The 459,312-nt window shown below is 65.6% G+C and carries 409 protein-coding genes, 5 tRNA genes, 1 other RNA gene and 2 riboswitches (2 of these 417 cut by a window edge); of the genes, 225 read left to right on the top strand and 190 right to left on the bottom strand.

Going from position 1 to position 459,312, the window contains the following annotated elements:
• The 3 genes from RPPS3_RS04220 to RPPS3_RS04210 all read left to right on the top strand — a co-directional run.
• Positions 1-408 carry the 3' portion of a tetratricopeptide repeat protein gene (locus tag RPPS3_RS04220; RefSeq protein ID WP_107342989.1) on the top strand. Its footprint begins 2,928 nt before the window's first position, so the window shows 408 of its 3,336 coding nt (coding positions 2,929-3,336); its start codon lies beyond the left edge, outside the window; it ends in the stop codon at positions 406-408.
• Positions 409-681: 273 nt separating this feature from the next.
• A complete protein-coding gene (locus RPPS3_RS04215) occupies positions 682-1,605 on the top strand; it encodes a sulfite exporter TauE/SafE family protein (RefSeq protein WP_199852186.1) in 924 nt (307 codons plus the stop codon).
• Positions 1,602-2,399 carry a TIGR02186 family protein gene (locus tag RPPS3_RS04210; RefSeq protein WP_107342987.1) on the top strand — a complete coding sequence of 266 codons (798 nt, stop codon included), beginning with the start codon at positions 1,602-1,604 and terminating at the stop codon, positions 2,397-2,399. Before RPPS3_RS04215 ends, RPPS3_RS04210 begins: the two co-directional genes overlap by 4 nt.
• A 165-nt stretch (positions 2,400-2,564) precedes the next feature.
• Here RPPS3_RS04210 and RPPS3_RS04205 read toward each other — a convergent pair whose 3' ends face one another.
• Entirely contained in the window at positions 2,565-3,872 is a 1,308-nt protein-coding gene (locus tag RPPS3_RS04205) for an NRAMP family divalent metal transporter (protein WP_234820091.1), read from the bottom strand.
• 122 nt (positions 3,873-3,994) lie between these two features.
• The gene (locus RPPS3_RS04200) at positions 3,995-4,915 is read right to left on the bottom strand and encodes a DMT family transporter (RefSeq protein ID WP_107342985.1); all 921 of its coding nucleotides are present in this window, start codon (positions 4,913-4,915) and stop codon (positions 3,995-3,997) included.
• A gap of 97 nt (positions 4,916-5,012) precedes the next feature.
• On the opposite strand from RPPS3_RS04200, the gene RPPS3_RS04195 reads away from it, so the two are divergent.
• The gene (locus RPPS3_RS04195) at positions 5,013-5,876 is read left to right on the top strand and encodes a LysR family transcriptional regulator (protein ID WP_107342984.1); all 864 of its coding nucleotides are present in this window, start codon (positions 5,013-5,015) and stop codon (positions 5,874-5,876) included.
• A 144-nt stretch (positions 5,877-6,020) separates the two neighbouring features.
• Here the strand turns inward: RPPS3_RS04195 and pdeM are convergent, their stop codons facing one another.
• From pdeM to RPPS3_RS04180, 3 genes are all read right to left on the bottom strand, one after another.
• Positions 6,021-6,719: a ligase-associated DNA damage response endonuclease PdeM gene (gene pdeM, locus RPPS3_RS04190; protein WP_107346422.1), complete on the bottom strand. Its 699-nt coding sequence runs from the start codon at positions 6,717-6,719 to the stop codon at positions 6,021-6,023.
• A gap of 153 nt (positions 6,720-6,872) precedes the next feature.
• On the bottom strand, positions 6,873-9,554 hold the full coding sequence (locus RPPS3_RS04185) for a ligase-associated DNA damage response DEXH box helicase (RefSeq protein ID WP_107342983.1): 2,682 nt from the start codon (positions 9,552-9,554) through the stop codon (positions 6,873-6,875).
• Positions 9,555-9,742: 188 nt separating this feature from the next.
• Entirely contained in the window at positions 9,743-10,963 is a 1,221-nt protein-coding gene (locus tag RPPS3_RS04180) for an ABC transporter substrate-binding protein (protein ID WP_107342982.1), read from the bottom strand.
• A 342-nt stretch (positions 10,964-11,305) separates the two neighbouring features.
• Here RPPS3_RS04180 and RPPS3_RS04175 point away from each other — a divergent pair, with 342 nt between their 5' ends.
• Positions 11,306-12,658, top strand: a complete 1,353-nt coding sequence (locus RPPS3_RS04175; RefSeq protein WP_107342981.1) for an outer membrane protein — start codon at positions 11,306-11,308, stop codon at positions 12,656-12,658.
• 218 nt (positions 12,659-12,876) lie between these two features.
• Here the strand turns inward: RPPS3_RS04175 and RPPS3_RS04170 are convergent, their stop codons facing one another.
• On the bottom strand, positions 12,877-13,812 hold the full coding sequence (locus RPPS3_RS04170) for a class I SAM-dependent DNA methyltransferase (protein ID WP_107342980.1): 936 nt from the start codon (positions 13,810-13,812) through the stop codon (positions 12,877-12,879).
• A 58-nt stretch (positions 13,813-13,870) separates the two neighbouring features.
• Between RPPS3_RS04170 and RPPS3_RS04165 the strand changes: the two genes are divergently transcribed.
• The 6 genes from RPPS3_RS04165 (at position 13,871) to RPPS3_RS04140 (ending at position 20,190) form a co-directional block, all read left to right on the top strand.
• Complete coding sequence (locus RPPS3_RS04165) at positions 13,871-14,914, top strand: ligase-associated DNA damage response exonuclease (RefSeq protein WP_107342979.1); 1,044 nt, start codon at positions 13,871-13,873, stop codon at positions 14,912-14,914.
• A complete protein-coding gene (locus RPPS3_RS04160; RefSeq protein ID WP_107342978.1) occupies positions 14,911-16,752 on the top strand; it encodes an ATP-dependent DNA ligase in 1,842 nt (613 codons plus the stop codon). The genes RPPS3_RS04165 and RPPS3_RS04160 overlap by 4 nt, the downstream gene beginning before the upstream one ends.
• 71 nt (positions 16,753-16,823) lie before the next feature.
• Positions 16,824-17,126, top strand: a complete 303-nt coding sequence (locus RPPS3_RS04155) for a DUF6460 domain-containing protein (RefSeq protein ID WP_107346421.1) — start codon at positions 16,824-16,826, stop codon at positions 17,124-17,126.
• 78 nt (positions 17,127-17,204) lie between these two features.
• The gene (locus tag RPPS3_RS04150; protein WP_107342977.1) at positions 17,205-18,467 is read left to right on the top strand and encodes an MATE family efflux transporter; all 1,263 of its coding nucleotides are present in this window, start codon (positions 17,205-17,207) and stop codon (positions 18,465-18,467) included.
• A 137-nt stretch (positions 18,468-18,604) separates the two neighbouring features.
• A complete protein-coding gene (locus RPPS3_RS04145; protein WP_107342976.1) occupies positions 18,605-19,312 on the top strand; it encodes a carbonic anhydrase in 708 nt (235 codons plus the stop codon).
• Between the two features lie 143 nt (positions 19,313-19,455).
• Positions 19,456-20,190, top strand: a complete 735-nt coding sequence (locus tag RPPS3_RS04140; RefSeq protein ID WP_107342975.1) for an MBL fold metallo-hydrolase — start codon at positions 19,456-19,458, stop codon at positions 20,188-20,190.
• 136 nt (positions 20,191-20,326) lie between these two features.
• Here RPPS3_RS04140 and RPPS3_RS04135 read toward each other — a convergent pair whose 3' ends face one another.
• Positions 20,327-21,421, bottom strand: coding sequence for a quinone-dependent dihydroorotate dehydrogenase (locus tag RPPS3_RS04135; protein WP_107342974.1), 1,095 nt, complete (start codon positions 21,419-21,421; stop codon positions 20,327-20,329).
• The gene (locus RPPS3_RS04130; protein ID WP_107342973.1) at positions 21,418-21,762 is read right to left on the bottom strand and encodes a DUF952 domain-containing protein; all 345 of its coding nucleotides are present in this window, start codon (positions 21,760-21,762) and stop codon (positions 21,418-21,420) included. Before RPPS3_RS04130 ends, RPPS3_RS04135 begins: the two co-directional genes overlap by 4 nt.
• Positions 21,763-22,099: 337 nt before the next feature.
• Here RPPS3_RS04130 and RPPS3_RS04125 point away from each other — a divergent pair, with 337 nt between their 5' ends.
• Both RPPS3_RS04125 and RPPS3_RS04120 read left to right on the top strand, forming a co-directional pair.
• The gene (locus RPPS3_RS04125; protein WP_041809462.1) at positions 22,100-22,726 is read left to right on the top strand and encodes a S24 family peptidase; all 627 of its coding nucleotides are present in this window, start codon (positions 22,100-22,102) and stop codon (positions 22,724-22,726) included.
• A gap of 86 nt (positions 22,727-22,812) precedes the next feature.
• A complete protein-coding gene (locus RPPS3_RS04120) occupies positions 22,813-23,571 on the top strand; it encodes a carbonic anhydrase (RefSeq protein ID WP_107342972.1) in 759 nt (252 codons plus the stop codon).
• Between the two features lie 87 nt (positions 23,572-23,658).
• Here the strand turns inward: RPPS3_RS04120 and RPPS3_RS04115 are convergent, their stop codons facing one another.
• A complete protein-coding gene (locus tag RPPS3_RS04115) occupies positions 23,659-24,525 on the bottom strand; it encodes a caspase family protein (RefSeq protein WP_107346420.1) in 867 nt (288 codons plus the stop codon).
• Between the two features lie 454 nt (positions 24,526-24,979).
• Between RPPS3_RS04115 and RPPS3_RS04110 the strand changes: the two genes are divergently transcribed.
• The 4 genes from RPPS3_RS04110 to RPPS3_RS04095 all read left to right on the top strand — a co-directional run bounded on the left by RPPS3_RS04110 (position 24,980) and on the right by RPPS3_RS04095 (position 29,696).
• On the top strand, positions 24,980-26,719 hold the full coding sequence (locus tag RPPS3_RS04110; RefSeq protein WP_107342971.1) for a hypothetical protein: 1,740 nt from the start codon (positions 24,980-24,982) through the stop codon (positions 26,717-26,719).
• 113 nt (positions 26,720-26,832) lie between these two features.
• A complete protein-coding gene (locus tag RPPS3_RS04105; RefSeq protein WP_107342970.1) occupies positions 26,833-27,564 on the top strand; it encodes a thermonuclease family protein in 732 nt (243 codons plus the stop codon).
• Between the two features lie 33 nt (positions 27,565-27,597).
• The gene (locus tag RPPS3_RS04100) at positions 27,598-28,452 is read left to right on the top strand and encodes an LssY C-terminal domain-containing protein (RefSeq protein WP_107342969.1); all 855 of its coding nucleotides are present in this window, start codon (positions 27,598-27,600) and stop codon (positions 28,450-28,452) included.
• Positions 28,453-28,508: 56 nt separating this feature from the next.
• Positions 28,509-29,696 (top strand): pyridoxal-phosphate-dependent aminotransferase family protein, encoded by a 1,188-nt coding sequence (locus tag RPPS3_RS04095; RefSeq protein ID WP_107342968.1) that lies wholly within the window; start codon positions 28,509-28,511, stop codon positions 29,694-29,696.
• On the opposite strand, the gene RPPS3_RS04090 is transcribed toward RPPS3_RS04095, so the two are convergent.
• Together RPPS3_RS04090 and htpX are read right to left on the bottom strand one after the other, a co-directional pair.
• On the bottom strand, positions 29,693-31,105 hold the full coding sequence (locus RPPS3_RS04090; protein ID WP_107342967.1) for an MFS transporter: 1,413 nt from the start codon (positions 31,103-31,105) through the stop codon (positions 29,693-29,695). The two genes, RPPS3_RS04095 and RPPS3_RS04090, sit on opposite strands and share 4 nt — an antisense overlap.
• Positions 31,106-31,361: 256 nt before the next feature.
• Positions 31,362-32,336, bottom strand: coding sequence for a zinc metalloprotease HtpX (htpX, locus tag RPPS3_RS04085; RefSeq protein ID WP_107342966.1), 975 nt, complete (start codon positions 32,334-32,336; stop codon positions 31,362-31,364).
• A 142-nt stretch (positions 32,337-32,478) separates the two neighbouring features.
• On the opposite strand from htpX, the gene RPPS3_RS04080 reads away from it, so the two are divergent.
• Positions 32,479-33,783, top strand: a complete 1,305-nt coding sequence (locus tag RPPS3_RS04080) for an adenylate/guanylate cyclase domain-containing protein (protein WP_234820090.1) — start codon at positions 32,479-32,481, stop codon at positions 33,781-33,783.
• A gap of 120 nt (positions 33,784-33,903) precedes the next feature.
• Positions 33,904-35,283: a cytochrome P450 gene (locus RPPS3_RS04075; protein ID WP_107342965.1), complete on the top strand. Its 1,380-nt coding sequence runs from the start codon at positions 33,904-33,906 to the stop codon at positions 35,281-35,283.
• Positions 35,284-35,397: 114 nt separating this feature from the next.
• Here the strand turns inward: RPPS3_RS04075 and RPPS3_RS04070 are convergent, their stop codons facing one another.
• A complete protein-coding gene (locus tag RPPS3_RS04070) occupies positions 35,398-36,240 on the bottom strand; it encodes an SDR family NAD(P)-dependent oxidoreductase (RefSeq protein WP_107342964.1) in 843 nt (280 codons plus the stop codon).
• A gap of 177 nt (positions 36,241-36,417) precedes the next feature.
• On the opposite strand from RPPS3_RS04070, the gene RPPS3_RS04065 reads away from it, so the two are divergent.
• From RPPS3_RS04065 to RPPS3_RS04050, 4 genes are all read left to right on the top strand, one after another.
• Positions 36,418-38,238, top strand: coding sequence for a putative bifunctional diguanylate cyclase/phosphodiesterase (locus tag RPPS3_RS04065; protein ID WP_107342963.1), 1,821 nt, complete (start codon positions 36,418-36,420; stop codon positions 38,236-38,238).
• A 189-nt stretch (positions 38,239-38,427) separates the two neighbouring features.
• Positions 38,428-38,862 (top strand): hypothetical protein, encoded by a 435-nt coding sequence (locus RPPS3_RS04060; protein ID WP_107342962.1) that lies wholly within the window; start codon positions 38,428-38,430, stop codon positions 38,860-38,862.
• An 8-nt stretch (positions 38,863-38,870) separates the two neighbouring features.
• Complete coding sequence (locus tag RPPS3_RS04055; RefSeq protein ID WP_107342961.1) at positions 38,871-39,215, top strand: c-type cytochrome; 345 nt, start codon at positions 38,871-38,873, stop codon at positions 39,213-39,215.
• Between the two features lie 80 nt (positions 39,216-39,295).
• Positions 39,296-40,561, top strand: a complete 1,266-nt coding sequence (locus RPPS3_RS04050) for an acyl-CoA dehydrogenase family protein (protein ID WP_107342960.1) — start codon at positions 39,296-39,298, stop codon at positions 40,559-40,561.
• On the opposite strand, the gene RPPS3_RS04045 is transcribed toward RPPS3_RS04050, so the two are convergent.
• The gene (locus tag RPPS3_RS04045; RefSeq protein WP_011156346.1) at positions 40,562-40,756 is read right to left on the bottom strand and encodes a hypothetical protein; all 195 of its coding nucleotides are present in this window, start codon (positions 40,754-40,756) and stop codon (positions 40,562-40,564) included.
• 434 nt (positions 40,757-41,190) lie between these two features.
• Between RPPS3_RS04045 and RPPS3_RS04040 the strand changes: the two genes are divergently transcribed.
• From RPPS3_RS04040 to RPPS3_RS04030, 3 genes are all read left to right on the top strand, one after another.
• A complete protein-coding gene (locus RPPS3_RS04040; protein ID WP_011156345.1) occupies positions 41,191-41,592 on the top strand; it encodes a hypothetical protein in 402 nt (133 codons plus the stop codon).
• A gap of 327 nt (positions 41,593-41,919) precedes the next feature.
• Entirely contained in the window at positions 41,920-44,559 is a 2,640-nt protein-coding gene (locus RPPS3_RS04035; protein WP_234820089.1) for a bifunctional diguanylate cyclase/phosphodiesterase, read from the top strand.
• A gap of 117 nt (positions 44,560-44,676) precedes the next feature.
• Positions 44,677-46,269, top strand: coding sequence for a gamma-glutamyltransferase (locus RPPS3_RS04030; protein ID WP_107342958.1), 1,593 nt, complete (start codon positions 44,677-44,679; stop codon positions 46,267-46,269).
• A gap of 32 nt (positions 46,270-46,301) precedes the next feature.
• Here the strand turns inward: RPPS3_RS04030 and RPPS3_RS04025 are convergent, their stop codons facing one another.
• Complete coding sequence (locus RPPS3_RS04025; protein ID WP_107342957.1) at positions 46,302-46,625, bottom strand: hypothetical protein; 324 nt, start codon at positions 46,623-46,625, stop codon at positions 46,302-46,304.
• Positions 46,626-46,833: 208 nt separating this feature from the next.
• Between RPPS3_RS04025 and RPPS3_RS04020 the strand changes: the two genes are divergently transcribed.
• Together RPPS3_RS04020 and RPPS3_RS04015 are read left to right on the top strand one after the other, a co-directional pair.
• Positions 46,834-47,259: a YccF domain-containing protein gene (locus RPPS3_RS04020; RefSeq protein ID WP_107342956.1), complete on the top strand. Its 426-nt coding sequence runs from the start codon at positions 46,834-46,836 to the stop codon at positions 47,257-47,259.
• Between the two features lie 182 nt (positions 47,260-47,441).
• A tRNA-Arg gene (locus RPPS3_RS04015) sits at positions 47,442-47,518 on the top strand.
• Between the two features lie 92 nt (positions 47,519-47,610).
• Here RPPS3_RS04015 and RPPS3_RS04010 read toward each other — a convergent pair.
• Complete coding sequence (locus RPPS3_RS04010) at positions 47,611-48,522, bottom strand: hypothetical protein (protein ID WP_107342955.1); 912 nt, start codon at positions 48,520-48,522, stop codon at positions 47,611-47,613.
• Positions 48,523-48,833: 311 nt separating this feature from the next.
• Between RPPS3_RS04010 and RPPS3_RS04005 the strand changes: the two genes are divergently transcribed.
• Both RPPS3_RS04005 and RPPS3_RS04000 read left to right on the top strand, forming a co-directional pair.
• Positions 48,834-50,651, top strand: a complete 1,818-nt coding sequence (locus RPPS3_RS04005) for a ShlB/FhaC/HecB family hemolysin secretion/activation protein (protein ID WP_107342954.1) — start codon at positions 48,834-48,836, stop codon at positions 50,649-50,651.
• A 78-nt stretch (positions 50,652-50,729) separates the two neighbouring features.
• Positions 50,730-56,516, top strand: coding sequence for a GLUG motif-containing protein (locus tag RPPS3_RS04000; protein WP_159060641.1), 5,787 nt, complete (start codon positions 50,730-50,732; stop codon positions 56,514-56,516).
• Positions 56,517-56,603: 87 nt separating this feature from the next.
• On the opposite strand, the gene RPPS3_RS03995 is transcribed toward RPPS3_RS04000, so the two are convergent.
• Both RPPS3_RS03995 and RPPS3_RS03990 read right to left on the bottom strand, forming a co-directional pair.
• On the bottom strand, positions 56,604-57,545 hold the full coding sequence (locus tag RPPS3_RS03995) for a sensor domain-containing diguanylate cyclase (RefSeq protein ID WP_107342952.1): 942 nt from the start codon (positions 57,543-57,545) through the stop codon (positions 56,604-56,606).
• 107 nt (positions 57,546-57,652) lie between these two features.
• Positions 57,653-58,357 (bottom strand): Crp/Fnr family transcriptional regulator, encoded by a 705-nt coding sequence (locus RPPS3_RS03990; RefSeq protein WP_107346419.1) that lies wholly within the window; start codon positions 58,355-58,357, stop codon positions 57,653-57,655.
• 399 nt (positions 58,358-58,756) lie between these two features.
• Between RPPS3_RS03990 and RPPS3_RS03985 the strand changes: the two genes are divergently transcribed.
• Complete coding sequence (locus RPPS3_RS03985; protein WP_107342951.1) at positions 58,757-61,120, top strand: TonB-dependent receptor family protein; 2,364 nt, start codon at positions 58,757-58,759, stop codon at positions 61,118-61,120.
• Positions 61,121-61,140: 20 nt separating this feature from the next.
• On the top strand, positions 61,141-61,575 hold the full coding sequence (locus tag RPPS3_RS03980) for an EF-hand domain-containing protein (RefSeq protein ID WP_107342950.1): 435 nt from the start codon (positions 61,141-61,143) through the stop codon (positions 61,573-61,575).
• A gap of 55 nt (positions 61,576-61,630) precedes the next feature.
• Here the strand turns inward: RPPS3_RS03980 and RPPS3_RS03975 are convergent, their stop codons facing one another.
• Together RPPS3_RS03975 and RPPS3_RS03970 are read right to left on the bottom strand one after the other, a co-directional pair.
• Positions 61,631-62,248: a class I SAM-dependent methyltransferase gene (locus tag RPPS3_RS03975; RefSeq protein WP_107342949.1), complete on the bottom strand. Its 618-nt coding sequence runs from the start codon at positions 62,246-62,248 to the stop codon at positions 61,631-61,633.
• 326 nt (positions 62,249-62,574) lie between these two features.
• Positions 62,575-64,173, bottom strand: coding sequence for an ABC transporter substrate-binding protein (locus RPPS3_RS03970; RefSeq protein WP_107342948.1), 1,599 nt, complete (start codon positions 64,171-64,173; stop codon positions 62,575-62,577).
• 187 nt (positions 64,174-64,360) lie between these two features.
• Here RPPS3_RS03970 and RPPS3_RS03965 point away from each other — a divergent pair, with 187 nt between their 5' ends.
• From RPPS3_RS03965 to RPPS3_RS03925, 8 genes are all read left to right on the top strand, one after another.
• Positions 64,361-66,022 (top strand): ABC transporter substrate-binding protein, encoded by a 1,662-nt coding sequence (locus RPPS3_RS03965; protein ID WP_107342947.1) that lies wholly within the window; start codon positions 64,361-64,363, stop codon positions 66,020-66,022.
• A gap of 156 nt (positions 66,023-66,178) precedes the next feature.
• Positions 66,179-67,132, top strand: a complete 954-nt coding sequence (locus tag RPPS3_RS03955) for an ABC transporter permease (RefSeq protein ID WP_011156327.1) — start codon at positions 66,179-66,181, stop codon at positions 67,130-67,132.
• A gap of 19 nt (positions 67,133-67,151) precedes the next feature.
• Positions 67,152-68,042, top strand: coding sequence for an ABC transporter permease (locus RPPS3_RS03950; RefSeq protein ID WP_107342946.1), 891 nt, complete (start codon positions 67,152-67,154; stop codon positions 68,040-68,042).
• Between the two features lie 4 nt (positions 68,043-68,046).
• The gene (locus RPPS3_RS03945; protein ID WP_107342945.1) at positions 68,047-69,105 is read left to right on the top strand and encodes an ABC transporter ATP-binding protein; all 1,059 of its coding nucleotides are present in this window, start codon (positions 68,047-68,049) and stop codon (positions 69,103-69,105) included.
• Positions 69,106-69,118: 13 nt separating this feature from the next.
• Entirely contained in the window at positions 69,119-69,313 is a 195-nt protein-coding gene (locus RPPS3_RS03940; RefSeq protein ID WP_107342944.1) for a hypothetical protein, read from the top strand.
• Positions 69,310-70,722 carry an amidase gene (locus RPPS3_RS03935; RefSeq protein ID WP_107342943.1) on the top strand — a complete coding sequence of 471 codons (1,413 nt, stop codon included), beginning with the start codon at positions 69,310-69,312 and terminating at the stop codon, positions 70,720-70,722. Before RPPS3_RS03940 ends, RPPS3_RS03935 begins: the two co-directional genes overlap by 4 nt.
• Positions 70,723-71,700 (top strand): ABC transporter ATP-binding protein, encoded by a 978-nt coding sequence (locus RPPS3_RS03930; RefSeq protein ID WP_107342942.1) that lies wholly within the window; start codon positions 70,723-70,725, stop codon positions 71,698-71,700.
• A 129-nt stretch (positions 71,701-71,829) separates the two neighbouring features.
• The gene (locus RPPS3_RS03925) at positions 71,830-73,203 is read left to right on the top strand and encodes a PAS domain S-box protein (protein WP_107342941.1); all 1,374 of its coding nucleotides are present in this window, start codon (positions 71,830-71,832) and stop codon (positions 73,201-73,203) included.
• 6 nt (positions 73,204-73,209) lie between these two features.
• On the opposite strand, the gene cysC is transcribed toward RPPS3_RS03925, so the two are convergent.
• Both cysC and cysD read right to left on the bottom strand, forming a co-directional pair.
• Positions 73,210-75,120 (bottom strand): adenylyl-sulfate kinase, encoded by a 1,911-nt coding sequence (gene cysC, locus RPPS3_RS03920; protein ID WP_107342940.1) that lies wholly within the window; start codon positions 75,118-75,120, stop codon positions 73,210-73,212.
• A 21-nt stretch (positions 75,121-75,141) separates the two neighbouring features.
• Positions 75,142-75,936, bottom strand: coding sequence for a sulfate adenylyltransferase subunit CysD (gene cysD, locus RPPS3_RS03915; RefSeq protein ID WP_107342939.1), 795 nt, complete (start codon positions 75,934-75,936; stop codon positions 75,142-75,144).
• A 392-nt stretch (positions 75,937-76,328) separates the two neighbouring features.
• Here cysD and RPPS3_RS03910 point away from each other — a divergent pair, with 392 nt between their 5' ends.
• The 8 genes from RPPS3_RS03910 to RPPS3_RS03870 all read left to right on the top strand — a co-directional run bounded on the left by RPPS3_RS03910 (position 76,329) and on the right by RPPS3_RS03870 (position 86,609).
• Positions 76,329-77,069 carry a phosphoadenylyl-sulfate reductase gene (locus tag RPPS3_RS03910; protein ID WP_107342938.1) on the top strand — a complete coding sequence of 247 codons (741 nt, stop codon included), beginning with the start codon at positions 76,329-76,331 and terminating at the stop codon, positions 77,067-77,069.
• Positions 77,070-77,193: 124 nt separating this feature from the next.
• Entirely contained in the window at positions 77,194-78,183 is a 990-nt protein-coding gene (locus RPPS3_RS03905; RefSeq protein ID WP_107342937.1) for a sulfate ABC transporter substrate-binding protein, read from the top strand.
• A gap of 292 nt (positions 78,184-78,475) precedes the next feature.
• A complete protein-coding gene (cysT, locus tag RPPS3_RS03895; protein WP_107342935.1) occupies positions 78,476-79,312 on the top strand; it encodes a sulfate ABC transporter permease subunit CysT in 837 nt (278 codons plus the stop codon).
• A gap of 4 nt (positions 79,313-79,316) precedes the next feature.
• The gene (cysW, locus tag RPPS3_RS03890) at positions 79,317-80,231 is read left to right on the top strand and encodes a sulfate ABC transporter permease subunit CysW (RefSeq protein WP_107342934.1); all 915 of its coding nucleotides are present in this window, start codon (positions 79,317-79,319) and stop codon (positions 80,229-80,231) included.
• Entirely contained in the window at positions 80,221-81,267 is a 1,047-nt protein-coding gene (locus RPPS3_RS03885; RefSeq protein WP_107342933.1) for a sulfate/molybdate ABC transporter ATP-binding protein, read from the top strand. Before cysW ends, RPPS3_RS03885 begins: the two co-directional genes overlap by 11 nt.
• 752 nt (positions 81,268-82,019) lie before the next feature.
• Entirely contained in the window at positions 82,020-83,654 is a 1,635-nt protein-coding gene (locus RPPS3_RS03880; protein WP_107342932.1) for a DmsE family decaheme c-type cytochrome, read from the top strand.
• Between the two features lie 99 nt (positions 83,655-83,753).
• Complete coding sequence (locus tag RPPS3_RS03875; protein WP_107342931.1) at positions 83,754-86,186, top strand: MtrB/PioB family decaheme-associated outer membrane protein; 2,433 nt, start codon at positions 83,754-83,756, stop codon at positions 86,184-86,186.
• Positions 86,187-86,324: 138 nt separating this feature from the next.
• Entirely contained in the window at positions 86,325-86,609 is a 285-nt protein-coding gene (locus RPPS3_RS03870; protein ID WP_107342930.1) for a high potential iron sulfur protein, read from the top strand.
• Positions 86,610-86,780: 171 nt separating this feature from the next.
• Here RPPS3_RS03870 and RPPS3_RS03865 read toward each other — a convergent pair whose 3' ends face one another.
• The 14 genes from RPPS3_RS03865 to RPPS3_RS03800 form a co-directional block, all read right to left on the bottom strand.
• Positions 86,781-88,307, bottom strand: coding sequence for an acyl-CoA synthetase (locus RPPS3_RS03865; protein WP_107342929.1), 1,527 nt, complete (start codon positions 88,305-88,307; stop codon positions 86,781-86,783).
• A 173-nt stretch (positions 88,308-88,480) separates the two neighbouring features.
• Complete coding sequence (locus tag RPPS3_RS03860; RefSeq protein WP_107342928.1) at positions 88,481-89,872, bottom strand: vWA domain-containing protein; 1,392 nt, start codon at positions 89,870-89,872, stop codon at positions 88,481-88,483.
• On the bottom strand, positions 89,872-90,819 hold the full coding sequence (locus tag RPPS3_RS03855) for an AAA family ATPase (protein ID WP_107342927.1): 948 nt from the start codon (positions 90,817-90,819) through the stop codon (positions 89,872-89,874). Before RPPS3_RS03855 ends, RPPS3_RS03860 begins: the two co-directional genes overlap by 1 nt.
• A gap of 2 nt (positions 90,820-90,821) precedes the next feature.
• Entirely contained in the window at positions 90,822-91,799 is a 978-nt protein-coding gene (locus RPPS3_RS03850) for an acyl-CoA dehydrogenase family protein (RefSeq protein ID WP_234820087.1), read from the bottom strand.
• A 263-nt stretch (positions 91,800-92,062) separates the two neighbouring features.
• Entirely contained in the window at positions 92,063-94,159 is a 2,097-nt protein-coding gene (locus RPPS3_RS03845; protein WP_107342925.1) for a catalase, read from the bottom strand.
• 410 nt (positions 94,160-94,569) lie between these two features.
• Complete coding sequence (locus RPPS3_RS03840; protein ID WP_107342924.1) at positions 94,570-95,154, bottom strand: c-type cytochrome; 585 nt, start codon at positions 95,152-95,154, stop codon at positions 94,570-94,572.
• A 234-nt stretch (positions 95,155-95,388) separates the two neighbouring features.
• Positions 95,389-96,645, bottom strand: a complete 1,257-nt coding sequence (locus tag RPPS3_RS03835) for a PQQ-dependent sugar dehydrogenase (protein WP_107346418.1) — start codon at positions 96,643-96,645, stop codon at positions 95,389-95,391.
• Between the two features lie 263 nt (positions 96,646-96,908).
• Complete coding sequence (locus tag RPPS3_RS03830; RefSeq protein WP_107342923.1) at positions 96,909-98,558, bottom strand: OFA family MFS transporter; 1,650 nt, start codon at positions 98,556-98,558, stop codon at positions 96,909-96,911.
• 63 nt (positions 98,559-98,621) lie between these two features.
• Positions 98,622-98,837, bottom strand: a complete 216-nt coding sequence (locus RPPS3_RS03825) for a formate dehydrogenase subunit delta (RefSeq protein ID WP_107342922.1) — start codon at positions 98,835-98,837, stop codon at positions 98,622-98,624.
• On the bottom strand, positions 98,827-99,657 hold the full coding sequence (gene fdhD, locus RPPS3_RS03820) for a formate dehydrogenase accessory sulfurtransferase FdhD (protein ID WP_107342921.1): 831 nt from the start codon (positions 99,655-99,657) through the stop codon (positions 98,827-98,829). The genes RPPS3_RS03825 and fdhD overlap by 11 nt, the downstream gene beginning before the upstream one ends.
• The gene (gene fdhF, locus RPPS3_RS03815) at positions 99,657-102,503 is read right to left on the bottom strand and encodes a formate dehydrogenase subunit alpha (RefSeq protein ID WP_107342920.1); all 2,847 of its coding nucleotides are present in this window, start codon (positions 102,501-102,503) and stop codon (positions 99,657-99,659) included. The genes fdhD and fdhF overlap by 1 nt, the downstream gene beginning before the upstream one ends.
• Positions 102,504-102,514: 11 nt before the next feature.
• Positions 102,515-104,071 carry a formate dehydrogenase beta subunit gene (locus RPPS3_RS03810; RefSeq protein WP_107342919.1) on the bottom strand — a complete coding sequence of 519 codons (1,557 nt, stop codon included), beginning with the start codon at positions 104,069-104,071 and terminating at the stop codon, positions 102,515-102,517.
• The gene (locus tag RPPS3_RS03805) at positions 104,068-104,538 is read right to left on the bottom strand and encodes a formate dehydrogenase subunit gamma (protein ID WP_107342918.1); all 471 of its coding nucleotides are present in this window, start codon (positions 104,536-104,538) and stop codon (positions 104,068-104,070) included. Before RPPS3_RS03805 ends, RPPS3_RS03810 begins: the two co-directional genes overlap by 4 nt.
• 267 nt (positions 104,539-104,805) lie before the next feature.
• Positions 104,806-105,699 (bottom strand): LysR family transcriptional regulator, encoded by an 894-nt coding sequence (locus RPPS3_RS03800; RefSeq protein ID WP_107342917.1) that lies wholly within the window; start codon positions 105,697-105,699, stop codon positions 104,806-104,808.
• Between the two features lie 430 nt (positions 105,700-106,129).
• Here RPPS3_RS03800 and RPPS3_RS03795 point away from each other — a divergent pair, with 430 nt between their 5' ends.
• On the top strand, positions 106,130-106,783 hold the full coding sequence (locus tag RPPS3_RS03795) for an HD domain-containing protein (protein WP_107342916.1): 654 nt from the start codon (positions 106,130-106,132) through the stop codon (positions 106,781-106,783).
• 131 nt (positions 106,784-106,914) lie between these two features.
• On the opposite strand, the gene RPPS3_RS03790 is transcribed toward RPPS3_RS03795, so the two are convergent.
• The 4 genes from RPPS3_RS03790 to RPPS3_RS03775 all read right to left on the bottom strand — a co-directional run bounded on the left by RPPS3_RS03790 (position 106,915) and on the right by RPPS3_RS03775 (position 111,389).
• On the bottom strand, positions 106,915-107,604 hold the full coding sequence (locus RPPS3_RS03790; protein WP_107342915.1) for a TadE/TadG family type IV pilus assembly protein: 690 nt from the start codon (positions 107,602-107,604) through the stop codon (positions 106,915-106,917).
• Positions 107,605-107,615: 11 nt separating this feature from the next.
• Complete coding sequence (locus tag RPPS3_RS03785; protein WP_107342914.1) at positions 107,616-108,194, bottom strand: TadE/TadG family type IV pilus assembly protein; 579 nt, start codon at positions 108,192-108,194, stop codon at positions 107,616-107,618.
• A 10-nt stretch (positions 108,195-108,204) separates the two neighbouring features.
• Entirely contained in the window at positions 108,205-109,611 is a 1,407-nt protein-coding gene (locus tag RPPS3_RS03780; protein WP_199852184.1) for a TadE/TadG family type IV pilus assembly protein, read from the bottom strand.
• Between the two features lie 554 nt (positions 109,612-110,165).
• Positions 110,166-111,389: a DUF3419 family protein gene (locus RPPS3_RS03775; RefSeq protein WP_107342912.1), complete on the bottom strand. Its 1,224-nt coding sequence runs from the start codon at positions 111,387-111,389 to the stop codon at positions 110,166-110,168.
• A 152-nt stretch (positions 111,390-111,541) separates the two neighbouring features.
• Between RPPS3_RS03775 and RPPS3_RS03770 the strand changes: the two genes are divergently transcribed.
• The 5 genes from RPPS3_RS03770 to RPPS3_RS03750 all read left to right on the top strand — a co-directional run bounded on the left by RPPS3_RS03770 (position 111,542) and on the right by RPPS3_RS03750 (position 115,806).
• Positions 111,542-112,279, top strand: a complete 738-nt coding sequence (locus tag RPPS3_RS03770; RefSeq protein WP_107342911.1) for a class I SAM-dependent methyltransferase — start codon at positions 111,542-111,544, stop codon at positions 112,277-112,279.
• The gene (locus tag RPPS3_RS03765) at positions 112,276-112,599 is read left to right on the top strand and encodes a DMT family transporter (RefSeq protein ID WP_107342910.1); all 324 of its coding nucleotides are present in this window, start codon (positions 112,276-112,278) and stop codon (positions 112,597-112,599) included. The genes RPPS3_RS03770 and RPPS3_RS03765 overlap by 4 nt, the downstream gene beginning before the upstream one ends.
• Positions 112,600-112,650: 51 nt before the next feature.
• Positions 112,651-112,865: riboswitch (cobalamin riboswitch) on the top strand.
• A gap of 73 nt (positions 112,866-112,938) precedes the next feature.
• Positions 112,939-113,997: a HoxN/HupN/NixA family nickel/cobalt transporter gene (locus tag RPPS3_RS03760; RefSeq protein WP_107342909.1), complete on the top strand. Its 1,059-nt coding sequence runs from the start codon at positions 112,939-112,941 to the stop codon at positions 113,995-113,997.
• Between the two features lie 7 nt (positions 113,998-114,004).
• On the top strand, positions 114,005-115,030 hold the full coding sequence (locus tag RPPS3_RS03755) for a FecCD family ABC transporter permease (RefSeq protein WP_107342908.1): 1,026 nt from the start codon (positions 114,005-114,007) through the stop codon (positions 115,028-115,030).
• On the top strand, positions 115,027-115,806 hold the full coding sequence (locus tag RPPS3_RS03750; RefSeq protein WP_107342907.1) for an ABC transporter ATP-binding protein: 780 nt from the start codon (positions 115,027-115,029) through the stop codon (positions 115,804-115,806). The genes RPPS3_RS03755 and RPPS3_RS03750 overlap by 4 nt, the downstream gene beginning before the upstream one ends.
• 11 nt (positions 115,807-115,817) lie before the next feature.
• Here the strand turns inward: RPPS3_RS03750 and cobD are convergent, their stop codons facing one another.
• Positions 115,818-116,807 carry a threonine-phosphate decarboxylase CobD gene (gene cobD / locus RPPS3_RS03745; protein WP_107342906.1) on the bottom strand — a complete coding sequence of 330 codons (990 nt, stop codon included), beginning with the start codon at positions 116,805-116,807 and terminating at the stop codon, positions 115,818-115,820.
• Positions 116,808-116,870: 63 nt separating this feature from the next.
• On the opposite strand from cobD, the gene RPPS3_RS03740 reads away from it, so the two are divergent.
• Both RPPS3_RS03740 and cbiB read left to right on the top strand, forming a co-directional pair.
• Positions 116,871-117,683, top strand: a complete 813-nt coding sequence (locus RPPS3_RS03740) for an ABC transporter substrate-binding protein (RefSeq protein WP_107342905.1) — start codon at positions 116,871-116,873, stop codon at positions 117,681-117,683.
• 1 nt (position 117,684) lies between these two features.
• Positions 117,685-118,656 (top strand): adenosylcobinamide-phosphate synthase CbiB, encoded by a 972-nt coding sequence (gene cbiB / locus RPPS3_RS03735; RefSeq protein WP_107342904.1) that lies wholly within the window; start codon positions 117,685-117,687, stop codon positions 118,654-118,656.
• On the opposite strand, the gene RPPS3_RS03730 is transcribed toward cbiB, so the two are convergent.
• The 6 genes from RPPS3_RS03730 to RPPS3_RS03705 form a co-directional block, all read right to left on the bottom strand.
• On the bottom strand, positions 118,629-120,116 hold the full coding sequence (locus RPPS3_RS03730; RefSeq protein ID WP_107342903.1) for a cobyric acid synthase: 1,488 nt from the start codon (positions 120,114-120,116) through the stop codon (positions 118,629-118,631). The genes cbiB and RPPS3_RS03730 overlap by 28 nt on opposite strands.
• Positions 120,117-120,256: 140 nt before the next feature.
• Positions 120,257-120,883 (bottom strand): cob(I)yrinic acid a,c-diamide adenosyltransferase, encoded by a 627-nt coding sequence (cobO, locus tag RPPS3_RS03725; RefSeq protein ID WP_107342902.1) that lies wholly within the window; start codon positions 120,881-120,883, stop codon positions 120,257-120,259.
• The gene (gene cobN, locus RPPS3_RS03720) at positions 120,880-124,617 is read right to left on the bottom strand and encodes a cobaltochelatase subunit CobN (RefSeq protein ID WP_107342901.1); all 3,738 of its coding nucleotides are present in this window, start codon (positions 124,615-124,617) and stop codon (positions 120,880-120,882) included. Before cobN ends, cobO begins: the two co-directional genes overlap by 4 nt.
• Positions 124,618-124,750: 133 nt before the next feature.
• Complete coding sequence (gene cobW, locus RPPS3_RS03715) at positions 124,751-125,755, bottom strand: cobalamin biosynthesis protein CobW (protein WP_107342900.1); 1,005 nt, start codon at positions 125,753-125,755, stop codon at positions 124,751-124,753.
• Positions 125,756-125,758: 3 nt separating this feature from the next.
• Positions 125,759-126,289, bottom strand: a complete 531-nt coding sequence (cobU, locus tag RPPS3_RS03710) for a bifunctional adenosylcobinamide kinase/adenosylcobinamide-phosphate guanylyltransferase (protein ID WP_107342899.1) — start codon at positions 126,287-126,289, stop codon at positions 125,759-125,761.
• Positions 126,286-126,717 carry a DUF1636 domain-containing protein gene (locus RPPS3_RS03705; RefSeq protein ID WP_107342898.1) on the bottom strand — a complete coding sequence of 144 codons (432 nt, stop codon included), beginning with the start codon at positions 126,715-126,717 and terminating at the stop codon, positions 126,286-126,288. Before RPPS3_RS03705 ends, cobU begins: the two co-directional genes overlap by 4 nt.
• 107 nt (positions 126,718-126,824) lie before the next feature.
• Positions 126,825-127,022, bottom strand: a riboswitch (cobalamin riboswitch).
• 96 nt (positions 127,023-127,118) lie between these two features.
• Here RPPS3_RS03705 and cobT (RPPS3_RS03700) point away from each other — a divergent pair.
• The 3 genes from cobT (RPPS3_RS03700) (at position 127,119) to RPPS3_RS24420 (ending at position 129,275) form a co-directional block, all read left to right on the top strand.
• Entirely contained in the window at positions 127,119-128,174 is a 1,056-nt protein-coding gene (gene cobT, locus RPPS3_RS03700; protein WP_107342897.1) for a nicotinate-nucleotide--dimethylbenzimidazole phosphoribosyltransferase, read from the top strand.
• A complete protein-coding gene (gene bluB / locus RPPS3_RS03695) occupies positions 128,171-128,872 on the top strand; it encodes a 5,6-dimethylbenzimidazole synthase (RefSeq protein ID WP_107342896.1) in 702 nt (233 codons plus the stop codon). Before cobT (RPPS3_RS03700) ends, bluB begins: the two co-directional genes overlap by 4 nt.
• Before the next feature lie 145 nt (positions 128,873-129,017).
• Positions 129,018-129,275 carry a hypothetical protein gene (locus RPPS3_RS24420; protein ID WP_159060640.1) on the top strand — a complete coding sequence of 86 codons (258 nt, stop codon included), beginning with the start codon at positions 129,018-129,020 and terminating at the stop codon, positions 129,273-129,275.
• A gap of 124 nt (positions 129,276-129,399) precedes the next feature.
• On the opposite strand, the gene RPPS3_RS03690 is transcribed toward RPPS3_RS24420, so the two are convergent.
• From RPPS3_RS03690 to RPPS3_RS03680, 3 genes are all read right to left on the bottom strand, one after another.
• The gene (locus RPPS3_RS03690) at positions 129,400-129,888 is read right to left on the bottom strand and encodes a YbhB/YbcL family Raf kinase inhibitor-like protein (protein WP_107342895.1); all 489 of its coding nucleotides are present in this window, start codon (positions 129,886-129,888) and stop codon (positions 129,400-129,402) included.
• A 170-nt stretch (positions 129,889-130,058) separates the two neighbouring features.
• A complete protein-coding gene (locus RPPS3_RS03685) occupies positions 130,059-130,559 on the bottom strand; it encodes a hypothetical protein (RefSeq protein WP_107346417.1) in 501 nt (166 codons plus the stop codon).
• A 106-nt stretch (positions 130,560-130,665) separates the two neighbouring features.
• Positions 130,666-130,881 carry an FmdB family zinc ribbon protein gene (locus tag RPPS3_RS03680; protein ID WP_107342894.1) on the bottom strand — a complete coding sequence of 72 codons (216 nt, stop codon included), beginning with the start codon at positions 130,879-130,881 and terminating at the stop codon, positions 130,666-130,668.
• Between the two features lie 99 nt (positions 130,882-130,980).
• Here RPPS3_RS03680 and cutA point away from each other — a divergent pair, with 99 nt between their 5' ends.
• Entirely contained in the window at positions 130,981-131,304 is a 324-nt protein-coding gene (gene cutA / locus RPPS3_RS03675; RefSeq protein ID WP_107342893.1) for a divalent-cation tolerance protein CutA, read from the top strand.
• On the opposite strand, the gene RPPS3_RS03670 is transcribed toward cutA, so the two are convergent.
• From RPPS3_RS03670 to RPPS3_RS03660, 3 genes are all read right to left on the bottom strand, one after another.
• The gene (locus tag RPPS3_RS03670) at positions 131,282-131,707 is read right to left on the bottom strand and encodes a GIY-YIG nuclease family protein (protein WP_434006770.1); all 426 of its coding nucleotides are present in this window, start codon (positions 131,705-131,707) and stop codon (positions 131,282-131,284) included. The two genes, cutA and RPPS3_RS03670, sit on opposite strands and share 23 nt — an antisense overlap.
• A gap of 95 nt (positions 131,708-131,802) precedes the next feature.
• Positions 131,803-133,908, bottom strand: a complete 2,106-nt coding sequence (locus RPPS3_RS03665) for a methyl-accepting chemotaxis protein (protein ID WP_107342891.1) — start codon at positions 133,906-133,908, stop codon at positions 131,803-131,805.
• A gap of 460 nt (positions 133,909-134,368) precedes the next feature.
• A complete protein-coding gene (locus tag RPPS3_RS03660) occupies positions 134,369-134,563 on the bottom strand; it encodes a hypothetical protein (RefSeq protein ID WP_107342890.1) in 195 nt (64 codons plus the stop codon).
• Positions 134,564-134,809: 246 nt separating this feature from the next.
• On the opposite strand from RPPS3_RS03660, the gene RPPS3_RS03655 reads away from it, so the two are divergent.
• On the top strand, positions 134,810-135,790 hold the full coding sequence (locus tag RPPS3_RS03655) for a YheT family hydrolase (RefSeq protein ID WP_107342889.1): 981 nt from the start codon (positions 134,810-134,812) through the stop codon (positions 135,788-135,790).
• On the opposite strand, the gene RPPS3_RS03650 is transcribed toward RPPS3_RS03655, so the two are convergent.
• The 3 genes from RPPS3_RS03650 to RPPS3_RS03640 are packed head-to-tail and all read right to left on the bottom strand — an operon-like array spanning position 135,787 to position 138,381.
• The gene (locus tag RPPS3_RS03650) at positions 135,787-136,491 is read right to left on the bottom strand and encodes a DUF1045 domain-containing protein (protein WP_107342888.1); all 705 of its coding nucleotides are present in this window, start codon (positions 136,489-136,491) and stop codon (positions 135,787-135,789) included. The two genes, RPPS3_RS03655 and RPPS3_RS03650, sit on opposite strands and share 4 nt — an antisense overlap.
• Before the next feature lie 22 nt (positions 136,492-136,513).
• Complete coding sequence (locus tag RPPS3_RS03645) at positions 136,514-137,707, bottom strand: alpha-D-ribose 1-methylphosphonate 5-triphosphate diphosphatase (protein WP_107342887.1); 1,194 nt, start codon at positions 137,705-137,707, stop codon at positions 136,514-136,516.
• Complete coding sequence (locus tag RPPS3_RS03640; protein WP_107342886.1) at positions 137,704-138,381, bottom strand: chloramphenicol acetyltransferase; 678 nt, start codon at positions 138,379-138,381, stop codon at positions 137,704-137,706. The genes RPPS3_RS03645 and RPPS3_RS03640 overlap by 4 nt, the downstream gene beginning before the upstream one ends.
• 179 nt (positions 138,382-138,560) lie before the next feature.
• Here RPPS3_RS03640 and phnC point away from each other — a divergent pair, with 179 nt between their 5' ends.
• The 4 genes from phnC (at position 138,561) to phnE (RPPS3_RS03620) (ending at position 142,203) form a co-directional block, all read left to right on the top strand.
• The gene (gene phnC, locus RPPS3_RS03635; protein WP_107342885.1) at positions 138,561-139,373 is read left to right on the top strand and encodes a phosphonate ABC transporter ATP-binding protein; all 813 of its coding nucleotides are present in this window, start codon (positions 138,561-138,563) and stop codon (positions 139,371-139,373) included.
• Positions 139,374-139,481: 108 nt separating this feature from the next.
• Positions 139,482-140,390 carry a phosphonate ABC transporter substrate-binding protein gene (gene phnD, locus RPPS3_RS03630; RefSeq protein ID WP_107342884.1) on the top strand — a complete coding sequence of 303 codons (909 nt, stop codon included), beginning with the start codon at positions 139,482-139,484 and terminating at the stop codon, positions 140,388-140,390.
• 68 nt (positions 140,391-140,458) lie between these two features.
• Positions 140,459-141,340 (top strand): phosphonate ABC transporter, permease protein PhnE, encoded by an 882-nt coding sequence (phnE, locus tag RPPS3_RS03625; protein ID WP_107346416.1) that lies wholly within the window; start codon positions 140,459-140,461, stop codon positions 141,338-141,340.
• Positions 141,337-142,203: a phosphonate ABC transporter, permease protein PhnE gene (phnE, locus tag RPPS3_RS03620; protein WP_107342883.1), complete on the top strand. Its 867-nt coding sequence runs from the start codon at positions 141,337-141,339 to the stop codon at positions 142,201-142,203. Before phnE (RPPS3_RS03625) ends, phnE (RPPS3_RS03620) begins: the two co-directional genes overlap by 4 nt.
• A gap of 145 nt (positions 142,204-142,348) precedes the next feature.
• Here the strand turns inward: phnE (RPPS3_RS03620) and phnF are convergent, their stop codons facing one another.
• Positions 142,349-143,077: a phosphonate metabolism transcriptional regulator PhnF gene (phnF, locus tag RPPS3_RS03615; RefSeq protein WP_107342882.1), complete on the bottom strand. Its 729-nt coding sequence runs from the start codon at positions 143,075-143,077 to the stop codon at positions 142,349-142,351.
• 111 nt (positions 143,078-143,188) lie between these two features.
• Here phnF and phnG point away from each other — a divergent pair, with 111 nt between their 5' ends.
• From phnG to RPPS3_RS03570, 9 genes are read left to right on the top strand one after another with little or no spacing between them, the layout of a single operon-like run.
• Positions 143,189-143,662, top strand: coding sequence for a phosphonate C-P lyase system protein PhnG (phnG, locus tag RPPS3_RS03610; protein WP_107346415.1), 474 nt, complete (start codon positions 143,189-143,191; stop codon positions 143,660-143,662).
• Between the two features lie 2 nt (positions 143,663-143,664).
• Positions 143,665-144,267: a phosphonate C-P lyase system protein PhnH gene (gene phnH / locus RPPS3_RS03605; protein WP_107342881.1), complete on the top strand. Its 603-nt coding sequence runs from the start codon at positions 143,665-143,667 to the stop codon at positions 144,265-144,267.
• Between the two features lie 3 nt (positions 144,268-144,270).
• Positions 144,271-145,368, top strand: a complete 1,098-nt coding sequence (locus RPPS3_RS03600; protein ID WP_107342880.1) for a carbon-phosphorus lyase complex subunit PhnI — start codon at positions 144,271-144,273, stop codon at positions 145,366-145,368.
• Entirely contained in the window at positions 145,365-146,243 is an 879-nt protein-coding gene (locus RPPS3_RS03595) for an alpha-D-ribose 1-methylphosphonate 5-phosphate C-P-lyase PhnJ (RefSeq protein ID WP_107342879.1), read from the top strand. The genes RPPS3_RS03600 and RPPS3_RS03595 overlap by 4 nt, the downstream gene beginning before the upstream one ends.
• Positions 146,236-147,054 carry a phosphonate C-P lyase system protein PhnK gene (gene phnK / locus RPPS3_RS03590; RefSeq protein WP_107342878.1) on the top strand — a complete coding sequence of 273 codons (819 nt, stop codon included), beginning with the start codon at positions 146,236-146,238 and terminating at the stop codon, positions 147,052-147,054. The genes RPPS3_RS03595 and phnK overlap by 8 nt, the downstream gene beginning before the upstream one ends.
• Entirely contained in the window at positions 147,054-147,764 is a 711-nt protein-coding gene (gene phnL / locus RPPS3_RS03585; RefSeq protein ID WP_107342877.1) for a phosphonate C-P lyase system protein PhnL, read from the top strand. The genes phnK and phnL overlap by 1 nt, the downstream gene beginning before the upstream one ends.
• Positions 147,765-147,784: 20 nt before the next feature.
• Complete coding sequence (locus RPPS3_RS03580) at positions 147,785-148,939, top strand: alpha-D-ribose 1-methylphosphonate 5-triphosphate diphosphatase (RefSeq protein WP_107346414.1); 1,155 nt, start codon at positions 147,785-147,787, stop codon at positions 148,937-148,939.
• A complete protein-coding gene (phnN, locus tag RPPS3_RS03575; RefSeq protein ID WP_107342876.1) occupies positions 148,936-149,520 on the top strand; it encodes a phosphonate metabolism protein/1,5-bisphosphokinase (PRPP-forming) PhnN in 585 nt (194 codons plus the stop codon). The genes RPPS3_RS03580 and phnN overlap by 4 nt, the downstream gene beginning before the upstream one ends.
• Positions 149,501-150,148 (top strand): pyridoxamine 5'-phosphate oxidase family protein, encoded by a 648-nt coding sequence (locus RPPS3_RS03570; protein ID WP_107342875.1) that lies wholly within the window; start codon positions 149,501-149,503, stop codon positions 150,146-150,148. Before phnN ends, RPPS3_RS03570 begins: the two co-directional genes overlap by 20 nt.
• Positions 150,149-150,283: 135 nt before the next feature.
• Here RPPS3_RS03570 and RPPS3_RS03565 read toward each other — a convergent pair whose 3' ends face one another.
• Positions 150,284-151,258: a Bug family tripartite tricarboxylate transporter substrate binding protein gene (locus tag RPPS3_RS03565; protein ID WP_107342874.1), complete on the bottom strand. Its 975-nt coding sequence runs from the start codon at positions 151,256-151,258 to the stop codon at positions 150,284-150,286.
• A 159-nt stretch (positions 151,259-151,417) separates the two neighbouring features.
• Entirely contained in the window at positions 151,418-152,293 is an 876-nt protein-coding gene (locus RPPS3_RS03560; RefSeq protein ID WP_107342873.1) for an IclR family transcriptional regulator, read from the bottom strand.
• A gap of 143 nt (positions 152,294-152,436) precedes the next feature.
• On the opposite strand from RPPS3_RS03560, the gene RPPS3_RS03555 reads away from it, so the two are divergent.
• Positions 152,437-152,616 (top strand): hypothetical protein, encoded by a 180-nt coding sequence (locus RPPS3_RS03555; RefSeq protein ID WP_107342872.1) that lies wholly within the window; start codon positions 152,437-152,439, stop codon positions 152,614-152,616.
• Positions 152,617-152,623: 7 nt separating this feature from the next.
• Here the strand turns inward: RPPS3_RS03555 and RPPS3_RS03550 are convergent, their stop codons facing one another.
• From RPPS3_RS03550 to RPPS3_RS03540, 3 genes are read right to left on the bottom strand one after another with little or no spacing between them, the layout of a single operon-like run.
• Positions 152,624-153,751, bottom strand: coding sequence for an ABC transporter permease (locus RPPS3_RS03550; protein ID WP_107342871.1), 1,128 nt, complete (start codon positions 153,749-153,751; stop codon positions 152,624-152,626).
• A gap of 2 nt (positions 153,752-153,753) precedes the next feature.
• Positions 153,754-156,468, bottom strand: a complete 2,715-nt coding sequence (gene rbbA, locus RPPS3_RS03545; protein WP_107342870.1) for a ribosome-associated ATPase/putative transporter RbbA — start codon at positions 156,466-156,468, stop codon at positions 153,754-153,756.
• Positions 156,465-157,496 (bottom strand): HlyD family secretion protein, encoded by a 1,032-nt coding sequence (locus RPPS3_RS03540; protein WP_107346413.1) that lies wholly within the window; start codon positions 157,494-157,496, stop codon positions 156,465-156,467. The genes rbbA and RPPS3_RS03540 overlap by 4 nt, the downstream gene beginning before the upstream one ends.
• 146 nt (positions 157,497-157,642) lie before the next feature.
• Here RPPS3_RS03540 and RPPS3_RS03535 point away from each other — a divergent pair, with 146 nt between their 5' ends.
• On the top strand, positions 157,643-158,257 hold the full coding sequence (locus tag RPPS3_RS03535) for a TetR/AcrR family transcriptional regulator (RefSeq protein WP_234820084.1): 615 nt from the start codon (positions 157,643-157,645) through the stop codon (positions 158,255-158,257).
• 66 nt (positions 158,258-158,323) lie between these two features.
• Positions 158,324-160,357: a YgiQ family radical SAM protein gene (locus tag RPPS3_RS03530; RefSeq protein ID WP_107342869.1), complete on the top strand. Its 2,034-nt coding sequence runs from the start codon at positions 158,324-158,326 to the stop codon at positions 160,355-160,357.
• A 206-nt stretch (positions 160,358-160,563) separates the two neighbouring features.
• Here RPPS3_RS03530 and gltA read toward each other — a convergent pair whose 3' ends face one another.
• The 5 genes from gltA to RPPS3_RS03505 all read right to left on the bottom strand — a co-directional run bounded on the left by gltA (position 160,564) and on the right by RPPS3_RS03505 (position 169,289).
• A complete protein-coding gene (gene gltA / locus RPPS3_RS03525) occupies positions 160,564-163,548 on the bottom strand; it encodes an NADPH-dependent glutamate synthase (protein ID WP_107342868.1) in 2,985 nt (994 codons plus the stop codon).
• Positions 163,549-163,873: 325 nt separating this feature from the next.
• Positions 163,874-165,325 (bottom strand): benzoyl-CoA 2,3-epoxidase subunit BoxB, encoded by a 1,452-nt coding sequence (boxB, locus tag RPPS3_RS03520; protein ID WP_107342867.1) that lies wholly within the window; start codon positions 165,323-165,325, stop codon positions 163,874-163,876.
• Positions 165,326-165,495: 170 nt separating this feature from the next.
• Positions 165,496-167,190, bottom strand: a complete 1,695-nt coding sequence (gene boxC / locus RPPS3_RS03515; RefSeq protein ID WP_107342866.1) for a 2,3-epoxybenzoyl-CoA dihydrolase — start codon at positions 167,188-167,190, stop codon at positions 165,496-165,498.
• A 128-nt stretch (positions 167,191-167,318) separates the two neighbouring features.
• Positions 167,319-168,140 carry an alpha/beta fold hydrolase gene (locus RPPS3_RS03510; protein ID WP_107342865.1) on the bottom strand — a complete coding sequence of 274 codons (822 nt, stop codon included), beginning with the start codon at positions 168,138-168,140 and terminating at the stop codon, positions 167,319-167,321.
• A 36-nt stretch (positions 168,141-168,176) separates the two neighbouring features.
• A complete protein-coding gene (locus tag RPPS3_RS03505) occupies positions 168,177-169,289 on the bottom strand; it encodes a Zn-dependent alcohol dehydrogenase (protein WP_107342864.1) in 1,113 nt (370 codons plus the stop codon).
• A 193-nt stretch (positions 169,290-169,482) separates the two neighbouring features.
• On the opposite strand from RPPS3_RS03505, the gene RPPS3_RS03500 reads away from it, so the two are divergent.
• Positions 169,483-170,208: a Crp/Fnr family transcriptional regulator gene (locus tag RPPS3_RS03500; RefSeq protein WP_107342863.1), complete on the top strand. Its 726-nt coding sequence runs from the start codon at positions 169,483-169,485 to the stop codon at positions 170,206-170,208.
• A 29-nt stretch (positions 170,209-170,237) separates the two neighbouring features.
• Here RPPS3_RS03500 and hcrB read toward each other — a convergent pair whose 3' ends face one another.
• From hcrB to hcrC, 3 genes are read right to left on the bottom strand one after another with little or no spacing between them, the layout of a single operon-like run.
• A complete protein-coding gene (gene hcrB, locus RPPS3_RS03495; RefSeq protein WP_107342862.1) occupies positions 170,238-171,215 on the bottom strand; it encodes a 4-hydroxybenzoyl-CoA reductase subunit beta in 978 nt (325 codons plus the stop codon).
• Positions 171,212-173,545: a 4-hydroxybenzoyl-CoA reductase subunit alpha gene (gene hcrA / locus RPPS3_RS03490; protein WP_107342861.1), complete on the bottom strand. Its 2,334-nt coding sequence runs from the start codon at positions 173,543-173,545 to the stop codon at positions 171,212-171,214. The genes hcrB and hcrA overlap by 4 nt, the downstream gene beginning before the upstream one ends.
• A complete protein-coding gene (gene hcrC / locus RPPS3_RS03485; protein WP_107342860.1) occupies positions 173,542-174,033 on the bottom strand; it encodes a 4-hydroxybenzoyl-CoA reductase subunit gamma in 492 nt (163 codons plus the stop codon). Before hcrC ends, hcrA begins: the two co-directional genes overlap by 4 nt.
• A 167-nt stretch (positions 174,034-174,200) precedes the next feature.
• On the opposite strand from hcrC, the gene RPPS3_RS03480 reads away from it, so the two are divergent.
• From RPPS3_RS03480 to RPPS3_RS03450, 7 genes are all read left to right on the top strand, one after another.
• A complete protein-coding gene (locus RPPS3_RS03480) occupies positions 174,201-175,820 on the top strand; it encodes a benzoate-CoA ligase family protein (RefSeq protein ID WP_107342859.1) in 1,620 nt (539 codons plus the stop codon).
• 177 nt (positions 175,821-175,997) lie between these two features.
• Positions 175,998-177,176, top strand: coding sequence for an ABC transporter substrate-binding protein (locus RPPS3_RS03475; protein WP_107342858.1), 1,179 nt, complete (start codon positions 175,998-176,000; stop codon positions 177,174-177,176).
• 85 nt (positions 177,177-177,261) lie between these two features.
• Entirely contained in the window at positions 177,262-178,122 is an 861-nt protein-coding gene (locus RPPS3_RS03470) for a branched-chain amino acid ABC transporter permease (RefSeq protein ID WP_107342857.1), read from the top strand.
• A gap of 2 nt (positions 178,123-178,124) precedes the next feature.
• Positions 178,125-179,912 (top strand): branched-chain amino acid ABC transporter ATP-binding protein/permease, encoded by a 1,788-nt coding sequence (locus RPPS3_RS03465; RefSeq protein WP_107342856.1) that lies wholly within the window; start codon positions 178,125-178,127, stop codon positions 179,910-179,912.
• Positions 179,909-180,631, top strand: a complete 723-nt coding sequence (locus RPPS3_RS03460) for an ABC transporter ATP-binding protein (protein ID WP_107342855.1) — start codon at positions 179,909-179,911, stop codon at positions 180,629-180,631. Before RPPS3_RS03465 ends, RPPS3_RS03460 begins: the two co-directional genes overlap by 4 nt.
• Positions 180,632-180,774: 143 nt before the next feature.
• Complete coding sequence (locus tag RPPS3_RS03455; RefSeq protein WP_234820082.1) at positions 180,775-181,209, top strand: GNAT family N-acetyltransferase; 435 nt, start codon at positions 180,775-180,777, stop codon at positions 181,207-181,209.
• Positions 181,210-181,268: 59 nt separating this feature from the next.
• The gene (locus RPPS3_RS03450; RefSeq protein ID WP_107342853.1) at positions 181,269-181,733 is read left to right on the top strand and encodes an Rrf2 family transcriptional regulator; all 465 of its coding nucleotides are present in this window, start codon (positions 181,269-181,271) and stop codon (positions 181,731-181,733) included.
• Between the two features lie 46 nt (positions 181,734-181,779).
• Here RPPS3_RS03450 and RPPS3_RS03445 read toward each other — a convergent pair whose 3' ends face one another.
• From RPPS3_RS03445 to RPPS3_RS03410, 8 genes are all read right to left on the bottom strand, one after another.
• Positions 181,780-182,025, bottom strand: a complete 246-nt coding sequence (locus tag RPPS3_RS03445; RefSeq protein WP_107342852.1) for a YfhL family 4Fe-4S dicluster ferredoxin — start codon at positions 182,023-182,025, stop codon at positions 181,780-181,782.
• 17 nt (positions 182,026-182,042) lie between these two features.
• Complete coding sequence (locus RPPS3_RS03440; RefSeq protein WP_107346411.1) at positions 182,043-183,617, bottom strand: benzoate-CoA ligase family protein; 1,575 nt, start codon at positions 183,615-183,617, stop codon at positions 182,043-182,045.
• A 115-nt stretch (positions 183,618-183,732) separates the two neighbouring features.
• Entirely contained in the window at positions 183,733-184,566 is an 834-nt protein-coding gene (gene bcrD, locus RPPS3_RS03435; protein ID WP_107346410.1) for a benzoyl-CoA reductase subunit D, read from the bottom strand.
• A 53-nt stretch (positions 184,567-184,619) separates the two neighbouring features.
• Positions 184,620-185,933: a benzoyl-CoA reductase subunit A gene (bcrA, locus tag RPPS3_RS03430; RefSeq protein WP_107342851.1), complete on the bottom strand. Its 1,314-nt coding sequence runs from the start codon at positions 185,931-185,933 to the stop codon at positions 184,620-184,622.
• Positions 185,934-185,944: 11 nt separating this feature from the next.
• Positions 185,945-187,255, bottom strand: a complete 1,311-nt coding sequence (gene bcrB / locus RPPS3_RS03425) for a benzoyl-CoA reductase subunit B (RefSeq protein WP_107342850.1) — start codon at positions 187,253-187,255, stop codon at positions 185,945-185,947.
• A complete protein-coding gene (gene bcrC, locus RPPS3_RS03420) occupies positions 187,252-188,436 on the bottom strand; it encodes a benzoyl-CoA reductase subunit C (RefSeq protein WP_107342849.1) in 1,185 nt (394 codons plus the stop codon). Before bcrC ends, bcrB begins: the two co-directional genes overlap by 4 nt.
• Positions 188,437-188,608: 172 nt before the next feature.
• Complete coding sequence (locus RPPS3_RS03415) at positions 188,609-189,628, bottom strand: zinc-binding dehydrogenase (protein ID WP_107342848.1); 1,020 nt, start codon at positions 189,626-189,628, stop codon at positions 188,609-188,611.
• A 75-nt stretch (positions 189,629-189,703) separates the two neighbouring features.
• Positions 189,704-190,231: a MarR family transcriptional regulator gene (locus RPPS3_RS03410; RefSeq protein ID WP_107342847.1), complete on the bottom strand. Its 528-nt coding sequence runs from the start codon at positions 190,229-190,231 to the stop codon at positions 189,704-189,706.
• 122 nt (positions 190,232-190,353) lie between these two features.
• Between RPPS3_RS03410 and badH the strand changes: the two genes are divergently transcribed.
• The 5 genes from badH to RPPS3_RS03385 all read left to right on the top strand — a co-directional run bounded on the left by badH (position 190,354) and on the right by RPPS3_RS03385 (position 195,654).
• Entirely contained in the window at positions 190,354-191,121 is a 768-nt protein-coding gene (badH, locus tag RPPS3_RS03405) for a 2-hydroxycyclohexanecarboxyl-CoA dehydrogenase (RefSeq protein ID WP_107342846.1), read from the top strand.
• Between the two features lie 29 nt (positions 191,122-191,150).
• Positions 191,151-191,933 (top strand): 2-ketocyclohexanecarboxyl-CoA hydrolase, encoded by a 783-nt coding sequence (gene badI, locus RPPS3_RS03400; RefSeq protein WP_107342845.1) that lies wholly within the window; start codon positions 191,151-191,153, stop codon positions 191,931-191,933.
• Positions 191,934-191,997: 64 nt separating this feature from the next.
• A complete protein-coding gene (gene aliB / locus RPPS3_RS03395) occupies positions 191,998-193,149 on the top strand; it encodes a cyclohexanecarboxyl-CoA dehydrogenase (protein WP_107342844.1) in 1,152 nt (383 codons plus the stop codon).
• 57 nt (positions 193,150-193,206) lie between these two features.
• Positions 193,207-194,850, top strand: coding sequence for a cyclohexanecarboxylate-CoA ligase (aliA, locus tag RPPS3_RS03390; protein ID WP_107342843.1), 1,644 nt, complete (start codon positions 193,207-193,209; stop codon positions 194,848-194,850).
• A 27-nt stretch (positions 194,851-194,877) separates the two neighbouring features.
• Positions 194,878-195,654 carry an enoyl-CoA hydratase-related protein gene (locus tag RPPS3_RS03385; RefSeq protein ID WP_107342842.1) on the top strand — a complete coding sequence of 259 codons (777 nt, stop codon included), beginning with the start codon at positions 194,878-194,880 and terminating at the stop codon, positions 195,652-195,654.
• Between the two features lie 19 nt (positions 195,655-195,673).
• Here the strand turns inward: RPPS3_RS03385 and RPPS3_RS03380 are convergent, their stop codons facing one another.
• The 11 genes from RPPS3_RS03380 to RPPS3_RS03330 form a co-directional block, all read right to left on the bottom strand.
• Entirely contained in the window at positions 195,674-196,585 is a 912-nt protein-coding gene (locus tag RPPS3_RS03380; RefSeq protein WP_107342841.1) for a flagellin, read from the bottom strand.
• Positions 196,586-196,600: 15 nt separating this feature from the next.
• Complete coding sequence (gene flgK / locus RPPS3_RS03375; protein WP_107342840.1) at positions 196,601-198,364, bottom strand: flagellar hook-associated protein FlgK; 1,764 nt, start codon at positions 198,362-198,364, stop codon at positions 196,601-196,603.
• Positions 198,365-198,384: 20 nt separating this feature from the next.
• Positions 198,385-198,837: a flagellar protein FlgN gene (locus RPPS3_RS03370; RefSeq protein WP_107346409.1), complete on the bottom strand. Its 453-nt coding sequence runs from the start codon at positions 198,835-198,837 to the stop codon at positions 198,385-198,387.
• Positions 198,838-198,861: 24 nt separating this feature from the next.
• On the bottom strand, positions 198,862-199,119 hold the full coding sequence (locus RPPS3_RS03365) for a hypothetical protein (RefSeq protein ID WP_107342839.1): 258 nt from the start codon (positions 199,117-199,119) through the stop codon (positions 198,862-198,864).
• Between the two features lie 5 nt (positions 199,120-199,124).
• Positions 199,125-200,390 (bottom strand): flagellar hook protein FlgE, encoded by a 1,266-nt coding sequence (gene flgE / locus RPPS3_RS03360; protein ID WP_107342838.1) that lies wholly within the window; start codon positions 200,388-200,390, stop codon positions 199,125-199,127.
• A gap of 19 nt (positions 200,391-200,409) precedes the next feature.
• A complete protein-coding gene (locus RPPS3_RS03355; RefSeq protein ID WP_107342837.1) occupies positions 200,410-201,078 on the bottom strand; it encodes a flagellar hook assembly protein FlgD in 669 nt (222 codons plus the stop codon).
• Between the two features lie 376 nt (positions 201,079-201,454).
• Complete coding sequence (locus RPPS3_RS03350) at positions 201,455-201,754, bottom strand: hypothetical protein (RefSeq protein ID WP_107346408.1); 300 nt, start codon at positions 201,752-201,754, stop codon at positions 201,455-201,457.
• Between the two features lie 95 nt (positions 201,755-201,849).
• Positions 201,850-202,242, bottom strand: coding sequence for a flagellar export chaperone FliS (gene fliS, locus RPPS3_RS03345; RefSeq protein ID WP_107342836.1), 393 nt, complete (start codon positions 202,240-202,242; stop codon positions 201,850-201,852).
• A complete protein-coding gene (fliD, locus tag RPPS3_RS03340) occupies positions 202,242-203,957 on the bottom strand; it encodes a flagellar filament capping protein FliD (RefSeq protein WP_107342835.1) in 1,716 nt (571 codons plus the stop codon). Before fliD ends, fliS begins: the two co-directional genes overlap by 1 nt.
• Before the next feature lie 61 nt (positions 203,958-204,018).
• Positions 204,019-204,843, bottom strand: coding sequence for a flagellin (locus RPPS3_RS03335; protein WP_011156207.1), 825 nt, complete (start codon positions 204,841-204,843; stop codon positions 204,019-204,021).
• A gap of 142 nt (positions 204,844-204,985) precedes the next feature.
• A complete protein-coding gene (locus RPPS3_RS03330; RefSeq protein ID WP_107342834.1) occupies positions 204,986-205,684 on the bottom strand; it encodes an RNA polymerase sigma factor in 699 nt (232 codons plus the stop codon).
• Between the two features lie 661 nt (positions 205,685-206,345).
• Between RPPS3_RS03330 and RPPS3_RS03325 the strand changes: the two genes are divergently transcribed.
• The 3 genes from RPPS3_RS03325 to RPPS3_RS03315 all read left to right on the top strand — a co-directional run bounded on the left by RPPS3_RS03325 (position 206,346) and on the right by RPPS3_RS03315 (position 210,527).
• On the top strand, positions 206,346-208,589 hold the full coding sequence (locus RPPS3_RS03325) for a hypothetical protein (protein WP_234820080.1): 2,244 nt from the start codon (positions 206,346-206,348) through the stop codon (positions 208,587-208,589).
• A 76-nt stretch (positions 208,590-208,665) separates the two neighbouring features.
• Complete coding sequence (locus tag RPPS3_RS03320) at positions 208,666-209,991, top strand: hypothetical protein (RefSeq protein ID WP_107342832.1); 1,326 nt, start codon at positions 208,666-208,668, stop codon at positions 209,989-209,991.
• Between the two features lie 26 nt (positions 209,992-210,017).
• Entirely contained in the window at positions 210,018-210,527 is a 510-nt protein-coding gene (locus RPPS3_RS03315) for a hypothetical protein (protein WP_107342831.1), read from the top strand.
• 130 nt (positions 210,528-210,657) lie between these two features.
• Here the strand turns inward: RPPS3_RS03315 and RPPS3_RS03310 are convergent.
• Together RPPS3_RS03310 and RPPS3_RS03305 are read right to left on the bottom strand one after the other, a co-directional pair.
• Positions 210,658-210,734: transfer RNA gene (locus tag RPPS3_RS03310), tRNA-Arg, on the bottom strand.
• A gap of 249 nt (positions 210,735-210,983) precedes the next feature.
• The gene (locus RPPS3_RS03305) at positions 210,984-212,465 is read right to left on the bottom strand and encodes a sensor histidine kinase (RefSeq protein WP_107342830.1); all 1,482 of its coding nucleotides are present in this window, start codon (positions 212,463-212,465) and stop codon (positions 210,984-210,986) included.
• A gap of 329 nt (positions 212,466-212,794) precedes the next feature.
• Here RPPS3_RS03305 and rpmH point away from each other — a divergent pair, with 329 nt between their 5' ends.
• The 8 genes from rpmH to RPPS3_RS03265 all read left to right on the top strand — a co-directional run bounded on the left by rpmH (position 212,795) and on the right by RPPS3_RS03265 (position 219,150).
• Entirely contained in the window at positions 212,795-212,929 is a 135-nt protein-coding gene (gene rpmH / locus RPPS3_RS03300) for a 50S ribosomal protein L34 (protein ID WP_006609582.1), read from the top strand.
• 23 nt (positions 212,930-212,952) lie between these two features.
• On the top strand, positions 212,953-213,294 hold the full coding sequence (rnpA, locus tag RPPS3_RS03295) for a ribonuclease P protein component (protein WP_011156201.1): 342 nt from the start codon (positions 212,953-212,955) through the stop codon (positions 213,292-213,294).
• Between the two features lie 16 nt (positions 213,295-213,310).
• Positions 213,311-215,176, top strand: coding sequence for a membrane protein insertase YidC (gene yidC / locus RPPS3_RS03290; RefSeq protein ID WP_107342829.1), 1,866 nt, complete (start codon positions 213,311-213,313; stop codon positions 215,174-215,176).
• 82 nt (positions 215,177-215,258) lie between these two features.
• Positions 215,259-215,909, top strand: a complete 651-nt coding sequence (gene yihA, locus RPPS3_RS03285) for a ribosome biogenesis GTP-binding protein YihA/YsxC (protein ID WP_107342828.1) — start codon at positions 215,259-215,261, stop codon at positions 215,907-215,909.
• Entirely contained in the window at positions 215,909-216,277 is a 369-nt protein-coding gene (locus RPPS3_RS03280) for a DUF423 domain-containing protein (protein WP_107342827.1), read from the top strand. Before yihA ends, RPPS3_RS03280 begins: the two co-directional genes overlap by 1 nt.
• Before the next feature lie 124 nt (positions 216,278-216,401).
• The gene (gene argB, locus RPPS3_RS03275) at positions 216,402-217,298 is read left to right on the top strand and encodes an acetylglutamate kinase (RefSeq protein WP_107342826.1); all 897 of its coding nucleotides are present in this window, start codon (positions 216,402-216,404) and stop codon (positions 217,296-217,298) included.
• 155 nt (positions 217,299-217,453) lie between these two features.
• Entirely contained in the window at positions 217,454-218,455 is a 1,002-nt protein-coding gene (locus RPPS3_RS03270; RefSeq protein ID WP_434006769.1) for a DUF1036 domain-containing protein, read from the top strand.
• Positions 218,452-219,150 carry a pyrimidine 5'-nucleotidase gene (locus tag RPPS3_RS03265; RefSeq protein ID WP_107342825.1) on the top strand — a complete coding sequence of 233 codons (699 nt, stop codon included), beginning with the start codon at positions 218,452-218,454 and terminating at the stop codon, positions 219,148-219,150. The genes RPPS3_RS03270 and RPPS3_RS03265 overlap by 4 nt, the downstream gene beginning before the upstream one ends.
• 214 nt (positions 219,151-219,364) lie before the next feature.
• Here RPPS3_RS03265 and RPPS3_RS03260 read toward each other — a convergent pair whose 3' ends face one another.
• Complete coding sequence (locus RPPS3_RS03260) at positions 219,365-219,664, bottom strand: GIY-YIG nuclease family protein (protein ID WP_107342824.1); 300 nt, start codon at positions 219,662-219,664, stop codon at positions 219,365-219,367.
• Positions 219,665-219,823: 159 nt separating this feature from the next.
• Here RPPS3_RS03260 and dapD point away from each other — a divergent pair, with 159 nt between their 5' ends.
• The 3 genes from dapD to dapE are packed head-to-tail and all read left to right on the top strand — an operon-like array spanning position 219,824 to position 222,324.
• Positions 219,824-220,669: a 2,3,4,5-tetrahydropyridine-2,6-dicarboxylate N-succinyltransferase gene (dapD, locus tag RPPS3_RS03255; RefSeq protein WP_107342823.1), complete on the top strand. Its 846-nt coding sequence runs from the start codon at positions 219,824-219,826 to the stop codon at positions 220,667-220,669.
• An 18-nt stretch (positions 220,670-220,687) separates the two neighbouring features.
• Positions 220,688-221,161 carry a DUF805 domain-containing protein gene (locus RPPS3_RS03250; protein ID WP_107342822.1) on the top strand — a complete coding sequence of 158 codons (474 nt, stop codon included), beginning with the start codon at positions 220,688-220,690 and terminating at the stop codon, positions 221,159-221,161.
• Complete coding sequence (gene dapE / locus RPPS3_RS03245; RefSeq protein ID WP_107342821.1) at positions 221,161-222,324, top strand: succinyl-diaminopimelate desuccinylase; 1,164 nt, start codon at positions 221,161-221,163, stop codon at positions 222,322-222,324. Before RPPS3_RS03250 ends, dapE begins: the two co-directional genes overlap by 1 nt.
• A gap of 138 nt (positions 222,325-222,462) precedes the next feature.
• Here dapE and truA read toward each other — a convergent pair whose 3' ends face one another.
• From truA to def, 3 genes are all read right to left on the bottom strand, one after another.
• Entirely contained in the window at positions 222,463-223,200 is a 738-nt protein-coding gene (gene truA, locus RPPS3_RS03240) for a tRNA pseudouridine(38-40) synthase TruA (protein ID WP_107342820.1), read from the bottom strand.
• A gap of 112 nt (positions 223,201-223,312) precedes the next feature.
• Positions 223,313-224,248 (bottom strand): methionyl-tRNA formyltransferase, encoded by a 936-nt coding sequence (fmt, locus tag RPPS3_RS03235; protein WP_107342819.1) that lies wholly within the window; start codon positions 224,246-224,248, stop codon positions 223,313-223,315.
• Positions 224,249-224,326: 78 nt separating this feature from the next.
• Positions 224,327-224,854 (bottom strand): peptide deformylase, encoded by a 528-nt coding sequence (gene def / locus RPPS3_RS03230; protein WP_107342818.1) that lies wholly within the window; start codon positions 224,852-224,854, stop codon positions 224,327-224,329.
• Between the two features lie 149 nt (positions 224,855-225,003).
• Between def and RPPS3_RS03225 the strand changes: the two genes are divergently transcribed.
• Positions 225,004-226,206, top strand: a complete 1,203-nt coding sequence (locus RPPS3_RS03225; protein ID WP_107342817.1) for a DNA recombination protein RmuC — start codon at positions 225,004-225,006, stop codon at positions 226,204-226,206.
• A gap of 199 nt (positions 226,207-226,405) precedes the next feature.
• Entirely contained in the window at positions 226,406-227,782 is a 1,377-nt protein-coding gene (locus tag RPPS3_RS03220; RefSeq protein ID WP_107342816.1) for an AmpG family muropeptide MFS transporter, read from the top strand.
• Between the two features lie 16 nt (positions 227,783-227,798).
• On the opposite strand, the gene RPPS3_RS03215 is transcribed toward RPPS3_RS03220, so the two are convergent.
• From RPPS3_RS03215 to ffs, 5 genes are all read right to left on the bottom strand, one after another.
• Entirely contained in the window at positions 227,799-228,227 is a 429-nt protein-coding gene (locus RPPS3_RS03215; RefSeq protein WP_107342815.1) for a hypothetical protein, read from the bottom strand.
• A 19-nt stretch (positions 228,228-228,246) separates the two neighbouring features.
• Entirely contained in the window at positions 228,247-228,849 is a 603-nt protein-coding gene (gene recR / locus RPPS3_RS03210) for a recombination mediator RecR (RefSeq protein WP_011156185.1), read from the bottom strand.
• Positions 228,850-228,952: 103 nt separating this feature from the next.
• The gene (locus RPPS3_RS03205; RefSeq protein ID WP_107342814.1) at positions 228,953-229,273 is read right to left on the bottom strand and encodes a YbaB/EbfC family nucleoid-associated protein; all 321 of its coding nucleotides are present in this window, start codon (positions 229,271-229,273) and stop codon (positions 228,953-228,955) included.
• Between the two features lie 21 nt (positions 229,274-229,294).
• On the bottom strand, positions 229,295-231,166 hold the full coding sequence (locus RPPS3_RS03200) for a DNA polymerase III subunit gamma/tau (RefSeq protein WP_107342813.1): 1,872 nt from the start codon (positions 231,164-231,166) through the stop codon (positions 229,295-229,297).
• A 185-nt stretch (positions 231,167-231,351) separates the two neighbouring features.
• Positions 231,352-231,448, bottom strand: an RNA gene (gene ffs, locus RPPS3_RS03195) — signal recognition particle sRNA small type.
• A 177-nt stretch (positions 231,449-231,625) separates the two neighbouring features.
• Between ffs and RPPS3_RS03190 the strand changes: the two genes are divergently transcribed.
• The 3 genes from RPPS3_RS03190 to RPPS3_RS03180 are packed head-to-tail and all read left to right on the top strand — an operon-like array spanning position 231,626 to position 233,917.
• Positions 231,626-232,045: an HIT domain-containing protein gene (locus tag RPPS3_RS03190; RefSeq protein WP_107342812.1), complete on the top strand. Its 420-nt coding sequence runs from the start codon at positions 231,626-231,628 to the stop codon at positions 232,043-232,045.
• A 4-nt stretch (positions 232,046-232,049) separates the two neighbouring features.
• Positions 232,050-232,982: an NAD(+) diphosphatase gene (nudC, locus tag RPPS3_RS03185; protein ID WP_107342811.1), complete on the top strand. Its 933-nt coding sequence runs from the start codon at positions 232,050-232,052 to the stop codon at positions 232,980-232,982.
• Entirely contained in the window at positions 232,979-233,917 is a 939-nt protein-coding gene (locus tag RPPS3_RS03180; protein ID WP_107342810.1) for a sugar kinase, read from the top strand. The genes nudC and RPPS3_RS03180 overlap by 4 nt, the downstream gene beginning before the upstream one ends.
• Positions 233,918-234,042: 125 nt before the next feature.
• Here the strand turns inward: RPPS3_RS03180 and RPPS3_RS03175 are convergent, their stop codons facing one another.
• Both RPPS3_RS03175 and gloB read right to left on the bottom strand, forming a co-directional pair.
• Positions 234,043-234,480 (bottom strand): cupin domain-containing protein, encoded by a 438-nt coding sequence (locus tag RPPS3_RS03175; RefSeq protein ID WP_107342809.1) that lies wholly within the window; start codon positions 234,478-234,480, stop codon positions 234,043-234,045.
• Entirely contained in the window at positions 234,477-235,244 is a 768-nt protein-coding gene (gene gloB, locus RPPS3_RS03170; RefSeq protein ID WP_107342808.1) for a hydroxyacylglutathione hydrolase, read from the bottom strand. The genes RPPS3_RS03175 and gloB overlap by 4 nt, the downstream gene beginning before the upstream one ends.
• 179 nt (positions 235,245-235,423) lie before the next feature.
• On the opposite strand from gloB, the gene RPPS3_RS03165 reads away from it, so the two are divergent.
• Positions 235,424-236,194, top strand: coding sequence for a class I SAM-dependent methyltransferase (locus RPPS3_RS03165; RefSeq protein ID WP_107346406.1), 771 nt, complete (start codon positions 235,424-235,426; stop codon positions 236,192-236,194).
• Positions 236,195-236,278: 84 nt separating this feature from the next.
• Here RPPS3_RS03165 and RPPS3_RS03160 read toward each other — a convergent pair whose 3' ends face one another.
• The 5 genes from RPPS3_RS03160 to RPPS3_RS03140 all read right to left on the bottom strand — a co-directional run bounded on the left by RPPS3_RS03160 (position 236,279) and on the right by RPPS3_RS03140 (position 243,284).
• The gene (locus RPPS3_RS03160) at positions 236,279-236,968 is read right to left on the bottom strand and encodes a DUF4167 domain-containing protein (protein ID WP_107342807.1); all 690 of its coding nucleotides are present in this window, start codon (positions 236,966-236,968) and stop codon (positions 236,279-236,281) included.
• Between the two features lie 456 nt (positions 236,969-237,424).
• Positions 237,425-238,279, bottom strand: a complete 855-nt coding sequence (gene prmC, locus RPPS3_RS03155) for a peptide chain release factor N(5)-glutamine methyltransferase (protein ID WP_434006768.1) — start codon at positions 238,277-238,279, stop codon at positions 237,425-237,427.
• An 11-nt stretch (positions 238,280-238,290) separates the two neighbouring features.
• Positions 238,291-239,376, bottom strand: coding sequence for a peptide chain release factor 1 (gene prfA, locus RPPS3_RS03150; RefSeq protein ID WP_107342805.1), 1,086 nt, complete (start codon positions 239,374-239,376; stop codon positions 238,291-238,293).
• 54 nt (positions 239,377-239,430) lie between these two features.
• Positions 239,431-241,698, bottom strand: a complete 2,268-nt coding sequence (ptsP, locus tag RPPS3_RS03145) for a phosphoenolpyruvate--protein phosphotransferase (RefSeq protein ID WP_107342804.1) — start codon at positions 241,696-241,698, stop codon at positions 239,431-239,433.
• A 332-nt stretch (positions 241,699-242,030) separates the two neighbouring features.
• The gene (locus RPPS3_RS03140) at positions 242,031-243,284 is read right to left on the bottom strand and encodes an aspartate kinase (protein ID WP_107342803.1); all 1,254 of its coding nucleotides are present in this window, start codon (positions 243,282-243,284) and stop codon (positions 242,031-242,033) included.
• A 191-nt stretch (positions 243,285-243,475) separates the two neighbouring features.
• Here RPPS3_RS03140 and ubiG point away from each other — a divergent pair, with 191 nt between their 5' ends.
• Both ubiG and RPPS3_RS03130 read left to right on the top strand, forming a co-directional pair.
• Complete coding sequence (gene ubiG, locus RPPS3_RS03135; RefSeq protein WP_104511875.1) at positions 243,476-244,237, top strand: bifunctional 2-polyprenyl-6-hydroxyphenol methylase/3-demethylubiquinol 3-O-methyltransferase UbiG; 762 nt, start codon at positions 243,476-243,478, stop codon at positions 244,235-244,237.
• Between the two features lie 127 nt (positions 244,238-244,364).
• Entirely contained in the window at positions 244,365-245,264 is a 900-nt protein-coding gene (locus RPPS3_RS03130) for an EamA family transporter (RefSeq protein WP_107342802.1), read from the top strand.
• On the opposite strand, the gene RPPS3_RS03125 is transcribed toward RPPS3_RS03130, so the two are convergent.
• From RPPS3_RS03125 to RPPS3_RS03105, 5 genes are all read right to left on the bottom strand, one after another.
• Positions 245,265-245,702 (bottom strand): EamA family transporter, encoded by a 438-nt coding sequence (locus tag RPPS3_RS03125; RefSeq protein ID WP_107342801.1) that lies wholly within the window; start codon positions 245,700-245,702, stop codon positions 245,265-245,267. It lies immediately after the preceding gene.
• Between the two features lie 115 nt (positions 245,703-245,817).
• Positions 245,818-246,312 carry a DUF1178 family protein gene (locus RPPS3_RS03120; protein WP_107342800.1) on the bottom strand — a complete coding sequence of 165 codons (495 nt, stop codon included), beginning with the start codon at positions 246,310-246,312 and terminating at the stop codon, positions 245,818-245,820.
• Positions 246,309-247,184, bottom strand: coding sequence for a carbon-nitrogen hydrolase family protein (locus RPPS3_RS03115; protein ID WP_107342799.1), 876 nt, complete (start codon positions 247,182-247,184; stop codon positions 246,309-246,311). Before RPPS3_RS03115 ends, RPPS3_RS03120 begins: the two co-directional genes overlap by 4 nt.
• The gene (gene grxC, locus RPPS3_RS03110; protein WP_107342798.1) at positions 247,181-247,456 is read right to left on the bottom strand and encodes a glutaredoxin 3; all 276 of its coding nucleotides are present in this window, start codon (positions 247,454-247,456) and stop codon (positions 247,181-247,183) included. Before grxC ends, RPPS3_RS03115 begins: the two co-directional genes overlap by 4 nt.
• A 42-nt stretch (positions 247,457-247,498) precedes the next feature.
• Complete coding sequence (locus RPPS3_RS03105) at positions 247,499-248,314, bottom strand: ComF family protein (RefSeq protein ID WP_107342797.1); 816 nt, start codon at positions 248,312-248,314, stop codon at positions 247,499-247,501.
• Positions 248,315-248,419: 105 nt separating this feature from the next.
• Between RPPS3_RS03105 and RPPS3_RS03100 the strand changes: the two genes are divergently transcribed.
• Together RPPS3_RS03100 and RPPS3_RS03095 are read left to right on the top strand one after the other, a co-directional pair.
• A complete protein-coding gene (locus tag RPPS3_RS03100) occupies positions 248,420-248,719 on the top strand; it encodes a hypothetical protein (protein ID WP_107342796.1) in 300 nt (99 codons plus the stop codon).
• Between the two features lie 26 nt (positions 248,720-248,745).
• Positions 248,746-249,576 carry a methyltransferase domain-containing protein gene (locus RPPS3_RS03095; protein WP_107342795.1) on the top strand — a complete coding sequence of 277 codons (831 nt, stop codon included), beginning with the start codon at positions 248,746-248,748 and terminating at the stop codon, positions 249,574-249,576.
• A 98-nt stretch (positions 249,577-249,674) separates the two neighbouring features.
• On the opposite strand, the gene RPPS3_RS03090 is transcribed toward RPPS3_RS03095, so the two are convergent.
• The 3 genes from RPPS3_RS03090 to argJ are packed head-to-tail and all read right to left on the bottom strand — an operon-like array spanning position 249,675 to position 251,819.
• Positions 249,675-250,076 carry a (deoxy)nucleoside triphosphate pyrophosphohydrolase gene (locus RPPS3_RS03090; RefSeq protein WP_011156162.1) on the bottom strand — a complete coding sequence of 134 codons (402 nt, stop codon included), beginning with the start codon at positions 250,074-250,076 and terminating at the stop codon, positions 249,675-249,677.
• A 7-nt stretch (positions 250,077-250,083) separates the two neighbouring features.
• Positions 250,084-250,581 carry a hypothetical protein gene (locus RPPS3_RS03085; RefSeq protein WP_107342794.1) on the bottom strand — a complete coding sequence of 166 codons (498 nt, stop codon included), beginning with the start codon at positions 250,579-250,581 and terminating at the stop codon, positions 250,084-250,086.
• Positions 250,578-251,819 (bottom strand): bifunctional glutamate N-acetyltransferase/amino-acid acetyltransferase ArgJ, encoded by a 1,242-nt coding sequence (gene argJ / locus RPPS3_RS03080; protein ID WP_107342793.1) that lies wholly within the window; start codon positions 251,817-251,819, stop codon positions 250,578-250,580. The genes RPPS3_RS03085 and argJ overlap by 4 nt, the downstream gene beginning before the upstream one ends.
• Positions 251,820-252,041: 222 nt before the next feature.
• Between argJ and RPPS3_RS03075 the strand changes: the two genes are divergently transcribed.
• Together RPPS3_RS03075 and RPPS3_RS03070 are read left to right on the top strand one after the other, a co-directional pair.
• Entirely contained in the window at positions 252,042-254,843 is a 2,802-nt protein-coding gene (locus tag RPPS3_RS03075; RefSeq protein WP_107342792.1) for a [protein-PII] uridylyltransferase, read from the top strand.
• Between the two features lie 163 nt (positions 254,844-255,006).
• Positions 255,007-256,347, top strand: a complete 1,341-nt coding sequence (locus tag RPPS3_RS03070) for a S41 family peptidase (RefSeq protein ID WP_107342791.1) — start codon at positions 255,007-255,009, stop codon at positions 256,345-256,347.
• A gap of 203 nt (positions 256,348-256,550) precedes the next feature.
• On the opposite strand, the gene RPPS3_RS03065 is transcribed toward RPPS3_RS03070, so the two are convergent.
• Complete coding sequence (locus tag RPPS3_RS03065) at positions 256,551-258,218, bottom strand: isovaleryl-CoA dehydrogenase (RefSeq protein WP_107342790.1); 1,668 nt, start codon at positions 258,216-258,218, stop codon at positions 256,551-256,553.
• A gap of 94 nt (positions 258,219-258,312) precedes the next feature.
• Here RPPS3_RS03065 and RPPS3_RS03060 point away from each other — a divergent pair, with 94 nt between their 5' ends.
• The 4 genes from RPPS3_RS03060 to chrA are packed head-to-tail and all read left to right on the top strand — an operon-like array spanning position 258,313 to position 262,662.
• Positions 258,313-258,993 (top strand): TetR/AcrR family transcriptional regulator, encoded by a 681-nt coding sequence (locus RPPS3_RS03060; RefSeq protein ID WP_107342789.1) that lies wholly within the window; start codon positions 258,313-258,315, stop codon positions 258,991-258,993.
• A 40-nt stretch (positions 258,994-259,033) separates the two neighbouring features.
• Positions 259,034-260,515, top strand: coding sequence for an amino acid permease (locus tag RPPS3_RS03055; RefSeq protein ID WP_107342788.1), 1,482 nt, complete (start codon positions 259,034-259,036; stop codon positions 260,513-260,515).
• 36 nt (positions 260,516-260,551) lie between these two features.
• Positions 260,552-261,445: an SDR family oxidoreductase gene (locus tag RPPS3_RS03050; protein WP_107342787.1), complete on the top strand. Its 894-nt coding sequence runs from the start codon at positions 260,552-260,554 to the stop codon at positions 261,443-261,445.
• On the top strand, positions 261,442-262,662 hold the full coding sequence (gene chrA, locus RPPS3_RS03045) for a chromate efflux transporter (RefSeq protein WP_107342786.1): 1,221 nt from the start codon (positions 261,442-261,444) through the stop codon (positions 262,660-262,662). Before RPPS3_RS03050 ends, chrA begins: the two co-directional genes overlap by 4 nt.
• A gap of 22 nt (positions 262,663-262,684) precedes the next feature.
• Here chrA and RPPS3_RS03040 read toward each other — a convergent pair whose 3' ends face one another.
• The 3 genes from RPPS3_RS03040 to RPPS3_RS03030 all read right to left on the bottom strand — a co-directional run bounded on the left by RPPS3_RS03040 (position 262,685) and on the right by RPPS3_RS03030 (position 268,478).
• Positions 262,685-265,021, bottom strand: coding sequence for a Tex family protein (locus tag RPPS3_RS03040; RefSeq protein WP_107342785.1), 2,337 nt, complete (start codon positions 265,019-265,021; stop codon positions 262,685-262,687).
• A gap of 189 nt (positions 265,022-265,210) precedes the next feature.
• Positions 265,211-267,955 (bottom strand): ATP-binding protein, encoded by a 2,745-nt coding sequence (locus RPPS3_RS03035; protein ID WP_107342784.1) that lies wholly within the window; start codon positions 267,953-267,955, stop codon positions 265,211-265,213.
• A 94-nt stretch (positions 267,956-268,049) separates the two neighbouring features.
• A complete protein-coding gene (locus RPPS3_RS03030; RefSeq protein WP_107346405.1) occupies positions 268,050-268,478 on the bottom strand; it encodes a DUF1330 domain-containing protein in 429 nt (142 codons plus the stop codon).
• Between the two features lie 83 nt (positions 268,479-268,561).
• Here RPPS3_RS03030 and RPPS3_RS03025 point away from each other — a divergent pair, with 83 nt between their 5' ends.
• The 3 genes from RPPS3_RS03025 (at position 268,562) to RPPS3_RS03015 (ending at position 270,802) form a co-directional block, all read left to right on the top strand.
• On the top strand, positions 268,562-268,924 hold the full coding sequence (locus RPPS3_RS03025) for a DUF1304 domain-containing protein (RefSeq protein WP_107342783.1): 363 nt from the start codon (positions 268,562-268,564) through the stop codon (positions 268,922-268,924).
• 151 nt (positions 268,925-269,075) lie between these two features.
• The gene (locus RPPS3_RS03020; RefSeq protein ID WP_107342782.1) at positions 269,076-270,296 is read left to right on the top strand and encodes an ABC transporter substrate-binding protein; all 1,221 of its coding nucleotides are present in this window, start codon (positions 269,076-269,078) and stop codon (positions 270,294-270,296) included.
• Positions 270,297-270,589: 293 nt separating this feature from the next.
• Positions 270,590-270,802 (top strand): hypothetical protein, encoded by a 213-nt coding sequence (locus RPPS3_RS03015; RefSeq protein WP_107342781.1) that lies wholly within the window; start codon positions 270,590-270,592, stop codon positions 270,800-270,802.
• A gap of 95 nt (positions 270,803-270,897) precedes the next feature.
• On the opposite strand, the gene RPPS3_RS03010 is transcribed toward RPPS3_RS03015, so the two are convergent.
• Positions 270,898-271,149, bottom strand: a complete 252-nt coding sequence (locus RPPS3_RS03010) for a hypothetical protein (protein WP_107346404.1) — start codon at positions 271,147-271,149, stop codon at positions 270,898-270,900.
• A 182-nt stretch (positions 271,150-271,331) separates the two neighbouring features.
• On the opposite strand from RPPS3_RS03010, the gene RPPS3_RS03005 reads away from it, so the two are divergent.
• Positions 271,332-273,548, top strand: a complete 2,217-nt coding sequence (locus tag RPPS3_RS03005) for a transglycosylase domain-containing protein (RefSeq protein ID WP_107346403.1) — start codon at positions 271,332-271,334, stop codon at positions 273,546-273,548.
• A 257-nt stretch (positions 273,549-273,805) separates the two neighbouring features.
• Here the strand turns inward: RPPS3_RS03005 and RPPS3_RS03000 are convergent, their stop codons facing one another.
• The 4 genes from RPPS3_RS03000 to RPPS3_RS02985 all read right to left on the bottom strand — a co-directional run bounded on the left by RPPS3_RS03000 (position 273,806) and on the right by RPPS3_RS02985 (position 277,986).
• Entirely contained in the window at positions 273,806-274,639 is an 834-nt protein-coding gene (locus RPPS3_RS03000) for a M48 family metallopeptidase (protein WP_107342780.1), read from the bottom strand.
• Positions 274,640-274,894: 255 nt separating this feature from the next.
• A complete protein-coding gene (locus RPPS3_RS02995) occupies positions 274,895-276,223 on the bottom strand; it encodes a polyhydroxyalkanoate depolymerase (protein ID WP_107342779.1) in 1,329 nt (442 codons plus the stop codon).
• 138 nt (positions 276,224-276,361) lie between these two features.
• Positions 276,362-277,192 carry an ABC transporter permease gene (locus RPPS3_RS02990; protein ID WP_107342778.1) on the bottom strand — a complete coding sequence of 277 codons (831 nt, stop codon included), beginning with the start codon at positions 277,190-277,192 and terminating at the stop codon, positions 276,362-276,364.
• Positions 277,189-277,986, bottom strand: coding sequence for an ABC transporter ATP-binding protein (locus tag RPPS3_RS02985; RefSeq protein ID WP_107342777.1), 798 nt, complete (start codon positions 277,984-277,986; stop codon positions 277,189-277,191). The genes RPPS3_RS02990 and RPPS3_RS02985 overlap by 4 nt, the downstream gene beginning before the upstream one ends.
• Positions 277,987-278,094: 108 nt before the next feature.
• Between RPPS3_RS02985 and RPPS3_RS02980 the strand changes: the two genes are divergently transcribed.
• Positions 278,095-279,417 carry an ActS/PrrB/RegB family redox-sensitive histidine kinase gene (locus RPPS3_RS02980; protein ID WP_107342776.1) on the top strand — a complete coding sequence of 441 codons (1,323 nt, stop codon included), beginning with the start codon at positions 278,095-278,097 and terminating at the stop codon, positions 279,415-279,417.
• A gap of 91 nt (positions 279,418-279,508) precedes the next feature.
• Entirely contained in the window at positions 279,509-280,063 is a 555-nt protein-coding gene (locus RPPS3_RS02975) for an ActR/PrrA/RegA family redox response regulator transcription factor (protein WP_107342775.1), read from the top strand.
• 141 nt (positions 280,064-280,204) lie between these two features.
• Here the strand turns inward: RPPS3_RS02975 and RPPS3_RS02970 are convergent, their stop codons facing one another.
• Positions 280,205-280,687 (bottom strand): MmcB family DNA repair protein, encoded by a 483-nt coding sequence (locus RPPS3_RS02970; RefSeq protein WP_107342774.1) that lies wholly within the window; start codon positions 280,685-280,687, stop codon positions 280,205-280,207.
• 154 nt (positions 280,688-280,841) lie between these two features.
• On the opposite strand from RPPS3_RS02970, the gene RPPS3_RS02965 reads away from it, so the two are divergent.
• The 3 genes from RPPS3_RS02965 (at position 280,842) to RPPS3_RS02955 (ending at position 283,936) form a co-directional block, all read left to right on the top strand.
• Entirely contained in the window at positions 280,842-281,960 is a 1,119-nt protein-coding gene (locus RPPS3_RS02965; RefSeq protein ID WP_107346402.1) for a vWA domain-containing protein, read from the top strand.
• A 90-nt stretch (positions 281,961-282,050) separates the two neighbouring features.
• Positions 282,051-282,716, top strand: a complete 666-nt coding sequence (locus tag RPPS3_RS02960) for an MBL fold metallo-hydrolase (protein WP_107342773.1) — start codon at positions 282,051-282,053, stop codon at positions 282,714-282,716.
• Between the two features lie 323 nt (positions 282,717-283,039).
• Positions 283,040-283,936 carry an AraC family transcriptional regulator gene (locus tag RPPS3_RS02955; RefSeq protein WP_234820078.1) on the top strand — a complete coding sequence of 299 codons (897 nt, stop codon included), beginning with the start codon at positions 283,040-283,042 and terminating at the stop codon, positions 283,934-283,936.
• A gap of 61 nt (positions 283,937-283,997) precedes the next feature.
• On the opposite strand, the gene RPPS3_RS02950 is transcribed toward RPPS3_RS02955, so the two are convergent.
• Together RPPS3_RS02950 and RPPS3_RS02945 are read right to left on the bottom strand one after the other, a co-directional pair.
• Complete coding sequence (locus RPPS3_RS02950) at positions 283,998-284,417, bottom strand: DUF1236 domain-containing protein (protein WP_107342771.1); 420 nt, start codon at positions 284,415-284,417, stop codon at positions 283,998-284,000.
• 118 nt (positions 284,418-284,535) lie between these two features.
• On the bottom strand, positions 284,536-285,720 hold the full coding sequence (locus RPPS3_RS02945) for an extracellular catalytic domain type 1 short-chain-length polyhydroxyalkanoate depolymerase (protein ID WP_107342770.1): 1,185 nt from the start codon (positions 285,718-285,720) through the stop codon (positions 284,536-284,538).
• A 177-nt stretch (positions 285,721-285,897) separates the two neighbouring features.
• Here RPPS3_RS02945 and RPPS3_RS02940 point away from each other — a divergent pair, with 177 nt between their 5' ends.
• Together RPPS3_RS02940 and RPPS3_RS02935 are read left to right on the top strand one after the other, a co-directional pair.
• Complete coding sequence (locus RPPS3_RS02940; protein ID WP_159060639.1) at positions 285,898-286,206, top strand: hypothetical protein; 309 nt, start codon at positions 285,898-285,900, stop codon at positions 286,204-286,206.
• 260 nt (positions 286,207-286,466) lie between these two features.
• On the top strand, positions 286,467-286,928 hold the full coding sequence (locus RPPS3_RS02935; RefSeq protein WP_107342768.1) for a DUF2269 family protein: 462 nt from the start codon (positions 286,467-286,469) through the stop codon (positions 286,926-286,928).
• A gap of 1 nt (position 286,929) precedes the next feature.
• Here RPPS3_RS02935 and RPPS3_RS02930 read toward each other — a convergent pair whose 3' ends face one another.
• Entirely contained in the window at positions 286,930-288,042 is a 1,113-nt protein-coding gene (locus tag RPPS3_RS02930; protein WP_107346401.1) for an FUSC family protein, read from the bottom strand.
• A 168-nt stretch (positions 288,043-288,210) separates the two neighbouring features.
• Between RPPS3_RS02930 and RPPS3_RS02925 the strand changes: the two genes are divergently transcribed.
• The 5 genes from RPPS3_RS02925 to RPPS3_RS02905 all read left to right on the top strand — a co-directional run bounded on the left by RPPS3_RS02925 (position 288,211) and on the right by RPPS3_RS02905 (position 293,909).
• Complete coding sequence (locus RPPS3_RS02925; protein ID WP_107342767.1) at positions 288,211-289,575, top strand: MmgE/PrpD family protein; 1,365 nt, start codon at positions 288,211-288,213, stop codon at positions 289,573-289,575.
• 79 nt (positions 289,576-289,654) lie between these two features.
• Positions 289,655-290,260: a PAS domain-containing protein gene (locus RPPS3_RS02920; protein ID WP_107342766.1), complete on the top strand. Its 606-nt coding sequence runs from the start codon at positions 289,655-289,657 to the stop codon at positions 290,258-290,260.
• Between the two features lie 174 nt (positions 290,261-290,434).
• Positions 290,435-291,856, top strand: a complete 1,422-nt coding sequence (locus RPPS3_RS02915) for a malonyl-CoA decarboxylase (RefSeq protein ID WP_107346400.1) — start codon at positions 290,435-290,437, stop codon at positions 291,854-291,856.
• A 147-nt stretch (positions 291,857-292,003) separates the two neighbouring features.
• Complete coding sequence (locus RPPS3_RS02910) at positions 292,004-292,921, top strand: pirin family protein (protein ID WP_107342765.1); 918 nt, start codon at positions 292,004-292,006, stop codon at positions 292,919-292,921.
• 70 nt (positions 292,922-292,991) lie between these two features.
• Complete coding sequence (locus RPPS3_RS02905) at positions 292,992-293,909, top strand: phosphoribosylaminoimidazolesuccinocarboxamide synthase (RefSeq protein ID WP_107342764.1); 918 nt, start codon at positions 292,992-292,994, stop codon at positions 293,907-293,909.
• Between the two features lie 63 nt (positions 293,910-293,972).
• Here RPPS3_RS02905 and cysK read toward each other — a convergent pair whose 3' ends face one another.
• Positions 293,973-294,971, bottom strand: coding sequence for a cysteine synthase A (cysK, locus tag RPPS3_RS02900; RefSeq protein ID WP_107342763.1), 999 nt, complete (start codon positions 294,969-294,971; stop codon positions 293,973-293,975).
• A 281-nt stretch (positions 294,972-295,252) separates the two neighbouring features.
• Here cysK and RPPS3_RS02895 point away from each other — a divergent pair, with 281 nt between their 5' ends.
• Both RPPS3_RS02895 and RPPS3_RS02890 read left to right on the top strand, forming a co-directional pair.
• A complete protein-coding gene (locus RPPS3_RS02895; RefSeq protein ID WP_107342762.1) occupies positions 295,253-295,810 on the top strand; it encodes an HNH endonuclease in 558 nt (185 codons plus the stop codon).
• Between the two features lie 115 nt (positions 295,811-295,925).
• On the top strand, positions 295,926-296,546 hold the full coding sequence (locus tag RPPS3_RS02890) for a class I SAM-dependent methyltransferase (protein ID WP_107342761.1): 621 nt from the start codon (positions 295,926-295,928) through the stop codon (positions 296,544-296,546).
• Between the two features lie 154 nt (positions 296,547-296,700).
• On the opposite strand, the gene RPPS3_RS02885 is transcribed toward RPPS3_RS02890, so the two are convergent.
• From RPPS3_RS02885 to RPPS3_RS02875, 3 genes are read right to left on the bottom strand one after another with little or no spacing between them, the layout of a single operon-like run.
• A complete protein-coding gene (locus tag RPPS3_RS02885) occupies positions 296,701-297,213 on the bottom strand; it encodes an ureidoglycolate lyase (protein WP_107342760.1) in 513 nt (170 codons plus the stop codon).
• Positions 297,210-298,049, bottom strand: a complete 840-nt coding sequence (locus tag RPPS3_RS02880) for a bifunctional allantoicase/(S)-ureidoglycine aminohydrolase (RefSeq protein ID WP_107342759.1) — start codon at positions 298,047-298,049, stop codon at positions 297,210-297,212. Before RPPS3_RS02880 ends, RPPS3_RS02885 begins: the two co-directional genes overlap by 4 nt.
• 38 nt (positions 298,050-298,087) lie before the next feature.
• On the bottom strand, positions 298,088-299,395 hold the full coding sequence (locus RPPS3_RS02875; RefSeq protein WP_107342758.1) for a dicarboxylate/amino acid:cation symporter: 1,308 nt from the start codon (positions 299,393-299,395) through the stop codon (positions 298,088-298,090).
• Between the two features lie 105 nt (positions 299,396-299,500).
• Here RPPS3_RS02875 and RPPS3_RS02870 point away from each other — a divergent pair, with 105 nt between their 5' ends.
• From RPPS3_RS02870 to RPPS3_RS02860, 3 genes are all read left to right on the top strand, one after another.
• Complete coding sequence (locus tag RPPS3_RS02870) at positions 299,501-300,382, top strand: LysR family transcriptional regulator (RefSeq protein ID WP_107342757.1); 882 nt, start codon at positions 299,501-299,503, stop codon at positions 300,380-300,382.
• A gap of 632 nt (positions 300,383-301,014) precedes the next feature.
• Positions 301,015-301,602, top strand: coding sequence for a sigma-70 family RNA polymerase sigma factor (locus RPPS3_RS02865; RefSeq protein WP_107342756.1), 588 nt, complete (start codon positions 301,015-301,017; stop codon positions 301,600-301,602).
• Positions 301,599-302,261 carry a ChrR family anti-sigma-E factor gene (locus RPPS3_RS02860; protein WP_107342755.1) on the top strand — a complete coding sequence of 221 codons (663 nt, stop codon included), beginning with the start codon at positions 301,599-301,601 and terminating at the stop codon, positions 302,259-302,261. Before RPPS3_RS02865 ends, RPPS3_RS02860 begins: the two co-directional genes overlap by 4 nt.
• Here RPPS3_RS02860 and RPPS3_RS02855 read toward each other — a convergent pair.
• A complete protein-coding gene (locus tag RPPS3_RS02855) occupies positions 302,258-303,403 on the bottom strand; it encodes an AI-2E family transporter (protein ID WP_107342754.1) in 1,146 nt (381 codons plus the stop codon). The genes RPPS3_RS02860 and RPPS3_RS02855 overlap by 4 nt on opposite strands.
• A gap of 181 nt (positions 303,404-303,584) precedes the next feature.
• On the opposite strand from RPPS3_RS02855, the gene RPPS3_RS02850 reads away from it, so the two are divergent.
• Positions 303,585-304,661: a phospholipase gene (locus tag RPPS3_RS02850; RefSeq protein WP_107342753.1), complete on the top strand. Its 1,077-nt coding sequence runs from the start codon at positions 303,585-303,587 to the stop codon at positions 304,659-304,661.
• Between the two features lie 3 nt (positions 304,662-304,664).
• Here the strand turns inward: RPPS3_RS02850 and RPPS3_RS02845 are convergent, their stop codons facing one another.
• From RPPS3_RS02845 to RPPS3_RS02830, 4 genes are all read right to left on the bottom strand, one after another.
• Positions 304,665-305,129 (bottom strand): hypothetical protein, encoded by a 465-nt coding sequence (locus RPPS3_RS02845; RefSeq protein WP_107346399.1) that lies wholly within the window; start codon positions 305,127-305,129, stop codon positions 304,665-304,667.
• Positions 305,130-305,222: 93 nt separating this feature from the next.
• Complete coding sequence (locus tag RPPS3_RS02840) at positions 305,223-305,945, bottom strand: LrgB family protein (RefSeq protein ID WP_107346398.1); 723 nt, start codon at positions 305,943-305,945, stop codon at positions 305,223-305,225.
• Positions 305,942-306,325: a CidA/LrgA family protein gene (locus RPPS3_RS02835; RefSeq protein ID WP_107342752.1), complete on the bottom strand. Its 384-nt coding sequence runs from the start codon at positions 306,323-306,325 to the stop codon at positions 305,942-305,944. The genes RPPS3_RS02840 and RPPS3_RS02835 overlap by 4 nt, the downstream gene beginning before the upstream one ends.
• Positions 306,326-306,477: 152 nt before the next feature.
• Positions 306,478-307,020 (bottom strand): hypothetical protein, encoded by a 543-nt coding sequence (locus RPPS3_RS02830; protein WP_107342751.1) that lies wholly within the window; start codon positions 307,018-307,020, stop codon positions 306,478-306,480.
• A 194-nt stretch (positions 307,021-307,214) separates the two neighbouring features.
• Here RPPS3_RS02830 and RPPS3_RS02825 point away from each other — a divergent pair, with 194 nt between their 5' ends.
• The gene (locus RPPS3_RS02825; RefSeq protein ID WP_107342750.1) at positions 307,215-308,267 is read left to right on the top strand and encodes an AbrB family transcriptional regulator; all 1,053 of its coding nucleotides are present in this window, start codon (positions 307,215-307,217) and stop codon (positions 308,265-308,267) included.
• Between the two features lie 2 nt (positions 308,268-308,269).
• Here the strand turns inward: RPPS3_RS02825 and RPPS3_RS02820 are convergent, their stop codons facing one another.
• Complete coding sequence (locus tag RPPS3_RS02820; RefSeq protein ID WP_107342749.1) at positions 308,270-308,818, bottom strand: disulfide bond formation protein B; 549 nt, start codon at positions 308,816-308,818, stop codon at positions 308,270-308,272.
• 171 nt (positions 308,819-308,989) lie between these two features.
• Between RPPS3_RS02820 and RPPS3_RS02815 the strand changes: the two genes are divergently transcribed.
• Positions 308,990-309,074, top strand: a tRNA-Leu gene (locus tag RPPS3_RS02815).
• Between the two features lie 326 nt (positions 309,075-309,400).
• Entirely contained in the window at positions 309,401-310,960 is a 1,560-nt protein-coding gene (locus RPPS3_RS02810) for an acetyl-CoA hydrolase/transferase family protein (RefSeq protein WP_107342748.1), read from the top strand.
• A 146-nt stretch (positions 310,961-311,106) separates the two neighbouring features.
• Here the strand turns inward: RPPS3_RS02810 and RPPS3_RS02805 are convergent, their stop codons facing one another.
• Positions 311,107-312,159, bottom strand: coding sequence for an acyltransferase family protein (locus RPPS3_RS02805; protein ID WP_107342747.1), 1,053 nt, complete (start codon positions 312,157-312,159; stop codon positions 311,107-311,109).
• A gap of 173 nt (positions 312,160-312,332) precedes the next feature.
• Here RPPS3_RS02805 and hrpB point away from each other — a divergent pair, with 173 nt between their 5' ends.
• The 3 genes from hrpB to RPPS3_RS02790 all read left to right on the top strand — a co-directional run bounded on the left by hrpB (position 312,333) and on the right by RPPS3_RS02790 (position 315,784).
• Positions 312,333-314,810: an ATP-dependent helicase HrpB gene (gene hrpB / locus RPPS3_RS02800; protein ID WP_107342746.1), complete on the top strand. Its 2,478-nt coding sequence runs from the start codon at positions 312,333-312,335 to the stop codon at positions 314,808-314,810.
• A 130-nt stretch (positions 314,811-314,940) separates the two neighbouring features.
• The gene (locus tag RPPS3_RS02795) at positions 314,941-315,462 is read left to right on the top strand and encodes a TIGR02281 family clan AA aspartic protease (protein ID WP_107342745.1); all 522 of its coding nucleotides are present in this window, start codon (positions 314,941-314,943) and stop codon (positions 315,460-315,462) included.
• Positions 315,463-315,571: 109 nt separating this feature from the next.
• Positions 315,572-315,784 (top strand): hypothetical protein, encoded by a 213-nt coding sequence (locus RPPS3_RS02790; protein WP_107342744.1) that lies wholly within the window; start codon positions 315,572-315,574, stop codon positions 315,782-315,784.
• A 69-nt stretch (positions 315,785-315,853) separates the two neighbouring features.
• Here the strand turns inward: RPPS3_RS02790 and yddG are convergent, their stop codons facing one another.
• From yddG to RPPS3_RS02775, 3 genes are all read right to left on the bottom strand, one after another.
• A complete protein-coding gene (yddG, locus tag RPPS3_RS02785; RefSeq protein ID WP_107342743.1) occupies positions 315,854-316,720 on the bottom strand; it encodes an aromatic amino acid exporter YddG in 867 nt (288 codons plus the stop codon).
• A gap of 76 nt (positions 316,721-316,796) precedes the next feature.
• On the bottom strand, positions 316,797-317,522 hold the full coding sequence (gene phbB / locus RPPS3_RS02780) for an acetoacetyl-CoA reductase (RefSeq protein WP_107342742.1): 726 nt from the start codon (positions 317,520-317,522) through the stop codon (positions 316,797-316,799).
• A 181-nt stretch (positions 317,523-317,703) separates the two neighbouring features.
• Positions 317,704-318,882, bottom strand: a complete 1,179-nt coding sequence (locus RPPS3_RS02775; protein ID WP_107346397.1) for an acetyl-CoA C-acetyltransferase — start codon at positions 318,880-318,882, stop codon at positions 317,704-317,706.
• 270 nt (positions 318,883-319,152) lie between these two features.
• Here RPPS3_RS02775 and phaR point away from each other — a divergent pair, with 270 nt between their 5' ends.
• Positions 319,153-319,743 (top strand): polyhydroxyalkanoate synthesis repressor PhaR, encoded by a 591-nt coding sequence (gene phaR, locus RPPS3_RS02770; RefSeq protein ID WP_042440735.1) that lies wholly within the window; start codon positions 319,153-319,155, stop codon positions 319,741-319,743.
• 162 nt (positions 319,744-319,905) lie between these two features.
• Here phaR and RPPS3_RS02765 read toward each other — a convergent pair whose 3' ends face one another.
• Positions 319,906-321,648, bottom strand: coding sequence for a bifunctional diguanylate cyclase/phosphodiesterase (locus RPPS3_RS02765; protein ID WP_107342741.1), 1,743 nt, complete (start codon positions 321,646-321,648; stop codon positions 319,906-319,908).
• A 238-nt stretch (positions 321,649-321,886) separates the two neighbouring features.
• On the opposite strand from RPPS3_RS02765, the gene RPPS3_RS02760 reads away from it, so the two are divergent.
• Positions 321,887-322,201 carry a hypothetical protein gene (locus RPPS3_RS02760; RefSeq protein WP_107342740.1) on the top strand — a complete coding sequence of 105 codons (315 nt, stop codon included), beginning with the start codon at positions 321,887-321,889 and terminating at the stop codon, positions 322,199-322,201.
• A gap of 17 nt (positions 322,202-322,218) precedes the next feature.
• Here the strand turns inward: RPPS3_RS02760 and RPPS3_RS02755 are convergent, their stop codons facing one another.
• The 3 genes from RPPS3_RS02755 to mtgA all read right to left on the bottom strand — a co-directional run bounded on the left by RPPS3_RS02755 (position 322,219) and on the right by mtgA (position 324,145).
• Positions 322,219-322,848 carry a hypothetical protein gene (locus tag RPPS3_RS02755; protein WP_107342739.1) on the bottom strand — a complete coding sequence of 210 codons (630 nt, stop codon included), beginning with the start codon at positions 322,846-322,848 and terminating at the stop codon, positions 322,219-322,221.
• 242 nt (positions 322,849-323,090) lie between these two features.
• Complete coding sequence (gene rpmF, locus RPPS3_RS02750) at positions 323,091-323,273, bottom strand: 50S ribosomal protein L32 (protein WP_011156094.1); 183 nt, start codon at positions 323,271-323,273, stop codon at positions 323,091-323,093.
• Between the two features lie 161 nt (positions 323,274-323,434).
• A complete protein-coding gene (gene mtgA, locus RPPS3_RS02745; RefSeq protein WP_107342738.1) occupies positions 323,435-324,145 on the bottom strand; it encodes a monofunctional biosynthetic peptidoglycan transglycosylase in 711 nt (236 codons plus the stop codon).
• Between the two features lie 101 nt (positions 324,146-324,246).
• On the opposite strand from mtgA, the gene RPPS3_RS02740 reads away from it, so the two are divergent.
• On the top strand, positions 324,247-325,173 hold the full coding sequence (locus RPPS3_RS02740; RefSeq protein WP_107346396.1) for a polyprenyl synthetase family protein: 927 nt from the start codon (positions 324,247-324,249) through the stop codon (positions 325,171-325,173).
• A gap of 7 nt (positions 325,174-325,180) precedes the next feature.
• Positions 325,181-325,867 (top strand): DUF1345 domain-containing protein, encoded by a 687-nt coding sequence (locus RPPS3_RS02735; protein WP_107342737.1) that lies wholly within the window; start codon positions 325,181-325,183, stop codon positions 325,865-325,867.
• Positions 325,868-325,876: 9 nt separating this feature from the next.
• Here the strand turns inward: RPPS3_RS02735 and RPPS3_RS02730 are convergent, their stop codons facing one another.
• Both RPPS3_RS02730 and RPPS3_RS02725 read right to left on the bottom strand, forming a co-directional pair.
• The gene (locus RPPS3_RS02730; RefSeq protein WP_107342736.1) at positions 325,877-326,320 is read right to left on the bottom strand and encodes a BLUF domain-containing protein; all 444 of its coding nucleotides are present in this window, start codon (positions 326,318-326,320) and stop codon (positions 325,877-325,879) included.
• 16 nt (positions 326,321-326,336) lie between these two features.
• A complete protein-coding gene (locus tag RPPS3_RS02725) occupies positions 326,337-327,920 on the bottom strand; it encodes a putative bifunctional diguanylate cyclase/phosphodiesterase (protein ID WP_434006782.1) in 1,584 nt (527 codons plus the stop codon).
• A 308-nt stretch (positions 327,921-328,228) separates the two neighbouring features.
• On the opposite strand from RPPS3_RS02725, the gene RPPS3_RS02720 reads away from it, so the two are divergent.
• The 3 genes from RPPS3_RS02720 to RPPS3_RS02710 all read left to right on the top strand — a co-directional run bounded on the left by RPPS3_RS02720 (position 328,229) and on the right by RPPS3_RS02710 (position 330,469).
• Complete coding sequence (locus RPPS3_RS02720) at positions 328,229-329,881, top strand: Na+/H+ antiporter (RefSeq protein ID WP_107342734.1); 1,653 nt, start codon at positions 328,229-328,231, stop codon at positions 329,879-329,881.
• Positions 329,882-329,948: 67 nt separating this feature from the next.
• On the top strand, positions 329,949-330,179 hold the full coding sequence (locus tag RPPS3_RS02715; RefSeq protein WP_107342733.1) for a hypothetical protein: 231 nt from the start codon (positions 329,949-329,951) through the stop codon (positions 330,177-330,179).
• Positions 330,176-330,469: a type II toxin-antitoxin system RelE/ParE family toxin gene (locus RPPS3_RS02710; RefSeq protein ID WP_107342732.1), complete on the top strand. Its 294-nt coding sequence runs from the start codon at positions 330,176-330,178 to the stop codon at positions 330,467-330,469. Before RPPS3_RS02715 ends, RPPS3_RS02710 begins: the two co-directional genes overlap by 4 nt.
• A 22-nt stretch (positions 330,470-330,491) precedes the next feature.
• On the opposite strand, the gene ispG is transcribed toward RPPS3_RS02710, so the two are convergent.
• The 3 genes from ispG to RPPS3_RS02695 all read right to left on the bottom strand — a co-directional run bounded on the left by ispG (position 330,492) and on the right by RPPS3_RS02695 (position 333,377).
• Complete coding sequence (ispG, locus tag RPPS3_RS02705) at positions 330,492-331,787, bottom strand: flavodoxin-dependent (E)-4-hydroxy-3-methylbut-2-enyl-diphosphate synthase (protein WP_107342731.1); 1,296 nt, start codon at positions 331,785-331,787, stop codon at positions 330,492-330,494.
• Between the two features lie 13 nt (positions 331,788-331,800).
• The gene (locus tag RPPS3_RS02700) at positions 331,801-332,724 is read right to left on the bottom strand and encodes a DMT family transporter (protein ID WP_107342730.1); all 924 of its coding nucleotides are present in this window, start codon (positions 332,722-332,724) and stop codon (positions 331,801-331,803) included.
• A gap of 164 nt (positions 332,725-332,888) precedes the next feature.
• Positions 332,889-333,377, bottom strand: coding sequence for a Fur family transcriptional regulator (locus tag RPPS3_RS02695; protein WP_107354042.1), 489 nt, complete (start codon positions 333,375-333,377; stop codon positions 332,889-332,891).
• 194 nt (positions 333,378-333,571) lie between these two features.
• Between RPPS3_RS02695 and RPPS3_RS02690 the strand changes: the two genes are divergently transcribed.
• Genes RPPS3_RS02690 through RPPS3_RS02680 form a run of 3 tightly spaced genes read left to right on the top strand, consistent with a single transcriptional unit; the run spans position 333,572 to position 336,785 of the window.
• Complete coding sequence (locus RPPS3_RS02690; protein ID WP_107342728.1) at positions 333,572-334,057, top strand: MarR family winged helix-turn-helix transcriptional regulator; 486 nt, start codon at positions 333,572-333,574, stop codon at positions 334,055-334,057.
• Entirely contained in the window at positions 334,050-335,219 is a 1,170-nt protein-coding gene (locus tag RPPS3_RS02685) for an HlyD family secretion protein (RefSeq protein ID WP_107342727.1), read from the top strand. The genes RPPS3_RS02690 and RPPS3_RS02685 overlap by 8 nt, the downstream gene beginning before the upstream one ends.
• A gap of 3 nt (positions 335,220-335,222) precedes the next feature.
• Positions 335,223-336,785: an MDR family MFS transporter gene (locus tag RPPS3_RS02680; RefSeq protein WP_107342726.1), complete on the top strand. Its 1,563-nt coding sequence runs from the start codon at positions 335,223-335,225 to the stop codon at positions 336,783-336,785.
• A gap of 177 nt (positions 336,786-336,962) precedes the next feature.
• Here the strand turns inward: RPPS3_RS02680 and pcaF are convergent, their stop codons facing one another.
• Positions 336,963-338,171 carry a 3-oxoadipyl-CoA thiolase gene (gene pcaF, locus RPPS3_RS02670; RefSeq protein WP_107342724.1) on the bottom strand — a complete coding sequence of 403 codons (1,209 nt, stop codon included), beginning with the start codon at positions 338,169-338,171 and terminating at the stop codon, positions 336,963-336,965.
• 176 nt (positions 338,172-338,347) lie between these two features.
• Between pcaF and mutS the strand changes: the two genes are divergently transcribed.
• A complete protein-coding gene (gene mutS / locus RPPS3_RS02665) occupies positions 338,348-341,068 on the top strand; it encodes a DNA mismatch repair protein MutS (protein ID WP_107342723.1) in 2,721 nt (906 codons plus the stop codon).
• A gap of 107 nt (positions 341,069-341,175) precedes the next feature.
• Here mutS and RPPS3_RS02660 read toward each other — a convergent pair whose 3' ends face one another.
• Positions 341,176-342,129: a peptidylprolyl isomerase gene (locus RPPS3_RS02660; RefSeq protein ID WP_107342722.1), complete on the bottom strand. Its 954-nt coding sequence runs from the start codon at positions 342,127-342,129 to the stop codon at positions 341,176-341,178.
• A gap of 342 nt (positions 342,130-342,471) precedes the next feature.
• On the opposite strand from RPPS3_RS02660, the gene secA reads away from it, so the two are divergent.
• Entirely contained in the window at positions 342,472-345,312 is a 2,841-nt protein-coding gene (gene secA, locus RPPS3_RS02655; protein WP_107342721.1) for a preprotein translocase subunit SecA, read from the top strand.
• Positions 345,313-345,563: 251 nt separating this feature from the next.
• On the opposite strand, the gene RPPS3_RS02650 is transcribed toward secA, so the two are convergent.
• Positions 345,564-346,997 carry a L,D-transpeptidase family protein gene (locus RPPS3_RS02650; protein WP_107346395.1) on the bottom strand — a complete coding sequence of 478 codons (1,434 nt, stop codon included), beginning with the start codon at positions 346,995-346,997 and terminating at the stop codon, positions 345,564-345,566.
• Between the two features lie 371 nt (positions 346,998-347,368).
• Entirely contained in the window at positions 347,369-348,331 is a 963-nt protein-coding gene (locus tag RPPS3_RS02645; RefSeq protein WP_107342720.1) for an acetyl-CoA carboxylase carboxyltransferase subunit alpha, read from the bottom strand.
• Between the two features lie 274 nt (positions 348,332-348,605).
• Between RPPS3_RS02645 and RPPS3_RS02640 the strand changes: the two genes are divergently transcribed.
• Positions 348,606-349,181, top strand: coding sequence for a cytochrome b (locus RPPS3_RS02640; protein ID WP_107342719.1), 576 nt, complete (start codon positions 348,606-348,608; stop codon positions 349,179-349,181).
• A 6-nt stretch (positions 349,182-349,187) separates the two neighbouring features.
• Here the strand turns inward: RPPS3_RS02640 and xerD are convergent, their stop codons facing one another.
• Complete coding sequence (gene xerD, locus RPPS3_RS02635) at positions 349,188-350,207, bottom strand: site-specific tyrosine recombinase XerD (protein WP_107342718.1); 1,020 nt, start codon at positions 350,205-350,207, stop codon at positions 349,188-349,190.
• A 16-nt stretch (positions 350,208-350,223) separates the two neighbouring features.
• Positions 350,224-350,370 carry a hypothetical protein gene (locus RPPS3_RS02630; protein WP_011156073.1) on the bottom strand — a complete coding sequence of 49 codons (147 nt, stop codon included), beginning with the start codon at positions 350,368-350,370 and terminating at the stop codon, positions 350,224-350,226.
• Between the two features lie 138 nt (positions 350,371-350,508).
• Between RPPS3_RS02630 and RPPS3_RS02625 the strand changes: the two genes are divergently transcribed.
• The 3 genes from RPPS3_RS02625 to RPPS3_RS02615 are packed head-to-tail and all read left to right on the top strand — an operon-like array spanning position 350,509 to position 353,677.
• Positions 350,509-351,126: a shikimate kinase gene (locus RPPS3_RS02625; protein WP_107342717.1), complete on the top strand. Its 618-nt coding sequence runs from the start codon at positions 350,509-350,511 to the stop codon at positions 351,124-351,126.
• The gene (gene aroB, locus RPPS3_RS02620) at positions 351,123-352,268 is read left to right on the top strand and encodes a 3-dehydroquinate synthase (RefSeq protein ID WP_107342716.1); all 1,146 of its coding nucleotides are present in this window, start codon (positions 351,123-351,125) and stop codon (positions 352,266-352,268) included. Before RPPS3_RS02625 ends, aroB begins: the two co-directional genes overlap by 4 nt.
• Before the next feature lie 47 nt (positions 352,269-352,315).
• Positions 352,316-353,677, top strand: a complete 1,362-nt coding sequence (locus RPPS3_RS02615; RefSeq protein WP_107342715.1) for an HlyC/CorC family transporter — start codon at positions 352,316-352,318, stop codon at positions 353,675-353,677.
• Positions 353,678-353,690: 13 nt separating this feature from the next.
• Here the strand turns inward: RPPS3_RS02615 and RPPS3_RS02610 are convergent, their stop codons facing one another.
• Entirely contained in the window at positions 353,691-353,960 is a 270-nt protein-coding gene (locus RPPS3_RS02610) for a BolA family protein (protein WP_107342714.1), read from the bottom strand.
• Between the two features lie 121 nt (positions 353,961-354,081).
• On the opposite strand from RPPS3_RS02610, the gene RPPS3_RS02605 reads away from it, so the two are divergent.
• On the top strand, positions 354,082-354,726 hold the full coding sequence (locus RPPS3_RS02605; RefSeq protein ID WP_107342713.1) for a J domain-containing protein: 645 nt from the start codon (positions 354,082-354,084) through the stop codon (positions 354,724-354,726).
• 64 nt (positions 354,727-354,790) lie between these two features.
• Here RPPS3_RS02605 and RPPS3_RS02600 read toward each other — a convergent pair whose 3' ends face one another.
• Positions 354,791-355,408 carry a DedA family protein gene (locus RPPS3_RS02600; RefSeq protein WP_107342712.1) on the bottom strand — a complete coding sequence of 206 codons (618 nt, stop codon included), beginning with the start codon at positions 355,406-355,408 and terminating at the stop codon, positions 354,791-354,793.
• A gap of 276 nt (positions 355,409-355,684) precedes the next feature.
• On the opposite strand from RPPS3_RS02600, the gene cobS reads away from it, so the two are divergent.
• From cobS to RPPS3_RS02585, 3 genes are all read left to right on the top strand, one after another.
• Positions 355,685-356,680, top strand: a complete 996-nt coding sequence (cobS, locus tag RPPS3_RS02595) for a cobaltochelatase subunit CobS (RefSeq protein ID WP_107342711.1) — start codon at positions 355,685-355,687, stop codon at positions 356,678-356,680.
• 139 nt (positions 356,681-356,819) lie between these two features.
• The gene (cobT, locus tag RPPS3_RS02590) at positions 356,820-358,724 is read left to right on the top strand and encodes a cobaltochelatase subunit CobT (protein ID WP_107342710.1); all 1,905 of its coding nucleotides are present in this window, start codon (positions 356,820-356,822) and stop codon (positions 358,722-358,724) included.
• Between the two features lie 24 nt (positions 358,725-358,748).
• A complete protein-coding gene (locus tag RPPS3_RS02585) occupies positions 358,749-359,876 on the top strand; it encodes an esterase-like activity of phytase family protein (RefSeq protein ID WP_107342709.1) in 1,128 nt (375 codons plus the stop codon).
• A gap of 24 nt (positions 359,877-359,900) precedes the next feature.
• Here RPPS3_RS02585 and RPPS3_RS02580 read toward each other — a convergent pair whose 3' ends face one another.
• A complete protein-coding gene (locus RPPS3_RS02580; RefSeq protein ID WP_107346394.1) occupies positions 359,901-363,125 on the bottom strand; it encodes a PAS domain S-box protein in 3,225 nt (1,074 codons plus the stop codon).
• A 322-nt stretch (positions 363,126-363,447) separates the two neighbouring features.
• Complete coding sequence (gene rpmB, locus RPPS3_RS02575; RefSeq protein ID WP_107342708.1) at positions 363,448-363,753, bottom strand: 50S ribosomal protein L28; 306 nt, start codon at positions 363,751-363,753, stop codon at positions 363,448-363,450.
• Between the two features lie 300 nt (positions 363,754-364,053).
• Between rpmB and RPPS3_RS02570 the strand changes: the two genes are divergently transcribed.
• The 5 genes from RPPS3_RS02570 (at position 364,054) to RPPS3_RS02545 (ending at position 370,566) form a co-directional block, all read left to right on the top strand.
• Positions 364,054-364,923, top strand: coding sequence for a DUF3108 domain-containing protein (locus RPPS3_RS02570; RefSeq protein WP_107342707.1), 870 nt, complete (start codon positions 364,054-364,056; stop codon positions 364,921-364,923).
• Positions 364,924-365,225: 302 nt separating this feature from the next.
• The gene (locus RPPS3_RS02565) at positions 365,226-368,498 is read left to right on the top strand and encodes a helicase-related protein (protein ID WP_107342706.1); all 3,273 of its coding nucleotides are present in this window, start codon (positions 365,226-365,228) and stop codon (positions 368,496-368,498) included.
• Between the two features lie 29 nt (positions 368,499-368,527).
• Entirely contained in the window at positions 368,528-368,797 is a 270-nt protein-coding gene (locus RPPS3_RS02560; protein WP_107342705.1) for an RNA-binding S4 domain-containing protein, read from the top strand.
• Between the two features lie 74 nt (positions 368,798-368,871).
• The gene (gene fdxA / locus RPPS3_RS02555) at positions 368,872-369,210 is read left to right on the top strand and encodes a ferredoxin FdxA (RefSeq protein ID WP_011156057.1); all 339 of its coding nucleotides are present in this window, start codon (positions 368,872-368,874) and stop codon (positions 369,208-369,210) included.
• Between the two features lie 231 nt (positions 369,211-369,441).
• Positions 369,442-370,566, top strand: a complete 1,125-nt coding sequence (locus RPPS3_RS02545; RefSeq protein ID WP_434006767.1) for a CarD family transcriptional regulator — start codon at positions 369,442-369,444, stop codon at positions 370,564-370,566.
• Positions 370,567-370,645: 79 nt separating this feature from the next.
• On the opposite strand, the gene RPPS3_RS02540 is transcribed toward RPPS3_RS02545, so the two are convergent.
• A complete protein-coding gene (locus tag RPPS3_RS02540) occupies positions 370,646-372,163 on the bottom strand; it encodes a M48 family metalloprotease (protein ID WP_107342702.1) in 1,518 nt (505 codons plus the stop codon).
• A gap of 11 nt (positions 372,164-372,174) precedes the next feature.
• Complete coding sequence (locus tag RPPS3_RS02535; RefSeq protein ID WP_107342701.1) at positions 372,175-372,963, bottom strand: thermonuclease family protein; 789 nt, start codon at positions 372,961-372,963, stop codon at positions 372,175-372,177.
• A gap of 356 nt (positions 372,964-373,319) precedes the next feature.
• Between RPPS3_RS02535 and RPPS3_RS02530 the strand changes: the two genes are divergently transcribed.
• The 3 genes from RPPS3_RS02530 to RPPS3_RS02520 all read left to right on the top strand — a co-directional run bounded on the left by RPPS3_RS02530 (position 373,320) and on the right by RPPS3_RS02520 (position 376,254).
• Complete coding sequence (locus RPPS3_RS02530; RefSeq protein WP_107346393.1) at positions 373,320-374,525, top strand: ABC transporter substrate-binding protein; 1,206 nt, start codon at positions 373,320-373,322, stop codon at positions 374,523-374,525.
• A gap of 173 nt (positions 374,526-374,698) precedes the next feature.
• Positions 374,699-375,487 (top strand): enoyl-CoA hydratase, encoded by a 789-nt coding sequence (locus RPPS3_RS02525; protein WP_107342700.1) that lies wholly within the window; start codon positions 374,699-374,701, stop codon positions 375,485-375,487.
• Positions 375,488-375,489: 2 nt separating this feature from the next.
• Positions 375,490-376,254, top strand: a complete 765-nt coding sequence (locus RPPS3_RS02520; RefSeq protein ID WP_107342699.1) for a VOC family protein — start codon at positions 375,490-375,492, stop codon at positions 376,252-376,254.
• 208 nt (positions 376,255-376,462) lie between these two features.
• On the opposite strand, the gene RPPS3_RS02515 is transcribed toward RPPS3_RS02520, so the two are convergent.
• Genes RPPS3_RS02515 through RPPS3_RS02505 form a run of 3 tightly spaced genes read right to left on the bottom strand, consistent with a single transcriptional unit; the run spans position 376,463 to position 379,554 of the window.
• A complete protein-coding gene (locus tag RPPS3_RS02515; protein WP_107342698.1) occupies positions 376,463-377,269 on the bottom strand; it encodes an enoyl-CoA hydratase/isomerase family protein in 807 nt (268 codons plus the stop codon).
• Positions 377,270-377,302: 33 nt separating this feature from the next.
• Positions 377,303-378,463, bottom strand: a complete 1,161-nt coding sequence (locus tag RPPS3_RS02510) for an acyl-CoA dehydrogenase family protein (RefSeq protein ID WP_107342697.1) — start codon at positions 378,461-378,463, stop codon at positions 377,303-377,305.
• Positions 378,464-378,489: 26 nt separating this feature from the next.
• Positions 378,490-379,554 carry an acyl-CoA dehydrogenase family protein gene (locus RPPS3_RS02505; protein WP_107346392.1) on the bottom strand — a complete coding sequence of 355 codons (1,065 nt, stop codon included), beginning with the start codon at positions 379,552-379,554 and terminating at the stop codon, positions 378,490-378,492.
• Between the two features lie 260 nt (positions 379,555-379,814).
• Between RPPS3_RS02505 and RPPS3_RS02500 the strand changes: the two genes are divergently transcribed.
• Positions 379,815-380,597, top strand: coding sequence for an SDR family NAD(P)-dependent oxidoreductase (locus RPPS3_RS02500; RefSeq protein ID WP_107346391.1), 783 nt, complete (start codon positions 379,815-379,817; stop codon positions 380,595-380,597).
• Positions 380,598-380,650: 53 nt separating this feature from the next.
• Here RPPS3_RS02500 and RPPS3_RS02495 read toward each other — a convergent pair whose 3' ends face one another.
• The 3 genes from RPPS3_RS02495 to RPPS3_RS02485 all read right to left on the bottom strand — a co-directional run bounded on the left by RPPS3_RS02495 (position 380,651) and on the right by RPPS3_RS02485 (position 383,049).
• Complete coding sequence (locus RPPS3_RS02495; protein ID WP_107342696.1) at positions 380,651-380,947, bottom strand: GlsB/YeaQ/YmgE family stress response membrane protein; 297 nt, start codon at positions 380,945-380,947, stop codon at positions 380,651-380,653.
• Between the two features lie 72 nt (positions 380,948-381,019).
• A complete protein-coding gene (locus tag RPPS3_RS02490; RefSeq protein ID WP_107342695.1) occupies positions 381,020-381,580 on the bottom strand; it encodes a YidB family protein in 561 nt (186 codons plus the stop codon).
• A gap of 137 nt (positions 381,581-381,717) precedes the next feature.
• Complete coding sequence (locus tag RPPS3_RS02485; RefSeq protein ID WP_107342694.1) at positions 381,718-383,049, bottom strand: TadE/TadG family type IV pilus assembly protein; 1,332 nt, start codon at positions 383,047-383,049, stop codon at positions 381,718-381,720.
• 209 nt (positions 383,050-383,258) lie between these two features.
• Here RPPS3_RS02485 and RPPS3_RS02480 point away from each other — a divergent pair.
• Positions 383,259-383,335: transfer RNA gene (locus tag RPPS3_RS02480), tRNA-Arg, on the top strand.
• 67 nt (positions 383,336-383,402) lie between these two features.
• On the opposite strand, the gene RPPS3_RS02475 is transcribed toward RPPS3_RS02480, so the two are convergent.
• Positions 383,403-384,404: an NADP-dependent oxidoreductase gene (locus RPPS3_RS02475; protein WP_107342693.1), complete on the bottom strand. Its 1,002-nt coding sequence runs from the start codon at positions 384,402-384,404 to the stop codon at positions 383,403-383,405.
• Positions 384,405-384,496: 92 nt separating this feature from the next.
• Positions 384,497-385,447, bottom strand: coding sequence for a hypothetical protein (locus RPPS3_RS02470; protein ID WP_107346390.1), 951 nt, complete (start codon positions 385,445-385,447; stop codon positions 384,497-384,499).
• 295 nt (positions 385,448-385,742) lie between these two features.
• On the opposite strand from RPPS3_RS02470, the gene RPPS3_RS02465 reads away from it, so the two are divergent.
• On the top strand, positions 385,743-387,374 hold the full coding sequence (locus tag RPPS3_RS02465) for an FMN-binding glutamate synthase family protein (protein ID WP_107342692.1): 1,632 nt from the start codon (positions 385,743-385,745) through the stop codon (positions 387,372-387,374).
• Positions 387,375-387,405: 31 nt separating this feature from the next.
• Here the strand turns inward: RPPS3_RS02465 and RPPS3_RS02460 are convergent, their stop codons facing one another.
• Together RPPS3_RS02460 and RPPS3_RS02455 are read right to left on the bottom strand one after the other, a co-directional pair.
• Complete coding sequence (locus RPPS3_RS02460) at positions 387,406-389,475, bottom strand: carbohydrate porin (protein WP_234820074.1); 2,070 nt, start codon at positions 389,473-389,475, stop codon at positions 387,406-387,408.
• Between the two features lie 374 nt (positions 389,476-389,849).
• Positions 389,850-390,662: a creatininase family protein gene (locus tag RPPS3_RS02455; protein WP_107342690.1), complete on the bottom strand. Its 813-nt coding sequence runs from the start codon at positions 390,660-390,662 to the stop codon at positions 389,850-389,852.
• Between the two features lie 129 nt (positions 390,663-390,791).
• Here RPPS3_RS02455 and RPPS3_RS02450 point away from each other — a divergent pair, with 129 nt between their 5' ends.
• From RPPS3_RS02450 to RPPS3_RS02425, 6 genes are all read left to right on the top strand, one after another.
• Positions 390,792-391,934 carry an ABC transporter substrate-binding protein gene (locus RPPS3_RS02450; protein ID WP_107342689.1) on the top strand — a complete coding sequence of 381 codons (1,143 nt, stop codon included), beginning with the start codon at positions 390,792-390,794 and terminating at the stop codon, positions 391,932-391,934.
• An 8-nt stretch (positions 391,935-391,942) separates the two neighbouring features.
• Entirely contained in the window at positions 391,943-392,773 is an 831-nt protein-coding gene (locus RPPS3_RS02445; RefSeq protein ID WP_107342688.1) for an ABC transporter ATP-binding protein, read from the top strand.
• Complete coding sequence (locus tag RPPS3_RS02440; protein ID WP_107342687.1) at positions 392,770-393,594, top strand: ABC transporter permease; 825 nt, start codon at positions 392,770-392,772, stop codon at positions 393,592-393,594. The genes RPPS3_RS02445 and RPPS3_RS02440 overlap by 4 nt, the downstream gene beginning before the upstream one ends.
• A complete protein-coding gene (locus RPPS3_RS02435; protein ID WP_107342686.1) occupies positions 393,594-394,580 on the top strand; it encodes a 2-hydroxyacid dehydrogenase in 987 nt (328 codons plus the stop codon). The genes RPPS3_RS02440 and RPPS3_RS02435 overlap by 1 nt, the downstream gene beginning before the upstream one ends.
• Positions 394,581-394,582: 2 nt before the next feature.
• Positions 394,583-395,266: a protease inhibitor Inh/omp19 family protein gene (locus tag RPPS3_RS02430; RefSeq protein WP_107342685.1), complete on the top strand. Its 684-nt coding sequence runs from the start codon at positions 394,583-394,585 to the stop codon at positions 395,264-395,266.
• Positions 395,267-395,404: 138 nt separating this feature from the next.
• Entirely contained in the window at positions 395,405-396,838 is a 1,434-nt protein-coding gene (locus RPPS3_RS02425) for a DUF1254 domain-containing protein (protein WP_107342684.1), read from the top strand.
• A gap of 89 nt (positions 396,839-396,927) precedes the next feature.
• Here RPPS3_RS02425 and RPPS3_RS02420 read toward each other — a convergent pair whose 3' ends face one another.
• Both RPPS3_RS02420 and RPPS3_RS02415 read right to left on the bottom strand, forming a co-directional pair.
• Positions 396,928-398,553, bottom strand: a complete 1,626-nt coding sequence (locus RPPS3_RS02420; protein ID WP_107342683.1) for an AMP-binding protein — start codon at positions 398,551-398,553, stop codon at positions 396,928-396,930.
• A 23-nt stretch (positions 398,554-398,576) separates the two neighbouring features.
• Complete coding sequence (locus tag RPPS3_RS02415; RefSeq protein ID WP_107342682.1) at positions 398,577-399,206, bottom strand: TetR/AcrR family transcriptional regulator; 630 nt, start codon at positions 399,204-399,206, stop codon at positions 398,577-398,579.
• A gap of 87 nt (positions 399,207-399,293) precedes the next feature.
• Here RPPS3_RS02415 and RPPS3_RS02410 point away from each other — a divergent pair, with 87 nt between their 5' ends.
• A complete protein-coding gene (locus tag RPPS3_RS02410) occupies positions 399,294-400,196 on the top strand; it encodes a crotonase/enoyl-CoA hydratase family protein (RefSeq protein WP_107342681.1) in 903 nt (300 codons plus the stop codon).
• A 170-nt stretch (positions 400,197-400,366) separates the two neighbouring features.
• Here the strand turns inward: RPPS3_RS02410 and RPPS3_RS02405 are convergent, their stop codons facing one another.
• Positions 400,367-401,860 (bottom strand): NAD-dependent succinate-semialdehyde dehydrogenase, encoded by a 1,494-nt coding sequence (locus RPPS3_RS02405; RefSeq protein WP_107342680.1) that lies wholly within the window; start codon positions 401,858-401,860, stop codon positions 400,367-400,369.
• A 162-nt stretch (positions 401,861-402,022) separates the two neighbouring features.
• The gene (locus RPPS3_RS02400) at positions 402,023-402,352 is read right to left on the bottom strand and encodes a hypothetical protein (RefSeq protein WP_107342679.1); all 330 of its coding nucleotides are present in this window, start codon (positions 402,350-402,352) and stop codon (positions 402,023-402,025) included.
• Positions 402,353-402,592: 240 nt separating this feature from the next.
• Here RPPS3_RS02400 and RPPS3_RS02395 point away from each other — a divergent pair, with 240 nt between their 5' ends.
• Both RPPS3_RS02395 and RPPS3_RS02390 read left to right on the top strand, forming a co-directional pair.
• Positions 402,593-403,780, top strand: a complete 1,188-nt coding sequence (locus RPPS3_RS02395) for a serine hydrolase domain-containing protein (protein ID WP_107342678.1) — start codon at positions 402,593-402,595, stop codon at positions 403,778-403,780.
• Positions 403,781-403,912: 132 nt separating this feature from the next.
• Positions 403,913-405,607 carry an AMP-binding protein gene (locus RPPS3_RS02390; RefSeq protein ID WP_107342677.1) on the top strand — a complete coding sequence of 565 codons (1,695 nt, stop codon included), beginning with the start codon at positions 403,913-403,915 and terminating at the stop codon, positions 405,605-405,607.
• A gap of 384 nt (positions 405,608-405,991) precedes the next feature.
• Here RPPS3_RS02390 and RPPS3_RS02385 read toward each other — a convergent pair whose 3' ends face one another.
• On the bottom strand, positions 405,992-406,993 hold the full coding sequence (locus RPPS3_RS02385) for an adenosine kinase (protein ID WP_107342676.1): 1,002 nt from the start codon (positions 406,991-406,993) through the stop codon (positions 405,992-405,994).
• Positions 406,994-407,369: 376 nt separating this feature from the next.
• Here RPPS3_RS02385 and murJ point away from each other — a divergent pair, with 376 nt between their 5' ends.
• The 15 genes from murJ (at position 407,370) to RPPS3_RS02310 (ending at position 421,444) form a co-directional block, all read left to right on the top strand.
• Positions 407,370-408,926: a murein biosynthesis integral membrane protein MurJ gene (gene murJ / locus RPPS3_RS02380; RefSeq protein WP_107342675.1), complete on the top strand. Its 1,557-nt coding sequence runs from the start codon at positions 407,370-407,372 to the stop codon at positions 408,924-408,926.
• Positions 408,927-408,981: 55 nt separating this feature from the next.
• Positions 408,982-410,034: a tryptophan--tRNA ligase gene (gene trpS / locus RPPS3_RS02375; protein WP_107342674.1), complete on the top strand. Its 1,053-nt coding sequence runs from the start codon at positions 408,982-408,984 to the stop codon at positions 410,032-410,034.
• Positions 410,035-410,232: 198 nt separating this feature from the next.
• Positions 410,233-410,727 carry a universal stress protein gene (locus tag RPPS3_RS02370; protein WP_107342673.1) on the top strand — a complete coding sequence of 165 codons (495 nt, stop codon included), beginning with the start codon at positions 410,233-410,235 and terminating at the stop codon, positions 410,725-410,727.
• Positions 410,728-410,874: 147 nt separating this feature from the next.
• On the top strand, positions 410,875-411,441 hold the full coding sequence (locus tag RPPS3_RS02365) for a NifU family protein (RefSeq protein WP_107342672.1): 567 nt from the start codon (positions 410,875-410,877) through the stop codon (positions 411,439-411,441).
• Between the two features lie 134 nt (positions 411,442-411,575).
• A complete protein-coding gene (gene tsaB / locus RPPS3_RS02360) occupies positions 411,576-412,271 on the top strand; it encodes a tRNA (adenosine(37)-N6)-threonylcarbamoyltransferase complex dimerization subunit type 1 TsaB (RefSeq protein WP_107342671.1) in 696 nt (231 codons plus the stop codon).
• Between the two features lie 22 nt (positions 412,272-412,293).
• Positions 412,294-412,779, top strand: coding sequence for a ribosomal protein S18-alanine N-acetyltransferase (gene rimI, locus RPPS3_RS02355; RefSeq protein ID WP_107342670.1), 486 nt, complete (start codon positions 412,294-412,296; stop codon positions 412,777-412,779).
• Between the two features lie 60 nt (positions 412,780-412,839).
• Positions 412,840-413,271: a Fur family transcriptional regulator gene (locus tag RPPS3_RS02350; protein ID WP_107342669.1), complete on the top strand. Its 432-nt coding sequence runs from the start codon at positions 412,840-412,842 to the stop codon at positions 413,269-413,271.
• Positions 413,272-413,357: 86 nt separating this feature from the next.
• Positions 413,358-414,017, top strand: a complete 660-nt coding sequence (locus RPPS3_RS02345; protein ID WP_107342668.1) for an HAD family hydrolase — start codon at positions 413,358-413,360, stop codon at positions 414,015-414,017.
• Between the two features lie 120 nt (positions 414,018-414,137).
• Entirely contained in the window at positions 414,138-415,529 is a 1,392-nt protein-coding gene (miaB, locus tag RPPS3_RS02340; protein ID WP_107346389.1) for a tRNA (N6-isopentenyl adenosine(37)-C2)-methylthiotransferase MiaB, read from the top strand.
• 6 nt (positions 415,530-415,535) lie between these two features.
• Positions 415,536-416,591, top strand: coding sequence for a PhoH family protein (locus RPPS3_RS02335; RefSeq protein ID WP_107342667.1), 1,056 nt, complete (start codon positions 415,536-415,538; stop codon positions 416,589-416,591).
• Between the two features lie 68 nt (positions 416,592-416,659).
• Positions 416,660-417,163 carry an rRNA maturation RNase YbeY gene (gene ybeY, locus RPPS3_RS02330; RefSeq protein WP_159060637.1) on the top strand — a complete coding sequence of 168 codons (504 nt, stop codon included), beginning with the start codon at positions 416,660-416,662 and terminating at the stop codon, positions 417,161-417,163.
• A 1-nt stretch (position 417,164) separates the two neighbouring features.
• The gene (locus tag RPPS3_RS02325; RefSeq protein ID WP_107342665.1) at positions 417,165-418,310 is read left to right on the top strand and encodes a hemolysin family protein; all 1,146 of its coding nucleotides are present in this window, start codon (positions 417,165-417,167) and stop codon (positions 418,308-418,310) included.
• The gene (lnt, locus tag RPPS3_RS02320) at positions 418,307-419,920 is read left to right on the top strand and encodes an apolipoprotein N-acyltransferase (protein ID WP_107342664.1); all 1,614 of its coding nucleotides are present in this window, start codon (positions 418,307-418,309) and stop codon (positions 419,918-419,920) included. Before RPPS3_RS02325 ends, lnt begins: the two co-directional genes overlap by 4 nt.
• Positions 419,921-420,117: 197 nt before the next feature.
• The gene (locus tag RPPS3_RS02315) at positions 420,118-420,537 is read left to right on the top strand and encodes a helix-turn-helix domain-containing protein (protein WP_011156011.1); all 420 of its coding nucleotides are present in this window, start codon (positions 420,118-420,120) and stop codon (positions 420,535-420,537) included.
• A 226-nt stretch (positions 420,538-420,763) separates the two neighbouring features.
• Complete coding sequence (locus RPPS3_RS02310; RefSeq protein ID WP_234820199.1) at positions 420,764-421,444, top strand: tRNA (guanine(46)-N(7))-methyltransferase TrmB; 681 nt, start codon at positions 420,764-420,766, stop codon at positions 421,442-421,444.
• Positions 421,445-421,456: 12 nt separating this feature from the next.
• Here the strand turns inward: RPPS3_RS02310 and RPPS3_RS02305 are convergent, their stop codons facing one another.
• Together RPPS3_RS02305 and RPPS3_RS02300 are read right to left on the bottom strand one after the other, a co-directional pair.
• Positions 421,457-422,302, bottom strand: coding sequence for a phytanoyl-CoA dioxygenase family protein (locus RPPS3_RS02305; protein WP_107342662.1), 846 nt, complete (start codon positions 422,300-422,302; stop codon positions 421,457-421,459).
• Between the two features lie 122 nt (positions 422,303-422,424).
• The gene (locus tag RPPS3_RS02300) at positions 422,425-423,510 is read right to left on the bottom strand and encodes a DUF2336 domain-containing protein (RefSeq protein ID WP_107342661.1); all 1,086 of its coding nucleotides are present in this window, start codon (positions 423,508-423,510) and stop codon (positions 422,425-422,427) included.
• Positions 423,511-423,849: 339 nt separating this feature from the next.
• Here RPPS3_RS02300 and rimP point away from each other — a divergent pair, with 339 nt between their 5' ends.
• The 9 genes from rimP (at position 423,850) to RPPS3_RS02255 (ending at position 436,176) form a co-directional block, all read left to right on the top strand.
• The gene (gene rimP, locus RPPS3_RS02295; RefSeq protein ID WP_107342660.1) at positions 423,850-424,629 is read left to right on the top strand and encodes a ribosome maturation factor RimP; all 780 of its coding nucleotides are present in this window, start codon (positions 423,850-423,852) and stop codon (positions 424,627-424,629) included.
• A gap of 2 nt (positions 424,630-424,631) precedes the next feature.
• Positions 424,632-426,245, top strand: coding sequence for a transcription termination factor NusA (gene nusA / locus RPPS3_RS02290; protein WP_107342659.1), 1,614 nt, complete (start codon positions 424,632-424,634; stop codon positions 426,243-426,245).
• 61 nt (positions 426,246-426,306) lie between these two features.
• Positions 426,307-427,086, top strand: coding sequence for an RNA-binding protein (locus RPPS3_RS02285; protein WP_107342658.1), 780 nt, complete (start codon positions 426,307-426,309; stop codon positions 427,084-427,086).
• Complete coding sequence (infB, locus tag RPPS3_RS02280; protein WP_107342657.1) at positions 427,079-429,733, top strand: translation initiation factor IF-2; 2,655 nt, start codon at positions 427,079-427,081, stop codon at positions 429,731-429,733. Before RPPS3_RS02285 ends, infB begins: the two co-directional genes overlap by 8 nt.
• A 174-nt stretch (positions 429,734-429,907) precedes the next feature.
• Positions 429,908-430,321 carry a 30S ribosome-binding factor RbfA gene (gene rbfA, locus RPPS3_RS02275; RefSeq protein ID WP_107342656.1) on the top strand — a complete coding sequence of 138 codons (414 nt, stop codon included), beginning with the start codon at positions 429,908-429,910 and terminating at the stop codon, positions 430,319-430,321.
• Positions 430,321-431,421 (top strand): tRNA pseudouridine(55) synthase TruB, encoded by a 1,101-nt coding sequence (gene truB / locus RPPS3_RS02270; protein WP_107342655.1) that lies wholly within the window; start codon positions 430,321-430,323, stop codon positions 431,419-431,421. The genes rbfA and truB overlap by 1 nt, the downstream gene beginning before the upstream one ends.
• Before the next feature lie 2 nt (positions 431,422-431,423).
• Positions 431,424-431,693: a 30S ribosomal protein S15 gene (gene rpsO, locus RPPS3_RS02265; RefSeq protein WP_107342654.1), complete on the top strand. Its 270-nt coding sequence runs from the start codon at positions 431,424-431,426 to the stop codon at positions 431,691-431,693.
• A 340-nt stretch (positions 431,694-432,033) separates the two neighbouring features.
• The gene (gene pnp / locus RPPS3_RS02260; protein WP_011156000.1) at positions 432,034-434,202 is read left to right on the top strand and encodes a polyribonucleotide nucleotidyltransferase; all 2,169 of its coding nucleotides are present in this window, start codon (positions 432,034-432,036) and stop codon (positions 434,200-434,202) included.
• A 291-nt stretch (positions 434,203-434,493) separates the two neighbouring features.
• On the top strand, positions 434,494-436,176 hold the full coding sequence (locus tag RPPS3_RS02255) for a methyl-accepting chemotaxis protein (RefSeq protein WP_107342653.1): 1,683 nt from the start codon (positions 434,494-434,496) through the stop codon (positions 436,174-436,176).
• An 11-nt stretch (positions 436,177-436,187) separates the two neighbouring features.
• Here the strand turns inward: RPPS3_RS02255 and RPPS3_RS02250 are convergent, their stop codons facing one another.
• Positions 436,188-437,126: a LysR substrate-binding domain-containing protein gene (locus RPPS3_RS02250; protein ID WP_107342652.1), complete on the bottom strand. Its 939-nt coding sequence runs from the start codon at positions 437,124-437,126 to the stop codon at positions 436,188-436,190.
• Between the two features lie 271 nt (positions 437,127-437,397).
• Here RPPS3_RS02250 and katG point away from each other — a divergent pair, with 271 nt between their 5' ends.
• Complete coding sequence (gene katG / locus RPPS3_RS02245; protein WP_199852183.1) at positions 437,398-439,608, top strand: catalase/peroxidase HPI; 2,211 nt, start codon at positions 437,398-437,400, stop codon at positions 439,606-439,608.
• A 231-nt stretch (positions 439,609-439,839) separates the two neighbouring features.
• Positions 439,840-440,358, top strand: coding sequence for a DUF3060 domain-containing protein (locus RPPS3_RS02240; RefSeq protein WP_107342651.1), 519 nt, complete (start codon positions 439,840-439,842; stop codon positions 440,356-440,358).
• 357 nt (positions 440,359-440,715) lie between these two features.
• Here RPPS3_RS02240 and fabI read toward each other — a convergent pair whose 3' ends face one another.
• The 3 genes from fabI to fabA form a co-directional block, all read right to left on the bottom strand.
• A complete protein-coding gene (gene fabI / locus RPPS3_RS02235; RefSeq protein WP_107342650.1) occupies positions 440,716-441,525 on the bottom strand; it encodes an enoyl-ACP reductase FabI in 810 nt (269 codons plus the stop codon).
• A 158-nt stretch (positions 441,526-441,683) separates the two neighbouring features.
• On the bottom strand, positions 441,684-442,910 hold the full coding sequence (fabB, locus tag RPPS3_RS02230; protein ID WP_107342649.1) for a beta-ketoacyl-ACP synthase I: 1,227 nt from the start codon (positions 442,908-442,910) through the stop codon (positions 441,684-441,686).
• 61 nt (positions 442,911-442,971) lie between these two features.
• Positions 442,972-443,499, bottom strand: a complete 528-nt coding sequence (gene fabA, locus RPPS3_RS02225; protein ID WP_107342648.1) for a bifunctional 3-hydroxydecanoyl-ACP dehydratase/trans-2-decenoyl-ACP isomerase — start codon at positions 443,497-443,499, stop codon at positions 442,972-442,974.
• Between the two features lie 275 nt (positions 443,500-443,774).
• On the opposite strand from fabA, the gene irrA reads away from it, so the two are divergent.
• Positions 443,775-444,248: an iron response transcriptional regulator IrrA gene (gene irrA / locus RPPS3_RS02220; protein WP_413776034.1), complete on the top strand. Its 474-nt coding sequence runs from the start codon at positions 443,775-443,777 to the stop codon at positions 444,246-444,248.
• Between the two features lie 109 nt (positions 444,249-444,357).
• Here the strand turns inward: irrA and RPPS3_RS02215 are convergent, their stop codons facing one another.
• Positions 444,358-444,882 (bottom strand): SH3 domain-containing protein, encoded by a 525-nt coding sequence (locus tag RPPS3_RS02215; protein WP_107342646.1) that lies wholly within the window; start codon positions 444,880-444,882, stop codon positions 444,358-444,360.
• 234 nt (positions 444,883-445,116) lie between these two features.
• Between RPPS3_RS02215 and RPPS3_RS02210 the strand changes: the two genes are divergently transcribed.
• The 7 genes from RPPS3_RS02210 (at position 445,117) to RPPS3_RS02180 (ending at position 451,664) form a co-directional block, all read left to right on the top strand.
• The gene (locus RPPS3_RS02210) at positions 445,117-446,118 is read left to right on the top strand and encodes a 2-hydroxyacid dehydrogenase (RefSeq protein WP_107342645.1); all 1,002 of its coding nucleotides are present in this window, start codon (positions 445,117-445,119) and stop codon (positions 446,116-446,118) included.
• A 120-nt stretch (positions 446,119-446,238) separates the two neighbouring features.
• Positions 446,239-447,624, top strand: a complete 1,386-nt coding sequence (locus RPPS3_RS02205; protein WP_107342644.1) for a cytochrome P450 — start codon at positions 446,239-446,241, stop codon at positions 447,622-447,624.
• 136 nt (positions 447,625-447,760) lie between these two features.
• On the top strand, positions 447,761-448,288 hold the full coding sequence (locus RPPS3_RS02200; protein ID WP_107342643.1) for a TerB family tellurite resistance protein: 528 nt from the start codon (positions 447,761-447,763) through the stop codon (positions 448,286-448,288).
• A gap of 182 nt (positions 448,289-448,470) precedes the next feature.
• Positions 448,471-449,250 carry an SDR family NAD(P)-dependent oxidoreductase gene (locus RPPS3_RS02195; RefSeq protein ID WP_107342642.1) on the top strand — a complete coding sequence of 260 codons (780 nt, stop codon included), beginning with the start codon at positions 448,471-448,473 and terminating at the stop codon, positions 449,248-449,250.
• 119 nt (positions 449,251-449,369) lie between these two features.
• Positions 449,370-450,167 carry a glutamine amidotransferase gene (locus RPPS3_RS02190; RefSeq protein WP_107342641.1) on the top strand — a complete coding sequence of 266 codons (798 nt, stop codon included), beginning with the start codon at positions 449,370-449,372 and terminating at the stop codon, positions 450,165-450,167.
• Between the two features lie 103 nt (positions 450,168-450,270).
• Positions 450,271-450,771 (top strand): nuclear transport factor 2 family protein, encoded by a 501-nt coding sequence (locus RPPS3_RS02185; protein ID WP_107342640.1) that lies wholly within the window; start codon positions 450,271-450,273, stop codon positions 450,769-450,771.
• Between the two features lie 80 nt (positions 450,772-450,851).
• Positions 450,852-451,664: an enoyl-CoA hydratase gene (locus RPPS3_RS02180; protein WP_107342639.1), complete on the top strand. Its 813-nt coding sequence runs from the start codon at positions 450,852-450,854 to the stop codon at positions 451,662-451,664.
• Positions 451,665-451,849: 185 nt separating this feature from the next.
• Here RPPS3_RS02180 and RPPS3_RS02175 read toward each other — a convergent pair.
• Positions 451,850-451,925, bottom strand: a tRNA-Ala gene (locus RPPS3_RS02175).
• Positions 451,926-452,125: 200 nt separating this feature from the next.
• On the opposite strand from RPPS3_RS02175, the gene RPPS3_RS02170 reads away from it, so the two are divergent.
• The 3 genes from RPPS3_RS02170 to folD all read left to right on the top strand — a co-directional run bounded on the left by RPPS3_RS02170 (position 452,126) and on the right by folD (position 453,762).
• The gene (locus RPPS3_RS02170; RefSeq protein WP_012494137.1) at positions 452,126-452,416 is read left to right on the top strand and encodes a YggT family protein; all 291 of its coding nucleotides are present in this window, start codon (positions 452,126-452,128) and stop codon (positions 452,414-452,416) included.
• A 25-nt stretch (positions 452,417-452,441) separates the two neighbouring features.
• Positions 452,442-452,768: a DUF167 domain-containing protein gene (locus tag RPPS3_RS02165; protein ID WP_012494136.1), complete on the top strand. Its 327-nt coding sequence runs from the start codon at positions 452,442-452,444 to the stop codon at positions 452,766-452,768.
• Between the two features lie 106 nt (positions 452,769-452,874).
• Positions 452,875-453,762, top strand: a complete 888-nt coding sequence (gene folD / locus RPPS3_RS02160; RefSeq protein ID WP_107342638.1) for a bifunctional methylenetetrahydrofolate dehydrogenase/methenyltetrahydrofolate cyclohydrolase FolD — start codon at positions 452,875-452,877, stop codon at positions 453,760-453,762.
• 117 nt (positions 453,763-453,879) lie between these two features.
• Here folD and RPPS3_RS02155 read toward each other — a convergent pair whose 3' ends face one another.
• From RPPS3_RS02155 to typA, 5 genes are all read right to left on the bottom strand, one after another.
• Positions 453,880-455,400 (bottom strand): M20 family peptidase, encoded by a 1,521-nt coding sequence (locus RPPS3_RS02155; RefSeq protein WP_283812318.1) that lies wholly within the window; start codon positions 455,398-455,400, stop codon positions 453,880-453,882.
• Positions 455,397-455,936 (bottom strand): inorganic diphosphatase, encoded by a 540-nt coding sequence (gene ppa / locus RPPS3_RS02150; protein ID WP_107342636.1) that lies wholly within the window; start codon positions 455,934-455,936, stop codon positions 455,397-455,399. Before ppa ends, RPPS3_RS02155 begins: the two co-directional genes overlap by 4 nt.
• A 76-nt stretch (positions 455,937-456,012) precedes the next feature.
• Complete coding sequence (locus RPPS3_RS02145; RefSeq protein WP_011155978.1) at positions 456,013-456,522, bottom strand: GNAT family N-acetyltransferase; 510 nt, start codon at positions 456,520-456,522, stop codon at positions 456,013-456,015.
• A gap of 175 nt (positions 456,523-456,697) precedes the next feature.
• Positions 456,698-457,966: a flavin monoamine oxidase family protein gene (locus tag RPPS3_RS02140; RefSeq protein WP_107342635.1), complete on the bottom strand. Its 1,269-nt coding sequence runs from the start codon at positions 457,964-457,966 to the stop codon at positions 456,698-456,700.
• Between the two features lie 107 nt (positions 457,967-458,073).
• Positions 458,074-459,312 carry the 3' portion of a translational GTPase TypA gene (gene typA, locus RPPS3_RS02135; protein WP_107342634.1) on the bottom strand. Its footprint extends 585 nt past the window's final position, so only the last 1,239 of its 1,824 coding nucleotides appear in the window; the start codon falls outside the window, past its right edge — the gene reads right to left on this strand; the stop codon is at positions 458,074-458,076.

The raw sequence follows: 459,312 nt of genomic DNA, 5'->3' as shown, positions 1-459,312 counted from the left end.
GGGAACGCCAAGGCGATGCACAATCTGGCCGTGCTGTACGCCGACGGCGGCAGCAAGGGCGCGAACTACAAGACCGCTGCGGCCTGGTTCCGCAAGGCTGCCGAGCGCGGCGTTGCCGACAGCCAGTTCAACCTCGGCATCCTGTATGCCCGCGGCATCGGCGTCGATCAGAACCTCGCGGAATCGTACAAGTGGTTCTCTCTCGCCGCCGCTCAGGGCGACGAAGACGCGGGCCGCAAGCGCGAAGATGTCGCCAAGCGCCTCGACCCGCAGTCGCTGGCGGCCGCCAAGCTCGCGATCCAGACCTTCACGGCCGAACCGCAGCCCGACGCCGCCGTCAAGGTGGCGGCGCCAGCCGGCGGCTGGGACGGGCAGCCGGCCGCTGCGGCCAAGCGCGCGGCTCGCTAACGCCAGCGTCCATCAGGTGGACGAGATCGCCGCTACCGGGCTTAAAAAACTCGGTTGCGACCGATTCTGTAATCCCGGCGTGAACTAATTTCGGTTATGCAAGGACAGCGGTTCAGATGGACCGCGATCTGGCGCGAAGTCCGCCATGCCGGTCCGGCTGAGCGGGTCTGATGTGTTGCCAGATCATTGAATCAAGAACATCTCCGGGGCGAAGCGTCAGCCGTTGAGCCGGGGATGCTGTCGTCACAGCGAGAACTCCGAAGCGAACCGCGCGTGCAGCTCTATCTCCCGATCGCCGATCTCCCGGTCAACGTCCTGCTCGTGCTGGCGATGGGCGCCGCGGTCGGTTTCGTGTCGGGGATGTTCGGCGTCGGCGGCGGCTTCCTGATGACGCCGCTGCTGATCTTCATCGGCATCTCGCCCGCCGTCGCAGTCGCCTCGGTGACCAGCCACATGGCGGCCTCCTCATTTTCCGGCGCGTTGTCGTACTGGCGACGCCGCGCAATCGATCCACTCCTCGCGTTCGTGCTGTTATGCGGCGGCGTTGCCGGTACAGGGCTTGGCGTCTGGTTCTTCGTACTGATGCGCTCGGTCGGTCAGCTCGACCTGGTGATCGCGGTGTCCTACGTGGTGCTGCTGACCTCGGTCGGCGGTCTGATGGTGTACGAAGGCATCCGCGCGATCCGACGCTCCAGCCGCGGTGAGGTGCCGCTGGCAGGCCGCTCCGGCAACCGCAACTGGCTGTATGCGCTGCCGTTCAAGGTCCGGTTCAAGCGCTCCAAAATTTATCTGTCGGTGCTGCCGGTAGTTGCGATCGGCGTGCTGATCGGCTTCATCGGCGCGGTGATGGGCGTCGGCGGCGGCTTCATCCTGGTGCCGATGCTGATCTATCTGCTGCGGGTGCCGACCAGCACCGTCGTCGGCACCTCGATGGTGCTGACCCTGGTGACAATGCTGATCGCCACCGTGCTGCATGCCGCCACCAGCCACCTCGTCGATGCGGTGCTGGCGCTGATCCTAATGATCGGCGGCGTCACCGGCGCGCAGTTCGGCGCCCGGGCCGGCCAGCGCATCCGCGGCGAACAGCTCCGCCTGCTGCTCGGCCTGCTGGTGCTGGCGGTCGGCGTGCGGTTCGCGATCGAACTCGGCATCCGCCCCGCCGAACTGTTCACGCTGCGCGAATTGAGCCCGACGTGACGGCACGGTTCACATCACTCCGCACGATCGCCACCGCCGCGCTGCTGGCGCTGATGCTGTCGCTCGGCGCGCCCGCGCGTGCCGAGCGACTGATCGTGTCGGTCTCCAACGCCCGCGTCACCGTCACGCCGAACTATTCGGGCGGCGAGCTGGTGCTGTTCGGCGCGATCGAGAAAGACCATCCGGCGTTCGTCGAAGCCGGCAAATACGATCTGGTGATCAGCGTGTTCGGGCCGCGCGCCAACATGGTGACGCGCCGCAAAGAGCGCAAATTCGGCATCTGGATCAACAGCGACTCTCGCGAATTCCTGATGGTGCCGAGCTATCTGGCGATCTTCGCCAACCGGCCGATTGATGCGATCGCGCCGACCGAAGTGCGGCGCCGGCAGCAGCTCGGCATGAACCATGTGCTGCTGACCCAGCGCATCGGCACCGACTACGCCGACGTCGTCGCCGACGATCAGTTTCGTCAGGCTTTCCTCCGGCTGCGCGAGGATCGCGGGCTGTACCGCGAAGACACCACCGCTGTGAAATTCCTCACCCCGACGCTGTTCCGTACCGGGATTCCGCTGCCGGCCGAAGTGCCGATCGGCAGCTACGACATCTCCATCAAGCTGTTCTCCGGCGGGGAACTGCTCACCGAGACAGACACCTCGTTCGAAATCGCCAAGATCGGCTTCGAACAATTCGTCGCCACCGCAGCGCGTCAGCACGGCATCATCTACGGCCTGATCACCGCCCTGATGGCCCTCGCCACCGGCTGGATGGCATCGATTGTGTTCCGGCGAGATTGAACACACGCGGTCATTCCGGGGCGCTCGCGCAAGCTAGCGAACCCGGAATCTCGAGATTCAGGGCACCCGGCAGCGCCACGTGTGTCGACCTCTCGGCCTGATAACTTCAGGATTCCGGGTTCGGTCGCTTCGCGACCGCCCCGGAATGACGGCGTATGGGGCTAATTAAAGCAAATACCCGACCGCCATCGCCACCACACTGACACCCATCGCTGCGGTCGAGAGCCAGCCGAGCCAGTGCAGCGGTCCGCGGACGACGAAGCCGTGCATGGCGTCGCGGCGGCGGGCGATCAGCATCAGCAACACCATCACCGGCACGGCGAGAACGCCATTGATCACCGCGCTCCAATACAGTGCCGAGATCGGATTGATCGGCGCGAAATTGAGCGCGATGCCGAGCACAGCCGACAGCGCCAGTACGCTGTAGAACGCCACCGCCTGCTTCGGCTTGCGCGCCAGACCGACCGGCCAACGCCTCCCCTCACCGACCGCGTAGGCGGCCGAACCCGCCAGCACCGGAATCGCCAGCAAGCCGGTGCCGACGATCCCGAGCGCAAAGATCCATTCGGCGAACGAGCCGGCAATCGGCTGCAGCGCCTCGGCGGCCTGCGCCGAGGTTTCGATATCGGTCTTGCCGCTGGCGTGCAGCGTGGCCGCCGCGGTGATAATGATCGCCAGCGCAATCAGATTGGAGAACGCCATGCCGATGATGGTGTCGGCCCGGATGCGCTGGAATTCCTGTGGCGCGTCCTGTGGCGTTTTGATCAGCGGCTTCTTGTGCGGATCGATCCGCTCTTCCTCCGCCTCCTGCGAGGCCTGCCAGAAGAACAGATAGGGCGAGATCGTGGTGCCGAGGATCGCCACGATGGTGGTGAGATAAGTGCTGCTCCAGGCGACGTGCGGGATCAGCACGCCGGCGGCAGCCTGTCGCCAGTCGACCTTGGCGGCGGCCAGCGCGCCCACATAGGCGAACAGGCATAGCGTCAGCCATTTCAGCACCGAGACGTAGCGCTTGTAGTCGAAGAAAATCTGCGCCAGCACCGAGATCGTACCGAACGCCACCACGTAGAACAGCGCCGGCCCGCCGATCAGCAGCTTGGTGGCGTCGGCCATCGCGGCGAGATCGGCGGCAATGTTGATGGTGTTCGCGGTGAACAGCAGCACCACGATTACGGCGAGCAGGCGGCCGGAATAATGTCGACAGACGTTGCCGGCGATGCCGTGGCCGGTGACGCGACCGACCCGGCCGGAAATCTCCTGGATCGCCACCATCAGCGGAAACGTCAGCAGCATGGTCCAGCCGATGCCGTAACCGAGCTGCGCGCCGGCCTGACTGTAGGTGCCGATCCCCGACGGATCGTCGTCGGAGGCCCCGGTGATCAGGCCGGGTCCGAGCGTCTTGAAGAAGCCGCGGAGCCGGAAGGTTTGGAGGCGTTGGACCTTGGGCGCCCCGTCCGGGGCTGGATCGATCAAGTCTGGCCGGTCGAATTCTCGTCTGGCGTCAAAGGTCACGCTCGGGATCCCGGCTAGGTGAGATGAGCTCCAACGTAGCGGAAGCCACTTCGTTCCGGTAGCGGAACGCTCCACCCGGCAATTCAGCCTGCCGAGACAACCGGACGCGCCGGCCTTGTCACCAGATAGATTCCGATCGCCACCGGGATCACACCCAGCAAATCTCGGCCGTCGATCGATTCGCCAAGCACCAGCCAGGCGAACAACATCGCCAGCGGCGGCATCACGAAGTGCCAGGCGCTAGCCGCCGTCGCGCCGTACAGCGTCAGCAGCCGAAACCACAGCCAATAGGCGATGATCGAACCGCCGAGCACAAGGAAGGCAAATGCGCCGGCGAGCCGCCAGCTCGGTACGATGTCGTTGACGCTCGACAGCGAGAACGCCAGCGGCGTCAGCGCGAGGCCGGCGGCGAGATTCTGGATGCCATTGCCGATCCACAGGCTGCCGTGCGGCGCCAGACGCTTGAACAGGATAGTGCCGGCGACGATCGACGCCAGCGAAGCCAACGTGAAGCCGAGCCCGGTCCATGCCTCGGCGCCGATCGCGACGCGGTGCCAGACGATGAAAGCGACCCCGGCGACACCGAGTACCAGGCCGGCGACCTTTCGCCAGGTCAGCGCCTCGTGCAGCAGCAGCGCGGCCGCCACCGCGGTGAATACCGGATTGGCGCTGACGATCAGCCCGCCGATGCCGGCCGAGACGGTCTGCAGCCCGACATAGCCGAGGCCGAGATACAGCGCGTTATTGGCGAGGCCGAGCAGTGCGCAAATCGCGACATCGCGTGGCCGCAACGTCCACGACTCGCGGCGCAACGCCGAGATGCCGAGGATCAGAATGCCGGCGAGGCTGAATCGCGCCGTTAGCAGGATCAGCGGCGGGCAATCGGAGACGCCGACTTTGCCGGCCACGAAGGCGAAGCTCCACAGCGCGCAGAACAGCACGATCTGGAGGGCACGCGGGTTGAGCAGCGGCGAGGCGAGCGAAACGGCGGGCGTAAGCGACATCGAAAGCGTCTCCTGATGCCTCGGCTTAGGGGCTCGCGTTGTCATTGGGAAATTAAATGATAAAATCACTCTCAGTGGATTTTCGAATGAGGCTGCGATGCTCGATCTCGAACTGCTGCGCAGTTTTGTCTCGGTGGTGGAGGCCGGCGGCTTCACGCGCGCCGGCCAGCGCGTGCACCGGACGCAGTCGACGGTCAGTCAGCAGATCAAGCGGCTTGAGGACGATCTCGGCCAGCAACTGCTCGACCGCAGCGGCAAGGACGTGCTGCCGACCGAGGCGGGCGAGCGGCTGTTGTCCTACGCACGACGCCTGCTCGCACTCGCCGAAGAGGCACGCGACGTGGTCGGGCGGCCGAGCACCGAGGGCGCGGTGCGGCTCGGGATTCCGGAGGACTTCGCGCTGTACAGGCTGCCGCGGCTGCTCGGCAATTTCTCGCGCGCCCGTCCCGGCCTGCGGCTCGATGTCCGCGCCGATCAGAGCCTGAATTTGAAGCGCGATCTCGAACGCGGCGATCTCGATCTCGTGCTGCTCAAGCGCGAAGCCGGCGGCACCGGCGCGGTCGCGGCGTGGCCGGAGCGCGTGTACTGGGTGAACAGCAAGAGCCACCCGTGCAACTCCAAGGCCAGCTCGGTGCCGCTGATTTTCTTTCCCGGCGGCTGCCTGTATCGGCGCCGTGCGATCCACGCAATCGAAGCCGCGGGCCGGCGCTGGCACATGGCCTATACGAGCTCGAGCCTTGCTGGAATCCAGGCCGCAGTCGCGGCCGGGCTCGGCCTGTCGATCCTGTCGGAGATTTCAATTCAGGCCGATCATCGCAAACTCACCGCGCGCGATGGCTTCCCACCGATCGAACGCACCGAGCTCGCGCTGATCGCCGCCCCGCAAGCCAGCCCGGCGACGTTGCGGCTCGCCGACAGGCTCGCCGAATTTTGCGAGGAGGTTCACACCAAGGCGGCGTGAGGATTCTTCTCGTCGTCATTCCGGGGCGCGAGCGCAGCTCGCGAACCCGGAATCCCGAGATTGCAGCACACCAGAGATTCCGGGTTCGCTCACTGCGTGAGCGCCCCGGAATGACTCGCTGAAAGGATAGCGCTGACGTAACTATCAGCAACACCGCGAGGCGGCGATGGCGTGGAGGCGGTTGTCGCCGAGCACGTGGGCGGTGAAAGCGGCACCGCCGAACAGTCTCGCGAACGCTGGATCGCGAATGTTCAGCCCGCCCGTATAGGCACCGAACGCCGGCATCACCACGCGCGTGCCATCGCCGGCAAAGCAGCGCCGCTCGATGCTGCGGCCACGGCGGCTGACCCGCGCCTTCGGATGCAGGTGGCCGGCGATCTCACCGCAGGCGCCGGTGGGCTCATGGCGGAACGCGACGGCACCGACCGCCACCTCGGCCGCAACGCTGCCGCCGAGATCGGACGGCAGGTCCGGATCGTGATTGCCGGAAATCCAGATCCAGTCGCGCCGCGCCTGCAGCGCGGTGAGGATGTCACGATTGGCGGGCGACAGCCGGCCATGAGCGTCGCGGTCGTGGAAGCTGTCGCCGAGCGCGATTACGGTGGCCGGATTGAATCGTGCGATTACCGCGCCGAGCCGTCCCAGCGTCGCCACCGTGTCGTAAGGCGGCAGCAGCACGCCGCGCATCGCGAAGCTCGACCCTTTTTCCAGATGCAGATCGGAGACAACCAGCAGCCGCTCGTCTTCCCAGTACAGCGCCCCCGCCAGATCGGCGACGAAGGTCGCACCGGCGATGGTGACGGCCGGTGCGGGATCGGGTTCGTAGGATGTGCGGCCGGCCAGCAAGCGAGTCCCCGTAGGATGGGTTGAGCTCAGCGAAACCCATCAGTTCAGTGCCGCAAGTTCGAGCCCGTGTGCGATGGGTTTCGCTTGCGCTCAACCCATCCTACGAGCTGTGCCCCCCCGAGCGTCCCGCGCGAGGGGAGGGAGAAGACATCAGCCCATCGCCTCGCGGACCAAGTCGTCGGCAGCTTCGGCGAGCAGGACGTCGGAGGCCTCGCCGTACACGGCTTCCCGGCCGATTTCCAGCATCACCGGCACCGCGAGTGGCGACACCCGGTCGAGTTCCTTGTGGACGATGCGCCCGTTGATTCGCATCAGCATATCACTCAGCCGCCGCAAATCGAGCAGCCCGGTGGCGGCGTCGGCGCGGGCGGCGCGCAATAGCACATGGTCGGGCTGATGCTTGTTGAGGACGTCGTAAACGAGGTCGGTTGAAAACAGCACCTGCCGCCGCGACTTCTCTTCGCCGGCGAAGCGCCGCGCGATCAGGCCGGAAATGATCGCGCAGTTGCGGAACGTGCGCTTCATCAGCGCCGACTCCGCAAGCCAGGCTTCGAGATCGTCGCCGAGCATGTCCGGATCGAACAGCGCATCGAGATCGAGCCGGCCCTGCCGGATCATCTGCGACATGTCGCTGAGCCCCCACACCGCGAGCGCGTATTCGTTGGCGACGAAACCGAGCGGCCGAGCGCGGGCGCGTTCTAGCCTCCGCGTCAGCAGCATGCCGAGCGTTTGATGGGCGAGCCGGCCCTCGAACGGATAGCAGACCAGATAATGCTTGGCAGCGCGCGGGAATGTCTCGATCACCAGTTCTCGCCGATCAGGTACCTGCGACGCCTTGGTCTGTAGCGCCAGCCAGTCGCGCACCTGATCCGGCAAGCCCTTCCATGCCCGCTTGTCGGCGAGCAGCCCGCGGACCCGCTCGGCCAGATAGGTCGAGAGCGGAAATTTCCCGCCCATATAGGACGGCACCCGCGCGTCCTTGTCGTGCGCGCGCGAGACGTAGACCTGATCTTCCATCAGCGCCTCGTAGCGCACCACCTCGCCGCCGAACACGAAGGTGTCGCCGGGCGTCAGCCCTTCGATGAACCCCTCTTCGATCTGGCCGAGCATCCGGCCGCCGCGCGCGATCGCGCCGGTGGTGCCGCCCCCCTTGGCGCGCGACGAGCGCACCAGCTTCACCTTCAGCATCGCCTCTTCGACGATGGTGCCGACGTTGAGCCGATAGCTCTGCCGCACCTTCGGATTGGCAACCCGCCAGCGGCCTTGCTTGTCCTGCTTGATGCGGGCAAAGCGCTCGTAGCTTTTCAGCGCGTAGCCGCCGCTGGCGACGAAATCGAGCGTGTCGTCGAAGTCGGCGCGGGATAAATCCGCATAGGGTGCAGCGCTGCAAATCTCCGCGTAGAGATCATCGGCGAAGAACGGCTCGCCGCAGGCGCATCCGAGGATGTGCTGCGCCAACACGTCGAGCGCCCCCTTGCGCTGCGGCGGGGTGTCTTGCGCATTCTCGGCCACCGCCTCGATCGCGACGGCGCATTCGAGCACTTCGAAACGATTGGCCGGCACCAGCACGGCGCGCGAGGCCTCGTCGATGCGGTGATTGGCACGGCCGATGCGCTGCATCAGCCGCGACGAGCCTTTCGGCGCGCCGACATTGACGACCAGATCGACGTCGCCCCAGTCGACGCCGAGATCGAGCGACGACGTACAAACAACTCCGCGCAAGCGCCCTGCTGCCATTGCGTCCTCGACCTTGCGGCGCTGGCCGACATCGAGCGAACCGTGATGCAGCGCGATCGCGAGGTTGTCGTCGTTGATCCGCCAAAGCTCCTGGAACAGCATCTCGGCCTGGCTGCGGGTGTTGACGAATACCAGCGTCGTGGTGTTGCGACGGATCAGGTCGTAGATCTCCGGCAACGCGTGGCGTGCGGAGTGCCCGGCCCATGGCAACCGCTCCTTGGAGTCGAGCATCTCGACGATTGGCGGCGCGGCGACGGTGGCGACGACGATGTCGGCCGAAACAGCCTCGCCGTCCGGCTGCGGCACCAGGAAGCGAGCGAGTTCGTCCGGGTCGGCCACCGTCGCCGACAGCCCGATGGCTCGGAGCTGCGGCGCGATTCGCCACAGCCGGGCGAGGCCGAGCGACAGCAGGTCGCCGCGCTTCGACGTCACCAGCGCGTGCAATTCGTCGAGCACGATGCGCCGCAAGGAGCCGAACAGATAGGGCGCATCGTCGGAGGCGAGCAGCAGCGCGAGCTGTTCCGGCGTGGTCAGCAGAATGTCCGGCGGATTGCGCCGCTGCCGCGTCCGCCGCGACACTGGTGTATCGCCAGTACGGGTCTCGACCCGGATTGGTAGCTTCATCTCTGCGATCGGCGTCTCGAGGTTGCGCGCGATGTCGACCGCAAGCGCCTTGAGCGGCGAGATGTAGAGCGTATGGAGCCCGCCACTGCGCGGGACCATTCCTTCTCCCCGCGCGCGGGGAGAAGGTGGCGCGGAAAGGCTAGCTTGCTGCGCCGGACGAGGGGGCGTCTCGGCAAGCAACGCTGGCTCAGCCAATTGAACCTCATCAGCCCGCTCACCCGGCTTGGCGGCATTGCCGACAGGCCGACCTCTCCCAGCAAGCGGGTTCGAAGAGGACAGTTCCACCAAGGTCGGCAGAAAGCCGGCCAGCGTCTTGCCGGCGCCGGTCGGCGCGATCAGCAGGGCGGAGCGTTGCGCCTGTGCCTTTTCCAGCAGGGCCAGCTGATGGTCGCGCGGCGCCCAGCCGCGTTCGGCGAACCAGCGGCGGAACCGGTCGGGCAGCAAATCGGAGGAAGAATCGGCGACGCTCACCCCGCCAAGCTAGGCATTCGCCGTGCGGCGGTCGAGGTTGGGCGCGAGAAATGCCCGCCGCCTGCCAGTCTCTGCCGCATCGAGACGCCTGGCTGACGCGATGCTTCTCACCCTTGAGGGGCCGTCGCTGTAACGAACACCCCGGCCGCGCTTCCGCTTGGCCGGGGTCATCACAGCACGCGCGGCTGTTACTCCGTGAACGGCTTCTCCGAGATGTCCCAATCGGTGCCGTTGAAGGTGGCGATGTAGAGGGTCTTCATCGGGGTGTAGTCGTCCGGCGTGTAGCTGTAGTCGATGCCGTCGAGGAAGTAGGGCGAGTGGAAGCCCTTCAGCGAGGTCGCCTGCTTGATCACGTTTTCACGGGTCAGGTTATCGCCGCAGCGACGCAGGATCTCGGCCATCGTCACGGCCTGGCCATAGCCCGCGTACGCAATGGTGTTGTCCTTATCGACGTTGGGCAAGTACTTGGCGCGCAGCTCCTCGAACGCCTTGACGTCCGGATCGTTCTCGAAGCGCGGCACGCCGACTTCCTTCGAGTAGCGGACCGCCACGATGCCCTTGGCATTGTCGAGCCCGGCTGCGTTGAGGATCGAGCGGCCGGTCGAACCGGCCGACAGCAGGTGCAGCGGCTTCCAGCCGATCTCGGCGATCTTGCGGATCGACTGCGAGGTCGCCTTGCCGGTGGTGATGTTGAAGAACACGTCGGCGCCGGACTTCGACAGGTTGATGATCTGCGAGTCGATCGTCGGTTCGGTCAGGTCGTAGCTGGCTTCCGCCACCACCTTGGCCTTGCCTCCGCCCTCTTCCAGCACCTTCTTGAACGGGGCCAGGAAGTCACGGCCGAAATCGTCGTTCTGGTACAGGATCGCGACCTTGGCGTCCGGCTTCACCGCGACGACGTGCTTGGCGAGGATGCGGGCCTCGGTCGGGTACAGCGGCAGGCCCGCCATGGTCCATTTGAAGTTCTTCGGGTCGTTCCATTTCGACGCCCCGGTGTTCAGCAGCAACTGCGGAACCTTCTTGGAATTCAGATACTTATGGACCGCAGTCTGGGGCGCGGTGCCGAGCGAGCCGTACAGCGCCAGCACTTCCTCCTGCTCGACCAGCCGGCGGGTCGCTTCCACCGCCTTTGGCGCGCTGTAGGAGTCGTCCAGGGTGATGAACTTGACCTTGCGGCCGTTGATGCCCCCCTTCTCGTTCAGCATCTGGAAATAGGCTTCACCGACGCGGCCGAGCACGCCGTAGAGCGAGCCCGGGCCGGAATGCGGAACAGTCTGGCCGATCTTGATTTCGGTGTCGCTGGCGCCCGGATCGTATTTCTTGTCCGCCGCCGTCGCCGCCCCCGCGGTCAACATCACCGCCGCGATCGCCGCCACGGACGTGCGGACGGAACTGGTGCGCAAATTCATCGAGTTTCTCTCCCCTTGGGTGTGCCGGCTCGAAACGACCGGTTCTTGTTCGGCCGCGGCGCTGTGCGCTTCTGCGGCGAGGCATCCTGGGCAGAGGCTGGAAGCCGCGCAACCCGTCAACCGATTGAATTATCGCCGAATACGCGCACAGGGCGAGATTTCTGCCGCGCGGCGGGCAATCGGAGGGCGACTCGTCGCCGCACCCCGGAACTTTGAAAACCGGGATTTACCGCGTCAATCAATCGTTTACCCGCGATTTTCGGCCGGTGTGGCCGCCCGGGTACAGACGACTCGATGCCGTCCCCGTAATGTTCGCGCAGGTTTAAGAGGGGATACCCGTCCATGAAACGTATTTTCGCCGGCGTCGTGCTGGCTGGCACCGCCGCCGTCAGCGCCCAAGCGGCCGATCTCGCCGTCAAGGCTCCGTACCTGAAGGCCCCGGTTGCCGCCGTCTATGACTGGACGGGCTTCTACATCGGCGCCAACGTCGGCGTCGGCCTCGGCCGTAACCTTCAGACCCACGCCTATCCGGTCGGCGGTTCGCTGAACACGACGTACCTGCAGCCGCAGGGCGTGATCGGTGGCGGCCAGATCGGTTACAACTGGCAGCTCGGCTCCTTCCTCGGCCCGATGCTGCTCGGCCTCGAAGCCGACATCCAGGGCAGCGGCGCCAGCGACGGCTACACCACGCTCAACAGCCTGGCCGGCCCGGTTAACTACAACCAGAAGCTCGACTGGTTCGGCACCGTGCGCGGCCGCGTCGGCCTCGTGCGCGGCCCGGCGGTCGCCTACTTCACGGGCGGTTATGCGGTCGGCAGCGTCAAGACTACCGTCACCGAAGGTGGTTTGGTGGCGTTCGACAACAGCAAGACCCGCTCCGGCTGGGTGATCGGCTCGGGTGTGGAAGCTGCGCTAGGCGGCAACTGGACCGGCAAGATCGAATATCTGTATCTCGACCTCGGCAACCAGACCGACTTCTTCGGCAATCAGAGCCTGCGCACCGAAGTTCGCGAGAGCATCTTCCGCGCCGGTCTGAACTACCGCATCGGCGGCAACGGCACCTACATCACTCCGCCCCCGGCGAACTGGGCTGGCCTGTATATCGGCGGCAATTTCGGCGGTGCAACCGGGCGTGATCGCTCGAGCCTGACGCTCGGCGGTGCGACCGACGCCTTCAACCTGGCGCCGGACGGTTTCATCGGTGGCGGCCAGATCGGCTACAACTGGCAGGCCTCGAACTGGGTGTTCGGTGTCGAAGCCGATTTCCAGGGCTCGACCCAGAAGGATCAGCGCGCCTCGGTGCTCGGCCCGCAGGCCTACTATGATGCCAAGCTGCCCTGGTTCGGCACTGCGCGTGGCCGCATCGGCTACTCGCTCGGCTCAACGCTGTTCTACGGCACCGCGGGCTACGCTTACGGCAACATCAAGTCCGACATCGTCAGCTCGATCGGCAACTACAGCTTCAAGACCACCAAGGGTGGCTGGGCTGCCGGCGCCGGCATCGAGACTCCGTTCCAGCTTTTCGGCCTGCTCGGCCCCAACTGGACCTCGAAGACCGAATATCTCTACGTTGACCTCGGCTCGACCACCGACGTGTTCGGCGGCACCGGCATCAACACCACCAAGGTCACCGAACACATCCTGCGCACCGGCATTAACTATCACTTCAATCAGCCGGTGGTCGCGAAGTACTAATCTTCGCCTCACAGCGACGACACAGAGCCCCGGCCTAGCGGCCGGGGTTTTTGTTTGCAGCAGCCTCGTCATTGCGCACAACGCGAAGCAATTGGGACCTGCGTGAACCAAGCTGGATTGCTTCGTCCCTTCGCTCCCCCGCAATGAGGGAAATCGCTCGGTCCGTTGCCAAAGCTCGGCTAGGTATCGCAAGGCGTCTCGGGTTCAACGCGTCGGATCTAGTCGTCGGACTTCAAGGCAACGACGACCAACCCCGGCAGCGGGGCTTGGTTCTCATTGCGGGCCGACGCGTGCTGCAGCAGCGCGACCGCAAGACCTGCCTGCTGCAGTTCTTCGCGCAGATGGCTTTCCGCCTGGGCGAACCGCAGCCCGGCCGTCAGCACCACGCCATCGCCAGCATGCGTCTCGGCAGTGACGGCGAGCAGGCCGCCCGGCTGCAGCACTCGTGCAGCTTCGCGGAGCAGCGGCGCTACGTCCTGGATATAGATCAGCACGTCGGCGGCAAGGATCAGCTCCGCGCTCGCAGGCGCCTCGTTGGCAAGGCCCTGCACCAGATCAGTCACTGCGAGCCGCGTATACACGCGGTTCGCGCGGGCGCGCTCGATCATCTGCGGCGACAAATCGAAGCCGATGATTTCGGAAACGATTGGCGCAAACGCGCGGCCGACCAGCCCGGTGCCACAGCCAAGATCGATTGCGCGCCGGAACACCATCACTCGGCCTGTCGCTGCACAGACCTCGCGCACCGCCTCGAGCAATAACGCCGGGCCGCGGTAGCCGAGATCCTCGACCAGCGACTTGTCGAAACGCGGCGCATACTGATCGAACAGCGTGCCGACATAGGCCGGCGACATCGCATCGAGATTGGCGGCGCCGAGCCGCATCAGGCGCAAACCGGCGCCGTGCCGATCGCGCGGGTCCGCCGCGCGCGCCCGCCGAAACGCATCGATCGCGCCTTTGCAGTCGCCGAGTCGGTCCTGGCGAATTTCCCCGAGTGCAAACCACGCCGAGGTAAAGTCCGGCGCCAGCTCAACCGCCTGCGCCAGCAGGTCGGCCGCCGCCTCCGCCTCACCGCGAGCCAGGAGCTCGCGCGCAAAGTCGTAGCGTCGGTCGGCAAGAACATTTCCGGACGACAGGAACAGGTACGTCGGCATCGACGGAACCCGGCGGAATGAGACTCGTTTGAAAGGTACGCCCGCGTATATAGCGAAGATGCGACCGCACGACATCCTGATGCCGACCGCCGCGGGCCTGTGTTGCAGGCTTGGCGGCTTCCACATCGATCCCGTGCGGCCGGTCGACCGCGCGGTGATTACTCACGGCCATTCCGACCACGCCCGCGCCGGCCATGGCACCGTGCTGGCGACCCAGCCTACGCTCGACATGATGCGGCTGCGCTACGGCGACAACTTCGCGGGCTCGACCCGGGCGGTCGCCTATGGCGAGACCATCCGGCTCGGCGACACGACGGTCACGTTCCATCCTGCCGGCCATGTGCTCGGCTCAGCCCAGGTCGCGGTTGAAGCCGGCGGCATCCGCATTGTCGCGTCCGGCGACTACAAGGACGCGCCCGACCCGACCTGCGCGCCGTTCGAGATCGTGTCGTGCGACGTCTTCATCACCGAGGCGACCTTCGGTCTGCCGGTGTTTCGACATCCCGACGCGGCGGGCGAAGTCAGAAAGCTGCTCGATTCCGTCGTGCTGTTTCCGGAGCGCGCGCATCTGGTCGGCGCCTACTCGCTCGGCAAGGCGCAGCGAGTGATCGCACTGATCCGGCAGGCCGGCTACGACGCGCCGATCTATCTGCACGGCGCGATGGAAAAAATCACGCATTACTATCAGGCATCCGGCATCCCGCTTGGCGAATTACGCCCGGTGAAAGGCGTCAAGAAGGCCGAGCTGGCCGGCACCATCACGCTGGCGCCGCCGTCAGCGACCTCCGATCTCTGGACGCGCCGCTTCCCCGATCCGCTCACCGCGTTCGCATCGGGGTGGATGCGGGTACGCGCACGAGCCCGCCAACGCGGCGTCGAACTGCCGCTGGTGATCTCCGATCACGCCGATTGGGACGGCCTCACCGCCACCATCGCGGCCACCGGTGCCGGCGAAGTGTGGGTCACCCACGGCCAGGAAGATGCGCTGGTGCATTGGTGCCAGACCAAGGGTCTCGCGGCGCGGCCGCTCGACCTGGTCGGCTATGGCGATGAAGATGAAGACGTCGGCATGCCGGCCGCCGACGAGGCGAACGACGCATGAACCGCTTCGCCAAACTGCTCGACCGCCTCGGCTACGAGCCCGGCCGCAACAACAAGCTGCGGCTGATCACTAATTACTTCCGCGAGGTCGAAGATCCCGACCGCGGCTGGGCGCTCGCGGCCCTGACCGGCGCGCTGTCGTTCCGCCACGCCAAGCCCGGCCTGATCCGCGCCCTGATCGCCGAACGCACCGACCCGGTACTGTTCGGCCTGTCCTACGATTACGTCGGCGATTTATCGGAGACGGTCGCGCTGATGTGGCCATCGCCGCGACGCCGAGCTTCCTCCCCTCCTCCTTGCGGGGAGGGGGCGGGGGTGGGGGGCCACAACGGGACGCCATCCTTGGGGCGCCCTCACCCCAACCCTCTCCCGCAAGCGGGAGAGGGAGCTCGTCCCGCAAGCGGCGAGGGTGTCGCCTCACCACATCAACTAATCAGCACCGGCCACAACAGCCCGCCTCCTCCCACGCTCACCGAGATCGTCACCACGCTTCATAGTCTCGGCAAGGCCGAACTTCCGGCGCAGCTCGCGCGGTGGCTCGACGAACTCGACGAGACTGGGCGCTGGGCGCTGCTCAAGCTGGTCACCGGCGCCTTGCGGATCGGTGTGTCGGCGCGGCTGGCCAAGACCGCGGCCGCGGCGCTCGGCGACAAGGATCCGCACGACGTCGAACTGGTGTGGCCGGGCCTCGAGCCGCCGTATCGCGAGCTGTTCGCCTGGCTCGAAGGTCGCGGCCCGCAGCCGGTCAACCGCGATCCGGCGCCGTTCCGCCCGGTGATGCTGGCGCATGCGGTCGAGGACACCGACTTTGCGGCGATGAATCCGGCCGACTACATCGCCGAATGGAAATGGGACGGCATCCGCGTCCAGGCGGTCAGCGGCCAGAACGAGCATGGCGACACGGTGGTGCGGCTGTATTCGCGCAGCGGCGAAGACATCACCATGAGCTTTCCAGATCTGTTGCCGTCGCTGCGCCTGCCCGGTGCGATCGACGGCGAACTGCTGGTGCTGCGTGACAAACGCGTGCAGTCGTTCAACGTGCTGCAGCAGCGGCTGAACCGCAAATCAGTGACGCCGAAGCTGACGAAGGACTATCCGATCCACCTGCGCGCCTATGACCTGCTCGGCGAAGGCGACGAGGATCTGCGGACGCTGCCGTTCGCCGATCGCCGCGCGCGGCTCGAGACCTTCATCGCCGGGCTCGACGATCCCAAGGTCGACCTGTCGCCGACCCTCACGTTTGACGACTGGGAAGGTTTGCGCGCCGCGCGCCGCGATCCGGCCAGCGCCGGCGCAGGGCTTGATGCCGATGCGGTCGAAGGCGTGATGCTGAAGCGGCGCGACGCGCTGTATCTGCCCGGCCGCCCCAAGGGCCAGTGGTGGAAATGGAAGCACGACCCGCACATCATCGATGCCGTGCTGATGTATGCGCAGCGCGGCCACGGCAAGCGCTCGTCGTATTATTCCGACTACACATTCGGGGTCTGGACAGAAGGCGATGGCGGCGATCAGCTCGTGCCGGTCGGCAAGGCGTATTTCGGCTTCACCGACGAAGAGCTGCTGCAGATCGACCGCTTCGTACGCCGCAACACCACCGAGAAATTCGGCCCCGTCCGGCATGTCGTGCACGAGCCCGATAAGGGCTTGGTGCTGGAAGTGGCGTTCGAAGGCCTGCAGCGTTCGCCGCGCCATAAATCCGGCGTGGCGATGCGATTTCCACGCATCAACCGGCTGCGCTGGGACAAGCCGCCGAAGGACGCCGACCGGCTGGAAACACTGGAGCGGATGCTGAAGGCGGAGACCGTAAATCCGCCAGCGGCCGCCACCCGCGGCCATTGACGGCAACGCGCCGGTTCCCCATCTGCCCAGCACCGAATATGATGCGCCAGCAACGCGCGAGGACCATGACGATGCGAGACGACATCCGGGATCTGCCGGCCAATGACGACAGGATGACCCGCTTCCTCGGCGGCTCGCCGATGGCGGTGGCGTTTCGTCTGATCCTGATGTCGATCCTGGTCGGCGTCGTGCTGGCGGCGATCGGCCTCGATCCCTGGAATATCATCACCAGCATCCGGCTGCTGTTCGAGCGGATCTGGGATCTCGGCTTCGATGCGATCAACGGCCTGTGGCGCTACTTCTTGCTCGGCGCCGTGATCGTGATCCCGATCTGGCTGCTCACCCGCTTGTTCAGCACACCGCGCGGACGCTGACGGCCGCCTTCGTCCGCCGTGGAGCCCGTCCAGTCGCCCGTAACCACCCGGCAGGTGTTTGCCATTGCCGGGCCGGCGATGGTCGCCAACCTGACCACGCCTTTGCTCGGCGTCGTCGCCACCACGGCGATCGGGCGGCTCGGCGAGGCGACGCTGCTCGGCGGCGTGTCGATGGCCTCGGTGCTGTTCGACTGTCTGTTCTGGCTGTTCGGCTTCCTGCGGATGAGCACGCTGGCCTTCACCGCGCAGGCGCTCGGCGCCGGGCAGAGCCGTGAAGTCCCCGCGCATCTGCTGCGGGGCCTGATCGTCGCGGCTAGCATCGGCCTGTTGCTGATTGCCCTGCAAGGTCCGCTCGCCGCGGTGCTGATCGGCGCGATGGGCGGCAGCGAGGCGGTGAGCGCCGCAGCCAAGACCTACTTCTCGATCCGGATCTGGTCGTCGCCGCTGGTGCTGGCGAACTTCGCGGTGCTCGGCTGGCTGGTCGGTCAGGCGCGTGCCACTCTGGCCCTTGCGGTGCAGATCGCCATCAACCTGATCAACATCGCCGCCACCGTGCTGCTGGTGCTGTGGTTCGACTTCGGCATTGCCGGCGCCGCGATTGCCGCGGTGATCGCCGAGGGCTCGGGGCTGGTGATCGGGCTCGCGATCGCAGCCTGGCGCGGCCGAGGTCTGTTCAACGTGTCGCGGGCGATGCTGTTCGATCCGGACCGGTTACGGCGGATGTTCGCGGTCAATCGCGACATCATGATCCGCACTGCGGCGCTGATCGCCGTGTTCCTGTTCTTCACCGCGCAGGGCGCGCGCGGCGGCGACGTGGTGCTCGCCACCAATGCGGTGCTCAACAATTTCCTGATGATCAGCGCGTTCTTCCTCGACGGCCTCGCCAACGCCGCCGAACAATTGTGCGGCCGCACCCTCGGGGCGCGCGACCGCGTAGGCTTCGTCAAAGCGACCAGGCTGGTGATCTTGTGGGGCTTCGGCTTCGCGCTCATCGTCAGCGCGATCTATGCGTTTGCCGGACCTATGCTGATCGACTTCATCACCTCGAACGGCGAGCTTCGCCGCACAGCGCGCGATTATCTCTGGCTGGTGACGCTGGCGCCGATGCTCGGCGTGTTCGCGTTCGCCTATGACGGCGTATTCATCGGCGCCACCTGGGCGCGCGAAATGCGCAACCTGATGCTGCTGTCGCTGGTTCTGTTCCTGGCGTCGTGGTTCGCGCTCCGCCCACTCGGCAACACCGGACTATGGATCGCGCTGTTGTCGCACTACGTCTGGCGCGGCGGCCTGCAGGCGCTGCGCTATCCGGCGATGGTGCGGACCTCGTTCGCGGCGCACTGAGTTTTCGTCAAATCGCTCAGGCCAAATTAACCCGACATTGATGCCCGTATCACGTGCGGGAAATCGACACTTCGCACATTCGCCTTCCGCAAATACCATCTTTCCAACACAACAGAACGATGCAGGGAGAGACGGATATGTGTGAAACGTGCTGCAGTAATGTATCGCGACGAACTCTGATGGCCGGCGGCCTCGGCTTGCTCGCCGCAGCCTCGCTGCCGCTGGCCGCGCAGGCGCAAGCCCAGGTGAACGCGCCGGGCGACACGCCGGACGCTGCGCTCGACAAGCTGATGCAGGGCAATGAGCGCTACATCGCCGGCCAGATGCGCGAGCGCGATTTCTCCGCGGGCCGAGCCGCACGAGCCGAAAGTCAGGCGCCGTTCGCCGCGATCCTTGGTTGCGCCGACTCTCGTGTCGCGCCGGAGCTCGCCTTCGACCAAGGTCCGGGCAGTCTGTTCGTGGTGCGCGTCGCCGGCAACTTCGTCACGCCCGACGGTCTTGCCAGTCTCGAATACGGTGCCGCGGTGCTCGGCACCAAGGTGATCATGGTGCTCGGCCACAGCAATTGCGGCGCCATCAACGCGACCGTCGCAGCGCTGCAGAAGGGCAACGACCTGCCCGGCCACATCGGCGATCTGGTGCGCGCGATGAAGCCCGGCATCGAGCCGGTGCTGCAAAAGCAGGAGGAGGATCTGCGGCACCAGGCGGTAATCGCCAATGTCCGCGCCAACGTCCGGCAGTTGCAGGAGGCGAAGCCGATCCTCGCCGACATGGTGAGCAGCAAGAAGCTGCGGGTGGTCGGCGGCGTTTACGATCTCGCCAGCGGCAAGGTCGAACTGGTCTAACCGCACCGATCTGCGCGCCGGGGCGAACAGCCTCGTCCCTGCGCGCAACGGTCGCGGCATCCGGCGATGGTACGGGTTACGTTCCAGGCACAGACGGCCTAGATCAGGGCCACGGCATCTGAGCCAGTTCGACGGAACCCGAAATGCAGGTACGATTTGTCGGCTGTGGCGACGCGATCGGCTCTGGAGGCCGGCTCAATACGTGCTTTCACGTCTCGGGGCAGAGCGTCAATTTCCTGATCGACTGCGGCGCGACTTCGCTGCCGGCGCTGAAGCGCTACGGCATCCTGCGCGAAGACCTCGACCTGATCCTGATCACGCATTTCCACGCCGATCATTTCGGCGGTCTGCCGTTCATGATGCTCGACGCGCAATTCATGAAGCGCAAGCGGCCGCTGGTGATCGCCGGTCCCCTCGGCATCGACATCCGGCTGACGCGGCTGATGGAAGCGATGTTCGAGTATTCCTCGGCGACCAAGCCGAACTTCGATCTGCAGGTGCTGGCGCTGGAGCCCGCGGTGACGCGGCAGTTCGGCGCCGTGACGGTGACGCCGTTTCCGGTGGTGCACGGCGATTCGGGCGGGCCGTTCTTCGCCTATCGGATCGAAGCGGAGGGCCGCATCCTCGCGTACAGCGGCGATACGCAATGGACCGATCAGCTGGTCGCTGCCGCGCACGACGCCGATCTCTTCATCTGCGAGGCCTACACCTACGAGCGCACGGTGAAGAACCACATCAGCCTGAAGGCGCTGGAAACGCATCTGCCGGAAATCAACCCGAAGCGCGTGATCCTCACCCATATGGGCGACGAGGTGCTGCACAAGCTCGACACCGTCCCGCACATGGCCGCGAGCGACGGACTGATCGTGCCGCTGTAGTAAGGTCCTAGTCATTCCGGGGCGCGCGCAGCGCGAACCCGGAATCTCATGTGCCCAAGCAACTGCGGGATTCCGGGTTCGCTCGCTGCGCGAGCGCCCCGGAATGACAGGGTGTGAGTAGCAGAACTTCAGCCGCTTAGACCGGCCACTCTTCCGCAGTGATCATCGGGGCGTCGGCGCCGACGATTTCGGCCAGCGAATCGCGGCCGGTGCGGAGCAGCGTCGAGGCGAGGTCGGCCTTGATGCTTTCGACCAGGCCGAGGCCCTTATAGACCAGCGCCGAATACAACTGGACCAGCGTGGCGCCTGCGCGGATCTTGGTCAGCGCCGCGCCGCCGGAGTCGATGCCGCCGACGCCGATCAACGGGAACGCGCCCTCGGCGCGCACATAGGTCTCCGCCACCATCCGGGTCGACAGCCGGAACAACGGCCGGCCCGACAGCCCGCCCTGCTCGTTCATCTTGGTCCGCTCGCGCAGCGTCGGCGAGCGCGACAGCGTGGTGTTGGCGACGATCATGCCGTCGACCCGGCGTGACCTCGCGATATGCACGACATCGTCGAGTTCGCCGAGCGACAGATCGGGCGCGATCTTCAGGAGCACCGGCGTATCGCCGGCCGCCGCCCGCACCCGCTCGCGCGCATCGATCACCCGCGCCAGCAGATCGTCGAGCGCCGCTGCCTGCTGCAGATTGCGCAGGCCGGGCGTATTCGGCGACGAGACGTTGACGGTGAAGTAGCTCGCCAGCGGTGCGAAGGTCTCGATCAGCTTGACGTAGTCCGCCACCCGATCGTCGCTATCCTTGTTGGCCCCGACATTGACGCCGACGATGCCGCCATATTGCGCGCGCGCCGCCAGCCGGCGCAGCACCACCTCGGCGCCCTCGTTGTTGAAACCCATGCGGTTGATCACCGCCTCGTCGCGCTCAAGCCGGAACAGCCGCGGTCGCGGATTGCCGGCCTGCGGCTTCGGCGTCACCGTGCCGACCTCGACGAAGCCGAAGCCGAGCCGGAGCAGCGCATCGGGCGCTTCGGCGTTCTTGTCGAAGCCGGCGGCGATGCCGACCGGGTTGGAAAAGTTGAGCCCGAACGCTCGCACCGCGAGCTTGGAATCGTCGACGCGCGGCTTGACCGGCGGCCACAGCTTCAGGCCCTGGATCGCCAGCCGGTGCGCATCCTCCGGATCGAGCCAGCGCAGCAGCGGCAGCGAGACGGCATCGAACGCGCGAATCACGACGCAAGCTCCGGCACGACGTGGCTGCCGTCGGGGCGCGTGACCAGATCCTGCACGCCGGTCACCGCCGAGAGTGCAAGCTCGCCATAGAGATGCGGAAACAGCTCACCGCCGCGCGACGGCTCCCAGCGCAGCAGGTCGCCAAGCACTTCGGCGTCCACCGCGATCAGCTTCAGGCCGGTCTGGCCCGTATAGTGCTTGGCCAGCGTCCCGGCGAGCTGCGGCGCGGTGGAGAAATGGATGAACCCGTCGCGGGCGTCGTCGGCGCTGCCGCCGTAGCGGCCGGCCTGTTCGGCGCCGCGCCAGGCCGCCGCGTCACAGATCTTATAAATCGTGCGCAAGGGCGCGAATTCCCGTCGTTGCGGCTGGTTGTTGGGTCGGGCGGCAATCGAGCCCGCAACTCCCCGGGCAACCGAAACATCCGCTCAAACAATAAGTTGCGCACGTCGGAAAGGCAAAGCCGAATCCGGCATAGCGGATCCGCACACCCTTGGTCGCCCCGGACGATCCCGGACCTGTGCGGGCGACCGTATCGGCCGTCCTGAGGCTTCGCAAGAGCTTGCGGCTTTGTCGCCGGACGGGATTGCATAACGCCTTTAATTAAGGCAATAATTCCTAGTCGTAAGTCCGTTTCTCGCGCCGGATCCGACGGCGCGTCCGGGGTGCCTTCCGATGCAAATGCTGACGCATGATCAGATCTGGACTGCGCTCGACCGGCTGGCCGAACGCGCCGGCCTCTCCCCCTCGGGACTCGCGAAGAAATCCGGCCTCGACCCAACGACGTTCAACAAATCGAAGCGCATCACCAATGACGGCCGCGAGCGCTGGCCTTCCACCGAATCAGTCGCCAAGGCGCTGCAGGCCACCAACACCGCGATCGATACGTTCGTGCAACTGATTCACGATCGGCCGCGGGTGGTGCAGTCGGTCCCGCTGCTCGGCCTCGCTCAGGCCGGCTCCGGCGGTTATTTCGACGATGGCGGCTTTCCGGTCGGCAAGGGCTGGGACGAAGTCGGGCTTCCGTCGATCACCGACGAGCACGCTTACGCGCTGGAAATCTCCGGCGATTCGATGAAGCCCGCGTATCGCAGCGGCGACATCGTGGTGGTATCGCCGAGTGCCACCGTGCATCGCGGCGACCGCGTGGTGGTCAAAACCACCAAAGGTGAAGTGATGGTGAAGGAGTTGAAGCGGCGCACCGCCAAGGTGGTCGAGCTGGCTTCTCTCAATCCCAGCCATCCCGACCGGACTCTGGCACCGTCAGAGATCGAATGGATCGGCCGAATCGTCTGGGCCAGTCAGTAATCAGAAAGCGTCGTTCATTCGTCCCACTTCCCTTTGCTCCGGCGTCGGGCAATGCTAGTTCCCGCGCATCAACCCGGGAGACGTCGATGGACCGTCGCAATATCCTGAAGGCCTTTGCTGGCCTCGCTCTATGTCCGCTTTGCGCCACCGCCGGCGCTGCCGCCGAAGGCGCCCACCATTGGGGCTATGAGGGTGAAGGCGGCCCGGCTAAGTGGGGCGAGCTCGATCCTGCCAACCAGATCTGCTCGATCGGGGTGCAGCAATCGCCGGTCGATATCCGCTCGACCGTCAGCGCCAATCTGTTTCCGCTGCAGGTGCAGTGGGCTGATACGGCCGATACCATCATCAACAACGGCCATACCATCCAGCTCAACGTCGCCGAAGGCTCGACACTCAAGCTCGGCGGCGCGACTTTCAAGCTGGTGCAATTCCACTTCCACCGTCCCAGCGAGCATCAGATCGACGGCAAGTCGTTCCCGATGGAGGTGCACTTCGTCCACCGCATGGACTCCGGCACGCTCGGCGTAGTCGGCGTGCTGATGCAGGAAGGCGCCGCCAATGCGGCGTTCGCCAAGATCGTCGCGACCATGCCGCAGAGCGAAGGTCCGGCGGTGAAGGCCGATGCTGGGATCAATCCGAACGCACTGCTGCCGGCGAAGCTCGGTTACTACCGCTATGAAGGGTCGCTGACGACGCCGCCGTGCTCGGAGGTCGTCGACTGGATGGTGCTGACCGATCCGATCACGGTCGCGGCCGAGGACGTTGCAGCGTTCGCCAAGCTGTATCCGATGAACGCACGCCCGGTGCAGAAGGACAACCGCCGCTTCGTGCTGCAGTCCAACTAAGCGGCACACACTCTCAACGACGAAGGCCTGACGCGGACGCCGCGTCAGGCCTTTTCGTTTTCAAAAAGAGATTATCGGACTGAACGCTCAGCCGCCGGTGTTGGGCGTCGCGTCGGCGACCGGCACCAGCGGCACGTCCGCGACCAGCGACGAGGTCATGGACGGCACCTGGGCGCCATTGGTCGCCTTGATCACCGCCTGCCTCGCCTTGGCGAAAGCGGCTTCCGCGCTTGCCGGCGACGACAGCGAACCGATCAACTCCCCAACCACCATACTGTTAGGAGCGTCATTGTCGTCCGCCACCTGCCCCGGCGTCGCCGACGACAGTACCAGCGCATTGGCCGGCGTCTCGATTGGCGCCAGCCCGTGCGAATAGGCGCGGAAGCGGCGCTCATAGGGATTGCGGCGCGACGCGTCGAGCACCGCCAGATTGGTGTGAGCGCCGGCGGCCTTGATCTCCGCCAGCACCTGCTCGACGCTGACGCCGCTGCGGCGCACGTCGGCTTCGGTCCAGATCTTGGCGTCGACCGGAATCATGTAGTTGTCGCGGCCGGACTGAATGCCGTAGCCGCCGAAGAACAGCATCACGGTCGCGTCCTTACCGGCGCGGGCCTTGATCCGCGCGACCGCGCGCAGGATGTCGTCACGGCTGGCGTCCTCGATCATGTCGACGTCGTAGCCTTCATGGCGCAGCGAGGCGCTGAGCAAACGGGCATCGTTGATCGGCTGCAGCAGCGGCGAAGCGGCATCGGGGTAATGGGCGTTGCCGATGACCAGGGCCAATCGCGATGAGGTCGCCTTCGCGTCGACGGTCGTCGGGGCTGCGACACGCGCCGTATCGACCGGGCGCTTGTACAGCGCCGCATGCGCGCCGATCGCCAGCGACACCACGCCCACCAAGGCAGCAGCAGCCGTGAGGGTCCGCCGGGAAAAGCGATGCAGCCGGATTGCCATCGTCAAATCGTCCTTATCGGCGCGCGCAGGCATTCGTCGCGTCGCTGCCGTTCAGGTTCATGGATGAGCGGGTCATTTGCCTATGAATTGCGCTCAATTTGCGGCGCCGCACAATAACAATCCCTTAAACAGTTCAGGACATTCAGGCAAGCGAGCAGGACTACGGAGCGTCGAACCAGCCAACGGCGTTGGTGTTCCGGTTCCGATGATCTTGGCCGAGCGACGTCCGATCGAGATTTGATCCGTTCAGAGGGGACAAAAACCTCGTGAGCGCTCGCGAATTCTTGGCTGATCTTGCTGCGACAAAAATCATCTTGGGCAGGCGCCGCAATCTGTCCTACGCCTCGCGCCATCCGACGAGAGCCAGCCGAGCGACGGCCGCGGGTTTGTATTCCCGGTCCGTCCATGCGATTCCTCGTCGGCTCGAACGTGTCAGAGCGCGCGGAAGACGATCATGGATGTGCTGAAGATGGCCGGCGCGGCGTACCGCGCGCTGACCGCCCGGAAACAAGCGCCGACGCTGTACGACCTGTGCGATCCGGTGTTCCTCGGTCACAAGCACGGCGATCCGCACATCTCCAAATTCTACAAGACCGCACTCGCCAACCCGGCGCTGCGGCCGCTGCTGCGCAAGGCCGGTCTGCCCGAGCTGCACGACCCGGTGCGGTTTCGCGCCGTTCGCGACGCCCTGATCAGCGCCCGCGACGATGCCGAGCCGGATTGGGCTGCGATCGGCGCGCCGATCGCCGAGTTGATCGACACCGTCCGGCTGGAGCACCCGCGTCCGCCGAGCTGGGTGGCGCCGGCGCAAACGCCGCGGCTCGCCGACATCGACAGCGCGATCCGCGCCTGCGGTGATCATTTGCTGCAATCGTGGAGTCGCAACTGCTTCCTGCCGGCCTATGCGTCGTTCAACCTGATCGGCGACCCAGATCTCGACGGCCGTGCGTTCCTCGCAGCGCTGACCGGGCTGAATTCGCGCAGCTACAAGAATTCGACGCTGCTGTTCAATCTGGCGCGGGTGTTCATCGCCCGATCGCCGGCAGAAGGCGTGATCAATCCGCGCTGGCGCGGGATCGCCGAGCCGATGTGGTCGCCGGTGCAGATCCGGCATCGCTCGGCCTATTACGATGCGTTCTACATCGAGGCACTGCTCGGCTTCATCGATTCCGGCCTCGGGACGCCCGACGACACCCGCGCGGCGCGGCGGATGATCGCCGACATGACGGAATTCTGCCTCAAGACCAGCCGCGAACGAGTCCGCACGGCCGAGGGCGAACCGTTCGACGCGATCACCGCGCTGGCGCCGCCGCCGCATCCGCGATTTTCGCGGTTCTTCGCCAAGGTCAAACAGAACCTCGGCTTCGGCGTGTACGTGCCGGATTGCGACACCACCGCCTGTGCGATCTCCGCCGCCACCCAGGCGAACTCGTCGGATCCAATCATCGATCAGCCGCTGATCGATCTTTATCGTGCCTATCAGGTCCGCACCGGCGCCAGCGCCCCGATGGTCACGGTGCCCCTCAACGACACCATCGACTACGACGGCGGCATCGTCACCTGGATCGACAGCCTAGCCGGCGAGCGCCCGTTCGGCAACGACCTCGATCCGACGCTCAATCTCGACGTGCTCGAAGTCAGCTTCCGCAATTGTGCGCGGTGGCGGATTGTCGAGACGCCTGCCCGGCTGGACACGGTGCGCCGTATCGTCGATTTCCAGCGCCGGCTGGTGGCCAGCGGCGCGTTCGCCGATCCGAAATCGCACGTGTATTACCTGCCAGAACTGTACAGCGCGTATTTCGGCCGCTGCTACGTCGCGTTCCGGGCGCTCGACGAAGCCGCCAAGCGTGCGATTGATCCTGACGGCGTGTTCGAGGCGATCCGGCTGCGCGTGCTGGCTTACGTGCAGGACGAGCTGATCGCCAAGGAGATGAACGTTTTCGACGCCGCACTGGCGTTGATCGCGCTCGGTCATCTTGGCGGCGATAGTCAGCACTTCGCACCGGCGCTGCATTGCATCCTGAACCACCTCGGCGAAGGCGGCGGCCGCGCGCCGTTCAAGGCCTATGAGTGGAACAAGATGAAGACGCCGACCCGGATTCTGGTCGGCGGCCCCGAGGTGACCTCGGCATTCGTGCTGATGGGGCTGGCTCTCGCTCGCAAGGCGCTGCTGCAGCAGGCCCACCACGCATGATCTTCGCGCGAAGTTGAAGCGAGGTGCTGCCGAGGCTCTGGCCGGGCCGCCCAAGATTCAGCACAATCGGCGAACCTGTTTGCCGGACAGGTGCCTGCCGGGAAGGTCGACGCATGCTCAAGCTGAACACATGGCTGTTGCCGCTTTTGCTCCTGCTGCTGCCGGTAACGGCCCAGGCGGCCGACGTCAGCGGCGTGCCAAAGATCCGTGACGGCGACCATGCGCTGATTGGGAAGACCCGCATCCGTCTCGCTGGCATCGACGCACCGGCGGTGGATCAGCTCTGTCTCAACCCGAAGGGCGACCGCTGGACCTGCGGCATCGCCGCGCGTGACGCGCTGGCTCAGCATACCGCCGGCAAGAGCTGGACCTGTCACGTCCTGCGCGTCGACAAAGGCGGCCGCTCGATCGCGAAATGCGAGGTCGACGGCGAAGATCTTGGGCAATGGATGGTGAAGAACGGCTGGGCGCTGGCTTACGTGCAGTACTCCCACGCCTACGAGGCCGAAGAAAAAGCCGCCCGCGAAGCCAAGCTCGGGCTGTGGCAAGGCTCGTTCATCGCGCCGTGGGACTGGCGCGTTCGCAGCAACAAGACGCCGATCCTCGGCGCCACCAAGCCGCCGAAGGACGCCCGGCGAATCCTGCTCGCCTCAGCGTCCGGTCCGGTCGCGCCGTCACCCGAATGCACCATCAAGGGCAACGTCAACAAGTCCGGCGAGTGCATCTACCACAAGCCGACCAGCCGCTGGTACGCCCAGATCCGGATGAAGATCAGCAAGGGCACCCGCTGGTTCTGCTCGGTGGAAGAAGCCGAGGCCGCAGGCTGCCGCGAGACGCGGCGCTAGCCGCCGCAACAGACCGGGCTGCGGGGGCAGACCTTGAACCACACAGCACATGATCCTTCGCGGCCGCAGCGGCCGCGCAAACGCCGGCTACGGCAAGCATGGCAGCTTTCGGTGGTGCTGATCGGTTGCTACGCGATCCTCGCCTATCTGGCGCTACCGATGTTCTGGACCCACTACGAACACCAGAGCAAACTCGCCGACATGCCGATGGTGACCCGCACCGCGCAGGGCATTCCCGGCGACCCGATCAATGTCGGGCTGATCGGCGATCAGCACGAGGTCGTCTGCGCGATCCTCGCGGCGAACTGGCACCCGGCCGATCCGATCACGCTGCGCTCGTCGATCGCGATCGCCGGCAGCGTGCTGCTCGACCGTCCCTATCCGGACGCGCCGGTGTCGAGCCTGTACTACCTCGACCGCCGCGAGGATCTGGCATTCGAAAAGCCCGACGGGCGCAGCGCCGACCGACGCAATCATGTGCGCCTGTGGAAGGTGCTCGACAGCGGCCAGGAAGGCCGCCCGGTCTGGCTCGGCAGCGCCACCTTCGACCGCGGCGTCGGCGTCAGCCATTACACCGGCGCGGTGACGCATCACATCGCACCCGATATCGATGCCGAGCGTGACCAATTCGCCGCCGATCTCGAAGCCGCCGCGATGGTCGATGCGAAATATCAGATCACCGGCGTCGGTCCGACCATCGCCGGCCGCAACGGCGAAGGCGATTTGTATTACACCGACGGAGAGGTCTGGATCCTTCGGCTGACCGAAGGCTGCAAGAAGCGCAGCAGCCCGGCCGAGATTCTGCCGAGCCCGCTCGCGACCGAGATCAAAGATCAGATCTTCCGCACCGTCACCAACGCAATCGAGCCCGGCGCGAGCGCGCCTTGAAATCGATGCGGCGAGCCGGCATGGTCGCGGCATCTCTCACCACAGGGACAAGCATCATGGCCGTCAGCGCCGGACGGGAATTTTTGGCGTTTCCCGGACCTACCACCATGCCCGACGAAGTGCTGCAGGCGATGCATCGCCCGGCGCTCGACATCTACTCGAAGGAGATGGTGGCGCTGAGCGAGGGGCTTCTCGCTGATCTCAGCCGGCTGTTTGCCACCAAGGGCAAGTCCTACATCTACATCGCCAACGGCCACGGCGCCTGGGAGGCGGTGATCAGCAACGTGCTGTCGCGCGGCGACAAGGTGCTGGTGCTGGAAAGCGGACGGTTCGCGGTCGGCTGGGGCAACGCGGCCCGCGCGATGGGCTGCGACGTCGAGGTGCTGCGAGGCGACTGGCGCCGTGCGGTCCGCGCCGACGAGGTTGAAGCGCGGCTGCGCCGCGACACCGAACATGCGATCAAAGCCATCGTGGTGGTGCAGGTCGACACCGCCTCCAGCGCCCGTAACGATCTCGAAGCAATCGGCCGCGCCATCAAAGCCGCCGGCCACCCTGCGCTGTTCATGGTCGATGCGGTGGCGTCGCTCGGCTGCATGCCGTTCGAGATGGATGCCTGGGGCATCGACGTCACGATGTCGGCGTCGCAGAAGGGGCTGATGTCGCCGCCCGGCCTGTCGTTCGTCGCGGTTGGTGACCGCGCCCGCGCCGCGCACCAGCGCGCCGGCCTGCGCACGCCATATTGGGACTGGACCGAGCGCGACGGGCCCGAGCACTACCAAAAATACGCTGGCACGGCCCCGGTGCATCTGTTGTTCGCGCTGCGCAAGGCGCTCGACATCCTGTTTGCCGAAGGGCTCGATAACACCTTCCGGCGTCACCATCTGCTCGCCGGCGCGGTGCGCCGGGCCGTGGACGTCTGGTCCGAAGGCAACGTGCTCGGCTTCAACATCGAGCACCCGGACGAACGCGCCGACACGGTCACTACCGTACGGGCCGCCGAGGGTCACGACATCGCGGCACTGCATCACTACTGCAAGGACAAATGCGGCGTGGTGCTCGGCGTCGGCATCGGCGAATTGCAGAACAAGGCGTTCCGCATCGCCCACATGGGGCACGTCAACGCCCCGATGGTGCTCGGCACGCTTGGCGTGATCGAGATGGCACTGACCGCGCTCGGCATCCCGCACAGCCGCGGCGGCGTCGATGCCGCAGTAGCTTGCCTCGCCGAGAACGTGCCGGCTTAAGCCGCCACCGCCACGGCGCGGCGCATCCAGCGCAGCAGCCCGATGCAGCCGGCAATCGCGAGCCCGAGCAGCGCCAACGCGCCGAGCAGGGCAAGGCGGCCAGAGCCGTTTTGCGCCAGAGTGAAGTACACCGAGCCGAGCGACGCGACGCCCGCTGCACTGGCGATCTGCGTCGTGGTGCCGTAGAGGCCCGAGCCGGAGCCGGCGCTGGTCGCCTGCACGCTCGACAGCACCACGCCCGACAGCGGCGCCATCACCAGGCCCTGGCCATAGCCGGCGACCAACAACGCAAGCGCCAACACAAACGGCGTCGGCGCCGCGATCACCGTCACCGTGGCGGCGATCAGGCCAAGGCCCGCGACCTGCAGCAGGCAGCCTTCGATCAGCACCAGCGTGCCGCGGCGCCGGGCCCGCGCGCCGGAATGCCGCGACGCGATCACGAAGGCCAACGCCAGCGGCAGGAACACCAAGCCAGCCTGCAGCGGCGGCACGTTCAGCTCAAGCTGCATGTATAGCGTCATCACCAGATAGAACGACTGGTTAGCGAAGAAGAAGCAGAACACCGCGCCGAGGCCGCGGACGAAGGCACGGTCGCCGAGCAGAGTCAGATCGACCACTGGCATGCCACCATGCGCAGCGACGCGGCGCTCGTAGCGCAGGAACAGCGCCAGCATCGCGCCACCGCCGGCCATCACGGCCCAGACCCAGCCTGCCCAGCCGACGTCGCGGCCGAACAGCAACGGGCCGATCACGCAGACAAGGCCGGCGAACAGGATCACGGCGCCGCCGAGATCGAGCCGCGTGCCCGGCCGCCGCGGCGTCTGCGGCATCACCCTGGCGGCGGCCGCGATGATGATCAGCCCAACCGGACCATTGACGTAGAAGATCGAACGCCAGCCGAAGCCACCGAGATCGAGCGTCACCAACAGGCCACCGAGCGCAAAGCCGGTGGCGCCGGCAAGCCCCAGCACGGTGCCGTAGATCGCAAACGCCTTGGCGCGCGCGGCATCCGGAAACAGCACGTGTAGCGTCGCCAGCACCTGCGGCACCATGAACGCCGCCGTGGTGCCCTGCGCCAGCCGCGCCAGGATCAGTTCGGGACCGGAGCGCGCCAGCCCGCACCACAGCGAAGTGAACGTGAAGCCAGCGACGCCGAGCAGGAACACGGTCTTGGTGCCGAAGATATCGCCGAGCCGGCCGCCGGTGACGATCAGCGTCGCATAGCCGATCAGGTAGATCGCGATCACCGCCTCGAGCTGCGACGACGAGGCGCCGAGTTCGGTCGAGATCGTCGGCAGCGCGACGTTGACGATAAAGGCATCGACGCCGAACATGAACTGCGCGGCGACCACGATCGCCAGCACCTGCCAGCGGCGCGAGTTATCGGTTGCGGCAACGGTCTGGTGCATGGCGACGGATCCCGGCAAGGCTTGAGCTGTCCCACGATCGCAGCCCGGCATCATCGGGTCGATTACCAGCCAGGTAAACAGCTGCCGTTCAGCAAAAAATCTCTCCGCGTCATTGCGAGCGCAGCGAAGCAATCCAGGAGTCCTGCGTACGGAGTTTATGGATTGCTTCGTCGCTGCGCTCCTCGCAATGACGGCAGAGCCAGCAAAAAGGCCCCGGCGAACCGGGGCCTTCGAAGCATCCAACACTTGGCAGGGACTAACCCCACGGACCTCGGCCACGCGGCTGGCCGCTCCACGGGCTGCGGCCGCTGCCGCGCGGGGTGCCGCCCCAGGGGGCTGCGCCGGCGCTGCGCGAGAACGCCGATGCTGCGCGAGACGGACTGCCGCCGATCTCGACGGCGAGCCGCTGCAGCGCCGCAATCCGGTTGTCGGTCGACGGGTGAGTGGCGAACAGATTGTCCATGCCCTGTCCCGACAGCGGGTTGATGATGAACATATGCGCGGTCGCCGGCGAGCGTTCGGCATCGTAGTTCGGCACCTGGTGGGCCGCGGCTTCGATCCGGCCGAGCGCCGAGGCAAGCCACATCGGCTGGCCGCAGATCCGCGCGCCCATCTCGTCGGCGGCGTATTCGCGGGTTCGGCTGATCGCCATCTGCACCAGCATGGCGCCGAGCGGCGCGAGGATCATCAACGCCAACGAGCCGATCAGGCCGGGGCCGTTGTTGTTCTCGCGGTTGCCGCCGAAGAACATGCCGAACTGCGCCACCATCGAGATCGCACCGGCGATCGTCGCCGTGATGGTCATCAGCAGCGTGTCGTGGTTCTTGATGTGCGCCAGCTCGTGCGCCACCACGCCGGCGAGTTCTTCGCGGCTGAGCTGGTTCATTAGGCCAGTGGTGACGGCGACGGCGGCGTTCTCCGGATTGCGGCCGGTGGCGAACGCGTTCGGCTGCGGGTTGTCCATGATGAACACCCGCGGCATCGGCAGTGAGGCGCGGCCGGCCAGTTCCGCCACCATCCGGTAGAGATCCGGCGCCGAGCGCTCGTCCACCTCCTGAGCGCCGTACATCGACAGCACCATCCGGTCGGAATTCCAGTAGGTGAAGATGTTCATCGCCGCGGCAACGAGCAGCGCGATCAGCGCGCCATTGGCGCCGCCGATCAGATAGCCGACCCCCATGAACAGCGCGGTCAGGCCGGCCAGCAAGAGAGCGGTCTTGAAGTAACTCATGGTCCTCCTCCTGCGTCTCCGCTCTGCAAGGAGCCTGGATAACGCATCCGTGAGATGGGGAATTCCGCCAGCCGGGGCAAGATCGCTTTGTGCGGCAGGCCGTCGCGGCTCGCTGCCCGCAATCCTCAACGAAAGTTCCTGTGTGACCGATCCGACCGCACCACCCGACGCGATGCGCGTCTATCCCGCCGGCGTCAGCATCATCCGCCGCAGCCAGCGCGGCCCCGCCTGCCTGCCCGCCAGCATCACTCTGTCCGAACTGGAAAACTGGCTGCTGCACGACGCCGCGGCCGAACCGGAAATGCTGCTGACATTCGAATCGCTGATGTGGCGGATGACCGCGGTCGGGCTGCCGGTGCATCGCGCCACGCTGCACATCCGCACGCTGCATCCGCAGTTGCTCGGCTTCGCCTGGAACTGGCGGGCCTCCGACGGGCTGTGCGACGAAGTCCAGGTCAAACAATCGACCGCTGACACCGACGCGTTCCGCCTCAATCCGCTGCACAGCCTGTTCCAGGGCGGCAAGGCGATCCGGCGCAATCCGCAGGATGCCGCCGCGCAGGCGGAATTTCCGATTATGCGCGACCTCGCGGCCGGCGGTTACACCGAGTACTTGGGGTTGCCGATGGGCGGCGACCGGTTCCGCCACGCCATTACGCTGGCAACCACGCAGCCCGGCGGCTTCACCGACGAACACCTGGCGACGTTTCAGCGGCTGCTGACGCTGTTCGGCCTGCATGTCGGCCGCCACGTCGCCACCCGGATCGCCATCAATGCGCTCGGTGCCTATCTCGGCCCGGTAGCCGGCGCCAAGGTGCTGAGCGGCGACATCAAGCGCGGCGCCGGCGAGCCGATCCGCGCCATCATCTGGATGTCGGACCTGCGCGGCTTCACCGACCTGTCCGACCGGCTGTGCGGTAACGACATGATCGCACTGCTGAACGCTTACTTCGAGGTGTTCGCGGACGCGGTGCTGCGCAACGGCGGCGATGTGCTGAAGTTCATCGGCGACGGGCTGCTGGCGGTGTTTCCGCTCGGCGATGATTCGCGCGTCGCCGGTAACGCGGCGCTGACTGCCGCGATCGAAGCCCAGGCCGGGCTGGCGCGGCTCAACCTGATCGATCCGGCGGGCGTGAATTGCGAAGGCTGGCGGCCGCTCCGCGCCGGCATCGCGCTGCACGAAGGTGAAGTGTTCTTCGGCAATATCGGCGCCGCCGAGCGCCTCGACTTCACCGTGATCGGACCGGCGGTGAACGAAGCCAGCCGGGTCGAGGCGCTGCAGAAGAGTATCGGCCGCAGTATCCTGGTGACGGCGGCGGCCGCGACCCATATCGACGCACCACTGGAGCCGCTCGGCGACTACCCGCTGCGCGGCGTCACCGTGCCGATGACGATCTTCAGCCCGCCCGAACAGCCGCTCCGGCAGCCGCTGGCCGCTGCGTCATAATCCTCGCCGCTTCGGTTTGGCCTTGCCAAGCCGAGCGGACGCCTCCTATTTTCAACTGCGACGCGCCACAGAACGGAGGCACACCTCCGCATGGCCGATACAACCGCCTAGGGAGGCCCCATGTCGATCCAAGTCGCGGATTCGTCACTCGTCGCTCGGCCAGTGCCGCCGAAGCCCAGCGCGCTCGCCCACATTCCCGGTGACGAAGGCTGGCCGATCATCGGCCGGACGCTCGCGGTGCTCGCCGATCCGAAAGGCGAGGTCGAGAAGATGGCGAGGACCCATGGTCCGGTCTATCGCAGCCGCGTTCTCGGCGAGACCTCGATCACCCTGCTCGGGCCGGAGGCCAACGAGCTGGTGCTGTTCGATAACACCAAGCTGTTTTCCTCGACCCATGGCTGGGGCCCGATCCTCGGGCGGCTGTTTCCGCGCGGCCTGATGATGCTCGATTTCGACGAGCACCGGCTGCACCGGCGCACCCTGTCGGTGGCGTTCAAGGCCGGGCCGATGCAGTCCTATCTGGCCGAACTCAACGCCGGCATCGCCCGCCGCGTCGCGGAGTGGCGCGCCCGCCCCGGCGAGATGCTGTGCTACCCGGCGATGAAGCAGCTCACGCTCGATCTCGCCGCCACCTCATTCCTCGGCACCGCGATCGGCGCCGAGACCGAAGAGGTCAACCGCGCCTTCATCGACATGGTCGCGGCCTCGGTGGCGCCGATCCGCAAGCCATGGCCGGGCACCGCGATGGCCCGCGGCGTCAAAGGCCGCCAGCGCATCGTCGCTTACTTCGCCGAACAGATTCCGATCCGCCGCGCCAAGGGCGGCGACGACCTGTTCTCGCAGCTCTGCCGCGCCACCCACGACGACGGCGCGCTGCTGTCGAACCAGGCGATCATCGACCACATGAGCTTCCTGATGATGGCGGCGCACGACACGCTGACGTCGTCGCTGACCTCGTTCGTCGCCGCACTCGCGGCGCATCCGGAATGGCAGCAGAAGCTGCGCGAGGAAATCGCAGGCCTCGACCTGAAGCCCGGCGAGCCGATCAGTTTCGAACAGCTCGACGCACTGCCCCTCACCGAAATGGCCTTCAAGGAAGCGATGCGGCTGCGGCCGCCGGTGCCGTCGCTACCGCGGCGGGCAACACGTGCCTTCAGCTTCAAGGGCTACACAATTCCAGCCGGCACCATGGTGGCGGTCAATCCGTTATACACCCACCACATGCCGGAGATCTGGCCGAACCCCGACAAGTTCGACCCGCTGCGCTTCACCGACGAAGCCTCGCGCGGCCGCCACCGCTTCGCCTGGATTCCCTATGGCGGCGGCGCGCACATGTGCCTCGGGCTCAACTTCGCCTACATGCAGGCGAAGTGCTTCGCCGTCCACCTGCTGCAGAACATCGACCTGTCGCTGCCGCCGAACTACCACACCGCCTGGCAGATGTGGCCGATCCCGAAGCCGAAGGACGGGCTTCGGGTCAATGTCGCGCCCCTGAATTAGCTCGCAGAACGGCTTCTCTCGTCATTGCGAGCGAAGCGAAGCAATCCAGAGTTCAGTGCATCTGGCTGGATTGCTTCGTCACTTCGCTCCTCGCAATGACGGCGAACGTGTTGGTCACCCCTCGCCGTGATCGAACGCCTTGCGTAGCGCGACGTAGCCTTGCTGCTGCGCGGTCCAGTTACGGCCGCCGGTGATACCGCCGTCGACGACGAGATCGTGCCCATTGATGAAGGTCGACTCGTCGCTGGCGAGAAACACCGCGGCCTGGGCGATATCGTCCGGAATGCCGGCGCGCTGGATCGGCTGCGCGGTCTTGTAGATCTCGCGCATCGTCGCGGCGGTCTTTTCGGCCGCATCGGTCGTCAGCCCGAGCGCCTTGCCGAAGATGCCAGTCGCGATCGCGCCGGGCGAGATCGAATTGACGCGAATGCCGGATTCGCCGAGCTCCATCGCGACGCATTTGGTCAGGTGGTTCACCGCCGCCTTGGCGGCGCCGTACACCAGCGATGACGAGAACCCGGCGAGCCGGCCGGCGATGCTGCCGTTGTTGATGATCGATCCGGCGCCCTGCTTCTTCATCGCCGGGGCGGCGTGCTTCATGCCGAGCATCACGCTGCGCACCAGCGCCGCCATCGCAGCGTCGAAGCGATCGACCTCGAGGCCTTCGATGCCGCCGGTCTGCGCCGGACCGCCGGCATTGTTGAACAGGCAGTCGAGCCGGCCGAACCTGTCGAGCGCGGTGCCGATCAGGGCCTTCACCTGAGCCTCGTCGGTGACGTCAGTCTGCTTGAACACGCAGGACGAGCCGAGCTGCGCCGCCAGCGCCTCGCCCTCGGCCGTGCGGCGGCCGGCGACAACGATCCGGGCGCCTTCGGCCACGAATACCTCCGCGGTGCGCCAACCGATGCCGCTGGTCGCACCGGTGATCACCGCAATCTTACCGTCGAGCCGTCCCATCGCTGTCTCTCCCTGATCGGGCAACCTTTGCTGCCGCGTCTTTCGTTGTAGGTGTTGATACTCTGTTAATGACAAATACTCGACTGCAATTCAAATCCACTGCGGATGCGGGATTGCGCCGGCATTCAGGGTTGCACTTAACCATTATTACAGCGGCCTTCGCCATCCTTCGCGCGCATGACGAGCGCCGCACCATCCTTTCCCTCGACTGGGACGACCGACGTCGCCGAGAGCGATGAGGCGCTTTCCGCGGACGCGGCGGGCATCGCGGCTGCCGACGCCGGAGAGCTGCGGCTGTTCAAGGAAATCGTGCGCGCGCTGCCCTCGGCCGTGACGGTGCAGGACGAGCACGGCCGGTTTGTCTTCATCAACGACGCCGCCGCCGCACAATATCGACTTCCGCCTGCATCGACCGACACCGCCAGCAACCCGCCACTCGACCGGCGCCGCAGCGACGGCGCGGCGCTGCTGGCCCAGGGCCAGTCCGGCACGCGCGAAGAACGCATTGCCTTCGGCGGCGCGGCCCGCGCGCTGCTCACTGCGCACAAGCCGGTGGACATCGACGGACGCAAGCTACTGCTGTCGAGTTCGCTCGATGTCACCGACCAGAAAGTGATCGAGGACGAGCTGTTCCGCCGCGCCTATTACGACGAGCTCACCGGCCTGCCCAACCGCGCCGTGATCGAGCGCCACGTCACCGCGCTGCTGGAGGATCACCGTCAGCACCATTTCGCGCTGGCGTTTCTCGATGTCGACAATTTCAAGCATATCAACGATTACTACGGCCATGCGGTCGGCGACGCGCTGCTGGTCGGGATCGCCAAGCGGCTTTCGCTGGAGCTGCGCGACACCGACGTGCTGTCGCGGATCAGCGGCGACGAATTCCTGCTGCTGCTCGATCCAATCACCAGCGAGGCTGAAGTCGCCGGTCACATCGAATTCCTGCTGCAGCGGCTGAAGGCGCCGTTCTATATCGACGGCACCGAAGTGTTCGCGTCGGCCTCGATCGGCATCAGCCTGTATCCCGAGCACGGCCGCAACTACGAGGCGCTGCGGCAGAACGCCGACATTGCGATGTACCGGGTCAAGAGCGACGCCAAGGGCGCCTCTGCGATCTTCAACATCGCGATGGAGCGAGAGGCGCTGGAGCGGATGGCGGTGGAGCAATCGCTGCGCCAGGCCATTCTCGACAGGCGTTTCTGCTGCGCGTTCCAGCCCAAAGTCGATATCCGCACCAACGAGATCAAAGGCATCGAAGCGCTGGTGCGGCTGCGCGACGATAACGGCGTGATCCAGGCGCCGGGCACCTTTGTCGATCTCGCCGTCGAACTCGGCTTGATCGACGAGCTGACCCATCTGGTGCTTGCCGAGATCATGAAATCGATCGACCTGATCAACGCCACCTTCGGCGAGCAAGCCAGCATCAGCGTCAATGTCGCCGCCAAGCAAGCCGGCTCGCCTGACTTCATGCGCTCGTTCTGCGAGGCGCTGGCCGCAACCGAATGTCCGAAGCGGTTCATGGTGGAAATCACCGAGGACGCATTCGTCGCCAAGGCGCACTTCCAGAAAGAGATCCTGCCGATGCTGCGGGAGATCGGTGTCGGCATTTCGATCGACGATTTCGGCATCGGCTATTCGTCGCTGTCGGCGCTTGCGGACATCACCGCCGACGAGATCAAGATCGACCGCTCCTTCATCACGGACATTCACAAGCGTCCGCGCAGCCAGGGCATCCTGCGTGCGATCGAGTCGCTCAGCGACGCTCTCGGCATGACGGTGATCGCCGAAGGGATCGAAACTTTCGAAGAACTCGCATACCTGCAGGCCATGACGCGGATCCGCTACGCGCAAGGCTATTACTACTCCAAGCCGGTCTTCCTCGAAGAGTTGCGGCCGCCGACCGTTCCGGTGTTTACCAACGGCCGTCCCGGCGCGCCCGGCCGCCATCTCGAACAGGCGCGTCAGCCGCTGACCCGCACCAGCTACGCGCGGGGCTGAACCGCACGATCAGCACGGCGCTACGCGGCGATAGAACCGCATTCCGCACAGCGAACAAACGCCTGATTTTGCTGGCTTGTCGGCCGTTACCTCCGGTGATGTCCGGGGTCTTTTGCTTGATCTATCGCAATGTGATTGGGGGGACGTTCGGCGATTGTACCGTCACCGTCAGACATCTTGGAGGGCGAAATGCCTGCCCATAGCCGCCCCTATCCGCTCGTCGACCGGCTGATCGAAACCTTCGCCGACTGGCTTAAGCATCGCCGTGAAGTCGTCGAGATGTGCCAATTCGACTCTGCGGAATTCGGCCGTATCGCGCACGACCTCGGCGTCACTGCGTCGGATCTCGACGAGCTGGTCCGCCAGGGTCCACACAAGGTTGAAGAACTGCCGCAGCTACTCAAGGTTCTCGGAATCGACGAGGACGCGATCGCCCGTGCTCAGCCGCTGGTGATGCGCGATCTCGAGCGCGTCTGCGCGCTGTGCCGCCACAAGGCGGAGTGCGATCACGACATCGCCGACGGTTCGCTCGCCGAGCACTACCAAGCGTACTGCGCCAACAAGGTGACGCTCGACGCGCTGGACAAGGACTTCCACGTCGCGCCCGGCACGGTCCGTCACTAATCGTGACGATGTCGCAGGGTTGGTTCCGGCTCCCGGCCACTGGATTTCTCATCATCGCGGTGCTGCTGACGGTTCGGCTGCACCGCGCGGATGCCGCCGCCCCGCAGGACGGCGTCTCCACCGGTCATAAGCTCGCCGCACAGTGGTGTGCGGAGTGCCACGCCATCGAGCCGGACGATGCCCGCGATGGCAAAGGACCGGGGTTCTCCCGAATCGCCAATTTGCCCTCGACGACCGCGCTGTCGCTGAACGTGTTCCTGCGCTCCAACCATACCAACATGCCGAACTTCATCATTGCGCCCGGCGATGCCGCCGAGATCGTGCAATATATCCTCAGCCTGAAGCGCAATTGATGCGGTCGCAGCGACGCCGCGCGCCGGCGCCACCGACCTCGGCGGACCGCTCCGCCGCCCTTCCCGCCTGAGAGCCGCGTATGGATTTCGACCACAGCGACAAGGTGCAACGGCTGCGCGCGCAGCTTTCCGACTTCATGCGCTTCCACGTCGAGCCGGCCAACGTCGCCTGGCATCGTGAAGCGGCCGCGGGGCACTATCCGCTGGCGCTGATCGAGCGGCTGAAGTCGCGGGCGTTCTCCGAGGATCTGTGGAATCTGTTTCTGCCGGGCCTGCGGGATGAGGATCCCGGCCAGCGTCTCAGCAACGTCGAATATGCGCCGCTGGCCGAGATCATGGGCCGGGTGCATTGGGCGTCGGAAGTGTTCAACTGCAACGCGCCCGACACCGGCAACATGGAGCTGCTGCATCTGGCGGCGACGCCGGAGCAGCGCGCCGAGTGGCTCGATCCGCTGCTGATCGGCGAGATCCGGTCCTGCTTCGCGATGAGCGAGCCGGATGCCGCATCGTCGGACGCGCGTAACATTCGCACCACCATCACCCGTGACGGCGACGACTACGTCATCAACGGCCGCAAATGGTTCATCACCGGGGCCGCGCATCCGAACTGCAAACTGGCGATCGTGATGGGCGTCACCGGCGAGTACCTGCCGGCGACCTCGACCGAGCGGCACTCGATGCTGCTGGTGCCGATGAACACGCCGGGCCTGTCGATCGTCCGCAACATCCCGGTGATGCACTATCACTCGCCGGAAGGACATTGCGAGCTGGTGTTCCGCAACGTCCGGGTACCGGCAGCCAATCTGCTCGGCGAGGAAGGCAGGGGCTTTCGTTTGGCGCAGGACCGGCTCGGGCCCGGCCGGGTGCATCATTGCATGCGCACCATCGGCCAATGCGAAGTTGCGCTCGAACTGATGGCGGAGCGCGCGCTCGAGCGCGAGGCGTTCGGCAAGCACCTCGCAGACTTTGCGAATATTCAAGACTGGATCGCCGAATCGCGGCTGGAGATCGATCAGGCGCGGCTCTTGGTGATGCATGCGGCGCACCGCATGGACCGCGCCGGCAATGCGGCAGCGCGGGTCGACGTCTCGGCGATAAAACTGGTGGCGGCGCGGTTGCAAACCCGGATCGTCGATCGCGCCATGCAGGTGTTCGGGGCGATGGGCCTGACGCCGGATACGCCGCTGTCTTACTTATGGACCTGGGGCCGCGCGATGCGGTTTCTCGACGGGCCGGATGAGGTACATCTGCGCGTGGTGGCTCGCGCCGAGCTGGCGAAGGCGAAAGCGCAGGCGGGCCTAAATGCCCACCACTTCGTGCCGCCGTCGCAATTGCTGCCCGAGTGATCAGCGCCGGGCCGGCTGCGCCATCACGGTGACGATCCAGCGCGGGGTCTCGCCGGTCTTGTCTTCCTTGACGGCACGGACGATGCCGGTGACCGAGGAGCCGCCGACCTTCAGCGTCGCGGCGCGGCCGCTGAACTGCGCGATCCGCGATCGGCGCGCTTCTTTCAAATCCGTGGTTTCGAGCGTCTGCAGCATGGGTATTCTCCCCTCAGGCTCGACTATTCGCAGTCGTCGTTACGCAGTGATTAAGCTGATCGCTGGTAAGAATACCGGTCAGCACCCGACAAAAGGCGAAGACCCCGCAGTGGGAGCTTTGCAGCGCACCGGTCAGGATGCCGCACCCGGCCACCTATTCGTCAGCCCGGAACGTCCGCCAACCACTTTCATCCAATGATCACTGTCAGCAATTCGCCTGACTGGCAGCGTTTTCGCATTTGCCTTATTCAAAAAGAGCTGGGAATCGGCACGCGTCGATGTTCCGCAGGCGGTGATCGTGAGCGCAGTCGAGGATGACGACCTCCGCAACAGCGAGCGCGTGCCTGGCTTGTCATTCCACCTCACCCGCGACGACCGCGCGTGAGCGAACCTGAAAGGGCACCCGCGAGCGCCGGGTGACGAAAGGTAAATCAATGCAATATTGGATCGGTGCTTTTGCAGTCGCCCTGGTGGTCGTGATCGGCTACGCGGGCGGCCCTCTCGCCGCTGTCATCACGATCGTCGCCTTCCTGGTCGCGCTGTTCCTGCTGTGGGCGCGCGAACTCGGCTTCAAGGGCGCCTGGGAAAAGTTCGGCCTGCAGACCCTGGAGCTGCCGCTGAAGGTCGACAACTGGGATCGCTTCAAGCTGATCTTCGCCGACGAGAACAAGCTGGTGAAGGCCTGCGCCACGGCAGTCGCGCTGATCGCGCTGGCGATGATCCTGCCGCGCAATCTGGCGGCGCTGGTGTATCTCGCCGCCGCCGCGTGGGGCGTGTTCGAAGTCTATCGTGCCAACAGCGCTGCGGCGCCGCGCGCCGGCACGCCGATCAACTAACCGAGCAACGCTCGGCACCGGCAGTCAGCTGCCGTTCGCATGTCAAAAGGGCCGGCGGAGCGATCCGCCGGCCCTTTGCTTTGCGCCGAAGACTGCTGCGTTGATCCTTCGCAGCAATTGCCCCGCCGGCACCGACATGAGCAATATTGAACAGGCGTGGTCTTGAACAATTCCAGCGCCGCTCCCCGATTCAAGTTTTGCTTACCGTGATTGCTAACCCGCCTCTCATCTGTGGCAGGTAGTTTTCGCGGGATGCAACACGTCCGGCCCCCAGATCCGGCTTTCGAACCTCCTCCTGACATCGGCGAGAACTCGTCCGTCGCCGGGATGCTGCGTCTTCGCCCGATCCTCTGGCTGATCCTGAGCGGCGCCCTGCTGATTGCCGGTATTGCGGTCACCACCACGCTGACTGTCAGCAATTTCAAGGAGAAGGCGCTGCGCAACGGCGAGCGCGAGCTGTCCAACACCGCATTGCTGCTGGCGCTGCATTACGACCGCGAAATCGACGATTTCCTGGCGATGCAGAACGACATTGTCAGCACTGCCCGCCAGATGCGGCAGCCGTCGGCCGAAGCGTTCGGCGGCACGATGGCGACGCTGGCGATGCATCAGACTCTGCGCTCGCGCGCCCGAGGTGCGACCGAGATCACTGCGCTGAAAATTTTCGATTCGAACGGCACCCTGATCAACACCTCCGACGTTTGGCCGGTGCCGGTGCTGTCAATCGCAGATCAACGTTACTTCCTCGACCACAAATCCGGGACCGCACAGCGGGTTACCGTCGCGCTGGAGCAGAACGCGCTGGCTGGCGGCTGGAGCATCGTGCTGGCGCAGCGCCTGACTGCAGCCGACGGTGAATTCCTCGGCGTGGTCACGCGCGCGATCACGCCGGCGCATTTCGACCGTTTCCTGTCGCAAGTCTCGCTGATCGGCGATTCAGCCGTCTCGATGCATCACAGCGACGGCACCTTGCTGACGCGTCACCCGTTCGCCGAGGGCATGATCGGCCGCAATTTCCGCGACGGACCGCTTCAGCAGCAGGCGATGTTCGACGACGACACCACTGCGCGGCTGACCAGCCCGATCGACGGGCAGGACCGATTGGTCGCGTCGCACGCGCTTACCGAACTGCCGATCGTGATGGTTGTTACCACCACTACCGAGGATGCGCTGGCGAGCTGGCGGACCCAGACCAAGCTGATGGTCTCGGTCGCGGCCGTCTCGGCCTTGGTGGTGACCGTGATCTTGTTGCTGATCATCAACCAGATCGGCAAGCACCACCGCGCCACCCAACGCAAGCTGCAGCTCGACAAGCAGCGACTCGACACCGCGATCAACAACATGTCGCAGGGCTTGCTGCTGTTCGATGCCCAGGCCCGGCTGGTGATCTGCAATCAGCGCTACATGGAGATGTACGGTCTGTCGCCCGAGGTGGTGAAGCCCGGCTGCAGTCTGCGCGACGTGCTCGAACATCGGAAATCGACGGGCTCGCTCGGCGGCAACATCGACAAGATCACCACCGATCTGATCGACCGCCTGTCGTCGCAGCGCGTGTCGGAGATTCACAGCATCCACGACCGCTCGATCGAATTCTCGAGCGTGCCGGTGCCGGGCGGCGGCTGGGTCATCACCCACGAGGATGCCACCGAGCGCAAACGTTACGACGAGCGGATCTCCTATCTGGCGCATTTCGACAGTCTCACCGATCTGCCGAACCGCTCGATGTTCCGGCAGCGACTCGAAAACGAGCTGCAGCGTGCCAGCCGCGGGGCGCCGTTCGCGCTGCTATACATCGACATCGACGAGTTCAAGAGCATCAACGATACGCTCGGCCATCCGGTCGGCGACGAACTCTTGAAGCAGGTCGCGGTGCGGCTGCGCGACTGCGTGCGCGAGACTGACTTTGTCGCTCGGCTCGGCGGCGACGAATTCGCCATCATCCAGATCGGCGTCAGCGGCCCCGACGAAGCTACCGCGCTGGTCGACCGCATCTACGAGTCGATCCGGTTGCCGTATCAATGCCTCGGCCACCTGCTCTCCACCGACGCATCGATCGGAATTGCGATCGCGCCGCGCGATGGCGCTGATCTCGACCAGCTGGTGAAGAACGCCGACCTGGCGATGTACAGCGCCAAGGCCGAGGGCCGGCGCACCTTCCGGTTCTTCGAGCCGGAAATGGACGCAGTCGCCAAGACCCGCCGCCAGCTCGAATTCGACCTGCGCAGCGCGATCGCCGACCGCGGCTTCGAAATCCACTATCAGCCGCAGGTCGATCTGCGCAGCGGCGCGATCACGGGTTGCGAGGCGCTGCTGCGCTGGCGGCATCCGACCCGCGGCATGATCTCGCCGGCCGAGTTCATTCCGATCGCCGAGGACACCGGCCTGATCAACGAGATCGGCGCCTGGACGCTGGCGACCGCCTGCTCGGAGGCGGCGACCTGGGACAGCGATATCACGCTCGCGGTGAATATCTCGCCGGTGCAATTCCGTCAGCCGTCGCTGGCGCTGCTGGTCGCCTCCGTGCTCGGCGCGTCGGGGCTGCCGGCGAGCCGGCTCGAACTCGAAGTCACCGAGGCGGTGCTGATTCACGACGATGACGCTGCGCTGAGTACACTGACCCAGCTTCGCGCGCTCGGGGTGAGGATTTCGCTCGACGATTTCGGCACTGGCTATTCGTCGCTGAGCTATCTGCAGCGCTTCCCGTTCGACAAGATCAAGATCGATCGCAGCTTTATCGACGGCATCGACACCACCGAAGGCTCGACCGCGATCGTGCAGGCCGTGGTCAACATCGCAGCGGCTCGTCACATGACCACCACCGCCGAGGGCGTCGAGACCGCGCGGCAGCGCGAGATCCTCACGACGCTCGGCTGCACCCAGATGCAGGGTTGGCTGTTCAGCCCTGCCATCCCTGCCGCCGCGTTCCGCAAGTTGCTCACCTCGCACCTTTCAACCTGCGCCGCCTGATTATCATCACTGCTTCTGCGTCGTAGCAGCGGCTCGCAGCACGCCCTACACTGCGCCGCGCTGGCGCACTGCGCCGGCCCCGCCGCGTGTTGTCCCCTTGCAAGCGAAAGCCTCCGCATGACCGACCAGTTCAGCAATCTGCAGCAGATCCGTAAGCCGGCGATCACTTCGAAGGGCGGCATCGTCGCGGCGCAGTCGCGCCGCGCGGCCGAGATAGGCGCCGACGTGCTGGCGGAAGGCGGTGACTGTATCGATGCGGTGATCGCCACCACCTTTGCGCTCGGTGTGCTCGAGCCGTGGATGAGCGGCATCGGCGGCGGCGGCGCGATGGTGCTGTACCGCGCCAAGGAAGACCGCACCGAAGTCATCGACTACGGCATGCGTGCGCCGCAGAGCCTGCGGGTCGAGGATTATCCGCTGACCGGCGCGGGCGCGGCGTCCGATCTGTTCCCGTGGCCGCGGGTGAAGGACGACCGGAATATTCACGGCCCGGCCGCCGTCGCGGTGCCGGGGGTGGTTGCCGGCATGGAGGAGGCGCACCGCCGCTACGCCAAGCTGCCGTGGCGCGACCTGGTGGCGCCCAGCATCGCGCTCGCCGGCGACGGGCTCGCGGTCGACTGGTGGACCACGTTGATGATCGGCAGCGTCACGGCCGATCTGCGCCGGTATCAGGCCAGCGCTGCCTCATACCTGATCGACGGCCTGCCGCCGCATGCACCGTGGGGCATCAAGTCGAGCGTCACCCTGCCCCAGGACCGGCTGCAGGCGACGCTGGCACAGCTCGGCGAGCAAGGGCCGCGCGACTTCTACGAAGGCGATCTGGCGCGGAGCCTCGCGGCCGACATCCAGGCCGCCGGCGGCACACTGTCGGTGGAAGACCTCGCCGGCTTCCGCGCGCATCTGCGCGACCCGCTGACAATTCCCTATCGCGGCGGCGCGGTGTTCGCGACGCCCGAGCTGACCGCCGGACCGACGCTGGCGCACACGCTGCGCGTACTCGGCGATCGCCTGACGCCGGCCGGCAGCGAGCCCGACGCCGCGGCCTATCAGGCCTACGCGCTGGCGCTGCAATCGGCCTATGCCGAGCGGCTGCGCGACATGGGCGACGCCGACGGTCGCCGCGCGCTCGGCGCCGAGCATCTGGCGCCGGCCTGCACCACGCATTTCTCAGTGGTCGATCGCGACGGCAACATGGCGGCGGTGACGCAGACGTTGCTGTCGACCTTCGGCTCGAAATTCGAAACGCCACACACCGGCATCATGATGAACAATGGCATCATGTGGTTCGATCCCGAAGCCGGCCGGCCGAATTCGCTGGCGCCCGGCAAACGCTGCCTGACCAACTACACGCCGGTGCTGGCGCAGGCGCCGGACGGCCGCCGCTTAGCACTCGGCGCCTCGGGCGGCCGCCGCATCCTGCCGGCGGTGGCGCAGATGCTGTCGTTCGTGATCGACTATGGCATGGACCTCGACGCCGCGATCCATCAGCCGCGGATCGACGCCAGCGAAGGCGAGGTGGTGATCGGCGATGTGCGCCTGCCGGCTGCGACGCGCGAGGCGCTGCGCCGGCAGTTCGATTACGAAGAGGCGCGGGTGCAAACCTTCCCGATGAAATTCGCCTGCCCCAGCGTGGTGCTGCGGCACGAAACAACGAATAGCGGCGCGACCGAAATCGCCCAGCCGTGGGGCGACGCCGTGGCCGAAAGCTAAAGCGGCACGAACTTCGTCCGGGCGCAGCAGACTCAGGCCGGCATCGCCTCGGGCGCTGGCCGCGCACGCGCAGTCGTCGTGCGCTCGGCACGCGACCTCTGCGCCGGCAGCTTCATCGGCTTCGGGCCGATCAGATCATCGTCGTCGATGCCAAGCTCGGTGCCATCGAGCGAGCGATACGCCGCCACATGGGCATCGAGCTGGGCGGTACCGAACGTGCGGCCATCCTCGTCGGTGATGACAACGTCCCAGCCTTCGCTCTCCCAGATCCGCGCCTTGGCGAACGCCACCAAAACACTGTCGCGCACGCAGCGCATCTTCTCGTCTTGTCGAATGGCTGTGATGGTGTAGGGCAAGTCGCGATTCCTCGTGAACGAGGATTGCCGATACCCCGCCGCTTTGACCGCAATTCGCCGCCATAATGGCGATTTCGGGCTGACGGAACCGGCTGTGGACATCTCGCTGTCGGGCCACGATGCTCGGCATGATTCCCGAGCCGACTGCGATCCTGCCGGGGCACGACGCAGACGTTGAAACGACCATCGTTTTCCGGAAGGATTGGCCATGTCTCCCGTCTCGCTTCTGCTGAATATCCTTTGGATCGCGCTCGGCGGCTTCTGGATGGCTGTCGGTTGGGCGGTTGCGGCCGTCATCATGGCCATCACCATCATCGGTTTGCCATGGGCGCGCGCGGCCTTCAGCATCGGCGTCTACACGCTGTTTCCGTTCGGTCAGACCACGGTACCGCGGGAAGCCGTCACCGGCCGCGAAGACATCGGCACCGGCCCGCTCGGGGTGATCGGCAACGTCATCTGGCTGGTGTTCGCCGGCTGGTGGCTCGCCATCGGGCATATCGTCACCGCCGTCCTGCTTGCGGTGACGATCATCGGAATCCCGTTCGCCTGGGCCCACTTGAAGCTCGCCGGCATCGCGCTTTGGCCGATCGGCAAGGTCATCGTTCCGATCGACGACCTCGGCCTCAGAAGGTAACGCAGGCGTCGCCGCTGTCACACCCACGGCACACCGCCACCGCTGCAACCTCTCCCCGCGCCCAGCCGCACCCGACACGATTCGAAACCTGCCGCCGCGACCTCAGGCTTACCCCTTTGAGAAAATTTCGTTTTTCTCCCCCGTTGCCGATCCGACTGCGATCGGCTACAGGAACGGGGCACGCACCCGTAGCTCAGCTGGATAGAGCGTTGCCCTCCGAAGGCAAAGGTCACACGTTCGAATCGTGTCGGGTGCGCCAGCCAATCAAAGACTTAACCGGAAGTTGGAAAACGCAGTCCGCGGGAAGAAACCAACACGGGTTGCTTCCCGAATTGTTCATCGACAAATCGCCTAACGCGACAGAATCCAGGGCGCTCGTAATTCGAGTGCGCGTTCGATGATCTCGAGTTTCAGGGCTTGGTTGAGGTAGTATTCTTCGCGGAAGGCTTCAGATATCCAAATTGGCGAGCTACCGCGCCGCCCGCTCCAGCCGAGCGCACCGATGGCCTCGGCTTCGGCCAGTTTACGCCCGGCATGTGCGCGCGACAGGCTCGACCCACTTGCCAGCGCATTGGCCGAGACGATGCTGGTCATGATCTTGTCCTCAGCGAAGGCCACGGGGTCAGCGGCCGCTATCAAGCGATCCATGAGAATGCCGCCTTCATCCATCCAAGTGAAAATCGTGTAGACCGCCCTTGGAAGGCGTACCAGCTCGGCGGATAGTAGCGCGTCCGCGACAATCGGTTCGATCGCCGCAACAGCGGCGGGCCCTGCAGCCAAAAATCTTTCACTTCGATGGCCATTGTCCAGCAGGTCGCGTGCGCGTAAGTGCACGACATACCAGCCGGCGAGAGCCTCTATCGCCTCACGAGAGGGCGCAACCGGGAGCTGCCCTTTCAAGTTGTCCCGGATGACCGGCTCGATGATCCCATACTTCAAGGCTTCATTGAAGAACGCGATGGCCGTATTTCGACTGCACAATTCGTACTTCACCGCGAGCTTGACAACGTCGCGTAACATCACGCCCGCCTGACCGCATTCCACAGCACGAAAGTAGGATGCAAGTGCCGCGTGCGACATCAGCCAGCGCTGTTGGGTAGCAAACAGTGCCGCCGTACGCGGCTCCAGCTTATGAATTGCGGTGAAGCCATGTGCGAGACCGCGGGCAGCTTCGCCGAAACAAGGGTGCCGCATGAGGCGTTCGGCAGCGTCCTCTGGCAATTGGATCATCTGACGTTCGATCTTGTCCCTGATGCCGGTCAAGTAGCTCGCCCCTTCCGCTTCGTCCTCACAGATTCGGAGACACGGCGCTTCCGCCCGGCTCTCGCGAAAGAAAAGTCCATTCTGGTGGTGTCCAGCCTGGCAATATCCACTTCCGCAACGCGGAAAATGTCGAGCCATCGCCACCCTGCGCGAGAAGCGCTCGACTGTCGCAATGTCAAAAATGTTCGCCCTGTTCCTAGTTGAAATACGTTATTCGACTTCCTCTCGTTTGCAACAAGTCGATCGGCTCAATTGAGCAGCGATACGTGCTGCGTAGCCGTGTTGTTAGTTCCGCTACGAACGAAATGGGAATGCGCGACACAATCCTTAATTATCCTCCTGGTCCCGAACGCCAAACTTTGGCTGCGCTTGGAGTAAGGCTTCAGTCCAGCGCGCTCGTTCTGATGCTGGCTATCGCGGCAAACGCAGGTGCGTTGACAGACAGCGCCCGAGCACAAACGGCTTCGCAGATCACACCGCAAACTTTTCGCCCGGAGGTATCACATTCCGGCAACATCGTGGTGCCGGCCGGAGCTGGGCTTGCGGCGCCTGCCGGGGCCGAACGACTGTTCGTCACGTTGGCGGATGTGAGCGTCAAAGGCGGCCGGCCTGAACTGGGAGAAGCGACGGCAGCACTCGTGGCGGCTTTGTCGGGACGGCGAATTTCTGGTGCGGAAATTTTCGCCGCCGCGCGCAATCTCGAAGCCGCCTATGCTGCGGCCGGCTTCGTGCTGGTGCGTGTCATCCTGCCGCCGCAGACTCTGGTCGACGGCGGCCGGCTGACGCTGACCGTGGTCGACGGCTTCATTGAGAGGATCGATACCACCGGCGTTCCGGCTGCGGTGCGTGGCCGGATCGACAGATTGGTGGCGCCGCTCGCCGGCCGGCACGGCCTGATGCTGCGAGAGATCGAGCGTCGGGTCCTGCTGGCAGGCGACACCGCCGGCGTCCTGCTGCGATCGACGCTGTCGGCGGGACGGGCCGAGGGCGCAACCGTGCTGGTGCTCGAGGCGAAGTACCAGCCGGTAGTCGGTCTCCTCACCTTCGACAATACGCTGTCGGCGGCGCTCGGACGCACCACGCTCGGCGGCGGCGTCGACCTCAACAGCGTCTTCGGATTCGGCGAACTCGTCTATCTTCGGACGGCGGGCTATCCGGCGGGCGGCAACAACGGCTTCTTCGACACCTATCCGCGCAACCGCACGCTGGCGGCGGGCGTCGTGGTGCCGCTGGACGTTTGGCTCGACGGTCTGAGCTTCAATGTCGAGGCAACCGACGCGCGCACCACGCCCAAAGCGGTGGCGGGGGTCCAGACCACCGACACCTTCGATCGCCTGTCCTTCCGGCTCCGCTATCCCTGGCTGCGCAGCCGCGGCGCCAATCTCTACAGCGAGGCCGCACTCGACGTGCAGGACGAGCAGCAGAGCCTGTTCACCTCCATCGGGCTAATTCCACTATCGCTCGACCGGCTGCGGGTGATGCGGTTCGCCGCCGATGGCGACGTGATCACCCCATGGGGTGCAATGCTGTCGGGGCGTGCGGTGTTGTCGCTTGGCATCGACGGGCTGGGCGCGCGTTCGGCGACGGATGCCTCACCTCTGCTGCCGCTGTCACGCCAGGGCGCGGACGCGGCATTCCAGAAATTGGACATAGCCGCGAATTACAATCAGTTCCTGGCCGACCACCTCGCGGTCAATGTGGCTGCGCGCGCGCAGACCTCGTTCGGCCGGGCGATGCTGCACAGCGAGCAGATCGGGATCGCGGGTGTCGCCGGCCTGTCCGCGCTCGATGCGGGCTCGCTGGTCGGCGACCGGGGCTACGTTTTGCGTGGTGAATTACAGTCGCCGTGGAGTCTGCCGGGCCTTTCCCCGACATTCGGGCAGAGCATCGGGATCGTCGCCGCGCCCTATCTATTTGGTGCCTATGGCGAGGTGAATTTGGTCGATCCGACCGCGCTGGAGGTTGCGAGCGCGCGCGGCAGTTCGGTCGGTGCCGGCATCCGTTTCGGCAGCGGCGTGGCGGGCGCGCTGACCAATGCGACGCTGACGCTGGAATACGGTCATGCCACCCGGAGTGATCGGCCATCGGCAGAGAACCGGTTCACCGTCGTCAGCGCATTCAGGTTCTAGATCGAGGTTAGGAGCATGACGAACTGCAGCCGAGGCCCCACGACATCATCCGCTCCCGTCCGGCGTTGCCGCACCGCCGTGCTGCTGGCGACCACGGCGCTGATCAGCCCCGCGCTTGCCCTACCCGCGGCCGCGCAGACGCTTCCGACCGGCGGCAGCGTCGCGGCCGGGAACGTCAGCATCGCGCAGCCGAGTGCCGCTCAAATGACCATCACTCAGACCAGCCAAAGCGCGGTGGTCAACTGGCAGAGCTTCTCGATTGGTAGCAACGCGGCGGTCGCGATCAGCCAGCCAAACGCCTCCTCGGCGTTGCTGAATCGCGTCACCTCGAACACACCATCGACCATCGCCGGCCAACTCACGGCCAACGGGCAGGTCTATCTCGTCAATCCGAACGGAATCACCATCACCTCGACCGGCACGGTGAATACCGGCGGCGGCTTCGTCGCCTCGACGCTCGGCATCACCGATTCCGACTTCATGAGCGGGCGGCGGACCTTTACCGGCACCGGCTCCTCGGCGCCGGTGCGCAATGAAGGCACGATTCGGGTCGGGCGTGGCGGTTATGCAGCGCTGATCGGTGGCACGGTGTCGAACTCCGGCTCGATCGAGGTGCCGCTCGGCAAAGTGGGCCTCGGCTCCGGCGAACAGGCGACGCTCGACTTCTCGGGCGACGGCTTCCTCCAGGTGGCGGCACCGACAAAGGCCGGAGGCGACGGCGCGTTGGTCAGCAATGCCGGCGCGATCAAGGCCGACGGCGGCAGCGTGGTCATCTCGGCGGCGACGGCGCGCGAGGCGGCGCGCAACGCGGTCAACATCTCGGGACTCGTCCAGGCACGCTCGATCGGCGGGCGCAGCGGGTCGATCGTGATCGGCGGCGGCGGCGGCGACGTGACGGTCACCGGCCGGCTCGACGTGTCGTCGCGCCGCCACGCCGGAGGTAGCGTCACCGCGACCGGCAAGACCATCGCCCTGAAGGGCGCGACCGTTAAGGCGTCCGGCGCAACCGGAGGCGGCACCGTCAATATCGGCGGCGGCCGCGAGGGCGCGGGCCCGTTGCCGCATGCCGACGCCGTGACGATCGATGCAGCGACCACGATCGAAGCCAACGCCACACGGCGCGGCAACGGCGGAAGCGTCACCATCTGGTCGGATATCCGCACCGGCTTCGCCGGCACCATCTCGGCCAAGGGCGGCCCGCTCGGCGGCGATGGCGGCACGGCCGAGGTGTCGAGCAAGGCCGTGCTCGCCTATACCGGCTTCACCGACCTGTCCGCTCCGCACGGCGCGTTCGGCACGTTGCTACTCGATCCCTACAACATCATCATCTCGACCGGCGCCACCACCAATACGTCGGGCTTCACGCCGAGTGGCAACGACAGCGTCATCAATGCCGCCACGCTGATGGCGGCGCTGGGCAGCGCCAATGTCACACTGTCGACCGGCGGAGCAGGAAGCGCTGGCGCGCAGGCCGGCGACATCACGGTTGCGGCGCCGCTCACCTGGAGCGCCAACACCACGCTGACGCTCGACGCCAATCACGCGATCGCCATCAACGCGCCGATCACGGTGACCGGGGCCGGCGGCGTCGCACTCAATTACGACACCTCGTCGCCGACGAACCTGTCGTTTGCCCAAAGCGCGACGATCGACTACGGCAGCACCAACCACGGTGGCACGCTCTCCATCAACGGGCAGAGCTATTCACTGCTCTACAACATGGCCGACGTCGCCGGCGTCAACGGCAACCTGTCCGGTCGCTACGCGCTCGCCAGCAATCTCGACGCCAGCGGCAATACTTACACTACTGGCGTGATCGCCGGAGGCGACCCGAGTACAGGCTTTCCATCCCCGTTCAGCGGCACGTTCGAGGGCCTCGGCCACACCATTTCCAATCTGACCATCGCTGCGGGCAACAACAACCTGGTCGGCCTGATCGGCTATTCGACGGGCGCGGTGCGGGACATCGGCCTGACCGGGGCCGCAGTGACGGGCAGCAGTTCAGTGGGCGGCCTCGTCGGACGGAACTCAGGAACGATCGCGCAATCGTCTGCCGCCGGAACTGTGAGCGGCGACACAAACGTCGGTGGGCTCGTCGGCTTCAACGAAGGCTGGATCACGAGTTCGTCCGCCGCCGCAACCGTGGACGGCACTTCTAATCATGTGGGTGGGCTCGTCGGCACCAACTACGGCGCCGGAGTGTCGATTACCGAATCTTATTCGACAGGCGCAGTGAAAGGCGGATCCAACGTGGGCGGGCTGGTCGGCTGGAACTACGGTGGTGCGGCCATATCGCAAGCCTACGCAGGCGGCACGGTAAGCGGGATGGCGTATGTGGGCGGTCTCGTCGGAACGAATGACTATACCTCCGCCATCTCGCAAGCCTACGCCACCGGTGCCGTCAACGGCGGGACGTATGTGGGCGGGCTGGTCGGCCAAAACAGTCTTTCCACGATCACCCAAGCCTATGCCACCGGCGCCGTCAGCGGACAGGCTCGTGTCGGCGGTATCGCAGGTGTCAACGTCGCATTGCAAGGCTATCCGGGCGGCACCATCACACAGGCCTATTTCGACACGCAAACGACCGGGCTGACGAATGGCCTTGGCTGGGACAACAATCACCAAACCGTCACTGGTCTGACCACTCGGCAATTGCAGGGCCTCGATCCGATCTCGGGCTCGACCAGTTTCTCGGTCGCGACCAATCTCGGCGACGGCACGACCTCCGCTTTCGCAGGTGGATCAGGCGGCCTCTATCCCTATCTGTCGAGCTTCTTCCCCGGCGGCGTGCAGGCGGTGTCGGGCTTTGCATACAAGGACGGCGGCGCGACGCCGCTCGCCTCGGGGGCGACGGTCGGCGTCGTCGCCAACGGCGCGTCCTTCGGCTCGGCCACCACCGGCGCCAACGGCTACTACTACGTCTTCGGCCCGAGCGGCTCGTTCGCCGGCGGCAATCCGCTACTCGCCTACACCAACGCCAACAATGCCACCGGCGCGCAGAATGCAGCCACGCTCGCCGGCGCGACATCCACGGCGAACCAGAGCGGGATCAACATTTACGGCAACGCCGTCACCGTTGCGACCACGGCGACGACGCTCTCCGCCGCGCCGACCCTGGCACAGGCTCAGGCGAGCGCCCTTCTCGCCGACGGCGGAATTGCAGCGGCGGCGACCGCGATCAACGGCGCCTCGGGCCGCGGTTTCGTCGCGACGGGGGCGAGCTTCACCGTCGACGAGAGCGTGACGACGGGGGATACGTTCGTTGTTCGGACCACGGCGGCGAACGCGCCGATCAAGGTGACGAGCCCGATCACGATCCAGAGCGGCGGTAGCCTCGACCTGTACACGACCGGCGCGCTCGCGCTCGGCGCCAACGTCACGGTGAACGGTTCGGGCAGCGTCGGCTTCGCTTACGATGCGGCGTCGCCGACCAATTTCTCATTCGCGCGAGGCGCGAGCGTGAGCTATTTCGACGCCAGCGGCAATGCGCTCGGCGCCGCGCCGGGTAACCAGAGCCTGACCATCAACGGCCAGAACTATTCGCTTCTCTACAACATGGGCGACGTCGCCGGCGTCAACGGCAACCTGTCCGGCCGCTATGCGCTCGCCAGCAATCTCGACGCCAGCGGCACCACCTACACCACCGGCGTGATCGCCGGCGGCGACTCGAGCGGCAGCATCCCGACCGCATTCAACGGCACGCTCGAAGGGCTGGGCCACACCATTTCCAACCTGACCATTGTCGGGGGAAGCAATTCCTTCGTCGGCCTCATCGGCAATTCCGGGGGGACCGTGCGGGATATCGGCCTGACGGCTGCCGCGATATCGGGCGACCAATACGTCGGCGGGCTCGTCGGCTGGAACTCCGGTGGTGTCATTCAGACCGATGCCTCAGGCACGGTCAATGGCTCCCGGTATGTGGGCGGGCTCGTCGGCTATAACATCCCAGGCTCGACGATTAGGCAGGCGTATGCCACCGGCACAGTCACCGGCCAGTACTATGTGGGCGGGCTGGTCGGAGAGAACGACGCAACGATCACACAGGCCTTCGCCACCGGCGCAGTCAACGGCCAGACGGTGGTGGGCGGCCTTGTCGGCGGGAACTACGGCACGATCACGCAGGCCTACGTCACTGGCGCGGTCAGCGGTCAATACAGCGTGGGTGGGCTCGTCGGCTACAACAACGGGACCATCACGCAGGGATATTTCGACACGCAGACTACCGGACAAGGCGGCGTCGGCGGGCTGACGACGCGGCAGTTGCAGGGCCTCGATCCAATGTCGGACTCGACCTATTTTTCGGTCACGACCAATCTCGGCGACGGCACGACTTCCGCTTTCGCAGGTGGATCAGGCGGCCTCTATCCCTATCTGTCCAGCTTCTTCCCGGGCGGCGTCCAAGCGATTTCGGGCACCGCCTACAAGGACGGCGGCACGACGCCGCTCGCCTCGGGGGCGGCCGGGGCGGCGACGGTCTCGGTGGCGAGCGGCGGATCCGTGGTCGGCTCCGCCACGACCGGCGCGAATGGCTATTACTACGTCTTCGCCCCCGCCGGCACCTTCGCGGCCAATGCCGGCGTGGTCGCCTTCACGCAGGCCGATTCCGCGACCGGGGCCAAGAACGGCGCGAGCTTCGCCCAGAGCAACGGTGCAGCGGGCACGAACACCGGCGTCGATGTCTGGGGCGACTGGCGCCGCGACCAGCCAGGAAGCGGTCTCGGCACGCTCTCGGCCCTCGACGCGGCCTATGCGGCCACGATCGGCGCAACGGCACCGTCGGGCTTCACGCCCGCCAATCGACAGATCACCGCGCCAGCATCGTTCGCGGTCGATCGGGGCCTGACCACCGCCGGGAGAGTGAATGTCACGGCTCTGGGCGACCTCGCCATTGGTTCGTCCGGCTCGGTGTCCGGCAGCGCGGTGACGCTGGCGGCGACCGGCGCCTTCATCAACAGCCGCGGCAGCGACGCAGTGACTGCGACCTCCGATCGCTGGCTAATCTATTCCGCCAATCCCTCCGGCGATACGTTCGGCGGTCTCGACAGCGGCAATACCGCGATCTGGAACACGGCGCCCGGTGACGCCGTCAGCCAGAGCGGCAACCGCTATGTGTTCGCCTACCAACCGACCTTGACCGTCAGTTCGACCAGCGCCACCAAGGTCTACGGCACCGACGCGACGAGCCAGATCGCCGGCAATTACACGATCACCGGCTTCGCCCCTGGTGCCGCTGGTGCCTATCTCGGCGACACCGCAGCGAACGTGATCGGCGGAACACCGACCGTGACGTCGATCGGCGCGGCCGCGAGAGCCGCAGTGTCCGGCTCGCCCTATGCCATCACGGTGTCCCAGGGATCGATGACGGCGAGCGCCGGCTACGCGCTGAATTTCGCGAACAGCGGGACACTCACCGTGACGCCGCGGCCGATCACGGTGACGGCAGATGCGCAGTCGCGGTTCTATGGCAACGCCAACCCGGCCCTGACCTATGCCGTGGGAGGGCTCGGCCTCGTCAACGGTGACGTCCTGACCGGGGCCCTTGCAACCTCAGCAACGACGGCTTCGAGCGCCGGCGCCTACGCGATCACGCAAGGATCGCTCCTGGCCTCGCCGAACTATGCGTTGACCTATGTTGGAGCCGATCTCACGATCACGGCAGCTCCGGTATCCATCCGGTCCACACTGGCAAGCCAGATTGTTCAAGCGGATTTCCGACCGGCGTTCGTTCCGATCAGTACCGTTCCTATCGGGGGGACGCCAAATATGTCCCAACCGCTCAGTACCGGAATCTTCATTTCCGACCCTCGCTTCGACCAGGCGTTCGTCTTCTTTGGCGTCCTGCCACCCTATAGAGGCCAGCTTTGATGGAGTCTTCGGCGGATCGCTTCATCGAACCGCATCGTCGACCGCAGCTGCGTTCGCGTGTCCGGGCTGATACCGGGGTGCTCCCCGCTACGCCGCCCGGCTCTGCGCCTGCTCGCCGATCAGGCTCACGCGATTCCGCCCTGCAGCCTTGGCCTGATACAGCGCGAGGTCGGCTTCGGCGAACAGGTCGGCGATCCGCCTCTGGTGAGGGCGGCCGATCAGGGCGGCGCCGATCGAGGCGCTGACTTTGATGCGATGGCCGTTCCAGAACAGCGGACGGCTCAACATCACGATGGTCCGCCGCAGCACCTCGGCAATCCGCTCGGCGCTAGTCGGCGTCCGCAGGATGATGGCGAATTCGTCGCCGCCGAGACGGCTGATCAGGCCGGCGCTGTTGAAGGCGCGGCGCAGGCGCTGGGCCACTTCGCACAGGCACGCGTCGCCGGCGAGATGGCCGAGCGTATCGTTGAGCTCCTTGAAGCCGTCGAGATCGATCAGCACCAGCGCCGAGGCGAAGCCATGATGCAGGCTGTCGCCCACCACTTCGCGATAGCGCGTCTGGAAACAGGCGCGATTGGCAAGGCCGGTGAGCGGATCGGTTTCGGCCTGCTGCCGCAGGCGCTCGATCGCGAGGCGATCGGATGTGATGTCCTGTTTGCAGCCGAAGATCCGCACCGGGCGGCCGCCCTCGCGCAGCGCATTGATCGACAGCCGCATCCAGCGCATTTCGCCGCGCCATGTACGGATCTCGGTCTCCAGCGTGACCGGACGTCCGCTCTGGATCACTTCGGCGCGGGCGAGCTCCATATGGCGCCGGGATTCGTCGATATAGAGGTCGACGATGCTGGCGCGCCGCAGCGGGTTGCCGATCGGATAGCCGAACAGATCATAGACCGCGGAGGTCCAGTTCAGGCGCTCGGTTGCGAGGTCGCACTCCCAGGCGCCGATCCCAGCGGCGGTCAGGGCCTGATCATAGAGACGTGCGCGAGCCTCGTCCGACAAACCCGAGGCGACAGAGTCTTCCCTCATCGGCGATCCGGCAGCGATCCAAGACCTTATTCGAACACCTTAAGGACTAGGGCTGCCGCGTTAATGATTCCTATATTCATTTGCCGCACGTGCGCGGGCCGCTCGTCTCAACCGATCCCGATCCGCGGCTCGGCGATTTCGGAGATCCGGCCGATGTCCAGGATCGTCAGGCGGTGGCGGCCGCTTTTGACGAGACCTTGTTTCTGCCAGGCGCTGAGCGTGCGGCTGACGGTGAAGTAGGTCAGGCCCGCCATCGAGGCGAGGTCGATCCGGGTGACGGGGGATTCGATATGAATGCCGGCGGACGTCTGGACGCCTGCCTGGGCGGACAGCCGCAGCAGCGAGGCGGCGATCCGCTGCGCGATGCATTTGCCGGTCATCTCGGTGGCGCGCTGCAGCATCTCGCGTGTCCGGTCGCCGGCAATGCAGACGACGTTGTCGGCGAGCGCCGGACTCTGCTGGGTCAACGCGATGAACGAACTCGTCCGCCACGCCAGCACCGAGGTGGCTTTGATCGCGGTGGCGGTAGCTGGATATGAACGCTGGCGAAACGCTGCCACGCAGCACAGATCGCCCGGTCGCATGATCCGCAGCGTGATCTGCTCGCCCTCACTGTTGAGCTGGGTGACGCGTACCAGGCCGCTGAGGATCTGAAACAGATACTCCGGCACGTCACCCTGGTGAAACAGCGCCTGCCCCGCCGGAAACTGCCGCAGGCTCGACGCGTCCAACAGGCGCGACGTCTCCGCGGGCGGCAATTGCGAGAACAGCGCGCTGCGTGTGGCAGCGGCGCGTAGGACACCCTTTTCCATCATCAACCTTGCAACTCTGCTGCGTCTATCAGCGGGCGTTTCCTACGCGTCCTTCCTATCAGCGGCGCTGGCCGCTGTGGTTTTGAAGGCCTCTAATCGGCGCGTGAACAATTGTCACAGTCGCGAGCTTTTCTAGGGGGCCGCCGCGCCCGCGGCCGGCGTTGTTTGCTCGAAAGCAAAAAGCCGCGGCGATGCGCTCGCTATGGTCAGCGCTGATCGAGAAAGCCCGATTGCCATCGAGATCAGAACCGAAAGGTCGTGATCGCGGTCGCTGACGCGGGCCTATGTGCCGGCTGTCGTGTCCCGCAAGGGCGCGATCTTTCATTCGCAAGGAGGGCGAGCCATCGCCGCGCCGCACGCCGACGAGGCGGGCGATGATCGAATGGACGGGATCGAAGAATGAGAGCGGATGCGCATCCGGACACACGCAGCCTGATCGGCAAGACGCTTGCGGCGGCATCACCCCGGCCGCTGCAAACCATCACGCTCGCGGCCCTGCTGACCTCGAGCAGCCAGCTCTGCTTTGCGCAATCGGCAACGCCCGGTGCCACCATCACGCTCGACACCATCGTGGTCGAGCAGCGGCGCGAAGCAGTCCGCACGCCGGCGCGGCCGCGCTCCGTGGTGCACCGCGCCGCGCCTGCCGCGACACCGAGCGCGGCGCCGGCAGCTTCCGCCGTCCAGACGGTGGACTTGGTGCGCGAACGTTTCAACGTGCTGGCCGGCGGCGTCGCGCTGGTGTCGCAGAAGGACATGCCGAACGCGGGCAACCCGACGCTCGCCAATACGCTGTCAGGCGTTCCCGGACTGATCATCCAGAATTTCCTCGGCGCCAACGACCAGCCGCGGATTCAAATGCGCGGCTCGGCGCAGCAGAACCCGGCCGAGCGCGGCGTGCTGGTGCTGTATAACGGCCTGCCGATCAACCGCGCCGACGGCTCCTACATCGTCGGCTTCGCCAATCCGCGGCAGGCCGAAGCGATCGAAGTGTATCGCGGCTACATGGCCAACAGGCTCGGCGCCACCGTGCTGAGCGGCGCGATCAACTTCATCTCGCCGACCGGATCGAGCCAGCCCGGCGTGCAGATGTCGGTGAGCGGCGGCAGCTTCGGCCAGATCAACAGCAGCGCCCAGATCGGCACCAAGAAGGACAATGTCGACGCCTTCCTGCAGTTCGACACCACCCGGCGCGACGGCTTCCGCGACTATAATTCGTCGGACCGCACCAGCTTCAACGCCAATGTCGGCATCGCGCTGTCGGAGAACGTCAAGACCCGGTTCTTCCTCGGCTACACCGACCTCGGATTCGACGTCGCAGGCCCGATCAACAAGGACGCGCTGTACGCCAATCCGCGGCAGACCGCGACCGGACCGACCGTGGTCAACGGCGTCGCGATCAATCCGGGGCCGAACGCGGTGCGCGACAAGCCGCGACGCGACGCCAGCCAGTTCATGATCGGCAACCGCACCACCGCGACGTTCGATGCGCATCTGATCGATATCGCGCTCGGCTACACCTACACCGACGACACCTTCCGGTTTCCGATCTCTTCGGGGGTGCGCGCCACCAAGGGCGGCGACTTCACCGGCCTCGTCCGCTACGCCTATAACCCCGCCGACGCGCTGCTGCCGCTGTTCGAAACCACCGCGCAATACAGCGTCGGCTCGGCGGATCGCGACTACTATCTCAACCAGAGCGGCATGACCGGCGCGCAGTTCGGCAGCAACCGGCTCGACGCACAGACGCTGTCACTGTTTGCCGGCGCCAACGTGCCGGTCTGGCAGCAATGGACGGTGTCGCCGGCGATCTCCTATGCCTATGCGACGCGCGACAATGATGACCGCTACACCGCAGCGACGCGGCCGACGATCGCGTACAATCCCGCCAAGCCGACCGTGCTGCTGCCGAACGGCTCGGTGCCGACCCAGGACAACGGCTACGCGCGATCCTACTCGGGCTGGAATCCGAGCCTGGCGCTGTCGTATCGGCCCGACGCGACGCAGACCTTCTTCATCGCCGGCAGCCACAGCTTCGAGCCGCCGACCCATGACGACCTGATCGCCACCATCAACGGCACGCCGAATTCCAGCCCCGGACGGCCGACACCGGCCAATCCCAAACTGGTCGCAGCCGCGTTCGCGACGCCGAACCTGTCGGCGCAGACCGCGGTCACGGTGGAAGGCGGCTGGCGCGGCCGGGCCGATCGATTCTCCTGGGACGTCGTCACCTACTACTCGTGGATCGACAACGAGCTGCTCAACCTGCGGGACGTCACCGGCGCCTCGATCGGCGCGATCAATGCCGACCGAACCACGCATTTCGGCATCGAACTCGGCGCTGGCGTCAAGTTCACCGACAAGCTCTCCGGCCGGCTCGCCTACACCTATCAGGACTTCCGCTTCGTCAACGATCCGCTGCGCGGCAACAACAAGCTCGGCGGCGCGGTGCCGCATCTGATCTACGCGCAACTGCAGCTGCAGGCGACCGACGCCTGGATGGTGCAGGGCGCTGTGCGGTGGAGCCCGGCCGAGGTGCCGGTCGACAATATGAATACGCTGTATGCCGATCCCTACGCGGTGGTCGATCTGCGCAGTGAGTACCGGATCAACAAGACGTTCCGGGTGTTCGGCGAGATCACCAACCTGTTCAACAAGACCTATGCGGCGACTTCGCTGGTGGTGGATCAGGCGCGGCCCGATCAGGCTGCCTTCCTACCCGGCGACGGCCGCGGCTTCTACGCCGGCATCAAGGCGTCGTTCTGATCAACCAGCAAGGATACGATATGACCAAACGCCTACTTCTGGCGGCCATCGCGGCCGCCAGCCTTGTCGCTCCGGCGATCGCCGCGGACTCAGTCAGCCTTTCGCACTTCCTGGAGCAGTGGGACGGCAACAATGACGGCGTCGTCACGCTGGCCGAGATCAAGCAGGGACGCGAGCATCGCTTCTACGCCTTCGATGCCAATGCCGACGGCTATCTCGATCGCGACGAATATGCGCGCTTCGACAAGGTACGCGACGCCGGCATCGCGCGGTTCTCGCCTGAGGAGCAGGTCAAGATCCGGCAGATCGCCGACGGCCTGACGCTGCCGCGTAACGACACTGACGGCGACGGCCGGGTGTCGCGCGCCGAATTCATCGACGGCAGCACGGCGTGGATGAAGGCGATCGACAAGGACGGCGACGGCCAGCTGACGTCCCGCGATTTTCCGGACTAACGCCTCTGCGATCGTCCCGGCGTGCGAGCCTCGCCGGGACCATCGCCGCCACGGCTCAGGCCGGCTTGCGCGCCACGATGTAATGGGCGTGACGATTGCTGCCGAAAGTGCGCGTTGCCTCGATCTCGAATCCGGCCTCCGCCATCGCGGCGCGAAGCTGCTGCGACGTCAGCGATTTGATCGGCGGCACCCAGCCGATCCGCTGTAGCACCGGGATCACACCCCAGCGTAGCGCGGGGTTCATGTCGCCGATGCAATAGGTCTTGCTCAGCAGCAGGCCGCCGGGCTTCAGCCGGTCGCGAATGGTCGACAGCGTGGTGCGGATGTCGTCGACCAGATGCAGGATCAGGAACGCGCAGACGGCGTCATAAGGCGGCTCGCCGGTGGAGAGATCCGCATCGGCGACAGCGAAGCTGAGATTGGGCGGAGCCGGTTTCGCGCTGGCGATCCGCACCATTTCGGGTGAGAGGTCGGTCGCGGTCCAATGCGCCACGGCGGGCGCGAGCCGGATGGCGGTGCCGCCGGTGCCGCAGCCGATCTCCAGCACCCGATCAGACGGCGACAGCCTCCCGGCCGCGTCCGCCAGCATCGCCTCATAGGCGGCGACGTCCTTGATCGGCCGCGCGGCGTAGCGCTCGGCCATCCGATCCCAGAATCCGCGTTGGCTGGTCATGCTCGCTCGTCCCCCGCGTCGCGATTGATGACGGCGCAGGATAGAGCCCGACACGCCCGATGGGCACTCGCCGAACGGATGGTGGTGACGAGTGGTCGCACCGCGCTGGCGCGAGGCCAAATACCTTTGGCCGGCGCTGCTGCGTCGTGGAGCAGGACGCGTGCACAGCGCCACGAATAGGCACGAACTGCATTGTTCTTAGGCGACGCCACCGTTGAACGATAAGCTGAGCTTTGGCCAAGCGATAAGTTTGTGCAGCGGGCGACAAAAAAGGGCTGCGCACTTTCGTACGCAGCCCGTTTTGTGATCGCTATTGTTGCGCTTGGTTACTGCAGCCCGATCGTGGTCAGGTCCTGAAACCAGTGCTGCGCCTGCACGAAGCTCTTCACCTTCGGCGACAGCGCGTGCGGATTGGTATCGTGCACCACCCACACCAGCGCGGCGTCGTCGACGATCAGCGAATGCGCCTGCGCCAGCAGTTCGTCCTGCTTGGTCGGCTCGAACGTGGTCTTGGCCTCGTCGATCAGCGCATCGACCTTCGGATTCTTGTAGCCGCCCCAGTTGACGCCAACCGGCGCCACCTGCCCGGAATGGAAGAACCGCACGATCGCATACAGCGGATCGGAGGTGACGTAGGCGATGTTGTTGGCGGTGATGCCGGCGTTGGATTCGTCCGCCGCACCCTTGCGCCACGCGGTGTACAGCACCTCGAGTTCGACCACCTTGAACTCGACGTCGATGCCGATCTCCTTGAAGCTCTGCTGCAGGAACTCGTTCATCGGCAGCGACAGCATCTGGCCGGTGCCGCCATTGGCGATGATGAAGGTGGTCTTTAGCGGCTTCTCCGGCGAATAGCCGGCTTCCTTCACCAGCTTCTTGGCTTCCGCCAGATCGTATTTGATCTTGAACGACGGGTTGCCGAACCACGGGCTCGACGGATCGACCTGACCGACAGCCGGCTTGGCGAGGCCGTTCATCAGCCCGACCACCGCCTCGCGATCGATCGCAAGATTGAGCGCCTTGCGCAGGCGAACGTCCGTCCAGGGCGAACCGGGCAGCACGCTGAGGTGGTAGTTCCAGACGTGCGGCGTGACGTTGTCGACGATCTTCATGCCGGCGGCCTTGAGCTGCGGCACCGCGTCGGGCGCAGGCGTCTCGATCAGATCGACCTGGCCGGCCAGCAGTGCGTTGGTGCGGGTCAATGCTTCCGGCATCGGGATCAGCACCAGCTTGTCGGTCTTCGGCAGCCGCGACTTGTCCCAATACTCATCGTTCTTGGTGAGCTCGGCGAGCTCGCGCGGCACCAGCTTGGTGAGCTTGAACGGACCGGTGCCGGACGGATTAGCGGCGAACTTGTCCCAGTCCTTGCCGACCTTCTCGTACTGGGCCGGACTGGACACCAGGAACCACAACATCTGATAGGGGAAGAACGAGTCGACCGTCTTGGTGGTGATCTCGACGGTGGAATCGTCGATCTTGGCGTAGCTCTTCACCGACGGCAGCCGGGTCTTCACCTGCGCGCTCTGCCGCTTGTCGAATTGCGGCGCCTTGTCGTTGAGAACCTTGTCGAGATTCCAGATCACCGCATCGGCGTTAAAGTCGCTGCCGTCGTGAAACTTCACACCCTTGCGCAAAGTGAAGCGCCACTTGGTCTTGTCGGCGTCGTCGACCTTCCACTCGGTGGCGAGCCCCGGCACCAGCTTGCCGGGCCGATCGCCGACGTTCATCTCCCATGCCACCAGCGGGTCGTAGATCGTGTAGCCGGTGAACTGATAAGCGCCGGCGCCGCGATCCGGCTGCCCCGTGGTCAGCGGAATGTCGGCCATCGAGATCCCGTAACGCACCACTGTTTCCGCACGCGCCGCACCGATTGCGCTCGCCGCAGCAAACAACGCGCCCAGCACCCATGAACTCTTAAGTCGCATCGCAACTGATCTCCTGATGACGATGGGCGAACCACTTGCAACGGCCGCGCCACGACGGACCTGCAGTTTTGCATTGGGGGTCTGCGCGTCTCCGTCGAGGCCGGCGGCGTCGGACTGCCGCTTTGGCTGGCACATGCATTGCATTGATCAGCCTGCCAATTAGTCACTGCAAAGGGACTCTCGTCGAATGCGTAATTTTCGTCGTAACAACCGTCGCGCTGCGCTGCTCGCTCTGTCGATGGCAAGCGTCTTCATGGTGCCGTCGCTGGCGTCCGCCGAGTCCGTGCTGCGCATCGGCATGACGGCCGCGGACATTCCGCGCACGCTCGGTCAGCCCGATCAGGGCTTCGAAGGTAACCGCTTCACCGGGCTGACGATGTACGACGCCCTGACGATGTGGGACCTGTCGTCGGCAACCAAAGCGAGCGTCGTCATTCCAGGTCTCGCCACCGAATGGAAGGTCGAAGACGCTGATCACACAAAGTGGATTTTCAAACTTCGCCCCGGCGTGAAGTTTCACGACGGCAGCGACTTCAACGCCGACGCCGTGGTGTGGAACGTCGATAAGGTGCTCAACAAAGAAGCACCGCAATACGACCCCAGCCAGATCGGCGTGACCGCATCGCGGATGCCGACACTGGTCTCGGCCAAGAAGATTGATGACCTGACCGTCGAGCTGACCACCAAGGAGCCCGACAGCTTCCTCCCGATCAACCTCACCAACCTGTTCATGGCGAGCCCGACCAAGTGGCAGGCGCTGTACGACAAGGCCGAGGGCGCCGACGCCAAGGCAAAGTCGACCGCCGCCTGGGCCGCCTTCGCCAAGGACGCGTCAGGCACCGGCCCGTGGAAGATGGCGAAGTTCACACCGCGCGAACGGCTGGAGCTCGCCAAGAACGACGGTTACTGGGACAAAAACCGCATCCCGCATGTCGACCGCATGGTGCTGCTGCCGATGCCGGAAGCCAATGCACGGACTGCAGCACTCCTCTCCGGCCAGGTCGATTGGATCGAAGCGCCGGCGCCGGATGCGGTGAAGGAGATCGAAGGCCGCGGCTTCAAGATCGAGAAGAACGAACAGCCGCACGTCTGGCCGTGGCAGTTCTCGCGGATCGAAGGCTCGCCGTGGAACGACATCCGCGTCCGCCGCGCCGCCAATCTTTGTATCGACCGTGATGGCATGCGCGATGGCCTGCTGTCGGGCCTGATGGTGCCGGCCACCGGCACGTTCGAGCCGGGTCACCCCTGGCGCGGCAAGCCGCAGTTCCAGATCAAGTACGATCTGCCCGCGGCGCAGAAGCTGATGAAGGAAGCCGGCTACGGCCCGACCAAGAAGCTGACCGTGAAGGTGCAGACCTCGGCGTCCGGCTCGGGCCAGATGCTGCCGCTGCCGATGAACGAGTATCTGCAGCAGGCGCTGGCGGAGTGTTACTTTGACGTCAAGCTCGACGTGATCGAATGGAACACGCTGTTCACCAATTGGCGCCGCGGCGTCAAGGATCCGTCGGCGAACGGCTCGGATGCGATCAACGTCACCTACGCGGCGATGGATCCGTTCTTCGCGCTGGTGCGCTTCCTGCAGTCGTCGATGGCTCCGCCGGTGTCGAACAACTGGGGCTACATCAACAACCCGAAGTTCGACGAGCTGGTGAAGAAGGCGCGCACCACGTTCACCGACAAGGAGCGTGACGAAGTCCTCGCCGAGCTCAACGCCGCCTCGATCGACGACGCCGCGTTCCTTTACGTCGCCCACGACGTCGGTCCGCGTGCGCTGAGCCCGAAGATCAAGGGCTTCGTGCAGCCGAAGAGCTGGTTCGTCGACTTCTCCCCGGTGTCGATCGCGCCGTAGATCGACACTGCTGAACTCCACCCCGTCATTGCGAGGAGCGAAGCGACGAAGCAATCCAGCCCAGTGCACTGATCACTGGATTGCTTCGCTGCGCTCGCAATGACGGGGAAGACGCCTCGACCCGACTGACTGCATCCTCGTTCGAGTGAGAGTCCCGTGCTCGCCTATATCGCCCGCCGCATCGTCTATGTCGTTCCGATCGTCCTCAGCGTCGCGCTGGTGTGTTTCCTGCTGGTGCACATCACGCCCGGTGATCCGCTGGTCGCGGTGTTGCCGGCGGACGCGTCGCAGGAACTCGCGGCGCAGCTCCGCGCCGCCTACGGCTTTGACCGGCCGCTGCCGGTGCAGTTCGGGCTGTGGCTGTGGAAGGCGGTGCACGGCGATCTCGGCACCTCGATCGCCACCGGCCGCCCGGTGCTCGCCGAGGTGATGCGCGCGGTCAGCAACACGGTGATGCTGGCGATCGCGGCCGCGATCATCGGGTTCTCCTTCGGCCTGCTGTTCGGCCTGATCGCCGGCTACTTCCGCGATACCTGGATCGACAAGCTGGCTACCGGCATCGCCATCGCCGGCGTCTCGGTGCCGCATTACTGGCTCGGCATGGTGCTGGTGATCGTGTTCTCGGTGCAGCTCAACTGGCTGCCCGCGGTGGGCGCCGGTCCCGGCGGCTCCGGACAATGGGCGTGGGACTGGGCGCACCTGCGCTATTTGATCCTTCCGGCGATCACCACCTCCGTCATTCCTATGGGCATCGTCACCCGCACGGTGCGGGCGCTCACCGGCGATATCCTGTCGCAGGATTTCGTCGAGGCGCTGCGTGCCAAGGGCCTGCGCGAAACCGGGGTGTTCGGCCACGTCATCAAGAACGCGGCGCCGACCGCGCTCGCCGTAATGGGCCTTCAGCTCGGCTACATGCTCGGTGGCTCGATCCTGGTCGAGACGGTATTCTCCTGGCCGGGCTCCGGCCTGCTGCTCAACTCCGCGATCTTCCAGCGCGACCTGCCGTTGCTGCAGGGCACGATCCTGGTGCTGGCGCTGTTCTTCGTGCTGCTCAATCTCTCGGTCGACATCGCGCAGGCGCTGATCGATCCGCGGATCAAGCGGGCTTGATGTCATGGGAGCACCGACGATGAGTTTGACCGCTTCCGACGCCGCACCGCAGACCGCCCCCGCCGGCAAAGCCCGCGGCTATTGGGCCAATGTCGGCCGCCGCCTGATCCGCGACAAGATCGCGCTGGCCTGCGGCATCATCCTGTTGTTGATCGTGCTCGCCGCGGTGCTGGCGCCGTGGCTGCACCTCGCTGATCCGTATCAGGGCTCGATGATCCGGCGGCTGAAGCCGATCGGCACTGCCAACTATCCGCTCGGCACCGACGAACTCGGCCGCGACATGCTGGCCCGGCTGGTCTATGGCGGCCGGCTATCGCTATTCATCGGCGTTCTGCCGGTGATCTTCGCGTTCCTGATCGGCACCTCGCTGGGCCTCGTCGCCGGCTACGTCGGCGGCAAGGTCAACACCGCGATCATGCGCACCGTCGACGTGTTCTACGCCTTCCCATCGGTGCTGCTGGCGATCGCGATTTCCGGTGCGCTCGGCGCCGGCATCACCAACTCGATCGTGTCGCTCACTGTGGTGTTCGTGCCGCAGATCACCCGCGTCGCCGAGAGCGTCACCACCAGCGTCCGCAACATGGACTTCGTCGAAGCCGCACGCGCCTCCGGCGCCGGCGCCTTCACCATCATGCGGGTGCACATGCTCGGCAACGTACTCGGGCCGATCTTCGTTTACGCCACCGGCCTGATCTCGGTGTCGATGATCCTCGCCGCCGGCTTGTCGTTCCTCGGCCTCGGCACCAAGCCGCCGGAACCGGAATGGGGCTTGATGCTGAACACGCTGCGCACCGCGATCTACGTCAATCCCTGGGTGGCGGCCCTGCCCGGCGTGATGATCTTCGCGGTCTCGATCTGCTTCAACCTGCTGAGCGACTCGATGCGCAGCGCCATGGACATCAGGAACTGACGCGATGAGCAAAGCTGTCTCCGCAATCGCAGAGGTCGAAAAGTTCGAGCCGATCGAAGACATCGGCGGCGCCGCCCAGCCGCTGTTGCAGGTCAACGGGCTCACCAAGCACTTCCCGGTGCGCGGCACCGGACTGTTCGGCGGCGCCAAAACGGTGCGGGCGGTCGACGACGTCACCTTCTCGATCGCCAAGGGCGAAACGCTCGGCATCGTCGGCGAATCCGGCTGCGGCAAGTCGACCACCGCCCGGCTGTTGATGCACCTGATGCCGGTGACGGCCGGCGAAATCATATTCGACGCGCGGCAAGTCGGGCGCGAGCTCAGCTTACGCGAGCTGCGCCGCGGCATGCAGATGGTGTTTCAGGACAGCTATGCGTCGCTCAATCCGCGGCTGACGATCGAGGAATCGATTGCGTTCGGCCCGAAGGTCCACGGCATGAGCGATGCCAGCGCCCGTGCGCTGGCGCGCGAACTGCTCGGCAAGGTCGGGCTGCGGCCGGAGAACTTCGCGCATCGCTATCCGCACGAAGTGTCGGGCGGCCAGCGGCAGCGCGTCAACATCGCGCGTGCGCTCGCGCTGTCGCCGCGGCTGGTGATCCTCGACGAGTCGGTCTCCGCACTCGACAAATCGGTCGAGGCACAGGTCCTGAACCTGCTGGCCGACCTGAAGCGCGAATTCGGCCTGACCTATCTGTTCATCAGCCACGATCTCAATGTGGTGCGCTACATCTCCGACCGCGTGCTGGTGATGTATCTCGGCGAAGTCGTCGAGCTCGGCCCGGTCGATGAAGTGTGGGACGCCCCGGCGCATCCGTACACGCGGGCGCTGCTCGCGGCGATGCCGTCGTCCGATCCAGATCGTCGCACCGAGGTGCCGCCAATCACCGGCGATCCGCCGAACCCGATCGATCCGCCGGCCGGCTGTCGTTTTCATCCGCGCTGTCCGTTCGCCGAGGCGCTATGCTCGCAGGCCAAGCCGAAGCTGTCGTCGATCGGCGACAGCGGTCATCAGGCCGCGTGCTTCATGTCGATCCCCGGCTCGGGACACAGCCGCGCCCCATAAGGAGAAATCAGCAATGATCAAACCCGACCCCGCCACGATCAAAACGATGGCGGCGATCGCAGGGCTTCCGGTCGACGACGAGGTAGCGGCGCGGATCGCCAATTCGATCGGCCCGGCATTCGACGGCTTCACCCCGGTCGCCGGTACGCTGCCGTTCGATCTCGAACCGTCCACCTACGTCGTGGCGCAAAACGAGGGCGCGCGATGAGCCTGAGCGATCCGGCGCTGCTGACGCTGACCGAAGTTGCCCAGGCGATCGCCGCGAAGAAACTGTCGTCGCGTGACGTCACCCAGGCCTGTCTCGACCGCATCGCGCGGGCGCAGCCGAAGCTCAACGCCTTCATGGCAATCGAGCCTGAGAGCGCGCTCGCCGCAGCGGATGCGGCGGACGCCGCGCTGGCCAAGGGCGAGCGCAAAGGCCCGCTGCACGGCGTGCCGCTGGCGCACAAGGACATGTACTACGAGACCGGCTTCGTCGTGACCTGCGGTTCCAAGATCCGCCGCGACTTCGTCGCCACCACCACCTCGACGGCGCTGCAGCGGCTGAAGGATGCCGGCCAGGTCCGGCTCGGCAGCCTGCAGATGTCCGAGTTCGCCTACGGCCCGACCGGCCATAACGCGCATTACGGCGCGGTGCGTAATCCGTGGGGCCTCGACCACATCACCGGCGGTTCGTCGTCCGGTTCCGGCTCGGCGGTCGCCGCGCGGCTGACGTTTGCGGCGCTCGGCTCCGACACCGGCGGTTCGATCCGGATGCCGGCGCATTTCTGCGGCGTCACCGGACTGAAGACCACCGTCGGGCTGGTCAGCCGCGCCGGCGCGATGCCGCTGTCGCATTCGCTCGACACCGTCGGCCCGCTGGCTCGCACCGCCGAAGACTGCGCCTTGCTCACCGGTCTGATGGCCGGCGCCGATCCCGCGGATTCGACCGCGTCGCAACGTCCGGTGCCGGACTATCCGGCGGCCACCAAACAACCGCTGCAAGGTCTCAGCATCGGCATTCCGAAATCGTTCTATGTCGACGATCTCGACCCCGAGGTCGCACGCGTGCTCGACGACACCAAGGCGGCGCTGGTGCGCGAAGGCGTGCGTGTCGTTGAAGTCGAACTGCCGGATCAGCGCCAGCTCAGCGCCGCCGCACAGCTCGTGCTCGCTGTCGAAGCCGCCGGCTTCCATGGCCAGTGGATGCGGGAGCGGCCGCAGGACTACGGCCCGCAGGTGCTTATGCGGCTGCAGAACGCACTGGCGATTCCGGCCGTCACCTACCTTGAAGCAATGCGCTGGCGCGGCGTGGCGCTCGCCGAGTTCGTCGCTGCCGTGGCCGGCGTCGACGCGGTGTTGGCGCCGGTGTCGCCGGTGCCAGCGCCGACGATCGCAGAGAGCGACGTCGGCAACAGCCTGAACGCCGAAGCCGTAATCCAGCGGCTGACCCGCTTCACCCGGCCGATCAACTATCTCGGCCTGCCATCGCTGGCGCTACCCTGCGGCTTCTCCAAGGCCGGCCTGCCGATCGGCCTGCAACTGATCGGCCGCCCGTTCGACGAAGCGACGCTGCTGCGGATCGGCGCAGGCTGGCAGCGCGCCACCGACTTCCATCGGCAATGCCCGGAGCTGTAGATGAGCAACCTGGTCGAAATCCGCGATCTCAACGTCCGCTTCACCGGCGAGCGGACCGTTTACGCCATCAACGATCTCAACCTCTCGCTCGGCCAGGGTGAGGTGCTGGGCCTGCTCGGCGAATCCGGCTCGGGCAAGAGCGTGACGCTGCGCGCCCTGATGCGGCTGCTGCCGAAGAAGCGCACCGCGATCACCGGCAGCATCCGGGTCGCCGGTCAGGACGTGCTGGCGCTCGATGACGAGGCGCTGTCCACCTTCCGCGGCCAGACCATATCGATGATCTTCCAGGAGCCGGCGCTGGCGCTCGATCCGGTCTACACGGTCGGCCAGCAGATCGCCGAGTCGGTGATGCGCCACGAAGGCAAGAGCAAGCGCGAGGCGATGGCCCGCGCGCTCGAGATGCTCGAGGTAGTTCGCATCCCGTCGGCGAAGCGGCGGCTCGACGCCTATCCACATGAGATGAGCGGCGGCATGCGGCAGCGCGCGATGATCGCGCTGGCGCTGGCCTGCAAGCCGAAGATCCTGCTCGCCGACGAGCCGACAACAGCGCTCGACGCCACGGTGCAAATCCAGATCCTACTGCTGCTACGTGAACTGCAGCGCGAGTTCGGCATGTCGGTGATCTTCGTCACTCACGACATCGGCGTGGCGATCGAAATCTGCGACCGCGTCGCCGTGATGTATGCCGGCCAGACGATCGAGCAGGGTTCGTTGCGCGATATCGTACGCGAGCCGCAGCATCCTTACGCGCAGGGTCTGCTCGCCTCGACGGTGCATGGCGCCAAACGCGGCGCACGGCTGGAAACCATTCCGGGGGCGCCGCCATCGCTTGATACCAAGCCACAGGCCTGCTCGTTCGCGCCGCGCTGCGCGCATGCCCAGCCGCGCTGTTCGGCTGGGCTGCCGCCTGAGGTGGCCCTCGGGCCCGGCCGGATGGCACGATGCGTCCTGGCCGAGCCGGCCGCAATGGTCGGCTAGTTCGCGGAACAAGCCGAAGCGAATTACAAATGAGGTAGCGAGCGACCGCTAACTGGTGTTCATTGCGCGCGGGGTCTGGCCGCCGAATCCGGCCGCCGACATCCCCGTCCAATGGAACTCCGCGCCAGAATGAACCGACAATCCCGGCCTCTTTCGATCGCGCATCGTGACCACCACTTCGCGGCGATCGTCCAGCATTCGTTCGATGCCATCGTCTCCAAGGACGTCGATGGAACCGTGCAGAGCTGGAACCCGGCGGCCGAGCGCATCTTCGGCTGGACCGCCGCCGAAATGATCGGGCGATCGATCCGCGTCCTGATCCCGGCGGATCGTCAGCACGAAGAAGACGATATCTTGCGGCGGATCCGCGCCGGCGAGATGGTGCCGAAGTTCGAGACCGAACGGCTACACAAGAGCGGCCAAAGAATCCATGTCGCGGTGACGGTGTCGCCGCTACGCGACACCGATGGCCGCATCGTCGGCGCCTCGAAAATCGCCCACGACATCACCGAGACCATGGAGATCCGCCAACGGCTGATCGCCAGTGAGCATCAGTTCCGCACCCTTGCCAACTCGATCCCGCAGCTCGCCTGGATCGCCGGCAGCGACGGCACCGTGTTCTGGTACAACGACCGCTGGTTCGACTACACCGGCACCACGCTCGAGCAGATGCAAGGCGAGGGCTGGACCACGGTGCATCATCCCGATCATCTCGAACGGGTCAGCAGCCGGCTGCAGCACAGCTGGGACACCGGCGAAGAGTGGGAGGACACCTTCCCGCTGCGCGGCAAGGACGGTGAGTATCGCTGGTTCCTGTCGTGGGCGATGCCGCTGCGCGACCACACCGGCCAGGTGTGGCGCTGGTTCGGTACCAACACCGACATCACAGTGCAGCGCCAGCACGAACAGCAGATCCAGATGCTGATGGGCGAGATCAATCACCGCGCCAAGAACATGCTCGCAGTGGTGCAGGCGATGGTGATGCGCACTGCGGACCGGAGCTTCGCCGAAAGCCTCGGCGCGCGGCTGCAGGCACTCAGCCGCAACCAGGACCTCCTGATCAAGCGCAACTGGTCCGGTACGCCGATCGCTGAACTGATCGAATCGCAGCTCGCCGCGGTGAATGACCTGATCAACACCCGGGTGTCGATCGAGGGCGAGCGTGAGTTGCTGCTGTCGCCGGTCGCCTCGGAAACGATCGGGCTGGCGATCCACGAGCTGACCACCAATGCGACCAAGTATGGCGCGCTCTCGAATGCGGACGGCAGCGTGCGGATTGCTTGCGACATCCGTGATACGGCCGAAGGCCGCAAGCTCGACCTGATTTGGCATGAGCAAGGCGGCCCGCCGGTCGGCGAGCCGAACCGCGCCGGCTTCGGCACTGTGATGATCGACCGCAATCCCCGCGCCGCGCTCGGCGCCGAGGTCGAGATCAGCTACCCGAAGTCCGGCCTGCGGTGGCGTCTGACCGCTCCGCTCGACCGGCTCGTCGCGGTGCCGTAGCCCGCGTCAGATATGCGCCGCGAGATCGGCGAGGTCTTCGATCAGCACGTCGGTCTGCGCCAGCATGGTCTCGACCTGCCCCACGGCTTCGCTGACCGACAGGCCCGCGGTGTCGAGCACCAGTTCGCTGGCGGTCGGCGGCTGATAGTCGTTGCCGATGCCGGTGAAGTTCGGCAGATCGCCGGCGCGCGCTTTGGCGTAGTGCCCCTTCGGATCGCGCTGCTCGCAGACGTCGGCCGACGTCGCGACATAAATCTCGCGGAAGCGATCCCCGGCGATGCGCCGTGCCGCGGCGCGGTCGGCGAGCGCCGGCGATACTGCCGCAACGATCGCCACGTGGCCGTTGGCGGCGAGATGCGCGGCGAGCTCGGCGAGGCGGCGGATGTTCTCCGCGCGGTCCGCCGGCGAGAAGCCGAGGTCACTGTTGAGCCCGGCACGCAGCGTGTCGCCGTCGAGCAGGATCGGCGAGCCGCCGCGATCGAACAGCCGGCGCTCGAGCGCCCGCGCGATCGTGGTCTTGCCGGAGCCCGGCAGCCCGGTGAACCACAAAACTGCGCCGTTGTGGCGATAGCGCGCGGCGCGTTCGCCCGGCAGCAGCGCGGACTCCACCGGGACGATATCGGCGGTCGCGGCGCGCTGGCCGCTATCGACGCTGAGCACCAGACCGCCGCCCGCGATCCGGCCGTTGATTTCGATCACCAGCCGCCCGGTGCGCGGATTGCTATCGGCGGGATCGGCCGCGACCGGCTGCGACAGCGACAGGTCGATTTCGCCGACATGATTGCGTTTGATCTCGGATGCGGCCTCGCTGGCGAGATCGCCGGGATCGACCGCCTTCTCGATCGCCACGACGTTCGCGCGGGTCTCACGGGTGCCGAGCCGCACCAGCACCGAGGCGCCGGCGGTGAGCGGCTGATCGTGCAGCCAGAAAATCCGCGCGCGCAGCCGGCGGGTGTCGCGCGGAGCATTACCAGCATGGCCGATCACGTCGCCGCGCTCGACGAACAGCTCACGGTCGAGCGTAATGCCGACCGAACGGCCTGCGCCGAACGCGCCGGCAAGCGGCGTCACCGGCCAACCTTCGACGGTCTTGATCTTGGCGATCTTGCCGGCCGGCATGATGACGATGTCGTCGCCCGCCCGCAGATGCCCGGACTCGATACGGCCGGCGACGATGCGGCGATCGTCGAATTTGTAGATGGCCTGTACGGCGAGCCGCAGCGGCAACGCGTCGAGCGGCTGCGCCGGGGTCAGCTTGTCGATTGCCTCGACCACGGTCGGGCCGTCGTACCAGGCGATGTTGTCGGTGCGCGCCGCCACGCCGTCACCTTCGCGCGCCGAGATCGGAATCACGGCGGTCGGCGTCACGCCGAGCGAGGTCAGATGCGCGGTGATCTCGTTGCTGATGTCGCCGAACCGCGCCGCCGAGAACTCGACGCGGTCCATCTTGTTGACCACGACGGCGACCTGCTTGATGCCGAGCAGCTGCAGCAGATAGCCGTGACGCCGCGTCTGATCGCGCACGCCTTCGAGCGCGTCGATGATCAGCACCGCGCCGTCGGCCTGCGAGGCGCCGGTGATCATGTTGCGCAGGAATTCGGCGTGGCCGGGCGCGTCGATCAGCACCACGTCGCGCGACGGCGTGCGGAAGCGGATCTGGGTGGTGTCGATGGTGATGCCCTGGTCACGCTCGGTCTGCAGCGCATCGAGCAGGAACGACCATTCGAACGGCATGCCGCGGCGGGCACTCACCGCCTTCAGCATCTCGAGCTTGCCTTCGGGCAGCGAACCGGTTTCGTGCAGCAGGCGGCCGACCAGCGTCGACTTACCGTGGTCGACATGGCCGACGATGACGATGCGCACCAGCGGACGAACGGTGTCGGCGGCGAGCGAGGCGGGCGGAACGGCGATGGTCATGGCGTCACTCACGGGTGCGGATCACAGATAGCCGGCGACACGAAGCCGCTCGAACGCGTCCTCGGTTTCGTGGTCGAGCGCACGGCCGGCGCGCTCCGGCACCTTGGTGGTCTCGAGTTCGAGCAGGATCTCGTCGATCGAGGCGGCGTTCGAGTCCACCGGGAAGGTGATGTCCTGATCGCCGAGCGAGCGGTAGCGCTTGCCGTTTTGCGACAGATACAGCGGAATGATCGGGATGCCTTCGCGCTTCGTGTAGGCCCAGATATCGGCCTCGGTCCAATGCAGGATCGGGTGGATGCGCAGATGCGCGCCGGGCGGCGGCGAGGCGTTGAACTGATCCCAGAATTCCGGCGGCTGGTCACGGACATCCCACCCGCCCTCGGTGCCGCGCGGCGAGAACACCCGCTCCTTGGCGCGAGTGGCTTCTTCGTCGCGGCGGATGCCGGCGATCAGTCCGTCGAAGCCGTATTTGGCGAGCGCGAGCTTGAGGCCTTCGGTCTTGCGCGCAGCGGAGCGTGCGGCCGGCGGCAGCGTCGGATCGACGCTGTCGATCGGCGGGCATGGATCGACACGCAGATCGAGATCCCACTCTTTCGCGTAGGTATCGCGGAACGCGTACATCTCGGGAAATTTCTTGCCGGTATCGACGTGGAGCGCTGGGAACGGGACGCGGCCGAAGAACGCTTTCCGTGCCAGCCAGATCATCACGTTCGAGTCTTTGCCGAGCGACCACAGCAGCGCCAGCTTCTTCAGCCGGGCGAACGCCTCGCGCAGGATGTAGATGCTCTGCGCCTCCAGCGCGTCGAGGTGATCCATCGCGCGGAGCTGATCCGCAAGCGGCGGCTCAGGCACCAAACTCCGCTCAGGGACCGAAACCAGGGCGGCGGTTTCTCGCGCAGCGAGCGTCATGACAAGCTCCCGAATTGGCGGTCCGGATCAGCGCCGGGCCGGTCGTGGCTACGGGTTCGAAACGCCGTCCGAAGCAGCAGGAGAACGGACATCTCTGGAACGCGTAAAACGGAGATGGAATTTCTCTTTCGAAAGCCATCAGCAGAAAGAATAATTTTCTATCGACGGCGCTTGTAAGATACATAGATAGAAAATATTTCTAGTCAATCCTCCTTCGTGGTCGGGCGAGATGCTGAGCACAATGACGGAGTGATCGACCGAGATGATCAGGACGTTGTGACCTCAGGACGTAGTGACCGATGACCGAGCTGGCGCAATCTCTCCCCCTCTCCACTCCCGCCTCCACGGGCGTGGAGACGCGCGCGCAGGCACTCGATGCCGCGCTGCGGACCGCCTCGCCGGCCGACGTCATCGCCGCAGCGCTCCGCGAAATCGGCCGCGATAAGCTGGCGCTGGTGTCGTCATTCGGCACCGAGTCTGCAGCGTTGTTGAAAGTGATGGCGGACGTCGATCCGGCAATCCCGGTGGTGTTCCTTGATACCGGCTGGCTGTTCGAAGAGACCCTCGCCTATCGCGATACGCTCACCGACGTACTCGGCCTGCGCGACGTACGCTCGATCAAACCGCTCGACGCCGATCTCGATCGCGACGATGCGGCGCGCGAGTTATGGTTTTCCGATCCGGACAAATGCTGCCTGATCCGCAAAGTCGAACCGCTGAAGCGGGCGCTGGCGCCGTTCGACGGCTGGATCAACGGCCGCAAGCGCTTTCAGGGCGGCGTGCGTGCCGACATTCCGGTCGTCGAAGCCGACGGCAAGCGGCTGAAGTTCAATCCGTTCGCCAATGTCACGCCGACCGACATCGCGGCGATCTACGCCACCGCCAAGCTGCCGCAGCATCCGCTGCTTGCGTCGGGCTTTCTCTCCGTCGGCTGCATGCCGTGTACCAGCCGCGCTGAAGCGGGTGAGGATGCGCGCGCCGGTCGCTGGCGCGGACGCGGCAAGACGGAATGCGGCATCCATACGATCAAGACTTCATAGGACATTGCTGTTGCAACTAAGCGAACATTGAAATGCCGTTTCGTTGACTTGGCCCGCTTTGTTCGTGACTTTCGCCCCTCCGCGCCGACGACACCGACGTCGTCAAGCACAATGGAGATCATCGATGCTTCGCCGTTTCCTTCCCATCTTCGCCGGCCTGTTGGTGGCGACCGCCGCGAACGCGGCCGACGTATCGCTGCTCAACGTGTCGTACGATCCGACGCGCGAGCTATATGCCGATTTCAACAAATCGTTCGCCGCCGCGTACCAGAAGGAATCCGGCAACAACGTCACGATCAAGCAGTCGCATGGCGGCTCGGGCGCGCAAGCGCGCTCAGTGATCGACGGCCTGCAGGCGGACGTCGTCACGCTGGCACTTGCCTATGACATCGATGCAATCGCCAACAAGGGTTTGCTGGCGAAGGACTGGCAGAAGCGCCTGCCGCAGAACTCCTCGCCCTACACCTCGACCATCGTATTCCTGGTGCGTAAGGGCAATCCGAAGGGCATCAAGGACTGGGACGATTTGCTCAAGTCCGGCGTCAGCGTGATCACGCCGAACCCGAAAACCTCGGGCGGTGCGCGCTGGAACTACCTGGCGGCCTGGGGCTACGCGCTGAAGAAGGCCGGCTCGCCGGAGGCGGCGCGTGACTTCGTCGCCAAGCTCTACAAGCAGGTTCCGGTGCTCGACACCGGCGCGCGCGGCTCCACCGTCACCTTCGTCGAGCGTGGCGTCGGCGACGTGCTGCTCGCCTGGGAAAACGAAGCCTATCTCGCCGTGAAGGAATTCGGCGCCGATAAATTCGAGATCGTGGCACCGTCGGTGTCGATCCTCGCCGAGCCGCCGGTCGCGGTCGTCGATACCGTCGTCGACAAAAAGGGCACCCGTGCCACCGCCGAAGCCTATCTGAAGTACCTGTACTCCAAGGACGGTCAGGAAATCGCCGCACGGAACTTCTACCGTCCGCGCGATCCGGAGGTTGCCAAGAAGCACGAAGGCGCGTTCGCCAAGGTCGATCTGTTCACGATCGACGATGTGTTCGGCGGCTGGACCAAGGCGCAGACCGAGCACTTCGCCGACGGCGGCGTGTTCGATAAGATCTACAAGAACTGAGCGACGCGGGCGTCGCAGCGCGACCGCTCATTGGGGGTGACATGCTTCACGGCAACGGCAGCGCGCTCCCTCTCCCCGCTCGCGGGGAGAGGGGTGGGGTGATAGGTCGCTTCAGCGAGTCTGAGCCTGCGTGCGCCATCTTCAGTGCTTCCGCCCGTCATTGCGAGCCGAAGGCGAAGCAATCCAGCTCCGTGCACGACGCTGGATTGCTTGGTCGCTTCGCTCCTCGCAATGACGCCGATGTTGCGTTGGTGCATGTCGATCTACATGGAAGCTTCGCACAGGTGACGCCATGACTGCTGTTGCGCAACGTCGCTCGTTGCCCGGCTTCGGCCTCACAATGGGGCTGACGATCACCTGGCTGTCGCTGATGATCCTGATCCCGCTGGCGGGGCTGTTCGTCAAAACCGCCGAGCTGAGCTTCGCCGACTTTTGGTCGACGGTGACGGCGCCGCGCACCCTGCATGCGCTGAAAATCTCGTTCGGCCTGGCGTTCGCCGCAGCCTGCGTCAATCTGGTCGCCGGGCTGCTGATCGTCTGGGCGCTGGTGCGCTACCGTTTCCCGGGCCGCCGGATTTTCGACGCGATCGTCGACATTCCGTTTGCGCTGCCGACCGCGGTGGCCGGCATCGCGCTGACCACGCTGTTCGCGCAGAAGGGCTGGCTCGGCGCGCCGCTGGCCGCGCTCGGCATCAAGGTGGCGTTCACGCCGCTCGGCATTTTCCTGGCGATGATCTTCATCGGCATTCCGTTCGTGGTGCGCACCGTGCAGCCGGTGCTGCTCGATCTCGACACCGAACTCGAAGAGGCGGCCGAATGCCTCGGCGCTTCGCGCTGGCAGACCATCTGGCGCGTCATTCTTCCCTCACTGACGCCGGCGCTGCTCACCGGCTTCGCCCTCGCCTTCGCGCGCGCGGTCGGCGAATACGGTTCGGTGATCTTCATCGCCGGCAACCTGCCCAACGTTTCGGAGATCGCTCCCTTGCTGATCGTGATCCGGCTGTCGGAATTCCGCTATGCCGACGCTACCGCCATCGCGGTGGTGATGCTGATCTTCTCGTTCCTGATCATCTTCGTCCTCAACCGGATCCAGCACTGGGCGCAGTCCCGGTCGCTGGCCACGGCGTGACGCCATGACGATGATTGCAACCAGTCAAGTCAGGCGTGCAGCGATCGCATCTGCAGACGCTGCCGCGCCCGCCTCCGCCGGACGTCGTTCCGCCCACACCGAGCCGGCTTGGGTGCGGCTACTGATCATCGGCTTCGCCCTCACCTTCCTCACCGTGTTCGTCGTCCTGCCGCTGATCCTGGTGTTTTCCGAGGCCCTGGCGAAAGGCGTGGCGTTTTATCTGTCGGCGCTGGCCGACGAGGAGGCGCTGGCGGCGATCAAACTGACGCTGATTGCGGCCGCCATTTCGGTCGGCCTCAATCTGGTGTTCGGTGTCATCGCCGCTTGGGCGATCGCGAAGTTCGACTTTCCCGGCAAGACTTTCCTGATCACGCTGATCGATCTGCCGTTCTCGGTCTCGCCCGTGATCTCCGGCCTCGTCTTCGTGCTGCTGTTCGGCGCGCAAGGCTGGTTCGGACCATGGCTGATGGCGCATGGCGTCCAGATCCTTTTCGCGGTACCAGCGATCGTGCTGGCGACGACCTTCGTCACCTTCCCGTTCGTGGCGCGCGAATTGATCCCGCTGATGCAGGAGCAGGGCCAGCAGGAAGAAGAAGCCGCGATCTCGCTCGGCGCCAGCGGCTGGACCACGTTCTGGCGCGTCACGCTGCCGAACATCAAATGGGGCCTGCTGTACGGCGTGCTGCTGTGTAACGCCCGCGCCATGGGCGAGTTCGGCGCTGTGTCGGTGGTCTCCGGCCATATCCGCGGCGAGACCAACACCATGCCGCTGCTGGTCGAAATTCTCTACAACGAGTACCAGATGGTGGCTGCATTCGCGATCGCCTCGCTGCTGGCGCTGCTCGCGCTGGTGACGCTGATCGTCAAGACCGTGCTGGAAGGCCGCATCGAAGAGGGGCTGCATCCCGATGACCATTGAAGTCCGCAACATCGTCAAGGAATTCGGCAGCTTCCGCGCACTCGACAACGTCGACCTGCGGGTCGAGACCGGCGAGCTGATGGCGCTGCTCGGTCCCTCCGGTTCCGGCAAGACCACGCTGCTGCGGATCATTGCCGGCCTCGAATGGCCGGACTCCGGCGTGGTGACGATCGACGGCGAAGACGCGCTGGCCCACGGCGCGGCCGAGCGCCACGTCGGCTTCGTATTCCAGCACTACGCGCTGTTCCGGCACATGAACGTGTTCGAGAACGTCGCGTTCGGCCTGCGCGTCCAGCCGCGCAAGATCCGCAAGAGCGAAGCGGAGATCAAGAAGCGGGTCGGCGATCTGCTGGATCTGGTGCAGCTCGGCTGGCTCGCCGATCGCTATCCGAACCAATTATCCGGCGGTCAGCGTCAGCGCATCGCGCTCGCCCGCGCGCTGGCGATCGAGCCCCGCATCCTGCTGCTCGACGAGCCGTTCGGCGCGCTCGATGCCAAGGTGCGGAAAGAACTGCGCGCCTGGCTGCGCAATCTGCACGAGGAGATTCACGTCACCTCGATCTTCGTGACGCACGACCAGGAAGAGGCGCTCGAAGTCGCCAACCGCGTCGTGGTGATGGACAAAGGCCGGATCGAACAGATCGGCTCGCCCGGCGATGTCTATGAGCGCCCGGCATCAGCCTTCGTGCACGGCTTCATCGGGGAGTCGATCGTGCTGCCGGTCGAGGTGCGTGACGGGCGGGTTCGGCTCGGCGACCGCGACCTCGATCTCACAGCCCAGGATACCGCCGCCGGCCCGTCGAAGCTGTTCGTCCGCCGCCACGACGTGACGGTCGGCCCGAGCGGCAGCGGCGTGTTCGAAGGTGCGGTGAAAGCCGTACGTGCGTTCGGCCCGATGCAGCGCGCCGATATCGTGCTGAGCGGCCTCGGTGGCGATACGCTGATCGAGATCGACGCCCCGCGGGATCACTCCCTCAAGGTCGGCGACCGGATCGGCCTGCAGCCCCAGCGCTACCGCATCTTCGCCGACCGTTAGGCCTTGGGTCTCCCAGTTGTGCAACGCGGCTCGCAGACCTGCGGGCCGCTAGAAGTCGGCTCGTCCGATTGATAGGCCGAGGCCGCGCGAGCACTTACCAATCTACCGATCCCACGGTTGCGCAACGGTTCGACAAGCTCGCGGCCAAGCTCCTGCCTCCACGGCACCTGATTACAAAGAAGCACCCAGCGCCACCACTGAGCACCTTGCGGCAGGTCGAAATCATCATTTTCTCGCCAATGATAATCAATTGACCACCCCAAACACGGGACTGGACACGACAATAAGTAATATGTTGCCGCAGCGATTAGTCGATGAAGAGCACTTCATATCCGCGCAGCGCTCAACCCCTGCGACAGAACGCCACAACCTCGACCACCGCGGAGCACCATGATCCGCACCAGCGCTGCATTGCGCACAGTGCAATTTGATTAGTTACAATCGTGAGTTAGTCGCGACAGCGACGACTACTCAACCACCGCACCCCAGCTCACTCGCTGCATATGCTAACAGATGTGAGTAATTGATCTCGATCAAATACGCGTTTTAGTACGGCATGTGAATTTTGATGACAGATTGTGACTAATTACTTCCCGGACAGATCCGGCAAGCGTCGTGATGCAGGCTGAACCTGCACCAACGGACTTTTTCAAACTGAAATGATCTTCGCTCGACGTCGCCCGCGACACGTGGACGGCGATCGATGGTGGCTGACAAAAATCATCGTGCTTTGAGCACTTGCGGGGGACGCAATGGGGGGCTCTCGGGGGGCGGCGGCTGCGCGCGACCAAAATCGGCGCGGCCGCCGGAGCTGGATCTCGTCGCTGTTCGTATCGATTGCGCTGGCCTGGGGGACCTGGCCAGCCGGCGCTGAGCCGGCGATGGTCGAGCACACCGCCTTGCCGCATGACGGCCAAGTCGACGCGGTCGATCCGTCGGTCAATGCACTGGTCAACTACGTGCGCGGCCTGCAGAACGCCGGCAAGACCGAGCCAAACTTCACGCCGGTGCCAGCCCACGGCCTAGCGCTCGGTGACGGACATGGCGGCGGGCATGGGGGCATGTCGGGCCACAGCGCCTCCGCGCATGGTTCACCCCACGGTTCACCTCACGGCGGTTCTGCAACCGGTCCGCGCTTCGACACGCGGTTTGCCAGACACGGTTCAATCGAGGCTTTGCTGGCGCTTCCGCAGATCGACGGTGGCCCGCAGCTCGACCAGACCCTGCGGTTTGCGGCTTCGCTGCGCCTCGCCACACTCAGCGAAAAGCGCATCCTGCGCTCTCACGCGACCCGCCATACGCTGGCGGCCCGGCTCGCCCGCGAGCCGGACTACGTGGCGGAGATGCCCGAGCCGGTCCGGGATGCCACCACGGTGACCACCTGGGTCGCGCTGGAAAACTTCGACGACACGATCGAGCAGCCGAAGCAGTTCGGCTTCATCGAGATCCTCGCCGCCAAGGCGGATGATTCCCGGCCGGTCCTGATGGTGGCGACACGCGAGCCGAAGGCTGCGGCCGCCGGGCGTGCGCCAATGGTGGCGCCCGCACCGGGCGATCCCGATGGCCGTTACTTCGTCGGCTCCAAGCCGTGCGAGACCTGCCACGCCGGCCTGTTCGACGAGTTTCAGCAGACCGTGATGGGCCGCAACATCAAGTCCGGCAAGGTCACGCCGCAGGGCAAGATGGAATGCGAGACCTGCCACGGCCCCGGCTCGGCGCACGTCAATGGCGGCGGCGGCCGCGAGAAGGGTGGCATCCGCTCGTTCCGGCCGACCGACAGCCGCGGCTTCGACGTCGCCGAGGCGAACAGCGTCTGCCTGAGCTGCCACGAGAAGGGCGACCAGACCTATTGGCAGGGATCGCAGCACGAGACCCGCGGCCTCGCCTGCGTCAACTGCCACACCGTGATGCGCAAGGTGTCGCCGCGCAACCAGCTCAAGACCGTGCAGGTGATGGACACCTGCTTCCAGTGCCACAAGGATCGCAAGGCGCAGGTGCAGCGCAGCTCGCACATGCCGATCCGCGAAACCAAAATCACCTGCGTCAATTGTCACAACCCGCACGGCAGCGCGACCGAGAAGCTGCTGCGCGAGGCGACCGTCAACGACACCTGCTACACCTGCCACGCCGACAAGCGCGGACCGTTCCTGTTCGAACATCCGCCGGTCCGCGAGAACTGCCTGAACTGCCACGAACCGCACGGCTCCAACCACGAGTCGCTGCTGATCGTTGCGCGGCAGCGGCTGTGCCAGCAGTGCCATACCAACCCGCACAACCAGCCAGGTTTGCCGACGTCGGCGCGCTGGGCGGTCGGGAACGCCTGCCAGAATTGTCACAACAACATCCACGGCTCCAACGCGCCGTCCGGATCGCGCTGGCATCGATAGTTCGGGGCCGGGGACAGCGACGGCTGCGGCCGCCGTCGCTCGCCACACCAACAAGCCGCCAAGGGTGATGGAACGACTCGCGCGAAGGGGGCCTTTGAAATGGCGTTTAGGCAATTCCTGCTGACGTCCGCCGCAATCTCCGTGGTGACCGCAATGCCGTTGAGCGCGACCGCCGAAACGGCGGCCAAGGAGGAGCCGGCGCGCTCGATCCCCGATTTCGATGCGGCCCATGGTGGCTGGTCATATTCGGGCGAATTCGAAGCCGGCTGGCGCTCGTTCATCCAGCGCCCGCCGAAATCGGCGACGCCCTGGGTATCGCCGACCAATCCGGCCGGCGGCGGCGATCGTAACAACCGTTCGAAGTTCGAAGAGTACGGCCGGATCGCGCCGGGACTCTACGCCGAATATCTGCGGATGACGCTGCAGACCAAGGACGGCACCTACTGGAACGAGCTCCGCGCCGACAACATCGGCAACAACAACCAGCGCTACGTCTTCGACTTCTCGAAAGCCGGCGAACACTACCTCACCCTGGGGTGGGACGAGATCCCGCATCTCTACAACACCAGCGCGCTGAGCATCTGGAACGGCGTCGGTACCACCACGCTGACCACGCCGGTCACCATCCCCGGCAACAGCTTGTCGATCGTGGCGCCTGCGACTACTACCACCGCCGCGCAGCGCGCCGCGGTGACCAACGCGCTGGCCGGCAAGACCAATCTGATCGACGTCGGCATCGATCGCCGCAAGGGCAGCGCAGCCTATCGCTGGACCCCCGACCCGAACTGGGACGTCAAAGCCAGCTACTCCCACGAGACCCGCGAAGGCACGCAGATCGCGGGCTTTCCGATTGGCGGCCTCGCCGCCACCGGGCTGCAGCAGATGCAGGCGCCGCGGCCGATCGACGACACCACCCAGATCGGCAAGCTCAGCGGCCAATACTTCGGTCCGACGCCGTGGGGCGGTCACTACAACGTCCAGGTCGGCGGTGGATTTTCGCTCTACGACAACAGCTTCAATTCGTTCACCGTGCAGAATCCGTTCTTCGACCCCGCCAATCCGCGGGTGTTCTCGCCGGCGGCACGGATCAGCCTGATGCCGAGCAATCAGGCCTACAATACCGGCGTCACCACCGGCATCGATCTGCCGTTCAAGACGCGCTGGAACAGCACGTTCCAATACACCACGATGCGGCAGAACGAAGCCTTCATGCCGTTCACCGTGAATCCCAACATCACGACCTTCCTGCTGCCAGCCTCAAGCCTCAATGGCGAGGTCAACACCGCGCTTTACAACACGACCGCGACGACTCAGTGGACGCCGGAATTCCGCACCACCACGCGCTATCGCTACTACGACAACGACAACCAGACGCCGGAACTGCTGATGCCGAATTACGTGGTCGAGGATTCGTCCGCCACCGGCATCGCCGCCGGCATCCCGCGGCGGTCGCTATCGATGTCCTACACCAAGCAGAATGCCAGCGGCGAGATGCAGTGGCGCCCTGCCAAGTGGGTCACATTCGGCAGCACGTTCGGCTGGGAACAGTGGGACCGCTCCCGCCGCGACGCCAACGTCACCAACGAGTTCATCGGCAAGCTGACCGCGGACTTCAAGGTCCACGACATCGCGACGCTGCGCACCAGCGGCCAGTATTCCGAACGCCGCTACGACAATTACGACGGCCTGGCGATGGCGCGCGACACCTATTACAGCGCCACCGCCAACAACGGCACCAACTTGCTGATGCGTAAGTTCGATATGGCGAACCGCAACCAGACCAAGGCCAACGCCTTCCTCGACATTTCCGGCCCGGCCGGCAGCGTGTTTCGGGACTTCGTGATTTCACCGACCGCCGGCCTGCGGTTTGAGGACTACCCGGACGATCCGCTGTTCTTCGGCCTGAAGAAGAGCAACACCTGGAACGCCGGCATCGACGTCACCTACAGCTTCACGCCAGGCTCCTCGATCCAGGCGTCGTATCTGTACGAAACCTATGATCGCTTCCAGGTCGGCAGCGGCACCCTGACCAACTCCGCCACCGGCCTGCCCAACGCCACGCCGATCAATGCGTTCGGCAGCAACACGCTCGAGAAGGTGCAGACCATCCTGATCGCCAGCACGCTGGAGCTGATTCCCGGCGTCCTCGATTTCAAGCTCGGCTATGCGATCTCGTTCTCGCACGAGGATTGGGACTACGGCCCCTATAACGGCTACGCGATGCTGGCGAATGCCGGCGGCACTGTCTACCGGCCGTTCCCAACGGTGTCGACCAACTATCAACGGCTCGATGCGTCGCTGAAGCACACCATCGATCCGTCGATCGTGGCGAAGCTGGGCTGGACCGGTGAGGTCTACGTCAAGGCGCGCTACATCTGGGAGCGCAACAGCGTCGACAATTGGCAGCAGGATCTGATGTCGCCCTATTTGTATCTGGTCGACACCACGCTGGCGCGGATGATCGACATGGGCGCCACCAATCCGAACTACGACGCGCAGTACTTCCAGGTCTCGCTCAACGCCAAATGGTGAGCGGCAGCGCCGCGATGCGGCGCCGCATCGCGACAGGATCGGCTCGCATGCGAACGCGGCGAGCTTGCGGCCGGCGGCAAAGACGTGGCCGCCGGCCGATACCAACCAACGTCAACAACGATGGGAGGACGACAGACGATGAACGACAAACGCAATGACCAGCCGCCGCTGTCGCGGCGCAAGCTGCTGAAGGCCGGCGTCGGAGCCGCGGGCGTCGCCGCGATGCTGGGCGCCGGCGTGGCTGCGGCGAATGCCCAGGTCACCAAGAAGGCCTCTCACAAGGATGCCGGCTATCAGGAGTCGCCGAACGGTGCCAAGCGCTGCGGCACTTGCCGCCAATTCCGGCCGCCGAGCTCATGCATCACGGTCGAAAGCCCGATCAGCGAGAACGGCTGGTGCCGCCTCTACGCCGGCAAGGCGTAACGCGCCACCGATCACGTCATCTGCTGCGCAACGACGAGCGGCACAGCGGTCGCAAGCTCCGGGTCCGATTCAGTCGGAGCTGGAGCTTGCGTCATTGCAGGCGCTTACCTGATCAGCACCGCTCTCGCCGGCGCATGATCGATGAACTGCGCCCGCTTCGGCGGAGTGCGATCACGCGTCGGCGGTCTCGCGAACCAGGATGCGCTCGCGCAGCGTCGGCTTATGCACCTTGCCGGTGGCGTTGCGCGGCAATGCTTCGACGAAACTGACGCGCTGCGGACATTTGAACCGCGCCAGCCGCTCGCGGCAATGCGCCAGCAGTTTCGCCTCGCTCAGCTCTTGGCCGGGTTTGAGCGCGACCACCGCGACTCCGGTTTCGCCCCATTGTGGATCGGGCGCGCCGATCACTGCCGCTTCGGCAATCTCCGGCAGCTGGTACAGCACATCCTCGACCTCGGCCGGATACACGTTCTCGCCGCCCGAGATGTACATGTCCTTGGTGCGGTCGACGATGTAGTAGAAGCCTTCGTCATCGACGCGCGCGGCATCGCCGGTGTGCAGCCAGCCGTCGGTGAATGAGGTGCGGTTGGCGTCCGGCCTATTCCAATAGCCGGGGGTGATGTTCGGGCCCTTCACCCAGAGTTCGCCCATCTCGCCCGGCTTCACCGGCTCGCCATCAGGACCGACGATCTTCAGGTCGGCGTGCAGCACCGGCTTGCCGGCCGAGCCGGCCTTGCGCGCGGCATCGTCGGCATCGAGCATCAGCACCGCCGGGCTGGTCTCGGTCATGCCGTAGCCCTGGACCAGGGCACAGCCGCGTTCCTGCCAGATCTTCAACAGCGGCACCGGCATCGGTGCGCCGCCGACGCCGGCGATCTGCAGCCGCGACAAGTCTGTCGCCGCAAACGCCGGATGCTGGCACATGAACTGATAGATCGACGGCACGCCGAAGAAATGCGTCAGCCCGACCGACGGATCTCCGATAATCGACAGCGCCGCGCCCGGATCGAATGCGCGCATCAGCAGGGTGGTGCCGCCGGCGTGCAGCACCGGATTGGTGTAGCAATTCAGCCCGCCGGTGTGGAACAGCGGCAGCACGCAGAGAAACACCGTGCGCTGCGAAATGAACGCCGGGATGCCGAGATTGACCGCGTTGATGAAGGTCATCCCATGGGTGATCATGGCACCCTTCGGCTTTCCGGTGGTGCCGGAGGTGTACATGATGGTCGAAACGTCATCGAGCGTTACCGGCTCGGCGTTACCGAGACGCGACGAGCTCGCCAGAGCGGTCTCATAGGCCGGACCGAACGCCAGCAGATGCGGCACGCCGCACGCAGCCTTCAACTCCGCCGCCATCGGTGCCAGCTCGTCGTCATGCGCCAGCACCCGCGGCGCGGCATCGCCGACGATATAGGACAGTTCGTGCACCGTGAGGCGGACGTTGAGCGGCACGAAGATCGCGCCGAGCCGGAAGCAGGCAAACTGCACCTCCAGCGTCTCGACCGCATTCAGCGCCAGCACCGCGACGCGATCGCCGCGGCCGACGCCGAGCGTTGCGAGATGCGCCGCCAGCCGGTCGACCCGTTCGTCCATTGCGCGGTAGCTGATGGCGCGGCTGGTGGCGAGATCGACCACCGCGATCCGCTCCGGGCGGACCTCGGCGTGATGGGCGATCCAGTCGAAGTAAGCGAAGCTCATCGGTTTTCTCCCTCGGAAGGTCGGCGGCTCTTGATGGCCGTCTCGACGAGGGAAGTGAAAGCGCGGGCCGGCGGGAAGTCAATCGCCGCATCTTGTGCGCCGCAACTAACTATCGCGAAATTGAACCACGTGTGCAGCCGGTCGGCGCAAGACAGGCCGGCGCCGTCCAGCGGCTACTGATAAGCTGCCACGATGTCCGAGACCGCGCGTTCGAGCTGCTTGGCGGTGGCGCATTGCCGGACCACGTTGCAGAACGGCGCGTAGCGGAACATTTCCGAATCGCCCCAGCCCCAGCCCATCCGGCCTTCGGGATTGAGCCAGACCACGCGCTTGGCGCGCTCCGAGATCGTGCGCAGAATGTCGGTGCGCGGATCGAGATTGTTGCTGCGGGCGTCGCCGAGCACGATCACCGTGGTCTTCGGCGTCACTGCGCGCAGCCAGCGCTTTTCGAAATCCGCCAGCGAGGCGCCGTAATCGGACGAGCCGAAGCCGACCTTGGACATGATCTCGCGCATCGCAGCTTCCGGCTCCTGCTTGTCGAGAATGTCGCTGACCTCGATCAGGTGGCCGGAGAAGGCGAAGGATCGGACATCGTCGACCACCTCGTGCAGGCTATGGATCAGCAGCAGGAAAAAATCCGACACCTGCGCCACCGAGCCGGAGACGTCGCACAGCGCCACGATCTGCGGCCGGTCGCGATGCCGCCGCTTCCAGGCGGTGAGGAACGGAATGTTACCCCAGGCGGCGTTGCGGCGGATGGTGCGGCGGACGTCGAGATGGCCGCGGCGCTGCCGCTTGCGCGGCTTGCTGTAGCGCTCGCGAAGCCGCCGCGCGATGGCGCGGATCAGCTCCTTCATCTGCTCGACCTGGCGTCGCTCCAGCCGCATCATCGGCGCATTGCGCAGCACCTCGTGGCGCAGGTTTTCGGCCTCCTCGCGGCCGTACAGCAGCAGCGCTTGCGCCACCATTTCGCGCACGCTGTCACGCAGGCCGTCGAGCGCCGCCGTGAGCCGTTCCGCCTGCGCCGAATCATCGGCCTTGAGCCGGTCGAGATCGTCGCGCAACTGGCCGACGCCGAGCGCTTCCATCATCCGGCTCTGAAACAGGCCGCGCTGGGTAAAGAACCGGATGTTGGAGAGCGATGCTTCGTTCGCCGCGCCGGCGAGCGCGGCGGCAACTGCGCTGCGATCCTGCGCCAGCAGCATCTGTGCGAGCTCGCCGAGCTCCGGCGGCGCCGAGTCTTCACCGCCGCCCTGCCCTGGCGCGCTGTTGCCGCTCAGCTGCGACGGTGATGCCCCACTTTCGGACTGCTGATCGGCCCCTTCCGCGGCGTCCGCATTGGTCTTCGGCTCGGGCCGGCTGAAGAACAGATCGAAGCATTGCGCCAGCGCCTGCTTCTCGTCCTGGGTCTTGGCCAGCGTCACCAGCAGGGTGTCGCGCAACAGGCCGCGATCGGCAAAGCCGACCTCCGACACCGCCCGCATCGCGTCGATACTCTCGGCCGGCGACACGCGCACGCCGGCGCCGCGCGCCGCCCGGAAGAAGCGGTGCAGCTCCTCGCGCATCAGCCGAACACGCCCTCGCGCCCGGCCTTGGCGACGAAGCCGGAGACCTGCGGCAACGCGGTTTCGATGTCGGCTTCGTACTTCAACAGCACGTTGAGCGTGTCCTTCACGGTCTGGTGGTCGAGCTCGCTCGCCTGCAGCAGCACCAGCACCCGCGCCCAGTCGATCGTCTCGCTGACCGACGGCAGCTTCTTCAGATCGAGCGCACGGATCTGGTTGATGAAGCCGACCATCTGCTTGCGCAGCGTCTCGCCGGCGCCGGGCACGCGGCTCTCGACGATGCGCTCCTCCAGCTTCTGTTCGGGGAAGCCGATGTGCAGATGCAGGCAGCGCCGCTTCAGCGCATCCGACAGGTCGCGCTCGCCGTTCGAGGTCAGCAGCACCAGCGGCTTCACCGTCGCGCTGATGGTGCCAAGCTCGGGGATCGTCACCTGGTAGTCGGACAGGATTTCGAGCAGCAGCGACTCGAACTCGGCGTCCGACTTGTCGATCTCGTCGACCAGCAGCACGCAGCCCTGCGGCTGCTCCAGCGCCTTGAGCAGAGGTCGCGGCTCGACGAATTCCTTGGAGAAAAATACGTCGCCAAAATCGTGCAGCCGACCGAGCGCATCGGTCAGTGTCTGCGCGCCGCCTAGCACTTCGCCGAGCTTGTCCTTGAGGATCTGGGTGTAGAGCAGCTGCTTGGCGTATTTCCACTCGTACAGCGCCTTGGCCTCGTCGAGCCCCTCGTAGCACTGCATCCGGATCATTTGTAGGCCGCGCCAGCTCGCCAGCGCTTTGGCCAGTTCGGTCTTGCCGACGCCGGCGGGGCCTTCAACCAGGATTGGCTTCTCGATCTTCTCGGCCAGATACACCGCAGTGGCGATCTGGCGGCTGGCGATATAGCCGACCGATGCCAAACCTGCGGTGACGGCCTCGATGGATTGCATCGGCAGATTCGCAGTCATAGCTATTGATTGCTCCAGAGAGATTGGCCGAGGGCGATCTGCCGCTGCTTGCGCGGCTCGCGCGCCACATTAGCCAGCACGTCGAACGCCGCCAGCGATCGGGTGAGTTGATCGTCGATCCGATCCGGCGGAAGCAGCGCGCGCAGCTCTTCGACGAGCATACGCGCCAGGCTACGGACGCCGATGACGCGCGCGCCAATCGGTGGCTCGCCGCTGTCCAGCGCCTGCACCGCGGCGGCGCTTCCCGCTTGTGCCAGCGACAGCAGTCCAGCGAGGCGGCCGAGCGTCAGTGCGTTCTCTTCGCTGTTCGCGATCCGCGCCGCGACCGTGTGCAGCAGCCAATCGAGGAAGCCGACAGTGGTCGCGGTGGCGACCGTATCTTCGAGATCGCGGAACGGCAGCGCCATCGCCGGATAGGCATCCGGCATCGTGCCGATCCGCGCCGAGGCCGGCACGACGCAGTTCTCAAAGCTCAGTTCGCAATGCGAGGCCGGCTTCAGCACGTCGAGCGACGGCATCGGGGTCAGCGTCAATCCTTCGGTGCCGCGCGGCAACAGAAACAGGCCGTAGCGCTTGCGGCCCTGCTCGACGCCGGTGATCGCCAGCACCAGAAACAAATCGGCGACCGGACCGTTGGTGATCCACGCCTTGCGGCCGTTGATGACGTAGCCGTCGGCCCGCTGTTCGGCGGTCGTCTGGAGATGCTTCGGATGCGCACCGGCACCGGGCTCCGAGATCGCCACCGCGGCCCAGCCGCGCCCCGAAGCGATCCGCGGCACCAGCTCGCCGCGCTGCGCCGCGTCGGCGAAGCCGGCGATAAAGAACCGCGCGATCAGTTGGCGCCCGGCAAACGCCGTGGCGAGACCGAGTTCGCCGGTCGACGCCGCAATCGCCCGTTCGGCCTGTGCGATCGCCCCGTAGCTGTCGAGCGCCGCATCGCTGCCGGGAAGGCCGATCTCGAACAGAGCGGCCTCGGCCATCGGTATGAACGGATCGGTGCCGGATCGATCTGCGGCTAGCGCCCGCCAACGCGCGATGCGTGCGGCGACCGCCGCTGTCGCCGCCTCTGTCGTCCCGAGGGTCGCGCCTGACGCGCCCGGTGTTCGAAGCTCACTCATGGCTCCGTGTGTAGAACAAGCCCGCGGCGGCGGCGAGTGTTTGTTGTATTCCGGCAAATGGAATGCGACGCGCGGCGAAGCTGACTCCGCCGCGCGCCATCAATGTCGCAGAATAGAAAGCTTAGTTACACCGCGTGAACCTTCGGCTCGCGCTCCCAGAACCGCAATTGCGAGCAAAGCTCCAGGAAACGCTCGGCGTCCTTCGGTCCGCCGAGACTCATCACGCCGCCGTCGGGTTCGACGCCGGCCTTCTCCAGAAGCGCCGCCGCATCCTTGGTGACCGCAATAAACTTGGCGTGGGCGAAGGCGTCGGCGACGAAGTCGCGCGCGGTCGCTTCTTGTTGCAGTTGCAGGGCGCCGTCTGGCGAGAGCAGTACCGCGACCGCATCGTACAGCACCGACGGACCACCATTGACCTTCTGCTTCGCCGGCCGCGGCTTACCATCGGACGCGGTGAAGCCGCCGACCTTCGGGGCGATCAGTTCGACCATCGCGCCTTGCTGCGTGGCGGCGGCCTCCAGCGCCGCCAGCAGCTTGGCGTCGGCGCCGTCGCTGACCAGAATGCCGAGCTTGCGGCCCTTGAAGCTGCCCGGCGCATTCTTGACGATGCTGAGCGCCGGCGACGGCGGCAAATCCGTGATCGGCTTGCGGGCTGGCTCGGCAGCCGCCGGCAGCTTGATGCCGAGACCGTCGGCGACCATCTGGGCGAGCGTCTTGTCGACATTGACGAGATGCGACACCACGCGGGCGCGGATCGCCGGCGTCTCGACCTTGCTGAGTTCGAACACGAACGCGTCCTTGATGTGCGTCTGCTCGATCTCGCTCTGGCTGACGTAGAACTGCCGCGCCTGACTGTAGTGATCGGCGAACAGTTCACCGCGGGCGCGGCGCCGCTCGCCGGTTTCCTCGGCCGGAAAGCTGCGGAAACCCTTCGGCGTCTCGCGCGGTCCGGTCCCCCAGCTGTTCGGCTCGTAGTTGACACGGCCGCGCGGGTTGTTGAACGCCATGTGGCCGTCCTGCGTGAAGCTGTGGAACGGACACTTCGGGGCGTTGATCGGCAGGTCGGTGAAATTGGTGGTGCCGAGCCGTTTCAGCTGGGTGTCGAGATAGGAGAAGTTGCGGCCCTGCAGCAGCGGATCGTTGGTGAAGTCGACGCCCGGCACGATGTTGGCGGTGTGGAACGCGACCTGCTCGGTCTCGGCGAAAAAATTATCGACGGTGCGATCGAGCACCAGCCGGCCGACGCGGCGGATCGGCACGCGCTCTTCCGGAATGATCTTGGTGGCGTCGAGAATGTCGAACTCGAATTCGTCCGCGAAGGCGTCGTCGAACAGCTGCAGGCCAAGCTCCCATTCCGGATAGTCGCCGGCCTGGATCGCACCCCACAGATCGCGACGGTGGAAGTCCGGGTCTGCGCCGTTGATCTTCACCGCCTCGTTCCACACCACCGACTGCATCCCGAGCTTCGGTTTCCAGTGAAACTTGACGTAGGTCGATTTGCCCTCGGCATTGATCAGCCGAAAGGTGTGGACCCCGAATCCTTCCATGAACCGGAACGAGCGCGGGATCGTCCGGTCGGACATGATCCACAGCGCCATGTTGATCGATTCCGGCATCAGCGAGATGAAGTCCCAGAAATTGTCATGCGCGGTTTGCGCCTGCGGGAAGCCGCGGTCCGGCTCCTGCTTGGCGGCGTGCACCAGATCGGGAAACTTGATCGCGTCCTGGATAAAGAACACCGGGATGTTGTTGCCGACGATGTCCCAGTTGCCTTCGCGCGTGTAGAGCTTGACGGCGAAGCCGCGGACGTCACGCGCCAGATCCGATGAGCCCTTGTTGCCGGCGACGGTCGAGAACCGCACGAAAGCCGGCGTTCGCTCGCCGGCGCGCTGGAAGATGTCGGCAGCGGTGATGTCCGACAGCGACTCATAGGTCTCAAAGAAGCCGTGGGCGCCGAAACCTCGCGCATGCACGACGCGCTCGGGGATACGCTCGTGGTCGAAGTGGAAGATTTTCTCGCGGAATAGAAAGTCTTCCATCAGCGTCGGCCCGCGCCGGCCGATCTTCAGGCTGTTCTGATTGTCGCTGATCGGAATGCCCTGCCGACTGGTGAGCGCCGGCATATCGCCGCTGGCAACCTGATGGGTCTCACCGCCAGGCCCGCGATGGATCGATGCGTCGGCCAGCTTGGCGGATTTCAGTTCGGGATGCTTGTCGGCCATGGAACCTCGCGCAGAAGGACAGAGTGATGGCGGCGCGGCTCTCGCGGCGATCGAAGCCATCGCTGCCGTGTCGATCCAACTGTGCGAGAGAGTCGTCCGCCGCTGGACTACGGCGTGAATGCGGATTGGTTCCTGGGATGAAACGAGTGATGCAGACAGGTCGACAGCCCTGCCCTGTCATCAAGCTCGCAGGTCAACGCCCACCCCCGTCATTCCGGAGCGCTCACGCCAGTGAGCGAACCCGGAATCCAGAGGTTATCGAGGGGTGATCCGCTAAATCGAGATTCCGGGTTCGCGCGTTTCACGCGCGCCCCGGAATGACCATTTTGGCGCGTACTCGGCCTCCCAACGACGGTGACAAGGCGGTGCTTGGCAGCCTCCCAATCGTAGTGAACGATCGACGAAACACCCTAATTCAAATGCGCCAGATAATGCGCCAGCGCGTAGATCTCTTCTTCGCTGAGCTGATAAGCGACGTCGGCCATCGCCGCCATCGCGCCGCCGGAGCGCTGGCCGGATTTGAATTCGTTCAGCGCCTTGATCAGATATTCTTCGCGCTGACCGGCGAGCCGAGCGGTCGCCTTGGTGCCGGCGAAGCTGTCGGTGTGGCAGGATGCGCAGCGCCGCCCCACCGCGGCCTCGGCGCCCTTGCGCGACAGCTCGGGCTTTTCATCCGGCTTCAGATTCTTCATCGGCGGCAGTGAGGCGAAATACGCCCCGAGATTGCGGATGTCCTCGTTACTGAGATCCTCGACCACCGAGCGCATATTGGCGTTCTCGCGGGTGCCGGCGCGGAAGAATACCAGCTGCCATTGAATGTAGAGATCGGGCTGTCCGGCCAGCGACGGGGTGTACTCCATCTTGGAGATGCCGTTCTCGCCGTGGCAGATGGTGCACACACCAGCCTTGGCCTTGCCGGCCTCGATGTCGCCGGCGACGAGAGGGGAGGCAAGCAGACCAAAACAGAACGACAGCGCAGGAAGCAGGCGAGTCATGCAAGGGGCCTCTGTTGGCTCAGAGCTTGTGGTTGGAGTTCGTCATTCCGGGATTCGTCGCGGTCGGCGCAGCCGGCCGGGGCGAAGGCCCGCAATCCATAACCACTGCGATCGGGGGTGAATCACGAGGGCGGTGGTCGGGCCTCACAAACGGCACGGGGAGCATGGATTCCGGGTTCGCCGCTGCGCGGCGCCCCGGAATGACGACGTGGGGAGAGTGCGCTCAGCTCGAGCTCATTTGCTGTAGCTGATGCGATAGATCGCGCCGGCCCAGTCGTCGGCCACCAGGATCGAACCGTCCTTGGCCAGAACGATATCGGCCGGGCGGCCGAGATAGCCCTGATCGCCTTCGATCCAGCCGTCGGCAAACACCTCCTGCTTGGCGTTCTTGCCGTCGGGATCGGCTGTCACCTTGACGATCCGGCCACCCTGATATTTGTGCCGATTCCAGGAGCCGTGTTCGGCGATCAGAATCGCGTTCTTGAAGTCGGCCGGAAACTGGTCGCCGGTGTAGAACTTCATGCCGAGCGGAGCGACGTGGGCGCCGAGATTGAGGACCGGCGGGGTGAACTCCGAACACTGATGCCCCATCGCGAATTTCGGATCCGGCATGTCGCCCTGATGGCAATACGGATAGCCGAAATGCTCGCCGAGTTTGGCGATCATGTTGAGCTTGTCGCTCGGCATGTCGTCGCTGATCCAGTCGCGCGCATTCTCGGTGAACCAGTATTTTCCGGTGCGCGGATCGACGTCGCCGCCGACGGAGTTGCGCACGCCGAGCGCGACGATCTCGGCATTGCCGGTCTTGGGATCAACGCGGCGGATCTGCGACACCGAGGTCGGCGGGATGCCGATGTTGAAGGGCGGACCGAACGGCACGTAGAACCAGCCGTCCTTGTCGGCGGCGAGATACTTCCAGCCGTGCGCCACGTAGGATGGCATGTCGTCATAGACGACCTTGCCGGAGCCAAGATTATCCAGGTTGGCTTCGGCATTGTCGTAGCGGATCAGCTTGTCGATATCGATGACGTACAAAGCGCCATCGCGATAGGCGAGGCCGGTCGGCATCTTCAGGCCCTTGAGGATGGTCTTGACCTGCTTCTTGCCGTCCTTGTCGGTGATCGCATAGACGTTGCCGAGTCCGAACGAGCCGACGAACAGCGTGCCGTTGTCGCCCCACGCCATCTGCCGCGCGGCGAGCACGCCCGAGGCATAGACCTCGATCTTGAAGCCCGGGGGCAGTTTGATCTTCTTCATCATCGCTGCGAGTTCGGCGTCGGACGACCCAGTCGGCGGACCGGCCGGCGGCGCGAGGCCCTTCTGCGCTTCGGTCTCGTCGCCGAGGAACCAATCGGGCGGCGGGTTGGTCCAGAATTCCTTGCTGCCGGATTCGTATTTCTTCAGCCCCTGCGCGCCAGCCTGCGATATCGCCGCGGCCGCCGCCAATGCAATGGCGCAGGCAACAGCGGATCGTGTGAAGACCGATGTCATCTCGTTCACTCCCTCGGCGGCCATTCCGGCCGCTTTGATTCTTATTAGTTGGAACGGTTCGCGTCGGATCGTCGCCGGCGGAAGACGCCGGTGGCGAGACGCTATCACATCCGTTTCGGGAGAGAAGAACGATTGCGAGTGAATCGCGATGAACATTCGCTGCGCCGCAATCGATGCAGTGCAATGAAGCGCGTAGCTCAAACCAAACGATCAAATCAAAAGCGGGACGGCGGCGAACCGCCGTCCCGCGGCTTTGGCCAGGATCAGAAGATCTTCATCGCGTTCTGCAGCGTGATCCAAACGCCCCAGGCGAGCGGAACGCCGACGAACAGCCAGAACGCCGCGGCACGGGCATCGAGCCCACCCTTGCCGATGCCGTAGGAGCCGCCGCCGACATTGGCGGCTGCACCCTTGGCCTGTAGCGCGGCAACCTCCTCGGGCTTCATGAACCACTTGTCGGCGAGCGGCTTGACCATCGCGTTGCAGATCAGGCCGAGCACCAGCATGCCGGCGAGGATATACATCGTGAAGTCATACACCTGCGCGCGCGGCACGCCGGTGGCGATCTGCGCTTCGCGAATGTAATTGACCACCACCGGGCCGATGATGCCGGCGGTCGCCCAGGCGGTCAGCAGCCGGCCGTGGATGGCGCCGACGAACTGAGTGCCGAAGATATCGGCCAGATACGCCGGCACGGTGGCGAAGCCGCCGCCATACATCGACAGGATGATGCCGAAGGCGAGCACGAACAGCGCCTTGCTGCCCATCGCGGCGAGCGTCGGCGCCAGCGCGTAGAGAACGATGCCGAGGAGAAAGAACACATAATAGGTGTTCTTGCGGCCGATGTGATCGGACAGCGACGCCCAGAAGAACCGGCCAGCGATGTTGAACAGCGACAGCAGACCGGCGAAGCCGGCGGCGATGCCGGCGATCACGGTCTTCTGCTCGGCCGACAGCTGATTGAACGACAGGTCCGGCAGACCGATCAGCTTGCCGCCGAAGATTTCCTGCAGCATCGGCGACGCCATACCGATGACGCCAATGCCCGCCGACACGTTGAGACACAGCACCGCCCAGATCAGCCAGAACTGCTTGGTCTTGTGCGCGTCCTTGAGGTGCACCTGATGCGCGGTGATGTAGGCGTTGTTCTTTTCCGGCGGGGTCCAGCCGTCCGGCCGCCAGTTCGGCGGCGCCAGGCGATAGGAGAACGCCCCGATGGTCATGAACACGAAGTAGATCAGCCCCATCGCCAGGAAGGTCTGCCACACGCCGACATCGGTCGGGGTCTTGAAATAATTCATCAACATGTTGGCCAGCGGGGCGCCGATCATCGCGCCGCCGCCGAAGCCCATGATCGCCATGCCGGTGGCCATGCCGCGGCGATCCGGGAACCACTTCACCAGCGTCGACACCGGCGAGATGTAGCCGAGGCCGAGACCGATGCCGCCGATCACGCCGGAGCCGAGCCACAGCAGCCAGAGCTGATGCAGATAGATGCCGAGCGCGCCGAGCACCAAGCCGCCGGCCCAGCACACCGCAGCGACGAAGCCGGCCTTGCGCGGACCGACCCGTTCCAGCCACCCGCCCCACACCGCGGCCGAGGCGCCGAGCAGCACGAAGAACAGCGTGTACATCCACCCCATCGAGGCGACGCGCCAGTCGCAGGTGGTGGTGAACAGCTCCTGCACGATGGTCATGTCGGCGCAGACCTTCGGCGCCGATAGCCCGACCGCGCGCGACAGCGGTAGCCAGAACACGCTGAAGCCATACGCCATGCCGATGCAGAGGTGGATACAAAGTGCCGCCGGCGGCACCAGCCAACGATTGAAACCGGCGGTAGCGATAATCCGTTCGCGATCAAAAATACCCGGCCTTGCGCCGGACAGCCGTCCGGCCCCATCCAATATGGTCATGTCGTTTCCTTCCCCTGTTGCGGCCGTCCGTTTTCGGACTGACCGTCGTCGCATGCGCCCTTGCTAAGTTGCCCCTTTCAACGCCTCCACTGCGGCCCGCACCTCGGGCGCGAGTCCATCACCCCCGGCCTCGAGATGCGCGATGATCGCCCGCCGCATCCGCGGCTCCCAGAACTTCTTCAAATGCTCGGTGATACCCGGCACGGCCCTGTCAGGCCCCTGGCTGCGGAAGAACGCGCCGATCTGATTGGCCATATACACCAGCCGGTCAGGCGACATCGGCAGCTCCCTTGTGATCGATGTCGGTGATGCGCTGCGGATGGCTGAACAGCTCAAAGCCATCGGCACGCGCAATTGCAGCGAGCGTAATGCCGGCAGCCTCGGCCATTCGCACCGCAAGTGCGGTCGGCGCCGACACGGCGACCAGCACGGCGGCGCCGATCGCGGCGGTCTTCTGCACCATCTCGACCGAGACCCGGCTGGTCAGCAGCACGAGGCCGTTCGCTGCATCGATGCGATCTCGGGCGAGCGCGCCGGCGAGCTTGTCGAGCGCATTGTGGCGACCGACGTCCTCACGCACATGAACAATGCCGTGCTCCGGCGTGAAGTAAGCAGCGGCGTGTACCGCGCGGGTTTCAACGTTGAGCTTCTGCAGCGGCGGCAGGGCCTCGATCGCGGCGATGATCTGCTGCGGCGAGAAACTGCGGCCGGCACCGACGGTCGCAACCGGACGGACCGCCTCGGCAATCGAGTCCACTCCGCACAGCCCGCAACCGGTCGGCCCCGCGATATGCCGGCGGCGCTGCTGCAGACGTTCGGCGACATCGCCCGCGAGCCACATCCGCAGTTCGACGCCGTCGTCGTGCGGCACGATCTCCAGGCTGTCGATCTCGGCCGCCTGCCCGATCACGCCTTCGCTCAGGCTGAATCCGATCGCGAAGTCTTCCAGATCGGCCGGCGTTGCCATCATCACCGCCTGGGAGGAGCCGTTGTAGCTGATCGCGACCGGGGTCTCGTCGGGGATCGCGCGCGTGCCGGGCTGCATCCGGCCGTGACGCCAGACCTTGGTCTTGCCGGTGTGGACGGTCGGCCGCGCCATCACTCCGCCGCCTCCGCCGGCACCGCGATCCGCCGCGCGGCCGTCGCCTGCTGCTCATAGGAGCGCTGCCATTCCGACGGGCCGTTCGACGGCGCGACCTGCACGGCCGTCACCTTGTATTCCGGGCAGTTGGTGGCCCAGTCCGAGTACTCGGTGGTGACGACGTTGGCCTGGGTGTCGGGGTGATGGAACGTCGTATAGACGACGCCCGGCGCGACGCGGTCGGTGATCAGCGCGCGCAGCGTAGTCTCGCCGGCACGGCTGGCGAGCCGCACCCAGTCGCCGTCGCGCACCCCGCGTTGCTCGGCGTCGTGCGGATGGATTTCCAGCCGGTCCTCGTCGTGCCACACCGTGTTGGCGGTCCGCCGGGTCTGCGCGCCGACATTGTACTGCGACAAGATGCGGCCGGTGGTGAGCAGCAGCGGGAATCTTGGCCCGGTGCGCTCGTCGGTCGCGACGTATTCGGTGATGACGAACTTGCCCTTGCCGCGCACAAAATGATCGATGTGCATCACCGGCGTGCCTTCCGGCGCGCGTTCGTTGCACGGCCACTGGATCGAGCCGAGTTCTTCCAGCCGGTCGTAGGACACACCCGTGAAGGTCGGCGTCAGCGCGGCGATCTCGTCCATAATCTCGGACGGATGGGTGTAATTCATCTTGTAGCCGACCGCCTCGGCGAGCCGCAGCGTGACTTCCCAATCTTCCAGACCGTTTTTCGGCGACATCACCTTGCGGACGCGCTGAATGCGACGTTCGGCATTGGTGAAGGTGCCGTTCTTCTCCAGGAAGGTCGAGCCCGGCAGGAAGATATGGGCGTAGTTGGCGGTCTCGTTCAGGAACAGGTCGTGGACGATCACGCATTCCATCGCTTCGAGACCGGCCGCGACGTGCTTGGTGTTGGGGTCCGACTGCAGAATGTCCTCGCCCTGCACATACAGCGCCTTGAACGAGCCCTCGACCGCGGCGTCGAGCATGTTGGGAATGCGCAGGCCCGGCTCGTTGTCGAGCTTGACGTTCCACAGCGCCTCGAAGCTTTCGCGCACCGAGTCAGTCGAGATGTGGCGATAGCCCGGCAGTTCGTGCGGGAACGAGCCCATGTCGCACGATCCCTGCACGTTGTTCTGGCCGCGGAGCGGATTCACGCCGACGCCCGGCCGGCCAAGATTGCCGGTGGCCATCGCGAGGTTGGCGATCGCCATCACGGTGGTCGAGCCCTGGCTGTGCTCCGTGACGCCGAGCCCGTAATAGATCGCACCGTTTCCACCGGTGGCGTAGAGCCGCGCGGCTTCGCGCAAGCTGCCCGGATCGACGCCGGTGAAGGCGGCGGTCGCCTCGGGGCTGTGGCGCTCGTCGGAAACGAACGCCGCCCAGTGCTCGTATTCGCTCCAGTCGCAACGCTCGCGCACGAACGCCTCGTTGGCGAGCCCTTCGGTGACGATGACGTGCGCCAGCGCGGTGAGCACCGCAACGTTGGTGCCGGGCTTCAGCGGCAGATGCTGCGCAGCCTCGACATGCGCCGAGCGAACCAGGTCGATGCGGCGCGGATCGATCACGATCAGCTTGGCGCCCTGGCGTAGCCGTTTCTTCAGCCGCGAGCCGAACACCGGGTGGCCGTCGGTCGGGTTGGCGCCGATGATCATCACCACGTCGGCATGCTCGACCGAGTCGAAATCCTGCGTGCCGGCGGAGGTGCCGAAAGCGGTCGACAGGCCGTAGCCGGTCGGCGAGTGGCAAACGCGGGCGCAGGTGTCGACATTGTTGTTGCCGAAGCCGGCGCGGATCAGCTTCTGCACCAGGAAGGTTTCTTCATTGGTGCAGCGCGACGAGGTGATGCCGCCGACCGCGTCGCGGCCGTACTTCGCCTGGATCCGCTTCAGCTCGGACGCCGCGTAGCTGAAGGCTTCGTCCCAGCTCACCTCGCGCCACGGCTCGGTGATCTTGGCGCGGATCATCGGCTTGAGGATGCGCTCCTTGTGGTTGGCGTAGCCCCAGGCGAACCGGCCCTTGACGCAGGAATGGCCGCGATTGGCCTTGCCGTCCTTGTACGGCACCATGCGCACCAGCTCTTCGCCGCGCATCTCGGCCTTGAAGGTGCAGCCGACGCCGCAATAGGCACACGTCGTCACCACCGAGCGCTCCGGCGTGCCGATCTCGATCACGCTTTTCTCGTTCAGCGTCGCGGTCGGACACGCCTGCACGCAGGCGCCGCAGGATACGCATTCGGAGCCGAGGAAGCTTTCCTGCATGCCGGGCGAGACGACGGAGTCGAAGCCCCGGCCCGCGATCGTCAGCGCGAAGGTACCCTGCACTTCCTCGCAGGCGCGGACGCAGCGCGAGCAGACGATGCATTTCGACGGATCGTACGTGAAGTACGGGTTTGACTCGTCGAGCCCCGGATTGGGATGCTTCTCGCCGGAATATCCATAGCGCACGTCACGTAGGCCCACGGCGCCGGCCATGTCCTGCAGCTCGCAATCGCCGTTCGCCGAGCAGGTCAGGCAGTCGAGCGGGTGATCGGAGATATACAGCTCCATCACGCCCTTGCGGATCTGCTTGAGCCGCTCGGTCTGGGTGTGGACGACGAGACCGTCGGCGACCGGCGTGGTGCACGACGCCGGCGTGCCGCTACGGCCGTCGATCTCGACCAGACACAGCCGGCAGGAGCCGAACGCATCGACCATGTCGGTGGCGCAGAGTTTCGGGATCGCGGTGCCGATCTCCATCGCGGCGCGCATGATCGAGGTGCCCTCGGGCACCGAGACGCTGCGGCCATCGATCGTCAGCGTCACCATGGTTTCGGAGAGCGAGCGCGGCGTGCCGAAATCGGTTTCGTGGACCAAAGCCATGTCGTCGTCCTTTATTCCGCCGCCTGCAGCCGGCGCGGCGCGAGGCCGAAATCTTCCGGGAAGTGCGTCAGCGCGCTCAGCACCGGGATCGGCGTCAGGCCGCCCAGCGCGCACAGTGAGCCGAACTTCATGGTGTTGCAGAGGTCCTCGAGCACGGCGATGTTCGCGGCCGGCTTATCACCGGCGATGATCTTGTCGACGGTCTCGGCGCCGCGGGTCGAACCGATCCGGCACGGCGTGCACTTGCCGCAGGATTCGTGCGCGCAGAATTCCATCGCGAACCGCGCCTGCTTGGCCATGTCGACGGTGTCGTCGAACACCACCACGCCGCCATGCCCGACCATGCCGCTCCGCGCGGCGAACGCCTCGTAGTCGAACGGCGTGTCGAACAGCGCGCGCGGGAAGTAAGCGCCGAGCGGGCCGCCGACCTGGACGGCGCGCACCGGGCGGCCGCTCAGCGTACCGCCGCCGATGTCGTCGACCAGCTCACCGAGCGTGATCCCGAACGCTACCTCGAACAGCCCGCCGTGCTTGATGTTGCCGCCGAGCTGGATCGGCTTGGTGCCGCGCGAACGGCCCATGCCGCAATCCGCATAGGCCTGGGCGCCTCCATCGAGGATGTAGGGCACCGCAGAGAAAGTCAGCACGTTGTTGATCACCGTCGGCCGGCCGAACAGGCCTTTATGCGCAGGCAGCGGCGGCTTCGCCCGCACCGTGCCGCGCTTGCCCTCGAGGCTCTCCAGCATCGAGGTCTCTTCGCCGCAGATATAGGCGCCGGCGCCGACTCTCACTTCAATGTCGAACGAATCCGTCGAGTGACAGATGTGCTCGCCGAGATAGCCGGTGCGCCGCGCCGCCTCGATCGCGGCGTTCATCGCCTCGACGGCATGCGGATATTCCGAGCGGATATAGATGTAGCCCTTGGTGGCACCGACCGCGATGCCGGCGATCGTCATGCCCTCGATGATCATGAAGGGATCGCCCTCCATCAGCATCCGGTCGGCGAAGGTGCCGCTGTCACCCTCGTCGGCATTGCAGCAGATATATTTCTGGCCGCGCCCGGCCTGGGCCACGGTGCGCCACTTGGTGCCGGTCGGAAAGCCGGCGCCGCCGCGGCCGCGCAGGCCGGATTTGACGACGTCGTCGATGATCGCATCTGAGCTCATCTTCAGCGCGCGTTCGAGCCCGCGATAGCCGCCATGGGCGCGATAATCATCGATCGAGCGTGGATCGACGATGCCGCAGCGCGCAAAGGTCAGCCGGGTCTGCCGCTTCAGCCATGGAATCTGTTCGGTGAGCCCCTGCCGCAGCGGATGAGGCTCGCCCGCCACGATCGCATCGAGCAGCGCCGGCACATCGGCTGGCGACACCGGCCCATAGGCGACGCGGCCGTCCGGCGTATCGACTTCCAGCATCGGTTCGAGCCAGTACAGCCCGCGCGAGCCGGGACGGACCAGATCGACCGGCAGCTCTCGCGCATGCGCCTGCGCCAGCAGCGCGGCCGCGACTTCATCGGCGCCGACCGCGAGCGCGCCGGAATCGCGCGGAATGAAGATGCGCAAACTCATCGTTGCGCCTCCGCCAGCAGGGCGTCGAGCTTGCCGGCATCAAGCCGGCCGACCACGCGCTCGTTGATCATCGCCGACGGCGCCGTGGCACACAGGCCGAGGCAATAGGCCGGCTCCAGCGTCACTGCGCCGTCCGCGGTGGTGGCCCCGAAGGTCACGCCGAGCCGCGTCTCCGCATGCGCCACCAGCGCGTCGCCGCCGGCAGCCTGGCAGGCCTCGGCGCGGCACAGCTTCAGCACGTGGCGGCCCGGCGGCTCCCGGCGGAAGTCCGGATAAAAGGTGAGCACGCCATGAACTTCAGCGCGCGACAGGTTCAGCGCCTGCGCGATCATCGGCTCGGCGTCCTGCGGCACATAGCCGAACGCCTGCTGCAACGCGTGCAGCATCAGCAGCGTCGCGCCTTCCTTGTGCGTCAGCCCGGCGATGATTTCGCTCGCGCGGGCGGGTTCCCATGGTTCGTATTGCATCGGCGCTCTTCGTCGTCGTGGATCGCCGGATGAGAATAAGAATTGTTCAAAAGATCAATAAAGCAGTCCAATGCTGCGATAAGGAATCCGCAACGACAAGAGGCATTGACACCGTCATTCCGGGGCGCCGCGCAACGGCGAGCCCGGAATCTCGCAGTTGTGAAGCCAGGAGATTCCGGGTTCGCGAGCTGTCGCTCGCGCCCCGGAATGACTCGTGGCGGCGGCCTGCGCGCCACAGCAGTTCCGTCAGCACCAAACCGCCCGCGATCAGCTCTGCAGCGTCGGCGCGACTTCGCGGGCCACCTGCATCAGGGCGGCGACCAGCGGCGTGTAGGGCTCGCGCGGCGGCACCACGAGGCCGATGCTGTAGGCGACCTTGGGCTCTACAATCGGAATCGTGCGGACTTCGTCGCCGAGCCCGAGCGTCTCGGCAAGCTTGGCTGGCATCACGCTCGCCCAGCGCCCGGTCTTGACGTGGGTGTAGAGCACGATGATCGAATTCGACGTCAGCGTCGGCTGCGCAGTGGTGCCGGCGGCGCGCAGCGCGCGGTCGATGATGCGGCGGTTCTGCATGTTCGGCGTCAGCAGGCACAGCGGCACTTGGCCGACCTCGCGCCAGGTCACCTGATCGCGATCCCCGAACATCCCGTCCGGCGAGGTGATCAGCCGATAGCTTTCCTGATACAGCGGCACGCTGCGGACTTTGCCGACCGGCTCGTTCTCGGTGTAGGTCAGCCCGGCGTCGACTTCGAGGTTTTCGAGCAAGCCCAGCACTTCGGACGACGTGCAGGACAGGATGCTGAAGCGGACATTGGGGTGCCGCGCGCGGAACGGCGTGGTGAGCTGCGCCACCATGCCGAGCACGGTCGGGATCGCGGCGATCCGCAGCTCCCCAGACAGCTCGGCCTTCAACGCCCCGATATCCTGGCGCATGGCGCGGCTGTCGGCGACGATCCGGCGCGCCCATTCCAGCGCCCGCTCGCCCTCCGGCGTGAAGCCGAGAAACCGCGAGCCGCGCTGCACCAGCATCACGCCCAAGATTTCTTCGAGCTGCTTGATGCCGGTCGACATCGTCGGCTGAGTCACGCCGCAGGCCTCGGCAGCTCGGCCGAAATGCCGCTCCTTGGCGAGCGCGAGTAACAGCTCGAGCTTGTCGATCAAACCGGCCTCTTGGAAATTCTGGTGAATTTCAAGAGTCTTGCCCGATCAGGACGCATTCGGCAAGGCGGCCCAGGCGAGGCAGGCCTTGCGCCGCCGGACAACAATAACCCCGCCTCCCGGTTGCGCATCGGGAGCGCGGGGCCAGTCTGGGGAGAGACGCTGCCGGCGCGGGAAGCACGAACCATCCGCGCCACGCTTCGTCGAAAGCAAACTAACTGATCGACTGGCGCGCGGATTGAGATGGATCAAGCTGAGCGACTTTTTGCGCAGCCGGCTATCGGTGACTTCTCCAAGCACTCATTGAAGTGGCTGCATCGCAGCTTAGTCCAACCGCAACAGGGCGCGATACCCGAACGATGAACATCGCAACTCGGCAACGGAGGACGCGCGTGCTAGTCATTGTGACGTTCTCCCCTCCTTTGGATCTAAGATGCTACACAGCCATTTCCCGCATCCGACACTGGCTCAGTCGCTGCTCCCGCATGCATTCGACGCCCGTGATGGAGCCCATGATGAGGCCCACCTGCTACGTGTTTGGCGCAACGCCGCGGAGATCATTGCCGTCGAGGGCGGGGACACGGAGATATTGGTCGCCGCAACGATCCTTCATGACTGCATATGGATCGACAAAGCGTCACCGGCACGGAAGAAAGCTTCGACCCTTGCGGCGAACAAGGCCGATCAGGTTCTGACAGCGCAGGGTTGGCCGGACGACCGCAGGCTCCGCGCTTGCCACGCCATTGAAGCGCACAGCTATTCGGCTCGGATCACCCCGATCAGCCTTGAAGCCAAGATACTCCAAGACGCCGACCGTCTGGACGCAATCGGATGGATTGGCGTAGCGCGTTGCTTCTATCTGGCCGGAACGCGGAAGGCCCACATCTACGACATCGACGACCCAACGGCCGCCCGACGCTCACCGGACGATATTTCCTTTGCTCTGGATCATTTTCAGACCAAACTTTTGCGTCTCGGGGAGAATTTTTGCACCGCAACAGGACGACGCATCGCAGCCCGACGCACAGCCAGACTTCAAGAGTTCTATCAAGGCATTCTGGACGAGATTGGCGAACTCGGCCACTAAGGATTTACAATTCCATGCAGCGGCGTCATCCGCGGGCTTGACCCGCGATCCATCGCGAGCGCAGCGCGCAACCAAAATGCCCGGAAGCGACGCCTATCCAAAATACGCTCGCAGCCCGACGTGGCACCTAGCTAACAATTCTTGTACTGCAAATGCTGGAGACACGTGCACGTCGTCGTCGAAGTGGAGTACTTGACGTGATAATAGGCGGGTCCGCTCGAATTGGCCGGACTGTCGGTCGAGCAGCGCGGAAACATCCACACGGTATCGGTCAGATTGACGGTGCCGCTGATCGTGAACCCGAGATTGGGCGTATAGGCGTACGACACTTCCCCCACGATGAACGACACCTGATCGTTCTGGTTGTTCGGATTGGCCGCGTTGCCGACGGTCCCGTTCAGCGACGTCGGCACGGTCAGGCCGGACAGACTGGTCCTCCCCGACCCGAAGGTGGCGCCGTTGTACGACTGGCTCCATTGCAGGGTCAGGTTGCCGTTTGCGTCACTGGAAACCTCCGACACGGTGACGGTCAGAAGCGACTTGCCGCTGCTGTCACTGATGGAATACGGCGCGATTGTTGCGCTCGCTCCAGTGAGGATATTCTGCATCGATGAGGTGCTGAGCGAGGTGTTCTGGGTCACCATGTCGGCCACGGAGTGAGCCGTCGCGCTGACTTTGACGCTGATCGCCATTCCGTTCGCGAGCTCGACTCCCCCGATGAACAGCGCCAGCAGAAATGGCACCACTATCGCGAACTCGGTTGCGGCGACGGCGTCGACGTCGGCCTGCAAACTCCTGACGGAAACTGATCGGCGGATCATGCGCGGGACCTCTACGGGTTGGCAGGCTCGTTCTGGAACGCTGCGGACGCCATGATCAGGCGGGATCCGTTCGGCTGGTTTGCCAAGTTGAAGGCGATCGGCCCGAAGAACATCGGCCAGAGATACATCACCCGGACGACGACGATGTCGCCGGCGTGGCCCGGGTTGAATTGCCAGCTGTTGTTGACGTTGCCGTTGCTGTCGTAGGTCAGCGCCGGCATGGCTATATTCGCCGCCGACCAATTGTTGGCGACGTTGACGTCGACCATCAGCCCCGAGCAACTGAAGAGCACGTTGGCATTGGTGCAGACGGTCTGCTTGAAGGCGGCGGCCGACGCCGCCGGCGTCAGGCTGACATTCTGCGCCTGAACCTGGCCGGTCAGGATCTGGCGGGCCGATTTCCGAACCGTATTTTCGAGAACCGACTGCGCAAAGAACAACAGAAAAGTCTGGATCAACGCGACAATGATCGCGAAGAACGGCGTAGCGATCAGCGCGAATTCCACCGCGGTGGCGCCTGCGCGATCCTTGGCGAAGGCACCGATACGAACCCGACCCTGTTTGATTGCTCTTAGTCCAAATCGGGCCATGGCGGCTTTCTCATTGCGTGAGGCTGGCAGTGCTCGACGCGACCTTGAGGAACAAATCCGTCAAGGCTTGCGTGATGTTGCCGCCGGTTTGGACGTTCGAGAAGAAGCCTGGGGACGCGCAGGCTTGCAGATTCTGCGCAATAGCGCCGGTCGAAGACGTCGGCTCGTCGTAAGCATCGATCCAACTCATGTACCAATTGTCCGTCACCGGGACATTGGGGGTCTTGAGCTGCAGATACTCCGTATAGAGGATCGCGATCTTGATGCCCCGGTTCTTGATGGTCGCACAGATTGCGGTGTCGAGCGGCTGCTGGCAGCGGCTGTTGGAGGCATAGCTGCCGTTGGGGCAGGACGAGGAGATCTTGTCCTCCACGCCGTCGGTGACGAGGAAGACGACTTCCTGGGGCGTATCGCCCGAAGCATTGCTGCCAAGGCCCGGGCTCGGCATGATCCCGTTGAGGCTGGTGAGAGCCCCCGCGATATCCGTGCCGTTGTCGGTCTTGCAGTTGCTCGGTGAGACCACGCAGTTCTGATACGCGACGGGCATCAGCGCAATGTTGGAAACCTGAGCGCCAGCCTTCGTCGGGGTGGTGAGCGACGCCAGCGTATTCAGGCCCAAATCGAACGTATAGAGCGCCGCTCGATACGAGGTATTGTTCAGGGCCGACATGCACTGCATGACTCCCCCCGAGATTCCGGACTGCGGGCAGTTCGACCAGGTGTTGAGCAGCTGGTTGACAGCGCTGGTCACGAGATCGATCCGCAACGTGATGTTGTTGGCTCGTGCGATAGCGAGATTATCCTTGGTCCCGCCGTCATGGGCGATATTCGTTTCATGACAGGCGAAGCCGCAGTTCTGCGAGGATGACGCCTTCTGGTACTTCGGAGCAGTGGCGGCAATCAGATTACCGATGTCGGTCGCAGTCGCACCGATGCCCATCGACGGCGAATCATCCATCAAGAGATAGAAATTCATATTTGGCGCACTGGACGCCTGCGCCGTCGATGCACCACTGATCGCCCATGACACATTGTTCATGAGCAACTGGGGGAAGTTGTTCAGCGATGCGGCGTTGTAGGACACCTTAACGGTGCGCTGAAGCCCCACGTCAGTGATCGTAATGGTCGGCGTCGGCACCGACGCCAACCCGGACGCCAGCCGGTTGGCGGTCGACATGAAGATCGCATAGGCGGTGTTTTGTGCCACCGCGTCGGTTTGCATCAGCATGGCCGGACGAACGGCCGCGATTGCGGCCGCGTCGGCGGCGGCGTCGAGTTGCTGCTTCTTGCGCAGCGCCTGGGTGAAGTCGAGCGTCATGCCGAGCAGAAAGACGATGGGAATCATCACGAGCGCCGTAATGACCGCGATGTTCGCTTTGCGATCTCGAACGAAGCGAGACAAAAGGGCGTCAGACATGACTTCCATCCCAGTCGCTTTGGTCCAGCGGGCGTCATTTCGATGGAGTGAAGGCCGAGAAGAGAAGAGCAACGAACGCTCTCTCTGCTACGTTTTGTAGCAGTGGATGTTGAAGAGGCACCGCTAAGCAATGCTTAAGCCGACCGCGTGAACGTCCGCACTTGAAAGTCGGTCGAAGCTGGTCCGAGCGGTTTGTTTAAGAAGCAGTAAACGCCGATACCCGGGACGCCCCTCTTGGTTAGCGACCCCGACCTAAGACCTTGTCAGTCAGATATTATTTGATCTGGACGGCGGCAATCGCACCCGCATCGGTTCGACCCGAAGGTCCCATGTTCGGCTACACGGACGTCGATGAGTTCAGCAGCACCGGGGCTGACGTGCTCGCGCCTGCTGCGGCGTCCTCAGTCCGCAACCGGCGATGTACCTGTGCGGTGGGCTCAATGCAGCGTGATCGGCATGGAGCCGGCCGCCGCAAAACGCGAAGCTTGCCATCAATGAGCCTGGACTCGTTCGGCCCGCCCTCAACCTCGGACGAACCCTATCAGTCGTCCTGCCTAGCTCCCGCCCCCCGACCGCCGCGTATAGCAGTGGAAGCCGCCATAGATGCCGGAGCGGTCGCGGTCGAAGCCGATGGCGCTGCGTTCGGCGTCGCGCTGCCAAGTCTGTTGCAGCGGAGCCAGCGGCTCGCTCTCCAATGGGGATTCGGCCCCGGCGGTGCGGAAGATCACCCGCACCTGCTCCTTGCCGGCGCGGTCGATCGCGTCCCACAGCGCGCGGATTTCATCCGGCGCCATCCAGTCCTGCGAATCGAGCAGCACCACGGCGTCGATCTGGCGGGCCGGCAGGCTCTCCAGGAACACCCGCAGGTTCTCGTGCACCGGGATCACCAGCCCGGCGCCGGCGCGCATCTGCTGATAGCGGCTCTCCTGCAGATACAGCGGCAGGCAGCGGTCGCCAGGCCCCGGATAGCTCCGGCTCAGCGCCTGCCAGGCGAAATAATTGGTTTCGTTCGGATAGACGTCGATCAGCCGGAGCAGGCGCCGATGCAGCACCTCGTTGAGCGGCTGGTCGCCGCCGAGCAGTTCGCGCTGCTGCGGCGGAATGCCGAGGCTGAACAGCAGCGCCGGGGTCTGGGTAAGCATGCGGGCGAACCGCGAATGGAACAGTCGGTCGACGCGCTGCAGCGCCGCCTGCCGCTCCGGCGAGTCCGGCGCGCCCTTCAGCAGCACGTTGAGGTCGATCTTGGCGATCTTCGCGAGCAGATGCGCAAAGCCGATGAAGCGGCCGAGCGCGCCGTGGCGGTAGAACCCGTCGGTGAAGTAACGGTAGCGCGGCCGGCCGCGGAAGTCGCGCTCGTCCCAGAAGCCGCGGGCATCGAGATCGAGCGCGGGGCGCAGCCGCCGGCGATACAGGTCGGCGTTACCGGCCGCGGTACCCTCTCCGAAGAACTGCCAGAACGATGCGTAGTCCGGCAGCGCCCGCAGGCCGGCGAGCTTCAGCTTGAGCAGCGCTAGATGTGCCTCGTTGAGATCGACCGCGAAGACCTGCGCCGGCTTGGCGGTGAGGTAGGACAGCGCGTTGCAGCCGCCCGACGAGATCGTCACGATGGTCGAGCCTATCGGCAATTGCAGAGCCGCGAGGTCGGCCTCGGGATCTTCCCAGATTTGGGTATAGACCAGGCGACGAAACCAGATCGAAAACAAAGCGTCCCACAACGTCGACTCGCTGCGGTCCTTGCTGTTGCGGACGGCGTCCGCGATCAGTTGCTGCGTGTTCATCAAATCCTCGACTCGGCAATCGATCCAAATTAGCTGCGCAACACTGCAGTTTTGCGACAGCACGGAACTGATCAGTGCCGTCTCCCTTGTCATCACCCTGTCGCCTGAAATCGCGATGGAAGGCGGATGATGCCGAACCAGGGTGGCAGGCCATGACGACGCTCACTCGCACCGATCTTCCGCGCACCGAGCTGACGCACCACGAACTCACCGCCGATCCGGCGTGGCCGGTCGACGCGACCTCGCGGATGAATCGGATGTACCGCTATCAACGGCACATCTACGACCTGACCCGCCGGTACTATCTTCTCGGCCGTGATCAACTGATTACCGAGCTGCAGCCGAAGGCCGGCGAAGCCGTGCTGGAAGTCGGCTGCGGCACCGGCCGCAACCTGATCCAGGCGGCGACGCGCTACCGCGAGGCGAAATTTTACGGCCTCGACGTGTCGACCGAGATGCTGACCTCGGCGATCAGTTCGATCGAAGGCGCCGGGCTGATGTCGCGGGTCAAGGTCGCGCACGGCGACGCCACCGCCTTCACCGCGCAGGCGGTGTTCGGCCAGGCGGTCAGCTTCGACCACGTCATGATCTCCTACAGCCTGTCGATGATCCCGGACTGGACCGCGGTGATCGATCGCGCCGTCGCCAATTTGAAGCCGGGCGGCAAGCTGCACATCGTCGATTTCGGCGATCAGCGCGGCTTGCCTTCGCTGGCGCGCAACCTGCTGCGGCGCTGGCTGACGCTGTTCGACGTCACCCCGCGCGACAGCCTGGAAGCCGTGTTGATGCAGGTCGCGGCCCGCACCGGCGCCGGCCTGCGGTTCGAGCGGCCATATCGCGGCTATGCGCAGCGCGCCGTGCTGACGCTGCCGCCGCGCAATAAGCCATGACCGGTTGGCTCGCGCTGTTTGCCGCGGGCCTGATGGAGATCGTCTGGGCGCTCGGGCTGAAGCATTCCGAGGGCTTCACCCGGTTCTGGCCCGCGGTCGTGACCTTGGCCGCCATCCTGGCCAGCTTCGGCCTGATGAGCATCGCGCTGAAATCGCTACCGTTCGGCACCGCCTATGCGGTGTGGACCGGAATCGGCGCCGCCGGCAGCATCGTGGTCGGCATGACGCTGTACGGTGAGCCGGCCAGCGGCGTGCGGATGCTGTGTCTGTCGATGATCGTGGCCGGCATGATCGGGCTGAAGCTCAACACTCCCGCCTGAACCGTCGGCCGCCCGACCAAGGCGGCGATTGACAAAGCAGGCCCGCTTCCATTTGATCGCGCCCGTTCAGGTGTGCCGGGAATCGTCCGGCACAGGGAAGCCGGTGCGGGCCCAAGCTTATGGCCGCAAACCCAAATCCGGCGCTGCGCCCGCAACTGTGAGCGGCGAGCGATCCTTCAATCAGCCACTGGGCAGCACTTGCCCGGGAAGGCGAAGGATCGCGACGACCCGTGAGCCAGGAGACCGGCCTGAGCACGTCATCTTCCACCGTGCGGCGCGCGCGGCTGGAGCGGTCCGCCGCACAGGTGACAGGATGCTGCTCACCGGCCGGAGACCGCCATGACCGATCTCGTTCTGCCCGCTTCTTCCGATGGATTCCGCTTCCGCCTGATCGCCGTGCTCGGCGGGCTGGTGCTCGCCAATATCGCCGCCTGGGCCTGGGCGCTGACCGCCTTCGCGGGCGAGCCGGTGCTGATCGGCACCGCGGTGCTGGCCTATAGCCTCGGCCTCCGCCACGCCCTCGATGCCGACCATATCGCGGCGATCGACAACGTCACCCGCAAGCTGATGCAGGAGGGTAAGCGGCCGGTCGCGGTCGGGTTGTTCTTCGCGCTCGGCCATTCCACCGTGGTGCTGGTGGCGTCGCTGGCAATCGCGATCGCGGCCAATTCGCTGACCGAGCGGTTCTCGGGCTATCGCGAAATCGGCGGGGTGATCGGCACCTCGGCGTCGGCGCTGTTTCTGTTCGCGATCGCGATCGCCAATCTGTCGGTGCTGAGCGGCGTGTATCGCGCGTTCAAGAAGGCCAAGGCCGGCGAGATCGTGCACGACGACGACATCAACGAACTGCTGCAGCAGCGCGGCTGGCTGGCGCGGCTGTTCCGGCCGCTGTTCCGCTTCGTCTCCAAGAGCTGGCAGCTGTTTCCGATCGGGCTGTTGTTCGCGCTCGGCTTCGAGACCGCCAGCGAGATCAGCCTGTTCGGATTGGCCGCCAACGCTTCCGGCAACATTTCGCACTGGTCGATCCTGGTGTTCCCGGCGCTGTTCGCCGCCGGCATGACCCTGGTCGACACCCTCGACGGCGTGCTGATGCTCGGCGCCTATGGCTGGGCGTATCGCAACCCGATCCGCAAGCTGTACTACAACATGACCATCACCACCGTGTCGGTGCTGGTGGCGCTGCTGATCGGCGGCATCGAGACGCTCGGGCTGCTCGCCGGGCGCTTCCACCTCGAAGGCGCGTTCTGGGAGTGGATCGAAGAGCTCAACTCAAATTTCGGCGCGCTCGGCTACGGCATCGTGGCGTTGTTCGTGGCGAGCTGGATCGTCTCCACCATCATCTATCGCCTCAACGGCTATCACCGGCTCGACCAGGCCGCCGCGACCGTGCAGAAATGAGCGCGGTATGACCCGACGTTCCGGACCGAATTCGCGCGCGGCGGCCGTTACCGCTGCGCTCGCGGTGCTCGTGGCCCTGCTGGCGATCGGATCGCTCGCGGTGGGACCGGTCAAGCTGTCGCCGCTCACCGTGGTGCAGGCGCTGGTCGGGCTCGGCGGTGAGGTGCAGCAGATCATCGTGCAAGAGATCCGGCTGCCGCGCACCATCCTGGCGCTGGCGATCGGCGGCATTCTGGGCCTGTCCGGTGCGGCGCTGCAGGGCCTGCTCCGTAACCCGCTGGCGTCGCCGTCGCTGTTCGGCGCACCGCAATCGGCCGCGTTCGGCGCGGTGCTGATCATCTCGCTCGGGCTCGCCGACGTCCGCTCGTTCGCACTGCCGGTGGCGGCGATTACGATGGCGTTCGTGTCGGTGTTCGTGCTGCTGGCAATCGCCGGGCGCAACGCCAGCCTGTTGCTGCTGATCCTCGCTGGGCTGGCGATCTCCGCGCTCGCCGGCGCCGCCACCGCGCTGGTGATGAACCTGTCGGCCAATCCATTCGCCAGCCTGGAAATCGCATTCTGGCTGCTGGGCTCGCTGGAAGACCGCAGCTTCCGTCACGTCGTCTTGGCCCTGCCGTTCATCGTCGCCGGCGGCGTACTGCTGTTCAGCCAGCGCGCCGCGTTCCGCGCCCTCAGCCTCGGCGAAGAGACCGCGCAGAGTCTTGGCATCGATGTTGGCCGGCTACGCCTGATCGTGATCGCCGGCACCGCGCTCGGCGTCGGCGGCGCCGTCTCGGTGTCGGGCACGATCGGCTTCATCGGCTTGGTCGCGCCGCATCTGGTGCGCCCCCTGATCGGCCACGATCCCGCCCGCGTGCTGCTGCCGAGCGCGCTCGCCGGCGCGGCGCTGCTACTCGCCGCCGACATAGCGGTGCGGCTGATCCCGGCCAGCACCGACATCAAGGTCGGGGTGCTGACCTCGATCATCGGCGTGCCGTTCTTCCTGTATCTGATCGTGCGCGAACGGCGCGCGCTCGGTGGAGGCGTCGCATGAGTGCCGCCTTCCTCACCGCGCGCGACCTCGCCGTCTCGCTCTCCGGCCGCGAAGTGCTGCGTGGGGTGTCGCTGTCGCTGACGCGCGGGCATCTGGTGGCGCTGGTCGGCCCGAACGGCGCCGGCAAGACCACGCTGCTGCGCGCCCTCGCCGGCTTGGTCGAGGCGCAAGGCGAAATCACCATCGGCGGCGAGGCGCTGGCGACGATGCCGCTGCGCGAGCGCGCCAAGCGGTTCGGCTATCTGCCGCAGGGCCATCTGGTGCATTGGCCGCTGCCGGTGCGCGACGTCGTCGCGCTCGGCCGGTTTCCGCACGGCGCCACCGATCCGGCCTGGCTGTCGCCGCATGACGCCGAGGCGGTGGCGCGGGCGATGGCGGAGACCGACGTCACACAGTTCGCGGACCGCATCGTTACCGAACTCTCCGGCGGCGAACGCAGCCGCGTCGCTCTCGCCCGGGTGCTGGCGGTGGAGGCGCCGGTGGTGCTCGCCGACGAGCCGACCGCCTCGCTCGACCCGCGCTATCAGCTCGACGTGATGCAGACCTTGCGAAGCACCGCCGACGCCGGCACGCTGGTGATCGTCGTCACCCACGATCTCGGCCTCGCTGCGCGCTTTGCCGATACTGTGCTGGTGATGGCAAGCGGCCGGCTCGCCGCCTATGGCGCGCCGAGCGAAGCCTTGTCGGACGAGATCATGCAACAGGTGTTTCGCGTCAGCGCCTACCGGGCACAGTATCAGGACACTGGCGTGATCCTGCCGTGGTCCGGAACCTGACGGTGCCGCCGCTACAGCGGTGCGGCGAGCGCGGCAGCGAGCCGATCCAGCCCGGCGGTATCGGCCGGCAGGCCGAACCTGAGCAAATCGTCCGCCCAGTCGAACCTCCGACACCAGATCCGCTGCTGCGCCAAAACCTCATGCAACCGATGCGCCTCGGGGTGACGTGCCAGCCGGAACAGCGGTGTGCCGCCGACGGCGTCGAGGCCGGCGCCTCGCAGCACCTCGTCGAGCCGCGCCGCCTGTTCGCGCAGTTCGTCGCGCGTCTCGATCGCCCAGGCCTGGTCGCGCAGCTCCGCGGCGACTATCCGCAGCGCCGGCCCGGAGCAACTCCACGGCCCGAGCGCCAGCGCGATCCGCCTCGCAATCACCTCACCTGCGATCGCAAACCCGAGACGGACGCCGGCAAGGCCGTAGAACTTGCCGAACGAGCGCAGCACGACGATCGGCAGCTCGGGCGTCAGCACGGCCGCAGTGAAAGACGGATCGACATCGGCAAAAGCTTCGTCGATCACCAGCCAACCGCCACGCCGGCGCAGCTGCACGGCGGCACGGCGCAAGGTCTCGGGTTCGACCATGCGGCCGTCGGGATTGTTCGGACTCACCACCACCGCGTGACGGGCCTGCTCAGGAATCTCATCGAGCGACGCGATGCCGACAAGCTCGCGCCCGGCGTTCCGCCAAGCCAGCGCATGCTCCGCGTAAGTCGGTCCGACGATGGCGACACCGCCCGGCGCTGCGAGATACGGCAGCCATTGAATCAGCGCCTGCGTGCCGGCGGCAGCGACGATGCCGGACTCCTCCGGCACCTCGTAGGCTTGGCGCGCGGCATCGTACAGCGCAGTCTCGTCGGTATGCGACGGCAGACGCTCCCAAGCATCCGCGGCAACGTCTGGGATCGGCCAGGGACGCGGATTGATGCCAGTGGAGAGATCGAGCCAGTCGGCAGCATCGCCGCCGTGCCGCGCTATCGCCGCCGTAAGATCGCCGCCGTGCTTCATCACCGTGTCTTGCCACCATCGCGACCAAAGCGCGAGAGGCTCGGCGGCTTTTTAGCCGGATTGATGATGCTGTTAGTTGCGAGTCTCGCAACTGACGCGAGCGCAGCCGCTGCGCCCAAGGTGGTGTCGATCAATGCCTGCACCGATCAGTTGCTGCTGACGCTCGCCGATCCCGATCAGATCCTCGGCCTGAGCCCCTACGCACGCGACGCCGATCGCTCCTTCCTTGCCGCACAGGCAGCGCAATTTCCGCAATTATCCGGCGAAGCCGAAGACGTGCTGATGCTGAAGCCGGACTTCGTGGTCGGCGGCCGATACACCAAACGCGCGACGCGCGAACTTCTGAAGCAGATGGGCCAACGCATCGTCGAGTTCGATTCGGTGAAGACGATCGACGAGTCCAAAGCGCAGATCCGGCAGATGGCCGATCTTCTGGGCCATCCTGAGCGGGCCGACGCATCGATCGCTCGCATTGACGCCGCGGTGGCGCGCGCCAAACAGGCCGCGTCGCGAACGAAGCTCACCGTGCTGCCGCTGGCGCGGCGCGGTTGGGTATCGGGGCGCGACAGCCTGATCAGTACGCTGCTCGACACTGTCGGGCTGCGCAATGCTGCGAGCGGCCTCGGCCTGCAGCGCGGCGGCTTCGCGTCGCTGGAAGCGGTGGTTGCGTTGCGGCCGGACTTTCTGCTGATCTCGGAAGACAGCGATTTCGCCGAGGACGAAGGCCGTGCCTTCGTGCTGCATCCGGCGCTGCAGCGCTTCTATCCGCTGTCGAAGCGCATTACGGTGCCGGAGCGGCTGACGGTGTGCGGCGGGCCGATGCTCGCCGACGCGCTCGACCGGCTGACCGAGGAACTGATCCGCGTGGAGCCTTGACATGTTGGTGGATTCCCACGCGCTGCTGATCGTCGTGGTGGCGCTGGTGCTTGATGCGCTGATTGGCGATCCCGATTGGCTGTGGAAGCGGCTGGCACATCCGGTGGTGCTGATCGGCACGATGATCGGCTGGCTCGACCGCACGCTCAACCGCGACGATTGGTCGGAAACGACCAAGAAAGGCGCCGGCATCGTCGCAGTGCTGTTTCTGATCGCGGTCGCCGGCCTGGTCGGGCTGCTGCTCGAAGCGCCGCTGCGACAGTTGCCTGGCGGCTGGGTGATCGCGGCCGTGCTGGCCGCAACGCTGATCGCGCAGCGCAGCCTTTACGACCACGTCGCACGGGTACGCGACGCCTTCGCGTCCGGTGGCCTGAAGGAAGCCCGCGAAAAAGTGTCGCTGATCGTCGGCCGCGATCCGCAGACGCTGGACGAAGCCGGTGTCTGCCGCGCCGCAATCGAATCCAGCGCCGAGAATTTTTCCGACGGCGTGGTCGCGCCGGTGTTCTGGCTGGCGCTGCTCGGGCTGCCGGGTCTGCTGATCTACAAGACCATCAACACCGCCGACTCGATGATCGGACATCTGACGCCGCTGCATCGGTCGTTCGGCTGGGCCGCGGCGCGACTCGACGACGTGCTGAATCTGATTCCGGCACGGCTGTCGGGCCTGCTGATCGCGCTGGTGGCACCGATCGTCCGCGGTTCGGTCAAGCAAGCAATCGCCGTGATGCGGCGCGACGCCGGCAAGCATCGTTCGCCGAATGCCGGCTGGCCGGAATCGGCGATGGCTGCGGCGATCGGTGTCGCGCTCGCCGGCCCGCGCAGCTACGGCGGCAAGATCACCGACGATCCTTATCTCAACGCTGAAGCGCGCAGCGAAGCAACCCCGGCCGATATCGGGCGCGCGCTGCGGGTGATGATTGCAGCTTGCGCGCTGCAGGCCGCGATCTACGCGGCGCTGGCGTTCGTGCTCTGACGGCTCCGCGCCATTCTGATCATCCGGTCGACATCGAGATGCGCTTCGAGATGATCGGCTAGGGCCTCCAACGCGGCTTCGATTTGCGCCTCATAGGCGAGCTGCGAGGCGATGCCGAGACCAGCAAGCCAAGTACGGCGGAACTCATCGTTCGTAAACAGGCCGTGCAGATAGGTGCCCTGCACCCGGCCGTCGCTCGAAATCGCACCGTCCGGCCGACCGTCGATCGTCACCACCGGCCGCGCGCAATCAGGGCCCTCGGTGCGGCCGAGATGAATCTCGTAGCCTTCGACCGGTGCGCCGGTCGCAACATGAGCGCCGTGGACCAATGTGGTCGACTTGTCGCCCCGCATGATCGTGACGGTGTCGAGCAGACCGAGCCCTTCGACCGTGCCGGACGCGCCGTCGACGCCATCCGGATCGGCGATGCTGCGCCCGAGCATCTGATAGCCGCCGCACAGCCCGAGCAGATGACCGCCGCGGCGGACATGCGCGGCGATATCGATATCCCAGCCCTGTGCACGCAGGAACGCGAGATCGCCGAGCGTCGACTTGCTGCCGGGAATGATCACCACGTCGGCCTCGGCCGGGATCGGCGTGCCCGGCGGCACGAACACCAGCTTGACGCCCGGCTCCATACCGAGCGGATCGAGATCGTCGAAATTAGCAATCCGCGCCAGCATCGGCACGGCGATGATGCGCTTGGCGGTCGATGCTTGCGCCCGGTCGAGATCGACCGCGTCCTCAGCCGGCAACAGTGCGGCCGACGGCAGCCACGGCACCACGCCAAGCAACGGCCAGCCGGTCAGCTCGGTAATCGCCGTCAGCCCATGATCGAACAGCCGCACGTCGCCGCGGAATTTGTTGATCAAATAACCAGCTACCAGCGCCCGCTCGGCCTCGTCGAGCACCAGATGCGTGCCGGCCAGACTGGCGATCACGCCACCACGCTCGATGTCGCCGGCAATCACCACCGGCACGTTCGCCGCCTGCGCGAACCCCATATTGGCGATGTCGCCGGCGCGGAGATTGATCTCAGCCGGCGAGCCGGCGCCTTCGACCAGCACGATGTCGGCCTCGCGTGCGAGCCTCGCGAAGCTGTCGAGTACGTGCGGCAGCAGCGCCGCTTTCTTGTCGAGGAAGTGCTGCGCGCCGAGCCGGCCGAACCGTTTGCCTTGTACGATCACTTGCGCGCCGGTGTCGGTCTCCGGCTTCAGCAACACCGGATTCATATGCACCGTCGGCGGCAGTTTGGCGGCGCGCGCCTGCACCGCCTGCGCCCGACCGATTTCACCGCCATCGACCGTCACCGCAGCGTTGTTCGACATGTTCTGCGGCTTGAACGGCGCGACCTTGAGCCCCCGCCGCACCAACGCCCGGCAAAGCCCCGCCACCAGCGTCGACTTGCCGGCATTGGAGCAGGTGCCCTGGATCATCAGCGCGGGGGTCACCTGAGTCATACCGCGTCACTCCTCACGACGTCATTCCGGGGCGCGAACGAAGTTCGCGAACCCGGAATCTCGAGGTGCTCTACACTTCTGGATTCCGGGTTCGCCGCTGCGCGGCGCCCCGGAATGACACTCGACCTTCGGCCGCGCGCTCAAAACTCCACGCCCTTTTGCGCCTTCACGCCGGTCCGGAACGGGTGCTTCACCAGGGTCATATCGGTCACGAGGTCTGCGATCTCGATCAGCGCCGGGTGGGCGTTGCGGCCGGTGATCACCACGTGCTTGTCGGCCGGCTTCTCGTCGAGCAGCACCGCGACAATTTCTTCGATCGGCAGATAATCATAGCGCAGCACGATGTTCAGCTCGTCGAGCAGCACCATGCGATGGCGGTCGTCGCGGATCAATTCCTTGGCACGCTCCCAGCCGGCGCGCGCCGCGGCGATGTCGCGTTCGCGGTCCTGTGTTTCCCAGGTGAAGCCCTCGCCCATGATGTGCAGCGTCGCGAGCTCCGGAAACTTCGCCAGCAGCTTGGCCTCGCCGGTGTTCCACTTCTCCGACTTGGTGAAGTGCACTACGCCGACCGGCATGCCGTGGCCGATATGGCGGAACACCATGCCGAGCGCGGCCGAGGTCTTCCCCTTGCCGGTGCCGGTGTGGACGATGATCAGCCCCTTGCTGTCGGTCATCCCCTGCAGCTTCTTGTCGTGCGCGGCTTTCCGCTTCTTCGCCTTCTCGGCGTGGCGGACGTTTTCGTCGCGGGCGGGCAGAGGATCGGTCATGCAGCTTCCTTGGGGGTGAGAATTTCGGCGAGCAGGTCGGCCGCTCGGTTGGAGCGCGGCGTCCACAGCCCGCGGCGGATCGCCTCGTCGAACCGCGCCACGATATCGCCTAGCGCCGCCGGATTGGCGTCGCGGAGAAACTCGCGCACCGCGTCGTCTTCGAGATAAGCGGCGAACAGCAGGTCGAAATGACGGTTGCCGACGGCGTCGGTCGAAGCCGCAAAGCCGAACAAATAGTCCACGGTGGCGGCGATCTCGGAGGCGCCCTTGTAGCCGTGGCGCATCACGCCCTGAATCCACTTCGGGTTGGCGGCGCGGCCCCGCACCACGCGGGAGATCTCATGCGCGAGCGTCCGCGGCAGCGGCGCTTCGGGCCGAGACGTGTCGACATGGGCGATCCGCGGTGCCTGCCCGCGCAGACTTTCGACCGTGGAGGCAAGGCCGCCGATGAACTGGTAGTAATCGTCGGAATCGAGAATGTCGTGCTCGCGATTGTCCTGCGCCTGCGCCACCAGATCGACTGCTTTCAGCCGCGCCGCGAACGCATCGGCGGCCTCGGCGCCGTCCTGCCCTGCCCCATAGGCATAGCCGCCCCAGGCGAGATAAGCGCCGGCGAGATCATCGCGATTATTCCAGCCGCCGTCATCGATCATCGCCTGCAGCCCGGCTCCGTACGTGCCCGGCCGCGCGCCGAACACCCGCGCGCCGGCTTGCTTCTTCGCCAGCTCGGGATCGACACCCGTTCGAACTAATTGGTCGCTGCGGACGCGGACCTGCGCGGCGATCGGATTGGCGTCATCAGGTTCGTCGAGCGCCGCAACCGCTGCAATTGCGCTGGCAATCAGGTCCATCTGCACCGGGAAGGCGTCACGAAACAGCCCGGAGACGCGGAAGGTGACATCGACGCGCGGCCGCCGCAGCTCCGACAGCGGCACGATCGCAAAGCCGGTGACGCGGCCGGTGGCATCTTCCCAGGTCGGCCGCGCACCGATCAGCGCCAACGCCTGCGCGACATCGTCGCCGCCGGTGCGCATATTGGCGGTGCCCCACGCCGACAGCGCGATCGAGCGCGGCCATTCGCCGGCCTCCTGCCAATAGGATTCGATCAGGCGCTCGGCGGCGAGCTGGCCGATCCGCCACGCCGACGGCGTCGGCACCGCGCGGACATCGACCGCGAAGAAATTACGCCCCGTCGGCAGCACATCGGGCCGGCCGCGGGTCGGCGCGCCGGAGGGCCCCGGCCGAATGAACCGGCCATCGAGCCCGCGCAGCAGTGCATCGCGCTCGGCATCGCCGGACGCTTCGATCGCCGGACGCAGCGACGTGGCGATCCAGTCGAGCACGGGCTGAGTGTGAGGCAGTCTCTCCTCATCGCCCGCAGGAGAGGGTGAACCTTGATGAAGAGCCGACACCAACCGCAAGGCCAACGTTTCGACGCGCTCGACGGTGTCACCATGGGTCCGCCATGGCCGATCACTCAGCTCGGCGAGGACTGTTGGGCGTGGGCCGGCATAGAGCACAGCCAGATCGCGGGTCAGCGGATCGAATTCGGTCCCGTCGGGGTTGGTTAGTCCGAGGTCGCGTGCCAGCGCGCGATGCAGCGAGGCATCCTGCGGCTTCAGTTCGGAGCGCGGCAGACGCGCGATCGACACCAGCAGCTCGTCGCGCTGGGCGGCGAGCGGCGTGCGGCCGAATACGTGCAGCCCGTCGCGGATCTGCATCTCTTTCAGATCGCACAGATGCGCATCGATCGCGCGCAGCGCATCCAGCGTTGCGGTGTCGCGATCGATCGCGACGTCTTCGTCGAGCCGCGTCGCCCGGGCCAACGAAATGATGTCCTCGGCGATGGCGTCGGCGCGGGTCGGATCGAGATCGGCCGCCATCGCATATTCGTCGACCAGCGCTTCCAGCCGCGCCATCTCGTCATGCAGCTCGGCGCGAGTCATCGGCGGCGTCAGATGATCGACGATCACCGCAGCGCTGCGCCGCTTGGCTTGGATGCCCTCGCCGGGATCGTTGACGATGAACGGGTAGAGATGCGGCAGCGGCCCGAGCAGCGCAGTCGGGAAACAGTCGCGCGACAGCCCGGCGCTCTTGCCCGGCAGCCATTCGAGATTGCCGTGCTTGCCGAGGTGGATCACCGCTTCGGTGCCGAACACCTGCCGCAGCCACAGATAGAACGCCACATAATGATGCGGCGGCGGCAGCTCGGGATCGTGGAAGCTCGATTTCGGATCGATCGCATAGCCACGTGCCGGCTGCACCCCGACCAGGATGTTGCCGAAGCGATGCAGGCCGAGACGGAAGTCCCCATCCGCGACATGCGGATCCTGCTCCGGCGCGCCCCACCGTGCAGTCACCGCATCGCGCACCGCCTGCGGCAGCTCCGCGAACGCCGCCGCGTAGTCCGCCACCGGCCAGCTCACGCCGCCTTCCCGATCGGATCGGCTCTTCAGTTCGTTGGTCGGGCCGCGCTGTAGCTGCTCCATCAGCGCCGCCGTGTTGGCCGGCAGCTCGCGGGTGAGATAGCCTTCCGTCCGCAGTGTGAACAGCAGGTCGTGCAGCGATTGTGGGGTGTCGAGGCCGACGCCGTTGCCGAGCCGGCCATCGCGATTCGGATAATTGGCGAGCACGATGGCGACGCGGCGTTGGTCGCGCGGCTGATGCCGCAGCCGCACCCAGGCCTGCGCCAGATCCGCCACCGCATCGATCCGGTCCTGCAGCGGCTGATACACGGTCGGGGCGAATTCGGCATCGCCGCCGCGCTGCTTGAAGGCCACGGCTCCGGCGAAGACACGGCCGTCGACCTCCGGCAGTACGACATGCATGGCGAGGTCGCGCGGATTGAGCCCGCGGCCGGATTGCTCCCAATGCTCGCGCGTCACCCCCGCCTGCGCCACCTGCAGGATCGGGCAATCCGCCGACGCCAGCACACCGGAGTCATCCGTGGCGGTGGCGGTCGCAAACGCGGTGGCGTTGATGATGACGTCCGGTGGCGTCGCGGCGAGCACGCTGCGAAGAAACGCGATCGAGCGCGCATCCTTCAGACTGGTCACGAAGATGCAGGTTGGATCGAAATCACGCGCGGCGAGAGCGTCACGCAGCGCCGCGATCGCCCCGGTGTCGCCGCTCGCCGCCAGCGCCCGATAGAAGATCACCAACGCGCGGCGGCGCTGCGATGGCGGCGGCTCGGCCGGCCAGAACCCTGCGGCCGGCATCGGCCGCGGCGGCGGCGGGCAGTCGTCGCGCAGGATCATCCAGGCGGCGTAGCGCAGCGCCAAGCGGACGTTCTCGGCGCCGCCCTCGCTGCAATAGCGCCACAGCGCGTGAGCATCGTCGAGATCGGCGGTGCTGCGCGCAGCCAACTCCGCATTCCACTCCATCTCGCCCGGAATACAGACGAACTGTGCGCCCCGCGCCAGCGCATCGCGCCGCAGACTGTCGACGCCGTGCGGCCAATAGGCCTCGCCACCGAGCATCCGCAGGATGACGAGCTTGGCTTTCGCCAGCGTGCGCTCGACATAAAGATCGACCGACGCCGGATGGCCGAGCGCCAGAAAATTGGTGAGCTGGAGCGTCGGATAGCCGTCCGGCATCCCGGCCCGCGCCACGCCGAACGCCGCCAGATCGCTGTCGGCCGCAGACAACACCACGATATCGGCCGTCGCCTGACCAAGATCGCGCGCAACGTCGCCGTCGTCGATGCTGACGCTGGTGTCGAGCTTCAGGTGCATTTGGAGCACCGTTGCTGTGCGACCGCCCTCTCCACGTCATTGCGAGCGAAGCGAAGCAATCCAGCCTCGGGGCCGGTGCCCCTGGATTGCTTCGTCGCTTCGCTCCTCGCAATGACGGGGAGAGGCATACGAACTACCCCGCCAGCGCGCGGCGGGCGGCGTCGGCGTCGAAGCCTTTGAGGCCGATTACCACCAGATGGTCGGGACGCTCGGCGTCGGGGCGGGCGAAGGCGAGATCGATGCGCGAGCCGACCGCCTGCACCACGACCGGTGCCGGCTTGCCGGCGACACGGGCATGGCCCTTCACGCGCAGCACGCCCTGGAGCCCCAGCGCATCGCCGACCCGCGCCTTCATGGCGTCCAGCGTCTCCGCCGGCTGCGGGGTGATCACCAGCGAGTCGAAATCGTCGTGATCGTGCTCCTCGCCTTCGGCGTGATGCCCGGCGCGGGATGCAAGATCATTCTCGGCCTCGGCATCGAGCCCGATCAGCACCGACGGCGCCAGCGTGCCATGCGAGCGGACGATGCGGACGTTCGGCCGTACCCGGCTCGCCAGCTTGGCTTCGAGCGCGGCAAGCTGATCGGGCGCCACAAGGTCGCTCTTCGACAGCACCACCAGATCGGCGCAGGCGAGCTGATCTTCGAACACTTCCTCGATCGGATCGTCATGCGTGGCGTCGCGCTGCGCCTTCACCGCGTCGTCGTCGAGCGGCACCCGCCCTTCGCTCAGCGCCAGCGCATCGACCACCGTGACGACGCCGTCGGCAGTGGCACGGGTCTTCACCGCCGGCCAGGCGAACGCCTTGAGCAGCGGCTGCGGCAGTGCGAGCCCGGAGGTTTCGATCACGATCGCGTCGAGCGGCGTTTCGCGGTTCAACAGCTTTTCCATGGTCGGGATGAAATCGTCGGCGACCGTGCAGCAGATGCAGCCGTTGGTGAGTTCGACGATGTCGCCCGGCGCGCACACCGACGCGCCGCAATCCTCGACCAGCGAGCCGTCGAAACCTGCATCGCCGAATTCATTGACGATCACTGCGATGCGGCGACCGCTCGACTGATTGAGCAGCGCGCGCAGCAGCGTGGTCTTGCCGGCGCCGAGAAAGCCGGTGAGCACCGTAACGGGAACGCGGGCGGTCATGAACTACTCTCCTGATTGGCGTTTCAGCCACAGCGGCAGGCCGGCGGCGATGAAGGCGACGTTGGGCACCGCGGCAGCGATGGTCTGATTGAGGCGGCCTTGCGCGTCGCGGAAGGCGCGGCCGAGCGGCGTCTCCGGCACCAGGCCGAGGCCGACTTCGTTGGAGACGAGCACGATCGGTCCGGCGGCGACGCCGAGATAGCGCGCCAGCCGCCTCGCCTCGACCTCGGGATCGCGGCCGGCTTCCATCAGGTTGAACAGCCACAGCGTCAGGCAATCGACCAGCACGGCGCGGCCGCGGCCGGCGTGCTGGGTCAGCGCATCGACCAAGCCGAGCGGCTCCTCGATCGTAGTCCAGCCCTCGCCGCGGCGGACGCGATGGTGCGCGATGCGATCGGACATTTCGTCGTCGCTGGCGGTGGCGGTCGCGAGATAGATCCTGGCCAAGCCGCTCTCGGCGACCAGGCGTTCGCCGAACACCGATTTGCCGGAGCGCGCGCCGCCGAGCACCAGGGTAGAGATCAACGCGCTCATGTCGGCGCCCGCCCATCGTCGGGAGACCATTGCGGCGGCGGCAGGCGGACGACGGTGCCCTTGCGCAGGACTTCCGGGCGCTGCCGCCACGGCACCAGACCGTAGTGACTGTCCTGATAGGAGGCCACGAACGCCGCCACAGCGTCAGCGCCGCCGGCGCCGTCGAGATCGCCGAACACGAAGGTGTAGCCGCCTTCGCTCGACACCGCGACGGTGGCGGCGCGCTTGCATGCGGACAGGCACTGCACAGCGCGCACCTGCACCGCGCCGGCGCCCGCCAGCGCGGCGCGGACGGCTTCCAGCATCGGCGCGCCGACAGCGACGCCGTCGATCGTCTTGCAGGTGGTGCAGACGCTGACGATCACCGGCGCGCCGGGCAGCACGCGCGGCGGATCGGCGCTCACATCGGCAGGGGGCTCGGAATCCATCGGGCTCGAATCATCGCGTCAGCTATCGAGCTTTGTCGGAACGCGCGGGAGAGGCCTTTGCCGTCCGCACTGCTTCCGTCCGGTGCACCCCGCCCCGACGACCCTTCAAAGCACAATACGCGATGGCAGGTCTCCTGGCTCGCGAGTCGCCGCCATTCGCCGCCTTCCCAGGAATTCCCAGTGGCCTCGGCGATGGCTCGTCGCTTACAGTTGCGGGGGCAGCTCCGGGATCGAGACGCACCGCGTCTCCCACCGGCTTCCCTTTTCACCTTCCTTGCGGAAGGACCATCGTCCGGCACGCTAGCTGCGACGCTGTTGCGGGTCAACAACGCGAAGGTGGTGTTGACCGGGCTTGCGCGTTTGCCTCAGTTGCGCGCCTTGCCGAACCAAAGGACCATCCGATGCCGACCGAAACCCTCGTCACCTGGCAGCCGCCGTCGATCACCCCGGTCGACCCGTCGCTGAAAGCAACCTTGCGGGCGCGGGTGGACGGCAAGGCCAAGCCGCTCGGCTCGCTCGGGCGGATCGAAGACCTCGCCATCGAACTGGCCTTGATGCGGCATCCGCAGCCGCCGCGCGCCGACAACGCGGTGCTGATGGTGTTCGCCGGCGACCATGGCCTGACCGAAGAAGGCGTGTCGCAATATCCGTCCGCCGTGACGGTGGCGATGGTAATGACCTATCTGGCCGGCAAGGCCACCGCGAACGCATTCGCAGCCGCCAACCATGTCGACGTCCGAGTGATCGACGCCGGTGTCGCCGCCGAGCTGCCGAAGCACCCCGATCTGATCGATGCCAAGGTACGGATGGGGACCGCCAACGCGGCGCGTCAGCCGGCGATGAGCATCGCGGAGGCTTGCCAGGCGCTCGATCGCGGCGCCGAGCTGGCGCGTGCCGAGATCGCCGCGGGGGCGGACGTGATCGCGCTCGGCGAAATGGGGATCGGCAACACGGCTTCGTCGTCGCTGCTGCTGCACCGCCTCGGCCCGGCGCCGCTCGACCAGAGCATCGGGATCGGCGCCGGCCAGGATGCCGACGGCATGGCCAAGAAGAAGGCGGCGATCGAAAAGGCTGCGATGCGCAGCCCCGCCACCGCACCGCTGGAGGCGCTGTCCGAATTCGGCGGGCTGGAGATTGCCATGATGGCCGGCGCGGTGCTGGGCGCCGCCTCGCAGCGCCGGCCGGTGATCGTCGACGGCTTCATCGCCACCGCCGCGGCGCTGGTCGCGGTGCGGCTGGCGCCGGAAGCTCGCGACTATTGCATATTCGCCCATCGCTCGGCCGAGCGCGGCCACGACCTCGCGCTGCAGGCAATGGACGCCGCGCCGCTGCTCGATCTGCGGCTGCGGCTCGGCGAAGGCACCGGCGCGATTCTCGCCGTGCCGCTGGTGCGCGCCGCTTCGCGGCTGCTCACCGACGTCGCCGATCTCGCCGACGTGCTGGCGGGCAAGCTGTGAGTACGGTGCTGAGCAAGATGGCGGCGATGACCGATCCGGCCGAGATCGCAGCCGCCAACGCCAACCCGCCGGTGTTCGACGAAGCGTTTCGGGAGAAGTTCGCCGAGCTGATCGCGTGGCGCCGCGACGTCCGCCGCTTCAAGACCGATCCAGTCGCGCCCGAGCTGATCGATCAGCTGCTCGACCTCGCCCAGCTGGCGCCCTCAGTCGGCAACAGCCAGCCGTGGCGCTGGATCAGCATCGACTCGGCCGAGACGCGGGCGCGGATCCGCGCCAACTTCCTGCGCTGCAATGAGGTGGCGGCGAGCGCGTATCAGGGCGACCGTGCGGCGCTGTACGCCAAACTCAAGCTCGAAGGCATCGACGTCGCGCCGCGGCAGTTCGCGCTGTTCTGCGACCGCGAGACGGCGCAGGGTCTCGGCGTCGGGCGCCAGACCATGCCGGAAGCGCTCGATTACTCCGTTGTGGCGATGATCGAGACATTCTGGCTCGCCGCGCGGACGCTCGGCCTCGGAGTCGGCTGGGTATCGATCCTTGATCCAGAGGCGATCACCACCGAGCTCGACGTGCCGCCGACCTGGAAGTTCATCGCCTATCTGTGCGTCGGCTGGCCGGTGGAACACCACGTCGACCCGGAACTGGTGCGCCATCACTGGCAGGACCGCACCACCGCAGGCCGCATTGTGCTGTCGCGCTGAGTTCCATCGGTGCGCGGGCGCACTGAGTGCCCGCGCTGTTTGTTGATCGTTAAGGCAAGATCGCGGCGAGAGCCGCAATTTGCAAGAAATCGTCACATTCGCGCGTCAGGACTCCGTCCGCGTTTCCGATAACGGAGGACCGGACATGCGAGCTACCAACCTTTGGACGACCGCTTTGTTTGCCGGCGCGCTGGTCGCGTCGAGCCTCTCTGCCGCACCGGCGCTGGCGCGCGGTCAGCAGGATCAGCGCAACGCCGGCGAGGCCGCAGCGACGGCGTCGGGATGCAGCTCCTACGAACGCGCCCCCGACGGATCATGGCGCCAGATTCCCTGCCTTTCGAGCGGACCGGCCGCCGCGATTACGCGCAGCTCGTCAAGCAGAAGCTCAGAAGCCAGCAACTGATCACAGGGCCTTCGAGACGACCGGCGCGGTCGCGGTCGTCCTGGCCCTTACGCTTCAATCCCGTCGTTGCTGATAACCGGAGCAATCCGGAATCAGCAGCGAACAGGATGGCGTCCGCTCGGGCTTAACGCCCGAACAGTCCGGTGATCGTCGTCTTCGCCAGGGTGTGGAAGTTGAGGTCGAAGCCGACCAGCGCCGGCATCGCCGTGGCGCCGGCGTTCGGCAGCTTTTCGACGTCGACCGCGAATACCGTGATCTGATAGCGGTGCGGCTTGTCGCCCGGCGGCGGGCACGGGCCGCCGTAACCGGGCACGCCGAAATCCGTCAGGCCCTGGATCGTGCCTTCGGGCATCAAACCCTTCGCGATATCGCCCGCGCCCTTCGGCAGCGACGTCGTCGTGGCCGGAATGTTGAACACCACCCAATGCCACCAGCCGCTGCCGGTCGGCGCATCGGGATCGTACATCGTCACCGCGAAGCTCTTGGTGCCGGCGGGCGCATCGCTCCAGCTCAGCGCCGGCGAGACGTTGGCGCCGGTGCAGCCGAAGCTGTTGAACAATTGCTCGTGGGCGATCGTTGCGCCTTCGGCGATGTCGGGACTGGTGAGCTTCATGGCCTGCACTCCTGCCGCATGCGGACGCGCACGCCGACTGGCGCGCAGCGCACGTCATCGGGTCGCTGATGTCGTGGTCCCCGCCGGGCGGCGAGGCGACGCGATGCTAGCAAGCCGAAACGGGCGACGGAAGCTCAGGCACGGCTCGAGGCCGGCGACAAATCCGCCGATTATTCCGGCTTGGCAGCCGGCACCTTGCGGGACGCCCTCAGCAGCAGCGGAAAACCGGAGAAGAAGGTGTTGGAATTGATCAGCAGCGGAATCCCGAGCCATTCCGACACTGTCCGCGGACCGCTGCGGAGCTCCTCGCGCCGCGCCTGAGGCGGGGCCGGCCGCGCCGGTGATGCCGCTGGCGCCGACTTGACCGCCTGCGCCGCAGGATCGGGGGCCGGCTGGGCTTCAGTCTTCGCTGGCTGCACGAGGGCCGGCGCCGCAGAGCCAGCGGTGCTCGTCGCACCTGCCTCTTTGCCGCCGTGCCGTCCGAGAATGCCGCTGGCCACGAGCGCCGACCCGAACGGCGGCTCGACCCGAACCACGGCCCCGCCGCCGCTCGGACCGCGGCGATCGGGCACCTCGACCAGTTCGACCTGGTTGAAGCCGCGCTGCTTGAGTTCGGCGACTGCGGCCTTGGCCTGTGTGGCGCTGTCGAAGGTACGGGTGATGTGCGTCATGTCTGGCATGCCTCGGAGGGTTGCTCGTCGGCGTGCAAACGACCTGAAGCGCGGGATCGTTCCTTTCGGGCAGACACGGCGTCCCGAGTGGAGAGCCGCGGGCCGGCTAAGCGCAGACGTCCGGCATGCAGCAGCCGCCGCAGCCACCCTTACCGTCGCACATCGGAGCCTCCGGCCCGCCCTTGGCGGGCTTGGCGATCAGCGACAATTGCTGCTCGAGGCTGGTGCTCTCGCAGGACGGGCAGACTGCGGATTCACCGGAGAACAGCAGCGTCTCGAACTGGTGACCGCATTTGTTGCAGACGAAGCCGTATATCGGCATGACGGACCTTCCGAAGCTGACTGGGAACCACTTGCGCCTAGCAAACAACCGGCGCGGCCCGCAACGCGTCGGATCAAATCGAAGCCAAGGAGCAACGCGATGGATCAGGGCGATGCCTGTGTGGTGATGGTGACGGCGCCGAACAAGGAGGAAGCGGAACGCTTGGCAGTCGCAACACTCGAAGCCCGGCTCGCCGCCTGCGTCCAAATCCAGGCCATCACCAGCCATTATTGGTGGGACGGCAAGATCACCAGCGACGCCGAGCAACTGCTGCTGTTCAAGACACTGCCGACGAAGTTCGCCGCCTTGCGCGACCTGATCACCTCGCTGCACTCCTACGACACCCCGGAGATCATCCAGCTCCCGGTCACCGCCGGCGCGGAGAAATATCTCGGCTGGATCAGGCGCGAGACCGGGGCGTAGCGCTTACCCGCAGCCACACCGGCGGCTCGCCGCTCGCGGCGAGGGCTGCGCGAATGGTGCGGGCAGGTACGCGCGACGGCCAGCGCAGCAGATGACTGCGGCAGTGCGTGCAGTCGGTCGCGCCGAATCCGTCGATCGGTACCGGAAGAAATCCCAGCCGTTCCACCAGTTCGCATTCATTGCCGAGCGCGACTGTCCAGGCGCCTTTGACCTCGCCGGCCGTGGTCAATTGATCGACATGCCAGCGGATCGATTTGTCCTTGCGAAAATGCCGCGCCAGCCGGGCCTGCAGTCCGCCCGGACCGTAGGCCGAACCGCAATACAGATAACGCCCAGGCCGAAGCCGCGTCGACAGGCCGCCGCCGAGCCGGACCGTGAGCGGCGCCGCGATCGCGATCGCCACCACATAGGCGCCGGGGCCAGCCGGACAGGCGGAGAGCGACACATTGATCATCGGGTCGTTGTGAGCGCACCGGCGCCGGCCGGTCAACCGTGGGCTTACGCGGCCTGCGACTGCCCCTTGTCCCGCGCCCGGCGACGTTCGGGGCCGGTATAGCCGGCGTCGCGAGTCTTGCGACGATCGAGCACGCCGGTGCGCAGGCTGTGGAAGAACTCGGTGACCTGATGGGACAACCGACCGGCCTGCTCGGCGAGATCACCGGTCGAATGCAGCACGCTGGCGGCGGACTGGCTGGCCTGCCCCACTGCCTCGCTGACGGTTGAAATGTTGTCGGCCAGCATCGAGTTGTCGCGCGCCGCACTTTGAGCATTTTCGGAGATCTCGCGCGTCGCACTGCCCTGCTGCTCGATCGCCACCACGATCGTCGCGGTCACCGCGCTGATCTCACGCATGGCGCTGCCGACGTCGCGGACCGCCTCGACCGCACTCCGGGTCGAGGTCTGGATCGCCGTGACCTCGCTGGAGATATCAGCGGTCGCCTTGGAAGTCTGCTCCGCCAGTGCCTTCACTTCAGCGGCGACCACCGCAAATCCGCGACCGGCCTCGCCGGCTCGCGCCGCCTCGATCGTGGCATTGAGCGCCAGCAAATTGGTCTGCGCCGCGATCGCCTGGATCAGCCCGACAACCGCCCCGATCCGCTCGCTCATCGCCGCCAGCCCCTCAATCTCGTTGACTGAGCGCTCGGTCCGGCTGTCGGCGGTCCGCACCACATCGGTCGCCTTGGCGATCTGGCGTGCGATCTCGCCGATCGACGCCGATAGCTCCTCCGCCGCGGCCGCGACGGTCTGCACGCTTTCGGAAGCCTGCTGCGATGCACCGGCGGCGGCCGCCGCCTGCCCCGAGGCTTCGGCGGCGACGTCGTCGATCGACTGCGCGTTGTTGCGCATCGTTGCAGCGTTGTCGGTCACGGCACGCAGCATGTCCTCGATCGAAGACCGGAACGCCTCGACCGCTTCGTTGACCTTCGCCTTCTGAGCATCCTCGATCCGGGCGCGCTCGGCTTCCTGCGCCTCGGCGTCATGCTTGGCCTTTTCGACCGCCTTCTCTTTGAACATCTCGACGGCGTGGGCAACTTCGCCGACCTCATCACTGCGGCCGAGCCCCGGCGGCACCACGGTGAAATCGCCGTTGGCGAGCCGGTTCATTCCCTCGGTAAGCGAACGCAGCGGCCGCGAGATGCTGCGGCTGAGCAATGCGCCGGCCCCGAGCGTCAGGACCAGGACCCCAAGACCGATGGCCAGCGCCCATTCGCGCGCCTCTTGCATCGCCTTGACAGAGGCGCTGCGGTCGACGCCGAGCACCGAGACGCCGATGGCTTCGCCGGCATAATCACGCACCGGGGCCAGCATGATCGTCTGATCCATCGAGCCGATATGCATCGCTTGCTGCGCCGACTTATCGCGCAGCGCAGCCGCCATCTGCTCGGCGCCGATCGCCGGGTCGGTCTCGAAGGTTGAGGCATATCGCTGGAAGCCGTTGGCAGTCTTCAAATACAAGGCGACGTCAGCGCCGGTGCCGCTCTTGAAAGCATCGAAGAAGCGGCTGCCGAGCGTCATTCCGACTTCAACCGAGCCGATTGGCTTGCCATCCTTGAAAACCGGCGCCACACCACGGATACCGAGTCCCTCCACACCATTTTCCAGTCCGCTCACCGGCTTGCCGCTCGCGTTGACGGCCACGACAGTCTTGCGGATCGCCGACAGATCGTCGCCGAACTTTTCCAGCTTGTGCAGCCGCAGGAACGACGTCGCTGGCGCAGTATGGAATTGCATCTGCACGACGCCGTGTGTCGCCTGTAACTGCAGGAAGCTCGGCTGCAGCATGCGGATCAACCCGTCGCGGTCGCGGCTCGCGAAGACATCCTGGATCGCGGTGTTGCTCGCCAGCGAAGCCGCCAGCGCAGCGGCGCGCTGTTGGGAGGCCGCCATCTGCTGACCCAGCGAATCCTGCAGACCATTCAGTTCGCGTGCAGCTGCCTGCTCGGTCATCCGCGCTGACAACACAATGTTACTGATCGTGGTTGCGGCGACAGCCGTCACCACACTGGCCGCCAGCGCGATCGAGAATCGCAAACCGATGGTGAAACGAAAGGGGCGGCGCTGGGCGTTACTCATTCTATGTACCTCGGCACTCACGACCCGCATCGCTGGATCGTCATTCCACAGCGGCGCTCTGAAGTCCGCTGATGACGCCCGTGGTAGGACCGCGATCTTTACACAACGATTAAAATAGTTTCCGTGCTTGGTGCGCAGGTCAGGCCGAGCGAAGACTGGACGGCGACCTGATCACAGGCGCGATTTTGGGAGCTGTCTTGCGCTGAACGGCAAGCGCCTCGCCAACGGATTTGGCTTATGCGACCGGCCTTTTCTCGATTGCTAATCGATTCACCGGAATGACGACGCAACGATTCAATCGAAAACAATCTTTGGCGCTGATCCCCGCGTCACAACTCACGTCATGAACGGGACGCTCGAATGACGAATGCAAATTCGAGGGGCGCGGCGCGCTAACGTCGACGAAAGTTCTAGATATTTGTCGCGCGCAAAGCGGACGACATTACCTCACACAACGTCCGTCCCGATCAAACTGATCGAAAACACGATCCTAATGCTTGGTCGGGACCTGGCTGAGCAGGATACGCTTCAGCTTGGCGCGCGCATGCATCTCGGTGGCGGACTGCATCACGAGGCCCTTCGGCGCATCGCTGAGAGATTCGGCCTGCGCCCATTCGGCGGCGGCGAGCCATTCCAACTCGTCGGGCGACAGGTTGCGGAAGGGAGCTGGGTCGGCGACCTTCATGGCGTTTTCCTCAAAGGGGCGATCCCGGCTGCTTCGGCTCCGATCGCTTGTCGTTATGGAGATCAGCTTAGGGCGATGCCGGCCCGACAACAACTGCGACATATCCGGCCGTCGCAAACGTTAGTTGCAAATGCAAAGCTAATGCGATGTTGACGCACTCGGTTGCAGTGGCCACCATCCCAGTGGATAGCTGCGTCACACTCGTCCGACCTGTGTGTGTTTGTCCCTCCTTCGATTCTGCTCGACATGACTGATCTGCGATCCTATCGCGCACCGTGGTGGTTGCCCGGCGGCCATCTGCAAACCATCTGGCCGACGCTGTTCGCGCAGCCACGGGCCTCGCAAGCCATCAAGCTCGTCCGCGAACGCTGGCGGGCGCCCGACGGCGACTTCATCGATATCGATCATCTGCCCGGGCCCGACCATGCGCCGTGGCTGGTGCTGTTTCACGGCCTCGAAGGATCGTCGGCGAGCCGCTACGCGATCGCATTTGCGCAGGGCGCACTCGCGCGCGGCTGGCGGCTGTCGATTCCGCACTTTCGCGGCTGCTCGGGCGAACTCAATCTGGCGCCGCGCTCCTACCACTCCGGCGACTTCCAGGAAGTCGGCTGGCTGCTGGCGCGAGTTCGCGGCCGCGCCGATGCGCCTGTGCTTGCCGCTGGCGTCTCGCTCGGCGGCAACGCGCTGTTGCGCTGGGCGGAGGAGGCCGGCAGCGGCGCCGCGGAGATCGCGCGCGCAGTGGCGGCGGTCTCAGCCCCGCTGGATCTCGTGGCCGCTGGCGCCGCGATCGACAGCGGTATCAACCGCCTGATCTATACCCGGCATTTCCTGCGCACGATGATTCCGAACGCGCTCGCCAAATGGCAGCAGCATCCGGGACTGTTCGATCGCGAACGGGTGCAACGGGCAACGACTTTGCGCGAATTCGACGACGCCTTCACGGCACCGCTGCACGGCTTTGCGGGTGTCGATGACTACTGGACCCGTGCCTCGTCCAAGCCGCATCTGCACAAGATCAAGATCCCGGCTTTGGTCGTGAACGCGCGCAACGATCCGTTCGTGCCGGCCGCCTCGCTGCCGACACCGGACGACGTCGGCACGATGGTGACGCTCTGGCAACCCGATGAAGGCGGACATGTCGGCTTCGCCACCGGTCCCTGGCCCGGCCGGGTCATCGCAATGCCCGAGGCGGTCAGCGACTGGCTCGCTTCGATCCTCAGCGGCTAATAGTCGGCGCTGCGCAGTTCGAATTGCGCGATGCTCTGGAACCGCGCACCTCGCGCGTCCTGGCGCAGCACAGCGATCCGATCGATTGCAATCCGATCCATGCCGGTGGCAGCGAATTGTCTCCGCAGCAGCGCCAACAATTCGTCGTGGCGAGCCGGATCGAGCGAACCGGTCAGCGTCATGTGAAACCGGAACTCGTCCATCACATAGGGGTAGCCCCAGCGATCGAGATAGCCGACCTGCTTGGGCGTCAGCCGTTCCGGCTTGCGCCGGGCGCGATCCTCCGCCGACAGCGGCGCCCGAAATTCATCGAAGTCGCGAACGCAATCGGCCGCGAGTTGCTGCAGCGACTCGGAGGGCGTTTCCGGCACCAGCGCGATGAACCCACCGATCGGCCTGATCACCGGGCCGATCTGCGGAATCGCCCGCGGCGTTTCGGCAAAGGTCGCACAGGCCCACAGCAAGTCGCTTTCGCTGCGGCCGCCGATCAATCCGAATGGCGCCTTCAGGGTGGCGTGAAAGCCGTAGCTGCGCGGGTCTGCGGTGATGTCTCGCCAGTCCGCGATCGCCGCGGTCGGCGCAGCGAACGGCACGTCTTCGCCGGTGACGACATCGTAGCCGAGCATCGTCGCCCCGAACTGCGCCAAAGCGCTGCCCGCGGCCGGCAGATAGTAAATCGCGTAGCGTGGAAAATTCGACATCGCCGGTGATGATAGCGTCAGATCAGGCGGCAACGCCAGCCGGGTACGGCAGTTTGCGCGTGATCACGAAGCGCTCCGGATCGTCGACATGCACCAGCCGGCCGCCGGCGATCACCGCGACGATCCGCGGCCGCAGCGCGACCCGATCGTCGACCAACAGAACGTCAGCGCGCTGGCCGCTCGCAATCGTGCCGCGCTCGGCGAGACCTGAGGCGCGGGCGGGGTTTTCCGAGATCAGCTTCCAGGCCTGCTCCAGCGGCAGGATGCCGTCGTGCACGAGGCGGAATGCGGCGAGCAACGGCGCCGGGTAGTAGTAATCGGAGGCCAGCACCGAGCACAGTCCTTTGGCAATCATGTCGGCCGCCTTGGTCCAGCCGGTGTGGCTGCCGCCCCGCACTACGTTCGGCGAGCCGAACACGATGAAGTCGCCGTGCAGCGCAGCATCGCGCGCGGTCTCCTCGGTGGTGGGGAATTCGGCGATGCCGACGCCGAGATCACGATAACCCTGCCGCATCGCCGGGGTATCGTCGTCGTGCGACAGCATCGGCATAGATACCTCGCGGGCGATGGCGGCGAGGCGCCGGTTCGCCTGTGGCACTTCGTCGCCACGCGCCGCGATGCGCTCGACCAACAGGTCGAATTCGCCGTCGGACAGGCCGGTGCGCTCGACCATCCGGTTGCGCTTCTGCGGCTTGGCGAGGTTCGCCAGCGTCGAATCCATGTGATCGTTGAAGGCGAACAGATCGACGCGGCGGTCGCCGATCCACTGCGCGATCTCGTCGACCGCATCGAGATTGAAAGTCTCGTGGCGCAGATGGATGCGGGTGTCGGCAGAGAGCCGCGGCTTGGTGAGATCGATCGCATCCAGCATACGGCGGGCGTTGTCGGCGCTGCGCAGGCCAGGCTCCCACGACCAGGTGACGGCGTGAAAGACCGTGGTCAAGCCATTGGCGATCGCCTGGCGGTCGCTGTCGATCAGCGCGACATCGATCGGAAAGTCGACCCCCGGCCGCGGCATCATTTGCCGCTCGAAGGCATCGCCGTGCAGATCGACGATCCCCGGCAGCACCAGCAGGCCGCGCGCGTCGATCCGGATTGCCGCGTTGCTGGCGGCGGAGCCGACCGCGGCGATGGCGCCGCCGGCGATCTGCAGCGAGGCCTCGGCAATCTCGTCGCCGAGTAGCGTCCGGCCACCTTCGATCGCGATCTCGCTCATCCCATCACCTGCTGTTCCGTCGCCGGCTCCCGGTCCGGCGACTGCACTTTGGCGGCACCTTCATATCGGTCGAGGAATTCGTCCACTGACAATTTCCGGAAGTCGGGCAGCGCGTTGCGCAACGCTTCGTGGTCCCAATTCCACCACGCCAGCGCGACCAGACGCTCCGCCTGTTGCTCGGAGAAACGGCGGCGGATCGGCCGGGCCGGGTTGCCGGCCACGATCGTGTAGGCCGGCACGTCCCGGGTGACGATCGCGCCTGCAGCAACCACCGCACCGGTACCGATGTTGCGGCCCGGCAGCACGATGGCGCCATGACCGATCCAGACGTCGTGGCCGATCTCGACGTGATGCGAGCGGCGCCAGGCGAAGAACTCGGCGTCGTCGCTCTCGCCCTCGAAATAGGTGCTGGCGCGGTAGGTGAAGTGCGCCTGGGTGGCGCGCTGCATCGGGTGATTGCCGGGGTTGATCCGGGTCATCGCCGCGATCGAGCAGAACTTGCCTATGCTGGTGTAGGTGATCTGCGAATCGTTGACGACGTAGGAGTAATCGCCCATCGCCACTTCGTTCAGGATGGTGCGGGCGCCGACTTCGCAATAGGCGCCGAGGGTGACGTCGTGCAGCTTGGCGGTCGGATCGACGGTCGGCGCGACCGTTAGCAGTTTCGCGGCCATGGGAGTCTCGTGGGCGATGATCGGGATGAGACCTGTCATCGGCGCCGCTCATGACGCCGTCGTGACGCGTCGATGACGCAGCGAAGACCTTGATATGGCGGCGGAACTACATCGACTGTCACACGGCTGCAAAACAACGGCGTTAGCGATTCTTCCCGAACCTGTTTCGGGAGCAGCGCATGCTGGTAGTTGAGGGTCTGACCTGCCGTTTCGGCAGCAAAGCAGCCGTAGATGGCGCATCGTTTTCGGTGGAGCGCGGCAGCTTCGTCGGGGTGATCGGGCGATCTGGCGCGGGCAAGTCGACCCTGCTACGCATGCTGAACCGGCTGGCGGAGCCGTCCGAGGGCCGCATCCTGTTCGAAGGCGTCGATGTGACCGCGCTGCAGGGCCGCGAGCTGCGACAATGGCGCGCACGCTCGGCGATGATCTTTCAGCAATTCAACCTGATCGGCCGTCTCGACGTGCTGACCAATGTGCTGATGGGCCGGCTGTCCGAAGTGCCGTCGTGGCGCTCGCTGGTGCAAATGTGGCCTGAGCAGGATCGCGCGCTCGCGATCTCGGCGCTCGATCAGTTCGATATGGCGTCCTACGCGGCGCAGCGCGCCGACCAGCTCTCCGGCGGTCAGCAGCAGCGCGTCGCGATCGCCCGCGCCTTGGTGCAGCAGCCGGACATCGTGCTCGCCGACGAGCCGATTGCCTCGCTCGATCCGCGCAACACCAAGATCGTGATGGATGCGCTGCTGCGCATCAACAAGCACTTCGGCATCACCGTGCTGTGCAATCTGCACTCGCTCGATCTCGCCCGCAGCTATTGCGACCGGCTGATCGGCATGGCCTCGGGCCGCGTGGTGTTCGACGGCGCACCGGCCGCGCTCACCGACCAGATCGCGCGCGAACTTTACGATCTCGAAGCCGACGAAGTGCTCGGCGCTGCGCCGCACGTTCCGCACGGCCTTCCCGCCCCCGCATTGGCCGGCGTCGCCGTGGCCTGATCCCGGCGGCGATCGTTCGCCGTCTCCCCTATCCGGCACCGCCCGCGGCGCGTCCGCGTGCGGTCGCCGTGTTTCGACCGTTCACCGACTGAAGAGACAGGAAACCTCATGATCAAGCTCCGTACTCTCGTCGCCGCCGCTGCCGCGCTGGCGTTCACCGCGCACGCCGCGCCGGCGCAGGACTGGAAGGCGAAATATCCCGAACTGGTGTTCGGCAAGATCCCGGACGAGAACGCCTCGGGCACCACCACCCGCTGGACCCCGCTGACCGACTACCTCACCAAGCAGCTCGGCGTGCCGGTGAAGCTGCGCATCGCCAACGACTACGCCGCGGTGATCGAAGGTCAGCGCGCCGGCAACATCCACATCGGCATGTATGGGCCGGCGTCCTACGCCCGCGCCTATCTGGTCGGCGCCAAGGTCGAGCCGTTCGCCATCGAGGTCAACGGTGACGGCTCCAAGGGCTATCACTCGGTGCTTTATGTGAAGAAGGACTCGCCCTACCAGAAGATCGAAGATCTCAAGGGCAAGAACCTCTGCCTGGTCGATCCGAATTCGACCTCCGGCAACAACGTGCCGCGCTTCATGATGAACAAGATGTCGATCGATCCCGACAAGTTCTTCGCCAAGGTGATCTACGCCGGCAGCCATGAGAACGCGGTGATCGGCGTCGCCCAGGGCACTTGCGATGCGGCCTTCAATTGGTGGAACACCGAGGACGAATCCAACCTGCTGCGGATGGACCGCAAGGGCATGGTCAAGGCCGCTGACTTCCGCATCATCCTGAAGTCGGACCTGATCGTGAACTCGCCGATGGCCTATCTGTCGGACCTACCGGAAGACCTCAAGGCGGCGATCCGCAAGGCGGTGCTCGACCTGGCCACCAACGATCCGGAAACCTTCAACAAGATCTATGAAGGCAAGGCCAAGCCCTACGCGGCGACGAGCCACAAGGACTACGAGCCGGTGGTCGAGCTAATCAAGTTCGTCGACAGCCTGCGCAAGTCGAAGTCCTGACACATCCCAGCACATCATCGGACGTGGGCGGCCAAACGGTCGCCCGCGTCGTCATGTCGGACAACCGAATGCAGGCAGCCGTCACAGAACTTCCCGAGCCTCAGCTCCGCGCCCTCGCCGATCACTACGACGCGGCGGTGGCGGCGAAGCGGCGTCGGCTGGCGCTCGGCGGCGCGATCCTGATCGCTGCGATCGCCGCGGCCGCCTGGATGGGCGAAGTCGATCTGGTCAAGCTGGCCGATAATTTCTGGCGGTTTCCGTCCTACTTCATCTCGATCGCGCCGAAGCTCGCGCTCGCGACACTGTGGACCGACCTCGCCGACTGGTTCTGGGGCATCAAGCGCTGGACCGGGTTGCTGCTCGACACGATTCTGATCGCCTATGTGGGCACGCTGCTCGGGGCGCTCGCCGGTTTCGCGCTGTGCTTTCTCGCCTCGGCCAATCTTGTGCGTTCGCGCGCGCTGGTCTTCGTCACCCGCCGCTTCCTCGAATTCTGCCGCACCGTGCCGGAGATCGTGTTCGCGCTGCTGTTCGTGCTGGCGTTCGGGCTCGGCCCGCTGCCCGGCGTGCTGGCGATCGCGATTCACACCGCCGGCGCGCTCGGCAAGCTGTTCGCCGAAGTGGTCGAGAACATCGACGACAAGCCGCTGGAGGGCGTGGTTTCGTCCGGCGGTGACTGGTTCGAGATGGTCCGGTTCGCGGTCGTGCCGCAGGTGCTGTCGAACTTCGTCAGCTACGCACTGCTGCGGTTCGAGATCAACGTCCGCGGCGCGGCCGTGATGGGCTTCGTCGGTGCCGGCGGCATCGGCCAGGACCTGATCGAGGCGGTGCGCAAGTTCTACTACAGCGACGTTAGCGCCATCCTGCTGCTGATCATCGTCACCGTGATGGCGATCGACTATTTCACCGAAGGCGTGCGCCGCCGTCTGATCGGTCAGGAGCGACGATGAGCACCGCCCGCCGCACTCTGAGCTTCGGCGACGAAGCCGGCATCGCCGCCCGCTTCCCCGAACACTTCCGTCCCAACTGGATCAACCGCGCAAAGCTGATCGGCGGCCTGACCTTGGCTGCAGCGATCTTCGTGTTCGGCCTGATCCGGCTCGAAATCCCGTTCGACAGGTTATTCAGCGGCATCGGCCGCCTGATCGAGTTTCTCGGCCTGATGCTGCCGCCCGATCCGGGATCGTGGCAGCTCGCGCAAGTCTATCTGCACGCGATGGGCGAAACGCTGGCGATCGCCTTTCTCGGCACGCTCGGCGGCGCACTGCTGGCGTTTCCGGTGTCGTTCCTGGCAGCGCGCAATGTACTGCGCATCCGCCCGCTGCAACTCTTGACGCGGCGCCTGCTTGACGCGGTGCGCGGCGTCGACACGCTGATCTGGGCGCTGATCTGGGTCGGCGTCGTCGGGCTCGGCCCATTCGCCGGCATTCTGGCAGTGATGTGCTCGGATTTCGGCAATTTCGGCAAGCTGTTCTCGGAGGCCTTCGAAGCTGCCGACGAAAAGGCGAGCGAAGGCGTCAAGGCGACCGGCGGCTCACACGTCCACAGCGTCCGCTTCGGCATGTTGCCGCAGGTAGTCCCGATTCTGGCCAGCCAGGTGCTGTACTTCTTCGAATCCAACACCCGCTCCGCCACCATCATCGGCATCGTCGGTGCCGGCGGCATCGGGTTGCAGCTCGCCGAGCAGATCCGCGTGCTGGAGTGGCAGAAGGTGTCGTTCCTGATCCTGATGATCCTCGTCACCGTAGCGGCGATCGACTGGATCTCCAGCAAGCTGCGGTTTGCGATCATCGGCCGAAAGGCGGTCGCTTAAGGCGCGGCGATCATCGCACTCTCAACCGTCATACTCCGCTCAAGCGGAGGATCCAGTATTCCAGAGCGTCCGTGCTCTGCCGCGAACTCTCTGCAATACTGGTTCGCCCGCCTGCGCGGGCGATGACGTGAGCGCAAGGCGGGCCCTAATCCGGCTCGATCACGAACTCGACCCGCTCGGCGGCGAAGCGGGCGCGGGAGGTCAGCAGCGGGGTGCCGTCGGCAGCGACGTCGATGCTCTCCACCACCAGCACCGGCCGCCCGGCCGCCAGATCGAGCCGCGCCGCATCGGCGGCATCGACCACCGAGGCGGTGATCCGGGTCGACAGCCGGCGATAGTCGCTGATGCCGTAATGCGCCAGCACCTTGGTCATCGAGCGTTTCGCCGCGAACACCTTGGGCGCATCGGGAAAGCGCACCGCCGACAGCCAGGTCGTGCCGCGGCTGATCGGCACGCCATCCGCCGATCGCAGCGCCTCGATCCGGAACAGTGGCGCGCCGATGTCGAGATCGAGCTGGCCGGCGAGCGCGCCGGTCGCGGCCTCTCGCTCCGCGGAGATCAATTGACCGCGCGGCTCGCGGCCGCCCGCATTGATGATCTCGGAAAACCGCGTCCGGGTGCGCAGCGGATAGGCGATCCGCCGGCTGCGGACGAAGGTGCCGCTGCCCCGCTCGGCGCGCACCAATCCACGCTCTGCCAGCGCCGCAAGCGCCCGCCGCACGGTGTGGCGGTTGACCCCGTAGTTCTCGGCGATCTCGGTCTCCCCCGGCAGCTTGCCACCGGGCAGATAGCGGCCGTCGGCGATCGCCATCTCGATGCCGTCGGCGACCTGACGCCACAGCGCGACGCCTGAAGAGAGGGCCTCGGCGGTCATGACAGGAACGCTTTCGTGATCATCGCCACGGAATTCGTCGTCATCGAGTTTTCACATTGTGCCTCTATCAAGTTGTCTATTAACATAGACAACTTGAATTGGGCAATGGCGATGCACGCCGAAACCACGAACCTCCCCGAACAAGCCGCGATCGCGCGCCGCCGCGTCGCGATGGCGGTGTTGGCTGCGTCGGATACCGCAGCGATCGACGCGCGCGTCGGAGCCCTGGCGCCGCCGGCGTTCACGCTGCTGCGCGAGCCGGAACAGGGACTGGTGATGCTGCGCGGCCGGATCGGCGGCGATGGCGCGGCCTTCAATGTCGGCGAGGCGACGGTGTCGCGCGCTGCGGTGCGGCTCGCCAGTGGCGAGGTCGGGTTCGGCTACACGTTGGGACGAGATCGTACCAAGGCGAAGCTGATCGCGCTGTGCGACGCGCTGCTGCAATCGGCGAACTATTCGGCTGCGGTCGAGGCCGAGGTGATCGCGCCGCTACGAACCGAGGTCGAAGCCGCTCGTGCCGAAAAGGCCGCCCAGACGGCTGCCACCAAGGTCGATTTCTACACGCTGGTGCGAGGCGAGGGCTGACCATGACCACCACCGAACTTGCCGCCGGCTTTGCCGACAAGGTGCTCGGCGCGCAATCGACCTTCCGCGCCGTGATGGAAGCGATGGCGCGGCCCGGCCGCATCCAACGCATCAGCGTCGAAGCCGGCACACCGGCGCCGCTGATGCACGGCAGCGCCGCACTGGCGCTGACGCTGTTCGATCACGACACGCCGATCTGGCTCGACGAGACGATCGCGGCGGACGGCACCGTGGCGCAGTGGCTGAAGTTTCACACCGGCGCGCCGCTGACCGGCGATCCCTCTTCCGCGGCATTCGCGCTGATCGGCGACGGCTCAGCGTTGCTGCCGCTCGAGCGGTTCGCGCTCGGCACGCCAGAATATCCGGACCGGTCGACGACCCTCATTATTCAAGCGCAGGCGCTCGGCTCCGGCGACGGCTTCCGGCTGCACGGTCCCGGCATCGATGGCGAGACGCTGCTGCAAGCATCGCTGCAGCCCGCCGACCTGTTCGATCGCCTGAGTATCAACGCAGCGCTGTTTCCGCGCGGCCTCGACGTGGTGCTGGTGAGCGGCGATCAGGTGGTGGCGATCCCGCGCACCACGCGCCTCAGCCAAGGGAGCTGACCGATGTATGTCGCAGTCAAAGGCGGCGAACGCGCCATCGACAATGCCCACCGGCTGCTCGCCGACGCCCGCCGCGGGAAACGTAACGTGCCGGAGCTGACGCTCGATCAGATTTCCGAACAGCTCGCGCTCGGCGTCGATCGGGTGATGAGCGAAGGCTCGCTCTACGACCGCGAGCTGGCGGCACTGGCGATCAAGCAGGCGCGCGGCGATCTGATCGAAGCGATCTTCCTGGTGCGAGCATTCCGCGCCACGCTGCCGCGGTTCGGCTCGTCCGAGCCGGTCGACACCGGCGCAATGGCGGTCCGGCGGCGTATTTCTTCGACCTTCAAGGACATTCCGGGCGGCCAGATCCTCGGCCCGACCTTCGACTACACCCACCGGCTGCTCGATCCGCAGCTCGCCGAAGGCGGAGATCCGGCCGAGCCGGCGACGGCGGAAGCCAGTGATGCGTCGACGCCGCGGGTGACCGACATCCTGCGCCAGGACGGGCTAATTGAAGAGTCGCCGATTGCGGATGACGACAGCGCGGTCGGTGACCTCACCCGGGAGCCGCTGAACTTTCCGGCCGGGCGCGACCTGCGGCTGCAGAACCTCGCCCGCGCCGACGAGGGCTTTCTGCTGGCACTCGGCTATTCCACCCAGCGCGGCTACGGCCGTAACCATCCGTTCGCCGGCGAAATCCGGTTCGGTGAAGTCGAGGTGTTCTTCGAGGCCGAAGACGCCGGCTTCGCGGTGCCGCTCGGCAGCGTGGCGCTGACCGAGTGCCAGATGGTCAATCAGTTCAAAGGCTCGGCGACCGAAGCGCCGCGCTTCACCCGAGGCTACGGCCTCGCCTTCGGCCAGAGCGAGCGCAAGGCGATGTCGATGGCCCTGGTCGATCGCGCGCTGCGCGCCGGCGAACTCGGCGAGGACGTCAAGGCGCCGGCTCAGGACGAGGAGTTCGTGCTGTCGCATTCGGACAACGTCCAGGCGACCGGATTCGTCGAGCATTTGAAGCTGCCGCACTACGTCGATTTCCAGTCCGAGCTCGGCCTGCTGCGCAAGCTGCGCGCCGAATTCAACCAGGAACAACCCGAGCTGCGCGAGGCTGCGGAATGACCGAGGCGACTTACAACTTCGCTTATCTCGATGAGCAGACCAAGCGGATGATCCGCCGCGCGATCCTGAAAGCGATCGCAATCCCCGGCTATCAGGTGCCGTTCGCCAGCCGCGAGATGCCGATGCCTTATGGCTGGGGCACCGGCGGCGTTCAGGTGACGGCGTCGATCCTCGGCCCGGACGATACGCTGAAGGTGATCGACCAGGGCAGCGACGACACCACCAACGCGATCTCGATCCGGAAATTCTTCGCCAAGACGGCCGGCGTCGCAACCACGACGGCAACGCCGGACGCGAGCGTGATCCAGACCCGGCACCGGATTCCCGAGACGCCGCTGCATGAAGGCCAGGTGCTGGTGTATCAAGTGCCGATCCCGGAGCCGCTGCGCTTTCTGGAGCCGCGCGAGACCGAGACGCGGCGCATGCATGCGCTCGCCGAATACGGTCTGATGCACGTCAAGCTTTACGAGGACATCGCCAAGTTCGGTCACATCGCCACCGCCTATGCCTACCCGGTGAAGGTCGCCGGCCGCTACGTGATGGACCCGTCGCCGACGCCGAAGTTCGACAATCCGAAGATGGACAATTGTCCAGCGCTGCAACTGTTCGGCGCCGGCCGCGAGAAGCGGATCTACGCAATCCCGCCCTACACCCAGGTGGTGTCGCTGGATTTCGAGGACCATCCGTTCACGCGCTATCGCCAGGACGGCTGCTGCGCGCTGTGCGGCGCCGACGATTCCTATCTCGACGAGATCGTCACCGATAACGCCGGCAGCCGGATGTTCGTCTGCTCCGACACCGATTATTGCGAAGGCCGCCGCGCCCAGGGCCACACCGGCAGCGAAACCGCACCGATGGAGAGCGTCCATGCTTGATCGCATCTCGTCCGCCGCACCGGGCGCCTTCACCGCGGCCGATCAGCCGCTGCTGATCGCCGACGGCCTGTCGAAACGCTACGGCCGGATCGATGCCTGTCGCGCCGTGTCGTTCGAGCTCTTCCCCGGCGAAGTGCTGGCGATCGTCGGCGAATCCGGGTCCGGCAAATCGACCCTGCTGCAGATGCTGTCGGGGCAGATGACGCCGAGCGCCGGTCGCGTGTCCTACCGGATGCGTGACGGCATCCTGCGCGATCTTGCCGAACTCGGCGAAGCCGAACGCCGGCTGCTGCTGCGCACCGATTGGGGCTTCGTGCATCAGGATCCCGCACAGGGCCTGCGCATGGCGGTCTCCGCCGGCGCCAATGTCGGTGAGCGGCTGATGGCGGTCGGCTGGAATCACTACGGCAAGATCCGCAGCGTCGCCAACGACTGGCTGGAGCGGGTCGAGATCGACACCGGCCGCATCGACGACGCGCCGCGCACCTATTCGGGCGGCATGCGGCAGCGGCTGCAGATCGCCCGTAACCTCGTCACCGATCCGCGCCTCATCTTCATGGACGAGCCGACCGGGGGACTGGACGTCTCGGTGCAGGCGCGGCTGCTTGATTTGGTCCGCAGCCTGGTGGCCGAACTTGGGCTCGCCGCGATCGTCGTCACCCACGATCTCGCGGTCGCGCGGCTGCTATCGCACCGCATCCTGGTGATGAAATCCGGCCGCGTCATCGAGACCGGGCTGACCGACCAGGTGCTCGACGATCCGCGCGAACCCTATACGCAACTGCTCGTCTCCTCGATCCTGCCGGCGTGATGACCATGACCCAAGCTCCCGCTCTCGTCGTCGATAACGCCCAGAAGAGTTTCGTCATGCATCTGCAGGGCGGCGTCACGCTGCCGGTGGTGCGCGGCGTCAGCTTCCAGGTTCAGCCCGGCGAATGCGTCGTGCTGTCCGGCCCCTCCGGCGCGGGCAAATCGTCGATCCTGAAAATGATCTTCGGCAATTATCGCTGTGACTCCGGCGCGATCCGTATCGCCCATGAGGGCGGTACGCTCGACATCGCCACCGCGCAGCCGCGCCAGATCCTTGCCGCTCGGCGCGGCAGCATCGGCTATGTCAGCCAATTTCTACGCGCCGTCCCCCGCGTCGCGGCGCTCGACGTCGTCGCCGAGCCGCTGATCGTGCAGGGCACGGCTCGCGAGGCGGCGCGCGAACAGGCCGGCGTGCTGCTGCGCCGGCTCAACATTCCGGAGAGGCTGTGGACGCTGCCGCCGGCGACGTTCTCGGGCGGCGAACAACAGCGCGTCAACATCGCCCGCGGCTTCATTTCGCACACACCGATCCTGCTGCTCGACGAGCCGACAGCATCGCTCGACGCCAAGAATCGCGCCGTGGTGGTCGAGCTGATCGCCGAGACCAAGGCGCAGGGCGCCGCGATCATCGCCATCGTGCACGACGACGAGATCCGTGAGATCATCGCGGACCGCATCGTCGACGTGACCTCGTTTGCCGCCGCCGCATGACCAATGGAATGAACGAGACCATGACCAATTCGCAGGAGATGGTGCTGGGCAATGCCCGGCTGGTGCTGGCCGACCGGGTGATCGAGCACGGCTGGGTCGTGATCGCCGATGGCGTGATCGCGGAAATCGGCGAAGGCGACGCGCCCAAGGGCGCCAAGGACATGCAAGGCGATCTGGTGATGCCCGGCCTCGTCGAGCTGCACACCGATCATCTCGAGGCGCACTACACGCCGCGGCCCAAGGTGCAGTGGAATCCGGTCGCCGCCGTGGTGTCCTATGACGGCCAGCTCGCCACCTGCGGCATCACCACGGTACTCGACTCGCTCCGGGTGTGGCGCGAGGAAGGTGCCGAGGAGGTCGATGGCCAGGCGATCGTGCTGGCCGGCGCGATCTCGACGGCGCGTGACGCGCAGCTGCTGCGCGCCGATCACTTCCTCCATCTGCGCTGTGAAATCCCGATGCCGAACGTGGTGGCGGAGGCCAAGGAGCTGATCGACCGCCCCGACATCCGGCTGATGTCGCTGATGGATCATACGCCGGGCCAACGCCAGTTCCGCGACGAGGAAAAGCTGCGCGATTACTACCGCGGCAAGGGCGCCGGCATGACCGACGCCGAGCTCGACGTGATGTTCGCACGCCGGGTGTACTGCAAAGAAAACTACGCCGACGCCAATATGCGGGCGATCGTCGAGCTGGCGCATCGCTACGAGATTCCGCTGGCGAGCCACGACGACACCACGCCGGAGAACGTCGCCGACGCGATCCGCGACCGGGTCGCGGTCGCCGAATTCCCGACCACGCTGGAAGCGGCGCGCGAACTGCACCAGGCCGGCATCGACATCCTGATGGGCGCGCCCAACGTGGTGCGCGGCGGCTCGCACTCCGGCAACATCGCGGCGATCGATCTGGCACACGAGGGACTGCTCGACATCCTGTCGTCGGACTACATCCCGTCGAGCCTGTTGATCGCGGCGTTGCAATTGCCGATGCGCGCGCCGGCGATCGACCTTGCCGCCGCGATCCGCACCGTCACCAAGGCGCCGGCCGAAGCGGTCGGCCTCAACGACCGCGGCGAAATCTCCACGGGCAAGCGCGCCGACCTGATCCGCGTCCACGTCGCTCATGATGTGCCGGCGGTGCGCAGCGTCTGGCGCGAAGGACAGCGCGTGGCATGACCGATATCGCGGTGGCGGAGCAGACGACGAAACTGATCGGCCCGGGGCGGCTGGTGCTGGTGGTCGGCCCCTCCGGCGCCGGCAAGGACACGCTGATCAATGCCGCCCGCACGCTCGGTGCCGATGATGCAACGATCGTTTTTGCGCGCCGCACCGTCACCCGCGAAGCCTCTGCGGCCGAAGACAATCTGCAGGTCACGCCGGAGGACTTCAGCCGCCTCGAAGCCGCCGGCGATTTCGCGCTGTCTTGGCGCGCCCACGGCCATGCCTACGGTCTGCCGCGCAGTCTCGATGACGACATCCGCGCCGGACGGACCGTGGTGGCCAACGTATCCCGGATGGTGATCGACCCTGCGCGAACCGCTTACGCCAAGGTCGTCGTCGTGCTGATCACGGCGCCGGCCGAGGTGCTGGCCGCGCGGATCGCGACGCGGGCCCGCGCCAGCGACGGCAGCATCACCGATCGCGTCGGGCGCAGCGTTGCGGCGCATCCCGACGTCACCATCAGCAATGTCGGCGATCCGATCGCCCACGCTCAAGACTTGTTGGAGATCATCCGCCATGGACGCCCGCAGCCCTGACGACCGCCGCACCGCCTTCCCTGCGCTCGACACGGTCGAGGCGCTGGAGGCGATCTATGGCGTGCCGAACGACGCCTCCACCGAAAAGGTGGCGCACTGGATCACGCCGCCCTATCGCACGCTGATCGAGAAGTCGCCGTTCGCTGCGCTCGCCACCGTTGGACCCGAAGGACTCGATTGCTCGCCCCGCGGCGACGTCCCCGGCTTCATTCGTGTGCATGACGACACCACGCTGCTGATCCCCGACCGCCGCGGCAACAACCGGATCGATTCACTGCGCAACGTCGTGCGCGATCCGCGCATCGCGCTGATGCTGCTGATCCCCGGCTCGATCAACGCCCTGCGCATCAACGGCCGCGGCTACGTCACCGCCGACGAGGCATTGCGGATGTCGTTCGACGTGGAAGGCAAGGCGCCGCGCACCGTGATCGTGATGACGGTCGAGGAAATCTACTTCCAATGCGGCCGCGCGCTGATCCGCTCCGGACTGTGGGACCCGAGCAAGCAGGTCGCACAGGAATCGCTGCCGACGCCCGGCGAAATCCTCGCTTCGATGACCGAAGGCCGCGTCGGTGGCGAAGCATACGACCGCGCCTGGCCCGAACGCGCCAAGGCGTCGATGTGGTAGCTTGCCTCCCGCACGTCCACCGTCTTTGCGAGGAGCGAGCGACGAAGCAATCGAGACTCTATACGTTGAGCCTCTGGAAAGCTCGTTTCACTCGTCAACGACGCAGCGACGGCCGGCGTTATTGCGCCGGTCCGGTCAGTTCTCTCGCAGTCCGGCCTCCTCGATCACGCGGCTCCACTTCGCGGTCTCGGCATCGATAAAGGCCGCGAACTCCGAGCCATTCAGTCCGTGCGCTTCGAGGCCCTGAGCGATCAGCTTCTTCTTCACCTCGGTATCGCCGAGTGCTCGCAGCACCGCGTCCTGCATCCGGTCGATGATGGGCGCAGGCGTTGCAGCCGGCGCCATGAAGCCGTACCAACCGGCGGCGACGATCTGCGGAAAGCCCAGCTCGACCAGCGTCGGCGCGTCCGGATAGATCGCGCTGCGCTGGGCCGAGCCGGCGCCAAGCACACGGAAATTCCCGGCCTGGATGTGCGGCAGTGCCGAGCTGATGGCCGTGAAGGTGGCGTCGACGCGTCCCGCATGGAGTTCGGTATAGGCCGCGGCATCGCCGCGCAGCGGCACGTTGAGGCCTTTGACGCCGGCGGTCTTGAACAGCAGCTCGGCCGCAAGATGCGGCTGCGAGCCGGGCCCTGGAGAGCCGAACGTCAGCCCCTCCGGCTTCGATTTGCCGTAGGCGACCAGGTCCGGCAGCGTCTTGAAATCGGACTTGGCGTTGACGATCAAAAAGATCGGCGCGAACGCCGCCATCGCCACCGGCCGCAATTCGCTGCGCTGATAGTTGAGCTTGCCGAACAGCGCCTCCGCCGTGGCGTAAGGCGCCGCGGCGTACAGGAAGGTGTAGCCATCAGGCTGGCTGTGCGCGACCATCTCGTTGGCCAAGCGGGTGCCGGCGCCCGGCTTATTTTCGACGATGAATTGCTGGTGCAGCTCGCGCTCGAGGAAATCGTTGATGATCCGCAGCGAGATGTCGTTGGCGCCGCCGGCGCCATAAGGCGAGATCGTCTTGACGATGCGGGCGGGCCAGTCGGGTGCAGCAAACACCGGCCATGAAGGGGCCGCGAAGGCCGCGGCGGTGCCGGCAAGTAGCAGGCGGCGGGTGATCGGCATGGCGTCCCTCCCTGTGGTTCGACGCCCTGGCACGACGTCAGTCCAAGCATGAACGCGGCCGCAACTCCCGCACAGCGCGACGTTCGGGTATCTCTCCCTGCAGGGCGATGTCCGACCATGCACCTGCCGCTGCCCAGGCAGCGGCAGGCGATCGTCGTCTCACCTCGTATTAGTTTTGGCCGGCCGCTCGCGCGGCGCAGCAGGCTCCGGATGCACGACCAGCGCGCGGATGCTCTCCGCCAGCGCACGCACGCGCGGTCCGATTTCGTTTTCGAGCTGGCCCGGCTGCAGTCGAAACGCCGGGATGCCGCAATTGATCGCAAACGCGCGATCGCGCAGCCGGAACAGCGGCGCCGCGATGGCATGGATCGCGGGCAGGTATTCACCGAAACAAGTACAGAATTGCCGGTCGGAGCATTGCCGCAGCCCGTCGTGGAAGAGATCGCGATAGCTCGCCCACATCGCGCCATCGGCGGCTTCGAGTTGCTGTTCGAGCCTTGCGGCTTCGGCCTCCGGCAGGATCGACGCAGCCGCCCGGCCCATTGCGGTTCGCACCACAGGTATCGGCATCCCGATGTCGGGCGTATGCGGCCCGACATCGCCCGATCGCGCGGTTTCGACGTAAACCATCGACGGCCCGTCGAGCAGGCCGATCGAAACGGTGCCACGCACGCTGTAGGCGAGATCCTGCATCAGCGGCCGCGCCAGCTGGCGGAACGGCATACCAGCGAGCAGCGGATGCAGCATCCGCAGCGCGCGGGCGCCCACCGCGTATTTGGCAATGCGCGCGTCATAGTTCAGGTAACCGAGCTCGGCGAGCGTGTGCGTCAGCCGGGCCACCGTCGGCCGCGGAATCCCGGTCCGGACCGAGATTTCCATATTGCCGAGCAGCCCACCGCCCTCGAACGCCTCAAGCACCACAAGTCCCTTCGCGAGCGTCGTCGCAAACGCCCCATCACTCGCGCTGTCGGCGAGGATGGGTTCGGCGGAGGGGCTGGGCATGAATGTTGGGCGGATGCGCGTGGCGTCAGTCATATTCCAAGTATCGGGAAGAATTTCTTAATTGTCCAATTTATTGCGAATTGAATGCGATCGCGTCCATTATGTGGACAAAACTGCTCACCCCCGGAAGCAACCGATTTCGGGTGTGGCGCGTTGAAAGACGGGAGGAAACCGCCATGAGCGAACGCAAGGAACTCGAGCCGCAGGATTTCCCGATCGAAACCGACCAGACCGCGCTGAAGACCAGCGACGGTCAGCCGATTGCTGAAGCCAAGAGCAAGAAGCTCGCCGACGATATCGCCGACCGCCTCAACGAGCAGGCGTATCGCGAAGAGCAGGACTGCTGGTCCGCCTGAGGCGACGTCAGTCCTGGGACGAGATGGTCTTGGCGAAGCGGATGCGGCAGATCGCGAGCGTGACAACGCCGATGACGAGCAACGCCAGAAGCTGTCGCCAGACCAGATCGAGCCCGGCACCACGGTACAGAACAGCCTGCGAGAACGAGACGAACTGCGTGTTCGGCGTGAACTGCATGACGAATTGCAGCCAAGGCGGCATCGTCTCGATCGGCGTACTGGCGCCGGACAGAAGATAAAGAATGACGATCACCGGGATCGCCAGCAGGCCGAACTGCGGCATCGTGCGCGCGTAAGTCGCCAGCAGCAGACCGAGCGCCGTCACCGAAAACATAAACAGAACCATGCCGAAGGTGAACAGCGGCACCGAGCCGATGATCGGCACACTCAACACGCCTTTCACCATGAACTGCAGCGACAGCAGCGCAGCGATGATAATCACCGCGCCGTTGGCGATGATCTTCGACAGCATGATGTCGAGCGGCCTCACCGGCATCACCAGGAGATGCTCGATGGTGCCGCGCTCGCGTTCGCGGATCAGCGCGGCGCCTGTCAGAATGATCGACAGCGTCGCGATGTTGTTGATCACCTGCATCACCGAGGTGAACCATGCCGAGTTCAGGTTCGGATTGAACTTGGCGTGCATCACCAGATTGACCGGCGCGTGGGATGAGCCGGAATCCTTGCGCAGGTAAGCTGCGGTTTCATTCAGCACGATGTTCTGGATATCGACCGCACCATTGCCGGCGATCGCCATCGCGGTGGCGTCGACATCGATCTGCACGGTCGGGTTCTTGCCGGAAAGCGCGTCGGATTCGAATTTCGGCGGGATTTCGACGACGAACACGTAGCGACCAGTGTCCATCGCAGAATCGATCTCGGACGGAGCAATGGGTTCGGCGGCGCGGAACAGCGGCGGAAGCATCGCGGCGGCGATCCGGCGCGACAGTTCGGAGTGATCCTCGTCGACCACCGCAACTCGCGCGGCCTCGACTTCCAGCTTGGCGCCTGTGGCAATCGTGTAGATCGCCACGCTGAAGACGTAGACGATGAAGCCGAGCAGGATGGGATCGGCCCACAGGCTGCGCAGCTCCTTGCCGGTGAGACGATAGATATGCCGTAGCATCGAGCCCATCGTCACGCCTCCTGCTTGCGCAGCGCAAGGATCGCACCAATCAAATAAACCAAGCCAAAACCGAACAGGATCAGCAGGTTCGGCGCCAGCATCCAGAAGCTCATGCCTTTGGTGAAGGCGCCGATACTGACCTCCTGAAACCAAGCCGCAGGGAACGCCTCACCGAACCACCGCCCGGTCTGCGATAGCGACGATACCGGCACCAGCAGGCCGGAGAAGTTGACGGCCGGAATGATCGAGATGATCGCGACGATGAAGATCGCGGCGATCTGCGTGCTCAGGAACGACGAGAACAATACGCCGAGCGCCGTGGTGGAGAACACGTAGAGCAGCGCTCCTCCGACCAGTGCGACGACCGAGCCTCGCACCGGAACGCCGAAGATCACAATCGCTCCGAGCAGCAACAACACGAAGCTGAAGAACGACAGCAGCGCGTAGGGGATCTGCTTGCCGAGCAGGAATTCCGTCGCGGTCACCGGCGTCGACCGGAAGTTTGTGATCGAGCCGACTTCCTTCTCGCGGACCACGCCGACGGCGGTCAGCATCGCCGGGATCAGCATCAGGATCAGCGTAATCACGCCGGGAATGATCGAGTACACGCTCTTGAACGCCTGATTGTAGCGGAACCGGGTCTCGATGTTGATCGGCGCGGTGGGTGACGCCATCGCATGCCGCCGATACTGCTCGGCCAGATAGGCCTGCGACAGTCCGGTGACGTAGGACCGAATGGTCTCGGCGCGGAACGGCATCGCACCGTCGATCCACACCGCCACTTCCGGCGACTTGTTGGTCAACAGGTCGCGTCCGAAACCGTGGGGCACTTCGATCACCAGCTTCAATTCACCGCTGGCGAGCCGCCGATCGATGTCTGCCGCGGACTTGATATCCGGCGCCTGCTGGAAGTATCGCGACCCGGAGAAACTCTCGAGAAGTTCGCGGCTCTCCAGCGTGTTGTCCTGGTCGTACACCGCATAGGTGAGGTTCTCGACGTCGAACGAGATACCGAACCCGAAGGTCAGCATCAGCACCAAGGGGCCGAGGATCGCAAAAGCGAGCCGCAGCCGGTCGCGCAGGATCTCCATCGTCTCGCGGCGGGCGTAGGCCCAGAGCCGCGCCGGGTTGAACCAGTGTTGCTTGGTGATCGCCTCGCGCGGCGCGGCGAAGCTGTCCTCTTCACCGTCATGTTGAACCCCAGTCGCCTCTTCCAGATAGGCGATGAAGGTCTGCTCGAGATCGGCAGCGCCGCGGCGCTCGACCAGCTCGTGCGGCGCGCCGACCGCCAGCACCTTGCCGGCGTGCATCAACGAAATCCGATCGCAGCGCTCGGCCTCGTTCATGAAGTGGGTCGAGATGAAGATGGTGACGCCGTCCTGGCGCGACAGCCCGATCAGCATCCGCCAGAACGAATCACGCGCCACCGGATCGACGCCTGAAGTCGGCTCGTCGAGAATCAGCACCTCAGGGCGATGGATCACCGCGACCGCAAGCTGCAGCCGCTGGCGCAGACCGAGTGGCAGGCTGTCGGGCCTGGAGTCGGCAACATCGGCGAGATCGAACCGCGCCAGCATCTCGGCGACGCGATCGGGAATTTGTGCACTCGGCAGTTCGAACAATTGCGCGTGCAGCAGCAGGTTCTGCCGCACCGTCAATTCGGAGTACAGCGAGAAGCTCTGCGACATGTAGCCGACACGCTTGCGGGTCGCCATGTCGGAGGCGTCGAGCACTTCACCGAACAGCCGCGCCTCGCCCTCGGTCGGCGTCAGCAGGCCGGTCAGCATCTTCATCGTGGTCGACTTGCCGCAGCCGTTGGAGCCGAGGAATCCGAAGATCTCGCCGCGCTTGATCTGGAAGTTGACGTGGTCGACCGCGGTGAAGTCGCCGAACCGGCAGGTCAGGTTCTCGGCTTCGATCGCGTAGCCGTCTCCGCTGTTCGGCAACGGCGGCAGCACAACATCGGCATAGTTGGCACGCATCTCGGCCGGCAGCAGCGCGATGAAGGCTGCATCCAGTGTCGGCTGCTTAGTCTGCGCCCGCAGTTCGGCCGGCGCACCGGCACCGATCACCTTGCCGTCGTTGAGAGCCGCGAGCCAATCGAACCGCTCGGCCTCTTCCATATAGGCGGTGGCGACCAGCACGCTCATCTGCGGCCGCCGCTTGCGGATGCGATCAATCAGTTCCCAGAACTGCCGGCGCGACAGCGGGTCGACGCCCGTTGTCGGCTCGTCGAGGATCAGCAGATCCGGATCGTGGATCAGCGCGCAGCACAGCGACAGTTTCTGCTTCATGCCGCCGGACAGTTTGCCGGCAGGCCGATCGCCGAACGGCGACAGGCCGGTGGCGCGCAGCAATTCGGCGATACGCGCCTTGCGTTCGGCCGTACCCTGGCCGAACAGCCGGCCGAAGAAATCCAGGTTCTCGAACACCGACAGCGTCGGATACAGATTGCGGCCGAGGCCCTGCGGCATGTAGGCGATCCGCGCCGCACTGGCGGCGCGATGACGCGCGTCGCGCATATCGCCGTCCAGCGCCAGCACGTCGCCGCTCTGGATCCGGCGCACGCCGGCGATCAGCGCCAGCATCGTCGATTTGCCGACGCCGTCGGGCCCGATCAGGCCAACCATCTTGCCGGCGGGTAATTCCAGCGTGACGTCGTCCAGAGCATGTATCGCGCCGTAGGCGTGAGTGACATGCGTGAGACGCGCGGCGAAGCCGGTCATTGCGGCAGCTTGACCTGCAGATTATCCGGCCATTGCTTGTCGCTGTCCGTGCGCAAATACGCCATCCCTCGCACGCCGGTCTTCACCTCACGCTCGTATTTGCGCAGCAGGTCCGGAGGCAGCGTCAGCTTGACGCGGAACATCAGCTTTTCGCGCTCGTCTTTGGTTTCGACCGCCTTCGGCGTGAACTGCGCCTCGCTCGCCACGAAGGTGACCTTCGCCGGCACCACATATTGCGGGATCGCGTCGAGGATCAGCCGGGCGTCGGAGCCGTAGGCCAGCGCGGCGGCGACGCTCGCCGGCACGAACACCGTCATGTAGACGTCGGTGAGGTCGACCAGCGTCAACACGCGGGAGCCGGCACCAAGCACTTCACCGGCCTGCGCCAGCTTGTACTGAATGCGGCCACGGCGCGGAGCCTTCAGCTGCATGTCGTCCAGCACCGTCTTGATCCGCGCCACTTCGGCGCGGGCCGCATCGATCGCAGCCGTGGCGTCACTGAGGCTCGCCTTCGCGGCGATCAGCGCCGCATCGGCGACGTTCTGCGCGGCCTGGCGCTGGTCGCGAATTTCGGCGGTGGAGAAGCCTTTTTCGAACAGCGCTTCGGCACGGCCGAGCTGCTGAGCGGCGAGCTTCTGTTCGCTTTCCCGCTGCAGCACCATCGCTTCAGCGACCGCCTTGCTCTGCACGGCGCGGCGCTCCTGCGCTTCGGCAGCAAGCAGCTGGGCCTGAATGTCGGAGACGTCCATCTTCACCAGAAGCTGGCCCTTCTCGACCTCGTCGCCCTCTTTCACCAGGACTTCGGCGATCCGGCCCGCCAGCTTGGTGGCGATCTCGACCTGTTCGGATTCGAGCCGGCCGTTGGCCGAGGCAAAGCCCGCGGGCAGCCGCTTCGGCATCAGCTTTTGGATCAGCTTGTCGAACTTGTCGTCGGCGTGAGCGGGAAGCGGGCCGGCCAAAATGCCGGCTCCGAGACACAGGGCGCTGAACAGCCGGACACCACGGCGGGTCGGGTGGAAGATCGTCATCATACGGCTCCGGAATCACGGACTGAACAGTGAGCGCCCCCGCCTCAGCTATCCCTCCGCTTGTTAAAGGCCAATTCCGCTTTGAAACGGATTGCCCGCGAAGCTCGTTCGCGGTATTGAACACAATTGTTCAAATCAGATCAAGTGTGTCCAAGATCGTGTCCAGCCCGGCGCAGCGACAGATCTACCTGGCGGCGATGCAGTTATTCGCCGAGCGCGGCCTGACGCAGATCAGCGTAACCGATTTAGCCCAGGCGGCCGGTGTCGCGCGGGGCACAGTTTACAATAACCTGGGCGACCTCACCGGCCTGTTCGACCTGGTGGTTACCAATCTGGCCACCGAATTGAATCCCCGGCTGACCGTGGCGCTGGCGGAGTGTCATGAGCCGGTGCGGCGGCTCGCGACCTGGATGCGACTGCTGATCCGTCAGGCCCACGAAGAGCCACGGCTCGGCCGGTTCGTCTGCCGGTTCGGCATGAGTTCGACGACTCTGCGGGTGGTCTGGGACGGACGTCCGCTCGACGACCTTGCCACCGGACTGTCACAACGCGGCCACAGCCTCGGTCCCGCGCAGATCGCTTCGGCTGCTAATTTCATCTCGGGCGCGATCCTGGGAGCCATTTTTACAAGTCTCGACGGCCACCGCACGTGGGTCGACGCGGCTGCCGAGACCGTGGAATGGGTGCTGGTCGGCCTCGGGGTGTCGCGCGAGGAGGCACGGAACCTTGCGGCCGGCGACCTGCCGCCACTGCCGGAGTGATCACAGCGGCGAGACGGCACGGCCCTTGCCGTTGAACTTGCCGCCCCCCGGTCTTATGCCTGGGCGATGCAGACATCCATTGATACGGCCCCGCCGCTGATGACCCGGTTCCGCTCCAGCGCGGCACCGCACAAGCCCGCGCCTTTCCTGCCGATGAGCCGGGCCGAGATGAATAAGCTCGGCTGGGATGCCTGCGACGTCGTGCTGGTGACTGGTGATGCCTATGTCGACCATCCGAGCTTCGGCATGGCGATCATCGGCCGGCTCCTCGAATCCCAGGGTTTCCGCGTCGGCATTATCTCACAGCCGGATTGGCAATCCGCCGAGCCGTTCAGAGCGCTTGGCAAGCCGCGCGTGTTCTTCGGCGTCACCGGCGGCAACATGGACTCGATGGTCAACCGTTACACGGCCGACCGAAGGCTGCGCCACGACGACGCCTACACGCCGAACGGCGAAGGCGGCAAACGGCCGGACCGCTGCACGCTGGTCTATGCGCAACGCTGCCGCGAGGCGTTCAAGGACGTCCCGATCATTCTTGGCGGCATCGAGGCCTCGCTGCGCCGGATCGCACATTACGATTACTGGTCCGACAAGGTTCGGCGCTCAGTGCTGGCGGACGCCAAGGCCGATCTGCTGCTCTACGGCAACGCCGAGCGCGCGGTGGTCGAAGTCGCGCATCGGTTAGCTGCCGGCGAAGCACCGCGCGAGCTTGACGACATCCGCGGCGTCGCGCTGTTCCGCCGCGTGCCAGACAACTACACGGACCTGCACGCCGACGACCTCGATGCCGCCGATGAAGGCGCGCGGCAGGTGCGCGGCGACGTGGTGATCCGGCTGCCTAGCTGTGAGCAGGTCGAGCAGGACAAGGAAGCCTATGCCCGCGCCTCGCGTGTGCTGCATCGGGAAAGCAATCCCGGCAATGCGCGGCCGTTGGTCCAGCGCCATGGTGATCGCGACCTGTGGCTCAATCCGCCCCCGATCCCTCTGACCACCGAAGAGATGGACTCGGTCTACGACCTCCCCTACGCCCGCGCGCCGCATCCGTCCTACGGCAATGCCAAGATCCCAGCGTGGGACATGATCAAGAATTCGGTGACGATCATGCGCGGCTGCTTCGGCGGCTGCACCTTCTGCTCGATCACCGAGCACGAAGGCCGCATCATCCAGAGCCGGTCGGAAGCCTCGATCCTGCAGGAGATCGAGAAGATCCGCGACAAGACGCCCGGCTTCACCGGCGTGATCTCCGACATCGGCGGTCCTACCGCCAACATGTACCGGATGGCGTGCAAGGACCCGACAATCGAGGCCTCATGCCGTAAGCCGTCCTGCGTGTTCCCGGATATTTGCCCGAACCTCAACACCTCGCACGACGACCTGATCCGGCTGTACCGCAAGGTGCGCGAGGTGAAGGGCATCAAGAAGGTGATGGTGGCGTCGGGCGTGCGCTACGACCTCGCGGTAAAGAGCCCAGCCTACATCAAGGAGCTGGTGAGCCATCACGTCGGCGGTTACTTGAAGATCGCACCGGAGCACACCGAGCGCGGGCCGCTCGACAAGATGATGAAGCCGGGCATCGGCGCCTATCACCGCTTCAAGCAGATGTTCGAGGCCGCCGCCAAGCAGGCCGGCAAGCAGTACTATCTGATCCCGTATTTCATCGCGGCGCATCCCGGCACGACCGACGAGGACATGATGAACCTCGCGCTGTGGCTGAAGCGCAATCGCTACCGCGCCGACCAGGTGCAGACCTTCCTGCCGTCACCGATGGCGACTGCGACCGCGATGTATCACAGCGGCGTCAACCCGCTGCGCGGCGTCCGCCACGGCGCCAGCGAGCCGGTCGAGGCGATCAAGGGCCTGCGGCAGCGCAGGCTGCACAAGGCGTTCCTGCGCTATCACGATCCGGACAATTGGCCCGTGCTGCGCGAGGCGCTGAAGTCGATGGGACGCGCCGACCTGATCGGCTCACGGCCGGATCAGCTGGTGCCGGCGCATCAGCCGCCCGGCACCGGCAAGGCCGCCGGCACCCGCCGCCCGGTGCGCGGCGATGGACCAAAGCCACAGCGCTTCACCACCAAGGGCGTGCGGCTGGTCAAGTAACAGCCGTTACTCTCTCGAGGCTAGCGTCCTCGAGAGCTCTCACAACAACTACCGCCTCATGGTGAGGAGGCGCGAAGCGCCGTCTCGAACCATGGGCCGCAGGCGATGCGGCTCCTCATCCTTCGAGACGCCCGGCGTCGCCGAGCTCCTCAGGATGAGGACTCCGTGCTTAGATACAGCCTATCTCTTCAAATCAAGGACGCTGTTTACGTCAGCAACCCGCGCTTGCCTTCTTTCCAGCGCGCGAATTCGGTCTGCAGCACCGAGACGTGCTCGTCCTCTTCGGCGGCAAGTTCGCGATAGAGCTGCCGCTCGACCGAACCGTCCGGCGTCTCGCCGACCCGGGTCTTGAAGAACGAGGCGGCGCGCCGCTCAAATTCGATTGCGGCTTCGAACAGCGTGGTCGGATCGCCGATCCGGCCTTTGACACCGGCCATGATCGCCGCGGTGCCGAGATGGAAGCCCTCGGTCGCCTGCGGAATTGCCACGTGATAGCGATTGGCCAGCGTGGTCATGTGCTCCTCTTCCATCGCGGCGAAGCTGAGGAACAGCTCCTGCAATGTCGGATCGGAGGTTTCTTTGGCGGCGCGGGCATAGAATGCGCGGCCGCCGAGTTCGATCTCGAATGCGGTGCGGATCGCCGCAAGCCCGGCCTCGTCGTTGACGCCGGCGCGATCGATCGGCTGCAGCTTGCCACCGCAATGCGGGCACATCCCATAAGGGAACGCGAAGCCTTCGCTGACCTTGGCGCAGTCGTCGCAGCGCCATTGCAGCTCGGAGCCGGCACAGCAGATGTACTCTTCGGAGCCTTCCAGCGGCTGGTGACACTTCGGGCAATGCGCCACGCCATCCTCCTCGATCGGCGATGCCAGCTTGCCGGCGACGAAATCGTCGGCATCCTGCGCGGTGATGGGCCATTTGGTCTTGTTCAGACGCAGCCAGGCGGCGATCGACTTGGCGGCGCGGCGGCCCGCGCTCATCGCCAGGATCACAGTGGCGCCACCCGTGACGATGTCGCCGCCCGCGAACACGCCCGGCATGTTGGTCGACTGTGTGTCGTCGTCGGCTGCGATGTTGCCCCACTTGTTGAGCGCGAGGCCGGGCGTTGCCTGGCCGATGATCGGATTCGGCTTGGTGCCGAGCGCGTAGATCACCGTGTCGCATTCGAGCTCGATGAACTCGTCGAGCGGCACCGGCTTGCGTCGACCGCGCTCGTCTGCCTCGCCGAGCTCCATCTTCTGCAGCCGCACCGCACGGACGTCGCCGCTCTCGGTGACGAGAATCTCCACGGGCGAATGCAGGAAGAAGAAGTCGACGCCTTCCTCCTTGGCGTGGCGGATTTCTTCGATGCGGGCCGGCGCCTCGGCTTCCGACCGGCGATAGACGCAGCGAACCGTCTCGGCGCCGACACGGCGGGCGACGCGCAGGCAATCCATCGCGGTGTTGCCGGCGCCGATCACGATGACGCTGTTGCCGACGCTGACAGGCGTATCGAGATATGGGAAGCGGTCGCCGCCCATCAGATTGATACGGGTGAGGAATTCGTTGGCCGAATAGACCCGACCGGCGAACTCGCCGGGAATGCCCAGGAAGGTCGGCGCACCGGCGCCGGCCGCGACGAACACCGCATCGAAGCCGCGGTCGCGCATCAACTGTTCGATAGTGAACGTCTTGCCGACGACCTTGTTGGTCTCGAACTTGACGCCGATATCCTTCAGCCGCTGGATTTCGCGATCGATGATGTCGCGCGGCAGCCGGAATGACGGAATGCCATATTGCAGCACGCCGCCGAGCACGTGCAGCGCCTCGTACACGGTGGTCTCGACATTGTAGCGGGTGAGATCGGCTGCGGCGGCAAGGCCCGCCGGGCCGGAGCCGACGATCGCGACCTTGCCGATCGTCTTGGACAGATCGATCGGCTTGCTCTTCGGCACCCGTGCGTTGTCACCGATGAAGCGCTCGAGACGACCGATCGCGACCGGCTCATGCTTCTTGTACTTGCGGATGATGCACTGCGCTTCGCACTGCGTCTCTTGCGGGCAGACGCGGCCGCAGATCGAGGGGAAGATGCTCGACTGATAGATCGTCTCCAGCGCCGCATCGAAGTCCCGGAACAGGATGTTGCGGATGAACACCGGAATGTCGATACCGACCGGGCAGCCGGCCACGCAGGTCGGCGTGATACACTGGATGCAGCGCTCGGCTTCCTGCAGCGCTTCCTCGACCGAATAGCCGAGATTGACTTCTTTGAAGTTGGTGGCGCGCTCGTGGGCGTTGCGCTCGGGCATCGGGGTTTGATGCGGCGGCAGCGTCGCCAGCTTCTTGTAGTTGCGCTTGCCCTCGACGATCAGTTGCTTTTCGAGATTGCAGACATGGGCGAAGTGTTCGTTCGCCTTGTCTTCCTCGGTCTTGAACCGCTTCTGGCGGGCGTGCAGCTCGTGGAAGTCGACCTTGTGGCCATCGAAATCCGGCCCATCGACGCAGGCGAACTTAACTTCATTGCCGACCGTGACCCGGCATGAACCGCACATGCCGGTGCCGTCGACCATGATGGTGTTGAGCGACACCATGGTCTTGACGCCGTGCGGGCGGGTGGTCTCCACGCAGGCGTGCATCATCGGCATCGGGCCGATCGCCACCACCTTGTCGGGCTTCTGCTGGGTGATGACGCGCTCCAGCGCCGCGGTGACGAGGCCGGGCTCGCCGTAGCTGCCGTCATCGGTGCAGATGATCAGTTCGTCGGCGAATTCGCGGAACTTGTCCTCCCAGAACACCAGGTCCTTGGTGCGGAAGCCCATGATCGCGGTGGTCCGTGCGCCGGATTGTTTGAAGGCCCGAAGCTGCGGGAAGATCGGCGCGACGCCAAGACCGCCGCCGACAAACACCACGTGGTCGACCTTGTCGATGTGTTGCGGCAGACCGAGCGGACCGACGAAGTCTTCGAATGCTTCGCCTTCCTTGAACTTGTCGCGCATCTCGCGCGTGGTCTTGCCGAGCGCCTGGACGACGACCGTCACCAGCCCCTTGTCGCGATCGAAATCGGCGACGGTGAGCGGAATGCGCTCGGCACCGTCGTAGAGACGAAGCATGACGAAATGGCCGGGCTCGGCAGAAGCCGCGATATCCGGTGCCTCGACGTCCCACAGGAAGGTCGCGTCCGAGAACTGCTCGCGTCGAACAATACGATACATGGTGACAGCACAGATTGGTCCGAGGCCGGCGAGCGGCATCGAGAGGTGAGGGGAAAGCGGCCCAAAATAGCCAACGAGCGCCAAATTGATTTGACTTCGGTCATGTCCGGTCCGGCGCCGCACCATTGCCGGCGGACGCAGTCCACTCGGTGGCGATCGAGGGATTAGGCCGATTTGTGCGCTATTGACCGGCGCTGACGGGCAGCAAGCGAGTCTTCACCCGACGTTCCGCATGCATGACCGGCATGCAAAAGGCCGCCCGGCTTTCGTCGGGCGGCCTTAGACATAGGTCTAAGAATGAGAGCGCTACAGCTTCCCGCGCGCCTCAGGTCTCGATCTTGACGTACTCGAAATCACCCGGGCGATTGTCGATGCCGACCTTCGGCGGCGAGATCCACGACGCGTACTGCCCGGCCTCCGACACCGGCACCATCAGCGAGGCGATGAATTCGCCATCATCCCCCGACGGCAGCCATTCGTTGCGCCGCTTGGCCCAGGTCGCCGGATCGATCAGCACGCCGTCGGGCGTCGCTTCGACGTCCTTGAACTCGCCGATCTGGCGGTGGAACGCGACGTGCGGCAGCTTGAGCTGGAAGTCGTAGCCGGCGGTGGTGATCACCTTGTTCCAGCGCAGCAGACCCTTGACGCAATCCTGCGAGTAATCGTCACGCAGCCGCATGTTCAGCGCGGTCAGCGCCGGCTCGTCGACACGCTTGATCTCGCCGTCCACCAGCTTCAGCACCGGATAGGTGTCGTGCTCGAGCTTGTGGTCGTCCTGGATCTGAGTCTCGTGGAAGCGCCCCTTGATGCCGGCATTGAAGGCGTTGGCGGCGTTGGTCGAGACTTCCGAGCCGAACAGATCGAGCGACAGCGAGTAGTGCAGATTGAGCTTCTTTTGCACCGTCGGCAAATCGATCACGCCGAGCGCGCGGACCTTGTCGATGTCGGTCGGATCGGTGATGCCCGCGGCGCGCATCGCCTCGCAGGTCCGCTGCACCACCCGGCTGATGCCGGTCTCGCCGACGAACATGTGGTGCGCTTCTTCGGTCAACATGAAGCGGCAAGTGCGGGACAGCGGATCGAAGCCCGACTGCGCCAGGCTGTGTAGCTGCATCTTGCCGTCGCGGTCGGTGAAATAGGTGAACATGAAGAACGACAGCCAGTCCGGCGTCGCCTCGTTGAACGCCCCCAGCATCCGCGGCGCATCGTCCGAGCCGGAGCGGCGGCGCAGCAGACCGTCAGCCTCCTCGCGGCCGTCGCGTCCGAAGTATTTCTGCAGCAGGTACACCATCGCCCACAGATGGCGACCCTCTTCGACGTTGACCTGGAACAGGTTGCGCATGTCGTAGAGCGACGGCGCGGTCTTGCCGAGATGGCGCTGCTGCTCGACCGACGCCGGCTCGGTATCACCCTGGATCACGATCAGCCGCCGCAGCATCGCGCGGTGCTCGCCCGGCACTTCCTGCCAAGCCGGCTCGCCGTAATGCTGGCCGAACGGCACCACGCGGCCTTCTTCCTTCGGCGCCAGCAGAATGCCCCAACGATAATCGGGCATCTTGACGTAGTCGAACTTCGCCCAGCCGCGCGGGTCGACCGAATACGCCGTGCGCAAGTACACCAGCGACTCCTGGAAGCCCTCCGGCCCCATGTCGTTCCACCAGTCGATGTAGCCGGGATGCCATCCCTCGAGCGCCTTCAGCACCTGGCGATCGGAGCCGAGATCGACGTTGTTGGGGATCTTGGTCGAGTAGTCGACGTGCATGATGTTCATGTTCATGGGCGGCTCCCGGGTTGATCGCGGTATCAATCACCGTCATTGCGAGGAACGGAACGACGAAGCAATCCAGCTGCCTCGCGCGCGGTCCTGGATTGCTTCGCTTCGCTCGCAATGACGAAGCAGATGTCTCGTTTCAGCGAGAGCGCGCCACATCGAGCTGATCGCTCGTGTCAGACTCTCGTCATATCGAATTGCGGCTTCTGCCCGCTGCCGTAGCGGCGAAGCGCGCCGACCTCGCCGACCGCATTGGGACGCTGGAAGATCCAATTTTGCCAGGCAGTAAGCCGCGCGAAGATCTTCGACTCCATGGTCTCGGGGCCGACGAAGCGCAGGTTCGCTTCCATGCCGGTGAGACTGTCGGGCGAGAACGATGCGCGCTCTTCCAGGAAGACGCGGACCTCATCGTCCCAATCGATATCGTCGAGCGCGAACGTGACCAGACCCAGCGTCTCCGCCGCCTCGGCATCGAGCGCTTCGCCGGTTTTGCTCTGCACCGCCTCGTGGTCGGCCGGATCAGCCTGGAAGCGCGACTGCAGCCGGGTGAGACCGTGGCTCATCGGATAGGCACCGAAGTTGAGTCCCGACAACGTCAGCATCGGCGGCGGACGATTATCGCCCTCACGGGAGCCGATCAGCATGTAGCTGCGGTCGGCGGCGAACACGAGCTCCGCCAACGTACCGGCGAAGCATGAGCCGGGCTCCACCAACGTCACCAGAGAGCGCGACGTGACATCGACGCGCTTCAGCACGCGCTTCCAGAAATGGCGGATCTCGTTGACCAGCCAGTGATCCTTGTGTGCTTCGAGAAGCGCGTCGTAAGCCAGCACTTGGTTCGCATCGCCGTGGGACTTGAACACCCAAAGTCCGAGCTCCGGCTCGTTCAGCCGCAGATGCAGGACGGCGTCGTCGAGTTCGCGGGCGAGCTGCAACGGCCAGAACGCCGCGCCTTGCGCCTGCAGCGCTTCGACCGACGTCGGCGGCGCTTCGTCCGGACCCGTCAGCGTGATGGTCGCGACCCGGGCGGCGCGATCGATCTCGATGCCGACCAAGCCGTAGCGCACGCTGGTATCGTCGAATTGGCGCTGCAGCGGCGTCAGCTCCACGCCCGCGCCGCTTCCGTTTCGCGGCGAGGCGGCAGCAAGTTCGCGGGCGCGCTCGGCCACCTTGGCGTCGAGCTTGGTGGTCGCGACGATGTCGTCGACCAGCCGCCACTGCACCGCGCGCTTACCCTTGATGCCTTCCTCGATGGTGCAGAACACATCGGCATGATCGCGGCGGACCTTGCGCTTATCGATCACGCGGGTCAGGCCGCCGGTGCCGGGCAGCACCGCGAGTAGAGGTACTTCCGGCAAGGCGACCGCCGCGGAGCCGTCGTCGGCCATGATGATATGATCGGCGGCGAGCGCGAGTTCGTAACCGCCGCCGGCCGCGGTGCCGTTGATCACCGCGATGCTACGCTGGCCGGAATGCTGCGACGAATCCTCGATGCCGTTGCGGGTCTCGTTGGTGAACTTGCAGAAGTTGACCTTGTGGACGTGGCTGGCCCCGGCCAGCATCCGGATATTGGCGCCGGCGCAGAACACCCGGTTCTTGGCGGAGCGTAGCAGGATCACCTTCACGGCGGGATGTTCGAACCGCAGCCGCTGCATCGCGTCGGCGAGTTCAATGTCGACGCCGAGATCGTAGGAATTCAGCTTGAGCTGGTAGCCTTCGAACAGACCGCCGTTCTCGTCGACGTCCAGGGTGAGCGTAGCGATCTCGCCATCAACCGTCAGCTTCCAATGCCGATAGCGGGACGGCTCGGTCTGAAAATCGACCCGCACAGCTCCGTTCGCGAGCGGGCGCGTGTCTGCGGCCTCGGCCATGGCGGCTCCCTGCGCTTCCTCTTGCTTCTAATGTGCATTATAATTCATGTTTTGCCGGAGAGTCCAGCCGCAAATGCGACTTTGATGCATTTTAATGCGAGGCGGCCTGGTCCATTGCCGATGGCCGATCAGGCCGCGCGACCGCCGGTCGCCTCGGCATGGCCGCTCAGAATGCGGTCCGCGAAGCCGGCGATCAGCCGCAGCGTCGCGTCGGCGGCTTCGCGATGCGGCGAATGCCCCGCTCCCGCGAGCAGTTCGACTTCGAGCGGGCAATAGCATTCCGAACGTGCGATCTCGATCTGCCGCATCGTTCCGTATTGGTCGTTCTCGCCCTGCACGATCTGCAGCGGCACCCGGATGTAAGCGAGCGAGTCGGCGATGTCCCAGGCGCGAAACGCCGGATCGAGCCAGGCATCGTTCCAGCCGTAAAAGGCATTGTCGACGTCGTCGTGCCAGCGCGCGAGCTTTGCACGCAGCTCGGTCGTCTCGTACGTCGTCCGAATCGCCGCGATCGACGCCACCGAAATGTCTTCGACGATGAAGTGCGGCGCGATCAGCGAGACACCGCGAACGCGGTGATCGGCGACGCCGCCCGCATACAGCGCCGCAATCGAGGCCCCGTCGGAGTGGCCGACCAGCAGGCCGCGGCGAAAGCCGATCTGGTCAAGCACCCGCGGCAACACCTGCAAAGCCTCACGATGCATGTAGTCGAGCGGGCGCGGCAATGCGGCACGTGTCGAGCTGCCATAGCCGGCGCGGGAATATGCGAACACGCCGGCACCGGTCGCGGCCGCGAGCTTGTCCGGAAATTCGCCCCACAACGCCGCCGAGCCCAAACCTTCGTGCAGCAACACAAGGGTCGGCGCGACGTCCGGCTGTGGACCGGCGAAGCGATATTCCAACTGGGCGCCTTCGATTGCCAGCGTACCAGTCGGGTTCAAGCCTGCCATTGTTCTTCCTTTTGTCATCGGCGTTGCGCGCTGACTTTAATCGATCAGCACTACGCCGCGCAGGTTCCGCCCGGCATCGAGGTCGGCATAACCTTGGTTAATCTCGTCGAGCCGATAGGTCCGGCTGATCAGTTCGCCGAGCTTGAGATCGCCGCGGCGATACAAGCCCAGCAGTTCGGGGATCTGCAGACGCGGGCTGGCGAAGCCGTACACCGCGCCCATGATCGCCTTCTGAGTGGCGAACAGTTCCAGCGGCGGCACGTCGATCTGCTTGACGGTGTCGGGCGTGATCGCAGTGACCACAACGTTGCCGGCCTTCGCGGTGGCACGAAACGCCGGCAGCAGCGTTTCGGCTGGGTTGATGCAGACGAAGGCGTGATCGACGCCAACGCCTTCAGTCAACGCCTGCACGGTGCTGATCAGCTCGCCGCCTTGCGCCGTGGTGCCGTGCGTGGCGCCGAAGCTCCGCGCCCATTCCAGCTTTTGTGCGACGATGTCGGCAGCGATGATCATCGACGCGCCGCAGAGCTTTGCGCCCTGCACCACGTTCATGCCGTCGCCGCCGCAGCCCACGACCAGCACGGTGTCGCCCGGCTTGACGCGCGCGCGATGGCGCGCAGCGCCGACACCGGCCGGCACGCCACAAGCGATCAGGCTGGCATGATCGAGCGGAATATCCTTCTCGATCACCAGCACCGAGGCCTGATCGACGACCGTGGCTTCGGCAAACGCTCCGATCATGCAGAACGCGCCGACATCGTGGCCGTCGGCATCGCGTCGGCGGAAGCTGCCGTCGAGCTGCGGCCCATGCGTGATGCGCGGCCCCTCGGCGCATAGATGATGCAATCCGCGCTGGCACCAGCGACAACGACCGCAGCCCGGAATGAAGGTGAGCACCACGTGATCGCCCGGCTCGACGCCCTGCACCTGATTGCCGATCGCCTCGACGACCCCCGCGGCTTCATGACCCAGCACCATCGGCTGCATCGCAACACGGCGCTCGCCGCGCATCACGTGATAATCGGTGCGGCACAGGCCGATCGCAGCTAGCCGCACCAAGACTTCGGTCGGCTGCGGCGGATCCAGCACGATCCGCTCGACGCGGAGCGCCGCGCCAATCTCTCGAAACACCGCCGCCCGAATGTCCATGCCTCGTAGGTTAGCAGTAGCTCGCAGGTTTTCAACGCGCCTCCGCGGCGCAGCACGGGTGATTGCTTTGCAACATGGCGCTGCAATGCAACATAATTTCGTACCGGAATGCTCAAAATAGTTGATGGCGATCAAGGAACCGCGAAACCCGCATGGGGTGTAGTTGCCCTAATCAAAATTGGAAACGCTCTCGATGGCTTCGAAGCTGACCGGTGGTGATCTACAGGTCATCACCCGGATCGCCGTGTTTCGCGGACTGAAGGCGGAGACCGTCGCGCACATGATCGCGCCGGCCACCGCGATCAGCCTGCGGCCGCGCGAGTCGATCGTGCGCCAGGACGAACCGGCGACCGCGTTCTTCATCGTCGTCGGCGGCTGGGTCAAGCTGTTTCGCAGCAATCTGGCCGGCGACGAAGCCGTGATCGAAATCATGAGCCGTGGCGGCAGTTTCGCCGAAGCTGCGGCGCTGACCGGCCATCGCTATCTGGCCAACGCCGAAGCCGTCACCGACGCGCGTGTCGCGCGAATCCCTGCCGATCATCTGGTCCGCTGCATCCGAGCCAACCCGGATATCTCGGTGCCGATGATCGCTTCGATCTGCCAGCATATGCACCATCTGGTGCAGCGTGTCGAACAACTCAAGGCGCAGAGCGGGGTGCAGCGGCTGGCCGAATTCCTCGCCTCGCTAGCGACCGCCGAGCACGGCTCCTGCGCGCTGGTGCTGCCCTACGACAAGGCGCTGATCGCCGGTGAGTTGGGTTTGACGCCGGAATCGCTGTCGCGGGCCTTCGCCAAGCTGCGCAGCATCGGCGTCACCGTCGAGGCATCACAAGTCGCGGTGCGCGATGTCGCACGGTTGCGCAAGCTGGCAACCGACGGCCGCAGTGCGGTGCGCGGCAAGCTGCAGGCCGTGCGCTAACCGCTCATTCGCGCAGGGCCACGTCACCCCTACGCCAGTGAGGCAAACAGCTCGGCCGTCACGCGGCTTGCCAGGGCCGCCGCGACGACGCGCCGGTAATTGGCCGGCATCAGCGTCGTCCGCATCGGCTGCACTTGTTTCTGCACCAGCCGATCGATCTCGCGCAGCAGAGCATCGTCGAGCGGCCGCTGCGAAAAGGCGGCGGTCTCGGCGAGCAGGAACGGCCTTGAATTGGTCCCCGTCAGCGCGATGCGAAGCTGCGCGATCTTGGACCCGGAACGCGTCAGCGCAACTGCTATGCCGGCAAGCGGATAGTCGATTGCGCCGCGCTGCCGCACCTTGACGTAGCGCGACGCAGGTGGGTCGGGCGGCAGCCACACCGTAACAAGGACCTCGCCTGGCCGCAGCGCGAGATGCGCCCGTCCATCTTCAACATACAATTCGCTGAGCGCGATGCGGCGCCGGCCACCCGGCCCGGCGATCTCAACCTCGGCGCCGAGCACCAGCAGGGCCGGCGCAAGATCGCCGCTGAAGGCGGCGTGGCAGCGGGTGCCCTTCGGGGCGACGTGACAAGTCTCGCCGCGATTCTTCAGGCAGTACGCATTGGCCCCGCGCCACCATTCGGTCTGATTGTAGTAGATGCAGCGGGTGTCGAGGCAGAGATTGCCACCGACGGTGCCGAGCTTGCGATGACCGGGCCCCGCCACACTGCGAGCAGCTTCGCTCAGCGCCGGATAGCAGGCCGCAACCAGACTGTCGGCGGCGAGGGTCGCCACGTTGACTCCGGCGCCGATGGTCACGCCGCTGCCATCGGCGACGAGCCGTTTGATCTCGGCGATGCCGGTGGTGTCGATCAGCGTCTCGGGCTGCGCGATGCCGCGCCGCATGTTGACGAGCAGATCCGTGCCGCCCCCGAGCAGCCGTCCTTCCGGATGCGCCAGCAGTGCGGCGATCGCCTCATCGACCGAGCCGGGACGAAGCAAATTCAACGCGTTCAGGCCCGTCATGAAGCGGCCCTCACCGCCACTGCCCGCTTCGCTTCGCGCCGCCTCCGCGCCAGCGCCTCGACGACGCGATCGGGCGTCGCCGGCAGATCATCGAGATCGATGCCGATGGCATTGGCGACGGCATTGACCATCGCCGGCGGAAAGCCAGCAAGCGCACCTTCGCTGGCCTCCTTGGCGCCGAACGGCCCAAACGGATCGACGCTTTCGACGATCGCGACCTCGATCGGAGGCGATTCAATCATCGTCGGCATCCGGTATTCGAGAAAGCTGGCATGCGCGGGCAGTCCGTCGAGATAGCGCGTCTCCTCGCACATTGCCTGCCCCATCCCCATCCACACCGCGCCCTGTACCTGCCCGACCACCGCGAGCGGATTGATGGCGCGGCCGCAATCAAGCGCCGCCCAGACCTTGTCGACGGTGATCAGGCCGGTCGCGTCATCGACGCTGACCTCGACCACCTGAGCGGCGTAGCTGAATCCCATTGTCGAACCGACGGCGCCGCCGCGATGTTTGCCGCCCTGCGATTCCGGCGGGCACGTGAAAGTGCCCTTGACCGTGATTGCGCCCTCGTCGACCAGCGCGGCTTTGGCCACTTCGGCGAACCCGAGCGCGGCCTGGGCGCCGCTGCCGATGAAGAAGCTCTCGCCGGCACACTCGATCTGCTCGGGCGCGGCCTCGAGCTTGCGGGCTGCCGCCGCGATCAGGATCTGTTTCAACTTCGTCGCCGCATCGATGGCAGCGTTGCCGACCATGAAGGTGATGCGCGACGAATACGCACCATTGTCCTTCGGAGTGATGGCGGAGTCGCCGGAAATCACCCGGACCCGGTTCAGCGCGATGCCCAGCGTTTCTGCGACCGTGATCGCCACCACGGTGGACGATCCCTGGCCGATGTCCGCGGCGCCGGTCAGCGCGGTGACGCCGCCGTCGAAATCGAGCCGCAGCGCCACCACCGCATGGGGCTCGCCGGTGAAATGGATCGGCTTGGCCGAGCCGCTGACATAGTGCGAGCAGGCCATGCCGAGGCCTTTGCCCGGCGGCAACCGGCCGATCCGCTCGCGCCAGCCGCTGGCATGCTCGACCTTGTCCAGGCACTCGGCGAGGCCGTAGCTGTTGACCATCAGATCGTTGAGCGTGCGCGTCGGCGCCGCCAGCAGATTGGTACGGCGCACCGCAAAAGGATCGTGGCCGAGTTCTCGCGCCATCCGGTCGACCAGATTCTCGAAAGCATGACGGACGTCGACCGAGCCGTGCCCGCGCATAGCGCCGCACGGCGGCAGGTTGGTGTAGACGCGGTAGCCGTCGTATTTGACCGCCGGAATGTCGTACAAACCCTGCAGCAGCGCGCCAGCATACAGGATGGTGACGATGCCGTAACCTGCATAGGCGCCGCCGCGCTGCACCACCTCGCATGAGCAGGCGGTGAACCGGCCGTCGCGGCGCATGCCGATCGTCAAGGTGATGTCGGTCTGCGGCCGGGCGCGGTGGGTAATGAAGGTCTCTTCACGGCTCAGCCGCATCGACACTTTGCCGCCGGCCTTACGGGCGAGCAGCGCGGCGATCACCTCGAAGTTCAGCACCTCCACCCGCGCGCCGAAACCGCCGCCGACGAACGGCTTGATCACCCGCACCCGCGACGGATCGATCTCGAGGCAGCGCGCCAGCATCAGGTGCAGATAATAGCCGACCTGTGACACGCTCTGGGCGGTCAGCCTCCCAGTGGCCGGATCGTAATCCATCAGACAGGCATGCGGCTCGATCTGGGCGTGGTTGACCTCCGCACAATGGTGCGTGTGGGTACGGATCAAGTCGGCGGCTTCGAAGCCCGCGGCGAGATCGCCGAACTCGTTGTGAACTTCGCGTTCGATATTGCCCGGCTTGTTGTCGTGCAGCAACCAAGCATCCGGGGCGCGTGCAGCCTCGGACTCATAGTAGGCCGGCAGCTTTCGGAACTCGCATTCGATCAGGTCGAGCGCGCGCTGCGCCGTCTCGGCGTCGATCGCAGCCACCGCAGCAATCGGCTCGCCTCGATACCGGACGCGATCGCGCGCCATCGGATATTCGTTCATCGCGATCGGCAGCACACCGTAGGTGATCGCACAGTCCTCACCGGTGACGATCGCAGCGACGCCGTTGAGCGCGAGGGCCTTGCTGATATCGAGCCGGGCGATCTCGCCATGACTGATCGGACTGCGCAGAATCCGCGCGACCAGCGCGTCGGCATGATCCAGATCGGCGGTATAACGCGCTCGCCCGGTGACTTTGTCGATGCCATCGACCAGCGGAACGCCGGCACGGTCGAGGCCTCCCTGAAACGCGGGACTGCTCATGGCGCGATCTCCACGGCGGCTTGCACCGATTCGACAATCTTGGCGTAGCCCGTGCAACGACAGAGATTACCGGACAGCGCCGTCCTGATCTCTTCGTCGGTCGGCGACGGATTGCGGCGCAACAGACCTTCGGCCGCCATGATCATGCCGGGCGTGCAAAAGCCGCATTGGGCGCCGAGCCGCTCGTGAAATGTCTGCTGCAGCCGGTGCAGCCGCCCATTCGCCGCCAGGCCCTCGACCGTCTCGACGTGACGTCCCTCGCAGCGCACCGCCAGCACCAGGCAGGACGGAGTTGCTTCGCCGTCGATCAGCACGGTGCAAGCACCGCACTCGCCGCCGTCGCATCCTGTCTTGACGCCGGTGAGCCCGGCGATGTCGCGCAAGTAATCGACCAACAACATGTCGTCGGTAACCGCGTCCTCGCGCCATCGGCCATTGACGTTCAGGCCGAGCAGCCGCTTGCGGCGTCGCAGCATCGTTTCATCCATGGGTCGCTCCCTCGCCAACCAGACTGTCGGCGCGGGAGGGCGGCATCCATGACCAAAGTCAAGCGATCGTCACGCCGCAACAGTCGACTAAGCGCTTAGCAAAAATCAAGGAGATCGCTCCGAGCGAACGCTTAGATCACTCCAATTCATAGACGTTGGAGGGAACCATGCCGCTACGCGACTACAACGCGGCGGTCGATTTCGTCGACCGCAACGTTGCGGAAGGCCGGGGCGGCAAAATCGCCTTCATCGATCCGCAGCGCAGCTTGAGTTATGGCGAGCTGCGCGACGCCGTCGCACGCGTCGGCCCAATGCTGGCACGCCTCGGCGTCGAGCAGGAAAACCGCATTGCGCTGGTGCTCAAGGACACCGTCGACTTCCCGATCCTGTTCTGGGGCGCGATCCGCGCCGGAATCGTTCCGGTGCTGCTCAACACCCGGCTGAACACGGATCAGTATCGCTATCTGCTAGAAGATTCGCGATCCAAGGTGGTGTTCGCCTCCTCGGAATTCCTGCCAGTCATCGAAGAGGCCACGGCCGATCTGCCGCATCTGCGCGCGGTGGTCGCAGTGGACGACGCTCCGCACTCAGCCCTGCAACTGGCTGAGCTGCTCGCGGCCGAGGACGAAGGCGGCGCCCCCGCTGCGACTTGCGCGGACGACATCGCCTATTGGCAATATTCCTCGGGCACCACGGGGATGCCGAAAGGCGTGATGCACGTACATTCGAGTCCGCGCGTCATGGCCGAGAATGCCGGCCGCCGGATCGGTTACCGCGAAGATGACGTGGTGTTCTCGGCAGCCAAGCTGTTTTTCGCCTATGGGCTCGGCAACGCGATGTTCTGCACCATGGGGATCGGCGCCACCTCGGTGCTCTACCCCGAACGGCCGACCGCCGACTCGGTGTTCGATACTTTGCAGCTGCACCAGCCAACAATGCTGTTCGCTGTGCCGACACTCTATGCGGCCATGCTGGCCGATCCGCGCTCTCGCACAGAGACACTCCCGGAAAGGCTGCGGCTGTGCGTCTCTGCAGGTGAACCGCTGCCGGCGCAGGTCGGGCTCAACTGGCGCAATCGTTTCGGCCGCGACGTCGTCAACGGCGTTGGCTCAACCGAGATGGGCCACCTGTTCCTGACTAACCTCCCACACGCCGTGGAATACGGAACGTCAGGTGTGCCGGTCGACGGCTACCGGCTGCGGCTGGTCGACGAAAGTGGAGACGACGTGGCCGACGGCGAGATCGGCGAATTGCTGGTGAATGGCCGTTCGGCCGCCGCGGGCTATTGGAATCAGCGCGACAAGACACGAACGACCTTCGTCGGCGAATGGACCCGAACCGGCGATAAATATCACCGGCGCGCCGATGGCGTTTACACCTATTGCGGGCGGACCGACGACATCTTCAAGGTCAGCGGCATCTGGGTGTCACCGTTCGAGATCGAACAGGCGCTGATGAGTCACGCCAAGGTGCTGGAAGCTGCGGTGATCCCGGCCGAAGACATCGATGGGCTGGTGAAGCCGAAGGCGTTCGTCGTGCTGGCGTCCCGCACCGATATCGATCCCGGAGCGCTGTTCGACGAGCTGAAGGAACACGTCAAGGCCGCGATCGGGCCGTGGAAATATCCGCGCTGGATTCAGATCATGGACGATCTGCCGAAGACATCGAGCGGCAAGCTGCAGCGCTATCTGCTCCGCGAGATGACGCTCGGCGGAGTGGACGCTACGGAAAACACGCGCGCTGACCGCGTGGTCTATGGACGCGCCGCCGCCGGCAGCGGACGATGACAACCAAGTCGGCGCTTGCGGGTGCAGCGCAATATCAGCAAGACTGACGATGCGACCATCGGCCTCATTGGCGTCTCGCAAAATGATCTGGCTCGATGTAATAGTCGCAATAAAGTACCGAAAAAGCAAAATGACGAGCTGATCGCTCGCGAAGGGAAGACCGAGGGGAGGACTACCATGATCGATCGACGTCGTCTGTTGTCGCTCGGAGCGTCGGCTGGTGCCGCGCTGGCCTGCGGCCCGTTTATTCGCCCGTCCTACGCGCAAGCCGGCGCCCTGAAGGTCGGCCTGCTGCTGCCCTATAGCGGGACTTATGCGCCGCTCGGCGAAGCCATCACCCGCGGCCTCGAGCTGTATGTGCAATCGCAGGGCGGCAAGCTCGGCGGCAGGAGCATCAGCTTCGTCAAAGTCGACGATGAATCCGCACCGCCGAAGGCGACCGAACTCACCACCAAGCTGATCCAGAGCGAGAAGGCCGACGTGCTGATCGGCACGGTGCATTCCGGCGTGGCGATGGCGATGGTGAAGATCGCCCGCGAGGACGGCATTCCGACCATCGTGCCGAACGCCGGGGCCGACATCATCACCCGCGCGATGTGCGCGCCCAACGTGTTCCGCACTTCATTCGCCAACGGCCAGATCGGCCGCGCCACCGGCGATGCGATGATCAAAGCCGGCCTGAAGAAGGCCGTCACGGTCACTTGGAAGTATGCGGCAGGCGAAGAGATGGTGTCCGGCTTCAAGAAGTCGTTCATCGCCGGTAAGGGCGAGGTGGTCAAGGACATCACCATCGCGTTCCCCGACGTCGAATTCCAATCGGCGCTGGCCGAGATCGCGTCGCTGAAGCCGGACTGCGTCTATGCGTTCTTCTCCGGCGGCGGCGCGCTGAAATTCATCAAGGACTACGCGGCAGCCAATCTCGGCATTCCGCTGTGGGGACCTGGCTTCCTCACCGATGGCGTCGAAGCCGCGGCCGGCCCGGCCGGCGACGGCATCAAGACCGTGCTGCACTACGTCAGCGACCTCGACAACGCCGAGAACCAGGCGTTCGTCAAATCGTTCGAGGCGGCCTACAAGATCCCTCCGGACGTCTTTGCGGTGCAGGGCTGGGACGCCGGGCAGCTGCTCGACGCCGGCCTCAAGGCGGTCGGCGGCGACGTCGCTAAGCGCAAGGAGCTCAATGCCGCGATGGCGGCGGCAAGCTTCGCCAGCCCGCGCGGACCGTTCAAACTGTCGGCCGCGCATAACCCGGTGCAGAACTTCTATCTGCGCGAGCTGAAGGGCGGCAAGAGCGTCAATCTCGGCCTCGCCGCACCGGCGGTCGCCGACGAAGCGATCGGCTGCAAGCTGAGCTGATAACTGCCCGACTGAGGGTTCGGCAGCGGCCGGCGCATCGTCGCCGTCCGCGGCCCTACCCGACCGACATCGGTGACAGGTTCCCATGAGTCTCATTCTGATTCAGGCGCTGAACGGCCTTCAGACCGGACTGGTGATCTTTCTGGCCGCCAGCGGCCTGACACTGGTGTTCGGCATTCTCGGCGTCATCAATCTCTCGCACGGCTCGTTCTACATGCTCGGCGCCTATTTGGCGCTGTCGCTGACCGGGATGTTCGGCGACGTCTTCCTGGCGCTGGTCGCAGGCATTCCGCTCGCCTTCCTGCTCGGTCTGGCGATCGAGTGGCTGTTCATCCGCCATCTCTACGATCGCGATCATCTACAGCAGGTGCTGCTGACCTTCGCGCTGATCCTGATCTTCAACGAATTTCAGCAGGTGGTGTGGGGCTCGTATCCGCATTCGATCCCGGCGCCGAGCTATCTGTCACACAGCGTCAGGCTCACCGAAGGCCTGAGCTATCCGGTCTATCGGCTGGCTTTGATGGCGATCTGCGTTGCGCTGGCCATCGCAATGGCGCTGGTGATCCAGAAGACCCGGATCGGCCGCCTGATCCGCGCCGCCGAATCCAACCGCGAGATGGTTGAGGCACTCGGCTTCGACTCGCGGCTGATCTTCCGCATGGTATTCGCCACCGGCGTTGCACTCGCCGCCACCGCCGGGATGCTGGCGGCGCCGATCGAAAGCGCCTATCCAGGCATCGGCGACCGCGTGCTGATCATCTCCTTCGTGGTCGTGGTGATCGGCGGCATCGGCTCGGTGCGCGGCGCGTTCATCGGATCGCTGCTTATCGGCATGGCCGACGCGTTCGGCAAGGTGTTCCTGCCGCAGTTCTCCAGCATCATCATCTACGCGCTAATGGCGCTGGTGCTGGTGATCCGGCCGGCCGGGCTGTTCGGGCGGGCCTGACGATGCTGACCCGTCCCAACCTCGTCGTCGTCCTGTTCTTCACGGTGCTGCTCGGCTGCCTGCTGGCGCTGCCGTTCATCGCCGGACCGTATCCGGTCAAGCTGATGACACGGATCGTGATCATCGCGACCTTCGTGCTCAGCCTCGACTTGCTGATCGGCGTCACCGGCCTGGTCAGTTTCGGCCACGCCGCGTTCTTCGGCTGCGGCGCCTATGCGGTGTATTTTGTTTCACCCGAGGCAGAGGCCGCCAATGTCATTGTCGCGCTCGGCGCTGGCCTGCTGGCCGGCGGGCTCGCCGCGCTGGTGGTCGGCGCGTTCGCGACGCTGACGCGTGGCTTCTATTTCATCATGGTGACGCTGGCCGCCGGCCAGATGCTGTTCGCGCTGTTCCACGACACCGACATCGCCAAGGGCTCGGACGGCGCCTATATCAACGTCAAGCCCGAGCTGACGCTGGGCGGTCTGACGCTGCTCGATTTCTCCGACCGCCTGCAGTTCTATTACGTCTGCATCGTCGTGCTGATCGCCGCCTACGGCCTGCTGCTGGCGCTGGTGCGGTCGCCGTTCGGCCGGGTGCTGCAGGGCATCCGCGCTAACGAGGTGCGGATGAGTTCGCTCGGCTACGACACCTATCGCTACAAGCTCGCCGCCTTCACCATTGCCGGCATGGTGGCCGGGCTCGCCGGCGCGCTGTTCGCCTCGATCGACGGTTTCGTCACGCCCGACCTGCTCAACTGGCATCAATCCGGCCTCGCCATCATGATGGTGGTGCTGGGCGGCGCCGGCACGCTGTTCGGCCCGATCCTCGGCGCGCTCGCCTACTCGTCGTTGGAAGAACTATTGAAGACCGCCAGCATCGTCGGCTCGCTGGTCGCCGACCATTGGCGGCTCGGCACCGGCGCCACACTGATCGCCGCGGTGCTGATGTCGCCGGACGGCCTCGCTGGATTGCTGAACTGGCGGCGCAAGCAGCCCCAGGCCACACCCGCGCGGCCTCCGGTGGACGAACCGCAGCGTCCGGCGAAGACCGCGAAGGCGCTGGCGACCAGCCATCTCAGCAAGAACTTCAACGGCATCGCGGCGGTCAGCGACGTCACCGTGACGTTTGAGCCCAACAAGGTCCACGCCATCATCGGGCCGAACGGCGCCGGCAAGACCACCTTCACCAACCTGTTGTCCGGCGCGTTGCCCGCCAGCGCCGGCAGTGTGCAAATCGACGAGCTCGACGTCACCGGCTGGCCGGCCTATCGGATCGCCCGCGCCGGCCTCGGCCGTTCCTATCAGCGCACCAACATCTTCCCGCGCTTCACCGTGCGCGAGAACTGCGTGCTCGCGGCGCAACTCGACAAGGGCGCGCTGTGGCGGCTGCGCGATGCGCCGTATCGGGCGCGCGAACACGCCGCGGTCGACCGCGCCCTGCGGGTCGCAGGACTCGCCGATCGCGGCGACACCATTGCCGGACGGATGTCGAATGGCGAGCAGCGGCAGCTCGAAATCGCAATGCTGATCGCCAGCGGCGCCGATCTCTTGATCCTCGACGAGCCGCTGGCCGGGATGGGGCCGGAGGAAACCCAGCGGGTGGTGGCGCTGTTGCGTGACCTGGTGCGCGACCACACCGTGATCGTGATCGAGCACGACATGGATGCGGTGTTCGCTGCCGCCGATACGCTGACGGTGCTGGTGCAGGGCAAGCTGTTCGCCCGCGGCCGCCCCGATGAGATCCGGCGCAACGAAGCCGTGCTCGAAGCCTATCTCGGTCATCACGCCAAGATGAAGGAGTCGGCATGACCGCAGCGGCACAAGCGATGCTCGATGCACGCGGCATCGACGCCTTCTACGGCCCCAGCCACATCCTGCGCGGCGTGAACTTCCACGTCGGCCGTGGCGAGACGGTTAGCCTGCTCGGCCGCAACGGCATGGGCAAGACGACGCTGCTGCGGACACTGATGGGACTACTGAAGCCGAAGCGCGGCGCGATTCTGCTGGACGGCCGCGACGTCACCGATGCGAGGGCCAATATCAAGGCGCGTGCCGGCATGGGTTTCGTGCCGGAGGGACGCGGCATCTTTCCGAACCTGTCGGTCGAGGAAAACCTTCTGTTTGCGGCCCGCCCGGGTCCTGACGGCCGCGTCGACTGGACCCAGGAGGCGATCTACCAGATGTTTCCGCGACTATTCGAGCGGCGGCGGATCTGGGGCAATCAGCTGTCTGGCGGCGAGCAGCAGATGCTGACGATCGGACGGGTGCTGCTCAGCAATCCCAGCATCCTGCTGATCGACGAAGCGACCGAAGGTCTTGCGCCCAAGATGCGCGACGCGATCTGGGAAACGCTCGGCATCATTGCGCGCAAGGGAATCTCGATCGTGATCGTCGACAAGAACCTCGACGATCTGGTCGACCTGGTCGACCGCCACGTCGTGCTGACCAAGGGACAGGTGGTGTTCGAAGGCACCTCGGCCGAGCTGCTCGCCGATCAGGAGATGGTCAGAACCATGCTGGGCGTCTGAACCGCCTCGTCTCAAAGATCAATCGACGCCCGGCGCCGTGGCTGCATAATCCGCATCAGGAGCCGGGATCACGCGGCACCACGAGGGAGGACAACGCGATGAGTGGCGCAAGCAGCATCACCGCGGCGGAGCCGTACCGCGATGTGCAGATCCGGCCCGCTGCGGCGGCGGACGTGGCGCGCGTGGCGGCGATCGACGAGGCTGCGACCGGCGAAGCCAAACCGCGTTATTGGCAGAGCCTGTTTGAAAGTTTCTCGCAGAACCGTGCCGGCTGCCGCGCCTTCCTGGTCGCCGAGCTGAAGGGCGAGGTGGTCGGCTTCATCTGTGGCGAAGTGCGGGATTTCGAGTTCGGTGCGGAAAGCTGCGGCTGGGTGTTTGCGTTGACCGTCGATCCTGCGATAAGGGTGAACAGTATCGGCACGCAACTCTTTGAAGAGATTTGTCTAATTTTCACTCAGGCGGGGGTGAGGAAGGTTCGCACGATGATCGAGCACGACAATCAGCTCGTCATGGCGTTCTTCCGCAGCCAGGGCCTGATGGTCGGCCGGTTCATCGGAATGGAAAAGAATCTCGACTGATCACACCCCCGACGCGCTCGCGCGGTTTGTGGTCGAGACCAACACGAAGATTGACGCCGATGCGGCTGCAGAAATCGACGATGTGTGGACTATACGCCGTGCTCGAACTCGCGGCGAATCCGGATCGTCAGGTTTCGGCCGGCGACATCGCCGACAAATACGACATCTCGCTCAATCATCTGGCCAAGGTGCTGCGCACCTTGGTGCGGGCGCGCTTGATCGAATCGGTGCGCGGCCCCGGCGGCGGCTATCGCTTCGCCGGCAATCCCAAGCGCGTCACCCTGCTCGATATCATCGCGCTGTTCGAAGACACCGGGCTCGACCTGCAGGAGGCCGCCTCGGACGAGCATGAAGAGAGCCGGGCGCTGCACAAGGTTCTGCGCGACATCGACGAAATCGCGATGACGACGCTTCGGTCGGTGTCGATCACCTCGCTGCTCAAGGTAATCGACACCGAACGCCGCAAAGCCGAACGCGGTCCGAACGGCGCCTCGGCCCGGCATTCGTCGGCCGGACGGGCGTAGCCCTCAACCGGGCTTTCAGGCTGCATCGTTGCGGCGCAGCCGTTTCTCAGGAATGCAGCTGCTGGTACTTGTCCTGCAACTGCTCGGGCGTCTCGCGCCAATCCGGATTGGGCACAATGGAATCGGCGGGACAGACGAGCTGGCACTGCGGTTCGTCTTCGGCACCGACACATTCGGTGCAGCGTAGCGCATCGACCGCATAGATCGTGTCGCTGGCCGAGATCGCCTGGTTCGGACACACCGGCCGGCACGCGTCGCAGGCCGTGCAGTCCTCGTTGATCATCAGCGCCATGTCGTCCTCCTCCCGGTTCAGCCCAACACGCCCTCGCGCAGCTTGAAGCGCTGGATCTTGCCGGTCGCCGTCTTCGGCAATTCGGCGACGAACACCGTGCTGCGCGGATATTTGTACGGCGCCAGTCGATCCTTGATGAAAGTCTTCAGCTCGGTCTCGGACAGCGTCTGACCCGGCCGCGCCACAACATAGGCCTTCGGCTTGGTCAGGCCGTGCTCGTCGGCGACGCCGACCACGGCGGCTTCGAGTACGCCGGGATGCTGCACCAGCGTTGCTTCGATCTCGAACGGGCTCACATAGATGCCGCTGACCTTCAGCATGTCGTCGGTGCGGCCCGCATAGGTGTAGGAGCCGTCGTCGTTGCGGACGTATTTGTCGCCGCTCTTGGTCCAGCCGCCCTGAAAGGTGTCGCGGCTCTTGGCCCGGTTGCCCCAGTACATCGTCGCCGACGACGGGCCGTGAATGTAGAGATCGCCCGGCTCACCGTCGACGACCGGTCCGCCGCCATCGCCGCGCAGCTCGATCTGATAGCCCGGCACCGGCCATCCGGTGGTGCCGTAGCGCACCCGGTCGGGCAGGTTCGACAGAAAGATGTGCAACATCTCCGTCGAACCGATGCCGTCCACGATATCGATGCCGAAATGGCGCTGGAACCGCTGCCCGATCTCCGCCGGCAGCGCTTCGCCAGCCGACGACGCGAGCCGCAACGCCACCTGATCGCGCGACGGCAGGTTCGGCGCGGCCAGCATGCCGGCGTAGCCGGTGGGCGCGCCGTAGAACACGGTCGGCTTCACTCCGCCAACACCGCCCAGCCAGCGCTTGAACACCGCGTCCGGGGTCGGCCGTTCGCCCATCAGCAACGTGGTGGCGCCGACCGTCATCGGAAACGTCAGCGCGTTGCCGAGGCCGTAGGCGAAAAACAGTTTCGCCGCCGAAAAACAAATGTCGTCTTCGCGCAGATGCAACGTATGGCGGCCGTACAGCTCCGACGTCCAGTACGGATTGGCGTGGGTGTGCACCACGCCTTTCGGCCGCCCGGTCGACCCCGACGAATACAGCCAGAACGCCGGATCATCCGCCTGGGTGGCGGCGGGCTTCTCCAGCGGCGCCTGTGCGCCGACGAACGCGGCGAAATCGACCTCGCCCGGCTCCAATGGTGCCGCGGGGCGCGAGACGATGACCCGCTGCACCTCGTGATCGCTCTTGGTCAGCGCCGCCTTGAGCACCGGATGCAGCGCGCCGCTGACCAGCACCGCCTGGGCGCGCGAATGCTCCAGCATGTAGGCGTAGTCATCGGCGGTGAGCAGCGTGTTGACCGCGACCGGGACGATGCCTGCATAAATTGCGCCGAGAAACGACACCGGCCAGTCGGTGCCGTCGAGCATCAGCAGCAGCACGCGCTCTTCGCGTTTGGCGCCGATCGCGCGCAAGGCAGCTGCGAGCTGACGCGCCTGGGCTTCGAGCTGCGCAAAGCTCAGCGACGAGATGTCATCGACGAACGCCGTCTTGTCCGGCCGCACGCGGTTGGCCTGCAGCAGATGTTCGGCGAAATTGAATTTCTCGGGTGGCGGCGTGACCGCTGCGGCATTCATGGTTTCCTCCTGATCGCCTTTATGGTTGTCCGGAAGCGATCTTGACGCCGCTTTCCGCTCGCCGGTTGTGAATGCCGATATCGGCATCCACCCGGCTTCAGGCTGATCGCAATTATCAGGCGGCGCGTGCCATGTCGGCAAGCCTCTTGTGACGGAAGGCTCCCCACAGTGCTGCGCCGATCGCCCCGGCGTAAATTGCGTCCGGATGGCTCTCGATCGCGACGTCGACCTTGGCCTTGACCACGGCGTCCTTCATCGCCTCGACCAGCCCGGCGTCGAGCGCCAGACCGCCGGTCATCTGCACCGTGCCATCGAGGCTACCGAGGGTCTTGAGCAGCTTGGCCAGCCGGTCGGCCATCGATTCATGGATGCCGCGCAGAATGTTCGGCGACGAGATCCCACGCGACACCATGTTGATGACGTCGGTCTCGGCCAGCACGGCGCAGATGCCGGAGACTTTCTCCGGATTGTCGGCACGCTGCGACAGCGAACCGATCTCGTCCTGCGCGATACCGAGATAGCGGGCGATGTTCTCCAGGAACTGTCCGGAGCCAGAGGCGCATTGACTGGTCATCTTGTAGGCTAGCACCTTGCCGCGCTCGTCCATGCGGATCGCCCGGCCATGCAACGCGCCGGTGTCCAGCACCGCGCGGCTGCCCGGATTGAGATAGATCGCACCGCGGGCATGCGTCGTCATCGAGTAGAAGTGCCCGGTGTGGAAGGTGAGCGCCTCGCCCTCGCCGGTGGTGGCACAATAGGCGACGTCGGCGCGCGCCAGACCCGTCTCTTTCAGCAGATCATCGTAGATGTCGCCGGCGAGCTTCAAGGGATCGCGCTGCCGCACCCGCTCGACCCGCTTGCCGAGGCAACGCTCCTGGTCGCCCTCGACCGCGAACGCCACCACCTTGATGGCCCCGGTCCCGACATCGATCCCCGACGTGATGGTCATCGTTTCCTCCTCGCAAGTCCGGCCGAACGTTTGATCATCCAAGCGCCCATCGTTCACGCCGCGACGGCGCGGCGGGCGAATTCGGAGGCGCCGAGCGCGCCGGTGTAGATCGAGTCCGGATTGATGTTGATCGTCACCTCGCCGTAGTTCTCTTGGATCAGTTTGCGCAGCTCGCGGACCGCCGCCTCGTTCTTGGCGACGCCGCCGGTGAAGGTGAACTGATCGGTGACGCCGCCCGAGCGCGAGATGATCGAGATCGCCCGCAGGATGATGGCGCGGTGCAGGCCGGCGAGAATGTCCTCGCGCTTCTCGCCGAGCGACAGCCGATCGCGCAGTTCGGCGCCGGCGAACACCGTGCAGGTCGAATTGATCCGCGCCGGGCGATTGGACTGCATCGCCAGCGGACCGAGCTCGTGCAGCCCCATGTTCATCTCGTCGGCGATGTAGCCGAGATAGCGGCCGCAGCCGGCAGCGCAGCGATCGTTCATCTGGAAGTTCTCGACGATGCCGTGACCGTCGATCTGAATGCCCTTGGTGTCCTGGCCGCCGATGTCGAGCACGGTGCGCGTGCCGGGATACATCATGTGGGCGCCGAGGCCGTGGCACAGGATCTCGGAGCGAATGTGCTCCTTGGAGAACGGCAGCGTCACCCGGCCGTAGCCGGTGCCGACCAGATAGGTCTCCTCCAGCTCGATCCCGAGCGCCGACTCGATCATCGCGGCGAAATCGCCTTCGCCATCAGCCGCGTGCGAATCCGCAGCCAGCATCCGCGCAACGGCACGGCGAAACTTGTCGCTGAGGTCGCCACCCGGCGGCCGATTCTCGACCTCGATGATCGACTTGTCGTAGGCGTTCAGCACCATGTCCAGCGCGATCCCCATCTCGCGGGCCACCGCTTCGGCGTGGACATGAAACCGCGAACCGGCGATGTCGCGGAAGAAATCCGACTTGCGCTTGGCACCGGGGGCATAGAGCGAGGCCGCCTCCTGCCGCAGCCGGGCGAAGATGACGTGCAGCGCCTCCTGCAGCGGGCCGGCAATCGACTTGAAGCGATCCGCCTCGAGCTGGCGATGACACGTCTCCTCCAGATCGTCGAGCTGTTCGAGAAACTGAATGAGCCGGAAGTTACGCTCCAATGCCGCCAGGAACTCGGCGCTGTGCTCGTGGCCGGCCTCGCCGACGTGAAGGGCCCGGCGGAACAACGTGAACCGGGCGTCGATCCGCGCCTCTTCGGAGGCGACGCGCGCCGCGGTGGCGTAGTTCGAGCGAGAATTGGTGATGCCGCGCCCGATCACCTCCTTGTTGTCGTCCATCAGCACCGCCTTGGTGGTGGTGGAGCCGAGATCGATTCCAACGAAAGTCCGCATCGTTGCGCTCCTCAGGCGGCGCCGCGGAAGCCCGCGCGCTTCTGTTCGATCATCTGGAAATAGCTCTCCAGCCGGTTCTTGACGTTGGCGGCCGAGAAATAGCGCGGGTCGACCAGATCGGTCTCGATGAACGCCGCCGGCTTGCCGGTGCGCTTCTCGACCTCGCGCATCATCAGGAGCTGGCCGGCGGAGAACGAATTGCAGCTCTTGATCGAATTGATCAGAAGGCCGTCCGCCTGGTATTCGTTGATATAGTTCTCCAGCATGTCCACCCGCATCGGCAGATTGCGGTTGGTGTAGACATTGAGGCAGTATTCGGCGAGCGACTCCAGCGGCCGATCCGGATCGTGGCGGAAGCCGTAATCATAGGTGCCGCCGACCTTGGTGTAGCTTGAGGCGACCACCACGGCGCCCTCGTCGTAGAACATCTTCCAGAACTGGCGGAAATTGGTGTAGTTCGGGGGGCCTTCCACCACTAGGCGGTAGCGCTCCTGCCCCATGTCGCCATCGGGCGTCACCGGCCCCTTACCTTGCGCGATCCGCCCCTCGACCTCGGCGCGCAGGAACTTGTAGTATTCGATCGCATCGTCGGTGCCGCGGAAGGCGCCGAAGATCGGCCCGATGTAATAGATCCCACCGAAATAGGCGTCGATCGGCGACGGCTTGTGCTTGGCCGATTGCAGCACCCAGACGTGATCGTCCTCGGCCTTGGCGGACTTGCGCAAATATTCGCGCAGCCGGTCGATGTCGAATTTGACACCTGAGATCCGCTCCAGCTTCGGGATCACGTCTTGCCGGAGCTGCTTGACCATGTAGCTGATCATGTCCTTGGTGATCCGGCCATCGGCCAGATACGGCGTCTGGAACATGATGGTCTCGCATTTGTACTGCCGGCGTAGCAGCTCGAACCATTTCATGAAGGTGAAGCAGCCGGTGTAGGATAGCAGCAGCACGTCCGGGTCGGGCAGCGGCTTGCCGTTCGGACCGATATTGCCCTTGGCCATCATGCCGATGTCGGATTTGACGTAGGTGCAGACGTCTTCGGAATGGCCGAGCTTTTCCGCCTCCATCACGTAGCCGCCGCTTTGCCGCCGCAGCCCGTTCTGGATCGCGTTGACCTCCGGCAGGTTGTTGACCATGTCGAAGCACATCAGCAGCTCGTTGAGATTGCCCGGCACGAAGGTCGCGGCCACCTTCTCGCCGCGCTCCTTGGCGCTCGCGAGGCGATCGTAGTGGGCGTTGACCATCTGCTTCTGCCGCGCCATCGACGCATCCTTGATGGCTTCCGGCGGCTTGGTCTTCGGTCCGACGATGACGGTCATGCTCCGCTCCACAATTTGATCGAATCGGCGAAGGTGCCGGCCTGCTCGCGGATCGGCTGCATCTGGCCGGAATTCTCGGCGTATTTGAAAGCGATCTGCGGAATGCCGTGGCTCTTCAGCACCGCCTGCAGCATCGGCCGCTCGAGCAGTCCTGGATCGCAGAACGACGTCATGGCGAAGATCACGCCTTCGGCGCGGTTCTTCCGCACGCTGTCGACCAGACACAGCCCCTTCTTGGCCTCGTCCGGCTCGTATTTCGGCGGCGTCGATTTGGAGTCGTGCAGATATGCGTGGGCGAGGCTCCGCAGCGGATCGCCGTCGAGCGCGACGTCGGAATTCTCCCAGCGCGTCACCAGAATGAAGTCGTCGTCGACGATGTAGCAACCCGACAGCTCGATCGACTTGATTAGGTTCAGCGGCGGCTGCTCGCAGAACATGCCGCAGATCACCACGCGCGAATTGTCCTTGATCGGCCGCTGCTGCAGCCGCACTGCCGCCAGGTAATCGGTGAGCATCTGGTTGTGCTCCTCGACCGGGATCACCATGCCGGCGCGGAGCAGCAGATAGAGTTCCGCCGACGGCACGTTCCACGGCTCGTCGGCGCGCAGCTGATACAGCGCACGGACCAGCCGGCGGTTGTCGTTGAACACCGCGATCGAGGCGCGGATCGCATCGGAGGTGATCGGCTTGCCGGTGAGGCTCGACAGCCATTCGCAGGTTTCGCGCAGCTCGCTGACATAGAACTCGCCGCCGAGATCGTCGTCGAAATTGTGCGGCAGGTCGATGTAGCGCGCGCCCTTGGACGGGAACATCAGCTTCCACATCCCCGACAGATTGCGGATCACGTCGCAGATCGATGGAAACATCATGCCGTCGACGAAGTCGAGCCGGCCGGAGACACCGAGTTCGATGGTCGAGCGCGGAATTCGGCAGATGTAGCTCTGATAGTAGGCGTCGCCGTGGATGACTTCGAGCTGGTCGCCGCCACCGAAGATCCCGAGTGGCAATCCGCCGGCGGCGTGGACCAGTTCGCGGGGAGCGTAGTAGGGCAGAAAGCCGACCACGATGCGGCCGGGCTCTGCGGCCTTCCATTCGCGGGCGGCGGTGAAGCTGAGGTCTGAGAACAGCGTCTCGCAACGGGCGATGATGTCCGCCGTGGTGTGATGCGGCCTGTCGAGCATGCCGGTCGTCCTCCCTGCCCGGCGGCTCTGCCGGGGTCGCGCTGCCGGCCATTTTCCGGTCCGGCGATTTAAATGTAATCTAGTATTGGAATGCGAAAATTAATTTGATGCGGATCAAATCTGGCGATGGGAAAGCCGAGACCGGACGGACGGCACCCCGCCGCCGCGGGGCTCAGATGTCGATCGCGATCTTGCCGAACTGGCTGCCGGATTCGAGATGATCGAATGCGGCGCGGATATCGCCGAGCGGATAGTGCAGATCGATCGGCGGTGTCAGCTTTCCGGCATCGCACCAGGCGATCAGATCGGAAAGCTCACTCGGGTTGCCGAGGGTCGAGCCGAAGATCTGAAGTTGGCGGATGAACACCCGGCGCAAATCGGCCGGCGGCTGGTCGCCGATCGTGGCACCGCAGGTCGCGACCCGCCCGCCGCGCACCAATGACTTCAGCGCCGCGCTCCACATCGCGCCGCCGATATTCTCGATCACCACGTCGGCGCCGCGGCCGCCCGTCAAATCCATCACCGCGGCGGGGATCTTATCGGCCGGCGCATCGATCACCGCATCGGCGCCGAGCGCCCGGGCCCGCGCCAGCTTGTCAGCGCTGCGTGAGGTCACCAGCACACGGGCGCCGGCGGCCGCAGCAATCTGCATCGCCGCGAGCGACACGCCGCCACCAACCCCGAACACCAGCACGGTTTCGTCCGGTTGCAGCTTCGCCTTGGTGAACAGCATCCGCCACGCCGTAAGATAGTTCACGCCGAGCGCAGCGGCCTGGGCGAAATCAAGGCGGTCAGGGATCGGCAGGGCATTTCCCGCCGGCACGCAGACATACTCGGCCATGGTGCCGTCGCGATGCTCGCCTAGCAGGCTCATCTTGGCGCATAGCACCGGCTCGCCGCGGCGGCAGAATTCGCAAGAACCGCAGACGATCCCCGGATACAGCGTCACCCGCCGCCCAATCAGCTCCGGCGTGTCCGCCTCCTCGATCACGCCGGCACCATCTACTCCCATGATCTGCGGCAGGCTGTGGGTGATGCCGGCGCCGCTGTCGCGCATGTAGAGGTCGACGCGGTTAACGGTCGCAGCGCGCATCCGCACCAGCACTTCACCCGGGCGGCGCTGCGGCGTCGGGCGATCGCCGACCTCGATCACCTCGTTGCCGCCATGACCGGTCATGAATGCCGCCTTCATCGCCTCCGTCTCCCTCGTCTTGTTATCGCTTGCGCCCGATAGATGTTGGATGAGGCCCGCGCGCCTTGACCAAAGTCATTCCAATTCCGTCGCCGCCGGCTCGCCCGCAGCGCCATCGTCGAGACGTTTCATGTTGTCGAGGATCTTGAGCAGATAGTGCAGCGCGTGGGTGACATCATTGATCGAGAAATCGCCAAGCACTTCGCCGTAATAAGCACGGATCTTCGGCTGCGCGAGCACCTCCCAGACGTGCCGCCCGGACTTGGTCATCGTCACCAGCCGTGAGCGGCGATCGCGCTCGTCCGGCACCACCGCGACATGACCATCGCGCTCCATGCGACCGATCAGGCCGGTGAGATTCTGCCGACTGACCATCAGATAGCGGGCCAGATCGCCAATGCTCATGCCGGTCGCCACCGCGGGTCGCGACAGCGCTCCGAGCACCGCCCATTGCTGCGTCGTCAGCCCCTCGGCTTCGACCGCCCGGGTGCCTGTTTTATGCAACATATTGGCACATTGATAGAGACGGAAGAACAACCGGTTGGCCAGCTCCATCTTCGCATCTGCAGCAGGATCGGCACTCGTGCGCTTATTTGCCATCATCGACCATCTTGACGCATCTTCGCAACGCTGCCTAAATATAACAATATATTGTCCTAGTTGCCAGCTTCGATCGCGGGCTTCCTGGGGAAAAAGAGATCAGAATCAAAGAGGAGCGAGCGAGGATGGCGCGGCTGCAGAACAAAACGGCAGTGATCACGGGTGGCGGCGGCGGCATCGGCGGGGCGACGTGTCACCGGTTTGCGCAGGACGGCGCCAAGGTTGCGGTGCTCGACCTCAATCTCGACGCCGCCGAGAAGGTCGCCGGCGAGATCCGCGCCGCGGGCGGCGCGGCCGAAGCGATCCGCTGCGACATCGCCGACCGCAAAAGTGTCGACGCCGCGATCGCGACGACGGCGGACAAACTCGGGCCGGTGGACATTCTGGTCAACAACGCCGGTTGGGACATCTTCAAGCCGTTCACCAAGAGCGAACCCGGCGAATGGGAGCGACTGATCGCCATCAACCTCATCGGCGCGCTGCACATGCATCACTCAGTGCTGCCCGGCATGGTCGAGCGGCGCTATGGCCGCATCGTCAACATCGCCTCTGACGCAGCGCGCGTCGGCTCGTCGGGCGAAGCGGTGTACGCCGCTTGCAAAGGCGGCCTCGTCGCATTCTCCAAGACCTTGGCACGCGAACACGCCCGCCACGGCATCACCGTCAACGTCGTCTGCCCGGGACCGACCGACACCGCGCTGCTTGCCGGTGTGACCTCCGGCGCCGCCAATCCGGAGAAGCTGATCGAAGCCTTCACCAAAGCAATCCCGCTCGGCCGACTCGGCAAACCGGATGATCTCGCCGGTGCGATCGCGTTCTTCGGCAGCGACGACGCCGGCTTCATCACCGGCCAGGTGCTGAGCGTCTCCGGCGGCCTGACGATGAACGGCTGAGCCCAATCAACAATTACGGGAGGATTCCAATGCAGTTCGAAGACCTGATCTATGAAATCCGCAACGGCGTGGCGTGGATCATCATCAACCGTCCGGACAAGATGAATGCGTTCCGCGGCACCACCTGCGACGAGCTGATCAAGGCGCTGTACAAGGCCGGTTACGACAAGGACGTCGGCGCGATCGTGCTCGCCGGCGCCGGCGACCGCGCCTTCTGCACCGGCGGCGATCAGTCTACGCACGACGGCAATTACGATGGCCGCGGCACCGTCGGGCTGCCGATGGAAGAACTGCACACTGCGATCCGCGACGTGCCTAAGCCGGTGATCGCCCGCGTCCAGGGCTATGCAATCGGCGGCGGCAATGTGCTGGCGACGATCTGCGACCTGACGATCTGCTCGGAGAAGGCGATCTTCGGCCAGGTCGGCCCGAAGATGGGCTCGGTCGATCCGGGCTACGGCACCGCGTTCCTGGCCCGCGTCGTCGGAGAAAAGAAGGCCCGCGAGATCTGGTACATGTGCCGGCGTTACTCGGGCAAGGAAGCCGAAGCGATGGGCCTCGCCAATCTCTGCGTGCCGCACGAGGAGCTCGACACCGAAGTGCAGAAGTGGGGCGAGGAACTGTGCGAGCGCTCACCGACCGCGCTCGCGATCGCCAAGCGCAGCTTCAACATGGACACCGCGCATCAAGCCGGCATCGCCGGTATGGGGATGTACGCGCTGAAACTCTATTACGACACAGAGGAATCGCGCGAAGGCGTCAAGGCGCTGCAGGAGAAGCGTAAGCCCGAATTCCGCAAATACATCAAATAACCGCTCTCCCGCCGACGAACGGCGCCGGCAACGCCGGCGCTCGAATTCTCAAGGAGGGCGAGGCATGAATCCATATTTGAACGAAGACCTCGTGGCGCTGGCCGCGCAGGCCCGGCGGTTCGCCGCCGACCGGATCGCACCGGGATTTCAGGAGCGCGACCGCACGCGGGTGCTCGACCGCAGCTTGATGAAGGCGATGGGCGAGATGGGCTTCATCGCGCCGGAACTGCCGGAAGCTTGCGGCGGGCTCGGCATGGGCAGCCTCGCGGCCGGTGTGATCCACGAGGAGATCGCGCGCGCCGACCTCAGCATGTCCTATGTCAATCTACTCGCCTCGCTGAACGGTCAAATCCTGTCGCAGCACGGCCAGCGCGAGATCGTGCAGCCGTGGCTGACGAAGCTGATCGCCGGCGACGCGCTGTTCGCGATCGCGCTGACCGAACCGCGCGGCGGCTCGGATGCGGCGAACCTGCGGCTGCGGATCGAGCGCGACGGCGACGACTACATCGTCAATGGCGAGAAGACCTCGATTTCCGCCGCCGATCAGGCCGACGCCGCGGTGGTGTTCGGCCGCACCGGCTCGATCGAGTCCGGCGCTCACGGCGTCACCGCGCTGCTGATCCCGATGGACCTGCCCGGCATCACCCGCAGCCGGTTCGACTGCCACGGCCAGCGCGCGATCGGCCGCGGCTCGCTGTTCTTCGAGAACGTGCGCGTCCCGGCCGCACATCGGCTCGGCGACGAGAACAAGGGTTTCGTCCAGGTGATGCAGGGCTTCGACTTCTCGCGCGCACTGATCGGCTTGCAAGTGCTCGCCGTTGCGCGTGTCGCGCTCGAAGAGACCTGGGCGCATGTCGCGGAACGGCAGGCATTCGGCAAACCGCTGTCGGCGTTTCAGGGCGTGTCGCATCCGCTCGCCGACCTCGACACCCAGGTCGAGGCTGCGCGCCTTCTCTGCCTGCAGGCGCTGTGGCTGAAGGACCAAGGCGCGCCGCACAGTGCCGAGGCCGCAATGTGCAAATGGTGGGCGCCGAAACTCGCCTACGACGTGATCCATCAATGTCTGCTGATGCACGGCCACGGCGGCTATGACCGCGGCCCGATGGAGCAGCGGCTGCGGGACGTGCTCGGCTTCCAGATCGGCGACGGCACCGCGCAGATCATGAAGACGATCATCGCGCGCCACCGTGCCGGCCGCGCCGCAGTGCCGGCCTGAGCGGAGGCGCTGCCGAGACATTCTGCATCCATAACTAATAACTATTCCGGGGGAAACATGGAGTTCGACGCCGTTCTGCTGCCGCCACGCCGCGCCGCGAGCATCGCCGCCGGCCTGTGGCACGACCGCACCATCAACGACGATCTCGACGCCTGCGTGACGCATTGCCCCGACAAGATCGCACTGACCGCGGTCCGGCTTGACGGCGGCGCGGTGCGCCGCTTCAGCTACCGCGAGCTCGCGACGCTGGCCGATCGCGTCGCGGTTGGCCTCAGCCGGCTCGGCATCGGCCACGGCGACGTTGTGGCGATGCAACTGCCGAACTGGTGGCAGTTCACCGTGCTGTATCTCGCCTGCTCCCGGATCGGCGCGGTGCTCAACCCGCTGATGCCGATCTTCCGTGAGCGAGAGCTGTCGTTCATGCTGAAGCACGGCGAAGCCAAGGTGCTGGTGGTGCCGAAGAGCTTCCGTGGCTTCGATCATGAAGCCATGGCGCGCGGCCTGCAGCCTGATCTGCCGGCGCTTCGAACCATCGTGGTGGTCGATGGTCACGGCGTAGACGATTTCGACACGTTGCTGACGACGCCCGAATGGGAAAAGCAGCCGGACGCCGCAGCGATCCTGAGCCGCAGCCGGCCCTCCCCGGACGACATCACACAACTGATTTACACCTCCGGCACCACCGGCGAGCCGAAAGGCGTGATGCACAGCGCCAATACGTTGATGGCCAATATCGTGCCCTACGCGCAGCGGCTCGCGCTTCGCGAGTCCGACGTGATCCTGATGGCGTCGCCGATGGCACACCAGACCGGCTTCATGTACGGGCTGATGATGCCGATCATGCTGCGCGCCAGCGCAGTGCTGCAGGACATCTGGGATCCGGCCAAGGCCGCCGAGCTGATCCGCGCCGAGCGCGTCACCTTCACCATGGCGTCGACGCCATTCCTCACCGATCTGACGCGCGTGGTGAAGGAGAGCGGCGAGCCGGTACCCAGCCTGAAGACCTTCCTCTGCGCCGGCGCGCCAATTCCCGGGCCGCTGGTCGAACAGGCTCAGGCGGGTCTCGGCGCCAAGATCGTCTCGGCCTGGGGCATGACCGAGAATGGCGCGGTGACGCTGATCAAGCTCGACGACGATGACAAGCTCGCCTCGACCACCGATGGCTGCCCGCTGCCAGGCGTCGAGGTCAAAGTGATCGACGGCGAGGGCAAGGCGCTGCCGCCGAACCAGATCGGCCGGCTGGTGGTGCGGTCGTGCTCGAATTTCGGCGGCTATCTGAAGCGGCCGCATTGGAACGGCACCGATGCCGACGGCTGGTTCGATACCGGTGACCTCGCCTACATGACCGCCGACGGCTACATCCGGATCAGCGGCCGCAGCAAGGACGTGATCATCCGCGGCGGTGAGAACATCCCGGTCGTCGAGATCGAGGCCCTGCTCTACAAGCACCCGGCCGTCGCACAGGTCGCGATCGTCGCCTATCCAGACGACCGGCTCGGCGAGCGCGCCTGCGCCGTGGTGGTGCCGAAGACCGGGGCCAGCATCGACTTCGCCGCGATGGTCGAGTTCCTCAAGGCGCAAAAGCTGGCGCTGCAATACATCCCCGAGCGGCTCGTGGTTCGCGACGCGATGCCGGCAACACCGTCCGGCAAGATCCAAAAATTCCGGCTGCGCGAGATGCTGCAGCAGAGTGATCTTTAAAGCGCACACCGACCACGGAGCACGACCTTGTCGTCCAATCCCATCCTCACCGAAACCCAGGGCCGGGTCGGCATCATCACGCTGAACCGGCCGGAAGTCCTCAACGCGCTGAACGACGCGCTGATGGATGCGCTCGGCGCTGCCCTTCTGGCGTTCGACGCCGACGACGGCATCGGTGCGATCGTGATCGCCGGCAATGCCCGCGCGTTCGCGGCCGGCGCCGACATCGCCTCGATGGCGGCGTTGAGCTATAGCGACGTCTACGGCTCGAACTTCATCACCCGCAATTGGGAAACGATCCGCCAGGTGCGAAAGCCGGTGCTGGCCGCGGTGGCCGGCCTCGCCTATGGCGGCGGCTGCGAATTGGCGCTTGCCTGCGACATCGTGATCGCCGGCCGCAGTGCCAAATTCGCGCTGCCGGAAATCAAGCTCGGCCTGCTGCCCGGAGCCGGCGGCACGCAACGCTTGCCGCGCGCGATCGGCAAGGCAAAGGCCATGGACATGTGCCTGTCGGCGCGACCACTCAACGCCGAAGAGGCCGATCGCTACGGCCTGGTGTCGCGTGTGGTCGATGACGACAGGCTGCGCGACGAGACCGTGGCGCTGGCCACCACGATCGCGGCGTTCTCCGCCCCCGCCCTGATGGCGCTGAAGGAAAGCCTCAACCGCGCATTCGAAAGCACGCTCGCCGAAGGCATCCTGTTCGAGCGTCGCGAGCTGCACGCCCGCTTCGCCAGCGCCGACGCCCGCGAGGGCATTCGGGCCTTCCTGGAGAAGCGCGCACCACACTTCACCCACCGCTAGGCTGTGCGGCGCCGCCTCGTCATTTCAGATAGCTGGCAAGATTGAGGCTAAAGATCTTGCCGATCGCCGAATACGACGCGGTCAATTGCGACTGGTAGGTCGACAGTTCGGCGGTGACCGCAGCCACGTCAACGCTGGTCAGGTCACTCGCCAGCGTCGAGGCGAAGCTTTTGTAGTCGCTCTGCCGCGCACTAGCGTTCTCGATTTCGGACGCAGCGTTTCCGAGTCTCTCCTGCACCGAGGCAGAGGCATCAAGCGCGGAACTCGCCAGATCGAGCGCCGTCGCGATCTGGCTGGAGGACAACGACGAACTGTTGGCCACATAGCGCAGCACGCGCATCACCTGCTCGAACGCGGAATTGTCGGCGTTGACACCGTAGGCCACCGACTGGTCGGCGCTGACGCGGACGGACGTGGTCGCGTCGTCGCCGACGTAATAGCTGGTGTCGGCGGTGGTAGTGCTGCCGGCGCTCGAGGCAAAGCTGCTGAGATCGACCGGCGGCGTCGACGTCTTGCTGCCGGCAAACACGTATTGGCCGTCGTACTGCGTATTCAGCAGCGATCCCACCTGCTGCAGCATCTGCTGCGCCGAGCTGATCGCCGAGGTCGCTTCGGTGGCGCTTCCAGTCGACGCCGCACTGAGCTGCGAGCGGAGCTGCGTCACGATGTCGGCGATCGAGCCGGCCGCCGAGTACATCACCTGGACTTTGCCGCCGGCCAGCGTCGCCGCATCGATGTAGGACTGCGCACGGGTGACCCCGACCTGCAGATTGACGACGTGCTGGGCGTCGGCGCCGTAGCCGGCAAAACTCTCGGACTTCACGCCCGAGGCTTCCTGGATCTGCAGCTCCGCCATCCGCGACTGCACCCGCAGCGCGTCTGCGATCATCTGTCCGGACTGCGCGAAGGTCGCGACCCGCATCACCGTCATGCGCCGGCTCCTGCGTCAGGTCGAGCTCACGGCGCTGACCAGCGCGGTGAACATCGCATTGATCGCCTGGATCAGTTGTGAGGCGGCGGTGTATTTGTTCTGCAATTCGCTGAGCCGCGCCGACTCTTCATCGAGATTGACGCCGGACTGCGACGACAGCGAGTTGGCATAGGTCGATTGCGCAGCCTCTTTGGCGCTGTAGGTCGAGGACGCCTGCGACGCTTTCCCCGCGACGCTGGAAACGATGGTCGAAGCGAAGTCGGCGAACGAGCCGGTGACGGCCGCCAGCCCCCCCACCGCTTTGAAGCTGGTCGATCCGGTCAGCGCATCGTACAGCGTATTGGCAGCGCTGGCTCCATCGGACGACAGCACCGAACTGCCAGTGGTGAGCGTTGCGGACGACGACAGTGTCGCCAGCGACAGCGACGTTTTGCCGGACAGGATATCGCTGCGGACCGCGATGTCCGACGCCCCGGTGGCGGTGACGAGATCGTTGAGGCCGAAATAGTCGGAGAAGCTTTCACCGGCACTGCCGACCGAACTGGTGAGCCCCGCAATCGAAACGCCTGTGTTGGACGCAGTCGTCGCGATCTTCAGGTGCCCGCTGGTGTCGATCGAGGCCGACAGTCCGGACACGCCGTTAATGGCGCTCACCAGATCACCCACACTCGAATAGGACGACAAATCGAGATCGCTATAGGAGATAAGCTTGCCGCTTGAATCGGTGACCGCGAGACGCACCGAGCCCGTCGCCGACAGCGCGTCCGAACTGCTGACCGTGGCGATACCGGTCAGGTTCGTCGGTGGCGGCAGCGTGGTCTGGCCGTTGGACACCGCATTGAGGCTGGTCGCGAGCTGCTGCGCCAGTTCGTCGAGTTGCGATTGGGCGGCTGGCAGCGTCTGGTCGCGCAGCGTCACCAGTGCACCGATTTTGCCCGACGTGATCTGCGACGTGACATCGACGCCATTGAGCATGATGCCGCTGAAGCCGCCGCTACTGTAGCTGGTCACAGCGCTGACGCTCGCCGTCGTGGTGTAGCTCAAGGGATGCGCCGCGCTGTCGACCAGCGCCTGACCGGTTGCCGTATAGACCTGCAGATCGCCGTTCGACGCCGTGTAGTAGCTGACATTCATCTGCGACGACAGATCCTGCAGCGCGGTGTTGCGCTTGTCTTCGAGATCCGCCGTCGACTGGCCCGCGGCCGCCGCCTGCTTGATCGCCGCATTCAGATCGGCGATCTTCTGCACATCGTCGTTCACCGAGCCGACTGCCGAAGCGATGTCCTGATCGGCATTGGATCGCAATTTCTGGATGCCGCTGGAGGTCTCGCGCAATTGCGACGCCACGCTGTCGAGCGCATCGACCACATTGGACTGCAGCGCCGAGCTGGTCGGCGTGCTCGCGAGCGACGACAACGCCGATTCCAGCGATGCCAGCGTATTGGCGAGCGAGGTTCCGGTCGATGTGCTGGTCGCGCTGGTCGAGGAACCGTAGAGCTGCTGCAACGAGGTCAGGTAGCTGTTGGTGGTGTCGGCCGCGCCCAGATCCGAATTCGCCGCGATCAGCGATTTCAACAGCAGCTTGTTGACCGAGCTGGTGATGCCTGTAACGGTGACGCCGGTGCCGACCCCGCCGGTGACGCTGCTGGCCTGACCGGCGGTCTTCTTGGTGTAGCCCGTCGTGTCGGCATTCGAGATGTTCGCCGAGGTCACTGAGATCTGGACCTGCGTCGCCGCGAGGCCGCTGAACGCGATGCTGCGGGCGATGTTGAGCGACACGCGAGCCTCCCTGGGGTGGATCAGGCGCGAAGGCTGGTCCCGCACGACACCGCTCGGGCGGTGCGCGTCCCGGCGGCGCCATACGGCGCATTGCCGGCCAGTTGCTCGCGGATCGCCTGCATCACCGCCTCGATCCGGCGATTGCTGGCTTCGATCGCAGCGCGCAGCCGCATCAGGTTTTCATCCATCGCGCCACGGAGCTGAAGAATCCGGTCGAGCAGTCTGTCGCGCAGCTGGCGGTTCTGCACCTGGATCACGCCATTGCCGCCAGTGCATTCAGCCACCCAGCGCTCGAACAGCTCGGCGAGCCGCGCCTTCTCGTCGACCTGCTTCAGCCGCGACGCGGGCAATCCCTTGGCGAGCTCGACATTCTCGTCGTCGATCACCAGGATCAGGTCATCGATCAGCGCGATCATCGCCAGCGCGCGCTCATCGCTCACCGGAGAAACCGTGGGGGTGCCAATCTGTGCCATCTTCATCATTCCCGTTGTTCGAATTTAGTGACGCCGCACGGGTGCGCCTGCCCCGCGCGCGTAGGCCGTGATCGCCGTGGTCCGCGTCGTCGCGCGGGCCATCTCGCTGCCGACCCGCTCGCGGCCTCGGACGAGTTCGCACTTAATCTTCTCGATCTCGTCCAGCAGCGCGACCAGTTGGCCGCGATCGCCGCGGTCTACTGCCTGCGACAGCAGCTTGAGCCGTGCCAACCGGCTGAGCAGCAATTCGAGATGCGTCTCATCGCTGACGGCAGTGACCATGGCGGCTACCTCATCGCGGAGATCAGGGTGTCGAACATCTTGTTCACCGTCGTGATCACCTGCGAGGCTGCCGAATAAGCTTGCTGCGCCGAGATCATGCTGGCGAACTGGCTCGAGGTGTCGGTGGTGCTGGATTCCAGTTCGCTACCGTAGATTTTGCCGGCCCCGTTGCTGCCGGAGGTCTGAACCGATGCATCGCCAGACGCCGCGGTCGCCGAGTAGATGCCGTAGCTGTTCACCGAGAGGCCGTCGGGATCCTTGAAGGTCGCGACTGCGATTTTGTAAATCGCGATGGTCTGTCCGTTCGAATAGGTCGCATTTACCGTGCCGTCATCGCCGACCGCGATGCTGCTCAATTTGCCGTAAGGCAGACCGTCGGACGAAATGCTGGTGACGTTGATGGTCGGCGTCGCTTCACCCGATGCATATTGGGTGAGGCCGTTGGTCTTACCGACCGTTCCCAGATCGAGCGAGATCGTGCTGTTTGCGGCACCGTTGGTCCAGCCCGACACCGAGATCGTCGGCGGACTGGGGCTGGTGGACGCGAGCGAGCCATCGCTGTTGAACGTGAGCGACACCGAGCCGGTGGTGGTGCCGGTGGTGGTGCTGGTGCTCGACGATAGCGTCGGATTGGCGAAGCCTGCCGTCCAGGCATTTGACGCCGTCTTGGTCCATGTCACCTGGATCGAGTTGGCGGTGCCGAGCGAGTCGTACACCGTCATCGAGCTCGAATAAGTCGCGCCTGTCTCCGCATCCGCCGGCAGATTGGCCGCGAAGGTGGTCTTGGTGGTAGCGCTGCCGCTGGTCGCGGCCACGTTGGTGTTGATCGGCGACAGCGTCGCCGACGATGCGTCGCCGACGATCTTGCCGTCGGCGTCGGTGCGCCAACCTTCCAGGTAATAGCCGCTGTTGACCAGATACCCGGCGTTGTCGATCGAGAACGCGCCGTTTCGGGTATAAGACGTTGTGCCGCCCGAGGTCTGGTCCGACACGACGAAAAAGCCGGAGCCCTGGATGGCAACATCGGTCGCGTTGCTGGTCGCAGCCAGAAGACCCTGCTGGCTGATGTTGGCGCGCCCCGCCACGGTGACGCCGCCGGATGCGTAGGACGTCGCGCTGCTCGACGCCGTCACCAGCTGGCTGAACATCGCCGAGGTGGTTTTGTAACCGGTGGTGTCGGAGTTGGCGATGTTGTCGGAAATCATCGACAACGATTGGCTCTGCGCGTTGAGCGCAGATATCGCCGAGGAAAGCGCGCCAGTGAGACTCATGATACTACTCCGGCCGCACTCAGGACGAAACGCCGATGATGTTGCTGGCGCTGACCGACACGCCGTTGACGAGCAGGGCCGGCGTGCTCGACGAGGTGTCGATGCCGGTCACGGTGCCGCTCACGGTGGAATATTTGTAGACGGAGTTGCCGGCTGAATCGGTCGCACTCACCGAGATGGTGTACTGGCCGCCGTCCGCGAGCTGGGTGCCGCTCGAATTCTTGCCGTCCCAGGTGAAGCTGTTGGAGCCGGCGTTGCCGGAGCCAGTGCCGCTCCACACGGTGTTGCCGGATGAATCCTTGATGCTGATCGACACATCGGAGGCCGCTGACGACAGCGTGTAGCCGAAGGTCGCCGAGCCGCCCGTCAGCGTCGCCGTGTCGGTCTTCGCCTCGACGGTGTGGCCGATGTAGTTGACGGAATTCAGCGTCACCAGGCTGGAGAACGAATTCGCCAGCGACGTCATGCTGGAGTTGATCTCCTGCTGCTGGCTGAAATTGGCATAGGAGGTGAGCTGATTGATGAAATCGGTCGTGCTGGTCGCATTCAGCGGATCTTGGTTCTGGAGTTCGCTGATCAGCAGGCTGAGAAAATCGCTCGAGCTCAGCGACGAAGACGCCGAACTGGTCGAACTCGTCGTGCTGGTCGTGGTGGCGGCCGTCGATACGGCGCTGGAAATCGTGGTCATGGCGTAGCCATCCTGTCTTCGCCGGATGCGGCGGAGGACTCGGGTCGTGTGGTGATCGTCGTGATGGAGATCGCGAGGTGGTCTGCTGATCAAACGCGCGAGGCGGCCAAATCAGGCGCGCGTCCGCGGTGGCAGAACGACTTGATTGCTCGGCAGAATTTGCCTGTAGCAGGACGTGACGGAACAACGCCGGCAGAATCGGAATACGTATCAAGCAGCCAGTGACGACGTGCGCCGCTAACGAAGCGGCGCAGCATCTGGATCAATTCAAAGACGATGGATGAATTGGAGCGCCGGCTTCATCGCAGCGCTGGCTGATCCGGAGGCTCATTGGAATGGTCGCGCCAGAATCATTTGGCGCACCAGCAGAGCGTCCTTAGCCGTGGGGAGTTGCGGGCTCGGAAGGAGCGCGATCGTCGGCAGGCTCGGTCTTGGCGGTTGTCTTGGCCGTTTCGGCGCGCATCGCGGCCGCAACGATCCGGTCGGCGAGTCCCGCCGGGGCCCGAACCGGCGGAGCGGACAGCGCCTCTCGGACGGCACGCGCCTGTGCCAATAGAGCGCGCGCGGCGGCGGACTCCTGCAGCAATCTCTCTGCGGCGAGACGCCGATCATCGGGCCAGCGGGAAGGATCTTCCCCCAGCCGATCGATCAGGTCTTCAAGTTCCGCAACGTCCATGTTGTGCTCGCCGAGGGCTACCACCTCCCTCTTAAAGCAATTACGTGCCGCCGGAAATCCGTTTTCGGTGGAGACGATTACGGGGATCATCGTCATCAACGCCGCGTCGTCACCGCGACATACTCCCAAGCCTCACGCAACTCGGCGATGCTCGCGATGATCCGCCGCAGGTTGGCGGCGGCATGCGGCCTGCCATAGGACCGCAGCGCCGCCAGCACCAGCGCATTGTACGTCTCGTACAGCCGCTCGGCGACGGCGCCTCCACGGCTGCAATCCAGATGATGGCTCAGGCCGCGGAGAATTGCGGTCGCCCGCACCAAGCAATCGTGGCCATGCTCAAATCGGCGAGCCTCCTGCGCCTCAATCGCCTGATGCAGCAGCGTCATGGCGCCGCCGTGCAACATCACCACGGCCTTCAGCGGAGGAACGGTTACGGCGGTGCCGCGATAAGCCTGATTGGCGCGGTGCGCCATTGCATTCTGGGTCATCAATTACTCGAACTGGCGTTGAGCAGGGCCTTGAGATAGGTCATCGTGTTGTCGGCGCTCGCAATCGCCGCCTGGTATTTGGCGTATTGGGTCTGCAGCTGCGCCTTGAACGTGGCAGCCGCGGCCGTGATGTCATCCACCCGCTGCTGCAACTCGCTGTCGCGGCTCTGCAGATTGGTGATCAGCGTCTGCAACGAGCCAGTGCTGGCCGAGGCCGTCTTGGCGATCTGGTACATTTGCGTGGCAATGCCCGATGTCGACGTGACGGTGATCGACTGCGAGGTGGTGCCGGTATAGGTGAATGCCATGCCGGCGTAGATGCTGCCGGACGCGCCGATAATCGTGTTGCCGCTGATCGTGAATAGCGAACTGTCGCCGCCGACCGAAGCGCTGCTCAGCGTTCCGCTGGAATCAACGGTCAGATCCAGCGTGAACGACTGGGGCGACGTTCCGGTGTTGACGACGCTGAGCTGGCTGGACGATGTGGTGGTCTGCGCCGACAGCAGCTTGGTGACGCCGCTGAGATTGGTCGAGAGGATCGTCGACAGCGTGCTCGTATCAAGTTCAAGCTCGTTCTGATCGTTGAACGACAGGCCGATGTCGCTCATCGACAGCCCGCCCACCGTCGTGTTCAGGGCGGCTTCCAGCCGGGTCGTGATATCGCGCATGGTCCCGTCGCCGAACAGCACCGCGCTGTCCGATGCCGTGCCGTCGGAGTTGGTCGCCTGCTGCGCGATCACCTCGTCCCGATAGGTATTGTAATTGGTGACGAAGGTGGTCAGCGCCGATTGGATCTGGCTGGTGTCGGTGCCGATGCTGATGTTGATGGCCGAGCCGGTCGGCGTCGCCTGCAGCAAGTTAAAGGTGACGCCTGCGAGCACGTCGGTAATGTCGTTGGTGTCTCGCGTCATCGAGATGCCGTCGAGCGAGAACTTCGCCGCCTGAGCGGTTTGTAGCACGTTCGCAAACGCACCGGAGCTGTCGGTGAAGCCGAGCGAATTCAGAATGTCGGTCCCGGAACTGCTGGAATAGGTGATATCGGCCGCATCCTTGGTGCCGGTCAGCACCATTTCGTAGGCACCGGAGGACACCTGGACGATCGAGGCCTCGACGTTTGTTGTCGAGGTCTGCGCGTTGACCGCATCGACGATATCCTGCAGCGACATCGTGCTGGTGACGGTGATGTCTGCGGTGGATCCGCCCGCGAGCCCGAGCGAAAACACGCCCGAATAGCCGAGATCGTCGGTTTGACTGGACTGCGTCGTGCCCATCACCTTGTGGGCGGTGGCGATCTGGCTGATCGTCAGCGTATGGTCGCCGGTAGCGGCACCGTTACTGACGCTCATCGACAGCGCCGAGGAGGCGCTGACATCGCCGGTCGACGACAGCGTTGCGGCACGCGTGGCGAACACGTTGGTGGCTAGCGAATTGACCACCGCAGTCGCCAGCGAGGACAATCCCGAGGACAGTTTGCTGAGATCGGTCTGCAGCGTCTGATAGGCCGAGATCTTCGCCTCGTTGGCGGTGATCTTGGTCGAGATCGAAGTCGCCGCGGCGAGCTTGGCGTTCACCGCCGAGGCGATCAGCGAATCCCAATCGACGCTGGTGGTGGTCGAGCTGCCCGAGGTCGTCACCGAGGCGCCAGATGACGACGTCAACGAACTCGTGCTGCTGGTCGTGGCGGTGCTCGACGTCGTGCTGCTGACCGAGGTCATGACCAAAGTCCGATCACAGGAGGAGGCCGGGCCGGCAGGTGCCGGCCCGGATCAGACGTCATCAGCCGAGCAGCTTCAGCAAATATTGTGGCATCTGGTTCGCCGCGGCTTCGGCCGACACCGCCGCCTGGGTCTTCACCTCGGCGGACGACAGCTTTGCCTGCTCGGCCGCGATATCGACGTCCTTGATGGCGGAATTCGCCGACTGCAAATTCTGCGTCTGGGTCGAGATCGAGTCGGCGCTGAAATTGAACCGCGACTCCTGCGCGCCGATGCTGGCGCGAGCCGACGATACGGTGTTGATCGCGGTATCGAGCGCGCTCAGCGCCGTGGTGGCGCCGGACAGGCTGCTAACGTCCAGCGTCGACACACCCAGCGTCGAAGCTTTCAGGTTCGACAGCGTAATGGTGATCGAGTCGCTGCTCTGCGTGCCGACCAGCACGGCGACGCCGGAGGCGAATACGCTGGTGCCGTCGAGCAGGCTCTGGCTCGAATAGCGGGTGCCGCTCGCGATCGAATCGATCTGGCTCGAGAGCTGAGAGAATTCCGAATTGATGTAAGCGCGGCTGGAGTCGGTGGTGGTGCCGGAGGCCGATTCCGAAGCCAGCGACTTCATCCGGGCGAGAATGTCGCTGATGTTCGACGCACCGCCGTCGGCGGTCTGCAGGATCGCCACCGCCTGCGAGGCGTTGGTCGCCGCCTGCTGCAGCGTGGTGACGTCGGACGAGATCCGCGTCGAGATCGCAAGGCCGGCAGCGTCGTCGGACGCCGAGGTGATGCGCGAGCCGCTCGCCAATTTCGACAGCGAGCTGGTCTCCTGGGCGGAGTTGATGTTGAGGTAGCGGACCGCGGAGTTGGCCGCCGTGTTGGTCGAGATCGCGGGCATATCAAGGCTCCTGTGCTGAACGGCATAACCCGCCGCATCGCGGCGATGACACCTGACGACGCGGGATCGTCCCCGTCTGAGTGCTCAAACGGAGGGACCGGCCGCGATCAGGCGACCAGCGCGGACGCAGCGAAAGTTATGGTCAAAAATCGGTAAACGCCGCCCGCAGCTCGGGCTCGTCGCCGCTGAGCCGTGCGCGCAGCTGCTGACGCCCACGCTTGAGCAGCGACTCCACCGCGGCAATGGTGGTGTCCATCACCTCGGCGATCTCGGCGTTGCTCATGTTCTCGTGGTACGAGAGAATCACCGCGATCCGCTGCTGCTCGGGCAGCCGCTGCATCGCGGCTTCGAGCAGATTGCTGAGTTCGTTGCGCTCGATCACGCGAACCGCATCCGGCTGAGTATCCGCCACCTCGGGGACAGCTTCGACGTTTTCGGTCCGCGGCTTGCGGCGCAGGTCGATGCAGCGATTGCTGACGACGCGATACAGCCAGGTCGAGAACTTGGCGCGGCCGTGCTGCCAGCGCCCGCGATGCGTCCATACCTTCAGCATAGTGTCCTGCACCACGTCCTCGGCATCGGCCGCATTGCCGAGAATCCGGAGCGCGATCGAATAGGCGCGGTCGATGTGCCGCTCGACCAGCATCCTGAAGGCCGCTTCGTCGTCGGTCGCAAGACGGTCGAGCAGATCGGCATCCTCGTCGAACACCATCTCGGCACTGACCGGCGGACTATCGAGCACGATCTCAACCGGCTGCATGTCCGACGCTTCGTTATCAGCCGGGGCAGTCGCGGCGACTATGACTTCGGCGGGGGCCAAAACATCGAGCGCGCCATTCATCTCGCATCCTCCAACTCGCAGCCCCGGCACAACTCCGCCAACGCGGGCTTATCGAGTTGAACGCGCCATCGCCCCCAACCAGGCGCTAGATTTTGCAATTTTTTCAGATACTTAGATGGAATAATTTGCCCACCGCCGGGCAAAATTTGCCGCCCTCGTCGCGACCACAAGCCGCAAGCAGCCGCCCCGCACAACGCGGAACGGGCCGCGCGCGGCCACGACGGCATGAGGACAGCAGGGCTGGTGGAAGGACGGAGAAGCGCACAAAGTCGAAGTCGCCGCTGGGCGACCTTGGGGCGATCAACTCGCCGAAGAACTGTCGACGAAGGCGGCATCTCCGCCCGCAGAAATGTCCAACTCATCGATCCGACGATCACACATGTTCGAATCTGTCAGTTCTCGGTGAAAGCAATCAACTGATCGCACGACGACTTTCTGTATCGACGCGCCTGATTTGTACCATGCGTCCGTTGAACAAAGGCAAACAATTGAGTTTCGCCTTATGTCTTTTGTTTCTATCGATCACACACCACGCGTTGAGAATCGTTTCGCCTGGTCGTTCGATGTTTTCGATACATTTCTGATCCGCGCCTGCACCACGCCGACCGGTGTGTTCGAGCGGACTTATCAGCTGTCGCGTGTTTCGGATCTGTGTCCGAACATGTCTGAACATTTCGTCCAGCATCGCATCCTGGCCGAGTCGCGTGTCCGCGAGGCCGCGCGTTCGCGCGGACAGGCGACAGAGATCAGCATCGACCAGATCTACGCGCGCTTTCCCTTCCGGCTATTCGGGCTGAAGCGCGAGGATCTCGACCACCTGATCGAAGCCGAGTTCAGCGCCGAGCTCGAACTGTGCCGAATCAATCCGGACATGCTCGAGCAATATCGCGCGCGGCGCCGCACCGGGAATCGCGTCGGGTTTATCTCCGACACCTATTGGAATACGGAGCGGCTGGGCCGGCTGCTGCGCGCCTGCAGTCCGGGGCTGACGTGGGATTTTCTGTACGCGTCTTGCGACCATGGTAGCGGCAAGGCAGAAGACCTATTCGCGACCTATCTGCGCCAACAAGGTATCGACGCAAGCTCCGCATGCCATGTCGGCGACAATGAACACGCCGACGTCCGCGGCGCGAAGCGGCACGGCATCCGATCACGGCACTATCCCCAAGCCGGGCCGCGGCTCGCAACACGGCTGCTGCGCGAAGATGCGCTGCAGCAGCTGATGTTCAAAGGACAGCCCACGCGGCTCGACTACGGCGCACGCACGCTGCGGCGGATGGTGGCGGCGCGCAGTGCCGAGAAATCTGCGGCACATCATCTCGGTGCCACGGTGGTCGGGCCGGTGTTGACGGCATTCGACGAATTCGTGGCGACGCGCAGCGCCGACCTTACAGCCGACGGCCGCCGTGTCGCGATCGGCTTTCTCGGCCGCGACGGCTTCCTGTCGCATCGCCTGTGGCAACAGACCCGCGGCGAGCCCGCCGCCTATCTGGAGATCAATCGCCGCGTCAGCCTGATTGCCTCGGCCAATACGATCGGACCGATCTGCGAATTGATCCGCAAGATCCCAAGGATCGACGCGGCGAAGCTGCAGGACATGCTCAAGATCTTGCCGCCGGCGCTGGCGGACTATTTTGGACGCTGCGAGAGCGGAATCGCCACCGGCATCGAGCTGGCCGACGCTCTTCCAGGCTTGGTCGAGCCACACAAGATCGAAACACTCGCGGCGGGCCTGCGCGGACGCCTGCTCGATTACATCCGGCAGCAGATTCCCGACCTCGACGATTGCACCGATCTGCTGCTGGTCGATCTCGGCTATTCGGCCAGCGTGCAGAAGGCGCTGAGCCGAGTTTTAAAACTCGCCGGTCTGACGCTACGTGTCCACGGCTGCTATTTGCTCGCCCTCGGCGATGCGTGCGACGAGCTCGCCGAGGAGGACACCGTCTCCGGGCTGATCGACGATCTTGTTCTGACGCCGCATCTCAATCGGACGCTGATCCGCAACGCGCCGATTTTCGAGCAGATCTGCTGCTCGGCGGAAGGTTCGGTACGCGACTATGCGAACGGTCATGTGCTCCGCGAACCAGATCCGCGGCCGGCCGCGCAGATCGAGGTGACATCCGAGATTCAAGCGGGCGCGCTGACCTACGCGTCGACGGCACGCGGGGTCGCCCGCGAGGTTGGGCTCGATCCCTATCGGGATCTCGGCGTCGCCGCGCGCGCGACCGCCACGACGCTCGGACGCCTGCTGCTGCTGCCGGACGAGGAAGAACTGGCGCTGTTCGGCTCATTTCAGCACGACGTCAATCTCGGCACCGATACGCTCGCGCCCATGATTCACAGCGACGCGATCGGCGACCAGATCGTGCTGCGGGGCCTGCCAACAACCTGTGCGCTGTCGCCCCCGCCGATGTGGATGGCGGGCAGCTTCGCCGCGCACTCACAGTCGCATGCTTTTCTGTATGCATTGTTCGGCGCTGGCCAGCTTCCTGGCGAGATGGTCGGCGACCGGCCTCACGGTTCGCTCCGGATCGGTCTGTTCGGTACGGACGGCGCGGGATCGCTGCAGGAGGTGTCAGTGCTGCGGACCGGTTTCAGCGGCCTGCGCCTGCGCATTCCGCTGTCTGGCGCGATGCGGATCGCAATGATCGCCGTGCCGCTGGGCCGGCTCGCGCGTGAGGGCGTGATCGACGGGGTGATGATCCAGCGCGGCGGCACCGCCGCCGAGGCGATGCGCGCCGAAGCGTTCATGCCGGTCGCAGACGACCGCCTCAGCGCGGCGGGGCTGAACCGCAACGGAAGGCACTACCTCGCCCCAGACGACGACGGCTGCCTGCTGATCCTCGTCGAGCCGGCGGACGGCATCACCATCTACACCGTCGCCGTGACCCCGCTCGGCTGTTAGCGGATCCGGCGCCGGCCGCGCCTGATCCGGCGGCCTGCTGCGTTGAAGTCATAACCCTGCCTTCAACGAGCCCGTCATGATGCCGACCTCCCCTTCCGCCAAGCTCACCGAACTGCTGCAAAAAACCGGGCTGCGGCTCGGGACGTCGCAGCGGCGACGGCTGGACTGGCTGGCGGATCGCACGGGTCCCGCACGAGTGCAACGTCCGGGCGAAGCGCTGGACCGCGACGCCGGGCTGTTGATCGTCACCGAACCCATGAGCGGCGCCGGCGCCGAGCTGTTCTGCAGCGCCCTGCCGCGGGATTGCGTGGTGGTGCTGCCATTCGGGGAAAATCCCGATTTCGATTTCCTCAAGTCCAAGCTGACCGAGTTCGGTACCGTCGGCCCGTGCGGCGCCGACGGGCCGCACGAAATGTGGTGGGGCGGAGTGGGCAACGCCGAGACGCTCGCGGCCGATGCGTCCGAGACAGCCCGGCCTCGGATCGTGTCCTGCTATCAGCACGGCTGCGACGATCTGATCTGGCCGCTGCAGCACGCCGCTCAGTCGCTCGGCCTCGCCGCGCACATCAGCCCGCTGATGAGCGAATGCGACGACCGTCTTCTCGCTTACGAGAAGGCCGAGTTCATCCTGCAGGCCTGGGAGCAGTTTCCCGAACCGCTGCTCTATATCGAGGCCGGCGCGTTGTTACAGGCGCCGCCGCTCCTGCCGGCGCAGCTCGAATGCGACGTTGCCCTGCACCGATGGAATCGCTGGGAGCTGTCGGCGCGGACCTTGTATTTCGGCCGCTCAGAAGCAGCGCAGGCGCTGCTTCTCGGCTGGCGACGGCTGGCCAAAGCCCATCCTACCGTCTGGGACGGTTATCTGCTCGACCAGGCCTGGAGCCTCGCGCTGTCGCGCAGCGCACTCGACACGGTGTGGCTGCCGCGCAGCTATCACACGCTGCACGGCGATCCGGCGCAGCCATCGGCGACGATCGTCCACGACCTGCCCGGCACCTCGGCCGATCTCGGCCCCGATCCCGGCTTCGCATCGCTGGTACGTACCGCACGCCGCGCCGGCCGCACCGGCGGACGTGACGCGCTGGTGGTGATGACGTCACATCAAGCCTCCGGCGACGGCGTTGCGGTGATCCTGCGGGACATCGCGGCCGCGGACAGCCGGGTGGTGGCCACAACGGTCGAGACCACGACGAGCGCCTTCGCAGCCGACAATGGCGGATTCGGCCGGCTTGAACTGATGCTGTGCGCCTGGCGGGATGAGGTCGACTTCGCACGTGAAGCGGCAACGTCGGCGCGGTTGCGCGTCGCGGAGATCGTGCCCGGCCAGCCGATCCCGCACGACTTCTTCGCCAAGCTCGATCGGCAAGATGCCGAAACCCCTTCCCTGATTGCCCGCGGCTAGGTCGCCTTCACCTCCAGGAGCTCGTCATGCTGAAAAACCTGATCCTGTTCGCCGCCAATGCCGAACACCGGCCGGCGCTCGCCGCGCTGCTGCGCGAACACAATCCCGGACTGACCGTCAGTGATGATCTCGAACTCTGCGATCTGGAGCAGCTCGAGCCCGAGGAATTGCAGGAGTCGCGACTGATCTGTTTCGGCGGCCCGCTAACGCTGCAGAGCGATGTGGTGAAGCAGATCGGCCACGGCGCCTATCAGTTCTACTACGCGCCACTGCAGTACCCGGGGCTGGCGCCGAGAACCGCCCAGCAGGCCGAAGATGACGGCCCGTGCGTTTCGGTGATCGCGCAAACGATCGGCGACGCCGCGCCGTTCGATCAGATCCTCGACATCGAGACCGTCACGCTGCCGCCGAACATCGAGGCCCCGCAGCGCGATCTGATCGCCTTCACCCGCCTCGCCCGGATGTTCTGGCGCCTATCGCACGCCATCGCTTGCGAAAGCATGCCCGCGGAGCCGCGCAGCACCCGTCTCAACTGAGAGACCTATCCGGACGTTCGGACGCAGGTCGGCGCGCTGGGCCGCACGACCCGCGCTGCGCTGGACAGCGCAAGCGCGATTGCACAGCGTGTCGCCGCCTAATCAAATATCGAGTTCGGAAAAATTTGAATGGCGCGCCCGAAAGGATTCGAACCTCTGACCCCCAGATTCGTAGTCTGGTGCTCTATCCAGCTGAGCTACGGGCGCGTCTGCCGCGGGCTCGCTGGGCGTTAAGGCCTGGAGCCGCTGGCGTTCCGCAGCGGCGAAGCGCTGCGAAGGCCGCCATAGCTAGCGGCTCCGGTTCGGATTGGCAAGCGCCCCGGCTGCTCTTTTCTTACGGATTGACGACGCTGCGGCCGTCCTGGGGATTATCAGCGGCAAAGGCAGCCTGCGACCATGTCAACGCGCGCCCGCGCGGACGACCGCTGGGCTCGAAAAATCTTCAATTGTAGAGAGTTAGGCGCGAGCCCGTTCGCTGCGCAGGCTGTGCAGATCGACAGGGCGGTCGGGGATCGAGATCCGGAAGGTGGCGCCGATCGTGCCTTCCACCAACTTGATCTCGCCGCCATGGGCCCGCACCAGCTCGGCCGCGATAGCGAGGCCGAGGCCCGAACCGCCGGCGCGAACCGAGCCGTGAAATGCCTCGAACAGGTGATCGCGCGCCTTCTGCGGCACGCCGGGGCCGGTATCCGACACCTCGAGCACCGTCACCGAGCCTTCCCGGCGGCCGGTGATGCGGATCTGCTGCAGGTTGGCGTCGTTGTTGCGCGGCTGGCCTTCCAGCGCCTGGGCGGCGTTGCGCACCAAGTTGAGCAGCACGCGGAACAGCTGATCAGGGTCGGCATCGATGGTCAAACCGCGCTCGATCGCGCTGACCCAGGTGACCGACGCATCGTCGGCGAGCCCTGCGGTTTCGCGGACGTCGTTGACCAGCGGCTCGATCAGGATGCTGCGGCGGTCCGGCGCCGCTTCCTGGGCGCGGCCGTATGACAGCGTCGACTGGCAGAACGCGATCGCACGCTCCAACGAGCGCACCAGCTTCGGCGCGAACCGCTGCACCCGCGGATCCGGCACGCTGGAGAGCTGATCCGACAGAAGTTGCGACGACGCCAGCAGATTGCGCAGATCGTGGTTGATCTTCGACACTGCCAAGCCGAGCGCAGCGAGACGGCTCTTCTGATGCAGCATCGACACCAGGTCGCGCTGCATGTCCGACAATTCGCGCTCAGCAAGACCGATTTCGTCGCCGCGCGGGCCGGGCACCACGATCGAAGCCGGACTTTCCGGGTCGCGGCGGAAATTGACCATGTTGGCGGTCAGGCGCCGCATCGGCCGCACGAACAGGAAATGCAGCGCCAGATAGATCAGCGCCGTGGTCAGACTGGTGATGGTCAGCGACACCAGCAGCAGATTGCTGGAGAACCGATACATCGCATTGCGCAGCGGCGCAGCGTCGATCACCACCTCGATAAATTCGGCATTGCCCTCGGCCGGGCCGACCACGCGGATCGTCGGATTGCCGCTTTCCAGCATCACCACGAAAGAATCCAGGATCGCGCCCCACGGCGTGACGTTGCGCATGTCGACGACATGGTCGATCTTGGTCGGCAGGTTCGAGCTGGCGAGCAGCCGGCGCTGCTGGCCCATCTTGATCGCCACCGCCCGCGCTTCGATCGAGTCGAGAATCTGCTGGGCGAGGGAATCGGGCACCCGCCCCGACGGCGATGCATCCAGCACCAGCGCCGCGGTGTTGGCGGCGGCGAGGCGGTCGTTCAACCGGTTCAGCCGATAGTTGGCGATCGACGGCACGTAGATCAGGATTTCGGCGATCAGAACCAGCGGAATCGTCAACAGCAGCAGCTTGCCGGACAGCCCAATTTTAGGCTCCAGGCCGCGCCGCCACGCGTGCGTCTCCGGCTGTTTGTCCGCTGCCTGCACCGATTGTCGCCCTCGGCCCGCTCCTCACCGCCCTGTCGGGCCGGAATCGTGACAATATTTAATGTCAAGATGCTCCTTTGCCAGAAGCAGGTCAAATTACCGTTTCCTCATTCGTGAAGATGAGCGCGCGGTTTCGATACGTCCAAAGCAGTGCGGGGTGCAATTGACGAGAACAGGACGCTCCCGTATAAGCCGCGCCAACTGTCCGCGATGGCCCGGCTCTGCCCGGGGCGGTTCATTATTGGGCTGCATCCGGCTCATTCGTGAGCCGACATCTTCGGGCTTACCCACCACTTATGAATAACTGACCCGGCGACGGAGAACGACCCGTGAAGCGGACTTATCAACCCAGCAAACTGGTGCGCAAGCGCCGTCACGGCTTTCGTGCCCGTCTCGCCACCACCGGTGGCCGCAAGGTGCTGGCGGCGCGCCGCGCCCGCGGACGCAAGCGTCTGAGCGCCTGATCGGGCTTGCCCGGGACCTGTTGATGGAGCGGTTACGGCAGCGGGCGGATTTCATCGCCGTTGCCGGCGGGCTGCGGATCAACGGACCTGCCTTCGTGCTGCAGAGCCTGCGCCGCGAAGACCAGGGCCCGATCCGGGTCGGCTTTACCGTCACCAAGAAAATCGGCACCGCGACCGAACGCAATCGAATTCGACGCAGACTGCGCGAATTGGTGAAGCGGACGGATCGCGGTTTTCTGCTGCCGCACAGCGACTATGTGCTGGTCGGACGCCGTGCGGCGCTGAGCCGCGACTTTGCCGTCATGCTCGGCGATCTGCGCACCGCGCTCGAGCGGGTGGCGCGGCGCTCTCCCAAACCCGCGTGAGTGACGAGACCCGACGATGTCCGACAATCGCAACACCATCCTCGCCGTCGTTCTGTCGGGCCTCGTGCTGCTCGGCTGGCAATACTTCTTCAACATCCCGCAGATGGAGAAGCAGCGCGCCGCCCAGCAGGCGCAGCAGCAGGCCGCCAAGCAGCAGGCCGAAACCCAGACGCCGGGTGCGGCGCAGCCGAGCACGACGCCGGCTTCGCCCGGCGCGCCGGGCGCCGCTCCGGCCAGCCCGCAGCCGGCCGCCGCCCCGACCGTCAGCCGCGAAGCTGCGCTCGCTGCCGGGCCGCGCATCAAGGTCGAAACGCCCCGTCTGGCGGGTTCGATCGCGCTGAAGGGCGCCCGGATCGATGATCTGGCGCTGACGCAATATCGCGAGACGGTCGATCCGAAGTCGCCGCCGATCGAGCTGTTCTCGCCGTCGGGCAGCGCTCGTCCGTATTATGCCGAATTCGGCTGGGTCGGCGCCGCCGGCGCCAGCGTCAAGCTGCCGGACCACAACACGGTGTGGGAGCAGGAAGGCACCGGCGCCCTGACCCCGGCCACTCCGATCACGCTGAAATGGGACAACGGTGAGGGCCTCACCTTCCGCCGCCAGATCACCGTCGACGACCGTTTTCTGTTCACCGTCAAGGACGACGTCACCAACACCGGTGGCGCTCCGGTGACGCTGTATCCGTTCGCGCTGATCTCGCGCCACGGCACGCCGCATGTCGAAGGCTATTACATCCTGCACGAGGGCCTGATCGGCTATCTCGGCGACCAGGGCCTGCAGGAATACAGCTACAGCAAGATCGACGAAGCCAAGTCGGTCGGCTTCAAGGCGACCAATGGCTGGCTCGGCATCACCGACAAGTACTGGGCGTCGGCGCTGCTGCCCGACACCAGCGCCCAGCTCCAGGCGCGGTTCTCGGCCAACAAGGTCGGCAACGTCACCACCTACCAGACCGACTATCTCGAAGACGCCCGCACCGTTCCGATCGGCGGCACCGTCACCGCGAACGCCCGGCTGTTCGCCGGCGCCAAGGAAGCGCGGGTGGTCGGCATCAACTTCCCGTTCGCCGGTCTTGGCGGCTACGACCGCCAGCTCGGCCTGAACCACTTCGACCTGCTGATCGACTGGGGCTGGTTCTACTTCATCACCAAGCCGATGTTCCTGGCGCTGGACTTCTTCTTCCATCTGGTCGGGAATTTCGGCGTCGCCATTCTGCTGGTGACGGTGCTGGTCAAGCTGCTGTTCCTGCCGCTCGCCAACAAGTCCTACGCCTCGATGGCGAAGATGAAGGCGATCCAGCCGCAGCTTGCCGCGCTCAAGGAGCGCCACCCCGACGACAAGGTGAAGCAGCAGCAGGAAATGATGGAGATCTACCGCAAGGAGAAGATCAATCCGGTCGCCGGATGTCTTCCGATCCTGCTGCAGATCCCGGTGTTCTTCTCGCTGTACAAGGTTCTGTTCGTCACCATCGAAATGCGGCACGCGCCGTTCTTCGGCTGGATTCACGACCTCTCGGCGCCGGATCCGACCAACATCTTTAACCTGTTCGGCCTGATCCCCTACGATCCGACCGCGATCCCGGTGCTCGGCCACTATCTGGTGCTCGGCGCCTGGCCGCTGGTGATGGGCTTCACGATGTGGTTCCAGATGAAGCTGAACCCGCAGCCGCCGGATCCGACCCAGCAGATGATCTTCGCCTGGATGCCGGTGATCTTCACCTTCATGCTGGCGCACTTCCCGGCCGGTCTCGTGATCTACTGGGCCTGGAACAACACTCTGTCGGTGGCGCAGCAGGCCTTCATCATGCAGCGCAACGGCGTGAAGGTAGAGCTCTTGGACAATCTGAGATCGACCTTCAGCAAGAAAAAGAAGACGACCTGACCTTCACGTTATTCCGGGGCACCCGCCCCGGAATGACGACCCTGCCGGGCGCAGATTCGCGCCACTCCTGGACTCTCGCCGCATGACCGACGCCATCGATCCCGACTTGATCGAACGCGGCCGCAAGATGTTTGCCGGCGACTGGCATTTCATCTGGGCGTCGCCGTCGATCGAAACGCTGCCTCCGATGGGCAGTGTGGAGGTCGCCTTCGCGGGCCGCTCCAATGTCGGCAAGTCGAGCCTGATCAACGCGCTCACCGGCCGCAACGCCCTTGCCCGAACCTCACACACCCCTGGCCGGACTCAGGAGCTGATCTTCTTCGAAGGTCCGCCGAATGCCGGGCTGCGGCTGGTCGACATGCCGGGCTACGGCTACGCCGCCGCCTCGAAGGCCAAGGTCGCGTCCTGGACCTCGCTGATCCACCACTTCCTGCAGGGCCGCGCCACGCTGGCGCGGGTCTATGTGCTGATCGACGGCCGCCACGGGCTGAAGGACGTCGACCTCGACATCCTGAAGACGCTCGATAAGGCCGCGGTCAGCTATCAGATCGTGCTGACCAAGGCCGATCAGGTCAAAGCCGCCGAGCTCGCCGAGCGGGTGACCGCAACCCTCGCGGCGCTGGCGAAGCACCCTGCGGCGTTCCCGGAAGTGCTCACCACCTCCTCGCGCACCGGCGCCGGAATGCCAGAATTGCGGGCGGCGATGATCCGCCTGCTCGACGAGCGGCGGTGATGAACGCCCTGCTCCGCCTGCCGATCGTGATCGCCGGGCTGTACGGCGCTGCTGGTGTCGCCCTGGCGGCGGCGAGCGCGCATCTGCCGGATGCCAGCCGGCTCGGTCCGGCCTCTTCGATACTGCTGTTTCATGCCTGCGCGATTTCGGCGGCCGTGCTGCTGGTCGAGCGCGGTATCGCCCACCGGATTGCCGGGCTGGCGGCGACGTTCGGCTTTGTGCTCGGCACTGGGCTGTTCGCCGGAGCGCTGACGCTGCTGCAGTTCACCGGCCACGGCCTGTTTCCGATGGCGGCGCCGACTGGTGGCTCAGTGTTGATCGGAAGCTGGCTCCTGCTCGCGGTCGCCGCGCTGTGGCCACGACGCTAGAGCGAGTCCGGGCGGCGGATTCCGCCCCTAGGATCGGCCGCGCCGAAGTGCTAGCGATCTGTCCCGCCGCAACGGCCCCGGAATTGCTCGTTCAGATCGTCCCTTCAGCTCGAAAGACCGCTTCATGACCGACGTGCCCGTCATCAGCCCGCTCGATCAGGCCCGGATTCTGTCCGAAGCGCTGCCGCACATGCAGCGCTACGACGAAGAAACCATCGTCATCAAATACGGCGGTCACGCCATGGGCGCCGAGGACACCGCCAAGGCATTCGCGCGCGACATCGTGCTGCTCGAGCAGACCGCGGTGAACCCGGTGGTGGTGCATGGCGGCGGCCCGCAGATCGCGCAGATGCTGAAGCGCCTCGGCATCAAGTCGGAATTCGCCGCGGGGCTGCGCATCACCGATGCCGCCACCATCGAGATCGTCGAGATGGTGCTGGCCGGCTCGATCAACAAGCAGCTCGTCGGCTACATCAACGAGGCTGGCGGCAAGGCCGTCGGCTTGTGCGGCAAGGACGGCAACATGGTGTCCGCCACCAAGGCGACGCGGACCATGGTCGATCCGGATTCGCGGATCGAAGAGGTGATCGACCTCGGTTTCGTCGGCGAGCCGGAGAAGGTCGACCTGACCCTGCTCAACCAGCTGATCGGCCACGAGTTGATCCCGGTGCTGGCGCCGCTGGCGACCTCCGCGTCGGGCCAGACCTTCAACGTCAATGCCGACACCTTCGCCGGTGCGGTTGCCGGTGCGCTGCGGGCCAAGCGCCTGCTGCTGCTGACCGACGTGCCGGGCGTGCTCGACCAGAACAAGAAGCTGATCCCCGAACTGTCGATCAAGGACGCTCGCAAGCTGATCGCCGACGGTACCATCTCGGGCGGCATGATTCCCAAGGTCGAGACCTGCATCTACGCGCTCGAACAGGGCGTCGAAGGCGTCGTCATTCTCGACGGCAAGGTCCCGCACGCAGTGCTGCTCGAATTGTTCACCAACCAGGGCACCGGCACGCTGATCCACAAGTGATGCGGGGCCCGCGCTTTAATGGCGTTATGCCCGGCCATGCGTTCGGGCCTCATCCTGAGGAGCCCGACGCGCCCCGTAGGGCGGCGTCGGGCGTCTCGAAGGATGGCCGCGGGTCCGCATGGTTCGAGACGGCGCGCAGAGCGCGCCTCCTCACCATGAGGTCGTGCAGGTGGCAGGCGATCTTCGCGGCTGGCTTTTTCGCCTTGATTGGTAGCACGACCGCACACGCCGACCTCAAGCTCTGCAACCGCATGAGCTACGTGGTCGAGACGGCGATCGGGGTCGATTCCAACGGCACTACCGCGTCGCGCGGCTGGCTGCGGATCGATCCGGCGCAATGCCGGGTCGTGGTGCAAGGCGCGCTCAATGCCGACCGCATCATGCTGAATGCCCGCGCACTGCCGGTGTACGGCGTCTCGCCGTTGCCGCAGAACGGCACCGACCGGCTGTGCATCGCCGAGGACAATTTCGTCATCGCCGCCGCGCGGCAATGCCGCGGCGGCCAGACGCTCGCCGCCTTTACCGAGATCAAGCCCACCGACACCGAGGACGGCAACAAGATCGCGTATCTGGCGGAAGACTCCGGCTACGACGACGAACAGGCCAAGCTCGCCGCGATCCAGCGGCTGCTGGTGATCGCCGGCTACGACGCCTCGCCGATCGACGGCGTCGACGGCCCGAAGACACAGGCCGCACTGTCCGCCTTCCTCAAGAGCCGAGGCCTGAAGCCCGAGATCGTCGATGCGCCGGATTTCTTCGACGTGATGATCAAGGCGGTGCAGCAGCCGTCCGGCAGCGGGCTGACCTGGTGCAACGACACCAAGTACAAGATCATGGCGGCAGTCGGCGAAGACGACGGCAAGACTGTCACCAGCCGCGGCTGGTACGGCGTCGCGCCCGGCCAATGCCTGCGCCCCGACCTCGGCGCTCAGCCGAAGCGGGTGTTCAGCTTCGCCGAAGCGGTCGACGGCAGCGGCAGGCCGGTCACCATCAAGGGCCGAGCGCTGAACTGGGGCGGTGGCATGACGCTGTGCACGCGGGACAGCAAGTTCGAGATCGGCGAGCAAGGCGATTGCGCAGCGCGCGGCCTCGCCGCCACCGGCTTCGCGGCCGTCGATCTGAGTAGCGGTAAGACATTGAGGTTGTCCGCCCCATGATGCAGCTCGGCAAACGCGGCTTCGATCACGTCGAGACCTGGGTGTTCGATCTCGACAACACGCTGTACCCGCATCACCTCAACCTATGGCAGCAGGTCGATGCGCGGATTCGCGACTTCGTCGCCAACTGGCTGAAAGTTTCGCCGGAAGAGGCCTTCCGTATCCAGAAGGATTACTACAAGCGCTACGGCACCACGATGCGCGGGATGATGACCGAGCACGGCGTCCACGCCGACGACTACCTGGCTTATGTCCACGCCATCGACCATTCGCCGCTGCAGCCGAATCCGGCGATGGGCGATGCGATCGAGCGACTGCCGGGCCGCAAGCTGATCCTGACCAACGGCTCGACCGCGCACGCCGGCAAGGTGCTGGAGCGGCTCGGCATCGGCCATCATTTCGAGGCGGTGTTCGACATCATTGCGGCCGACCTCGAACCGAAGCCGGCGCCGCAGACCTACCGCCGTTTTCTCGACCGCCATGGTGTCGACCCGGCCCGGGCCGCGATGTTCGAAGACCTCGCCCGCAACCTCACCGTGCCGCACCAGCTCGGCATGACCACCGTGCTGGTGGTGCCTGACGATAGCCAGGACGTGGTCCGCGAAGACTGGGAACTCGAAGGCCGCGACGCCACCCACGTCGATCACGTGACCGATGATTTGACAGGGTTCTTGGGAAAGCTGAGTTCGCTGTAAGCCGCAACGCCTCCACAGCCTCGATCGTCATCGCCGCCGGATGCAAGGCGGCCAGGTATTGCAGAGCGCTCGCGATCTTCCGTCCAATGCCCTGGGATACTGGATCGCCCGGACGAGCCGGGCGACGACGTGGAAGAGAGATGACGTGGCGTCACCACATCCCCCCGCCGTCATCGCCCGCGCAGGCGGGCGATCCAGTATTCCAGAGCGCCGGTCAGGGCGGACCGGCGATCTCCGGGTACAGATCATTCCAATCCGGATTGTGCTGCTCGATCAGTCTGATCTTCCAGTCGCGCGGCCATTTCTTCAGCCGCTTCTCGCGCCGGATGGCGTTCTCGACATCATCGAACACTTCGAAATACACCAGCCGGTCGACGCCGTAGCGCAGCGTGAAACCCTCGACCTCTTTGGATTTGTGCTCGGCTGTGCGACGGACGAGGTCATTGGTGACGCCAACGTAGATCGTCCCGCCGATTCGATTGGCCAAGATGTAGACGTAAAACTGACGCGACATCGGAGACCTCCCAGACGGCCCAATGCTCTAGGATACTAGATCGCCCGGACAAGCCGGGCGATGACTTGGGGGTCGCGGCGGCGCCTTGACTCCGACCCGGCGAATCCGGACAACACTCCGCAAAACTCTCCCTGAAATCAGCCTCCCAAGGACCCGTCGATGCCGCTCACCGCCCTGGAATCTACCATCAATGCCGCCTTCGACGCGCGCGACACCGTTACCGCGGCAACGCAGGGCGAGATTCGTCAGGCCGTCGAGGACGCGCTCGATCTGCTCGACCAGGGCAAGGTGCGGGTGGCGCAGCGCGACGACTCCGGCACCTGGACGGTCAATCAGTGGCTGAAGAAGGCGGTGCTGCTGTCGTTCCGGCTCAACGACATGGGCGTGATCGCCGGCGGCCCCGGCGGTGCCAACTGGTGGGACAAGGTGCCGTCGAAGTTCGAGGGCTGGGGTGAGAACCGCTTCCGCGAGGCCGGCTTCCGCGCCGTGCCGGGCGCGATCGTGCGCCGCTCCGCCTTTATCGCCAAGAACGCGGTGCTGATGCCGTCCTTCGTCAATCTCGGCGCTTACGTCGATGAAAGCACCATGGTCGACACCTGGGCGACCGTCGGCTCCTGCGCCCAGATCGGCAAGCGCGTCCATATCTCGGGCGGCGCCGGCATCGGCGGCGTGCTCGAGCCGCTGCAGGCCGGCCCGGTGATCATCGAGGACGACTGCTTCATCGGTGCCCGTTCCGAAGTCGCCGAGGGCGTGATCGTCCGCAAGGGTGCGGTGCTGGCGATGGGTGTTTTCCTCGGCGCCTCGACCAAGATCGTCGACCGCGAGACCGGCGAAATCTTTGTCGGCGAAGTGCCAGAATATGCCGTGCTGGTGCCCGGCACCCTGCCCGGCAAGCCGATGAAGAACGGCGCCCCCGGCCCGGCCACCGCCTGCGCAGTGATCGTCAAGCGCGTCGACGAGCGCACTCGCTCCAAGACCTCGATCAACGAGTTGCTGCGGGACTGACACCTGTAGGAGGCGCGAATGGACTGGACCACGCTGTTCTTCAGCTTTCGAGGCCGGATCAATCGCGCCAAATACTGGCTGGTCGGACTGATCTACGTCGCCGCCTGGATGGTGTTCACCGTGCTGGCCATCGCCTGGCTCGGCGGCGTCGATCCCGAGCAGCTGTTCCGCTTCGCCGGCGGCGCGCTCCTGATCTGGTTGATCGCGATCGCACTCGGCCTTGCCGCCACCTGGTCGGGCCTCGCCACCGGCGTCAAACGACTGCACGACCGCGACAAGAGCGGCTGGTGGATTCTGCTGTTCTGGTTCGGCCCGAGCCTGCTTGGCGGCTCCAACCAGACCATGGAAGACAGCCCCGTCAGCCTGGTGCTGGCACTGATCGGGCTCGGCATCGCGATCTGGGGCTTCGTCGAACTCGGCTGCCTGCGCGGCACCCGCGGTCCTAATCAATACGGCCCCGATCCTCTGGAGCCGCAAGGCACGCTGACCTGATGACCTCGACTCCGACTGCGCTTTCGATCGCCCAGGACCTGCTGCGCTGCCCCTCGGTAACTCCGGCGGACGCCGGCGCACTCGATGTGTTGGAGACGCTGCTCAAGGGCGCAGGTTTCACCGTGCATCGCGTCACCTTCTCGGAGCCGGGCACCGCCGACATCGACAATCTGTATGCGCGGGTCGGCGACGGCGCGCCGCATCTTTGCTTTGCCGGCCACACCGATGTGGTGCCGCCAGGTGAAGCCAGCGCCTGGACTCACGGCGCATTTGCCGGCGACGTGGCAGACGGCCTGCTGTACGGCCGCGGTGCGGTCGACATGAAGGGCGGAGTCGCCTGCGCGGTGGCGGCGACGCTGGACTATCTGGCGGCGATCGGCGGCAAGCCAAAGGGCTCGATCTCGTTCCTGATCACCGGCGACGAGGAAGACGTCGCGGTCAACGGCACCGTCAAGCTGCTGCAATGGGCAGCCGAGCGCGGCGAACAATTCGATCACTGCATCGTCGGCGAGCCGAGCAATGTCGAGGCGATCGGCGACACCATCAAGATCGGCCGCCGCGGCTCGCAATCCGGTGTGCTGATCGTCGATGGCGTCCAGGGCCACGTCGCCTATCCGCACCGCGCCGCCAATCCGGTGCCGGACATCGCCAGGCTGATTACCGCGCTGAGCGACGAGCCGCTCGATGCTGGCTCGGCGCAATTCCAGCCATCCAACCTGGAATTCACCTCGGTCGATGTCGGCAATACCGCCACTAACGTGATCCCGGCACAGGCGCGCGCCAAGTTCAACATCCGCTTCAACGATCACCACACCCAGGAGACGCTGAAGGCGCTGGTCGAGCAGCGGCTGGCGGCCGCCTGCGGCAACCGCATCCGCGCCCGGATCGAATGGTTGCCGTCCAACGCCGACGTGTTCGTCACCAAGCCCGGCGCCTTTACCGATCTGGTCGGCGCCGCGATCGCCGAAGTGACTGGCCGCAACCCCGATCTCAACACCGGCGGCGGCACCTCCGACGCACGATTCATCGCCAAGTACTGCCCGGTTGTGGAATTCGGCCTGGTCGGCCAGACCATGCACCAGATCGACGAACGCACGCCGGTCAGCGACCTCGACAAGCTCACCGCAATCTATCGCGGCGTGCTGGAGAGATATTTCGCCTGACCCTCCCCGTCATTCCGGGGCGCGAGCACAGCTCGCCAACCCGGAATCCCGAGATTCAAGGCACCGTTACGTTCGCTACAACATCGGGATTCCGGGTTCGCGCGTTTCACGCGCGCCCCGGAATGACAGCCGCACCGCTTAGTAATCCACCTGCATCAAATACAGCCCCTCTGGCGGCGCGACCGGGCCGCAGGCAGCGCGCTTCCGCGCGGCGAGCGCCGCGGCGAGGTCGTCCGCGGTCCAGCGGCCTTCGCCGACCCAGACCAGCGAACCGACCATCGAGCGCACCTGACTGTGCAGGTAGGAGCGGGCATTGGTGACGATATCGACCGCATCGCCGTTCCGGATCACATCGAGCACATCGAGGGTCTTTTCGGGCGAGGCGGCCTGACACTCGGTGTCGCGGAAGGTGGTGAAGTCGTGCTTGCCGATCAGCACCTGCGCAGCACGGTGCATCGCGTCGGTATCGAGTGGCTTCGGCACTCGCCACACTTTGCCGATGTCGAGCGCCAGGTTGGAGCGGCGGTTGGCAATGCGATAGCGATAATGCCGCCTCACGGCCGAGAACCGCGCTTCGAATGTGTCCGGCACAATTTCGGCCGCCAGCACAGCAACCGGGTTGGGACGCAGATGGGCGTTCAGCGCGTCGCGGAGCTTGTCGGCGCGGAACGGCTTCGGAATATCAACATGCGCGACCTGCCCCAGCGCATGGACACCGGCATCGGTGCGGCCGGCGCCATGCACCCGCACGGCCTCGCCGCAGGTCGCCAGCGCTGCCGCCTCCAGTGCGCCCTGCACCGACGGCAGCGCCGGCTGCAACTGCCAGCCACAAAACGGCGCGCCGTCATATTCGATGGTGAGTTTGTAGCGGGGCATGACCCTATTTGGTGTCATTGCCGGGCTTGACCCGGCAATCCATCGTTCAAGAGAGATTTGTTTCGAGGATGGATGCGCGGGTCAAGCCCGCGCATGACGCTGTGCAATAGGCTCAGCCAACCACCCGCACACCCTTCGCGATCGGCGTGCCGCGCAGAAATTCTTCAGCGGTCATCGGCTGCTTGCCGGCGCGCTGCAATTGCGCGATTCGGATCGCGCCGTCGTCGCAAGCAATCGTGAGATCATCGCCGATCACTTCGCCCGGCGTGCCACGCCCCTCGGCGAGCGCGCAGCGCAGCACCTTGATCCGTACCGGCTGACCTTCGATCGGCAGTTCGCACCACGCGCCCGGAAACGGCGACAGGCCGTGGATGTGGCGCAGCACCGCGCGCGCTGGCTTGGCGAAATCGATCTTGGCTTCGGCTTTGTCGATCTTGGCCGCGTAGGTGACGCCGTCTTCGCTTTGTTTGGTGAGTTGCAGCCCGCCGCGCTCCAGCGCCGCCATCGCCCGCACCATCAGATCGGCGCCGAGCCGGGCGAGCTGATCATGCACGTCGGTGACCGTCATGGCATCGGTGATGGCGATCCGCTCGGCCATCGCGACATCGCCGGTGTCCAGCCCGGCGTCCATTTTCATCACCATCACGCCGGTCTCAGCGTCGCCGGCCATGATGGCACGATTGAGCGGCGCGGCGCCGCGCCAGCGCGGCAGCAGCGAGCCATGCAAATTGTAGCAGCCGAGCTCGGGCGCATCGAGAATGGCCTGCGGCAGGATCATGCCATAAGCGACGACGACGGCCGCATCCGCCTCGTGGGCGCGGAAGTTCGCCAGCGCCTCATCGGTGCGCAGCGTCTTTGGAGTCAACACGGGCGCCTGCAGCCGGTGCGCGGCGAGCGCAACCGGCGTCTCCTGCAGCTTCATGCCCCGACCGGCCGGCTTCGGCTCGCGCGTATAAACCGCAGCGATGTCGTGGCCATGGGCCGCCAGAGCCAGCAGCGTCGGTACCGCGAACTCGGGCGTTCCCATGAAGACGAGGCGAAGCGGCATGGCGTCAGAGTCCCGGACAGGTCTGGGCGACGGAGGGCCGAGCGTCGCAACGCGTCGGCCGATCACCTGCGCGCACGCTCAGACGTATTTAATGCCGCGCTTGGCAGCCTTCTCGAACTTGCGGATCACCATCGCGCGCTTCAGCTTCGACAGGTGATCGACGAACAGCACGCCGTTGAGATGGTCGATCTCGTGCTGGATGCAGGTCGCGAACAGGCCGTCGGCGTCCTCTTCCTTAACGTTGCCGTCGAGGTCGGTGTAGCGGATCCGGACCGTCTTCGGCCGTTCGACCTCGGCGTAGTATTCCGGGATCGACAGGCAGCCCTCCTCGTAGACGTTCATGTCCGACGAGGCGCCGATGATCTCCGGATTGATGAAGGCGCGCGGATCGCTTTTGCCGTCGCCTTCCTTGCGGACGATATCCATCGTGATCAGCCGCACCGGCTCGGCGATCTGGATCGCCGCCAGCCCGATTCCGGGGGCCTCGTACATGCTCTCGAACATGTCGTCGGCGAGCTTGCGGATCTCGGTCGTCACCTCGGTGACGGGCTTGGAGATCTCGCGCAGCCGTTTGTCGGGCAGAATGATGATTTCGCGTAGGGCCATGGCGGCGATTTAAGCGGCGCCGACGTTGCGGTCAATCCGGGACCGACCGGAGCTTCTGCCACTTTCGGCGCGGCCTGCCTTAAAGGTCTGTTCAGCGTCGCGTTCTATCTTCGTTCTTGATGGCTGTGCAATCTGCTACACCGGCGGCGATGGACCAGATTCTGTTCAGGCTCGGCGAAGTGCCCGTCAGCCTCGGCATGGCCGCCGTAGCTTTCGCCGCACTCGCGCTGGCCCTGCTCGCGATCATCGCCATATTGGTCGCCCGCGGCAGCGCCGCGCGGCGGACCGCGGAGATCGATCAGCGGCTGGCGGTGTTGATGCGGGCCCAGCACGAGGCCAACGGCCGGGTCGATGCGATGGGCCGGGCGCTTGCCGGCCGTCAGGCCGAAATGGCGCGGGCGATGAGCGAACGGCTCGACAGCGTCACCCACCGGTTCGGCCAGTCGCTGACCCAATCGACCCGTTACACCATGCAGAGCCTGCAAGCGCTGCACGAGCGGCTCGGCATCATCGACCGCGCCCATGACAACCTCACCGAACTGACCGACCAAGTGACGACCCTGCGCGACGTGCTCGCCAACAAGCAGGCACGTGGCGCGTTCGGCCAGGCGCGGATGGAAACGATCGTGCAGGACGGGCTGCCGAAGGGCTCGTTCGCGTTCCAATACACGCTGTCGACCGGCAAACGGCCGGACTGCGTGGTGCTGCTGCCGGATCAGCGGCCGCTGTGCATCGACGCCAAGTTTCCGCTGGAAGCGGTGACGGCGCTGCGCGAGGCGACCACCGAAGAAGCCAAGAAGGCCGCCGCGCAGCGGCTGCGCACCGACGTGATGCGCCATGTCGACGACATCGCGTCCAAATACCTGATCCCGGGCGAGACCCAGGACACCGCGCTGATGTTCGTGCCGTCGGAGTCGGTCTATGCGGAGATCCACGACGGCTTCGACGACGTGATCCAGAAGGCCTACCGGGCCCGCGTCGTGCTGGTGTCGCCGTCGCTGCTGATGCTGGCGATCCAGGTGATGCAGCAGATCCTCAAAGACGCACGGATGCGCGACGCCGCCGATCAGATCCGCACCGAGGTGCTCAGTCTCGGTGACGATCTGGCGCGCTTGCGCGAGCGCGTCACCAAACTGCAGACCCATTTCGGCCAAGTCACCGACGACGTCCGCCAGATCCTGATCTCCGCCGACAAGATCGAGCGCCGCGCCGCTCGGATCGAGGAGCTCGACTTCAGCGACTCGGCCGCCGAGTCCGCATCGACCCCTGCCCCCGAAGCTTCGTTGGCACCCGACCGCGCCGATCTGTTCGCCTCGCGCGCCTTCAAGATTGACGAAGTCGCGCCGAGCTGAGGCCGCGCCACGCAACCCGCCGTCATCGCCCGCAAAAGCGGGCGACCCAGTATCCCAGAGCCTTCGTGGCTCAGCGGCGGCATTGTCCAGCATGGCCTCGTGCTTCACACAAATCATGGTGAGTACTGGTTCGCCCGGACAAGCCGGGCGATGACGGACTTTGATGCCCGGCTTCCGTCGAATCTGCTACCAACCACACATGAATGCTCCCGATCCCGCGTCGAATCCCGAGGCGCCGTCGCAAGTAGCCGTCACCAAGCCGAGCTGGCGCGAGGCGATGGCGGTGTATCTGCAGCCGCGGGTGCTGGTGGTGCTGTTTCTCGGCTTCTCCTCCGGCCTGCCGCTGGCGCTGTCCGGTTCGACGCTGCTGGTGTGGATGCGCGAATCCGGCGTCGATCTCGGCACCATCGGGCTGTTCGCACTGGTCGGCACACCCTACACGCTGAAATTCATCTGGGCTCCGCTGGTCGACGCGCTGCACGTGCCGCTGTTCACCCGGACGTTCGGCCGGCGCCGCGGCTGGCTGGTGTTCGCCCAGCTGCTGCTGATCGCCGCCATCCTGGTGCTAGCATTCGCGGACCCGGCGAAGTCGCCGCTCTACGTCGCGATCGGTGCGCTGCTGGTTGCCACCACGTCGGCCACCCAGGACATCGTGGTCGATGCCTTCAGGGTCGAAAGCCTGCCGGAACAAGAACAGGCCGCCGGCATGGCCGCCTATGTGGCGGCGTATCGCATCGGCATGCTGGTCTCGACCGCCGGCGCGCTGTTTCTGGTCAGCGCCTACGAATCCACCGGGCGGACCCGGCTGGAATCCTGGATGTGGGGCTATGTGACGATGGCCGCGATGGTGCTGATCGGCACCGTCACGGCGCTGCTCGCCACCGAGCCGGAGCAGTCGGCGCGAGCCGAAGCTGCAACCAGCGGCGAGAGCGCATTCCGCCGCGTCACCCAGGCGGCGATCGGCGCATTCTCCGAATTCCTCGGCCGCAAGGATGCATTCGCGGCGCTGGCTTTCGTGGTGCTGTTCAAATTCACCGACGCGTTCTCCGGCACCATGACGGCGCCTTTCGTGATCGACCTCGGCTTCACCCGCAACGACTATGCGGCGATCGTCAAAGGCGTTGGACTCGCCGCAACGCTGATCGGCGGCTTTGCGGGCGGCTTCGTGGCGCGGCGTTATTCGCTGGCCGCCAGCCTGTGGATCGGCGGCCTGCTGCAGGCGGTCGCCAACCTGTCGTTCTCGTGGCTCGCCGTGGTCGGCGTCGATCAATGGGCGCTGGCGCTGGCGATCAGCGCCGAGAACTTCACCAGCGCGATCGGCACGGTGATCTTCGTCGCGTATCTGTCGGCGCTGTGTAAGAATCCGCTGCACACCGCCACCCAATACGCCCTGCTGACCGCGCTCGCTGCGGTCGGGCGGACTTATTTGTCGTCGGGTGCCGGGTATGTGGCCAAGGCGACCGGATGGCCGGCGTTCTTCGCGATCTGTGTCGTGGTCGCGATCCCGAGCCTGTTGCTGCTGGCGTGGCTGCAGCGCCGCGGGCATTTCGCGGCGCTCGGTCCGGTGAAGGTCTGACGGATCGTCCCGCCGATTACTTCAGCAGGCTCCACTTGGTCACCACGGCTTCGCTCATCTGGCCGGGCTCGTTGGCGCAACTGACCGACTCGATCTTCAGCGCAACCTGCTTGCCGCGATGGGTCTTGAGCTGCGACGCCTGCGCTTCGTCGGCCGGCACGATCTGGAAGGTCTCCGGCCCGTTCTCGAGATTGCACAGGCCTGCTGGCGCCGGCAGCCGACGCGGCTCGCTGACGAGCTGATACACCGGCCCGTTCTTGCCCTTGGCCCGGGTCTTCAGCGCATTCAGCTCACCGCTGAGCACATCGCCGACGCGAAGCGCGGTCGGCTTCGGCAACGCCGCCTGCGTCCCGCCCTGCTGCGCATCTTGCGCGGACACCCCGGAGGCAACGAGCGTCAGGGCAAGCGCGGCAATCGTCGGGAGCGTGAAGCGTGGCTGAGTCATCAGGTCCAATCCGGTTGGGTCAGAACAAAGTGCGCTGTCGCATCGCCGCCGACAGCGTCCCTTCGTCGAGATAGTCGAGTTCGCCACCGACCGGCACGCCGTGGGCGAGCCGGGTCACCTTGACGTTGGCGTCCTGCAAGAGGTCGGTGACGTAATGTGCGGTGGTCTGGCCATCGACGGTGGCGTTGAGCGCCAAAATGATCTCGGCGACGCCGGGATCATGCGCCCGCTTCACCAACGCATCGATCGTCAGATCCTCGGGACCGACGCCGTCGAGCGGCGAGAGCGTGGCCCCCAGAACGTGGTACCGGCCGTTTGTGGCAGAGGCGCGTTCGAGCGCCCACAAATCCGCAACGTCGGCCACCACCACGATGATCGAGGAGTCGCGGCGGGGATCGGTACACACCGTGCACGGGTTCTGCGAGTCGATGTTGCCGCAGGTGCTGCAGACTTCGATCTTGTCGATCGCGACCTGCAAGGCCGAGGCGAGCGGCGCCATCAGCGCGTCGCGCTTCTTGATCAGATGCAGCGCGGCGCGCCGCGCCGAGCGCGGTCCCAATCCGGGCAGCCGCGCCAGCAACTGGATCAGACGTTCGATCTCGGGGCCTGCGGCACCGGCCATCGGGACTCCGTCTCCGTGGGTTGATCAGACGCGACGACGCAACGCTTCGCCACTCTCATTGCCGAGACGGGCGTCTAAGGCGCGAATCGAAAGGCGAGAAAGACTAGCCCAGGCCGAGCCCGGGCGGCAGGCCGAGGCCGCCGGTCAGCGCCTGCATCTTCTCCTGCATCGCGGCTTCCGCCTTGCGATGGGCGTCGCCATGCGCCGCCACCAGCAGATCTTCGAGCACTTCGCGCTCCTCGGGCTTGATCAGCGACGGATCGATCGAGATGCCACGCACCTCCATCTTGGCGCTCATCCGTACCTTGACGAGGCCGCCGCCCGACAGGCCCTCGACCTCGATCTGGTCGAGCTCGGCCTGCATCGCCTTCATCTTCGACTGCAGCTGGGCAGCCTGTTTCATCATGCCGAGAAAGTCAGCCATGATCGGTTTCCTTTCAGATCGCTAATCGTCGTCGTCAATTCGCTCGGAGGGATCGTCCATATCAGACTCGATCTCCACCGGCTCGGGGGCGAGGCGCCGCACGGTCAGCTTGGCGCCGGGAAATCGCGCCAACACTTCCTGGACGCGCGGATCGTTCTCCGCCGCACGCTCGCGTTCGTTCTGCTGCGCCTCGTTCTGCTTGCGCAGCGTCGGCTGGCCGGGCTCGTTGGACACAATCACGGTCCAGCGCCGGCCGGTCCATTGCTCGAGCTTGCGGCCGAGATCGTTGATCAGGCTGCGCGATGCGCTGGGCTCCAGCGCCAGTTCGAGCCGTCCGTCCTCGATCCGCACCAGCCGCACGTCGGCTTCGAGCGCCAGACGGGTCATCACGTCGCGCTTCTCGGAAGCCAGTGCGACGAGCTGCGGAAACGTCGTGATCTTCAGCGCCGATGATTCGGGCTCTGGCGCCGGCGCGCTGACCGGCGAGCGCGCCGTGCTGTCGAGGCCGCCGCGCAACATGGTCGGCGCGGGCGCGGCACTCATGGTCGGTGCGCTGCGCGGCATCGCCGCGCTGGGAGCGGACAGAGCTGGGGCTGACGCCAACGCAGCGGACGCACCGCCGCGACCGCCGCTGCCACCACCGCCGGCGATCGCCGGCGCATCACCGCCGCCGCTCTGCTCCAGCATCCGCAGTGCTTCATCGGGCGTCGGCAGATCGGCCGCATAGGCAATCCGCACCAGCACCATCTCGGCCGCCGCGGCCGGGCGGGTCGCGCCCTGCACCTCGGCAATGCCCTTGAGCAGCATCTGCCACATCCGCGACAGCACCCGCATCGACAGCTTGGTGGCGAACTCACGCCCGCGCACCCGCTCGGTCTCGCCGAACGCGACATTGTCGGCGATCGCCGGCACGATCTTCACGCGGGTGACGAAATTGACGAACTCGGCGAGATCGGAAAGCACCACCACCGGGTCAGCGCCGGTGTCGTACTGGTCGCGGAATTCGGCGAAAGCGGCGGCGATATCTCCCCGCGCCAGCGCATCGAACAGTTCGATCACGCGGGTGCGGTCGGCGAGGCCGAGCATCTGCCGCACCGCGTCGGCGCGCACCAGGCCGGCCGCGTGCGCTATCGCCTGGTCGAACAGCGACAGCGAATCGCGCACCGAGCCTTCGGCCGCACGGGCGATGATGCCGAGCGCTTCCGGCTCGACCTCGACGCCTTCCTTCTGGGCGATATTCGACAGGTGATTCATCAGCACGTCGGCTTCGACCCGGCGCAGGTCGAAGCGCTGGCAGCGCGACAACACGGTCACCGGCACCTTGCGGATCTCGGTGGTGGCGAACACGAATTTGGCGTGCTCCGGCGGCTCCTCCAGCGTCTTCAGGAAGGCGTTGAACGCCGCCGTCGACAGCATGTGAACTTCGTCGATGATGTAGACTTTGTAGCGCGCGCTCGCCGGCGCATAGCGCACGCTGTCGTTGATCTGGCGGACATCGTCGACACCGGTGTGCGAGGCGGCGTCCATCTCCAGCACATCCATGTGCCGGCTTTCCATGATCGCCTTACAGTGCACGCCGTGCACCGGCATGTGGATGGTCGGCCCTTTCACCGAACCGTCCGGCAACTCGTAATTCAGCGCCCGGGCGAGGATGCGCGCGGTGGTGGTCTTGCCGACACCGCGGACGCCGGTGAGAATCCAGGCTTGCGGAATACGGCCCGTATCGAACGCGTTGGAGACGGTGCGGACCACCGCTTCCTGGCCGATCAGATCATCGAAGCTGTTGGGACGATATTTCCGCGCCAGCACCCGATAGGCGCCGGCCGGCGCGCTCGCGCTGCCCGGCTGCTCGGGAGCAGCGGACGGCGTCGCGGAAAGGCCAGAGTCACTCATCGGTCGGTCCGCAATGCTGCGTTGGTGGGGCCGGATTGCGGAAGGGAGCGGGGCGGTCGCGACGGGGCAGGATCATGCGGCTGGCCCGGAACACCCCTTACACCGGACCGGCATCCGCCGGTCCTGACCCACCTTCGTCCGGCCGTGGCGCCCCGAATGCCAGGGCAGCACGGCCGAAAAATGAGGTAGGAGACTGACGAGCGACCCGATCCAGACCTCGTTAGGGCTGCTTCCTTCCGGACCTGACCCGGTTGGCGAGAGGCTCGTCCACCGCCAATCTCCCGGTCCCTATTTGGCGCCAAACCGACCCGAATGCAAGTCGCTGGTCCCGCCCTTGGACCTTCGACTAGGTGGCGCTTCCGCCGGTCCGGACGGCTTGGTATGACTGCGAGGCGGCCTCGCGGCCGTCCCCGCCACAGACAAGAGCCCACGCTTCGCTAACGGGCCGATGGAACCGCAATGTCCCCCTCCGACTGGTCGCTGAGCTCCCGGCTCGAACAAGACACCATCAATATCGGCGATCTGCCGCTCAGCCGCGTGCTGGTGATCAAGGACGCACATTACCCCTGGCTGTTGCTGGTGCCGCGCCGGCCCGACGTCAGCGAGATCATCGACCTCGACGAGGTGGCCCAGGCGCAGTTGATGACCGAGATCGCCCGCGTGAGCCGGGCGCTCAAAGAGGTCACCAAATGCGATAAGCTCAATGTCGCAGCGCTCGGCAATCTGGTGCCACAGCTTCACATCCACATCATCGCGCGGCGCTCCAGCGACGTCGCCTGGCCGCGGCCGGTGTGGGGCGTGATGCCGCCGCTGGCGCACGATCCCGAAGAGGTGCAGCAGTTCATCAATCTGCTCCGCCGCAAGATCTGGCTGAGCTGAGCCGATGAGCACGCCCTTCCCGCTCGGCCAGCCCGCTTTCGTCACCCACGTCCTCGACCGCGCCGCGCATCTGCGCGGCAACGACACCAAGCTGATGGCGATGGAGGAACGTGGCGACACCCGCGCCTTCGTGGTGCATCGCGATTCGCTGTTGGTGAAGCACGAACCCGATGGCCCACGGGCCGAGCTGACGATCAAAGAGGCGCTGGCACTCGGCGCCAATCCCGGCACGATCTTCCTCGGCTTGCGCAACGGCGCTGCCGTGTTCGGCATGGGGATCGGCGCCCCGGCTGCGGACAAGCTCGCCGGTCGGCCCGACGCCGGCCTCGTCGAGCTGCGCGGCCTTGCGATGCAGGGCGTGTTGCCGGTCGAACAGCTCTCGGCGATCGCGATGGCGAAGTCGCTGGTGAACTGGCATCAGCGCCACGGCTATTGCGCCAATTGCGGCACTCGTACTGCGATGGCGCAGGGCGGCTGGAAGCGCGACTGTCCGTCCTGCAAGGCCGAACACTTTCCGCGCACCGATCCGGTGGTGATCATGCTGGTGACGCATGGCGACCGCTGCCTGCTTGGCCGGCAGAAGCAATTCCCGGCCGGGATGTATTCGTGCCTCGCCGGCTTCGTCGAGGCAGCCGAGACCATCGAAGACGCGGTGCGCCGCGAGATCGTCGAGGAGTCCGGCATCCTGTGCACCGACGTGCGTTACTACATGACGCAGCCGTGGCCGTATCCGTCGTCGCTGATGATCGCCTGCACGGCGACCGCCACCACCGACGACATCACCGTCGATCGGACGGAACTTGAAGACGCGCGGTGGTTTTCCCGTGACGAGGCGGCGCAGATGCTGAAGCGCGAACATCCGGACGGACTGTTCGGGCCGCACCCGTTCGCGATCGCGCACCATCTGCTCGGCCGCTGGCTGGAGGGACAATCATGAGCGAGACTGCCAAACGCGCGCCGCGCGTGCTGTGCATCGGCATTCCGGTGCGTGACCTCACGTTCCGAATCGAGGCGGTGCCCGGCCGTGGCAACAAGGTGCCGGCCAGTTCGTTCGGCGAGATCTGCGGCGGCAATGCGCTCAATGCCGCGATCGGGATCGGGCGACTCGGCGGCCGGGCGGAAATGTGCGGCCCGATGGGCCACGCGGACGAAGCCGCGGCCCGCTTCATCTTCGACAAGCTGGCCGAGGAAGGCATCGGCTCCAGCGGTCTCATTCATATGCCGGGGCTGGTAACGCCGATCTCGGCGGTGCTGGTCGATCCGACCGGCGAGCGGACCATCGTGACGTTCCGTGACCCCGGCCTATGGAAGGTCGCGCTGCCCGACGCCGACACGCTGCTGAAGGATTGCGACGCGATCCTCACCGAAAGCCGCTGCTCCAGCTTCGTCACGCCGCTGTGCGCGGAGGCTACCCGGCGCGGCATTCCGGTGGTCGTCGACGTCGACAACGCGATGTCGATGAACGACGGACTGCTGACCGCCGCCTCGCATCTGATCTGCTCGGCGGAAGCGCTGCACGGCACCGCGGGCATCGACGACGATGCCGAAGCACTGAAGAAGCTGGCGACGCTGACTCATGCGTTCGTGGCAGTGACCCGGGGCCCGAAGGGCACACTGTGGCTCGACGACAAACACGAGTTTCGCGAGACGCCGGCGTTCCCGGTGCATTCGGTCGATACGCTCGGCGCCGGCGACATTTTCCACGGCGGCTTCACCGTGGCGTTCGGCGAAGGCCAGGACATCGCTCACGCACTGCGATTTGCCTCCGCGGCCGCGGCATTGAAATGCACCCGTCCGGGGGGCGCCTTCGCGTGCCCGAGCCGCGCGGAGGTCGACGAACTGCTGGCAAAATCGCCGGTCGGCGCGCTGTAAGTCATTCATGCTCGAATGATGGGTTGGGCGGCCTGCGCCTTAACCCATCATTCTGTTCGGCCGTTATTGCGGTGGGTTGCGCGCGGCGCGCGAGCCTGTCGTTCAGCCTACCCTCGCGATGGACTTCATCGCCCCGGCTCCCAACCGGGCGACGCCAGTTCGAAGCCAGCGAAGTCGAAACCCGGCGCCACGGTGCAGCCGACCAGCGTCCATTCACCGGTCGACGTTGCCGCCTGCCAAGCGCGCGACGGCACGATGACTTGCGGCAGATGCCCGGCGCCGAGATCGGGGCCGAGCGTGGTGGCGCGACGGCCGTCGTCATCGGCGACCTCCAGCATCAGGGCCGCGCCCGCGTAGTAGTGCCAGACTTCGACCGCGTCGATCCGGTGCCAGTGCGAACGCTCGCCTGCACGCAGCAGGAAGTGGATCGCGGTCGAGTAGCTGCGGCCGCTCGGGTCGCAGCGCGGATCGCGAAATGTTTCGCGATAATGGCCGCCTTCCGGATGCGGCTGCAGACCGAGCCGCGCGATCACCTCGGGGGCGCTGAGAGTCACCGCGCTCACCCGTTGTTCTTGCGCTCGCGGATCTCGCCGAACACGTCGGCGGCGGGCGCGCCGGGCAGGCCCACTGCGGCTGCAACCGACGGCACATCGGCCCGCAGGAACACGTTGGCTTGCTTCTCCTCGCCGAGCGTCACCGGAATTGTCGGCTTGCCTTCGGCTCGCAGTGCTTCGACCTGCTTGGCACGGGCCTGCAGCGCCGCATTGTCGGGCTCGATGCCGAGTGCAAATTTGACGTTGGAGGCGGTGTATTCGTGCCCGCAATACAGCTTGAAGTCGTCCGGCAGCGCCCGCAGCTTCAGCAGCGACTCCCACATCATCGGATAGGTGCCTTCGAACACCCGGCCGCAGCCGATCGAGAACAGCGTGTCGGCCGCGAACAGCGCGCGGTCATGATCGAACACATAAGAAATGTGATCGAGGGTGTGGCCGGGGGTTTCCAGCACGCGCGCAGTGAGATCGCCGATGCGGACGAAATCGCCTTCCCGCAGGCGGACGTCGACGTCAGCGATCTTGGCGTTGGCGTCGTGCGGCGCATAGACGCGGCACTGATACTTCTTCTTCAGCTCGGCAATGCCGCCGACGTGATCGCCGTGATGATGGGTGACCAGAATGTCGGTCAGCTTCCAGCCTTCTTTGTCGAGCGCAGCGATCAGGGGGGCAGCTTCCGGCGCGTCGATGGATGCGGTCGCTCCGGTGGCCGGATCGTGGACCAGATAGCCGAAATTGTCGGTGAGACACGGAACGATACGGATGTCGGCGGGCATGAGATCTCCGGAACTTGAAGGCGGCAGGAGCGTGCCCGGCGCCGTTTCTGTCGCCGGCGTCACGCAGTGTCGAATCCTAACATGGGGGCAAACCGGGACGAAATGAAGCGGTCACAGCCTCGTAAACCAAGCAGGGTGTGGCTTTGCCGGACGGTACGACGCCGTGGTAAATGGTGGGCATGACCATGGACGTCGTGGATCTGCGGGAGTTCTACAGCAGCCGTCTCGGCATCGTCGCACGGCGGCTGATCAACCGCGGCATCCAGTCGCGCTGGCCGGATGCGCGTGGCGATCGCGTGCTCGGCCTCGGCTATCCGACGCCCTATCTTGGTCTGTTCCGAGACAGATGCGAGCGCTGCATCGCCTTCATGCCGGCGGCTCAGGGCGTGTTGAAATGGCCGACCGCGCGATCGACGCTGTCATCGCTGGTCGACGAGCACGCGCTGCCGCTGCCGGATGCGGCGGTCGACCGTATCCTGCTGGTGCATGCGCTGGAGATGTCGGACGACCCCGAGCGGCTGCTGCGCGAGGTATGGCGGGTGATGGCGCCGGCCGGACGGCTGTTGGCAATCGTCCCGAATCGCCGCGGCGTCTGGGCACGCCTCGACAACACCCCGTTCGGCCACGGCCGTCCCTATTCGCGCTCGCAGATCGCCGATCTCTTACGACGAACCTGGTTCACCCCCACCGCCTGGAGCGAAGCGCTGTTCGTGCCGCCGCTGGGGCACGGCTGGCTGTTGCGATCGGCCCCAGCGTGGGAGCGGATCGGCGCATCGACCTCGCTGCCCTTCGCCGGCGTGCATGTGGTCGAAGCCACCAAACAGGTGGTGCGGGCGCAGCCGGTCAAGCGCGAGCGCATCCGGCTGATTCCGTCGCTGGAGCCGTCGCTGGTGCCGTCACCGACGCCGCTGCAGGGCGACGAGCCGGACGCGCCGCCGCTGCTGCGCTGAAACGACATGCGCTGAAACGAAAAAGGCCGCACCAACCGGCGCGGCCTTATCTGATCCTGAGATCGATCGAATGAAACGCAGCGATTAATCGCCGGCGCCGGCATCCTCACCCGACGGAGCCGGGGCGACGGCCTGTGCGGCGGCTGGCTCGCCACGCGGACGGCGCCGACGACGCGGCGGGAAGCGCTCACCGCCCCCGTTGCTCTCGAATGCGTTGGGGCCGAGCTGCGGCTGCGGACCGGTGATGAAAGACGGCAGGCGATCGACGCCCTCGGCCGCCGGCTGCGGCTGCTCGCGCGGCACGAACTGCGGCTGCGGGCGATGCTCGCGCGGCTGCGGCTGTTCACGCGGCTGATAGGGCTGCGGTTGCTCGCGCTGCTGGTACGGCTGGGGCTGCTGTACAGGGACGAGGCCCGGCTCGGCGCCGAAATTGGAGAAATCGCCCTCGCTGTCGTCGTCGTTGTCCAGCGTGTCGTTGTCGATTCGCGGCTGCGGCTGATTCTGCCGGAATTGCTCCTGGGCTGCCGCGATCAGACGAAAGTAGTGCTCGGCGTGCTGGTAATAGTTCTCTGCCGCCACCGGGTCACCCGAAGAGCGGGCATCGCGGGCGAGCTGAACGTATTTCTCGGCGATGTGCGAAGCGGTACCACGGATCTTGATATCGGGGCCGTTCGATTCAAACACCCGGGTCATCGGGTTTTGGCCGCGCCGATTGTTATTATTGCCGCCGTTATTCCGGTTACGCAGCCGCTTATTGTTCTGCCCGTTTCTCATGTCCTACCTTCTTACCGAACCTCTTTTTGCAAGGCATGGCTGCGCCTGACGCAGGTCGCACTACGCCTCTCCGAACAGCCCTTCAGTCTCTGGTCGCTTAGTGCCGTAAGTCGCGTTCAACAAAGACGCGTTCCCCAACTCCGGCGGGCGGTCGTGCTGCGCCAGCCGGACCAAATCAATGAGCCTGTGCAACGAGGCTCAGCTTCTCGCGCGTGAGTTCTTCAAGCGTGAATCGTTTAGGCTTTCGTTCGCTTCGCGGTCGAAAGCTGCGCGGCTGCCCCAGCCTATCGCGCTTGATCGAAACCGCAGTATGGAACCCTTTCGGTCAGGGGCTCTCGTAGAGAAGAACATGCCCCACACCGCACCGCGGGGCCAGCCGCTCTGACCGATATCTGGAGCGGAACGTAGTCGCTCTCGGTCGATATTCCAAGCGGTTTTTTGCAATTTGTTCCGATATCAGGGGCCCGCCAGCCGTCCGGTCACCGCCCGGAAAATCCCTGACAAATCAGGCCGGAAGGGGTCAGAGACGGTTAACCCCGAGGCCTGCATCAGGGCGCTTACATCGCGTTCCTGACCTTGTCCGATTTCAACCACCAAGGCGCCTCGTGGTTGCAACAGGCGGACCGATTCGGGGATGATTTTCCGGTAGGCATCAAGCCCGTCGGCTCCGCCGTCGAGCGCCCGGCGCGGATCATGCTCCCGCACCTCGTGATCAAGCCCCGCAATCTCGTTAGCTGGAATATAGGGCGGGTTGGAGACGATTAGGTCGAACCGCCCCTCCAGCGCCGCGGCGTAGTCGCAGGCGAGGAAGCCGGCGCGATCAGCAAGTCCAAGACGCTGCGCATTCCGTCGTGCGGTGCTTAGAGCGCCGAGGCTGATATCGGTGGCAACGCCGATGGCATCCGGCCGCTCGTGTAGTAGCGCGAGCAGGATCGCGCCGCTCCCAGTCCCGATGTCGAGTATCCGCGGCGCAGGTAAGTCTCGCTCCTGCAGGATCGCAAGCGCGGCCTCCACGATTGTCTCAGTATCGGGGCGGGGCACCAGCGTGTCGGCGGAGAGTTCGAACGGCAGCCCCCAGAACTCCCGCATGCCGAGGATCCGCGCCACCGGCTCGCCGCCGAGCCGCCGCGCCGCAAGCGACTGCAGCCGTTCGGTCTCCTCGGCGGTCAGAACACGCTCGGCCTGAACCAGAAGTCCGGTGAGATCGAGCCCGGTGACCTCGCCGACCAGCAGCCGGGCGTCGAGTGCGGCCGACTCGATCGCCGCATCCTGGAATTGCCTGGCGAGACGACGACGCGCGGACGCGATCATCGGAGCGTCGCTCACGCCGCGTTGCCCTGCTCGGCGAGCTGCGCCGCCTGATACTCGGTGGTCAGCGCGTCGATCAGCTCGCCCAAGCCTTCGCCGGCCATCACTTGCGGCAGCTTGTATAGCGTCAGATTGATGCGGTGGTCGGTAACGCGCCCTTGCGGGAAGTTGTAGGTGCGGATCCGTTCGGAGCGGTCGCCGGAGCCGACCTTCTCTTTGCGCTCGGCCGAGCGCGCCGCATCGACCCGCTGCCGCTCGGCATCGTAGATCCGCGAGCGCAGGATGTTCATCGCCGAAGCGCGGTTCTTATGCTGGGAGCGGCTGTCCTGCATCATCACCACGATGCCGGTCGGCAGATGGGTGATGCGGATCGCCGACTCGGTCTTGTTGACGTGCTGACCGCCGGCGCCCTGCGCCCGCATCGTCTCGATCCGCAGGTCTTCCTGCTTGATATCGACGTCGACGTCCTCGACCTCGGGCAGCACCGCGACGGTCGCGGCCGAGGTGTGGATGCGCCCCTGGGTTTCGGTGTCGGGCACGCGCTGGACACGGTGCACCCCGGATTCGAACTTCAGCTTGGCGAACGCGCCGCGGCCCTTCACTTCGGCGATGATTTCCTTGAAACCGCCGACAGTGCCTTCGCTCGCCGAAATTACTTCGACGCTCCAGCCCTGCAGTGCGGCGAACTTCTCGTACATCCGGAACAGGTCGCCGGCGAACAATGAGGCCTCGTCGCCGCCGGTGCCGGCGCGGATTTCCAGCATCACGTTGCGCTCGTCCATCGCGTCCTTCGGCAACAACGCGATGCGGATCTGCTGAATCAATTCGTCGCGGTGAGCGTCGAGCGCATCGCGCTCGGCCTCGGCCATCGCTCGCATCTCCGGCTCGGTGGCCGGATCTTCGAGCAGCTCGTCCATTTCACCGAGTTCGTCGCGGACCTGGCGATAACTCTTCACGGCCTCGACCAGCGGATTGAGCTCCGACAATTCGCGGGTGATGCGGACGTAGTCCTCGGCGCCGACCTGGGCCATCAGCTGCGCTTCGAGCGCGGCGTGATGCGCGAGGAGAACGTCGAGCTTGGCTTCGGGCAGTGTCGACATGAATGATCTCTGGTGAACGCGAAAAACGACAAGCGGCGGCAGGCAGCCGCCGCGCTACAAGGCGAGCTGATGCGCTTCGGCGAATTCGATCAGCTTGTCGCGAATCGAGACGCTGCCGGCCGGCGCGTCGAGCAGCGGTCCGATCATCGCCTCGGCCTTGGCGAGGTCGAGGCCGAGGATCATCGCCTTCACCGGGCCGTGCGCCAGCGCCGAGACCGACAGCGAGCGGTAGCCGATCGCGATCAGCGCCAGCGCTGCCAGCGGCTGCGAGGCCATCTCGCCGCACAGCGACAGCGACCGCTTCGCCGCCCGGGCCTTGCGGACGATGTCGCGCAGCGCGCGCAGGATCGGCGCCGACAGCGTGTCGAACCGCTCCGACACTTTCGAGTTGCCGCGATCGACCGCGAACAAGAACTGGAACAGGTCGTTGGAGCCGACCGAAACGAAGTCCGCGCGCTTGAACAGCTCGTCGAGCTGATACAACAGCGCCGGCACTTCCAGCATGGTGCCAACGTCGACGCGCTCCGGCAAAGTGTGGCCGTGCTGGCGGAGATAAGTCAGTTCACGCTCGATGATACTCTTGGCGGCATCGAACTCGGCCACCTCCGAGATCATCGGAAACATCACCCGCAGGTAACGACCGGCGGCGGCGCGCAGCATCGCCCGGATCTGGCTGCGCAGCAGGCCGGGCCTGTCGAGTCCGAGCCGGATCGCGCGCCAGCCCAGCGCGGGATTTTCCTCGACCACCGTCTCCATGTAGGGCAGCGCTTTGTCGCCGCCGATGTCGAGGGTGCGGAAGGTCACCGGCTTGGTGCCGGCGGCGTCGAGCACGGCGCGATACAGCGCGAGCTGATCGGACGAGCGTGGCAGGCTCTGGCCGACCATGAACTGCAGCTCGGTGCGGAACAGGCCGATGCCCGACGAGCCGGTGTCTTCGATGTGCGGCAGGTCGATGGTCAGGCCCGCGTTGATCATCAGGTCGATCGGCTGGCCGTCCTTGGTGGCGCAGGGCAGATCGCGCAGCGCCGAGTATTGCGCCTGCCTTCGGGCGCGGAAACGCACCCGCTCCGCATAAGCGGCTTCGATTTCGGCCGACGGGCGGACATAGATCGAGCCCGAGGTGGCATCGACGATGATCGCGTCACCCGGATCGGCGATACCCGGCGCGTTCGGCACCTCGCCGATCGCCGCGATGCCGAGGGCGCGCGCCACGATCGAGACGTGCGAGTTGGCGGTGCCTTCTTCGAGCACCAGGCCGCGCAGCCGCTTGCGGTCGTAATCGAGCAGCGCCGCAGGCCCCATCGAGCGCGCGATCAGGATGGCGTTGTCGGGCAATTGCTCGCGCGACGGCGCATGGTCCTGCCCAACGAGCTGGCGCATCAGGCGGTGGCCGAGGTCTTCCAGATCATGCAGCCGGTCACGCAAGTAAGGATCGGTCGAGCGCAGCATCCGCGCCCGGGTGTCCGACTGCACGCGTTCGACGGCTGCTTCGGCGGTGAGGCCGGTGGCGACCGCCTCGTGCAGCTTGTGCGACCAGCCATGATCGTTGGCGAACATCCGGTAGGCTTCGAGCACGTCGCGGTGCTCGCCGCCCTCGGCGAAGTCGCCCCGCTCCAGCATCCGGTCGAGGTCGGAGCGCAGCTTGGCGAGCGCCGCGTCGAGCCGCTTGATTTCCTTCGGCAGGTCTTCGGCGATGTAATTGGTGATGACGACGCGCGGTTCGTGCAGCACCACATGGCCGAGCGCGATGCCGTCCGACAGCACCGCGCCGGTCTTGTGGATCGAGTGCCGCGCCGCAGGCTCCGCACCGGGCTGGGCCAGCGCCGACAATTCGCCGGAGGCGATCATCTCGGCCAGCACCATCGCGGTGGTCTGCAGCGCCTCGACCTCTTCCTCGACATAGGTGCGCTTGGCGCGGTTCTGCACCACCAGCACGCCGAGGGTGTTGCCCGCGCGCAGGATCGGCACGCCGAGGAACGAGTGGTAAATTTCTTCGCCGGTTTCCGGGCGGAACGAGAACGCCGGATGGCTCTGCGCATCCGACAGGTTCAGCGGGGTCGCTTCGGAGGCGACGAGACCGACCAGACCTTCGTGGGCGTTCAGCACGGTCTGGTGCACCGCCTCGCGGTTCAGACCTTCGGTGGCATACAGCTCGAGGGTGTTGTCGATCCGCAGCACATAGACCGAGCACACTTCGGCGACCATGTTGGCCGCGATCAGCACCACGATCTTGTCGAGGCGTTCCTGCGCGGAGACTTGCTCCGCCATGGTTTCGCGGAGCCGTCTCAGCAAGACGCGGGGGCCACCCGACGTGCTCCGCATGTGCCGCAATCTCCTCTGCGAGCCTTGCCAGCCAGCGCGACGCCGCGCCAGCAGAAAAGCTCCAAAAACAATCCTCGTCCGGCGTTCGTCCGGCCCCGCGCGTGTGTCCACAGCGCGTGTCCGAACTCGAACACGAACCCGCAGCTGGTTCGGTTGCGGACACCGCCGCCGAACCTTCGCAACGCAACAAAACCGGCTTTGCCAGCCGACCTGTCAGCGCGCCGCGCCGCTCAGGCCGTATAGCGAATTGACGCTTGATTTGCCAAGCAAAACGCCTGCCAGCGGACGCAACATCGGGCCCGCCGGCTCTCTCAAATCACCGAAAAATTGTTCTAAACTTGATCCAGACCATAGAGCGTATGCAGCGTCCGCACCGCCAGTTCGGTGTAGGCCGCATCGATCAGCACCGAGAACTTGATCTCGGAGGTGGTGATGGCGCGGATGTTGATGTTGCGGGCCGCGAGCGCAGCGAACGCCTGGGCCGCGACGCCGGCATGGCTGCGCATGCCCGAGCCGATCACCGACACCTTGGCGACGTCGGTCTCGCTGTCGAAGCGGGCGTAACCGATCTTGTCCTGCGCCGAGGTGATGGTCTGCTTGGCACGGGCGAAGTCGGCGGCCGGCACCGTGAAGGTCAGATCGGTGGTCTTGCCGTCCTCGGAGACGTTCTGGACGATCATGTCGACGTTGATATTGGCGTCGGCCAGGGGACCGAAGATCGACGCCGCCACGCCCGGCTTGTCCTCGATCCGGCGCACAGAGATCTGCGCCTCGTCCTTGGAAAAGGCGATGCCGGTGACGACGTGGTTCTCCATGGAATTCTCCTCGCTGCTGATCAGCGTGCCCGGCGGCGTGCCGTGCGGATCGATATCTTCGGGCTTGTCGAAACTGGAGCGGACGAAGATCGGCATGTTGTGGACCATGCCGAGCTCGACCGAGCGAACCTGCAGCACCTTGGCGCCGAGCGAGGCCAATTCCAGCATCTCTTCGAACGACACCTTGTCGAGCCGGCGTGCCTTCGGCACCACCCGCGGGTCGGTGGTGTAGACGCCGTCGACGTCGGTGTAGATATCGCAGCGGTCCGCCTTCAGCGCCGCCGCGATCGCCACCGCCGAGGTGTCGGATCCGCCGCGGCCGAGCGTGGTGATCCGGCCGGTTTCGGCATGGATGCCCTGGAAACCGGCGATCACCGCCACTTCCTTGCGCTCGGAAAAGCGCTTGATGATTTCGCTGCCGTCGATCCCGACGATCCGCGCCGAAGCGTGGGCGTCGCTGGTCAAGATCGGGATCTGCCAGCCCTGCCAAGACCGCGCCTGAATGCCGAGCGACTGCAGGGCAATTGCAAGAAGCCCCGACGTCACCTGCTCACCGGACGCCACCACCGCGTCGTATTCACGCGCGTCGTGCAGCGGCGAGGCTTCGGTGCACCAGGCCACCAGCTCGTTGGTCTTGCCGGACATCGCCGACACCACCACGGCGACCTCATGGCCAGCGTCGACCTCGCGTTTGACATGGCGCGCGACGTTCTGGATGCGCTCGATATTGGCGACGGACGTGCCGCCGAATTTCATCACCAGCCGGCCCATGACGAATAGTGCAATCCTTGGAGACAACGAGTATTGATGGCGCGGAATCCGCCAGGCGGGAGCCGCGTGGCGCGTATACACAGCGTCGCGGTTTCGGGCAAGCAAGGGCATTGCGGCCGCGGAACAGGCGCAACCCGCTCCGGCCGCGTGCCGGGCGACAGGTACGGACATTGAGGAGCATCGCGCACCCCATGGCACTGCAACCCGAGTCCCCCGGCCAGCCGGCCTCGACCGTCGATCCGGCCGAGATCGCGAAATTCTCCAAACTGTCGGCCGAGTGGTGGGACCCCACGGGGCGGATGGCGCCGCTGCACCGGATCAACCCGCTGCGGATCAGCTTCATCCGCGATGCCGCCTGCCGGAAATTCGAGCGCAATGCCAAGAGCCTGAGCTGCCTCGAAGGCCTGCGGATGCTGGACATCGGCTGCGGCGCCGGCCTGTTGTGCGAGCCGTTCACCCGGCTGGGCGCCCAGGTGATCGGAATCGACCCCTCCGCAACCAATATCGCGGCCGCCAAGCTGCACGCCGACAAGTCGCATCTGGCGATCGACTACCGCAACGTCATGGTCGAGGAAATCGACCCGCGTGAACGGTTCGACATCGTGCTGGCGATGGAAGTGATCGAGCACGTCACCGACGTCGGCGCGTTCCTGTCGCGCTGCGCCGCGCTGATGAAGCCGACCGGCATCATGGTGGTGGCGACGCTCAACCGGAACTGGAAGAGCTTCGCGCTCGCCATCGTCGGCGCCGAATATGTGATGCGCTGGCTGCCGCGCGGCACCCATCAGTGGGACAAATTCGTTACCCCCGCCGAACTCGAGCAGCACCTCAACCGGCTGAAGCTCACCGTGACCGAACAGTCCGGCCTGGTGTTCAATCCGCTCGCCGACCGCTGGAAGCTGTCGCCCGACATGGACGTGAACTACATGATGGTGGCCGAAGCGGCGCCGTAGTTCTGGACGATCGCGCGCTTCCCCCTCCGGCGCGCGAAAGTCCTCGCAATGCAGGCATGATCCGGGTCCGGTTGACCGCTGCGGACCGGATCGCCGAGGCTGCAGCGTCCCTCCTGCCGCCATCGCCATGTTCACCGTCGCTTCGCTCTGGATCCCCTTCACGCTCGTCGCTGCGCTCGGCCAGGTCGCGCGCAACGCGATGCAGCGCTCGCTGACCGGGCCGCTCGGCACCTGGGGCGCCACCAATATCCGTTTCCTGTTCGGCTTCCCGTTTTCGCTGCTGTTCTTTGCCGGCGTGATCTGGGCGACCGGCGACGCGATACCGTGGCCCGGCCTCGATTTCTGGCCATGGCTGCTGCTCGGCGCGCTGTCGCAGATCGCCGCCACCGGGATGATGCTTGCGGCGATGAACGAACGCTCGTTCGTGGTCACCACCGCGTATCTGAAGACTGAAGCGATCCAGACCGCGATCTTCGGCTTCGTGTTCCTCGGCGATCATCTGAACCTGTGGAAGGTGGTGGCGATCCTGATCGCGACGGTCGGCGTCGTGGTTACGGCGCTGCGGCCCGGTGCGGCCCGCGGCCTCGTCAGCCTGCGGCCGACCTTGCTCGGGCTAAGCGCCGCCGCAGCCTTTGCGCTGTCGGCGGTCGGGTTTCGCGGCGCGATCATCGTGGTGCCGGACGTGACCTTCGTCACCGCCGCGACCTTCACCCTGGTGTTCGGCCTCGGGGTGCAGACGCTGGTACTGACCATCTACCTGCTGGCGCGGGCGCCGCAGGTGCTGCGCGACATCCTGCGGCTGTGGCGGCCGTCGATGCTGGCCGGCTTCGTCGGCGCCGCGGCCTCGCAGTTCTGGTTCCTGGCATTTGCGCTCACCGCCGCCGCCAATGTCCGCACCCTGGCGCTGATCGAGGTGCTGTTCGCGCAAGCTGTGGCCTACTACTCGTTCAAGCAGCCGGTGGCGCTACGGGAGATTCTCGGCATCATCCTGATCGTACTCGGCGTCGGGCTGCTGGTCGCGGTGTGATTACTTCAGCGCGATGATCACGGCGCCAGCGGCGATCAGCGCGATCCCAATCCACTCGGTTCCGGACGGCCGCTCCCCGAGAAACAGCACGCCGAACAGCACCACCAGCACCACGCTGAGCTTGTCGATCGGCGCCACCAGGCTGGCCGGGCCGAACTTGAGCGCCCGGAAGTAGCACAGCCATGACGCGCCGGTGCACAGCCCTGACAGGATCAGGAACGTCCAGGTCTTGGCGCTGATCGGCCCGTCCGCGACCAGCTTGCCAGTCGCCGCCAGCAGCCCGCCGAGCGCCACCAGCACCACCACGGTACGGATGAAAGTGGCGAGATCCGAGTTGATGTCGGCCACGCCGACCTTGGCAAAGATCGCCGTCAGCGCCGCAAACACCGCCGACAGCACCGCCCAGAATTGCCAGGAGAGCAGGGTGTCGGGGTTCACAACGGGGTCTCCAGCGAACTACTTGGCGTCCAAATCTCTCGTTCGTCGTTCCGGAGCGCGCGAAGCGCGAGCCAGAATGACAAAAGAGAGAATTCGGCTCGCTAAAGCCAAGACGTCAATTCCGGTCGTCCGGCAGCACCGGCAGCGGCGCCACCTCGATGCCTTCGTCGATCAGCGCCTTGGCCTCGGCCGGCGAAGCTTCGCCGTAGATCGGGCGATGTTCGATATCACCGTAATGCATCGCGCGCGCCTGCTCGGGGAAGCGCTCGCCGACATTGTCGGCAGTCTTGACGATGTGGTCGCGCAACTCCTTCAGCTTGGCGCGGAGCTCGCGCTCCTGCGCCATCAACAGCGGCGTCGGCGCATCAGCAGAAGTCGTCTCGGCCGGAAGGTTGCTCGCGGCGGATTCGGCGGCCGCCGGCTCGGGCGCGCGGCCGCGGCCTTTCTTGCCGACGATCTGCGGCGCCATGATCGCCTTTTCGACTTTCACCGAATCGCATTGCGGGCAGCTCACCAGCTTGCGCCGAACCTGGGACTCATAGGCCGACGAGCTCTGAAACCAGCTCTCGAACACGTGGCCTTTGTCGCAGCGCAGGCTGTAGCGGATCATGACTGCCGGACCAGATGGAGGTGGCCCGGGCCGGCGTTCGCATCGGCGACGGTGAAACGCCGGCCGTGCTGCAGCGACGGAATCTTGCCGCGCGCTTTGGTCACTTCGGCCGGATCGATCCGCGCCATGATGAAGCCGGGCTCGATGCCGCCTTCGGCCAGCACCTTGCCCCACGGATCGATGATCAGCGAGTGGCCGAACGTCTCGCGCTTGTTCTCGTGCAAACCGCCTTGCGCCGCGGCGAATACGAAGCAGCCGTTCTCGATGGCGCGGGCGCGCAGCAGCACGTGCCAATGCGCCTCACCGGTCGGCTTGGTGAACGCCGCCGGCACCGCCAGGAACGATGCGCCGGATTCGGCCAGCGCGCGGTACAGCGCCGGGAAACGCACGTCGTAGCAGATCGTCAGGCCGATCCGGCCCCACGGCAGGTCCGAGATCACCGCGGTCTCGCCGGGCTGGTAGTTCGCCGACTCCCGGTAGCTCTCGCCATTGCCGAGATCGATGTCGAACATGTGGATCTTGTCGTAGCTCGCCAGGATCGTACCGTCGGGGCCGATCAGAAACGAGCGGTTGACCGCGCGCTCCGGCGAGGCGCGCAGCGCCAGCGAGCCGATGTGCAGATGGATGTTCAGTTCACGCGCCAAGTCGCGATACGCCTTCAGCGACAGATCGTCGTCCTGCTCGGCAAGCTGGGCGAACAGCGCTTCGCGGTTGAGCTGCATCATGTTGCTCACCTCGGGGGTGAGCACGTAGTCGGCACCGGCCTTTACCGCCTCGCGGATCAGCCGGATGCCCTGCTCGAGATTGGGCTCGGGGGTGAGGCCGCTGCGCATCTGCACCAGGGCGGCATTGAACGGCACCGCGTCGGTCATGACGCCGCCTTCTCGCCGGCGAGCAGCGCGTCGAGCTTGCCCTCACGGTCGAGCGCATAGAGGTCATCGCAGCCGCCGACGTGGAGGTCGCCGATGAAGATCTGCGGATAGGTGGCGCCGGGGCCGGCGCGCTCGTCCATCTTCACCCGGAAGCCCGGATCGACCGCGACGTCGTACTCGGTGAAGGCCGCCTTCTTGCGGTTGAGGAGCGACTTGGCGGCGCTGCAATAGCCGCAGCCGGGGCGGGTGAAGATCTCGATCGCTGCGGGCATTCAGGCTCCGTTGGGTTGCCGAGGATGGGCGCAAGGAGCGGATTATATGGGGGATTTCAGCGTATCGACAACCCGCGCGAAGACCAGCACGTCGACCGAGGCCGCCCTCGCCCGGAGCAGCGCACGGGCGCAGGCATCGACCGTTGCCCCCGAGGTGAGCACGTCGTCGACCAGCACGATCCGCCGCCCCTGGATCTCGGCCTTGCGGTGTTTCGGAACCTCGAAGGCGCCCTGCACATTGGCGGCGCGCTCGCTGCGCGACAGCCCGATCTGGTGCGCGGTCGGCCGGACCCGTTGCAGTGCCTCAACCGCGACCGGCAGCTTGGCCTGCCGGCCGATCACCTGCGCCAGCGCGCCGGACTGATTGTAGCGACGCGAGAAGCCGCGGCGCCAATGCAGCGGCACCGGCACCAGCAGATCGGCGTCGGCCAGAAGCGGCTGCCCGGCACGCGCCATCCATCGTCCCATGGTCGGCGCCAGATCGGTGCGGTCATGGAACTTCAAGCCATGGACCAGCGCCTTGGCGACCTCGTCGTAGCGCACGGCGGCGCGGGCACGACTATAGGCCGGCGGAGCGGCGATCGCCTGCATCGACAGCATGCCGGGGCCGGGATCATAGACGAACGGGATGCCGAGCTTTTCGCAATACGGCGGGGCGATGAAGGACAGCTGCGACCAGCACTGCGCACACACGCCCTCGCCTGCGACCGGCTCGCGGCAAGCGACGCACAGCGTCGGCAGCGCCAGATCGAGCGCCGCCTGCGCCGCACGGGTCCAGATCCGCCGCAAACTGCTGGCAGCGGCTGCAAAGCCGCCCAGCCCCCGCACGCCAGCCCGATTGATCGCGCCCACACGCATGACGCGAGGCTAACGCCACCCACGCAACCGTCAAGCGGCAGAACCTTGTAGTGCCGGGCTGGAAAAAAGCGCACAACACCGCCAGTCCTTCTCCGGGAGATCGCCGTGTCCGAGCCCACCGACAAGCCTGCCGACGTCACCTATCTGGATATTCCGACCGCGCCGCATGTGTATTTCGACATCGCTCCGGCGCACGGGGTGATCGCCAATGGCGTCGAGGTCGAGCTCGCGGCACGCACCCTGAACCCGCTCGCAGACGGGACGGTCGAGGTGAAGTTCGTCACCACCGCTCGGCTGCGCTGCAGCCAGGCCGGCGCGCAGCATTTGCGCAACGCGCTGGATGCGGTGCTGAAGATGTTCGAGGCCTCGCAGCAGAGCCCGGCCGCGGCCTCCAAGCTGAACTGATCGTAGCGCGAACGATTTGACCTGCGATGTCTGATTCCACGCCGATCCTGTTCGATCGCCGGCTGCTCGCGGCGCGGCTGCAGCGTGCCGCCACGCTCGGCCCGGTGCCCTTCCTGCTCGACCGCGTCGCCGACGAGATGGACGAGCGGCTGCACGCCGTGCTGCGCAACTTCACCAACGTCACCGATCTCTGGACACCCGGCGGGCTGAAGCTGCAGCGATTTCCCAAGCTCGCGCATCTGGCGGTCGATCCGTCCGGCACCGAAGCCCTTCCGTTCGCTGCGGGATCGCTCGATTTGGTGGTCTCGGCGCTGGCGCTGCAATTCGCCAACGACCTGCCCGGGGTGCTGGCGCAGCTCCGCCGCGCGCTCAAGCCGGACGGCCTGCTGCTCGCGGCGCTGACCGGCGGCGATACGCTGACCGAACTGCGCGAGGCCTTCTCGGCCGCCGAGGCCGAGATCGAAGGCGGCGTGTCGCCGCGCGTCGCGCCGGCCGCCGACCTGCGCGATCTCGGCGCACTATTACAACGCGCCGGCTTCGCGCTGCCGGTGACCGACGTCGACCGCGTCGTGGTGCGCTACGACCATGCGTTCGCGTTGATGCAGGATCTGCGGCGGATGGGTGCCACCAACGTGCTGATCGAGCGCCGCCGAACGCCGCTGCGCCGCGCCACGCTGGGACGGATGGCCCAGATCTACGCCGACCGCTTCAGCGACCCCGACGGCCGCATCCGCGCCACCTTCGAGATTGTCTGGCTCTCCGGCTGGTCCCCCCACGAAAGCCAGCAGCAGCCGCTGAAACCGGGCTCGGCGAAGGTGAGTTTGGAAGAGGCGGTGAAGGGCAGTCAGCCGAAGTAGTTCCACCGTCATTGCGAGGAGCGCCGCGACGAAGCAATCCAGCTCCGTGCACTGAGCTGGATTGCTTCGCTTCGCTGGCAATGACGAGAGCCGGCGCCTTACATCAGCAATTCGATAAGCGGCGGGATCAGCGGCAGGTCCGCTGGCGGCATCGGGTAGTCGCGCAGTTTATTGGCCCGAACCCAGGCGAGCTCCTGGCCCTCGCGCGGCATAGCCAGGCCTTCCCAGCGCCGGCAGACATACAGCGGCATCAGCAGGTGAAAGTCCTCGTAGGCGTGGCTGGCGAAGGTCAGCGGCGCCAGACAGGCTTCCTTCACGGTGATGCCAAGCTCCTCGTCGAGCTCGCGGATCAGCGCCGCCTCCGGCCGCTCGCCGGGATCGAGCTTGCCGCCGGGAAACTCCCACAGACCGCCGAGCTGCTTGTGCTTCGGCCGCTGCGCGATCAGCACGCGATTATCGGCATCGATCAGCGCGACGGCGACGACGAGGAGGAGGTTCATGGGCGGCCTACGATGTCAGCGCCACGCAGGCGGGCATCGGCCCCGGCGACTGGCGCGGTTGCTCAACATCCAATCGTCGACCACCTTCGCTCTTGGAGGTCGCTCGGACTTCGATCGTGAATTGATGCGGCTTGCTGATCCGCGGAGATTTTAACGTATAGCGCAGCGTATCGCGACCGGCGTAGCCTGGATCCGATCGGTACATGATCTGAACTCCGGGCATTGGCTGCCCCAGGCACTTCGTGCCCGAGCCGGCGAACAGTCGCGTCGGCCGAACCGCCCCCGCAAGCACGCACACCGACCCGTGCTGCGGTGGCTCTTCAAGCAGGACCTCGAACAGCCCAACGCTCCGGCAGGCTTTGTCGAAGCGAGCCCCGATGCCGATCATGGTTTCGGTATCGCTCGGCACGGTACGGCGCAAATACGCTGTCTCGGCCTGCGCGCAAGGTGCGCCGATCAGCACCGCCGCCGAGACGACGACGCCTGCAGCGACCGCCCGGTTCACGACCGATAGTCGCCGTTGATCGCGACGTATTCCTTGGTGAGGTCGCAGGTCAGGACGCGGTCGCGGCCTTTGCCGAGGCCGAGGGCGACCTTGATCTGAATGACCGGCTTCTTCATCTCGGCCGAGACTTCCTTCTCGTTGTAGGACGGATCACGCGCGCCGGCTTTCGCCACGCGGATGCCGTTGAACGAGATCGACAGCTTATCGCGATCGGCCGGCTCACCGGCCTTGCCGACTGCCATCACCACCCGGCCCCAATTGGCGTCTTCGCCGGCGATCGCGGTCTTCACCAGCGGCGAATTGGCGATCGACAGCGCGATCTTGCGGGCCGAGACCTTGGTCTTGGCGCCTTCGACGATGATCTCGACCAGCTTGCGGGCGCCCTCACCGTCGCGTGCCACCTGCTCGGCGAGGTCGGCCAGTACGGCGTTGAACGCCTTGACGAACGCCTTCAGCCGCGGGTCCGAGGCGCGCGAAATCTTCGGCGCGCCGTTCTCGGCGGCCGCACCGGTCGCGAACGCGAGCAGCGTATCGGAGGTCGAGGTGTCACCGTCGATCGTCACCGCGTTGAAGGTATCCGTGACGCCGGCCTTGAGCAGCGCCTGCAGGCAGGACGCCGACAGCGGCGCATCGGTGAAGATGAACGACAGCATCGTCGCCATGTCGGGCGCGATCATGCCGGCGCCTTTGGCCATGCCGTTGATCGTCACCTTGGCCTTGCCGAGCTTGACGGTGGCGGTCGCCACCTTCGGGAAGGTGTCGGTGGTCATGATCGCCTTGGCGGCGTCCATCCAGCCGTCGGGGCCGGCGTCGAGCGCCATCGCGTCGAGCACACCGTCGAACTTGGTGGCGTCGAGCGGCTCACCGATCACGCCAGTCGAGGCCAGGAACACCTCCGCCGGCTTGCAGCCGATCGCCTTGGCGGCGAGCTGCGCGGTCAGCGCGGTCGCCTTTTTACCGGTCTTGCCGGTGAAGGCATTGGCATTGCCGGAATTGACCACCAGCGCCCGGGCGCCGCCGCCCTTCAGCTTATCGCGGCACCATTCGACCGGCGCGGAGGCGCATTTCGAGGTGGTGAACACGCCGGCGACCGTGGTGCCCTTCTCCATCTCGACCAGCAGCACGTCGGTGCGGCCCTTGTAGCGGATGCCGGCCGCGGCAGTCGCGAGGCGCACGCCCGCGATCATCGGCATGGCGGGGACATCGGTGGGGGCGAGCGGGGAGACTTTGCTGGACATCGTGCGCTTTCGGCAGGTTGTACCCCCGCCGGCGCGGGAGCGGCGTTCCCCTCTCTCACAAGCTCGCGACGATGAGAAGGAGAATTCGCGAAAACTGACGAAAATCCCATCGTCACAATCCGTTGCGGGCGCCTATGCTGGCTGGGCCGAGCTCGCCTCCGCAGTTACCCTCGGGCGGAATTCCGTGACAGCAGCGTTGCCGTCCGATATCCGGAAATAGCCATGGACAAAGTCGTTTCACCTGCCCGCCCCGCCGCCGACGAGCGCTTCGACAGCGCCCGGGTCGCCGCCGAGATCGCCACGCTCGCCGAGAAGCACGCCGGCAACGACGGCATGTTCCGCGCCGCGCTGGCGATGCTGATGAAGGCCGAGCTGGCCAAAGCCCGCACCGAAGCCGAGGCGCAATTGCTGCGCGACCGCCACGGCCGGCGCTGCGCCGAGCGGCTCTGCTACGTCCAGGACGCGATTATCCGTCTGCTATTCAACGCCGCAACTGAATACCTCTACAACACCCCGACGCCGTCGAGCTCTGAGCGGATGACGGTGGTGGCGACCGGCGGCTACGGCCGCGGCCTGATGGCGCCGGAGAGCGACATCGATCTGCTGTTCATCCTGCCCTACAAGCAGACCGCCTGGGCCGAGCAGGTCGCCGAAGTCATCCTGTACTGCCTGTGGGACATCGGCCTGAAGGTCGGCCACGCCACCCGCTCGGTCGACGAGTGCATCCGCCAGGCGCGCGCCGACATGACGATCCGCACCGCCATCCTGGAGACGCGGTTTCTGGCCGGCGACGAGGCGCTATATGCCGAGCTGGTCGAGCGTTTCGACAAGGACGTGGTCGAGGGCACCGCGGCCGAATTCGTCGCCGCCAAGCTCGCCGAGCGGGAAGAGCGCCACCGCCGCTCCGGCCAGTCGCGCTATTTGGTCGAGCCCAACGTCAAGGATGGCAAGGGCGGCCTGCGCGACCTGCACACGCTGTTCTGGATCGCCAAATACGTCTACCGGGTGCGCGAACCCAGCGAACTCTCCGAACGCGGCGTGTTCGATCCGGCCGAGCTTCGGACCTTCCGCCGCTGCGAAGACTTCCTGTGGTCGGTCCGCTGCAACATTCACTTCGTGACTAAGCGCGCCGAAGACCGGCTGTCGTTCGATTTGCAGCGCGAGATCGGCGTGCGGCTCGGATACACCTCTCATCCGGGGATGCAGGACGTCGAGCGCTTCATGAAGCACTACTTCCTGATCGCCAAGGAAGTCGGCAACCTCACCGCGATCCTGTGCGCCAAGCTGGAAGACCAGCAGGCCAAGGCGGCGCCGGCGCTGACCCGGATGATGGCGCGGCTGCGGCCTGCCGCCAAGCGCCGCCGGGTGCCGGAGAGCGACGACTTCGTCATCGACAACAACCGGATCAATCTGGCGGTGCCGGACGTGTTCAAGCACGATCCGGTCAATCTGATCCGGATCTTTCGTCTGGCGCAGAAGAACAACCTCGCCTTCCACCCGGACGCGATGCGCACGGTGACGCGGTCGCTGTCGCTGATCACCCCGCAGCTCCGCGACAATCCCGAAGCCAACCAGCTGTTCGTCGAGATCCTGACCTCCGACAATGCCGAGCCGGTGCTGCGGCGGATGAACGAGACCGGCGTGCTCGGGCGTTTCATCCGCGCCTTCGGCCGCATCGTGTCGATGATGCAGTTCAACATGTATCACAGCTACACGGTGGACGAGCATCTGATCCGCTGCGTCGGCAATCTGCAGGAGATCGAGCGCGGCGGGAACGATGAGTTCGCGCTGTCGTCCGAACTGATGCGCAAGATCCGCCCGGATCACCGCGCGGTACTTTACGTCGCCGTGCTGCTGCACGACATCGCCAAGGGCCAGCCCGAGGATCACTCTACCGCAGGCGCCAAGGTGGCGCGGCGGCTGTGCCCGCGGTTCGGCTTCAGCGCCGCCGACACCGAACTGGTGGCGTGGCTGATCGAGCAGCATCTGGTGATGTCCACGGTGGCGCAGTCGCGCGACCTGTCGGACCGCAAGACCATCGAGAACTTCGCCGCGGTGGTCGAGACCGTCGAGCAGATGAAGATGCTCACCATCCTGACCACCGCCGACATCCGCGGCGTCGGTCCTGGGGTGTGGAACGGTTGGAAGGCGCAGCTGATCCGGACCTTGTACTACGAGACCGAGCCGGTGCTGACCGGCGGCTTCTCGGAAGTGAACCGCGCCGAGCGCATCCGCGCCGCACAGGCCGAATTCCGCGCCGCCTTCACCGAATGGCCGGAGGCCGACCTCAACGCATATGTGGCGAGGCACTATCCGGCCTACTGGCTCAAGGTCGATCTGCAGCGCAAGATCCGCCACGCCCGCTTCCTGCGGGCCTCCGAACAGGCCGGCCACAAACTGGCGATCAATGTCGGCTTCGACGAAGCCCGCGCCGTCACCGAGCTGACGATCCTGGCGGTCGACCATCCGTGGCTGCTGTCGGTGATCGCCGGTGCCTGCGCCAGCGCCGGCGCCAACATCGTCGACGCCCAGATCTACACCACCACCGACGGCCGCGCGCTCGACACCATCTCGATCAGCCGCGAATACGACCGCGACGAGGACGAGGGCCGCCGCGCCACCCGTATCGGCGAGACCATCGAAGAGGTGCTGGAAGGCAAGCTGCGGCTGCCCGAAGCAGTCGCCCGCCGCGCGACCAGCGGCAGCAAGGCCAAGCTGCGCGCCTTCGTGGTCGAGCCCGAGGTCGAGATCAACAACAACTGGTCTGACCGCTACACCGTGATCGAGGTCAGCGGCCTCGACCGCCCCGGCCTGCTGTACCAGCTCACCACGGCGATCTCGAAGCTCAACCTCAACATCGCCTCGGCGCATGTCGCCACTTTCGGCGAACGCGCCCGCGACGTGTTCTACGTCACCGATCTGTTAGGCGCCCAGATCACCGCCCCGACCCGCCAGGCGGCGATCAAGCGGGCGCTGGTGCATCTGCTCGCCAACGGCGACGCCGCCGAAAAGCCGGCGGCCTAACCGCGTCGGGCGCCTTGATCACGCCCGCTTCGCACGTATCTGATCAAGCGTCCTATCCGGGCGCTGGTGCCCCTCTCACGGGAACCGATGGCGACCGCGGTCGGTTCTGGTTCCGCAACGCCCCCACGGCGGCCGTTTTCCGCCCCTTCACATGAGTTCGCCCATGCGCAAAATCGTCGTCCGCTCGCTTGCCGTCCTCGGCGTCGTCGCGGTTCCTGTTGTGTCCGCGCTCGCCCTGCAGCGCGAGCAGACCGCCCCGGCCGACCTCGACCTGATCGGCGGCGTCATCCAGCTGGTGCAGCGCGCCTACGTCCATCCGATCCCCTCTGACGAACTGACCAAGGATGCCTTGAAGGGCATGCTGAACCGGCTCGATCCGCACTCGGACTACATGGACGAGAAGGAATTTAAGGACATGCAGACCGACATGTCGGGCCAGTTCGGGGGCCTCGGCATGCAGATCACCGCCCAGGGCGGGATTCCGCGGATCGTGTCGCCGATCGACGGCACCCCGGCGGCGCGCGCCAAGCTCGAGCCGGGTGACCTGATCATCAAGGTCGGCGCCGCCACCACCCAGGGCATGAGCCTGCGCAACGTCGTCGACATGCTGCGCGGCGTGCCGGGCACCAAGGTCACCATCACCATCATGCGCGGCAAGGACGAGCCGTTCGACGTCACCCTGACCCGCGAGATCATCAAGGTCGCGTCGGTGAAGTCGGAGATGAAGCCGGACGGCGTCGGCTATATCCGAATCAGCCAGTTCGGCGGCGACACCGCCGACGGCTTCACCGCGGCACTGGCCAAGCTGAAGAGCGACGCCAAGAACGATGGTCTCAAGGGCTTGGTGATTGACCTGCGCAACGACCCGGGCGGGCTGCTCAACGCCGCGGTCTCGGTTGCCGGCGATTTGCTCGATGGCGGCACTGTGGTGTCGATCCGCGGCCGCCAGGCCGATGATCAGCGGGTGTTCTCGGCACCGTCGAAGGGCGACAAGCTGCCGGGCGTGCCGATCGTGGTGCTGATCAACGGCGCCTCGGCCTCAGCGTCGGAGATCGTCGCCGGCGCCCTGCAAGACCGCAAGCGCGCCACCGTGATGGGCACCACCAGCTTCGGCAAGGGTTCGGTGCAGACCGTGATCCCGATCAAGGGCCACGGCGCGGTGCGGCTGACCACGGCGCTGTACTACACGCCGGCCGGCCGCTCGATTCAGGACGAAGGCATCGTGCCGGACGTGATCGAAGAGGCGCCGAAGGATCAGCAGATCAGCGGCGGCCCGCTGATCCGCGAGAGCGCGCTGCACGGCGCGATCGCCAATCCGGGCAAGCTCAGCAAGTCGGACGCCACGCCGGCGCCGACCACGCCGAAGATCGGCGAGCCGACCGACGACAAGACCAAGTCCGCGACCTCGGCACCGATCAAGGCCGACCTGATCGGCAAGCCCGAAGACGCCCAGCTCAACGCCGCGCTGGCGTTGGTCCTGAAGAAGGACGGCGCGCCGAAGTAACGACGGGCGCCCCCGAGCGGATCATCACTCGCACGCCCTCATGGCGAGGAGGCGCGTAGCGCCGTCTCGAACCATGGACGGCGCGTTGGCCTCATCCTTCGAGACGCCCGGCTTCGCCGGGCTCCTCAGGCTCTCGGGACGAGGACTCAGTGCCCTTCGGAACGAGAGCGGCGGACGACCTCCGCTCTCGTTTCCGCCGACAATCACCGCGGCCGCGCTCGCTCGATGATCGCTGCGAAGTTCACGCCCTTCGGCAGCGCGCCGTAGTGATGCGCCCCGCGCTGCGCCAGCCGTGAGGCGCAGTACGCTTCGGCGACCTCTTCCGGCGCATGCCGGATCAGGACGCTGGCCTGCAGCCCGACCGCGAGGCGATCGACCAGATCACGGGCGCGCTCCTCGAAGTCCGAAGCATCGCGCATATCATCCTTCAGCGCGGCGATGTGACGATCGAACGCCACATCGGCGCCCTTGGCCTGCTCGACCTCGGCGAAATACGCCTGCAGCGTTTCAGGCGTACGGGTCATCGCCCGCAGCACGTCGAGACATTGCACGTTGCCGGAGCCTTCCCAGATCGCGTTGACCGGGCTTTCGCGGAAGTGACGCGGCATCGGCCCGTCTTCCATCACGCCGGAGCCGCCGATGCACTCCATCGCTTCGGCGGTAAGACCGGGCGTGCGCTTGCAGATCCAGTATTTGCCGATCGCTGAACCGATCCGGATCAGATGCGCCTGCTGCTCGTCGCCGCGGTGGTCGAGCGCACGGGCGATCCGCATCGTCAACGCCAGCGCCGCTTCGGTCTCCAGCGCCAGATCCGCCAGCACGTTCTGCATGATCGGCTGCTCGATTAGCAGCCGGCCGAATGCCTTGCGCTGCCGGCAATGATCGATCGCCTGCGACAGTGCCGCCCGCATGATCGCCGACGAGCCGATCATGCAATCGAACCGGGTCATCGCTACCATCTCGATGATGGTGGCAACGCCGCGGCCTTCCGGCCCGATCATCCAACCGAGCGCGCCACGCAGCTCGGTCTCGCTCGAGGCGTTGGAGGCGTTGCCCATCTTTTTCTTCAGCCGCAGCACCTGCAGCGGGTTCTTGGCTCCGTCCGGCTTCCAGCGCGGCACCAAAAAACACGACAGCCCGCCCGGTGCCTGAGCCAGCACCAGGAAGGCATCGCACATCGGTGCCGAGACGAAGAACTTGTGACCGACCAGCTCGTATTCACCGCCCGGCCCGCCGGCGCCGACCGCGATCGCCCGGGTGGTGTTGGCGCGGACGTCCGAGCCGCCCTGCTTCTCGGTCATCGCCATGCCGATGGTGATGCCCTGTTTCTGATCGACCGGCACATTCCGCGCGTCGTAGCTGCGCGCCAGGATTTTCGGCAGCCACTGCTTGGCGACGTCGGGCTGCAGGCTGATGCACGGCACCGCCGCGAACGTCATGCTGATCGGGCAGCCGTGGCCGGCCTCGATCTGGCTGTGCAGATAGAACCGCGCCGCGCGGGCGACATGCGCGCCCTTGCGCGGGTCGGTCCACGGCGAGGCGTGCAGCCCGTTCTCGATCGAAGTCTGCATCAGCCGGTGATAGGCGGGGTGGAAGCGCACCAGGTCGGTACGGCGGCCGTAGCGATCATGGGTGTCGAATTCCGGCAGATGGCGGTTCGCCAGCGCGCCGAGCTCGAGATACTCGGCGGCGCCAATCCGGGCGCCGAAATCGGCGATGTCGTTGGCGGCCCATTCGGCGCCCTCACGCGTCACCGCCTCGACCAGCGGCCGGTCGGCGGTGAACAGATTGTAGTCGGCGAGTTCGACCGGCTGGTTGATCACCTCGTGGGTGACGGCGCCGTAGCTGTCGGCAATGGCGGCGTTGAGCATTTGGGTCCTCCCGGAGCGGCGCCTCTGGCGCTTGCGATGGTTCGGCAGGCATCATAGGCAACCCGCATCGGGCAGGTGTTCGGATTGGGCCTGGATGGCGAAGCGCGCGGAAACCCCAGCAAAATCACGGCGAAGGCCGGTGCAGCCGCGCTCGCACGAAACCTCGCGGGCGATCCGCGACGCATTTGTTCGGCTTCTCGACGAAAAGCCGTTCTCCGAAGTCACGATCCGCGAGATCGTGCTGGTGGCCGGCGTCGGGCTCGGCACCTTCTACGAATATTTCTCCAGCAAGGATGAGCTGGCGCGCGCCTGTGTGCATCTGCGGACCAAAGATCTGCTGCTGGCGCTGCGCCGCCGGCGCACCGCGCTCGGCAGCTATGATCTCGCCACCGGCGTCACTGCGGCGATCACGGCGCAGGCCGAAATTTATGCGCAGGCGCCGCGCGAATGGATGCAGCATTTCATGCTGGAGCGGCACAAGAGCGAGCGCAGCCACTATCTCGAAGCCTACGACCTGTTCCTGAAGGAATGGGAGGCGCTGCTCGAAGGCGCCTCCGACTGGCAACCCGACCGCTCCGCCGCCGAAGCCGCGTTGCCGGTCTTCAGCCTGATGTACGGAATGTTCGCCCACGCTTTGATCCGGGGCATGCCGCCCGCCGATTTTGCGGTGTACCGCCACCAGCTGGTGCGGGCGGCGCTCGGCTGTCTGGCGGGAATGGTGCCGCCAGAGGCAAGCGCCGGAGCAATGGAACCCGGCGGCCGTCGCCGCGCTTGAGATCGAGCGGGTTCCGCCGCAGGGGAATGGGGATTCGAGAGTGGCCGACATCTGGAGGCGTAAATCGCTGAGCAGCCTGCAAATCGAGGCAGCGGCCGGGGACAGCGGCGATGGCGAGGTGCGCCACCTGAAGCGGTCGCTGTCGGCGGTCAATCTGGTCGCGCTTGGGGTCGGCGGCATTATCGGCGCCGGCATCTTCGTGCTCACCGGCCATGCCGCCGCGGCCAATGCCGGACCGGCCGTCTCGCTGTCGTTCGTGCTCGGCGCGGTCGCCTGCGCCTTCGCCGGGCTGTGCTACGCCGAGATGGCTTCGACCGTGCCGGTGTCGGGCAGCGCCTACACCTATGCGTATGCGACGATCGGCGAGCTCGTGGCCTGGATCATCGGCTGGGACCTGATCCTGGAATACGCCGTCGGCGCCACAACGGTGGCGATCGGCTGGTCCGGTTACTTCGTCAGCCTGCTCGGCAATTTCGGCATCCACCTGCCGGCGCAGTTCACGACGGCACCGCTCGCCTATGACGCAGCCACCCACGCCTGGTCGACCACCGGGGCGATTCTCAACCTGCCGGCGATGGCGATCATCCTGGCGATCTCGACGCTGCTGGTGATCGGCATCCAAGAATCGGCGCGGTTCAACAACGTCATCGTCTGCATCAAGCTCACGGTGATCGCGCTGTTTCTGATCTTCGCCGCGCCGATGGTGACGCCGGCCAACTGGGTGACGGCGGCCAATCCAGATGGCGCGTTCATTCCGCCGGCGCAGGAGAACGGCGTCTTCGGCTGGTCGGGCGTGCTGCGCGGCGCCGCAGTGGTGTTCTTCGCCTTCATCGGTTTCGACGCGGTCTCGACCGCCGCACAGGAGGCCAAGAACCCGCAACGCGACATGCCGCTCGGCATCCTCGGCTCGCTGGCGATCTGCACCGTGCTGTACGTCTCGGTGGCGTTCGTGCTGACCGGGATCGTGCCCTATGACCGGCTCAACGTGCCCGACCCGATCGCAGTCGGGATCGATGCCGCCGGGATCGGCTGGCTGTCCTCGATCGTCAAGATCGGCGTCGTCACCGGACTGACCTCGGTGGTCCTGTTGCTGCTGCTCGGCCAGACCCGCGTGCTGCGCGCGATGGCGCATGACGGCCTGATGCCGAAGGCGGCCGCCGCCACCCACCCGCGCTTCCGCACCCCGCATGTCGCCACCATCGGCACCGGCCTGATCATCGCCGGCCTTGCCGGGGTGTTGCCGATCGGACTGGTCGGCGAGCTGGTCAGCATCGGCACACTGTTCGCGTTCGCGGTGGTCTGCGTCGGCGTGCTGGTACTGCGGATCAAGCACCCGGAGCAGCACCGCCCGTTCAAGGCGCCGGCGATCTGGCTGGTGGCGCCGGCCGGCGCGATCGTGTCGTTTGTGCTGATGCTCGGCCTGCCGCTCGATACCTGGATACGGCTCGGGGTGTGGCTGGCGATCGGTCTCGCGATCTACTTCCTGTACGGCCGTCATCACAGCAAGCCCGCGGGGCGCTAGACTAGGCTCGGCGGACAACGGCCAGGAGGGCATCCGATGAGCACGAGCGCCGAGCATCAACGCACCGCACTGGTCACCGGGGCCAATTCCGGCCTCGGCAAGGCCATCGTCACCGCGCTGGCGGCGGATGGCCTGCGTGTCGGGCTGGTGTCGCGCGACCGCGCCCGCGGCGAAGCCGCGCTCGCGGATATTCGCGCCGCCACCGGCCATCAAGACCTGCACCTGTTCGTTGCCGATCTGGCCGATCAGGTCTCTGTCCGCGCCTTGGCGCAGGCGGTGCGCGACCGCTTCGACCGGCTGCATCTGCTCATCAACAACGCCGGCACTGCTTTTGCGGAGCGGCGACTGAGCCCGCAAGGCATCGAATGCGCGCTGGCGACCAATCACCTCGGCCCGTTCCTGCTCACCAACCTGCTGCTCGACCTGATCAAGGCCAGCGCGCCGACGCGGATTGTCAATGTCGGCACCCGCATCAACGCGGCGATGGATTTTGACGATCTCAACTGGGACAAACGTCCCTACGGCATGATGAAGGGCTACGCGCAGTCCAAGCTCGGCAATCTGCATTTCACCTTCGAACTGGCGCGCCGGCTCGAAGGCAGCGGCGTGACCGTCAATTGCGTATTCCCCGGCGTGTTCAAATCCAACCTCGGTGGCACCGACGGCGCCCAGGGCCTGTTCTGGAAGCTGCTGATCAGGTTCGGCGGCTGGGCGATCCCGACAGCCGAGAGCGCCGCCCAGCGCGTGCTGTATCTCGCCAATGCACCGGAGCTGGCGGGCGTCAGCGGCCAGTACTTCGCCGAACGCAAGACAATCACGGCTCCCGCGCAGGCGCTGGACGCGGAAGCCAATCGGCGGCTGTGGGAGATCAGCGAACGGCTGACCGGGCTGTCCCCGCCGCAAACCGGCATCGGCCAGGAGACCCCGTGACGACTCCCCATGCGCCAGCAGCGCAAAAGCCGCAGAGCGGCACGCCGCGCGAAGTGCTGCTTGTGTTTCTCAAGCTCGGCCTCACCTGTTTCGGCGGACCGATTGCGCATCTGGGATATTTCCGCGACGAGTTCGTCGTCCGGCGGCGCTGGCTCGACGAACAAAGTTACGGCGATCTGGTCGGTCTGTGCCAGTTTCTCCCTGGCCCGGCCAGCAGTCAGGTCGGATTCGCGATCGGCCTCAAGCGCGCCGGTTATTTTGGAGCGCTCGCCGCCTGGACCGGATTCACGCTGCCTTCGGCGCTCGCGCTGGTGCTGTTCGCTTATGGCGCCGCCGCGCTCGACGGACCGCTCGGCACCGGCCTGCTGCACGGACTGAAGCTGACGGCAGTGGCGATCGTGGCCCAGGCGGTGTGGGGGATGTCGCGTCAGCTTTGTCCTGATCGTGATCGTGCAACCATTGCGGTTGCGGCGGCGCTGATCGTGCTCCTCAGCGCGATGCCCATCGCTCAGCTCGGCGCGATCGCGCTCGGCGGGATTGCCGGCATCTTGTGGTGCCGCAGCGACGCGCTGCAGAATTTCGGCGACGTCGGGGCGCAGGTATCACGGCCGATCGGCGTGGCCGCGCTACTCGGCTTCGTGGTGCTGTTGCTCGGCTTGCCGCTCCTCGCTCAACTGAGCGGATCGTCGATCGTTGCGGCGTTCGATGCGTTCTATCGCTCGGGTGCTCTGGTGTTCGGCGGCGGTCATGTGGTGCTGCCGCTGCTCCGCGATGGGTTCGTCGGGCCGGGCTGGGTGAGCGACGACGCGTTCCTCGCCGGCTACGGCGCGGCGCAGGCCGTGCCGGGACCGCTATTCAGCTTCGCAGCTTACTTGGGCACGATCGCGGCGCCAGCGCCCGGGCTAGTCGGCGCGGCGATCGGTCTGGTCAGCATCTTCCTGCCGGGCTTCCTGATCCTGCTCGGCGTGCTGCCGTTCTGGCATGAACTGCGGCGCTATCCGGCCGCGCAGGCGATGATGCGCGGCGTCAACGCCGCCGTGGTCGGCCTGCTCGGCGCCGCGCTATATAGCCCGGTCTGGACCAGCACGATCCGCGGCACGGCCGACGTCGCGGTCGCGCTAACCGGCTTTGCGCTACTGACGATCTGGCGCGTGCCGCCGCTTGTAGTCGTCGCCTTCAGTGCGGCGGCGGGCATTGCCGGCGCACTGCTCAACTAAGTGCGGGGCGAGCGGGGCGCGCTCACCGCCCCTTGCTGCGGCCCTTCTCGGCCGCCTTGGCCAGCGCCGCCGCGAACGCACCGCCGCCGCTCGGGGCTTCCTGGCGCGGCTTGTAGCGGTCGACCAGCTTGGCGCTGGCGCCGCCGCCACCACCGCCGGTGCGGCGCTCGCCGGGAGCGGGGATCGGGTCGGACATCCGCAGCGTCAGGCCGATGCGGTTACGCGGCACGTCGACCTCGAGCACCTTGACCTTCACCACCTGGCCCGGCTTCACCACTTCGCGCGGATCATTGATGCGCCGCTCCGACATCGCCGAGATGTGGATCAGGCCGTCCTGATGCACGCCGATATCGGCGAAGGCGCCGAACGCCGCCACGTTGGTGATCGTGGCTTCCAGGATCATACCGGGCTTGAGGTCGGTGATCTTCTCGACGCCCTCCTGGAAGGTCGCGGTCTTGAACTCGGGACGCGGGTCGCGGCCGGGCTTTTCCAGCTCCTTCAGGATGTCGCTGACGGTCGGAATACCGAACTTCTCGTCCGCGAAGGCCTGCGGCTTCAGCCCCTGCAGCACCTTGGTCTGGCCGATCAGCGCCTTGATGTCGCTCTTGGTGGCAGCCAGGATCTTTTTGACGAGCGGATAGGATTCCGGATGCACGCCGGAGGCATCGAGCGGATTTTCGCCGTCGCGAATCCGCAAGAACCCGGCGCACTGCTCGAACGCCTTCGGCCCCAGCCGCGGCACTTCCTTCAGCTTGTCGCGGCTCGGGAACGGCCCGTTGGCGTCGCGATGCGCGACGATGTTCACCGCCAGCGTCTCGCCGATGCCCGACACCCGCGCCAGCAGCGGCGCCGACGCAGTGTTGAGATCGACGCCGACCGCGTTCACGCAGTCTTCCACCGTGGCGTCGAGCGCGCGCGCCAGCGCGTGCTGATTGAGGTCGTGCTGATACTGGCCGACGCCGATCGACTGCGGCGGCACCTTCACCAATTCGCCGAGCGGATCCTGCAGACGCCGCGCGATCGACACCGCCCCGCGGATCGACACGTCGAGATCGGGGAATTCCTTGGAGGCGAATTCCGACGCCGAGTACACCGACGCGCCGGCTTCCGACACGATCGCCTTGGTCAGCTTCAGGTCCGGCTTGGCCTTCATCAGATCGGCCACCAGCTTCTCGGTCTCGCGCGAAGCGGTGCCGTTGCCGATCGCCACCAGCTCGATGCGGTGCTTCACGCAGAGCTGCGCCAGCGTCAGCATGCTCTCGTTCCACTGCCGCTGCGGCTCGTGCGGATAGATCGTGGCGTGATCGACCAGCTTGCCGGTGCGGTCGATCACCGCGACCTTGACGCCGGTGCGGAAGCCCGGATCGAGGCCGAGCGTGGCACGGCCGCCGGCCGGCGCGGCGAGCAGCAGGTCGCGCAGATTCGCCGCGAACACCCGCACCGCTTCGGTCTCGGCCTGCTGCCACAGCCGCATCCGCATATCGAGCGCCAGTGCGGTCTTGATCCGCGTCCGCCATGCCCAGCGCACGCAATCAGACAGGAAGCCGTCGGCGGGACGGCCCTTGCGGGCGATGCCGAAGGTCGCGGCGATGCGGTTCTCGTACTGGGTCGGCTCCTTCGACTCCGGATCTTCGCCGTCGCCGAAATCGAGCGACAGCACCTCTTCCTTCTCGCCGCGCAGCAGCGCCAGGATGCGGTGCGACGGCAGCTTCTCGTACGGTTCGGAGAAGTCGAAGTAATCGGCGAACTTGGCGCCGACGGTTTTCTTGCCGTCGCGCACGGAAGCCTTCAGCGCGCCGCGGCTCCACATCGCTTCGCGCAGCGAGCCGGTGAGGTCGGCGTGTTCGGAGAAGCGCTCGACCAGGATGGCGCGCGCGCCTTCGAGGGCGGCCTTGACGTCGGCGACCGGATGCTCGCCCTCGGCCTTCACATAGGCGGCTGCCTCGGCCTGCGGATCCTTGTCGGGGTTCTGCAACAGCAGGTCGGCGAGCGGCTCCAGGCCCGCTTCGCGCGCGATCTGCGCCTTGGTCCGGCGCTTCTCCTTGAACGGCAGATAGATGTCTTCGAGACGCGCCTTGCTGTCGGCCTTCAGCAGCGCCGCCTCCAGCTCCGGCGTCATCTTGCCCTGCTGCTTGATGCTGTCGATGATCGCGGTGCGGCGTGCCTCCATCTCGCGGAGGTAACGCAGCCGCTCCTCGAGGGTGCGGAGCTGCGCGTCGTCGAGCATCCCGGTCGCCTCTTTGCGGTAGCGGGCGATGAACGGCACGGTCGATCCGCCGTCGAGCAGGTCGATGGCGGCCTGGACCTGCTGCTCACGGACGGCGAGTTCGGATGCGATGACGGACGCGATGTTCGGCACTGGGAGTCTCTTTGGCAGATTCGAAGGAGGGGGACTCGGCCACGGCGGCGCGGCGAATCGAAGGCAACCTACGCGATCTTGCGGGCAAGATGCAGGGCGCGTGACCGCCCGGTGCACGACGTGTGCATAACCCCTCGGGCGCTGCTCCGAACCAAATCGATTCGCCGTGTTCCCTGTTGAAAACGCGGTTTATTTCGCCGGCACGTCGGCTTCGGCGTCGAGCACCCGGCGCAGCATCCGTGCCAGATCGGCACGGCGATACGGCTTCGGCAGCAGCTGCACGGCAGGACCGAGCCGGCCATGATGCAGCATCGCGTTCTCGGTGTAGCCGGAGGTGAACAGCACCTTCAGACCCGGCTTGTACTTGCGCAGCTCCTCGGCGAGCTGCGGCCCGTTCATGCCGCCGGCCAGCATCACGTCGGTGAACAGCAGATCGAATTCGACGTCGTCATACACCATCGACATCGCTTCCGCCGCAGAAGCCGCCGAGTGCGCGGTGTAGCCGAGCGCCTTCAGGTGCGTCATCACGTAGCTACGCACCAGCGCATCGTCCTCCACGACCAGCACCGACTCGCGGCCGCCCTGCGCCAGCGGCGGCGCGGCGCTGTCGAGCCCGGTATCGAGAGACGCGACCGCATACGGCAGATACAGCCGAATAGTCGTCCCGTGCCCTTCTTCGCTGTACAGCTCGATATGGCCGCCTGACTGCTTGACGAAGCCGTACACCATGCTGAGGCCGAGGCCGGTGCCTTCGCCAACCGGCTTGGTGGTGAAGAACGGCTCGAACACCCGGTCGCGGATCGCCGCCGGAATGCCGCAGCCGGTATCGCTCACCGCCAGCATCACGTAGCGACCGGCGCTGACTTCGTCGTGCTGCGCCGCATAGGCCTGGTCGAGATCGACGTTGCCGGTCTCCAGCAACAGCTTGCCGTTGCCCTTCATCGCATCGCGGGCGTTGATCGCAAGGTTGATCAGCGCACTGCCGAGCTGCGACGGATCGGCCAGCGCCGGGCGCAGATCCGGCGAGGGCTCGACATCGATTTCGATGCCGGCGCCGAGCGTCGGCCGCAACAGCTTGACGGTGTCGAGCATCAGCGCGTTGACGTCGATGCTGCGCGGCTGCAGCGGCTGCTTGCGCGAGAACGACAACAGGCCGTGGGTGAGATCGGAGGCGCGCGTCACCGCCTGATCGACCATCGTGGCAACGTCCCTCAGCGCCGGCCGGTCGGACACGCCGTCGGCGAGCATTTCGATGCCGCCGGTGATCACCGTGAGAATGTTGTTGAGGTCGTGCGCGACGCCGCCGGTGAGCTGGCCGATCGCCTGCATCTTCTGCGCCTGGCGCAGCTGGCGCTCGGATTCCTTGAACGCCGTGAGGTTGCGATACACGATCACCGCGCCGGCGAACGAGCCATCCGGGTTTTCCATCCGCCGCGCGCTTGCGGCGAGCTGCACCACCGGGTCATCGCCGTGGCGGATGCCGAGTTCGACATTGTCGAAGCTCTCACCGCGCCGCGCCCGCGCCGCCGGACTGTCGTAATCCGGCATCGGCGTGACGCCGTCGGCGAGGAAGCGTTTGTATTTCCGCTTCCAGCGCTCGGAGCCGATGTCCTCGGCGACCCCGAACAAGGCCACGCAAGTCGGATTGGCAAACACCCGCTTGCCCTCGGCGTCGAGCACCGCCACTGCGTCCGCCATGCTGGCAATGGTCTTGTCGAGCAGCTCCGACTTGCTGCGCAACGCCGCATTGGCTTCGTCGATCTTGGCAACGGTTTCGGCGAAGGCGTCGGCAAGAATGCGGCTCTCGCCGCGCAGCCCCGCCGGCATCACCAGCCGCCCGGTGCGGGAAAACGCCGCGACGGCCCGGGTGAGCTGCATGATCGGACTGGCGATCGAACGCGACAGCAGCGCCGACAGCAGCACCGCGCCGAGCACCGCCGCGAGGCCGACGATCAGGCCCGGCGTTCTGAGCGCGGTGGCGGGCGCCATGATCCGTTCCAGCGGTTCGGTTTCGATCACGGCGGTGCGGATGCCGTTCGACAGCGGCGCCATGACGATCGCCGCAGCGACCCGCTCGCCGTCGGGCCGGGAGAACACCGCCGCGGCCCCAGGCTTGTCACCAAGCGCAGCGGCGAGTTGCGGGAAGTCGTCCTGCCAGCGCCGCTCCGGTTCCGCCGAGACGATGCGGCCGTCCATGTAGTTCATCATGTAGCCGCCGTCGGCCTCGACGAAATACACGTCGGTGTCGTTGTCCAGCACGTCACGGATGCGTTCGAACACGGGCCGCAGATCGTAAGTGATCATCAGCACCGCAAACACCGCGCCGCTGGAATCGCGCACCGGCGCCGCGGCTGTGAACCGCGGTGACGACGAAGCGGCGGCGTCTGTGCCGCTCGGTGCCCAAAAGATTCGGATCGGCGAGAAGTACACCTCGTCGCCCGTCAGCCCCGCGGCACGCCTGAACGTTTCGTCATCACCGAGCTGCGGCAGCTCGGCGTCAGGCACGGTGCGAATGCTGCGGTTCGGCCCGTGGCGATCGACGGCGATCAAGGCGCGCCCGCCATTGGCGACGCCGACCAAGCGGTAGGCCAAGAGGCCGGGCTTGACCTGCATGTTGCCCGCATACGCCGCCGCCAGATGCGACCGCCACTGTGCTTCAGTGAGTCCGACCTCCGGATCGGTGCCGCCGTTGAGCCGCGACCTGACGATGCCGAGATGCGCCGGCAGCAGCCGGGCCGAGAGCACTTCGTTGCGGATGATGCGGAGAACCGATTCGTAAGCGCCAAGCCGCGCCTTGGCCTGATAGGCGAGCCGCGTCAGCCCGGACGGCACGGCTGCCCGCCCGATGTTGTAGTACGCGAGCACTCCGATCGCCGCTACCGTACACGCCACCAGCACGGTCATCGCCAAGGTCAGGCGCACCGACAGGCGCATCGATCGAATCTCCGGGGGAAGGAACGCAGGACGAGAGCAAACTATAGGAAGCGCCGAAGCGGCGCTACCATAGTCCTATCCTGATGTCAGACGCTCACGTCGGGATTTCGCCAAATCCTTTGCCGGGCTTCAGCGGCTTCAGGCGGATCAGCCGGGAATCCTCGACAGCCGCCTGACGGTGCTTCACCGCCTCGCGATACGCCGGATCGCGAATCATCTCCACGAATGCCGCAACACTCGGATACTCGGCGATGAACACATGGTCCCAATGTTCGTGCTGAGGACCGATCAGCATCAGCTCGAACTGGCCCTGCCACACCACCTTGCCGCCGAGCCGCTCGAACACCGGGCCCGAGTCGCGACCGTACGCCGCATAGGCCTCGGCGCCGGTCGCCTCGCGGCCGTCCGGATAGGCGGCGCGCGGCTTCAGCCGCACCAGGTTGAGCATATGGATCGGACCCGGACGATCCATCTCGCGAAACTGCGCGAACACCTCCTTGGTCGGATCGATATGGCCGGTCATGCGCCCCTCCTGCTTGCTTTGAATTTGTTTGACCATGCTAGTATCACGCCTGAGCCGCCGATGTCTGCTGCCGGAGCCTGCGCATGAACGCCGTTGCCACCCTTCTCGTCGCGCTGGTCGCGGCCCTGCACGTCTTCTTCCTCGTGCTCGAGATGTTTCTCTGGACCAAGCCGCTCGGGCTCAAGGTGTTTCGCAATAGTCCCGACAAAGCCGCGGCGTCCGCAGTGCTGGCTGGCAATCAGGGGCTGTACAACGGCTTCCTGGCGGCCGGGCTGATCTGGTCGCTGCTGCATCCGAACGCCGCAGTGGCGCTGCAGCTCGCCACCTTCTTCCTCGGCTGCGTCATCGTCGCCGGATTGTACGGCGCCTGGACGGTGAGCCGGCGCATTCTCTACGTCCAGGCAGCTCCCGCCCTGGTGGCGCTGATCGCAGCGTGGGTCGCGTAGTCGGCAAGTAGGATGCTGCATCGCACAGCGCGGCAAATTGCAACGGCGCATCATCGCGGCATTGCCAGACCTCGAGTGCTGATCCACACTCCCCGCTAACGGCGGCAGGCAAAACGCCGCCGGTCATAAGCCATGAGGGAGTAGACCAGCGATGAAGAGCCTGTATCAGGCCGCCGTAGCGGCTCTTGCGACCGTTGCGCTGACCGCCGTGCCCGCCGCGGCGCAAAAGAAATACGATCCGGGAGCGTCCGACACCGAGATCAAGATCGGCCAGACGGTGCCGTTCTCCGGCCCGGCCTCTGCCTACGCCGGCATCGGCAAAACCCAGGCCGCCTATATGCGGATGATCAATGATCAAGGCGGCATCAACGGCCGCAAGATCAACCTGATCCAGTACGACGACGCCTATTCGCCGCCCAAGGCCGTCGAACAGGTCCGCAAGCTGGTCGAAAGCGACGAGGTGTTGCTGACCTTCCAGATCATCGGCACGCCATCCAACGCCGCAGTGCAGAAATATCTCAACGCCAAGAAGGTCCCGCAACTGCTCGCCGCCACCGGCGCGACGCGGTTCACCGATCCGAAGAACTTCCCGTGGACGATGGGCTTCAACCCGAACTACCAGACCGAAGGCCGCATCTACGGCCGCTACATCCTGCAGAACCACCCCGACGCCAAGATCGGCATCCTGTTCCAGAATGATGATCTCGGCCGCGACTACGTCACCGGCCTGCGCGCCGCGCTCGGCGACAAGGCCGACAAGATGATCGTCGCCGAAGCCTCCTACGAGCTCACCGACCCGACCGTCGACTCGCAGATCGTCAAGCTGAAGTCCGCCGGCGCCACACTGCTGTACGACGCCTCGACGCCGCGCTTCGCCGCGCAGGCGATCAAGAAGGTCGCCGACCTCGGCTGGAATCCGATCCATATCCTCGACATCAACGCCAGCCCGGTGTCGGCCACGCTGAAGCCGGCCGGCCTCGACATCTCCAAGGGCATCATTAGCGTCAATTACGGCAAGGACCCTGCCGACCCGCAATGGGCCAACGACGAGGGCGTGAAGAAGTATTTCGCCTTCATGGACAAGTACTATCCGGACGGCGACAAGCTCAACACCGTCAACAGCTACGGCTACAGCACGGCGGAGCTGCTGGTCACCATCCTCAAGCAGTGCGGCGACAACCTGACCCGCGAGAACGTCATGAAGCAGGCCGCCAACCTGAAGAATGTCGTCGGCGACCTGTCGCTGCCGGGCATGTCGGTCAACACCTCGCCGACCGACTTCCGCGTCAACAAGCAGCTCCGGATGATGAAGTTCAACGGCGAGCGCTGGGAGCTGTTCGGCCCGATCATCGAGGACGACGCGGCGATGTAATCGCAGCAATCAGTTCGGCAGCAGCACGTCATTCCGGGTCGCGGGTGGAACTCGCGCCCCGGTTTCTCCCTTCCATAGCGATAGTGGCAAAGTCGCTTTCCGAGAGCGGTTCCTGATCCTCACAGAGGACGGCTTACTCAGCCGGATACCAGAAGACGGACTCTCCGCCCCGGTACATCGCCGGGTATCGACCAATTCTGCACAGACAGCCTGCCCGAATCGCGTTCGAATGCCGCCAACAGACGGGAGTGGAAGCCGTTGAGTGGAGGCGCTGCCGGCGGCGGCGGATCAGCATGAGAGCAGACAGCACCAGCAACCGCTATTTCACCGTCGAACAGCTCGAGGAGCTGGCGGTCGCCAAGTACATCGAGGCGGCGCTGACGCCGGCCGGAGAGGAGCGCGACGAGCTGCTCGAAGAGGCCAAGCGGTTCGCCAGCCGGGCCAAGATGAAGAGCTGGCTGATGGGCGAGATCGGAGCCGCGCCGCGCCGCCGCAACTATCACTAACCGCCGTCCCCCGATTGCTGGCACGGCGGCCTGGCGCTCAGCAAAGGAACGGCTCTGCCCAAATCAGAACCGGCCGGTGGTACTGACCCTCGCGATTACTCCCACGGGATCGCGCTGACTTCGCGCTGCAGCCGGTCCATCGCGGTCATCACCGCGGCGCCGGCAAATTCCCGGCTGGCCTGGCCGGGATCGACCGTGGCGACCTTCCAATTCGCCCCATTGGTGTCGTCGCAGGGCTGGCAGGCCCGAATCCGGATCGCCTCGACCTTGTCGCAGTGACGTTGGCCGCGGACGTCCTGCAGCAGCAGCGCCTCGATCTCCTCCGCGGTCCTCAACACCCTGGTCATCACTGTTCCTTCTGTACGGTCGGCAGGTGCCGCATCGATCGCAGAGCTGTAGCGCAAGGTCTTGAGATGCCTCAAGTCTGCGCCGGTTCCGTCAAATCGGGAACCCGGCTTTAACCTTCGCTTTACCGGGCCTTAAACCGGGTTCGCTAGCGTCGCCTGCAACGGTCGGCGTGGACGATGCGATGGCGTGGGGCAGGAAAAAAGCCGGCGAGAGGCGAGAGCCGAAATTCGGGTCCGGTGAATCGCTCGCCGACATGCGCCTGACGCCGCAGGATCGGGTGAACGTGGCCGACGACAAGCCGAAGAAGAAGCCCGCGGGCAAAGCCGGCGGCGGCGCGCGCAAGCGCAAGCCGCGCAAGGGCGTGATCGCGTCGGTGCGCCAGGCGATCGGCCGCGTGGTGTATTGGAGCGCGGTCGCCGGCATCTGGGCCGTGCTCGCGGTGGTCGGCGTCATGGTCTGGGTGGGCGCGCATCTGCCGCCGATCCAATCGCTGGAGATTCCGAAGCGGCCGCCGACGATCACGATCGTGGCCGACGACGGCTCGACCATGGCGGTGCGCGGCGAGCAGGCCGGCACCAATGTGGCTCTCAAGGAGCTGCCGCCGTATTTGCCGAAGGCGTTCATCGCGATCGAAGACCGCAGGTTCTATCAGCACTTCGGCGTCGATCCGCTCGGCATCGCCCGCGCCGCGGTCACCAACGTGCTGCACCGGGGCGTGTCGCAGGGCGGTTCGACGCTGACCCAGCAGCTCGCCAAGAACCTGTTCCTGACCCAGGACCGCACGCTGACCCGCAAGCTGCAGGAGGTCGAGCTGGCGCTGTGGCTGGAGCGCAAGCACTCCAAGGCCGAGATCCTCGAACTGTATCTGAACCGGGTCTATTTCGGCTCCGGCGCCTATGGGGTCGAGGCTGCGGCGCAGAAGTACTTCGGCAAATCGGCCAAGGACGTCACGCTGGTCGAGGCCGCGATGCTGGCGGGCCTGGTCAAGTCACCGTCGCGCCTCGCGCCGAACCGCAATCCCGAAGGTGCCGAAAAGCGCGCCCAGATCGTGCTCGCCGCAATGGCGGAGGCCGGCTTCGTCACCGACAAGCAGGCCCAGGCCGCGATCGCCAACCCGGTCTACACCGTCAAGCCGACCGGCGCCGGCACCATCAACTACGTTGCCGACTGGATCACCGAGGTGCTGGACGATCTGGTCGGACAGATCGACCAATCGATCATCGTCGAGACCTCGATCGATCCCAGGCTGCAATCGGTGGCCGAGGCCGCGATCATCGACGAGCTGGCGGCCAAGAGCGTCAAATACAAGGTGACCCAGGGCGCGCTGGTGGCGATGACACCGGATGGCACGGTGCGGGCCATGATCGGCGGGCGCAACTATGCCGACAGCCAGTTCAACCGCGCCGTCACCGCCAAGCGGCAGCCCGGCTCGGCGTTCAAGCCGTTCGTGTATCTGACGGCTGTCGAGGCCGGTCTGACACCCGACACCATCCGCCAGGACGCCCCGCTCGACCTCAAGGGCTGGAAGCCGGAGAACTACACCCACGAATATTTCGGCTCGGTCACGCTAACCCAGGCGCTGGCGATGTCGCTGAACACGGTGGCGGTGCGGCTCGGGCTCGAAGTCGGGCCGAAGAACGTGGTGCGCACCGCGCACCGGCTCGGTATCGCCTCCAAGCTCGACGCCAACCCGTCGATCGCGCTCGGCACTTCGGAAGTGACGCTGACCGAGCTGGTCGGTGCCTACTCCACCTTCGCCAATGGCGGGCTGCTGGTGTCGCCACATGTGGTGAAGCGGATCCGCACCGCGCAGGGCAACAAGGTGCTGTACGTCCGTAGCGACGAGCCGGCGAGCCGGGTTGTCGACCCGCGCGCAGTGGCGATGATGAACACCATGATGCAGGAAACGCTGCGCTCCGGTACCGCTCACAAGGCCGACCTGCCGGGCTGGGTTGCGGCCGGCAAGACCGGCACCAGCCAGGATTTCCGCGATGCTTGGTTCCTTGGCTACACGTCGACGCTGGTCACCGGCGTTTGGCTCGGCAACGACGACAACTCGCCGACCAAGAAGGCCACCGGCGGCGGACTGCCGGTCGAGGTGTGGACGCGGTTCATGCGCGAAGCGCTCAAGGGCGAGACGCCGCAGCCATTGCCCGGCGACTGGAGCGGCGGCCCGATCGCGAGCAGCCCGCCGGCCGGCCTCGGCGGCGGCCTGAACGCACCGCCCACGGGAGGCGGCACCATCGCGCAGGCCGGCCCGCGCGGCGAAACCCAGGTGATCAACGCGCCCCCGCCCCCGGGATCAGGCCGGATGCCTCCGCCGACCCGCGCCAACGTGCGGCCAGAGGCGGACGCCGGTTTGGATGGCTGGCTGATGGATCGGCTGTTTGGGCGGTAATGCGGCGTGCAGATCTGAGCGGCGCGCGGCAACCCTCAGTCTGCGTGGCAGCCCTCACCCCAACCCTCTCCCGCAGGCGGGAGAGGGAGCGCGCTGCAAGCGGAGCAGCGTCTGCCACCCGAATAAGCGTCTGTTTGATAGCTGAAAATAGCTGAGTGGCTTGACCTCTCCCCGCGCCGTAGCCGGCTCCCTCTCCCGCCTGCGGGAGAGGGTTGGGGTGAGGGCGACGCGGGCAGCGCGCCCGCGTCCAGCGCACCTCAGTCGCTGATGCCGTAGCGGTGCAGGTCGTTGCCGTAGGAGTCGAGCCAGGTCTTGGCGCGCTCCATCTGCGGACAGACCTTGCCGACCACGCGCCAGAACCGCGCCGAGTGGTTCATCTCGACCAGATGCGCGACTTCGTGGGCCGCCAGATAGTCCAGCACATAAGGCGGCGCCAGGATCAACCGCCACGAGAACGACAGCGAGCCGGCCGAGGTGCACGAGCCCCATCGGCTCGACTGGTCGCGGATCGACAGCCGCGTCACCTTCACGCCGAGCTCCGGCGCATAGCGATCGCAGGCCTTTTGCAGGTCGCGGCGGGCCTCGCGCTTGAGGAAATCGAGCACCCGGCGCTCAATGTGCTCGGTCTCGCCGGCGACGCATAGGATCTTTTCGCCGGACTCGCGCACTTCGGTCCACACCGTGCCGCGCCCGGCGCGGTGCACGATCTTATGGTCCTGGCCGCGGAGGGGCACCAGCGTGCCGGGCAGGAACGGCGCCGCCTTCGGCAGCCGGCCGAGACGCGCGGCGATCCACGCGCCGTGACGCTGGGCGAATTCCTTGGCGTCGGCCAGCGTGCCGCGCGGCGGCATCGTCAGAATCGCTTCGCGGTCGCTCGGATGAATCCGCAAGGTGTAACGTCGCGCGCGGCGGTGGCGGCGAATGCGAACGGCGAAGAACTGCGAGCCGTGTCGGACGGGGATTGTCGACGGCTCCGTGGGGCGCCGATAGAGAAGTGCGCGGGCCATGTCTGCAGGTCCAGGGAAAAGAAGGTCCCCTGGAATCTGCCATAACCGCCGCCATGGGAAGCGCTCGGCGCAAAAACAAATCATTTGCCCAATATACAGGGCAAAGCCGATGTCGCACCCCTAAGTGATGGGGCCTGGAACTCGAAATTTTCGCGAATTTCGATTCAAAACGATACCCTGAGAGGTGACTCACTCCTCACTACTTGTGGAACCCATGAATCTGGATTCCCCCAGGCTATGTACACAAGTGACCAAGCCGCTTGCGCATTGATTTATCAGCGCAAACTGATCAGCACCAACGCGTCATCCACAGCGCCTGCTCATGACGACGCGTAGTAATCACTCCGCCGCGCGCGCCGGCGTATCACTCGCCGACGACGCATGGAAATCACAGATACGCGGCACGATTTCCGAACGGAAACGCGAGCCGTTGAACACACCGTAGTGGCCGACGCCCTTCTGCACGTAGTGCACGCGCCGATTATCCGGGATCGACGAACACAGACCGTGCGTCGCCTCGGTCTGACCGAGACCGGAGATGTCGTCGTTCTCGCCTTCCACCGTCATCAGCGCGACGCGCTTGACCTTCGACGGTTCGACCAGCTTGCCGCGATGCGTCATCTCGCCTTTCGGCAGCGCGTGCTTGACGAACACCAGATCGACCGTCTGCAGATAGAATTCCGCGGTCAGATCCATCACCGCCAGATACTCGTCGTAGAACTCGCGGTGCTTGTCGGCGAGGTCGCCGTCGCCCTGAACCAGATGGTTGAACAGGTTGCGATGCGCGTCCATGTGCCGGTCGAGGTTCATGCTGATGAACCCGTTGAGCTGCAAAAACCCCGGATAGACGTCGCGCATGAAGCCCGGATGCGGGAACGGCACCTTGGTGATGACGTGGTTGCGGAACCAGTCGATGCCCTTCTCGGCCGCGAGATTGTTCACCGCGGTCGGATTGCGGCGGGTGTCGATCGGGCCGCCCATCAGCGTCATCGACAGCGGCACGAACGGATCTTCGTTGGCCTCCATCACTGACACCGCGGTCAGCACCGGCACCGACGGCTGGCACACCGCCATGACGTGAACGTTGCCGCCCAGCGTCTGCAGCATCTCGATGACGTAATCGACATAGTCGTCGAGGTCGAACCGCCCGGCCGCGGCCGGCACCATCCGGGCGTCGGCCCAGTCGGTGATGTAGACCTCATGGGTCGGCAGGAAGGCTTCGACCGTGCCGCGCAGCAGCGTGGCGTAGTGGCCGGACATCGGCGCCACGATCAGCAGCCGCGGCTGCGGATGGCGCAGCGGGCGCTCCAGCTTGCGCTCGAAATAGAGCAGCCGGCAGAACGGCTTTTCCCAGACATTGTGGATCTCGATCGGGACCCGCATGCCGTTGACTTCGGTGTCGTCGAGCCCCCACTCCGGCTTGCCGTAGCGGCGGGTGGTGCGCTCGAACACTTCGCAAGCCGCGGCAATCGACTTGCCGAATTCGGTGTGGCTCCACGGATTGAGCGGGTTCTTGAACGCCAGCTTGGTCGCGTCCGACATCGCCCGCGCCGGATTCAGCGAGGCGTGCGCCATCTCGTAGAACCAGTACATCGGCGTGGTCAGCGCCGGACTGACTTCCGCAGGCATCTCCGGCGGGCGACCAAATTCACCAATGACAACCGGCATCGTGTCGTGTCCCTCGTAACCCCGTGCAGCGCAACATAGTGGCGGCTGGGTACAGGCGCGTCAATCACAAGATCGAAATATGCGCTTCACCGCGTAAAAAGTAAGCACGGACAGTCCACAGGCCTGTCCGGATTCATCCTACTCACCGCTCTGGATCAGTGAGCCGTGGCGCCGGGCGCTGTTCAGCATCGCCAGAAAACTGATGAACGCGGCCACGAACAGCACCACATTGATGCCAAGCGCCCACAGCATCAGATCGCCGCGAAACTGGTGATCGATCAGCAGCGCGCGCATGCCTTCGAACACGTATGTCGGCGGCAGCATCCAGGCGACGACCTGCAGCCAATGCGGCAGCACCGCGACCGGATAGTAGACGCAGGCGAGCGGCATCACGCCGAACATCAGGCTCCAGACGATGCTTTCGGCACCGAGGCCATGGCGCAGCACCAGCCCGGACACGAAGATGCCGAGCGCCCACGAGGTAAAGATCAGGTTACAGAAGAACGCGCCGAGCGGCAGGCCGAAGCCGAACAGATTGAAGTCGAACAGCGTCATCGCCAGCACCACCATCGGCACGACACCGATGGCAAGACGGATCAGGCTCATGATCATCAAGGCGATCAGAAACTCGAGCGGCTTCAGCGGGCTCATCATCAGGTTGCCGAGATTGCGCGCCCACATCTCCTCGAGAAACGAGATCGAAAAGCCGAGCTGACCGCGAAACAGAATGTCCCACAGGATTACCGCGCCGATCAGCGTGCCGCCGGCGCGGGCGAAGAACCCGGCATTCTGCGCCACGTAGCTCTGCAGAAAGCCCCAAGTGATCACTTGCAGCGCCGGCCAGTACACCAGCTCGAACAGCCGCGGCCATGACGACAGCAGCAGGTACCAATAGCGCAGCACCATAGCGCTGATGCGATGCCAGGCGAGGCCGTGACCGAGTTCGAGGCCGGCGATCAAGCTTCTCATGATTCAGCATCCCGTGCCCGGCCGCGGGCGACGTCGAGAAACACCTCCTCCAGCGTCGAGCGGTGATAGCGGGCCATGATCGCCGACGGGGTGTCGTCGTCCTCGATCCGGCCGCGCTTCATGATCACGACGCGATCACACAGCCGCTCGACCTCGAGCATGTTGTGCGAAGCCAGCAGGATGCTGGCGCCGCGGCGCTTGCGATAACTCTCCAGATGCGACCTGATCCAGTCGGCGGTGTCGGGGTCGAGCGAGGCGGTCGGCTCGTCGAGCAGCAGCAGTTCGGGCTGGTTGATCAGCGCCTTTGCCAGCGCCACCCGGGTTTTCTGCCCGGCCGACAGCTTGCCGGAGGGCCGGTCGAGAAAGTCGGTCAGGTCGAAATCGGCGGCGAGTTCGGCGATCCGGCCGCGCAAGTCGGGGACCGCGTAGAGCTGGCCAAACACCGTCAGGTTTTGCCGCACCGTCAGCCGCGACGGCATGTCGACATAGGGGCTTTCGAAGTTGATCCGGCCGAGCACGTCGGCCCGCTGCTCCGGCATCGCGCAGCCGAGCACGCGGATCCGTCCTGCGGTCGGCAATACCAGGCCCATGATCATCGCGATCGTCGTGGTCTTGCCGGCGCCGTTGCCGCCGAGCAGTCCGGTGATGCTGCCGCGCGGCACCCGGAACGAGATGTCGTCCACCGCCCGCGTGGTCTTGTAGGTCTTGACCAGATGCGAGACTTCAATCGCCGCAGACACGGAGGAAGACCCCGCCGGGTCGTCGACCCGGCCAACGCTATCGATCGCCATCATGGATGCCTGTTTGGCGATTGCCAGCGGTGAGCGCAAGCGTGCCGCCGGGCGATCCGCCGCGGGCGGCGTCAATTGGCATCCCGAGCCGCCGACGCTACTGTCCGGCGCATGTCCGATGATCTGATTTCCGCCGACTTCCGGCATCCGCGGCGCCACGTTCGCCTCGATACCATCCTGCGCCTGCGCTGGCTGGCGGCACTCGGCCAGCTCGCCGCGATCTTCGTGGTCTCGGAAGGGCTGGAATTCGACTTCGCGGTGATGCCGTGCATCGTCATCATCGCCGTGTCGGGCCTGGTCAACCTCGCGCTGCAGATCGCCTTCAATCCGATGCAGCGGATGGAGCCGATCTACGCCGCGCTGCTGCTCGCGCTCAACATCTCCGAACTGGCGGGCCTGCTCTACTTTACCGGCGGCCTGCAGAACCCGTTCGCATTCCTGTTCCTCGGGCCGGTGCTGATCAGCGCCACCGCACTGCCCACCCGGATGACGATCTCGCTCGGGATCTTCGCGGCCGGCTGCGCGGCCTTCCTCGGCTACAGCCATCTGCCGCTGCCCTGGGCCGGCGAGGAGCCGGTGGCGCTGCCGCGGATCTATCTGGTCGGCGTCTGGCTCTCGATCCTGCTCGCGATCGGCGTCACCAGCCTCTACACCTTCCAGGTCACCGAAGAGGCCCGCAAGCTCGCCGACGCGCTGTCGGCGGCCGAACTGGTGCTGGAACGTGAGCAGCATCTGACCCAACTCGATGGCCTGGCCGCCGCGGCCGCGCACGAACTCGGCACGCCGCTGTCGACCATCTTCCTGATCTCGCGCGAACTGGAAAAAACCGCCCCGCCGGAGATGGCCTCCGACCTGCGGACCCTGCGCGAACAGGCGCAGCGCTGCCGCGAGATCCTCGGCAAGATCGCTCAGCTATCGTCGGCCGGCGCACCGTTCGACCGGATGCCGCTGTCGACGCTGATCGAGGAGGCCGTGGCGCCGCATCGCGACTTCGGCATCGCCATCAAGATCCGGCTGGCGCAGCACGGCGAACCCGAGCCGGTGGTGATGCGGAATCCCGCGATCCTGTATGGCATCGGCAATATCCTTGAGAACGCCGTCGACTTCGCCCGCAACGCCGTCGAGGTGAATGCCTGGTGGAACGCCGACACCGTGCAGATCGTGGTGTCGGACGACGGTCCGGGCATCAAGCCGGACGTGCTGCGCCGGATCGGCGAGCCTTATTTGTCGCGCCGCCGCAGCGCCGACGATCCCAATCGCGAGCGGTCGGGCCTCGGCCTCGGCGTGTTCATCGCCCGGACCTTGCTGGAGCGAACCGGCGCCAAGGTCGAGTTCCGCAACAAGACCTTCCCGGATCATGGTGCCATCGTCCAGCTCAGCTGGCCCAGGAACCGCTTCGAGACCATCGAAAAGACCGAAGAAACAATGGCTTGATCTGCCCCGCGCGCTCCGGTCGCAGGCGCACGCTCTTGGCAGCGCGGTGTCGCACCCCCATATCTTGTGACACTCGACGAGGAGCCCCGCCGTGAACGCCATTCCCGAACTGAATGACCACACCGATCGCTCGCTGCTGATCGTGGAGGACGACAAGCCGTTCCTCGACCGGCTGGCACGGGCCATGGAAACGCGCGGCTTCGCGGTCACGGCCTGCGACAGCGTCTCCAGCGGTCTCGCCCAGATCGGCAAGGCGGCACCGGCGTTCGCCGTGGTCGATCTCCGTCTCGGCGACGGCAACGGCCTCGATGTGGTCTCGGCGTTGAAGCGTGAGCGCCCGGATTGCCGCGCCATCGTGCTGACCGGCTATGGCAACATCGCCACCGCCGTGACCGCGGTGAAGATGGGCGCGGTCGACTATCTGTCGAAGCCGGCGGACGCCGACGACGTCGTTGCAGCGCTGCTCTCGACCGGCAACGAGAAATCCGAACCGCCGCCGAACCCGATGTCGGCGGACCGCGTCCGCTGGGAGCACATCCAGCGCATCTACGAGATGTGCAACCGCAACGTCTCCGAGACCGCGCGCCGCCTCAACATGCACCGCCGCACCCTGCAGCGCATCCTCGCCAAGCGCGCGCCACGCTAAGCACAGCCTTCCCTTTTAGTTACCAGCGCGTCATTCCGGGGCGCGAGCAAAAGCTCGCGAACCCGGAATCCGACACGCGAAGACTCCATCGGGATTCCGGGTTCGCCGCTGCGCGGCGCCCCGGAATGACGGCACTCAAAGTTACGCTCCTTCGGCAAATCCCTGCGGATCGCTGAGGCGTCCGAGACGTTGGGCGGCGGCCAGCGCGAAGCGCAGCATCATCACCTTGCGGGTCGCCGCCGGCAGCTTGTGCTCCGGCGCTTCGCAATGCAGATGAGCGCCGTAGCCGTCGGCCACGATCAGCCCGGTGTCGGCCGGAAAAATCTCGCACGGCAGATCCTGAGTGAAGGCGAAGAACAGCCGGTCGCAATGCGCCCGGTAGTCGGGCCATTTGTGATCGGCCCGCAGATCCTCGACCGACGATTTGATCTCCACGATCCAGATCTCGCCGCGCTCGTTCAGCGCCACCAGATCGGCGCGCCGCCCGGACGGCAGCGGCAGTTCGCTGACGCAGGCGAAGCCGAGCGAACGCAGCAGCCGCTGCGTGCCGCGCGCAATGCTGAGCGCGGTCTCCGACTGCCGCAAATCGCGCGGCAGAATCATTTGAACGGCATTCGATTCCATCGCGTCCAAGTCTAGCCGAAGTCGGAGCAGGTGCCCAACCGGTCACGTCAGTTCCGGTCTCGGCCGCAGGACCGTTGCGGCGACACCTTTTCGAAGGTGCCGCACGGCGAAGCATTGAGTTGCGGGCTTGGCGGGGGCGCCGGAGACCATCACGATGAAACGCATCACTCTCAAGACCGCGCTGGCTGCCGCCGCGCTGGCGCTTCCACTCTCCTTCGCGACGGCGGCGCAAGCGCGGCCCTCGGTCGAAGTCGCATTCGTACTCGACACCACCGGATCGATGAGCGGCCTGATCGAAGGCGCCAAGCGCAAGATATGGTCGATCGCGACCACGATCCTCGACGACAATCCCGACGCCGACATTCGGATGGGGCTGGTCGCCTATCGGGACATCGGTGACGACTACGTGGTCCGCAGCGTCGACCTTACCACCGACATCCAGGACCTTTACGGCCAGCTCCTGCAACTGCAGGCGCGCGGCGGCGGCGACTGGCCCGAGAGCGTCAACGAGGCGCTCGATACGGCGATCAACAAGCTGCATTGGCGGCAGGGCGGCGACACCCGCCGCATCGTGTTCCTGGTTGGCGATGCTCCGCCGCACATGGACTACGCGCAGGACACCAAGTACCCCGAGACTCTGGCAGTCGCCCGGCAGAAAGACATCATCGTCAACGCGGTGCAGGCCGGCACCGCGCAGGACACCGCACGGGTGTGGCACGAGATCGCCGACGGCGGCCGCGGCCGCTACATCGCCATCCCGCAGGACGGCGGCCAGATCGTGGTGATCCAAACGCCCTATGACGACGAGATCATCATCCTGCAGAAGCAGATCAACGGCACCGTGATCCCCTACGGCCCCGCGCCGATGCAGCGGCGGACCGAAGAGAAGACCGGACAGCTCGCCAAGGTCGCGGCCGCGGCACCGGCCTCGGCGTCCGACATGGCCAGCTACATCAACAAACGCGCCCGCAGTTCGTCCGAGGCCGTGACCGGCGGCGGCGATCTGGTCAGCGACGTGCTGGCCGGGCGGCAGAAGCTCGATCAGGTCAAGGACGCGGATCTGCCGCCGGAGCTGCGCGCGCTGCCGGCCGAGCAACGGGCCGCCAAGCTCGACGCCCAGATGACGGCCCGCAAGGCGCTCAACGACAAACTCGCAGCCCTGGTGAAGCAGCGCGATGCCTATTTGCTGGCGCAGCGCGACAAGCAGCCGAAGCAGGCTTCGTCGTTCGACCGCGAGGTCGAGGCGACCTTGAAGGCGCAGCTCAAGCGATAGCGAGCGCTGCCGGCGGTTAGGGCGCGAGCGGCGATACCGGAGGGTGAGCCGAGCTTTGACTCACCCTCTTCGACGCGGCATTGTCCGGCCATGACCGAGACCCAGACCAAGGCCAAAGCCGGCGCCGCAATCATTCCCGTGACGCCGTTCCAGCAGAACTGCACGCTGTTGTGGTGCGAAGCGACCCGCAAAGCCGTGGTTGTCGATCCCGGCGGCGACGTGCCGGAGATCCTGGCTGCGATCGAAAAGACCAACGTCGAGGTCGGCGCAATCTGGCTCACCCATGGCCACATCGACCATGTCGGCGGCGCCGCAGATCTGCGCGATGCCTTGAAGGTCGAGGTGATCGGCCCGCATCGCGACGACCAGTTCCTGCTCGACAACGTCGTCAACTCCGGCCGCAGCTTCGGCATCGACGGCGTCCGCGACGTCACCCCGGACCGCTGGCTCGCGGACGGCGACAGCGTCAGCATCGGCGAGCTGAGCTTCCAGATCCTGCATTGCCCGGGCCATTCGCCGGGCAGCGTCGTGTTCTTCAACGATGCGATGCGGTTTGCGTTCGTTGGCGACGTGCTGTTTGCCGGCTCGGTCGGCCGCACCGACCTGCCCGGCGGCAGCCATGCCACCCTGATCCAATCGATCACTCAGAAGCTGCTGCCGCTCGGCGACGACGTCGGCTTCATCTGCGGTCATGGGCCCGGCTCCAGCTTCGGTCAGGAGCGCCTGACCAACCCATTCCTGACCGGCGAAGCCTGACCGACACCTCCGGTTCTTCCGTTTTTCTGAGCTGACCCGGCCGGCGCGACTCGTTCGCGCTGGCCGAAATGCTTTGCGCGGGGGCCGTCGAACGGTGCCCTGGTCAGTCGTTTGAACCTATTGCCGGCTGCTACGTCCAATTTTCCGCAAATACCTGGGAATCTTACGAGGACCTACGGTTCCCTCGTTCTGTTACCAGGATCGGCCGGAATGTTGCGTGCGGACTGGAGACGTAATCGGAGATGACCGTCGAGCTTCTCAACGAACCTCTCTCCCGGTACCCCGCGTTTGACACCGCCGATCCGGAAGAACTGCGCCAAGCCTTGAGCTCCGTTTATGGCGCCAAGTTGGTGGAAGGCCCGATCTGCGCCGATTTCCACGCGCGCAGCAATTTCGTCCAGCTTGATGACATCGCACTCGCCTTCGGTGTCGGCACCGGATCGATCGTGGTCGAATTCCCCGAGGGGGAATGTGCGCGGCTGCAGATCGCTCTGTCGGGGCAATTCATCACCCGGAGCGGCGGCACCAGCACGGCGATCAACGCGCGGCAGGCCGGCATCATCTCGCCGGGCCGCAATGCCCGTACCGAGTATGGCCCGTCCTACAGCTTCAGCCTGCTGCGCGTCAGCACCACGGCGCTGGAGCGGAAGCTGACTACCCTGCTCGGCTGTAAGCCAAAGGCTTCGATCGAATTCGAGCCGGCGGCCAACAATGAAGCGCCGCAGGTGGTCAACTTGCGCCGGATGCTGTGCTTCCTGGCCAATCAGCTGAATTGCAGCCCGCTGCCGCCGGTCGTGCTGGGCGAGCTGCAGGAGGCCATCACGCTGCTATTCCTCAGCGCCTTCCGGCACAATTACAGCCGGCAGCTCGAGCGCGAGTCGCACGGGATCGCGCCGAAGCACGTCCGACAGGTCGAGGAATATATCGAAGCCAACTGGATGCGGCCGATCACCATCGAAAAGCTGACCGCCCTCACCGGCATCAGCTCGCGCGGCATCTTCAAGGCGTTCCAGCGCAGCCGCGGTTATTCACCGATGGCGTTCGCCAAGCGGGTGCGGCTGCAGCACGCCCATAATTTGCTGTCGGACGGAACGACGCCGACCACCGTGACCGCAGCCGCGCTGTCCTGCGGCTTCTCCAACCTCGGCCACTTCGCCCGCGACTATCGCGATATGTTCGGTGAAAAGCCATCCGAGACGCTGCAGCGCGCGCGGCCCTGAACATAAGAGAACGGGCCGCGTCCCCTCGACACGGCCCGCCCTCGTTCATCCGGTCGTTCGATTACTCGATGATCTCGACGACCTTGTGGGTCCGCGGATCGACCAGCACGGTGCGATCGTTCACCACGGTGTAGCGATATTCGCTGGCGCGGCCGAAGCGATCCGGCACCTCGTAATACGTCACGCCGTCCGAGGGCAGCACAACGCCGACGCGAACTTCGTCACGATAGCGGAACGACGGATGACGCTGCTCGACCACGTAGTGACGGAACTGCGGACGATCGTCGACGCCCAGGATGCCGGCTACGCCGCCGACGACGCCACCGATCGTTCCGCCAACCACCGCGCCGACCGGACCTGCGGCGCGCTCACCATCGCGCGCACCACGCTCGATGCCGCCCGGAACGCCCTGGGCGTTGGCGACAGCAGGTGCCGCAAGGGCAAGGACGACGATAGCGGTTCCGGCAAAACGATTGATCATGGTCAGACTCCCGTTCGGTGAAAGGTGGTCTGACAAGTCTCGCTTCGGCGATCCGTTCCGTACCCCGCTGCACCGTTGCCTGCGCATAATTGGGGCACTCGATCACGGAACCCAGCGCTTACTTCATCAATCCTGCGGCGGTGAGGGCGCGGGTAATCACAGCGCCGACATCGAGCCCGCGCTTGCTATCAGGCGCCTCATCCGACGCGCCGGCCTTGTTGGATCGCTGCTGCGACTTGCGGTGAGGAGTATCGGTCGCACCGGAGCGATGTCCATCTGTGGCGGCTCGTGCCACCGCCGTCTTTTCCGGCGATCGCGTCTGATAGACCCGGCCGGTCAGGCCGAAGAACTGCGCGATGTGGTAGGACGATGAAATCCCGACATCGAGCAGATAGGCCCCGGCAACGCCATAGCGTTCATCCCCGGCGCCGGCACCGAGCGGCGTACCATGCGCCATGCCGGTGATGGTGTAGGACTCCACCACGGGCTCGCCGCTCGAATTCCACCACACGCGGTGCGGATAGCCGTCGATCTTGTTCTGAGACATCGGCGCCTCAGGCAGCCCGTGCAGGTCGAGCCATTGCCGGACCAGCGCGTCGGCATTGGCCGGATCGACCGTCCGGTCGGCATCGCCGTGCCACACCGCCAGCTTCGGCCATGGCCCTTTGTGCGCAGTGGCGCCGCGCACCAGATCGCCGAGTTGATGCCCCGTGCGCGCCGAAGCGTGACGCATTTCCTTCAGCGCCTGCCGCACATTGAGCGCGACGCCGTAAGGCAGGCCCGCGATCACCGCGCCGCCGGCGAAGACGTCCGGATAAGTCGCGAGCATCGCCGCCGCCATCGCGCCGCCCGCCGACAGACCGGTGACGAAGATCCGCGCACGGTCGATGTGATGGCTGCGCGCCATGTGATCGACCATCTGCCGGATCGAGCCGACCTCGCCGCTGTCGCGGCGGATGTCGTCGGGCGCGAACCAGTTGAAGCAGGTGTTGGGATTGTTGGCGCGGGTCTGCTCCGGCAGCAGCAGCGCGAAGCCGTAACGCTGCGCCAGCGTGCACCAGCCGGCGCCGATCTCATAGCCGGCGGCATTCTGGGTGCAGCCGTGCAGGACAACGACCAGGGGCAGCTTCTGGGTGATCCCCTCAGGGACGAACGAGAACATCCGCAAGTCGCCGGGATTGGCGCCAAACGCGGTGGTCTCGGCGAGCCGGCTGTCGTGAGCCGCCTCGCCCCAAGCCAAGCCATTGAGACTGTGCATTTTTCGGAGCTGGCCGAGGAAATCGATATGGTCTTTCAGTGACACGGTCGCTCCTGGTCTGGGCCCCTGCCCTGGCACGGATATAATTGCTGCGGTGCAATATGGTAGGCCCGCGCGGGCGACCAGCCGGTCTGCGCCAGCCGATGATCCGCGGTCACAAAAAGACCCGCAGCTTGCTGCTGCGGGCCATAGTCGGGGAGGAATCCCGAAAACGCGAGCTACTTGGCGGCCCCCTTCGACATGCTGCTGGGCTGCACGTCGTTCTTCTTCGAGGAGTGCTTTTTCGATTTGCTGGTCGCCATGCCCTGGGTCGAGCCTTTGGACATGCCGTTATCGGACATCCCGGGCGAGCCGCCGCCGGACATGCCGCTGTTCATCTTGGTCGAATCCTGCGGCGCCGGTCCGGTGGTCTGGGCCGAAGCGGTGCCGGCGAACGTGCCGATTGCTGCGCAGCAGAGCGCAGCAAGCAATGCCTGTTTCATGGGTGAGCTCCTGTCGCTGTCACGCCGGTCCAACCGCAAAGCGGTTTGAACGTTCCTGCCGTACGCCCGGAACCGATGCGATAAGCGGGGTGGATTGAAGCTACGCGCGGCGTGTTGAAGCAGTCCGGCCCATGTGGGAGCGAAAACGCATGCGCTCAGCGATGCGCGCGTTATTCCAAAGCGCTGCAGCTTTCCGGGCGACGAAGGTCGATTTGACAAATCATCCCAAAACCATGAGCACAAAACGAAAATTCGAGCAGTGGCGCGGCGGGGTGCTGGTCACGACGGCACAGGCGCGGAACAGACCCGATGTATGATGTGTTCAAGTTTCTCCACGTCGTCGGCGTGGTCGTGCTGGTCGGCAACGTCACCATCACAGCCTTCTGGAAGGCGTTCTCCGACATGACCCGCGATCCGAAGATCGTGGCGCATGCGCAGCGCGGCGTGACGGTCTCGGATTTCATCTTCACCCTGGCCGGCATCGCCCTGATCATCATCGGCGGCTACGGCGCCGCGCTGGTGAAGGATATGCCGCTGTTCTCCTCGTTCTGGCTGGTGGCCGGGCAGATCCTGTTCGTGGTCTCGGGCGTGATGTGGCTCGGCATCCTGATCCCGCTGCAGATCCGGCAGGCGCGCCTTGCGCGCAGCTTCGCCCAGGGCGGCGAAATCCCGGCGCAGTACTGGCGCGACGCCAAGACCTGGCTGGTCTGGGGCATCATCGCCACGGTGCCGCTGGTCGCGGCCGTGTTCGTGATGGTCTACAAGATCTGAGCTACGCCACCCGCGCGGTCGGCTTGCTGGGCTGGCCCCATTCGGTGACCCGCATTTCCAGGTCGCGGAAGTTCTGGTGGAGCTGCTCCATGGCGAAACCAAGCGCGAAGAACCGCTCGGCCTGATCGCCCGGCAACGCCCGGATCAGCCCGTCGCGCCGCACCGCTGCCACCTCGGCCGCATAGGCGGCCAGCGCCTGTTCCATGGGGCCCAGCGGCGGCGGCGCATGGCGCTGGCGCAGCGCCTCGGCGCAGGCGGCCAGATGCGAGGTCGCAGCAAGGCGCAGATTGTCGATCGCGCCACCGAGGCGCTCCTGCAGAGACGGCGGCAGCGGCGCGGTGGCCGAGCGACCGACCATCACCAGATCGTGGCGCAGCCGCAGCAGGGTGCGGACCAGCGGCGCGACATCCGGCCCGCGCGACAGCCCGGCGTTGCGCTCGCGCTGCGCCTCGGCGCCGATTTCGGCCAGCGTCACCAGCGACGCGCCGATGCCGTCCTGCAGCCGATGCAGCGCGTCGTTGTCGAGGCCCTTGGTCAGGCCGGCCAGCAGCGCGCCGAGCGCATCGGCCATCAGCTCTAATGAGCGCGCCGCGGCGGCGAGCGCCAGCCCCTGCGCCCGCGACGGCAGCACCACGAACGACACCGCGAGCCCCACGATCGCCCCGACCCCGACTTCGAGCACGCGGTCGATCGCCGAGGCCAGTGGCTCGACCTTGGTGATGGTCGGCACCAGCAGCACGATGATCGCCGTGACGGTCGCGACGTTGAGGTTGGGCTTGATCGCCACGATCAGCGCCAACGGCGCGACCGCAAGCGCCAGGGCGCCCAGCAGCCCGAGCTCGCTGTGATGCGGCACGAAGATGGTGATGGCGCCGCCGTAGATCGCGCCACCGATGGTGCCGACGAGATAATCACCCGCCGTTTTCAGCGACCGTCCGACGCTGGTCTGCGTCACGATGATGGCGGTGAGCACCGCCCACAGCGGCAGATGCAAATGCAGACTCTGCGCGACCCCAAGCGCAAGCAGCGCCGCGAGGGTGATACGCAGGGCCAGCCCCCATTGTGGCTGGCGCGGTTTCCATTGCGAAAGCAGGCGTGTCCTGGAGGATGTCATCGGCGGCAGCAATCGTTCCGGTTGCACCGTCTGGCGCGGAATCATCCGCCAGAGAGCACGGCCCTGCGCACCGCGCAAATCCGCAGCACTGCGGATGGGCCCTGCGCCGGCGCGGCTTGAACCGCGTCCGCGGCCCGCCTAACGTGCCGCGCAAAAGAGGGAGCCCAGATGGCCAACGAAACCGCCACGCTCGCAGGCTACGTCGCCGCGCTGCAATTCACCGACATTCCGCAGGACGTTCTGGCGCGCGCCAAGCTGCTGACGCTGGACTTCCTCGGCAGCGCGATCCGCGCCCGGCGCGAAGCCGAATCGACACCGTCGATCCTGCAGATGCTGCAGGCGCTGTCGCTCGACGGAGCCGGCGACTCCACGGTGTTCGGCGACGACAAGCGCTGGACCCCGGCGGTGGCGGCGCTGCTGAACGGCGCGCTCGGTCATTCGCTAGATTTCGACGACACCCACGCCGACTCGTCGCTGCATCCCTCGGCCCCGGTGGTGCCGGCTGCGTTCGCGGTCGGCGAACTGGTCGGCGCCTCGGGCCGCGATGTGCTGACCGCGATCGTCGCCGGCTACGAAGTGTGCTGCCGGCTCGGCAACGCGCTCGATCCGACCTCGCACTACGCGCGCGGCTTCCATCCCACCGCAACCGCCGGCACCTACGGCGCCGCGGCGGCCGCCGCCAAGCTGTTCGGCCTGTCGCAGGATCAGATCGTCGCGGCGTTCGGCGTCTCCGGCAGCCAGGCCGCAGGCTCGCTGCAATTCCTGGTCAACGGTGCGTGGAATAAGCGCTATCAGGTCGGCGCCGCGGCGATGAACGGCGTGATCGCCGCGACGCTGGCGAAGAACGGCTTCATCGGCTCGACCGAGTCGGTCGAAGGCATCCACGGCCTGCTGGTCGGCTACACCGACACGCCGCATCATGACAAAGCGGTCGCCGATCTCGGCAGAGTTTACGAGACCATGAAGATCGGCGTGAAGCCGTATCCGAGCTGCCGCTACACTCACGCGGCGATCGACGCGCTGATCGCGATGCGACGCGAGCACAATCTGACGCCAGCGCAAATCACCCGCGTCGAAGTCGGGCTGCACAAGAACGGCATCACGCTCACCGGCGATGCGCCGACCAAGCGGCATCCGCGCTCGATCGTCGGCGGTCAGTTCTCGATGTTCTTCACTGGCGCATTGGCGCTGGAGCAGGGCAGCTTCGGCTGGGACGACTACACGCGGCTTGGCGATCCGGCGATCGATGCGCTCGCGGACAAGTTCGACGTGGTGCGCGACGAACGGCTCGAAGGCAAAACCCATCCGTTCGGCGCCCGCGTGTCGATCACCACCGAGGACGGCGTGCATGAACGGATCTACGCCGATCCGTCCGGCGAGCCGAACTCGTTCCCGAGCGACCAGGCGATGACACAGAAATTCCTGCAACTCGCGCGTCCGGTGCTGGACGGTCGCGCGCAGAGTTTTGCCGATGCGGTGCTGACGCTGGAGCGGTTCGCCAAGGTGAGCGAAGCGACCGCCCTGGGTCGCTAGGGAACCGTTAGCGGTATTGACATACTCGCAATCTGGCGTAGCAGAAGAGCCGACACTCCCGGACGACGGAGAGCGGTCGATGCAACGCTTCGTCTGTGAACAGAATATCGCGCACTTCCAAAAGCTGCTCGAGACGGCCGAGGATGAGAAGCTGCGCCGGACGCTGCTCGGCCTGCTGTCGTCGGCCAAGCGCGAACTGGCGCTGCTGCATTCTCAGATCTCCGGCGCCGACCTATCTCCGCTGGCGTATCGCAACCGTGGCGGCGATCTCGATTCGGTGCTGGCGCAAATCCGCGCCAGCTTCGATGCGTCCGAGCATCCCTACATGCTGATCGATGCCGGGCCGGGCCTGAAGATCATCGACATCAACGACGCCTATGCGCGCGCCACCTTCACGTCGCGCGATGGCATCGTCGGCCAGCCCCTGTTCGAGATCTTCCCCGACAATCCGGCGGTCGAGACCGCCGACGGCGTAAGCAACGTCTACAACTCACTGCGCACCGTGGTCGAGACCGGCCAGCCGCACGCGCTCGCCGTGCAGCGCTACGATGTCCGCAACGCCGAGGGCGTGTTCGTCGAGCGCTATTGGCAGTCGATCAACACCCCGGTGCGCGACGCCGACGGCAAGCTGATGTGCCTGCTGCACAATGTCGAGGACGTCACCGCCGAAGTGCTGGCGAATTAGCCGGCGGCGATCCTCGGCGCACCCAGCGACATCCCCTCCGGCCCAGTCACGAAGCCGTGGCGAAACCATCGTCCTGCTCATGCGTCTGGAAGGCGTTGTCCGGAACGTCTATGGTTGTGACGTACCGCGCTTCGTACGTGAAGCGACGATGTCGCAAGCCTGGGGATGAAGCTGATGCCGATAGCCACCACCGCAGACCGCGCTTCGGAGTTTCTCGGCGGCCTGTTCAACAGCCTCACCGAGCGCGGCCGCAGCCTGTTCGGGCTGACCAGCTCACAGCCGATGTCCGGTGACGAACTGATCGCGCTTGGCGAGACGCTGCTGTCGCGGCGCGGTGAAGCATCCGGCGTCGCGCTCGCTGCGTCACTGCTCGCCGGCTACGAGGCTGCTGACGACGAGGACAAGCTGGCGTTTCTCGACGCGCTCGCCGAACAGTTCGGGCCCGACCTCGCCGAACTCAACGCCGCGATCGAAGCGTTTCGCGCCGACGCCTCCGCCGAAGCGACCGGCGAATTGCTCCGCGCCGCCGAGCCGCGCCGGCAGGAACTGATCCGCCGTCTCAATCACGCGCCGGGCGGCACCGCCGCGCTGGTGAAGATGCGCGAGGCGGTGCTGGCCCGCATCGCCGCGCATCCGCAGCTGCGTCACGTCGACGACGACTTCGTGCATCTGTTCACGTCGTGGTTCAATCGGGGGTTTCTGGTGCTGCAGCGGATCGACTGGACGACACCGGCCAACATCTTGGAAAAGATCATCCGCTACGAGCAGGTCCACACCATCCACGACTGGGACGATCTGCGCGCGCGGCTGGCCCCGCCGGACCGGCGCTGCTACGGCTTCTTCCATCCGCGGCTGGTCGACGAGCCGCTGATCTTCGTCGAGGTCGCGCTGACCAAGGACAGCCCGGCCGCGATCGCGCCGCTGCTCGATCTCGAGAGGGAGCCGATCGCCGCCAGCGACGCCACCACCGCGGTGTTCTATTCGATCTCCAACACCCAGCAGGGCCTTGCCGGTATTTCGTTCGGCAACTTCCTGATCAAGCAGGTAGTCGAGGAGATCAAGCGCGAGCTGCCGAACGTGCAGACGTTCGTGACGCTGTCGCCGGTGCCGGGCTTTGCGAAGTGGCTGAAGCGCGAGCGCGACAATCCGGACTCCACGCTGCTCGATGCTTCCGCGCGCACCGCGCTCGAAGCGCTGGATACGCCAAACTGGTTCGACGATGCCGACACCGCCGACCGGCTGAAGCCGATCGTGCTGCAGCTCGCCGCCGCTTACTTCCTGCAGGCCAAGGGGCCGAACGGCCGGCCGCTCGATCCGGTGGCGCGCTTCCACCTCGGCAACGGCGCGCGGCTCGACCGGCTGAACTTCCTCGGCGATCGGTCGCCGAACGGGATGCGGCAGTCGCACGGGCTGATGGTCAACTACCTATATGCGCTCGGCGACATCGAGGCCAACCACGAGGCGCTGTTCGAACGCGGCCAGATCGCCGCAGCGTCCGCGGTGCGCAAGCTGGTGCCGACCAAGCCGGTGACCAGCGAGCCGCGCAAGGGCAACGCGAAGACCGCCAGCGCCCCGCAGCCCGCGCCGACGGCATGATAAACGACGGCATGCCTGCCGCATCTTACACGGGCCTCACATCGTCATTGCGAGGAGCGACGCGCCGAAGCAATCCACCTCGATCCACTCGGTTCCTGGATTGCTTCGCTTCGCTCGCAATGACGAAGACAACTTGGGAGTGATCCGATGAGCTGGATGCCCACCAACGATCCGGTGCTCGGCGATCCGACCACCTGCGATGCGCTGGAATTGATCATCGTGCCGCGCACCCGAGATCTCGGCGACGGCTTCGCGGTGCGCCGCGCGCTGCCGCACGGCAAGCGCCAGATGGTCGGCCCGTTCATCTTCTTCGATCATTTCGGGCCGGTGCAGTTCATCGCCGGCAAGGGCATGGACGTCCGGCCGCATCCGCATATCGGGCTCGCCACCGTCACCTATCTGTTCGACGGCAAGATCATGCACCGCGACAGCGAGGGCAACATCCAGGAGATCGCGCCCGGCGCGATGAACCTGATGACCGCCGGCCGCGGCATCGCGCATTCCGAGCGGACGCCCGACGTGGAACGGCGCGACGGCCAGTCGATGCTCGGCCTGCAGAGCTGGATCGCGCTGCCGCAGGCTGCCGAAGAGATCGCACCGAGCTTCCAGCATTTCGCCGCAGCGACGCTGCCGATGGTGCAGGACACCGGCTTCACCGCCCGGGTGATCGCCGGCTCGGCGTTCGGCAAGGCCTCGCCGGTGACGATGGTGTCGCCGTGGTTCTATGTCGAGGTCAACGCCAAGGCCGGCACCGCGGTGCCGCTCGACCCCGACCACGAGGAGCGGGCGATCTATGTGGTCGACGGCGAGGTCGAGATCGCCGGCGAGCGCCACGTCGGCCCGACACTGCTGATTTTCTGCCCTGGCGACCGCATCACTGTCCGGGCAAAGACGGACACGCGGATGATGTTCCTCGGCGGCGATGCGCTGGAGGGGCCGCGCCACATCTGGTGGAATTTCGTCTCGTCCAGCAAAGAGCGCATCGAACAAGCCAAACAGGACTGGAAAACCGGCCGTTTCGCCGCAGTCCCGAACGAGAGCGAGTTCATTCCGCTGCCGGAATGATAGACTGCGGGCCCGAAACGATCCCCGCCGCCGGTTGCTCCGGTGGCCGTCTCTGCCTGGAACACCGCCCATGACCACGATGCTCTCGAGCGACCTGCCGCTGACCAAGATCGGCCGCGGCAAGGTGCGCGACATCTATGCCGTCGACGACGACCGGCTGCTGCTCGTCACCACCGACCGGATCAGCGCCTTCGACGTCGTGATGGGCGAGACCATTCCGATGAAGGGCGCGGTCTTGACCCAGGTGAGCGCGTTCTGGTTCGGCCAGCTCGGCGGCGTGGTGCCGCATCACATGATCAGCGCCGATATCGACGAGATCATCGCCGCGGTCCCGGCGCTGCAGGGCCATCGCGCGGCGCTGGCCGGCCGCACCATGCTGTGCCGGCGCACCACCGTGTTCCCGATCGAATGCGTGATCCGCGGCTACATCACCGGCTCGGCCTGGAAGGAGTACGCCGCCTCCGGCACGCTGGCGGGCGAGAAACTGGCCGAAGGGCTGAAGGAGAGCGAGCGGCTGGAGCCGCCGATCTTCTCGCCGGCCACCAAGGCCGAGACCGGTCACGACGAGAACATCACCATCGCGCGGATGCGCGAGATCATCGGCGACGAGGCCGCCTACACGCTCGAGAGCATGACGCGCGCGATCTACACCCAGGGCGAACAGGTCGCCCGCGAGCAGGGCATCATCATCGCCGATACCAAGTTCGAGTTCGGCCGTGACAAGGACGGCCGCATCATCCTGATCGACGAGGTGATGACGCCGGATAGTTCGCGGTTCTGGGCGGCCGATACCTACGCGCCGGGCCGGTCGCAGCCGTCGTTCGATAAGCAGCCGCTGCGCGATTATCTCGATGCCGAACGCCGCGCCGGCCGCTGGAACGGCGAAGCGCCGCCACCGAAGCTGCCCGCCGAGATCGTCGAGGCGACCTCGAAGCGCTATCTCGACGCCTACCGCCGGCTCACCGGCGCCGATCTGGTGGTGACTTAAGTCAGCGCTGCGCCGGATCGCGGGCACACCCGCCATCCGGCATCAGCATCTACACTCTTTCGATCACACGCCTTCGAACAGCACCGTCGACAAATAGCGTTCCGAGAACGACGGAACGATCGCCACGATGGTCTTGCCGGCGTTTTCCGGCCGCTTGCCGAGCTCAATCGCGGCGGCGATCGCCGCGCCCGACGAAATGCCGCCCGGGATACCCTCGTGGCGCGCCAGCGCGCGCGAGGTTTCGATCGCGGTGGCGCTTGGGATCTTGACCACCTCGTCGATCACCGAGCGATCGAGGATGTCCGGCACGAAGCCGGCGCCGATGCCCTGGATCTTGTGCGGGCCGGGCGCGCCGCCCGACAGCACCGGGCTTTCTTCCGGCTCGACCGCCACCACCTTCAGCGACGCCTTGCGCGGCTTCAGCACCTGGCCGACGCCCGAGACGGTGCCGCCGGTGCCGACGCCGGCCACGAAGATATCGACCGCGCCGTCGGTGTCGTTCCAGATCTCTTCCGCGGTGGTGCGGCGATGCACCGCCGGGTTGGCGAGGTTCTTGAACTGCTGCGGCATCACCGCGTTCGGGGTCGCCGCCACCAGTTCTTCGGCCTTGGCGACCGCCCCCTTCATGCCCTTGGCGGCTTCGGTCAGCACCAGTTCGGCGCCGAGGAACGCCAGCATCTTGCGGCGCTCGATCGACATCGATTCCGGCATCACCAACTTCAGCCGGTAGCCCTTGGCGGCCGCCACAAACGCCAACGCAATACCGGTGTTACCGGAGGTCGGCTCGATCAGCACGGTGTCGGGCTTGATGATACCTTCCTGCTCCAGCGCCGCGATCATCGCCGCACCGATACGATCCTTCACGCTGCTCGCCGGATTGAAGTACTCGAGCTTGGCATAGATGGTCGCGTTGACGCCGTGCTGCTGCGGCAGCCGGTTCAGACGTACCAGCGGCGTATCGCCGTAAGCATCGGCGATCGACTCGTACACCCGGCCGCGGCCGGGACGGTGGGCGGGTGCTTCTGCGACGGCTTTGATCGATGCGGTTGCTGCGCTGGACATGACGCCTCCTCACTTAGGTTGGCGGATTTACGGGAACTGTCACTGGGCAATCTGCTAGGCCGCCGCGGCCCCGTCAACGCGGCGGGTAAAAATGGAACAAACACCTCTAAAGCGACGGGTTTCTGGAATACGTCTGCTGCTTATGCGCTCCAGCTTGGGCTGAAATCCCGCCCTGCGGGAGAGACATTTCTGCATCGCCCTTCACAAGCCCGTCACGCTGACTGTAGTATGCCTTCGCATGCTGCTTCGCAGCGTCGATCGACGGGGGTCAGGAGCGTTTCTTGAACGCGCATGTCTCACATGGCGGTTGGCCGGTGCTGGTGCTCAACGCGGACTTCCGGCCGCTCAGCTACTATCCGTTGTCGCTTTGGTCGTGGCAGGACGCGGTCAAAGCGGTGTTCCTTGATCGCGTCAATATTGTCGCCCATTACGACCGCGCGGTGCATAGTCCGAACCACGAGTTTCGGCTTCCCAGCGTCGTCTCTCTGAAATCCTTCGTCAAACCGACCACGCATCCGGCCTTCACCCGGTTCAACGTGTTCCTGCGCGATCGGTTCGTCTGCCAGTATTGCGGCGCCCCCGAAGATCTCACCTTCGATCACATCATCCCGCGCTCCAAGGGCGGCCAGACCACCTGGGAAAACGTCGTCGCCGCCTGCTCGCCGTGCAACTTGCGCAAGGGCAATCTGACGCCCGAACAGGCCAAGATGTTTCCGCGCCAGACCGCATTCGCCCCGACGGTGCATCAGCTCCATCGCAACGGCCGACTGTTCCCGCCGAACTATCTGCACGAGAGCTGGCTCGATTACTTGTACTGGGACACCGAGCTGGATCCGTAGCCCTCGGCCGGACGTCATCTCGTCGCCCCCCGTCATCACACCTGCCCTGCCCGCTTTACACCGCCTCCCGCAGGCTGCACTGCTGCGTTCGAATGCGCGTGCGAACGGATCGGTGATGTCGGGTTTTCTTGTTCTGCTGGTGCTGCTGGCCCTCTGGGTGGGCTGGCGGATGGCGTCCAGGCGGACGGTGCTGCCTTGCCCGTCGGAGATCGCCTGGCTGGTGGAGATGGAGAACCCGCTGGCGCGCGCCACGCGCTCCGAACAGGTCGTGGCTCAATTACAGCTGCGGTCGGGCGACCATGCGATCGACATCGGCTGCGGCCCCGGACGGGTGACGCTTCCGCTGGCGCGCGCTGTCGGACCAGGCGGCCAAGTGACCGCGCTCGACATTCAGGACGGCATGCTGGCGAAGGTGGCCGCCAAGGCTGAGGCCGAAGCGCTGACCAACATCCGCCCGCTCCGCGCCGACGTGCGGCAAGCAGCCGTCGCGGCGGGCTCGCTCGATGCCGCCGTGATGGTGATGGCACTCGGCGAATTTCCGCGCGGCCCCGAAATCTTTCCGTCGGTGCATCGCATGCTGCGCCCCGGCGGCCGACTACTGGTCGCCGAGAGCGTGTTCGATCCGCACTACGTCTCCCGCCGCCGCGTGCGCGAGCGGGTTTCGGCTGCGGGATTTCGGGAGCTGCGCTGCACCGGCAACGCGTTCGGCTACAGCATCACGTTTGAGCGGCCGTAGAGCAGTTCCGCGTCAGATCGAAGCGCCGTCTCGAACCATGCGGTTCTGCAAGCTAACGACCGCTCAGAAGCGCAGTCCTGATTCTGTCGAAGCCAGACATACGCTAGCCGCCAGCGACGTGACGTCCGGCGCGGCTCGTTGCAGAGCCGCAGCGTCAATGGCAGGTCGGCAGGTGCACGATCCACGGTTCGTCGAACACGTGCTCTTCCAGATTCACGCCCGGCCCGCTGCGGTCGATCACCACGAAATCCTGCGCGGCGCCGAACGGCGTCAGCACGCTGTGCCAGATGTTGCGGGCGTAGCAGATGCCCTGATGCGGGGCGGTGACGAAGGCCTGCGGCGCGCCGGGCTTGCCGGCTTCATCCGGGCAGACCACCACCAGAAACGGCGCGGTGTTCAGCGGCACGAACGCCTGGGCGCCGAGCGGATGGCGCTCGACCAGGTTGAGCCAGAGCGGCATCGCGTAAGGCTGCGCCTCGACCAAGCCGACCACCACGCGCGCGCCGTCGCCGATCACCTCGATCTCGGCGAGGTCGTGGAAGCGCCTTGCCATGCCGGCATTCATCGGACGCGAAGAGGCCTGCGCCGTATCGATCACCTGCCCGAACGGCGCGAACGCCGCCGCCGTCAGCGGCTGCGCCACGATTTTTCGCGCGGTCGCAGTCATCGTCCGAGCCCGCGGCGGCCGAGCGCCGGGTGACGGTTGACGTCCTTGTACAGCAGATAGCGGAAGCGGCCGGGACCGCCGGCGTAGCAGGCCTGCGGGCAGAACGCGCGCAGCCACATGAAGTCGCCGGCCTCGACTTCGACCCAGTCGCGGTTGAGCCGATACACCGCCTTGCCTTCGAGCACGAACAGCCCGTGCTCCATCACATGGGTTTCCTCGAACGGAATCGAGGCGCCGGCCTGCAACGTGACGATGTTGACGTGCATGTCGTGGCGCAGATCCTCCGGGGAAACGAACCGCGTCGTCGCCCAGGTGCCGCCGGTGCCGGTCATGCCGGCGGGCTCGATCTCGGGCTCATGGGTGACGAAGGCATCCGGCGCAGCAAGACCATGGACAGGTTCGTAGGCCTTGCGAATCCAGTGGAAGCGCGCCGGCTCGGAGCCAGCGTTATGCAACCGCCAGCCGCAGCCGGGCGGCAGATAGGCGTAGCTGCCGGGGCGCAGCGCGTGGCACTTGCCGCCGAGCTCGAGGCTCGGCGCGCCGCCGACCACGAAGACGACGCCTTCGCCCTGCGGATCCGGCTCCGGATGGTCGCTGCCGCCGCCGGGCGCGACCTCCACCAGATATTGCGCGAAGGTCTCGGCGAAACCGGACAGCGGCCGCGCCAGAATCCAGACGCGGGTATTGGTCCAGCCGGGCAGCAGGCTGGTGACGATATCGCTCATCACGCCGTGCGGGATCACCGCATAGGCCTCGGTGAACACCGCGCGGCCGGTGTGCAGCGTGCTCTGCGGCGGCAGCCCGCCGCAAGCCGGGTTGTAGATCGGGGCGTTCATCGCGGTCTCCCTGCGTTTCTTGGTATCAGGCTGGGCGGTCAGGCAGAGGCTTCGGCGATCGGCGCGTCGAGGATTGCGGCGGTGTCGGTGGTGACCTCGCCGTTCAGCACGCGTTTTGCCTGGGCGCGGTCGATATCGCCCTCCCATGCGGCGATCACCACGGTCGCTACGCAGTTGCCGACCAGATTGCCGAGTGCCCGGGCAATGCCGACGAACCAGTCGACCGACAGCACCAGCACGAGCCCGATCAGCGGAATATCCGGCACCGCCGACAGCGTCGCGGCCAGCACCACGATCGCCGAGCCGGGAACGCCGTGGGCGCCCTTGGAGGTCAGCAGCGCGATGCCGAGGATCACCAATAGATGGCCGAACGACAGCGGCGTATTGGTGGCCTGGGCGATGAACACCGTCGCCAGCGTCAGATACAGCGAGAACGCATCGAGGTTGAACGAGTAGCCGGTCGGAATCACCAGACCGACCGTGGAGTCCTTGATGCCGAGCCGCTCCAGCTTGCGCATCACCTGCGGCAGCACGCTGTCGGATGAGGCGGTGCCGGCCACCACCGTCAGTTCTTCGCGCAAGTAAGCCAGCAGCTTGAACAGGCTGAAGCCCGCCAGCCGCATGATGCTGCCGAGGATCACGAACACGAACAGCGCGACGCCGGCATAGAACAGGCCGACCAACAGGCCGAGCTGCTTGAGCGAGCCGATTCCGTATTTGGCGACCGTGAACGACACCGCGCCGAGCACGCCGAGCGGCGCCAGCTTGACGATGATGCCGATGATCTTGAACAGCACCTCCGTGATGCGCTCGATGCTGTCGGCCAAGGGCTTGCCCCGCTCGCCGAGCAGCGACAGCCCGGCGCCGAACAGGATCGCGATGATCAGCACCTGCAGCACGTCGCCCTTGGCAAACGCGTCGATGAAGGTGGTGGGCACCAGCCGCATGATGAAGTCGGTGAAGCCGGTGACTTCCTTGACGTGACTGCTGTAGCCGGCGAGTGCCGAGCCATCGAGCGTCGCGGTGTTGACGTTCATGCCGGCGCCCGGCTGGAACACGTAGGCCAGCACGATACCGAGCGCGAGCGCGACGGTCGTCACGGCTTCGAAGTAGATCAGCGATTTCAGCCCGACCCGCCCGACCTTTTTCAGGTCGCCGGCGCCGACGATGCCGTTGACCACCACGCCGAACACCAGCGGGGCGATCGCGAACTTGATCAGTTTGATGAACAGGTCGCCGAGCGGCTTCAGCGCGACCCCGACCTCAGGCCACAACGCACCGAGGGCCACACCAAGCACGAGGGCGGCGACCACCTGCCCAAACAGCGACCTGAAAAACCGCGTCATCGGAATGTTCCCGGGATTTGGAGCCTGCGAAACAATCACTGCTGAGTTTCTAGACGTCAAATATTTCATGTGTCTCGATTGATACGTTTGACATATGATTGAGGGATGGAAATCCGCCATCTCCGCTATTTCGCCGCCGTGGCGCGGCACCTGAATTTCACCGCGGCTGCCGACAGCCTCGGCGTGGCGCAGCCGCCACTCAGCCAGCAGATCAGGGATTTGGAGGCCGAGATCGGCACCCCGCTGTTCGAACGGACCACACGCCGCGTCGCGCTGACCCGGGCCGGCGAGGATTTTCTGAAGCAGGCGCTCGCGATTCTGGAGCGGGCCGAAACCGCCGTGCAGCGCGCCCGCTCGATCGGCGCCGGCACCGCCGGCATTCTCAATGTCGGGCTGACCGGATCAGTGCTCACCGGCCCGCTCGGGCGAGCGATCCAGCAGTTTGCGCTCAACTACCCGAACGTCGATCTCCGCATCCACGAGATGTCGCCCGACCGGCAGGTCGCAGCACTGAAATCCGGCCAGACCGATGTGAGCTTCCTGCGCTGTCCGCCGCAGGATGCCGAGATCACCAGCGAACTGGCGTGGCGGGAATCGGTCCGGCTGGTGCTGCCGAAAGGCCACGCGCTATCGGCCAGGAAGGTGACGCTGGCGGATCTCCGGGACGAGAGCTTCGTGTTTCTGCGGCTGGAGGATTCGCTATTTGCCAAGTATCTGTGGCAGTGCTGCTTCGAGGCAGGCTATGCGCCGCGCGTCACTCATCAGGCGATCGAGTCGGCATCGCTGACGAGCCTGGTCGCTGCGGGTCTCGGCATCGCCATCATCCCGGAATTCGTCAGCAAGCTGGCGCATCAGGACGTGGTGTATCGGCCGATCGCCGGACCGCCGATTTCAGCCGATGTCTACGCGCTAACGACCGGCGCCAACAATCCGCTGGCGAGTCAGTTCATCGCGCTGGTGCAGACGCTGTCCGGCAAGGCGAGCTGACGATCGAATAACGTTCGGCGTAGCAGCCGAACCACACAAAAAGACCCACCTCAGAGTCGAGGGCCCGCCGGCATCGCCGGCAGGCCCCGCGACCATGGCTGGGCTCGCGTTCGATCGGTCACGTTGCTGTCGCCGAAGATCAGCCGAGCATCGCGTACGGCACCAGCGGAGCGAGCGTCATCAGGAGCGCGCCGCCGATCACAGCAGCTTCCATGCCGTTCAGTTTCCGAAGCATCGACATCATCAAACCTCCCGTTGGCTGTTAGCACGCTGTTTACGAAGCGGCGGCGCCGTCGGATCACCGCTTCGCCATCACAGCCGCGTGAGCCGGGCCCGGCCTGATGCGCTCGGTTGCCGCATGCGATTTTTTGTCGGGATGCGGTGATCCAAACGATCGGCTGGTTCGTATCAGAACAAATGCAATCAATCCGATCGCGCGCTCGCTGCTCATGATTCTCCGCACACCAGATTCGGTCCTCACGCGCGACTACCTGATTACTACTCGCGAGCATGTGAGCGCGACACATGGCGCGCTCCGCATCGCCGCGTCCCGCGTTAGGCTGCAGGGTTCAGAGCGTGCGCTTCAAGGCGATCTTGCGGATCGGTGCGCGCCCGGCAACGGAGCGGTCGTCATGGATCAATTGCGCGACGGTCCACGCCCGCCTTCGGCGGAGATGGCGGACTGCATCGTCCGGATCGCGGCCGCACAGGATCGAGCCGCGTTCGAGATGCTGTTTCGCCATTTCGCACCGCGCCTAAAATCATACTTCGCCCGGCGTGGCGGCGATCCGGCCCTGGCCGAAGAGATCACCCAGGAGACGATGGTGTCGGTCTGGCGCAGCGCCGCGCAGTTCGACCCGGCCAGAGCCTCGGCTTCGACCTGGATCTTCACCATCGCGCGCAATCTCAGCATCGACCGGCTGCGCCAGGCGAAGCGGCCGAACTTCGATCCCAACGATCCGGCATTCGTGCCCGACGAGGAGGAGCCGCCCGACCGCCGGCTGGAGCGCACCGAAACTGAGCAGCGGGTGCGCGACGTGATGGAGACGCTGTCGTTCAACGAGAAGAGTGTTTTGATGCTGTCGTTCTACGAAAACCAATCGCACAGCGAGATCGCCGAGCAGCTCGGCCTGCCGGTCGGCACCGTGAAGTCGCGAATCCGGCTCGCCTTCGGCAAGCTGCGGGCGGCACTCGATGCGCCCGTCGGAGAGCCGCGATGACGGTGCGGCACCACATCGGCGACGATCTGCTGCTGAGCTACGCCGCCGGCGCGCTGGACGAAGCTTCTAGCCTGTTGGTCGCCACCCATCTGGCGCTGTGCCCGCATTGCCGTGCGCGGGCCGCCGCCGCCGATGCGCTCGGCGGCGAAATGCTCGACGCGCTGCCCGCCGCGGACGTGACGCCGGACTTGTGGCAGAGCGTGCTGGCGCGGACCCAAGCCGAGCCAGAGATTCCCTCCGCCATCCCTGCCACGGCGCTGCGGCCGCGCTCCGACATCGTGATTCCCGAGCCGCTGCGCAGCTATCTCGGTACTGACCTTGCCGGCTTGCGCTGGACCCGGCTGGCACCGCGCGTGCAACAGATCACCATCGACATCCCAGGCTGCCGGCCGCGCGCCCGGATGCTGCGGTTCGAGGCCGGCACGCGGGTGTTCGAACACGGCCATTCCGGGCGCGAACTGACGCTGGTGCTGCACGGATCGCTGTGTGACGGCGACACCGTGATGCGGCGCGGCGACGTCGCCGAGACCGACGAGCGCACCGAACACCAGCCGCAGGCCGGCCCGGGCGAGGACTGCATCTGCCTCGCCGTCACCGACGCGCCGCTGCGGTTCAAGAACCGGTTCGCCCGGCTGCTGCAACCCTGGTTCGGGATTTAAGCGACCGGCGTCGTGCCACGATCGCTACGGATCGGGGCGACTGCGACCGGCTCGGCCTCGACCGGGCTGGCATTGGCACCGATCGGCGGCGTATCGCCGGCATCCTGGCGCGCGGACGAATAGATGTCCCAGGTGGCGATGAACATCGCGGCGATCACCGGGCCGATCACGAAGCCGTTCAGGCCGAACACTTCGAGACCGCCGAGGGTGGAGATCAGCACCACGTAGTCCGGCATCCGCGTATCTTTGCCGACCAGGATCGGGCGGAGGAAGTTGTCGACCATGCCGATCACCAGCGAGCCCCAGACGACCAACCCGACGCCATGCCAAACCGAGCCGGTGGCGATCAGATACAGCGCCATCGGCAGCCAGACGATTCCGGCTCCGACCGCCGGCAGAAGCGACAGGAACGCCATCACCACCGCCCACATCAGCGCGCCGCTGATGCCGAGCACATAGAAGGCGAGCCCGCCGAGCGCGCCCTGAATCAGCGCGATCAGCATGTTGCCCTTCACGGTGGCACGGATCACCACGGTGAACTTGTCGAGCAGCCGGCTCTGATGATCGACGCCGAGCGGCATCGCGCGGCGGATACGTCCGGCCAACAGATCGCCGTCACGCAGCAGGAAGAACAGCAGATACACCATCACGAACAGATTGACGGTGAAGTCGAAGGTGCTCTGGCCTATATCGAGCGCCTGCCCGGCCAGATACTGGCTGCCGCGCAATAGCGCAGCCGACAGCCGCTGCTGTATGTCCGCGAGATTGCCGACGCCGAACCGGCTGAGCAGATCGCCGAGCCAATCGGGCCGGGACGCCAATAGCTCCCGCATGGTTTTCAGCAGATCGAGGTTGCCGGACTCGATCTTGGTGTAGGTCGCAGCCGCCTCGCGCGCCAGGGCGGCGCCGAGCAGCGACATCGGCAACAGCACCATCAGCACGATGATCGCTACCGAGGTGAAGGCCGCGAGATTGCGCCGGAAGCCGAAGGCGCGGTTGAGCTGGCGGTTCAGCGGCGCGAACAGGATCGCGATCACCATGCCCCACAGCACGGCGCTGTACAGCGGCCACAGAATCCAACCGAACAGTCCGGTGGCGACCACCAGCAGCAGAATGAAGAACTTGTTTTCGGATGCCGGCATCCAGGTCCCCTTGCCTCGCCGACGGCAACGTTCCGCTCGGACTTTGGCTCCTCGCCACCCTAAAGGGTTTTGCGCCGAATGGGACCCCGCCCGATCACCGCAGCATTCTTGTTTGCGGTTTGCAGCGCCCCCGATCCCTGACACTGTCGGGCCGTACAACACAAGATCGGAAAGGGATGGGATGAGCGAGGCCGTGATCGACGACATCGTGGCGCTGCTGCCGCCGCTGCTGCAGAGCCTCGAATCGCTCGGCTTCGTCGCGCGCTATCTGCATCCGCCGGAATTCGGCGACCTGCTCAAGCTCGCCGGCACGCCCGAACAGGCCCTGCAGGCCGAGTTGCCACGACTGGCGAATTGGCCCGAGACCTTCGCGCATCTGCGTGGGCCGCTCCAGACCGCCGGCGAGCAGGCGCTCGCGGCATTTGCCGGCCTGCGCGCGGTCGATGCCGGCCAGGGCGATCTCGGCGACGTCTTCCGGGCGCTCCGGCGTCTGCCTCAGGGACTGGAGGCGCTGTATCCGCTCGCGGCCACTCTGCCGCCGGTGTCGAGTTTCTTCCTCGATCCGGACAGCCAGCAGAAAGAAACATTGCTGGCGCGACTGACGCAGCCGAAGCATCCGGACAGCGGCGTGTTTCACCGGTTCAACGAGCCCGGCAGTCGTGGCGGCTATTCGCTCTACGTGCCGGAATATTACGACCCGGACCGGGAGTGGCCGCTGGTGATGGCGCTGCACGGCGGCAGCGGTCACGGCCGGCTGTTCCTGTGGAGCTGGCTGCGTGACGCCCGCGCCCGCGGCGCCATCGTGGTGGCGCCGACTGCGAGGGGGCGAACCTGGGCGCTGATGGGCGAGGATGTCGATTCGCCCAATCTGGCCCGCATCCTCGACGAGGTGCGGGGGCATTGGCGGGTCGATCCGTCGCGGCGGCTGCTGACCGGCCTCAGCGACGGCGGCACGTTCTGCTACGTCTCGGGCCTGACCAGCGACTCGCCGTTCACCCATCTGGCGCCGATCGCCGCGAGCTTTCATCCGCTGCTCGCCGGCGCGGCGGATTCCGCTCGGCTGCGCGGGCTGCCGATCCAGATCGTTCACGGCCGCCACGACTGGATGTTTCCGGTGGAGGTGGCTCGGCAGGCCCACGAGGCGCTGGTCTCGGCCGGCGCCGACGTCAGCTACCGCGAGATCGCCGACCTCAGTCACAGCTACCCGCGCGAGGCCAACGTCGCGCTGCTCGATTGGCTGAAGCTGCCGGCAGCGTAGCGCTCAGGCCGTACGCCGCACCAACAATGTGCGCCGGACCAGTTCCGAGGCCTGGCCGCGGTCGGCGAACAAAGCCAGCAGCAGCAGCGCCAAGCCGCCATGAAACAGCCCGGCGCCGAGCGCGGTCGGGGCGATCTGCCAGATCAGCAGCGGCGCCGCGACCATCAGGGCGGGCGCGAGCACGTAGGCTACGCTCAACACCGGCGAGGCGGGATAGCCGAGCCGCCACACCACCGCGCCAAGCGCGGCCAGCGCCAGCACGGCCTTCACGCCGGCCATGAAGCGCAGCAGCAGCACCAGTTCGGCATCGCTCTGGGCCCGCGCGGCGATCGTCGCATCGGGCGAAGCCAGGGTCGCGGCCGTCACCGCGATCAGCGCGGCCACAATCGCCACCACCGGGCGCGGCATCGACCACCGCAGCGGCGGGGCCGCGACGTAAGAGGCAGGCCCCACTGAAACATCGGACATCGGCGACATCCTCGGACGGATGATTTCGCGCAAAGCGTAACGCGGTGGTTGCCGCGGCGGCAAATCACACTGCAGCGACAGCGTGCGCCGAACTCAGTGCACCAGCAGCGTGACCAGGACCGGCACCAAGAGCGCGGTGATCAGCGCGTTCAGGCTCATCGCGATGCCGGCGAACACGCCGGCGATGGCGTCGACCTGGAAGGCCCGCGCGGTGCCGATGCCGTGCGAGGCGAGGCCGACCGCGAAGCCGCGCGCGCGATAATCCCGAATCCCGAGCCGGTTCATCAGCGGCGAGACGACGATCGCGCCGAGGATGCCGGTGAGGATCACCGCCACCGCGGTGAGCGACGGATCGGCATGCAGCGACTCGCTGATACCCATCGCGACGCCCGCCGTGACCGATTTCGGCGCCAGCGACAGCACCACGGTTTCCGGCAGCCCGGCGAGCTGCGCCAGCCAGACCACCGAGACGATCGCAGTGACGCAGCCGACGACCAGCGCCAGGGCCATCGGCAGGATCGCGGCCAGCACCAGCTTGCGGTTCTCGTACAGCGGCACCGCCAGCGCCACGGTGGCGGGGCCGAGCAGGAAATGCACGAACTGCGCGCCGCTGAAATAGGTGGTGTAGGAGGTGCCGGTCGCCCACAGGAACACGCCGATAATCCACATCGCGTGCAGAACCGGATTCACCAGCGGATTGCGCCCGGTCGCCTGCGACACCGCATCGGTCGCCGCATAGACCAGCAGCGTCACGGTCAGCCACAGCAGCGGCGTCTGCGACAGATACACCCACAGCGAGAACGGGTTGGCGTTCATCGGGGCACCCACATCGCCAGCAGCCGCGCCACCACCACGAATGTCACCACCGTGACCACCAGCGTGATCAGCACCGACCCGGCCAGGACCAGCATGATCGCAACACCATGGGTGGTGATCATATCGAGCTGCTGGATTACCCCCACGCCGGCAGGCACGAACAGCAGCGACAAATGCGCCAGCATGCCCTTGGAAGCCTCCTCGACGCCGCCATTGCCGAGCGGTCCGAGCGCGAGCGGCTTGACGTAATCGCGCAGCACCAACAGGCAGAACAGCAACATCAAGCCAAGCACCGGACTTGGCAACGGCAACCCCAACCCGCGGGCGATCACTTCGCCGACGAGCTGGCACAGCAGGATCAGGCCGACGCTGGCGATCATCAGGTTCCCTCACGCGGAAAATCGCCCGCACCGATGCGGGCTCCGTCGGAACCTGTCAATCGCAGCAGCAGGACGGCTGCTATGCGCCCGATACCGCCGGTACGACGCAGAAAGGCCGGGGCGCCCGCAGCCGTCCATGAAAGCGAGTGACGTCAGCCCTTCAGGCGCTTGTTGCACTCGCTCCAGTAGCCGCCGCCCTTTTGGATCCAGCGCAGACCGCCCGTGGCGTTCGCGGCCTTGTTCGCCTTCCACTGCTGGGCACAAGTATGCAGTCGCGCCAGCGTCGGTTTTTCCTGGGCGAACTTGGCGTCGATCGCGGTCGGATACACCGCCGGCCCTTGCGGCACAGCCGGCGCTGCGGCGCTCTTGGCTTTCGACTTGCCCTCGGGTTTGGATTCGGCCGGCTTGGCTTCGGATTTAGCCTCCGGCTTCGCGTCGGGCTTGGTATCTGCGGGCTTGGCATCTGCCGGCTTGGCTTCCGCGGCCTTGCTGTCGGCGCTCGCCGCTGCCCCGCAATGCTCCTTGCGGAAGTCGTTCCAGCCCTGCCCGTTCAGCGTGCCGTCAGTCTTGGCGGCCTGATACTTGGCACTGCACTCCTGCGCGGTCAGCGCCTGCGCGGGGGTTGCGGCCGACCATATCAGCAGCGCCGCTGCAGTCATTAGCGCCGCACGGGTCTCGTACCTCAGAACTCTCATGTCCCATCTCCCTGGTGTGCCACCCGTCGATATTCTATCTCGCGGGATGCAACTGACAATTGCGATCCGATTACCAGCGTGGAGAGACAGCGAGCACCCGCATCGCCGGCATGGCCGCGCGCGCGAGGCGCAATTGCCGAAGGTATAATGATTTGCAATAAGGTCGCGTGCCTCAAAATCCTGCGCTGACCGCCATGACGTTGCGGTCCAAGACTCTCCAGGTGGTCGAAACGATCGCCATCGGCTCAGCCGGCGGCGCATTGTTCTATTGGGCGCAGCTCCCCGGGGGACTGATCACGGGCGCGATGATCGCGGTCGGCGCCGCCGGTCTTGCCGGACGGAAAATGGGGCTTCCGCCGCCACTGTCGCACATCGTGCTGATGGCGCTCGGCGTCTCGCTGGGCTCGGTGGTGTCGCCCACCATGGTGCACAATCTGGCGTCCTATCCGGTGACGATCGGGCTGCTCGCGGTGGCGACGTTCTGCGCCACCTTCGGCAGCAGCATCTATCTGCAGCGCATCCATGGCTGGGACCGGACGTCGGCATTGCTGGCTGGCAGTCCCGGCGCGCTGTCGCAGATCATCATGCTGGCCACCGAACGCAAAGCGGACGTGCCCGGCATCGCCGTCGTTCAAGTCATGCGCGTGATCATCCTGACCAGCGCGGTGCCGATGCTGCTGGCGCTGATCGGCATGGCGGGTCACGGACCATTGCCGTCGCGCGGGCCGGAGGCGACACCGCTCGTCCTGGCGGTCCTGATTGCGGTCGCGGTCGGCGTCGCGCTGCTGCTGCGGCTGGTGAACTTCCCCGCAAGCTGGATGTTCGGCGCAATGCTCGGCTCATCGGTGCTGCACGGCGGCGGTTGGGTGGAAGGCACGCTGCCGCAATGGGCCTATCTGGCCGCACTGGTCGGGATCGGCACCCTGATCGGCGCTCGGTTCGGCGCCATCAAGCCGCGCACGATCCTCAGCTATATCGGGGCAGCGCTCGGTTCATTCGCCGTCGCGATCGCGATCTCGGCGGTGTTCGTCGTCGCCATCATGCTGACCACCCCGGTCAAGCTGAACGACCTGGTGGTGGCGTTCTCACCCGGTGCGATGGACGCCATGATGGCGCTGGCGCTGACGTTGCACATCGATCCGGTGTTCGTCGGCGCGCACCATCTGTCGCGCTTCATCTACGTCTCGATCGTGACGCCGGGGATCGTGCATTGGTTCGGGCACAGCCCGGACGACGTCGACGACTGACCTCAGCGCCGCTTGAGCCGGACCAAGCCCCATCCGCACAGCGCGGCGAGCGCCAGCGAGGCCAGCACGTTGTAGCCGGCAAACGACAGGCCGAGGAACCGCCACTGCACCTCGTCGCAGCGCACAACTTTGACCGTGTCGAGCTGGGCCAGCAGTCCACCCGCCTTGCTGAGGTCCAGGATCGGTCCTGAGCAGTCCGACGGGCCGGCCCAGAACCGCCACTCGACCCCGGCGTGGTAGGCGGCAAGGCCGGCGTTGCCGAGCGCCATCAGGCCGAGCACGACCAGGCCCGCCGCCAGCAGCCCCACCGACGCGCGGCGCCAGGCCGCGAAGGCGATCAGCAGCCCGAGCGGGACGTCGAGATAATAGGCGTAACGCTGCTCCAGGCAGAGCTTGCAGGGCGCCAGTTCCAGCACGAGCTGGGAGAACCAAGCGAGCCCCAGCGCCGCCACGGCGACGACCGCGACGGTCAGCGCCACGCTCCCCGCGATCCGCTCCGGGCGGCCCGTCTTGGAAAGGGTGCCTCGATGGTCGATCAGGTCGGCGGTCAATGTCGATCTCCGGGATGCGGCAGGGGTCGTATCTCGGGGCCGAGACGCTGTCGAGACGCCGTCCGATCAAACCAGAGTGTCCGCCGCCGCCTCGGCGCGTCGGGTTGACCCCGACTCCGGGACCGCTATAGTCCCGCGCGCTTCGCGGCCGGATGATTTTCGGTCGCGCGGGCCCCTGTGGCGGAACTGGTAGACGCGCTCGACTCAAAATCGAGTTCCGCAAGGAGTGCTGGTTCGATCCCGGCCAGGGGCACCATTTCGGGCGTCGAGCCCGCCTGCTTGATCTATTAACGCCCACGTGCCTCAGCGGCCCAGCCCTGCAAGATCAGCATGACTTTCTGACTCAACAGGCTCGTTTAATTAACGGCGCAATCAATGTCGGCCGCAGTTTATATTTCCAAGACAAAACAGTGACATGTAGCCTGCGACTAAGTAGGGCAAGCTCGTCTGGGTGTCGGACGCGGCATCGTTTGGGAGCGGGACGCATGCCTCCTTCGCCATAGGTTGCATGGCTCTTTTTGTCACAGCGACTAGACGAATCGCATCAATCCCCTGGCCGCTCCTAGCAAGAAAGAGTCGTTGATGGTCAACGCCGAGCGCATCCTTGCTCCCCACCTCCGCTCCAAGGTCATGACCGCAGCCGACGCTGCCGCGCTGATTCCGTCCGGCGCGCATGTCGGCATGAGCGGTTTCACCGGCGCCGGTTATCCGAAGCTGCTGCCGCTGGCGCTCGCCGAGCGCATCAACGCGCATCATGCCCGTGGCCAGAAGTTCAAGGTTAGCGTCTGGACCGGCGCCTCGACGGCCCCCGAGCTCGATGGCGCACTCGCCAAGGTCGACGGCATCGAGATGCGGCTGCCTTATCAGTCCGACCCGACCTGCCGTAAGCGCATCAACGCCGGGCGGATGGAATACATCGACATCCATCTGTCCCACGTCGCCCAGCACGCCTGGTTCGGCTTCCTCGGTAAGCTCGACATTGCTGTGGTCGAAGTCGCCGGCATCCGCGAGGACGGTAGCTTGATCCCGTCGTCGTCGATCGGCAACAACAAGACTTGGCTTGATCTCGCCGACAAGGTCATCCTCGAGGTCAACGCTTGGCAGGACATCCGCCTCGAAGGCATGCACGACGTCTATTACGGCACGCAGCTGCCGCCGAACCGCAAACCGATTCCGATCATCGCTTCCGGTGACCGCATCGGTGAGCAGTATCTGCGCTGCGATTCCGCCAAGATCGTCGCGATCGTCGAGACCAACCTGCCCGATCGCAACTCGGCGTTCTCGCCGCCCGATGACACCTCGCAGGCGATCGCCGGCCATATCCTGGATTTCCTCGGCCACGAGGTGAAGAAGGGCCGGCTGCCGCACAATCTGCTGCCGCTGCAATCGGGCGTCGGCAACGTCGCCAATGCGGTGATGGCCGGCCTCGAAGATGGCCCGTTCGAAAATCTCACCGCCTACACCGAGGTGCTGCAGGACGGCATGCTGCACCTGTTGCGCAAGGGCAAGCTGACTCACGCTTCGGCGACCGCGTTGTCGCTGTCGCCGGAAGGCTATGACGAATTCCTGCGCAATCTCGATTTCTATCGCGAGCGCATCGTCCTGCGTCAGCAGGAGATCTCCAACCATCCGGAAGTGATCCGCCGGCTCGGCGTGATCGCGATGAACGGCATGATCGAGGCCGACATCTACGGCAACGTCAACTCGACCCACGTGATGGGCACGAGCATCATGAACGGCATCGGCGGTTCCGGCGACTTCGCCCGCAACAGCTTCCTGTCGTTCTTCATGACGCCGTCGGCCGCGAAGGGCGGCAAGATCTCCTGCATCGTGCCGATGACCTCGCATGTCGATCACACCGAGCACGATGTTCAGGTGATCGTCACCGAGCAGGGCCTCGCCGATCTGCGCGGCCTGTCGCCGAAGCAGCGCGCCAAGGTGATCATCGAGAACTGTGCGCACCCGACCTTCCGGCCGGCGCTGAAGGAGTACTTCAAGCGTGCGCTGGAATATTCGCCGGGCCTGCACACTCCGCACATTCTCGACGAAGCGCTGACCTTCCTGCCGAACTGGATGGCCAACAAGGCCGCACGCGAAGCCTGGCGGGACGACGCCGTGGTGCAGGCCGACGCCTGGCGGTAAAGCCCCCGCCACGCTCCTCTCCGTCATTGCGAGCGACGCGAAGCATCCAGCCCCCATACGAGGCTGGACTGCTTCGCGACAGAGCTGCGCGCGGACGGCGCGAAGCGCGGATCCGAGTTGCCCAGCTATGAAGACGGAAGTCTTGATTACTCCGCGGCCTGCAGCCGCGGAGTCTGTTTGCGCGGGGCGATCCAGAAGGCGTCGGGACGTTCGAACAGGAACGTGGCGACGCTCTTCATCGCCAGTTTCCAGATGATCAGCGCGCCGACCACCCCGGCAATGTTGACGATGATCGCGATCACGCCGAGATCGAGAAACGGCGCGTACTTCAACAGCAGCGACCGGCTGATCGCCATCGGCAGGAAGAACGCGAGATAGATCACGATCGAATGCTCGCCGCAGAACCGCAGGCCGTCGAGCCAGCGCTTCTCCGCCAGCAACGTGCCGACTGTGATGATGGCACAGGCGCCCGCGAGCCCGAGCAGCAGCGAAATCACCGGCAGGTCGGCAGCCCCGCTATGCACCAGCACCGCGTTGATCACCGCCCACCCCGCGAGGCCGATCAGCGCCAGAGCTGGGCGGGCGCGGGCCGCATCGGAAAACGCGAAGACATGCCGGGCGAACAGATAGCCGGTGTAGAAATAGAAGAACCGCGCGCAGAATTCGTCCGGCACCATCCAGCCGGTGTTAACGTGCAGCGATTCCAGGAGCGCGGCGACAGCCCAGATCAGCAGCGGCGGCAGCCGCCGCGTCAGCTTGGTGACGACGAAGAAGATCGGCAGCAGATAGATGAACCATAGCGTGCCGAATGGATCGATGAACGACAGCGCATATAGCTTGGCGACGCCGATCCACCCCATCTCGGCGGCGAAGCTCGGCGCCTTGAAGGCGAACTGGATCGTCACCCACAGCACATAGAAGTAAGCGAAGTGCACGACCTTACGATCGAGATAGGTCCGCCAGCCGCGATCGATCACCACCGCCAGGAATAGGCCGGAGATCAGGAAGAAGTCCGGCATCCGAAACGGGCGAGCGAACTCGACCACATAGTGCATGAAGCTGGCCTGGCCTGCCGCGGCCTCGACGCCGAGCACCGAGTGCATCATCACCACCATGATGATGCAGATGCCCTTGGCATAGTCGACCCAGTCGACCCGGCCGCCGTGCATGCGCGGAGCCAGTGTGCCGTTCGCAGTCATGGTTGTTCCCGTCTGATGCGGCTCGGATGCATCATCGGCGCGATCGGTTGAGTTAGTGTTGCCCCCACTATCGAATGTGCGGCATTTCCGGAATTGGAAGCCTGGGTGGGCTGTTTTGCCGCTGCAGGTTGTTTCTGTTAACCATCCGCCCCTTGCATCCTTCGAGCTGACTTTTGACCCGCACCTTCGACACCCCGCTGCCGATCGACGACGCGCTCGACGAGCTCACCGCCGCGCTCGAGGCGAGCAATACTGCGGTGTTGGTCGCGCCCCCCGGCGCCGGCAAGACCACCCGCGTGCCGCTCGCGTTGCTCGATGCGCCGTGGCTGAAGAACCAGAAGATCATCGTGCTCGAGCCACGGCGGATCGCCGCCCGCGCCAGCGCCGAGCGGATGGCGAAGACGCTGGGCGAGAAGGCTGGCGAGACGGTCGGTTACCGCGTCCGATTCGGCTCCAAGGTGTCACGCGCCACCCGGATCGAGGTCGTCACCGAGGGCATTTTCACCCGCCAGATCCTCGACGACCCGGAACTCACCGGAGTCGCTGCTGTGCTGTTCGACGAGTTTCACGAACGCTCGCTCGATGCCGATCTCGGCCTCGCCCTGGCTCGCGACGCCCAGCAAGGTCTGCGCGAGGATCTGCGCATCCTGGTGATGTCGGCGACGATCGACGGCGCCCGCGTCGCCCGGCTGCTCGGGGATGCGCCGGTGGTCGAAAGCCTCGGCCGGGCGTTTCCGGTCGAGACCCGCTATCTCGGCCGCCGCAGCGACGCGCCGTCGGAGCGGCAGATGGCCGAGGCCATCGCGCAGGCGCTGCGGGCGGAAACCGGCTCGGTGCTGGCGTTTCTGCCCGGCGCCGCCGAAATCCGGCGCACCGAGACGATGCTGCGCGAGCGGGTGCAGGATCCGGCGGTCGAGATCGTCCCGCTGTTCGGCGCGCTCGACGCCGCGGTGCAGGACCGCGCCATCCAGCCTGCACCGAAAGGCCAGCGCAAAGTGGTGCTGGCGACCTCGATCGCCGAGACCTCGCTGACCATCGAGGGCGTGCGGATCGTCGTCGATTGTGGCTTGTCCCGAGTCCCCCGTTACGAGCCTGACCTCGGCCTGACCCGGCTGGAGACGGTGCGCGCCTCGCGCGCCGCGGTCGATCAGCGCCGCGGCCGTGCCGGCCGGATCGAGCCCGGCGTCTGCTACCGGCTATGGGACGAGCCGCAGACCGCGTCGCTGCCGGCCTATACGCAGCCGGAGATCCTGTCCGCCGATCTGTCGTCGCTGCTGCTCGACCTCGCCCAGTGGGGCGTCGCCGATCCGTCGTCGCTGGCCTTCCTCGATCCGCCGCCGCAGCCGGCGCTGAAGGAAGCCCGCGAGCTGCTCGGCGAGCTCGGCGCGCTCGACCCGGACGGCCGCATCACCGACGAGGGCCGCAGCCTGCGGGCGATGGCGCTGCCGCCACGGCTGGCGCGGATGATCGTCGATGCCGCCCGCCACGGCTGCGCCGAGGATGCCGCCGAAATCGCCGCGATTCTGACCGAGCGCGGGCTGGGCGGCGACGGGGCCGATCTCGACCATCGCCGCGACCAATTCCGCCGCGACCGCTCGCAGCGCGCCAGCAGCGCCCGGCAGATGGCGCAGCGCTGGGCGGCGCAGGCAGCATCGTCGTCTCGCTCCCCGCAAGACGCGGGCGAGCTCTCCTCCGGCGTCCTGCTCGCCTTCGCGTTCCCGGATCGTGTCGCCAAGAACCGCGGCAATGGCAGCTTCACGCTCGCCAATGGCCGCGGCGCCGCGGTTGAGCAGACTTCCGCGTTGGCACGCGCGCCGTATCTGGCGGTCGGCGAACTCACCGGCAGCGCCGCACAGGGCCGCATCTTGCTGGCGGCGCCGATCACGCTGTCCGAGATCGAGCTGCATTTCGGCGATCAGATCACCGACGCGGACGAGGTGAGCTTCGACCGCTCCGCGATGGCGCTCCGCGCCCGGCGCCGCCGTGGGCTGCATGCGATCACGCTGTCCGAAGCACCGCTGGCGCTGACGCCGTCCGAACAGACCGCGCGCGGGCTCGCCGACGGCCTGGTCGCGGCCGGGCTCGACCGGTTGCCGTGGTCGAAGCAGCTTCAGCAATGGCGCGGCCGGGTGATGTTCCTGCGCAAGGCCGAGGGTGACCCCTGGCCTGATTTGTCGGACGCCGCCCTCGCCGAGTCGCGCGAAAACTGGCTGGTGCCGGCGCTGTTCGACAAGACAGGCCTGAGAGATTTTTCGGCCTCCGACCTGTCGGACGCCCTGATGAACCTGCTGCCGTGGGAGCTGCGCGGCCGGCTCGATCGCGAGGCTCCGACCCATTTCGAAGCGCCGACCGGCTCGAAGCTGCCGATCGATTACGAGGCCGAACAGGGCCCGACCATCGCGGTGCGGCTGCAGGAATTGTTCGGCCTGACCAGCCATCCGTCGGTCGCCGGCGGCGCGGTGCCGCTGGTGCTGGAACTGCTGTCGCCGGCGCACCGGCCGGTGCAGGTCACGCGCGACCTCCCAGGATTCTGGCGCGGCTCGTATGCCGGGGTGCGGGCCGATCTGCGCGGCCGCTATCCGCGTCACCCCTGGCCCGAAGACCCCGCCTCCGCGCCGCCGACCCGCCGCGCCAAGCCGAAAGGCAGCTGAGCCGGCGCTCGCGTTAATCCTTCGCTCACCGTTTTCGCCAAAAACATCCGGATGCATCGGACGCCGCGGTCGCGTCCGGCATCCGCGCGTGATCCAATCTGCGCGGCGACGGACTGTGTGAGTAGGCGTTATGCGTAGCATCCTGATTTTCGCCGCAGCCCTGGTGGTGCTCGGCACCGCGATGGCTCAAATCGCCGACCGGATTACCCCGGCTCCGGCGCAGGCCCATGCGGCGCCTCACGCCACTGTCGGCATGGCGGCGGCGACTTCCGAAGCCCATGGCCGCAGCATCAGCATCGACCGCGACCCGCGCGGCCATTTCCGCACCGATGGCCGGATCGACGGCCAGCGGCTGTCGTTCATGGTCGACACCGGCGCCTCGGTGGTCGCTCTCAATGAAAGCTCGGCGGCGCGGTTCGGTCTGCGGCCGTCGCGCGGCGACTACACCGCCAAGGTCTCGACCGCGAACGGTCAGGTGAAAGCGGCGCGCGCCCGCATCGCGATGCTGGACGTCGGCGGACTGATCGTGCGCGACGTCGATGCGCTGGTACTTCCCGACGAAGCGCTGTCGGAGAACCTGCTCGGACTGTCCTATCTGTCGAAGCTGAAGCGCTTCGCCTATGCGGACGGCCGCATGGTTCTCGAGCAATAATCTCGATTACTTCCTGAACATCCGTTCAAGAAAATCCCTGCGGTTCCGCAGGAACGCTCATCGCGACTGCTTGTTTTCTCTCCGCAATTTGAACAGAGAGGAGACACACATGAAGATGGGCTACGTGCTCGCCGCGGTTGCCGCGGCCGCGATTTCGCTTCCCTCGATTGCGTCCGCCGAGACCACGATCATCAAGAAGAAGGTGTATCGCGATGGCCCGCGCGCCGAGATGGTGCATCGGGACCACGGCTGGCACCGCGGCTGGCGGCATCACCATCATCACGGCGACCGCGTGGTGGTGATCCATAAGCACCGCTACTGATTTCTTCGGCAGATCACGACAAAGCGACCGGACAGCCTCCGGTCGCTTTGCTGTACGGGCCTCGCTGGATCAACTTCGCTTCAGCATGTCCTTGGCGGCGAGCAGGCCGCCGCCGGCGATCAGCAACGCTGCAATTGCCAGCGCCGTGGTTGGACGGGCATAGCCGGCGAGGATCAGAAACGCTGTCGACAGCAGCGGCGTGGCATAAGACGCGGCGCCGAGCACGCGGATGTCGCCGCGTTTCATCCCGATGTCCCAAGCGTAGAAGGCGGCCCCGACCGGTCCGATCCCGAGCGCAATGATCGCCGCCCATTGCATCGTGGTGTCCGGCCACACGGTCGGCTCGATCAGCAGATGCACGGCCGTGGCCAGCAGCGCGGTGACGAAGCAGAAGCCGGCGACCGCATCGGTCGGCACCGCACTGAGCCGGCGCGACAGCACCGAATAGCTCGCCCAGACGAAAGCCGCGATGAACGCCGCGGCAAGCCCGGGCAGATAGGCCCGCTCGATCACCGCACCGTTGCCGGTGAACAGCAGCACCGTGCCGGCAAGCCCGAGCAGCGCGCCGGCAACGTGATGCAGCTTCAGCCGCTCGCCCGGCAGCAGCGAGGAGAACAGCACGATCAGCAGCGGCCACAGATAATTCAACAGGCCGGCCTCGGCCGGCGGCGCCAGCCGCAGCGCCAGGAAATACAGCGCGTGATAGCCGAACAACCCGCCGACGCCGACCGCCCACACCAGCGGCGGCTGGCGCAGCGCGCGAACCGCCTGCGGCCGCACGATCCATCCGATCGCGGCAGCGAGCGCACCGATCGCGAACGTCATCGCGGCAAGCTGAAACGCCGGGATGGTGCCGGTCGCAACGGTCATCACCGCAAGCAGCGACCACATCAGGATCGCCGACAGCCCGATCAGCGTCGCAACGCGCGACGTCATGAGCGCACCTGCAGGCTGATCCTCGCAGCAGCACGGCAGACGCGCCGTGCGAGGATCGAAGTCCCACCCTTGTGCCTCAAACCATGTATTGGCCGCCGTTGATGGTGAGCGTCGAGCCGGTGATGTAGCCGGCATCGTCGCCGGCGAGGAACACCACGGCCCGCGCGATCTCCTCGGCCTCGCCGAGCCGGTTGCATGGAATCAGCGGCAGGATCGCCTTCTCGAGCACATCCTTCGGCACCGCCTGCACCATCTCGGTGTTGATGTAGCCCGGGCAGATCGCGTTCACCGTGATGCCGCCGCGCGCATTCTCTAGTGCCAGCGCTTTGGTGAAGCCGATGTCGCCCGCCTTGGCGGCCGAATAGTTCACCTGACCGAACTGGCCCTTCTGCCCATTGATCGACGAGATGTTGACGATGCGCCCGAACTTGCGATTGCGCATGCCCTCGATCACCTGCCGCGTCATGTTGAACAGCGAGCCGAGGTTGGTGTTGATCACCGCATTCCATTGCTCGAGCGTCATCTTGTGGAAGGCGCCGTCGCGCGTGATGCCGGCATTGTTCACCAGAACATCGACGGGACCGAGTTCGGCCTCGACTTTCTTGACGCCCTCGGCACAGGCATCGAACGAACTCACGTCCCATTTATATACCGGAATACCCGTCTCGTTTTTGAATTTTTCCGCTGCCGAATCGTTGCCCGCATAAGACGCTGCGACTTTGTAGCCCGCCGCTTTCAACGCCTTGCTGATTGCTGCACCGATACCGCGCGTCCCCCCAGTCACCAACGCCACCCGCGTCATTGCAAAGCTCCTCCCGCAATTCCTTTTTTGTCTAGAACGCGATTGTGTCTTTTCGAATAAAAGGATGGTCGCTCGTGAACATCAAGCAAAAACGCCCGGCAATCTGCCGGGCGTTTGAACAATCGTTCTTGCACTGCAACTGATCAGTCCGTGTATCGCGACATCGTCGCGACACGCGCAATCAATCGCGCGCGAGGCACATCGCAATGCCCATGCCACCGCCGATGCAAAGCGTGGCAAGACCTTTCTTCGAATCGCGCTTCTGCATCTCATGCAGCAGCGTCACAAGGACGCGCGCTCCCGATGCACCGATCGGATGACCGATCGCGATCGCACCGCCATTGACGTTAACCTTAGAAGTATCCCAGCCGAGATCCTTGTTCACCGCACAGGCCTGCGCCGCGAAGGCTTCGTTGGCTTCGATCAGATCGAGATCACCGACCGACCAGCCGGCCTTCTTCAGCGCCGCGCGCGACGCCGGGATCGGACCAGAGCCCATGATCTTCGGATCGACGCCGGCCTGGCCCCACGACACGATGCGGGCCAGCGGCTTCTTGCCGAGCTTCTCCGCCTGCTTGGCGGTCATCAGCACCACTGCCGCTGCGCCGTCGTTGATGCCCGAGGCAGAACCGGCGGTCACGGTGCCGTCCTTCTCGAACGCCGGCTTCAGCTTGGCCATCGCTTCGATCGTGGCGCCGTGGCGCGGATACTCGTCGGTGTCGACCACGATGTCGCCCTTGCGGGTCTTGATCGTCACCGGGACGATCTCGTCCTTGAACTTACCTGCCTTCTGCGCGGCTTCGGCCTTTTGCTGCGAAGCCACCGCGAATTCGTCCTGCTGGTCGCGGGTGATCTGCCATTGCCGCGCGACGTTCTCTGCGGTGTTGCCCATGTGGTAACCGTTGAAGGCATCCCACAGACCGTCCTTGAGCATGGTGTCGACGAGTTCGACCGCGCCCATTTTCACGCCGCCGCGCAAATATTGCGCATGCGGCGCCATGCTCATTGATTCCTGACCACCGGCAACGACGATCTCGGAGTCGCCGTTCATCAGTGCCTGGTAACCGAGCGCGACCGAGCGAAGACCCGAGCCGCAAAGCTGGTTGATGCCCCATGCCGGGCTCTCGACCGGAATACCGGCCGCGATCGACGCCTGCCGCGCCGGGTTCTGCCCCTGACCGGCGGTGAGAATCTGGCCCATGATCACTTCAGAAACCTGTGCCGGATCGATGCCGCCGCGCTCCAGCGCAGCCTTGATCGCGACCGCGCCGAGATCGTGCGCCGGCGTATTGGCGAAGGCGCCGTTGAAACTTCCGACAGCGGTGCGTGCGGCGCTGACGATGACGACATCGTCCGACATGGACATCTCCTGGGCTTGAGTTTTTGACGGTCTCTTGGACGGCGGGGCCTGGTTGGCGTGCCGGTGTCGGCGCACATCCTGTGAAGCCGGCGGCGGCGTGTCAATCCGGCACACGCATGTTGGTGCTGCGATGCCGATAAATTCACTCTGCCTGGCGGCGGCGCACAAAACGGTAGCCGAGGTGCATTGAAAGTGCTTACTTTATTGCATTGCGTCTCAGCCTGCTGTCGGGAGGCGGCGGGTTCCTTATCCTCCGTGTGTGTGGGTGACATGGCGAAATCAGACCAACCGACCACGATCAAAAAATACGCGAACCGGCGACTCTACAACACCGGCACCAGTACTTACGTGACGCTCGAAGACCTTGCCACGATGGTCAAGGACGGCGAGGACTTCCTCGTTTACGACGCCAAGACCGGCGACGACATCACCCGAAGCGTGCTCGCGCAGATCATCTTCGAGCAAGAGAACAAGGCCGGGCAGAACCTTCTGCCGACCACCTTCCTTCGACAACTCATCCGCTTCTACGGCGACAGCATGCAGATGGTGGTGCCGAAGTATCTGGAGCAGTCGATCGATTCGCTGACACGCGAGCAGGAGAAATTCCGCAAGCAGATGGCGTCGACCTTCAGCCTGACACCGTTCGCGCCGTTGGAAGAGACCGTCCGCCGCAACATGGAGCTGTTCCAGCAGACCTTCTCGATGTTCGTGCCGCGTCCGCCGAGCCACGAATCGACCGACGAGGTACCGGCCGAGACCAGCGGCGGCGCCGACAGCATCGAAGATCTGCGGCGGCAGATGAAAGAGATGCAGGACCGGCTGGAGCGGATGTCGCTCGAACAGCCGAAGAAAGACGAATAGCAGCGAGGTTTGCTGCTCAGGCATCTTTCCGGTTCTGATCCGATCAGAACCGGAAATCCTCGATGATCTCTCACGAGAGTTTAAGCCGGGCCGGCCCAGTGCTCGCGGTGCCCGGTCGCTCGCTTAGCCTTGCTAATCGACGTCTTTCTAATAGACGGCTTTCTAATAGACCGCTTTGCCGGCGAGGCCCGCAGCCGCTTCGGCGACGATCGGCCACGGCCGCTGCTGCGACGCCAATCCGATCAGCCGACCCTGGATGTAGTCGCAGCCCCAGTCGCGCAACAGCTGCGCTGACTCTTCGTCCTGCACCCATTCGGCCACGGTTTTGATCCCGAGCCGGCGTGCCAGATCGATCAGCGTCTGCACGAAGGCACGGTCGTCGGCCGAGCGCGCGATGTTCTGCACGAAGGCGCCGTCGATCTTGACGATGTCGACGCCGAGCGCCCGCAGATTGCGAAACGAGGTGTAGCCGGCGCCGAAGTCGTCGATGGCGATCTTAGCGCCGAGCGTCTTCAGCCGGTTGACGAAGCCGCGCACCTCGTCGAGGTCGGGGATCGCCACCGTCTCGGTGATCTCGACGATCATCCGCTCGGCGATGCCGGGATGCGCCAGCATCAGCGATTCGATGCCGGCCCACCAATCGGCATCGATGGTGGTGTCGGGCGAGATATTGAGGCTGAGGACGACACCGGGCGCCAAGGCGAGTTCAGCCACCACCAGTTCGAGCACGCGATGATCGACCAGCCGGATCAGCCCGAGCCGCTCGGCCACCGGCACGATATCGGGCGCGAGCAGCACCTGGCCGTCGTCGGTCCGCATCCGCACCAGGCATTCGTGGAAGGCCGGCACCCGCGAGGCTGCGTCGACCACCGGCTCGTAGGCCAGCACGATGCGGCGCTCGTTCAGCGCGGTGACGATCTCGTCGGTGACGCGGATGTTGACCCGGCGCTGCGTGTCGCGCTCGACATTCGGCCGCCACATCGCGAACGAGCCGGCGCGCCGATGCTTGGCGGCGGCCAGCGCCTCCTGGGCGCGGTTGATGGCTTCATCGGCGGTGCGGGCATGGCGCGGCGCACTGACCGCGCCGATCGACGCGGTGATCGACACCGGACCTGACCTGGTCGGCACGATCTCGTCGCGCACCGCGGCAAGGAATCGTTCGGCCGCGATATGCGCGTCGTCGACCGTGCAGTTCTTCAGCACGAGGCCGAACTTGTTGCCGGAGAATCGGCCGAGCTGATCGCCGGCGCGCAGCCGGCTGCGGATCCGGCCGGCGATGGTCGAGATCACTTCGTCGGCGACGTCGAAGCCGAACGAATCATTGACCCGCGCCAGATGATCGAGCCCGACCAGCATGAACGACAGGTTGGTACGAAAGCGCGACGCTTCCTCGATCGCTTCGGCGAGCGCGGCGATCAGATGGGTGCGGTTGAGTTCGCCGGTCAGCGGATCGTGCTGAGACAGCTTGAGGAGCTGCTCGTCGCGGGCGTGGCGCTCGTTGTTGATGCGGACGATGCCCTCGACCCGCGCCGGGCGGCCGTCGGGACCGGCGAACCAAACCCCGGTCTCCTCGATCCAGCTCACCGGGGCCGAGGTGGAAGCCCGGATGCCGTATTCGATCCGGTATGGCACGCAGCCGGGGCCGACCGCGGCAGCGCCATTGAGCAAAGCTTCGGACCGGATCGCGCGGGACGGCTCCAGCATCGCCGCAAAGCTCGCGCCGGAGGCCAGTGCTTCGGCCGGAATGTCCTGAAACAGCTCGCCGACCCGGCCGGTCCAGCTCAAGGCATCGGACTCGAGGTCCCACACGAAAGCGGCTTGGCCGAGCAGCGACAGCAGCGACGGATCAGACGCGGTCGCGGTCTGCGCGGTCGATGAGCGTGGCGCAGGAGCGGCGGACGACACGACTGCCTCGTTTCGGGACGCTGTCAGGTGATTCTCCTGTGCAGGATAGGTCGGCCGAACATCCCAACGCTAGGTCGATAATATAAAGAAATTGGAAACCAATTCGGATTCCGGGGCAGGAACGGAAAGCCGAGCCTCGGCATACTACGAGGTGGAGGCTCCGGCACACGACTTGCGACGACGCCATCAGGACGGGGAGACCCGTCCCGAAACGAGACAAGTAAGCGTAGGTGCGACAATGGCGAAGGTCTGGATCGACGATGGAAGCGACGTCCACGCCGCCTCGGCGGAGCCGGATTGCGCCGAGGGCGAACTGATCGAGCCGTTGCCGATCCCGGTGACGCCGCCGCCGATGCGAACCCGCTACACCGACCGCTTGGTGCGGCCGTCGTCGAATTTCGTGGCGCAATTGATGGCGATCGACGGCGGCTATCCGCAGACCCGGGATTGCAATCGGGCCGAGCCCGGCCACGCCAATGCGGCGTACCGCTCGACCACCGGCCACGCCTTCACGGCGCCGCCCACCGGCTTCCGAACCCAGCGGATGTCCTGATCGCTTCAGCGACGCGCTCAGCGCGCCGGCGACTTTTCCTCGTCCTTCGCCGTCGCAGCCGGCTTCACCGGCTCGGGCCGATCGAGCAGCACCGCCTCGGCGATCGAAGCCGCGGAAGCGGCGGATGCAGAAGCCGGCTCGACGGTCTGCGGCGCCAGCTCGGTCGCGGGCACCACAACCGGTGCCGGCTCAGCAACCGGCGCCGGCTGCTCCGGCTCGTCTTCAATGATCTCGGCAGACGATTTGGCCGCGGCACGCGCCGCCCGGGCTTCGCGCCTGTGACGACTGCGCAGCGCGATGCCGCTGAGAAAATCGACCAGCGCCAGCAGCGCCAGCAGAGCCACCGTGGCATTGGCAAACTGCGGCAGCATCACGAATTCAGCCGTGATGCCTGCGAGCACCAGCAGCGACAGCAGATGATCGGTGAGGTATTTGGCTCCGGGCCGGGCCGCCTTCATCACTTCGGGCAACAGCAGCAGCACGCCGAGCGCCACCAGCATATCGCCGAGCGCGATCGTCCAGGTGGCGCCGGAGGGCAGCACGACACGGGTCATTGCCGCGTCGAACGCCAATCCCGGCATCAGGAAGACGATGATATTGCAGATCGCGACCGGGATCAGCAGCAGCGGGAAACCGATAATCGACATCGGCGAAGCCTGTGGTTCAGAACGACCGGACGCGAGTGGGCGATCGTCCGGACGCGGACGTCAACTCCCTAACGCAACACTTGGTACGAATTCAGGCATCGGGCGGATCGCATTGCGCGATGTGCCGCCGCGCGTGCGCGGCCGACACTTGCGTCCTTCCCGCGAGTGCGACGCGGCGTTTTGTCCGAGCGTGGCCGAAACCACCCGACATGCCGCGCCGACTCAAGGATCCGAGCGAGAGCTCAGGAATCCTTCTTCTTCAGAACCTGGCGGCCCTTATACATCCCGGTCTTGAGATCGAGATGGTGCGGGCGGCGCAGTTCGCCGGAATCCTTGTCCTCGACATAGGTCGGGCGCTTGATCGCGTCCGCGGACCGGCGCATGCCACGCCGCGAGGGCGAAGTTTTTCTTCTCGGAACGGCCATATCGGTAATCCTTAACGGAGGTTCCCTGGCGAAATCGGTCTCGGCGTCCGCGTTTGGACGGCCCGCTTGCGCGCAGGCGAAATGCGTAAGGCCGGGCTTATAACGGAAGCCGGATCGGAATGCTAGGGCGGTCGGCGCGCAAAATGCGCCCCAAACCGTCGTCACGACTCGCGATTTTCCCGCCAGCACTGCCGCAGCTCCGCCGCACGGGCGCGGGCGACATAGGTGGCGGCAAGCCGCCGGACACCGGGGCCCGGCGCACGGGCGCTGCGAATCTTCGGATTGGGCAGGATCGCGGCCAGGAGCGCAGCCTCCTTGGCGGACAATTGCGCGGCGGAGCGGCCGAAGGCGTAATCGGCGCCGGCCATCGCGCCGAACTGACCGCTCGGCCCCCATTCGGCGATGTTGAGATAGATTTCGAGAATCCGCTGCTTGGGCAGCACGAAGTCGATCCACAGCGCCAGCGGCGCCTCCAGCGCCTTGCGGATGACGCTGCGCCCCGGCCACAGGAACAGGTTCTTGGCGACCTGCTGGGTGATGGTCGAGCCGCCGCGGCTGGCCTCGCCGTCCTGCATGTCGTCGATCACATCGCGCACTGAATCCCAGTCGATGCCGTGATGGCTGCAGAACTTGGCGTCCTCGGCCGCCACCACGCTGCGCGGCAGCGCCGGCGAGATGGCTTCGATATCGATCCAGGTCCGGCTGACTGGCGCGCCGGTCGCCCAGCGCCACAGCATCAGCGTCGAAACCGGCTGGCCGCCGCCATACAGGATGGTGAGCAGATAAGGCAGGGCCAGCAGCGCGAGCCCTGCGAGGATGACAATGCGAACCACACGCTTGGTGCGAGGCGCAAACGCAACGGGATCAGACACGATCGCTCCCGGTGATGGCCTGGCCCCTTGCCCTCCGCCGAATTGACGAAGCCGGTGCCATGATGAATGGTCCGGCCGAATTTTATCTGGAGCACTTCCGAATGGCCACCGGCACTTCCACGATCGACTTTGCCAAGCGGCTCGACACCACCGCCGAGGATACCGAAGCGCTGCTCGGCCGGCTGTTGTCCGACGAATTGATGTCCGACGAGATCGCCCGGCCGCGCCGGCTGATGGAGGCGATCCGGTACTCCACGCTCGGCGGCGGCAAGCGGCTGAGGCCGTTCCTGGCGGTCGAGAGCGCTGCGGTGTTCGGCATCGATCGCGACGCCGCGCTGTTGGTCGGCGCCGCGCTGGAATGCATCCATTGCTACTCGCTGATCCACGACGACCTGCCGGCGATGGACAACAGCGATCTGCGCCGCGGCCGGCCGACGCTGCACAAGGCCTATGACGACGCCACCGCAATCCTGGCCGGCGACGCGCTGCTGACCTTCGCGTTCGACATCGTCACCCGCGACGAGGTGCACAAGGATCCGACGGTGCGGCTGCTACTGACGCGGGTGCTGGCGCGCTGCGCGGGTCTCGGCGGCATGGTGGGCGGCCAGATGCTCGACCTTGCCGGCGAAGGCCGGTTCGGCGACCGCGAGCCGGTCGATGTAGCACGGCTGCAGCAGATGAAGACCGGCGCCCTGCTCCGCTACGGCTGCGTCGCCGGCGCGATCCTCGGCCAGGCCAGCGCCGACCAGTATCGCGCGCTCGACGATTACGGCCGCGCGCTCGGCGAGGCGTTCCAGATCGCCGACGATTTGCTCGACGTCGAAGGCGACGCGGAAGCGCTCGGCAAGCCGGCCGGCGCCGACGCCGCGCTCGGCAAGACCACCTTCGTGACCCAGCTCGGCATTGACGGCGCCAAGCAGCGACTGCGCGACCTGATCGCGCGCGCCGATCAGGCGCTGGCGCCGTTCGGCGACCGCGGTGACGTGCTGCGCGCCGCCGCCCGGTTCGTGGCGGAGCGGAAGAACTGATCGCCGCATGACCCATCACCCGGACGACGATGCGCGGCTGCTTCGGTTTCGAAAGCTGCCGCGTGTCGTCCGGCTGGTGTATTCGCGGCCGCGGCTGTTCGCTTCGATCGCGGTCGGCATCGCCGCGGTGCTGCTGCTGCCGGCGTGGCTGCGGCCGGTGACGCGGGCGTTGATCGGCTGGGACGTGTCGATCGTCGTCTATCTGGTGCTGGCCTATTCAATGATGGCGCGCTGCGGCGTCGCCTATATCCGCCGCAACGCGGTGTGGCAGGACGACGGTCGCTTCCTGATCCTGATGGTGACGGCGTTCGGCGCCTACGCCAGCATCGCGGCGATCGTCTCTGAACTCGGCAACGCGCATCGCGGCGCTGCTGAGCTGGCGCTCGCCACCTTCACCATCGCGCTGTCATGGGCGGCGGTGCACACCACCTTCGCGCTGCATTACGCCCACGAATATTATCGCGGCGACCGCGAGGGCGGGCTGGCGTTTCCGGGCAGCGATGAGCACACCGAGCCCGACTATTGGGACTTCGTGTACTTCTCATTCGTGATCGGCATGACCGCGCAGGTGTCGGACGTCGGCATCACCGACCGGACCATCCGCCGCACCGCGACCGCGCACGGGGTGGTGTCGTTCGTGTTCAACACTGCCTTGGTGGCGCTGATGGTCAACATCGCGGCGAGCGCGATCTGACACGGCCGCTCAGGCGGCGCGGGCTTCTTCTTCGAAAGCGAGATGGCGCACGATCTCGAGCAGCCGGTCGCCCTCGATCCGCTCGGCTTTGAACCCAGTCTGCCGGCCGAAATGGCCGAACAGATCCTGGTCCTCACGCGAGCGACCGAGAAACGCCATCGACCAGTTGCTGAACATCCGCTCGCGCGCGGCGCCGAAACCGAGCACCTGAATGTCGCCGTGGCGCTCGTCGCGCAGGATCTTCTCGAACAGCGATTCCACCGACGGGCAAGGCCCTTCCAGCACCTGGGCGAACAGGCCTCGATTGAACACCAGCGCGCCGGTGACCGAGAGCGGCGGATTGTTGCGGCGGGCCGCAGCCAGAATCGACTCGATCTCCTCGGCGATCCGCAGCGAGCCGCCGGCAATCAGGTTCTTGCTGTAATACACGCAGCGATACAGCTCGCTCGGCATCGGCCGATGCTCCCCCTCAGAGGCTGACTTCCGTCGCCGCGTCGATCACGTTGCGGCTTTCGGCGAGGAAATGCTCGATGTCTCCCGGCGGGAGCGGCCGGCTGATCAGATAGCCCTGCACGTCGGTGCAGCCGTCGGCCGCGACGCGCGCCAGCTGATCCTCGGTTTCGACGCCCTCGGCCACCGTCGCCATGCCGAGGCTGGCGCCGAGCGAGGCGATCGCCCGCACGATCGCGCGGTTTCCGCGATCGTCCGAGGCCTCGCGCACGAACGACTGATCGATCTTGATCTTGTCGAACGGGAAGCTGCGCAGATAGCCGAGCGACGAATAGCCTGTGCCGAAATCATCGAGCGAGACCCGGACACCGAGTCCGCGCAGTTGCTGCAGCACCGCCAGCGCATTGCCGCGGGCATCGAGCATCACGCTTTCGGTGATCTCCAGCTCAAGCCGCCGCGGATCCAGTCCGCTGTCGGCGAGCGCCGACACCACGGTCGCGACCAGCGACCGGTTGGTGAACTGGATCGCCGAGATGTTGACCGCAACCGTGTAGTCGCCGGGCCAGCTCGCAGCATCGCGGCAGGCGGTGCGCAGCACCCATTCGCCGATCGGGCCGATGATCCCGGTCTCTTCGGCAATCGGAATGAAATCGAGCGGCGACACCGGACCGCGCGTCGGGCAGCGCCAGCGCAGCAGCGCCTCGAAGCCGGCCACCCGGCGGCTCTGAAGATTGACCTGCGGCTGATACACCAGCGAGAACTCGCGCAGCGCCAGTGCGCGGCGCAGATCGGTCTCCAGCGCACGCCGCGCCCGCATACTCTCGTCCATGGCGGATTCAAACACGCGATAGCCGGCGTAGCGCTCCTGCTTGGCGCGATGCAGCGCCAGTTCGGCGTTCTTCAGCACGCCGTCGACGTCGAGCTCGTCGTCGCTCACCAGCGCGATGCCGACGAAGGCGCTGACATTGATCAGCTGACCTTCGAGCAGATACGGCCGGCTCAGCAGATCGACCAGCCGCTTGGCCAGGATCACCGCAGCTTCGGGCTGATCGCGGCCGGTCTGGATCACGCCGAACTCATCGGCCTCGAGCCGGGCCAGCACATCGCTCGGCGTCAGCGCCGAGCTGATGCGCTTGGCGACCAGACACAGCAACGCATCGCCGATGGTGCGACCGAGCGTGTCGTTGATCGCCTTGAAGCGATCGAGATCGATCGTCAGCACCGCGGCGTCGCGGCGGACCTCGGCCGGCTGCGTCAGCAGATCGGCGAGCCGCTCGTGAAACACCAGCCGGTTCGCCAGTTGGGTCAGCCGATCGATCCGCGACAGCTCGACACCCGCGATGCCCTGGCGCAGGCGTTCGCTGATATCGGCGGCGCTGATCAGCCAGCCGCCGGTAAATGCCGTGATGTCGATCCAGTAGATCCGCTCGTCCGGGAATATGATCGGGCGCGAGGCCTTGCCGTCGTCGCAGCTGGGGTCGAAACCGAACCGCGACAGCAGCTGGTCGCGGGGAATCGCGCCGAACGCCAGATCGAACGTCGGATTGGTCATCACGATCTCGCCGTCCGGCGAAATCAACGCCAGTCCGATGTCGATCGCCATGAACGCCGCCAGCGTCAGCTGAGCGGTGCGTTGCGACGGGTCGTGATCAGCCGCACCACCGGAAGCGCTCCCGCTCACCTGTGGCTCCAGCAGATCATCCGTTCTGATGACTGAGACTACCCCCATAACCTTGAACAAAACGCGGGGAGTATTGCCAAATGCATAATTACCTTCAGGCCGCCACAGCGACGGTAAATCGCTGGTTAGTTGAACAGCAGGCGTTTGAGACGAAAGTCGCACGTAGTGTTACGAAGAGCTGCGCCTGATGCGTAATCAGCTACCGCTTGACCGAACCAAACTTCCGCGCGATGCAAGCACTCGCCGGCAAACGCACTCGAAATCAGCGTGGTGACGTGGAAGCCAAGTTCCAGATTTTTCTCACGCTGCTCGCGGTGCTGGCCGGAACGGCGCTACTGGCCCGGCGGGTCAACATCGCGCCGGCGATCCTGCTGCTGATCGCCGGCATCACGTTGGCCTTCATTCCCGGAATGCCGGCGATCGAACTGCCGCCGGACTTGATCCTGCTGCTGGTGCTGCCGCCGCTGATCTATTCGGCCAGCGTAGCGATGAGCTGGCGCGAATTCTGCGCCAATCTGCGGGCAATCGGCCTGCTCGCGATCGGCTGTGTGATCTTCACCGCGTTCGCCGTCGCGGCGGCGTCGCACTATCTGATCGGCCTGCCGTGGTCGGTCGGCTTCCTGCTCGGTGCGATCGTCGCGCCGCCCGACGTGGTGGCGCCGCTGGCGATCGCCCGCAAGCTCGGTCTGCCACGGCGCATCGTGGTGGTGCTGGAAGGCGAAGGGCTGGCGAACGATGCGACCGCACTAATCCTGTACCGCTTCGCGGTGGCGGCGATCATGACCGGCGCGTTCTCGCTCACCAAAGCGTCAGGCACCTTCGTGGCGATCATGGCGGGCGAACTCGCCTTCGGCGTCGCAGTCGGCTGGCTCAGCCTGCGGGCGCGGCATTGGGTGCGCGACCCGCAGATCGAGATCACGCTGTCGCTGCTGACGCCGTACATCGCCTATTGGATTCCCGAGCATCATGGCGGCTCCGGCGTAATCGCCACAGTCGCCTGCGGACTCTACATCTCATGGAACGGCCCGCTGCTGATCTCGGCGGCGACCCGGCTGCAGGGCATCTTCTTCTGGGATCTGGTGATCTACCTGATCGAGGGGATGCTGTTCCTGCTCACCGGCTTCCAGCTCCGTGCGCTGCTGGAGCGGTCGAAGGAATTTGCCTTCGGGGACATCCTGTCGGCGACGCTGCTGGTCGCCGCGATCGTGATCGCTGCGCGCTTCATCTGGGTCTATCCGGCGTTCTATCTGCCGCGGTTTCTCAGCCGCCGCTTGCGGGCGAGCGATCCCTATCCGTCCTGGCGTACGGTGTTCGTGATCGGCTTCACCGGCGTGCGCGGCGCGGTGTCGCTCGCCGCGGCACTGGCGCTGCCTTACGCGTTGCCGAACGGCGAGACGTTTCCATATCGCGATCTGATTCTGTTCGTCACCTTTGGGGTGATCCTGATCACACTGGTCGGCCTCGGCCTGACGCTGCCCGCCGTGGTGAAGCTGCTCGGCGTCACCCGCGTCGGGCACCGGGAGCAGATCGCCGAGCACGACGACGAGATCACCGCCCGCCGCGAAGCACTGGCTGCCGCACAGGCATCGCTGAAGAAGATCACCGACAATCGCGAGCTCACCGACGAGGTGCTGAAGCTGCTGCACGCCCGGCACCAGACCCGCGCCAGCCTGCTGCCCGATCCGATCGGCTCACCGGAGCACGAGGCCTCTGCGGTCGGCATCGCTCTGGTGCGCGAGCTGATCGCCGTCGAGCGCAAATTCATCCACGCCCAGCTTCGCGCCGGCAAGATCACCGACGAGGCGCGACGCCGGATCGAGCGCGATCTCGACCTCGAGGAGGCCAGTCTCGCCAACCGCGAAAGCGGACCGGCGCCGTTGTAAGGCCGTCATGCAGTGACCGGGCCGGCCAAATTCTGCCTGATCGTCGAAATCGTGCTAATCTGCAGGCATGAAAAAACCTGAGCTGGAACTATTACTCGACCGGGTCTCGACGTGGCCTTCGGCCGCCCAGCAGGACCTGCTGGATTCGATCGCCGAGATCGAGTCACGCCACGATCTCATTTACCGGCTGAGCGATGGTGATCGGATTGCCGTCCAACGCGGACTAACGGACCTTCGAGAAAACCGGCTTGCCAGCGATGAAACGGTGGCCGCGCTGTTCAATCGCTTTCGGACATGAAGGTTCGCTGGTCCGACAACGCGGTCCACGAACTCGACGAGATCTTATCGTTCATTGCTGAGCGCAATGTATCCGCTGCCGAAGCGGTTGCCGACCTGATTTGGGAGCGGACACGCCTGCTGGGCGAGTTTCCTCTGGCCGGCCACAAGACCGATCTCACGCACGTCCGTGCGCTATCCGTCGTCCGCTATCCGTTCGTGATCTTCCACAAAGTGGACGACGCAAAGGATGAAGTCGTCATCCTCAGCGTCCGCCACACCGCAAGACGCGACCCCACGCGCTCAGCATGAGAGCGGGAACCGTGGCCGGGACTTACTCCGCCGCCGGCACCATCTGGGCGGCGCCGGGATTCGGCGTCGCGCCGTAGCGCTGCTCGATGTAGTCGATCACCAGCGCCTTGAAGTCGGACGCGATGGTGTCGCCGCGCAGGGTGCGGAATTTCTGGCCGTCGACGAACACCGGGGCCGCCGGGGATTCGCCGGTGCCGGGGAGCGAGATGCCGATATTGGCGTGCTTGCTTTCGCCCGGGCCGTTGACGATGCAGCCCATCACCGCGACGTTGAGGTTCTCGACGCCCGGATAGCGGCTACGCCATTCCGGCATCTCGTCGCGGATGAAGTCCTGGATCGAGCGCGCCAGCTCCTGGAAGGTCGTCGAGGTGGTGCGGCCGCAGCCGGGGCAGGCCGCGACCAGCGGCACGAAGGTGCGGAAGCCCATGGTCTGCAGCAGTTCCTGCGCGACCTGGACCTCACGGGTGCGATCACCGCCCGGCTCGGGGGTGAGCGAAATCCGGATGGTGTCGCCGATGCCCTGCTGCAGCAGGATGCCGAGCGCCGCGGACGACGCCACGATGCCCTTCGAGCCCATGCCGGCTTCGGTGAGGCCGAGATGAATCGCGTAGTCGGAGCGCGAGGCCAGATCCTGGTACACGGCGATCAGGTCCTGTACCGCCGAGACCTTGGCGGACAGGATCATCTTGTTCTTGGGCAGGCCGATCTCTTCGGCGCGCGCGGCCGACAGCAGCGCCGATTGCACCATCGCCTCGCGGGTGACGGCGCGGACGTCGCGTGGATTGGCGGACGCGGCGTTCTCGTCCATCAGCTTGGTGAGCAGCTCCTGGTCGAGCGAGCCCCAATTGGCGCCGATGCGGACCGCCTTGTTGTTCCGAATCGCAATCTCGACGATGTCGGCGAACTGCGTGTCACGCTTGTTCTTGAAGCCGACATTGCCCGGATTGATCCGGTACTTGTCGAGCGCCTCGGCGCAGGCCGGGTATTCGGCGAGCAGCTTGTGGCCGATGTAATGGAAGTCGCCGATGATCGGCGTGGTCAGGCCGAGCTTGCGGATGCCGTCGCGGATGTGCGGGACAGCGGCGGCCGCCTCCTCGCGATCCACGGTGATCCGGACCATCTCCGAGCCGGCCCGGGCCAGCGCGGCGATCTGCTTGATGGTGCCCTCGATATCCGCGGTGTCGGTATTGGTCATCGACTGAACGACGATCGGGGCACCGCCGCCGACGGCCACATCGCCGACCATGACCTGGGTGGTTTGGTGCCGCGGCGCGGGGCCGGCGACGTCGTCTCGCAGCGGATTTTCGAGCTTGTTCATGGCGGTCCGAATATCAGGTTTTGGTGACATTCAGCAATGGATCGTTGGGTGCAGGAACCGGAGCCGGCCGGTTTACGAGATAGAGACCGGCGATCACCAGCACCGCCGCGGCGCCGAATGCCGGGGTCAGCGGGTCGTGCATGATCAGATAGCCGGCCGCCACCCCGAATAAAGGGGTAATGAAGGTGAAAGCCGACAATTTGCTGGCCGAATAGGTCTTCACCAGCCCGAACCAGAGCAAAAATGTCAGTCCGACCACCCAGATGGTCTGATAGGCCATCAGCCCGAGCGACAGCGTCGAGGGCATTTTGGTGATGGTTTCGCCCGATAGCAGCGCCGCGCCGGTCAGAATCGGGACCGACATCGCCACCTGGTAGGCCAATCCCTTCTCAGCCGGAGCCCGCTGCAGCCGGGTTCCCTTGACGATCAGGGTGGTGGCGGCCCACAGGGCGCCGCCCCCGACCAGCATCAGGTCTCCGATCAGCACACTGCTATCGACATCGGCCTGCGGCACCCCGATCGCCAGCGCCACCCCGGCAAAGCTCAGCGCCAGCCCGGCCCATTGCTGCCGGCGCAGCCGCTCGCCGAGCAGCCGGTAGGAGCCGAGCGCGACGAAGAACGGCGCGGTGTACAGGAACACGACCGCGCGCGACGCCGTGGTCAGCGTCAGGCCGTGATAGATCAGCACGAATTCCAGTCCGAACAGCACCCCGGCGAACAGCCCGGCACGCAGCGTACCGTCGCGTTGGAACAGCTTCACGCGGCGCGATTTGGCGATAATCAAGATCACGATCAGGGCGCCGGCCGACCGGATCGCCGCCTGCAGGAACGGCGGAATATCCGGCAGCACCAGCTTCACGGCGATCTGGTTGAAGCCCCACGACAGGCAGCACAGCAGCATCAGCGCGATCGCGCCGGCGCTCAGCGGACGCCCCATGGTGCCGCTCACCGCAGCGGTCGCGGGGGCTTAATGATCAGGCGCGCGGGAATCGCCGGGGTCCGGCGTGACGTCTTGACCGACATGGTGCCTCCGGCTTTTCGCCGTGTTGTGGCGGGCGCTGGCGCGCCACGCTCCTCCCATGGATCAAGGCGTAAACTGCGTCAGGCGGCTTGGCAATGGCCGCACACGCCGGTGATCTCGACCACTGACATCTTCGGCGTGAACCCGGTCTGGCGGGCGGCTTCGTTGAGGCGCTGCGTCACTTCGGAGGCCGGGACCTCGGCGACCGAGCCGCAACATTCGCAGATCAGGAACGCGACGGTCGCAGCGTCATCGTGATCGTGGCCGCAGGCCAGGAACGCGTTGCGGCTCTCGATCCGGTGCACCAGCCCGTTCTGCATCAGGAAGTCGAGCGCCCGATACACCGTGATCGGCGCCGGACGCGGCATGTCCCTGGCCAGTTCCTCGATCACCTCATAGGCGCCGAGCGGCCGATGGCTGGACAGCAGCGCGCGCAGCACCTGGCGGCGGATCGGCGTGAGGTTTTGCGAGCGGCCGGCACAGACCCGTTCGGCGTGTTCCAGACCTTCGGCGGAGCAACGGTCGTGATCGTGCCCCGGCGCGGGGAAGGTCGGCTTCAATGCGGTCATCGGGCCCATCACACTCACGCGCCGGCCAACCGGGCCGGCTCATGTTCAAGTCCATCCTACACCGAGGCAGCGTTCAAGTCTCGCGACCGCCCCAGGTTTGAGAGGCATGCGCAACTCGGATTTGTCGTATGCGAATCGGCGCCTTGAGAAATAATAAGCTTGCTTATCTTATGCAAAGCTTAGGAGGCGGCGCCATGACCCGGGGTCCGGAGGACCAGAACTTCATCTTTGCCTTCGCTGAGGTGCAGCGCCTGATGCGCGCCTATGCGGACAGGCAGGCCTCCCGGCACGGCATCACCCGCGCCCAATGGGCGGTGCTGGCCAAGGTGGAGCGCGCCGAAGGGCTGAAGCAGTCCGAACTCGCCGAACAGATGGAGCTGCAGCCGATCACCCTGACCCGGCTGATCGACAAGTTGTGCGACCACGGCTGGCTGGAACGCCGCAGCGACGACAGCGACCGGCGCTGCAAGCGGCTGTACCTGCGCGAAGCCGCGCGGCCGCTGCTCGGCAAGCTCGCCGGCCTCCGCGCCGAACTCACCGACACCGCGCTCGCCGGCCTGACGCCGGAAGATGCCCAGCGCTTGGTGCGGCAGATGCAGATCATCAAGGAAAACTTGCGTGGCGCGATCCAACAGCACTGCCACCGCGAAGAAAAACGACGGGAGGAGCACTATGGCTGAACCGGCCCTGAAATTTCCGACCGAGCAGAAGGAGCCTTCGGCCGCCCCGTCCGTCGCCGCGAGCGGCGGTCCGCGCCGCGGCCTCGGCGGCACGCTGCGTCGCTATCGGCGGCCGCTGCTGCTGGTCGTGCTGCCGATGGTGGCGCTGATCGGCGGCATCACCTTCTATCTGGAGGGCGGCCGCTACGTCACCACCGACGACGCTTATGTCGGCGCCCAGAAGGTGCTGATCACGCCGGACGTCGCCGGCAAGATCGTCGAAGTGACCGTCAAGGAAGGTCAGCGCGTTCAGCCCGGCGACGAGCTGTTCCAGATCGATCCGGTGCCGTTCCGCCTCGCGGTGGCGCAGGCCCAGGCCAAGCTCGCCGACGCCAAGACCAGCCACGCCAATCTGGTCGCCAACGTCAAGCTGTACGGCCAGACCATCGACCTGGTGAACGCCGGCATCGCGCTGAAGCAGCGCGACGTCGAGCGCAAGACCTCGCTCGTGCAGAGCCGCGCCGGCTCGCAGCTCGATCTCGACAACTCCACCGCCGCGCTGGTGACCGCGCAGGCGCAGCTGCAGCTCGTCAAGCAGCAGCAGTCGACCGCGCTCAATCAGTTGCTCGGCGATCCCGAGCTGCCGCTCGAGAAATTCCCCGCTTACGCCCAGGCCAAGGCAGCGCTCGACGACGCTGAACGCAACCTGCGGCTGTCGACGGTGCGGGCTCCGATGAGCGGCACCGCCACCCAGGTCGACAACATTCAGCTCGGCCGCTTCGTCGCCGCCGGAACGCCGGTGTTCAGCGTGATCGACACGACGCAGCCGTGGGTCGACGCCAATCCGAAGGAAAGCGACTTCACCTATGTGGCGGTCGGCCAGACCGTGACGCTCGATGTCGACGCCTTCCCGGATCATCAGTTCAAGGGCCGGGTGTCGTCGCTGTCGCCGGGCACCGGCGCGCAATTCGCGGTGCTGCCGCCGCAGAATGCCACCGGCAACTTCGTCAAGGTGGTGCAACGCGTCCCGCTGCGGATCGCGCTCGACGAGACCGATCCGATGATCAAGCGTCTGAAGGCCGGCATGAGCGTCAACGTCGCGATCGACACCCACCACCGCCGTTCGCTGGCCGGCCTGTTCGGCTTCGGCCGCGCCGCCGCGGCCCAGCCGGAGCACAACTGACCGATGGCGGGCGCGGCACAATCTCACGCGGTCCCCGGCTTCCGCCGGAACATGGTGACGATCTGCGCCATGACCGCGACGATCATGCAGGCGCTCGACACCACGATCGCCAACGTCGCGCTGCCCTATATGCAGGGCTCGCTCTCCGCATCGCAGGACCAGATCAACTGGGTGCTGACCTCCTACATCGTCGCCGCCGCGATCATGACGGCGCCGGTCGGCTGGATCGCCAACCGGTTCGGCCGCAAGCGCATCTTCATCATCTGCTCGGCCGGCTTCACGATCGCGTCGGTGATGTGCGGCCTCGCCCAGGACATTACCCAGATGGTGCTGTTCCGGCTGCTGCAGGGGGTGTTCGGCGCGGCACTGGTGCCGCTGTCACAGGCGGTGATGCTGGACAGCTACGCGCTGCACGAGCGCGCCAAGGCGATGTCGATCTGGGGCATGGGCGTGATGATGGGGCCGATCATGGGCCCGTCGCTCGGCGCCTGGCTGACCGAGACCTATTCCTGGCACTGGGTGTTCTTCGTCAACCTGCCGTTCGGTGCCATCACGGTGCTGGGGCTGGCGATGTTCATGGACGAGACCGACAAGAACCACGAATTGCGGTTCGACTGGTTCGGCTTCGCGGCGCTGGCGGTCGGCATCGGGGCGATGCAGCTCGCGCTCGACCGCGGCGAGCAGCTCGACTGGTTCAACTCGCCCGAGATCATCATCGAGTCGATCATCTCGGTGGTCGGGTTCTACTACTTCTTCGCCCACTCCTTCACCACCGAACGCCCCTTCATCCAGTTCGCGATCTTCAAGGACCGCAACTTCGTCGGCGGCGTGGTGTTCATGACCGTGATGGGGCTGGTGCTGTTCTCGACCATGGCGCTGTCGTCGCCGTTCCTGCAGAACGTCGAAGGCTACCCGATCATGACCGCCGGCCTGCTGCTCGCCTCGCGCGGCTGCGGCACCTTCGTGGCGATGATGATCGTCGGGCGGATCATGCGCTACATCGAGGCCCGCACCTTGATCGCGACCGGCCTGTCGCTGACCTGCGCGTCGCTCTACGTGATGACCGGCTGGACCGATCAGACCAGCGTGTCGAGCGTGGTGGTCACCAGCATCATCCAGGGCTTCGGCTTCGGTCTGGTGTTCGTGCCGCTGTCGACGGTGGCGTTCATGACGCTGCCCGGGCAGCTCCGCACCGATGGCACCGCGATGCTGACGCTGGTGCGCAACGTCGCGAGCTCGGTCGGCATCTCGGTGGTAATCGCCAAGCTATCGTCCGGCACCACCACGGCGCACGCGATCCTCACCGAGCACATCAACCCGTTCAACGATGCGCTGCAGATGCCCAACGTCACCGGCATGATCGATCTGTCGACCACCACCGGCAAGGCGATGATGGACGCGATCGTCACCATGCAGGCGCAGATCATCGCGTTCTCGCACGACTACGCGATGGTGATGTTCCTCACTGCCGCCGCCGTACCGATGGCGATCATCATCGGCTCGACCAAGGCCGCGCTGCGTAAGCAAAGCGAAGCCGCTGCCGATCATGCCGCGGTGATGGAGTAGCTCTTCCCTTCTGCCCGCAAGAGCGGTGCGAGGAAGATTACGGGGACGCCGCCCCACACCCCAGCGTCATGCGCGGGCTTGATCCGCGCATCCATCGCGCGCCGAGCGCGCCTCACGAAAGCCTTTGCGAAAAGGATGGATTGCCGGGTCAAGCCCGGCAATGACGCACCATCTTCTTTAGTTCACCTTCTCGATCGCCATCGCGACGCCCTGGCCGACGCCGACGCACATCGTGGCGAGCGCGAGTTTGCCGCCGCGCTTTTCCAGGCCGTGCATCGCGGTCAGCGCCAGGCGGGCGCCGCTCATGCCGAGCGGGTGGCCGAGCGCGATCGCGCCGCCGTGCGGATTGACGAAGTCGGCGTCGTCCTGCACGCCGAGCTGGCGCAGGCAGGCGATGCCCTGGCTGGCGAACGCCTCGTTCAGCTCGATCAGATCGAAGTCGCTGATCTTCAGCCCGAGCCGCTCCATCAGCTTCCTGGTCGCCGGCACCGGGCCGATGCCCATGATCCGCGGCGGCACCGCGGCCGAAGCGAGGCCGAGGATTTTGGCACGCGGCGTCAGGCCGTATTTCTTCACCGCGGCCTCCGAGGCAATCAGCAGCGCCGCGGCGCCGTCATTGACGCCCGAGGCGTTGCCGGCCGTCACGGTGCCCGGATTGCGCACGATCGGCTTCAGCTTGGCGAGGCCTTCGAGCGTGGTTTCGGGACGCGGATGCTCGTCCTTGTCGACCGTGATCGGGCCGGCTTTGCCGCCCGCATAGGTCACCGGCGCGATCTCCTCGGCGAAGTAACCGGCCGCGATCGCCGCACCGGCGCGCTGCTGGGAGCGGATCGCGAAGGCGTCCTGGTCGGCACGCGAGATCTGGAATTCTTCGGCGACGTTCTCGCCGGTCTCCGGCATCGAGTCGACGCCGTATTGCTGCTTCATCAGCGGATTGATGAAGCGCCAGCCGATCGTGGTGTCGAAGATGTCGGCGGTCCGGGCGAATGCTTCGGTCGCCTTACCCTGCACGAACGGCGCGCGGGTCATCGACTCGACGCCGCCGGCGATCGCCAGATCGATCTCGCCGCCGCGGATCGCGCGGCCCGCCGCGCCGACCGCATCGAGACCGGAGGCGCACAGCCGGTTGAGGGTCTGGCCGGGCACCGAGTCCGGCAGGCCCGCCAGCAGCGCGGCCATGCGAGCGACGTTGCGGTTGTCTTCGCCGGCCTGATTGGCGCAGCCGAAGAACACCTCGTCGACCGCGCTCCAGTCCATGTCGGGATGCTTGGCCATCAGCGCCTTGATCGGCACCGCCGCGAGATCGTCGGTCCGGACCTTGGCGAGAGAGCCGCCGTAACGGCCGATCGGGGTGCGCACCGCGTCGCAGACAAACACGTCGGCCATCGAAACTCTCCCTGTTTTGCCGATCCGGGCTGGGGCGCCGGACTTGAAGCCGGGTTGTAGGAAGCGCCGCCGAACAGGTCAATCCGCCGCAGGCTGGCGCGCACCCGGTTGAAACCCGTGCATGGCTCGCCGCCCGAGGTAGGAACGAAGCTGCGATTTTTGCTATGCATCGGGCCATGACCATCCGCCCCGACATCGCTCTGCCGCCCGACGCCGCTCCGCCTCCGGAAGCGCCCGCCAAAATGTCGCCGATGATGGAGCAGTACCACGAGATCAAGGCCGCAAATCCGGGTCTCTTGCTGTTCTACCGGATGGGCGATTTCTACGAACTGTTCTTCGACGACGCCGAGATTGCCGCACGCGCGCTCGGCATCACGCTGACCAAGCGCGGCAAGCATCTCGGGCAGGATATTCCGATGTGCGGCGTGCCGGTGGAGCGTGCCGACGATTATCTGCACCGGCTGATCGCGCTCGGTCACCGCGTCGCGGTGTGCGAACAGACCGAAGATCCGGCAGCGGCACGCGCCCGCAAAAGCGTGGTGCGGCGCGACGTGGTGCGGCTGATCACGCCGGGCACGCTGACCGAAGACACCCTGCTCGATGCCCGCGCCAACAACTACCTGCTGGCGATCGCGCGCGCACGCGGCTCGGCCGGCGCCGATCGCATCGGCCTCGCCTGGATCGACATTTCGACCGGTGAATTCAACGTCACCGAATGTTCGACCGCCGAGCTCGCCGCGACGCTGGCGCGGATCAATCCGAACGAAGCGATTGTGCCGGACGCGCTGTACAGCGACACCGAACTGGCTCCGACGTTACGCGAACTCGCCGCCGTCACGCCGCTGACGCGCGATGTGTTCGACTCCGCCACCGCCGAGCGGCGGCTGTGTGATTACTTCGCGGTCGCCACCATGGACGGCCTCGCCGCGCTGTCGCGGCTGGAAGCGACCGCCGCCGCGGCCTGCGTGACGTATGTCGATCGCACCCAGCTCGGCAAACGCCCGCCGCTGTCGCCGCCGTCGCGCGAAGCCGCCGGCACCACGATGGCGATCGATCCGGCGACCCGCGCCAATCTGGAACTCACCCGCACGCTCGCCGGCGAGCGCCGCGGCTCGCTGCTCGACGCGATCGACTGCACCGTCACGGCCGCAGGCTCGCGCCTGCTCGCGCAGCGTCTCGCCGCGCCGATGACCGATGCGGCGGCCATCGCAAGGCGGCTCGACGCGGTCGAAGCCTTCACGGCGGATTCGGGACTGCGCGAACAGATCCGCAGCTCGCTGCGTGCGGCGCCCGACATGGCGCGCGCGCTGGCACGGCTGTCGCTCGGCCGCGGCGGCCCGCGCGACCTGGCGAACTTGCGCGATGGCATCCGCGCCGCCGACGAGGTGCTGGCGCAGCTCGGCCAGCTCGCCACGCCGCCGCAGGAGATCGCGAGCGCGATGGCGGCGCTGCAGCGCCCCTCGCGCGGCCTGTGCGCCGAGCTCGGCCGTGCGCTCGCCGAGGATCTGCCGCTGCTCAAACGCGACGGCGGCTTCGTGCGCGAAGGCTACGAGCCGGCGCTCGACGAGACCCGCAAGCTGCGCGACGCCTCGCGGCTGGTGGTGGCCTCGATGCAGGCGCGCTATGCCGACGATACCGGCATCAAGGCGCTGAAGATCCGGCACAACAACGTGCTCGGTTACTTCGTCGAAGTCTCGGCGCAGCACGGCGACAAGCTGATGGCGGCGCCGCTGAACGCCACCTTCATCCATCGCCAGACGCTGGCCGGCCAGGTGCGGTTCACCACCGCCGAACTCGGCGAGATCGAAGCCAAGATCGCCAATGCGGGCGATCGCGCACTCGGGCTCGAGCTGGAAATCTTCGACCGCCTCGCGGCGATGATCGATGCCGCCGGCGAGGACCTGCGCGCCGCCGCGCACGCGTTCGCACTGCTCGATGTCGCCACCGCGCTCGCCAAGCTCGCCAGCGACGACAACTACGTCCGACCCGAGGTCGACGAGTCGCTCAGCTTTGCGATCGAAGGCGGCCGGCATCCGGTGGTCGAGCAGGCGCTGAAAAAGGCCGGCGAGCCGTTCATCGCCAATGCCTGCGATCTGTCACCCGGCCCGGCGCAGACCAACGGCCAGATCTGGCTGCTGACCGGCCCGAACATGGCCGGTAAGTCGACCTTCCTGCGCCAGAACGCACTGATCGCGCTGCTCGCCCAGGTCGGCAGCTTCGTGCCGGCGAGCCGGGCGCGGATCGGCATCGTCGACCGACTGTTCTCGCGCGTCGGCGCCGCCGACGATCTCGCCCGCGGCCGCTCGACCTTCATGGTCGAAATGGTCGAGACCGCCGCGATCCTGAACCAGGCGTCCGAGCGGGCGCTGGTGATCCTCGACGAGATCGGCCGCGGCACCGCGACGTTCGACGGCCTGTCGATCGCCTGGGCGGCGATCGAACATCTGCACGAACAAAACAGATGTCGTTCGCTGTTTGCCACCCACTACCATGAGCTGACCGCGCTGTCGGCCAAGCTGCCGCGGCTGTTCAATGCCACGGTGCGGGTCAAGGAATGGCGCGGCGAGGTGGTGTTCCTGCACGAGGTGCTGCCTGGCTCCGCCGACCGCTCCTATGGCATCCAGGTCGCCAAGCTGGCCGGCCTGCCGCCCTCGGTCGTGACGCGCGCCAAGGCGGTGCTGGCCAAGCTCGAAGCCAACGACCGCGGCCAGCCCAAGACGCTGATCGACGACCTGCCGCTGTTTGCGATGACGGCCCGCGCACCGGCCGAGGCCGCGCCGCCGAGCGAGGCGGAGCAGCTGATCGAAGCCGTCAAGGCGCTGCATCCCGACGAGATGACCCCGCGCGAAGCGCTGGACGCGCTGTACGCCCTGAAGGCCAAGCTGCCACAACCGTAGGATGGGTTGAGCGCATGCAAACCCATCCTACGAACTGAACCGCACCCGATCACGAAAAATGGCCGGGACAAGCCCGGCCATTTCGACAATCAACTCTTTGAAAAGACTTACTTCTTGGCCGGCGCCGGGGTGGCGGGCTTGGCCGCATCGGCAGGCTTCGCCGCATCCGCCGGCTTGGCGGCATCCGGCTTCGCAGCCGCGTCGGGCTTGGCGGCCGGCTGGTCCAGCCGCTCGATCTTGGCGGCCTGGCGCAGCTTGCTGACGTAGTCCGACTGCGCCTTGCGGGTGACGTACTGCTCGATCTGCGCCTTGACCTGATCGAAGCTCGGCGGCTTGCGGTTGCGCTTCTCTTCGACCTTGATGATGTGCCAGCCGAATTGGGTCTTGATCGGATCTGAGATCTTGCCCGGCTCCAGCGCGAACGCCGCGGCGGAGAATTCCGGCACCATCTGGTCCTTGGTGAAGAAGCCGAGGTCGCCGCCGTCGGACGCACCCGGGTCCTTCGACTTCTTCTTCGCCAGCTCGGCGAAGTCGGCACCCTTCTTCAGCTCTTCGGCGACCGCCTTGGCCTCATCCTCGGTCTCGACCAGGATGTGGCGGGCGTGAACTTCCTGCTCGCCGGAGATCTGCTTGGCGGCTTCGTCATAAACCTTCTTCATCGCCTCGTCGGTGGTCGCGGCCTTGCCTTCGGCGGCGAGCACATCGTCCATCAGCAGACGGTTACGGGCGAAATCCAGACGCTTCTTGAAATCCGCGTTGTCCTGGATCTTCTTGTCCTCGGCTGCCTTGGCGACGATCTTCATGTCGATCAGGAAGGCGAGCACGTTTTCCTTCCGGGTCGCGGGATCGAGCTGGGCGAGGCTCGGGCCGAGCTCCTGCTCGGCAAGGTCGACGTCGCTCTGGCGGATTTCGGCGCCGTTGACCTTGGCGAGCACGGGGTTCGCATCCTGGGCGCGCGCAGCCGGCGCGGCCAGCAGCGCAAATGCGAGACAACCTGTCACAGCCGCGCTGATGAGGCCGGCGCGCCGGCCGGATGAGACTGCGTTGGACGCAGGTGTCATGGAAAATCCTTGTCTTGAAAGCCGGGGTGTCGGGGCGGCGGAACAGTCACCCAATCGCGGTGCCTTGGCAACGCGAAAACTCTGTCAAAATGATGAAATCCTTGAAAGGCGGGCGCGTTGACAACCCTCAGGCCCAGCCATATCTGTGCCGCCACAGGCTCGGGTCGGGCGGTCGTCGCGCGACCGCACCCTGGGCAGCCGGCCCTCGGATTGCTGGATTACCAATCATTTCGCGCGCGCACCTGTATCCTGATAGGTGCCTGAGCGTCACGATGAGTTGATAGTGGCTCGAGCGAACGGCATCAAGGCTGCGAAGTCACACCGCAACAACAGGAAGCTGGCATGATCGGCGCGCTCGCCCGCAAACTCTTCGGCTCCGCTAACGACCGCAGGGTCAAGGGCTACCAGACGCGGGTCGCCGCGATCAACGCGCTCGAACCGGAACTGGCCGCGCTGTCCGACGAGGCGCTGCGCGCCCGTACCGCTGAATTCCGCGCCGAGCTCGCCAACGGCAAGACCCTCGACGACCTGCTGGTACCGGCGTTCGCCACCGTCCGCGAAGCCGCCAAGCGCACCCTCGGTCAGCGTCACTTCGACGTTCAGCTGATCGGCGGCATGGTGCTGCACGAGGGCGACATCGCCGAGATGAAGACCGGCGAAGGTAAAACCCTGGTCGCGACGCTCGCCGTGTACCTCAACGCACTCGCCGGCAAGGGCGTCCACGTCGTCACCGTCAACGATTACCTCGCCAAGCGCGACTCCGGCTGGATGGGCCAGATCTACGGTTTCCTCGGCATGACCACCGGCGTGATCGTGCACGGGCTCGACGACGCCCAGCGCCAGGCGGCCTATGCCTGCGACATCACCTACGGCACCAACAACGAGTACGGCTTCGACTATCTGCGCGACAATATGAAGTACCGGCTGGAGGACATGGTCCAGCGCGGGCACAATTTCGCGATCGTCGACGAAGTCGACTCGATCCTGATCGACGAAGCCCGCACCCCGCTGATCATCTCCGGTCCGCTCGACGACCGTTCGGACTTCTACAACACCATCGACACCTTCATCCCGCGGCTCGACAAGTCGGACTACGACGTCGACGAGAAGCAGCGCACCGTGACGCTGACCGAAGCCGGTATGGAGAAGATCGAGACGCTGCTGCGCGACGCCGGCCAGCTTCGCGGCGAGTCGCTGTACGACGTCGAAAACGTCTCGGTGGTGCACCACGTCAACCAGGCGCTACGCGCCCATGCGCTATTCCAGCGCGACAAGGACTACATCGTCCGCAACGACGAGGTGGTGATCATCGACGAATTCACCGGCCGCATGATGCAGGGCCGGCGCTATTCGGAAGGCCTGCACCAGGCGCTGGAAGCCAAGGAACACGTCACCGTCCAGCCGGAAAACCAGACGCTGGCGTCGATCACCTTCCAGAATTACTTCCGGATGTACGACAAGCTCGCCGGCATGACCGGTACGGCGGCCACCGAGGCCGACGAGTTCTTCGACATCTACAAGCTCGAAGTGGTCGAGATTCCGACCAACCTGCCGATTGCCCGTCTCGACGAAGACGACGAGGTGTATCGCACCCAGCAGGAGAAGTACGCCGCGATCCTCGCCGAGGTCGAGCGTGCCAACAAGCGAATGCAGCCGGTGCTGGTCGGCACCGCCTCGATCGAAAAGTCCGAGGTGCTGGCCGAATATCTGAAGAAGAACGGCTACAAGCAGATCGACTTCACCGACCCGAAGGGGATGGACAAGCTGTACGCCGCCGCCCGCGCCGGCAAGCCGGCGAAGCTGTTCGCGGTGCTGAACGCGCGCTTCCACGAGCAGGAAGCCTATATCGTCGCCGAAGCCGGCGTGCCGGGCGCGATCACCATCGCCACCAACATGGCCGGCCGCGGTACCGACATTAAGCTCGGCGGTTCGCTGGAGATGCGGATTCAGCAGGAAGCCGCACACATCACCGACGAGGCCGAGCGGGCGGCGAAGATCACCGAGATCAAGGCCGACATCGAGCGCTTCCGCGACATCGTGCTGAAGGCCGAGGACGAAATCGAAATCGAGCCCGCCAAGGGCAACAAGCCGGCCAAGACCGCCAAGCGCCCCGGCGGCCTGTACATCATCGGCTCCGAACGTCACGAGAGCCGCCGTATCGACAACCAGCTGCGCGGCCGTTCCGGCCGTCAGGGCGACCCGGGCCGCTCGAAGTTCTTCCTGTCGCTGGAAGACGACCTGATGCGGATCTTCGGCTCCGACAAGCTGGACACTATGCTGACCCGCCTCGGCCTGAAGGAAGGCGAGGCGATCATCCATCCGTGGATCAACAAGGCGCTGGAAAAGGCGCAGCAGAAGGTCGAGGCGCGCAACTTCGACATCCGCAAGAACCTGCTGAAATTCGACGACGTTCAGAACGACCAACGCAAGGTGATCTTCGATCAGCGCATCGAGCTGATGAAGGAAGACAGCGTGGCCGAAACGGTCGCCGATATGCGCCACACCTACATCGAGGACCTGGTCGCCAAGTACGTGCCCGAGCACGCTTATGCGGAGCAGTGGGACGTCGCCGGGCTGAAGGCCGAGGTCGAGCGCGTGGTCGGCCTCGACATTCCGGTCGACGAATGGGCCAAGGAAGAGGGCATCGCCGACGAAGAGCTGATCACGCGGCTGGAGCGGGTGTTCGACGAGCACATGGCCGCCAAGGTCGGTCAGTGGGGCGCGGACGTGATGCGCTACGCCGAGAAGAGCATCCTGCTGCAGACCCTCGACCATCTGTGGCGCGAGCACCTGGTGATGCTCGATCACCTGCGCCAAGTGATCGGCCTGCGCGGCTACGGCCAGCGCGATCCCTTGCAGGAGTACAAGTCCGAAGCCTTCAATCTCTTCCAGGAGATGAGCTCGCACCTGCGCGAGGCTGTGACGGCGCAGCTGATGCGCGTCGAGATCATTCCGCCGGATCAGCCGCAGGAACTGCCGCCGATGGAGGTCCACAAGATGGACCCCGACACCGGCCAGGACGAGATGGCGCTTGCCAGCGTGACGCTGGCGCCGGCGCAAATCGCCGACAAGGCGGACCGCGATCCGACCAAGCCCGAGACCTGGGGCAAGGTCGGCCGCAACGAGGACTGCCCGTGCGGAAGCGGCAAGAAGTACAAGCATTGCCACGGCCGCTACGCCTAAGCGCCGCAAAGCAGATCAAGACACTCAGCGATGCCCGGCCTCACCGCCGGGCATTTTGCTGTTTGCTGTCTGGAAAGTCGGCCGCCGTAGCGGTCATTCCGGGGCGCGCAGCAAAGCTGCGCGAACCCGAAATCCAGAGGTTATTGAAATCGTGCCGGTGCCCAGCCCGGCGAGATTCCGGGTTCGCTCGCTGACGCGAGCGAACCCGGAATGACTGGCCGATGGACTTTGAAGAATAAGAGCGAGCCGCCTCAGCGGAACGCCGAGAACCGGCTGTCGAACGAGTTCGACGATACCACCGGCGCGCCGCCGGAGATCATGCCAGACGGCCTGGCGGGGGCCGACGAGGTGGTTTCGGCATCGACGCTCGGCTTCAGCGGCGGCCGCGACGCAGCGGCCTGCTTGGTCTCGGCAGCCTTCGGCGCGGCGCCTTGCGGACGCGGCGCCGGCTCGTGGCGCGCCGCGGTGCTAGCCGGCGCAGACGGCGCCGGCCGGGCGGCCGCGGTGGATTCGCCAGGCTTGTGGCTGCCAGCGAGCAGTCCGCCGATGTCGTCCTTCGACGCCGAGGCGACGCGTGCCTTCGCGGCGGATGCATTCGGTTCCGCCGGAGCGGCGACCAGCAGATTATCCGAGGGACGCGGCGGATTGACCGTCGGCGGAATGGTGCCGGGCGCGCGATCGAACGAGGCGACCGACAGCGACTTGTCCTCGGGCACTTCCGACAGGCCGGTCGAGGCATCCGGAATCTTCGAGGCGAACACGTGATTCATGCCGCCGTCGATGCCGGTGTTCAGCCGAGCTACCGGGGTGCCCTTGGCCACCAGCTCGGCGATCTTGATGTTGTCCTGCTTGTCCTTCTCGCGCACCGCCTCGGCGATGTCGGGACGAATCTCGTAGGTCGGACACTTGGCCGAGGCGTTGAACTGCAACGGCCTGCTCGAGCCGGGCGGCGGCGCGGCATCGAACACGTATTTATGCTCGCAGAAGTCGACCTTCGGCTCCTGCCGGGTGACTTCGAAATGGTCGTAGCCTTCCTTCAGCATCTTCCAGAACGGCATGTTCGGGTTGTTGCGATGCTTGGCGAAGTTCACCGGCGTCATCTTGAACGGATAGGCCTGCAGCTGGAACGCGCGCTGGCCGCCGAAGAACGACTCGCGCCCGAGCGCGTAGATCTCGGCGATCTGCTCGTCGGTCATCGCGTAGCAGCCGCGCGACGAGCAATCGCCGTGCACCATCAGCTGCGAGCCGGTGCGGCCGAGCGACTTGTCGAACGCGTTCGGATAGCCGGTGTTGAACGATAGATAGTACGAGGACTGCGGGTTCATCTGGCCCGGCGAGATCGAATAGAATCCCTCGGGTGCCTGACGATCGCCTTCGCGGATTTTCGGCCCCAGATCGCCGGACCAGCGGCAGATCGGATAGGACTTCAGCAGTTGGAAAACGCCAGTGCGGTCCTGCTTCCAGACCTCGAGCTCGGCTTCCTGCTTGAACAGTCGCACCAGGATCGGCGACTGCAGGTCCATGTTCTTTTCCTGCATCGCCGCGACCAGCTTGGGCGGCACCGGCTGGTTGGCCTTGGCATTGGTCGCCAGCGCCATCTGATCGCTGTTGCAGCCGGCGAGCAAAGGCATCGTCGCGAGCGCAGCTGTCAGCATCAGCGCGCGTACAAGCGGGCTTTTCGTCACCACGAAGCTCCCCCGACGACCGGCAAACCCGCACCCCACATTCGAGCTATCCAGTCGTCCAGCTTCCGCGCGGCCATCTCCGGCACCGGATCTTGCAAGATCCGGCGGATTCGACCGCTCGCATTTACCAAACTCTGCACCGCGTTGGCCCCAAACCGCTGGGGCCGTGTGCAGTCTGCCAAGATTATCCTTAAGCCCTTGGGGTCGCAAGCCGATCAGGCCGGCGGCAGGGCGGTCCGGAGATCATGGTCAAGGAACATTGAATCGCCGGCGCGCGGCGAAACTGCGGCCGAGCGCCGAATTTCGAACCAGCGGTGCGGATTTGGTTAAGAGTTGATCAATCCGGCGGACCGGCAGCGAGCCGGTCCCGATCAGGCCAGCTTGCGGCCGATATCGAGGAACTTCTGCCGGCGCTGGGCGCGGATCGCATCGCGGCCCTGGCCCTTCAGCTCGGCAAAGGCGGCCGCGATCGCATCGCCGGCGGTGGCGATCATCGCTTCTGGATCGCGATGGGCGCCGCCCTTCGGTTCGGCCAGGATCTGGTCGATCACGCCGAACCTCAGCAGGTCCTGGGCAGTGATCTTCATCGAATTCGCCGCTTCCTGCGCCTTGGTGCCGTCGCGCCACAGGATCGAGGATGCCGCTTCGGGCGAGATCACGCTGTACACGGCGTGTTCGAGCATCAGCACCTTGTTGGCGGTGGCGATCGCGATCGCGCCGCCGGAGCCACCCTCACCGATCACCAACGCGACGTTGGGCACGCCGAGCTGCAGGCAGGCGTCGGTCGAGCGGGCGATCGCCTCGGCCTGGCCGCGCTCCTCGGCGCCGATCCCCGGATAGGCGCCGGCGGTATCGACCAGCGACAGCACCGGCAGATCGAAGCGGTCGGCCATTTCCATCAGCCGCACGGCCTTGCGATAGCCTTCCGGCCGCGCCATGCCGAAATTATGCCGGAGCCGGGTTTCGGTGGTCGAACCCTTTTCCTGGCCGATGACGCAGACGGCTTCGCCGCGGAAGCGGCCGAAGCCGCCCACCAGCGCCTCGTCGTCGCCGAACTTGCGGTCGCCGGCCAAAGGCGTGAACTCGGTGATCAGACCTTCGATGTAATCGACACAGTGCGGCCGCTGCGGATGACGCGCGACCTGGGTCTTCTGCCACGGCGTCAGCGCCGCATAGAGATCCTGCAGCGCCTGCTGCGCTTTCTCTTCGATCTTCTCGATTTCCTCGTGGATGTCGCTGCCGGAGGCCGCGAGCGTGCGCAATTCGTCGATCTTGGAATCGAGTTCCGCCACCGGCTTTTCGAAGTCGAGATAGCTGCGCATGGGCCCGGACATGACTTTGGCGATATGGGGAGGAAAGCTGCGGCCGATAGGGCCGCCCGGCTTTTCAAGCCATCCGGGAGCCAAGTCAAGCGGCTGGGACAACTGCCGCAGCGCCGGATCGTGCACCAGCCGGCGCGGCTCGCGCCGGTCAGGTGGCCGGCAGCCGGCGGTTGAACCGCAGAAGCGCTGCCGGCTGCGGTCGAAATCGATGACGCTTCGGTAAGTTGATTTTCATTCGCCGATCTGATGGCTCGGCACCGCCCCTGCCCTAGCCAGAAAGTCCAACATGACCGCCTCAGACGACGCTCCCATCTCGACCGATCGCTTCATGTTCGGGCGCGCGCAGCGCTGGCTGCACTGGTCGATGGCGTTGCTGATCTTCGCGGCGATCGGGCTCGGCATCGTGTCGGCCTACTATCCATCAGGCCAGCAGCCACGGCAGGGTTTGCTCGAACTGCACAAATCGATCGGCTTCACCATCCTGGCGCTGCTCATCGTCCGCATCGTATGGCGGCTGGTCAGCGGCGAGCCGCCATATCGGCGGCCGCTCGGACATCTCACCGAAATGGCGGCCCGCGCCGGCCATCTGGCACTCTATGGCCTGATGCTGTTCATGCCGCTCAGCGGCTATCTGTTCTCCGGCGCCGGCGGCTACTCGCTGCCGTGGTTCGGACTGTTTCAATGGCCACGTCTGGTGCCGCGCGATCACGCCCTCTCCGAATGGGGCCAGATGCTGCATGACCGCGGCGCCTGGGTGCTAGGCGCGGTGCTGGCGGTGCATCTCGGCGCGGTGTGCTGGCATCAGTTCGTCAAGCGCGACGAAGTGCTGTCGCGGATGACCGGCCGGGCTTCCGAAAGCTAGCGCGGCTCAGCGGCCTTCGCCGAGCGGGTGCAGGTCGCGCACCAGGCTCTTCAGCCGCTCCTCGACCACATGGGTGTAGATCTGCGTGGTCGAGATGTCGCTGTGACCGAGCAGCGTCTGGACGATCCGCAGGTCGGCGCCGTTGTGCAGCAGGTGACTGGCGAAGGCGTGGCGCAGGACGTGCGGGCTCACCAGCCGCGGCGACAGCCCGGCGCGCGCTGCCAAATCCTTCAGATCGCGGGCAAAATGCTGGCGGGTGAGATGCCCGCTCTCGCCGAAGGACGGAAACAGCCATTTCGAGGCCGGCGCGCCTTTGGTTTCTTTGGTGGCGGCCGCAACCTCTTCAAGATAGCGCGCCATCGCCTGCTTGGCGCCGGCGTTGAGCGGCACCAGCCGTTCCTTGTCGCCCTTGCCGCGGACCACGATCATCCGCGCGTCGCGCCGCGCCGCTGAGAGCGGCAGCGACACCAATTCCGAAACGCGCAGCCCGGTGGCGTAGAGCACTTCGAGCAGGCAGTTCAGCCGCGCCGCGCGCAGCCGAGCCGGCCCCTCCGCGGCATCGGTCTCCTGCCGGGCGCAGGCCAGCAGCCGGTCGACATCGGCAATCGACAGCACCTTCGGCAGGCTGCGGCCCCGCTTCGGCCCAGCCAGGATCGCGGCCGGATCGTCGGCACGAATCCGCTCGCTGAGCATGAACCGGAACAGATGGCGCAGCGCCGACAGCCGGCGGGCGACGCTGGAGGTGGCAAAGCCGCGGTTGTCGAGATCGGCCAGATAGGCCCGCAGCGCCGCGGTGTCGGCGGAGCCGATGCTGAGCCGGCGGCGGAACAGAAAGTGCGACAGGTCCGCCAGATCGCGCCGATAGGCATCGAGCGTGTTGGCGGAAGCGCCCTGCTCGGCCGCGATCATGTCGAGAAACAGCTCGGTCAGCCCGGCGTCCGAATAGGAGGCAGGGCGCAGCGGTGCGGCTTGAGGCTCAGGCTCCGGCAGCACGGCGGCTTTGGATATGGTTCGCGGTCGACGCATGCGACCAGCCTAACGGCTATTTCTTGAGAAATTTGTCCGGGCCGATCGTCACGGTCATTTCGCGGCTGTTCGGCCCGACGAAGTTGGCCAGCGCGAAAATGGTCCCGTAAATGATACCGCCTACCACACCAATCACCGTCAGGAACCGAAACAGGGTGGGCATTCGCGAATCTCGGCAGCGGCAGGCGTTTGGCGGCGACGCGCGACTACGACCATGTTCGCCCTTCCCTTGCAAGAGACTCTGGCAAGCCCGGCGACCGGGGTAGTATAGCTTGCCCTTTCAGTCCCACGGAAGCCGCGAATGTCTGAAACCGTACCGACGGCTACTGCCGGCAGGTCGCCCGAGGAAGCCGAGATCGTCGCGGCGCTGGGCGAACGCCCGGTCGTGCTCATCGGCATGATGGGCGCCGGCAAATCCACCGTCGGGCGCCGCCTGGCGCTGCGGCTTGGGCTGCCGTTTCTCGACGCCGACACCGAAATCGAATCGGCCGCGGCAATGACCATCCCGGAGATCTTCGAAACCCACGGCGAGCCGCATTTCCGCGACGGCGAGGCCCGGGTGATCGCCCGGCTGCTCGACGGTGGCACCAAGGTGCTGGCGACCGGCGGCGGCGCTTTCATGCGCGAGGAGACCCGTGACCGGATCCGCGAAAAGGCGATCTCGATGTGGCTCGAGGCGGAGGCCGACGTGATCCTGCGCCGGGTCAAGCGCCGCGCCGACCGGCCGCTGCTGAAGACGCCCGATCCGGCCGGCACCATCGCCCGCCTGATCGCCGAGCGCTACCCGCTGTACCGCGAAGCCGACATCACCATCGCGTCGCGCGACGTGCCGCACGAAAAGATCGTCGACGAATGCGTCGCCGCGCTCCACCACTATCTGTGCGGCGCGCCCGCCCCAACCTTGAGCGAGACTTCATGAACGCCCCGCAGAAACACTCCGCCCCGATCACCGTCGAAGTCGCCCTCGGTGACCGCGCCTATGAGATCGTGATCGGCCGCGACGTGATCACCTCGCTGGGCGAGCGGATCGCCAAGCTGCGGCCCGGCGCACGCACTGCGATCGTCACCGATCGCACCGTGGCGAAGACCTGGCTGAAGCGCGCCGAGGAGGTGCTGGACCAGGCCGACATCGCCCATGCGTCGGTGATCGTCGGCGAAGGCGAGAGCTCCAAGAGCTATGCGGGCCTCGAACAGGTCTGCGAGGCTCTGATCGCCGCCAAGATCGAGCGCAACGACCTGGTGATCGCGCTCGGCGGCGGCGTAGTCGGGGATCTTGCAGGCTTCTCCGCTTCGCTCCTGCGCCGCGGCGTCGACTTCGTGCAGGTGCCGACCTCGCTATTGGCGCAGGTCGACTCCTCGGTCGGTGGCAAGACCGGCATCAACTCGCCGCAGGGCAAGAACCTGATCGGCACGTTCCATCAGCCGGTGCTGGTGCTGGCCGACACCGCGATTCTCGATACGCTGTCGCCGCGCCAATTCCGCGCCGGCTATGCTGAAGTCGCGAAATACGGCGCGCTCGGCGACGAGGCGTTCTTCGCCTGGCTCGAAGCCAATCATGCCGAGCTGTTCAGCGGCGGCGCCGCACGCGAGCACGCGGTGGCCACCTCGTGCCGGGCCAAGGCCGCCATCGTCGCCCGCGACGAACGCGAGACCGGCGACCGCGCCCTGCTCAATCTCGGCCACACCTTCGGCCATGCGCTGGAAGCGGCGACCGGCTTCTCGGACCGGCTGTTCCACGGCGAGGGGGTCGCGATCGGCATGGTGCTGGCGGCGGAATTCTCGGCCGAGCGCGGCATGATGCCGGCGGCCGACGCGCAGCGGCTCGCCAAGCATCTCGCCGAAGTCGGCCTGCCGACCCGGCTGCAGGACATCGCCGGCTTCACCCAGGAAGGCCTTGCGGACGCAGACCGGCTGATGGCGCTGATGGCGCAGGACAAAAAGGTCAAGCGCGGCGAACTCACCTTCATCCTGATGGAAGGCATCGGCCGCGCTGTGATCGCCAACAAGGTCGAGCCGGCGCCGGTGCGCGAATTCCTGCAGCGGAAACTGGCGCAAGCCTGACGGCCGCTGCGGCGCCCTGCGGTCCCGCAGGCGAACCCAAGAGCATCATGAACTCGACTCTGAGCAACGTTCTGATCGCGGTCCTGCTGCTGATCGCCAACGCCTTCTACGTCGCGGCGGAGTTCGCGCTGGTGCGCAGCCGCGGCTTCCGCATCAAGGCGATGGTCGAGAAGCAGCGGTTCGGCGCCGAACTGGTGCAGCACATCCTCGGCAACGTCGAAGCGTATCTGGCCTGCTGCCAGCTCGGCATTACCATGGCGTCGCTCGGGCTCGGCTGGGTCGGCGAACCGACCGTATCGGCGCTGCTCGCTCCGGTGCTGCAGCCGATGGGCCTGTCGGAATCGGCGCAGCACTTCATCGCGTTTCTCGGCGGCTTCCTGTTCTTCTCGTCGCTGCACATCGTGATCGGCGAGCAGGTGCCGAAAACGCTGGCGATCCGTCAGCCGGAGCCGGTGTCGCAGTGGATCGCCTATCCGCTGCACATCTCGTTCATCCTGCTTTATCCGCTGAACTGGCTGCTGAACCAGGCCTCGCGCGGCGTGTTGAAGCTGCTCGGCGTCGAAGAGAACTCCGAGCACGAGATCCTGACCGACGTGGAGATCGAGGGGCTGGTCGGCGAATCCGCTGAGCACGGCAAGATCGAAAGCGGTGAGGCTGAGTACATCCAGAACGTGTTCCGGTTCGGCGAACTGGTGGTGTCGGACGTGATGGTGCACCGGACTGCGATGGTCACCGTCAACGCCGATCAACCCAGCGAACAACTGGTGAAAGAGGTTCTGGCGACCGAATACACCCGCGTGCCGCTGTGGCGCGACAAGCCGGAGAACATCGTCGGCGTGCTGCACGCCAAGGATTTGCTGCGCGCGCTACGCGCCGCTGACGGCGACGCGTCCAAGATCGATATCGGCAAGATCGCGCTGCAACCCTGGTTCGTGCCGGAGATGCGTCCGGTCTCCGAACAGCTCAAGGCGTTCCGCACCCGCAAGACTCACTTCGCGCTGGTCGTCGACGAATACGGCGAAGTCGAAGGCATGGTGACGCTGGAGGACATCCTCGAGGAAATCGTCGGCGATATTTCCGACGAACACGACGTCGTGGTCGCCGGCGTCCGCACCCAGCCGGACGGCTCGGTGGTGGTCGACGGCTCGGTGCCAATCCGCGATCTCAATCGCGCGATGGACTGGAACCTGCCGGACGAGGAAGCCACTACGGTGGCGGGCTTGGTGATTCACGAGGCGCGGTCGATTCCGGACCGCGGTCAGAATTTCACCTTCCACGGCTTCCGCTTCCGCGTTCTGCGCCGCGAGCGTAACCGCATCACGGCGCTGCGGATCTCGCCCGTGCCGCGCGACGGCGAAGCCGATCTGATCGAAAAGAAGAGCCGGAAGACACGAGCCGGATCAGCCTAAGCGATTTGTTCGCTCAGGCTTCGCCAGGCGCTTTGGCCTTGATGGCGAGCGCGTGCACGCCGCCTTTCAGTTCCGGTGCCAGCAGGTCGTTGACCATGCGGTGACGATCGACCCGGCTCTTGCCCGCGAAGGCCGCCGATACGATATTCACCCGGAAGTGAGTCTCGCTGCGACCGGCGTGACCCGCATGACCTTCATGTAGGTTGGATTCGTCGATGACGTCGAGGCTTTCGGGCGTGAAAGCTTCGCGCAACTTCTGCGTGATAGTGTCCTGCGTGCCCATGCCGTGATGCCCCACCCGTTCGGCCGTTATTCCGTCAAATCCGTCTGCGACGCATCAACCCGGGGGCTGCTCGGAATGTCAAGACTTGAAGCCCGGAGCGTTGCGTAGTCAAAGTCCGCCCATGCCAATCGACTCGTCCAAATTCTTCGACAAGATCCGCGTCAAGCCGCGGGCCGCGGAAGTGGCGCGTGAAGCCGCGCGCGAACAGGTGCGGATGTGCGACGCGCCCGGCTGCACCAGCCGCGCGGCGCATCGTGCGCCGAAGGGCCGCGGCTACGAGAAGGATTACTGGCACTTCTGTCTCAACCACGTCCGCGAATTCAACCAGGGTTATAACTTCTTTGAAGGGATGAATCCGGATGACGTCGCCCGCTATCAGAAGGACGCGCTGACCGGTCATCGTCCGACCTGGAAGATGGGGCAGAATGGCGCCAAGAGCCGCGCCCGCAGTCCCGAGGATCTCGAAGGCGCCGCCGATCCGTTCAATGTTTTCAACGAATTCACCGGCAGCCGCCGCCGGGGTCGTGGGCCCGATCCGGCCGACGAGGCGCGCGCCGAGCCGCGCAAGGTGTTCAACGCCGAGCGCAAGGCGCTGCAGGTGATGGGCCTCGACAGCGACGCGACGCTCGAAGTGGTCAAGGCCAAGTACAAGGCGCTGGTAAAGCAACATCACCCCGACGCCAATGGCGGCGACCGCTCGACCGAAGACCGCCTGATCGAGATCATCAAGGCTTACAACTATCTAAAGACGGTGGTGCGGAGCTGAACGCTCTCGGCGGCACCTGCCCGTCCCTGGCGCATAACGCTTGCGTCGTTGAGCTTGATTGAAGCTAAGCCGGCGTGCCCTTCCAGCGCCGATACGCCCATAGCCCCAGCAACAGCGTTCCGGCAACGCCGGCGAGCACCGGCAGCCAGTGGTGCAGCGTCGTGTGGCTGCGCTCGAGCGCGGTGGCGGCGATCACGCCCGGCAGCACATGCGCCGGGGCCCACAGCAGGATCGCCGGCACATCGACGGCAAAGAACCGCTGCGGCGTCATCTGCAGTGCGCCGGCGGTGACCGGGACGAAGGCGCGGATCGGCGGCACGAACCGGCCGAACAGCACAGCCCAGGTGCCGTAACGCACGAAGAACGCTTCGGCCTTCGCCACCACGTCCGGATAGGTCGACAGCGGCCACGCGCTCAAAATACGGCGCTGCCCACGATGGCCGGTCCAATACGCCGCGCCGTCGCCGATCAGCGCGCCGGCGATAGCCGAGGCGAGAACCCCAATAAGGCTGAGTTCGCCGCCGGGAATCAGCGCGCTCAGCGCCAGGATCACGGTCGAGCCCGGCACCAGCGATCCCACCACCGGCACGGCTTCGAGCAGCGCCGCCAGAAATAGCGTCAGATAGGCGAGGCCGGGATGCGACGCGGCAAAATGGACCAGCGAGTCGAGCAGTGAACTCAAGGCGGTGGGGCTCCAACGAGACGGACAGGGAGTTGCGACAGCTTACGACCCCTGCCCTGCCGAAAAGTTGCACGCCGATTCGGCATCGCCCACCGAATCCGCAACACAGCCTTCACAAAACCGCGTCACGCTCCTATCTCAATGAAACATCGACGGAACTTTGATCGCGCGGCGGGCTTCTGCGGATCGCGGCTCTCTGCTAGGTTCAATTCCGCACTCAACCGCATCCACCAACGAAGATCGGGTTTCGGGCGCGTCCGGGACCACGGAGGATTGATGACCGCCGCTACGACCACCGCTCCGGAGATCACTGGCTTACCCGACATGAAGGTGTCGGTCCGGCAGGTCTTCGGCATCGACAGCGACCTTGAAGTTCCGGCCTATTCCGAGGTCGACCCCCACGTACCGGATGTTGATCCGGATTACCGTTTCGATCGCGCCACCACCCTCGCGATTCTGGCAGGCTTCGCCAAGAACCGACGCGTGATGGTCACCGGCTTCCACGGCACTGGCAAGTCGACCCACATCGAGCAGGTCGCGGCGCGTCTCAATTGGCCGTGCGTGCGCGTCAACCTCGACAGCCACATCAGCCGTATCGATCTGGTCGGCAAGGACGCGATCGTGGTCCGCGACGGCAAGCAGGTCACCGAATTCCGCGACGGCATCCTGCCCTGGGCGCTGCAGCACAACGTCGCGCTGGTGTTCGACGAATACGATGCCGGCCGTCCCGACGTGATGTTCGTGATACAGCGCGTGCTGGAAATTTCCGGCCGGTTGACCCTGCTCGACCAGAACAAGGTCATCAAGCCGCACCCGGCCTTCCGGCTGTTCGCCACCGCCAACACTATCGGCCTCGGCGACACCTCGGGCCTGTATCACGGCACGCAGCAGATCAACCAGGGCCAGATGGACCGCTGGTCGATCGTGACCACGCTGAACTATCTGCCGCACGACGAGGAAGTCGAGATCATCCTCGCCAAGGCCAAGCACTATCGCAACGCCGAAGGGCGCGACATCGTCAACAAGATGGTCCGGCTCGCCGATCTGACGCGTAACGCCTTCGCCAACGGCGATCTGTCGACGGTGATGAGCCCGCGCACGGTGATCACCTGGTCGGAGAACGCCGAAATCTTCGGCGATATCGGCTTCGCGTTCCGCGTCACGTTCCTCAACAAGTGTGACGAGCTGGAGCGGCCGCTGGTGGCGGAATTCTATCAGCGCTGCTTCAACGCCGAGCTGCCTGAGAGCTCGGTCAACATCGCGATGAGCTGACGATCGTTTCGCCTCTCCCCGCGCGCGGGGAGAGGTCGGCAACCGAAGCGAGCCGGGTGAGGGGCCTCTTCGCGCGACCGACGCATAACCCCCTCACCGCGACCCTCTCCTGGCAAACGGGAAAAGGGAGAAGGCGGCGATGAGCACCACGACCAACAGCAAACTCCGCACCGGATCGAAGGAAGCGCCGACCGAGCCGTTCAAGCGCGCCGTCACCTCGTGCCTGCGTGCGATCGCCAAGGCTCCGGAGCTGGAGGTTACTTTCGCGGCCGAGCGCCCCGGACTCGCACCGGGCAAGGCGCGGCTTCCCGAGCCGGCGCGCAAGATGAGCAAGCGCGACGCCGCAATCGTGCGCGGCCACGCCGACTCGATCGCGCTGAAGCTCGCCTGTCACGACCCGAAGGTGCATCGCAAGCTGATGCCGGGCAATCCGCAGGCCCGCGGTGTGTTCGAAGCGGTCGAGCAGGCGCGCGTCGAAGCGCTCGGCGCACGGCGGATGGCGGGCGTCGCCAAGAACCTCACCGCGATGCTCGACGATCATTTCCATCGCGGCAAATTCGACGAGATCACCGACCGTGCCGATGCGCCGCTGTCGGATGCGCTGGCGATGCTGGTGCGCGAGCGGCTGACCGGGCTGGCGCCGCCCACCGCGGCCAAGAAGCTGGTCGACCTGTGGCGGCCGGTGCTGGAAGACAAGCTTGGGGCGCGGCTCGATCAGCTCGAAAACTTCGCCGACAACCAGGCGAAGTTCGGTGACGTGATCCACGACATGCTCGACGCGCTCGAGCTCGGCGATGATCGCGACACCGAGACCGACGAAGATGAGAACCAGGACGACAAGCAGGAAGGCGAAAACGATCAGTCCGGCGCCGAGGGCGAGCCGCAGGGCGAAGCCGCGCAGGAGATGAGCGCCGAGCAGGCCGAAGCGACCAGCGACGAGGTCAGCGACAGCCAGATGGAAAGCGCCCAGGCATCGACCTCCGACGCCTTTGACGATTCCGAACTCGGCGAGGACGAAACGCCGGGCGAAGCCACCCGTCCGCACAATCGCGGCGCCAACGAACCGCGCGGACCGGAGTATCACGCCTTCGCGCCGAAGTTCGACGAGATCGTCGCCGCCGAAGACCTCTGCGACCACGACGAGCTGGAGCGGCTGCGCAGCTATCTGGACAAGCAGCTGGCGCATCTGCAGGGCATCGTCGCCCGCCTCGCCAACCGGCTGCAGCGCCGGCTGATGGCGCAGCAGAACCGCGCCTGGGACTTCGACCTCGAAGAGGGCATTCTCGATCCGGCGCGTCTGTCGCGCGTGGTGATCGATCCGTTCCATCCGCTGTCGTTCATGAGCGAGAAGGAAGCGACCTTCCGCGACACCGTGGTGACGCTGCTGCTCGACAATTCCGGTTCGATGCGCGGCCGCCCGATCACGGTGGCGGCGACCTGCGCCGACATTCTGGCGCGCACGCTGGAGCGTTGCGGCGTCAAGGTCGAGATCCTCGGCTTCACCACGCGTGCCTGGAAGGGCGGACAATCGCGCGAGGCCTGGCTCGCCGCCGGCAAGCCGGCCAATCCGGGCCGACTCAACGACCTGCGCCACATCATCTACAAGTCGGCGGACGCGCCGTGGCGCCGGGCTCGCAAGAACCTCGGGCTGATGATGCGCGAGGGCCTGCTCAAGGAGAACATCGACGGCGAGGCGCTGGATTGGGCGCACAAGCGACTGCTCGGCCGCCCCGAGCAGCGCAAGATCCTGATGATGATCTCGGACGGTGCGCCGGTCGACGACTCGACGCTGTCGGTCAATCCCGGCAATTACCTCGAACGGCACTTGCGCCACATCATCGAGGAGATCGAGACTCGCTCGCCGGTGGAGCTGATCGCGATCGGCATCGGCCACGACGTGACGCGCTACTATCGCCGCGCCGTAACCATCGTCGACGCCGAAGAGCTCGGTGGCGCCATCACCGAGAAGCTCGCCGAACTGTTCAGCGAGACCGCCACCCCGGCCGCAACGCCGGGTCCGCGCCGCCGCCGTCTGCATTCGTGAGCGCTCTCAGGCTGAGATGAGCCGATGAACGCTCCGCGGGGCGAGGCTGGGAAGGGGAGCGATCCCACGGCGACAACCGTAGCGGACTTCGCCCCGACGACGCGCCGCAAGTTGCTTGCGGCCGGCTTGTCGCTGGGCGGCGCCGCGGCCTTGGCCGGTTTCGCGCCGACCCTGGCGTTGGCGCAGGCCAAGCCTGTCGAAGCCGACGACCTGACACCGCCGGCACCGCGTTCGATCGAGGTGCGGGCCCGCCCGATCGATCACTTCGACCTGCGCGATCGCGCCCATCGCCAATTCGGTGCACTGCAGTTTCGCAGCGGCCTGATCCTCACATCCGGCTTCCGCGGCTTCGGCGGGCTGTCGGCGTTGCGGCTTGATCCACGCGGCGAGCGGTTCGTCGCGATCAGCGACAAGGCGACCTGGTTCACTGGCCGCATCGTCTATGACGGAACGGCGCTGAGCGGTCTTGCCGACGTCGAAGCGGCGCCGCTGCTAGGCCCCGACGGCATGCCGCTGCGCTCACGTAAGTGGTACGACAGCGAGTCGCTCGCGTTTGACGGCGGCACAGCCTATGTGGGCTTCGAGCGCGTCAACCAGATCGTCAAGTTCGACTTCGGCCGCGACGGCATCCGCGCGCGCGGCCAGCCGATCGCGGTGCCACCAGCGCTGCGCAAGCTCCCCAACAACAAGGGCATCGAATCGCTGTTGGTGGTTCCGAAGCCGCATTCGCTGGCCGGCACGCTGATCGCGCTCTCCGAACGCGGCCTCGATGCCGAGCGCAACACCATCGGCTTCCTGATCGGCGGCAAATCTCCCGGTCAGTTCTCGGTTCGCCGGACCGCCAACTACGACATCTCCGACGCCGCGCTGCTGCCGGGCGGCGAGCTGTTGGTCCTCGAGCGCAAATTCTCCTGGTTCGAGGGCGTGCATATCCGCATCCGGCGGATAGCACTGAGCACGATCGTCCCGGGCGCAACCGTGGATGGCCCGGCGATCTTCGAGGCCGACCTCGGCAACGAGATCGACAACATGGAAGGGCTCGACGTCCATGTCGATGCCGGCGGCGCGATCGTGCTGACGATGGTGTCGGACGATAACTTCTCGATGCTGCAGCGAACCCTGCTGCTGCAATTCACGCTGGAAGCCGACTAAGCGGCTAAGCGCGACTTCGCTGTTTCAGGCCGGCCGTGCCGCTGCGGCCCTGCTCGGCTTGGGCGGCTCGGCGGCGGCGGTCGATCGCGCCGCTTCGGCCTCCTGGGCGGTCGCCAGGGCACGGCGGATCATCCGGGCGAGATCGCTGCGCCGATACGGCTTCGACAGCAGCAGCACATCGGAGTCGATCCGGTCATTATGGATCAGCGCGTTCTCCGAATAACCGCTGGTGTACAGCACCCTGAGCCCCGGCCGACGCTTGATCATCTCGGCCGCGAGTTGCACGCCATTCATCGGGCCGGGCATCACCACGTCGGTGAACAGCAGATCGAATGCGGTATCGCTCTCGCCGATCGACAGGGCTGCGGCGGCGTTACCGACCGACAGCGTGGTGTAGCCGAGGCTCTTGAGCTGGGCGTTGACGTAGCTGCGGACCATGGCGTCGTCTTCGACCACCAGGATCGTCTCGGTACCACCGATCGCGTTCTGCTCGATGGCTGGTGCGGCCTCGGCGTCGACCTGGATCTGGGCTCGCGGCAAATATAGCCGAAACGTCGTGCCCTGCTCCTCCTCGCTGTCCAGCGTGATGTGTCCGCCGGACTGCTTGATGAAGCCGTACACCATGCTGAGGCCGAGGCCGGTGCCCTTGCCGACTTCTTTGGTGGTGAAGAATGGATCGAACACCTTGCTGCGGATCGACTCCGGAATGCCGCAGCCGGAATCGGTAATCGCGATCATCACGTAGTCGCCCGGCGCCAGATCACCGAACCGCTTACCGAGATCTGGATCGACCACAACGTTGCTGGTCTCGATCGTGAGCTTGCCGCCCTTCGGCATCGCGTCGCGTGCATTCACCGCGAGATTGACCAGGGCCGATTCAAGCTGGCCGCGATCGACATAGATCGACCATGTGTCGGGCGCGAGCACGGTCTCGACTTCGATCGGCTCGCCGAGCGTCGGCCGCAGCAGGCTCTGCAAACCCGACAGCAGCGCGTTGACCTCGGTCTCGTCGGGCCGCAGCGGCTGCTTGCGCGCGAAGGCGAGCAACAGACGGGTCAGCTCCGAACCGCGATCGGCGGCTTCGCTGATCAGCTTGGCAATGGCCGCCAGATGCGGCTGGTCGGCGACACCGTCGCTGATGATATCGATGGTGCCGGTGATCACCGTCAGCATGTTGTTAAAATCGTGGGCGATGCCGCCGGTCAGCTGCCCGATCGACTCCATCTTCTGCGACTGCCGCAGCTGCTCTTCGAACGCGATCTTCTCGGTCAGGTCGCGCATGAAGACGTTGACGACGAAACGCCCCTCGACCGGCAGCGCCGTCATCGAGACTTCGAGCGCGATCGGTGAGCCGTCGCGCCGGACCGCTTCGATCTCGATGCGATGCCCCTGAATCACGCTCATGTCGTGTTCGATCGCTTCGATGAAGCGTCGATAACCCGTCTTGATTTCTCTGGTTTGATCCGGCGGGAGCGCCAGCTCGCCGAAATCCTGACCGATCGCTTCCTCGCGGCTCCAGCCCAGCATCGACTCGGCGTGCGGGCTCCAATCGGTGATCCGCCCCAGCGCATCGAGCTGCACGAACGCGTCGAGCGCCGTATCGATGATCGCACGCGACATCTGCTCGCTGCGGCGAAGCGCGTCCTCAGCCTTCTTGGTCTTGGTGATGTCGTGATACACCATCACGGCGCCCTGTATCTCGCCGGTTTCGTTCCGCAACGGGCGGCCGTTGGCGATCAGATAGGACCGACGCTCCGAACCGATCGGCTGCACCGCGAACTCGAAATTGATGATGGTCTCGCCGCGAAAGGCGCGGAGCAGCGGCGACTGATCCTGCGCCATCGGATTGCCGTCCGCATCGAACCGATCGAACGAACGGGTGGTGTTGAGCACGCCGACCCCCGACAGCTGACCGAAGGTTTCGCGTGCCGCCGGGTTGGTGAGGATCACCAAGCCGTTGGCATCGGCGACCAGCACCGGATCGACCATGTTGTCGATGGTGTTCTGCAGCACTTCGGCGATCCGCGAACGCTGCTCCACCTCGGAGGCCAGCGCCACCGCCTTGCGCTGCGATTCCGACGCCATCCGCGTAAAGGCTTCGGCCAGCATGTTGATCTCGTGGCCACCGCCGGTCTTCACCTCGACCGGCACGCCGCTTGATGAGAACGCCACGATCGAATTGGTGATCCGCACCAACGGACGGGTGAGCGAGCGCGCCAGCGGAAACGCCATCAGCATCGCCACCAGGATCGCCACGGTACCGCCGAGGATGGTGGAATTCCGCACCGCCGTTTGCACCGACGTCAGCGACACGTAGGGCCGCATTTCCACCACCGCGAGCCTCGGCCCGTTCGGCAACTCGGCCCAGTCCCACCCGGCGCCGAAGCGTTCGCCGGCGCTATCCGCGACCAGGGTCGGCGTATCGCCGCCCTTGCGCAGAAGCAGCAGTTCGGACATCCGCGGGAAGTCGTCTTGGATGCGGCTTAGTTTGCCGAGGTCGAACCCGAATTCGCGCGACCGATCGGGATGCAGCAGGTAATCGCCATCGGCATTGACGACGTAGATGATATTACTGCCGTCGGAGCTCTCGCGGATCCGCTCGAGCGTCCCGCTCAGATCCGTATTGATGACGAGCAGACCGAGCCGCGTGCCATCGGCCCCGTCGATCGGCGCCATGGTCCGTACCGTCGGCACATAGGGAGTCTCGAGTCCGGTCGCAGTCTTGTTCAGCTCGACCTTCGACATCGCCACCCGGTTGGGCGGCAACGCCATGCCTTCCTTGACGTACGTGCGATCGCCGCGGCGGGTCAGCTCGGACTGCGGCACAGCCCGAATGCTGCCGTTCGGACCGAGCCGATCGACCCGCACCAGTTCGCGGCCGCCGTCCTCCGGGCCGATCACGCGCAGAATTGCACAGCTCGGCTTAGCCACCAGCTCGGCGATGAAACGGGCTTCGATGCGCTTACGCCAGTTCGCCGGCTCCTCGCCGGTGGTTTGCAGGCTGTCACGCCGGGCGGTGAGCAGATCGCGCAACGCCGCTGAGGATTGCGCCCCGACTGCATCAGCGTGGGTGCTCTGGAGCGACGTCTCGATCAGCAAAGCGTTGAGCTGGGCGTGGGTGTGTAGCCGCATCAGCGCCCGCGGCATCACCAGATCGACGACGTTCTGGTAGTTGAGAAATCCGAGGACCGCGGTGGTCACCAGAACCAGCGCTACCATGGCGAGGGTCAGCCGGGTCGACAGTTTCATGAAGGCCCCTGCGATGGCGACCGCACCGGCGCGCATGGAAGAGCGACGGCGGCGGCTTATGCTGCGGTATGCGCTCGAATGGGCGATCAGACCGACGTGAAGAAGTTGTGCGATCGGCCGATCGCTCCGTCACCTCGGGAAAGTACGTGATTCGAACGAAGGTATATTCCTGGTAGTGATACCGGGATATCGCACCCTCGAATGCCGGTGGCCACGCAGGGACCTGCGGCAGCCCGTCCGGACCAGCACGCACGACAAAACGGCCGGGTCGAACGACCCGGCCGCCGAAATCTCAATCAGGCCTGAACTGGCGAAGCGGCGATCAGCTCGCCGCGGCAACCGGCGCGCCAGCCGTCTTCTTGGCGATCGCGCGCTTCAGCTCCACCGCCTTCGGCGACAGCTCGGCGTCGCGAGCCTTGAGCAGGTAGGCGTCGAGGCCACCGCGGTGGTCGACGCTCTTCAGCGCGTTGGTCGAAACGCGCAGCCGCACCGCGCGGCCGAGCGCGTCCGACAGGAAAGTGACGTTGACCAGGTTGGGCAGGAAACGCCGCTTGGTCTTGATGTTCGAATGGCTGACCTTGTGGCCGACCTGGGCACCCTTGGCGGTCAGTTCGCAGCGCCGAGACATGGCGAAAATCCTCTGTCATCCCCCGCCGGCCCACCAGCAGGCGCGGGGCTTCATCATTCGTCCGTTTTCAGGAACCGCGGACCTATAAAAGGGCTGGCGCGCAGCGTCAAGCGACGGCTGCGCCGGAACCCGAAAATGCCGAATCGGGAACTGCCGTTAGGTGCCGGCGATACGCGGATTTGCGCGCACCATCAAGCATCTGGCACCATATAAAGGACGTAATCGGTTCCGACACCAACAAATCGGCCCGGTGCGAGTTGACCCATCGACGGCGCCTCCGCGCCAGGCAGGACATCGTTCGTGAACATCAGCAGCCATATTGCCACTGTCATTCCCACGTGGACCCGGTACGCGGGTCTGGGCGGGCTGCTGGCTGTCGCCGCGGTGCTGACGGCTGTTCCTGCGGCTGCTCAGGGCAAGCTCGACGCCCGCTATGAGGCCTCCCTCGCGGGGATCGAGGTCGGCAAGGGCGCCTGGGTGATCCAGGTCGACGATGATTTCTATTCGGCATCGGCGACCGGGACGACCTCCGGCGTGATGCAGGCGTTTTCCAGTGGCCACGGCCGCGGCGAAGCGCAGGGCCGAGTGATCAATGGCCAGCTGGTGCCCGGCAACTACATGGCCAGCATCACGGGCGGTAAGAAAACCGAAACCATCCGCATCACGCTCGCGAACGGCAACGTCAAAGAGTCGAGCATCGAGCCCGAGCCGCCACCGGACGACGACCGCATCCCGGTGACGGACGCGCATCGCCGTGGTGTGATCGATCCGATGACGGCGTCGTTCCTGCGCGTGCCGGGCACCGGCGACGTGCTGAGCCCGGACTCCTGCCGGGTGTCGACGCCGATCTTCGACGGCCGCATGCGCTACGATCTGCGGATGGAATACAAGCGTACCGAGACGGTGAAGGCCGAAAAAGGCTATCGCGGGCCAGCGCTGGTCTGTGCGGTGTATTTCAACCCGGTGTCGGGCTACATCCCGGATCGCGCCGCGATCAAATACCTGATCAAACAGCGCGACATGGAAGTCTGGCTGGCGCCGATCGCCGGCACCCGTGTGCTTGCGCCCTTTCGGCTGAAGATCCCGACGCCGGTCGGCAACGCAATGCTGGAAGCAACGCAATTCATCACCCAGGCCGCACCTCCGAAGTCGGCGTCACGCACGCAATAGAGCGCGGCCCCGCCTGCCTGTGATCGGCGGCGTTGAATCATGTTGACTCCCGTCGGAATCGCGGAACGCATGAACCGCGGAGAGCTCACCCGGGCGAAGAGGATGATGGCCTGTCTTTTCACCTGATCTTGAGTGCGCGGCTGAGCCCTGTACGACATATTGCGTCAGCCACTCCCGACTCAGAACGAGTCAGCGATTCGGCCGCGTTTCGTTCCGGACTCGTTCCAGCCCTTAATCGGCGATTGCTGCGGCGTCGCGATGTGACACATATCTGACCGCGACCACGCAGAAATCCACTCGAAATGCCCAACCTGTACCCTGAAGCGTTTACCAATGACCGCGTCCCCGGCGCCGGCGTGACCGCGGTGCTAGGCCCGACCAATACCGGCAAGACGCATCTGGCGATCGAGCGGATGGTCGCGCACCCGTCGGGCCTTATCGGTCTGCCGCTGCGGCTGCTCGCGCGCGAGGTCTATAACAAGATCGTCGACAAGGTCGGCGCCAACGCCGTCGCGCTGGTCACTGGCGAAGAGAAGATCAAACCCTCCAAGCCGCGCTACTGGGTCTCGACCGTCGAGGCGATGCCGCGCGATCTCGACGTCTCGTTCTTGGCGGTCGACGAAATCCAGATCGCGGCCGACCTCGAGCGCGGCCACGTCTTCACCGACCGGATTCTGCGCCGGCGCGGCCGCGACGAGACGCTGCTGCTCGGCGCCGCGACGATGCGGCCGATGATCGAGCGGCTGTTGCCGGGCGCCAGCATCGTCACCCGGCCGCGGCTGTCGCAGCTCGAATATGCCGGCGACCGCAAGCTGACCCGTCAGCCACGACGGACCGCGATCGTGGCGTTCTCGGCCGACGAGGTCTATGCGATCGCCGAATTGATCAAGCGCCAGCACGGCGGTGCCGCAGTGGTGCTGGGCTCGCTGAGCCCGCGCACCCGCAACGCCCAAGTGGCGATGTTTCAGTCCGGTGACGTCGATTACCTGATCGCCACCGATGCAATCGGCATGGGGCTCAACCTCGACGTCGACCACGTCGCGTTCGCGTCCGACCGCAAATTCGACGGCTATCAGTTTCGCCGCCTGACCCCGCCTGAATTCGCACAGATCGCCGGGCGCGCCGGCCGCGCCACCCGGGACGGCACCTTCGGCACCACCGGGCGCTGCGCGCCGTTCGAGCCCGAGCTCGTCAACGCGTTGCAAAATCACAGCTTTGAACCGGTGAAGATGCTGCAATGGCGCAACGCCGAGCTGGATTTCGCCTCGCTCGGCGCGCTGCAGGTGTCGCTGGCGGAGTCGCCCCGGCACGAGGCGCTGACGCGCGCCCCGGTCGCCGAGGATCTCCGCGTGCTCGACCACGTTGCCCGCGACCCCGAGGTGCGCGAAATCGCGCAGGGCAAAGCCGCGGTGGAGCGGCTATGGGATGTCTGTCAGGTCCCGGACTACCGTAAGATCGCACCAGCGGCTCATGCCGAGCTAGTGATCACGCTGTACCGGTTCTTGATGCAAAAGGGGCGGATACCGGATAGCTGGTTCGCTGCCCAGGTCGATCAGGCGGATCGCACCGACGGCGGTATCGACACGCTTTCCGCGAGAATTGCGCAAATCCGCACCTGGACCTTCGTCGCCAACCGGCCGGATTGGCTCGCCGACCCCGAACACTGGCAGGGCATCTCGCGCGACGTTGAAAATAAATTGTCAGATGCGTTGCATGAACGGCTCACGGAACGTTTCGTCGATCGCCGGACCAGTGTATTGATGCGCCGCCTGCGGGAAAACACGATGTTGAATACGGAAATTGGCAAGACTGGTGAGGTGATCGTCGAGGGCCACGTAATTGGCCGGCTCGATGGCTTCACCTTTGCGCCCGACGCGGCCGAGGCCGGTTCGGATGCGAAGGCGTTGCAGGCGACGGCGCAAAAAGCGCTAGCCGGCGAAATCGACGCGCGCGCCGAGAAGTTGTCGAACGCACCAGACGATCAGTTCATCCTGACCTCCGACGGGACCATTCGCTGGACCGGCGATGCGGTTGCGCGGCTGGTGGGCTCGGACGACGTGCTGCGGCCGCGGCTGCGGATCATCGCCGACGACCGTCTGGCCGGCGCGCCGCGCGAAGCGGTGCAGACCCGTCTCGACCTGTGGCTCAAGACCCATGTCGAAAAGATCCTCGGACCGCTGTTCGAACTCGGCAAAGCCGAGGATGTCAGCGGCATTGCCCGCGGCATCGCCTTCCAGCTGATCGAGGCGCTCGGCGTGCTGGAGCGCGCCAAGATCGCCACCGAGATGAAGGATCTGGACCAGCCGTCGCGCGCGACTTTGCGCAAATACGGTGTGCGGTTCGGCGCCTACCACATCTATTTCCCCTCGCTGCTGAAGCCGGCGGCGCGAGCGCTTGCCTCGCTGCTGTGGGCGCAGAAGCAGGACAATGTCGACCTTGCCGCGCTGTCCAGCGCGCAGCATCTCGCCGGCAGCGGCCGCACCTCGTTCCCGGCCGACAAGGCGCTGGATCGCGATGCCTACCGCACGCTGGGCTACCGGCTGTGCGGCGAACGCGCCGTCCGCGTCGACATTCTCGAACGTCTCGCCGACCTGATCCGGCCCGCGCTGGCGTGGCGCGAAGGCGCGCCCGGCGAAAAGCCGGCGGGTGCCTTCGACGGCCGCAGCTTCGTCGTCACCCAGGCGATGACGTCGCTGACCGGTTCGGCTGGTGAAGACTTCGCGTCGATCTTGAAGGCGCTCGGATACCGCATGGAGCGGCGCCCGGCGTTGCCCCAGACGCCGAAAGCTGCCGAAGCGGCGGCTCCGGCCTCGACCGAGGCGGCGAGCACGACCGAAATGTCGGCTGAAGATCAGGCCATCCTGGCCGGCGCGATCGCGTTCGAGCCGTCGCCGGCCGACGGCGAGGCTGCCGAGGCTGCGCCGAGTGCCGACGAACAGCCCGTCGCTGAGCAGCCCGTCGCCGAGCAGTCTGTAGCTGTTGCAGCGGAGCCGGTTGCGGACGCCACCAACACCGAGACTGCGGAGCAGCCCGCTGCTGAAGCCGGCGAGGCCACCGCAACCGAAGCGACCACAGCTGAAGCTTCGTCCGAAGCTGCCGGCGCCGAAGCAGCGCCGGCCGCCAAGGCGGAGCCGGAGCTGGTCGAAGTCTGGCGTCCAGGTGGACGCTCCGACGAGCATCGGCCGCGTCACGATCGTAACCGCCATCGCAATCGTCCGCAGCACGGCGCTCCTGCCGGCGCGACTGAAGGCGAAGCGGCCGAAGCCAAGGGTGACCGTGGTGGAGGCCGCGGCAAGGGTGATTTCCGTCGCAATCGGCGCGATCAGGAAGGTGAAGGCGGGCGCCGCGAGGCTTCCGGCGAAGGACGGCCGCCGCGCGAGCGCTTCAAGGGCCGCGACAAATTCCAAGACAAGTATCAGGGCGGGCCGAAGGGTGGCCGCGACAACCAGGGCGGCTCGCACCGGCAGGTGCATTCCAGCGCCCCGCGTGAGCGCGACCGGCCGATGGATCCGAATTCGCCATTTGCCAAGCTCGCCGCGCTGAAGGAGCAACTCACCGCCGGCCGCAAGGACTAAGGCGCGCCGGCACAGCCAGTGGTTCGGGCTTGGAGCGTCAGCGTCTCGATAAATGGCTGTGGCATGCGCGCGTCGTGCGGGCGCGCACCAGCGCTGCGGCTCTGGTCGAACGCGGTCACGTTCGCATCAACGGCGTGCGCGAGACCTCACCGGGGCACGGCATCAAAGCCGGCGACGTGCTGACGATTGCGCTGGATCGTGGCGTGCGGGTGCTGAAGGTGGTTGGGTTCACGGAGCGCCGTGGCGACGCCGAGTCGGTTACTGGACTTTATGCCGATCTCGGAATGCCACGGGAATAGGCATCGACACTTGCGGCTGCGGAGCTCCTGCGGTACGCAAACACTCAAAATTAGAACCGTTCCGGAGCGTTGGGATGACTTACGTCGTCACTGAAAACTGCATCAAGTGCAAATACACCGACTGCGTTGAAGTCTGCCCCGTGGATTGTTTCTACGAGGGCGACAACATGCTGGTCATCCATCCGGACGAATGCATCGACTGCGGCGTGTGCGAGCCGGAATGCCCGGCGGAAGCGATTAAGCCGGATACCGAGCCGGGCCTTGAGAAGTGGCTTGAGCTGAATTCGGAATACGCCAAGACGTGGCCGAACCTGACTCAGAAGAAGGACGCTCCGGCGGACGCCAAGGAGTTCGACGGTCAGGCTGGCAAGTTCGAGAAGTACTTCTCTTCGGAGCCGGGTTCGGGCGACTAAGCCGAAGGTCTTGAGAAGGCCGGCTCAGCCGGCCGACCAGCTTAACCCTGTTGACGAGATGAGCCCCGGGGCACCGCCCCGAATGGGCTGGAATCGTCATAAATCATTGATTTTTGCGGGGAATGTGCTATATTTAGCACATTCGTCAACTCCGGCATGCCGTTTTTGCGGCCGGGAAGGGTTCCCCGTCAAAAGCAACGAACAGGGGCGTGGCGGTTCCACGCGCAGGCTGTGTCACAGAAAACGCGTAAAACGAGTGTTTCTTCAAAGGGTGCCAAGTCGGCATCTGCGGCCAGCCGCGGAGCCACAAAGAGCCGTTCGAAGGCTTCTGTCAAGGACACCCGGACAGCCGCCAAAGCGACCGCCGCAAAGGCTTCTGTTTCCAAGACCCAGACCAAGGCGGGCGCCAGCAAGGCGAGCGCCACCAAACACGCTACCGCAAAGGGGTCTGCTGCAAAGGCTTCGGCCTCTAAAGCTCCGGCCTTCAAGTCCTCGAAAATCAAAAGAAGTGAAATGCCAACCAAGTCTGCGAAAACTCCCGCCAAGCCGGCGGCCTCCAAGCCCGTCGCCGCACCCAAGCCGGCGGCGAAGCCTGCCAAGGCTGCCGTTGCCCCCAAGGCGGACGTGAAGGCCGAGGTCAAGACCGAGGTGAAGGCGCCCGTTGCCAAGGCGGCGGTGAAGCCGGAAGTGAAGCAGCCGGTGGCGGCGTCCAAGCCGGCGGCCCCGGCGCAGGCGCGCGTCGAGGAGCCGAAGAAGGCCGTGACCCAGCGTCAGGGCTTCAAGGCCAACGAATTCGTGGTCTATCCGGCCCACGGCGTCGGCCAGATTCTGGCGATCGAGGAGCAGGAAATCGCGGGCGCCAAGCTCGAGCTGTTCGTCATCAACTTCATCAAGGACAAGATGACGCTGCGCGTGCCCACCGCAAAGGTCGGCAATGTCGGTATGCGCAAGCTGTCCGATCCGGCGCTGGTGAAGAAGGCGCTGGAGACGCTGAAGGGCCGTGCTCGCGTCAAGCGGACGATGTGGTCGCGCCGGGCGCAGGAATACGAAGCCAAGATCAATTCGGGCGACATCGTTGCGATCGCCGAGGTCGTCCGCGACCTGTATCGCTCGGAATCGCAGCCGGAGCAGTCCTACAGCGAACGCCAGCTCTATGAAGCCGCGCTGGATCGTCTGTCGCGCGAGATCGCGGTGGTGCAGCACATCACCGAGACCGAAGCCGTCAAGGAAGTCGAGAGCCAGCTCGCCAAGAGCCCGCGCCGCGGCGCCAAGGCCGAGGCGGAAGCCGAAGCCGAGTCCGATGCGGATCTCGACGGCGATTCCGACGACGAGGCGGTGACCGACGAGGCCGCGTAAGCAGCCGCATTCGGTTTGAAGCAATCAAGGCCCGGCCATCCAGCCGGGCCTTTTTCGTGGGCTAAGACCTGTTCTTCGGTTAGTCGACGACGATCTTCACCAGCTCGCGCGGCTTGACCTGGGCGTGAGCGTCGAGGCCGTTGAGCACACGGAAGCGCTCCAACGGCCGGTCGACGCCCGACATCCGGTGCGACAGCGACTCGACGGTGTCGCCGGGCTGCACGCTGATCACCTTGATGCGCAGCGGTCGCGCGGCCTGGATCTCTTCGAGCGACAGCCGCCGGAACGAATTCACCGTCTCGCGGGCGTTGCGGTCGCTCTCGGCGGTGCGCTGCCGGGTCGCGAAGATAAAGCGATAGACGTCGCTGCCGAACCGCAACGCATAGACCCTGAACTGCCACTGCTCGCCGCGCGCCGTCACCGACGCGGTTGGGAAGCCGTTGACGGTCAGCTCCTCGGTCGAGCTCTTGTCGACGTTTTCCATCCAGCCGGAGTTCAAATAGTCGGCGAGCGACTGCTCGGCCGGCACCCGGACGACGTCAAACCGCATCGCCTGATTGCCGCCTTCGCGCAGGCCGATCACCGCCTGCGCGGTGTTGTCGAGCGTGAACGAGTCGGGCACCTGGAAGGTGAAGCCCAGCTTGGGATGCAGGAAGCGCCGGCCGCGCACGAAGCCTTCGCTCGGGTCTTCGCCATAGACGATGTTGTCGATCGCGTTGAGATAGGCCTCGCGGTCGCGCTCGCCACGTTCACCACGCCAGCCGCCCTGCGGCGCGGTGTATTGCCGGGCGTTGTTCTGGGCGTTGCTGACGCGCTCCGGCGTCGCCGGATGCGACGACAGAAAGTCGGTGCGGCTGTCGCCGGTGGCGCGATTGGCCTTGAGCGCAGCGTTGCGCTCCATCGCGGTGAGGAAGCGCGCCGCGCCATAGGGATCGAACTGCGCCCGCGCCGAGATGCCGATGCCGATGCCGTCCGCTTCGAGCTCCTGCTGCCGCGAGAAGCTCGCCATCGACAGCTTGGTTTTGGCCAGCGCCAGCGCCGTCATGCCCGGGTCGTTGCCCATGTCGGTGACGACGCGAGCGACCAGCGCCGCTTGGCGTGCCTGGTCCTCGCGGATGGCGGCGTGCTTGGCCAGCACATGCGCCATCTCGTGCGACAGCACAGACGACAATTCCGATGTGTCGGTGGCGAGCGCGATCAGCCCGCGGGTGACGTAAAGCTGACCGGTCGGCAGCGCGAAGGCGTTGACGGCGCCGGAATTGAGGATCGTCACCTTGTAGGTCAGATCGGGCCGATCCGACGCCGCTACCAACCGGTCGACGATGCCGGAGATCAGCGCTTCGAGCTTGGGATCGTCATAGGCGCCCCCATAGGTCGCGAGGATGCGTTCGTGTTCGCGCTCGGCGGCGGGGGATTGGGCTGGTGGGCGGTTGGGTTTTGTGGGCGGGGCGGTGACCACCGGGCCGGTCTCGAACCTGGAAGGATCGCCGCAGCCGGCCAGCGTCAGGGCAGCACCCAGCAGCAGCCACGCCGCCACCTGGCGGCGGCCCTTGCGGAAGTTGCGCCGTGCTGCACCCCAATTCACGCGACTGCTCACTTTCGGGCCCTTCAGTCCCCGCCCGCTCGTTCGATCTGTCCCACGTCGCGCACCGCCATGCTCGCCCCGGCCCGCTTCTCGACCCAGCCGCGCACCCGAATTCGTTGTCCTGTCAGAGACTTGGGTGCGAGCCCGGCGGCCTCGAACGACCCGATGATGCGCCTTGAAATAGTCACCGCAAAGCCACGAGTCCAGCGACCGCCAAAGTTCAGATAGACCGTCGCACCGACTTCCCGCACCGAGCTGATTCGGCCTTCGACCACGGTAAAGCGCCCTATCCGGGTCACCATATCGCCGGAATTTGCGGCGTTTTTTATGACATCCCTCGCCATCCAGATACCGACCGCCCCTGCACGCGCGCCAGCTTCGGCCGCCAGCAGGTCCTTCCGGCACTCCGCCGGCAGGACGTCGATCCCGACCAGTGCACCCCCCTCAGCCAGCAGCCGGCGCTGCACCAGCTCGCTGCCCGGCTCCGTCACCACGAAGGCCGCTTGCCGGCCGTAACGGTCCGGCCCGTCGTCGGCCCCATGCAGCAATACCTTTTGGCCGAGCGTCAGGGCCGACAACGCCGCGACCTCCGCGTCATATCGTTCGCGGGAAGGCTCGATTCCGGCGAGCCGGATTTCGCGGCCGTCGGAAAGGCGCAGCGTGCGCGGATCAATCACCGACGCCACCACGCCCTCGCCCTGCACCGGCAGATCCAAACAGCCAGCCGCCGCAGCGCCGTCCGCCTGCGACAGCAGCACAGCACCGCCGCAGATCGCAGTCAGCCACCAGGCGCTGCTTCGTCGAGATGCCATCGAGACCGCCGTGCTGATTCGGGGCGCCGCAAACCTCACGAAGACTAGCGATCCGAGCGATCCCGGCGAAGTGGAATGGCTAGCGCTTCCGTCAGGACGTTGATCGTCACGCGACAGACCGATGAGCGATATCGCAGGCCCGTGCAGCGCGTATCGCGCGAGCCCGCATCGATCGTAATCGCGCGACTACTAATCGCCTCAGATGCATCAACGTGTAGTAACAAGCCTCTGCACGCAGACTCATTCCACTCGCCGGAAAACCGCGTCGCTTGCCGCGCAGCAGGCGATGCGGCATGATCGCGCGCAATCATCAGAAGCGCCGCGATCATGATCGGCGCTCGTCAGGGGAGGACGTCTTGAAGCCATTCCGCACCGCTCTACTCGCATGTCTGTCGATCGCAGCAATCACGGCCGCGAACGCGCAGACGCAGCCGCCGCTGAAGCTCGGCGCGATTCTCGACATGTCCGGCCTCTATGCCGACATCACCGGGACGGGCAGCGAGACTGCGGCCAAGATGGCCGCGGAAGACTTCGGCGGCACGGTGCTCGGCCGCAAGATCGAGATCATCGCCGCCGACCATCTGAACAAAGCCGACAACGCCGCTAACATCGCGCGCGACATGCTCGACAATCAGGGTGTCGAAGCCATCATCGACGTCGCCGCCTCGGCAACGGCCCTCGCCGCCGGCGAGATCGCCAAGGCCCGCAACAAGATCATCATGTTCTCCGGCCCGGGCTCGATCCGGCTCAGTAACGAAGCCTGCGGCCCCTACACGGTGCACTACGTGTTCGACACCTTCGCGCAGGCCAACACCACCGGCCTTGCCGCGGTGAAGCAGGGACTCGACACCTGGTTCTTCCTGTCGGCCGACTACGCGTTCGGCCAGGATCTCGAGCGCGACACCACCAACGTCATCAAGGCGTCGGGCGGCAAGGTGCTGGGCAGCGTCAAGCATCCGCTCAACACCTCCGACTTCTCCTCATTCCTGCTGCAGGCGCAAAGCTCGAAGGCCAAGGTGATCGGTCTTGCCAATGCCGGCGGCGACACGATCACTGCGATCAAGCAGGGCGCCGAATTCGGTATCACCAAGGGCGGACAGAAGATCTCGCCGCTGCTCGCCTTCATCTCCGACATCGACAGCGTCGGGCTGGAGACCGCACAGGGTCTGATCCTGGCCGAAGCGTTCTATTGGGACCTCAACGACGAGACCCGCGCGTTCTCCAAGCGCTTCATGGAGCGCACCAAGCGGATGCCGACCTCGGCCCAGGCGGGTCTGTACTCCGAAACGATGCACTACCTGCAGGCCGTCAAGGCCGCGGGCACGACTGACGCGGCTGCGGTGACCAAGAAGATGAAGGAGACGCCGATCAACGACTTCTTCGCCAAGAACGGCAAGATCCGTGAGGACGGCCGGATGGTGCACGACATGTACCTGTTCGAGGTCAAGAAACCGTCGGAATCGAAGGGCCGCTGGGACTACTACAAGCTGCTCGCGACCGTGCCCGGCGATCAGGCGTTCCAGCCGCTGTCGGACTCTCGCTGCCCGCTGGTGAAGAAGTAACCCGCTCAACACCGTCATTGCGAGGAGCGCAGCGACGAAGCAATCCAGCTCAGTGCACGGCGCTGGATTGCTTCGCCTTCGGCTCGCAATGACGGAGAATCCGTGAGACGGCGCCATAGCGCGGGCCGTCGGGCCCGTGCTCGAAGCCAAACAAATAACAACAAGGATCCGCCATGACCGACATCGTCCTGCAAGATCTCGACCGCGGCCTGCTCACCATCACGATGAACCGTCCCGATCGGCGCAACGCGCTCAATCAGGACATGATCCGCGGGCTGGTCGAGGCGGCGCATCGCGCCAAGGACGATCCGGAGGTGCGGGCGGTACTGCTGAAGGGCGCGGGCGGCACGTTCTGCGTCGGCGGTGACGTCAAGTCGATGGCGGCAGCGGGTGCTCCGCCGCCGCTCGAACAGAAGGTGGCGAACCTCCGCCGCGGCATGGAGGTGTCCCGCATCCTGCATCAGATGCCGAAGCCGGTGGTGGCGCAGATCGACGGCGCGGCGGCAGGCGCTGGCCTGTCGATGGCGCTTGCCTGCGATCTGCGGGTGGCGGGCGCGTCGGCCAAGATCACCACCGCATTCGCCAAGGTCGGGCTCTCCGGCGACTTCGGCGGCACATATTTCCTGACGCATCTGATCGGCGCCGCGAAGGCCCGCGAGCTGTATCTCACCTCGCCGGTGCTGACCGCTGAACAGGCGCAGGCACACGGCATCGTCAGCCGCGTAGTCCCCGACGCCGAGGTCGAATCCGCCACGCGCGAGCTGGCGCTGTCGCTGGCGCAGGGCCCGACCGTGACGCTCGGCTACATCAAGACCAACATCAACAATGCCGAAACCCTGTCGCTCGAAGCCTGCTTCGACGGCGAGGCGCTGCATCACTCGCGCTGTGCCGAGACTGCGGACCACAAAGAAGCCGCCGCCGCCTTCGTCGAGAAGCGCGCGCCGGTGTTTCAGGGCCGCTGACGATGGCGCCGTTCCTCCGCCTGCGCCAGATCTGCCTCGTTACTGAGCCGATCGAACCCGCCGCGTCGCGTCTCGCCACGATCCTCGGGCTGAACATCTGCTACCGCGATCCGCATGTCGGCAAATACGGCCTCGAGAACGTGCTGCTGCCGGTCGACGCGACGCTCCTGGAAATTGTCGCACCGACCCAGCCGGGCACGGCGGCAGGCCGCTTCCTGGAGAAGACCCAAGGCCGCGGCGGCTACATGGCGATCTTCTGTTGCGACGATCCGGATGCCCGCGGCCGTCACGCCGCAAGCCTCGGCGTGCGCACCGCCAATGTGATCGACCATGCGCCGTATCACGGCGTCCAGCTCCACCCGCGCGACTGCCGCGCCGCCTTCATCGAGCTCAACCACACTGCAGGCAGCGACAACATTCGCGGGCCCTACCCGCCGGCGGGCCCGGATTGGGCCAAGGCGATCCGCACCGACACCACGCAGGCGCTGACCGCAGTCGAGATGCAAAGCCCCGACCCGGCCGATCTCGCCGCGCATTGGGGCCGGATTCTCGAACTGCCTGTGGAGACGAATGCGGATGGCGTCGCCGAACTGCGCCTGCCGAACGCCACGTTCCGGTTCGTGCAGGGCGCCAGCGAAGCGATGACGGCGCTGACGTTCAAGGTGGCGGCTCCCGAGACGGTCCGCGCAACCGCACAAGCGCAGGGCGTGCCGCTCACCGCCAACGGCTTCCGCCTGGCAGGCGTCGAGTTCAGGCTGAAGAACTAACAACCTGCATGGCCTCATCCTGAGGAGCCCGGCTAAGCCGGGCGTCTCGAAGGATGGCTGCGAGCCACGCCGTGCACCACAACCTCATGGTTCGAGACGGCGCTACGCGCCTCCTCACCATGAGGGCCGATGACTTGGGAAACAACTTCGGGATTCCGGGTTCACGCGCTGGCGCGCCTGCCCCGGAATGACGTGCCAGTGAGCAAAGTTAGCGCCCCTTGAAATGCGCGACGCGGCGTTCTTCGGTGGCTTTGACGCCTTCCTTGAAGTCTTCGGTGGCGCGCAGGCGGGTCTGCTCGGCGAGTTCGTGCTTGGTGGCTTGCATCACCCGGTCGGCCAGCCCGGCGCGCATGGTGGCGCGGGTCGACAGCAGGCCGAGCGGCGAGCATTCGGCAATCTCGCGGGCGAGCTTCAGCGCGCCGCTGCGCACTTCGTTGATCGGCACCAGCACGTTGGCCAAGCCCATCTGCACCGCTTCTTCGCCGGTGACGCGGCGCGAGGTGTAGAACATCAGCTCGGCGTTGTTCTTGCCGATCAGCTCCGGCAGCGTCACGGTCAGGCCGAAACCTGGGTGAAACCCGAGCTTGGTGAAGTTGGCCGAGAACCGCGCCTCTGCGCAGGTGACGCGGAAGTCCGCCGACACCGCAAGACCCAGTCCTCCACCGATCGCAGCGCCGTGCACCGCTGCGATGATCGGCTTCTTGGCGCGGAAGATCCGCACCGCCTCGTAGTACAGATGACCGATCTCGCCGAGGCTGTCGGCCGGATCGCCCTTCGCCGCCGCCGGGTCGACCTCCTGCCGGGCCGGATCGCCGAAATTGGCGCCGGCGCAGAACGCCTTGCCTTGCGCCGCCAGCACGGTGGCGCGCACTTGCGGATCGGCGTCGATCTCATCGAGCGCGTTGGCGATCTGCCGGATCAGCGAGATGTCGAAGAAATTCAGCGGCGGCCGCTGGATTTCGATGGTAGCGACGTGGCCGGTCTTTTCGACCGCGATATCGGTGTAGCTGCTCATGATTGATCCTCGATCGTTCGATGCGCGCCGGCGTCAGCGCAGGCCGAGCCCGCGGGCGATGATGCCGCGCAGCACCTCGGTGGTGCCACCCTGGATGGTGAGCTTCGGCGCCAGCTTGGTGGCGAACGCCGTCAGTTCATCGAGGGTTGCATGATTCGATGCCTCGCCGTCGACGAAGGCGGCGAGCTCACGCACCCGGTGCGGCAGTTGCTGCTCCCAGATCGTGCCGATGTCCTTGACGATCGAGGCTTCCACCACCGGCTCCTTGCCGGCCTGCAGCATGCCGGCGACCGACACCGACATCCGCCGCATGGTGTGGAGTTGCGCCACCAGCCGGCCGATGCCCTCGGCGCCGCGGGTGTCCGGATCGGGACCGAGTGCGCGCACCAGTTCGGTGAGCACGTAGTAGGTCTCGAGAAAGCGTTCCGGCCCCGAACGCTCGTAGGCGAGTTCGGAGGTCGCCTGCTTCCAGGCGCCATCGACCTCGCCGAGCAGATGATCGTCCGGCACGAACACGTCGGTGAACACCACCTCGTTGAATTCGTACTGCCCGGTGATCTGCGCGATCGGGTTCACCTTGATGCCCGGCGACTTCATGTTGACCAGGAACTGGGTGAGCCCGTGGCGACGGTTTTCCTTGGTCGGCGGCGAGGTACGGAAAATCGCGATCATGTAGTCGGCGATGTGCGCCGAGGTGGTCCAGATCTTCGAGCCGTTGATCAGGTAGCCGCCGTCGGTCTTGGTCGCCTTGGTCTTGGCGGCGAACAGATCGGAGCCGGAATTCGGCTCACTCATGCCGATCGCGAAGCACAATTCGCCGCGGCAGATCCGCGGGAGAATGTCCATCTTGATGTGCTCGGGCGCGTATTTCAGCAGCACCGGACCGCTCTGGCGATCGGCGACGAAGAACCGCCGGGTCGGCGCATTGGCGACACGCATCTCTTCGGTGACGACGTAGCGCTCCAGGAAGGTGCGCTCGTGGCCGCCGTATTTCTTCGGCCAGGTCATGCCGAGCCAGCCGCGCTCACCGACGCGGCGGGAGAATTCAGGCGCGTCGGAATCTTCGCGCTGCGGCTTATTGGGATCGAAGGTGCCGGCGGCGATCTCTTCGGCGAGGAAGGCGCGGACTTCTTTGCGCAGTTCTTCGCAGACGGGCGGCAGGCGGATCGGATCGAAACGGAGGGCGGCGGTCATCGCATTATCTCGCTACGTTGATGCGGTCAGCGCGAAGCGACCAGCGGCCACAAATCATCGGCGCCCCGCGCCGCGACCATGCGGCCGAGCTCGACCGCCCAATGGCTTTCGTTGCCGAAATCGTCGCGCCAGGCGAGCGCGCGCAGGCTGAAGCGATGCAGGATGTGCTCGCGGGTGAAGCCGATCGCGCCGTGCACCTGATGGGCGATCGCCGCGCCTTTCTCAGCCGCTTCAACGCAGCGGATCTTGGCCGCACTGGCTTCGAGGAACACGGCGTCGTCGAAGCCTTCGGCGCTGCTGATCGCATCGGCGGCGGAGGTTGCGGCGGCCAAAGCAGCAGACGTCTCGCCGGCGAGCTTCGCAAGATTGTGCTGCACCGCCTGGAATTTGCCGATCTTCTTTTCGAACGCGACGCGCTCATTGGCGTAGGTCACGCTGCGGTCGAGCAGCGTTTCCAGCGCGCCGGCGATCTGCAGGCTGCGCGCGACGGCGCCCATCAGCATCAGCGAAGTCTGATCGACCCCTTGGGGCGCGGGCGCCGTGGTAATCGGCGCAACCTTGTCGAAGGTGACGACGTCCGACGCATCGCCACCAAGGCCGAGGCCCTTGTCAATTCGGCAGGCCGACGCCTGGACCAGCGCGATCTTCGCGCCGGCGGCGCTCTGCGCCAGCACGGCGATATGCTGTGCGTCTTGCGCGAACGGCACGCTGCGCGCACGACCCGACAGCTTGCCATCGGCATCGAGCGTGAGGCGATCTTTCGGATGGGCCGGCGCGATCGTCATGGCGCCTTCCGGCGCCGCGATCTTGCCCTGCGCCAACAGCCAGCCGGCCAGCATGGTCTCGGCGAGCGGCACTGCGAGGCCGGCGCGGCCTGCTGCGTTGAGGACGCCGAAGCCTTCGGCAAGGCTCGCGCCCGAGCCGCCGAATTCCTCCGGCACCCATGACAGCGGCAGCCCGGATTCACTCAGCGCCTGCCACAGTGGCGCCTTCCAGGTTTCGGCTTTGTCGGCGTTGATGGTTTGCGCATCGGCGAGGTCGGCGAAGATCTTCTCCGCGGTCTCGACGACGATATTGTCGGTCTCCGTCACGGCGTTTCCCGGTTGCGCACTCAGCTCCCGGCGGATCGCCAAGCATGTGTGCTGGTCTTGTTGTTGCGCGGCATGATGCGGAAAAGCTGAAACGAACACAAGCGCAGCCGGCACGGGGCGGATTGCGCGCCGGACATGGTCGAAACGCCTCACGCCGCAGGCTTATTCCGCATCATGGGCTTTGTCGGCTTGCTCTCGATATCGCAACCGATATGGTTGCGGCGACGCGGCGAAGCCGGTTCGATGCAAAGGGAGTGAAGATGTCAGACGGACTGAACGTAATCGTCACCGGGTCGGCCTCGGGCCTCGGCGCCGCGACCGCCAAGATCCTCGCCAAGGACGGCGCGCGGCTGGTGATCAACTACGCATCGAGCAAGGACGACGCCGAAAAGACCGCCGAAGAGTGCCGCAAGCTCGGCGCCACCGAAGTCATCGTGGTGCAGGGCGACGTCGCCAAGGACGAGGATTGCAAACGCATCGTCGAAGCCGCTGCCCCCTGGGGCAAGCTCGACGCGCTGGTGAACAACGCCGGCACCACCAAGCACGTGGCGCATCATCTGCTTGATCAATTGTCGGCCGACGACTTCCAGCGGATCTACGCGATCAACACCATCGGCCCGTACCAGATGGTCCGCGCGGCGCGCGAGCTGCTCGTCGCCGGCGCCAAGGCGGCCGGCCGCGCATCGGCGGTGGTCAACGTCTCGTCGGTCGCAGGCATCAGCGGCATCGGCTCGTCGATCGCCTATGCGGCCAGCAAGGGCGCGCTCAACACCATGACGTTGTCGCTGTCGCGCGCGCTGGCGCCGAACATCCGCGTCAACGCGATCTGCCCTGGCTACATCGACACGCCGTGGTTCACCAAGGGACGCGGCGCCGAGGAAGCCAAGCAGGTGCGCGACATGGTGGTGTCGCGCGTGCCGCTGAAGATCGCCTCGACCGCCGAAGACATCGCCGAACTGGTATGCTTCCTGGCCACGCCGAAATCGAGCAGCATGACCGGCGAATTGGTGCGGATGGACGCCGGCATGCACCTGGCCGGCTGACATCACATCCGCACTCAGCAGTAAGCGGCCCGGCGAACCGGGCCGCGACAGTCTCAGCGCGGATCGTAGGGATAGCGATTGCCGGGATCGGAGATCACCCGCCGCGCCACCAGCCTGTTCCAGATGAACAGCACCGCCACCGCGCCGATCGTGGCGGTGATGAAGCCGGCGCCCTGATTAGGGCCGTAGTGCCCGATCATCTGCCCGACCGCGGTGGCGAGGAATGCGCCGGCGATGCCGAGGACCGTGGTGAGCACGAAGCCTTGCGGATTGTTCGGCCCCGGCGACAGCACCCGCGCAATGATGCCGGCAACAAAGCCGACCAGCAGAATCCAGAGTAACCCGCTCATCTTCCGTATCCTTTCTCACGGCCCGCTTCGGACCGCCCGCAACCAAAGCAACAACAACCCGGCCGCTGCCGATCAGATCCAGCGCGACGCTTCGTCGTCGGTCGGCAGCCGCCCGTCCGGGGTGAGCTGGTCGACCACGTCGGGCAGATAGCGACTGAGGCCGTCGAGCAGTTCGTCGCGCGACATCCCGGTCTGCCGGGTCATCGCGTCGATCTGTTCAGAGCCGAGCGCATTGGCGAGATCGCTCGGGCCGATCTGCTGGTTGGGGCCGTGACCGACCCAGGAGTTGGCGGCATCGCCGAGGCCATTGTGCTGAAGCTGCCGCAGCAGATCGCCGAGCCCGCCCGACAGCACGCTGCCGGCCGCACCGCCGAGCACCAGGCCTCCAAGACCGCCCTTAAGGAAGTCACCCCAACCACCGCCGGTATTCGCGGGCGGAGGCGCCGGCACCGGGCGCGGCTGATTGGCCGGCGCAGCCTGCGGCTGGCCGCTGGTCATATGTTTGTAGGCCTTCCACGCCAGCAGCGCGAGAATCGCCATGGTGAACTTGGACATGCCGCCGCTTTTGTCCTGCGGGTCGGCCGGGCCGCGCGGGCCGTTCTGCATGCCGTTGAGGATGTCGAGCAAACCCATCGAGACCTCCTATGTGGTGCCGACACGGCGCCGCTCCGGCGCGGCGCTCCCGGCCGGCATCACAACGTAGGAAGGGGTGATGGAGTTTCCAAGGCGGACCCGGCGGTCGCACCGAATCCGAAAACCGTACCTGTCGCTCAGCTGGTGATGCGCGCGTCGGCGACTGCCTTCTTGAACAACGCGTTCATCGCTTCGGCGATGCCCTGGGTGGGGCTGACCTCGAAGTAGAAGCCCGGCGACGCGCAGGCTTCCATGTTCTGCGCGATCTCGCTGTTCGGCGACGGGCCGTAGGGGCCGGCGTTGAACGGCGCGATCCACTGCTTGTACCAGTCGTTGCTCGGCAGGTTGAGATAGGTGGTGTACAGCACCGCGATCTTGACGCCGCGATCCTTCAAGGTCTTGCACAAAGCCGGATTGATCGGCGACTGGCAACGGTTGCCGGTCTTCGGCTTCAGGCAGCTCGGATTGTATTCGTCGGCGACGCCGTCGGAGACGAAGAACAGATATTTCTGCGGCGAGCCGGACACGCCCGAGCCGGGCGTGCTGATCTCTTTGTTGATGGCAGGAAAGATCGTCGTGTAGCTGGTGTCCTGGTCGTTGTTGTCGTTTTGACCCTTCACCGTCATCAGGTCGATCGCGCTCGCCGCGGTCTTGGCGCTCGACAGGCTCGCCGATAGCGAGAACAGGTTGCGCAGTCCGGCAGACTGGGCCGACGCGCCGAAGTCGTAGATCGCCATGCGGAACTGGTTCGAGTAGGTCGCGGTCGCGTTCGCGGTGTCCATCAGTTGCTGCGTGGCGCTGCGCAGTACGTCGATCCGGGTGGTGATACCGAGCGACTTGGCCAGATTGTAGTAGTTATTCTTGTTGTTGACGTCGTGACAGGCGAACGCGCAGTGATCGTCCGACGACTTGTTGGCGGTGGCCGCGATCATCGCCGACACATCATTCGGCGTGGCGCCCACACCCATCGACGGCGAATTGTCGAGCAGCAGATAGAAATCGATGTATTTCGGCATGCTGGCGGTAGCGGTGGACGTGCCGCCCACCGTCATGGCCGACATCCCGACCACCTTCATGAACATCGTCGAGATCTGGGCGGAAAACGTCACCTGCGAGGTGACGACGTCCGACACCTTGGTCACCGTCGCCGATGAGCTGGCGAGGGTGTAGCCGGTCAGGCCGTTCAGGTTGCCGTTGAAGATCCGCAGGGCATCATCCGCACCGGACGAGATTACACCATCGCCCGACATCGCTCCGGCCGCCACATAGGCCGGCGAGGTCCGCGACACCGCACCGACCGAGGCCGCATCCGCCGCGGCCTGCAGCTTGCTTCGCAGCGCATTGGCCCGGCTGTAATCGACCGCGCAGCCGATTGCGGAGATCAGCGGAACCAACACCAGCGCAAAAATCACCGCGATATTGCCGCGCCGGTCACGAGAAAAGCGAGCTATCGACCTCGAAAACGTCATGGGTACGCCCGACTAACACAGCCGGGCGCGAACCTAGCGGGGGCCGCCTAAGCAAGATTTAAAGTCTGTGACAAAACAAGGGCTGAAGCCGGCGCCGCGCGGCCACGGGGGGAGCCCGATCGCGGTCAGCAAGCCCGACTTCCGGGTGGCGATCGGACCGCCGCTCTGCTATGGGAGGCTCCTGCTCGCGGCCCTGGCCGCAGCCGGACGGTCCCGTAGCTCAGCCGGATAGAGCGGCGGTTTCCTAAACCGTAGGTCGGATGTTCGAGTCATCCCGGGATCGCCAGCTTTGCTCCCCGGCACGGCTGGCCGGCACGAGGCCGGCCAGCAAGTCGACGGGCAAGCCCCTTAGCTCACACCTTGACCATCCGCTTGCCGCGGTTTTCGCCGGCCAGCAGGCCGATCAGCGCGGCGGGGGTGTTCTCCAGGCCGTCGATGACGTCCTCCTGGACCTTGAGCTTGCCGCTCGAGACCCACTCCTGCAGCTTGGCGACCGCTTCGTCGCGCTGATCCATGTAGTCCATCACGATGAAGCCCTGCATGATCAGCCGCTTCACCACGATCAGGCCGGGGATGCCGCGCGGGCCGGTGGCCGAGGGGGTGCGGTCGTATTGCGAGACCGCGCCGCAGCAGGCGATCCGGCCCTTCAGGTTCATCTGCGGCAGGCAGGCCTCGAGAATGTCGCCGCCGACATTGTCGAAATACACGTCGATGCCGTTCGGCGCCGCGGCGCGCAGTGCCTTGAACAGCGCGCCGTCCTTGTAGTCGACCGCCGCATCGAAGCCGAGCTCGCTCACCAGCCAGTCGCACTTCTGTTTGCCGCCGGCGATACCGACGACGCGGCAGCCTTTGATCTTCGCAATTTGGCCGACGATCGAGCCGACCGAACCGGCCGCGGCCGACACCACCACGGTCTCACCGGCGCGCGGCTTGCCGATGTCGAGCAGCCCGAAGTAAGCGGTCAGGCCGGCGATGCCGTAGACGCTGAGCAGATGCGTCATCGGCTCGACCTTGGGCAGCTTGGCAAGATGCTTGGCGGGCAGCGCCGCATAGTCCTGCCAGCCGGTATCGGCAAACACGAGATCGCCCGGCGCCAGGCCCGGCGCTTTCGAGCTCACCACTTCGGCGACGCTGCCGCCCGGCATCACGCTGTCGGTTTCGACCGCGGCCCGATAGGTCGCACCCTGCATCCAGGCGCGGTTGGCGGCATCGAGCGAGATGTAGCGAACCTTGACCAGCGCCTCGCCGTCTTTCGGCTCGGGAACCGGCGATTCCGCCAAACGGAAATGCTCCGGGCCGAGTTTCTCCTTCGGCTTCTCGATCAGCAGGATCTGGCGGTTGACGGTCGCGGTCATGAGCTTCCTTGTTGCTTGATGGGAATGCGGACGCGACGCGATCTTAGTTGATCCGCAGCGAAAGGAAATCGGCGGCGCCGAACGCTGTGCTGTCAGACCGCCATCGCCTGCATCACGCGATCGAGCGCGCGGGTGTAGACCTGCCGGGCGATGTCCGGAAACCGGCGGCTGAGCGATTCGATCATCACGCCCGAATTGATCTCGAGCACGCGGGGTCCTGGCGCGGTCCACACCACGTCGACCGCGCCGAAGCCAAGACCGATCGCACCGGCGGCTTCGGCCGCAAGCGCGACGCAGCTGTCGCGCAGCTCGCCATCGCCGAGCAGTTCGGGCTCCGCGCCGAATTCGAGATTGTGCCGCCAATCCAGCCGGAACTGCGCGCCGGCCGGCACCACGGCATCAAGCGCAGCGTGATCCGCCGGCAGGTTCGCCAGCACGGCGCCGAGCCGGTCCGCCGGGACAGCATCGAGCAGAAGCTGCAACGCGCTGCGCACGCCGTCGCCGCTGATCGCCGGCCGCTTCTTTTCGTAAACCACCAGCGGCACGCGATCGAGCAGGATGACGCGAACCTCGCGGGCGATATCGAAATACGGCGCGATCGCCAGATTCTGATTGGCGGAGAAGATCGCGGTGGCGGCCCGTTCGAGTTCGAGCTCCGTCGTCGCCTTGAACACCAGATGACCGCAGGTGCCCTCGTTCGGCTTGAGCACCAGCCCGGACGGATGCGCGCGCAGCATCTCCAGCATCGCCGACCAGTGACCGCTGCTCGGCACGTACTTGAAGTGCTCGTGATTCATGAACAGCCGGTGCGGCACGCAGGCAATGCCGGCCGCACCGAGGATATCGGCGGTCGCCGCCTTGTCATTGGCGAGGCGATGCGTCACCGAGCTGTTCAGACCGAAATCGTAACCATAGATAAAATGCCGGGCGTCCCCCTTGCTCAGCACGATCAGCCAGCCGTCGAGCCCGAGCGTGACGTCGACGCCGCGCGCGCCGCAATAGTCTTTGACGATCCGGACGATCACGCGGTCGGCATATTGCATCGGGGGTCTCGTCAACAGGCGGTGACCGGCGCGGCGGACGGCTGCCGGCGGGCGCGCGGTGGGATCGCTTTGCGGCGGCGAAATGTCAAGCCGAACCGCATCGCTCGTCTCTCGGGCGCCAGCCATCGTCACAGGATTGCGACCGCGGCGTGACCGAATGATCGCGGAAGCTCCGAGGTTATCGAGGCCGGCGCGCCGTGCTATACCGCGGCCCGGTCGCCGCACTCAGACGCACGGGGCTCCCCGCTGCGGCGGCCGATCGAACGTCCGTCCTGCCGACCCCCGCGGGGATTCCATGGAAACGCTGCTGCTTCCGCTCTCGCCGCGCTACATCGTTCTCACTGTCTGCGCCGTCCTCACCGCTCTCCTCGCCGCGCTCGCAGCGTTCGACGCCCACACGCCGCTATTCGGCGTGGTGCTGGTGCCGCTGCTGGTGTTCGGGGCGCTGACGCTGCTCGGCATCCACGATCTGCTGCAGACCAGTCACGCGGTGCTGCGCAACTATCCGATCTCGGCCCATCTGCGCTTCCTGCTCGAAGAAATGCGCCCCGAGATGCGGCAGTACTTCTTTGAGAGCGAGAAGGACGGCAAGCCGTTCAGCCGCGACACCCGCGCGCTGATCTATCAGCGCGCCAAGATGGAACTCGATAAGCGTCCGTTCGGAACTCAGAAAGATGTCTATGGCGACGGCTATGAGTGGATGCACCACTCGGTGGCGCCGCGGCCGCACGCCGAAGAGCCGTTCCGGATCACGATCGGCGGACCGGATTGCGCCAAGCCGTATTCCGCCTCGGTGTTCAACATCTCGGCGATGAGCTACGGCGCGTTGAGCCCGAACGCGATCCGCGCCCTCAATGCCGGCGCCAAGAAGGGCGGCTTTGCGCACGACACCGGCGAAGGCGGCGTCAGCCCGTATCATCGCGAGCACGGCGGCGACCTGATCTGGGAGATCGGCTCCGGTTACTTCGGCTGCCGCACCCGCGACGGAAAGTTCGATCCCGAGGCGTTCGCCCGCGTCGCGGCCGACGACCAGATCAAGATGGTCGAGCTGAAGGTCAGCCAGGGCGCCAAGCCGGGCCATGGCGGCGTGCTGCCGATGGCCAAGATCTCCGAGGAGATCGCGCAGATCCGCGGCGTCGGCATGGACGAAGACTGCGTCTCGCCGCCCTATCACAAGGCTTTCTCGACGCCGATCGAGATGATGCGGTTCATCGCCGAGATGCGCCGCCTCGCCGGCGGCAAGCCGGCCGGCTTCAAGCTCTGCGTCGGCCATCCCTGGGAATTTCTGGCGATCTGCAAGGCGATGCTCGCCACCGGGATCTATCCGGACTTCATCGTGGTCGACGGCAAGGAGGGCGGCACCGGCGCCGCGCCGCTGGAATTCATGGACCACCTCGGCATGCCGATGCGCGACGGCATCAGCTTCGTGCACAACGCGCTGATCGGAATCGGCGCCCGCGACCGCATCAAGCTCGGCGCCTCGGGCAAGATCGCCACCGGCTTCGACGTCGCGCGCGCGATGGCGCTCGGCGCGGACTGGTGCAACTCGGCGCGCGGCTTCATGTTCGCGCTCGGCTGCATCCAATCGCTGAGCTGTCACACCGACCGCTGCCCGACCGGCGTAACCACGCAGGAGCCGTCGCGCTACCGGGCGCTGGTGGTGCCGCACAAGCTGGAGCGGGTTTACAACTATCACCGCGCGACGTTGCAGGCGCTCGCCGAACTGGTGGCCGCCGCCGGCCTCGACCATCCGCGCGATATCCGCCCCTATCATTTCTCGCAGCGGACCTCGCCGTCGGACGTCATCTCGCTGGCACAGCTCTATCCGGCGCTGCGTCCGGGCGAGCTGCTGGAGGGCACCGACGATCTCCGCTTCAAGCAGGCCTGGGCAATGGCCCGAGCGGAGAGCTTTGCGCCAGTGGTTTAGCGCTCGTCATCGCAGCACCAATGACGACGCGTCAGAACTCCCCGTGCACCCGGCCTGAGAACACCGAGACCGGGCCGCGGTCGGCGTTGTAGGCGGGGTTGGCGATCAGCTGATAGTCGGCGGTCGCGGTCCACGACGAGTTGAGCGCCAGCGCGTAGTAGCTTTCGAACACCCGCTCGCGGCGATAGTTGAGTGCGCCGTCGCCGATCAGCGGGCCGAGGCCGCCGGCGGCGAGGAAATCGCGGTGATCGCGCGACAACCCGTTGAGCGCGCCGGCGATGCCGATCACGTCGTCGGGGCGCCCCCAGCGCTGGCCGCGGATCGACACGCCGCCCGACAGGCTGCTGTCGATATCGGTGAACGCCATGATCTCGTTCTTGCCGTCGTTCCAGCTCCAGCGGCCGAACACGCCGATGTCATCGGTGACCGCCTGCTCCAGGTTGAGCGCGTAGCCGTATTTGATCCGGCCGCGGCGGGTCTGAGTGATGTCGAGGTTCAGCGACGGATCGTTCAGTGTCTCGCGATAGCTGCCCGAATAGGTGCTGTTGATGAAGCCCAGCGTGCGCAGCTTGCCGGGAAGGCCGAACAACGAATAGCGGGTCTCGAGCTCGGCGACGTATTCGCCGCGCCTGAGCAGCTTCATGTCGTAATTATTGGAATTGGATTCGGCGTCGACCAGGAAGTAACCGGCGCGGATCGCCCATTGCTTCTGGTTGAGTTCGGCGGTGGCGCCGTAGCCGAGGCCGAGCTTGTCGGCGGCGTAGTCGAACGCGCCCGAGGCCCAGATCGACCAGTTCATGAAATCGCGGCGGGGATCATGCGCGTAGGAGTTGCCGTCGAACACGTCGATGACGCTGAAGCGGCCGACCTGCAGCGTCAGCCGCGAGATGTCGGCCTTGCCGGAGAGCTGCGAACCGCTCGATGCCAGTTGTTCCTGCTCGCCGCCGAGCCCAAAGGTCTGGCGCAGATAGAACCGCGACGGGCTGAAATGCGGATAAGCGAAGCCGGACTTTTGCGCTTCGCCGTTCGGGAAGCCGCCGGCGCCGACGGTGTCGCTGAGCCCGTAACCCTGCAGGAATTCCGGGTTGAAATAGAACTCGCCGCCGTCCCACAGCCGGACATTGGCGAACAGGCTGGTGCTCCAGGTGTTCTTGAACTGCGCGCCGGGAAACAGGCTGTTGGTGCCGCTATAGGGTGCCCGGAACGACGGATAGCCCTGCCCGATGAAGGTGGTCTGGCCGTGGAGCTCCCAGCGATCGGTCTCCGGATCGGCCACCGCGGCGAGCGACGGGAAGGTGTCGGCGCTGCCGGTGCCGAACCAGTCGATCTTGCGGTTCACGCCGACACGCACGGCCTGCAGGTTCAGCGACGTCGCGTAGCTCGCGCCGGTCGGCAGCGCGACGGTGGCGTTCTGATACTGGCTGTAGAGATATTCGATCCGCGCGCTCCAGTTCGGCGTGAAGCCGTATTCGACGCCGGCACCCGCCGCCCAGCCGATCCGCGCGTTCATCACGCGGCCGACGTCGGGGTCGGTGAGATAGCGCTCGTGCTCGAAGGCGAGGCCGCCGGTGACGTAACCGAGCCATCGGCCGGCGATGACGCCGAGCCGGGCGCGGACCGTGCCGTAATAGTCGAGGTGCTGCAGCGTGTTGGCAGCGCCGTTGTCGAACTCCGACAGCACCGCGTTCTGCGGCAGATAGCTCGGAAACGAGATGTCGGCTTCGACACCGAGCAGCAGGTTCGATCCGGTGACGAAATTGTAGCCCGCCTGGGCGCCCGCAGTGGCGCCGCCGGCGCCGTTGCTGTTCTGCGCAATAGAATTCGCGTCCTGCAGCGTCGCGCCGGCATGGCCGCGGACGTAACCCGCATGGGCACCGACGTAGAACCCGCTCCAGTCATACGCCGGGTCCGGCCGCGGCTTGCCAATGCCGCCCGCGGCTGCGCCCTGGGGCAGCAACAACGCGGCGGCGGTCGCCGCGCCGGCGATCAGCGTCGAGGCGGACGGACGCCGAAAGGTCCGATTGTGCGGAGGGCACAGCTCACGCGAGGCGAGGTCGCGGCGGTCCGAAATCGGGCTGGCGGGGCATCGTCGAACAGTCATCAAGCTCACCTGGAACGCAAAAGATCGCGCGGCGATTGGTCGCGCCTCATCACCCCGACGGCATCTGAATGTCGTTCGCAACCTGACGAAAGTCGGAAGCAGTGTCAGCTTATGAGGGCCGGCGACACGCAAAAGCGCCATCTACCGCACACAACTCGAAGCGTCGGGAGCAGGACAGCGCCAGTCTGGAATTCCTCAAAGTCCAGATGGCACGGTAACTTACTGCCGTTGATGAGGTGCGCGTGAGGCCGGCGGCCTCCCGGCCTCAAAAGATCGAGTGGTATCAGAGGAAGAGCCGGTCGGCCGGGCACGGCGCAGGCGAGCAGCGACGCAACCCAGCATAGCGACCCCGCCGATGGGCTCGGCGGACACCCTCAGGCGGAGGGTTTGGTCGACAGCGCGGCGAGATCGAAGCGGTGCATGTCGGCCAGCAGCTCGCAGAATGCGCCGGCTCCATGGTCGAGCAGCCGCCGTCCCTTCTCGGCAGTGGCTGCGGAGGCGTCGCCGATGGCGCCGCTCGGATGCAGGTCTTCGGCCGCCCAGGCAAACGGCGCCGGCCGCTGCGCCGACAACCAACGATAGGTCTGCTCCATCGCCACGCTCGCCGGGCGGAAGTTCGCGACCCGATCGGCCCGCACCAGCTCCGGCGCGTGCGCCAGCATGATCGAGGTCTCGGTCGCGCCGCCATGGATGCCGTGGCGCAGCTCGTCGGCGGCGAATAGCCCGTCGGGCACGCCGAACCGCGCCCAGCCGGTGGTCACCACCAACATCCGGTGCCGGACGCGCAGCTCTTGGGCCACCAGACCCATCGCGGCGCTGTTGCCGCCATGGCTGGTCACCATCACCAGCTTGCGCACACCCGCCCGGGCGATGCTGTCGCCGATCTCGGTCCACAGCTTCAGCGCGGTCTCGGTCGACAGCGTCAGCGTGCCCGGAAACGACAGATGTTCGGTCGACAGACCGATCGCCTGCACCGGGAGGAACGTCGCGGGAATGTCGTCCGGCAGGCGATCTCTCACCCGCGCCAGGTAGGCTTCCGCAATGGTGACGTCGGTCGACAGCGGCAGATGCGGCCCGTGCTGCTCGATCGCGGCGAGCGGCAGCACTGCGATCCAGCGCGACGGATCAGCTCCGGTGATCTCCGGCCAGTAAATCGCGCTCCAGTCGCGGGGCGGCAGCTTGGTCATCGGCGAAATGCGGGGTGACGGAGAAGTGGTTCAAATGCCGGCATTGTTTCGCTATCAATCCTGAAACGCTCGAATCCGCGCCGCCCTGATGCCGCCATCATGGGCCAAAATGAACGACGGAGTCCAACCATGAGCCCCGCTTTCCTGCTGCGAGCGTTAACCGGGGTACTGTTGGCGGTGGGAGTGGCGCTGGCTTCTCCCGTTCATGCCTCCGGCCACGGCCATGGCGCCGAAAAACCCGTCGAAAAGCCGCCGGAACCGCCGCCCCCGCCCCGGCCGAAGAAGCCGCAGCCGCCGAAGGTGCAGCCGGTCCGCAAAGTGCCCGAAGGCGGCTTCGACAAGGTGTCGTTCGGCACCAATTGGGTGGCCGAAGGCGAGCACGGCGGGTTCTTCCAGGCGGTCGCGGACGGCACCTACAAGACCTACGGCCTCGACGTCAGCATCGTGCCGGGCGGTCCCAACGTGAACAATCGGGCGCTGCTGATCGCCGGCAAGCTCGACTTCTTCATGACCGCCAACACGCTGCAGTCGTTCGACGCGGTGGCCACCAACGTGCCGGTGGTGGCGATCGCGGCGATCTTCCAGAAAGACCCGCAGGTGTTCGTGTCGCACCCGGAGTCGAAGATCGAAACGCTGGACGATCTGAAGCCGCTGACGCTGTTCGTCTCCAAGGAGGGTATCACCAGCTACTTCCAGTGGCTGAAATCCGAATACGGCTTCAGCGAAGCCAAGGTGAAACCCTACACCTTCAACCCGCAGCCGTTCATCATCGACCGGCGCAGCGCGATGCAGGGCTACGTCACCTCCGAGCCGTTCACCGTGGAGCAGGCGGCAAAGTTCAAGCCGAGCGTGCTGCTGCTCGCCGACTACGGGCTGAATGGCTACTCGACGCTGATCGAGACCCGCCGCGATCTGATCGATAAGAATCCCGACATGATCCAGCGCTTCGTCGACGCTTCGATCATCGGCTGGTACAATTATCTGTACGGCGACAATTCCGCCGGCAATGCGATGATCAAGCAGCTCAATCCGGAAATGACCGACGAGATGCTCGCCTATTCGGTCGACAAGATGAAGCAATACGGCATCGTCGATTCCGGAGACGCCATCAAGAATGGCATCGGCGCGATGAACGACGAACGCTACGCCTCGTTCTTCGACAAGATGGCGCGGGCCGGCGTGGTGACGCGCGGCCTCGACTTCCGCAAAGCCTATACGCTGCAGTTCATCAACAAGGGCGTCGGCGTCGACCTGCGCCCGAAGCAGAAATAGCCGGCCGCATGGCCTCATCGCCGCGACCGTCCGCTGCGGATGCCGGCGCCACCGGGCCGGCGATCGAACTGCGCGGCGTCACCAAGACCTACCGTACCGGCACGCTGGCGCTCGGCCCGATCGACCTCAATATCGGCCGCGGCGAGTTCGTGTCGCTGCTCGGCCCCTCCGGATGCGGCAAGTCGACCGCGCTACGGATGATCGCCGGATTGGCAGCGCCGTCCTCGGGGCGGATCGAGGTCGGCACCGCGTCGCCGCGCAGCCGCGGCGAACATCCGATCGGCTTCGTGTTTCAGGAGCCGACGCTGATGCCGTGGGCAAGCATCCGCCACAACGTCGCGTTGCCGCTGAAGCTGGCGCATGTCGCCAGCGCCGAAATCGCCCGACGCGTCGACGAGGTGCTGGCCCGGGTCGACCTGTCCGAGTTCGCCGATGCGTTTCCGCGCGAACTATCCGGCGGCATGAAGATGCGGGCCTCGCTGGCGCGCGCGCTGGTGACGAGGCCCGACATCCTGCTGATGGACGAGCCGTTCGCCGCACTCGACGAGATCACCCGGTTTCGGCTCAATGACGATCTGCTGGCGCTGTGGCGAGAGCTGCAGATGACGGTGGTGTTCGTCACCCATTCGGTGTTCGAGTCGGTGTATCTGTCGCAGCGCGTGGTGGTGATGACGCCGCGCCCAGGCCGGATCGCGGCCTCCTTCGATATCGAGGCACCGGCATCCCGCGGCGAGGAGTTCCGGCTCTCGGCCGACTATGCGGCGCAGTGCCGCGAGGTTTCACGCGCCCTCGCGTCGACAGGCGAAAGCACCCCCACCACCCGCGAGGCGCGGGCATGAGCGCCCTGCCCACCTCACGTGACGACGCTTCTCCGCTTGGCGCCCGCGCCGGGCTCCGGGTCGCGCTGCCGATCGTGGTGCTGATCGCTGCGATCGTCGCGTGGGACCTGATCGTCAGGCTCAATCAGATCCCGCCTTACGTGCTGCCGGGCCCGGTGCTGGTGGCTTCGACGCTGATGCAGGACTGGCCGGTGCTGTTCGGCTCGCTGCTGACCACGCTGTGGACCACGCTGGAAGGCTTCGTTGCCGCCGCGGTCGGCGGCATCGCGCTGGCGCTGCTGTTCAACCAGTCGCGACTGCTCGAATATTCGCTGTTCCCCTATGCGGTGGTGCTGCAGGTCACGCCGGTGATCGCGATCGCGCCGCTGCTGCTGATCTACCTGCCCCAGGAAACCGCGGTGATCGTCTGCGCCTGGATCGTGGCGTTCTTTCCGGTGCTGTCCAACACCACGCTCGGACTCAACTCGGTCGACCGCAATCTCGCCGGGCTGTTCCGGCTGTACGGCGCCTCGCGCTGGCAGACGCTGCTGCGGCTGAAGCTGCCGGCGGCGCTGCCTTACATCCTCGGCGGCCTGCGCATCGCCGGCGGACTGTCGCTGATCGGTGCCGTGGTCGCCGAGATCGCGGCCGGTTCGGCCGGCGCCGGCTCGGGCCTCGCCTACCGGATTGCCGAATCCGGATACCGGCTCAACATTCCGCGCATGTTCGCAGCATTGCTGTTGCTGTCGACGGCGGGCATTGTGATCTATCTGCTGCTGGCGCTGGTGTCGCATCTGCTGCTGCGGCGCTGGCACGAGAGCGCGTTGGGAAAGGATAATTGATGCCGGGGGAAACGGGCGCGTCGGAGCCGATTGATCTGTTGATCTACGGCCCCCGCAAGGAGGTCATCGATCAGGGCTTCCCGGCCGGTTATGTGCTGCACAAATGCGAGCGCGCCGACGACCTCGAGAAGCTGAACGACGAAGCTCGCGGCCGCATCCGCGGGATCGCGGTCACCGGCCTGGTGCCGACCGGCGCTGCGATGCTGGCGCGGTTTCCGAAGCTCGAAATCGTGGCGAGCTTCGGTGTCGGCTACGACCATGTCGATTCCGCCTGGGCGGCGCAGCATGGCGTGATCGTCACCAACACCCCCGACGTGCTCACCGAAGAAGTCGCCGATACCGCGCTCGGGCTGCTGATCGCGACGTTGCGCGAGTTCATCCGCGCCGACAAATACGTCCGCGCCGGACAATGGCAGACCCAGGACTATCCGCTCAGCACCGGCTCCTTACGCGACCGCAAGGTCGGTATGGTCGGCATGGGCCGGATCGGCCAGGCGATCGCCCGGCGGCTCGACGCCTCGCTGGTGCCGGTGGTGTATCATTCGCGCAATCCGGCGGCCGGCGTCGCCTATCAGCACTATCCGAACCTGATCGAGATGGCCAAGGAGGTCGATACCCTGGTGGTGATCACGCCGGGCGGCCCCACCACTGCCAAGCTGATCAACGCCGAGGTGCTCGGTGCGCTCGGGCCGCGCGGCGTGGTGATCAACGTCGCGCGCGGCTCGGTGATCGACGAAGCGGCGCTGATTGACGCCCTGAAATCCGGCAAGATTCTCGCTGCCGGCCTCGACGTCTTCGCGGCCGAACCGAACGTTCCCGAAGAGCTGCGCGCAATGGACAACGTCGTGCTGCTGCCGCATATCGGCTCGGCCTCGGTGGTGACGCGCAATGCGATGAACCAGCTGGTGGTCGACAATCTGAAAGCCTGGTTCGCAGGCCAGCGGCCGCTGACGCCGGTGGCCGAAACGCCGGTGAAAGGCCGCTGACGATGTGGCGCGCGTTCGGCACGGTGATCCTCTCGGCGCTGCTCGCGTCCGCCGCCGCGGCGCAGGACGCAGCCTCGATGAAGAAGGAGATGGTCGGCCAGTGGGAGCTGGCGACCACCGAACGCAGCAAGACCTGCGTCGTGACGCTGACGTCCGAGCCCGCCGCCAAGGGGCTGAAACTGACTCTCGAGCCTGACTGCGCCAAGACGCTGCCGTTCACCAAGGCGATCACCGCCTGGGACGTCAAAGGCCTCGACATCGTCCGGCTGGAGACAGCCGACGGGGACTCGGTGATCGATTTCACCGAGGTCGAGAGCGGCATCTTCGAAGGCCATCGCGACGGCGAAGGGATCTACATCCTGCAGAACCTGGTCGCGGCTCGCTCGCTCGCCAAATCGATGGAGCAGATGATCGGCGACTGGACCATGGTGCGCGGTAACGGCCGCCAGGTCTGCGGCCTGACACTCACCAATACCGAAGCGGGCAACGACAACTTCCAGGCATTCTTGAAGCCGCGCTGCGATGCGCAGATCGCCGGATTTGGTCCGACGATGTGGCGGCTCGAGCATGGTGCGATGCTGCTGGTGGCGCCGAACGGCGATAGTTGGCGGTTCGAGGCCGACGACAATGCGCAGTGGCGCAAGGTGCCTGATACCGCCGATCCGCTGATCATGCTGCGACAGTGACCTCGTAGAGTTACCAGTCAGCATCCAGTCTCGACCACCAAGCTTCTGGTCGTTTGACCTGCGTCATAGCTCAGCCGGCACTCAACTCAGCATCCTGCCTGGAACGCCATCTGCGATGCGTCGAGGGAGGACGGCAACATGATTGGCTGGTTGAAGGCGATGTCGGCGGCCGCAACGGCCGCGCTGCTGCTGATGACGGCGCCCGCGCGAAGCGAGCCGGCGCCGGTCTCCGACGAAGAGGCGCTGAGCCTCGGGATCGATGCTTATTTGTATTTCTATCCGCTGGTGACGATGGACCTTACCCGCAAGCAATCGACCAATGTCGAGGCGGGCAAGGAGTTCGGCAAAGGGCCGATGAACAGCTTCGTCAGCGTGCCGGCTTATCCGCCGGCGGATTTCAAGACGGTCGTGCGGCCGAATTTCGATACGCTGTATTCGATCGCCTGGCTCGATCTGTCGAGAGAGCCGATGGTGGTGACGGCGCCCGACACCAACGGCCGCTACTACCTGCTGCCGATGCTCGATATGTGGACCGACGTGTTCGCATCGCCCGGCTGGCGCACCACCGGCACCCAGGCGCAGAAATTCCTGGTCACGGCGCCCGGCTGGAGCGGCACGGTGCCGTCCGGGATGCAGCGGATCGAGGCGCCGACGCCGATTATCTGGATCATCGGCCGCACCAAGACCGACGGGCCAGCAGACTACGCCGCGGTGCACCAGATCCAGGCCGGCTACACCGCGACGCCGCTGTCGCAATGGGGCAAGCCGCCGGGACCGGCCCCTGCCTTCGTGCCCGATCCCGCGATCGACATGAAGACGCCGCCGAAGCAGCAGGTCGACAGCATGCCGGGCGGGCAATTTTTCGCCTACGCGGCCGAGCTCCTGAAACAGAACCCGCCGCATATCACCGACCAGCCGATCGTCGCACGGCTGCGCCGGATCGGGCTGGAGCCGGGCAAGAGCTTCGATCTCGACAAAGCCGCCCCCAACGTACGCAAAGCATTGGGCGCGGCACCGGCCGAGGCGCTGAAGCTGATGAGCTGGAAGATGCCGACCATGGCCCGCGTGACCAATGGCTGGAGCATGAACATCGACACCATGGGGGTGTACGGCAATTACTACCTGAAGCGTGCGATCGTCGCCCAGTTCGGGCTCGGCGCCAACGTGCCTGAGGACGCGATCTATCCGGTCAACATCGCCGACGAGACCGGCAAGCCGCTCGACGGCACCAGCAACTACGTGCTGCGCTTCCAGAAGGGCGCCACGCCGCCGGTCGACGCGTTCTGGTCGCTGACGCTGTACGATTCCGACGGCTTCCCCGTGCCGAACGCGCTGCAGCGCCAAGCGCTGAGCAGCTGGATGCCGCTGAAGCCCAACGCCGACGGCTCGCTCGACCTCTTGATCCAGAATGCCAGCCCCGGCGCCGAGCACGAATCGAACTGGCTGCCGGCGCCGAAAGGACCGTTCACGCTGACGATGCGGATGTACGCTCCCAAACAGGAAGCCCTGACCGGCCGCTGGGCCCCGCCGCCGGTGACACGCGTGCAGCCACCCACCGGATTCAGTCAGTAGATCACCGGCACACGACTGAGCGGCACGCCGACATGGCGTGCCGCTCGTCTCAAAGCAACGGTCCAAGACCAGAGCGCCGCGGCGGGCCATCAGCTCAGGCGCTGCAACTCGCCTTCGACCGCCGCATCGCGGAGGCGGAACTTCTGGATCTTGCCGGACGCCGTCAGCGGGAAACCCGTGCAGGCGTACCAGACCGTCGGCGCCTTGTGCGGCGCGATCTCAGTCTTGCAGAAAGCGCTCAGCTCGGTGGCCGTTACCGGCACATCCGGCACGAGCCTGACTGCGGCGGCAACCACTTCGCCCCATTTGTCGTCCGGCGCTCCGAACACCGAGATGTCGGCAACAGCGGGATGCCGCAGCAGGCAGGCTTCGACCTCGGCCGGATAGATGTTCTCGCCGCCGCGGATGATCATGTCCTTGAGCCGGCCGGTGATCCGCAGATAACCGGCTTCATCCATCGCGCCGAGATCGCCCGTCCTCAGCCAGCCGTCAGCCGTAATCGTCTCGCTGGTCTCTTTGGGGGCGTTGAAGTAACCGAGCATGGTCTGATAGCCGCGGACCTGGATCTCGCCTTCAACACCGATGCCGACCACGCGGTCGCCGTTCGGATCGACGATCCGCACCTCGACATTCCACAGCGGCCGTCCGACAGAGTGAATGCGCTGCTCGTCCGGATCGTCGATGCTGGTCTGCGAGACGATTGGGCTGAGTTCGGTCTGGCCGAACACGGTGAGCAGCGGCAGCTTCAGCGCGTCGTGAATCCGGCGGTGCAGTTCGGGCGGCACCTGGGCGCCGCCGGAGGCGGCAACGCGGAGCGAGGACAGATCGCGCGGCGCCTGCAGCTGGGCATCGATCACCGCGAGCAGCATCGTCGGCACGCCGAACAGCGTGTCGGCGCGGCTGTGCGCGATTGCGTCGAGCACGGTGCCCGGATCGAACAGCAGCGGCAGCACCAGAGTCGAGCGCGAATTGAGGCAGCCTAAGACGCTCATGATCGAGCCGGCCGTATGAAACAGCGGCATCGGGCTCAACAGCACGCTGTGATCGAGCCCGGCGCGCGCCGCGACGTAGCTGGCGTTGGTGATCAGCCCGCGATGATGCAGCAGCGCCCCCTTGGGACGGCCGGTGGTGCCCGAGGTGTACTGGATCTGTGCCGGCTGACCAGGGTCAATCCGCGGCAGAGCACCGATATCGGTGCGGCGGACCTCATCGAGCCAGCCGCTGAACGAAATGCAGCGCAGCTCCGCAGAGGCAAAGCCGCGCGCTACCGCGCCGGTGTCGACGCCGCGGAATGCATCGAGATGGAACAGCGCCACCGACTGCGATTGCTGCAGCACGAACTCCAGCTCCGACGCCTTCAGGGCCGGATTGGCCGTCACCAGCACGAGGCCGGACAGCGCCGCGCCATATTGCAGCACGATCCATTCGGGCACGTTCGGCGCCCAGACGCAGATGTGGTCACCGGTCTTGAACTGCGTCAGCAGCCAGCTGGCGCAGCGGCGTGCGTCATCGTTGAGCTGCGCATAGGTCCAGCTGCGGCTGGTGCTCGCCGCGCCGACCGGCGAGTCCATACCATTCGGCACGACTTCGACCAGCGCCGGCCGGTCGCCTTCCTGCGCCGCGACCTCCGCCAGTACGTCGCCGATCGCAACGTCGAGCACCGGTCGCGACAGATCGGCAGTCCAATAGGACTCGCGCAGCGGCGGTGAATTCATCGTCCCCTCCTGAATTTTACTGATTACGCCTTGCTGGCGCTTGTGGTCGTCAGGCCGCGTTCCAGGATCGGCCGGATCGCCTCGGTCCAGGAGGCGATCAGTTCGTCTCGGCGCTTCGGCGACAGCCGGACGTTCTCCGAGATCGCCAGCCCGCGCATGAAATGCTGGGTGAGCGCGACAATTTCGGCGTAGGAGTCCGACTTCGCCCAATCGCCGAACAACTGATAGTGGACGCGGTCGATCTCACGCTTCGCCAGCCGTTCGGCGGCGATCAACGTCTGGCGCAAGGCACTATCGGTGCGCGCCACCGCCCAGAGTTCGAGTTCGGCCAGATACGCCGGCTGCCGCGCCGCAAAGGCGAGCGCGCCCATCGCCACCTTCAGCCGGTCGCCACGACTGGGCAGCGCTTCGACGAAGCTGCGTACTGCATGCTCGTTGCGCCGGATCAGCTCGGAAACGCTCGCGGCCAGCAACACTTCGCGGCTCGGAAAATGATGCAGCAGCGCGCCGCGGCTGACGCCCGCGCGATGCTGCACCGCCAGCGTCGACGTCCCCGCCACGCCGAGCTCGATCAAGCATTCGACCGCCGCGTCGAGCAGACGGTCGCGAATCGCGGGCGGGCTATCGGCAGCATCGGGCCGGGGCCGGTTCATCTCGTCTCCTGAACAGTCAGGATTGACTGTAGCAGGGAGCGCCGTACAGTCAACGTTGACTGTTTATAGAAAACGACGGAGGAAGCTTTGCCCGAATTCTCGACCTTGACGATCGCGCCGGACCCGAATGCCCCGCGGATCGCGCGGCTGGTGCTGAATCGCCCCGACCGCTTCAACGCCATCAATGACGCGATGCCGCGGGACATCCGCGCCGCGGTGGAGTGGGCGCAGGCCGAGGATGCGATCCATGTGATCGTCATCGAAGGCGCCGGAAAGGGCTTTTGCGGCGGCTACGATCTGGTCGACTACGCCGAAAGCGACATCGACCATCCGTGCCAGCAGGAGAAGGAGCCATGGGACCCGCTGGTGGACTACGCGGCCATGAAACGCAACACCGAGGACTTCATGAGCCTGTGGCGTTGCTCGAAGCCGACCATCGCCAAGATCCACGGCGCGGCGGTCGCCGGCGGCAGCGACATCGCACTGTGCTGCGACATGATCGTGATGGCCGATGATGCGCGCATCGGCTACATGCCGACCCGGGTCTGGGGATGCCCCACCACCGCGATGTGGACCTTCAAGCTCGGCCCGACGCGCGCCAAGCAGATGATGTTCACCGGCGACGTGATCACCGGCAAGACCGCGGCCGAGTGGGGCCTCGTCAATCTGTCGGTGCCGGTTGCCGAGCTGGAACAAGCTACGATGAAGCTCGCCACGCGCGTCGCCGGCGTACCGAAAAGCCACCTCGCGATGCATAAGCTCGTGGTCAATCAGGTGATGTTGAACATGGGCCTGGAGCAGACCCAGATGCTCGCCACGATCTTCGACGGCGTCTCGCGGCACAATCCCGAGGGCCTGTGGTTCCGCCGCTACGCGCAAGACGCCGGCTTCAAGGCCGCGATCGAATGGCGCGACAGCGGCCGCCCGATCCCCGAGGGCGACGACGCGCGGGCGCAGATCAGGGAGATCGATGAGCGCCGGAAGGCATAGTAGCGCCTTCGCACTCTTGGCCGCTCGGCACGCTCAACCTCATGGTGAGGAGGCGCGAAGCGCCGTCTCGAACCATGTGCCACAAGTCCTGCGTGGCCCATCCTTCGAGACGCCCCGGCTTTGCCGGGGCTCCTCAGGATGAGGATGAGCGCGTAGTTGAGCTTCTGCCCTCAGATCCCCGCCATCATCACGTATTTGATCTCGACATACTCTTCGATGCCGTGATGTGAGCCTTCGCGGCCGAGGCCGGATTCCTTGACGCCGCCGAACGGCGCGACTTCGGTGGTGATCAGGCCGGTGTTGACGCCGACCATGCCGCTCTCCAGCGCTTCTGCAACGCGCCAGACGCGGCCCAAATCGCGGGCGTAGAAATAGCTGGCGAGGCCGAACGGCGAGGCGTTGGCGAGCCGGATCACTTCGGCTTCGTCCTTGAAGCGGAACACCGGCGCCAGCGGCCCGAAGGTTTCTTCATGCGCCACCAGCGCGTCGGGCCGGACATCGGCCAGCACGGTCGGTTCGAAGAAGGTGCCGCCGAGCGCGTGGCGCTTGCCGCCGGTGATCACCTTGGCGCCGTTCGACAGCGCGTCCGCAATGTGCCGCTCGGTCTTCTCGACCGCGGCCTCATTGATCAGCGGCCCTTGCGTCACGCCCTGCTCGGTGCCGTCACCGACCTTCATCGCCTTGACCTTGGCGGCGAGCTTCTCGACGAACGCGTCGTAAACGCCGTCCTGCACGTAGAGCCGGTTGGCGCAGACGCAGGTCTGACCCATGTTGCGATACTTCGACACCATCGCGCCTTCGACCGCGGCGTCGACATCGGCATCGTCGAATACGATGAACGGCGCGTTACCGCCAAGCTCGAGACCGAGCTTCTTCACCCCGACCGACGCCTGCTTGTAGAGGATCTTGCCGACTTCGGTGGAGCCGGTGAAGCCGACGAACCGGACGGCCGGATGTTCGCACAGCACCTTGCCGATCGCCGGCGCGTCGCCGGTGAGGACGTTGAACACGCCCTTCGGCACGCCGGCCTTTTCGGCCAGCGCCGCCAGCACGAAGGCGCTCAGCGGCGTTTCCTCAGCCGGCTTCAGCACCACGGTGCATCCCGCCGCCAGCGCCGGCGAGACCTTGCGGGTGATCATCGAGCTCGGGAAATTCCACGGCGTAATCGCGCCGCAGACGCCGATCGGCTGCTTGATGGCGATCAGCCGGGCGTCGGCACGCTGGGTCGGGATGGTTTCGCCGTACACCCGACGCGCCTCTTCGGCGAAGAATTCGACATAGGCGGCGCCGATATCGACTTCGCCGAGCGCCTCGGCGAGCGGCTTGCCCTGTTCGGTGGTGAGGATCAGCGCCAGATCCTCGCGGTTGGCGATGATCAGCTCGAACCATTTGCGCAAGATGTTGGAGCGCTGCTTGGCGGTGAGCTTGGCCCAGGCCGGGAATGCCTGCGCGGCTGCTTCGACCGCCTGGGTGGCCTCGGCGGCGCCGAGATGCGGTACCTTGGCGATCGTCAGGCCATTGGCCGGATTGGTCACCGCGATCGTCGACGTGCCCGACCAAGCGCCGCCGATGTAGCACTGCTCGCGCAGCAGCGACGGGTCCTTCAGACGATCGCGCAGCGAGGCGGCCTGATCGGCGGTGCGGGCGGCGGCGGTGGGTGACATTGAATGCTCCGGCGTTGCTGGTGAATCGCAGCGGGACCGCGATGGCCCCTGTCGCCGGTCAATATAGGCAGAGATCGCGCGGCGCACAGCGCAGGTCCGGCATCGTCCTTCGCATCACCGCACCCTTTCGCGGCCGCGAATGGCGGCCGCGTCGCACCACGGTCAGGCGGCGCCGGCGATCCAGGTGCTGCGCAGATTGATCATGCGTTCGGCGGCGGTGCGGGCATGAGCGCGCGAAGTGGTGGCGCAGACGCGATACTCAAGCTCCGGGAACGGCAGGGCGGCGCGGCGACCGAACCACGATCCAGCGCGGGCCGATTTGACAGGCAGTTGCGCCAGCGCGACCGCGAGATTGTCGACAGCCTCGAAGCCGTACAGGGCGCCGGTCTGCGCGTAACGCACTTCGTAGATCCCGGGACTGACCGGCGCCTCGATATTGCCGCCACGGCCGGGCTGCGGATAGCGCTTCCAGTCACTCCAGGTCGGGATCATCTCGGTGCTCCGGGCGGGGGGCGTCGCAACTTTGGGTTGGACGGCGGCTGCGGCCGCAAGGTTCAACACTGCGGCGACTTTGTGAACGCCACGCCCACCCGTTCGTTCCCGGCACGAATGCGGCGCCGCTCGCAGATGCGAGACTTTGTCGCCCGACCTCGTTATCGCTTGCCCAGCGGAACCGCTCGGTGAACAATCCGGCCGCTTTAGAAAACTGCCAAGCAAACAAGGGAGGACAACATGCAAAGCAGCAACCCGATCGACCAGAGCTTGCGTCAGATGAGCGAGCGCGGCGACATCCCCGGCGTCGTGGCCATCGCAGGTAATTCGCAGGAGGTGTTGTACCAGGGCGCGTACGGCAAGCGCGATTTGTCGAAGCCGGAGCAGATGACCACCGACAGCGTGTTCTGGATCGCGTCGATGACCAAGGCGATCACCGCCGCTGCCGCGATGCAGCTCGTCGAGCAGGGCAAGCTGTCGCTCGACGAGCCGATCGGCAAGCTGCTGCCCGATCTCGCCCAGCCGCTGGTGCTCGACGGATTCGATGCCGACGGTACGCCGAAGACCCGGCCGGCCAAATCTCCGATCACGCTGCGGCAATTGCTCACCCACACCGCCGGCTTCTGCTACGACATGTGGAACGCCGACATGGTGAAGTACATGGAGCGGCATGGCATCCCCGGCATCATCGGCTGTCAGGAAGCTGCACTGAAGACGCCGCTGGCGTCAGATCCGGGCACGCGCTGGGAGTACGGCATCAACATCGACTTCGCCGGCAAGGCGGTCGAAGCGGCCAGCGGCATGAAGCTCGACGCGTATTTGCGCGATCATCTGTTCGCGCCGCTCGGCATGACCGACATCGGCTTCAGGATCACCGACGACCAGCGGAAGCGGCTGGTCGCAGTGCATGCCCGCGGCGAGGATGGCTCGCTGTCGCCGATCCCGTTCGAGGTCGCGCAGGAGCCGGAATTCCATATGGGTGGCGGCGGCCTGTACGGCACCGCGGCGGACTATTTGAAGTTCACCCAGATGATCCTCAACAAGGGCCGAGGCAACGGCAACCAGGTGCTGAAACCTGAGACCGTGGCGATGATGGGCCAGAACCACATCGGCGATCTCAACGTCACCAAGCTGAATTCTGCGATCGCCTTCGCCACCAACGACGTCGACCTCTATCCCGGCATGACCAAGAAGTGGGGCCTCAGCTTCCTGATCAACACCGAGAAGACGCCGGAAGGCCGCAGCCCCGGCAGCCTCGCTTGGGCCGGGCTCGCCAATACCTATTATTGGATCGATCCGACCCGCGACGTCTGCGGCGTGATCCTGATGCAGGTCTTGCCGTTCGCCGACGCCAAGTGCCTGGAGGCGTTCGCCGCGTTTGAACGCGGAGTCTATGCCGGCCTCGGTGCCGGACAGCAGGCGGCCTAACAATCGCTCGCGCCGCCGGCGGGGTCGCAATGCCCTGCCGGCGGCGCTATGCTTCGTGAAAGAGGCGACAAGCCCACACGATCACGACCCGGCACTCCAAACTGTCCGGGCGCTAAGGCGAGGACCAAGGACGTGACCAGTTCGACCCCCAGCTATGTCTGCGGCGTCTCCGACGCGCCGCTGCTCGGAATCACCATCGGCCAGGCACTCGACCGCGCGGTGACGCTATGGCCCGATCGCGAAGCGCTGGTTTCACCCAGCCATGACACCCGTTGGACTTGGCGCGACTTCGCTGAACGCGTGGATGCGCTGGCCGCCGGCTTTGTTGCGCTCGGCTTAGAGCGCGGCGCCCGCATCGGCATCTGGTCGATGAACCGGCCGGAATGGACGCTGACGCAGTTCGCCGCCGCCAAAGCCGGACTGATCCTGGTCACCATCAATCCGGCCTACCGCTTGAGCGAGCTGGAATTCGCGCTCGCCAAGGTCGGCTGCGCCGCGCTGGTGACCGCCACCGCGTTCAAGACCTCGCACTACATGGAGATGCTGAATACGCTGATCCCCGAGCTGGCGACCTCGCCGCCCGGCGCATTGCAATCAGCCAAGCTTCCGAAGCTGCGCACCGTGATCCAGATCGGCGGACCGAATGCGCCGGGGACGATTGCGTTCGACGAGGTCGCGGCCATGGGCGGCGCGCGCCACCGCGACCAGATCGCGGCGTTCGCAAGCGAGCTGCAGTTCGACGATGCGGTCAACATCCAATTCACCAGCGGCACCACCGGCTCGCCCAAGGGCGTGACGCTGACGCATCACAACATCCTCAACAACGGCTACTTCGTCGGCCGCGCGATGAAACTCACCGCGGCGGATCGTATCTGCATTCCGGTGCCGCTGTATCACTGCTTCGGCATGGTGATGGGCAACCTCGCTTCCGTCACCTCCGGCGCCACGATGGTGTATCCCGGCGAAGGCTTCGACCCGCTGGTGACGCTGCAGACCGCGTCACGCGAGAAATGCACGGCGCTGTACGGCGTGCCGACGATGTTCATCGCCGAGCTCGATCATCCGGACTTCGCCGACTTCGATCTGTCGTCACTGCGCACCGGCATCATGGCGGGGGCGCCGTGCCCGGTCGAAGTGATGCGCCGCGTCAACGATGCGATGAACATGCGCGAAGTCACGATCGCCTACGGCATGACCGAGACCAGCCCGGTCAGCTTCCAGAGCGCGGTCGACGATCCGGAAGACCGGCGGGTCTCGACCGTCGGGCGCATTCATCCGCATGTCGAAGTGAAGGTCGTCGATCTCAACGGCAAGGTCGTGCCGCGCGGCCAGCGCGGCGAACTCTGCACCCGCGGCTACAGCGTGATGCTCGGCTATTGGGACGAGCCGGAGAAAACCGCCGACGTGCTCGATGCCGCCGGCTGGATGCACACTGGCGACCTCGCCACCATCGACGAGGAAGGCTTCTGCAACATCGTCGGCCGCATCAAGGACATGGTGATCCGCGGCGGCGAAAACCTGTATCCGCGCGAGATCGAGGAATTCCTGTATCGCCACCCGAAGATTCAGGACGTCCAGATCTTCGGCGTCGCCGACGACCGCTACGGCGAAGAACTCTGCGCCTGGGTCCGCCCGCGTCCCGGCGAAACGCTGAGCGCCGACGACGTCCGTGCATTCTGCCAGGGCCAGATCGCCCACAACAAGATCCCGCGCTACATCGAATTCGTCGACGAATTCCCGATGACGGTGACCGGCAAGATCCAGAAGTTCATCATGCGCGAGAAGGTCGAGGCCAAGCTCGGCCTGAAGGCGGCGAAGACGGCGTAAGCTGTCGTTGCAAGTAACAGCAAGGGCGACGTCATTCCGGGATGCGCGCGACAGCGCGCAGACCCGGAATCCCGACATGTTCTGCGAGACGCCGATGCCACGAGCAGGAGATTCCGGGTTCGCGAACTTCGTTCGCGCCCCGGAATGACTTGGGGGAGAGGCTTAGAGCGCTTCATCGATTGATTGAAGCGAACTTGGCCTTTCCAAGCGCACTAAAGTCCTCATCCTGAGGAGCCCGGCAAAGCCGGGCGTCTCGAAGGATGAGGAGCCGCAGGGCTTGCGGCACATGGTTCGAGACGGCGCTTCGCGCCTCCTCACCATGAGGTTCTGCAAGCTGCGACCGCTAGGAAGTGCAGTCCTGATTCCGTCGAAATCAGAAATGCTCTAGACCGCCAGCCCGTGCTGCTGCGCCAGTTCCTTCAGCGACACCTGCGGGCGGGCGCCGATGTGCTGGATCACTTCGGCAGCCGCCAGCGCGCCGAGGCGGCCGGCGTTTTCGTAGCCGAGGTTGCGGACCAGGCCGAACAGGAAGCCGGCCGCGAACAGATCGCCGGCGCCGGTGGTATCGACCAGCTGATCGATCGCAGCCGCCGGCACCAAAGTGACGCCATCCTTATCGACCACCGCGCAGCCCTTTTCGCTGCGGGTGACGACGCCGAGCGCGACGTCCTGAGCCAGCAGCGTCAGCGCCGCATCGAAATCCGAGGTCTGGTACAGCGAGTGCAGCTCGGCCTCGTTGGCAAAGATCAGGTCGACGGTCTTGGAGCGCATCAGCTCGAGGAATTCGCCGCGATAGCGGTCGACGCAGAACGCATCCGACAGCGTGAGTGCCACCTTGCGGCCGGCGCCGTGCGCGATCTTCGAGGCCTTCAGGAACGCTTCCTTAGCCTGCGGCGGATCCCACAGATAGCCTTCGAGATAGGTGATGGCGGCCGCCGCGATCTTGGCCTCGTCGATATCGGCAGGCGACAGATCCTGCGCGGCGCCGAGATAGGTGTTCATGGTGCGCTGGCCGTCCGGCGTCACCAAAATGTAGGAACAGCCGGTCGCCGGGCCGTCCGTTGCCGGCTTGGTGTCGAAGGTGACGCCTGCGGCGCGGATGTCGTGGGTGTAGAGCTTGCCGATCTGGTCGTCCTTGACCTTGCCCAGATAGGCCGTGCGGGCGCCGAACGAAGCCAGCCCGACGATGGTGTTGGCGGCCGAGCCGCCGGACATTTCGGTGGCCTGGCCCATGTCGGCATAGATCGCCGCCGCGCGGGCTTCATCGATCAGCGCCATGCCGCCCTTGGCCATGCCGTGCTTGACCAGGAAGTCCTCTTCGGTGCGGACCAGCACGTCGAAGATCGCGTTGCCGATAGCGAGGACATCGTATTGGGCTGAGCTCATCGATTTCGATCCATAACGGGGAGAAATAAGGAAAATCCCGCGGATTGTGCGGGTCGGGCCGGTGCATCACCGGCCGCGCGAAAGGCGCGCCGACCTATCATGTTCGGGTCGGCAGCCGCAAGCGAGGGCGGTTCCCAAGGTCGTCATGCGCGGGCTCGACCCGCCTGCGGGGCCGAAGCCCTTCGGCGCGGCGAAGGGCCGCGCATCCATCGTCTTCGCAAGATGCCCTTTCGAGAAAGGATGGATGGCCGGGTCGAGCCCGGCGATGACGGCGGGAGTAGGAAGCCTACCGGCCAACAGGGCCACCCCTTTACCAAACGGCCACTAAACCGAGCTGCGCCGGGCCGTTGCGCCGGCAATCCGGCTATAAGGCCGGATGCTTCGCCCGCTGCTCACCGTCTCCGCAGGGACTCTGTCGTCACGTTTGTTGGGATTCGTTCGCGACGCGCTGGTCGCGGCGTTGCTTGGCGCCGGCGTGGTGGCGGATGCGTTCCTGCTGGCGTTTCAGCTCGTCAATGTGACGCGGCGGCTATTGACCGAAGGCGCGCTCAACGCCGCGCTAGTGCCGGCCTGGCTGAAAGTGCGCGAGCACAACGGTCCCGCAGCGGCGGCCGCGTTCGCCGGGCGGCTGCTCGGCAGCATTGCGCTGGCGACGTTGCTACTGGCGATCCTGCTCGGCGTGTTCATGCCGCTACTGATCGCCGCGCTGGCCCCCGGCTTCATCGGCCAGCCCGCACTACTGATGGCAACCCGCGACGCCCGGCTGATGCTGCCGTATCTGGCCTTCGCCGGCCCGGTCGCGGTGATGATGGGGTTGTTCAACGCGCAAGGCAAAGTCGGCCTTACCGCGTTCTCGCCGCTGTTATTCAACATATCGCTGATCGTCGTCACGGCAGTGCTGCTGCTCGGCCACAACGACCCGACCATTGCGGCGCTGATCCTGTCCGGCACCGTCGGGGTTGCCGGGCTGCTGCAGCTTTCGATCCTGGCGGTCAACGGCCGCGGCGAACGGCTGGCGACACCGCTGCGCGCCGGGTTCGACGCGGCGATGCGGACATTCTTCGCCAAGGCGATCCCCGGAATGATCGCCAATTCCGGACCGCAGCTCCTGATCGTCGCCGGCGCCATCATCGCCTCGGCGCAGCCGGCGGCAGTGTCATGGCTGTACTTCGCCAACCGGCTGATCGAGCTGCCGCTCGGCATCGTCGGCGTTGCGATGGGCGCAGTGCTGGTGCCGGAACTGGCGCGGGCGGTTCGCGGCGGCGATCGGACAGCGCTGTCCGAAGCCGCCTCGCGCGGTCTGGAACTGGCGGTCGGAGTAGCGTTGCCTGCGACTTTCGGACTGATCGTCCTCGCCGAACCGATCGTGCGGCTGTTGTTCGAACATGGCGCGTTCAGCGCCGCCGACTCGGCCGCCACCGCGCAGGCGCTGGCTGTGCTGGCGGTCGGCCTGCCCGCCCAGGTGCTGGCCAAGAATTGGTCGGCCGCGTTCTTCGCCCGCGAAGACACCCGCACGCCGCTCGTGGCGACCCTCATCTCGGTTGCGGTCGCGCTGGTTGCCGCCGTGCTGCTCAGCCGGCTGTTCGGCGCCGCCGGGGTCGCGGCCGCGATCAGCCTCGGCGCCTGGAGCAACGCAGCCCTGCTGCTGGGGCGCGGCGTGCAGCGCTTCGGGGTCACCATCGATGCGCCGGCGCGGCGCCGGCTGGTGCTGATCGTGCTTGCATCCCTGGTGATGGGCGCGCTGCTGTGGTTCGCCGCCGGCGTGGTCCTGCCGCTGATGGCGACAGGCTCCACTTTGGTCCAAGCCGCGGCGCTCGCGGTGCTGATCGGCGGCGGTCTAATCGTCTATGCTGCAGTTTTGATGCTGTCCGGCGTCATTCGTCCTGATGGGGTGCTCCGCGCGCTGCGGCGGCCACGTGGCTTGCGCGACTAGCGCAGCTGTGCCACTTCACGGCGCCTTTTCCAGACCAAGCGCGGGAATCACGATCATGGCCATCACGCAGCGGGTATTCTCCGGCATCCAGCCGACCGGCAATCTGCATCTCGGCAATTACCTCGGCGCGATCGTGAACTTCGTGAAGATGCAGGAGACGCACAATTGCGTTTACTGCGTCGTCGACCTGCACGCCATCACCGTTCCGGTGACGGTCTGGGGCGGTCCGGACGAGCTGCGCAAGAACATCCGCGAAGTGACCGCGGCGTTCATCGCGTCCGGCATCGATCCGAAGAAGCAGATCATCTTCAACCAGAGCCAGGTGGCGGAACACTCCGAACTGGCCTGGGTGCTGAACTGCATCGCCCGGCTCGGCTGGCTGAACCGCATGACCCAGTTCAAGGAGAAGGCCGGCAAGGACCGCGAGAACGTCTCGGTCGGCCTGTACGACTATCCGGTGCTGATGGCCGCCGACATTCTGGTGTATCGCGCCACCCACGTTCCGGTCGGCGAGGATCAGAAGCAGCATGTCGAACTGACCCGCGACATCGCCCAGAAGTTCAATAATGACTTCTCGGCCTCGATTGCGGCGCAGGGCTTCGGTGACGCTTACTTCCCGCTGCCCGAGCCGGTGATCACCGGCCCGGCGACGAGGGTGATGAGCCTGCGCGACGGCACCAAGAAGATGTCGAAGTCGGATCCGTCCGATTACTCGCGCATCAACCTGACCGACGATGCCGACGCGATCGCGCAAAAGATCAAGAAGGCCAAGACCGATCCGGAGCCGCTGCCGAGCGAAGAAAAGGGCCTGGAGACCCGCCCTGAAGCCGACAATCTGGTCGGCATCTACGCTGCGCTGTCCAGCAAGCCGAAGACCGACGTGCTGACCGAATTCGGCGGCGCGCAGTTCTCCGCGTTCAAGTCGAACCTGGTCGACCTCGCCGTGACCAAGCTGTCGCCGATCGCCGGCGAAATGAAGCGGCTCTCGGCCGACCATGCCTATGTCGACTCGGTGCTTGCCGACGGCAGCGACCGCGCCCGTGCGATCGCGGCCGAAACCATGGTGGCCGTGAAGGACATCATGGGCATGGTGCGCAAGAAGGGCTGAGGCTTCGTACGCTCCCGTCATGGCCGGGCTCGACCCGGCCATCCATCTTCTTCAAAGGACTCTTGCAAGATTGGATGGATGCGCGGGTCAAGCCCGCGCATGACGTCGGGTCCGAGACGCCCGCTTGTCCTGCCCGCTGTCGCCATGGCAGCATCGCTTCGTTGCGCGGGCGCGCGCTTGGGAACTCCGGGGGCACCAATGAGCAGCCAGCGACGGAGCTATGAATCCGGCCATAAGCCGAAATGTCTGGTGATCGTCGACGACACCGCCGAGTGGGATCGCGCGGTGTATTACGGCAGCCGCTGGGCGGTGCGGGTCGGCGGCGGCGTGGTGATGCTGCGCGTCATCGAGATCCTCGACAAGAACCAGCAATGGCTCGGCGTCGCCGACGTGATGCGCGCCGAAGCGATCGAGACCGCTGAGCTTGCGCTCGACCGCGCCTCCGGCCGCGCCAACGGCGTCGCCGGGATCACGCCGGAACGGGTGATCCGCGAGGGCGACACCATCGCCCAGGTGCGCAAGGTGATCGACCAGGACGTCGACATCGTCATGCTGGTGCTGGCGGCCGACGATGGCCCGGAAGGACCGGGTCCGATCGTCACCGCGATGGTGCGCCATCTCGGCACCTTCCCGGTGCCGGTGATGATGGTCGCCTCCAGCCTCACCGACGACGACATCGACGCCCTCGCCTGAGCCTGTGCGGCCCTCGAAAACGTGAGCGTTGTCAGCGACTTTCAGCAACCTCCGGGAGAGCCCGCGGGTTGACCGTGCGTTTCCGAGCGCTATTTGCTAGGAGAAGCCTACGCACCGGCCTTGAACCGGCGACGACGGAGACATTCGATGTTCATTCAGACCGAACCGACCCCCAATCCGGCCACGTTGAAATTCATTCCCGGCCGGACCGTGCTCGACAGCGGCACGCTGGAATTCACCGATGCGGCCCAGGCGGCCCGCTCGCCGCTCGCGGCGCGGCTGTTCGACATCGATGGCGTCAGCGGCGTGTTCTATGCCACCGACTTCGTCACCGTCACCAAGGACAAGGGCGAGTGGCAGCACCTCAAGCCCGCGATCCTCGGCGCCATCATGGAGCACTACATGTCGGGCGCGCCGATCCTGGCCGACGGCAAGTCGGACGGCGAGGATGGCGATGATGACGAGTTCTACGCCGAGGGCGACGCCGAGACGGTCGAGATCATCAAGGACCTGATCGAAACGCGGGTGCGCCCGGCGGTCGCCAATGACGGCGGCGACATCACGTTCCGCGGCTTCAAGGACGGCATCGTCTATCTCAACATGCGCGGCGCCTGCGCCGGCTGCCCGTCGTCGACCGCGACCTTGCAGCACGGCATCCAGAACCTGCTGAAGCACTTCGTGCCGGAAGTGGTGGAAGTCCGCCCGGTCTCCTGACCGATAGCTGCCGCAACGCTAGGCAAGCACGACAAACAGGCATGACGCACCGCGCCATGCCCTCCATCCGAATAGTTGTCGATCGACCCGCCCGGGACATGACGCAACCGTCGCATTGCTGATATGTTAGCCGGATGCTGATCCTCGCCATTGATACGGCGCTCGACGCCTGCGCAGCAGCGGTGCTGGACACCGAGGCTAATCGGCTGCTCGCGGGCGAATCGCAGGCGATGCAGCGTGGTCACGCCGAAGCCCTGATGCCGCTGCTCGGCCGGGTGATGGACGCGTCCGGGATCGGTTTTCTCGATATCGACCGCATCGCGGTGACCACCGGGCCTGGTAGTTTCACCGGCCTCCGGGTCGGCCTCTCGGCTGCGCGCGGTATCGCACTCGCAGCCGCCAAGCCAGTCGTCGGGCTGACGACGCTGTCGGCGTTCGCGGCGCCGCTGGTGAGCGAGACCGACGACACGCCGATCCTGTCGGTGATCGATGCCCGTCACGACCACGTCTACTATCAGCTCGTCGCCGGCAACGGCACGATGATCGTACGCCCGCGGGTGGCGCCGATCGCCGAAGCGCTGGAAGCCGCGCGTTACGGCGCGCCGCGGCTGGTCGGCAACGCCGCACAGCTGCTTGCGGATCGCTGGCCGGCCCTGACCCCACCGCCGCTCGCGGTGGATCAGCGCCCCGCGCCGGATATCGGCTGGCTCGCCTGGCTGGGTGCAGCAGCAACACCGGACGCCGCGCCTGCCAAGCCGTTCTATTTGCGGCCGCCGGACGCCAAGCCGAAGATTGATCCCATCGCTCAATCGGCGCAGCCCGCCGCATGACGCGCTGCCGTATGTGCCATCAATGATGACTTGGCTGGCCGAATTCTGGGGCTACGCCGACGCTGTGGTCGAAACGGCGACGCTGCGCGATGCGCCTAAGCTTGCCGAACTGCATGCCGCTTCGTTTCATCGCGGCTGGGACGAACAGGAATTCGCCGACCTTTTGAGCGAGCGCAATACGCTGGTGCACCGACTGCGCGTCGGCCGGCGAATCATCGGATTTGTTGCATCGCGGATCGGCGCGGACGAAGCCGAAATCCTATCAATTGCGATCGCCGCCTCGTATCGCGGCCGCGGTCTGTCGCGTGAAATGCTGCTGACTCACCTCCGTCATCTCGCAGGACGTGGCGTCGCCACGGTGTTTCTCGAGGTGGAGGAAAACAATCAGCCGGCACGACGACTCTACAATCGTACCGGTTTTCAGGTGGTTGGCCGACGCGAGCGCTATTACCGACAGCCCAACGGGGAACAATTGAACGCATTGATAATGCGTCGCGACTTGTCCTGATCGCCTTACAGTGGCAGAACAATGCCCAATAACCATTCACCCGCAACCACGTTGACGCCGATGTCCGAACCCAAGGCAACCGAAATCGAAGCCCGCTGCGCCGCCACCGGCATGCGCATGACGGAGCAGCGCCGCGTGATCGCGCGAGTTCTGGCGGAGTCGGAAGATCATCCCGACGTCGAAGAACTGTACACCCGCTGCGTTGCGATCGACGACAAGATCTCGATCTCGACGGTGTACCGCACCGTCAAGCTGTTCGAAGATGCCGGCATCATCGAGCGTCACGACTTCCGTGAAGGCCGCGCCCGCTACGAGCAGATGCGCGACAGCCATCATGACCACCTGATCAACCTGCGCGACGGCAAGGTGATCGAGTTCACCAACGAAGAGATCGAGAAGCTGCAGGCCGAGATCGCCCGCCGCCTCGGCTACAAGCTGGTCGATCATCGGCTCGAACTGTATTGCGTGCCGCTCGAAGACGATAAGTCCTGAGCCGATCGCACGCCGACGCATCTGCCGATCGCCGCGAGCTTACCGGCTCGCGGCGTTACTAGTTTCAATTGCAGCCGGCCGCAGATGTGACTCCCGAACTTGTTATCTTCGATTGTGACGGCGTCCTGGTCGACAGTGAGCTGATCTCCTGTCGGGTTCATGCCGAAACGCTGACCCGCTACGGCTATCCGATCACGCCGGACCAGGTCGCGGCGCGTTTCCTCGGCCGGTCGGGTCGCGAAGCCCGGCGCGAGATCGAAGCCGAGATTGGCCGGCGCTTCGCCGACGACATCGAAACAAACCTGCTCGGTGCACTGCTCCGCGCCTTCGCCGAAACGCTGCAGCCGATCCCGTTCGTCACCGAGGCGCTCGACACGCTGGAGCAGCCGTTCTGCGTCGCCTCGAGCGGCACGCTGGATCGGATCCAAGTCGCGCTGACCCATGCGGGTCTGCTCGGCCGGTTCGCTCCGCATCTGTTTTCAGCCGAGCAGGTCGCGCACGGCAAACCGGCGCCGGATCTGTTCCTGTTCGCGGCGGCGCAAATGCGAGCCGCCCCGGAGCGCTGCGTGGTGATCGAAGACAGCGTGCCGGGGGTGCTGGGGGCGAAGGCAGCCGGCATGACCGTGCTGGGGTTTCACGGCGGCGGCCATTGCACCGACGCCAGCGCGGCCGCGCTGACCGCCGCCGGGGCCGATCGGTGTTTTGCCGACATGCGGCAACTGACGATAATCATTGAAGAATTTTAGCCGCCCGACGGACTGTGCGCGGCAAATCGCCGGTCGCGGCTGGATTTCGCCGGGTTTCGCCTATAAGTGACGGGCAACGCGCTGGAAAACGCGCGTTTTTTGTTTGGGCTCCCGCACACGATGTCTCCGCCGCGCAAGCTGCACATCAAGTCATACGGCTGTCAGATGAATGTCTACGATGCCCAGCGCATGGTGGACGCGCTGGCGCCGGAAGGCTTTGTCGAGACCGCGAACGTGGATGACGCCGATCTGGTGATCCTGAACACCTGCCACATCCGCGAGAAGGCGTCCGAGAAGGTCTATTCCGAGCTCGGCCGGCTGCGCGTCGCGCGTGACGAGGCCGCAGGCCAAGGCCGGCGGATGCAGATTGCGGTCGCGGGATGCGTGGCGCAGGCCGAAGGCGAAGAAATCATCCGCCGCGCGCCGGTGGTCGATGTCGTGGTCGGGCCGCAGAGCTATCACAACCTGCCGCACCTGCTGGCCAAAGCCGAACAGCTCGGCCGGGCGCTGGAAACCGAGTTCCCGATCGAGGACAAGTTCGGCGTGCTGCCGCAGCCGGCGCCGGACGCGATCCGTGCTCGCGGCATCTCGGCCTTCGTGACGGTTCAGGAAGGCTGCGACAAGTTCTGCACCTTCTGCGTCGTGCCCTATACCCGCGGCGCCGAGATGTCGCGGCCGGTGGCGGCGATCGTCGAGGACGTCAAACGGCTCGCCGAAAACGGCGTCCGCGAAATCACGCTGATCGGCCAGAACGTCAACGCCTATCACGGCGACGGGCCGGACGGCCGCACCTGGTCGCTCGGGCGCCTGGTGCGGCGCCTGGCCGAGATTCCCGGCATCGTCCGGCTGCGCTATTCGACTAGCCATCCGAACGACGTCGATGACGATCTCTTGGCCGCGCATAGCGATCTGCCGGCGCTGATGCCGTTCGTGCATCTGCCGGTGCAGTCGGGTTCCGACCGGATTCTGGCGGCGATGAACCGCAAGCACACCGCCGACGATTATCGCCGCGTGATCGACCGGTTCCGGTCGGCTTCCGCAGCAATCGCATTCTCGTCGGACTTCATCGTCGGTTTCCCGGGTGAAACCGAACGCGATTTCTCCGCGACTCTCGCGCTTGTCGCACAAATCGGCTACGCTGGTGCGTATTCGTTCAAATACTCGCCGCGGCCCGGCACGCCCGCGGCGGACATGCCGGAGATTGTGCCTGCAGCGGTCATGGACGAGCGGTTGGAGCGGCTCCAGCAATTGATCGACCAGCAGCAATCGGCCTTCAACAAGGCCGCGATCGGCCGGACCGTGGAGGTCCTGTTCGAGCGCGCCGGCCGCAAACCCGGCCAGATCGTCGGCCGCACCGCTTATCTGCAGCCCGCCCATGTGATGGCGCCCGACAGCATCATCGGACAGGTGCTGCCGGTCCGCGTCGACAGCCTCGAACGCTACAGCCTGCTCGGCGAACTCGCATCCGCAACCTCCCGGCCGGCCGATGCGATGGCCGCCACAGGAGCCTGAGCCCCCTTGGTCAAAAGCGCACCGGAATCGTCTTCGTTCGTTTCCCGCCGCAAACCCGATCGCGACAGCTTGAACCCGCCTGAAACCCAGGTCGTCATCGATTTCGACGACAACCGTGCCGCCTCAGCTCTGGTCGGTCCCTACGGCCAGAACCTCGCTCAGATCGAGCGCAGGCTCAGCGTGGTGGTGGATTCGCGCGGCAACCACATCACCATCGGCGGCTCACGCGAGGGCTGCGACGCAGCGCGGCGCGTGCTGGAAACGCTGTATGCCCAGGCGGTGTCGGGCCACGATCTGGTGCAGGGCGACGTCGAAGGCGCGATCCGCGCCGTGATCGCCCAGGGCTCGCTGTTCGAATTCGACACCAAGCAGCCGTCCGCCACCGCGTTCGAGGCGATCAATTTGCGCAAACGCCCGGTCCGGGCCCGCACCGCCGCGCAAGACTCCTACATCCGCGCGCTGAAGCGCCACGAGCTGGTATTTGGCGTCGGCCCGGCCGGCACCGGCAAGACCTGGCTGGCGGTGGCGCATGCCGCGCAGCTGTTCGAGCGCAAGGAAGTCGACCGCATCATCCTGTCGCGACCCGCGGTCGAAGCCGGCGAACGGCTCGGCTTTCTGCCCGGCGATCTGCGCGAGAAGGTCGATCCTTACTTACGGCCGATCTACGACGCGCTGTACGACCTGATGGATGCCCGGATCGTCGAACGCGCGCTGCAGTCCGGCGAGATCGAGATCGCGCCGCTGGCGTTCATGCGCGGCCGCACCCTGACCAACGCAGCGATCATCCTCGACGAGGCGCAGAACACCACGTCGATGCAGATGAAAATGTTTCTCACTCGTCTCGGCGAGAACAGCCGGATGATCATCACCGGCGACCCCAGCCAGGTCGACCTGCCGAACGGCCAGACCTCCGGCCTGTCCGAAGCGGCCCGGCTGCTATCCGGCGTCGAAGGCATCGCCCAGGTCCAGTTCAGGGCCGAGGACGTGATCCGCCACGAATTGGTGGCGCGGATCGTCGCCGCCTACGAAGGAGCGCCGTCACCGGCGAATGGTAAGTCGTGATGTCGCAGCCACGCCCTGGGCGCCACCCCGATTGCAACGGGGCGGACCCGGATAGTAATTTTGCCTCGATGACCCGTAGTGCTCGTCCATTCACAGAAGTCGTGATCGAAGCCGATTGCTGGCAGGCCGAAGCATCGGCTGAAGCAACCGTGCTGCGCGCAATCGAAACCGCCGCCGATGCGATCGACGCCGACACCGGCGGCGCCGAGCTGGCCGTAATGCTGACCGACGACGATCACATCCGCCAGCTCAACGCCTCGTTCCGCGGCAAGGACAAGCCGACCAACGTGCTGTCGTTTCCCGCAGCCCAACCCGAGGTGCAGCCGGACGGCGCGCCGCGGATGCTCGGCGACATCGCGATCGCGTATCAGACCGTCCGCCGCGAGGCCGACGACGAAGACAAACCGTTCGATCACCACCTCAGTCACCTCGCCGTGCACGGCTTCCTGCATCTGGTCGGTTACGACCACGAGACCGATGAGGAAGCCGAGGAGATGGAAGACGCCGAGCGCGCAATCCTGGCGCGGCTCGGGATTCCGGATCCGTATGCAGGCCAGGATCGGGTGAGCTGACATGCCCGACGGCGACAGAGCTCAGACCGGTTCGCAAGCTTCGCTGCAGGACTCGACGCGCGGCCAGTTACCCGCGGTCGTGCACCAGGGCGAAGTGCTGCATCCGCATGGCGGCAACTGGCTAATCCGTGCGATCCGTTCGCTGTTCGGCTGGAAACCCGGCTCGGTGCGCGACGATCTGCAGGTCGTCCTCGACACCAGCCCGCCCGACGACTCCGGCTTCTCGACGCTCGAGCGCACGATGCTGCGCAACATCCTCGGGCTGCACGATCGCCGGATTGCCGACGTGATGGTGCACCGCGCCGACATCGTCGCGATCAAGCAGGACATCCAGCTCGGCGAACTGCTCAGCCTGTTTCAGGACGCGGCGCATTCGCGGCTCGTGGTTTACAACGAGACGCTCGACGATCCGGTCGGCATCGTTCACATCCGCGACCTCGTGGCGTTCATGACCGCGAAGGCGAAGGTGCCGCCGGCAACGGTTGCCAAGCGCAAGAAAGCGCTGCCCGCCGGGCTCGACCTCCGCGCTATCGATCTGAAGATGCCGCTGACCGAAACCGGGATCATCCGCAAGCTGCTCTACGTGCCGCCATCGATGCGGGCGATCGACCTGCTGGCGCAGATGCAGGCGGCGCGGATTCATCTGGCGCTGGTAGTCGACGAATACGGCGGCACCGACGGCTTGGTGTCGATCGAAGATATCGTCGAACAGATCGTCGGCGAAATCGATGACGAGCACGACTCGACCGAGCCGCCGTCGATCGTGCGCCAGGCCGACGGCTCGTTCATCGCCGATGCGCGAGCCAGTCTGGAAGACGTCCGCGCCATGATCGGCGATCAGTTCGTCACCGGCGAAGCGGGCGAAGACGTAGAAACCCTCGGCGGCTACCTCGTCAATCACGTCGGCCGGCTGCCGGTGCGCGGCGAAGTGATCGCCGGCCCCGGCACCTTCGAATTCGAAGTGCTCGATGCCGACCCGCGGCGGGTGAAGCGGCTACGGATCGGGCCGCGCAAGGAACGCCCCGCCCCCCGCACACGCGACAGTCGGCGGCGCGAGACCGCGACCGATTCCGCTGCGCCGCCGACCACGGACGGCAGCGGCTCCACCTCATCCCCAACGACCGGCGACGGGACCGGTTCGCCGTGACGCGTCGGAGTGTGCTGAGCCGGATCGCCTCGGGCATCATCCTGGCGTGGGGCTGGAAGCGCGCTGTGATCGCGCTGCTGGCCGGCGCACTCTCCTCACTGGCGATGGAGCCGTTCAACGCCTGGCCGGTTCTGTTCATCACCTTCCCGATCGCGGTGTGGCTGATCGACGGCTCTGCGGCCGGCAAGCGGCGCGGCGTCCCGGCTGCGGCGATGGCCGGCTGGTGGTTCGGCTTCGGTTATTTCGTCCCCGGCCTGTACTGGATCGGCTACGCGTTTCTGGTCGATGCCGACACCTTCGCCTGGCTGCTGCCGGCCGCGATATGTGGCTTGCCGGCCTATCTGGCGCTGTTCACTGCGCTCGGTTTTGCGCTGGCACGGCTGCTGTGGCGCCCCGATAGTCTGCGCATCCTGTCGCTCGCCGTCAGCCTGACGATCAGCGAGTGGATACGTGGCCACCTGCTCACCGGCTTTCCCTGGAATGCGTTCGGCTACGCCCTGACCGAGCCGCTCGCGCTGGCGCAAAGCATCTCGGTGATCGGCATCTGGGGACTGACGCTGCTGGCGGTGGCGATCTTTGCCTCGCCCGCGGTGCTGATCGATGGCGGCACCACCGCCAAGCGGCGCTGGGCGGCGCCGGCGATCGCCCTCGGCGTGCTGGCCGCGATGGCGGTGTTTGGCGGCATTCGACTCAAATTGTCGCCAACCCAGCTCGTCGACAACGTCCGGCTGCGGATCATGCAGCCCAACCTGCCGCAGGACGCGCGCTTCAATTATTCTGCCAAAGCCGACGTGATGCAGAAATATCTGTCACTGTCGGACCGCTCGACAGGGCCGAAATCGACCGGGGTGCGCGACGTCTCGCTGCTGATCTGGCCGGAATCGGCGTTTCCGTTCTTCCTGTCGCGGGAAGCGGATGCGATGGCGCAGATCGCAGAGCTGTTGCCGAAAGGCACCGTGCTGCTCACCGGGGCGGTCCGCCCGCCCGAATTACCGCCGGGGCGCCGGATTACCCGCGCGTACAATTCGATCTACGCGATCGATCATGATGGCAGCATTTTGTCGGTCTACGACAAACTCCATCTGGTCCCATTCGGCGAATTTCTGCCGTACCAGAATCTGATGGAGAAGATCGGCTTCGTCCAACTTACCAAGGTGCAGGGCGGATTTTTATCCGGTGTGTCGCGTCATAACCTCGAACTGCCCAACGCCCCGCCGCTGCTGCCGCTGATTTGTTACGAGGCAATTTTCCCGGACGAAATTGCGATCGGCAACAACCGTCCCGGCTGGATGCTGAATCTCACAAACGACGGCTGGTTCGGCATTTCCAGCGGCCCCTATCAGCACCTGCAGCAGGCGCGGATGCGCGCCATCGAGCAGGGCCTGCCGCTTGTTCGCGCAGCGAACACCGGCGTTTCCGCAGTGATCGATCCGGTCGGACGGATCGTCGCAGAGCTCGGCCTCGGCGTCGAAGGGGTGCTGGATTCCGGGCTGCCGGCACCGGTGGCACCGACGATCTATGCGCGGGTGGGCGAACTTCCTGCAGCCGTGCTGGTTGCGTTAGTGATGATGCTTGTACTATTACGAAAGCGCTCACCGGGCTCGTGCTAATACGCGGATCGGCGACGCAACCAGAGATTAAGTTCGAGAAAATTCGCACTCGCGTAGCCCGCGAATTTTCCTCGGCGTAAATTAACGCCGAATCCCCGTTGGATTCCAAAGACATTTGACGACTCCAATATTTGAGGCGTATTCCAACCCGCATGCGCTAACTGTTGGCGTATGCACGTGCCTGAGGAGTGAGTGAGATGTCGACTAAAGCGCCCAATCCTGTTGACAAATACGTCGGCAGCCGTGTGCGCATGCGACGCATCATGCTGGGCATGAGTCAGGAGAAACTCGGCGAAGCGCTGGGTCTGACTTTTCAGCAAGTGCAGAAATACGAGAAGGGGACCAACCGCGTCGGCGCCAGCCGCATTCAGCAGATCGCTGAAGTCCTGCAGGTCCCGGTGTCCTTCTTGTTCGAAGGCGGCCCGAGCGGCGGCCTCGCTAACGGCAACGGCTTCAGTGAGGCGCCGTCGCCTTCATACGTGTCCGACTTCCTCGCGACTTCCGAAGGTCTGGCGCTCACCCGCGCCTTTACCAAGATCACCGATGCCAAGCTTCGTCGCAGCATCGTCGATCTCGTCGAACGGATCGCCGCGCGCGAAGCGGACGAGACGAACTGATCGATCGACCTCCGTCGCGCCGGCCTCCGCAAATGATATAAGCGGGGCCGGTTTTTCGTTCACGGTCGAAACAAGATGGCGGTCCTGTATGCAGGGCAGCCTGTCGAAGAAGTGCGAGCGCGGTCGCTTGATGTTCAATATTGATCACCCAGACTCGGCGCCGGACACTGAAGATCACCGGGACACTGAAGATCACGATGGCGAAGATCACGATGGTGACGTCGTGATGCACGGCCAGGGATCGTTCTTCGGCCGCCGCAAGGGCCACAAGCTGCGCGCCCATCAGGCCGACCTGATCGAGAACCTGCTGCCGCATTTGTCGCTGCAGATCGACGCTCCGGCGCCCGAACCGCTCACCAATTTGTTCGATCCTCCGGTCGAGCATATGCGGCTCGAAATCGGTTTCGGGGGCGGTGAACACCTGATCGCCGAAGCGCTTGCGCATCCAAACACGGGCTTCATCGGCGCCGAGCCTTACGTCAACGGCATGGCGAAGATTCTGGCGCGGATCGAGGCCGAGAACATCCGCAACATCCGGCTGTTTGCCGGCGACGCCTCGGAGCTGCTGGCCTGGGTGCCGGCCGGCTCGCTGGCGCGGATCGACCTGATCCATCCCGATCCGTGGCCGAAGCGCCGACACTGGAAGCGTCGCTTCGTGCAGGACGCCACCGTCACGGCGATGGCACGCGCGCTGACGCCGCACGGCGAATTCCGCTTCGTCAGCGACATCGACGGCTACAACGCCTGGACGCTGGCGCATCTGCTGCGTGCGCCGAGCTTCGACTGGCTCGCCCAGCGCGCCGACGATTGGCGCAAGCCCTGGCCCAACTACACGATGACGCGCTATGGCCGCAAAGCCGAACGCGAGGGCAGGCGCGCCAACTATCTGCGTTTCGAACGACTCTAATCTGTCCGGCGATTAGTTCGCCTGCGCGGCGAGCCTCGCCTTCCGCACGTCGGTCGCCTCCCACACCATTCGCTTGCCGCGTTCGCGTCCGAGCAGTTCGATCGGATCGTGATTGTCGATGTGGCCGAACTGACCTTTGTACACGCTGTAGCCGCACAGCTCCTGCAGCCGCCGCGGAAAGCGCTGAGCGATCTCCTGCGGAATCCCGAGCTGCAGGTTTTCCTGCTGCCGCATCCACCCCCAGCAATAGGCGCAAGAGAATGCGAAGCGGCGAGCCTCCGAGGTGTTGGGGCCGCCGCCGTGCCACAGCGCGCTGTCGAACAGCATCACGCTGCCGGCCGGCATCGTCGCGGTGAGCGCGTCGTAGTCCTGGCCGTACACCGGCGAGGTCGCGTACTTATGACTTCCAGGAATGATCCGGGTCGCGCCGTTGGTTGCGGTGAAATCCGACAGCGCCCAGATCGCGTTTAGCGTGATCGGAATGTGCGGCCGCGGCAGCGGAATGAGTTGCGTATCTTCGTGGATCGGCTGCGCCTCCTGGCCGGGCCCGAGCACCAGTGAACAGAACGACGAGAGCAGGCACTCCTTGTCGAGCACGGCCTCGACGATCGGCAGCACGCTGCTATGCAGCGGCACGTCCCAGAACACCTCGTCGTAAGTGAGCAGGTTGTTGACCCGGAGCGTCTTGAAGCCTTCGAACGACGTCTTGGCGCAACCGAGCTGATGGTCACGCTCGATCCGTTCGACAGCACTGATCAGTGCAGCGACCAATGCCGGGTCCGCAGCCCGTTCGATCACGGTGTAGCCGTCGTCGCGGATACGCTGGGCATGCGTGGTGATGTCAGCTTCGCTGAGCATAATCATCCTCCCTTGTCGGCGCTGTTGGCGCGCCGTTGAGGCAAGCATAGAGCGATTTTGACCGAAGTGGACACTGCTTTGCGCGGGAAGAAGACGCGCGAGCTGGCAGCCGCGCGGGCGGCTCAGGCGTCGGCCTGCCGCATCTTCCAGAAGCCGAGCACGCGCTGCGCCGTCGACAGCGCCAGGCGCTCGAAATTGTGCTGCGCTTCTTCAACGTCCGGGCAAGCCACCGACCGGTCCGGCCCGAGCCGCAGCCCGATCAGGGCGCGCACCGTCGCCCAGCCGAAGCCGAGCGCCTTGCCGAGGATCAGCACCGGGTCGTGCCGCTCGCCGGACATCATTTGATCAAGGGTGGAGATCCGCGTGCCGGTCATCGCCGACAGCGCCGCCACCGTCTCCTCGTATTGATGCGCCCGCGCGAAGCCGAGCACGGTCGCTTCGTTGAGTTCGCCCTTGTTGTGCAGCTCCACCACCGAGCGCTGCGCGGCGTCGAAGTCGCGCTGCACCGACGGCTGCCGCGACTCGCCGGCGAGCTCGCGCATCGCCCGGTTGATCGCAATCCGCGCACTCGGCCGCGCGCTTTCGAACAGGCGCCGGCGCACCAGATCGGTCGAGCACGCCAACAGATCCTTCAGCCGCGGCGGTGACAGATCGTCCCGCGTGCCGACCGCGATCGCCAACACCCCGTCCTGCGCGGCACGGCGGATCAGACCATTGAAGCCGGTCGCGGAGAATTCGGCCCCCGCATTGCTGGCGACCTTGCGCACCACGTCGCGGTCGCCACGACGCACGATCACGTCGGTGACCGGCGGCGAAATGCTCGGCCGTTCTGAGATAGCGAGCAGATGCGTCTGGCCGCGCAGCCTGGCGAGCTCGACCAGCGTCGGATCATCGAGCATCATCGAACGCCGCAGCAGCGGTCCGGCGATGCCAATGTCTTCGTCGTGCACCAGCTGCCGGACCAGTTCGGGCGGCGCATTGCTGATTTCCGAAAACCGCCGCGCCAGTTCGCTGCGAACTTCGACGTCGATCTCCGGCACCAGCGTCAGCAGGATGCCGTCGAACAGCGCGACATGATCGGGCTGGAAGCTCTCGGCGCCCCGAATGTACAGGTCGGAAATCCGGCGCACGGCGTCGGCGCGCCGGACGGGATCGCCCTGCCTGACAATGTCATCGAGTTCGGGAAGCAGAGATGTAGCGGCAGGCATCCATCGTTCTCGCGGGCGGGCCGCATTGGTACGGCTGGAACCTAAAGGCGCTGCGTGAACGAAGAGTTGAGCTGTGGCGTCGCATTTGCTGCGGGCTGCCCCGAGGATCGGCCCAGGGCGGGGGCTCTGCACGGCTCTTGTCGCTGAGCCAAAAAAGCGCTATATCGGCGCTACTTCGAAATTCTCATACGATCCGTATCGAGAGTGGGCCCTGCGGGACCCGCTCTTTTTTATTACCTGGATCGTGGGACGCGGACCGTCGCACCTTCGGGCGCGAGACCTCATTCACCACCTTGATACCGTTTATCGGCGAGACGTTATAACGCTTTGACCCAGGACATGACCGAGCCGACCACAGCCGTTCCGGAAACCGATGCCTTGGCCGAACCGCGCCTGGTGATCGAGCCCGGTGTCGCGGCGCGGTTCAGCGCCGTCGCGGAGCCGGTCTTGCTGGCAATGGGTTACCGCCTTGTTCGGATCAAGGTGTCGGGCGACGCTGGCTGCACCGTGCAGATCATGGCGGAGCGGCCCGACGGCACCATGCTGATCGACGATTGTGAGGCGGTGTCGCGGGCGCTGTCGCCGGTGCTCGACGTCGCCGATCCGATCGACCGCGCCTACCGGCTGGAAATCTCCTCGCCCGGCATCGACCGTCCGCTGGTGCGCCGCTCCGATTTCGCCCGTTACGCCGGGCACTTGGTCAAAATCGAGATGGCGGTGCCGCACCAGGGCCGCAAGCGGTTCCGTGGCCTGCTCGACGGCGTCGAGGGCGACGCCGTGCGGGTGCAGCGCGAGGGCGGTGCCAAGGACGAAGATCCGCTGGTGCTGCTGCCGATGCACGACATCGGCGATGCCCGGCTGGTGCTGACCGACGAGCTGATCGCCGAATCGATGCGCCGCGGCAAGCAGGCCGAGCGCGACCTGAAGCAGAGCCTCGGGCTCGCACCGGAACCGCCGCCGCACGCCAAGCGCAGCGATCCGACCAAGAGCCAGGCGCCGAAGCGCGGCGCCAAGGCCGCCAAAGCGGCGGCCAAGCCGACACCGCAGAACACCAAGAAACACCGCCTTGCCGCCGAACGGGCGCGGCGTGGCGAGATCGACACCTCTGAGGGAGACTGACCATGGCCGTCAGCGCCAATAGGCTGGAACTGCTGCAGATCGCCGATGCGGTGGCTCGCGAAAAAACCATCGACCGCGGCATCGTGATCGCCGCGATGGAAGACGCGATCGCCAAGGCGGCGCGTGCCCGCTACGGCTCGGAGACTGACGTCCACGCCGAAATCGACCCGAAGAAGGGCGAGCTGCGGCTGTCGCGCCACATGCTGGTGGTCGAGCAGGTCGAAAATCCCGCCAACCAGATTTCGCTGAAGGATGCGCAGCGCGCCAATCCGGGCGCGCAGATCGGCGACACCATCGCCGACACGCTGCCGCCGCTGGAATACGGCCGTATCGCCGCGCAGTCGGCCAAGCAGGTGATCGTGCAAAAGGTCCGCGAGGCCGAGCGCGACCGCCAGTACATGGAATTCAAGGACCGCATCGGCGACATCGTCAACGGCGTCGTCAAGCGCGTCGAATATGGCAGCGTGATCGTCGACCTCGGCCGCGGCGAAGCGATCATCCGCCGCGACGAAATGCTGCCGCGTGAGTCGTTCCGCAACGGCGACCGCGTCCGCGCCTATGTGTTCGACGTCCGCCGCGAAACCCGCGGCCCGCAGATCTTCCTGTCGCGCACCCATCCGCAATTCATGGCCAAGCTGTTCGCGCAGGAAGTGCCGGAAATCTACGACGGCATCGTCGAGATCAAGGCGGTGGCCCGCGATCCGGGCTCGCGCGCCAAGATCGGCGTCGTGTCGCGCGACTCCTCGGTCGACCCGGTCGGCGCCTGCGTCGGTATGCGCGGCTCGCGCGTCCAGGCCGTAGTGAACGAGCTGCAGGGCGAGAAGATCGATATCATTCCGTGGTCGCCGGACATCGCCACCTTCGTGGTCAATGCGCTGGCGCCGGCCGAAGTCTCGAAGGTCGTGATCGACGAAGATCGCGAACGCATCGAGGTTGTGGTTCCGGATACCAATAACCAACTATCCCTGGCGATTGGTCGCCGCGGTCAGAACGTGCGGCTCGCTTCGCAGCTCACCGGCTGGGATATCGACATCCTGACCGAGAGCGAAGAATCCGAGCGCCGCCAGGCCGACTTCGAGAAGACCACCCGGGCCTTCATGGACGCGCTGAACGTCGACGAGGTCGTCGGCCAGCTGCTCGCCTCCGAAGGCTTCACCTCGGTCGAAGAACTCGCTCTGGTCGACCCGCGTGAACTCGCCTCGATCGAAGGTTTCGACGAGGAAACCGCCGCCGAACTGCAGATGCGCGCCCGCGAATATCTCGACCGGATCGAATCCGAACTCGAGGCGCGCCGCGTGGAACTCGGCGTCGAGGACGCCCTGAAGGACGTCCCCGGCGTCACCTCGAAGATGCTGGTGAAGTTCGGCGAGAACGACGTGAAGACCGTCGAGGATCTTGCCGGCTGCGCCACCGACGATCTGGTCGGTTGGACCGAGCGCAAGGACGGCGCCGAGCCGGTGAAGTATCCTGGCATTCTCGACGGCCTGGAGATGTCGCGCGAGGACGCCGAGCACCTGATCATGCAGGCCCGCGTCAAGGCCGGCTGGATCGACGAGTCGGAGCTCGCCTCCGAAGAAGAACCCGCGGACGAAGCGTCCGACGAGTCGGCGGACTGAACCGCCGATGCGTTGCGACCCGAACCCGCGCAGCACGTGAGATGAAAGGCCCGCTGCACCCATGCTCGCTGCCGAACCCGGCGCAGATCTCGACGACGGACCGCGGGCCAAAACGCCCGCGACCGAGCGGATGTGCGCGGTCACGCGGCAGGTGCGGCCGACCGGAGAACTGATCCGGTTCGTGGTCGGCCCCACCGGCGAAGTGGTGGCCGATCTCAAGCGCAAGCTGCCGGGCCGCGGCCTTTGGGTCACGGCGTCTCGGGAGATGGTGACGCAGGCGGTTCGCCGCCGCGTCTTCGCCAAAGGTTTCAAGCGCGACGTCAAGGCGCCGGCGGATCTCGCCGACGCGATCGAACGCCTGTTGGTGCGGTCGGCCCAGGATGCGCTGGCGATCGCCGCCAAGGCCGGCCAGGTGGTCAGCGGTTTCGGCAAGGTCGAAACCGCGCTGAAGAACCGCGAAGCCGTCGCGGTGATCCATGCCACCGACGGCGCGGCCGATGGAATCCGCAAGCTGGACGGGCTTTGTCGGCAAATCGACGGAGATGCGACCGCGGGCCGCAATTTTCCTCGCTTGGCCGCACTCAGCTCTGCAGAATTGGATTTGGCATTAGGGCGGTCAAATGTGATACATGCTGCCCTGCTTGCGGGCCCGGCCGGACAAACATTCCTGTCGCGCTGCCAGATCCTGGTCCGATACCGGCTGGCGGGCGATGGCGATGCCGATGCGGCCACGGCGGAAACGCCGATCGACACGCCGAAAGACGCTGCTGACCAAGACGCCGCTGACGAAGTCCGTGCGAACGCGCACAACGTTGAGAGATTGGGACTACTGAATGGTTGATACGAAAACTCCTGGCGACAAGACTCTGACGATGCCGACCAAGACTTTGACGCTGAAGCCGCGCGTCGAGCAGGGCGTCGTGCGCCAGAGCTTCAGCCACGGCCGTAGCAAGCAGGTGGTGGTCGAGAAGCGCGGCAAGCGGCGCGTCGGCGGCGACCAGCCAGCCGCGGCTGCAGCGCCCGAAGTTGCGAAGAAGCCCGCCCCGGCGCCAGCCGCGCCAAGCCGGCAGCAGTCGCGCCCAGCGCCGCAGCAGTCGCGCAGCGGTATGGTGCTGCGGACCCTGACCGAGGACGAGCGCACCGCCCGCGCCACCGCGCTGGCCGACGCCCGCGTGCGCGAGATCGAGGAGCGCAAGCAGGCCGAGATCGAAGCCCAGCGCCGCGCCGAGCAGGAAAAGATCGAGAAGGCCGAGCGCGAAGCCGCCGAGGCGCGCCGCAAGGCCGAGGAAGAGCGTCACCGCCAGGAAGACGAAGCCAAGCGCAAGGCCGAGACCGAGGCCAAGAAGCGCTTCGGCGACGCCGAGCCGGCCAAGAAGCCCGCCGAAACGTCGACGACGACCACCACCGCGAGTGCGGCGCCGGCCCGTCCGGCGACCACGACGACGCGCGCCCCGACTCCGGCCGGCCGTCCGCCGGCCGTTGCGGCCGAAGCTGGCGACGACGATGAAGCGCCGCGGATGATCCGCCGTCCGGGCGGCCCCGCCCGTCCGGCGCCGGCACCGAAGCAGCCGGCCGCCAAGCCGGGCGCCTCGAAGCAGCGCGGCCGTCTCACCGTCGTCACCGCGCTCAATGCCGATGACGTGCGCGAACGTTCGATCGCCTCGTTCCGTCGCCGCACCCAGCGGCTGAAGGGCCACGCCTCGAACGAGCCGAAAGAAAAGTTGGTGCGTGAAGTCGTTATTCCCGAAGTGATCGCCATCCAGGAACTCGCCAACCGCATGTCCGAACGTGCGGTCGACGTGATCCGCCTGCTGATGAAGCAGGGCGCGATGCACAAGATCACCGACGTGATCGACGCCGACACCGCGCAGCTGATCGCCGAAGAACTCGGCCACACCGTCAAGCGCGTCGCCGCGTCGGACGTGGAAGAAGGCCTGTTCGACGTCGTCGACGATTCCACCGATACCGAGCCGCGTTCGCCGGTCGTGACCGTGATGGGCCACGTCGACCACGGCAAGACCTCGCTGCTCGACGCGCTGCGCCACGCCAACGTGGTGTCGGGCGAAGCCGGCGGCATCACCCAGCACATCGGTGCCTATCAGGTGACCTCGCCGGAAAGCGGCAAGAAGATCACCTTCATCGACACCCCCGGCCACGCCGCGTTCACCGCGATGCGTGCCCGCGGCGCCAAGGTCACCGACATCGTGGTTCTGGTGGTCGCCGCCGACGACGGCGTGATGCCGCAGACCATCGAGGCGATCAATCACGCCAAGGCGGCCGGCGTTCCGATCATCGTGGCGATCAACAAGATCGACAAGCCGGACGCCAAGCCGGACCGTGTCCGCACCGACCTGCTGCAGCACAATGTGCAGGTGGAATCGATGGGCGGCGACGTCGTCGACGTCGAGGTGTCGGCCAAGAACAAGATCAATCTCGACAAGCTGCTCGAGATGATCGCGCTGCAGGCCGAAATCCTGGAGCTCAAGACCAACACCCAGCGTCCGGCCGAAGGCACCGTGATCGAAGCCAAGCTCGATCGCGGCCGTGGTCCGGTCGCCACCGTGCTGGTTCAGCGCGGCACCCTGCGGGTCGGCGACATCATCGTGGCCGGCGCCGAGATGGGCCGCGTCCGCGCGCTGATCTCCGACCAGGGCGAGACCGTGCAGGAAGCCGGTCCGTCGGTTCCGGTCGAAGTGCTCGGCTTCAACGGTCCGCCGGAAGCGGGCGACCGCCTCGCGGTGGTCGAGAACGAAGCCCGCGCCCGCCAGATCACCGATTATCGTGCGCACCAGAAGCGCGAGAAGTCCGCAGCCTCCGTTTCCGGCATGCGCGGCTCGCTCGAGCAGATGATGACGCAGCTTAAGACGTCCGGCCGGAAGGAATTCCCGCTGATCGTCAAGGCGGACGTGCAGGGCTCGCTGGAAGCGATCCTCGGCTCGCTGGAGAAGCTCGGCACCGACGAAGTCGCCGCGCGCATCCTGCACGCCGGCGTCGGCGGCATCAGCGAGAGCGACGTCACGCTGGCTGAAGGCTTCAACGCCGTCATCCTCGGCTTCTCGGTCCGCGCCAACAAGGAGGCCGCTGCGGCCGCCAAGCGCAACGGCATCGAGATCCGCTACTACAACATCATCTACGATCTGGTGGATGACATTAAGAAGGCGATGAGCGGCCTGCTCGCGCCGACCCTGCGCGAAACAATGCTGGGCAACGCGCAGATCCTGGAGATCTTCAACATCTCCAAGGTCGGCAAGGTCGCCGGCTGCCGCGTCACCGACGGCACCGTCGAGCGCGGCGCCAATGTTCGCCTGATCCGCGACAACGTCGTGGTGCACGAAGGCAAACTTTCGACCTTGAAGCGCTTCAAGGACGAAGTGAAGGAAGTCGTCGCCGGCCAGGAATGCGGCATGGCGTTCGAGAACTACACCGACATGCGGGCAGGCGACATCATCGAGTGCTACCGCGTCGAGACCATCCAGCGCTCGCTGTAAGTCCGATTCTTACAGTCGAGACGCTCGGATTGAACTGAGGCGTCATGGCCGGGCCGAAGCGCGAAGCACGTCTTCGCGACTAAGTCCCGGCCGTCCACGTCTTGCTTTGCCCCATCGAAGACGTGCATGCCCGCGGCCAGGCGCGGGCATGGCGGCAGTATTTGAGAGAACATCATGTCTCGCCAAAACCAGAAGAGCTCCCCGCCCGGCGGCTCGACCCGCTCGCTGCGCGTCGGCGAGCTGATCCGCCACGCCGTGGCCGAGATCCTCGCCCAGGGCGGCGTGCACGACCCGGTGCTCGAAAGCCACCTCGTCACCGTGCCCGAGGTGCGGATGTCGCCCGACCTCAAGCTCGCGACCATCTACGTGATGCCGCTCGGCGGCCGCGACGAGAAGCTCGTGCTCGACGCGCTCGAGCATCACAAGCGCTTCCTGCGCGGGGAGATCGCCCACCGCGTCAATTTGAAGTTCGCCCCCGAACTCCGCTTCCGCATCGACGAACGTTTCGCCGAGGCCGAGCGGATCGACAAACTGCTGCGCTCGCCGGCAGTCCAGAAAGACCTCGAACCGAATTCGGACCAGGATTAATGACCGTGACCACCCCCGACGCCCTGCTCGCCCCGCACGACGTGCAGCACGCCGGCGCCGACGAATCCGCCGCGCAGATCCGTAAGCCGCGCGACAACAACGACCCGCGCAACGCCAATCGCGGCGGCGGCAATGGCAAGCCGCGCCGCGACAAGCGCGACGTCCATGGCTGGGTGGTGCTGGACAAGCCGATCGGCATGACCTCGACCCAGGCGGTCGCGGTGCTGAAGCGGCTGTTCTCGGCCAAGCGCGCCGGCCATGCCGGCACCCTCGACCCGCTCGCCTCCGGCGGCCTGCCGATCGCGATGGGCGAAGCCACCAAGACGGTGCCGTTCGTGATGGACGGCCGCAAGCGCTACCGGTTCACTGTGGCGTGGGGCGAGGAGCGGGATACCGACGACACCGAGGGCCGCGCGGTTGCCACCAGCCCGGAGCGGCCGACCGCCGAGGCGATCATGGCGCTGCTCCCGCGGTTTACCGGCGTGATCGAGCAGGTTCCGCCGCAATATTCGGCCGTGAAGATCCAGGGCGAGCGCGCCTATGATCTGGCGCGCGATGGCGAGGTCGTGCCGCTGGTCCCGCGTCCGGTCGAGATCCACGAATTAACCCTTGTGGAACATGGAGATGACGGCCGCTCGGTGTTCGAAGCCGAGTGCGGCAAGGGCACCTATGTGCGGGCGCTCGCCCGCGACATGGGCCGGCTGCTCGGCTGCTACGGCCATATCTGCGCGCTGCGCCGCACAGTGGTCGGGCCGTTCGACGAGTCGGACATGATTCCGCTGGAAGAACTACAGGCTTTGTGCGATAGAGCGGCGTCCGGCGAGGGTAGCCTCGCCGACGCGCTACTGCCCGTTGAGACCGCGCTGGACGACATCCCGGCGCTGGCCGTCACTCGGGCTGATGCGGCAAGGCTCCATCGGGGCCAGGCCGTTTTGTTGCGCGGACGGGATGCGCCTCATTGTAGCGGCACAGTCTATGTCACGGTGGCAGGCCGGCTTCTGGCCCTCGCCGAAGTCGGCAATGGCGAGCTCATCCCCAAGCGCGTTTTCAACCTCACCGGGCTGACTGCCAGCTCGGCCGTTCGCAAGGAAAGTATCTGACGATGTCGATTACCGCAGAACGCAAAGCGGAAGTCATCAAGACCAGCGCCACCAAGGCCGGTGATACCGGCTCGCCCGAGGTTCAGGTCGCGATCCTGTCGGAACGCATCAACAACCTGACCACGCACTTCAAGACCCACACCAAGGACAATCACTCCCGCCGTGGGCTGTTGAAGCTGGTGTCGACGCGCCGTTCGCTTCTCGACTACATCAAGAAGAAGGACGAAGCGCGCTACAAGGCGCTGCTCGAAAAGCACAACATCCGTCGCTGAGGCGTCGGAAACCCGGCCAAAGCGGATGTGCCACGACACGTCCGCGACGGCCGAAGCAAGATGTTCGCACGGGCGAGTCTTCCATCCGCCCGTGTCAGTCGGCTCAGTCGCATTCCGGCGGTTGAGCTCGTCAACGGGCCTCCAGCCCGCCGTGCGGGACCGAAGACCGATGCGTCTTCCCCGCAGCCGGGAGGAATGAACGCCATTTCCCAACTGAAGACCATGGCAGGATCGCCGGACGCTGTTTGTGCACTCGCGCAGTCAGCGTCTCGCCATCTTGCGCATGGTCTTTTGGTATTTGGCGTCCGGTCTTCCCGACAACCGATGAAAGAAAGACCCGATGTTCAATATCCATTCCGTGGAAATCGATTGGGGTGGCCGTCCCCTCAAGCTTGAAACCGGCAAGGTCGCCCGCCAGGCCGACGGCGCCGTCGTCGCGACCTATGGCGAGACCGTCGTGCTCGCCACCGTGGTGGCCGCCAAGGCGCCGCGTGAAGGCGTCGACTTCCTCCCCCTCACCGTCGACTACCAAGAGAAGGCCTACGCGGCTGGCCGCATTCCCGGCGGCTACTTCAAGCGTGAAGGCCGTCCGACCGAGAAGGAGACGCTGGTCTCCCGTCTGATCGACCGCCCGATCCGTCCGCTGTTCGCCGACGGCTGGCGCAACGAGACCCAGGTCATCGTGACCGTGCTGTCGCACGACATGGAGAATGATCCGGACGTGCTGGCGATGGTCGCCGCCTCCGCGGCGCTGACGCTGTCCGGCGTGCCGTTCAAGGGCCCGATCGGCGCCGCCCGCGTCGGCTTCATCAACGACGAATACGTGCTCAACCCGGTGCTCGACGAGATGGCTGAAACCCAGCTCGAGCTGGTGGTGGCCGGTACCGCCGACGCGGTGCTGATGGTCGAATCCGAGGCCAAGGAGCTGTCGGAAGAGATCATGCTCGGCGCCGTGATGTTCGGTCACCGCCACTTCCAGCCGGTGATCGACGCGATCATCGACCTCGCCGAGAAGGCCGCCAAGGAGCCGCGCGAACTCACCGTCGTCGACGACAGCGAGATCGAAAAGGAAATGCTCGGCCTGGTCGAGCAGGAGCTTCGTGCCGCCTACGCCATCCCGGTCAAGCAGGATCGCTACGCCGCGGTCGGCAAGGTCAAGGAGAAGGCGATTGCGCACTTCTTCCCGGAAGGCCAGGAGCCGAAATACGACAAGCTGCGCATCGCCGGCGTGTTCAAGGAGCTCGAGGCCAAGATCGTTCGCTGGAACATCCTCGACACCGGCAAGCGCATCGACGGCCGTGACAGCAAGACCGTCCGCAACATCCTGGCCCAGGTCGGCGTGCTGCCGCGGACCCACGGTTCGGCGCTGTTCACCCGCGGTGAAACCCAGGCGATGGTTGTGACCACGCTCGGCACCGGCGAAGACGAGCAGTACGTCGACTCGCTGTCCGGAACGTACAAAGAGACGTTCCTGCTGCACTACAACTTCCCGCCCTACTCGGTCGGCGAGACCGGCCGCCTCGGCGGCACCAAGCGCCGCGAGATCGGCCACGGCAAGCTGGCGTGGCGCGCGATCCATCCGGTGCTGCCGCCGCATCACGAGTTCCCCTACACCATCCGCGTCGTCTCGGAGATCACCGAGTCGAACGGTTCGTCCTCGATGGCGTCGGTGTGCGGTGCCTCGCTGGCGCTGATGGACGCGGGCGTGCCGTTGAAGCGGCCGACCGCGGGTATCGCGATGGGCCTGATCCTGGAAGGCGAACGCTTCGCGGTGCTGTCCGACATCCTCGGCGACGAGGACCACCTCGGCGACATGGACTTCAAGGTGGCGGGCACCGAGGCGGGCATCACCTCGCTGCAGATGGACATCAAGATCGCCGGCATCACCGAAGAGATTATGAAGGTGGCGCTCGGTCAGGCCAAGGACGGTCGCATCCACATCCTGGGTGAGATGTCCAAGGCACTCGACCGCGCCCGCGCCGAGCTCGGCGAACACGCGCCGCGGATCGAGACCTTCAAGATCCCGACCGACAAGATCCGCGAAGTGATCGGCACCGGCGGCAAGGTGATCCGCGAGATCGTCGAAAAGACCGGCGCCAAGGTCAACATCGAAGACGACGGCACCGTGAAGGTGGCCTCATCCGACGGCGAGTCGATCAAGGCCGCGATCAAGTGGATCAAGTCGATCGCTTCCGATCCGGAAGTCGGCGAGATCTACGAAGGCACCGTCGTCAAGGTAATGGAGTTCGGTGCCTTCGTGAACTTCTTCGGCGCCAAGGACGGTCTGGTACACATCAGCCAGCTCGCCGCCGGCCGCGTGCAGAAGACCTCCGACGTCGTCAAGGAAGGCGACAAGGTCAAGGTCAAGCTGCTCGGCTTCGACGACCGCGGCAAGACCCGGCTGTCGATGAAGGTGGTCGATCAGACCACCGGCGAAGACCTCGAAGCCAAGCAGAAGGCGGAAGCCAAGGCCGAAGGCGAAGCCCCCGCGCAGGCTGCCGGCGAGTAAGCTCATCGGCGCGACGCTCCGTCGCAGCAAGTAATCACCAGCAAGGGCGGCCTCACCGGGCCGCCCTTTTTGTTTGGCCGCATCTTCCGTAGGGCAGCGGATGTCGGTCGCTACCAGTGCGCGTGTTGTTAGTTCTCCGTACGAATCCTGGGTTGCAATAAATTCGGTAATTGAGTGCAGCCTGCTTCCCTGGGGCTAGGCCAACCTTAACGACGTCTTCACCAAAATGGCGACCAGCTTCTGCCTCGTGGTCGCGCCATCGTGCGAGGCCGTATCAGAGAAAGGTCTGGAATGTTCTCCTTCACCCGCTCGGCCGGTCATGACCACGCGGCAGCAATGCTCGCGGCGCTCAATCGCTCCCAGGCGGTGATCGAGTTCAATCTCGACGGCAACGTCATTGATGCCAACGATAATTTCCTGGCCGCGCTCGGCTACTCGCTGCCCGAGATCAAAGGCAAGCATCACAGCATGTTTGTCGATCCGAGCGAGCACGACAGCCCGGCCTATCGCGAATTCTGGACCGCGCTGCGCGCCGGTCAGTATCAGTCCGGCGAATTCCATCGCATCGGCAAGGGCGGGCGTGAGGTCTGGATTCAGGCGTCCTACAATCCCATCCTCGACAAGAGCGGCAAGCCGACCGGCGTGGTGAAGTTTGCAGCCGACATCACCGCCGCGAAGACCCACTCGCTGGAAGACGCCGGCAAGCTCGCGGCGATCGGTCGCGCCCAGGCGGTGATCGAGTTTGCGATGGACGGCACCGTCCTCACAGCCAACGATAACTTTCTCGCCGCGATGGGGTACTCATTGGGCGAGATCAAGGGCAAGCATCACAGCATGTTCGTCGAGCCATCGGTGCGCGACGGCAGCGACTACCGTGAATTCTGGTCACGGCTCAACCGCGGCGAATACTTCCCTGGCGAGTTCAAGCGGATCGGCAAGGGCGGCAAAGAGGTCTGGATCCTGGCGTCCTACAACCCGATCCTCGATGCGCGCGGCAAGCCGTTCAAGGTGGTGAAATACGCAACCGACGTCACGGCGCAGAAGCTGAAGAACGCCGACTTCTCCGGCCAGATCGAGGCGATCCGCAAGTCGCAGGCGGTGATCGAGTTCGGCATCGACGGCACGGTGCTGGACGCCAACGACAACTTCCTGCACGCGCTCGGCTACTCGCTGGGCGAGATCAAGGGCCGCCACCACAGCATGTTCGTCGATCCCGCCGAGCGTGAGACCGCGGCCTATCGGGCATTTTGGGCAGCGCTCGGACGGGGCGATTACCAAGCCGGGGAATATAAGCGGATCGGCAAGGGTGGCAGGGAAGTCTGGATCCAGGCGTCGTACAACCCGATCCTCGATCTCAATGGACGTCCGTTCAAGGTGGTGAAGTACGCCACCGACACGACGCGGCAGGTGCTGACCCGGATGGGCAATGAACGCGTCCGCGCCATGATGGAGTCGGTTGCGGCCGGGGCGGAAGAACTCAACGCCTCGGTGCGCGAGATTTCCGAAGCAATGACCAAGTCGCGGCAGACGGCGATGAACGCGGTCGGCGAAGTCGATGCCGCCGACTCGCAGGCCAACCAGCTGAACGATGCGGCTCAGGCGATGAGCGGCATCGTCGAACTGATCAATCACATCACCGGGCAGATCAACCTGCTGGCCCTCAATGCAACGATCGAATCGGCGCGCGCCGGCGAAGCAGGCCGAGGCTTCGCCGTGGTGGCGGCGGAGGTGAAGAACCTCGCCAATCAGGCCAAGCAGGCGACCGACAAGATCGGTGCCGAGATCGGCAATCTCACCAGCATTTCCGGCGATGTCGTCGGCGCGCTCGGCAAGATCAAGACGGCGATCCAGAACGTCAGCGAATACGTCAGCTCGACGGCTGCGGCGGTCGAGGAGCAGAGCACGGTGACCAGCGAGATGTCGTCGAGCATGCAGCGCGCCGCCGCCGAAGCCGCCGCGATCGCGGCCGGCTGAACCGGCCCGTCTCAGGCGACGGCGGTCTCTCGCCGCACGTCGCCGATGATGCCCTGCTTCACCACCTCGCCGAAGGCCTCGAAGTCGGCGCGGCGCGGCGAGGTCTTGCGGAAGACGAGGCCGACGCTGCGGCCCGGCTGCGGCCGGCGCAGCCGCAGAAACTTCACCCGCGAATCACGGCGCTCCACCTCGGCGGCGATCTGCGGGATCAGCGTGATGCCGTAGCCGCCCGCGACCATCTGAATCACCGTCGTCAGGCTGGACGCACCGAAACTGGCGGTGCCGGCACTACCTATCTGAATGCCGCGATTGCGCGCAGTGGCGCAAAACGCCAGTGCTTGGTCGCGCAGGCAGTGACCGTCCTCCAGCAGGATCAGCCGCGACTGGTCGATCTCCTCGACCCCGATCGGCGTCTGTTCCGAGCGCGGATCCTCGGCCGGCACGGCGAGCAGGAACGGGTCGTCGAACAGCGGAATCGCGTCGAGATCGGAATGCCCGGCAGGCAGCGCCAGCAGCGCGGCATCGAGCACGCCGCTCACCACGTCGGCCACCAGCGGGCGGGTCTGGCTTTCCCGCAGCTCCAGCCGCAACTCGGGGAAACGCTGTTGCAGCAGCGGCAGCACCTTCGGCAGCAGATACGGCGCCAACGAGGGAATCACCCCGAGGCTGAGCCGGCCGGTGAGCGGCTTGGCCCGGTGGCGGGCGAAGTCCACCAGATCGCGGGTCGCAGCCAGCACCTCTTCGGCACGCCGGGCGATCTCGCGGCCGATGTCGGTGAGAAACACTTCGCCTGGCCGGCGTTCGACCACCTTCACCCCGAGCGTGCGCTCCAGCTCGGCGATCTGCATCGACAATGCCGGCTGGGTCACCGAACAGGCATCGGCGGCACGGCCGAAATGGCCGTGCCGGGCCAAGGCCGACAGATAGCGAAGCTGCCTCAAGGAGATCATGCGATCAGTTTATCTGATCGCGGAGCAAAATCAATTCGACTGGACCTGATGATAGAACTGATCCAAGGTCTGCATGCCGGACCTGGAACACAACTTCCGGGGGGTGAACGGCCAACACAACACCCTTCACTCCAGGAAGCAACGCCGCGGGCGATCCCCCACGCTCGCGGCGTTCAATTCGATCCCGGCCCTGGCCGGCGTCATGAAACTTTCCAAAGACGCCAGCACATTGCGCCGGGAAAACACTGCAACGCGAGATCGGAGAGACACCATGGATGCAAAGACGGATGACAAGGGCGCAGGCAAGTGCCCGTTCTCAGGCGGCAGCCACGGCCACCGCAACCGTGATTGGTGGCCGGATCAGCTCGACATTTCGGTGCTGCACAACAACTCGAAAAAGTCCGACCCGATGGGCGAGGCGTTCGACTACGCCGAAGAATTCAAGAAGCTCGATCTGGAGGCGGTGAAGAAGGACCTTCACGCGCTGATGACGGATTCGCAGGAATGGTGGCCGGCCGACTTCGGTCACTACGGCGGCCTGTTCATCCGCATGGCCTGGCACTCGGCGGGCACCTATCGCATCACCGATGGCCGTGGCGGCGCTGGCGCCGGCCAGCAGCGCTTCGCGCCGCTGAACTCGTGGCCGGACAACGCCAACCTCGACAAGGCCCGCCGGCTGCTGTGGCCGATCAAGCAGAAGTACGGCCGCAAGATCTCGTGGGCCGATCTGATGGTCCTCACCGGCAACGTCGCGCTGGAATCGATGGGCTTCAAGACCTTCGGCTTTGCCGGCGGCCGCGCCGACGTCTGGGAGCCGGAAGAGCTGTATTGGGGCCCGGAAGGCACTTGGCTGGGCGACGAGCGCTATTCCGGCGAGCGCCAGCTCTCCGAGCCGCTGGGCGCCGTGCAGATGGGCCTGATCTACGTGAACCCGGAAGGCCCGAACGGCAACCCCGACCCGGTCGCTGCCGCCAAGGATATCCGTGAGACGTTCTATCGCATGGCGATGAACGACGAAGAGACCGTCGCGCTGATCGCCGGCGGCCACACCTTCGGCAAAACCCACGGCGCCGGCGATCCGTCGCTGATCGGGCCGGCTCCGGAAGGCGGGCTGCTCGAAGAGCAGGGTCTCGGCTGGACCAGCAAGTTCGGCACCGGCTTCGGCGCCGACACCATCACGGGCGGCCCGGAAGTGATCTGGACCACCACCCCGACCAAGTGGAGCAACAACTTCTTCTGGAATCTGTTCGGCTACGAGTGGGAGCTGGAGCAGAGCCCGGCCGGCGCCAAGCAGTGGCGTGCCAAGGGCGCGGGCGCGACCATTCCGGATCCGTTCGATCCGGAGAAGAAGCACGTGCCGAAGATGCTCACCACCGACCTGTCGCTGCGCTTCGATCCGATCTACGAGAAGATCTCGCGCCGCTTCATGGAGAATCCCGATCAGTTCGCGGACGCGTTCGCCCGCGCCTGGTTCAAGCTGACGCATCGCGACATGGGACCGCGCGTGCGCTACCTCGGCCCCGAAGTGCCGAAGGAAGAGCTGATCTGGCAGGATCCGATCCCGGCGGTCGACCACGAGCTGGTCAGCGATGCCGACATCGAAGCGCTGAAGGCAAAGATCCTCGGCTCCGGCCTGTCGGTGTCGCAGCTGGTCTCCACCGCCTGGGCGTCGGCCTCGACCTTCCGCGGCTCGGACAAGCGCGGCGGCGCCAATGGTGCGCGCATCCGCCTGGCACCGCAGAAGGACTGGGAGGTCAACCACCCGGCCGAGCTGGCGCAGGTGCTGAGCAAGCTCGAAGCGATCCAGGGCGAGTTCAACGGCGCGCAGAAGGGCGGCAAGAAGGTCTCGCTCGCCGACCTGATCGTGCTCGGCGGCGTCGCTGCGATCGAGAAGGCCGCCAAGGATGCCGGCACCACTGTCAAGGTGCCGTTCACCCCTGGCCGGATGGACGCGTCGGCCGAGCAGACCGACGTCGAGTCGTTCAAGGTGCTGGAGCCGCGGGCCGATGGCTTCCGCAACTACATCAACACCAAGCGGCATCAGTTCATGCACCCGGAGGAGGCGCTGGTCGACAAGGCTCAGCTCCTCAGGCTCACCGGCCCTGAACTGACGGTGCTGGTCGGCGGCCTGCGTGTGCTCGGAGCCAACTACGAACACGCCACCCACGGCGTGCTCACCGAGCGGCCCGAGAAGCTGACCAACGACTTCTTCGTCAACCTGCTCGACATGGGCACCAAGTGGACCAAGGCGAACGGCGAGGTCGAGATCTACGAAGGCCGCGACCGCAAGACCAACGAGCTGCGTTGGACCGGCACGCGCGTCGATCTGATCTTCGGCTCTCACTCCCAGCTCCGCGCCTTTGCCGAAGTGTATGCGAGCTCGGATGCCCAGGAGAAGTTCGTGAAGGACTTCGCCGCGGCCTGGGCCAAGGTGATGAACGCCGACCGGTTCGATATCGTCGGGCAGAAGGCCGCGGCCTGATCGCTGGCGACGATTAGTTGATGAAGACGAAAGGGCGGCCTTCGGGTCGCCCTTTTGCGTTTCCGCAAGCGGGCCTGATAGCAACGCTTGATGGACTCGAACCTCGATCAGTTTGCCATCTCGCGAAATGTCCGCGCGTCGCCGCTCCGGTTCCATTTTTCTGGCGTGCGTTGACGATACTTGATCGGTTTGCTTTCCTTTGCGTTCCTTCAACAACGCAAGGAAGTCTTGATGCTGCTTCGCCTGCCTGTGATCACCGCTGCGATGCTGGCCGTTGTCGGCCTCGCTCATGCCGATGACGATGAGCTGACGATTCAAGGCATCGGAATCAGCCGCGACATCGACTGTCAGGGCAAGAATGTCGGCGTGTACGGCGCGGAGAACGAGATCGCTCTGACCGGCCAATGCCGCACCATCACGGTGCATGGCAGCAAGCACAAGGTCAGTTTCGAGCAGGGGCAGACGCTGTCGGTGTCGGGCTCGGACAATATCGTCAACGGCGGCCGCGCCAAAGACGTCGTGGTCAGCGTGGCGAAGAACACCGTGACGACGACGCTGGAAGCCGGCGACGAGCCGGGCAAGCTGAAAGCCACCGGCGCCAATAACAAGATCACGCTGGTGCTGTCCGGCCCGTCGCGTCTGGACGTCGGCGGCGTCGAGCAGGTCGTCGAGTGGTCGAAGGCAGACGGCGCCCCCAATCCCGAAGTCCGCTCGTCCGGCGCGCTGAATTCGATCAAGCGGAAGAAGTAAGCGGGTCGCCTGCCGGCTGCATCCCCGCTTTCGCCAGGATGACCGATGCTGCGACGCGCGTCGCCCTCACCCCACCCCTCTCCCGCAAGCGGGAGAGGGAGTCCCGCTGCGGTTGGGGAGAGGCCTCGCGTGGATTCGTTAGCTCATCTGATTATTGATGATAACGTTGAGTTCGATGCGTCCCACCGGCACGGCGCGCTCCCTCTCCCGCTTGCGGGAGAGGGGTGGGGTGAGGGCGACGCGGGCACGGCAGCAGCGTTCGCCGCAACTCATCGCGCCAGCTGGACTAGACGCAAAGCGCCCCTCGCCCAGACTGCCGACTGATAGGAGACGACGGGCGAGAGCCCGGCTTATCCGCTACGCCTTGTCGGCGTCCGCCTTCAGTGCGTCCGGCTTCGGCATCAGCACAATGTTGTAGCCGGAATCGACGTAGTGGGTTTCGCCGGTGACGCCGCCGGAGAGGTCCGACAAGAGATACAGCGCCGAGCCGCCGAGTTCCTCCAGCGTCACGCCGCGGCCGAGCGGCGAGTGTTTTTCCATGAATCCGAACATCGCGCGGGAATCACCAATGCCCGCGCCGGCCAGCGTCCGTACCGGACCGGCCGAGACCGCATTGACGCGGATGCCCTTCGGGCCGAGGTCGCAGGCGAGATAGCGCACGCTGGCTTCCAGCGCCGCCTTGGCAAGACCCATCACGTTGTAGTTCGGCATCGCGCGCTCGGAGGCGCCGAAAGTCAGCGTAATCATCGCGCCGCCATCCGGCATCAGCGCGGCGGCCCGCTTGGCGACCTCGGTGAAGGAGAAGCAGGAGATCACCATGGTGCGCGAGAAGTTCGCGCGGCTGGTGTCGATGTACTGACCGCGCAGCTCGTTCTTGTCGGAGAAGCCGATCGCGTGAATGACGAAGTCGAGCTTGCCCCACTTGTCCTTCAGCGTATCGAACACCGCATCGACGCTGGCGACGTCTTCGACGTCGCAGGGCAGCACCAGATCGGAATTCAGCGACTGCGCCAGCGGCTTGACCCGCCGGGCCAGCGCTTCGCCCTGATAGGTGAAGGCGAGTTCGGCGCCGTGGGCGTGCAGCGTCTTCGCCATGCCCCAAGCGATCGAATGGTCGTTGGCGACGCCCATGATCAGCCCGCGCTTACCCTGCATCAGTTGTTGCATGTCGTTGTTTCCCTCTGCGTCATGCCCCGGTCCGTCCCGGGCATCCACGACCCGCGGCTTAACCGTGCTTCAAAAACGTGGATGGCCGGGACAAGCCCGGCCATGACGATCATCCTAACACTTCGATTGTCCGGCATCGGCACGCCGGGCACCGGCGATCACGCCTCCAGCCGCTTGAACACCAGCGTGGCGTTGGTGCCGCCGAAGCCGAACGAGTTCGACAGCACGGCGCCGAGCTTGGCGTTGTCGACGCGCTTGCGCACGATCGGCATGTCGGCGAAGGCCGGATCGAGTTCGGTGATGTGGGCGCTCTCGCAGATGAAGCCGTTCTGCATCATCAGCAGCGAGTAGATCGCCTCCTGCACACCGGTGGCGCCGAGCGAGTGGCCGGTCAGCGCCTTGGTGGCCGAGATCGGCGGGCACTTGTCCTCGTTGCCGAACACGTTGCGGATCGCGCCAATTTCCGGCGGGTCGCCGGCCGGCGTCGAGGTCGCGTGCGGATTGATGTAGTCGATCTTGATGCCGCCGGTGGTTGCCAGCGCCATCTTCATGCAGCGCTCGGCGCCTTCGCCCGACGGCGCCACCATGTCGTAGCCGTCGCTGGTCGCGCCATAGCCGATGATTTCGCCGTAGATCTTGGCGCCGCGCGCCTTGGCGTGTTCGAGCTCTTCCAGCACCAAGACGCCGGCGCCGTCGGCGATCACGAAGCCGTCGCGCGACACGTCATAGGGACGCGAGGCGGTGGCCGGGGTGTCGTTGTACTTCGACGACATCGCGCCCATCGCGTCGAACAGCACCGACAGCGACCAGTCGAGTTCCTCGCAGCCGCCGGCGAACATGACGTCCTGCTTGCCCCACTGGATCAGCTCGTAAGCGTTGCCGATGCAGTGGTTGGAGGTCGCGCAGGCCGACGAGATCGAGTAGTTGACGCCCTTGATCTTGAACCAGGTCGCCAGCGTCGCCGACGCCGTCGAGCTCATCGCCTTCGGCACCGCGAACGGGCCGACGCGCTTCGGGCCCTTGGTGCGGGTGATGTCGGCGGCTTCGACGATGGTGCGGGCCGACGGGCCGCCGGAGCCCATCACGATGCCGGTGCGCTCGTTGGAGATATCGGACTCTTCCAGCCCGGAATCGGCGAGCGCCTGCTCCATCGCGACGTGGTTCCACGCCGCGCCTTCACCGAGAAACCGCATCGCGCGACGATCGACCACATCGGCCGGATTCAGCGTCGGTGCGCCCTGGACCTGCGAGCGGAAGCCGAGCTCGGCATGCTTTTCGGCACGCGAAATACCCGACTTGGCGTCGTACAGGCTCGCCAGAACTTCTTGGGTGTTGTTACCAATCGACGAGACGATCCCCATCCCCGTCACAACAACTCGTCTCATGTGATCGCCTCGTTCACTCCAGGGTCGTTCGCGGCTGAAGACACGGCTCGGCTAGCACTCGCTAGCCGCCGACCGGCTGCGCCGTCTGCTTGAACAGACCGACTTTAAGATCCTTTGCGCGGTAGATGATCTCGTCGTCGGCCGAAAGCCAGCCATCGGCAATGCCGAGCCAAAGCTTCGAGCGCATCACCCGCTTGATGTCGACATTGTAAACGATCTTGCTGATGTGCGGCAGCACTTGGCCGGTGAACTTTAGTTCCCCGAGGCCGAGCGCGCGGCCGGGGCCTTCGCCGCCGACCCAGCCGAGAAAGAAGCCGACCATCTGCCACATCGCGTCGAGGCCGAGGCAGCCCGGCATCACCGGATCGTTCTTGAAGTGGCAGGCGAAGAACCAGAGGTCCGGCTTGACGTCGAGCTCGGCACGAACCTGGCCCTTGCCGAACTCGCCGCCGTCCTCGGTGATGATGGTGATGCGGTCGAACATCAGCATGGGCGGCAGCGGCAGCTGGGCGTTGCCCGCGCCAAACAGTTCGCCCCGGCCGCAGGCCAGCAGATCTTCATATTCGTAGCTGGAGCGACGGTCCCGCATGCGACGATGCCTTCTTCTTGATTCGATCGTGAGGTTTTTGGCTGCCCACGCGGCCGATTCGGTGCGTGCGCGAAGCGCGTCCGGTGAATGCGCGGGTCTGTAACATAGGCATATTGCCCCGCCTAGCGGCACCTCCGTGATCTTACTTAAGCAAATCGACCGAGCTTCGCTAGTTGCGAAGCGCTTGCACCAACAAGGAATGCTTCCTATAATCAGACGGTCGAGTTTCCAACAGGCGCGCATTAGGGGTTGCGGAAGTGGACATCGGTGAACGAGTGGCATTTTTGCAAGAGGAACCGGCGCACGAGGCGCACTCGCACGCAGAACCTCGGCTGAACGGCTGCCCGTGGCATGATGTCAACGAGATGCTGCAGTCGGTCGGCCTGCGTCCGACCCGTCAGCGCATGGCGCTGGGCTGGCTGCTGTTCGGCAAGGGCGACCGCCATCTGACGGCGGAAATGCTGTACGAAGAGGCCAGCCAGGCCAAGGTGCCGGTGTCGCTGGCGACGGTCTACAACACCTTGAACCAGCTCACCGAAGTCGGTCTGCTGCGGCAGGTCAGCGTCGACGGCACCAAGACCTATTTCGACACCAACGTGTCGGCGCACCAGCACTTCTACCTTGAGAACAACCACGAGCTGATCGACATTCCCCATGCCGAGCTCGAGCTCAAGGCGACGCCGGATGTTCCCGATGGCTACGAGATCGCCCGGGTCGACGTCGTTGTGCGGCTGCGAAAGAAGGGCTGAACGCCGTCTCTCGAGTTATTCTTGGTAATGATTCTGGCCCGAGTGCAGCATGCCCTCGGGCTTTTTTACGCGCTCTCGCCGCGACCGTCAGGGATCGGCTACGGCGCGATCAGTTGACCTGCTCGTCGGCGTAAACGCCCCAGAGCTGCAGCTTCTCGATCCAGCCGTCGAAGCCACTGCCGACAATCCGGCACCATTTCATGTCGCAGCGCTTGACCTGCGCCACCACGCCGGCCTGCAGCCGGGCCACCACGGCGCTGCCGGAGCTGGCGCTCTCATACAGCGGCGCCAAGCCGTCCTTGTCCTTCATGGTGACGACCGCGGTGCGGCGGCCGGACAGCAGCGAGTGGTACACCCAACCCTCGGCGCCCTCGGAATCCCGGACCCGCCGCCAGTTCTCGAACTCGGCGGTGACTTCGACCGGCAGGCCCGCGCGGGTGTAAACCCAGGCGACGTCGTTGTCCTTGGTCGGTCCGACCCGGACATTGACGTGATCAGACTTAAGACTGACGTATCGCGGCACCGGCAATCCGCTCGCCGACAACGGTGACTCCTTGCCGGCGTGCGCGAAGGTCGCAGCGCAAATCATCGCACCTGCGAACGCCGTTACCGCCATCAGGTATTTCATCGACATCGACACGCCTCTTCGTCGCAGGATTTGCGGCGCGGCCGTCTCCGGCGAAACCCAGGGGTCCTTGTCTTGGCGCGGTCTTCTGCTAGAGAAGGCCGGAAGGCATCCGGTAACCCAAGGAACGGAAGGGACCTTATGGTCGGGACCGGCCCCTGTGGTCACGCTGCTGCGGGAGTGTCGAACAGCTGAGTTAACGGGGACTAAACGATCTCGTTAAGCTCGTCAGAGAGCGTTGGAATGTCGGTTAAGAAAAAGCCTCTGGTCGTCGTCACCCGCAAGCTTCCGGACTCGATCGAAACCCGGATGCGTGAGCTGTTCGACGCCCGGCTGAATCTCGACGATGTCCCGATGACCGCCGAGCAACTCGCCGAAGCCGCCCGCACCGCCGACGTCCTGGTACCAACGGTGACCGACGAGATCACCGCCGCGATGGTCAACCAGCCCGACTGCAAGCTGCGGCTGATCGCGCATTTCGGCAACGGCATCGACAATCTCGACGTGGCCGCAGCGCATGCGCGCGGCATCACCGTCACCAACACCCCCAAAGTTCTGACCGAAGACACCGCCGACATGACCATGGCGCTCATCCTGGCGGTGCCGCGCCGGATGATCGAAGGAGCCGCGCTCCTGACCGACGGCGGCGAATGGCCCGGCTGGTCGCCGACCTGGATGCTCGGCCGCCGGCTCGGCGGCAAGCGGCTCGGCATCATCGGCATGGGCCGGATCGGCCAGGCGGTGGCGCGCCGCGCCCGCGCGTTCGGGCTGCAGATCCACTATCACAACCGCAAACCGGTCGCCCCGCGGATCGCCGACGAGCTCGGCGCGACCTACTGGGATTCGCTCGACCAGATGCTGGCGCGGATGGACATCATTTCGGTGAACTGTCCGCACACCCCGGCGACGTTCCATCTGCTGTCGGCGCGGCGGCTGAAGCTGATCCGCAAGGACGCCTTCATCGTCAACACCGCCCGCGGCGAGGTGATCGACGAAGAGACCCTGACCAAGCTGATCGAAGCCGGCGATATCGCCGGCGCCGGCCTCGACGTTTACGAGCACGAGCCGGCGGTCAATCCGAAGCTGGTGCGTCTCGCCAAGCACGGCAAGGTCGTGCTGCTGCCGCACATGGGCTCGGCCACCATCGAGGGCCGCGTCGAGATGGGCGAGAAGGTGATCATCAACATCCGCACCTTCCTGGATAATCACAAGCCGCCGGATCGCGTCCTGCCCGGCATGCTCTGAGCCTAGTTTGGGCCGCCACGGCTGCGGCCGAACGCCTCGCTTGCGGGTTCCGCCGACGCCTTCTCCCTGCCTGTTTCCCACACTACCTTCGTTGGACAACGACGAGGGAGTGGGTTCGAGGTGAGCATCGCCGCAATCGACGACCGCCCGGCATCCCGTGCGCCGCTGATCCCGCCGACGCCGCCGCGCGCGCCGGAGAATCTCTCGGCGCTCGGCCGGCTCGCCGCGATCCGCAACAACGCGATCGCGAGCTGGGGCGACCGCGCCTACCAGGACGATGTCGTCAGGGGCCGGTTCTTCGCCCACTCCAGCTACATCCTCAACACGCCGGACGCGATCCGCCACGTGCTGGTCGACAATGTCGACAACTATCACCGCACGGCGACCGGAATCCGCGTGCTGCGGCCGATGCTCGGCGAGGGCCTGCTGCTGGCCGAAGGCCGCGCCTGGAAGCATCAGCGCCGGACGCTGGCGCCGGCCTTCACCCCGCGTGCCGTCGCAACATTGCTGCCGCATATGGCCTCGGCCACCGACGAGGTGGTCGAGGCGTTGCGTCGCAAGACCGGCGCGGCCGTGGATTTGCGCGAAACCATGCAACATTTGGCGCTGGAGATCGCCGGGCGGACAATGTTCTCGTTCGAGATGGGAACGCACGGTCAGACGCTACGCAGCTTCGTGATCGACTACGGCACCCGGCTGGCGAGCCCGCGGTTTCTCGATCTGTTGCTGCCGCTCGGCTGGCCGACGCCGCAGGATGTTTCGCGCGCGCTGTTTCGCCGGCGTTGGACGCGCTTCATCGGCGAACTGATTGCCGCGCGACGTGCAGCCGGCAAGGCGGAAGGCGCGCCGCCGCGCGACCTGTTCGAACTGATGCTGGCGGCGCGCGACCCGGAAACCGGCGAAGCGTTCTCAGACGCTCAGCTCGGCGATCAGGTCGCCACCATGATCCTGGCCGGGCACGAGACCACCGCCACCGCGCTGTTCTGGGCGCTGTACCTGTTGGCGCTCGATCCCGACGCTCAGGAGCGGTTGGCCAGTGAAGTTCGCCGGGTCGGTCTCGGTGGCACCGAGATCGATCGGCTGCCGTTCACCCGAGCGGTGCTCGACGAGACGCTGCGGCTGTATCCGCCCGCATTCCTGATCGTGCGGGAAGCCGCAGGCCCCGACCAGGTCGCGGGCTTTGCGGTTCGTCGGCACGATGTGATGTTGATCGCGCCGTGGCTGCTGCACCGACACGAGAAGCTCTGGAGCGATCCGAACGCCTTCGTGCCCGAGCGCTTTCTGCCGGGCGCACCGCCGCCCGACAGGTTCGCCTATCTGCCGTTCGGCGTCGGCCCGCGGGTTTGTATCGGGGCGCATTTCGCCCTGGTCGAAGCCACGCTGGCGCTGGCCAAGGTGGTCGGCAACTTCCGGATCGAGCTGATCGATTCCGAGCCGGTGGTCCCGATTGGGGTCGTCACCACCCAGCCTGATCGGTCGCCGCGGTTCCGGCTCACCGCCCGGTGAGCCTTGCGGCACCAACGAAGCCCGTTCGCATTGCCAAACCGTCATGGAACTCCCCGGAACCGGGGCAGGATTGCGGGCGTTCCCTTTCCACGCCATAGAGCGACGAGCCGTCGCCCCCATCGAAAGACGAGAGACGATGCTGGACAAACTGCGCCAATTCATCACCGACGTCGTCGCCCCGAGCGCCCCGGATGAGCTGACGCTCGACGAGGGCGGCTATCGCCTCGCCGCGACGGCGCTGCTGATTCATGTGATTTCGATCGATGGCGACCCGTCTGAGGTCGAAAAGCAAAAGCTGCACGCTTTGCTCGAACAGCGCTTCGGTCTCGACGCCGCGACTGCGTCCCGGCTGATTGCCTCGGCGACGCTGATCGAGGGCGAAGCCGTCGACCTTTACCATTTCACCAGCGTGATCATGCGTTCGGTCAATGAGCAAGGCCGGCTGCGGATCGTCGAAATGATGTGGGAGCTGGTTTACGCCGACGGCACCGTCACCGAATTCGAAGAGAACGTGGTGTGGCGCGCAGCCGACCTGTTGGCGGTCTCGACCCGCGACCGCGTCACCCTGCGCCAGAAGGTAGCTGCCGAGGCTCCGGTCGCGCCCAGCGCCGCAGCCCAGGGCGGTACGATGGGGAGTATGCCTGAGGTCGATCCCGCGAACTAACCAGAAATCCGGCGAAACCTCGGGTAACGGGAACCCGTATTTGTCCCGCCACGCCTCGCAGCATCAGCGTGCGTTTCGGCCCTGCAAGCCGCATCGGCCCTTGCACGCTGCTTGCTTCCCGCATAAGGCCATAGCTGTTCCCTGGAGGCCGTTCGGCCCATTTGAAACATGAGTTTCCTGTCGTGACTGAACGAGTGACGTTGATTACAGGCGCATCGGCCGGGATCGGTGTCGAACTGGCGCGAATTTTTGCAGACAATGCTCATCGCGTGGCACTGGTGGCGCGGCGTGGCGACCGCCTCGAATCCCTTGCGGCGGACATTCGCGCCAAGGGCGGACCGGAGCCGATCGTGATCGCGTGCGATCTCGGCCAGCCGGGCGCTGCCGAACAGATCATCTCGGCTCTGAACGCGGCAGGCGTCGAGGTCGAGTACCTCATCAACAATGCGGGCTACGGTCTGTTTGGCCGCGCGGTCGAGCTCGATCGCGAAAGCCAGCTTGGTATCATCGACCTCAACATCAGGGCGCTGACCGATCTGACGCTGCGGTTTGCCGACAGCATCGCCCGCCTGCGCGGCGGCATCCTCAATGTCGCGTCGATCGCCGGCTTCCTGCCCGGCCCCGGCATGGCGGTGTACTACGCGTCGAAAGCCTATGTGCTGTCGTTCAGCGAAGCGCTGCACCAGGAGCTCGGTCCTAAAGGCGTGCGCGTGACCGCGCTGTGTCCGGGCCCGGTGCAGACCGAGTTCCAGGACCGCGCCGGCTTCGAGCCGGGCTTCGACAGCGCCGTGCTCAACGTGTCGCCCGCAGAGGTCGCGCGTCAGGCCTATCAGGGCCTGATGGACAACAAGCGGATCGTGCTGCCGGGTCTGGGCGTGAAGATCGTGCCGTTCCTGCTGCGCTTCTTCCCGCGCGGCTTTATCGCCGCCGCGGTCAGCGGCTTCCAGTTGCGCCGTCGCTGATATTTGCGCAGGGCCATGATCTGGCCCGAGCCTTGCTTTAAGAATTTGTCATCTTCCGCCGGACATCCTGATCGGCGGTGCGGCAATTCTGTTCGGCGCGGTTCTGGACTGACCCTCCCATGCTTGTTCGACTGACCGATTGCGGCCGGGCATCTTCGCCTGCGCTGCAGCCTGCAAAGACCAATGATCCGAGACCGGTGCTGATCGTTCTGCACCAGGAGACGTCGACGCCCGGCCGCGTCGGCAATGCGCTGCGCGCGCTCGGCCATCCGCTGGACATTCGCCGGCCGCGGTTCGGCGATTCCCTTCCGCCGTCGCTGGACGAACACGCCGGCGCGGTGATGTTCGGCGGACCGATGAGCGCCAACGATCCGGACGATTACATCCGCCGTGAGATCGATTGGATCGCTGTGCCGCTGAAGGAACGGCGGCCGTTCCTCGGCATCTGCCTCGGTGCGCAGATGCTGGCGAAGCAGCTCGGCGCCCGCGTGGCACCGCATCCTCACGGCCGTGCCGAAGTCGGCTACTACGACATCCGCCCCACCGCCGCGGGCCGCGCGATGTGCGCGCACTGGCCCCGGCAGGTGTACCACTGGCACGTCGAAGGCTTCGAGCTGCCGGCCGGTGCCGATCTGCTGGCGGAAGGCGGCGACTTTCCGGTGCAGGCGATCCGCAGCGATACGGCCTTCGGCTTTCAATTCCATCCCGACGTGACGTGGGCGATGATGCATCGCTGGACCACCAAGGGAGAGGAACGACTGTCGCTTCCCGGCGCGCGGCCGCGGCGCGAGCATTTTGCCGAACGCGCCGTGCACGATCTCGCTGAGCGGATCTGGCTCGAACACTTCCTCGACCATTGGCTGTCGCGCGCGCCCCTCGGCGCACCGGTGACGGCGCTGCGTGAGGCTGCGGAATAGCGCCGGGCTCCCCGCTGCAAATCCGCTTCCCTCGCGGCCGCGGCGATTGCTAAGCTCTCTGCCAAGCTTCGGCGGCCATGACCGGGGCAGCAAGGGAGTGCGCATGACGAGCGAGGAATTCGCGCGGCTGCTGGAGAGTTTGACTCGCGCGGCGGAATCCGGCGACGGCGCAAAGTTCGCCAACCATTTCACCGAAGACGCGACGTACCACGACTACATCTACGGCCCGCACACCGGACGCGCCGAGATCGCCGCGATGATGCAGGACCTGTTTCATCGCGACGCCGCCGATTATCGCTGGGAGATGTTCGACCCCGTCTGCAACGGCGACCTCGGCTACGCATGGTCGCTGTCGAGCTTCACCTCGACCGTACCCGACTTTGCAGGCCAGCGCGTGGTGATCGACGGCATGAGCCGCTTCGTGCTGCGCGGCGCGCTGATCGCGGAGTATCATGAATCGGTCAATGGCGGCGTGGCGATGGCGCAGCTCGGCGTCGCGCCTGAGCGGATGGCCAAAGTCTTCCGCAAATGGAGCGGCTGGCTGCAGCAGCGCCCCGAAACTGAGGACTATCTGGCCCGGCCCAAGGGCTCGCGCCGCGCCTGAAATCTATCGCCCGCGGCGGGCGACGACGCGCACGATGCTGATCGTGCGCCCAACAACAATCAACAAAGGGAGAAACGCCGTTGAGCTACCAGGACATCCTCTATGAGGTCGCGGATCGGATCGCGACCATCACGCTGAACCGGCCGGACCGCATGAATGCGTGGACGCCGGTGATGGAGCGCGAGGTGCGGGCTGCGATGCAGCAGGCGGCTTCGGATGGCGACGTGCGCGTCATCGTGCTGACCGGCGCCGGCCGCGGCTTCTGCGCCGGGGCCGACATGGAGGTGCTGCAGAACATCGATCCATCCGACGTGCGCCGCGCGGCCGATCTGCCGCCGTTCGACATGAATCGCAGGGCCGACTGGCAGACCCGCTACGCGTTCTATCCATCGATTCCCAAGCCGATAATCGGCATGCTCAACGGCGCCACGGCCGGGATCGGCATGGTCCACGCGCTGTATTGCGACGTTCGCTTCGCCGCCGATTCTGCAGTGTTCACCACCGCCTTCGCGCGGCGCGGACTGATTGCCGAGCATGGCATCTCCTGGATGCTGCCGCAGATCGTCGGGCACGCCAACGCGCTCGATCTGTTGCTATCGGCCCGCCGTGTGTCGGCCGACGAGGCGCTGCGGATGGGATTGGTGAACCGGCTGTATCCGGCCGATCAGCTCCGGGAGCAGACCTACGCCTATGCCCGCGACCTCGCCGATAACGTCGCGCCGGCCTCGATGCGGGTGATCAAGCGCCAGCTCTACGACGTGCCGTTCCAGACCCTGGCGGAAGCGACCATCGAGGCCAATCGCGAGATGGCGATTTCGCTCGCCAGCGCCGACTTCAAGGAAGGCGTCGCCAGCTTCGTCGAAAAGCGCCCGCCGCGCTTCAGCAGCGTGTGATCGAGAGTCGATCGCCGGGCGTCTCGATGGGGACGCTCGGCGGCCGTCAGCCGGCTGTCGGGCTATCAAAGGTCAGACGCGACAAATCAGCGGTCGAAGACCGAGGGTTCGTCCTATTTTTCAGAAAAACCGTGCTGGGATCGTGTCGCGAAGGTCGCCAACTTTCCGTCTTGGTCCCGGAAAGTTGGTGGAGCCAGGCGGGATCGAACCGCCGACCTCATCATTGCGAACGATGCGCTCTCCCAGCTGAGCTATGGCCCCTTGCGCGGTCAGGACATGTCGTCCCGGCCAGCGAACGCCGCCATTTACAGTGCAGGTCGCGGCCAAGTCAAGGACGACAGGACGGATCGAAATCGGCCGGCCGCGGCTTTATTGCCGCCGAGTTCCCTTGTTTGGACGGGGGTGAACCGATATCTACGGCTCGAGCTTTCCGCGACCGAAACCGCGAGTTTTCCCCCGCCATGCGCGCCATTCTCGACATCGTTCTCATCATCCTCGATCTCTACATCTGGCTGCTGATCGCCTCCGCGATCCTGTCCTGGCTGATCGCCTTCAACGTGGTGAACACGCGCAACCAGTTCGTCGGCGCGGTGTCCGAGTTCCTGTACCGAATCACCGAGCCGCTGCTGGCGCCGATTCGGAATCTGCTGCCCTCGCTCGGCGGCCTCGATATCTCGCCGATCATCCTGATCCTTCTGATCATGTTCCTGCAGCGCGTGATCACCTATTACATCTACCCGGCAGTGTTCTAACCGCGCCGGGCAGGCGGAGGCCGGCATGGCGGAAGCTTGGCGGTATTCGGCTCAGGGTGTCGCGGTAGCGGTGCGGGTGACCCCGCGCGGCGGCCGGGACGACATCGATGGGCTGGAAACGCTGTCCGACGGGCGGCCGGTGGTCAAAGTGCGGGTTCGGGCGATCGCCGATGGCGGCGAGGCCAACCGGGCAGTGACGGAGCTGCTGGCCAAGGCGGTCGGCGTGCCGAAACGCAATGTAAGGCTGCTGTCGGGCGCGACCTCGCGGCAGAAACAGATCGCGATCGACGGCGATCCAAAACAGCTCGGCGAGGCGTTGCGCCGCCTGGTGGCGGCCAAGCCCGCCGAATAATCTCCCGGGAGGCCCGCGAGGGCGATCCACCGTTCGCCTCTCCGCTCCGGGGAGGCGTTGTCATTTCGATGCGGACGCATCGGCTGGGACAGGCAAAGAGGACGACATGACAGCCCGGATCATCGATGGAAAAATCATCTCGGCCGAGCTACGCGCCCGCGTCGCCGCCGAAGTCGCGCGGCTGAAGACCGAACACGGCATCACGCCGGGCCTGGCGGTGGTGCTGGTCGGCAACGACCCCGCCTCCGAGGTCTATGTCCGCAGTAAGCACAAGCAGACTCAGGAGGCCGGCATGGCCTCGTTCGAACACCGGCTGCCGGCCGACGTGCCGCAGGCCGAGCTGATGGCGTTGATCGCAAAGCTCAATGCCGATCCGGCCGTGCACGGCATTCTGGTGCAATTGCCGCTGCCCAAGGGGCTCGACAGCAACGCGGTGATCGATGCGATCGATCCCGCCAAGGACGTCGACGGCCTCAACCCGACCAATGCCGGCCGGCTCGCTTCAGGTCTGTTCGCGCTGACGCCGTGCACGCCGCTCGGCAGCATCATCATGGCCAAGACGGTGCACGCCTCGCTCGAAGGCATGAACGCGCTGGTGATCGGCCGCTCCAATCTGGTCGGCAAGCCGCTGGTGCAATTGCTGCTGAACGAGAACGCCACGGTGACGATCGCGCATTCGCGCACCCGCGATCTGCCGGCGCTGTGCCGCCAGGCCGATCTGGTGTTCGCCGCGGTCGGCAAGGCCGAGATGGTGAAGGGCGACTGGATCAAGCCGGGCGCCACCGTGATCGACGTCGGCATCAACCGCACGCCGGGCAAGGACGGCGGCAAGGACAAGCTGCTCGGCGACGTCGCGTTCAATGAGGCCAAGGAAGTCGCCGGCGCGATTACGCCGGTCCCGGGCGGCGTCGGCCTGATGACGGTGGCGTGCCTGCTGGTCAACACCGTCCGCGCCGCCTGCGCGATCCACGGCCTGCCGAAGCCGGCGGTGTAGTCCGGCAAGACATCTCCCCGTCATTGCGAGGAGCGGAGCGACGAAGCAATCCAGGGGCCGCAAGCGTGGCCCCTGGATTGCTTCGCTTCGCTCGCAATGACGTGGAAAGGCTTCCGTCTAACCGGCCGTGCTCTGCATCAGCCGCACGTAGAACCGGATCATGTCCGCGTAGTTCTTGATGCTGATGCGCTCATTGGTGCCGTGGAAGCGCTTGAGGTCTTCGGGCGTGGCGCGGACCGGCGAGAACCGGAAGATGTTGTCGGCGACCTGGGCATAGTGCCGCGAGTCGGTTGCGGCGATCATCAGGCCCGGCGCCACGATCACGTCGGGAAACACCTCGCGGATGGTGCGGTTCAGCGCCTGATAGGACGGGCTGCTGGTGCCGGTCACCGGCGGCGGATCGAAATTGCCTTCGAAGCCGCTCACCGCGATCTTGTCGTTGGCGACCACGCTGCGGACGTGATCGGTGACGCTGGTCTGGGTGTCGCCCGGCAGCAGGCGGAAATTGACGCTGGCCTCGGCGACGCCGGGCAGCACGTTGTCCTTGTCGCCGGCGTTGAACACGGTGAGCGCGGTCGTCGTCTGCACCATCGCCGCGGTGGTGCCGCTCTTGGCGAATTCGCGCAGCAACAGCGGCCGGAACAGCCAGAGATTCGACAGCGCGACCCGGCTGAAGCCGCTCATCTCCGGCGCCAGCGTGTCGAACATCTCGGCCACCGAGCCGCGGATCCGCATCGGCAGCCGGTTGTCTTCGAGATGGGTCAGCGCCGCCGCCAGCATCCCGATCGCGGTGTCGCGCGGCGGCATCGACGAGTGGCCCGGGGTGCCGCGGGCGGTCAGCACCAGCGTGGCGTAGCCCTTTTCGGAGACGCCGATCAGCGCGGCGGGCTTGTCGAGGCCCTTCATCACCCCGTCGGTGATCAGGAGCCCTTCGTCGAGCACGAAATCGAGCCGGACATTTCGCGAGGCCAGCAGCTCGGCGATCTTGGCGGCGCCACGCAGGCCGGAGACTTCCTCGTCATGGCCGAACGCGAAATAGATTGTCCGCTTCGGCCGGAAGCCCTGCTTGGCCATCAGCTCGGCGGCCTCCAGCATCGCGTAGAGGTTGCCCTTGTCGTCCCACGAGCCGCGGCCCCAGACGAAGCCGCCTTCGATCGCGCCGCTGAACGGCGGCTGCTGCCAGTCTGCTTCGGTCTTCGGCGCGATCGGCACCACGTCCTGATGCGCGAGCAGCGCGATCGGCTTGGCCTGCGGGTCGCTGCCTGCCCAGGTGTAGAGCAGGCTGTGACCGCCGACGACCTCCTGCTTGGCCGCCGCGTGGAACGCCGGGAAGCTGGCCTCGATGTGCGCGCGCAAGCCGCGCAGCGCCTCGGCGTCCTGCTCGGGATTGAGGAAATTGGAGATGGTCTGGAAGCGGATCGACTGCGACAGCCGCTGCGCGGCGCCCTGCTCGTCGATCGCGATCGGCGGCACTGCGGCGACATCGATCTGCCGCGAGCCGTGCCGGAAGGTGTTGTAGGCCAGCACCCCGGCCAGGACCGCGACCGCCAGCACGGCGATCGCGACCAGGTTCCGAATCCATCGAAGCAGCCGGCGCATCAGAACTCCTGTTCGCCGGCGTTTCGTCCGGCCGCTCAGCCCTTCTTGGCTTGCTTGGCCCGGTCGAGCCCTTCGAGAATCAGCTTATGAGCCTCGTCGGCACCGCCCCAACGCACCACCTTGACCCACTTGCCGGGCTCGAGGTCCTTGTAGTGCTCGAAGAAGTGCTGGAACTGGGCCAGCGTGATCTCCGGCAGGTCCGAGTAGGTCTTGATGCGGTCGTAGCGCTGGGTCAGCTTCGACGACGGTACCGCGATGATCTTCTCGTCGTGGCCCGCTTCGTCGCTCATGTACAACACGCCGACCGGCCGCACGCTCATCACCGCGCCCGGCACGATGCCGCGGGTGTTGGCGACCAGCACGTCGCAGGGATCGCCGTCGTCCGACAGGGTGTGGGGGATGAAGCCGTAATTCCCCGGATAGTGCATCGAGGTATAAAGGAACCGATCGACCACCAGGGTACCGGCAGCCTTATCCATTTCATACTTGATCGGCTCACCGCCGACCGGCACCTCGATGATGACGTTGACGTCATACGGAGGGTTCACGCCGACGGGGATTGCGTCGATGCGCATCAAGAGCTCCAGACTGATTTGATTTCAGGAACCACCCGAATAGCCTGCGCTGGCGGCGTTCGCCAGCGCAAAAAGCTTAGTTGCTCCAGGCAAACGCAACCTTGTCGAGCGACTTCGGCCCGAACCGCTCCGACGAGCGGGCGACCATCCGGCCGCCGAGGGCGCGATAGAATTCGGTCGCCGGCTCGTTATCCGACAGCGCCCAGATCACCATGCTCTTCAGGCCGCTCTGCACCAGATCGCGCCGGGCGGCGGCAAACAGGCGGCGGCCGAAGCCGAGCCCCTGGAACTCGGGGCGCAGATAAAGCTCGTAGATCTCGCCTTCGAACTGCAGGCTGCGGGCGCGGTTACGACCGTAATTGGCGTAGCCGGCAATCTTGTCGCCGAAGCACAGCACGCTGATTCGGCTGCCCTTGCGGATCGCCGAGTCCCACCAGGTCGGACCGCGGCGGTTGATCAGCTTTTCCAGCTCCGCACCCGGGATGATGCCCTGATACGCGGAACGCCAGGCTTCGTCATGGGTGGCCGCGACCGCGGACGCATCCGCTGCCCTTGCCGCTCGTACCTCGATCAGGGTCGTGCTCATGACGGTGATCAAAGCAAGTCGCGGGGCCGGCTTCAAGCTCCAACGTTAATTATCGGTTAACGTGTGGATTTTCTGCACCAGACGCCGCCCGCGCTGTGCCGGAATCGGACAACTCACCGGACGACTTGCGTATTTCCGCGCCGATTTGCGGCAGTCGCGACACGTCTGGTGGAAGTTAGTTCGCTGCGAAACCTGCACCGCTGCGACAATCGATCGCTTGTCGCGCTGCACGCTCGCCCGAATCACGCGCGCCGTGGGCGGTCGAGAAGAACTCCGGCGAGGTCGCCTCCCCGGCAAAGAACAGCCGGCCATCGACCGGCGCCGCCAAGACGCCGCGGGCACCGGCATGGCCGGGCAGCGCGTGCGAATAGGCGCCGCGCGCGAACGGATCATGAGCCCAGCGCGATTCCGCCAGCGGCGACAGCTTGCGGCGAGTGTCGTTGCCGAGCAGATCGGCGATCTCGTCGATCGCCTGCGCGGCGAATGCCCCCTCGCCGGCGTCTTCCAGCTCGCGCGCGTAGCGGCCGCCGAAGAAGCCCTCGATACAATCATGGCCGAACGGGCGCAGGTGATACGTCCCCATCGCGCTCCGCATCGTGGCAGCGCGTAAGTTGCCGTCGGCAGGAAAGCCGTTCGGATCGGACAGCTTCAGCATCACCTTGTCGTCGACGCCGAGCGGCAGACAGCGCGCGGCCTCGACCTTGCCGGGCAACGCCGGCAAGAACCTGATGGCCTCGTCGGCGATCAGATTGGTCGGCACCGTGATGATGACCTGGCCGGCATTGAGCGTGCCGAGCGAGGTCTTGATTTTGATCTGCCGCTCGGAGTGATCGATCAGCTCGACCACGCAGTTCAGCGCAACCGGACATGGCGCACCGTAGGCCGCAATCAGCGTGCCGTAGCCTTCGCGAACCCGCCAATTGATGCCGGTGTCGCGATAGGATTCGAGATCGTGCACCGAGATGCGATCAAGCTCGGCGCCGTTGACGTAGGTCGACACCGCATCGATCATCGGATTCCAGCGGTTGCCCGGCTCGAGCAAGGTCGCTGCAGCCACATCGGTTTTGTGTTTCGCCGCGCGCCAGACCCGCTCGTAGAACGCGTCGAGCGCCTTGCCGAAGGCGGCGCGGTCGCGCTTGGGAAACACATCGCCGAAGCTCGCCTCGCCCCACGGCGGGTGCGTCTTGTCGATGCCGATGCCGAGCTGCTCGGCGATGCCGACGAATGAGTTCTCGTCGGCCGAATGCAGCCAGCCGCAGCCGACGTCGAATGCGATCTCCGGCGTCACCATCCGGGTCCAGGCCCGGCCGCCGATCCGATTCCGCGCTTCAAGCACGATCACCGACAGACCCGTCCCCTCCATCGTCCGCGCCGCACCGAGGCCGGACGCACCGGCGCCGATGATCGCGATGTCGACCGAGGACGGAAAGCTGGATGACGGCATGGGCGATCCTACCACGGCGCTGACGGCGGTTCGATGTCAGGGGCCTTGAAACGACGATGCCCGGCGCGAAGGCCGGGCATCGGAAAGTCAGAGTATCAGACAGACGATCAGGCGACCGCCTGCTTGCTCTTCTCGGCGCGCTTGCGCTCGTTGGGGTCGAGCAGGCGCTTGCGCAGCCGGATCGACTTCGGCGTGATCTCGACCAGCTCGTCGTCTTCGATATAGGCCAGCGCCTTTTCCAGCGTCATCCGGATCGGCGGCGTCAGGCGCACCGCTTCGTCCTTCGAGGTGGTGCGGATGTTGGTGAGCTGCTTGCCCTTGAGGACGTTGATCTCGAGGTCGTTGTCACGGGTGTGCTCGCCGACGATCATGCCCTTGTAGACCTTCCAGCCCGGCTCGATCATCATCGGGCCGCGATCTTCCAGCTTGAACATCGCATAAGCCACAGCCTCGCCCTGATCGTTGGAGATCAGCACGCCGTTGCGGCGGCCCTGGATCTCGCCGCGATACGGCAGGTAGTTGTGGAACAGCCGGTTCATGATGGCCGTGCCCTTGGTATCGGTCATCAGTTCGCCCTGGTAGCCGATCAGGCCGCGCGTCGGCGCGTAGAACACCAGGCGCAGACGATTGCCGCCCGAGGGCCGCATCTCGATCATCTCGGCCTTGCGTTCGCTCATCTTCTGCACGACGACGCCGGAGAACTCCTCGTCGACGTCGATCACGACTTCCTCGACCGGCTCGAGCAGCTGGCCGTTCTCGTCGCGGGTCAGCACGACGCGCGGACGCGACACGCTGAGTTCGAAACCTTCACGGCGCATGTTCTCGATCAGGATCGCGAGCTGCAATTCGCCGCGACCCGACACTTCCATCGCGTCCTTGTCGGCGGATTCGACCACGCGCAGCGCGACGTTGCCCTCGGCCTCGCGGAGCAGGCGGTCGCGGATCAGGCGGCTGGTGACCTTGTCGCCTTCGGTGCCGGCGAGCGGCGAGTTGTTGACGATGAACGACATCGACACGGTCGGCGGATCGATCGCCTGCGCCTGGATCGGGGTATCGACGGCCGGATCGCAGAAGGTGTCGGCGACGGTACCCTTGGTCAGGCCGGCGATCGCCACGATGTCACCGGCTTCGGCGATATCGAGCGGCACGCGCTCGAGGCCGCGGAAGGCGAGGATCTTGCTGATGCGGCCCTGCTCGACCAGCTTGCCGTCGCGCGACAGCACCTTGACGGCCTGGTTCGGCTTCACCGTACCCGACGCGATGCGGCCGGTGATGATGCGGCCGAGATAGGGATTGGCTTCGAGGATGGTGCCGAGCAGGCGGAACGGACCTTCTTCCACCACCGG

The organism is Rhodopseudomonas palustris, assembly GCF_003031265.1.
Lineage (GTDB): Bacteria > Pseudomonadota > Alphaproteobacteria > Rhizobiales > Xanthobacteraceae > Rhodopseudomonas > Rhodopseudomonas palustris_H.
This window is presented reverse-complemented; position numbering and strand designations above follow the sequence as displayed.

Bases quoted from the DNA above. Each gene is read 5' to 3' on its own strand.
- RPPS3_RS04110 (WP_107342971.1), top strand. From the start codon at position 24,980: ATGGATGTGCTGAAGATGGCCGGCGCGGCGTACCGCGCGCTGACCGCC.
- RPPS3_RS02425 (WP_107342684.1), top strand. From the start codon at position 395,405: ATGATTGGCTGGTTGAAGGCGATGTCGGCGGCCGCAACGGCCGCGCTG.
- RPPS3_RS02305 (WP_107342662.1), bottom strand. From the start codon at position 422,302: ATGCTCAGCGAAGCTGACATCACCACGCATGCCCAGCGTATCCGCGAC.
- RPPS3_RS02845 (WP_107346399.1), bottom strand. From the start codon at position 305,129: ATGTCCGATGTTTCAGTGGGGCCTGCCTCTTACGTCGCGGCCCCGCCG.
- bcrC (WP_107342849.1), bottom strand. From the start codon at position 188,436: ATGCTCGACAGGCCGCATCACACCACGGCGGACATCATCGCCCGTTGC.
- phnD (WP_107342884.1), top strand. From the start codon at position 139,482: ATGATCAAGCTCCGTACTCTCGTCGCCGCCGCTGCCGCGCTGGCGTTC.
- RPPS3_RS02645 (WP_107342720.1), bottom strand. From the start codon at position 348,331: ATGTCCGGGCCCATGCGCAGCTATCTCGACTTCGAAAAGCCGGTGGCG.
- RPPS3_RS03180 (WP_107342810.1), top strand. From the start codon at position 232,979: ATGAGCGAGACTGCCAAACGCGCGCCGCGCGTGCTGTGCATCGGCATT.
- fabA (WP_107342648.1), bottom strand. From the start codon at position 443,499: ATGCGGGACCGTCGCTCCAGCTACGAATATGAAGATCTGCTGGCCTGC.
- RPPS3_RS03335 (WP_011156207.1), bottom strand. From the start codon at position 204,843: ATGCCCGCGATCTCGACCAACACGGCGGCCAACTCCGCGGTCCGCTAC.
- RPPS3_RS02365 (WP_107342672.1), top strand. From the start codon at position 410,875: ATGTTCATTCAGACCGAACCGACCCCCAATCCGGCCACGTTGAAATTC.
- RPPS3_RS03995 (WP_107342952.1), bottom strand. From the start codon at position 57,545: ATGAGGGAAGACTCTGTCGCCTCGGGTTTGTCGGACGAGGCTCGCGCA.
- RPPS3_RS02855 (WP_107342754.1), bottom strand. From the start codon at position 303,403: ATGCCGGCATCCGAAAACAAGTTCTTCATTCTGCTGCTGGTGGTCGCC.
- RPPS3_RS03805 (WP_107342918.1), bottom strand. From the start codon at position 104,538: ATGCAATACGAACCATGGGAACCCGCCCGCGCGAGCGAAATCATCGCC.
- RPPS3_RS02715 (WP_107342733.1), top strand. From the start codon at position 329,949: ATGAAAAAACCTGAGCTGGAACTATTACTCGACCGGGTCTCGACGTGG.
- ppa (WP_107342636.1), bottom strand. From the start codon at position 455,936: ATGCGCATCGACGCAATCCCCGTCGGCGTGAACCCTCCGTATGACGTC.
- phnH (WP_107342881.1), top strand. From the start codon at position 143,665: ATGACCACCACCGAACTTGCCGCCGGCTTTGCCGACAAGGTGCTCGGC.
- RPPS3_RS03565 (WP_107342874.1), bottom strand. From the start codon at position 151,258: ATGCCGATCACCCGCCGCCTGCTACTTGCCGGCACCGCCGCGGCCTTC.
- RPPS3_RS02385 (WP_107342676.1), bottom strand. From the start codon at position 406,993: ATGAGCTCAGCCCAATACGATGTCCTCGCTATCGGCAACGCGATCTTC.
- katG (WP_199852183.1), top strand. From the start codon at position 437,398: ATGGATGCAAAGACGGATGACAAGGGCGCAGGCAAGTGCCCGTTCTCA.
- RPPS3_RS03160 (WP_107342807.1), bottom strand. From the start codon at position 236,968: ATGAGAAACGGGCAGAACAATAAGCGGCTGCGTAACCGGAATAACGGC.
- RPPS3_RS02450 (WP_107342689.1), top strand. From the start codon at position 390,792: ATGAGCCCCGCTTTCCTGCTGCGAGCGTTAACCGGGGTACTGTTGGCG.
- RPPS3_RS03865 (WP_107342929.1), bottom strand. From the start codon at position 88,307: ATGAGCTTCGCTTACTTCGACTGGATCGCCCATCACGCCGAGGTCCGC.
- yddG (WP_107342743.1), bottom strand. From the start codon at position 316,720: ATGACGTCGCGCGTTGCGACGCTGATCGGGCTGTCGGCGATCCTGATG.
- aroB (WP_107342716.1), top strand. From the start codon at position 351,123: ATGAACGCCCCGCAGAAACACTCCGCCCCGATCACCGTCGAAGTCGCC.
- RPPS3_RS02475 (WP_107342693.1), bottom strand. From the start codon at position 384,404: ATGACCGCGACCGTCAACCGCCAGATCCTGCTGATCGAGAAGCCGAAG.
- murJ (WP_107342675.1), top strand. From the start codon at position 407,370: ATGCTTCGCCCGCTGCTCACCGTCTCCGCAGGGACTCTGTCGTCACGT.
- yidC (WP_107342829.1), top strand. From the start codon at position 213,311: ATGTCCGACAATCGCAACACCATCCTCGCCGTCGTTCTGTCGGGCCTC.
- RPPS3_RS02740 (WP_107346396.1), top strand. From the start codon at position 324,247: ATGGCCACCGGCACTTCCACGATCGACTTTGCCAAGCGGCTCGACACC.
- yihA (WP_107342828.1), top strand. From the start codon at position 215,259: ATGACCGACGCCATCGATCCCGACTTGATCGAACGCGGCCGCAAGATG.
- RPPS3_RS03975 (WP_107342949.1), bottom strand. From the start codon at position 62,248: ATGACCAGCCAACGCGGATTCTGGGATCGGATGGCCGAGCGCTACGCC.
- flgE (WP_107342838.1), bottom strand. From the start codon at position 200,390: ATGAGTCTCACTGGCGCGCTTTCCTCGGCGATATCTGCGCTCAACGCG.
- RPPS3_RS02685 (WP_107342727.1), top strand. From the start codon at position 334,050: ATGGCTGAACCGGCCCTGAAATTTCCGACCGAGCAGAAGGAGCCTTCG.
- RPPS3_RS02625 (WP_107342717.1), top strand. From the start codon at position 350,509: ATGTCTGAAACCGTACCGACGGCTACTGCCGGCAGGTCGCCCGAGGAA.
- RPPS3_RS03660 (WP_107342890.1), bottom strand. From the start codon at position 134,563: ATGAAGGTCGCCGACCCAGCTCCCTTCCGCAACCTGTCGCCCGACGAG.
- RPPS3_RS02215 (WP_107342646.1), bottom strand. From the start codon at position 444,882: ATGTCGATGAAATACCTGATGGCGGTAACGGCGTTCGCAGGTGCGATG.
- RPPS3_RS02535 (WP_107342701.1), bottom strand. From the start codon at position 372,963: ATGGCATCTCGACGAAGCAGCGCCTGGTGGCTGACTGCGATCTGCGGC.
- RPPS3_RS03750 (WP_107342907.1), top strand. From the start codon at position 115,027: ATGAGTGCCGCCTTCCTCACCGCGCGCGACCTCGCCGTCTCGCTCTCC.
- phnL (WP_107342877.1), top strand. From the start codon at position 147,054: ATGACCATGACCCAAGCTCCCGCTCTCGTCGTCGATAACGCCCAGAAG.
- RPPS3_RS03480 (WP_107342859.1), top strand. From the start codon at position 174,201: ATGCCGCTACGCGACTACAACGCGGCGGTCGATTTCGTCGACCGCAAC.
- RPPS3_RS03120 (WP_107342800.1), bottom strand. From the start codon at position 246,312: ATGATCCGCTACAGCCTGCGCTGCGACAAAGGCCACGTGTTCGAGAGC.
- RPPS3_RS03030 (WP_107346405.1), bottom strand. From the start codon at position 268,478: ATGACCGGCCATATCGATCCGACCAAGGAGGTGTTCGCGCAGTTTCGC.
- RPPS3_RS03320 (WP_107342832.1), top strand. From the start codon at position 208,666: ATGATGCCGACCTCCCCTTCCGCCAAGCTCACCGAACTGCTGCAAAAA.
- RPPS3_RS03190 (WP_107342812.1), top strand. From the start codon at position 231,626: ATGTCCCCCTCCGACTGGTCGCTGAGCTCCCGGCTCGAACAAGACACC.
- RPPS3_RS02415 (WP_107342682.1), bottom strand. From the start codon at position 399,206: ATGAACCGGCCCCGGCCCGATGCTGCCGATAGCCCGCCCGCGATTCGC.
- RPPS3_RS03410 (WP_107342847.1), bottom strand. From the start codon at position 190,231: ATGATGGCAAATAAGCGCACGAGTGCCGATCCTGCTGCAGATGCGAAG.
- RPPS3_RS02240 (WP_107342651.1), top strand. From the start codon at position 439,840: ATGCTGCTTCGCCTGCCTGTGATCACCGCTGCGATGCTGGCCGTTGTC.
- RPPS3_RS03005 (WP_107346403.1), top strand. From the start codon at position 271,332: ATGGCGTGGGGCAGGAAAAAAGCCGGCGAGAGGCGAGAGCCGAAATTC.
- RPPS3_RS03860 (WP_107342928.1), bottom strand. From the start codon at position 89,872: ATGCGCGAGGAGCTGCACCGCTTCTTCCGGGCGGCGCGCGGCGCCGGC.
- RPPS3_RS03260 (WP_107342824.1), bottom strand. From the start codon at position 219,664: ATGTCGCGTCAGTTTTACGTCTACATCTTGGCCAATCGAATCGGCGGG.
- nudC (WP_107342811.1), top strand. From the start codon at position 232,050: ATGAGCACGCCCTTCCCGCTCGGCCAGCCCGCTTTCGTCACCCACGTC.
- aliA (WP_107342843.1), top strand. From the start codon at position 193,207: ATGGAGTTCGACGCCGTTCTGCTGCCGCCACGCCGCGCCGCGAGCATC.
- RPPS3_RS03810 (WP_107342919.1), bottom strand. From the start codon at position 104,071: ATGAGTTTGCGCATCTTCATTCCGCGCGATTCCGGCGCGCTCGCGGTC.
- RPPS3_RS03225 (WP_107342817.1), top strand. From the start codon at position 225,004: ATGGACCAGATTCTGTTCAGGCTCGGCGAAGTGCCCGTCAGCCTCGGC.
- cysD (WP_107342939.1), bottom strand. From the start codon at position 75,936: ATGGATCACCTCGACGCGCTGGAGGCGCAGAGCATCTACATCCTGCGC.
- RPPS3_RS02405 (WP_107342680.1), bottom strand. From the start codon at position 401,860: ATGTCACCCACCGCCGCCGCCCGCACCGCCGATCAGGCCGCCTCGCTG.
- RPPS3_RS03380 (WP_107342841.1), bottom strand. From the start codon at position 196,585: ATGACGGTGATGCGGGTCGCGACCTTCGCGCAGTCCGGACAGATGATC.
- RPPS3_RS03440 (WP_107346411.1), bottom strand. From the start codon at position 183,617: ATGAATGCCGCAGCGGTCACGCCGCCACCCGAGAAATTCAATTTCGCC.
- RPPS3_RS03600 (WP_107342880.1), top strand. From the start codon at position 144,271: ATGTATGTCGCAGTCAAAGGCGGCGAACGCGCCATCGACAATGCCCAC.
- rpsO (WP_107342654.1), top strand. From the start codon at position 431,424: ATGTCGATTACCGCAGAACGCAAAGCGGAAGTCATCAAGACCAGCGCC.
- RPPS3_RS03850 (WP_234820087.1), bottom strand. From the start codon at position 91,799: ATGGCCGAGGCCGCTCTGTTCGAGATCGGCCTTCCCGGCAGCGATGCG.
- RPPS3_RS04115 (WP_107346420.1), bottom strand. From the start codon at position 24,525: ATGGCAATCCGGCTGCATCGCTTTTCCCGGCGGACCCTCACGGCTGCT.
- RPPS3_RS02710 (WP_107342732.1), top strand. From the start codon at position 330,176: ATGAAGGTTCGCTGGTCCGACAACGCGGTCCACGAACTCGACGAGATC.
- RPPS3_RS02885 (WP_107342760.1), bottom strand. From the start codon at position 297,213: ATGACTGCGACCGCGCGAAAAATCGTGGCGCAGCCGCTGACGGCGGCG.
- RPPS3_RS03035 (WP_107342784.1), bottom strand. From the start codon at position 267,955: ATGCGCCTGTCGGTGCGCCTGACCTTGGCGATGACCGTGCTGGTGGCG.
- RPPS3_RS04075 (WP_107342965.1), top strand. From the start codon at position 33,904: ATGTCGATCCAAGTCGCGGATTCGTCACTCGTCGCTCGGCCAGTGCCG.
- RPPS3_RS04120 (WP_107342972.1), top strand. From the start codon at position 22,813: ATGGACCGTCGCAATATCCTGAAGGCCTTTGCTGGCCTCGCTCTATGT.
- RPPS3_RS03845 (WP_107342925.1), bottom strand. From the start codon at position 94,159: ATGGCCGACAAGCATCCCGAACTGAAATCCGCCAAGCTGGCCGACGCA.
- RPPS3_RS03910 (WP_107342938.1), top strand. From the start codon at position 76,329: ATGACCGAGCTGGCGCAATCTCTCCCCCTCTCCACTCCCGCCTCCACG.
- RPPS3_RS02325 (WP_107342665.1), top strand. From the start codon at position 417,165: ATGCCCGACGGCGACAGAGCTCAGACCGGTTCGCAAGCTTCGCTGCAG.
- RPPS3_RS04125 (WP_041809462.1), top strand. From the start codon at position 22,100: ATGCTGACGCATGATCAGATCTGGACTGCGCTCGACCGGCTGGCCGAA.
- fliS (WP_107342836.1), bottom strand. From the start codon at position 202,242: ATGACCCAGAATGCAATGGCGCACCGCGCCAATCAGGCTTATCGCGGC.
- RPPS3_RS04095 (WP_107342968.1), top strand. From the start codon at position 28,509: ATGGCCGTCAGCGCCGGACGGGAATTTTTGGCGTTTCCCGGACCTACC.
- RPPS3_RS02520 (WP_107342699.1), top strand. From the start codon at position 375,490: ATGGCGCCGTTCCTCCGCCTGCGCCAGATCTGCCTCGTTACTGAGCCG.
- RPPS3_RS03165 (WP_107346406.1), top strand. From the start codon at position 235,424: ATGACCATGGACGTCGTGGATCTGCGGGAGTTCTACAGCAGCCGTCTC.
- RPPS3_RS03130 (WP_107342802.1), top strand. From the start codon at position 244,365: ATGTTCACCGTCGCTTCGCTCTGGATCCCCTTCACGCTCGTCGCTGCG.
- RPPS3_RS03950 (WP_107342946.1), top strand. From the start codon at position 67,152: ATGAGTTTGACCGCTTCCGACGCCGCACCGCAGACCGCCCCCGCCGGC.
- infB (WP_107342657.1), top strand. From the start codon at position 427,079: ATGGTTGATACGAAAACTCCTGGCGACAAGACTCTGACGATGCCGACC.
- argB (WP_107342826.1), top strand. From the start codon at position 216,402: ATGACCGACGTGCCCGTCATCAGCCCGCTCGATCAGGCCCGGATTCTG.
- RPPS3_RS02200 (WP_107342643.1), top strand. From the start codon at position 447,761: ATGCTGGACAAACTGCGCCAATTCATCACCGACGTCGTCGCCCCGAGC.
- prmC (WP_434006768.1), bottom strand. From the start codon at position 238,279: ATGATCGCGTCCGCGCGTCGTCGTCTCGCCAGGCAATTCCAGGATGCG.
- RPPS3_RS04150 (WP_107342977.1), top strand. From the start codon at position 17,205: ATGGTCGCCAACCTGACCACGCCTTTGCTCGGCGTCGTCGCCACCACG.
- RPPS3_RS02145 (WP_011155978.1), bottom strand. From the start codon at position 456,522: ATGAGCACGACCCTGATCGAGGTACGAGCGGCAAGGGCAGCGGATGCG.
- RPPS3_RS03465 (WP_107342856.1), top strand. From the start codon at position 178,125: ATGCTGACCCGTCCCAACCTCGTCGTCGTCCTGTTCTTCACGGTGCTG.
- RPPS3_RS04045 (WP_011156346.1), bottom strand. From the start codon at position 40,756: ATGCTGCAGACGCTCGAAACCACGGATTTGAAAGAAGCGCGCCGATCG.
- RPPS3_RS02610 (WP_107342714.1), bottom strand. From the start codon at position 353,960: ATGGGCACGCAGGACACTATCACGCAGAAGTTGCGCGAAGCTTTCACG.
- RPPS3_RS02925 (WP_107342767.1), top strand. From the start codon at position 288,211: ATGGCCAACGAAACCGCCACGCTCGCAGGCTACGTCGCCGCGCTGCAA.
- RPPS3_RS02470 (WP_107346390.1), bottom strand. From the start codon at position 385,447: ATGCAATATGCCGACCGCGTGATCGTCCGGATCGTCAAAGACTATTGC.
- RPPS3_RS03990 (WP_107346419.1), bottom strand. From the start codon at position 58,357: ATGGAAAAGGGTGTCCTACGCGCCGCTGCCACACGCAGCGCGCTGTTC.
- phnE (WP_107346416.1), top strand. From the start codon at position 140,459: ATGCAGGCAGCCGTCACAGAACTTCCCGAGCCTCAGCTCCGCGCCCTC.
- badI (WP_107342845.1), top strand. From the start codon at position 191,151: ATGCAGTTCGAAGACCTGATCTATGAAATCCGCAACGGCGTGGCGTGG.
- RPPS3_RS03140 (WP_107342803.1), bottom strand. From the start codon at position 243,284: ATGGGCCGGCTGGTGATGAAATTCGGCGGCACGTCCGTCGCCAATATC.
- cbiB (WP_107342904.1), top strand. From the start codon at position 117,685: ATGTTGGTGGATTCCCACGCGCTGCTGATCGTCGTGGTGGCGCTGGTG.
- RPPS3_RS03885 (WP_107342933.1), top strand. From the start codon at position 80,221: ATGACCATTGAAGTCCGCAACATCGTCAAGGAATTCGGCAGCTTCCGC.
- RPPS3_RS02580 (WP_107346394.1), bottom strand. From the start codon at position 363,125: ATGAAACTGTCGACCCGGCTGACCCTCGCCATGGTAGCGCTGGTTCTG.
- prfA (WP_107342805.1), bottom strand. From the start codon at position 239,376: ATGTCGACACTGCCCGAAGCCAAGCTCGACGTTCTCCTCGCGCATCAC.
- RPPS3_RS02605 (WP_107342713.1), top strand. From the start codon at position 354,082: ATGCCAATCGACTCGTCCAAATTCTTCGACAAGATCCGCGTCAAGCCG.
- phnE (WP_107342883.1), top strand. From the start codon at position 141,337: ATGAGCACCGCCCGCCGCACTCTGAGCTTCGGCGACGAAGCCGGCATC.
- RPPS3_RS04040 (WP_011156345.1), top strand. From the start codon at position 41,191: ATGCAATATTGGATCGGTGCTTTTGCAGTCGCCCTGGTGGTCGTGATC.
- RPPS3_RS04180 (WP_107342982.1), bottom strand. From the start codon at position 10,963: ATGAATTTGCGCACCAGTTCCGTCCGCACGTCCGTGGCGGCGATCGCG.
- rnpA (WP_011156201.1), top strand. From the start codon at position 212,953: ATGGAGCGGTTACGGCAGCGGGCGGATTTCATCGCCGTTGCCGGCGGG.
- RPPS3_RS03550 (WP_107342871.1), bottom strand. From the start codon at position 153,751: ATGGGCTCGATGCTACGGCATATCTATCGTCTCACCGGCAAGGAGCTG.
- RPPS3_RS03330 (WP_107342834.1), bottom strand. From the start codon at position 205,684: ATGAATGGCGCGCTCGATGTTTTGGCCCCCGCCGAAGTCATAGTCGCC.
- RPPS3_RS03880 (WP_107342932.1), top strand. From the start codon at position 82,020: ATGGGGGGCTCTCGGGGGGCGGCGGCTGCGCGCGACCAAAATCGGCGC.
- RPPS3_RS03795 (WP_107342916.1), top strand. From the start codon at position 106,130: ATGCTACACAGCCATTTCCCGCATCCGACACTGGCTCAGTCGCTGCTC.
- RPPS3_RS04145 (WP_107342976.1), top strand. From the start codon at position 18,605: ATGTGTGAAACGTGCTGCAGTAATGTATCGCGACGAACTCTGATGGCC.
- RPPS3_RS02730 (WP_107342736.1), bottom strand. From the start codon at position 326,320: ATGCCGAGCGAGCTGTATCGCTGCGTGTATTACAGCAAGAACCTGATT.
- RPPS3_RS03905 (WP_107342937.1), top strand. From the start codon at position 77,194: ATGCTTCGCCGTTTCCTTCCCATCTTCGCCGGCCTGTTGGTGGCGACC.
- RPPS3_RS02285 (WP_107342658.1), top strand. From the start codon at position 426,307: ATGCTCGCTGCCGAACCCGGCGCAGATCTCGACGACGGACCGCGGGCC.
- cysK (WP_107342763.1), bottom strand. From the start codon at position 294,971: ATGTCCAGCGCAGCAACCGCATCGATCAAAGCCGTCGCAGAAGCACCC.
- ybeY (WP_159060637.1), top strand. From the start codon at position 416,660: ATGACCCGTAGTGCTCGTCCATTCACAGAAGTCGTGATCGAAGCCGAT.
- RPPS3_RS02880 (WP_107342759.1), bottom strand. From the start codon at position 298,049: ATGAACGCCCCGATCTACAACCCGGCTTGCGGCGGGCTGCCGCCGCAG.
- RPPS3_RS02630 (WP_011156073.1), bottom strand. From the start codon at position 350,370: ATGCCCACCCTGTTTCGGTTCCTGACGGTGATTGGTGTGGTAGGCGGT.
- RPPS3_RS02775 (WP_107346397.1), bottom strand. From the start codon at position 318,882: ATGTCGGACGATGTCGTCATCGTCAGCGCCGCACGCACCGCTGTCGGA.
- fdxA (WP_011156057.1), top strand. From the start codon at position 368,872: ATGACTTACGTCGTCACTGAAAACTGCATCAAGTGCAAATACACCGAC.
- RPPS3_RS03220 (WP_107342816.1), top strand. From the start codon at position 226,406: ATGAATGCTCCCGATCCCGCGTCGAATCCCGAGGCGCCGTCGCAAGTA.
- recR (WP_011156185.1), bottom strand. From the start codon at position 228,849: ATGGCCGGTGCCGCAGGCCCCGAGATCGAACGTCTGATCCAGTTGCTG.
- RPPS3_RS02680 (WP_107342726.1), top strand. From the start codon at position 335,223: ATGGCGGGCGCGGCACAATCTCACGCGGTCCCCGGCTTCCGCCGGAAC.
- RPPS3_RS02640 (WP_107342719.1), top strand. From the start codon at position 348,606: ATGACCGCCTCAGACGACGCTCCCATCTCGACCGATCGCTTCATGTTC.
- RPPS3_RS03095 (WP_107342795.1), top strand. From the start codon at position 248,746: ATGTCTGATTCCACGCCGATCCTGTTCGATCGCCGGCTGCTCGCGGCG.
- RPPS3_RS03365 (WP_107342839.1), bottom strand. From the start codon at position 199,119: ATGGTCACTGCCGTCAGCGATGAGACGCATCTCGAATTGCTGCTCAGC.
- RPPS3_RS02585 (WP_107342709.1), top strand. From the start codon at position 358,749: ATGAACGCTCCGCGGGGCGAGGCTGGGAAGGGGAGCGATCCCACGGCG.
- RPPS3_RS03065 (WP_107342790.1), bottom strand. From the start codon at position 258,218: ATGCTCAACGCCGCCATTGCCGACAGCTACGGCGCCGTCACCCACGAG.
- RPPS3_RS03355 (WP_107342837.1), bottom strand. From the start codon at position 201,078: ATGACCACGATTTCCAGCGCCGTATCGACGGCCGCCACCACGACCAGC.
- RPPS3_RS03050 (WP_107342787.1), top strand. From the start codon at position 260,552: ATGAGCACGAGCGCCGAGCATCAACGCACCGCACTGGTCACCGGGGCC.
- fdhD (WP_107342921.1), bottom strand. From the start codon at position 99,657: ATGGCGCGGCCGACCGTCCACACCGGCAAGACCAAGGTCTGGCGTCAC.
- RPPS3_RS02725 (WP_434006782.1), bottom strand. From the start codon at position 327,920: ATGGCGATCGACATCGGACTGGCGTTGATTTCGCCGGACGGCGAGATC.
- gloB (WP_107342808.1), bottom strand. From the start codon at position 235,244: ATGCCCGCCGACATCCGTATCGTTCCGTGTCTCACCGACAATTTCGGC.
- RPPS3_RS03985 (WP_107342951.1), top strand. From the start codon at position 58,757: ATGAGAGCGGATGCGCATCCGGACACACGCAGCCTGATCGGCAAGACG.
- fabB (WP_107342649.1), bottom strand. From the start codon at position 442,910: ATGAGACGAGTTGTTGTGACGGGGATGGGGATCGTCTCGTCGATTGGT.
- RPPS3_RS03270 (WP_434006769.1), top strand. From the start codon at position 217,454: ATGAGGTCGTGCAGGTGGCAGGCGATCTTCGCGGCTGGCTTTTTCGCC.
- RPPS3_RS02490 (WP_107342695.1), bottom strand. From the start codon at position 381,580: ATGGGTTTGCTCGACATCCTCAACGGCATGCAGAACGGCCCGCGCGGC.
- RPPS3_RS02430 (WP_107342685.1), top strand. From the start codon at position 394,583: ATGTGGCGCGCGTTCGGCACGGTGATCCTCTCGGCGCTGCTCGCGTCC.
- RPPS3_RS03980 (WP_107342950.1), top strand. From the start codon at position 61,141: ATGACCAAACGCCTACTTCTGGCGGCCATCGCGGCCGCCAGCCTTGTC.
- RPPS3_RS04090 (WP_107342967.1), bottom strand. From the start codon at position 31,105: ATGCACCAGACCGTTGCCGCAACCGATAACTCGCGCCGCTGGCAGGTG.
- phaR (WP_042440735.1), top strand. From the start codon at position 319,153: ATGGCGAAATCAGACCAACCGACCACGATCAAAAAATACGCGAACCGG.
- hcrA (WP_107342861.1), bottom strand. From the start codon at position 173,545: ATGAGCAGTCCCGCGTTTCAGGGAGGCCTCGACCGTGCCGGCGTTCCG.
- bcrD (WP_107346410.1), bottom strand. From the start codon at position 184,566: ATGACCATCACGTCGGGGATCGATGTCGGGACCGGGGCCATCAAGGTG.
- rimI (WP_107342670.1), top strand. From the start codon at position 412,294: ATGATGACTTGGCTGGCCGAATTCTGGGGCTACGCCGACGCTGTGGTC.
- dapE (WP_107342821.1), top strand. From the start codon at position 221,161: ATGACCTCGACTCCGACTGCGCTTTCGATCGCCCAGGACCTGCTGCGC.
- RPPS3_RS04035 (WP_234820089.1), top strand. From the start codon at position 41,920: ATGCTGCGTCTTCGCCCGATCCTCTGGCTGATCCTGAGCGGCGCCCTG.
- RPPS3_RS02300 (WP_107342661.1), bottom strand. From the start codon at position 423,510: ATGCCTGCCGCTACATCTCTGCTTCCCGAACTCGATGACATTGTCAGG.
- truB (WP_107342655.1), top strand. From the start codon at position 430,321: ATGACCGTGACCACCCCCGACGCCCTGCTCGCCCCGCACGACGTGCAG.
- RPPS3_RS02810 (WP_107342748.1), top strand. From the start codon at position 309,401: ATGGTCAACGCCGAGCGCATCCTTGCTCCCCACCTCCGCTCCAAGGTC.
- boxC (WP_107342866.1), bottom strand. From the start codon at position 167,190: ATGGCCGAGGCCGCAGACACGCGCCCGCTCGCGAACGGAGCTGTGCGG.
- RPPS3_RS04060 (WP_107342962.1), top strand. From the start codon at position 38,428: ATGCCTGCCCATAGCCGCCCCTATCCGCTCGTCGACCGGCTGATCGAA.
- RPPS3_RS02315 (WP_011156011.1), top strand. From the start codon at position 420,118: ATGTCGACTAAAGCGCCCAATCCTGTTGACAAATACGTCGGCAGCCGT.
- cobD (WP_107342906.1), bottom strand. From the start codon at position 116,807: ATGAAGCACGGCGGCGATCTTACGGCGGCGATAGCGCGGCACGGCGGC.
- RPPS3_RS02790 (WP_107342744.1), top strand. From the start codon at position 315,572: ATGAAGATGGGCTACGTGCTCGCCGCGGTTGCCGCGGCCGCGATTTCG.
- cysW (WP_107342934.1), top strand. From the start codon at position 79,317: ATGACGATGATTGCAACCAGTCAAGTCAGGCGTGCAGCGATCGCATCT.
- RPPS3_RS02805 (WP_107342747.1), bottom strand. From the start codon at position 312,159: ATGACTGCGAACGGCACACTGGCTCCGCGCATGCACGGCGGCCGGGTC.
- rbbA (WP_107342870.1), bottom strand. From the start codon at position 156,468: ATGACCGGCTTCGCCGCGCGTCTCACGCATGTCACTCACGCCTACGGC.
- RPPS3_RS03640 (WP_107342886.1), bottom strand. From the start codon at position 138,381: ATGGCCGCGAAACTGCTAACGGTCGCGCCGACCGTCGATCCGACCGCC.
- fliD (WP_107342835.1), bottom strand. From the start codon at position 203,957: ATGACCTCGGTCAGCAGCACGACGTCGAGCACCGCCACGACCAGCAGC.
- trpS (WP_107342674.1), top strand. From the start codon at position 408,982: ATGGCCATCACGCAGCGGGTATTCTCCGGCATCCAGCCGACCGGCAAT.
- phnG (WP_107346415.1), top strand. From the start codon at position 143,189: ATGCACGCCGAAACCACGAACCTCCCCGAACAAGCCGCGATCGCGCGC.
- RPPS3_RS02255 (WP_107342653.1), top strand. From the start codon at position 434,494: ATGTTCTCCTTCACCCGCTCGGCCGGTCATGACCACGCGGCAGCAATG.
- RPPS3_RS02890 (WP_107342761.1), top strand. From the start codon at position 295,926: ATGTCGGGTTTTCTTGTTCTGCTGGTGCTGCTGGCCCTCTGGGTGGGC.
- RPPS3_RS03770 (WP_107342911.1), top strand. From the start codon at position 111,542: ATGACGACGCTCACTCGCACCGATCTTCCGCGCACCGAGCTGACGCAC.
- RPPS3_RS02930 (WP_107346401.1), bottom strand. From the start codon at position 288,042: ATGACATCCTCCAGGACACGCCTGCTTTCGCAATGGAAACCGCGCCAG.
- dapD (WP_107342823.1), top strand. From the start codon at position 219,824: ATGCCGCTCACCGCCCTGGAATCTACCATCAATGCCGCCTTCGACGCG.
- RPPS3_RS02980 (WP_107342776.1), top strand. From the start codon at position 278,095: ATGTCCGATGATCTGATTTCCGCCGACTTCCGGCATCCGCGGCGCCAC.
- miaB (WP_107346389.1), top strand. From the start codon at position 414,138: ATGTCTCCGCCGCGCAAGCTGCACATCAAGTCATACGGCTGTCAGATG.
- RPPS3_RS02920 (WP_107342766.1), top strand. From the start codon at position 289,655: ATGCAACGCTTCGTCTGTGAACAGAATATCGCGCACTTCCAAAAGCTG.
- RPPS3_RS02720 (WP_107342734.1), top strand. From the start codon at position 328,229: ATGCAAGCACTCGCCGGCAAACGCACTCGAAATCAGCGTGGTGACGTG.
- boxB (WP_107342867.1), bottom strand. From the start codon at position 165,325: ATGAACATGAACATCATGCACGTCGACTACTCGACCAAGATCCCCAAC.
- rpmF (WP_011156094.1), bottom strand. From the start codon at position 323,273: ATGGCCGTTCCGAGAAGAAAAACTTCGCCCTCGCGGCGTGGCATGCGC.
- folD (WP_107342638.1), top strand. From the start codon at position 452,875: ATGACAGCCCGGATCATCGATGGAAAAATCATCTCGGCCGAGCTACGC.
- RPPS3_RS03830 (WP_107342923.1), bottom strand. From the start codon at position 98,558: ATGACCATATTGGATGGGGCCGGACGGCTGTCCGGCGCAAGGCCGGGT.
- RPPS3_RS02695 (WP_107354042.1), bottom strand. From the start codon at position 333,377: ATGACCGCATTGAAGCCGACCTTCCCCGCGCCGGGGCACGATCACGAC.
- RPPS3_RS02995 (WP_107342779.1), bottom strand. From the start codon at position 276,223: ATGCCGGTTGTCATTGGTGAATTTGGTCGCCCGCCGGAGATGCCTGCG.
- RPPS3_RS03655 (WP_107342889.1), top strand. From the start codon at position 134,810: ATGACTGATCTGCGATCCTATCGCGCACCGTGGTGGTTGCCCGGCGGC.
- phnN (WP_107342876.1), top strand. From the start codon at position 148,936: ATGACCGATATCGCGGTGGCGGAGCAGACGACGAAACTGATCGGCCCG.
- RPPS3_RS02985 (WP_107342777.1), bottom strand. From the start codon at position 277,986: ATGATGGCGATCGATAGCGTTGGCCGGGTCGACGACCCGGCGGGGTCT.
- RPPS3_RS02140 (WP_107342635.1), bottom strand. From the start codon at position 457,966: ATGCCGTCATCCAGCTTTCCGTCCTCGGTCGACATCGCGATCATCGGC.
- pcaF (WP_107342724.1), bottom strand. From the start codon at position 338,171: ATGGCCGACGTGTTTGTCTGCGACGCGGTGCGCACCCCGATCGGCCGT.
- RPPS3_RS03740 (WP_107342905.1), top strand. From the start codon at position 116,871: ATGATGCTGTTAGTTGCGAGTCTCGCAACTGACGCGAGCGCAGCCGCT.
- RPPS3_RS03940 (WP_107342944.1), top strand. From the start codon at position 69,119: ATGATCAAACCCGACCCCGCCACGATCAAAACGATGGCGGCGATCGCA.
- RPPS3_RS02190 (WP_107342641.1), top strand. From the start codon at position 449,370: ATGCTTGTTCGACTGACCGATTGCGGCCGGGCATCTTCGCCTGCGCTG.
- RPPS3_RS03540 (WP_107346413.1), bottom strand. From the start codon at position 157,496: ATGACGATCTTCCACCCGACCCGCCGTGGTGTCCGGCTGTTCAGCGCC.
- cobU (WP_107342899.1), bottom strand. From the start codon at position 126,289: ATGAGCGCGTTGATCTCTACCCTGGTGCTCGGCGGCGCGCGCTCCGGC.
- RPPS3_RS03855 (WP_107342927.1), bottom strand. From the start codon at position 90,819: ATGACTGCGAATCTGCCGATGCAATCCATCGAGGCCGTCACCGCAGGT.
- RPPS3_RS03350 (WP_107346408.1), bottom strand. From the start codon at position 201,754: ATGGACGTTGCGGAACTTGAAGACCTGATCGATCGGCTGGGGGAAGAT.
- RPPS3_RS02455 (WP_107342690.1), bottom strand. From the start codon at position 390,662: ATGACCAAGCTGCCGCCCCGCGACTGGAGCGCGATTTACTGGCCGGAG.
- RPPS3_RS04200 (WP_107342985.1), bottom strand. From the start codon at position 4,915: ATGTCGCTTACGCCCGCCGTTTCGCTCGCCTCGCCGCTGCTCAACCCG.
- RPPS3_RS03930 (WP_107342942.1), top strand. From the start codon at position 70,723: ATGAGCAACCTGGTCGAAATCCGCGATCTCAACGTCCGCTTCACCGGC.
- RPPS3_RS03020 (WP_107342782.1), top strand. From the start codon at position 269,076: ATGAAGAGCCTGTATCAGGCCGCCGTAGCGGCTCTTGCGACCGTTGCG.
- RPPS3_RS03015 (WP_107342781.1), top strand. From the start codon at position 270,590: ATGAGAGCAGACAGCACCAGCAACCGCTATTTCACCGTCGAACAGCTC.
- RPPS3_RS03690 (WP_107342895.1), bottom strand. From the start codon at position 129,888: ATGAAGCTCACCAGTCCCGACATCGCCGAAGGCGCAACGATCGCCCAC.
- RPPS3_RS04050 (WP_107342960.1), top strand. From the start codon at position 39,296: ATGGATTTCGACCACAGCGACAAGGTGCAACGGCTGCGCGCGCAGCTT.
- RPPS3_RS03935 (WP_107342943.1), top strand. From the start codon at position 69,310: ATGAGCCTGAGCGATCCGGCGCTGCTGACGCTGACCGAAGTTGCCCAG.
- RPPS3_RS02370 (WP_107342673.1), top strand. From the start codon at position 410,233: ATGAGCAGCCAGCGACGGAGCTATGAATCCGGCCATAAGCCGAAATGT.
- RPPS3_RS03450 (WP_107342853.1), top strand. From the start codon at position 181,269: ATGCGGCTGCAGAAATCGACGATGTGTGGACTATACGCCGTGCTCGAA.
- RPPS3_RS03945 (WP_107342945.1), top strand. From the start codon at position 68,047: ATGAGCAAAGCTGTCTCCGCAATCGCAGAGGTCGAAAAGTTCGAGCCG.
- RPPS3_RS02445 (WP_107342688.1), top strand. From the start codon at position 391,943: ATGGCCTCATCGCCGCGACCGTCCGCTGCGGATGCCGGCGCCACCGGG.
- hcrB (WP_107342862.1), bottom strand. From the start codon at position 171,215: ATGACGGGCCTGAACGCGTTGAATTTGCTTCGTCCCGGCTCGGTCGAT.
- bcrA (WP_107342851.1), bottom strand. From the start codon at position 185,933: ATGCGGACTTTCGTTGGAATCGATCTCGGCTCCACCACCACCAAGGCG.
- RPPS3_RS02960 (WP_107342773.1), top strand. From the start codon at position 282,051: ATGACCGAGACCCAGACCAAGGCCAAAGCCGGCGCCGCAATCATTCCC.
- RPPS3_RS04020 (WP_107342956.1), top strand. From the start codon at position 46,834: ATGTCTCCCGTCTCGCTTCTGCTGAATATCCTTTGGATCGCGCTCGGC.
- cutA (WP_107342893.1), top strand. From the start codon at position 130,981: ATGGATCAGGGCGATGCCTGTGTGGTGATGGTGACGGCGCCGAACAAG.
- RPPS3_RS02795 (WP_107342745.1), top strand. From the start codon at position 314,941: ATGCGTAGCATCCTGATTTTCGCCGCAGCCCTGGTGGTGCTCGGCACC.
- RPPS3_RS03070 (WP_107342791.1), top strand. From the start codon at position 255,007: ATGCGCAAAATCGTCGTCCGCTCGCTTGCCGTCCTCGGCGTCGTCGCG.
- RPPS3_RS02500 (WP_107346391.1), top strand. From the start codon at position 379,815: ATGTCAGACGGACTGAACGTAATCGTCACCGGGTCGGCCTCGGGCCTC.
- RPPS3_RS03580 (WP_107346414.1), top strand. From the start codon at position 147,785: ATGACCAATTCGCAGGAGATGGTGCTGGGCAATGCCCGGCTGGTGCTG.
- cysT (WP_107342935.1), top strand. From the start codon at position 78,476: ATGACTGCTGTTGCGCAACGTCGCTCGTTGCCCGGCTTCGGCCTCACA.
- RPPS3_RS03825 (WP_107342922.1), bottom strand. From the start codon at position 98,837: ATGTCGCCTGACCGGCTGGTGTATATGGCCAATCAGATCGGCGCGTTC.
- RPPS3_RS03025 (WP_107342783.1), top strand. From the start codon at position 268,562: ATGAACGCCGTTGCCACCCTTCTCGTCGCGCTGGTCGCGGCCCTGCAC.
- RPPS3_RS02905 (WP_107342764.1), top strand. From the start codon at position 292,992: ATGACCACGATGCTCTCGAGCGACCTGCCGCTGACCAAGATCGGCCGC.
- xerD (WP_107342718.1), bottom strand. From the start codon at position 350,207: ATGCGTCGACCGCGAACCATATCCAAAGCCGCCGTGCTGCCGGAGCCT.
- RPPS3_RS02700 (WP_107342730.1), bottom strand. From the start codon at position 332,724: ATGGGGCGTCCGCTGAGCGCCGGCGCGATCGCGCTGATGCTGCTGTGC.
- RPPS3_RS02250 (WP_107342652.1), bottom strand. From the start codon at position 437,126: ATGATCTCCTTGAGGCAGCTTCGCTATCTGTCGGCCTTGGCCCGGCAC.
- RPPS3_RS03760 (WP_107342909.1), top strand. From the start codon at position 112,939: ATGACCGATCTCGTTCTGCCCGCTTCTTCCGATGGATTCCGCTTCCGC.
- RPPS3_RS03500 (WP_107342863.1), top strand. From the start codon at position 169,483: ATGGCTTCGAAGCTGACCGGTGGTGATCTACAGGTCATCACCCGGATC.
- RPPS3_RS02350 (WP_107342669.1), top strand. From the start codon at position 412,840: ATGTCCGAACCCAAGGCAACCGAAATCGAAGCCCGCTGCGCCGCCACC.
- RPPS3_RS02515 (WP_107342698.1), bottom strand. From the start codon at position 377,269: ATGAGCAGCTACACCGATATCGCGGTCGAAAAGACCGGCCACGTCGCT.
- RPPS3_RS03475 (WP_107342858.1), top strand. From the start codon at position 175,998: ATGATCGATCGACGTCGTCTGTTGTCGCTCGGAGCGTCGGCTGGTGCC.
- RPPS3_RS02310 (WP_234820199.1), top strand. From the start codon at position 420,764: ATGCACGGCCAGGGATCGTTCTTCGGCCGCCGCAAGGGCCACAAGCTG.
- RPPS3_RS02660 (WP_107342722.1), bottom strand. From the start codon at position 342,129: ATGACACCTGCGTCCAACGCAGTCTCATCCGGCCGGCGCGCCGGCCTC.
- RPPS3_RS03595 (WP_107342879.1), top strand. From the start codon at position 145,365: ATGACCGAGGCGACTTACAACTTCGCTTATCTCGATGAGCAGACCAAG.
- phnK (WP_107342878.1), top strand. From the start codon at position 146,236: ATGCTTGATCGCATCTCGTCCGCCGCACCGGGCGCCTTCACCGCGGCC.
- def (WP_107342818.1), bottom strand. From the start codon at position 224,854: ATGGCCCTACGCGAAATCATCATTCTGCCCGACAAACGGCTGCGCGAG.
- badH (WP_107342846.1), top strand. From the start codon at position 190,354: ATGGCGCGGCTGCAGAACAAAACGGCAGTGATCACGGGTGGCGGCGGC.
- RPPS3_RS04005 (WP_107342954.1), top strand. From the start codon at position 48,834: ATGCGCGACACAATCCTTAATTATCCTCCTGGTCCCGAACGCCAAACT.
- RPPS3_RS02840 (WP_107346398.1), bottom strand. From the start codon at position 305,945: ATGAACGCCAACCCGTTCTCGCTGTGGGTGTATCTGTCGCAGACGCCG.
- fmt (WP_107342819.1), bottom strand. From the start codon at position 224,248: ATGCCGCTTCGCCTCGTCTTCATGGGAACGCCCGAGTTCGCGGTACCG.
- RPPS3_RS03775 (WP_107342912.1), bottom strand. From the start codon at position 111,389: ATGAACACGCAGCAACTGATCGCGGACGCCGTCCGCAACAGCAAGGAC.
- RPPS3_RS02525 (WP_107342700.1), top strand. From the start codon at position 374,699: ATGACCGACATCGTCCTGCAAGATCTCGACCGCGGCCTGCTCACCATC.
- RPPS3_RS02690 (WP_107342728.1), top strand. From the start codon at position 333,572: ATGACCCGGGGTCCGGAGGACCAGAACTTCATCTTTGCCTTCGCTGAG.
- RPPS3_RS02495 (WP_107342696.1), bottom strand. From the start codon at position 380,947: ATGAGCGGGTTACTCTGGATTCTGCTGGTCGGCTTTGTTGCCGGCATC.
- gltA (WP_107342868.1), bottom strand. From the start codon at position 163,548: ATGTATCGTATTGTTCGACGCGAGCAGTTCTCGGACGCGACCTTCCTG.
- RPPS3_RS03010 (WP_107346404.1), bottom strand. From the start codon at position 271,149: ATGACCAGGGTGTTGAGGACCGCGGAGGAGATCGAGGCGCTGCTGCTG.
- RPPS3_RS03835 (WP_107346418.1), bottom strand. From the start codon at position 96,645: ATGACATCGGTCTTCACACGATCCGCTGTTGCCTGCGCCATTGCATTG.
- RPPS3_RS03650 (WP_107342888.1), bottom strand. From the start codon at position 136,491: ATGTCGAATTTTCCACGCTACGCGATTTACTATCTGCCGGCCGCGGGC.
- aliB (WP_107342844.1), top strand. From the start codon at position 191,998: ATGAATCCATATTTGAACGAAGACCTCGTGGCGCTGGCCGCGCAGGCC.
- grxC (WP_107342798.1), bottom strand. From the start codon at position 247,456: ATGCCCGCAGCGATCGAGATCTTCACCCGCCCCGGCTGCGGCTATTGC.
- RPPS3_RS02435 (WP_107342686.1), top strand. From the start codon at position 393,594: ATGCCGGGGGAAACGGGCGCGTCGGAGCCGATTGATCTGTTGATCTAC.
- hcrC (WP_107342860.1), bottom strand. From the start codon at position 174,033: ATGGATGAAACGATGCTGCGACGCCGCAAGCGGCTGCTCGGCCTGAAC.
- truA (WP_107342820.1), bottom strand. From the start codon at position 223,200: ATGCCCCGCTACAAACTCACCATCGAATATGACGGCGCGCCGTTTTGT.
- ubiG (WP_104511875.1), top strand. From the start codon at position 243,476: ATGGCACTGCAACCCGAGTCCCCCGGCCAGCCGGCCTCGACCGTCGAT.
- RPPS3_RS02460 (WP_234820074.1), bottom strand. From the start codon at position 389,475: ATGACTGTTCGACGATGCCCCGCCAGCCCGATTTCGGACCGCCGCGAC.
- RPPS3_RS03840 (WP_107342924.1), bottom strand. From the start codon at position 95,154: ATGACTCGCCTGCTTCCTGCGCTGTCGTTCTGTTTTGGTCTGCTTGCC.
- RPPS3_RS02185 (WP_107342640.1), top strand. From the start codon at position 450,271: ATGACGAGCGAGGAATTCGCGCGGCTGCTGGAGAGTTTGACTCGCGCG.
- RPPS3_RS02735 (WP_107342737.1), top strand. From the start codon at position 325,181: ATGACCCATCACCCGGACGACGATGCGCGGCTGCTTCGGTTTCGAAAG.
- rimP (WP_107342660.1), top strand. From the start codon at position 423,850: ATGACCGAGCCGACCACAGCCGTTCCGGAAACCGATGCCTTGGCCGAA.
- nusA (WP_107342659.1), top strand. From the start codon at position 424,632: ATGGCCGTCAGCGCCAATAGGCTGGAACTGCTGCAGATCGCCGATGCG.
- RPPS3_RS03705 (WP_107342898.1), bottom strand. From the start codon at position 126,717: ATGGATTCCGAGCCCCCTGCCGATGTGAGCGCCGATCCGCCGCGCGTG.
- RPPS3_RS04175 (WP_107342981.1), top strand. From the start codon at position 11,306: ATGAAACGTATTTTCGCCGGCGTCGTGCTGGCTGGCACCGCCGCCGTC.
- RPPS3_RS02950 (WP_107342771.1), bottom strand. From the start codon at position 284,417: ATGATCAATCGTTTTGCCGGAACCGCTATCGTCGTCCTTGCCCTTGCG.
- RPPS3_RS02860 (WP_107342755.1), top strand. From the start codon at position 301,599: ATGACGGTGCGGCACCACATCGGCGACGATCTGCTGCTGAGCTACGCC.
- RPPS3_RS04170 (WP_107342980.1), bottom strand. From the start codon at position 13,812: ATGCCGACGTACCTGTTCCTGTCGTCCGGAAATGTTCTTGCCGACCGA.
- cobO (WP_107342902.1), bottom strand. From the start codon at position 120,883: ATGACCGATCCTCTGCCCGCCCGCGACGAAAACGTCCGCCACGCCGAG.
- RPPS3_RS02870 (WP_107342757.1), top strand. From the start codon at position 299,501: ATGGAAATCCGCCATCTCCGCTATTTCGCCGCCGTGGCGCGGCACCTG.
- RPPS3_RS03965 (WP_107342947.1), top strand. From the start codon at position 64,361: ATGCGTAATTTTCGTCGTAACAACCGTCGCGCTGCGCTGCTCGCTCTG.
- RPPS3_RS03925 (WP_107342941.1), top strand. From the start codon at position 71,830: ATGAACCGACAATCCCGGCCTCTTTCGATCGCGCATCGTGACCACCAC.
- RPPS3_RS02835 (WP_107342752.1), bottom strand. From the start codon at position 306,325: ATGATCGCCAGCGTCGGCCTGATCCTGCTGTGCCAGCTCGTCGGCGAA.
- RPPS3_RS02485 (WP_107342694.1), bottom strand. From the start codon at position 383,049: ATGACGTTTTCGAGGTCGATAGCTCGCTTTTCTCGTGACCGGCGCGGC.
- RPPS3_RS02395 (WP_107342678.1), top strand. From the start codon at position 402,593: ATGCAAAGCAGCAACCCGATCGACCAGAGCTTGCGTCAGATGAGCGAG.
- RPPS3_RS03665 (WP_107342891.1), bottom strand. From the start codon at position 133,908: ATGCGGGTCGTGAGTGCCGAGGTACATAGAATGAGTAACGCCCAGCGC.
- RPPS3_RS03505 (WP_107342864.1), bottom strand. From the start codon at position 169,289: ATGGACATTCGGGCGGCGGTGTTTCGAGAGATTGGCGCGGCGCTCCGC.
- RPPS3_RS04070 (WP_107342964.1), bottom strand. From the start codon at position 36,240: ATGGGACGGCTCGACGGTAAGATTGCGGTGATCACCGGTGCGACCAGC.
- RPPS3_RS02565 (WP_107342706.1), top strand. From the start codon at position 365,226: ATGCCCAACCTGTACCCTGAAGCGTTTACCAATGACCGCGTCCCCGGC.
- ptsP (WP_107342804.1), bottom strand. From the start codon at position 241,698: ATGCGGAGCACGTCGGGTGGCCCCCGCGTCTTGCTGAGACGGCTCCGC.
- RPPS3_RS03870 (WP_107342930.1), top strand. From the start codon at position 86,325: ATGAACGACAAACGCAATGACCAGCCGCCGCTGTCGCGGCGCAAGCTG.
- RPPS3_RS03060 (WP_107342789.1), top strand. From the start codon at position 258,313: ATGGCGAAGCGCGCGGAAACCCCAGCAAAATCACGGCGAAGGCCGGTG.
- RPPS3_RS03090 (WP_011156162.1), bottom strand. From the start codon at position 250,076: ATGAACCTCCTCCTCGTCGTCGCCGTCGCGCTGATCGATGCCGATAAT.
- bcrB (WP_107342850.1), bottom strand. From the start codon at position 187,255: ATGACCGTCATCGTCGGACCGAAGACCAAGCCGCCGGAAGCCATCAAG.
- RPPS3_RS03780 (WP_199852184.1), bottom strand. From the start codon at position 109,611: ATGTCTGACGCCCTTTTGTCTCGCTTCGTTCGAGATCGCAAAGCGAAC.
- RPPS3_RS02875 (WP_107342758.1), bottom strand. From the start codon at position 299,395: ATGACGCGGTTTTTCAGGTCGCTGTTTGGGCAGGTGGTCGCCGCCCTC.
- RPPS3_RS03265 (WP_107342825.1), top strand. From the start codon at position 218,452: ATGATGCAGCTCGGCAAACGCGGCTTCGATCACGTCGAGACCTGGGTG.
- RPPS3_RS03325 (WP_234820080.1), top strand. From the start codon at position 206,346: ATGTCTGAACATTTCGTCCAGCATCGCATCCTGGCCGAGTCGCGTGTC.
- ispG (WP_107342731.1), bottom strand. From the start codon at position 331,787: ATGAACAAGCTCGAAAATCCGCTGCGAGACGACGTCGCCGGCCCCGCG.
- htpX (WP_107342966.1), bottom strand. From the start codon at position 32,336: ATGAGTTACTTCAAGACCGCTCTCTTGCTGGCCGGCCTGACCGCGCTG.
- RPPS3_RS03680 (WP_107342894.1), bottom strand. From the start codon at position 130,881: ATGCCGATATACGGCTTCGTCTGCAACAAATGCGGTCACCAGTTCGAG.
- RPPS3_RS02400 (WP_107342679.1), bottom strand. From the start codon at position 402,352: ATGATCCCGACCTGGAGTGACTGGAAGCGCTATCCGCAGCCCGGCCGT.
- RPPS3_RS03280 (WP_107342827.1), top strand. From the start codon at position 215,909: ATGAACGCCCTGCTCCGCCTGCCGATCGTGATCGCCGGGCTGTACGGC.
- RPPS3_RS04030 (WP_107342958.1), top strand. From the start codon at position 44,677: ATGACCGACCAGTTCAGCAATCTGCAGCAGATCCGTAAGCCGGCGATC.
- secA (WP_107342721.1), top strand. From the start codon at position 342,472: ATGATCGGCGCGCTCGCCCGCAAACTCTTCGGCTCCGCTAACGACCGC.
- RPPS3_RS02465 (WP_107342692.1), top strand. From the start codon at position 385,743: ATGGAAACGCTGCTGCTTCCGCTCTCGCCGCGCTACATCGTTCTCACT.
- RPPS3_RS02935 (WP_107342768.1), top strand. From the start codon at position 286,467: ATGTATGATGTGTTCAAGTTTCTCCACGTCGTCGGCGTGGTCGTGCTG.
- RPPS3_RS02760 (WP_107342740.1), top strand. From the start codon at position 321,887: ATGGCGAAGGTCTGGATCGACGATGGAAGCGACGTCCACGCCGCCTCG.
- RPPS3_RS24420 (WP_159060640.1), top strand. From the start codon at position 129,018: ATGCGAGCTACCAACCTTTGGACGACCGCTTTGTTTGCCGGCGCGCTG.
- RPPS3_RS03075 (WP_107342792.1), top strand. From the start codon at position 252,042: ATGGACAAAGTCGTTTCACCTGCCCGCCCCGCCGCCGACGAGCGCTTC.
- RPPS3_RS03250 (WP_107342822.1), top strand. From the start codon at position 220,688: ATGGACTGGACCACGCTGTTCTTCAGCTTTCGAGGCCGGATCAATCGC.
- mutS (WP_107342723.1), top strand. From the start codon at position 338,348: ATGACCATCCGCCCCGACATCGCTCTGCCGCCCGACGCCGCTCCGCCT.
- RPPS3_RS02865 (WP_107342756.1), top strand. From the start codon at position 301,015: ATGGATCAATTGCGCGACGGTCCACGCCCGCCTTCGGCGGAGATGGCG.
- RPPS3_RS03730 (WP_107342903.1), bottom strand. From the start codon at position 120,116: ATGACTCAGGTGACCCCCGCGCTGATGATCCAGGGCACCTGCTCCAAT.
- argJ (WP_107342793.1), bottom strand. From the start codon at position 251,819: ATGTCCAGCAAAGTCTCCCCGCTCGCCCCCACCGATGTCCCCGCCATG.
- RPPS3_RS02510 (WP_107342697.1), bottom strand. From the start codon at position 378,463: ATGACCGCCGCCCTCCGTTTCGATCCGATCCGCCTGCCGCCCGTCTGC.
- RPPS3_RS03560 (WP_107342873.1), bottom strand. From the start codon at position 152,293: ATGACTGACGCCACGCGCATCCGCCCAACATTCATGCCCAGCCCCTCC.
- RPPS3_RS03105 (WP_107342797.1), bottom strand. From the start codon at position 248,314: ATGCGTGTGGGCGCGATCAATCGGGCTGGCGTGCGGGGGCTGGGCGGC.
- fdhF (WP_107342920.1), bottom strand. From the start codon at position 102,503: ATGGCTTTGGTCCACGAAACCGATTTCGGCACGCCGCGCTCGCTCTCC.
- RPPS3_RS03685 (WP_107346417.1), bottom strand. From the start codon at position 130,559: ATGACGCACATCACCCGTACCTTCGACAGCGCCACACAGGCCAAGGCC.
- RPPS3_RS03530 (WP_107342869.1), top strand. From the start codon at position 158,324: ATGCAGACATCCATTGATACGGCCCCGCCGCTGATGACCCGGTTCCGC.
- rpmB (WP_107342708.1), bottom strand. From the start codon at position 363,753: ATGTCTCGGCGCTGCGAACTGACCGCCAAGGGTGCCCAGGTCGGCCAC.
- RPPS3_RS03000 (WP_107342780.1), bottom strand. From the start codon at position 274,639: ATGATTTGTTTTTGCGCCGAGCGCTTCCCATGGCGGCGGTTATGGCAG.
- RPPS3_RS02755 (WP_107342739.1), bottom strand. From the start codon at position 322,848: ATGTCGATTATCGGTTTCCCGCTGCTGCTGATCCCGGTCGCGATCTGC.
- RPPS3_RS02850 (WP_107342753.1), top strand. From the start codon at position 303,585: ATGAGCGAGGCCGTGATCGACGACATCGTGGCGCTGCTGCCGCCGCTG.
- RPPS3_RS02830 (WP_107342751.1), bottom strand. From the start codon at position 307,020: ATGAGAGTTCTGAGGTACGAGACCCGTGCGGCGCTAATGACTGCAGCG.
- cobN (WP_107342901.1), bottom strand. From the start codon at position 124,617: ATGCACCTGAAGCTCGACACCAGCGTCAGCATCGACGACGGCGACGTT.
- RPPS3_RS02965 (WP_107346402.1), top strand. From the start codon at position 280,842: ATGAAACGCATCACTCTCAAGACCGCGCTGGCTGCCGCCGCGCTGGCG.
- RPPS3_RS03510 (WP_107342865.1), bottom strand. From the start codon at position 168,140: ATGGCAGGCTTGAACCCGACTGGTACGCTGGCAATCGAAGGCGCCCAG.
- RPPS3_RS03115 (WP_107342799.1), bottom strand. From the start codon at position 247,184: ATGACCGACGCGGTGCCGTTCAATGCCGCCCTGGTGCAGATGCGCAGC.
- RPPS3_RS03755 (WP_107342908.1), top strand. From the start codon at position 114,005: ATGACCCGACGTTCCGGACCGAATTCGCGCGCGGCGGCCGTTACCGCT.
- rbfA (WP_107342656.1), top strand. From the start codon at position 429,908: ATGTCTCGCCAAAACCAGAAGAGCTCCCCGCCCGGCGGCTCGACCCGC.
- RPPS3_RS03970 (WP_107342948.1), bottom strand. From the start codon at position 64,173: ATGCGACTTAAGAGTTCATGGGTGCTGGGCGCGTTGTTTGCTGCGGCG.
- RPPS3_RS02915 (WP_107346400.1), top strand. From the start codon at position 290,435: ATGCCGATAGCCACCACCGCAGACCGCGCTTCGGAGTTTCTCGGCGGC.
- phnC (WP_107342885.1), top strand. From the start codon at position 138,561: ATGCTGGTAGTTGAGGGTCTGACCTGCCGTTTCGGCAGCAAAGCAGCC.
- RPPS3_RS04165 (WP_107342979.1), top strand. From the start codon at position 13,871: ATGCGACCGCACGACATCCTGATGCCGACCGCCGCGGGCCTGTGTTGC.
- RPPS3_RS03445 (WP_107342852.1), bottom strand. From the start codon at position 182,025: ATGGCGCTGATGATCAACGAGGACTGCACGGCCTGCGACGCGTGCCGG.
- cobT (WP_107342897.1), top strand. From the start codon at position 127,119: ATGCCGACCGAAACCCTCGTCACCTGGCAGCCGCCGTCGATCACCCCG.
- RPPS3_RS04065 (WP_107342963.1), top strand. From the start codon at position 36,418: ATGACGAGCGCCGCACCATCCTTTCCCTCGACTGGGACGACCGACGTC.
- RPPS3_RS03370 (WP_107346409.1), bottom strand. From the start codon at position 198,837: ATGGCACAGATTGGCACCCCCACGGTTTCTCCGGTGAGCGATGAGCGC.
- phnF (WP_107342882.1), bottom strand. From the start codon at position 143,077: ATGACCGCCGAGGCCCTCTCTTCAGGCGTCGCGCTGTGGCGTCAGGTC.
- RPPS3_RS02910 (WP_107342765.1), top strand. From the start codon at position 292,004: ATGAGCTGGATGCCCACCAACGATCCGGTGCTCGGCGATCCGACCACC.
- RPPS3_RS03470 (WP_107342857.1), top strand. From the start codon at position 177,262: ATGAGTCTCATTCTGATTCAGGCGCTGAACGGCCTTCAGACCGGACTG.
- RPPS3_RS04105 (WP_107342970.1), top strand. From the start codon at position 26,833: ATGCTCAAGCTGAACACATGGCTGTTGCCGCTTTTGCTCCTGCTGCTG.
- RPPS3_RS04155 (WP_107346421.1), top strand. From the start codon at position 16,824: ATGCGAGACGACATCCGGGATCTGCCGGCCAATGACGACAGGATGACC.
- RPPS3_RS02970 (WP_107342774.1), bottom strand. From the start codon at position 280,687: ATGGAATCGAATGCCGTTCAAATGATTCTGCCGCGCGATTTGCGGCAG.
- RPPS3_RS03765 (WP_107342910.1), top strand. From the start codon at position 112,276: ATGACCGGTTGGCTCGCGCTGTTTGCCGCGGGCCTGATGGAGATCGTC.
- pnp (WP_011156000.1), top strand. From the start codon at position 432,034: ATGTTCAATATCCATTCCGTGGAAATCGATTGGGGTGGCCGTCCCCTC.
- RPPS3_RS03415 (WP_107342848.1), bottom strand. From the start codon at position 189,628: ATGAAGGCGGCATTCATGACCGGTCATGGCGGCAACGAGGTGATCGAG.
- RPPS3_RS02420 (WP_107342683.1), bottom strand. From the start codon at position 398,553: ATGAATTCACCGCCGCTGCGCGAGTCCTATTGGACTGCCGATCTGTCG.
- cobW (WP_107342900.1), bottom strand. From the start codon at position 125,755: ATGACCGCCCGCGTTCCCGTTACGGTGCTCACCGGCTTTCTCGGCGCC.
- RPPS3_RS02440 (WP_107342687.1), top strand. From the start codon at position 392,770: ATGAGCGCCCTGCCCACCTCACGTGACGACGCTTCTCCGCTTGGCGCC.
- RPPS3_RS03555 (WP_107342872.1), top strand. From the start codon at position 152,437: ATGAGCGAACGCAAGGAACTCGAGCCGCAGGATTTCCCGATCGAAACC.
- RPPS3_RS02990 (WP_107342778.1), bottom strand. From the start codon at position 277,192: ATGAGAAGCTTGATCGCCGGCCTCGAACTCGGTCACGGCCTCGCCTGG.
- tsaB (WP_107342671.1), top strand. From the start codon at position 411,576: ATGCTGATCCTCGCCATTGATACGGCGCTCGACGCCTGCGCAGCAGCG.
- RPPS3_RS03645 (WP_107342887.1), bottom strand. From the start codon at position 137,707: ATGAGCGAGATCGCGATCGAAGGTGGCCGGACGCTACTCGGCGACGAG.
- RPPS3_RS02165 (WP_012494136.1), top strand. From the start codon at position 452,442: ATGGCGGAAGCTTGGCGGTATTCGGCTCAGGGTGTCGCGGTAGCGGTG.
- fabI (WP_107342650.1), bottom strand. From the start codon at position 441,525: ATGCAACAACTGATGCAGGGTAAGCGCGGGCTGATCATGGGCGTCGCC.
- RPPS3_RS04195 (WP_107342984.1), top strand. From the start codon at position 5,013: ATGCTCGATCTCGAACTGCTGCGCAGTTTTGTCTCGGTGGTGGAGGCC.
- RPPS3_RS03790 (WP_107342915.1), bottom strand. From the start codon at position 107,604: ATGATCCGCCGATCAGTTTCCGTCAGGAGTTTGCAGGCCGACGTCGAC.
- RPPS3_RS03205 (WP_107342814.1), bottom strand. From the start codon at position 229,273: ATGGCTGACTTTCTCGGCATGATGAAACAGGCTGCCCAGCTGCAGTCG.
- RPPS3_RS03315 (WP_107342831.1), top strand. From the start codon at position 210,018: ATGCTGAAAAACCTGATCCTGTTCGCCGCCAATGCCGAACACCGGCCG.
- RPPS3_RS03460 (WP_107342855.1), top strand. From the start codon at position 179,909: ATGACCGCAGCGGCACAAGCGATGCTCGATGCACGCGGCATCGACGCC.
- RPPS3_RS04160 (WP_107342978.1), top strand. From the start codon at position 14,911: ATGAACCGCTTCGCCAAACTGCTCGACCGCCTCGGCTACGAGCCCGGC.
- RPPS3_RS04140 (WP_107342975.1), top strand. From the start codon at position 19,456: ATGCAGGTACGATTTGTCGGCTGTGGCGACGCGATCGGCTCTGGAGGC.
- RPPS3_RS03570 (WP_107342875.1), top strand. From the start codon at position 149,501: ATGGACGCCCGCAGCCCTGACGACCGCCGCACCGCCTTCCCTGCGCTC.
- RPPS3_RS02210 (WP_107342645.1), top strand. From the start codon at position 445,117: ATGTCGGTTAAGAAAAAGCCTCTGGTCGTCGTCACCCGCAAGCTTCCG.
- RPPS3_RS03875 (WP_107342931.1), top strand. From the start codon at position 83,754: ATGGCGTTTAGGCAATTCCTGCTGACGTCCGCCGCAATCTCCGTGGTG.
- cysC (WP_107342940.1), bottom strand. From the start codon at position 75,120: ATGACCATCGCCGTTCCGCCCGCCTCGCTCGCCGCCGACACCGTTCGT.
- cobS (WP_107342711.1), top strand. From the start codon at position 355,685: ATGACCGCCGCTACGACCACCGCTCCGGAGATCACTGGCTTACCCGAC.
- RPPS3_RS02170 (WP_012494137.1), top strand. From the start codon at position 452,126: ATGCGCGCCATTCTCGACATCGTTCTCATCATCCTCGATCTCTACATC.
- RPPS3_RS04055 (WP_107342961.1), top strand. From the start codon at position 38,871: ATGTCGCAGGGTTGGTTCCGGCTCCCGGCCACTGGATTTCTCATCATC.
- RPPS3_RS03200 (WP_107342813.1), bottom strand. From the start codon at position 231,166: ATGAGTGACTCTGGCCTTTCCGCGACGCCGTCCGCTGCTCCCGAGCAG.
- RPPS3_RS02825 (WP_107342750.1), top strand. From the start codon at position 307,215: ATGACGTTGCGGTCCAAGACTCTCCAGGTGGTCGAAACGATCGCCATC.
- RPPS3_RS03215 (WP_107342815.1), bottom strand. From the start codon at position 228,227: ATGACTCAGCCACGCTTCACGCTCCCGACGATTGCCGCGCTTGCCCTG.
- RPPS3_RS03785 (WP_107342914.1), bottom strand. From the start codon at position 108,194: ATGGCCCGATTTGGACTAAGAGCAATCAAACAGGGTCGGGTTCGTATC.
- cobT (WP_107342710.1), top strand. From the start codon at position 356,820: ATGAGCACCACGACCAACAGCAAACTCCGCACCGGATCGAAGGAAGCG.
- phbB (WP_107342742.1), bottom strand. From the start codon at position 317,522: ATGACGCGGGTGGCGTTGGTGACTGGGGGGACGCGCGGTATCGGTGCA.
- RPPS3_RS02615 (WP_107342715.1), top strand. From the start codon at position 352,316: ATGAACTCGACTCTGAGCAACGTTCTGATCGCGGTCCTGCTGCTGATC.